The sequence below is a fragment of the Planctomycetia bacterium genome (genome assembly GCA_015075745.1).
In the GTDB taxonomy this organism is placed as follows: domain Bacteria; phylum Planctomycetota; class Phycisphaerae; order UBA1845; family UTPLA1; genus UTPLA1.
Genome location: JABTTW010000001.1, coordinates 1,326,441 through 1,787,813 on the forward strand (window position 1 = coordinate 1,326,441; position 461,373 = coordinate 1,787,813).

Annotated in this window: 359 protein-coding genes, 3 tRNA genes and 4 pseudogenes (2 of these 366 running past the window's edge); 162 read left to right on the forward strand and 204 right to left on the reverse strand. The window is 61.6% G+C overall.

The window, feature by feature from the left end; translation table 11 throughout:
• Window positions 1-2,628 carry the 3' portion of an FtsX-like permease family protein gene (locus HS101_05220; protein MBE7505672.1) on the forward strand. The gene continues 810 nt to the left of window position 1, outside the view, so the window shows 2,628 of its 3,438 coding nt (coding positions 811-3,438); its start codon lies off the left edge, out of view; it ends in the stop codon at window positions 2,626-2,628.
• Between the two features lie 3 nt (window positions 2,629-2,631).
• Window positions 2,632-3,984, forward strand: coding sequence for a PQQ-binding-like beta-propeller repeat protein (locus tag HS101_05225; protein MBE7505673.1), 1,353 nt, complete (start codon window positions 2,632-2,634; stop codon window positions 3,982-3,984).
• On the opposite strand, the gene HS101_05230 is transcribed toward HS101_05225, so the two are convergent.
• From HS101_05230 to HS101_05240, 3 genes are read right to left on the reverse strand one after another with little or no spacing between them, the layout of a single operon-like run.
• Window positions 3,985-5,091, reverse strand: coding sequence for a glycerate kinase (locus HS101_05230; GenBank protein ID MBE7505674.1), 1,107 nt, complete (start codon window positions 5,089-5,091; stop codon window positions 3,985-3,987). It lies immediately after the preceding gene.
• 2 nt (window positions 5,092-5,093) lie between these two features.
• A complete protein-coding gene (locus HS101_05235; GenBank protein ID MBE7505675.1) occupies window positions 5,094-6,476 on the reverse strand; it encodes a trypsin-like peptidase domain-containing protein in 1,383 nt (460 codons plus the stop codon).
• The gene (locus tag HS101_05240) at window positions 6,469-7,338 is read right to left on the reverse strand and encodes a metallophosphoesterase (GenBank protein ID MBE7505676.1); all 870 of its coding nucleotides are present in this window, start codon (window positions 7,336-7,338) and stop codon (window positions 6,469-6,471) included. The genes HS101_05235 and HS101_05240 overlap by 8 nt, the downstream gene beginning before the upstream one ends.
• A gap of 138 nt (window positions 7,339-7,476) precedes the next feature.
• Between HS101_05240 and HS101_05245 the strand changes: the two genes are divergently transcribed.
• From HS101_05245 to HS101_05270, 6 genes are all read left to right on the forward strand, one after another.
• On the forward strand, window positions 7,477-8,217 hold the full coding sequence (locus HS101_05245; GenBank protein MBE7505677.1) for an ABC transporter ATP-binding protein: 741 nt from the start codon (window positions 7,477-7,479) through the stop codon (window positions 8,215-8,217).
• Window positions 8,174-10,957, forward strand: a complete 2,784-nt coding sequence (locus tag HS101_05250) for an FtsX-like permease family protein (protein MBE7505678.1) — start codon at window positions 8,174-8,176, stop codon at window positions 10,955-10,957. Before HS101_05245 ends, HS101_05250 begins: the two co-directional genes overlap by 44 nt.
• A gap of 557 nt (window positions 10,958-11,514) precedes the next feature.
• Entirely contained in the window at window positions 11,515-12,021 is a 507-nt protein-coding gene (locus HS101_05255; protein ID MBE7505679.1) for a hypothetical protein, read from the forward strand.
• A gap of 180 nt (window positions 12,022-12,201) precedes the next feature.
• A complete protein-coding gene (locus HS101_05260; protein ID MBE7505680.1) occupies window positions 12,202-12,954 on the forward strand; it encodes a hypothetical protein in 753 nt (250 codons plus the stop codon).
• Window positions 12,955-13,052: 98 nt separating this feature from the next.
• A complete protein-coding gene (locus HS101_05265) occupies window positions 13,053-13,859 on the forward strand; it encodes a hypothetical protein (protein MBE7505681.1) in 807 nt (268 codons plus the stop codon).
• Between the two features lie 5 nt (window positions 13,860-13,864).
• On the forward strand, window positions 13,865-14,083 hold the full coding sequence (locus tag HS101_05270) for a hypothetical protein (protein MBE7505682.1): 219 nt from the start codon (window positions 13,865-13,867) through the stop codon (window positions 14,081-14,083).
• A 68-nt stretch (window positions 14,084-14,151) separates the two neighbouring features.
• On the opposite strand, the gene HS101_05275 is transcribed toward HS101_05270, so the two are convergent.
• Window positions 14,152-14,856 (reverse strand): SDR family oxidoreductase, encoded by a 705-nt coding sequence (locus HS101_05275; protein ID MBE7505683.1) that lies wholly within the window; start codon window positions 14,854-14,856, stop codon window positions 14,152-14,154.
• 155 nt (window positions 14,857-15,011) lie between these two features.
• On the opposite strand from HS101_05275, the gene HS101_05280 reads away from it, so the two are divergent.
• Both HS101_05280 and HS101_05285 read left to right on the forward strand, forming a co-directional pair.
• Entirely contained in the window at window positions 15,012-15,587 is a 576-nt protein-coding gene (locus HS101_05280; protein ID MBE7505684.1) for a hydrolase, read from the forward strand.
• Between the two features lie 8 nt (window positions 15,588-15,595).
• The gene (locus HS101_05285) at window positions 15,596-15,853 is read left to right on the forward strand and encodes a hypothetical protein (GenBank protein MBE7505685.1); all 258 of its coding nucleotides are present in this window, start codon (window positions 15,596-15,598) and stop codon (window positions 15,851-15,853) included.
• Here the strand turns inward: HS101_05285 and HS101_05290 are convergent.
• The 7 genes from HS101_05290 to dauA form a co-directional block, all read right to left on the reverse strand.
• Window positions 15,818-16,012 carry a hypothetical protein gene (locus HS101_05290; GenBank protein ID MBE7505686.1) on the reverse strand — a complete coding sequence of 65 codons (195 nt, stop codon included), beginning with the start codon at window positions 16,010-16,012 and terminating at the stop codon, window positions 15,818-15,820. The genes HS101_05285 and HS101_05290 overlap by 36 nt on opposite strands.
• Before the next feature lie 3,130 nt (window positions 16,013-19,142).
• Window positions 19,143-19,967, reverse strand: a complete 825-nt coding sequence (locus HS101_05295; GenBank protein MBE7505687.1) for a DUF106 domain-containing protein — start codon at window positions 19,965-19,967, stop codon at window positions 19,143-19,145.
• Between the two features lie 30 nt (window positions 19,968-19,997).
• On the reverse strand, window positions 19,998-20,204 hold the full coding sequence (locus tag HS101_05300; protein MBE7505688.1) for a hypothetical protein: 207 nt from the start codon (window positions 20,202-20,204) through the stop codon (window positions 19,998-20,000).
• 31 nt (window positions 20,205-20,235) lie between these two features.
• Window positions 20,236-22,323, reverse strand: a complete 2,088-nt coding sequence (locus tag HS101_05305) for an alkaline phosphatase family protein (GenBank protein ID MBE7505689.1) — start codon at window positions 22,321-22,323, stop codon at window positions 20,236-20,238.
• Window positions 22,320-24,497, reverse strand: coding sequence for an alkaline phosphatase family protein (locus HS101_05310; protein MBE7505690.1), 2,178 nt, complete (start codon window positions 24,495-24,497; stop codon window positions 22,320-22,322). The genes HS101_05305 and HS101_05310 overlap by 4 nt, the downstream gene beginning before the upstream one ends.
• Before the next feature lie 261 nt (window positions 24,498-24,758).
• The gene (locus tag HS101_05315; GenBank protein MBE7505691.1) at window positions 24,759-25,820 is read right to left on the reverse strand and encodes a LacI family DNA-binding transcriptional regulator; all 1,062 of its coding nucleotides are present in this window, start codon (window positions 25,818-25,820) and stop codon (window positions 24,759-24,761) included.
• 169 nt (window positions 25,821-25,989) lie between these two features.
• Entirely contained in the window at window positions 25,990-27,768 is a 1,779-nt protein-coding gene (gene dauA / locus HS101_05320) for a C4-dicarboxylic acid transporter DauA (GenBank protein MBE7505692.1), read from the reverse strand.
• Window positions 27,769-28,105: 337 nt separating this feature from the next.
• Here dauA and HS101_05325 point away from each other — a divergent pair, with 337 nt between their 5' ends.
• Together HS101_05325 and HS101_05330 are read left to right on the forward strand one after the other, a co-directional pair.
• Window positions 28,106-28,249 (forward strand): hypothetical protein, encoded by a 144-nt coding sequence (locus HS101_05325; protein ID MBE7505693.1) that lies wholly within the window; start codon window positions 28,106-28,108, stop codon window positions 28,247-28,249.
• 74 nt (window positions 28,250-28,323) lie between these two features.
• Window positions 28,324-29,124, forward strand: coding sequence for a lipoate--protein ligase family protein (locus HS101_05330; GenBank protein MBE7505694.1), 801 nt, complete (start codon window positions 28,324-28,326; stop codon window positions 29,122-29,124).
• A gap of 1 nt (window position 29,125) precedes the next feature.
• On the opposite strand, the gene HS101_05335 is transcribed toward HS101_05330, so the two are convergent.
• Together HS101_05335 and HS101_05340 are read right to left on the reverse strand one after the other, a co-directional pair.
• Window positions 29,126-29,596: a hypothetical protein gene (locus HS101_05335; protein MBE7505695.1), complete on the reverse strand. Its 471-nt coding sequence runs from the start codon at window positions 29,594-29,596 to the stop codon at window positions 29,126-29,128.
• 26 nt (window positions 29,597-29,622) lie between these two features.
• Window positions 29,623-30,666, reverse strand: a complete 1,044-nt coding sequence (locus HS101_05340) for a complex I NDUFA9 subunit family protein (protein MBE7505696.1) — start codon at window positions 30,664-30,666, stop codon at window positions 29,623-29,625.
• Between the two features lie 204 nt (window positions 30,667-30,870).
• On the opposite strand from HS101_05340, the gene HS101_05345 reads away from it, so the two are divergent.
• Window positions 30,871-31,590, forward strand: coding sequence for an NTP transferase domain-containing protein (locus HS101_05345; protein MBE7505697.1), 720 nt, complete (start codon window positions 30,871-30,873; stop codon window positions 31,588-31,590).
• A gap of 29 nt (window positions 31,591-31,619) precedes the next feature.
• A complete protein-coding gene (gene rfbB, locus HS101_05350) occupies window positions 31,620-32,624 on the forward strand; it encodes a dTDP-glucose 4,6-dehydratase (GenBank protein MBE7505698.1) in 1,005 nt (334 codons plus the stop codon).
• A 17-nt stretch (window positions 32,625-32,641) separates the two neighbouring features.
• On the opposite strand, the gene HS101_05355 is transcribed toward rfbB, so the two are convergent.
• Window positions 32,642-33,559, reverse strand: a complete 918-nt coding sequence (locus HS101_05355) for a DMT family transporter (protein ID MBE7505699.1) — start codon at window positions 33,557-33,559, stop codon at window positions 32,642-32,644.
• Window positions 33,560-34,733: 1,174 nt separating this feature from the next.
• Complete coding sequence (locus HS101_05360) at window positions 34,734-36,275, reverse strand: transglutaminase domain-containing protein (GenBank protein ID MBE7505700.1); 1,542 nt, start codon at window positions 36,273-36,275, stop codon at window positions 34,734-34,736.
• 240 nt (window positions 36,276-36,515) lie between these two features.
• On the opposite strand from HS101_05360, the gene HS101_05365 reads away from it, so the two are divergent.
• Window positions 36,516-36,941: a hypothetical protein gene (locus HS101_05365; GenBank protein ID MBE7505701.1), complete on the forward strand. Its 426-nt coding sequence runs from the start codon at window positions 36,516-36,518 to the stop codon at window positions 36,939-36,941.
• Here the strand turns inward: HS101_05365 and HS101_05370 are convergent.
• Genes HS101_05370 through HS101_05385 form a run of 4 tightly spaced genes read right to left on the reverse strand, consistent with a single transcriptional unit; the run spans window position 36,935 to window position 42,388 of the window.
• A complete protein-coding gene (locus tag HS101_05370; GenBank protein ID MBE7505702.1) occupies window positions 36,935-37,480 on the reverse strand; it encodes a dual specificity protein phosphatase family protein in 546 nt (181 codons plus the stop codon). The genes HS101_05365 and HS101_05370 overlap by 7 nt on opposite strands.
• On the reverse strand, window positions 37,477-39,153 hold the full coding sequence (locus tag HS101_05375; GenBank protein MBE7505703.1) for an alkaline phosphatase family protein: 1,677 nt from the start codon (window positions 39,151-39,153) through the stop codon (window positions 37,477-37,479). Before HS101_05375 ends, HS101_05370 begins: the two co-directional genes overlap by 4 nt.
• The gene (locus HS101_05380) at window positions 39,150-41,699 is read right to left on the reverse strand and encodes an FtsX-like permease family protein (GenBank protein MBE7505704.1); all 2,550 of its coding nucleotides are present in this window, start codon (window positions 41,697-41,699) and stop codon (window positions 39,150-39,152) included. Before HS101_05380 ends, HS101_05375 begins: the two co-directional genes overlap by 4 nt.
• On the reverse strand, window positions 41,696-42,388 hold the full coding sequence (locus HS101_05385; protein ID MBE7505705.1) for an ABC transporter ATP-binding protein: 693 nt from the start codon (window positions 42,386-42,388) through the stop codon (window positions 41,696-41,698). Before HS101_05385 ends, HS101_05380 begins: the two co-directional genes overlap by 4 nt.
• Before the next feature lie 135 nt (window positions 42,389-42,523).
• Here HS101_05385 and HS101_05390 point away from each other — a divergent pair, with 135 nt between their 5' ends.
• From HS101_05390 to HS101_05410, 5 genes are all read left to right on the forward strand, one after another.
• Window positions 42,524-44,116 carry a PQQ-dependent sugar dehydrogenase gene (locus HS101_05390; GenBank protein MBE7505706.1) on the forward strand — a complete coding sequence of 531 codons (1,593 nt, stop codon included), beginning with the start codon at window positions 42,524-42,526 and terminating at the stop codon, window positions 44,114-44,116.
• Window positions 44,117-44,178: 62 nt separating this feature from the next.
• Window positions 44,179-45,234, forward strand: a complete 1,056-nt coding sequence (locus HS101_05395; GenBank protein MBE7505707.1) for a thiamine phosphate synthase — start codon at window positions 44,179-44,181, stop codon at window positions 45,232-45,234.
• An 827-nt stretch (window positions 45,235-46,061) separates the two neighbouring features.
• Window positions 46,062-48,395, forward strand: a complete 2,334-nt coding sequence (locus tag HS101_05400; GenBank protein MBE7505708.1) for a hypothetical protein — start codon at window positions 46,062-46,064, stop codon at window positions 48,393-48,395.
• Between the two features lie 765 nt (window positions 48,396-49,160).
• Window positions 49,161-50,267, forward strand: a complete 1,107-nt coding sequence (locus HS101_05405; GenBank protein ID MBE7505709.1) for an alcohol dehydrogenase catalytic domain-containing protein — start codon at window positions 49,161-49,163, stop codon at window positions 50,265-50,267.
• A gap of 209 nt (window positions 50,268-50,476) precedes the next feature.
• Window positions 50,477-52,072 (forward strand): YifB family Mg chelatase-like AAA ATPase, encoded by a 1,596-nt coding sequence (locus tag HS101_05410; protein ID MBE7505710.1) that lies wholly within the window; start codon window positions 50,477-50,479, stop codon window positions 52,070-52,072.
• A 57-nt stretch (window positions 52,073-52,129) separates the two neighbouring features.
• Here HS101_05410 and HS101_05415 read toward each other — a convergent pair whose 3' ends face one another.
• The 3 genes from HS101_05415 to HS101_05425 all read right to left on the reverse strand — a co-directional run bounded on the left by HS101_05415 (window position 52,130) and on the right by HS101_05425 (window position 56,625).
• Window positions 52,130-53,656, reverse strand: coding sequence for a DEAD/DEAH box helicase (locus HS101_05415; protein ID MBE7505711.1), 1,527 nt, complete (start codon window positions 53,654-53,656; stop codon window positions 52,130-52,132).
• 271 nt (window positions 53,657-53,927) lie between these two features.
• Entirely contained in the window at window positions 53,928-54,485 is a 558-nt protein-coding gene (locus HS101_05420) for a LemA family protein (protein ID MBE7505712.1), read from the reverse strand.
• A gap of 139 nt (window positions 54,486-54,624) precedes the next feature.
• Window positions 54,625-56,625, reverse strand: a complete 2,001-nt coding sequence (locus tag HS101_05425) for a cation:proton antiporter (GenBank protein ID MBE7505713.1) — start codon at window positions 56,623-56,625, stop codon at window positions 54,625-54,627.
• A gap of 608 nt (window positions 56,626-57,233) precedes the next feature.
• On the opposite strand from HS101_05425, the gene HS101_05430 reads away from it, so the two are divergent.
• Window positions 57,234-58,895, forward strand: coding sequence for a response regulator (locus tag HS101_05430; GenBank protein MBE7505714.1), 1,662 nt, complete (start codon window positions 57,234-57,236; stop codon window positions 58,893-58,895).
• A gap of 2 nt (window positions 58,896-58,897) precedes the next feature.
• Here HS101_05430 and HS101_05435 read toward each other — a convergent pair whose 3' ends face one another.
• The 4 genes from HS101_05435 to HS101_05450 all read right to left on the reverse strand — a co-directional run bounded on the left by HS101_05435 (window position 58,898) and on the right by HS101_05450 (window position 64,240).
• Window positions 58,898-59,626: a type II secretion system protein gene (locus HS101_05435; GenBank protein MBE7505715.1), complete on the reverse strand. Its 729-nt coding sequence runs from the start codon at window positions 59,624-59,626 to the stop codon at window positions 58,898-58,900.
• A gap of 254 nt (window positions 59,627-59,880) precedes the next feature.
• On the reverse strand, window positions 59,881-61,431 hold the full coding sequence (locus HS101_05440; protein ID MBE7505716.1) for a hypothetical protein: 1,551 nt from the start codon (window positions 61,429-61,431) through the stop codon (window positions 59,881-59,883).
• A complete protein-coding gene (locus HS101_05445) occupies window positions 61,418-62,830 on the reverse strand; it encodes a sigma-54-dependent Fis family transcriptional regulator (GenBank protein MBE7505717.1) in 1,413 nt (470 codons plus the stop codon). Before HS101_05445 ends, HS101_05440 begins: the two co-directional genes overlap by 14 nt.
• A gap of 27 nt (window positions 62,831-62,857) precedes the next feature.
• Window positions 62,858-64,240, reverse strand: coding sequence for a HAMP domain-containing histidine kinase (locus HS101_05450; GenBank protein MBE7505718.1), 1,383 nt, complete (start codon window positions 64,238-64,240; stop codon window positions 62,858-62,860).
• Window positions 64,241-64,766: 526 nt separating this feature from the next.
• Here HS101_05450 and HS101_05455 point away from each other — a divergent pair.
• Complete coding sequence (locus HS101_05455) at window positions 64,767-65,174, forward strand: hypothetical protein (protein MBE7505719.1); 408 nt, start codon at window positions 64,767-64,769, stop codon at window positions 65,172-65,174.
• A gap of 21 nt (window positions 65,175-65,195) precedes the next feature.
• On the opposite strand, the gene HS101_05460 is transcribed toward HS101_05455, so the two are convergent.
• Complete coding sequence (locus HS101_05460; protein ID MBE7505720.1) at window positions 65,196-66,341, reverse strand: saccharopine dehydrogenase family protein; 1,146 nt, start codon at window positions 66,339-66,341, stop codon at window positions 65,196-65,198.
• Window positions 66,342-66,368: 27 nt separating this feature from the next.
• Here HS101_05460 and HS101_05465 point away from each other — a divergent pair, with 27 nt between their 5' ends.
• The 4 genes from HS101_05465 to HS101_05480 all read left to right on the forward strand — a co-directional run bounded on the left by HS101_05465 (window position 66,369) and on the right by HS101_05480 (window position 73,137).
• The gene (locus HS101_05465; protein ID MBE7505721.1) at window positions 66,369-67,829 is read left to right on the forward strand and encodes a glycosyltransferase family 2 protein; all 1,461 of its coding nucleotides are present in this window, start codon (window positions 66,369-66,371) and stop codon (window positions 67,827-67,829) included.
• Between the two features lie 344 nt (window positions 67,830-68,173).
• On the forward strand, window positions 68,174-68,893 hold the full coding sequence (locus HS101_05470; GenBank protein ID MBE7505722.1) for a PEP-CTERM sorting domain-containing protein: 720 nt from the start codon (window positions 68,174-68,176) through the stop codon (window positions 68,891-68,893).
• A 175-nt stretch (window positions 68,894-69,068) separates the two neighbouring features.
• On the forward strand, window positions 69,069-71,213 hold the full coding sequence (locus HS101_05475; protein MBE7505723.1) for a tetratricopeptide repeat protein: 2,145 nt from the start codon (window positions 69,069-69,071) through the stop codon (window positions 71,211-71,213).
• 7 nt (window positions 71,214-71,220) lie between these two features.
• Window positions 71,221-73,137, forward strand: a complete 1,917-nt coding sequence (locus tag HS101_05480; GenBank protein ID MBE7505724.1) for a tetratricopeptide repeat protein — start codon at window positions 71,221-71,223, stop codon at window positions 73,135-73,137.
• Window positions 73,138-73,149: 12 nt separating this feature from the next.
• Here HS101_05480 and HS101_05485 read toward each other — a convergent pair whose 3' ends face one another.
• Window positions 73,150-73,665, reverse strand: coding sequence for an O-acetyl-ADP-ribose deacetylase (locus HS101_05485; GenBank protein ID MBE7505725.1), 516 nt, complete (start codon window positions 73,663-73,665; stop codon window positions 73,150-73,152).
• Window positions 73,666-73,957: 292 nt separating this feature from the next.
• On the opposite strand from HS101_05485, the gene HS101_05490 reads away from it, so the two are divergent.
• Both HS101_05490 and HS101_05495 read left to right on the forward strand, forming a co-directional pair.
• Window positions 73,958-75,421: a hypothetical protein gene (locus HS101_05490; protein ID MBE7505726.1), complete on the forward strand. Its 1,464-nt coding sequence runs from the start codon at window positions 73,958-73,960 to the stop codon at window positions 75,419-75,421.
• Between the two features lie 144 nt (window positions 75,422-75,565).
• A complete protein-coding gene (locus tag HS101_05495) occupies window positions 75,566-75,820 on the forward strand; it encodes a hypothetical protein (protein MBE7505727.1) in 255 nt (84 codons plus the stop codon).
• A 37-nt stretch (window positions 75,821-75,857) separates the two neighbouring features.
• Here the strand turns inward: HS101_05495 and HS101_05500 are convergent, their stop codons facing one another.
• Window positions 75,858-78,317 (reverse strand): DNA translocase FtsK 4TM domain-containing protein, encoded by a 2,460-nt coding sequence (locus HS101_05500; GenBank protein ID MBE7505728.1) that lies wholly within the window; start codon window positions 78,315-78,317, stop codon window positions 75,858-75,860.
• A gap of 331 nt (window positions 78,318-78,648) precedes the next feature.
• On the opposite strand from HS101_05500, the gene HS101_05505 reads away from it, so the two are divergent.
• Window positions 78,649-79,491, forward strand: coding sequence for a thermonuclease family protein (locus HS101_05505; GenBank protein MBE7505729.1), 843 nt, complete (start codon window positions 78,649-78,651; stop codon window positions 79,489-79,491).
• A gap of 72 nt (window positions 79,492-79,563) precedes the next feature.
• Here HS101_05505 and HS101_05510 read toward each other — a convergent pair whose 3' ends face one another.
• Window positions 79,564-80,658, reverse strand: a complete 1,095-nt coding sequence (locus HS101_05510; protein ID MBE7505730.1) for an MBL fold metallo-hydrolase — start codon at window positions 80,656-80,658, stop codon at window positions 79,564-79,566.
• Between the two features lie 236 nt (window positions 80,659-80,894).
• On the opposite strand from HS101_05510, the gene alaS reads away from it, so the two are divergent.
• From alaS to HS101_05525, 3 genes are all read left to right on the forward strand, one after another.
• Window positions 80,895-83,858, forward strand: coding sequence for an alanine--tRNA ligase (alaS, locus tag HS101_05515; GenBank protein MBE7505731.1), 2,964 nt, complete (start codon window positions 80,895-80,897; stop codon window positions 83,856-83,858).
• Window positions 83,859-84,176: 318 nt separating this feature from the next.
• A complete protein-coding gene (locus HS101_05520; protein MBE7505732.1) occupies window positions 84,177-84,623 on the forward strand; it encodes a hypothetical protein in 447 nt (148 codons plus the stop codon).
• A 31-nt stretch (window positions 84,624-84,654) separates the two neighbouring features.
• A complete protein-coding gene (locus tag HS101_05525) occupies window positions 84,655-85,644 on the forward strand; it encodes an NAD-dependent epimerase/dehydratase family protein (protein MBE7505733.1) in 990 nt (329 codons plus the stop codon).
• Window positions 85,645-85,673: 29 nt separating this feature from the next.
• Here HS101_05525 and HS101_05530 read toward each other — a convergent pair whose 3' ends face one another.
• A complete protein-coding gene (locus HS101_05530; protein ID MBE7505734.1) occupies window positions 85,674-86,915 on the reverse strand; it encodes a DUF819 family protein in 1,242 nt (413 codons plus the stop codon).
• A 73-nt stretch (window positions 86,916-86,988) separates the two neighbouring features.
• On the opposite strand from HS101_05530, the gene HS101_05535 reads away from it, so the two are divergent.
• From HS101_05535 to HS101_05545, 3 genes are all read left to right on the forward strand, one after another.
• Window positions 86,989-88,002, forward strand: coding sequence for an aminomethyl transferase family protein (locus HS101_05535; GenBank protein MBE7505735.1), 1,014 nt, complete (start codon window positions 86,989-86,991; stop codon window positions 88,000-88,002).
• A gap of 39 nt (window positions 88,003-88,041) precedes the next feature.
• Window positions 88,042-89,694 (forward strand): L-aspartate oxidase, encoded by a 1,653-nt coding sequence (gene nadB, locus HS101_05540; GenBank protein MBE7505736.1) that lies wholly within the window; start codon window positions 88,042-88,044, stop codon window positions 89,692-89,694.
• A gap of 116 nt (window positions 89,695-89,810) precedes the next feature.
• The gene (locus tag HS101_05545) at window positions 89,811-90,440 is read left to right on the forward strand and encodes a MotA/TolQ/ExbB proton channel family protein (GenBank protein ID MBE7505737.1); all 630 of its coding nucleotides are present in this window, start codon (window positions 89,811-89,813) and stop codon (window positions 90,438-90,440) included.
• Window positions 90,441-90,444: 4 nt separating this feature from the next.
• Here HS101_05545 and HS101_05550 read toward each other — a convergent pair whose 3' ends face one another.
• Genes HS101_05550 through HS101_05565 form a run of 4 tightly spaced genes read right to left on the reverse strand, consistent with a single transcriptional unit; the run spans window position 90,445 to window position 95,607 of the window.
• The gene (locus tag HS101_05550) at window positions 90,445-92,508 is read right to left on the reverse strand and encodes a glycosyltransferase family 39 protein (protein ID MBE7505738.1); all 2,064 of its coding nucleotides are present in this window, start codon (window positions 92,506-92,508) and stop codon (window positions 90,445-90,447) included.
• Complete coding sequence (gene rsgA / locus HS101_05555) at window positions 92,505-93,680, reverse strand: ribosome small subunit-dependent GTPase A (GenBank protein ID MBE7505739.1); 1,176 nt, start codon at window positions 93,678-93,680, stop codon at window positions 92,505-92,507. The genes HS101_05550 and rsgA overlap by 4 nt, the downstream gene beginning before the upstream one ends.
• Complete coding sequence (locus HS101_05560; protein MBE7505740.1) at window positions 93,677-95,005, reverse strand: hypothetical protein; 1,329 nt, start codon at window positions 95,003-95,005, stop codon at window positions 93,677-93,679. Before HS101_05560 ends, rsgA begins: the two co-directional genes overlap by 4 nt.
• A complete protein-coding gene (locus HS101_05565; GenBank protein ID MBE7505741.1) occupies window positions 95,002-95,607 on the reverse strand; it encodes a sigma-70 family RNA polymerase sigma factor in 606 nt (201 codons plus the stop codon). Before HS101_05565 ends, HS101_05560 begins: the two co-directional genes overlap by 4 nt.
• A gap of 155 nt (window positions 95,608-95,762) precedes the next feature.
• On the opposite strand from HS101_05565, the gene moaA reads away from it, so the two are divergent.
• Window positions 95,763-96,800: a GTP 3',8-cyclase MoaA gene (gene moaA / locus HS101_05570; protein MBE7505742.1), complete on the forward strand. Its 1,038-nt coding sequence runs from the start codon at window positions 95,763-95,765 to the stop codon at window positions 96,798-96,800.
• 131 nt (window positions 96,801-96,931) lie between these two features.
• Window positions 96,932-97,288: a hypothetical protein gene (locus tag HS101_05575; protein MBE7505743.1), complete on the forward strand. Its 357-nt coding sequence runs from the start codon at window positions 96,932-96,934 to the stop codon at window positions 97,286-97,288.
• A 25-nt stretch (window positions 97,289-97,313) separates the two neighbouring features.
• On the opposite strand, the gene HS101_05580 is transcribed toward HS101_05575, so the two are convergent.
• From HS101_05580 to pepF, 3 genes are all read right to left on the reverse strand, one after another.
• On the reverse strand, window positions 97,314-99,113 hold the full coding sequence (locus tag HS101_05580) for a hypothetical protein (protein MBE7505744.1): 1,800 nt from the start codon (window positions 99,111-99,113) through the stop codon (window positions 97,314-97,316).
• 149 nt (window positions 99,114-99,262) lie between these two features.
• Window positions 99,263-99,922, reverse strand: coding sequence for an MOSC domain-containing protein (locus HS101_05585; GenBank protein ID MBE7505745.1), 660 nt, complete (start codon window positions 99,920-99,922; stop codon window positions 99,263-99,265).
• A gap of 9 nt (window positions 99,923-99,931) precedes the next feature.
• Window positions 99,932-101,860: an oligoendopeptidase F gene (gene pepF / locus HS101_05590; GenBank protein ID MBE7505746.1), complete on the reverse strand. Its 1,929-nt coding sequence runs from the start codon at window positions 101,858-101,860 to the stop codon at window positions 99,932-99,934.
• A gap of 460 nt (window positions 101,861-102,320) precedes the next feature.
• Between pepF and HS101_05595 the strand changes: the two genes are divergently transcribed.
• The 5 genes from HS101_05595 (at window position 102,321) to HS101_05615 (ending at window position 106,176) form a co-directional block, all read left to right on the forward strand.
• Window positions 102,321-102,393 (forward strand) — tRNA-Ala (locus tag HS101_05595).
• 232 nt (window positions 102,394-102,625) lie between these two features.
• A complete protein-coding gene (locus HS101_05600; GenBank protein ID MBE7505747.1) occupies window positions 102,626-103,633 on the forward strand; it encodes a hypothetical protein in 1,008 nt (335 codons plus the stop codon).
• Between the two features lie 76 nt (window positions 103,634-103,709).
• Window positions 103,710-104,240, forward strand: coding sequence for a hypothetical protein (locus HS101_05605; protein MBE7505748.1), 531 nt, complete (start codon window positions 103,710-103,712; stop codon window positions 104,238-104,240).
• 336 nt (window positions 104,241-104,576) lie between these two features.
• Complete coding sequence (locus tag HS101_05610) at window positions 104,577-104,723, forward strand: hypothetical protein (GenBank protein MBE7505749.1); 147 nt, start codon at window positions 104,577-104,579, stop codon at window positions 104,721-104,723.
• A gap of 133 nt (window positions 104,724-104,856) precedes the next feature.
• Window positions 104,857-106,176, forward strand: a complete 1,320-nt coding sequence (locus HS101_05615) for an IS1380 family transposase (protein MBE7505750.1) — start codon at window positions 104,857-104,859, stop codon at window positions 106,174-106,176.
• Window positions 106,177-106,650: 474 nt separating this feature from the next.
• Here the strand turns inward: HS101_05615 and HS101_05620 are convergent, their stop codons facing one another.
• The 3 genes from HS101_05620 to HS101_05630 all read right to left on the reverse strand — a co-directional run bounded on the left by HS101_05620 (window position 106,651) and on the right by HS101_05630 (window position 111,227).
• The gene (locus tag HS101_05620) at window positions 106,651-108,147 is read right to left on the reverse strand and encodes a catalase (GenBank protein MBE7505751.1); all 1,497 of its coding nucleotides are present in this window, start codon (window positions 108,145-108,147) and stop codon (window positions 106,651-106,653) included.
• Between the two features lie 240 nt (window positions 108,148-108,387).
• On the reverse strand, window positions 108,388-110,649 hold the full coding sequence (locus HS101_05625) for a serine/threonine protein kinase (protein ID MBE7505752.1): 2,262 nt from the start codon (window positions 110,647-110,649) through the stop codon (window positions 108,388-108,390).
• A gap of 8 nt (window positions 110,650-110,657) precedes the next feature.
• Complete coding sequence (locus HS101_05630; protein ID MBE7505753.1) at window positions 110,658-111,227, reverse strand: sigma-70 family RNA polymerase sigma factor; 570 nt, start codon at window positions 111,225-111,227, stop codon at window positions 110,658-110,660.
• Between the two features lie 330 nt (window positions 111,228-111,557).
• On the opposite strand from HS101_05630, the gene HS101_05635 reads away from it, so the two are divergent.
• The 3 genes from HS101_05635 (at window position 111,558) to HS101_05645 (ending at window position 115,931) form a co-directional block, all read left to right on the forward strand.
• Entirely contained in the window at window positions 111,558-114,026 is a 2,469-nt protein-coding gene (locus HS101_05635) for a choice-of-anchor D domain-containing protein (GenBank protein MBE7505754.1), read from the forward strand.
• Between the two features lie 136 nt (window positions 114,027-114,162).
• Complete coding sequence (locus HS101_05640) at window positions 114,163-115,251, forward strand: hypothetical protein (GenBank protein ID MBE7505755.1); 1,089 nt, start codon at window positions 114,163-114,165, stop codon at window positions 115,249-115,251.
• A gap of 29 nt (window positions 115,252-115,280) precedes the next feature.
• Window positions 115,281-115,931, forward strand: coding sequence for a hypothetical protein (locus HS101_05645; protein ID MBE7505756.1), 651 nt, complete (start codon window positions 115,281-115,283; stop codon window positions 115,929-115,931).
• Between the two features lie 138 nt (window positions 115,932-116,069).
• Here the strand turns inward: HS101_05645 and HS101_05650 are convergent, their stop codons facing one another.
• The 13 genes from HS101_05650 to HS101_05710 all read right to left on the reverse strand — a co-directional run bounded on the left by HS101_05650 (window position 116,070) and on the right by HS101_05710 (window position 127,955).
• On the reverse strand, window positions 116,070-119,282 hold the full coding sequence (locus tag HS101_05650) for an error-prone DNA polymerase (protein ID MBE7505757.1): 3,213 nt from the start codon (window positions 119,280-119,282) through the stop codon (window positions 116,070-116,072).
• 15 nt (window positions 119,283-119,297) lie between these two features.
• Window positions 119,298-120,857 carry a DNA polymerase Y family protein gene (locus HS101_05655; protein ID MBE7505758.1) on the reverse strand — a complete coding sequence of 520 codons (1,560 nt, stop codon included), beginning with the start codon at window positions 120,855-120,857 and terminating at the stop codon, window positions 119,298-119,300.
• Complete coding sequence (locus tag HS101_05660; GenBank protein MBE7505759.1) at window positions 120,751-121,617, reverse strand: hypothetical protein; 867 nt, start codon at window positions 121,615-121,617, stop codon at window positions 120,751-120,753. Before HS101_05660 ends, HS101_05655 begins: the two co-directional genes overlap by 107 nt.
• A 113-nt stretch (window positions 121,618-121,730) precedes the next feature.
• A complete protein-coding gene (locus tag HS101_05665) occupies window positions 121,731-122,444 on the reverse strand; it encodes an SOS response-associated peptidase (protein MBE7505760.1) in 714 nt (237 codons plus the stop codon).
• A gap of 95 nt (window positions 122,445-122,539) precedes the next feature.
• Entirely contained in the window at window positions 122,540-123,169 is a 630-nt protein-coding gene (locus tag HS101_05670; GenBank protein MBE7505761.1) for a hypothetical protein, read from the reverse strand.
• Window positions 123,170-123,298: 129 nt separating this feature from the next.
• Complete coding sequence (locus HS101_05675; GenBank protein ID MBE7505762.1) at window positions 123,299-123,811, reverse strand: DUF456 domain-containing protein; 513 nt, start codon at window positions 123,809-123,811, stop codon at window positions 123,299-123,301.
• Between the two features lie 21 nt (window positions 123,812-123,832).
• Window positions 123,833-124,108 (reverse strand): EutN/CcmL family microcompartment protein, encoded by a 276-nt coding sequence (locus HS101_05680; GenBank protein MBE7505763.1) that lies wholly within the window; start codon window positions 124,106-124,108, stop codon window positions 123,833-123,835.
• The gene (locus tag HS101_05685) at window positions 124,105-124,386 is read right to left on the reverse strand and encodes an ethanolamine utilization protein EutN (protein ID MBE7505764.1); all 282 of its coding nucleotides are present in this window, start codon (window positions 124,384-124,386) and stop codon (window positions 124,105-124,107) included. Before HS101_05685 ends, HS101_05680 begins: the two co-directional genes overlap by 4 nt.
• The gene (locus tag HS101_05690) at window positions 124,386-124,967 is read right to left on the reverse strand and encodes a BMC domain-containing protein (GenBank protein MBE7505765.1); all 582 of its coding nucleotides are present in this window, start codon (window positions 124,965-124,967) and stop codon (window positions 124,386-124,388) included. Before HS101_05690 ends, HS101_05685 begins: the two co-directional genes overlap by 1 nt.
• 7 nt (window positions 124,968-124,974) lie before the next feature.
• On the reverse strand, window positions 124,975-126,438 hold the full coding sequence (locus HS101_05695; protein ID MBE7505766.1) for an aldehyde dehydrogenase EutE: 1,464 nt from the start codon (window positions 126,436-126,438) through the stop codon (window positions 124,975-124,977).
• A gap of 97 nt (window positions 126,439-126,535) precedes the next feature.
• A complete protein-coding gene (locus tag HS101_05700) occupies window positions 126,536-126,823 on the reverse strand; it encodes a EutN/CcmL family microcompartment protein (GenBank protein ID MBE7505767.1) in 288 nt (95 codons plus the stop codon).
• Window positions 126,824-126,923: 100 nt separating this feature from the next.
• Window positions 126,924-127,229, reverse strand: coding sequence for a BMC domain-containing protein (locus HS101_05705; protein ID MBE7505768.1), 306 nt, complete (start codon window positions 127,227-127,229; stop codon window positions 126,924-126,926).
• Window positions 127,230-127,316: 87 nt separating this feature from the next.
• The gene (locus HS101_05710; protein ID MBE7505769.1) at window positions 127,317-127,955 is read right to left on the reverse strand and encodes a hypothetical protein; all 639 of its coding nucleotides are present in this window, start codon (window positions 127,953-127,955) and stop codon (window positions 127,317-127,319) included.
• Window positions 127,956-128,141: 186 nt separating this feature from the next.
• Between HS101_05710 and HS101_05715 the strand changes: the two genes are divergently transcribed.
• Window positions 128,142-130,466, forward strand: a complete 2,325-nt coding sequence (locus tag HS101_05715) for a tetratricopeptide repeat protein (protein MBE7505770.1) — start codon at window positions 128,142-128,144, stop codon at window positions 130,464-130,466.
• A 23-nt stretch (window positions 130,467-130,489) separates the two neighbouring features.
• Here HS101_05715 and HS101_05720 read toward each other — a convergent pair whose 3' ends face one another.
• Window positions 130,490-132,646, reverse strand: a complete 2,157-nt coding sequence (locus HS101_05720; GenBank protein ID MBE7505771.1) for a S9 family peptidase — start codon at window positions 132,644-132,646, stop codon at window positions 130,490-130,492.
• A gap of 232 nt (window positions 132,647-132,878) precedes the next feature.
• Between HS101_05720 and HS101_05725 the strand changes: the two genes are divergently transcribed.
• From HS101_05725 to HS101_05750, 6 genes are all read left to right on the forward strand, one after another.
• Window positions 132,879-133,472 carry a hypothetical protein gene (locus HS101_05725; GenBank protein MBE7505772.1) on the forward strand — a complete coding sequence of 198 codons (594 nt, stop codon included), beginning with the start codon at window positions 132,879-132,881 and terminating at the stop codon, window positions 133,470-133,472.
• 1,514 nt (window positions 133,473-134,986) lie between these two features.
• Complete coding sequence (locus HS101_05730; GenBank protein MBE7505773.1) at window positions 134,987-136,111, forward strand: hypothetical protein; 1,125 nt, start codon at window positions 134,987-134,989, stop codon at window positions 136,109-136,111.
• 99 nt (window positions 136,112-136,210) lie between these two features.
• Window positions 136,211-137,533 carry an RnfABCDGE type electron transport complex subunit C gene (locus HS101_05735; protein ID MBE7505774.1) on the forward strand — a complete coding sequence of 441 codons (1,323 nt, stop codon included), beginning with the start codon at window positions 136,211-136,213 and terminating at the stop codon, window positions 137,531-137,533.
• Window positions 137,530-138,714 carry an RnfABCDGE type electron transport complex subunit D gene (locus HS101_05740; protein MBE7505775.1) on the forward strand — a complete coding sequence of 395 codons (1,185 nt, stop codon included), beginning with the start codon at window positions 137,530-137,532 and terminating at the stop codon, window positions 138,712-138,714. The genes HS101_05735 and HS101_05740 overlap by 4 nt, the downstream gene beginning before the upstream one ends.
• 102 nt (window positions 138,715-138,816) lie before the next feature.
• Entirely contained in the window at window positions 138,817-139,851 is a 1,035-nt protein-coding gene (locus HS101_05745) for an ornithine carbamoyltransferase (GenBank protein MBE7505776.1), read from the forward strand.
• A gap of 115 nt (window positions 139,852-139,966) precedes the next feature.
• The gene (locus tag HS101_05750; GenBank protein ID MBE7505777.1) at window positions 139,967-140,911 is read left to right on the forward strand and encodes a carbamate kinase; all 945 of its coding nucleotides are present in this window, start codon (window positions 139,967-139,969) and stop codon (window positions 140,909-140,911) included.
• A 50-nt stretch (window positions 140,912-140,961) separates the two neighbouring features.
• On the opposite strand, the gene HS101_05755 is transcribed toward HS101_05750, so the two are convergent.
• Window positions 140,962-143,559 (reverse strand): hypothetical protein, encoded by a 2,598-nt coding sequence (locus HS101_05755; GenBank protein MBE7505778.1) that lies wholly within the window; start codon window positions 143,557-143,559, stop codon window positions 140,962-140,964.
• A 963-nt stretch (window positions 143,560-144,522) separates the two neighbouring features.
• Between HS101_05755 and kynU the strand changes: the two genes are divergently transcribed.
• A complete protein-coding gene (gene kynU / locus HS101_05760; protein ID MBE7505779.1) occupies window positions 144,523-145,818 on the forward strand; it encodes a kynureninase in 1,296 nt (431 codons plus the stop codon).
• Window positions 145,819-145,848: 30 nt separating this feature from the next.
• Here kynU and HS101_05765 read toward each other — a convergent pair whose 3' ends face one another.
• Both HS101_05765 and HS101_05770 read right to left on the reverse strand, forming a co-directional pair.
• Window positions 145,849-146,319 (reverse strand): hypothetical protein, encoded by a 471-nt coding sequence (locus HS101_05765; protein ID MBE7505780.1) that lies wholly within the window; start codon window positions 146,317-146,319, stop codon window positions 145,849-145,851.
• Complete coding sequence (locus tag HS101_05770) at window positions 146,300-146,656, reverse strand: helix-turn-helix transcriptional regulator (protein ID MBE7505781.1); 357 nt, start codon at window positions 146,654-146,656, stop codon at window positions 146,300-146,302. The genes HS101_05765 and HS101_05770 overlap by 20 nt, the downstream gene beginning before the upstream one ends.
• Before the next feature lie 93 nt (window positions 146,657-146,749).
• Between HS101_05770 and HS101_05775 the strand changes: the two genes are divergently transcribed.
• Complete coding sequence (locus HS101_05775) at window positions 146,750-147,091, forward strand: hydantoinase B/oxoprolinase family protein (protein MBE7505782.1); 342 nt, start codon at window positions 146,750-146,752, stop codon at window positions 147,089-147,091.
• Window positions 147,092-147,451: 360 nt separating this feature from the next.
• Here the strand turns inward: HS101_05775 and HS101_05780 are convergent, their stop codons facing one another.
• From HS101_05780 to HS101_05805, 6 genes are all read right to left on the reverse strand, one after another.
• Window positions 147,452-150,232, reverse strand: coding sequence for a hypothetical protein (locus HS101_05780; protein ID MBE7505783.1), 2,781 nt, complete (start codon window positions 150,230-150,232; stop codon window positions 147,452-147,454).
• On the reverse strand, window positions 150,229-151,200 hold the full coding sequence (locus HS101_05785) for a glycoside hydrolase family 130 protein (protein ID MBE7505784.1): 972 nt from the start codon (window positions 151,198-151,200) through the stop codon (window positions 150,229-150,231). Before HS101_05785 ends, HS101_05780 begins: the two co-directional genes overlap by 4 nt.
• Complete coding sequence (locus HS101_05790; GenBank protein MBE7505785.1) at window positions 151,197-153,236, reverse strand: sodium:solute symporter; 2,040 nt, start codon at window positions 153,234-153,236, stop codon at window positions 151,197-151,199. Before HS101_05790 ends, HS101_05785 begins: the two co-directional genes overlap by 4 nt.
• A 358-nt stretch (window positions 153,237-153,594) precedes the next feature.
• Window positions 153,595-153,665: transfer RNA gene (locus tag HS101_05795), tRNA-Gln, on the reverse strand.
• Between the two features lie 288 nt (window positions 153,666-153,953).
• Window positions 153,954-155,675, reverse strand: a complete 1,722-nt coding sequence (locus HS101_05800; GenBank protein MBE7505786.1) for a hypothetical protein — start codon at window positions 155,673-155,675, stop codon at window positions 153,954-153,956.
• A 67-nt stretch (window positions 155,676-155,742) separates the two neighbouring features.
• Window positions 155,743-157,068: a hypothetical protein gene (locus HS101_05805; protein ID MBE7505787.1), complete on the reverse strand. Its 1,326-nt coding sequence runs from the start codon at window positions 157,066-157,068 to the stop codon at window positions 155,743-155,745.
• A gap of 792 nt (window positions 157,069-157,860) precedes the next feature.
• Here HS101_05805 and HS101_05810 point away from each other — a divergent pair.
• From HS101_05810 to HS101_05825, 4 genes are all read left to right on the forward strand, one after another.
• Entirely contained in the window at window positions 157,861-158,517 is a 657-nt protein-coding gene (locus tag HS101_05810; GenBank protein MBE7505788.1) for an LON peptidase substrate-binding domain-containing protein, read from the forward strand.
• Between the two features lie 293 nt (window positions 158,518-158,810).
• The gene (locus HS101_05815; GenBank protein MBE7505789.1) at window positions 158,811-159,023 is read left to right on the forward strand and encodes a hypothetical protein; all 213 of its coding nucleotides are present in this window, start codon (window positions 158,811-158,813) and stop codon (window positions 159,021-159,023) included.
• A gap of 218 nt (window positions 159,024-159,241) precedes the next feature.
• Window positions 159,242-160,759 carry a PHP domain-containing protein gene (locus HS101_05820; GenBank protein ID MBE7505790.1) on the forward strand — a complete coding sequence of 506 codons (1,518 nt, stop codon included), beginning with the start codon at window positions 159,242-159,244 and terminating at the stop codon, window positions 160,757-160,759.
• Window positions 160,760-160,983: 224 nt separating this feature from the next.
• Window positions 160,984-162,345, forward strand: coding sequence for a hypothetical protein (locus tag HS101_05825; protein ID MBE7505791.1), 1,362 nt, complete (start codon window positions 160,984-160,986; stop codon window positions 162,343-162,345).
• Between the two features lie 169 nt (window positions 162,346-162,514).
• On the opposite strand, the gene HS101_05830 is transcribed toward HS101_05825, so the two are convergent.
• The 5 genes from HS101_05830 to HS101_05850 form a co-directional block, all read right to left on the reverse strand.
• Window positions 162,515-163,258 carry a tetratricopeptide repeat protein gene (locus HS101_05830; protein ID MBE7505792.1) on the reverse strand — a complete coding sequence of 248 codons (744 nt, stop codon included), beginning with the start codon at window positions 163,256-163,258 and terminating at the stop codon, window positions 162,515-162,517.
• 132 nt (window positions 163,259-163,390) lie between these two features.
• Window positions 163,391-166,474, reverse strand: a complete 3,084-nt coding sequence (locus tag HS101_05835) for an efflux RND transporter permease subunit (protein MBE7505793.1) — start codon at window positions 166,472-166,474, stop codon at window positions 163,391-163,393.
• 24 nt (window positions 166,475-166,498) lie between these two features.
• Window positions 166,499-168,058: an efflux RND transporter periplasmic adaptor subunit gene (locus HS101_05840; GenBank protein MBE7505794.1), complete on the reverse strand. Its 1,560-nt coding sequence runs from the start codon at window positions 168,056-168,058 to the stop codon at window positions 166,499-166,501.
• Window positions 168,059-168,063: 5 nt separating this feature from the next.
• Window positions 168,064-169,617, reverse strand: coding sequence for a TolC family protein (locus HS101_05845; GenBank protein MBE7505795.1), 1,554 nt, complete (start codon window positions 169,615-169,617; stop codon window positions 168,064-168,066).
• A gap of 106 nt (window positions 169,618-169,723) precedes the next feature.
• A complete protein-coding gene (locus HS101_05850; protein MBE7505796.1) occupies window positions 169,724-170,056 on the reverse strand; it encodes a hypothetical protein in 333 nt (110 codons plus the stop codon).
• Between the two features lie 182 nt (window positions 170,057-170,238).
• Between HS101_05850 and HS101_05855 the strand changes: the two genes are divergently transcribed.
• The gene (locus HS101_05855; GenBank protein MBE7505797.1) at window positions 170,239-171,279 is read left to right on the forward strand and encodes a 3-oxoacyl-ACP synthase III; all 1,041 of its coding nucleotides are present in this window, start codon (window positions 170,239-170,241) and stop codon (window positions 171,277-171,279) included.
• Between the two features lie 24 nt (window positions 171,280-171,303).
• Here the strand turns inward: HS101_05855 and HS101_05860 are convergent, their stop codons facing one another.
• Window positions 171,304-172,011: a DUF2007 domain-containing protein gene (locus HS101_05860; protein MBE7505798.1), complete on the reverse strand. Its 708-nt coding sequence runs from the start codon at window positions 172,009-172,011 to the stop codon at window positions 171,304-171,306.
• Window positions 172,012-172,168: 157 nt separating this feature from the next.
• On the opposite strand from HS101_05860, the gene amrA reads away from it, so the two are divergent.
• Window positions 172,169-172,729, forward strand: a complete 561-nt coding sequence (amrA, locus tag HS101_05865) for an AmmeMemoRadiSam system protein A (GenBank protein ID MBE7505799.1) — start codon at window positions 172,169-172,171, stop codon at window positions 172,727-172,729.
• Between the two features lie 5 nt (window positions 172,730-172,734).
• Here the strand turns inward: amrA and uvrA are convergent, their stop codons facing one another.
• Together uvrA and HS101_05875 are read right to left on the reverse strand one after the other, a co-directional pair.
• Window positions 172,735-175,554 carry an excinuclease ABC subunit UvrA gene (gene uvrA, locus HS101_05870; GenBank protein MBE7505800.1) on the reverse strand — a complete coding sequence of 940 codons (2,820 nt, stop codon included), beginning with the start codon at window positions 175,552-175,554 and terminating at the stop codon, window positions 172,735-172,737.
• Between the two features lie 14 nt (window positions 175,555-175,568).
• Window positions 175,569-176,291 (reverse strand): CPBP family intramembrane metalloprotease, encoded by a 723-nt coding sequence (locus HS101_05875; GenBank protein ID MBE7505801.1) that lies wholly within the window; start codon window positions 176,289-176,291, stop codon window positions 175,569-175,571.
• Window positions 176,292-176,449: 158 nt separating this feature from the next.
• Here HS101_05875 and HS101_05880 point away from each other — a divergent pair, with 158 nt between their 5' ends.
• A complete protein-coding gene (locus HS101_05880; protein ID MBE7505802.1) occupies window positions 176,450-177,109 on the forward strand; it encodes an endonuclease III domain-containing protein in 660 nt (219 codons plus the stop codon).
• A 103-nt stretch (window positions 177,110-177,212) separates the two neighbouring features.
• Here the strand turns inward: HS101_05880 and HS101_05885 are convergent, their stop codons facing one another.
• The 3 genes from HS101_05885 to smpB form a co-directional block, all read right to left on the reverse strand.
• On the reverse strand, window positions 177,213-178,610 hold the full coding sequence (locus HS101_05885; GenBank protein ID MBE7505803.1) for a hypothetical protein: 1,398 nt from the start codon (window positions 178,608-178,610) through the stop codon (window positions 177,213-177,215).
• 271 nt (window positions 178,611-178,881) lie between these two features.
• Entirely contained in the window at window positions 178,882-179,559 is a 678-nt protein-coding gene (locus HS101_05890) for a hypothetical protein (protein ID MBE7505804.1), read from the reverse strand.
• A 38-nt stretch (window positions 179,560-179,597) separates the two neighbouring features.
• On the reverse strand, window positions 179,598-180,083 hold the full coding sequence (smpB, locus tag HS101_05895; GenBank protein MBE7505805.1) for an SsrA-binding protein SmpB: 486 nt from the start codon (window positions 180,081-180,083) through the stop codon (window positions 179,598-179,600).
• Window positions 180,084-180,176: 93 nt separating this feature from the next.
• Here smpB and HS101_05900 point away from each other — a divergent pair, with 93 nt between their 5' ends.
• From HS101_05900 to HS101_05910, 3 genes are all read left to right on the forward strand, one after another.
• Window positions 180,177-180,821 carry a sigma-70 family RNA polymerase sigma factor gene (locus tag HS101_05900; protein MBE7505806.1) on the forward strand — a complete coding sequence of 215 codons (645 nt, stop codon included), beginning with the start codon at window positions 180,177-180,179 and terminating at the stop codon, window positions 180,819-180,821.
• Window positions 180,822-180,876: 55 nt separating this feature from the next.
• Window positions 180,877-181,554 (forward strand): zf-HC2 domain-containing protein, encoded by a 678-nt coding sequence (locus HS101_05905; protein ID MBE7505807.1) that lies wholly within the window; start codon window positions 180,877-180,879, stop codon window positions 181,552-181,554.
• Between the two features lie 134 nt (window positions 181,555-181,688).
• The gene (locus tag HS101_05910; GenBank protein ID MBE7505808.1) at window positions 181,689-183,644 is read left to right on the forward strand and encodes a hypothetical protein; all 1,956 of its coding nucleotides are present in this window, start codon (window positions 181,689-181,691) and stop codon (window positions 183,642-183,644) included.
• 8 nt (window positions 183,645-183,652) lie between these two features.
• Here the strand turns inward: HS101_05910 and HS101_05915 are convergent, their stop codons facing one another.
• Window positions 183,653-184,438, reverse strand: coding sequence for a GNAT family N-acetyltransferase (locus HS101_05915; protein ID MBE7505809.1), 786 nt, complete (start codon window positions 184,436-184,438; stop codon window positions 183,653-183,655).
• A gap of 170 nt (window positions 184,439-184,608) precedes the next feature.
• Between HS101_05915 and HS101_05920 the strand changes: the two genes are divergently transcribed.
• Window positions 184,609-185,049, forward strand: a complete 441-nt coding sequence (locus HS101_05920) for an arsenate reductase ArsC (GenBank protein MBE7505810.1) — start codon at window positions 184,609-184,611, stop codon at window positions 185,047-185,049.
• Window positions 185,050-185,064: 15 nt separating this feature from the next.
• Here HS101_05920 and HS101_05925 read toward each other — a convergent pair whose 3' ends face one another.
• Window positions 185,065-185,835 carry a sulfite exporter TauE/SafE family protein gene (locus HS101_05925; protein ID MBE7505811.1) on the reverse strand — a complete coding sequence of 257 codons (771 nt, stop codon included), beginning with the start codon at window positions 185,833-185,835 and terminating at the stop codon, window positions 185,065-185,067.
• A gap of 166 nt (window positions 185,836-186,001) precedes the next feature.
• Here HS101_05925 and HS101_05930 point away from each other — a divergent pair, with 166 nt between their 5' ends.
• The 3 genes and pseudogenes from HS101_05930 (at window position 186,002) to HS101_05940 (ending at window position 188,618) form a co-directional block, all read left to right on the forward strand.
• Entirely contained in the window at window positions 186,002-186,967 is a 966-nt protein-coding gene (locus HS101_05930; protein MBE7505812.1) for a hypothetical protein, read from the forward strand.
• A 98-nt stretch (window positions 186,968-187,065) separates the two neighbouring features.
• A pseudogene (locus HS101_05935) lies at window positions 187,066-188,344 on the forward strand (IS256 family transposase).
• A gap of 58 nt (window positions 188,345-188,402) precedes the next feature.
• Window positions 188,403-188,618 carry a hypothetical protein gene (locus tag HS101_05940; GenBank protein MBE7505813.1) on the forward strand — a complete coding sequence of 72 codons (216 nt, stop codon included), beginning with the start codon at window positions 188,403-188,405 and terminating at the stop codon, window positions 188,616-188,618.
• Window positions 188,619-189,142: 524 nt separating this feature from the next.
• Here the strand turns inward: HS101_05940 and HS101_05945 are convergent.
• Window positions 189,143-190,429, reverse strand: a pseudogene (locus HS101_05945) (IS256 family transposase).
• A gap of 134 nt (window positions 190,430-190,563) precedes the next feature.
• On the opposite strand from HS101_05945, the gene HS101_05950 reads away from it, so the two are divergent.
• Window positions 190,564-191,157 (forward strand): hypothetical protein, encoded by a 594-nt coding sequence (locus tag HS101_05950; protein MBE7505814.1) that lies wholly within the window; start codon window positions 190,564-190,566, stop codon window positions 191,155-191,157.
• Here HS101_05950 and HS101_05955 read toward each other — a convergent pair.
• The 3 genes from HS101_05955 to typA form a co-directional block, all read right to left on the reverse strand.
• Window positions 191,149-191,661 (reverse strand): transposase, encoded by a 513-nt coding sequence (locus HS101_05955; protein ID MBE7505815.1) that lies wholly within the window; start codon window positions 191,659-191,661, stop codon window positions 191,149-191,151. The genes HS101_05950 and HS101_05955 overlap by 9 nt on opposite strands.
• A 155-nt stretch (window positions 191,662-191,816) precedes the next feature.
• A complete protein-coding gene (locus tag HS101_05960; GenBank protein ID MBE7505816.1) occupies window positions 191,817-192,497 on the reverse strand; it encodes a transposase in 681 nt (226 codons plus the stop codon).
• Window positions 192,498-192,924: 427 nt separating this feature from the next.
• On the reverse strand, window positions 192,925-194,742 hold the full coding sequence (gene typA, locus HS101_05965; protein MBE7505817.1) for a translational GTPase TypA: 1,818 nt from the start codon (window positions 194,740-194,742) through the stop codon (window positions 192,925-192,927).
• A 275-nt stretch (window positions 194,743-195,017) separates the two neighbouring features.
• Between typA and HS101_05970 the strand changes: the two genes are divergently transcribed.
• Together HS101_05970 and HS101_05975 are read left to right on the forward strand one after the other, a co-directional pair.
• The gene (locus HS101_05970; GenBank protein MBE7505818.1) at window positions 195,018-195,473 is read left to right on the forward strand and encodes a RidA family protein; all 456 of its coding nucleotides are present in this window, start codon (window positions 195,018-195,020) and stop codon (window positions 195,471-195,473) included.
• Window positions 195,474-195,864: 391 nt separating this feature from the next.
• Window positions 195,865-197,331 (forward strand): PAS domain-containing protein, encoded by a 1,467-nt coding sequence (locus HS101_05975; GenBank protein ID MBE7505819.1) that lies wholly within the window; start codon window positions 195,865-195,867, stop codon window positions 197,329-197,331.
• A 116-nt stretch (window positions 197,332-197,447) separates the two neighbouring features.
• On the opposite strand, the gene HS101_05980 is transcribed toward HS101_05975, so the two are convergent.
• Both HS101_05980 and prpB read right to left on the reverse strand, forming a co-directional pair.
• Window positions 197,448-198,590 carry a citrate synthase gene (locus HS101_05980; GenBank protein MBE7505820.1) on the reverse strand — a complete coding sequence of 381 codons (1,143 nt, stop codon included), beginning with the start codon at window positions 198,588-198,590 and terminating at the stop codon, window positions 197,448-197,450.
• Window positions 198,587-199,465 (reverse strand): methylisocitrate lyase, encoded by an 879-nt coding sequence (gene prpB / locus HS101_05985; GenBank protein MBE7505821.1) that lies wholly within the window; start codon window positions 199,463-199,465, stop codon window positions 198,587-198,589. Before prpB ends, HS101_05980 begins: the two co-directional genes overlap by 4 nt.
• A 146-nt stretch (window positions 199,466-199,611) precedes the next feature.
• On the opposite strand from prpB, the gene HS101_05990 reads away from it, so the two are divergent.
• The gene (locus tag HS101_05990; GenBank protein MBE7505822.1) at window positions 199,612-199,767 is read left to right on the forward strand and encodes a hypothetical protein; all 156 of its coding nucleotides are present in this window, start codon (window positions 199,612-199,614) and stop codon (window positions 199,765-199,767) included.
• 61 nt (window positions 199,768-199,828) lie between these two features.
• Here HS101_05990 and HS101_05995 read toward each other — a convergent pair whose 3' ends face one another.
• Window positions 199,829-201,034, reverse strand: a complete 1,206-nt coding sequence (locus tag HS101_05995; protein ID MBE7505823.1) for an aminotransferase class V-fold PLP-dependent enzyme — start codon at window positions 201,032-201,034, stop codon at window positions 199,829-199,831.
• Between the two features lie 72 nt (window positions 201,035-201,106).
• Between HS101_05995 and HS101_06000 the strand changes: the two genes are divergently transcribed.
• The 4 genes from HS101_06000 (at window position 201,107) to HS101_06015 (ending at window position 205,177) form a co-directional block, all read left to right on the forward strand.
• Complete coding sequence (locus HS101_06000; protein ID MBE7505824.1) at window positions 201,107-202,231, forward strand: threonylcarbamoyl-AMP synthase; 1,125 nt, start codon at window positions 201,107-201,109, stop codon at window positions 202,229-202,231.
• Entirely contained in the window at window positions 202,228-202,689 is a 462-nt protein-coding gene (gene rpiB / locus HS101_06005; GenBank protein MBE7505825.1) for a ribose 5-phosphate isomerase B, read from the forward strand. Before HS101_06000 ends, rpiB begins: the two co-directional genes overlap by 4 nt.
• A gap of 112 nt (window positions 202,690-202,801) precedes the next feature.
• The gene (hslU, locus tag HS101_06010) at window positions 202,802-204,148 is read left to right on the forward strand and encodes an ATP-dependent protease ATPase subunit HslU (protein MBE7505826.1); all 1,347 of its coding nucleotides are present in this window, start codon (window positions 202,802-202,804) and stop codon (window positions 204,146-204,148) included.
• A gap of 90 nt (window positions 204,149-204,238) precedes the next feature.
• Window positions 204,239-205,177, forward strand: coding sequence for an alpha/beta hydrolase (locus tag HS101_06015; GenBank protein MBE7505827.1), 939 nt, complete (start codon window positions 204,239-204,241; stop codon window positions 205,175-205,177).
• A 514-nt stretch (window positions 205,178-205,691) separates the two neighbouring features.
• Here the strand turns inward: HS101_06015 and tnpA are convergent.
• Entirely contained in the window at window positions 205,692-206,144 is a 453-nt protein-coding gene (gene tnpA, locus HS101_06020; protein MBE7505828.1) for an IS200/IS605 family transposase, read from the reverse strand.
• Between the two features lie 798 nt (window positions 206,145-206,942).
• On the reverse strand, window positions 206,943-209,537 hold the full coding sequence (locus HS101_06025; protein MBE7505829.1) for a thrombospondin type 3 repeat-containing protein: 2,595 nt from the start codon (window positions 209,535-209,537) through the stop codon (window positions 206,943-206,945).
• A gap of 491 nt (window positions 209,538-210,028) precedes the next feature.
• On the opposite strand from HS101_06025, the gene HS101_06030 reads away from it, so the two are divergent.
• The gene (locus tag HS101_06030; GenBank protein MBE7505830.1) at window positions 210,029-211,147 is read left to right on the forward strand and encodes an aminopeptidase; all 1,119 of its coding nucleotides are present in this window, start codon (window positions 210,029-210,031) and stop codon (window positions 211,145-211,147) included.
• A gap of 55 nt (window positions 211,148-211,202) precedes the next feature.
• Here the strand turns inward: HS101_06030 and HS101_06035 are convergent, their stop codons facing one another.
• Window positions 211,203-212,423 carry an esterase gene (locus HS101_06035; protein ID MBE7505831.1) on the reverse strand — a complete coding sequence of 407 codons (1,221 nt, stop codon included), beginning with the start codon at window positions 212,421-212,423 and terminating at the stop codon, window positions 211,203-211,205.
• A 41-nt stretch (window positions 212,424-212,464) separates the two neighbouring features.
• Between HS101_06035 and HS101_06040 the strand changes: the two genes are divergently transcribed.
• Window positions 212,465-212,962 carry a TIR domain-containing protein gene (locus HS101_06040; protein MBE7505832.1) on the forward strand — a complete coding sequence of 166 codons (498 nt, stop codon included), beginning with the start codon at window positions 212,465-212,467 and terminating at the stop codon, window positions 212,960-212,962.
• A 22-nt stretch (window positions 212,963-212,984) separates the two neighbouring features.
• Here the strand turns inward: HS101_06040 and HS101_06045 are convergent, their stop codons facing one another.
• The gene (locus tag HS101_06045) at window positions 212,985-214,328 is read right to left on the reverse strand and encodes an MFS transporter (GenBank protein ID MBE7505833.1); all 1,344 of its coding nucleotides are present in this window, start codon (window positions 214,326-214,328) and stop codon (window positions 212,985-212,987) included.
• 129 nt (window positions 214,329-214,457) lie between these two features.
• Window positions 214,458-215,720, reverse strand: coding sequence for a hypothetical protein (locus HS101_06050; GenBank protein MBE7505834.1), 1,263 nt, complete (start codon window positions 215,718-215,720; stop codon window positions 214,458-214,460).
• A gap of 161 nt (window positions 215,721-215,881) precedes the next feature.
• On the opposite strand from HS101_06050, the gene HS101_06055 reads away from it, so the two are divergent.
• Together HS101_06055 and HS101_06060 are read left to right on the forward strand one after the other, a co-directional pair.
• On the forward strand, window positions 215,882-217,786 hold the full coding sequence (locus tag HS101_06055; GenBank protein MBE7505835.1) for a tetratricopeptide repeat protein: 1,905 nt from the start codon (window positions 215,882-215,884) through the stop codon (window positions 217,784-217,786).
• Between the two features lie 241 nt (window positions 217,787-218,027).
• A complete protein-coding gene (locus tag HS101_06060; protein MBE7505836.1) occupies window positions 218,028-220,241 on the forward strand; it encodes an Ig-like domain-containing protein in 2,214 nt (737 codons plus the stop codon).
• A gap of 183 nt (window positions 220,242-220,424) precedes the next feature.
• On the opposite strand, the gene HS101_06065 is transcribed toward HS101_06060, so the two are convergent.
• Both HS101_06065 and HS101_06070 read right to left on the reverse strand, forming a co-directional pair.
• The gene (locus HS101_06065) at window positions 220,425-220,613 is read right to left on the reverse strand and encodes a hypothetical protein (protein ID MBE7505837.1); all 189 of its coding nucleotides are present in this window, start codon (window positions 220,611-220,613) and stop codon (window positions 220,425-220,427) included.
• Between the two features lie 356 nt (window positions 220,614-220,969).
• A complete protein-coding gene (locus HS101_06070) occupies window positions 220,970-221,515 on the reverse strand; it encodes a DNA-3-methyladenine glycosylase I (GenBank protein MBE7505838.1) in 546 nt (181 codons plus the stop codon).
• A 97-nt stretch (window positions 221,516-221,612) separates the two neighbouring features.
• Between HS101_06070 and HS101_06075 the strand changes: the two genes are divergently transcribed.
• From HS101_06075 to HS101_06100, 6 genes are all read left to right on the forward strand, one after another.
• Window positions 221,613-222,788, forward strand: coding sequence for an aminotransferase class V-fold PLP-dependent enzyme (locus HS101_06075; GenBank protein MBE7505839.1), 1,176 nt, complete (start codon window positions 221,613-221,615; stop codon window positions 222,786-222,788).
• A complete protein-coding gene (locus HS101_06080; GenBank protein MBE7505840.1) occupies window positions 222,749-225,235 on the forward strand; it encodes a DUF4159 domain-containing protein in 2,487 nt (828 codons plus the stop codon). The genes HS101_06075 and HS101_06080 overlap by 40 nt, the downstream gene beginning before the upstream one ends.
• Window positions 225,190-226,215 (forward strand): glycosyltransferase family 9 protein, encoded by a 1,026-nt coding sequence (locus HS101_06085; GenBank protein MBE7505841.1) that lies wholly within the window; start codon window positions 225,190-225,192, stop codon window positions 226,213-226,215. Before HS101_06080 ends, HS101_06085 begins: the two co-directional genes overlap by 46 nt.
• Window positions 226,216-226,230: 15 nt before the next feature.
• The gene (locus HS101_06090) at window positions 226,231-227,193 is read left to right on the forward strand and encodes a GNAT family N-acetyltransferase (GenBank protein ID MBE7505842.1); all 963 of its coding nucleotides are present in this window, start codon (window positions 226,231-226,233) and stop codon (window positions 227,191-227,193) included.
• 353 nt (window positions 227,194-227,546) lie between these two features.
• Window positions 227,547-228,971, forward strand: a complete 1,425-nt coding sequence (gene dnaA / locus HS101_06095) for a chromosomal replication initiator protein DnaA (protein MBE7505843.1) — start codon at window positions 227,547-227,549, stop codon at window positions 228,969-228,971.
• 354 nt (window positions 228,972-229,325) lie between these two features.
• Window positions 229,326-230,858: a trypsin-like peptidase domain-containing protein gene (locus tag HS101_06100; protein MBE7505844.1), complete on the forward strand. Its 1,533-nt coding sequence runs from the start codon at window positions 229,326-229,328 to the stop codon at window positions 230,856-230,858.
• A 33-nt stretch (window positions 230,859-230,891) separates the two neighbouring features.
• On the opposite strand, the gene HS101_06105 is transcribed toward HS101_06100, so the two are convergent.
• The 31 genes from HS101_06105 to HS101_06255 form a co-directional block, all read right to left on the reverse strand.
• Entirely contained in the window at window positions 230,892-231,209 is a 318-nt protein-coding gene (locus tag HS101_06105; protein MBE7505845.1) for a hypothetical protein, read from the reverse strand.
• Between the two features lie 6 nt (window positions 231,210-231,215).
• Window positions 231,216-231,989: a FliA/WhiG family RNA polymerase sigma factor gene (locus HS101_06110; protein MBE7505846.1), complete on the reverse strand. Its 774-nt coding sequence runs from the start codon at window positions 231,987-231,989 to the stop codon at window positions 231,216-231,218.
• 90 nt (window positions 231,990-232,079) lie between these two features.
• On the reverse strand, window positions 232,080-232,346 hold the full coding sequence (locus HS101_06115) for a hypothetical protein (protein ID MBE7505847.1): 267 nt from the start codon (window positions 232,344-232,346) through the stop codon (window positions 232,080-232,082).
• A 71-nt stretch (window positions 232,347-232,417) separates the two neighbouring features.
• Complete coding sequence (locus HS101_06120) at window positions 232,418-233,314, reverse strand: MinD/ParA family protein (protein MBE7505848.1); 897 nt, start codon at window positions 233,312-233,314, stop codon at window positions 232,418-232,420.
• 1 nt (window position 233,315) lies between these two features.
• A complete protein-coding gene (gene flhF, locus HS101_06125) occupies window positions 233,316-234,644 on the reverse strand; it encodes a flagellar biosynthesis protein FlhF (protein ID MBE7505849.1) in 1,329 nt (442 codons plus the stop codon).
• On the reverse strand, window positions 234,637-236,802 hold the full coding sequence (flhA, locus tag HS101_06130) for a flagellar biosynthesis protein FlhA (protein ID MBE7505850.1): 2,166 nt from the start codon (window positions 236,800-236,802) through the stop codon (window positions 234,637-234,639). The genes flhF and flhA overlap by 8 nt, the downstream gene beginning before the upstream one ends.
• A gap of 32 nt (window positions 236,803-236,834) precedes the next feature.
• A complete protein-coding gene (flhB, locus tag HS101_06135; GenBank protein MBE7505851.1) occupies window positions 236,835-237,923 on the reverse strand; it encodes a flagellar biosynthesis protein FlhB in 1,089 nt (362 codons plus the stop codon).
• A complete protein-coding gene (locus tag HS101_06140) occupies window positions 237,913-238,707 on the reverse strand; it encodes a flagellar biosynthetic protein FliR (protein ID MBE7505852.1) in 795 nt (264 codons plus the stop codon). The genes flhB and HS101_06140 overlap by 11 nt, the downstream gene beginning before the upstream one ends.
• Before the next feature lie 95 nt (window positions 238,708-238,802).
• Window positions 238,803-239,069, reverse strand: coding sequence for a flagellar biosynthesis protein FliQ (fliQ, locus tag HS101_06145; protein MBE7505853.1), 267 nt, complete (start codon window positions 239,067-239,069; stop codon window positions 238,803-238,805).
• A complete protein-coding gene (gene fliP / locus HS101_06150) occupies window positions 239,069-239,902 on the reverse strand; it encodes a flagellar type III secretion system pore protein FliP (protein ID MBE7505854.1) in 834 nt (277 codons plus the stop codon). The genes fliQ and fliP overlap by 1 nt, the downstream gene beginning before the upstream one ends.
• Window positions 239,903-239,968: 66 nt before the next feature.
• Entirely contained in the window at window positions 239,969-240,463 is a 495-nt protein-coding gene (locus tag HS101_06155; protein MBE7505855.1) for a flagellar biosynthetic protein FliO, read from the reverse strand.
• 305 nt (window positions 240,464-240,768) lie between these two features.
• Complete coding sequence (gene fliN / locus HS101_06160; protein MBE7505856.1) at window positions 240,769-241,356, reverse strand: flagellar motor switch protein FliN; 588 nt, start codon at window positions 241,354-241,356, stop codon at window positions 240,769-240,771.
• Window positions 241,357-241,509: 153 nt separating this feature from the next.
• Window positions 241,510-242,052, reverse strand: a complete 543-nt coding sequence (locus tag HS101_06165) for a hypothetical protein (protein MBE7505857.1) — start codon at window positions 242,050-242,052, stop codon at window positions 241,510-241,512.
• Window positions 242,053-242,233: 181 nt separating this feature from the next.
• Entirely contained in the window at window positions 242,234-242,425 is a 192-nt protein-coding gene (locus HS101_06170; protein ID MBE7505858.1) for a flagellar FlbD family protein, read from the reverse strand.
• Between the two features lie 39 nt (window positions 242,426-242,464).
• A complete protein-coding gene (locus HS101_06175; protein ID MBE7505859.1) occupies window positions 242,465-244,144 on the reverse strand; it encodes a flagellar hook-basal body complex protein in 1,680 nt (559 codons plus the stop codon).
• A 76-nt stretch (window positions 244,145-244,220) separates the two neighbouring features.
• Complete coding sequence (locus tag HS101_06180) at window positions 244,221-244,865, reverse strand: hypothetical protein (protein MBE7505860.1); 645 nt, start codon at window positions 244,863-244,865, stop codon at window positions 244,221-244,223.
• A 61-nt stretch (window positions 244,866-244,926) separates the two neighbouring features.
• Window positions 244,927-246,654, reverse strand: a complete 1,728-nt coding sequence (locus HS101_06185; GenBank protein MBE7505861.1) for a flagellar hook-length control protein FliK — start codon at window positions 246,652-246,654, stop codon at window positions 244,927-244,929.
• 21 nt (window positions 246,655-246,675) lie between these two features.
• Window positions 246,676-247,317, reverse strand: a complete 642-nt coding sequence (locus tag HS101_06190; protein MBE7505862.1) for a hypothetical protein — start codon at window positions 247,315-247,317, stop codon at window positions 246,676-246,678.
• Window positions 247,314-247,787 carry a flagellar FliJ family protein gene (locus HS101_06195; protein ID MBE7505863.1) on the reverse strand — a complete coding sequence of 158 codons (474 nt, stop codon included), beginning with the start codon at window positions 247,785-247,787 and terminating at the stop codon, window positions 247,314-247,316. Before HS101_06195 ends, HS101_06190 begins: the two co-directional genes overlap by 4 nt.
• Window positions 247,788-247,800: 13 nt before the next feature.
• Window positions 247,801-249,234, reverse strand: coding sequence for a FliI/YscN family ATPase (locus HS101_06200; protein ID MBE7505864.1), 1,434 nt, complete (start codon window positions 249,232-249,234; stop codon window positions 247,801-247,803).
• Window positions 249,231-249,977, reverse strand: a complete 747-nt coding sequence (locus tag HS101_06205; GenBank protein MBE7505865.1) for a hypothetical protein — start codon at window positions 249,975-249,977, stop codon at window positions 249,231-249,233. The genes HS101_06200 and HS101_06205 overlap by 4 nt, the downstream gene beginning before the upstream one ends.
• A complete protein-coding gene (gene fliG / locus HS101_06210) occupies window positions 249,974-251,011 on the reverse strand; it encodes a flagellar motor switch protein FliG (protein ID MBE7505866.1) in 1,038 nt (345 codons plus the stop codon). The genes HS101_06205 and fliG overlap by 4 nt, the downstream gene beginning before the upstream one ends.
• A 12-nt stretch (window positions 251,012-251,023) precedes the next feature.
• Window positions 251,024-252,691, reverse strand: coding sequence for a hypothetical protein (locus tag HS101_06215; GenBank protein MBE7505867.1), 1,668 nt, complete (start codon window positions 252,689-252,691; stop codon window positions 251,024-251,026).
• Between the two features lie 138 nt (window positions 252,692-252,829).
• On the reverse strand, window positions 252,830-253,144 hold the full coding sequence (fliE, locus tag HS101_06220; GenBank protein ID MBE7505868.1) for a flagellar hook-basal body complex protein FliE: 315 nt from the start codon (window positions 253,142-253,144) through the stop codon (window positions 252,830-252,832).
• A gap of 47 nt (window positions 253,145-253,191) precedes the next feature.
• Window positions 253,192-253,593, reverse strand: a complete 402-nt coding sequence (gene flgC, locus HS101_06225; protein ID MBE7505869.1) for a flagellar basal body rod protein FlgC — start codon at window positions 253,591-253,593, stop codon at window positions 253,192-253,194.
• Between the two features lie 31 nt (window positions 253,594-253,624).
• A complete protein-coding gene (gene flgB, locus HS101_06230; protein ID MBE7505870.1) occupies window positions 253,625-254,059 on the reverse strand; it encodes a flagellar basal body rod protein FlgB in 435 nt (144 codons plus the stop codon).
• Window positions 254,060-254,240: 181 nt separating this feature from the next.
• Window positions 254,241-255,641, reverse strand: coding sequence for a sigma-54-dependent Fis family transcriptional regulator (locus tag HS101_06235; GenBank protein ID MBE7505871.1), 1,401 nt, complete (start codon window positions 255,639-255,641; stop codon window positions 254,241-254,243).
• 129 nt (window positions 255,642-255,770) lie between these two features.
• The gene (locus HS101_06240) at window positions 255,771-256,640 is read right to left on the reverse strand and encodes a hypothetical protein (GenBank protein ID MBE7505872.1); all 870 of its coding nucleotides are present in this window, start codon (window positions 256,638-256,640) and stop codon (window positions 255,771-255,773) included.
• Window positions 256,637-257,098, reverse strand: coding sequence for a hypothetical protein (locus HS101_06245; protein ID MBE7505873.1), 462 nt, complete (start codon window positions 257,096-257,098; stop codon window positions 256,637-256,639). Before HS101_06245 ends, HS101_06240 begins: the two co-directional genes overlap by 4 nt.
• Before the next feature lie 14 nt (window positions 257,099-257,112).
• Window positions 257,113-259,491 (reverse strand): tetratricopeptide repeat protein, encoded by a 2,379-nt coding sequence (locus HS101_06250; GenBank protein ID MBE7505874.1) that lies wholly within the window; start codon window positions 259,489-259,491, stop codon window positions 257,113-257,115.
• 289 nt (window positions 259,492-259,780) lie between these two features.
• Window positions 259,781-260,830, reverse strand: a complete 1,050-nt coding sequence (locus tag HS101_06255; GenBank protein ID MBE7505875.1) for a YegS/Rv2252/BmrU family lipid kinase — start codon at window positions 260,828-260,830, stop codon at window positions 259,781-259,783.
• A 419-nt stretch (window positions 260,831-261,249) separates the two neighbouring features.
• On the opposite strand from HS101_06255, the pseudogene HS101_06260 reads away from it, so the two are divergent.
• The 4 genes and pseudogenes from HS101_06260 to HS101_06275 all read left to right on the forward strand — a co-directional run bounded on the left by HS101_06260 (window position 261,250) and on the right by HS101_06275 (window position 267,207).
• Window positions 261,250-261,537 (forward strand): annotated as a pseudogene (locus HS101_06260) (hypothetical protein).
• Between the two features lie 1,564 nt (window positions 261,538-263,101).
• On the forward strand, window positions 263,102-263,854 hold the full coding sequence (gene lptB / locus HS101_06265) for an LPS export ABC transporter ATP-binding protein (protein MBE7505876.1): 753 nt from the start codon (window positions 263,102-263,104) through the stop codon (window positions 263,852-263,854).
• Between the two features lie 971 nt (window positions 263,855-264,825).
• Window positions 264,826-265,653, forward strand: a complete 828-nt coding sequence (locus HS101_06270) for a protein kinase (protein MBE7505877.1) — start codon at window positions 264,826-264,828, stop codon at window positions 265,651-265,653.
• Window positions 265,654-265,722: 69 nt separating this feature from the next.
• Complete coding sequence (locus HS101_06275; GenBank protein ID MBE7505878.1) at window positions 265,723-267,207, forward strand: hypothetical protein; 1,485 nt, start codon at window positions 265,723-265,725, stop codon at window positions 267,205-267,207.
• A gap of 114 nt (window positions 267,208-267,321) precedes the next feature.
• Here HS101_06275 and HS101_06280 read toward each other — a convergent pair whose 3' ends face one another.
• From HS101_06280 to nuoH, 5 genes are all read right to left on the reverse strand, one after another.
• Window positions 267,322-268,503, reverse strand: coding sequence for a tetratricopeptide repeat protein (locus HS101_06280; protein MBE7505879.1), 1,182 nt, complete (start codon window positions 268,501-268,503; stop codon window positions 267,322-267,324).
• An 18-nt stretch (window positions 268,504-268,521) separates the two neighbouring features.
• Window positions 268,522-268,731: a hypothetical protein gene (locus HS101_06285; protein MBE7505880.1), complete on the reverse strand. Its 210-nt coding sequence runs from the start codon at window positions 268,729-268,731 to the stop codon at window positions 268,522-268,524.
• A 183-nt stretch (window positions 268,732-268,914) separates the two neighbouring features.
• Window positions 268,915-269,226 carry an NADH-quinone oxidoreductase subunit NuoK gene (gene nuoK / locus HS101_06290; protein ID MBE7505881.1) on the reverse strand — a complete coding sequence of 104 codons (312 nt, stop codon included), beginning with the start codon at window positions 269,224-269,226 and terminating at the stop codon, window positions 268,915-268,917.
• Between the two features lie 6 nt (window positions 269,227-269,232).
• Entirely contained in the window at window positions 269,233-269,736 is a 504-nt protein-coding gene (locus HS101_06295; protein MBE7505882.1) for an NADH-quinone oxidoreductase subunit J, read from the reverse strand.
• A gap of 34 nt (window positions 269,737-269,770) precedes the next feature.
• Complete coding sequence (nuoH, locus tag HS101_06300; GenBank protein ID MBE7505883.1) at window positions 269,771-271,507, reverse strand: NADH-quinone oxidoreductase subunit NuoH; 1,737 nt, start codon at window positions 271,505-271,507, stop codon at window positions 269,771-269,773.
• A 343-nt stretch (window positions 271,508-271,850) separates the two neighbouring features.
• Here nuoH and HS101_06305 point away from each other — a divergent pair, with 343 nt between their 5' ends.
• The gene (locus tag HS101_06305) at window positions 271,851-273,053 is read left to right on the forward strand and encodes a hypothetical protein (protein ID MBE7505884.1); all 1,203 of its coding nucleotides are present in this window, start codon (window positions 271,851-271,853) and stop codon (window positions 273,051-273,053) included.
• A gap of 43 nt (window positions 273,054-273,096) precedes the next feature.
• Entirely contained in the window at window positions 273,097-273,369 is a 273-nt protein-coding gene (locus tag HS101_06310) for a hypothetical protein (GenBank protein ID MBE7505885.1), read from the forward strand.
• 1,950 nt (window positions 273,370-275,319) lie between these two features.
• Here HS101_06310 and HS101_06315 read toward each other — a convergent pair.
• The 4 genes from HS101_06315 to HS101_06330 all read right to left on the reverse strand — a co-directional run bounded on the left by HS101_06315 (window position 275,320) and on the right by HS101_06330 (window position 279,819).
• Window positions 275,320-276,936, reverse strand: a complete 1,617-nt coding sequence (locus tag HS101_06315; protein ID MBE7505886.1) for a methylmalonyl-CoA mutase — start codon at window positions 276,934-276,936, stop codon at window positions 275,320-275,322.
• Window positions 276,937-277,107: 171 nt separating this feature from the next.
• The gene (locus HS101_06320) at window positions 277,108-277,893 is read right to left on the reverse strand and encodes an enoyl-CoA hydratase/isomerase family protein (protein MBE7505887.1); all 786 of its coding nucleotides are present in this window, start codon (window positions 277,891-277,893) and stop codon (window positions 277,108-277,110) included.
• Window positions 277,894-278,270: 377 nt separating this feature from the next.
• Window positions 278,271-279,125 carry a 3-hydroxybutyryl-CoA dehydrogenase gene (locus HS101_06325; GenBank protein ID MBE7505888.1) on the reverse strand — a complete coding sequence of 285 codons (855 nt, stop codon included), beginning with the start codon at window positions 279,123-279,125 and terminating at the stop codon, window positions 278,271-278,273.
• Window positions 279,126-279,228: 103 nt separating this feature from the next.
• Window positions 279,229-279,819 (reverse strand): site-2 protease family protein, encoded by a 591-nt coding sequence (locus tag HS101_06330; protein ID MBE7505889.1) that lies wholly within the window; start codon window positions 279,817-279,819, stop codon window positions 279,229-279,231.
• A 119-nt stretch (window positions 279,820-279,938) separates the two neighbouring features.
• Between HS101_06330 and HS101_06335 the strand changes: the two genes are divergently transcribed.
• A complete protein-coding gene (locus HS101_06335; protein ID MBE7505890.1) occupies window positions 279,939-281,258 on the forward strand; it encodes an IS1380 family transposase in 1,320 nt (439 codons plus the stop codon).
• Between the two features lie 138 nt (window positions 281,259-281,396).
• Here HS101_06335 and HS101_06340 read toward each other — a convergent pair.
• From HS101_06340 to lysS, 8 genes and pseudogenes are all read right to left on the reverse strand, one after another.
• Window positions 281,397-281,474: pseudogene (locus tag HS101_06340) on the reverse strand (site-2 protease family protein).
• 167 nt (window positions 281,475-281,641) lie between these two features.
• A complete protein-coding gene (gene ilvE / locus HS101_06345; GenBank protein MBE7505891.1) occupies window positions 281,642-282,538 on the reverse strand; it encodes a branched-chain-amino-acid transaminase in 897 nt (298 codons plus the stop codon).
• Between the two features lie 194 nt (window positions 282,539-282,732).
• On the reverse strand, window positions 282,733-283,572 hold the full coding sequence (locus tag HS101_06350; GenBank protein ID MBE7505892.1) for an ABC transporter ATP-binding protein: 840 nt from the start codon (window positions 283,570-283,572) through the stop codon (window positions 282,733-282,735).
• Window positions 283,573-283,757: 185 nt separating this feature from the next.
• Window positions 283,758-285,728 (reverse strand): EAL domain-containing protein, encoded by a 1,971-nt coding sequence (locus HS101_06355; GenBank protein ID MBE7505893.1) that lies wholly within the window; start codon window positions 285,726-285,728, stop codon window positions 283,758-283,760.
• Window positions 285,725-287,317 (reverse strand): GHKL domain-containing protein, encoded by a 1,593-nt coding sequence (locus tag HS101_06360; GenBank protein ID MBE7505894.1) that lies wholly within the window; start codon window positions 287,315-287,317, stop codon window positions 285,725-285,727. Before HS101_06360 ends, HS101_06355 begins: the two co-directional genes overlap by 4 nt.
• Window positions 287,299-287,979: a hypothetical protein gene (locus tag HS101_06365; protein MBE7505895.1), complete on the reverse strand. Its 681-nt coding sequence runs from the start codon at window positions 287,977-287,979 to the stop codon at window positions 287,299-287,301. The genes HS101_06360 and HS101_06365 overlap by 19 nt, the downstream gene beginning before the upstream one ends.
• A 221-nt stretch (window positions 287,980-288,200) precedes the next feature.
• A complete protein-coding gene (locus HS101_06370; GenBank protein ID MBE7505896.1) occupies window positions 288,201-290,861 on the reverse strand; it encodes an ABC transporter permease in 2,661 nt (886 codons plus the stop codon).
• A gap of 2 nt (window positions 290,862-290,863) precedes the next feature.
• Window positions 290,864-292,405, reverse strand: a complete 1,542-nt coding sequence (gene lysS / locus HS101_06375) for a lysine--tRNA ligase (GenBank protein MBE7505897.1) — start codon at window positions 292,403-292,405, stop codon at window positions 290,864-290,866.
• Window positions 292,406-292,900: 495 nt separating this feature from the next.
• Between lysS and HS101_06380 the strand changes: the two genes are divergently transcribed.
• Together HS101_06380 and HS101_06385 are read left to right on the forward strand one after the other, a co-directional pair.
• A complete protein-coding gene (locus HS101_06380) occupies window positions 292,901-295,990 on the forward strand; it encodes a thrombospondin type 3 repeat-containing protein (protein MBE7505898.1) in 3,090 nt (1,029 codons plus the stop codon).
• Between the two features lie 52 nt (window positions 295,991-296,042).
• On the forward strand, window positions 296,043-296,591 hold the full coding sequence (locus HS101_06385) for a hypothetical protein (protein MBE7505899.1): 549 nt from the start codon (window positions 296,043-296,045) through the stop codon (window positions 296,589-296,591).
• A 71-nt stretch (window positions 296,592-296,662) separates the two neighbouring features.
• Here the strand turns inward: HS101_06385 and HS101_06390 are convergent, their stop codons facing one another.
• Window positions 296,663-297,838 (reverse strand): class I SAM-dependent RNA methyltransferase, encoded by a 1,176-nt coding sequence (locus HS101_06390; GenBank protein ID MBE7505900.1) that lies wholly within the window; start codon window positions 297,836-297,838, stop codon window positions 296,663-296,665.
• Window positions 297,839-298,213: 375 nt separating this feature from the next.
• Between HS101_06390 and HS101_06395 the strand changes: the two genes are divergently transcribed.
• Window positions 298,214-300,559, forward strand: a complete 2,346-nt coding sequence (locus HS101_06395; protein MBE7505901.1) for a choice-of-anchor B family protein — start codon at window positions 298,214-298,216, stop codon at window positions 300,557-300,559.
• Window positions 300,560-300,582: 23 nt separating this feature from the next.
• Here the strand turns inward: HS101_06395 and HS101_06400 are convergent, their stop codons facing one another.
• The 7 genes from HS101_06400 to HS101_06430 form a co-directional block, all read right to left on the reverse strand.
• The gene (locus tag HS101_06400) at window positions 300,583-302,106 is read right to left on the reverse strand and encodes an amino acid adenylation domain-containing protein (GenBank protein ID MBE7505902.1); all 1,524 of its coding nucleotides are present in this window, start codon (window positions 302,104-302,106) and stop codon (window positions 300,583-300,585) included.
• 31 nt (window positions 302,107-302,137) lie between these two features.
• Window positions 302,138-302,395: a hypothetical protein gene (locus HS101_06405; protein MBE7505903.1), complete on the reverse strand. Its 258-nt coding sequence runs from the start codon at window positions 302,393-302,395 to the stop codon at window positions 302,138-302,140.
• 123 nt (window positions 302,396-302,518) lie between these two features.
• Window positions 302,519-304,507 carry a CSLREA domain-containing protein gene (locus HS101_06410; protein ID MBE7505904.1) on the reverse strand — a complete coding sequence of 663 codons (1,989 nt, stop codon included), beginning with the start codon at window positions 304,505-304,507 and terminating at the stop codon, window positions 302,519-302,521.
• Window positions 304,508-304,732: 225 nt separating this feature from the next.
• Complete coding sequence (locus HS101_06415) at window positions 304,733-307,261, reverse strand: ATP-dependent Clp protease ATP-binding subunit (protein ID MBE7505905.1); 2,529 nt, start codon at window positions 307,259-307,261, stop codon at window positions 304,733-304,735.
• 280 nt (window positions 307,262-307,541) lie between these two features.
• Entirely contained in the window at window positions 307,542-308,129 is a 588-nt protein-coding gene (locus tag HS101_06420) for a hypothetical protein (GenBank protein MBE7505906.1), read from the reverse strand.
• A 294-nt stretch (window positions 308,130-308,423) separates the two neighbouring features.
• Entirely contained in the window at window positions 308,424-308,927 is a 504-nt protein-coding gene (locus HS101_06425; GenBank protein MBE7505907.1) for a hypothetical protein, read from the reverse strand.
• A gap of 41 nt (window positions 308,928-308,968) precedes the next feature.
• Window positions 308,969-309,379 (reverse strand): hypothetical protein, encoded by a 411-nt coding sequence (locus tag HS101_06430; protein MBE7505908.1) that lies wholly within the window; start codon window positions 309,377-309,379, stop codon window positions 308,969-308,971.
• Between the two features lie 118 nt (window positions 309,380-309,497).
• On the opposite strand from HS101_06430, the gene HS101_06435 reads away from it, so the two are divergent.
• A complete protein-coding gene (locus tag HS101_06435; protein ID MBE7505909.1) occupies window positions 309,498-309,899 on the forward strand; it encodes an acyl-CoA thioesterase in 402 nt (133 codons plus the stop codon).
• 19 nt (window positions 309,900-309,918) lie between these two features.
• On the opposite strand, the gene HS101_06440 is transcribed toward HS101_06435, so the two are convergent.
• Complete coding sequence (locus HS101_06440; protein ID MBE7505910.1) at window positions 309,919-312,021, reverse strand: hypothetical protein; 2,103 nt, start codon at window positions 312,019-312,021, stop codon at window positions 309,919-309,921.
• 204 nt (window positions 312,022-312,225) lie between these two features.
• Window positions 312,226-314,595: a hypothetical protein gene (locus HS101_06445; protein MBE7505911.1), complete on the reverse strand. Its 2,370-nt coding sequence runs from the start codon at window positions 314,593-314,595 to the stop codon at window positions 312,226-312,228.
• 335 nt (window positions 314,596-314,930) lie between these two features.
• On the opposite strand from HS101_06445, the gene rplU reads away from it, so the two are divergent.
• The 3 genes from rplU to HS101_06460 all read left to right on the forward strand — a co-directional run bounded on the left by rplU (window position 314,931) and on the right by HS101_06460 (window position 318,587).
• Complete coding sequence (gene rplU / locus HS101_06450; GenBank protein ID MBE7505912.1) at window positions 314,931-315,245, forward strand: 50S ribosomal protein L21; 315 nt, start codon at window positions 314,931-314,933, stop codon at window positions 315,243-315,245.
• An 18-nt stretch (window positions 315,246-315,263) separates the two neighbouring features.
• Window positions 315,264-316,661, forward strand: a complete 1,398-nt coding sequence (locus tag HS101_06455; protein MBE7505913.1) for a hypothetical protein — start codon at window positions 315,264-315,266, stop codon at window positions 316,659-316,661.
• 873 nt (window positions 316,662-317,534) lie between these two features.
• Window positions 317,535-318,587 (forward strand): PEP-CTERM sorting domain-containing protein, encoded by a 1,053-nt coding sequence (locus HS101_06460; protein MBE7505914.1) that lies wholly within the window; start codon window positions 317,535-317,537, stop codon window positions 318,585-318,587.
• Window positions 318,588-318,592: 5 nt separating this feature from the next.
• Here HS101_06460 and HS101_06465 read toward each other — a convergent pair whose 3' ends face one another.
• The 3 genes from HS101_06465 to asnB form a co-directional block, all read right to left on the reverse strand.
• A complete protein-coding gene (locus tag HS101_06465) occupies window positions 318,593-319,195 on the reverse strand; it encodes a zinc ribbon domain-containing protein (GenBank protein MBE7505915.1) in 603 nt (200 codons plus the stop codon).
• A 228-nt stretch (window positions 319,196-319,423) separates the two neighbouring features.
• Window positions 319,424-319,753 carry a DMT family protein gene (locus HS101_06470; GenBank protein MBE7505916.1) on the reverse strand — a complete coding sequence of 110 codons (330 nt, stop codon included), beginning with the start codon at window positions 319,751-319,753 and terminating at the stop codon, window positions 319,424-319,426.
• A gap of 71 nt (window positions 319,754-319,824) precedes the next feature.
• Window positions 319,825-321,705, reverse strand: coding sequence for an asparagine synthase (glutamine-hydrolyzing) (gene asnB / locus HS101_06475; GenBank protein ID MBE7505917.1), 1,881 nt, complete (start codon window positions 321,703-321,705; stop codon window positions 319,825-319,827).
• Between the two features lie 203 nt (window positions 321,706-321,908).
• Here asnB and HS101_06480 point away from each other — a divergent pair, with 203 nt between their 5' ends.
• From HS101_06480 to HS101_06505, 6 genes are all read left to right on the forward strand, one after another.
• A complete protein-coding gene (locus HS101_06480; GenBank protein MBE7505918.1) occupies window positions 321,909-323,336 on the forward strand; it encodes a family 20 glycosylhydrolase in 1,428 nt (475 codons plus the stop codon).
• Window positions 323,337-323,376: 40 nt separating this feature from the next.
• Entirely contained in the window at window positions 323,377-324,507 is a 1,131-nt protein-coding gene (gene solA, locus HS101_06485; GenBank protein MBE7505919.1) for an N-methyl-L-tryptophan oxidase, read from the forward strand.
• 81 nt (window positions 324,508-324,588) lie between these two features.
• Entirely contained in the window at window positions 324,589-325,869 is a 1,281-nt protein-coding gene (locus HS101_06490) for an AMP-binding protein (GenBank protein MBE7505920.1), read from the forward strand.
• A gap of 44 nt (window positions 325,870-325,913) precedes the next feature.
• Entirely contained in the window at window positions 325,914-328,202 is a 2,289-nt protein-coding gene (locus tag HS101_06495) for a PQQ-binding-like beta-propeller repeat protein (GenBank protein MBE7505921.1), read from the forward strand.
• On the forward strand, window positions 328,195-329,733 hold the full coding sequence (locus tag HS101_06500; GenBank protein MBE7505922.1) for a PQQ-binding-like beta-propeller repeat protein: 1,539 nt from the start codon (window positions 328,195-328,197) through the stop codon (window positions 329,731-329,733). The genes HS101_06495 and HS101_06500 overlap by 8 nt, the downstream gene beginning before the upstream one ends.
• A gap of 109 nt (window positions 329,734-329,842) precedes the next feature.
• Window positions 329,843-331,786, forward strand: a complete 1,944-nt coding sequence (locus tag HS101_06505; protein ID MBE7505923.1) for an MFS transporter — start codon at window positions 329,843-329,845, stop codon at window positions 331,784-331,786.
• Between the two features lie 136 nt (window positions 331,787-331,922).
• Here the strand turns inward: HS101_06505 and HS101_06510 are convergent, their stop codons facing one another.
• The 8 genes from HS101_06510 to HS101_06545 all read right to left on the reverse strand — a co-directional run bounded on the left by HS101_06510 (window position 331,923) and on the right by HS101_06545 (window position 341,851).
• Entirely contained in the window at window positions 331,923-334,703 is a 2,781-nt protein-coding gene (locus tag HS101_06510; GenBank protein ID MBE7505924.1) for an insulinase family protein, read from the reverse strand.
• 230 nt (window positions 334,704-334,933) lie between these two features.
• Entirely contained in the window at window positions 334,934-336,253 is a 1,320-nt protein-coding gene (locus tag HS101_06515; GenBank protein ID MBE7505925.1) for an IS1380 family transposase, read from the reverse strand.
• 311 nt (window positions 336,254-336,564) lie between these two features.
• Window positions 336,565-337,149, reverse strand: coding sequence for a sulfotransferase family protein (locus HS101_06520; GenBank protein MBE7505926.1), 585 nt, complete (start codon window positions 337,147-337,149; stop codon window positions 336,565-336,567).
• Between the two features lie 245 nt (window positions 337,150-337,394).
• Window positions 337,395-337,826: a hypothetical protein gene (locus HS101_06525; GenBank protein ID MBE7505927.1), complete on the reverse strand. Its 432-nt coding sequence runs from the start codon at window positions 337,824-337,826 to the stop codon at window positions 337,395-337,397.
• Between the two features lie 230 nt (window positions 337,827-338,056).
• The gene (locus HS101_06530; GenBank protein MBE7505928.1) at window positions 338,057-339,028 is read right to left on the reverse strand and encodes an N-acetylmuramoyl-L-alanine amidase; all 972 of its coding nucleotides are present in this window, start codon (window positions 339,026-339,028) and stop codon (window positions 338,057-338,059) included.
• A 64-nt stretch (window positions 339,029-339,092) separates the two neighbouring features.
• Window positions 339,093-339,875, reverse strand: coding sequence for a tryptophan 2,3-dioxygenase (locus HS101_06535; GenBank protein MBE7505929.1), 783 nt, complete (start codon window positions 339,873-339,875; stop codon window positions 339,093-339,095).
• A gap of 14 nt (window positions 339,876-339,889) precedes the next feature.
• Complete coding sequence (locus tag HS101_06540) at window positions 339,890-341,329, reverse strand: FAD-dependent monooxygenase (protein ID MBE7505930.1); 1,440 nt, start codon at window positions 341,327-341,329, stop codon at window positions 339,890-339,892.
• A 9-nt stretch (window positions 341,330-341,338) separates the two neighbouring features.
• Window positions 341,339-341,851 (reverse strand): MarR family transcriptional regulator, encoded by a 513-nt coding sequence (locus tag HS101_06545; GenBank protein MBE7505931.1) that lies wholly within the window; start codon window positions 341,849-341,851, stop codon window positions 341,339-341,341.
• Between the two features lie 60 nt (window positions 341,852-341,911).
• Between HS101_06545 and HS101_06550 the strand changes: the two genes are divergently transcribed.
• Entirely contained in the window at window positions 341,912-342,568 is a 657-nt protein-coding gene (locus tag HS101_06550) for an ankyrin repeat domain-containing protein (GenBank protein MBE7505932.1), read from the forward strand.
• Between the two features lie 31 nt (window positions 342,569-342,599).
• On the opposite strand, the gene HS101_06555 is transcribed toward HS101_06550, so the two are convergent.
• Window positions 342,600-343,592 (reverse strand): hypothetical protein, encoded by a 993-nt coding sequence (locus HS101_06555; GenBank protein MBE7505933.1) that lies wholly within the window; start codon window positions 343,590-343,592, stop codon window positions 342,600-342,602.
• Window positions 343,593-343,769: 177 nt separating this feature from the next.
• Window positions 343,770-344,891, reverse strand: a complete 1,122-nt coding sequence (locus HS101_06560; GenBank protein MBE7505934.1) for a hypothetical protein — start codon at window positions 344,889-344,891, stop codon at window positions 343,770-343,772.
• Between the two features lie 251 nt (window positions 344,892-345,142).
• On the opposite strand from HS101_06560, the gene HS101_06565 reads away from it, so the two are divergent.
• Both HS101_06565 and HS101_06570 read left to right on the forward strand, forming a co-directional pair.
• A complete protein-coding gene (locus HS101_06565) occupies window positions 345,143-345,670 on the forward strand; it encodes an RNA polymerase subunit sigma-70 (protein ID MBE7505935.1) in 528 nt (175 codons plus the stop codon).
• Between the two features lie 12 nt (window positions 345,671-345,682).
• On the forward strand, window positions 345,683-348,295 hold the full coding sequence (locus HS101_06570) for a serine/threonine protein kinase (GenBank protein MBE7505936.1): 2,613 nt from the start codon (window positions 345,683-345,685) through the stop codon (window positions 348,293-348,295).
• Window positions 348,296-348,358: 63 nt separating this feature from the next.
• Here HS101_06570 and HS101_06575 read toward each other — a convergent pair whose 3' ends face one another.
• A complete protein-coding gene (locus HS101_06575) occupies window positions 348,359-349,495 on the reverse strand; it encodes an SDR family oxidoreductase (GenBank protein ID MBE7505937.1) in 1,137 nt (378 codons plus the stop codon).
• 324 nt (window positions 349,496-349,819) lie between these two features.
• Here HS101_06575 and HS101_06580 point away from each other — a divergent pair, with 324 nt between their 5' ends.
• Both HS101_06580 and HS101_06585 read left to right on the forward strand, forming a co-directional pair.
• The gene (locus tag HS101_06580; GenBank protein MBE7505938.1) at window positions 349,820-351,109 is read left to right on the forward strand and encodes an alpha/beta fold hydrolase; all 1,290 of its coding nucleotides are present in this window, start codon (window positions 349,820-349,822) and stop codon (window positions 351,107-351,109) included.
• A 111-nt stretch (window positions 351,110-351,220) separates the two neighbouring features.
• Entirely contained in the window at window positions 351,221-352,192 is a 972-nt protein-coding gene (locus HS101_06585; protein MBE7505939.1) for a polyprenyl synthetase family protein, read from the forward strand.
• 24 nt (window positions 352,193-352,216) lie between these two features.
• Here HS101_06585 and HS101_06590 read toward each other — a convergent pair whose 3' ends face one another.
• Window positions 352,217-352,900 carry an HAD family phosphatase gene (locus tag HS101_06590; GenBank protein ID MBE7505940.1) on the reverse strand — a complete coding sequence of 228 codons (684 nt, stop codon included), beginning with the start codon at window positions 352,898-352,900 and terminating at the stop codon, window positions 352,217-352,219.
• 287 nt (window positions 352,901-353,187) lie between these two features.
• Here HS101_06590 and HS101_06595 point away from each other — a divergent pair, with 287 nt between their 5' ends.
• Window positions 353,188-354,687: a DUF2252 family protein gene (locus HS101_06595; protein MBE7505941.1), complete on the forward strand. Its 1,500-nt coding sequence runs from the start codon at window positions 353,188-353,190 to the stop codon at window positions 354,685-354,687.
• Window positions 354,688-354,734: 47 nt separating this feature from the next.
• Here the strand turns inward: HS101_06595 and HS101_06600 are convergent, their stop codons facing one another.
• From HS101_06600 to HS101_06620, 5 genes are all read right to left on the reverse strand, one after another.
• Window positions 354,735-354,941 (reverse strand): hypothetical protein, encoded by a 207-nt coding sequence (locus HS101_06600; GenBank protein ID MBE7505942.1) that lies wholly within the window; start codon window positions 354,939-354,941, stop codon window positions 354,735-354,737.
• 134 nt (window positions 354,942-355,075) lie between these two features.
• Entirely contained in the window at window positions 355,076-355,558 is a 483-nt protein-coding gene (locus HS101_06605; protein MBE7505943.1) for a hypothetical protein, read from the reverse strand.
• On the reverse strand, window positions 355,555-356,001 hold the full coding sequence (locus tag HS101_06610; GenBank protein ID MBE7505944.1) for a YkgJ family cysteine cluster protein: 447 nt from the start codon (window positions 355,999-356,001) through the stop codon (window positions 355,555-355,557). The genes HS101_06605 and HS101_06610 overlap by 4 nt, the downstream gene beginning before the upstream one ends.
• 59 nt (window positions 356,002-356,060) lie before the next feature.
• Complete coding sequence (locus HS101_06615; GenBank protein ID MBE7505945.1) at window positions 356,061-357,671, reverse strand: sodium/solute symporter; 1,611 nt, start codon at window positions 357,669-357,671, stop codon at window positions 356,061-356,063.
• Between the two features lie 106 nt (window positions 357,672-357,777).
• On the reverse strand, window positions 357,778-358,152 hold the full coding sequence (locus HS101_06620; protein ID MBE7505946.1) for a VOC family protein: 375 nt from the start codon (window positions 358,150-358,152) through the stop codon (window positions 357,778-357,780).
• Window positions 358,153-358,215: 63 nt separating this feature from the next.
• Here HS101_06620 and HS101_06625 point away from each other — a divergent pair, with 63 nt between their 5' ends.
• Window positions 358,216-358,740, forward strand: a complete 525-nt coding sequence (locus HS101_06625) for a type 1 glutamine amidotransferase (GenBank protein ID MBE7505947.1) — start codon at window positions 358,216-358,218, stop codon at window positions 358,738-358,740.
• A 6-nt stretch (window positions 358,741-358,746) separates the two neighbouring features.
• On the opposite strand, the gene HS101_06630 is transcribed toward HS101_06625, so the two are convergent.
• The 3 genes from HS101_06630 to HS101_06640 form a co-directional block, all read right to left on the reverse strand.
• Window positions 358,747-360,228, reverse strand: coding sequence for a hypothetical protein (locus HS101_06630; protein ID MBE7505948.1), 1,482 nt, complete (start codon window positions 360,226-360,228; stop codon window positions 358,747-358,749).
• Window positions 360,229-360,325: 97 nt separating this feature from the next.
• Window positions 360,326-360,691, reverse strand: coding sequence for an MGMT family protein (locus tag HS101_06635; protein ID MBE7505949.1), 366 nt, complete (start codon window positions 360,689-360,691; stop codon window positions 360,326-360,328).
• A 4-nt stretch (window positions 360,692-360,695) separates the two neighbouring features.
• Entirely contained in the window at window positions 360,696-361,664 is a 969-nt protein-coding gene (locus HS101_06640; GenBank protein MBE7505950.1) for a D-glycerate dehydrogenase, read from the reverse strand.
• A 195-nt stretch (window positions 361,665-361,859) separates the two neighbouring features.
• On the opposite strand from HS101_06640, the gene HS101_06645 reads away from it, so the two are divergent.
• From HS101_06645 to HS101_06660, 4 genes are all read left to right on the forward strand, one after another.
• Window positions 361,860-362,678, forward strand: coding sequence for a TIGR00159 family protein (locus HS101_06645; protein MBE7505951.1), 819 nt, complete (start codon window positions 361,860-361,862; stop codon window positions 362,676-362,678).
• Window positions 362,679-362,694: 16 nt separating this feature from the next.
• The gene (locus HS101_06650) at window positions 362,695-363,723 is read left to right on the forward strand and encodes a hypothetical protein (protein ID MBE7505952.1); all 1,029 of its coding nucleotides are present in this window, start codon (window positions 362,695-362,697) and stop codon (window positions 363,721-363,723) included.
• Window positions 363,724-363,958: 235 nt separating this feature from the next.
• Complete coding sequence (locus HS101_06655; GenBank protein MBE7505953.1) at window positions 363,959-365,773, forward strand: tetratricopeptide repeat protein; 1,815 nt, start codon at window positions 363,959-363,961, stop codon at window positions 365,771-365,773.
• A 253-nt stretch (window positions 365,774-366,026) separates the two neighbouring features.
• Window positions 366,027-367,001, forward strand: a complete 975-nt coding sequence (locus tag HS101_06660; GenBank protein MBE7505954.1) for a PEP-CTERM sorting domain-containing protein — start codon at window positions 366,027-366,029, stop codon at window positions 366,999-367,001.
• 300 nt (window positions 367,002-367,301) lie between these two features.
• Here HS101_06660 and HS101_06665 read toward each other — a convergent pair whose 3' ends face one another.
• Genes HS101_06665 through HS101_06680 form a run of 4 tightly spaced genes read right to left on the reverse strand, consistent with a single transcriptional unit; the run spans window position 367,302 to window position 370,564 of the window.
• Window positions 367,302-369,116, reverse strand: coding sequence for a glutamine--tRNA ligase/YqeY domain fusion protein (locus tag HS101_06665; protein MBE7505955.1), 1,815 nt, complete (start codon window positions 369,114-369,116; stop codon window positions 367,302-367,304).
• Entirely contained in the window at window positions 369,109-369,990 is an 882-nt protein-coding gene (locus HS101_06670; protein ID MBE7505956.1) for a hypothetical protein, read from the reverse strand. Before HS101_06670 ends, HS101_06665 begins: the two co-directional genes overlap by 8 nt.
• 45 nt (window positions 369,991-370,035) lie before the next feature.
• Window positions 370,036-370,275 (reverse strand): YgiT-type zinc finger protein, encoded by a 240-nt coding sequence (locus HS101_06675; GenBank protein MBE7505957.1) that lies wholly within the window; start codon window positions 370,273-370,275, stop codon window positions 370,036-370,038.
• A 10-nt stretch (window positions 370,276-370,285) separates the two neighbouring features.
• Entirely contained in the window at window positions 370,286-370,564 is a 279-nt protein-coding gene (locus tag HS101_06680) for a DUF4258 domain-containing protein (GenBank protein ID MBE7505958.1), read from the reverse strand.
• Between the two features lie 180 nt (window positions 370,565-370,744).
• On the opposite strand from HS101_06680, the gene HS101_06685 reads away from it, so the two are divergent.
• Window positions 370,745-371,653: an AraC family transcriptional regulator gene (locus tag HS101_06685; protein MBE7505959.1), complete on the forward strand. Its 909-nt coding sequence runs from the start codon at window positions 370,745-370,747 to the stop codon at window positions 371,651-371,653.
• Window positions 371,654-371,719: 66 nt separating this feature from the next.
• On the opposite strand, the gene HS101_06690 is transcribed toward HS101_06685, so the two are convergent.
• Together HS101_06690 and HS101_06695 are read right to left on the reverse strand one after the other, a co-directional pair.
• Window positions 371,720-372,805, reverse strand: a complete 1,086-nt coding sequence (locus HS101_06690; protein ID MBE7505960.1) for an acyl-CoA/acyl-ACP dehydrogenase — start codon at window positions 372,803-372,805, stop codon at window positions 371,720-371,722.
• 105 nt (window positions 372,806-372,910) lie between these two features.
• Complete coding sequence (locus HS101_06695) at window positions 372,911-374,098, reverse strand: acyl-CoA dehydrogenase family protein (GenBank protein ID MBE7505961.1); 1,188 nt, start codon at window positions 374,096-374,098, stop codon at window positions 372,911-372,913.
• Window positions 374,099-374,346: 248 nt separating this feature from the next.
• Here HS101_06695 and HS101_06700 point away from each other — a divergent pair, with 248 nt between their 5' ends.
• Window positions 374,347-375,792, forward strand: a complete 1,446-nt coding sequence (locus HS101_06700) for an aspartate aminotransferase family protein (GenBank protein ID MBE7505962.1) — start codon at window positions 374,347-374,349, stop codon at window positions 375,790-375,792.
• A 1,261-nt stretch (window positions 375,793-377,053) separates the two neighbouring features.
• Here the strand turns inward: HS101_06700 and HS101_06705 are convergent.
• A complete protein-coding gene (locus HS101_06705) occupies window positions 377,054-377,593 on the reverse strand; it encodes a gamma carbonic anhydrase family protein (protein ID MBE7505963.1) in 540 nt (179 codons plus the stop codon).
• A 932-nt stretch (window positions 377,594-378,525) separates the two neighbouring features.
• Between HS101_06705 and HS101_06710 the strand changes: the two genes are divergently transcribed.
• The 4 genes from HS101_06710 (at window position 378,526) to HS101_06725 (ending at window position 381,445) form a co-directional block, all read left to right on the forward strand.
• The gene (locus tag HS101_06710) at window positions 378,526-379,662 is read left to right on the forward strand and encodes a hypothetical protein (protein MBE7505964.1); all 1,137 of its coding nucleotides are present in this window, start codon (window positions 378,526-378,528) and stop codon (window positions 379,660-379,662) included.
• A gap of 1,122 nt (window positions 379,663-380,784) precedes the next feature.
• Complete coding sequence (locus HS101_06715; protein ID MBE7505965.1) at window positions 380,785-381,063, forward strand: transposase; 279 nt, start codon at window positions 380,785-380,787, stop codon at window positions 381,061-381,063.
• Entirely contained in the window at window positions 381,060-381,293 is a 234-nt protein-coding gene (locus HS101_06720; protein ID MBE7505966.1) for a transposase, read from the forward strand. Before HS101_06715 ends, HS101_06720 begins: the two co-directional genes overlap by 4 nt.
• A complete protein-coding gene (locus tag HS101_06725; protein MBE7505967.1) occupies window positions 381,290-381,445 on the forward strand; it encodes a transposase in 156 nt (51 codons plus the stop codon). The genes HS101_06720 and HS101_06725 overlap by 4 nt, the downstream gene beginning before the upstream one ends.
• A gap of 103 nt (window positions 381,446-381,548) precedes the next feature.
• On the opposite strand, the gene HS101_06730 is transcribed toward HS101_06725, so the two are convergent.
• Window positions 381,549-382,094 carry a hypothetical protein gene (locus HS101_06730; protein ID MBE7505968.1) on the reverse strand — a complete coding sequence of 182 codons (546 nt, stop codon included), beginning with the start codon at window positions 382,092-382,094 and terminating at the stop codon, window positions 381,549-381,551.
• 48 nt (window positions 382,095-382,142) lie between these two features.
• Here HS101_06730 and HS101_06735 point away from each other — a divergent pair, with 48 nt between their 5' ends.
• The 5 genes from HS101_06735 (at window position 382,143) to HS101_06755 (ending at window position 388,498) form a co-directional block, all read left to right on the forward strand.
• Window positions 382,143-383,048, forward strand: coding sequence for a hypothetical protein (locus tag HS101_06735; GenBank protein ID MBE7505969.1), 906 nt, complete (start codon window positions 382,143-382,145; stop codon window positions 383,046-383,048).
• Entirely contained in the window at window positions 383,045-383,980 is a 936-nt protein-coding gene (locus HS101_06740; protein ID MBE7505970.1) for a hypothetical protein, read from the forward strand. The genes HS101_06735 and HS101_06740 overlap by 4 nt, the downstream gene beginning before the upstream one ends.
• 156 nt (window positions 383,981-384,136) lie before the next feature.
• Window positions 384,137-384,406, forward strand: coding sequence for a 30S ribosomal protein S15 (gene rpsO / locus HS101_06745; GenBank protein ID MBE7505971.1), 270 nt, complete (start codon window positions 384,137-384,139; stop codon window positions 384,404-384,406).
• 266 nt (window positions 384,407-384,672) lie between these two features.
• Window positions 384,673-386,802 (forward strand): polyribonucleotide nucleotidyltransferase, encoded by a 2,130-nt coding sequence (pnp, locus tag HS101_06750; protein ID MBE7505972.1) that lies wholly within the window; start codon window positions 384,673-384,675, stop codon window positions 386,800-386,802.
• A 376-nt stretch (window positions 386,803-387,178) separates the two neighbouring features.
• Window positions 387,179-388,498 (forward strand): IS1380 family transposase, encoded by a 1,320-nt coding sequence (locus HS101_06755; GenBank protein MBE7505973.1) that lies wholly within the window; start codon window positions 387,179-387,181, stop codon window positions 388,496-388,498.
• Window positions 388,499-388,636: 138 nt separating this feature from the next.
• Here HS101_06755 and HS101_06760 read toward each other — a convergent pair whose 3' ends face one another.
• Window positions 388,637-391,579 carry a hypothetical protein gene (locus HS101_06760; protein MBE7505974.1) on the reverse strand — a complete coding sequence of 981 codons (2,943 nt, stop codon included), beginning with the start codon at window positions 391,577-391,579 and terminating at the stop codon, window positions 388,637-388,639.
• 225 nt (window positions 391,580-391,804) lie between these two features.
• Between HS101_06760 and HS101_06765 the strand changes: the two genes are divergently transcribed.
• The 4 genes from HS101_06765 to HS101_06780 all read left to right on the forward strand — a co-directional run bounded on the left by HS101_06765 (window position 391,805) and on the right by HS101_06780 (window position 397,428).
• On the forward strand, window positions 391,805-392,410 hold the full coding sequence (locus tag HS101_06765) for a sigma-70 family RNA polymerase sigma factor (GenBank protein ID MBE7505975.1): 606 nt from the start codon (window positions 391,805-391,807) through the stop codon (window positions 392,408-392,410).
• Between the two features lie 102 nt (window positions 392,411-392,512).
• On the forward strand, window positions 392,513-395,764 hold the full coding sequence (locus tag HS101_06770) for a protein kinase (protein ID MBE7505976.1): 3,252 nt from the start codon (window positions 392,513-392,515) through the stop codon (window positions 395,762-395,764).
• Window positions 395,765-395,848: 84 nt separating this feature from the next.
• A complete protein-coding gene (locus tag HS101_06775) occupies window positions 395,849-396,625 on the forward strand; it encodes a hypothetical protein (GenBank protein ID MBE7505977.1) in 777 nt (258 codons plus the stop codon).
• A gap of 26 nt (window positions 396,626-396,651) precedes the next feature.
• The gene (locus tag HS101_06780) at window positions 396,652-397,428 is read left to right on the forward strand and encodes a TIGR00730 family Rossman fold protein (protein MBE7505978.1); all 777 of its coding nucleotides are present in this window, start codon (window positions 396,652-396,654) and stop codon (window positions 397,426-397,428) included.
• Between the two features lie 21 nt (window positions 397,429-397,449).
• Here the strand turns inward: HS101_06780 and yidD are convergent, their stop codons facing one another.
• From yidD to HS101_06820, 8 genes are all read right to left on the reverse strand, one after another.
• Window positions 397,450-397,677 carry a membrane protein insertion efficiency factor YidD gene (gene yidD, locus HS101_06785; GenBank protein MBE7505979.1) on the reverse strand — a complete coding sequence of 76 codons (228 nt, stop codon included), beginning with the start codon at window positions 397,675-397,677 and terminating at the stop codon, window positions 397,450-397,452.
• Window positions 397,674-398,276, reverse strand: coding sequence for a tRNA (guanosine(46)-N7)-methyltransferase TrmB (trmB, locus tag HS101_06790; protein MBE7505980.1), 603 nt, complete (start codon window positions 398,274-398,276; stop codon window positions 397,674-397,676). The genes yidD and trmB overlap by 4 nt, the downstream gene beginning before the upstream one ends.
• A 42-nt stretch (window positions 398,277-398,318) precedes the next feature.
• Complete coding sequence (gene murJ / locus HS101_06795) at window positions 398,319-400,004, reverse strand: murein biosynthesis integral membrane protein MurJ (protein MBE7505981.1); 1,686 nt, start codon at window positions 400,002-400,004, stop codon at window positions 398,319-398,321.
• Between the two features lie 76 nt (window positions 400,005-400,080).
• Window positions 400,081-401,106 (reverse strand): peptidylprolyl isomerase, encoded by a 1,026-nt coding sequence (locus tag HS101_06800; protein ID MBE7505982.1) that lies wholly within the window; start codon window positions 401,104-401,106, stop codon window positions 400,081-400,083.
• An 85-nt stretch (window positions 401,107-401,191) separates the two neighbouring features.
• Complete coding sequence (locus tag HS101_06805; GenBank protein MBE7505983.1) at window positions 401,192-402,619, reverse strand: sugar transferase; 1,428 nt, start codon at window positions 402,617-402,619, stop codon at window positions 401,192-401,194.
• A 387-nt stretch (window positions 402,620-403,006) separates the two neighbouring features.
• A complete protein-coding gene (locus HS101_06810) occupies window positions 403,007-403,423 on the reverse strand; it encodes an acyl-CoA thioesterase (protein ID MBE7505984.1) in 417 nt (138 codons plus the stop codon).
• Between the two features lie 557 nt (window positions 403,424-403,980).
• A complete protein-coding gene (locus HS101_06815; protein ID MBE7505985.1) occupies window positions 403,981-406,971 on the reverse strand; it encodes a tetratricopeptide repeat protein in 2,991 nt (996 codons plus the stop codon).
• 6 nt (window positions 406,972-406,977) lie between these two features.
• A complete protein-coding gene (locus HS101_06820) occupies window positions 406,978-407,592 on the reverse strand; it encodes a sigma-70 family RNA polymerase sigma factor (GenBank protein ID MBE7505986.1) in 615 nt (204 codons plus the stop codon).
• A gap of 243 nt (window positions 407,593-407,835) precedes the next feature.
• Between HS101_06820 and HS101_06825 the strand changes: the two genes are divergently transcribed.
• Together HS101_06825 and larE are read left to right on the forward strand one after the other, a co-directional pair.
• Entirely contained in the window at window positions 407,836-408,993 is a 1,158-nt protein-coding gene (locus HS101_06825) for a hypothetical protein (GenBank protein MBE7505987.1), read from the forward strand.
• Window positions 408,994-409,130: 137 nt separating this feature from the next.
• Window positions 409,131-409,991: an ATP-dependent sacrificial sulfur transferase LarE gene (larE, locus tag HS101_06830; GenBank protein MBE7505988.1), complete on the forward strand. Its 861-nt coding sequence runs from the start codon at window positions 409,131-409,133 to the stop codon at window positions 409,989-409,991.
• Window positions 409,992-409,994: 3 nt separating this feature from the next.
• Here larE and HS101_06835 read toward each other — a convergent pair whose 3' ends face one another.
• Window positions 409,995-410,702, reverse strand: coding sequence for an endonuclease V (locus tag HS101_06835; GenBank protein MBE7505989.1), 708 nt, complete (start codon window positions 410,700-410,702; stop codon window positions 409,995-409,997).
• Between the two features lie 132 nt (window positions 410,703-410,834).
• On the opposite strand from HS101_06835, the gene HS101_06840 reads away from it, so the two are divergent.
• Window positions 410,835-414,317 carry a hypothetical protein gene (locus HS101_06840; GenBank protein MBE7505990.1) on the forward strand — a complete coding sequence of 1,161 codons (3,483 nt, stop codon included), beginning with the start codon at window positions 410,835-410,837 and terminating at the stop codon, window positions 414,315-414,317.
• 52 nt (window positions 414,318-414,369) lie between these two features.
• On the opposite strand, the gene HS101_06845 is transcribed toward HS101_06840, so the two are convergent.
• Window positions 414,370-414,702 (reverse strand): hypothetical protein, encoded by a 333-nt coding sequence (locus HS101_06845; protein MBE7505991.1) that lies wholly within the window; start codon window positions 414,700-414,702, stop codon window positions 414,370-414,372.
• 1,983 nt (window positions 414,703-416,685) lie between these two features.
• Between HS101_06845 and HS101_06850 the strand changes: the two genes are divergently transcribed.
• The 3 genes from HS101_06850 (at window position 416,686) to HS101_06860 (ending at window position 421,357) form a co-directional block, all read left to right on the forward strand.
• Entirely contained in the window at window positions 416,686-417,624 is a 939-nt protein-coding gene (locus HS101_06850) for an ABC transporter ATP-binding protein (protein MBE7505992.1), read from the forward strand.
• A 9-nt stretch (window positions 417,625-417,633) separates the two neighbouring features.
• Complete coding sequence (locus HS101_06855) at window positions 417,634-419,142, forward strand: hypothetical protein (GenBank protein ID MBE7505993.1); 1,509 nt, start codon at window positions 417,634-417,636, stop codon at window positions 419,140-419,142.
• Window positions 419,143-419,308: 166 nt separating this feature from the next.
• Window positions 419,309-421,357, forward strand: coding sequence for a S9 family peptidase (locus HS101_06860; protein MBE7505994.1), 2,049 nt, complete (start codon window positions 419,309-419,311; stop codon window positions 421,355-421,357).
• Here HS101_06860 and ruvX read toward each other — a convergent pair.
• The 3 genes from ruvX to HS101_06875 are packed head-to-tail and all read right to left on the reverse strand — an operon-like array spanning window position 421,346 to window position 423,597.
• Window positions 421,346-421,777 (reverse strand): Holliday junction resolvase RuvX, encoded by a 432-nt coding sequence (ruvX, locus tag HS101_06865; GenBank protein ID MBE7505995.1) that lies wholly within the window; start codon window positions 421,775-421,777, stop codon window positions 421,346-421,348. The genes HS101_06860 and ruvX overlap by 12 nt on opposite strands.
• A gap of 8 nt (window positions 421,778-421,785) precedes the next feature.
• Window positions 421,786-422,859 carry an NTP transferase domain-containing protein gene (locus HS101_06870; protein ID MBE7505996.1) on the reverse strand — a complete coding sequence of 358 codons (1,074 nt, stop codon included), beginning with the start codon at window positions 422,857-422,859 and terminating at the stop codon, window positions 421,786-421,788.
• Between the two features lie 48 nt (window positions 422,860-422,907).
• Window positions 422,908-423,597, reverse strand: coding sequence for a YkgJ family cysteine cluster protein (locus tag HS101_06875; protein MBE7505997.1), 690 nt, complete (start codon window positions 423,595-423,597; stop codon window positions 422,908-422,910).
• A 57-nt stretch (window positions 423,598-423,654) separates the two neighbouring features.
• Here HS101_06875 and trpS point away from each other — a divergent pair, with 57 nt between their 5' ends.
• From trpS to mtnA, 5 genes are all read left to right on the forward strand, one after another.
• A complete protein-coding gene (gene trpS, locus HS101_06880; protein ID MBE7505998.1) occupies window positions 423,655-424,629 on the forward strand; it encodes a tryptophan--tRNA ligase in 975 nt (324 codons plus the stop codon).
• 1,379 nt (window positions 424,630-426,008) lie between these two features.
• Entirely contained in the window at window positions 426,009-427,430 is a 1,422-nt protein-coding gene (locus HS101_06885; protein ID MBE7505999.1) for a metallophosphoesterase, read from the forward strand.
• A 159-nt stretch (window positions 427,431-427,589) separates the two neighbouring features.
• A complete protein-coding gene (locus tag HS101_06890; protein MBE7506000.1) occupies window positions 427,590-428,570 on the forward strand; it encodes a segregation/condensation protein A in 981 nt (326 codons plus the stop codon).
• The gene (locus HS101_06895; protein ID MBE7506001.1) at window positions 428,567-429,022 is read left to right on the forward strand and encodes a RidA family protein; all 456 of its coding nucleotides are present in this window, start codon (window positions 428,567-428,569) and stop codon (window positions 429,020-429,022) included. Before HS101_06890 ends, HS101_06895 begins: the two co-directional genes overlap by 4 nt.
• Complete coding sequence (gene mtnA, locus HS101_06900; protein ID MBE7506002.1) at window positions 429,016-430,095, forward strand: S-methyl-5-thioribose-1-phosphate isomerase; 1,080 nt, start codon at window positions 429,016-429,018, stop codon at window positions 430,093-430,095. Before HS101_06895 ends, mtnA begins: the two co-directional genes overlap by 7 nt.
• A 12-nt stretch (window positions 430,096-430,107) precedes the next feature.
• Here the strand turns inward: mtnA and HS101_06905 are convergent, their stop codons facing one another.
• Window positions 430,108-430,824, reverse strand: coding sequence for a hypothetical protein (locus HS101_06905; GenBank protein ID MBE7506003.1), 717 nt, complete (start codon window positions 430,822-430,824; stop codon window positions 430,108-430,110).
• 483 nt (window positions 430,825-431,307) lie between these two features.
• On the opposite strand from HS101_06905, the gene HS101_06910 reads away from it, so the two are divergent.
• The 4 genes from HS101_06910 to HS101_06925 all read left to right on the forward strand — a co-directional run bounded on the left by HS101_06910 (window position 431,308) and on the right by HS101_06925 (window position 435,443).
• On the forward strand, window positions 431,308-431,598 hold the full coding sequence (locus HS101_06910) for a hypothetical protein (protein MBE7506004.1): 291 nt from the start codon (window positions 431,308-431,310) through the stop codon (window positions 431,596-431,598).
• 114 nt (window positions 431,599-431,712) lie between these two features.
• On the forward strand, window positions 431,713-432,054 hold the full coding sequence (locus HS101_06915; GenBank protein MBE7506005.1) for a hypothetical protein: 342 nt from the start codon (window positions 431,713-431,715) through the stop codon (window positions 432,052-432,054).
• Between the two features lie 120 nt (window positions 432,055-432,174).
• Entirely contained in the window at window positions 432,175-433,788 is a 1,614-nt protein-coding gene (locus tag HS101_06920; GenBank protein ID MBE7506006.1) for an FAD-dependent oxidoreductase, read from the forward strand.
• A gap of 101 nt (window positions 433,789-433,889) precedes the next feature.
• The gene (locus HS101_06925) at window positions 433,890-435,443 is read left to right on the forward strand and encodes a hypothetical protein (GenBank protein MBE7506007.1); all 1,554 of its coding nucleotides are present in this window, start codon (window positions 433,890-433,892) and stop codon (window positions 435,441-435,443) included.
• 135 nt (window positions 435,444-435,578) lie between these two features.
• Here HS101_06925 and ettA read toward each other — a convergent pair whose 3' ends face one another.
• Both ettA and HS101_06935 read right to left on the reverse strand, forming a co-directional pair.
• Window positions 435,579-437,264: an energy-dependent translational throttle protein EttA gene (ettA, locus tag HS101_06930; GenBank protein MBE7506008.1), complete on the reverse strand. Its 1,686-nt coding sequence runs from the start codon at window positions 437,262-437,264 to the stop codon at window positions 435,579-435,581.
• A gap of 133 nt (window positions 437,265-437,397) precedes the next feature.
• A tRNA-Val gene (locus tag HS101_06935) sits at window positions 437,398-437,471 on the reverse strand.
• A 177-nt stretch (window positions 437,472-437,648) separates the two neighbouring features.
• Between HS101_06935 and HS101_06940 the strand changes: the two genes are divergently transcribed.
• The 4 genes from HS101_06940 to HS101_06955 all read left to right on the forward strand — a co-directional run bounded on the left by HS101_06940 (window position 437,649) and on the right by HS101_06955 (window position 442,848).
• A complete protein-coding gene (locus HS101_06940; GenBank protein ID MBE7506009.1) occupies window positions 437,649-439,427 on the forward strand; it encodes a phospho-sugar mutase in 1,779 nt (592 codons plus the stop codon).
• Between the two features lie 56 nt (window positions 439,428-439,483).
• The gene (locus tag HS101_06945) at window positions 439,484-440,695 is read left to right on the forward strand and encodes a hypothetical protein (GenBank protein MBE7506010.1); all 1,212 of its coding nucleotides are present in this window, start codon (window positions 439,484-439,486) and stop codon (window positions 440,693-440,695) included.
• A complete protein-coding gene (locus tag HS101_06950; GenBank protein ID MBE7506011.1) occupies window positions 440,692-441,129 on the forward strand; it encodes an Rrf2 family transcriptional regulator in 438 nt (145 codons plus the stop codon). The genes HS101_06945 and HS101_06950 overlap by 4 nt, the downstream gene beginning before the upstream one ends.
• A 72-nt stretch (window positions 441,130-441,201) precedes the next feature.
• Entirely contained in the window at window positions 441,202-442,848 is a 1,647-nt protein-coding gene (locus HS101_06955; GenBank protein ID MBE7506012.1) for a glutamate--tRNA ligase, read from the forward strand.
• 15 nt (window positions 442,849-442,863) lie between these two features.
• Here the strand turns inward: HS101_06955 and HS101_06960 are convergent, their stop codons facing one another.
• Window positions 442,864-443,940, reverse strand: coding sequence for a hypothetical protein (locus tag HS101_06960; protein ID MBE7506013.1), 1,077 nt, complete (start codon window positions 443,938-443,940; stop codon window positions 442,864-442,866).
• 222 nt (window positions 443,941-444,162) lie between these two features.
• Here HS101_06960 and HS101_06965 point away from each other — a divergent pair, with 222 nt between their 5' ends.
• On the forward strand, window positions 444,163-445,182 hold the full coding sequence (locus tag HS101_06965) for an SGNH/GDSL hydrolase family protein (protein MBE7506014.1): 1,020 nt from the start codon (window positions 444,163-444,165) through the stop codon (window positions 445,180-445,182).
• Between the two features lie 66 nt (window positions 445,183-445,248).
• On the opposite strand, the gene HS101_06970 is transcribed toward HS101_06965, so the two are convergent.
• Window positions 445,249-446,430 (reverse strand): thiolase family protein, encoded by a 1,182-nt coding sequence (locus HS101_06970; GenBank protein MBE7506015.1) that lies wholly within the window; start codon window positions 446,428-446,430, stop codon window positions 445,249-445,251.
• Window positions 446,431-446,554: 124 nt separating this feature from the next.
• On the opposite strand from HS101_06970, the gene HS101_06975 reads away from it, so the two are divergent.
• Window positions 446,555-447,268 (forward strand): hypothetical protein, encoded by a 714-nt coding sequence (locus tag HS101_06975; protein MBE7506016.1) that lies wholly within the window; start codon window positions 446,555-446,557, stop codon window positions 447,266-447,268.
• A gap of 16 nt (window positions 447,269-447,284) precedes the next feature.
• On the opposite strand, the gene HS101_06980 is transcribed toward HS101_06975, so the two are convergent.
• A complete protein-coding gene (locus HS101_06980) occupies window positions 447,285-448,127 on the reverse strand; it encodes a methyltransferase domain-containing protein (protein MBE7506017.1) in 843 nt (280 codons plus the stop codon).
• Complete coding sequence (locus HS101_06985; GenBank protein MBE7506018.1) at window positions 448,128-448,625, reverse strand: N-acetyltransferase family protein; 498 nt, start codon at window positions 448,623-448,625, stop codon at window positions 448,128-448,130.
• Between the two features lie 166 nt (window positions 448,626-448,791).
• On the opposite strand from HS101_06985, the gene HS101_06990 reads away from it, so the two are divergent.
• A complete protein-coding gene (locus HS101_06990; protein MBE7506019.1) occupies window positions 448,792-449,181 on the forward strand; it encodes a DUF971 domain-containing protein in 390 nt (129 codons plus the stop codon).
• A gap of 301 nt (window positions 449,182-449,482) precedes the next feature.
• Entirely contained in the window at window positions 449,483-450,394 is a 912-nt protein-coding gene (locus HS101_06995) for a hypothetical protein (protein ID MBE7506020.1), read from the forward strand.
• Here the strand turns inward: HS101_06995 and HS101_07000 are convergent.
• The gene (locus tag HS101_07000) at window positions 450,371-451,279 is read right to left on the reverse strand and encodes a nucleotidyl transferase AbiEii/AbiGii toxin family protein (GenBank protein ID MBE7506021.1); all 909 of its coding nucleotides are present in this window, start codon (window positions 451,277-451,279) and stop codon (window positions 450,371-450,373) included. The two genes, HS101_06995 and HS101_07000, sit on opposite strands and share 24 nt — an antisense overlap.
• Before the next feature lie 406 nt (window positions 451,280-451,685).
• Between HS101_07000 and HS101_07005 the strand changes: the two genes are divergently transcribed.
• The 4 genes from HS101_07005 (at window position 451,686) to HS101_07020 (ending at window position 456,619) form a co-directional block, all read left to right on the forward strand.
• A complete protein-coding gene (locus HS101_07005) occupies window positions 451,686-455,099 on the forward strand; it encodes a M28 family peptidase (protein ID MBE7506022.1) in 3,414 nt (1,137 codons plus the stop codon).
• Window positions 455,100-455,229: 130 nt separating this feature from the next.
• Entirely contained in the window at window positions 455,230-455,553 is a 324-nt protein-coding gene (locus tag HS101_07010; protein MBE7506023.1) for a DUF4258 domain-containing protein, read from the forward strand.
• Entirely contained in the window at window positions 455,550-455,768 is a 219-nt protein-coding gene (locus HS101_07015; GenBank protein ID MBE7506024.1) for a hypothetical protein, read from the forward strand. The genes HS101_07010 and HS101_07015 overlap by 4 nt, the downstream gene beginning before the upstream one ends.
• Before the next feature lie 5 nt (window positions 455,769-455,773).
• Window positions 455,774-456,619 (forward strand): methyltransferase domain-containing protein, encoded by an 846-nt coding sequence (locus tag HS101_07020; protein MBE7506025.1) that lies wholly within the window; start codon window positions 455,774-455,776, stop codon window positions 456,617-456,619.
• Between the two features lie 35 nt (window positions 456,620-456,654).
• On the opposite strand, the gene HS101_07025 is transcribed toward HS101_07020, so the two are convergent.
• Complete coding sequence (locus tag HS101_07025; protein ID MBE7506026.1) at window positions 456,655-456,885, reverse strand: DUF433 domain-containing protein; 231 nt, start codon at window positions 456,883-456,885, stop codon at window positions 456,655-456,657.
• A gap of 232 nt (window positions 456,886-457,117) precedes the next feature.
• On the opposite strand from HS101_07025, the gene HS101_07030 reads away from it, so the two are divergent.
• Window positions 457,118-459,148 (forward strand): elongation factor G, encoded by a 2,031-nt coding sequence (locus HS101_07030; protein ID MBE7506027.1) that lies wholly within the window; start codon window positions 457,118-457,120, stop codon window positions 459,146-459,148.
• A 12-nt stretch (window positions 459,149-459,160) separates the two neighbouring features.
• Here HS101_07030 and HS101_07035 read toward each other — a convergent pair whose 3' ends face one another.
• Complete coding sequence (locus HS101_07035; GenBank protein ID MBE7506028.1) at window positions 459,161-459,985, reverse strand: NUDIX domain-containing protein; 825 nt, start codon at window positions 459,983-459,985, stop codon at window positions 459,161-459,163.
• A gap of 208 nt (window positions 459,986-460,193) precedes the next feature.
• On the opposite strand from HS101_07035, the gene HS101_07040 reads away from it, so the two are divergent.
• Both HS101_07040 and HS101_07045 read left to right on the forward strand, forming a co-directional pair.
• Complete coding sequence (locus HS101_07040; protein ID MBE7506029.1) at window positions 460,194-460,475, forward strand: hypothetical protein; 282 nt, start codon at window positions 460,194-460,196, stop codon at window positions 460,473-460,475.
• Window positions 460,476-460,693: 218 nt separating this feature from the next.
• Window positions 460,694-461,373, forward strand: the 5' portion of a protein-coding gene (locus HS101_07045; protein ID MBE7506030.1) for a prepilin-type N-terminal cleavage/methylation domain-containing protein. 88 nt of this gene lie beyond the right edge of the window; only the first 680 of its 768 coding nucleotides appear in the window; the start codon lies at window positions 460,694-460,696; its stop codon lies off the right edge, out of view.

Genomic DNA, 461,373 nt, shown 5'->3' on the forward strand with positions numbered 1-461,373 from the left:
GATACGCTCGGGTACGCCGCGGTCGAATCGACGAACCTACTTGTCGAGCCGCAGGCGGAGGATGCCGCGCTGGCCGCTGCTACTTCGCTGAAACTCGGCGCCGTTCCGGTGCTCACCTATCTGGCTAATTCGATCTCAGTTGCTGATTCGTCCAATCAATCGGACTCAACGATCATTCCGTATTCCACCGTGGCCGCGCTCGACCCCGGGAAGATTCCTGCCGGGCAGTTCGTGCTGGCGGACGGCTCAAGCGTGACGCAGCTCGGCGACGACGAAATTCTGCTCAATGAGTGGGCGGCCAGTGATCTCGGCGTGTCGGTCGGTCAGACGATCTCTCTCAGCTACTTCGTCACGAAGCCCGGCGGGCGGCTGGAGGAACAGTCGGCGCAATTCAAGTTGACGGGCATTGTGCGCATGACCGGCTGGGCGGGCGACAGCGGCCTGACACCGACCTACGAGGGCATCACCAACGCAAAACGGCTGAGCGACTGGGATCCGCCGTTTCCGTTTGACATGAAGCGCATCCGCCAGAAGGACGAAGACTATTGGGACAAGCATCAGGCGCTGCCCAAGGCGTTCGTCTCCCAGGCGGCGGGCCAGAAGCATTGGAACGCCGACGCGCGGTTCGGGTCGTACACGGCGATTCGCGTCTTGTTGCCGCAGGGGAAGACCGCCGACGAGAGCGCGCGCGAGTTTGAGACGGCGATGCTGTCGCATCTGCGGGCCGAGCAGATGGGGCTGGCGTTCCGGCCGGTCCGCGAGGAGGCGCTGGCCGCCGGGAGCGGGAGCACCGACTTCGGGCAGCTATTCATCGGCTTCTCGTCCTTTCTCATCATCGCCGCTGCGCTGCTGGTCGCGCTGATGTTTCGACTGGGCGTGGAACGCCGCGCGGAGGAGGTGGGCCTGCTGCTGGCCATCGGGCTGGGTGTGAAACGCGTGCGCAAGATGCTGATCGTGGAGGGGACGCTGCTCGTCGTGATGGGTTCGGCGGCCGGGCTGCTGCTGGCGGGCGGGTATGCGTGGCTGATGCTTGCCGGGCTTCGATCGTGGTGGTCGGCGGCGGTGAATGCACCGTTTCTGCGGCTTGCGGCCAGTCCGACGAGCATGGCCATCGGTCTTGTCGTCAGCATGATGATTGCCCGACTGGCGATCGGCTGGTCGGTGCGGGTGATGGCCCGTAGTTCGGCAAGGTCGCTGCTTTCGGGCGAAGTGACATCGGGGAGTCACTTGGCTTCGCCGCGCAGGCGGGCGGTGATTCGTGCCATCTGTCTTCTCTCGCTTATTGGGGCCATCGCCACGGCACTTGCCGCGATATCCGCGGGAGGGGCGGAGCAGGCGATGTCGTTTTTCATCGCCGGGTTTGCCATGCTCATCGCGCTTTTAACCGCGGTGTGGCTGTGGCTGATCGCCCGACCGGGCGCGACGAAGCCGGCGGCGGTTCGCATGAGTAGGTTCATGCTCGCGGCGCGCAATGCCCGACGGCAGCCCGCGAGGAGCCTGCTGGCGACGGGCCTGGTCGCGTCGGCGACGTTTGTGATTGTCGCGGTGGGCGCCAGCCGCCTCAGCCCCGACATGGACATCGACAAGCCCAGCGGCGGGGCGGGCGGATACTCGCTGGTCGCCGAATCGACGGTTCCACTGCCGTACGACATCAATACGGCAGACGGCCGCGCGTCGCTGGGCATGAGCAGCGAGGCGGCGGCGATCTGCAAGGAAGCGAGCTTCGCCGCCTTCCGCGTGCGGCCCGGCGATGACTCGAGTTGTCTCAATCTCTACAAGGTCAATCAGCCGCGCATCCTCGGCGCGAGCGAGGAGTTCTTGCAGCGCGGTGCGTTCTCGTTCGCGGCGAGCATGGCCGAGTCCGACGAGGAGAAGGCAAACCCCTGGCTGCTGCTGAACAAGCGGTTTGAGGACGGGGCGATCCCGGCCATCGGCGATGAGAGCGCGGTGCGGTGGCTGCTGCATCTCGATATCGGCGGTGACATGGAGATTACCGACGAGCGCGGCCAGTCACAGAGGCTGCGGATCGTTGCGATGCTCGCGGGCAGCGTCTTGCAGAGCGAACTTATCATCGACGAGGCTGAGTTCAAGAAACTCTTTTCATCGATTGGGGGCTATTCGGCGTTTCTCATTGCGACGAATGACGACGCGAAGTTGACGAAGGCGCTGGAGCGCGACTTGTCGCGGTTTGGGTTCGACGCCGAGCCGACGCGCGATCGACTGATCGCCTATATGGCGGTGCAGAATACCTATCTGTCCACCTTTCAAACGCTCGGCGGGCTGGGGCTTCTGCTCGGTGTCTTTGGACTGGCCGCCGTGATGATGCGCAACATCTGGGAGCGACGCGGCGAACTGGCCCTGCTTCGAGCACTCGGCTTCCGCGAGAGACAGCTCTATCAGATCAGCATGCTCGAACACGCGACGCTGCTTCTTGCGGGATTGGCGGCGGGGGTGTTCTCGGCGCTGGTGGCCGTGGGGCCGCACGCGATGGGCAAGTCCGATGAGATACCATGGGCGTCGCTTGCCGGTACGATCGTGCTGGTGTTTATTGCAGGCTTGGCGGCGGGCGCGATTTGCATTCGATCCACGCTCAAGACGCCGCTGCTTGCGGCGCTACGGAGGGAATAACCGATGAGAGTTACGATTCCGATTTGTTCGCTGGTTCTGCTTTCCTGTGCCGCGGCGCAGGCCGGGGACAACTGGTCGAACTGGCGCGGGCCGAGTTTGAACGGCAGCACGGAATCCCGGGGCCTGCCGACAGCGTGGGGCGAGGACAAGAACGTTCGCTGGAAGACGCCGATGCCATCCTGGGCCGGCGCGTCGCCGGTGGTCTGGGGAGATCGCATTTTTCTCACTACGCCCACCGCGAAGCGAAGAGATTCCGACGACAAGGGCATCGCACGGCGGCTTCGCAGGCTGGAGATGGAGGGCCCGGGCGGCGACGCGATTCTCCTGATGTGCCTATCCACGAAGAACGGCAAGGTGCTCTGGGAGAAGAAGATCGACGAAGTCAACAAGCTCTACGGCAAGCAAAACATGGCCTCGCCATCGCCGGTGACGGACGGGAAGCTGGTGTGGACCCTGACCGGGACCGGCCGCCTCAGTGCCCATACCGTTGAAGGTGAAAAGCGTTGGGAGCGAAATCTCCAAAAGGAGCATGGCGACTTTGGGCTTTATTGGGGATACGCTTCCAGTCCCGCCCTTGCCGGTGACAAGTTGATCGCGCAGGTGCTGCACGGCGCGACGACGAAGAACCCTTCGTATGTTGCGGCGTACGATGCCCGAACAGGCAAGTCGATCTGGAAGGTCGAGCGCAAGACCGATGCAACGCAGGAAAGCCCGGACGCCTACACCACGCCACTGGTCGCGAAGATCGGGGGCAAGGACGTCGTCATCATTTCCGGAGCGGACTATGTGACGGCGCACGAACTTTCCGACGGCTCGGAAATCTGGCGCTGCGGCGGCCTCAATCCTGAGCATGCGGGAAACTATCGCATATGCGGAAGCCCGATCATCGTCGATGGGCTGGTCATCGCCACGAGCCGAGAGCAGCCCATGCTGGCGATCCGCGCGGATGGGAAGGGGGACGTCACTTCATCCGCCATTGCGTGGCGCTTTGATGACAAGAAGGCGCCGGACGTGCCTTCGGTGGCAAGCGACGGCGAGTACCTCTATCTGCTGCACGACAACGGATTCATGACGTGCCTGAAGGCGGCGAGCGGCGAGACGGTCTGGGGCCCTGAGCGAATCACCGGCGGGCCCTACAGTGCGTCTCCGTTGGTCGGCGATGGAAAGGTCTATGTCACCAACGAAGAATGCACAACGACGGTGCTCGCGGCGGGCCCGAAGTTCAAGGTGCTGGCCACCAACAAGCTTCCCGGCGGCTACACGCTTTCTTCAATGGCCGTGTCGGGCAGCGAACTGCTGATTCGATCGCAGAAGTTTCTCTACTGCGTTTCTGAGGGGTCCGCGAAATCGCCGTAGTCAGAGAAACTCGTCGGCGATTTGAGCGGCGACTTCTTCAAGCCGCGATGCCGTCTCGTTCATCGGGGCGTCGAGCGTCGCGATCCGATCCAGGACGGCCAGACAATCTTCCGCTCCCTCGCCTTTGATGCCGACAATCGCCACGCATGGGACATCGGCGCCGCGGCACATGCGTCCGACGCTGCCGACCACCTTACCCATGAGGGATTGCCGATCGAGCCGGCCCTCGCCGGTGATCACAAGGTCGGCATCGCTGATGAAGTCCGCCAGGGCTGTTGCCGAACTGGTCAGGTCCACGCCGGGCACGATCTGCGTGTTGAAATAGGCCAGCAGAGGAAGTGCCACACCGCCGGCAGCACCGGTCCCCGGCTCATCGCGGATTAGTCGCCCGGTCGATTGCTCCAGCAGATCGGCCCAGTGCGTCATGCCTTGTTCCAAAGTCTCGACGTCCTTGGGTGACGCTCCCTTTTGGGGACCGAAGACACGCGCGGCGCCGCTGGGGCCGCATGCCGGGTTGAGAACATCCACGGCGATGGTGAACTGGATGCCGTCCAGCGCGTCGGGCGGATCGTTCCATACGACGCGGCGTATCGCGGAGAGCGCGCCGCCGCCCACACCGGTCGGCAAGGGCGTGCCAGATTGATCGATCAGAGAGAGGCCCAGCCCCTGCATCAAGCCCGCGCCGCCGTCGACCGTCGCGCTGCCGCCGACGGCGAGGATGATCTCCTCGACGCCGCTTTGCGCTGCTGCGCGAATCAATTCGCCGACGCCATAGGTCGTCGTGACAAGCGGGTCGCGCTTCGCATCGGGCACGAGGTCCAGCCCGGCGACTTTGGCCAGCTCGATGACCGCGGTCGACGCGTGACGAATCAGCCCGACGGTCACATCGACCGGTTCACCGAGCGGCCCGTGGGCTGCGGCCTGCCGGCGCTGGCCGCCGTCGGCATCGAGGAGCACGTCCAGCGTGCCCTCACCGCCGTCGGCCATGGGGATGAGATTGATCTCGACGTGGGGGCGAGCCGCGCGGATGCCCCGGGCAATCGCATCGACCGCCTGCCGTGCCGTGAGCACGCCTTTGAACTTATCGGGGGCCACGACGACGCGCATGCTCAATTCGCCTGCAGGACGACTTCGGAGCGAATGAATCCGTCGCTTTGAATGCGAAGAATCTGGAATGGAATTCGATCGCGCGGATCGACCTGCTTGACCAGGTGCCCCAGCGCCGAAAACGAACTGACCGGCCAGCGACCGAATGCGGTGATGATGTCGCCCTGCATCAGGCCCGTTCGTGCGGCGTCGGTGCCCGGCGCGACGGCCTCGATGATTAAGCCGATCGGTCTGGGCAGGTCCATGCGCTTAAGGTCGTCCCGCGAAAGCTCGCGGACGCGAATGCCGAAGTGCTTCTCCAGGGTCGAGGCGCAGTCATAGTCCGCCAGCTTGGCGAGAGGGATTTCGATTCGTCGCTGCGGACGGCCGGAGGCGCTGACATCAAATCGCACGCGCGTGCCGATCGGTACGCTGTTGAGGACGCTGAACGCCTCCATGAAGCTCGGCGTGGCATGGCCTTCAATCGCGGTCACCGTGTCGCCCGGCCGCAGTCCGGCGCGATCGGCCGGCGACGCAGGCTCGATCGACTTCACCAATACGCCGCGGACGTCGCCCTTCGGCTCGGCGCTGTCGAAGTGGACGCCGAAGTCCACTCTGCGGATGCGCTGGATGTCGAGCATCGACGGCAGCAGGTCATGCAGCCGATCCACCGGAATCGCGAAGCCGATGTTTTGTGCGTCGCCGCGGATGGCCGAGTTGATTCCAATCAGGTCACCCACCACGTTGAGCAGCGGCCCGCCGGAGTTTCCCGGATTGATCGAGGCGTCGATCTGAATCAGCCCTGAATAGACGAGGCCCGGTCCGAATGTCAGTTCGCGGTTCAGAGCGCTGATGATGCCGGTCGTGACGGTGTGTTGAAACCCCAGCGGATTGCCGATCGCCACAACCGACTCGCCCGGCATCAGGTCGTCGCTTCGGCCCAGCTTCAAGAAGGGCAGGGGCTTGTTCGCATCGACCTTGAGAACCGCGAGGTCATTCTCCGTGCTTCGGGCGACTTCCTCGGCCGGCAATTCGGTCGAATCGGCGAAGGTGACCTTGCACTCCGCGGCCCGATCGATGACGTGGGCATTGGTCACGATGTAACCGGCGCTGTGAATGACGAAGCCGGAGCCGACGCTGGTGGCCTTGTATCGGCGCGGTGGTGCGACCGGAAAGTCGAAAATATCGTCGAAGATGCTGTCGATCCCCATCGGCCGTCGGACGGTGACAACGGTCGTCGTGGACAGGTTCACCACCGCCGGGCTCGCCTCGCGAAACACCCGGACCGTGGGCGTCATCCGCTCCGCCTGCGGCGCGTCCGCCTTCACGGCGGGCGCAAACGAGCTGATCAGGACCGCGCCGATCGCCGCGATCCATACCGACCGGATCATTCTTTGCTCAAACATCCAGGACATCATACTGCTTTTCCCGATAGGTCGAACCGATGCTCTTGCAGACCAGTGCGCCCCTGCGACATTCGCGGGCCCTATGAGAATGACCGCAGAAAACGTGCGATGCTTTCGGAAAATCGAGAATCGTCTCTCCGAGCAGGTCGCTGCCGAGGAAGGCTCCGGCGAAGGCCCAATTGGGGAGAATGGTCGGCGGGACAAGCTCAGCGAACGGAAGATGATGGACCGCGACGACAATCCGCTCGGCCTTTTGCTCCACAGCCTCCAAATGTTCTCGCAACCGGTTGGCCGATCGCTGTGTAAATTCGACGTCGCTGATCGGCAGCCGGACGCGCTCGCCGTCCATCCATCGACTGGTCACCTCGCGCGAGGCAGCGGGTACGTCGTCGTCTCGCTCCAGCAGGTGTCGATGCTTCTCAAAATACGCGGCCGCGCCGGGCGCGACTTTGTGCCGGTAGAATCGAAGCGGGATTCGCATGGATGAGGGGCGAAACGAAAAATCGTACCAGCCGACGTTGCCCGCGAAGGCGACATGTCCGACCTGAAGTGGTGCGGCGTCGAGATAGTGGACGCCGTTTCGAGCAAAAGCGCCGGCCACCTCATTTTCGTAGCGATCCAGCGAATCGCCCCCGCCGAAGGTCCAAAGCTCGTGATTTCCCGCCACTGCCATCTTGATGCCGCGAAACGGCTCGAAAAGCGCGAGCACCTCGTCTAGAATCGCCAAGTCGGCGCCCGCGAGGTCGCCGACGAAGAGCAGGCAATCGCCGCCCCTCTTGCAAATCTCCCGGGCAATGGCCTGCGTCGGGGCTTTGCTTCGCGCCACGTTGTAATGCAAGTCGGAGGTGACGATGATTCGCATGTTTGAGAGTGCCCACCTTCGGCGGAAACGGACACGAGCGTCGTGCGCGCTTCGTGAGGTCTGCCGCATGTCGCCGTTAATCGCCACGGCGGAATTCCGGAATCTTAATTAGCCAAGCAGGTGCAAACAACCCAACACATGGCCGCCATCGTAGAGATTGAAGACTTGCATAAGCATTACCGGCTCGGTGACGAGATCATTCCCGCGCTGCGCGGTATCAACCTCTCCGTCGCTCACGGGGCCTTTGTCGCCATCATGGGCGCGAGCGGATCGGGCAAGACCACCCTCATGCACCTGATCGGCGGGCTGGACCTGCCGGATCGGGGGCGGATTCTCGTCGAAGGCAGAAACGTCCACGCCCTGTCCGACGAAGAGCGAACGCTTTTTCGACGTCGCCGGCTGGGCATTGTTTTCCAGGCATTTAATTTGATGCCGACGCTGACCGCTCTGGAAAACATCATGCTGCCCCTGCTCGTGGACTCGGTGTCTCAATCCGAGGCAAGGAGCCGGGCCGACGAGATGATCTCGCTCGTTCGTCTTTCCCATCGCACGCGGCACCGGCCGGCGATGCTTTCCGGTGGCGAGCAGCAGCGCGCCGCGATTGCCCGTGCGCTGATGAACCGACCCGCCGTTCTACTTGCCGATGAGCCGACCGGCAATCTCGATCCATCGTCTGCGGCCGCCATCTGGCAGATCTTTCGCGATCTGACCGCCGACGGCGCGACGACAGTCATCATGGTCACCCACGAGGCCGAGGCCGCCGCCCACGCCGACCTTGTTCACGTCATCAAGGATGGTCAGATCACCGGCACCATCGAACCGAAAGGATGCGGCGATGCCAATCTGGTGGCAACTCGCTACGCGAGCCTGGCGAACTAGGCCGGGACGCACGGCCCTTACCGCCGTCGCGGTGGCGCTCGGTGTCGCCGTCGTCGTCTGGGTCACCTGCTGCTATGAGTCGGTGCGCCAGAGCATCAATCGCGTCGTGCTTGAGTGGGTGGGCGCGGCTCATGTCATCGTCGAGCCGGTCGAGGGCGTGTGGGCTGTTTTCTCCGGCGACATGGAGGCTGAAATCGCCGCGCTGCCGGGCGTCATCCATACCACGTCGCGCACGCGGGAGTTTGTTCAGGCGGCGGCCGCACACGATGAAAAGGCAACGGCAACGAAGGACCCTGCCGCCCGGCGCATCGAGGTCATGGGCATCGTGCCGGAGAAGGAAAAAATCTTCCGCACCTACAAGCTGTTCGCCGGGCGTTTCATCGAGCCGGGCGACAGCGATACGATCGTCGTCGAGAAGCTTCTGGCTGATGAGATGGCTCTCCAGCTCGACGACAAGATGACCCTGCAAGCCATCGTTGGGGATGCCGCCCCTCGACCATTTCGCGTCGTGGGCATCATTGACCGCCGGCGCGCCAGCGTGAATCAGGCTCCGATGGTGTGGACGAGCCTGAAGAGCGTGCAGGAGCTCGTCGGCCTCGCCGATCGTATCAAGGGCATCGACATCATGGTGGCTGATCCGAGCGTGCCTTCGATCCGGCGGACGGCGGCGGCGGTTCGAGCCATCATCGATCGTCGAAACGCCGCGCGGCCCGGCGGTGCGCACGTGACCGAGGAATTGAACGTCAAAACGACCGAGACCCAGCAGAAGAAACTGGGGGCGGCGCAGGGACTCCTGCAATTCACCATGCTGCTTCTTTCCTGCGTCGTTCTGCTCACTGCTTTCTTTATCATTCTCGCGTCCATGAGCATGGGCGTCTCGGAGCGGATCACCGAGCTCGGCCTTTTGCGGTGCATCGGCGTGACTCGCCGGCAGCTTGGGGGCATCGTGCTCCTGCAGAATCTCCCGCTGGGACTGGCCGGGACCATCGCCGGCGTGCCGATCGGGCTGGCCCTGCAATGGATCACGATGCACTATGCGACGGGCTACCTCGGCGAGATGGTCATCAGCGGCTGGGGCATGGCCCTGGCATGCGGCGGCGGCATCGGCACGACGCTTCTCGGCTCGGTCCTTCCGGCCGCGGGGGCGATTGGTGTCTCTCCGGTGGCAGCGGTCAGAACGATGGGCACCCGGCGATCGGCGCGGGGTCTGGCCATCGCCTTCGCGGCGGGCGTCGTCCTTCTGATGGGTCACGAACTGTCGCAGCGGAACTTGTCGACAAATGGCGGACAGGGCATCGAACTGCGGGCCATTGTCAGTCTCGTTCTGCTTTACGGCGGGTGCGCTCTGGCCGCGCCGCTGATCGTGGTCATCGTCGGCAAGGTCGCCGTTCGCATCGCCGCCGTTTGTCTTCGCGTGCAACCCCAACTGTTGAAGGAGGAAATCGACCATTCCCCGTATCGGTCGGCCGCCGTCTGCTGCGGGTTGGCCGTCGGTCTCTCGCTGATCGTCGGGCTGATCGTCTGGGGTCAGTCGGTGAAGGAGGGCTGGCGCTTTCCCAGCGAGTTTCCCGACGCGATGCTTTACAGCTATGCGCCGATGCCGCTTGAGCAACTGCGCGCGCTGAAAGATACGCCGGGTCTCAAGGACTTCACCGTCTGCGACGATTTTCCTTTCAGCCTGAGCAAGCCCAGCAAGATTCCGCTTTTCAAGTCGCTCTCGATGCTGGACCAATCTTCGCGGTTTCTTGCGGTCGAGCCGGATGAGGGGCTGGCGCTGGTCAAGCTTGCGTTTCTCGAAGGCGACGAGGCGGAGGCCCGCGAACTGCTCAAGCAGGGCGGGCATGTCCTTGTCACGCGTGAGTTCAGCCAGGCCAGGAATCTGCACCGCGGCGATGTCTTCGACATCTGGGTCGGGCAGAAGCATGCGTCGTTCAAGATCGCCGGTGTCGTTGGCTCGGCGGGCGTCGATATTGCCGTGAGTTTTTTCAACGCCACGGAGTTTTTCCAGTTCTACGCGGTCGGCGCGGTGTTCGGCTCGCTGGATGACGCCCGCAGGCTTTTCGGCCGCCGCACCGGGACGATGATGCTTTTCAATTTCGATGAGGCGCTCAGCGACGAGGCGCGGGTCGGCGATGTCTCCAAGGATTCGAAGCCGATTGGTCCGACGGCCGCGGCGCCCGGGGAGCGTCAGACGTTTGCGATGGGGCCGGGTCCGATTCCCGAGTCGGGTCCGCAGGAGGCGGTGGTCAATTCGATGCTCAAGCGGCTCGGCTATCCGCCCAAAGCCTTCGTGACGGCCCGTGAGTTGAAGACGCAGATCGACAGCAACATTAACCGGGTGACGCTGCTGTTGTCGGCGATTCCGGCGGTCGGGCTGCTGATCGCCGCACTCGGCGTGGCGAATCTGATGGCGGCCAACGTCGCCAGTCGGGCTCGACAGATTGCCGTTCTGCGGGCCATCGGCGTCACCCGGCGGCAGATGGCGCGGATCGTGATCGGCGAGGCCGTGGTGCTCGGTGTGATCGGAAGCGGCATAGGTGTGGCACTGGGTCTGCTGCTGGCCCGCACGAGCAATCATCTCACGTCGTCCCTTTCGGGGTTCGAGCCGGTCTTCGCGATTCATTGGAGCTTCGTCGGTCTCGGGGCGGCGACGGCGACTTTGCTGTGCGTGCTGGCGGCCCTTGTTCCGGCGATTCGCGCCAGCCGGGCGAGCGTTGTCTCGGTCCTGGCGGCGTCCTGAACCGGGGCCGGCGGTCGAAAAAGCCAAGGTGGAATAAGGGGCTGAAGGGGCCAGGGTAAATGCAAAGGCGGCGGTATTGATTTCGTCGGCGATTGGCGTTGATCGGGATTGGATATCCGGATTTTCTGGTACCGCTTGCTGACGCGCGCGGCTCGGATCGGGGGCGGCGAGCGAGCAAAATTGAAGGTGACATAAGGTGAGTCAGTCGATTTTTTTCGGTTGCAACTCTTGTGGCGGGCATGTGTTGGGGCGGTTCGCGTTTTGGGTGGTTTTGCGTGAAATCGCGCAAGGTGAAACAAGACTGGTATAGGGACAAACAGGCACGGAAAATCTCGGGGAAGTTCGCTTGTAAGTCTTTGAAAGACGGTTCGGGAAAGTGAAACAGAGGGGCCAGGGGGCTGAGGGATTTGGTTGTGCACGATGCGCTGCCTCTTTGTGTCGTGGTTAGATTGATCTCCAATTAGGAAATCTTGCTCCCCGTGCGCGCCGAATTCCGATCAGAGCAGCCTTACGTTTGCCTGGAGATGTTGAGAATGCTCAGTTAAGAAGGCCGCCCAGTGGGGGTCGAGAATCATGCGAACGGAGCATGGCGGAAGACGAGTCGCACACTGACCAGGCGTGCGTGCCGGCTGCGTGTCACGGCGGGCACGCGAAACTGCACATCTGATCTACAACACGTAGCCCATTCCACCTTCAACGTGTACCTGACGCCGAATAACTTGTTCGTCGGCCGGATGGACCAGGGGCTTGCCGCGGCGATTGAACACATTGCGTTCGGTTATGACGCCTCCGGGCTGCCGGAGACGCCGCGCGTCGATGGGAATGCGGTGGGGACATTTTCCTCGCTTCCGGACGCGGTGATTGAGGTGCGGCTGAAAGGCGATTTCACCGGGGACGGCCGCGTCACGGGGGCGGACAGCGGGGGTTTTTCGAGCGCCTTGTACGGCGAGGGGGACAACGTGCTTGAGGCGTACTGCGGGGACTTTTCCGGTGACAACCGGGTGACCGTTGAGGACGTGGATGCGTATTTTAAGGCGATGATTCAGTCGGCGAGTTGTCCGTAAGTGATGCAGGCGGTGGGTATGCCCACGGATTGGAATCCGAGGGCTTAGGGTGCTACGTGGAATGGCGATTTTCCTAAGAACTCAACGGTATCGGACGGGCGGTATGGAGATTGCGAGCGGTATAATCCTGTTGGGGGCGTCTCGTCGATGTGCGGCGAGCGAATCGGGGAGGATATCCGCATGTTGAAGCAAGCTGGTCTTGTGTCCTCTGTCGTTCTGATTGTCTTCGCCGGTCAAATGGCGCTGGCCGGTCCGGTGCTGGACATCGACCCGGACCTCATGGGCATCCCGCGCGGCGGGATTATTGTCGACCAGCAGCCAAATCTTGGGGGCGGATCTGGATCGGACACTTCGTTTGTCGAAGATGACGGGCTTCCCGAGGTGTGGCAACTGATCGCAGATAACATCGACCTGACATCAGATGCAACCGCGCGGCGACTCACGTGGTGGGGCTTTTATGGCGGAAACTTCTCGGGAAGCCGCGATCCGCCCGTCGGCCATGAGTACATGCGTGTCAGATTCTACGCGGCCCGACCCGGCGACGGCCTGCCCGACAGTTCATCGATTCTATTTGAAGAAACATTCCTGAATGCAACTCGAATAGCGACAGGGCGCGTGATCCCTGGCGGCTGGCAGGAGTTTAGGTATGACATTAATCTCTCAACTCCAGTCTCACTCCAATCGAACACGCGGTACTGGATCGAAATCTCTCAACAGGGCGACATTGATAGTCATTTTAGATGGGAGTCTGGGGCCGGGCTCCAGCCCGGATTCGCGTTCTTAAATTCGATCGTCCCCGACTGGCGATTCACCAACGGGAGTTATGCATTTCAGCTTTCCAGTGTCCCAGAGCCAAGCTCGCTTTGTCTACTTGTTGCTTCTGTTCTTCTCTTGAAGGGTCTGACACGGGGGAGAAAGAGGCGATGCCTATGACGGACGCGATTAGGCCGGAGATCGCCCGACAACTCGCCTAAGAACTCGGGAACTCATTTTCATCGTCGAGAGTATCAATTTGATTAGGAGATGAACCCATGTGCCATCTTCGCGCAGAGTCCGCGCGCTTCACCGCGATCGTTTTTTCTTCTTTCCTTATCGGCGTGTTCAATGTGTCACAACCATCCAGCGCTCAGTGCACCGACCCGGTCCCGAGCACGCCCATCGAGGGTCTCGTCGCCGCGCAGCCGGTCCTAGACTGGGGCTGGTGCGTGGCCATGCAAGATAGCGGGGACTTCACCATTGTCTGGATCGACGATTCACCGCCCGGGAAGTTAGGCGTCGTCCGGGCTCAACGCTATTGCCGGTCAGGGGCATTGCTGGGAGCCTCGGCAGCCCTGACCGACGCCAGCGGGACGCGAAGTTCTCTATCCGTCGCGTCCAGCCGGCTCGGCCACTACTGCGTTACGTGGACGAGCGCGCAGGGAGATGCAGCTCCCTCGATTCTGACAACGCACCTGCAGGAATTCGACTTCGACAACTTCACGTTCACGGGGTCCACGCCCTCCGCGGACTACGGCGACTTTTTTCCGTCGGCCGGGGCGTCGGACGCGACAACAAACCGTGCAACGGTATCCTGGTCGAACGCGCACGAAAACGAAGGCCTCCATTATGCAATCGACGGCGCACAGGCTGGGACACTTCGCACGTGTGACACGCTTTGCCCGGCCCGCGCGAATTTTTGGGACCCTTGCGTGTCGACGCGATCGGAGGATGGAATTACCGCGATTGTATTTGCATTTGATGAAATCCCCGTCGACTTGGACTCTCCTTGGAACATCGCGATCATCGTTATAGATCAGAATGGAGCGATTCTCGAACAACTCGTGGCATTCGGAACATAGTGTTTATGATCGAACCCCATGCGGCCAGCTTCCTTTCTTGGCGCGTACAATTGACCGCCCTGTCAAAGAAAGGAGTTCGCAGCAAGAAACATGCAGGCCGACGCGGCCTGAAAGTCACACTGCATCTCCTAACTGCCGACCAGGCACTAGCCGCGCTCTTGGCGATCAAGCCTGAAGACGTCAAGCGGATCGTCGGCAAGCCCAAGGACAAGAAACGAGGCTAACCGACTCCATTTAGAGCGTCCATCGTTGTTATGTTATATGCATAATTCAGCCTAAGGAGTTTGCGGCCCTAGTTGACCGGCGTGCTGGACGCCGGCTGTTTGAATCCCATCGCCTGAATCTTGCGCCCCGTGACGTTGCCCGCCTCGTCGCTGGCCAGCCAGAGGAACGGGAGGGTCCATTGCGCGTCCTCGGCGGCGTCGCCGGTCAGACCGCCGGGGATCTCCACGGAGTTGATCCGCACGCCGGTGCCGCGATGCTCGGCGGCAAGAAGCTGAGTAAGACCCTCAAGGGCCTGAGTGGAGATGATGAATGCGCCGCCCTGCGGTTTGATCTGGCTGCCCCATGCGCTGGTGACGTTGATGATCGACCCGCCGCCCTGGCGCTCCATCCACGGAAGCGCCTCGCGGCAGACGAGATAAGCCCCGGTCAGGTTGGTCGCCAGCACGTTTCGCCACGGATCGACGGGATAATTGACGACGGAAAGCTTGGGGCCGGTGATCGACACGGCGTTGATGACCACATCGATCCGGCCATAGCGATCCACGACGCGGTGAACGGCGCGGACGATTTCTTCCTCCTGTTGCAGGTCGCATCGCACAATAAGCGGCGGGCTCGGGCGATCGAAGAAGCGGCGCTGGAGCGTCTCGACATCGCGGCTGCGGCGGACGGAAAGCGCCGTAAGGGCGCCGGCCTCGACGAACAACTCCGCCAGGCGGATGCCCACCGGACTGCTGGAGCCCGTGATCAGGACGACTTTGCCTTCGACGGACAAATCACTCCTCCGTGCCAAGAGGTGCTGACGCCCGCCAGCGATGACGGTACCTGCATGATATCGGCAGGCGCTATTGAAACCAAGAGATTGTCGCGTTGTATCGCGCGATTGGGCGCGCTATACTGCGAGCCGACGGGGGAAAAGGGCGGAGCAACATGTCCAACGCGCACCTGGCAGAAGCCTCGCTGGCGGTACTTGTCGTCATAGACGTACAGGAAAAGATGCTCTCGGCGATTTCCAGCTCGCCGCCGGCGGAGCTTGTCGCGGCGCAGGCACGGCTCATTGGGGCGGCCCGAATTCTGGAAATCCCGGTCATCTACACCGAGCAATACCCCAAAGGTCTGGGCCCGACCGACGACGGGCTGAAAAAAGTACTGATCGAGTCGACCGGCCCCCTGGTGAAGAGCACCTGCAGTTGCTGGCGGGACGAGGCCTTTCGCAACGCCCTTCAGCGCACCGAGCGGGAACACGTCATCCTCTGCGGTCTGGAGACCCACGTCTGCATTCAGCAAACGGCGATGGACCTGCTTCGGGTGGATTACGACGTCTTCGTGCCGCTTGACGCGGTCGGTTCCCGCCGAAAAAGTGACATGGACGCGGCACTATGCAGAATGCGTCAGGCCGGCGTCGAAGTGACGACGATCGAGTCGATGATCTTCGAACTGGTCGAGCGCTGCGACCATCCGAAGTTCAAGGATATCCTCCCGCTGATCAAGCAGGCCACGGTGTAAGCCCGATCATGCCCGATGCCGCTTACCAAGACGATTCCGATCCTGATCTGCCGCTCGATCAGGACATGGACGACGATTCCGCCGATATGGTCGCGGACATGGCCTGCCCCGAGTGCGGCGCTGCGGTCATCGCGGACACACCGAAGTGCCCGATGTGCGGAGAATGGATCAGGCCGGTTCCGGCGCGACGGGGAAACTGGCGAAAGTGGCTTTTCGTGGCGGCGGTGTTGTTAATGCTGCTGGCGACTTTGCGATTCACGTTCTAGCAAGGCGGCTTCGTAGCGATCCTGGCAATCGAGGCATCGCAAAGCCCGCGGCACGGCCCGGAGCCGGTCGGCGCAGATGGCGAGGCTGCAATCGAGGCAGAATCGCAGATCGACGGGGGCGGATCGAAGGGCGGCGGAAAGCTGCGGCGATTCTCTCATGGCGGACACTCCTTTGTCAGCAGACATGAATCGGGCCCTCCGAAGTATTGAGTGCGAAGCCGACGAAGCGGGAAGAACGGCTCCCGCCGGTGCGACACGGCCCGCATCATACAATTCCTGACGCATCTGCCAAGCGAAAAAGAAAAACGCCCCGTACGAGGCCTGGCCCGGGGCTGTTGGTTCTTTATATCCTGGGTTTCCTGGGCCCGGACGAGCAGATCGGCGAACGCGGCGCAGTCTTGGTCGTGGAGAAAGACCCTCATGCGGCCGTTGCTGCGATCGATGACGCGGGACGGATCGGCGCACCGGCGAGAAGGATGGAGCGTAAGCCTCTCCGATCATGCGCGGCTTGAAGGAGGAGAATTTGAAAGGCCGTTTGTCCTGGAGGTAAATTGGGGACAACCAGGGATCGAGTCAGGGACATCATGGCGGATTAACGACATCCTGAATTATGGTGGTTAGGCCGTTTCAACGGCCTTCCCCGCAGGGCTACTAGGCCAGGGCTTTAGCCCTGGTCAACAAAGGCGACCCTCCATCCCCCTATCTCTCCCCCCATCCCCCGGCCGCTTCGAGGCCGGGGGATGGGGGGAGAGTGCTACGAGCGCGGCACCCTCAGGCCAGCCCTAAAGGACTGGTCTAGTAGCCCTGCGGGAAAGCCCCGTGAACGGGGCTGCAACCCATTCCAAATCACGCGAATCAGTATTTTTCTAGCGCCTCGTCGTCGCGGTCCCGTTCGCAAAGTGTCATGCCCATGACACGGCGATTCAGCACCTGATACACAACGCCCGACTCGGTAATCCGCGGAGACCGGAGCACGGCCCAACCTAACCCAGCCCGTCCGACCGGCCAAATAAATCAACCTGACACCTGACACCTTTGACACCTGACACCTTTTCTTGCACCGCGGCGGAAGTGCTCGACCGCGTTGGGCAGATCTTCCCCTCCAACAGGCCTTGGGAACTGCAATCAAAGATGACTATCAACGCCACAGCTCCAAGCGTTCGCGACACAGGCCCATCACTCGAAACACGCCCTATCCACTTGCCCTCAAGCCGCCACGGCTTCGCGCCGCAACGAGCCAGGAACGAAAGCTCGCGCAGAAGTACCGACAAACCATCGCTGCTTAGTTCACGGCGTTGCCCGAAGGGGCGAAACACCCGCGCCGAACCCGGCGGCCGACAGGTGCATCTCAGATAGCGGAGGATTCCATTTCAGAGTGAACCAGGACAGGAGAACCCGGAGGGACATGAGTAATCTGGATGGAGTATTTCAAAATCTTTGAGATTCAAAGAACTTGTCAGGGTAGGAACAGTTTAACTGCCAGCATTTATAGTCTTGCCGATGCACGATCCCTCGCCCTTCTTTCTTGCCGCGTAACTCGAGTCTTCTAAGGAAATATGAATCCACAATCTCAAACCAGGCATCGAGTACGAGGTCATTCGTTTCAGACCTGATCATGTAGCATTCCCTGGAATCTATCGATACGATTCTCAAGTACCGTGCGTTCAGAAGATACCTGTCAATGATCTCGGAAGGTTGTCCTTTCAGAAACTCGGCGATGAACACAGGATTGTTACGTAATAGAGTTGCCGCTCGCGACCCCAACAGGTCTTCGGAATCGATCAATGAAATACTCGCGGGAGCACTGGTTACTACTTGAGGTCTCTGAATTGATCGCATCCAGAATTGAAGCGTTACGCCATCGGTCAAAATCATGGGGCCTCCGACTCCCTCGATTAACCAAAAACGCGCTTTGTCAGGCCTATCGATTGCTAGGTCAAATCGGGCATTTGTTTCGAATCCCGTCTTTTCAACGATATTGCATACGGCAATTTCCACGCGATAGGAATCAGCTTTTGTCAGTACACCAAAAAACGATTTCACGTTGTCCAATGGGCTCGCACGGCTGTCACGCCCTTGGCTATGTATTGCTGGTTTTGAATCGCACCGCATGAAGGCGAAGGAAAGAATCGTAGGCCCAACTAGAACCAAGAAGCAACTTGTAATCAGTCCACCAGGAAGCTGATTAAGGCCCCTGCGGGACAGTTTCGTGGCGTTCGGAGAGCGAAGAGGTGTTAGGATGATTTTCTCCCTTCTTTCCGGGGCCGTCCCCTTGGGCGAAGCGTTACTTGTAGCCCGAGTCCATCCGGATCGTGAAAACGTATTCTGACCCGACGGTGCAGTATATCTCGTGAGTTTTCAAACCTAAGGCTTTGCACTTAGTGGCCGACTCCCAACTATGCTAAGGCTCTATTATTACGAAGCCTCCCGATACAAACGTACACTCGCTAAGAGTCTGTATTGTCCCAGGAGTCTTGCCGTGAGGACAGGCGAGAATCTGCATCTCGGCAACGCGCTCATCAGGTCGAGCCTCTGGAATTCTCCTTGAAGCCACAGAATGTGCGATGTATGCAACAAGTTTCAATAGGAAGTCTCTTGACCGGTTTTCTTGGTATCCATTTGGCCAACTAATTGCCTTATCAAGGGTGAGCGCCCAACACTCGGAAGCAGCGATATCAAACACCGCATCGATTCTGCCGGGTAAGTAGCCCTCCGTCGTCAGGCACTCGGCCAGGCCATCTGGGTCGAGAAACTTTACTCGCACTCGACGTGGCGGTGCTATTACACGATGCTTCAAGTTATGGCGACTCCTGGGACATGCTACTTTTCCAACGCGTCTCCTATGATCGGCATGAGGCCGCGACAATCCTCCCGATGACGTCTCGCCATTCTTAATCTCACGATGCACCATTCTACCCGCCTCCCCTACCCCAGGCGCGGTCATGGAGCAAGTGTTGATGAATAGAGAAGCGTCCGCCCATGCCCCGCGATTCGACCAAAACTGTTGACGATCCACGCAGCGTTCGCAGCCTCTCCGTGTCGCTCTTCGCCATTCGAAATTCGCCATTTGCCCGCCCCGCCCCAACACATGCCCGCCACAACACTTGCAATCGAAAAAAATCGGCTGTGTCACCTTATGTCACCTTCGATTTTGCAGGACTTGCGCGCGTCCCGCGCCCCTGCCGGACGTACGACACAGGAGTTCCCCGAAATGAAATCTCGCAGACTCGCCGCCGCTCAAAGTTTTGACTTTTTTGGCGTTTTGACGTTTCGACCAGCCGCTGCCGGGCTAAATATGAACTTTGAAGAGCGGCTTGAAGATGAGGGCGAAGACGATGGAAAGAACGAGCAGCGATATCAGCCAGTGGACCTCGACGCCGAATATCGGCGTGGACCGGGAGGGGTAGAAAACTTCGATGGAGCTGATCGCCGACGACGCGGGGATCGACGGCTCGGCGGAGTAGAGCAGGCGGCTGAAAAAGTCGCCGCCGCGGAGCTTGCTGATGCGCGCGAAGTGACTGCCGACCACGAGCGGCATCTCGACCGTGTCGCCGGCCTCGCCGAAGGTGAGCATGTACACGCCGGCCTGCCGAGGCGTCAGCCGCCAATCCACCGTACCGATCGACATGGCGCGGCAGGGGTCGTTCTTATCCGCGGTCAAACCGTCGGGCAGCTTCAGCGCCGCGCCGGCCGCGACGCCTTTTTGTGGGTCCTTCATCGTGACCTTCACCCTTGCGGTCTGGCCGGGCGGCACCGGGGCGAACTCATAGTGCAACCCGATTTGCACCATGATGAGGACGAAGGGGACGGTCATGATGATCATCGGCCGAATGGAATGGCCCATCAGCCGCAGGGCCTGCCAGATGATCTGCCGCTGGGCGCGAAAGGTGACGGACAGGTCATCCTTGAAGAGCCGCGTGGCGAGCAGGTGCGCTGAGATCTGCTTGCGAACGTCCTCAATCGCGTCCTGATTGGAGGTGTACCGCCAGATGAGAAGCATGACGATGCCGGTGATCGCGGAGATGATCACCAGCGTGACGGCGGGCGGAAGGAGGGCGCACAGGGAAAAGCCCAAATCCCCCAGGTGCGTCATGATGCTCGTCACGATGTCCAATTCAACCTCTCCGTCCGGCAGCGCCGTGAATCACTCGATGTAGCCGAGCCCGCGAAGTCGATCGAGGACGGCCTGATCGGTCTCCTGACCCGTGCCCTTGGCCTCGTCGAGCTTGGCGAGCTCGTTCTCCAGGGCGTGAGCGATGAACTCATCGACGCTCTGATAGCCCGCGACCTTCGCGTACTTCTTCGCCCGTTCGAGCAGCGATTTGTCCAGCTTTACGTTTGCACCAAACACCTTTCGAGCCCTCCGTTCATGCGACGCGCCGTCACTTGGCGGCGACGGCCTTCGCCGATTCTCCGAACACGTTTTTCCCGGTCATCTGAGCGGGCTTCTCGACGCCGAACTCCGAGAGGATCGTCGGCGCAAGGTCGATCAGCGCCGGACTCTCCGCCACAATCTTTCGATTGGAGAGCAGGACGCCCGGCACGACGTCATGGGCGATGCAGTGATCGGCGCTCCATGCGCTATCGTTGTCGAACACCACCTGTGGATCGAACTCGCCGAGGCAGGTATTCCAGCTTGCCCGGTAACCGCGCTCGTAGCCGACGATCAGGTCCGGCGCATTCTTGGTCTCGGGACCGCTGTAGCACTGTTCGGCGCGATAGACCCGGCGAATGACCTGCGCGTCGGTGGCCGGGTCGCGGATCGCCAGGAGTTTTTCGGTGATCTCGTCGAGCAGGGCGTCACGATCCCTGGGATCGACGATGCCGTTCTTCTCGCGGCCTTTGAGGTTGAGGTAGAGCCCGTTGAGCCCGAGCCCGTAGGCCTTGGACTTGGCCCAGTCGGCGTCGATGACGAGGTTTCGAGTGGCGGCGAGATAGCCGGCGTCGCGGAGCCAGGTGTTGAGGCCCACGCAGCGGCTGAAGTTGGAAAAGCCGTGGTCGCTCATGACGATGTAGGTGACATCATCGCCGAGTTTCTTGCGACATTGAGCCAGAGCGGCGTCCATCTTCTCATAGACGCTTTCGACGACCTGCATGTATTTCCTGGCATCCTCCGGCTTGCGCACGGGATGCTTCTCGTCCGAGTCCCACCAGAAGATATGGGCCTGAAGATCGGTGCTGGAATAGTAAAAGAAGAGGACGCCGTCCTCGAACCGATCGAGGGCGTAGTCCATCATCTTCACGCTCTCTTCGAGGATATTGTCGGATTGGACGCGATACTCCTCATCGGTCATCAGGATCTGTTTGCGGGCGTTGAACGCCTCGGCGAAGCCCTGGGTGTGATAGGGGCCGATCGCCTCTCCGATCTCGGCGGCGAACTCCGGCGGCTCGCTGACGGCGACCGGCGAATTCGTCGGGATGAAATTCAGCGGCGTCATGTAGACTTCGACGTCCGGGCGCACCGACTGAAGCAGGAAGCGGGCCATGACACTGATGGACGGGCCGACGGGCGTCTTGAGGAAGTGTATCTCCTTCCAGTCGCTCCACTCGCCGACATTGAGCACGAGCTCGACGGATTCGTTCCCGGCGACGCCTTCGTTGACGTAGATCAGCTTGGCAACGTCGCGGTCGGGATCGACATAGACTTTCATGTCCGCCATGGTCGGCGGGTTCTTCACCTTGAACTCATTGGGCGGACCGTAGATTTTTGCGTTGAAGGCCCCGCGCGCCTTATACGGATACAACCGCAGTCGATAACCCTCGGACGCCTTCACTTCGCGGCGCGCCTTGGTCGAGAAGTGCTGAAAAGTCCCCTGATTGCCGAAGGCATCGGGCACACCCATGCCCGCGAGGCAGCACATGTGATCGTGTTTGGACTCGCTGGGCGGATAATTCGCGGGCAGTTTGTACATCTGGACGGGAATCGCGCGCTGGTCGAGATAATCCCAGAACGGCGTGCCGCGACGGAGCAGCTCGTTCTCCGCGCTGGCCACCCAGGGCAGGATCATGTCCTTGGGCACCTGATAGCTGCCGATTTCATAGGGCTTGGCGTCGCTGCCGCCGTGAATCCGATTGGTCGAGAAATAGGGCGACGCCTGTTTGGCCGGGTCGCGATGGATGAAGTCGAAGATGCCGTGGACGCCGGGGCCGGCGCCGGTGATGAAGTTCGACCATGCCACGGGACTTTGCGGCGGAATGCTCGTCTCGAGCGGCTTGAAGCCGCCCTCTTTTTCCAGCCGAGCGAGGTTCGGAAGGCGGCCTTCATCGATCATGCGCCGCAGCAGCTTCGGGTCCATGCCGTCGCAGCCGAGGATGCAAATCCGCGGATTCTTGTAGGTCTTCCGGCCGGCGGCATCGGCGGATTTTCCGCAGCCGGCCAGCCACGCCATCGGCAGAGAGAGACTCAAGAGAACAACGGCGGCGATCGCCAAGTGTGCCGCGCGCCGCGTGCTAATTTGAAACAAGCTCATTTCGCCCCGACCTCCACCTTGAGCGGTACGCCGTCCATGTTTTCCGGCACGCCCACGCCGAAAAGGTCCAGGGCCGTCGGGCCGAGGTCCATGAGCCGAGGCGAATCTGAGGAAATCTTGTGGCTGCAGAACAGGACGCCGGGGATCAGATCGGGATCAATGCAGTGATCGCCGCTCCATGCCTTCTTGTTGTCGTGGAAGACGTCGGGCGAAATTTTGCCGATCGCCGTGTCCCAACCGACGCGATAGCCGCGGTTGTAACCGACGACGAGGTCGGGTGCGGTGTCGCGGAACGGCCCCTTGTAGCAGACTTCCTTGTCCTGCACGCGCGTTACCGCGACCTCTCCCGACTTGGGGTCTTTCATGCCGGACATTTTGGAGATGATCTCGGCCTTGAGTTTGCGCATCTCTTCGCCGGACTCAACGATGCCCTGCGACTCGCGACCCTTTTGATTGATGAACATGCCGGCGAGGCCGAGGGCGTAGGCCTTCGTCTGCGACCAATCGACGGACGTGAGATACTTCGCGTCGGGCTTCGCATCGGGCTTCAGCTTCATGTAGCCGTTTTCGATGAGCCAGCGATTCAGATCGATGCCGCGGCGGAAAGGCGAGAAGCCGTGGTCGGAGATGACCATGAGCATCGAATCGCCCTCGCCGGCATCGAGGACCTTGGACATCGTCTGGCCGACGAGCTTGTCCATGCGGACGTAGAGATCTTCGATCGTCTTTTCGTGCTTGCTCGGCTGATAGTTAGGATCGAGATTCTTTGGGTGGGCCGGGTGGTCCGGCTCCAGGTAGCGCCAGAACATGTGCTGAATGCGATCGGTGCCGTCGAAGACGCAGACGCAGAGCCCGCGGCGCGTGTTTTCCAGCGCGTCGAAGAATTGCTCCTCGCGCTCGTTGTCGATGGAGACGCACTGTTCCAGGAATGCGTCGTCGTCGATCAGGTCCTCATTCAGCGCCCAGGTATCCTCGGCGAGGCCGAGAGTGGCGTAGCTGCCGTAGCGCTTGGCGAGATAGGTGCTGTAGGCCGTGGGGAAGGAGATCGGCATGGCCGGCTTCTCCGGATCGAGGTTGATCGGCATGACGTACAGCTCGAACTCCGGCTCGATGGAGATCAGCATGAATCGGCAGATTCCGTTGACCTTGACACCGGCCCCGGCCTTGAAGGTGACGGTGATCCAGGGGGTGTACTCGCCGATGCGCAGGTCGTAGGCATCGTCGCCGATGGTGAGCTTCGCGTCGGCCTTCGCTTTGCCCTTGCTCTTGCCGATCTCGACGGTGAAGGGCGCTTTCATCGCGCCGGCGCCTTCCTTGACGCTGTTGTCGGGACCAACGAGCTCGCTGCGAACGAGATTGCCCTCGCGCTTGACGACGATCTGCTCGCCGCCGGTTCGCTCGGGTCCGGCGGGTCTGGTGCTGTAGAACGAGAAGAGTCCCTGAGTTCCGCGCAGGTCGGGCACGCACATCGCGGAGAGTACGACGCCGCGGCACTTTTCCGGCGGCCAGGTGATGGGTACGCGAATGACCGAGGTGAAGATGCCGTGTTCGCCGAGGGTGTTCCAGAAGGGCTTACCCTTGCGAAGCAGGCGAATCTCGGGCTTGTTCAGCGGGAAGGTGTACTTGCCGAGCTTGATGGTCTTGGTCGGCGAATGGATCGACACGGAAGAGAGATTCGGCAGATAGGTGCGCCGATCGCTGTTGAGAAAGTCGTAGATGTTGTGCTTGCCGGGATTGACGCCAGTGAGAAAGCTCGACCAGGCGACGGGGGAGAGCGGCGGCGTGACGGTGCCGAGTTTCTTGTAGCAGCCCATCTTGCCGAGGCGCTCGAGGTTCGGCATCTTGCCTTCGGCGATGAACTTTTCGGCGAGGCTGGGTTCGAGGCCGTCGAGCCCGAGAATGACCAGTCGTCGGACTTTTGCCTGGGAAAATGCCTTGCGCCCCTTGATCGCCCGAATCACCCAACGAATCGGCCAGACCAGAATTGCCAGGAGGGCCAGAAACATCGTCCAGACGATGACGAAGAGCGATGACGCGAGGGCGAAACCGGCGCCCGGGCCGATGTACGCGTGGGCGTCACTCGTCGAAGCCAGAAGACATGCGGCGGCGATGAGAATAAGGAGAGCCGGTCTGGCCGGGGCGGACCGGCGCGTTTCACTAGGAGATTGATGCATAGAGATACTGAACGGCAAACCAGCCGCCTCACTTGATGCCCCCATGAATGCCGGCGGCCGCACGTTTTCGGTCGAAGGCATTCCAGTCCGATATGCCCGGCCACAGCAGCGGCAGGCAGCGGAAAGGAGTATACCCCGCGCCGGGCCGACCGTCGAGATTGCCGGTGGATCGGGCGACGAATTAAGCATGAATTGTGGGGATGGATGTCCCTCATCTGAAGGACGTGGTCCGGGGAAAATGAACTCGGACGGCGCGGCGGATCAGGCGGTGACGCGCTGTGGGGCCGGTGGAGCGGTCGAATTGCGCACGATGAGGTTCGCGGGAAGTTTGATCTTGATGGGCTCGCGTCCGGACACTTCGCGCCGCTCGCTGATCTCGTCGAAGAGCAGGTCCAGCGCGGTCTCGGCCATGGCGCGGATGTCGATCTTCAGGGTGGTCAGCGCGGGCCGAAAGAACCCGGCCAGCTTGATGTCGTTCGAGCCGATGATCGACACGTCACGCGGAACCTCCAGTCGCATCTCCTGGGCGCCGCTGATCGCGGCGATGGCGATCTCATCATTGATGCACATCACGCCGGTCGTATCGGGCCAGCGCGTGAGCAATTGCTGAATCGCGGCCGGTCCCATCGTCGCATCGGAGCAGGCCTGCTGGCGCAGTCGCAGGCCGGGGAGTCCGTAGTCCTTCAAGGCCTGCTCAATGCCGCTCTGGCGGAGGGCGAACCATTTGGGTTCGTCCTCGGCGCGGGGACCGCCGAGATAGCCGAGATGCCGATGACCCAGCTCAAGCAGATGACAGGCCGCGTGAAAGCTGAACGCGCTGATGTCCGGGCTTACTTCGTTGAAGACATTTTGTTCGACGGCGCTGTGAATGAGGACGGTCGGCGCCTGGTAGTGTACGCCGAACATTCGCTCTCCGAAGGGATCGGTGTAGAACTCCTCCGGCGGGGCAATGACCACGGCGCCGGCGAGGCGGAAATTTCGCAGGGCCTGATGGAAACTTGTGATCGACTGACAACTGATCACGCCGTACTTGCGGCGTTCGATCGACCGCGAGACATAGTCCACCAGCTCGGCGAGGTAATGATGACTGGAGATATGCTCGGCGAACATGACGATGGTGCTGAGCTGCTCGCCGCGCAGGCTTCGGGCCATCAGGTTGGGCTGGTACCCCATGTCCCGGGCGGCCTCACGACAGAGCTTCGCGGTCTCCGGACTGACCAGATTGGCCTTACCCGAGAGGGCCCGCGAGACGGTCATGGCGGAGAAGCCGAGCCGATCGGCGATGTCTTTGAGGGTGACGTTCTTGCTCTTGCGATCGCTCATATTGAGCCGGGGGGAGGAAAGATTGTGACGCCTATCGTTTGAAACTTGGCTCGCGTAACAGTTATACCAGCCGCTTGGCTGTATAAGAGTAACATATTATCCGGCTTCACGGGAGGAAAATCCGAGTTCCGGCGGCGTGGACCGATATTGGGGATGGCTGTGAGGGCGTTTATTGACCGTCCGGTTTGTCTGCAGGACTTGGCTGAAATTCCGAATGCCGCGCCCAGGCGAGGGCCGTCGCGTCGCTTAACGATCTTCGAACCGTCAGCCAGGCGCGATGCTGCTTTTCCCATCCGGCCCTGGCGATCGCCCTGAGCGGTTCCGGCTGCACCCCGGCGATGATGACGTAAATCTCGCTCTTTCTCAGGCGTTCGATGGAGGATTCCAGGTTCACCAGACCCGTTGCGTCGATGATCGGCACGGCGGTCAGATCGAGGATGACCGTCCCAATCCCCCGCTGCACGGTCCGGAGTGCACTCATCGCCTTCTGGGCCGCGCCGAAGAAGAGCGGCCCACCGATTTGATAGACAATCGCACTTGGCGGCAGATGAATCTCCGCCTGCTCGCTCGATGCGGCGACGAGATTCACACTGGAAACATCAGCCATGCGGCGCATGAACAGGATCGCCGCGAGTACGACGCCCACCGATACGGACACCACCATGTCGAAGATCACCGTCAGCAGGAAACACACCAGAAGCACAAACACGTCGCCGCGCGGACCCGTCCGCAATACGTAAAAGAAGTGCTTTAATTCGCTCATGTTCCAGGCGACCATGAGCAGCAGCGCCGCCATCGATGCCATCGGCAGGTATCCAAGCAAGGGCGCCACCAGCAAAACCGCCGCGAGGATAAACAGGGCGTGGCTGACAGCCGCGAACGGCGAACGCGCCCCGCAGCGAATATTCATCGCGGTTCGGGCAATCGCCCCCGTCGCGGCGAATCCGCCGAAAAAGGGCGCGACGATGTTTCCGACGCCCTGTCCGATCAGCTCCGCGTCGGGATCGTGGCGCAGGCCGGTCATGCCGTCGGAAACGACGGCTGACAAGAGCGACTCAATCGCCCCCAGCATGGCGATAGCAAAGGCCGAACCGATGAGACTGCGAATCAGATCGACCGAAAGGACGAGTTGCTGCCCGTCGGGTCCCGGCACCGCCCACGGGAGCATGGGCATCGGCGGAAGCTGCGGAATGCCGTGATGTGTGACACCGCCCAGCGTGATGGTGAACCGCGAGTTAATCGTCGCTACATCAAGGCCCATCAAGTAGGCAATGATCCCCGCCGCCGGCAGTGCGATAAGCGGTGAAGGAATAACCTTCGTGAACTTGGGAAGCAGGAAGAGAACACCCAGCGACCCCAGGCCGATCGCCACATCCGGAATGTGAAACGTCGGCGCCGCGGCCACGATGGCCTGCACTTTCCCGATGTAGCTCTCCGGCATTTCGGCGATGTTCAGTCCGAAGAAATCCTTAATCTGCAGTGTGGCGATCACGACCGCAATTCCGCTGGTGAAGCCGGTCGTGACGGGGTAGGGGATGAATTCGATGAGCCGTCCGAACTTCGCCAGCCCGGCCGCGACCAGCAGCCCGCCGGCCATGATCGTCGCCAGCAGCAGCCCGCCGAGGCCGAACTTGGCTGAGATCGGCGCCAGCACGACGACGAATGCCGCCGTCGGACCGGTTACCTGAACCGATGAACCTCCCAACAGCGCGGTGAGGGCGCCTGCCACGATCGCGGTGTAGATACCGTGCTGCGGCGGAACTCCGGATGCGATCGCCAGCGCCATGGAAAGCGGCAGCGCGACAACGGCAACCACGATCCCGGCCAGGACGTCGCCGCGCAAATCTCGCAGGCTGTAGCCCACCCTAAATGTTCTGCGAATCGCACTGGCAAAGGTGGTTGTCGACGGCGCGAGTGCTGCAAGTGCGGTGCGATGTTGTTCAGGCATGGGTGCGGCCTTCCTTCGAGGCCTTGTTTTCGCGTTTTTGGCACGAAACGTCCGAAACGATACCACCGCTTCGCCACGCGTCCAGTCCAGCGCACCCTGCTGTCCCGCATCTCCGATGCTTTACCGCGTTGCAGCAAATCAACACGACTCACTTCCAAAAGCAACATCAATCCCCTGATATCACGCGATCGGACGTGGAAACGGACCCGGGATGGATTCGCCAAAGCCCGCACTGTTCATGACCCGTTCTTAGCGGACTCATCACCGGACGCCACGCCGTTTGACCGGCGGCACGGCGCTTGCCCAGTCTCTCATCAGTTCGAGGGGGGAAATCAACATGTCCATCGCACTTTGCGGCGCCGCCGTTGTCTCGGTGATTTTGTTCGGCTTCTCGGCCGTCCCGTTCAGCGTCGTCCTCGGCGCTGTCGCCGCATTTTTCGTGATGCGGCCCCGTCGAAAGCCCTGGCCGAACGTTGAGTGATGGCCGTCTGGGGCGGTGATCGCTTCCTGTCGCGCCGCCCGGTGCGCGGGGCCTGAACCTGCTAACATGCCCATGTGGAAAATGCCCGACTGATTGTGGACCGCGCGCCCTATCCCGGCGGCGCGGAGAACATGGCTCGTGACGAGGCCCTGCTCACGGCGTGTACGCGACCGGATCATCCGGTGGTGCTGCGCTTTTATGGATGGCATGAACCGACGATCTCGCTTGGCTACTTTCAGGAATTCGCCGATCTTGAAACACTGGAGCAGCCGGCGAGGGATCTGTCTGTCGTTCGCCGCACGACCGGCGGCGGAGCCATTCTGCACGATCTCGAAGTGACTTATTCGCTCGTCATTCCGATCACTCATCCGCTCGTCGCCGGAAGACCCAATTCACTCTATCGCCTGGCGCACGAGGCGATCATTCGCACGATCGGACATGGGACACGTATGCTGGGGACAAAGAACGACTCGTGCGACGCCCCGCTTTCGGAAATCTCGGGATCATCGCAGCGCGGGCCCTTTTTTTGCTTTGAGCGCCGTCACGATCTCGATGTCGTCGTCGATGATCCGCATGGGCCGGCGGGCGTCTCGAAGATCGCGGGGTCTGCACAGCGCCGCACCAGGACGGCGATCCTTCAGCACGGCTCGATCATGCTCGACAGCCGGTATGCCCAGCAGAAAGTGTGCACCTGGTCGGGCCCTGCCGGGGCGATTGGATACGATCAGTCGGTGTCGCGACTGGCTGTCTCGTTTGGCAAGGCGCTTGAGATGGAATTCGTGTCCAGCGAGTGGAAGGACGACGAGTTGGAATCCACCCGCCAATTCACGAGGGTCTACGCGAGCGACGATTGGACTTTGCGACGTACGCGATAGGCTAATTCGCCGCCATTGCGATATCGGGAACGGCCCGCAGGAACGCGCCGAGGGCAATAACCGCCAGGGCGAGGAGGATGTTCAACGTCAGCCAGCGTTTGCGCTTTTTGCGCAGGCCCTCGAAGGCCGTAGACTTTCCGGTCAGGGCGCTGGCGAAGAAAAAGACGGCGAAGGCGAGCAGAATCTTGATGCCCATCGTCACGTTGTAGATCGCCTGCCCCTTGTGCTGCGGCAGTTCGACCGTCAGGTAGTTGTAGAAGCCGGACACCAGCAGCAGGGCGATGGCGATCATCACCAGCCTGGCGAAACCTTTGCGGATCATTTCGTTGAAGTGCGCTCGCGACTCTTCCGGGACGACATGGGCGGCGGGGAACACCACGAAGCCCGCGAAGATGGCGCCGCCGACGGCGATGATCGCCCCGAGGATGTGCGCAAATCGAAGGACGAGGCTTATCCAGTTGATATCTGCCATTGGACACCTCCGGGGCGCAAGGCCCGTCACATGATCAAGTTCGCGTAGGAAGCAAGGTCCCGCCGGAAATCTCTCAGCTTGATATCAAAATCCCGCTCCACCGGAGCGATGTCGCACACCGAGTCCTCCTGGGACATCTGCACCTGTGCCGTGTTGAATCGCATGTAGCCGGGCAGTATCGGGAGCTTCATGACCGTGGCCGCGAGTAACTTTGCCGCCCAGACCGGCTGGCTGATCAACGGCTTCCACATCTTTGCGCCGGGAATCGTCTCCCGGCAGATGCGATACAGCTCTTTCCAACTGATCTTTTCAGGTCCGCCGAGTTCGTAGATCTTTCCGATCGTTTCAGGTTTCGACAGTGCCGCGGCGAAGCAGTGGGCCACGTCCTTGACCGACACCGGTTGAAGCCGGTTCTGCCCATCGCCGAAGTAGGGGATCACCGGCAACGGCGTCGGAATGAACCCCAGCGAAGTCACCGTGGTGTCGGCGACAAACGACTTCATCAGCCGCATGAACTCGCCGTCGGGCCCGTGGATAATGCTCGGCCGAAAGATGGTCCAGTCGAGCCCGCTGTCCTTGACGATGCCCTCGGCTTGCCACTTGGTCTGGTGATAGCGGCTGGGGGCGTTGATCCGCGACCCCAGCGCGGACATGTGCACGATGCGCCGAACGCCCGCGGCCTTGCAGGCTTCGACGACGTTGTGGGTCCCTTCGACGTGAACGCGCTCGAACGTCTGTCCGCGTAGCGGATACTCGAAGATGATCCCCACGATGTGGACGCACGCCTCCGCGCCTTCCAGCGACTGTGCGAGCCCCGCCGGATCGAACAGATCGCCGCCCACCGCCTCGAACCGATCCGCCTCCAGTTGTCGGGATTGCGCAAGAAACCGATCCCGATTCCGAACCAGGCACACCGGCTTATGGCCGCGCGCGACCATTTCCCGTATGACGTAACGGCCGACGAATCCCGTCGCCCCGGTGACCATGACGCGCGTCAGAAATCCGCTCGGTTCCGGCTGCGCTGCCTCTGTTGACGGGCTCTTGGGAGTCTCTTGTGCTTCCGTGCTCATGGTGCTCGCTCGCTGAATTCCCGGTTGACCGTCCGATCATAGCCATCCGGCCGAATCCCGCAAAACTTTCATTCCGGCTGTAACCCTCGCGCCCGAAGATCCAACCCAATATGGACTCACCCCGCCGAGCCGGTAGAATACCTCATCCTCGTTGGTCGGGCTCACAGGTGGCACGATGCAGTACCCGCACGGAAAGGGTTGCGTATGAAAGGCGTCATTCTGGCGGGCGGAACCGGCTCACGTCTTCTGCCGCTGACCAAGGTGACCAACAAGCACCTCCTCCCCGTGGGCCGCAAGCCCATGATTTTTCACCCGGTGGAGAAGCTGCGCGGCGCCGGCATCGAGGAGATTCTCGTCGTCACCGGCGTGGAGCACATGGGGGACGTCGTCGGCCTGCTCGGATCGGGCAAGGACTTCGGCGCGCGGTTTACCTACAAGGTTCAGGATGAGGCGGGCGGCATCGCACAGGCCCTGGGCCTGGCGGAGAATTTCTGCGGCGGTTCGCTGATGGCGGTCATCCTGGGCGACAATATCTTCGAGGACAGCCTCAGCGACGAGGTCGGGCAGTTCTCCAAGCAGGGTAAGGGCGCGCGCCTGCTGCTGAAGGAAGTGCCGGACCCTCATCGATTCGGCGTGGCGGAGATCGAAAACGGCCGCATTACCCGCATCGTCGAGAAGCCCAAACAGCCCAAGAGCAACCACGCCGTCACGGGCATTTATTTCTATGACGGGGAGGTCTTCGACATCATCAAGACGCTCAAGCCTTCGGGCCGGGGCGAGCTTGAGATCACCGACGTGAACAATGCCTACCTTTCCCGCGGCACGCTGAGCCACGGCTTCTTCCGCGGCTGGTGGAGCGACGCCGGAACTTTTGAGTCGCTCGCGACCGTGACCGAACTCCTGCGACAGGGCGAAAACAAGTGACTTCACAAACCGAATTCTCGCCGAAGGCCTTGCTCGTCACCGGCGGCGCCGGCTTCATCGGCTCGAACTTTGTGCGTTATGTCCTGGCGAATCACCTGGGGGTGCGCGTCGTTAATCTTGATTGCCTCACATACGCCGGTAATTTGGAAAACCTCGCGGAGATCGCCGAGGACCCGCGTTACACGTTTGTTCACGGGGACATTCGGCGCGCTCAGTCCTGCGTCGAGACCTGCCGCGAGCACGGCGTGGACTGCATCGTTCATTTCGCGGCCGAAAGCCACGTCGATCGTTCCATCACCGGCCCGGCGGAATTCGTCGAGACCAACGTCAACGGCACATTGAGCCTGCTTCAGGCCGCTCGCCAGTGCGGCAATCTGAGGTTCCTTCAGGTCGGCACCGACGAAGTCTATGGCTCCCTCGGCCCGACCGGCCTCTTCACGGAAGAGACGCCGCTCGACCCGCATTCGCCCTACAGCGCCAGTAAGGCCGCGGCGGATCATCTCGTTGCCGCGTTCGGTCATACCTACGGCCTGCCGGTCATCACGACGCGCTGCTCGAACAACTACGGGCCCTATCAATTCCCCGAGAAGATGATCCCGCTGATGATCAACAATGCCCGCCAGGGTAAGCCGCTGCCGGTCTACGGCGACGGCTCAAACGTTCGCGACTGGCTCTACGTCGAAGACCACTGTCGGGCCATCTGGATGGCACTGACCAGGGGCGCCGCCGGGCGGGTTTATAACGTCGGCGGCAACAGCGAGCGGACGAATTTGGAGGTCGTCAAGGCGATCCTGCGGCATATGGGCAAGCCGGAGAGCCTGATCTCCTTCGTCAAAGACCGCCCCGGCCACGATTTTCGATATGCCATCGATGCGTCGCGCAGCAAGCGCGAACTGGGATGGGAGCCGACGTTTGAATTCGACACCGGCCTCGGCCGCACCATCGACTGGTATCTCTCAAACCAACCGTGGCTCGATCACATCACCTCTGGCGCTTACAAGAACTATTACGAAGAGATGTACGCCGGAAGATAACACGGCCCCCAACATCTTCAGTCGATGATCTCCGCCGGCTGCCCGCCGACAGGCCGTCTCGACGCGAGATAAATCCCCGCGAGAATGATGAGACCGCCCACGACCTGCAAACCGCCGGGCGTCTCCTTCAGGAAGATCATCGCCAGGATGCTTGCGCCGATCGGCTCCGCGAGAATGCAGACCGCCACCATCGTCGCGGAGACATGCTGCAGGGCGTAATTCAGCGAGCCGTGCCCCAAGAGCTGCGGCACGACGGCGAGCAGGACAAACCAGCCGTAGGTCGCCGGGCGGTAACCAAAGGCGGAGTATCCCTTCAGCGCGCAAAAGCCAAGCAGGATCAGCCCGGCAATCCCGTAGACGGCGAGCATATACGAGAGATTGTCCAGCTCCCGCCGCACGCGACGCCCGACGAGCAGATAGCCCGATGCGGTCCAGGCGCCGCACAGGGCGAGCAGGTTGCCGTAGCTGCTGTCCGTGATACTTCCCTCTGCGCCGCCGGCGAAGTTGATGGTTAGGCCGCCGATCCCCGCAAGAAGGATGCCGAACATGAGGTTGCGGTGCATCTTCTCCTTGAAGAAGAACAGAGAGCCGATTCCCACGAAGATCGGGTTCGTGGTGACGATGACCACGGAACTCATCACCGACGTATGCCACAGCGATGTCATCCAGAAATAAAAATGCGCGGCCAGGAACATTCCGCCGAGCAGAACGGGGCCGATGAGGTGACGGGGAATCCGAAGGATTCTCGGGCCGCGCATCACGGCAAGCAGCGGCACGAGGACCAGCGTCGCGATGAAGAGCCTCGCGGCCGCCGTGACCGCAGCCGGGGCGTCATCGCAAAAACGCACGAGAATCGCCGCGGAGGAAATGGAGACCATCCCCACGGCGAGAATCACCGGCACCACGGACGGGCTATTTTTCTGGCCGCTTTTCAAATCAAGGGCTCCGCGATGGAAAGTCGAACCTACCTCTTCGACTTGGGCGGATTGTCGGTCGGCGCCGGGTGCGCCGCCAGCGGCACCCATCGAGAAGCGGGCGCGGCGTAAAAAATAGAGCGGCCGTGGTGGACTCCCGCGTCCCACCACGGCCTTATCGCAGATGGCCGCACAGCCTCTCCCCAACTCTGGCGCGGCTTCCGCGTTATCGTGATCGGCCCAAACCCCTCACAAGAATCGCTGAGGCGCCGGACAACCAAGGGCGCGATTGCTCGCGCGCCGACCGCTCAACGGGTTCTCTTTTTGCCGATCACGCTTAGTCATGGCGCCCCGCACTCTACCTCTCGCACTTGCGATTCCCCCATCACAATTTGTGTCGCCGTTGCCGGGCGCCCGGCAAAGGCACAGTTGCTCACGGGCCAGTCCCCTCTTCATTCTTGACCCACAAGTCGGGCGTCGCGAGGCGCCGACCGCGCGTTGCGCATCGTCCCACTCCCCATCGCCGATGCCAACAGCGCGGCATTTAGACGTCCCGCGACCACCCGTTCGGAGGATAGAAGCATGAGCCACACAGAGCTTCTGGTGCGTCACTTCCATCTTCCTCCCCCTTCCCCCTGATTGATACACTTTGGCGATCATCTTCATCTCGCAGCTTTGCATGATGTGTCGAGCGCTCGGCTCGAACGACTTCGCGCGCCGCCGATCGTGCGGACGGCCGCAGCTTCCTGGGCAAGAACGCGCGAGGGCAGGGCGTTCCCGCGACGATGACGCTCGCGGAATCGCGGCGACGGAAAGGCCCCGCCGTCTAACGCGTGCTTCTTTACCCACTGGATTAACTTTGTTGCGCCGCCGGTCTGATGTCTCAGCCCGAGGCGCTGCTGGATTTTCCGGGAAGCATGCTGAAGTGCGAGTTCCGCGCTTCCACGGCGGCGTCTGAATAAACGCCGCCTGACTGCTCGACCACAAGGCCGATCGGCCCTGGACAAGCCCAGCCGCCGACTACCGAATCGCCGTTTTCACTTCCGTGGGCCTTGATTCAACTCAATGCCCGGCGATCCGCGGCGTCGTCCTGTTCCTTCCGTTTCAATTCTTCCCCGTGGACCGGTAAAGGCAAGTGCGGCAAGATGATTTTTTCAGCGGTTCCATCCGGGCGCCGACGGTCAGGGCGGCGCGGCTATTTCTGAATGTCCACCACGTCGATTTCCAGCCTCCCCAACAGCGGCAGAATGGACATCAGGGAATCCATCATGCCCTCGTCATTGAGCGGCATGAGGGCCAGGGCAATGTGCGTGGGATCGCAGTCGGTCTGACGCATCGCCGCGTCAATATCAACCCACCGGCCATCAATATTCACCTGCGCCCACATGTGAAAACCGAATGCCTTGAGGTCGTCGGCTCCGAGCGGACCACTGGGAACCTGCACCAAACCGCTGACGCCTCGCGCGGGCATTCCCGCCGCACGGGCCAGCGCCGCGAGCAAAACGCCATGCTCGGTGCAGTCGCCGCAGCGATTCCGCGCCACCTCCGAAGCCGTTGCGAAGCCGACATCGAGACTCTTGTCGGTCACATAGTCGGTGACGAACTTGCGCAGGGCGTCGGCCTTTTCGGCCGGGGTCTTCGCCGACTTGGTCGCCTGTCGGGCCAGTCGCTTGATGCGCCGATCGTCGATGTTGAGCGTCGTCGAGGCGATGGTGAACTGCTGAAGATCGTCGCCGATGGATGAGGCGGTTTTGATTTTTCTCAGGGCGTCCCAGTCAATCCGGCGAACGGTCAGCTCGCCTTCGTACGCCGTCATCCGCTTGAAGGTCTGCATGGAGGTGTTCGGAATGTCCGGCAGCCGCGCCTTGCCGTCCTGCGCCATGCGCAGGCGAAACGTCGCCGAGCGCGCAGCCGAAGGCACCTTGCGAGCCACCTTGACAAAGGTGTTGACGAACATCTCCGGGGCCTGCCCGCCTTCCAGCGCCTCCTCGCGCGTGGTGCGATACATCTTCACCTGCATGATGCCCATGTTGACCACTGAGACGATCGGCGTGGCGTCATCATCCACCCAGCTCTCCGTGTCGATCGGCGTGCCCATGTTGAGCGTGGAAGTGAGGCGATGGAGGGTCTGCTTCTTGCCCAGCACGTCGACGGTCTCCTTGCCGTGAACCTTGATCGTCATCTCCAGGGCGCCGTCCACCTTCATGCTCGGCTCGTAGGTCTTCACGGTGAACTGGGTCCCCGGCTTGAGCCCGCGCTTCCGCTGCTCGAGAAGCTGGCCCCAGGCGAATCTGACCTCGGGGTCGAAGTCGTACACCGACTCGCGCTTCGCGCCGGACTGCTCACTGAGGAGCGTGACCTTGCCATCCTTGATTTTCCCTTCATAGGTCACCGGGATATTGCCCATCGTCATGGTGTAGTTGAAGGCCAGCGGCTTGCCGTCGAGCGTCTCGCGGTAGGACTGGTTCATGGAGATCTTCACCCGGGCGGCATCGCGGGCGATTTCCAGGACCATCCGCGTTGTCGTATGCACCTCGTCACCGACACGCTCCAGCGCCGAGTGCATGTAGCCGCACTTGGCGTCCTGCAGGCGGACGGAATACCACTCATCCGCTTCGATGGAGGTCGGGACGGCTTGTTTCTCAGGGCCAGCGAAGAGGGGCGAGGTGAATAGCCCAATGACAAGCAAAGAGCGAAACAGGCCAGGCGTCTGGAATGGGGCGGCATCACCAATCATGTTGTCTCCTCAAGCGTCCGGCGCTTTTCCAGACCGGCCATCGTCGTTTTCACACAGGGTTGACCGGACGAACCGGCTGGCTACCATGCTACTCGTATGGTCAAACGACCGCGACACGCCGCGTTTTCCCACTTGCACCTTGTGTTGATCAGTATTGTATTCGCGCAACCTTCGGGCTGCAGCCGGCCGGCGCCGCCCCAGGAGCCGACCGAGTCGGCCGTCGCCTCTCAGGATATCGACGTGCTTTGGGATTCGGCCCTTTCTGTGCTTCGCAAGCTCGACTTCCAGCCGGACCGGCAGGATCGCGCCACGGGCATCATCACCACATTTCCCACGACCAGCATGCAATGGCACGAGCCCTGGCGGCAGGACGTCGCCGACTGGTACAGCCTGGCGATGTCCTCGCTGCACACGATTCAACGGAAGGTGACGATTCGCTTTCTTCGCGAGCAGCAATGGGTCATCGACGTGCAGGTGGATATGTACATCCTGAGCACACCCGACTATCAGATCACCACCGCCTCGTCCGCGATCAGGAGCTTTAGCGGCGACTTGCCCACCATCACCGGCGAGACCGCCCTCGGCGGGGCCTCCCGCGAGTGGGTTGCCCTGGGCCGCGATGGCTACATGGAAGCGCGCATTCTCAATCGGGTACTCTCCTACTGACCCGCCCCATCGACCGACTCCGCCAAGGCGCTGCGTTCGATCGACCGAACCGCCGAATACCGCTCTATCCCGCGCGCGACCCCCGGGCGTGCCCGTTTCAGGATTGCCAGCGCTGCATTTGCATCGATGCGATCGCGCATCATGAGGTAACACAGGACAAGGATGGCGCTGCGCCCCCTGCCCGCCTTGCAATGTGCCAGCACTTTGCCGCCCGCCGAGATGCGATCGTCAATGAACTCCAGTCCGCGGCGCAGGTCGTCCTCGGCCGGACAGTGATAGTCCAGCGTCGGCAGGTGGAGTTGCTCCAGCCCCAATTCGGCAAGTGTCGCCGCGTCTCCGGCGAACTCCTCGCAAAGGTTGACTACCGCGGTCACGCCCTGCGCTTTGAGCCGGGCCAGGTCTCCGCGCGAAGGGAGTGAACCAATGGCGATATGTTCATCCACCCAGTCGGCCTGATGCCAGACACCCAGCGCGCACATCAGGCGATTGAACCAGAGCGATGGATAAAACGCGGCGTGGATGAGCAGGCGAAGCATCATGGTCTTGCCGCCTCGTCACGTGCTGCCGAGCGAAGCTGCGGCGCGAGGCTGACCCCGTCGATCGGCGGATGGCGCTTGAGCCGATCCGACTCGCCCAACAATTCGAGCAGCGTCGGCATGACATCGACGAGCCGGCCGCACTCGATCGATGCGCCGCTGGCAAGCTCCGGACCGGCGAAGAACAACGGAATGCGCATGTCCTCCGCGAGACACGAGCCGTGCTCGCCGCACCCGTTGCCGGCAAGCAGCCAACCCTGTGCCATGAAGATCACGAGATCCCCGGCGCGCGGCGAGTCGAAGTACTCAATGATCTGCGGCACGAAGTCCGGACAACTGGATTCAACCGTCTTGGCAAGCCATTGCCGCGAATCGTGCCAGCCCTCGCGGGCGAACCTCGCCAAGTCCGGCGACTGGGTCAGGCCCATTGCATCGGCCGCGACGTCCGCCAACGCACCATCGGCGGAGACGACTCGGTACTCCTTCATCGAACCGGCCAGTTGCCGTTCCACCACCGCGATTCCCCGCGCCGATCGAACCTCGACCCGGTCGCGGTCCAGGCTTCGACACACAAAGGCCACCGCCGGTAGATCGGCAATACGGCACGATTCAGCCTGATGGCTGCCTGTCGCAGTCGGACCGTCGATGAACTGAACCACCCGCTCCGTGCTTGGGTCTTCCCCCCAGCCCTTGTCGCCCCGAAGAAAAACGGCGACGCGTCGATGCGAGCCGTCCACCAGCATGGCGTCGTACTTATCCAGGAATGAAAACCGTTCCGCGTATCCGGCGCCGGGAACGTCTCCCTCGCGGCATCGGATGCCCCGAGTCCGGCATAACCACGCGCCAAGGTCGAACGCCTTCGCCTCACTGGCCCGCGGGTGTCCGTGATCCGTCACCAGAATCAGGTATGAAGTCTCCAGCAAACCGGCCGACTCCATTGCGTTGGTAACACGGCCGATCTGGTAGTCAACGTCCTCAAAGACCTTTGCGTAGTAGTCGGTATGCGATCCATACGCGTGCCCGGCGGCATCCAGGCCAGGAAAGTAAAACGTGAGCACGGACGGCCACTGCCGGACTCGCTCGGCCAGCGTGCCCACCTGCTCGATGCACGAGGCGACATATTGATTCACCGGTATGTGCCAGCCGAGAAACCACGCGGGACCGGTCTCAATCCTGTTATCGAACGAATGCGTTACGCCGCGCTGAGTGTGGCACTGCACGTTGACCGTGAAGCGATCATCGAGCAGCTCGTAAAGCGTCGGTTGCGTGAAGTCTTGATTGACGTGCTGATAGTTTTCAAGGGTGATGTAGTCGATCCAGGTCAGACGGTGGCGATCGAAGAGCTGATTGCACATGATCCCGTGATGCCCGGGAAAGCAACCGGTGAAAAGCGAGACGGTATTGGGATAGGTCATCGCGGGCAACGACGTGACGGCATTGTTAACCCGGACGCCGCCTTTGACGAAGCGCTTGTCGATGTTCGGCAGCCTGCCCTCCGCGAGCAGCTCATTCATCCGCGACTCGTCCATTCCGTCGACGAAAAAAATGACGGCGCTACGAGCCGGTCGCTCGACCTTGTCCGAAATTGACAGAACCAGGGGCTGTCGCCCGCAGCCTGCCGGCGCGATGAGCAAGGCGGAGTAAAGGATGGTGATGATGAATTGGCGTCGGTTCATTCGTACCCAATGGCCGTCGTCACGTCGATGCGCTTCACCGCTCTGAGCGGGAGGATGGCAGCGGTCAGCGCAATGAGGATCGCCGCCGCGACGGCGTAGGCCATCGCCCCGTAGGGTCGGACAATCGGGAGATCATAGCCCGTCGCCTTCACCGACATAGGCAGGACAAGATACTCGACCGTCGCCATGCCGATGATGCAGCCCGCCAAGCCGCCCGCCAGACCGAGCATGGTCGCCTCGCCGGCGAGCATGCGCCGGATTTGTGCGGTCGAGGCCCCGATCGCGCGCAGCAGACCGATCTGCCGCGTCTGCGTGAGCAGCGAGACCAGGAGTGTGTTGGCCACGCCGACGCCGCCGACGATCACCGCGAGCAGCAGTTGCAGATTCGCCAGGGCAAACCAGTCGCGCATGAAGGCGTCAACGTTCTCTTTCAGGTTGGAGGTGCGATAGACAAACAACCCGTACTGGTTCGCCCAGCGATCGGTCAGCTTGGCGCGATACGGCTCGATGGCCTCGCCGTCTTTCACCTGAATATCAACGTATGACAATGACGAATCGTCCCAGGTCTCTCGGTAAAGCGGCAGGTCGATGAACACGACGCCGCGAAACCAGGAATAGTCGGTCTGGACCGCGCCGATCTTGTAGCTGCGCGGCCCCTGCGGCGTGGGGAGTTCGATGACGTCGCCTTCGTCCACGCCGTGTATCCGCGCGAAGTTCCGCGAGACGGCGACATTGCCGGCTCTAAAGGAGGCGATGGACTGCGAGGCGGTGTCCGCGTCTGTCGTGACGCCGCGTTCGGCCTTGATCCGCTCGAAGATCTCCGGCTCGTAGGCGATCAGCATGATCTCATCGCCGCCGAACGGCATGAGTCGCACGCGCACGCCATACGCGTTTCGACACTCTGGGTCACTGCGAGCCTCGGCGAGAAGCTCACTCGGAAACGTCCCCGCCGGATAGGCCGACGTGGCGATGTCGTTCATCTGGATCATCAGGTCAAACGCAAAGATATTGTCGATCCAGCGGTCGATCTCCCGTCGCAGACCGCCGACCAGCGCCGTCACCGCGATGACCAGGCTCAGGCTGCCCCCCAGCGCCACAATCGTCAGCGACGTTCGCGAGGGATATTTCACGATACTCTCGAGCGCCATCGTCAGCGGGACGCTCGACAACCTCGCGCCCAATGCACGGATCGCAGGCGTCGCCCAGATCAATACTTGAGGCCCCACCAGCGCCAGCCCGATCATCGCCGCCATCAATCCGAAAACGGTCGGCTTCCACTCCGTTCGCGGATGGCGAACAATAACGACGCACAATGCGATCAGCGCGACACCGCAGGCCAGCCAGAGGCCCGCGCGAAGTTGAAGCGTGCGCTCCACTTCGGCGGGCCGCATCGCCGAGACCGGCGGCAGATTCGCGGCCGCCCTCGCCGGAACGAAGGCCCCCGCAACAGCCGCGAGGACTCCGACAATCGGCGCGAGCAACCACGCATCGGTGGGAATGATGAGCCGAATGTCGCCCAGGTCCATCATGATCGAGAGCGTCTTCGCCACGCCGCGCAGGGCCTCGCCCGCAATGGCTCGCCCACCAAATGCGCCGATGACCGAGGCGACGAGCCCGATCAGCGCGGCCTCCAGTGTGAAGACGAGGAGTATCTCGCGCGGACGGGAGCCCAGCGCGCGCAGCGTTCCGATCTCCTTGGCTCGTTGCACCACCGATAGCGACATTGTGTTATAGACAATGAAGAGCCCGATCACGGACGCGATCATGCTGACCGTAACGAGAATCGTCTGAAACTGGGCGTAGAGATATTCAAACGTCGGATCACCGCCGCCAACGGACTCAACCCGGCACTCGGGACGAACCGCCGCGCGCACGGCCTCGATCGTCGCTCCACCACCAAGGGCAAGATCGATGCGGTCAATGGCATCCCCGCGCGCGAGCAGCCTCTGTGCCGCGCTGATTTCCATGAAAACGATATTGCCGCCCAGGGCCCGCGCAGGACCCTCGGCCGCGAGAATGCCGGCGAGATGACACGTCGTGACGCCGCTCGGCCCGGAGAGCTTGACTTCGCCGCCGAGTTTCCATCCGCGCAGCTCCACGATTCCCGCCGGCGCCACGAAGGCATTCCTGCGCATCAGCAGCGTCGGCAGATCAAGCTTGAGGTCGTCGGAAAACTGGAGATTTCGCAGGGCCGCGTCTCGCCGGGCATCGAGCCCCACAACCATGATCGTCTGCCGGTCTTCAGGAATGATCGCCGCGCCCTGCACGATCGGCGCCGCCTTGACGCCGGCTACCGACTCGACGGCCGCGAGGTCGACCATGCGCAATTTGTCGGACGCCTTAAGTCGAAACTCCGCGCCGCCGGCGAGCGCCTCGACGTTGCGGCGAAATGCGGCGGTGATGCTGGCCTGTGTGCCGCGCATCGAGACGAAGAGCGCCACGGCCACGGAAATTGAAACGACCGACAGCGCGTACCGCAGCGGGTATCGCCGAAGGTGCGACGGCGTGGTGCAGAGCATCTGCTGCATGACGGCGCGGACGTTCACGCGTGGACGCTCCCTGTCGCGACGTCGGATTCCACTTTCCCGTCGCGGATGTGAACGATCCGGTCGGCCATCTTCGCCACCTGCATGTCGTGCGTGACGAGCAGCGTCGTTCGGCCGCTTTGGTGAGCTGTCTCGCGGATCTGGGCCATGATCTCCGCGCTTGTCGTAGAGTCGAGGTTGCCCGTCGGCTCGTCGGCGAGGAGTAAGTCAGGATTCGTAATCAGTGCCCGGGCAATGGCCACGCGCTGCATTTGTCCGCCGGACAGCTCATCGGGAAGAGACTTGGCGCGATCCTTCAGGCCGATGTGCGTGAGCAGGGCATGTGCCCGATCGGCCGCTTCACCGGCGCTGCGACCGTCGAGCAGGAGGGGAAGTGCGATGTTGCGATCGACCGTCAGCGTGGGCAGGAGATTGAAAAACTGAAACACGAGGCCGATGCGGTATCGACGCAGATCGGTCCGCTCGGTCTCGCTCATCGTGGAAATGTCGCGGCCGTCGAAGCACACCCTGCCGGATGTCGGGACGTCCAGCGCCGCCGCCAGGTGCAGCAGCGTGCTCTTGCCGGAGCCGCTCGGTCCGACGACGGCGACGAATTCCCCGCGCTCCAGTTTGAGGGAGAGTCCGTCCAGGGCCCGCGTGGCGATGCCGCGGCGGTCATAGAGTTTTGTGACGCCATCGAAGAGCAGCATAGATCGGCGAATCCTAACGCCTGCCCGAAACAAGCCATAGCCCCGCTTGTTGTCGACCGGCCCGATTCGATACGATAGTGATTCGAGGGGTGGCCGGGCTTTCCGACACCACAGTCACCTGGAGGGAGCATCAACGTGCAAGGACAATTCGGTCGGGCGTCGCGAGCGGTCGCCATCAAGTCATGCGCCGCGGGTATCTTGTGGACCTCTGTGATCTCGGCGCTCTGCGGCTTGCCCGAGCGCGCCGATGCCGGGGGCACGCCGCTGACCACGCAGCTCGTCGCCAACGGGCTTTCTCAGCCGCTCTATCTGACGCACGCGCCGGGCGACTTTCATCGGCTGTTTGTGCTGGAGAAGGCGGGGCGCATTCGCATCATCAAGGACGGCGTGCTTCTGCCGACGCCGTTTCTGGATATTGACCCCATTGTGAACTCCACGACGCTGGAATGGGGCCTGCTCGGGATGGCGTTTCACCCCGGCTATGAGTCGAACGGCTACTTCTTCGTCAACTACATCGAGAACACCGGCGACTCCGTGATTGCTCGATATCGCGTGAGCGGCAATCCTGACATCGCCGACGCGGGCAGCGGTGAGATTGTGCTTTACATCGACCAGCCCAACGCCAACCATCGCGGCGGATGGCTCGACTTCACCTTTGACGGCTACATGTATTGCACCTTCGGCGACGGCGGCGGACAGAACGACCCGAGCAACCGGGCGCAGAACATCAACCTCCTGCAGGGCAAACTCCTTCGCCTCGACGTCGACGGGCCGGACAACATCATGGGCAGCGCCGACGATGACGGTTTCCCCGCCGACCCGCAGAAGCTCTACACCATCCCGCCAAGCAACCCGTTCGCCGGCGTGGCCGGGGCCGATGAGATATTTGCTTACGGCTTTCGCAATCCGTGGCGGGCGTCGTTCGATCGTTCGACGGGCGCGCTGTACATCGCCGACGTCGGGCAGAACGCGTGGGAGGAGATCGACTACATCCCGTTCGGCACCGCGGGCGGACAGAACTTCGGCTGGCGATGCATGGAGGGCAACCACTGCACCGGCATGACCGGGTGCACCTGTTCGCTGAACTGCCCGGGCGGCAGCGGACTGGTCTGTCCCATTCAGGAGTATGGCCATGCGTTCGGCGTCTCCATCACCGGCGGCTATGTCTATCGCGGCTGCGCGATACCGGATCTGAAGGGCGTCTATTTTTATGCCGACTTCCAGAGTTCGCGCATCTGGTCCTTCCGTTACAACGGTGTCTCCATTTCCAGCTTTGAAGAGCGTACGGCCGAGCTCGATCCGCCGGGCGCGCTTGCCATTAACTCGATTGCGTCGTTCGGCGAGGACGCCTTCGGGGAAATCTATCTTGTCGATCACGGCGGGGAGATTTTCAAGATCGTCCCCGCCACTTTCGTCGGGCCGGACTGCAACGGCAACGCCGCGCGCGATACCTGCGACATCCTCGCGATGGTCAGCACCGATGTGAACCTCGACGAGGTGCCGGACGAGTGTCAGTGCGCCACGTGCCGGGGCGACATGAACGGCGACAACTCCACCAACGGGGCCGACGTGCAATCGTTCGTCGATTGCTATCTCGGAGGCGTCGCGACGGCGCTGGGCTGCTACTGCGCCGACATGAACATCGACCTGAGCCTCTCGACTGTCGATATCGACTCGTTCACCGACAAGCTGCTCGGCATCGGCGATCCGAGCCCGATCTGCCCGTAAAGCTCGCCGCGCCATCGCCGGCGGTGGCGAAGCCTGCCGACGATCGAATACAATCCCCCATCATGGACGCTGCCGCGCTGCGCATACTCGATGCCAACTTCAACCGGGCGCGCGAGGGTCTGCGCGTGCTGGAGGAGCATGCGCGATTCGCGCTGGATGACGCGGGGCTGACGGATTCGCTCAAGCATCTGCGCCACGAGCTGACGGCGGCGGGCGCGCGACTCCTGCCAGCCGACGCACTTAGTTGTCGGGACACGCCAGGCGACGTCGGCACGCAAATCACGACGGACGCGGAGCATCAGCGGGCGGACACAACGGCGGTCGCATCGGCCGCGGCGAAGCGGCTTGGTGAGTCGCTTCGGTGCATTGAGGAATATGGTAAGCTCGTCGATCCATCTGCCGCCGCTGCCGTGGAGCAGATGCGTTACCGGTTGTATTCGATCGAGCAGGAGGCGCTTTTGACTTCGCCGCGGCGCAGGCGGCTGCGCGAGGCGAGGCTGCACGTGCTCGTCACCGCCGAGCTTTGCAAGGGGGACTGGCTGGCGACCTGCGAGGCGGCGATGGCGGGCGGGGCCGATGTGATTCAACTGCGCGAGAAATCGCTGAACGACCGGGAGCTGCTGGCCCGGGCGGTGCGGCTTCGCGCGATGACCGAGGCCGCCGGGGCGCTGCTGTTTATCAACGATCGGGCGGACATTGCCCGACTGTGCGGGGCTGACGGCGTTCATGTGGGGCAGAGCGATCTTTCGGTCGCGGATGTTCGGCGCATTGCCGGGCCGACTGTGCTGGTGGGCAAGAGCACGCACAGCGCCGCTGAGATTACGGCGGCGATCGAGGAGCGGCCGGATTACATTGCGGTGGGCCCGATGTTCGCTTCGGCGACGAAGCCGGATGTACAGGTCGCCGGGGCGCGACTGCTCGAGAAGGCTGCCGGGCTTACTGATCTGCCGATTGTGGCGATCGGCGGGATCACGGCGGGCAATGTCTCGGGGCTGGTTTGCCGGAGTCCGTTTGCGGTGGCGGTGAGTCATGCGGTGATCTCGGCGAGCGATGTGGCTACGGCTGCGCGGGAGATTCGCGGGGCGGTTTCGTGCGACGAGCGGCAAACTCCAAGGTGACATAAGGTGACACAGCCGATTTTTTTCGTTTGCAACTCTTGTGGCGGGCATGTGTTGGGGCAGGGTCTGGAAAAGTCGAAAAAGCGAAAAGTCGGATCGTCGAAATGGGGGAGAGTTTGGGCGGGACGGGGTCGCGGGGGCATTTGAGAGGGTCCAGGAAAATGCAAGGGCGATGACACAGTTGGCGTCGGCGGTTGGCGTTGAGTGCGATCGGGTATCCGGCTTTTCTGGTACCGCTTGCTGACGCGCGCGGCTCGGATCGGGGCGCGGGACGCGCGCAAGTCGTGCAAATCCGAAGGTGACATATAGTGACACACGCGATTTTTTTCGCTGGCAAGTCTTGTGGCGGGCGTGTGTTGGGGCGGTTCGCGTTTTGGGTGGTTTTTGGGTGGAAACGTCGAAAAATCGAAACGTCGAAACGTCGAAATTTCGCGGACCCGGGGCCTGGGGCTTGAGGTTGGGATTGCCGAAAACTCGGACATCGCGCGCTAACTCCTGCGGGGCCGGGGTGGGTTTGTTTCCATTTGGTTAATACTTGCTCGGCGTGCGCGCGGGCGGCGTGAATTTGGGGGTGTCGGGGATTGCTGGGGAAGCCCATGGACGGCCGTCCGTGGGCTTCGGACGGATTGCAAGGTAATCCGCGCTAACGCCTTTGTTACGGTCGAACCGTTTTAAGGGAATACCGGGGCTCTCCAGTTAGTTATAATCAAGGTGGTCATGCACGAACATGCTTCGTCGGTGACCCGTCAGCATTCCGGAATTCGCGTGGCCTGATTCGCGACTGATTCCACGATTGGGCCGACTTGCAGCAAGGGCCGGTGCATCGCGTGACAAGAACTTCTCACATTCGGCGTCGCGTGGCGACACTACTTCCAGCGCTTGTTGCGATGGCCGCGTATCTGTTGAGTCCGCCGGCGTCCACTCTTGCACAGTGCGAATACGACTGGCTTCCCGGCGCGGGTCTGCCGGGGGTCGATGGCGGGGTGTCGTCGATGATCAACTGGGACCCGGACGGCGACGGACCGCAGAGTGAGATACTTGTTGTCGGCGGGATATTTGAAGCGGCGGGCAATGTGCTGACGCGCCATGCGGCCGCATGGGACGGAATGCAATGGCGGGCGATGGACAACGGGCTGTTCCGCGCTGGGGTCACTGCTCTTGGTGTTCACGACGGGCAGTTGTATGCGGGCGTCTATAAGAACAGCGACGGACTTCCGCCTCGCGTACTTCGGTGGGATGGCGCCGAGTGGCAGACGGTCGGCAACGTGACGCGCGGTTCTTTGCTTGCGTATGTCAGCGCGTTCGCGAGCTTCAACGGGAACCTGGTGATTGCCGGGTCCCTTTCGGAGGTCGACGGCGTCTCGACGCCCGGGTTTGCGATGTGGGACGGCAAGTCGTGGCAGCCGCTGGGATCGGGGGTGTCGGGCACATCCCCACCGATCGGGTATGGGCTGCATGTCATGAATGGAGAATTGATCGTCAGCGGATCGTTCACGATGGCAGGCGGCATCAGCGCCAATCGCATCGCTGCATGGAACGGGGAAACGTGGCGTGCGCTTGGGAGCGGTTTCTCATCGAGCGGCGCATCGGCGTTTGCGGAATTCAATAGCGACTTGATCGCCGGGGGATATTTCTATGAAGCGGGCGGCATTGTCGTCAACAACATCGCTCGATGGGATGGCGTCGCGTGGCATTCCATGGGCGAAACCAACAGACCGGTTAATGCACTGCGCGTGTTCAACGGGGAGTTGATCGCGGCAGGGGAGTTCGGAGGTGTAGGGGGCGTGCTGACTCAAAGAATCGCGCGCTGGAATGGTGTGACGTGGGACCATGTCGGCAAGGGGATCGGATACGCCCACGGCGGCAGAGTGTATGCGCTGGGCCAACTGGGCGGTGACTTGTACGTCGGAGGTACATTCGGCGTCGCCGGAGGCGGCGTTGATGTGCAGAACTTCGCCCGTTGGGATGGTAGCGAGTGGCAAAGAGTCGGCGACGGTCTCATCGGTCCAGTTTATTCGTTTGGCGTGTACGACGGTGAGTTGATTGCGGCCGGGATGTCTCAGTTTAGCAGCGAACTGAATATCAATTATCTGTCTCGATACCGAGACGGTCGGTGGTCGAGAATGGCCAGTCACGTCGGGATTATCGACGAGATGATGACATTTCGCGGAGACCTGATCGTGGCCGGTGTGTTTGGCGCGGTTGACGGCACGCCTGCCAACAGCCTGGCGCGATGGGACGGGCAGAGGTGGTCCGCGGTCAGTACCGCCCTTGCGCAGGATTCTCCTTTGACCATTGCCGCGATGGTGGAATACCGCGACGAACTCGTCATCGCGGGCAGCTTCAGCCGCGCCGGCGGCGTGGTCGTCAACAACATTGCCCGATGGGACGGGACGACGTGGCGTTCACTTGGAACAGGAACTTCGTGGATCGTACTGGCATTGGAGGTTTTTCAGGGCGAGCTCATAGTGGGCGGCAACTTCACCAGCGTGGACGGGCAGGACATTCCGTACCTCGCGCGATGGAATGGGGAGACGTGGCTTCCCGTCGGTCCGCGACTGAACGGCGGCGTGTCGGCGCTGGCGGTCCACCATGACAAGCTGATCGTCGGCGGAGGATTTTCAACGGCGGACGGCGTGCCGACTGCCAATGTCGCCGAGTGGGGTGGTGACAACTGGACGCCGTTGGGCACCGGGTTTGGCGGCTATGGAATCAACGACTTTGCGACGTACAACGATGAACTCTACGCATCGGGTTCATTCTGGGTGCCCGACGGGAACTCCGGGTACATCGCTCGCTGGGACGGTGAGAATTGGAAGGATGTCGCCGCGAGTCTGGGCGGCGAAGTTTATGCATTGCAAGCGTGGAATGGCGAACTGGTGGTGGGCGGCGACTATCCCTACCCCCTTGAGTGGTCGACGGACAATTACTACGTCGCGCGATTAGCGCCGGTCTGCCGGGTCGGAGATATGAACTGCGACCATGTGATCGACGCGGGTGATGTGAGCCGGTTTGTGAACGCCATTTTGGAGCCGGAGAACCTCACCGGGTGCGGTCGCTACATCGCCAATACGAACCGGGACGTATTCGATGACGGCACGTCACGGGTCGATGCACTTGATATCGCAAGCTTTGTTGACGCAGTGCTGAATCATCCTTGATCGGGCACGGGCGGATTTGATTTCTTAATTAAGTATTTTTTTGGCGCGCGCGGGAGATGCGACCCCTTCGGGGTCGCTTTGCGCGGGGTGGGCTCGCGGTACAGGGGCGATGCCCCTGCCTACTCACTTTTGGCCCTTCGGGCCGGAGGCAGGTTGATCGTGCCGATTGCCGATTTATCGGGGTAGATGCTGGTTAATCAAATGGATAACGGGTTCATCGAGTCGATTGCAGGTTCAACGAGCCGGATGCGAGTTGATTGAGTTGATTGCGGGCAACTGGGCCAGGTGCAAATCAATCGAACCGATGCGGGTTGGTCGATTTGCCAGGCGAGATGCGCGAGGCGGCATCTCGCGCAGGCAGCTGTGTAGGCGCGCACGGGGAGCAAGTGTGGTTGGTGCGAGGAGTACCAGCATGACCTTGGCGCACGAAACGATCAGCGTTCGGCAAACAGCCGTCGGAACTCGGCGGGCTGCCGCAGTGTTTCGGCCTCATGTCACTCAAAAAACGCCAAAATATCGAAGCGCCCCAACACATGCCCGACACGAGAGTTGCGAACGAAAAAAATCGCGTGTGTCACCTTATGTCACCTTCTCTTTTGGCGCGAAGTGCGTGCGAAAAACCGGCCGGCATGGGCGCGCGGCCGCTTGCGGACGATTGCCCACGGTGGATGTTCAGCCGCCCGGACTGGAAGTCCGGGGCTCGTCGGACTGGGGTTCTTGCGGCGGCTTGCAGGGGCGCGGCGTCGCACCGAAAATGCGGCGACTATGAGCAAGAATGCCAAAGCCGCGGTGATGAGTGCCTTCAAGGAAGCCATTGGAGTGCAGGAGTTCCCGTTGCCGGATGCGCTGGCGGCGGGCGACGTGCTGGTGAAGGTGACGATGGCCGGGGTGTGCGGGACGGACGTTCATCTGCACAAGGGCGAGCTGGCGGTGCCGCTGCCGCTGATCATGGGGCATGAGACGGTCGGCCTGGTGGAGGCGATCGGCGGCGAGGCGAATGACTGGCTGGGCGCGCCGCTGAAAAACGGCGACCGGGTGTCGTGGACTGTGGGCCGGCCTTGCGGCGAGTGTCTTTACTGCCGGCTGCACCGATTGCCGTCGCGCTGCTCGAACCGCAAGGCGTACGGGGTGAACACGCCGTGCAACCACGCGCCGCACTTTCTCGGCGGGTATGGGCAGTATCACCATCTGCGCGCGGGGACGGCGATCTTCAAGCTGGCGGACGATCTGCCGTCGGAAGCGCTCATCGGCGCGGGCTGCGCGCTGGTGACGTGCGTGCACGGCTACGAGAAGATGCCGGTGCGCTGGGCGGAGTCGTGCGTGGTGCAGGGGGCGGGGCCGGTGGGGCTGGCGGCCATCGCCATCGCATCGGACGCGGGGGCGCGGCCGATCATCGCCATCGGCGGGCCGAAGGATCGACTGGAGCGGTGCCAGCGCTTCGGGGCGGACATCACCATCGACATCGACGAGATCAAGAACCCCGACAAGCGGCGCGGCATCGTTTTGGAGAACACCAACGGGCTGGGGGCGGACGTGGTGATCGAGTGCGTCGGGCATCCGTCGGCGGTGTCGGAAGGATGGCACCTGGCGCGCGACGGCGGGCGGTACATGGTGCTCGGGCAATACTGCGACGCCGGGCCGATCCCGCTGAACCCGCATTACATCACCAAGAAGGAGCTGGAGATTCACGGCTCGTACGGCAGCGAGCCGCACCATTGGGCCAAGGCGCTGGAGTTCCTGCGGGCACGGGGGGACCGATTTCCGTTTCACGAGCTCATCACGCATCGCTACTCGCTGGACCAGGTGAACGAGGCGCTGGACGCAGTGGCGCACTGGCGGACGGGCAAGGCGGTGATTTGTCCGAATGGGTAGGAGGAGACCTGGGGCGCAATACGGCACATTGACGCGGCATCGATGGTGGGCAGAGCCCACCCTACGGGGGCGCAGCGGTCGGTGAATTGCACGGGGGCGATGGTGGGCAGAGCCCACCCTACGGGGGCGCGGGGGGGCGGGGCCATTGCGGGGGCGCTCGGGTTGTCGGGTTTTGGCGAATTGGGTTTTCGTTGGTAGGCTTCCCGGTCATGCTGGTACAACTTCACACGGCCACTCTGTTTGGTATTGATGCGATCGCCTGCGAGGTCGAGGTGAATATCTCGTCGCGCGGGTTTGCCGCGCCGGTGATCGTCGGATTGCCGGACGCGGCGGTGAAGGAAAGCCTGGAGCGGATTCGCACGGCGATCACCAATTGCGGATACCAGCCGCCGGGCAATCGGACGGTGATCAACCTTGCGCCGGCGGACATTCGCAAGGAGGGGCCGGCGTTCGATCTGCCGATCGCGCTGGGGATGATCTTCGCCAACGACGGCATCGCCCCGCCGGAGTTGAAAGAGTATGTCATCGTCGGGGAACTGGCGCTTGACGGACGGGTGCGGCCGATCAAGGGGGCGCTTTCGATCGCGATGATGGCGCAGAGCGAGGGCTTTCGCGGGGTGATCGTGCCGCGCGAGAATGCCAACGAGGCGGCGGTGGTCGACGGGCTGGAGGTCATCGCGGTGGCATCGCTGGCCGAGGCGGTGGGCTTTGTCGTCGGGCAACTGCCGCTGGAACCGACGACGGTCGATCTCGATCAGCAATTCGCGCAGGCGTCGGCGTATGACCTCGACTTTGCGGATGTGCGCGGGCAGGAGTTTGCCAAGCGGGCGCTGATTATCGCGGCGGCCGGAGGGCATAATGTGCTGCTCGTCGGGCCGCCGGGCTCGGGCAAGACATTCATGGCGAAGTGTCTGCCGACGATATTGCCGGCGCTGACGCTTGCGGAGTCGCTGGAGACGACGCGTATCTGGTCGGCTTCGGGCAAGCTGCCGTCGGGGGCGACGCTGATGGCAACGCGGCCGGTGCGGACGCCGCATCATTCGGCGAGCAGCCCGGCCCTGGTGGGGGGCGGGACGATTCCGCAGGCGGGCGAGGTCTCGCTGGCGCACCACGGGGTGCTGTTTCTGGATGAGTTCCCGGAGTTTCAGCGTGCCATCCTGGAGACGCTACGGCAGCCGATGGAGGATGGGTGCGTCACGATTGCGCGGGCGCACAGCGTGGTGCGGTTTCCGGCGGAATTCATGATGGTGGCGGCGATGAACCCCTGCCCCTGCGGGTATCTGTCGGACCCGCGGAAGCCGTGCAAGTGTTCGCAGATGCAGATCGAGCGGTATCGGGCGCGGATCAGCGGGCCGCTCATCGATCGGATTGATATTCATATTACGGTGCCGGCGGTGCCGTTTGACGAACTGCGGAACAAGAAGGTGGGCACGGACTCGAAGAAGATGCGCGAGGAGGTGCTGGCGGCGCGCAACGTTCAACATGCGCGCTTCGCGGCTTCGAGGGAGCAGGCGGCGCAATCGGCAGGGCGCGAGGAGACGGCCGTCCTCACCGCGGCGCGTGCGACGACGACGATGCTCAATGCGCGGATGGGCCCGAAGCTGGTGCGGCAGCATTGTCCGCTGGACAGCGCCGGGGAGACGATCCTCAAGCAGGCGATGACGGAGCTGGGACTGTCGGCACGGGCGCACGACAAGGTGCTGCGCATCTCGCGGACGATTGCGGACCTTGCGGGGTCGCAGCGCATTTTGCCAGAACACGTCAGCGAGGCGGTGAACTATCGGCAGCTCGATCGGCAGCGATGAAAGCGATCGGCCGTCGCCGAGCCGGCGCTGGAATGAACCGCCCAATGCCTGGGAAACTTAGCGGCGACGGCGGCGGGAACGGTGCTTGGTGCTGCCGAAGGTCGGCTTGGCCTGGGCGGTCGCGGTTCCGCCGGCGTGAGCTGCCGGGCGCTGCGTCGTATCGCGCTTGGGCGCTGATCGGCCGTCTGAATCCCGCTGGGGCGCGGGCTGATTTCCGCGTCCATGGTGGGTGGCAGCCGCGGACTGTCCGGAATGACCCGGCCTGCCGCCGCGGCGCTTCTTTCGGCGCGGCCTGCCGTGCGATGCGTTGTCTCGCTGCGGTGCGTGCGCATTGCGGTCGCGGTTGTCCGAGTGGCCATGCTGTCGCGATGTCGCCTGCCTCGGCCGTCCGGGATTATGAATCGGTGACGAGCGCGGGCGATCGGCGGCATCATTCGATGCACCAGCCTGCGCGTATTCGGGATGTTCGCGAATGACGGTGATCGTCTTGCAGATCAGTCGCTCGATGGCGTTGAGCTGGGATCGCTCGTCCGAGTCACAGAAGGAGACGGCGAAGCCTGACGCGCCGGCGCGGGCGGTACGACCGATGCGATGGACGTAGGTCTCGGGGGTGTCGGGCATGTCGTAATTCACGACGTGGGAGATTTCATCGATATCGAGTCCGCGGGCGGCAATGTCGGTGGCCACGAGGACGCGCGACCTGCCCGATTTGAAGTTTTCCATAGCTCGAAGCCGGGCGTTCTGGCTCTTATTGCTGTGGATGGCCTCGCAGGGAACGCCGGCGATCTCGAGATCGCGGACGACCTTGTTGGCCCCGCGGCGGGTGCGGGTGAAGATCAACGAGCGGGTGAACGCCGTTGTGCCGAGCAGGTGGTTCAGGAGGGCGGGCTTGTTTCGGCGCTTGAGGAAATAGACGGATTGCTCCACGTTGTCGGCGGCGGCGGATTCGCGGGCCACCTGCACGAGTACGGGTTTGTTAAGCATGGCATCGGCGAGCTTGCGGATGTCGGGCGGCATGGTGGCGGAGAAGAACAGGGTCTGCCGCACCTTTGGCACCTTGGCGACGATCTTGCGGATGTCGTTGATGAAGCCCATGTCGAGCATGCGGTCGGCTTCGTCGAGGACGAGCACTTCAACGGTGCTGAGGTCGATGTGGCCCTGGTTCATCAGGTCGAGGAGCCGACCCGGGGTGGCGACGAGGACGTCAACACCGTGGCGAATGCCGGCGACCTGCCGGCCCTGGCCGACGCCGCCGTAGATGACCAATTCGCGCAGGCCAGTATGCGCACCGTAGACGCGGAAGCTCTCGCCGATCTGCGAAGCGAGTTCACGCGTTGGGGAGAGGACGAGCGTTCGGATCGGCCTGATGCGGCCATTGGAGCCGGTGGGCTTCATCAATCGGTGGAGAATGGGCAAAGCAAAAGCGGCCGTCTTGCCGGTGCCGGTTTGGGCACAGCCGAGAAGGTCGTGGCCCTCGAGCACCTGGGGGATGGCCTGGACCTGAATGGGTGTGGGGGTGGTGTAGCCTTCGGCGGTCACAGCGCGAAGGATCGGCTCAGCGAGCCCGAGGTCTTCGAATTTCATGAATGTTCCTGTTGAAATTGGCGGACAGAAGTGGAAAGTGCCGTCGAATGTCCCGGACGCGTGTCGCGTCCTCATCAAGTCATCGGATCAAGGCAATCATCCAACGGCTTTCTGCCTCGTTGAATCAAGCAATATCGTAGTGCATGGCGGACTGGATGTCCAATGGCAGCCTCAAGGCACTGGAATTGGGCGAATCGGCAGTTTCGGCCGGTGGGTCGGGCTCCTGGTCGGGTATGAGGCCTTAAGAAGCCGATGGTCGCGCCGCGAGGGGTCAGAACTTTACCTTCGGCGCTTCCTTTGCGGCGGCATCGTCGAGCTCGAAGAACTCCTCGGCGCGGAAGCCGAGCGGACCGGCGACGAGCAGGTTGGGAAACTTCTGAATTGCCTCGTTGAAGTCGGCGACGGCGCGGTTGTAGCGCTGGCGCATGCTGCTGATCTGGTTTTCGGTGGCGGAGAGCTCGGTCGATAATTGCTGGAAGTTGGCGTTGGCTTTCAGATCGGGATAGGCCTCGGACAGGGCGAAGATTTGCCGCAAGGCGCCGGTCAGCAGGCCTTCGGCGGCCGCGGATTCGACGGGGGTCTTCGCAGCGACCGCCTGATTGCGCGCGGCGATGACGCGCTCCAGGCTGTCCTTCTCGTGGGCGGCGTAACCTTTGACCGTCTCGACGACATTGGGGATCAGGTCGTGGCGACGCTTGAGCGAGACGTCGATCTGAGCCCAGGATTCGCGCAGGTCCATGCGCCGGCGGACGAACCCGTTATAGGCGACGATGATCCAGAGAAGCCCGACGCCGACGACGACGGCAAGAGCAATCAGTGCATTGGTCATGGGACTGGCTCCGTATTGAATGGCCGGTCAGGACTCTCCCGGCGTGCCCGAGTCATCCGGCAAGAGCGTATCAGCCATTGCACCGGCCGCCAATAACGAGCTTCGGTCATCGATACTCGTCCAAAGTGCGCTTCACCAATCAAAGCGGTTTATCAAGCGTGGGCAACGGCGCGGAAAGTATCGCTTTGGCCTTGTCGAGTTGCTTGTGCCCACCGACCAGGACGAGCACGTCGCCGGCTTCCATTTTGGTGTCCGGTGAAGGATTGGTTTGAGGCCGTCCGCCCCTGACCAGGGCAATGATTGTGACGCCGGTGTTCGCCCGGAGATCCATCTCTCGGATCGTCTTGGAGGCGGCGGGGCTGTCGGATTCGAGCATGAAGGTCTGCGTGGCGGTCGCCTCGAGCAGACTGAGCAGATCCGACCGCCCTTCACCGGCGGCCGGCCTTCCGCGGAGCATTCCGTAACCGCCCGCGCGGATCATGGTGATTTGCGCCTCGATGACGTTGTCCGGAATGCCAAAGTGCTTCAGGACGTGGGCGAAGATTTCGATGGAGGTCTCGAATTCCTCGGGGATGACCTGATGCGCTCCGAGCCGATACAGATGTTCCAATTCGCTGATATACCTCGTCCGGGCTAGCACATAAAGGTCCGGCCGGCGCGACCTCGCCTGGGCGACGATTCTCCGGGTAGCATCCTGATCGTTGATCGCAATGACCATTGCCCGCGCCGAACTCAATCCCGCGTAGTCGAGGATCGCATGCCGCGCCGCATCGCCGACCAGCACGCGATTGCTCGCGTCGCGGGCGACTTGTGCGAGCCGGCTGTTCATTTCGATGACGATGAATGGAATGCCGGTGGCCTTCAGCACCTTCGCCAGATTCTGCCCGTTGAGCCCGAAGCCAACAATGAGGACATGGTCCTTCATTTCCAGGGCATGTGAACTAACTTCAATCTCTGAGTCAGTTCCACCGGCAAGCCTTTGATGCACGGCCATGGAAAGCCGACCGGCCAACGGGAAGAAAAACGCGCCGAACATCATCGTTCCGACGATCAGGGCCGTGAACTGATTAAGGTGTCCATCGGACAAGATTCCGAGTCGATCGGCCTCGCGCGCCAGCACATAACCAAACTCGCTCACCGTGCAAAGCCCGATCCCCGAATAGATGCCCAACCGAAGCGGCCAACCGGCGAGGCGCACGGCCGCCGTCGTGAGCAGGCACTTGGCGATCAGGATGACGACGATTGCAGCGCCGATCATCGCCGCCTGCGGCGCAATCGTGGACAGATCGACCAGCATTCCCATTGAGATAAAAAAGACGGCATTAAACACGTATCGAAACGGCATGATCTCCGCGGAAAGCTGGTGACGCAGGTCCGTCTGCGAGAGAATGAGCCCTGCAATGCACGCCCCCAAGGCCCACGACCAACCCGCCAGGCCCGCCAGCCACGCCCCGGTAATTGCCATCACGACGGCGAAAAGCGTGAGCAGTTCGCGACCGCCGTAACGGAGAATGGTCTGAAGTACTCTCGGCACTACCCATCGGGCGATCATCGTCACGACACCCAGCATGGCGACCGACAGGACGCCGCGCAGGGTCGCCTCTTGCCAGCCCGCCCCGGTGCCCGCGGCGACGAGCGGAAGAAAGAGCATCAGCAGAATGACGAAGACATCCTGGAGCAGGAGAATTCCCGTGACCAGCGTGCCCCCGACGGAATTCGTCTCGCCTTGCTGGCTGAGCTGGTTCAGCACGATCGCCGTGCTTGCAAGGGAGACGGCCGCCGCGAGGACCAGCGATTCCGCCGAACTCGAATAGTGAAGGAACTGACCCACGGCATAGGCGACAACGCCGATCAGCGCGATCTGGATGCCCGCAGCCACGAGAAGCCGCCGGCCACTTCGTATGAGCGGCTCCGGAGAGAGCTCCAGCCCCACCGTGAAGAGCAACATCACGAGTCCAAGCTCCGAGAACTGCTCCACCGCTTCCGATGGAATCAGCTGAAGCCCCGAGGGCCCGATGACGATTCCGGCGAAGAGGAATCCGATGATCGCCGGAGCACGGAAAATGCGAAAAAGCCACGCAATGCACAGGGCCGCTCCGAAGAGGACGGCTGCCTGCGTCAGGAAGCTTGATCCGTGCATGTCGGCATGATACGTCGCACCGGGAAATTATTCACGCGAAGGACTGCGCGTGCCGCGAGACACGAAACGCGGTGAGCCGCGCCGGTGCCGTTATGCCCGACGGTGACGGAGGGCGCGTACCTCGACCATTGCGAACGCCACGAAACGACGATCGCTATGAGAAACGCAAGGACTTGCGGTTCGTCGGCCGTCATCTGGTGTAACGAGTTGATGACGTATTGACCGGATGCGAGGTCGCCGAGTATTCAGTTAATGACTGCTCCGGCGGGGTCGCCGGACTTAAAGGCACTATTCAACTGACTAAGGGGGGTGAATGGCACCGGGCGGAGTTTATCGTGCAACCCGGCAGACCCGGCCCTGGGATTCAAATGAGGGATCACCAAATCGGCATTTACAGCCGATAATCCAAGAAGCTCGACGACCATCGCGCTATGAATTGCAAGGCTGCGACCGGACTGCTAAAATGTTTTACTAGGCCGGTACGATTGCCCAGGCAGGAACGAGATGTTCAGGTCAGACGGGATTGGCATGAGTATTCAGTTAGACATTCTTTATCGAAGCCAATTCAGGCATATGCTGTTTAATAGGGACTGCATAAGGAGATTGTGATGGCGCAGCCGCGCGTGCTATTGTTGATTCGGCCCGGATCGCAGATCGGGCCGCTCACATCGCGCGTGACGGAAGGCGCTGAGGTCGTCACCGTTTCTTCGTTTGACGAGGCGGTCGCGGCGATGCGGGACCACGTCTTCGATCTTGTTATTTCAGATCAGAGCGATTTTCTGGCGGTCGAGCGCGCCGCGGTCAATCAGCAGTCCGCGATGATTCTGGAGAACATCGGCCAGGGCGTCTGCATCGTCAACCTGAATGGGCGACTTGTCTGGGCGAACCCCAAGATGCGGAGCTACCCGGAGGAGTTAATCGCGCAGGTATGCGGCGTCTGCGTCAAGACGTTCGGCGCGGCCCATGACAACGACCGCGGGCGACCGGCGCATCACCGAGCCCGGCGCGTGAGTTTGACGAGCCCGCGAGACGAGTATTTTGAGATCACGATTTCGCCGATTCTCAACAGTCGCGAGGAGGTCATCCAGATCGCGGCGGTGGTCTGGGACGTGACCCACAGCCGGCGGCTGCAGAAAAAGATCGACGCAATCGATCTGGCGGGCCGGGAGCTGGTGCGGCTGGACGGCGAGTCGACGGCGGCGATGAACGTCGAGGAGCGCATCGACCTGTTGGAGCAGAAGATGCTCCGCTGCATGCACGACCTGCTGCACTTCGACAACTTCGCGGTTCTGCTGGTGGACAAGAAAACGAATCGGCTGGAGTTCGTGCTGCAGCACGGCATGACGCCGCAGAGCCAGGACTACGAGATCATCGCCCTGCCCGAGGGGAACGGGATCAGCGGCTACGTCGCCGCGACGGGCCGGAGCTACATCTGTCACGATACTTCGAAAGACCCGCGATATCTTCAGGGGCTGGAGACTGCGAAGAGTTCGCTGACGGTCCCGCTTCGATTTCAGGACCGGATCATCGGGGCGTTCAACATCGAGTCGGACCGGCTGGCGGCGTTCAACGAAGAGGATCGCCAATACGCGGAGATTCTGGCGCGCTACGTCGCCATCGCCCTGAACATTCTCGACCTGCTCATCATCGAGCGTAATGAGTCCACCGGCCGTCTGGCCGACGACGTGATCGGCGAGATCTCCGGCCCGCTGAACGACATCATTACCGAAGCACAGACCCTCAAGGAAGAGTACATCGGCAACGACGATCTTCGGCACCGTCTCAATGCCATCTGCGATCACGTCACGGAGATCAAGCAGAAGGTCAAGGACGTGGCGGTCCCGCGCGGCGGCATTCTCGGACGAAGCTCCGCGACGGCGTCCGATCCGCTTCTTTACGGAAAGCGCGTGCTGGTGGCGGACGACGAGGAGGTCATCCGCGAGACGATCGCCGGGGTCCTGCGAAAGGCGGGCTGCGAAGTAGAGACCGCGCCTGACGGCGCGGCGGCGATTACCGCGGTCAACGCACAATCGTTTGACCTGCTGGTGGCGGATATTCGAATGCCGCACAAGAGCGGCTACGAAGTGTTCGCGGCGGCGCGTGATTTGAATGCGGACATCGCCGTGATCTTGATGACCGGCTTCGGGTATGACCCGAATCATTCCATCGTTCGGGCGCGTAAAGAGGGCCTGAACGCCGTTCTGTTCAAGCCTTTCAAGGTGGAGCAGCTTCTGGCCGAGGTTCGGGGCGCATTTCAGCCGGCGAGCTGAGATCAATCCGGCTGGAATTCCCAACGAGACCAGGGTTCGGAGACGGGATCGTCCGTGGACAGGACGTGGCCGCCGATGAATCCGACGTTCATCCTTCCCATGTGACGCATCGCGGGAAACCAGGACACACCCGATTCGTAGGCGTCTTTTTGATCGTCGTATTTCATGGGCGGCGCGGAATAGTAGGGCGAGATTCGTCGCTCGACGGCGACCTCACCGGCGACGTCAAAGACCAGCGGCACGTCAGGATTGGTGAGTATCCTGCTTGAGAGGTACGCGGTGGTGGGAAAAGGCTTGCCCTTGATGAAGCGCGTCTTGCGGTCGAGTCGCTTGTTGAATCCGCTGCTGACTTCTTTTTGCGGTCCGACTGCGCCGGCGCTGCAGGGGACGCCGGAGCGGCGCGTCAGCCGAGCGCCTTTTTCGGGGCACACCAGCGGCGACTCGGAGGCCTTGATGAATTCGGATTCGGACTTGGGCCCCTGCCAGAATTCGTGAACCTGATAGAGCGATTCCTGGAAGTCCTCCAGAAGAAAGCGATCGGCTCCGAGGTTTTGGCTGTCACCGCGCAAACCGGCGCCGCTTTCATCGGCAAACTCAATGAAACGCTGGACGACGGTTCGGTATTTGGCGCGACACTCCACATCCTTGGCGGCGTGGCGTCCGGCGCTGAGTGCGGGCATGAGGATGGCAAGCAGAAGTGCGATCACGCCGATTGCGATCAGCAACTCCACGAGGGTCAGGCCTCGAGATCTTCTTGCCGGGCAGATCATATGAGTCAACTCTGCGCTGCCGGCGGGACACCGGTGCGCAACTTCCTCCGCCGTCTGGGATTATACAGGACCTTGGATGGGAAGTGAATCGGGAGCACGCCGATTTGTGGCGGACCCGTTGGTGGGAGCCGGTTTTCACAGCAGGAGGGCCGGTTGACGGGAGTGGGATCGGCGGTTCCGAACGGGTCGTGGGGTGGGGACAGCAGAATTGTGGGCTATTGATCGAGCAGGAGGTTTACAAAGCCACTGATGTCCCGCCCGTCGATGACGCCGTCGCCATTGATGTCTCCGCGGGTATCGGGGGTGATCCCATTGTGGGTACTGGCGTATTCCTGGGGCAAAAGCAGGCCTTGGACGAAATCGGACACATCCGAGGTTTCGAGGATCTGGTCGAGGTTCTTGTCCCCGAGAACGACGGCATCGGCCTGGGTCACGTAACCGTCGTAATTCGTGTCGTAGGCACAGAAGTTGGGGGAGAAGTTGATGAGGTCGATGCTCTCATTTGTGCCATTCTTGTCCTCGTCGTAGCCGGGCTGTCCGTCGTGGTCGGTCACGAAGGCAAGCAGTGCGGCGACGTCCTGGGCATTGACCGCGCCGTCACCATTGAAGTCGCCGGTCCGAACGTTGGGCGTGATGTCGGTCCAGATGAACTTGGCCCCCCACGGCTGCTGCGATTCGTAGGCGCTGCCGACCAGGACGCAGGTACGCCAGTTGGCAGGGTTCATGGCAGAGGAAACGTTGGCGTACTGCCACCCGGCGATTAGCTGGAACTCCGGCATCCAGGTCATATAGGGATCGGCGTAGGTGGCACTGAATTGGAGGTCGAGCAGGGCTTCCTCGATGGAATTGTCGTTGATGTCGCAGCCGTCGTTGGGCTGGGGCGACATGCTTGAGCCATTCAATTGGGCGCAGGCTCCGTTGGTCAGGCCGTAGACGAGTGACACGGTGGTGCGGTTGGTGACTGTATCGTGCGCGAATCGCAACTTGGTCTCCGGCGTGTAGCGACCGGGACGTTCGACGCACTTGAATGCAAAATCCTCAAAGCCGTGGGCGCGGTGGAGGAATTCGCCGCGCAGGACCCAGGTCTCGCCCGCTTCGAAAACCGCCGGATTGCCGCCGGGCTTTTCGACAACGACCGAGATGCTTTCGATCTGATCCCCGAAAAGAGAGATATGAAACTCCTCGCCGCTGCGCTCTGCGTAGGGTGGAGTCGAAAAAGTACTGTCCAGCATGCTTCCGAGTAACACAGCCCGACCGGCAAAGCGCGCTTCGCTGGTCATGCCTCCGAATCGGGCGGCGTTGGCGAGATACCTGTTCTGAGGATAGCTCAACTCACCGCCGGTATTCGAATCGGCGTCGAGGTCAAACTCGACAAAGCCGAAGACCGGGTGGGGGCCATAGCAGAATGGGGAGTAGGTCGGGAACTCGTCGTCATAGCCGATGGGACCGGGCGGATTGATCAAGCCCACAAAGACGATGTCGAATCGGACGAACTGCCCCGCCGAACTCCACTGACCGGTGAAACGATCGGCCCAGGGAAAGTCGGGTGCGAATTTCCCCAGGCGCGTTTCGACAATATCGGGCAAGCGATGAGTGAGGGGATTAAACGGGCCGTCGTTTCCTTCGTCGGTTCGTCGAATGGTCGCGTCGCCGGCGGCGTCGGTGGCCACGATGGGCTGCGCCGGCGCAGGCGTTACCAGGCTCAACATGACGAGCCAGGGAAGGGCGCGCATTCGGATTGACGGCCTATGATCAGACACTCTCACGAGCCGCCTCCATGGACTTGTTGAGTCGATAGCGCAGGGCCTCGCGGGTGATGCCCAGTAATCTGGCCGCCCGGCTGAGATTCTGACCGGTGTATTCAAAGGCGGCGACGAGAATCGCGTGTTCGACTTCATCCAGGGTGGGTCGGCCCTTTTCAAAGTCCATGTTGATGACACGACCGTGCGGAAGACCGAGGGAAACGTCGGGCGTGCGCATGTCGGACAGCAAGGGCAGTTGAGCGCGGTCGATGGACTCGGAGTCGGCCTGAAGGACGCAACTCTCGATCAGGTGAGACAATTCGCGGACATTGCCGCGCCAATCACATTCCTGGAGGGCGCGACATGCGTCGTCGGTAAAGCGGCGCCGGCCCAGACCGAACTTCGCACTGTGCATCGCCAGGAAATGATTGGCGAGCAGGACGACGTCCTCGCGCCTTTCGCGAAGCGGGGGGACGATGATCTCGACCACGCGCAGGCGATGGTACAGGTCGCGCCGAAACTCGCCGCTCTCGACGGCGGCGGGCAGGTCACGGTTAGTGGCGGCCACGACGTGGACATTCATCGGGCGCGTCTGAGTGCCGCCGACGGGGCGAATCGCGCGGTGCTCGATGGCATGGAGGAGCTTGGCCTGAATATCGGCTTCCATGTGGCCAATCTCGTCGAGGAACAGGGTGCCGCCCTGGGCCACTTCAAACAGGCCGCGCTTGGCCTGCTGAGCACTGGTGAATGCGCCGCGGACGTGGCCGAATAATTCAGACTCAAAGAGCGACGACGGCAGGGCCGTACAGTTCACGTGAATAAACGGCCGGCCTCTGCGCGGGCCCTGATAGTGAATCGCCCGAGCGACGAGGTCCTTGCCCGTTCCGGTCTCGCCCATGATGAGGACGGTCGGCGGATCTCCCCGATCGAGGACGCCGGGGCGGGTGAGTCGGCGGATGGCCTGCCTGATCGATTCGATGGACTCGGATTTGCCGAGAATCCGATCGAGACCGCTGCTTTGCTCTTCGCGATGCTTGAGGAGGAAGAGGTTGTCGGAAATCTGCTGGTGCTCGACGAGCCGGGCGACGACCAACTGCAACTCGTCGAGATCGACGGGCTTGGTGAGGTATTCGGCGGCGCCGTTCTTCATGGCCTCGACGGCGATGCGCTCGCTGCCGTGGGCTGTTACCACGATGAAGTTGGTCAGCGGCGACTCCGCCTTCATCTGGGGCAGCAGCTTCAGCCCGTCGGCGTCGGGCAGGCGAATGTCCAGCAGGACGACGTCGGGTACCATTTCGGAAAAGGCGGGAAGCGACTCCCGACCGGTGTGCACCACTCGCACTTCGTGGCCGTGGGCCGTGAGTTTCTCCGCGACGTTTTTCGCAAGAACGCGTTCATCTTCGACGATCATGATGCGTGCCATTTGACACTTCCTATCTGACGAGGACCGTTACGGCCCGACGTCTTCACCCTTGTTCACCGCCACTGACGGTAAATCCACCACAAAACGAGCCCCCTTCTGAGAGGATGCGAGGCGAACATCGCCCCCATGTAGTCGAGCGTAGCGCCGCGCCGTGGCCAACCCGATCCCGGTTCCGCCGGGCTTGGTCGTCATGAATAAGTCAAACAGGTTGTCCTTCAATTCGTCGCTGACGCCTGATCCCTGATCCTGCACGGCGATTTCAATGCGACCGTTGGCATTGGGTCGCTCGCAGCTCACGACAATGCGATCACCGGAATTCGAATGATCCATCGCATTGGAGATTAGTTCGATCACGACTTGTTCGAGCTGGGCCTGGTCGCCCTGAAGCGTTACCTCGCTTTGCGGCAACTGCAAGTCGAGGGCGATGCCGCGATTGGTCAGCTCGGAGGCAAGCCCATCGGTCGCGGACTTGATGACCTGTGTGAGATTGATCGCGGCAAATCCATCGGCGGTGGCGCGGGAGAGGGCCAGCAGGCCGGTGACACGGTCGCCGAGTCGTCGGCCTTCTTCGAGCACGTCCTGTAGGCGCGTGCGCGAGGCGGGATCGAGTTGGCCGAGTTGCAGAGTTAACTGGGCGGAGCTTCGAATTCCCGCGAGCGGATTGCGAATGCCGTGGGCGACGCTGGAACAGAGCTCTCCGACGGCGGCGAGGCGTTCGCGGCGCTCCTCGCGAAGGCGCCGGCGCTCGATGTCGAGAGATCGCTCGGTCAAGTAGAGACGTCTGCCGAAACCGAGAATGCCCACCAGGATGACGAGGACGGCGGCGATGAGGTAGCGTTCGTCGCGTGCGCGCTTTTCCAGATCGCGCTGGTGAATGAGTAGCATTTCGTCGCGCAGGGCGGTATTGCGGCTCTCAATGATGCCGAGGGCGGTCAATGCTTCGCGCTGTGCGGCGTCCATCTTCGCCATGGCCCAGCCGGCGCGGCGCGTGGCCTCGTGCCGCGATTGCTCGTCGGCGGACTTATCGGTGAGAACGGCGTATTCCTCGAAGAGTTGATCGCCGGATTCGAAGATCTGGTTGATGGCGTCTTCGGGGAGCGGGCCGAGCTGCCTGATCTCCCGGCCTTCGTTAATAACGTCGATCATGCGGACTTTTTCGAATGCGAATCGACTGGCGCAATCATCAACGGCCTGAGTCAGGAAGACTTCGGTGGCCGGCGCGTTGAGCCTCACGATCCGCTCCTCGGCACGTTGCAGCCACTTTGAATGTTCATCATGCTCACCCGCCTTTTCGATCAGCAACTCCGCATCGCGGGTCGTTTCGCTGTGCACCTGGAGCGTCAGCAGAATGACGACCGCATTGAAAAGCGCAAGCAGGAGGCAAACGTGGTAAGAGCGAATTCGGGACACCTGCGAATCTCCACAACCGCGGCTCAAGGCGTCGATTTCGCGATCGAACGACGCCGGACCGCCTGCACAGAACTGTGCGTATTCACACAAATCCTGTGCGGTATCCCTCTATTCTAGCAGCTTCCGAGTCGCCTCCGTTAGGACAACTTCTCGTCTAAGAGGCTCATAAGTGCCCCGTTAGCCGAGGGTTGGGCAAAATGCCGAACCTGAGAATGGGTCCTTCCTGCATAGACAAGGAGCATTCCGCGTGCCAGGTTCGAGAATGGAAAGGGTACGGCGACAATGGGGTCGTCATTATCGGATCGATTGGCCCCTCAAGGGCGGCGGCGACGTAGTCCTGACATGAGCCAGGTTGATACCCTCCCAGGTGAGATTTGAGGAATTCAAAATTTTTGCGATTCGCCGGGAAGATTCGGCGGTCAGCCGGGTACCTCTATTGAGTGGCAGCCCATTGGACGAGATGGGATTGACCCGGATGGCGAGACTGATTCGCGGCGAACCATTTTGCCGCACCGCGAGGTGAGAGATGTCCTGGAACTTTGCAAGACTGTTCGGCCGAGGCAAGTCGCGGATGCGTCAATTCGACGATGCAGCGTCGCTGATCTCGCAGTGGGAGATTGTCGCGGAACCGGATTGCATCCGAGTTCGCCCGGTGGGTGAAGAGCTGAAGCCCGCGGCGATGACGATGATGGTCGAGAAGATCATCGGCCTGAATCGCCCGGATGGGCCCTTTCGAATTGTGTTCGATTTCAGTCGGGTGCAGCGGTTCGGCCCGGAGTGGACGCCGATCATCGCCGGACTGGTACAGGTCGCCAGACAACTGCCGGAGATTTGCGAGATCGCCGGGCTGCATGGTCAGCCGGAGGCGGCGGTCAGACTCTACCGAACGAACAAGACACTGATGGGGATGATGCCGCGCCGCAGCGCTGCATAACGATTCGACGCACCGAAGTCATCAAAGAAAAGTCTGCGTCGATTTCAGATTCACGCTACGCGCGGCCAGTTCGCTGGTCATTCGCTCGAGCATGCCCGATTGCATGCCCAAGAGCTCCGGCGGCAGGACTCCGGGCTGGGCTATCTCGCTCCGGGCGAGCATTCTGGCGACGATGGCGCAGGGGAACGCGGTGGTTCTGGCCATGGATGTTTGCGCGGTCGCATGATCATATTCATCGTATAGATCGTAGGTGTGTCGCACGGCGCGGCCGCCCTTTCGGCCATCGACGACCACTCTGAGGATCGTAAATTCCTCTTCGCCAAGTTTATAAGTCCACATGGGGAAGAGGAGCTTCGAGGTCACATCGAGCGGGCGGACTTTGACGCCGCGAATCTCGATCTCGTCCTTGCCGAAAAGGCCCGTCTCGCGAAGGACGGCCATCAATTCGATGTGACCGGGATAGCGCAGCGTCTTTTCGACCATGTTCGGGGCATTAATGTTTTTGATAAGGGTCCGCAGGCCGTCGGTGTTGAATGCCTCGAGTTCACCGACGATGGGAAACTCGATACGCTCGGCATCGGAAAGGGCCGGCTTCACGACGTGGTTTCCGTTTTCGATCATCCGCGCCGGGCGGGTGTATTCCTCAATGACGTCAGCGGGGGCGAACGGGGCCTTGTACTGGTAGGGCCAGGCGGGTTGTTTCGGAAGGCCGCCGACGTAATAGACGACGCGATCGGTCACATCCAATTGAGATGCTATGTGGCCGATGACCAGATTCGCCAGACCGGGCGCGACGCCGCAATCGACGACGGCGGTGACGCCGCGTTCTTTCGCGAGGTCGTTCAATTCGGTCTGATCTTCGACCATGAATGAAATGTCGGCGAAGGGCTTGCCGGCTTCGATGACGGTTCGGAGCACCATGAAGCCCAACTTGCTGGGCATCGCGCCGAGGACGACGTCGGCCTGTTCGATGGCCTTAATCAGCACTTCGGGAGAGCCGAGGTCGGCCTTGTGGGTGATGAGATTCTCGACTCCGGAGAGGCGCGCCAGATTGGCTTCATTGGCGTCGAGTGCGGTCACAATGAAATCGGGATCGCTCGCCATGTCCCGGGCCATCGTCGCGCCAACGAGCCCGCAACCGAGGACGACTGCTTTTTTCTTGTCCATGAATGATCCAATCGCAACGAGGATTCAGTGACTTCCAGTAAGTCGGCGAGGGCATTCTATCAGGTGACCCGATCCGGCGAGATCCGCCGGTCCGGTGGCCCCGTCGGTGATCGACGCTATCATGTCGCCGCCCCCCCGATCACCCGGTACGTTTTGGGAGGCGACAGCTTTCGGTCTACCGGGCGGTATGCATCGCGCTTCATGGACATTCACTGGGTATATCTTGCGCTGTTGGCCACTTGCCTCCTTTCGTGCGTTCAGGGAGTCTTGGGGGTCATCGCCGGTTGGCGATTTCTCAGGGAGGTCAAGACGGCGGTGGCGCGCGGCCGGCGGCAACTGGATTCCGCGGGCCGTTTCACTTTTCAGCCTCCGCTTGCCGTCATCCTGCCTTGCTGCGGCGTCGATGAGTACCTGCACCGGACGGTCGAACAGCTCGCGCGACAGAATTACAACGACTATGAAGTCATTTTCACCTTTGAGTCGCAGTCCGACCCGGCGTATGCGGCGGTGGTGGAGTGGACGCGCGGCTGGGGGGCCCCGCCGTACAGACTCGTCGTCGCCGGATCGGCTGACGCGCGGTCACAGAAGGTGCACAACCTGCTTGCCGCGTTGAAGCAGGTGTCGGCCGATCGAAAGGTGCTGATTTTTCTCGACTCCGACGCGGTGCCGGGGGATGACTGGCTGGGTCACATGGTCGCGCCGCTGTCCGATGAGTCGGTCGGGGCGGCGACGGGATTTCGCTGGTACTGTGCGAAAGGGGGAATCGCCAACGGCGTTCGATCCGTCTGGAACGCTGCGAGCCTGACCCTGTTCGAGCAGGAGCGGACGCGGTTTTGCTGGGGCGGGGCAACGGCCATTTTGCGGGAGCGCTTTGATTCGCTGCGCGTTGCCGAGCGCTGGGATCGGGCCTTGTCGGATGACTTGCAGGTCACCATGGCGATCAAGGAGGCCGAGCTTCGGATCGTCTTCGTGCCGCAGGCGCTGATACCGAGTCACGATCAAACCACGCTTCGGGGCTTTTGGGAATTTGCGGTACGCCAGCTCACCATTACGCGGATCGGGGCCCCGCGCCTTTGGTGGTCGGGCTTTTTCTTGTGTCAGAGTTTCATGTTGGGCGGCACGGTGGCGGCGGTGCTATGCGTTGGGGCGGCACTCGGGCTGTTCGGGTCACCGGCGATCCTGGCCATCTCCGCAGGGCTTTGGGGAATCATCTCCCTGACGACGGTGGGACGGGCGGCATTGAGGCAGTCGGCGGTGAAGAAGGTCCTCGGCCCGCCGGATTTGACCTGGCGGGATACCGCCTGGGACATCGGCGGGGCCCTGCTGATCGGGATCGTCCACCAGCTTCTTTTCATGGCGTCCATGCGGGGTCGTGTAATTAACTGGCGAGGAAGAACTTATGAGATGGTTTCGGGCGAGGAGACGAGAATTCTACGGTCTCCCGGTGCCACCGGCGGTGTCACGCACCCACCCGCCAAAGCCGTTTAGGACCCCCGAGAAATCACCAAATAGCGAGGAGTGCCTTAATGGGCCTGACTTACGTGGAATGTCCGAAAACCAGCGAAAACCCGGTCCTCAACCGGGGATGTCTGTGAGTAGTTAATGGGTGTTTCTGCCTCGATAAGACTCTGTTAATCAGCGATTTCTAAGCTTCCCGGCCTTGCAATTGAAAGCTCAAAAAGGGTAGTATGGGGCTTGGAAAGAACATGGAGGAGGGGTGAGCGGTACCCCCCAGGTCATCATGGTTTTCTAGGAGCGCCGTGGAATTCGCTCCATCGCTCATGCCTGTATTCAGGCGTGGGGCCAGAAATTTTTAGGAGAGGACAGCGATTATGAAGAACTTTGTACTAGCACTCGCAGTCGTGGCGCTTCTTGCCACACCGTCGTATGGCTCACTGCTCATGAATGAGCCCTTTAGCTACGCGAACGGCAATCTCGTTCCCAATGGCGGCTGGACCAACCACAGCGGCTCCGGCAGCTTCATTCAAGTCAACGCCGGCGTTGCCCAACTCGCTCAGGGCGGCGGCTCGCGCGAAGATGCGAACAGAGGTTTCGGTTCAGCGACCGGCACGCTCTATTCCGCCTTCGACGTCTCTGTTGATAACGGGAACCTCGACGTCTATTTCGCTCACATGATGATCGGCGGATCGACCACGTTCCGCAGCCGCGTCTGGGTCATTCCTGATCCGGCCGGTGCCGGCGACTTCACTTTCGCAATCAGCGATACAAGCAGCGCCGCGGTTGCCTGGGGATCAGGGCTGGACTTCGCCACGACTTATCGCGTCGTTCACTCATACGACCTCGCTACCGGCGCCACGAAATTGTGGGTCGATCAGGCTACTGAGGCTGGCACAAGCGTCTCCGCCGTCGTGAGTACGGCTGTCGTTGCCTTGGATGCGTTCGCCCTCCGTCAAGCGGCCGGTGACTCAACTCAGGCCATCGACAATGCCTGTGTCGCGACGAGCTACAACGAAGCTTACAACTGCATCCCGGAGCCCGGCACAGCCCTGCTCCTCGGATTGGGCATTGTCGGCCTGATCCGCCGCCGGTAATTTCCGGCATACGCTGATCCCGACGCGAATTGCGGTTGGGACGATAGAATTGTGAACCTCACAGGCCGCGAGTAGTATGAATACTCGCGGCCTGTGTTCTTTTTACGCCCATCGTCCAGCGTAGCGCGACAGGAGCACGGACCAATACCCTCGGCGTGAATCAGGAGAGAATCCCTTGACGGATGCACGACTAATTCGATTTGCCCTCTTCGCGACGATGGTGTTGCCCTGCGCAGCGACCATGGCCCGGGAGGATTTGCCTGCGACGACCTCCGCACCGACCACGCAGGCAAGCAGGCCCACCCACGCGAAGCTCGTGAAGGCGGCAGCCAAGAAGCCGCTCGCTGTTCGGGAGCTGAAGAAAACCGACGGGAGTCCTTTGAGTGATACGGAGGCGTCTGAAATTCGCGAGGCCGAGCAGGCGCTCGATGAGATTCCCAAGCTTCGCGCCGAGGGGAAATATGCAGAGGCCCGCGAACGGGCGGAGAAGGCCGGCCGGGTGATCGCCCGACTGCTTGGCCCGCTTAATTACATGAATGTGACGGCGTCGGTTCAGTACACGGCGCTTGAGCGATATTTGTCCGCGAAGCCCGACGAACTGGCCACGTTGCGTCAGGCCGATTCGGCGGAGGCGGCCGCGGCCCAGGCCGTGCGCGACGGCGATTTTTTCACGGCCCGCGTCGAGGCGGCCAAGGCCATTTCCAAGCGCGAGCCCATCTTGGGGGACAATCACCCCGATCTGATCGAACCGCTTCGCATTCTTGGATATGCGCAGACGGAGTTGCAGGCGCTTGACGATGCCGAGGCTCAGCTTGCCCGGGCGCTGGAGCTGTGCGAGCAGACCTATGGGAAGTCGCACCCGCGTACGGCTGCCGTACTGGATCGTCAGGGATGGTTGAATATCTATCGCGGCAAGCCGAACCTCGCGGAGCCCCCGCTGCGCCGCGCTCTCTACATCTTCACCTCCACGCTGGGCGAAGGCGCCGAGGCGGCGGAAACGATGGACAACCTGGGCACGGCCCTGGGCTACAAGTCCGGCGGTGACTTTCTGGAGGCGGTGAACGCCAAGCTTCGTGCGCTGGTCATCCGCGAGCAGGTGCTCGGTCCGACATCCAAGGACGCGGCGATCTCGCTGAGCAATCTGGCATGGCTCTACAGCCGTGGAGGATTGACGGAAGAAGTTATTCCCATGCGTTCGCGGGCACTGGAAAACCTGCGAGCCTCGCTGGGGCCGGATCATCGAGACACGCTGGTGGAGATGTCCAATCTGGCGCAGGCCTACCGTCAATTTGGCAAGCCCGCCGAGGCGGCCGAGCTTTATCGAGAGCTGGTGGCTCACGATCAGAAAGAAAATAATCCCGCGGACGCCGTCGCGGTCAGTCACCTGACGATGCTGGGCTCGGTCCTTCTCGAGTCGGACAAACAGTCGGAAGGCGAAGAAGTGATGCGGCGGGCATTCGATCGCCTGAAGACGTTGCACGAAAAGGGCGAGCATGGGGCGGCGGCCTTTCAGGGCAACCAGCTTGCGATCGCCTACCAGGCAAGACGGATGCTGGATGACGCCTGCAAAGTGCGGAGGCAATTATATGAATGGGAACGCCAGCGACCCGGCCGCGTCAACCAGAACGCACTTCGCAGCAAGGTGCAGTTCGGTCTGCTGCTCGCGGAAGTGGGAGATTTGGCAGAAAGCCGCAAGATTCTGACCACGGCGGTCGAGGATGCGGCGATTGTGTACGGCAAGGGCGAACGCGACACGACCGTCTCGATGATCGCGCTGGCCAGCACGCTTGAGAAGATCGGCGAACTCACGGAGGCCGGGCGGCTTTGTTCGGAGATTCTTCGCATCACGGAATCGAAGTATCCCGAGGGCACGCTGCCGCATGCATTTGCCCTTGCGGCGCTGGCTCGCGTGCAACTGCGACAGGAAAACTACGACCTGGCCAAGTTCTCGCTGGAAGAGGCGATAAAGATCCTGCAAGAGTCCACCCGACAGGATCCGGTCACGCTGATTTCGTGCCTGGTGGATCTGTCCAAGTGTGAAGAGGCCCTGGGTGACAAGGACGCGGGAATCGCCCGACTTCGCGAGGCGTTGACCATTTGCGATGAGATGAATCCGGCTTACCCGCTTCAGCACAAAGGGATGCGGGTGAGCGTCCTTAACCCGCTGCGCAAGGCCCTCGCGGGCAAGGATCAGGCCGAAGCCGATGCGTTGACCGCCGAATTGAAGAAAATCCTGGAGAAGCTGCGCGACTGCCTGGCCTTAAGCGCCGAAGATCGAGAATCCCTGAAAGAACTCGGCATCTCCGAGTCGCGTGGATGAGCCGTCCTTGTCCGAACTCTTAAACTGGTCCCGATCAGAACGCGTCACTCGCCGACTCCTGGCCGTCGCGGTGTTCTGCCTCGTCGCGGCGACCTTCCTACCTGTCATCCATAACACGCTGATCAACTGGGATGACGAAAACTATTTCATCACCCACACAAACTACCGCGGCTTGTCTCTGGACAATATTCGCTGGTGCTTCACGACTTATTACATGGGCCACTATCAGCCGCTGAACTGGCTGAGTTACGCGGTGGATTATTCCATCAGCGGCATGAAGGACCTGCATGTCCGGCTGCATCAGACGCAGGTACTGCTCCATGCCCTCACTTCGGTGCTGGTCATGTATCTCGGTTACGTGCTGCTCAGGATCATCCGACCGGATCGCGATGCGACATCGACGGCCATGGGGGGGGCGGCGGCGGCTTTGTTCTTCGCGCTTCACCCTCTGCGAGTGGAATCCGTCGCGTGGTCCAGCGCTCGATCTGACTTGATTGCTACGCCCTTTTTCGTGCTCGCGGTGATTGCGTATCTGACGTTGAATCGGAACGACCGTGCCGCACCGCGCTCGTGGGCTAAGCGGCTCGGTCCGTCTTTCGGGTTTTACATTCTCGCCCTGCTTGGGAAAGAGTTCGCGGTCACGCTGCCCGCGGTGCTTCTTTTGCTGGACGTGTATCCGCTTCGCCGCCTGGAACTCGGACGAATTCGTGAATGGGCAGACCTGCGGCATCGCTCCGTCCTGCTGGAGAAGCTACCGTTCTTCGCCGTGGCGATCGTCGCCATCGTCAATGCATTCTTCGCCGCCGGGTCCGAGGCCGTGGCTTCCATGGAGCAGCACTCCCTGGCCTCGCGAATTGCCCAGGTCTGTGTGTCACTGGTGTGGTACCCGTACAAGACGCTGGCGCCGACGGGATTGACCCCGCTCTACGAGTTCCCCGCCGGATTCGGGCCCGGTCACCCGTTGGCCGTTCGCAGCGGGATCGCGCTGGCGTTGATTGTCTGCTCGCTGTTCCTGGTACGCCGAAGGGCGAGGGGTCTGATCGCCGCGGCTGTCTGCTACGGCATCATCATTCTGCCGGTTTCAGGGCTGACACAGCGCGGCCCGCAGATCACGGCCGATCGATATACGTATCTCGCGTGTCTGCCGTGGGCCATGCTCTTCGGCTATCTGTTCTTCGCGGGCTTCGAGCGCTATCGGCTGCAAGCGACCGTGGCGGCCGGCGTTTTGTTCGCGGTGATGATCGTTGGGACGCGCGAGCAGATTTCGGTCTGGCGGAACTCACTCACACTGTGGACTCACGGCGTGGCGGTGAATGACGCCTGCGGCGGCGCGCACGCGCATCTGGGGCATGCGCTGCACTGGGAAGGCAGGCTCGACGACGCTATTCGGGAGTATCACAGAGGCCTGGAGCTGGGATGGAAGCACACGAATGTTCATCGCAATCTCGCGGCGATCTATAACCAGCTCTATCGCAACGAAGAGGCCGTCGCGGAGTATTTGAAGGACATCCAACAATATCCCGGCCGGTGGGAAAGTCATTACTACCTCGCCGTGACTTACGAGCGGATGGACGAAGACGAGAGGGCGAAGGAGCAGTATCTCGCGGCCCTGGAGATGAATCCCGATTGGGCCGATGCCCACGTGGCCATGGGTCGTCTGCTCATGAAGCACGGCTACGACGAACTCGCCGAGGCGCGGCTGCGGCACGCACTGACGCTCAATCCACGACAGCGCGAGGCGCTGGAGCGATTGGCACTGCTCTGCGCCGAGTCCGGGCGTCTGTCGGAGGCGATCAAGCTCGTGGACCTGTGCATTAAGGAAGCGATGGAGGTCGGCGACAAGCGGGCCGTCGAGGGACTCCAAAATCGGCGAGCGGAATACGAATCGATGGCCACTTCGCGGCCGGCGAGCGACGCGCGATAACGGGCTGCGGCGTCACGAAGCGAGCTTGGCGAGCGCCGCCTGGTACACCTCCAGCGGGCGATGGCCGAACATCACAAAGATGACCTTGTCGATTTGATCATGACTTTCAAGGAAGCGGATGGTGGCGCCCAGCGCAACCTGCGCCGCCTCTTCGAGTGGATAGCCATAGACGCCGCAACTGATCGCCGGAAATGCGATTGAGCGAATCTTGTGCTTCACCGCGAGGCTCAGGGAGCTTTCATAGCAGGACCGCAGCAGCTCCGGCTCACCGTGCAGCCCTTCGCGATAGACCGGCCCGACCGTGTGGATCACATGCTTTGCGCGAAGGCGATAACCGCGGGTGATTCTCGCTTCGCCGGTCGGACAGCCGCCGAGTGTGCGGCATTCTTCGAGGAGTTCAGGCCCGGCGGCACGGTGGATGGCCCCATCGACGCCCCCACCGCCGAGGAGCGAGGAATTCGCGGCGTTGACGATGGCGTCGCAGTCCAATTCGGTGATGTCGCCTTCAACCAGCTCGATTCGATCCATCCGGCAATCCCCTTGAAAAGCTCAATAAGCGGGTATCCTACGATTTCCACATGGTTTCAACAGCGGGTCAACGGAAATCACCCGAATTACGCTTGAAACCGGCGTGCCGGAAGATTTAGGCTGTTGTTCGACGGCATACATTCATATCGAGACCGGCCCGTCAGATTGTCATTATTTTTTTGCCGGTTCCTCCGGGCAAAGACGCTATCCCTTACGAAGCGCGACGGAGCTTTGCCTGTCCGCCTCCACGCGCGGAATCCATATCTTTGCGGACGCACCAGGAGGACTCAGAATGTCTGCGCAGGTACGTAAAGCGGCGTTCGTGCTTTGTATAGTCTTGATCGCGGGAGGGCCCACATCCGCAGTTGTCATTGTGGGCGGGGCCGGCGCGCCGGTCATGGTGATGGATGATTGCTGCAAGGTCATCCTCAATCCAGCGCCTGTCGTTCCTCTTCCGGCCGGCGGCGCTGCGGCGGCGGGCCTGCGGGCGCAGATTCTGGCGGACTATCCGGTCATTCCCGCGGGTGGGGTTGTGCTCGGCGCTGCCGCGCCAGGCACCGCGACGATCGACGTCTATGCCGCCGTGCTATATGGACTGGATATCGAGGTGCGATACAACGACGGAGTGCCCGGACCGAGTTGGTCGTTTCCACCGCCATTTCCCGGCGGCATGGCGCCGAGCTACCGATTCTCGCAAAAGATTACGACAAACATGCCGCTTGGCGGAGTCGGCGGCATGTATATCGATCCGCGACCCAATGATGATCCGGGCGGGATGCCTCTGCCTTACTATGAGACAGATAGGGAGGCGGCGAGGTTCAGCAATGGGGCCAACGGTTTCGGCGCTTACGACCTGTGGTTCTGGGATTCGCCCAGGCGGCCCTGTAAGAATACGCACACGACCTGGATGGCGGACTGGTTCATCGTCAGCGAAAACCGATTCACCGTTCCCGGCGCGGACCCGTTGCATGTGATTACCGTTCATGACGGCTTTCGATACGGATTCGAGATCTGGCCGAAGAAGCTCTACTTCAGGATTCTCGATCTGTTTGATGTCGTCATTCCACTACCGGACATCGTCGTGGATTGGAGCCCGGCGGTCTGGACGAATAATCTGATGACCCCGACGACGGTCGGCGAGACTTATCCGGGTGGGGTCTTGACCCCCCCGCCGCCGCCGCCTTTCCAGGTGACGGTCGGCGACACGTGGCCGCCGAGCAACATTGCTCCGGACCAGATTCAATTCGGTGCGACGTTCATCCATCCTGGCAACGGCCAGCCGGCCTCCACGTCGTACACGCTGAAGAACCTGCACGACCCGAACAACAAGGGAGATAACTGGAACATCGACGTACCGCTGCTGATGTCTCCCACGCAGGGCAATCACCTGCAAGTCACGATTGATATGTCCAAGAAGTTGATCGTGGTGGGACGAAACCAGCCGACGACCGATCGACAATCGGCGCTGCAGAACGTGCTTGCGGCGGAGATGCTCATGGGATTCAACCCGGAGGCGCACAATCTGGTCGAGATCGGGCGACGATCGTTTAACTTCCAGTTGACCGCGATTGAGCACCCGCGCGGCGATATGGACGGCGATGCGCTGGTCAACGGACTCGACATCCAGGGGTTTGTCGATCTTCTCCTGTCCGACGAGCAGGACATCAATCTTGTGCCCTTCGGGGACTTTGACATGACCGACACAGTAACGATAGACGACGTTCCGGGATTCGTGGATGCGCAATTGGCGCCGTAGCATTTGAATATGCGTGCATTAGAGCCGAGGCGAACTCATCGGATCGCGAGCGCTTGCATTTGCCTCGCGCTCGCGGTCATCGCCGTCTCGTGCGCAGAGCGAGAGCGGGCGGCGGATCGCTCACTTCGGCCGGAGGCTTCCGCAATGCGAGAATCGCCGATGCCCGATGACGACGCGGTCACGATTGAAATCAACGATCGACTCGTCACGGCGCTGCGCAACGGGCGCGTCTTGTGGCAGACCGACGCGGTCGCAGCCGCGCCCGGGCCGATCGCCGGTGAGGCGCGCGTCAGGTCTGCGACCATCCACGACGGGGAAGTTCATGCCGTCGTCGGCAAGCACAGCCTTGTCATTCTGGATTTGCGAACGGGAAGCGTATTGGAAACCGCGTCGGATTAGCCGACCGCTGAGGTCATGCTGAAGAGAAAAAAACGCGTCAGTCGCGCAGGTCCGCGCGGCCTTCGATGAGGTCGGGCACGCCTTCGTCGTCTTCGATGTCGGCGGTGCCGTAGGCGTCATCCTCCTCGGCTTCCATGTCGGCACGGAATTCGCCCTGAGCCACATCGTCATCGCGCTGCTTGCGGATCTCCGACCATTCCTTGGATGTGAGCAGGACTTCCCGCGCCTGGCTGCCCTTGTAGTCGCCGACAATTCCGGCCGAGGCCATCTGGTCGATGAGGCGACTGGCGCGCGAGTATCCGATTTCCAGACGCCGCTGCAGCAGGCTGACGCTTCCGCGCTGACTCTCGACAATGATCGACACGGCATCGTCAAAGAGCGGGTCGCGCTCGGAGTCCTCACCTTCGCCGGCCGGGCGGAGGCGCTGCAATTCGTGATGGAAGACGGGCCGGGCCTTGGTTGATAAGTCGGCGAGGACGGCGCGGAGTTCGTCGTCCTCGATGTAGGTGCCCTGTGCGCGAACGAGCTTGGACGAGCCGGGGGGCAGGAAGAGCATGTCGCCCTCGCCCATGAGGACTTCGGCGCCGTTCTGATCGAGGACGATGCGCGAGTCCATGCGGCTGGCGACGCGAAACGCCATGCGGCAGGGGAGGTTACTCTTGATGAGGCCGGTGACGACGTTGGCCTGCGGCCGCTGCGTGGCGACGACCAGGTGGATGCCGACGGCGCGGCTCTTCTGGGCGAGGCGGGAGAGATGGTGCTCGACCTCTTTGCCGGAGGTCATCATCAGGTCGGCCAATTCGTCGATGACGATGACGATGTAGGGCAGGTGCGTGGGAATCTGCTGCTTTTCCTCGTCGGTCGTGGGGGCGAATCGTTCGTAGATCTGATCCTTGGACATTCGATTGAAGCTGCCGATGTCGCGGACGCCGGCCTCGGCCAGCAGCTCATAACGCTCGTCCATCTTCGTCGTCGCCCACTGGAGGATCATTTCCGCCCGCTGCATGTCGGTGACGATCGGACACATCAGGTGCGGGATGTCCTTGAAGATGGAGAGTTCGACCATCTTGGGATCGACGAGAATGAGTTTCACGTGGTCCGGCCGCTGGGTCATCAGGACGGACATGATGAGCGTGTTAATTGAGACGCTCTTGCCGCTGCCGGTGGTGCCCGCGACGAGAAGGTGCGGCATAGTGGCGATGTCGGCAATAAGCGGATCGCCGCTGGCGTTCTTGCCCATGAAGATAGGCAGGGCCATCTTGGTCGGCTTGACGCCGCCGAGCATGATGAGTTCCTTGAGGCGGACCTTCTCTTTGTTGATGTTGGGAACTTCAATGCCGATGGTGTTCTTGCCGGGGATCGGCGCGACGACGCGGACGGCCGGGGCCTTCAGCGCGCGGGCGATGTCGTTGGCGAGCGAATTGATCTGGCTGACCTTGGTGCCGGCGGAGAGCTCCAGCTCGAACATGGTGATGACGGGGCCGGTGTCGATCTCGACAACCTTCACTTCAATGCGAAACTCGGCGAGGGTGCGCTCCAGAATGGCCGCCTGATCGCGGACCAGCCCTTCCTGGCTCGCGGAGTATCTGCCCTCCGGATCGCGGAGGATGGACAGCGGTGGTAGGACGTAGTCGCCCAATTCCGCCGGCCAGGCGTTCTTCGGCTGCTTGCCTTCGACGCGGTCCTTGCCCAGCATGCGGATGATCAGTTCGCGCTCAGGTGTTCGTTTGGGCGGGGCCTCGGCGTCATCGCCTTCAGATTCTGAGTCCTCCTCCTTCGCTTCAGGTACGGCGTCATCTTCGTCGTCGGGCTCGTCAAGCGCTTGTGCCGACGGCTGGGAGGGTGAGTCGAAGGCGCCGGAGCTCAGGTTGCCCGCCCCGATCATGACCGGCGTGAGCTTCGGACCGATACGACCCGCGGCGCCGACGGTGGAAGTCGCTCGCCGGGCAAACGAGGCGACCCATTCGAAGAATGTTGGGACTTTGACGAGCAGGTCATCGGCGGCGAGGACGACGCCGAGGGTGAATACGGCGGAGATGACCACCGCGGCCCCCCAGAGTGAGAAGGCGTCCTTGAGCATCGCGGCAAATGCAATGCCGAGGATTCCGCCGTGTCCCTCGACAAGTCCCTCCCGAGCGTTCGGGTGGAGCAACGCACCGCCGGCAGCCGCGGCCGTGACCAGAAGGGTGAGTCCGATCAATCGCATGGCGGGCGAGGGAATGGATCGCCGCATGAGTTGCAGGACGGCCGCCGCCGAGACGAGCAGCAGAAGGGGATAGACTCCGTCACCGAGATAGTGAAGGAGGTGGAAGGAAAACCAGGCGCCGGCCCGACCGCAGCCGTTGAGGACCGGATCAGGCTGGGGCCAGACGGCGGAATTCGGCCAGTCGTTGACGTCAAACGTCAGGATGGCCACCCATGCGAATGCGCACAGCACAAGGGCCGCGACGGAGCGCGAGTTGCGAAGGGTCGCGGCATGTTGAGGAAAGAGCGTCACAATGATCCCCGTTTATCCCCCGCTTACGAATTCTCCAGAGCTTTGATTCATCGCTTCCCGCCGATTGCGATCGCCGGATGGATGGCGAGAAAAAAATCAAGGACCGGCGCGCATTTTCAGCGCCCGGCATGCCGCAATCGGCCTTTTCAGTACTATCGACCGAACATTGCCCATCGCTCAACCCAAACGGCGCGACGAAATGCGGCGCTGAAGCGCGCGAAGTCCGTCGAATTTCTTGATTCCAGTCGAACAAATTGTTATGCTCAACCCAGCACTTCGGACCGGGAGTGTGATTCAGGGCTCTGAGCATTTTTTACGGCAGGAGGCGGGCATGTCGAAGCGCCGTAGCTGCGCACTCACCCAGCCGGTCGACACGCACACTTACCTTATTGAGTGGGAGGGCAGCCCGCGCCGAATCCGCCTGATGGATGTCGCCCCGGAGAGCGCAACCGAGGCCTCGGGACGCAGACCGACAAATTTCGGACGCCAGACCCTCTCCTGGCTGCGTAGCGAGGTTTTGGGCGAGGCGCGGGAGGCGGAGGTCGAGCTTCCGGCCGAGTCGGTGGTCAGCAATTCCGGATGCCTGTTGGGGCACCTCTTCATCCGCGGCGCGAACATCTGCGTCCGGATGGTTCGCGAGGGATGGTCCCCCTGCTTTGAGAAGTACGGACACCCCAGTTCTTATTGCGAGGAACTGGAGGATGCGGAGCGCTGGGCCATCCGCGAGGGGCTCGGCATCTGGGGCGGCGCGCATGCCGAGACATACTGGAAACGCAAGCGCTGGTGGCTGCTGCGCGCCGGACAGGTGGAGCGCTGCCGGCACGCCGCCGCGATGGGCGAGGACATTCTGGACGCCCGGCTGGACTACGATGAGATCGTCAAGCGCGCAGCAGTCAACGCGCCATCGGTCATTTTCGCTGACGCGACGAATCTGTTTCCGCTGGCGGACGGGGCGTCGCTTGTGCAGCTTGGGAATCCGAGTCGGCCCTTGTGCGCGTTCTTTCCGTTGTCGATGCGAATCTTCGCCCGTTATCTCGCCAGGCATCACATTGGCGCCGGAAAGCAGAACTACCTGTACTTCAACGGTCCGCTTTCCATGGAAGGCGATCAGCCGCAGATCCTGGTTGAAATCCCGAATGTCGTCGCGACCTATCCGCCGCGCGATCTTCAATAGGCGAGCGGCGACGGACCGCGCGGCGCACGCGCAGGTAGCGCGCAGCCGCGCGGATGGTTCACCGTCGCCTGCTTACTCTTCCATCTCCACCCACCAGACCTTTGTGATCGTTCGTCCGTCCGTCTCAAAGATGAAGCTGTCGTCGGCCGGGGGCTCGTCGCCTCGGCCCGACTGGTCGCCTTCGTCGGTGCGAAGGATGTGGTCGGGCTTTACTCCGGCCTTTTTGAGGCGCTTGATCGAGCCTTCGTGGGGATGCTCATGCGCTTCGCCGGCGGGAATGACCGCCCACTCGGGATCGACTGCCTCCAGGAACGGCAGGGCGCTGGCACCCTCAGAACCGTGGTGAGCCACCTGTAGCACGGTGGACTTGAGAGAGCACTTCTCGGGCAGCAACTTCATCATGTCCAGCATGTCGGCCTCTTCGCTTTCGACGAATTCATCGGGGACTGGATTCTGCAGCTTCAGCGGCCGGCCGTTGATGTCGCCGGTGATGAGGAATGAGACGTCGCCGTAGATCAGCCGAAATACGAGCGACGCGTTGTTTCGCTGTTCGGCCTCGCGGTAGCGGCGATTGGTCTTCGGGTCGATCTTCGGCGGCTGAGCATCGACGTTGAGGTATCGCACGCAGATGTCATCTTTCGCCGTCGTCGTGCCGCAGTCGTCGATGATCTCCAGGTCGCCGGGCGATACCCAGTCGGAGATGGGCATGTAAATCTTGCAATCCTCCTCGCTGCGAACCGCGCTGAGCATGGCCTGCCATTTCGAGTTGGACTTCTCAATGGGCGGACTGGTGTAGCCGGTGTTCCAGAATTGCTCCACGTCGTAGGTCTTGAAGATCTTGAACATGCCGTAGTAGTGGTCGGAATCGGGATGAGTTACAATGGCGATGTTGATCGGCTTGGATGTCGGCACGAAATGCCGCACGTATCGAACCATGTCGTCGAGACCGCTGATACCGCCGTCGATGAATATTCGCACGCCGTCGTCGGGCGTCTGCACCAGCATCGCCAACCCCCCACTCACGTCGATGAAGTGGACACGGAGATGGTCGCGATTGAGCTGGACCTCGGAGATGGGCGTCTTGTGCGTCGGCGGCTCGGCGGCCTGCGCGAGTCCGGACACAAACAGCGCAAAGCAGGCGCCCCATGAAGTGATACTGCGGAACATGGTTCCCTCCTGACCGTGAAAACGGCCCACGACATGAATCGGCCGGAGGATCGCACGAGACCGCCGCGATTGCGGCGAAGCCCTCTCGTCATGGGGTGCGGCCCGATGCCCGACGGCCTTCAGGTTCGATCATAGGCAGCCCGCAAAACCGGGGCAAATCGGGCTGAAAAAACTCGCCAGCCGGGCCCTGCCGGGGCGTGCTTTCCACTGAATCTAGCGTGACTTACGATATACGCATGACACCCCGATCAGCAGAACAGATTCGACGCGAATTCATCGACTACTTCGTCAAGAAGTGCGGGCATACCTTTGTGCCCTCTTCACCGTGCGTGCCGCATGACGACCCCACGCTCATGTTCACCAACGCCGGGATGAACCAGTTCAAGCCGATCTTCCTCGGCCAGCAGGCCCCGGATGTGGACAAGTGGTCCGGCGTCACCCCGGGCATGGCGACGCGCGCGGCCAATACGCAAAAGTGCATCCGCGCCGGCGGCAAGCACAACGACCTCGACGATGTGGGGCACGATACCTATCACCACACGTTCTTCGAGATGCTCGGTAACTGGTCCTTCGGCGACTACTTTAAGAAGGAAGCCATCGAATGGGCATGGGACCTTTTGACCAAGGTATGGGGCATCGACCCGGAGCGACTGCACGCCACCTACTTTGAGGGCGACCCGGCCGAAGGACTCGCGCCGGACTCGGAGGCCCGCGATCTGTGGCTGAAGATTCTGCCGCCCGAGCGCGTGCATCCCGGCAATAAGAAGGACAACTTCTGGGAGATGGGCGATACCGGTCCGTGCGGGCCTTGCAGCGAGATTCATATCGACCTGACGCCGGACAAGAGCGGGGCGAAGCTGGTCAACGCCGGCGATGCCCAGGTGATGGAGGTATGGAACCTCGTCTTTATCCAGTTCAATCGCGGCAATGACAGTAAGCTGACGCCGCTGCCGGCCAAGCATGTCGACACCGGCATGGGCTTTGAGCGCATCTGCGCCGTCATTCGCGGCTTCGAGACGGGCAAGATCGGGCAGGTCAGTAATTACGACACGGACGTGTTCACGCCGATCTTTGCGGCGATCCAGCGCGTGACGGGTGCGCCGGCGTATACGGGCAAGCTGGAGTCGAATGAAGCGGGCAGCGAGGCCGGCGGTCGCGAATCACCGGAACACGCGGCCGTCATGAAGGACGTCGCCTATCGCGTCGTGGCGGATCATTTGCGAACGCTGACGTTTGCGATTACCGATGGGGCGATGCCGTCAAACGAGGGGCGGGGATATGTCCTGCGACGCATCCTGCGGCGGGCCGTGCGCTACGGGCGGCAGTACCTCGGCACGACGCAGCCGTTCATGTGCGAACTGGTGCCCGCCGTGGCCGATGCCATGGGCGAGGCATTCCCGGAGCTGAATCGGGCGCACGGTGGGAAGAATGTCACGCATGTGGCGAGCGTGATCCGCGATGAGGAGGCGTCGTTTATCAAGACGCTGGACCGCGGGATTGCGCTCTTTGAAGAGGCCGCCGAGTACGCCGTCAATCACCACCACGGCCGCATCAGCGGGGAAGACGCCTTCAAGCTGCACGATACGTTCGGTTTCCCGATCGATTTGACGGAGCTGATGGCGGAAGAACGCGGGCTGAGTGTGAACATTGGGGAGTACGAACGCCTTATGGAGGCGGCAAGGAATCGAGCTCGCGCCTCTTCAAAAGACTCAGGTGCCAACCTGGATGCGATGACGACTGACATGGTCTCACGCTTTGGGCCTACCGATGATTCTGCGAAGTATTCGGCGGAAATTGACTGCGTGGAAATCAAGGCGATTTTCGATCTGACAGATCGAGATCATCCCAAACCAATTGGGCCTAATGAATCGCTACATGCGGGAATGTTCGGAGCGATGATTCTTGGTCGGACCTGTTTCTATGGTGAGCAGGGTGGCCAGGTCGGAGACAGCGGGTCGATCTTCACTTCGCAGGACGAGACCGAAGCGACTGACATATTCGATGTAGAGTCAACCGTGCGCCTGGGCGATGTTGTGGTGCATGTCGGACGCGTCTATCGAGGCGGCTTTGCTCCAGGAGAAGAGGTTTGGCTGAAAATCAATCCTCGCCGCACCGCGATCATGCAAAACCACACCGTCACGCACGTCATGAACTGGGCGCTGCGCGACGTATTGGGCGATCATGTGCAGCAGAAGGGCTCGCTGGTTGATCCCGACAAGACGCGGTTCGACTTTTCGCATACGGCGCAGGTGAGCGAGGAGCAGCTTGCCCAGATTGAGGAGCTGGTCAATTCGCAGATCGAGGAGGACCTCGGCGTCTTTACCGCCGAAGTCGATCAGAAAAGGGCCCGCGAGATTAATACGCTTCGCGCCGTCTTCGGCGAAAAGTATCCCGACGTCGTGCGCGTCGTCTCCATCGGCGTGCCGGTCGAGCAGCTTCTGGCCGATCCGAAGAACGACGAGTGGATGCGCTACAGCGTCGAGTTCTGCGGCGGGACGCACGTGCAGCGCACCGGCGAGATCGGCCGCTTTCGCATTGTGGAAGAGTCCGCCGTCGCCAAGGGTATTCGGCGCGTCATCGGCGTGACCGGCGAGCGGGCGGCCAAGGCCGAGGCCGATGCCAGGGACGTTGCACGACTTCTCAAGGAAGCCTCCGGTGCGCCGGACGATTCACTGCATAACCGCCTCGCCGAGATCACCACGATCATGACGCAAAGCGAGATGCCTGTCGTCGAAAAGGCGCGGCTGCGCAGCGACATGGCCCAACTTCAGGAGCGCGCCAAGAAGGCTCAAAAGGAGGCGGCGAAGGCCGGAGCGGGCGAAGTGTTGACCCAGGCGGAGTCGCTTCTGTCCGACGCCCCGCGCGTGGGCAGCACGGCGATCGTCTGCGGCGCGCTGCCCGGCGCGGCGGTCGATCAGCTTCGTGCCGCGTGCGACTCGCTGCGGGCCAAGGCGGGCTCGGCGGCGGTTCTGCTGGCGACGGAGAGCGAGGGCAAGGTGGTGCTGCTGGCCGCCATGACGACGGACGTGGTCGGTCGCGGCGTGAAGGCGGGCGAGCTGATCCGCGACATCGCCCCGGTCGTCGGCGGCAAGGGCGGGGGCCGGCCGGACATGGCCCAGGGCGGCGGCCCTGACGCGGGGAAGATCGACGAGGCAGTGTCAGCAGCGCGGCAGTGGCTGACGCAGCGGATTGGTTCGTGAGAATCTCAGGAAGAATACTCCGAGAGAGCCACCTGCATGGTATAATGATGGAGTACATTTTGCCCCCTGGCGAAAATGTCGCCGAGGTTTGATTTCGCGTGAAGAAACGAGCGTCAGTTCCAAGAACGAAGCCGACTCGGCGCAAGCGCGTCGTGATGGCTCGCGTCATCAAGCTTGGCGAGGACGACGGCAGCTTTGACGACGAATTCTGGCGGCGCGTCGGCCCTGAAGGACGGCAGGAGGCCATGTGGCAGCTTGTCCTGCGATACTGGCAGATGAAAGGCCGTGATCCCCGTGAGCTCCGACTGGACAGATCTGTTGTCGTTGTTAAACGCCGCAAGGGCAAGGTATCTCATCGTCGGCGCGCACGCGGTCAGCCACCACGGTAATCCGCGATTCACTGCCGACTTCGATGTATGGGTCGATTCTGGCAAGAATAATGCTGAGAAAGTCTTTCGCGCCCTCGTCAAATTCGGTGCGCCGTTGCACACATTCACACTTGATGATTTGGCCAAGCCCGACGTGGTTATTCAAATAGGCGTCGAGCCATTCAGAATTGACATTATTACGAGCGTGGACGGCTTGAATTTTGCGGATTCCTGGACCACGCGGTCAGCCGGAAGCTTCGCAGGCGTGCCTGCCGCGTTTATCTCCAGAACTGATCTGATAAAGAACAAAAGGGCTTCCGGTCGACCACAGGATTTGCTTGATGTTGAGTCTCTTTTGAGAAAAAAACCCAGCCCCGTTCGACGGCGCAAGAAGTAAATCGCCAACGCTATTTTCTTCCACATCATCCATGCGTATCGCCATCACCGGTTCATCGGGCTTTCTGGGGCGGCGACTGGTCGCGCTACTGGCCGATCGGCCGGAGGTGGAGGCAGTTGTCGGCATGGATGTCGTCGCGCCCGCGGATGTGAGCCGACCGGCGAAGTTCCAATTCATTCAGCGCGACATTCGCGAGCCCTTCGCGGATGTCCTCCGGACCCACGGCATCACGAAGGCCGTCCACCTGGCGTTTATCTTTGGCCCGACGCGGCACAAGCGACTCGCGCGAGAGATCAATCTCGGCGGCACGCGAAACTTTCTCGATGCGTGCCACACGGCCGGCGTCGCGCGAGCCGTCGTCGTCGGTAGCGCCATCGCCTATGGGGCGCTTCGCGACAATCCGCCGATGCTCGACGAGGCCGCCCCGCTTCGCGCCGGCTCGGGCTTTATCTACGCCCATCACAAGCGGCTGGCCGACGAGATGTGTCAGCGATTCGACAAGGACCAGCCCGGGACCAAACTCGCGGTCCTTCGCCCGCCGATCGTCCTGGGCCGACACATGGATAATTATTTCTCACGCATGTTCTTCAAGCCGAAGGTCGTCTATCCACGATGGGGCGATCCGGCGATGCAGTTCGTCCACGAGGAGGACGTGGCCGACGCGATCCTTGCCCTGCTGGCGTGCGACGCGCCGGGCCCGTTCAACATGGCCCCGGAAGGGACGATCCGCTTCAGCGAGCTGGCCTGGGAGTGCAAGCGGGCTGCGTTCGGCATGCCGTATCCGATTCTCTGGGCGATCAGCGCTTTTACCTACGCGGCGAGGATCGGCCGATTGAACGAGACACCGCCGGGGGCGCTGGCCTACATTCGCTATCCGTGGCTGGTGACCGGCGATCGACTGCGCCGCGAGACGGGCTTCACACCGGCGCGAACGACGATTGAGACGGTGCGCGACTGGCGAGCGGGCGTGCGCGATCAGGCGATGACGGGGGCACAGATGCCGAAGAAGTACCGCGGCTGAGTGAAAGATGTATAAGAGGCGCGGCAGTGTCACTCGGCGATGAGACGGCATAGGTTGACGCAGACCAGACCGCCGTAGGTGCCCAGGACATATCCCAAGATGGCCAGCAGCACGCCGACCGGGGCCAGCAGCGGGTTGAATGCGCCCGCGACAATCGGCGCCGAGGCGGCGCCGCCGATGTTGGCCTGTGATCCGACGGCAATGAAGAAGAACGGCGCACGAATCAGCTTTCCGACGAGCAAGACGCAGCCAATGTGAATCAGGATCCACGTCAGTCCCAGCCCGAGAAACGCCCCGGACTCGGTCAGTCGGCGAAAGTCCGCGCCGGCCCCGATGCACGCGATGAGCAGGTAGAGCATCAGCGAGCCGATCTTCGACGCCCCCGCGCCTTCCAGCTTTCGCATTCGGGTGAACGACAGCGTCACGCCGGCGGTGGTGGCGATGATGACCTTCCAGGCGAAGGCGTTGAGGTAGTCCCCGAGTCGGGCAAAGAACTCAAGTCCCATGATCCACTTGCCCACCGCATGACCGAGGTAGGCGAAGCCGAATCCGATGGCGACGACGTAGAGCAAGTCTCGCAGAGACGCGGGCCTGGTCACGCTGTTCTGAAAATCCTGAATCTCGCCTTCAAGGATGCGGATGGCAGACGCGTCGGCCTTGAGCCAGCGGTCCACCCGATCCGAACGGCCCGCCCAATAAAGCAGCACGCCGGTCCACATATTCGCGACGGCAACATCGACCACGATGATTGGACTGATGGCCGCGTCGGAAACGCCGAAGGTCTTCTGGAGTGCCACCGCATTGGCCCCGCCGCCAATCCAACTACCGGCCAAATACGACATGCGCCGCCATGCATCGTCGGGCAGCCAATGCTGCCAGATGGCCAGGGCGATGGGGCCGCCGAGCATGATGCCCAGAGTTCCGGCAAGCATGACGATGAGCGCCTTGGGGCCCAGGCGCATGATCGCCGGGACGTCGAGCGACAACGTCAGCAGGACCAGACTGGCGGGCAGGATGAACTGCTTGACCCATTCGTACATGGGAGATTCGTTGGGGATGACGCCGAAGCCGGAAAGAGCCGTCGGCACGAAGTAGCAAAAGACCACCGACGGGACGACCTTGAACAGGCGGCCGCCCACGCGATGAGACTGCGCCCAGAAGATGATCGCCAAGACCGAGAAGAGCACCGCGAGCAGTCCGGCGGGATCGCTGATCAGGGGTCCGTTGGTTTTGACATTGGCGAGAAGCAGCTCAGCCGTCGGAGTCAACATGCGGAGGATGGTATCCTCACTCGGATGGAGCGCATACCGGGACGAAGGCGGCTATAATCCGCCGGAAATCCACATGCCCAACTCACCCGACATCTCGCGACAGTATCAGGCAGCGGTCACCAGCGCCGGGCTCTATCTGCGCAGCGACCGCGGGCTCATCGAAGTCACCGGCGCCGACCGGGCGGCCTGGCTGAGCAATCTGGTGACCAATGTGATCAAGACACTTCAGCCGGGAGAGGGGAACTACGCCTTCGCCACCAACGTGAAAGGGCGGACCGTTTTCGATTTGAACGTGCTCGTCCTGGACGACCGGCTCTGGCTCGATGTGGCCGGCCCGTGGCGAGCGACAGCGCTCAAGCACTTTGAAAAGTACATCATCACCGAGGACGTGAAGCTGGCGGACAGGTCGGCGGAATTCTCCCGCGGGGCGGTCATGGGACCGCGCGCGGGCGATGTCGTCAGCGCCCTGGGCTTTGGTAATCTGGGCCCGATGTCGCAGTTGCAACATCTCGCCGGACGAGTCGGCGGGGAGGACGTCCGGATGGTGCGTCACGATTTCGCCGGACTCGTGACCGCGGAGTTCATCGTTCCCGGCGAGTCGGCCGACCCGGTTGTCGCTTCCATTGCCGGCGCTGTGAGCGGACTAACCTGTGAGCGATTGTCCGATGGGGCCGTCGAGGTGCTGCGCATCGAGGCGGGCATTCCGGCGTCGGTCGTGGATATTGACGAAGAGGTCGTCCCGCCGGAAACGTGCCAGGTCGAGCGCGGCATCAGCTATCACAAGGGCTGCTACCTGGGGCAGGAAGTCATCGAGCGCATGCGCTCGCACGGCATCCTCGCGCGAAAACTCGTCGGCCTGCGGATCGAGGGCCAGACGCCGAGCCCAGCAGGCAGCATCGTCAAACGCGATGACAAAGAAGTCGGCCGCGTGACCAGCGCGTGCTGGAGCGAGGCGCTTGGTGGGCCTCTGGCGCTTGGCTATCTGAAGTCCATTCACGCTCAGCCTGACACCCAGGTGACGATCAACGAACCATCCGGCAGCCAATCGGCAATCGTCGCGGCGCTTCCAGTGAGGCCGAGGGCCTGATAACGCCGGTCGACAAGACCAACGTAGCGGTACCACACCATGAGTGAAACATTCGCCAGGCGGCGCTACCTGCTGAACTTCGACAGTCGCCGGCTCGGTCAGGTCTTTACCGATGTCCTCGTGATCGGCGGCGGCGTCGGCGGACTGCGGGCGGCCATCGCCGCGGGCGAAGAATCTCACGTCCTCCTCGTCACCAAGGACCGTCTCGAAGAGTGCAACACCGCCTACGCCCAGGGCGGCATCGCCGTTGTCAGCGACCCGTCCGATTCCTTCGCGGCGCACGTTCGCGACACGATCGCCGTCGGCTGCGGAATCTGCCACCCATCCCTGGTGGAACACTTGGCGCGCGAGGCGCCGAGCTGCCTGAAGGAACTTGTGGAGTGGGGCGCGAATTTCGACTTTGAAAACGGAACCTTCGCACTGGGCCGGGAAGGCGGACATTCCAAACGGCGCATCGTTCATGCCAGCGGCGACGCCACCGGCAAGGAACTCAGCCGCGCCCTCGCCGGTCGCGCCCGGGTATGTGACAACATCCGCATCTTTGAGTCGTGCTTCGTCGTCGATCTGGTCGTTCAGGAGGGCCGGGCCATCGCCGCACTCACGCACCACGCCAAGTACGGCCACCAGATCATCTGGGCGAAAGAGATCATCCTCGCCTCCGGCGGTGCGGGATGCCTCTACCGCGAAACGACCAACAGCCCCGTGGCGACGGCCGATGGATACGCCATTGCCCTTCGTGCCGGGGCGGTGCTGCGGGACATGGAGTTCATGCAGTTCCACCCCACCGCGCTCTACATCGCCGGCGCAGCCCGAGCTCTGATCAGCGAAGCCGTCCGCGGCGAAGGCGCCAAGTTGGTGGATCGAGAAGGCAATCGATTCATGCCCGAGTACCATAGCGACGCCGAATTGGCGCCGCGCGACATCGTCAGCCAAGCAATGGTACAGCACATGGCCAGGACGCACGCCAGCGCGCTTTATCTCGACGTGCGACATTTTCCCGCAGGGCGCTTCGCCGAGCGCTTTCCGAACATCGCTCAGCTCTGCAATGACTTCGACATCGACCCGGCAACCGGCCTCATTCCCGTTCGCCCCGCCGCGCACTATATGATCGGCGGCGTCTCGGTGGACGCAAACGGTCGTTCGTCAATCGACGCGCTCTGGGCCTGCGGCGAGGCAGCTTCGACCGGCGTCCACGGCGCCAATCGACTCGCCAGTAATTCCTTGCTCGAAGGTCTCGTTTTCGGGCAACGTGTCGGGCGATTGGCCTCTGAGGCTGCGAGAGCCCAGCCTAATGGCGTCACCCCGCGATCACTCGACAGCTCAATTGAACAGAGTCCCAGGACGGAGCTGGACCTCGCAGACGTCCGAAACAGTCTTCGCGCGCTTAGTTGGCGGAACCTCGGCATTGACCGCACCGACGAGCGGCTTCACGAGACGATCGAGATCATTGAATTCTGGGCCCGATATGTGCTCGACAAGGTTCTCTGGGACCGCAACGGCTGGGAGACCCAGAATATGCTCACCGTTGCACGCTGTATGGCCGAGGCGGCGCGGCGCCGGGAGGAGTCTCGCGGCGTGCACTATCGGAGCGATCATCCGGAATCGGACGATCGCCTCTTCCTCGGGCATGTCACCCTGCGCAAATCGCAAAGCGGCATCGTTTCTTCCTTTGAGCCGCTCACCAACGGCTGATCGTTCGCGGTCCGCATTGCAATACTGAAATCGTCGAATGTGATTTCGCCCCACCCCTTTCCCGATACCCAGTGTGCCTTCCCGAAAGGGAACTGGCATTTAGGGGGATCGGAAAGATGCATCCAATAACCGAGGGCGCGAGCGGGTCCGCGCACACGCCCATTCATCGCGATCGCAACCTGCGATCCGTTCTGGCCGGTATCGTCGGGATATTGACGCTCTGGGCGGTCGCCCTTTCTTCTGCATCGAACGGAGATGTCGGTCGCTACGTCAACGCCTACGGAGTCCTGCTCGTCCTGCTCTCGCCCCTGGCTGTGCTGACGCCGATCTACGGATGGGCGGGCGTCGTCGACGCCTTCGCATGGATCGCCCGAAAGCCCGGCTGCGGACGGGGCGCACGCGATGCGGTCACGTTCTTTCAACTCGCGGCGGCCTTCGCACTGGCGTTCGGCTTCATCAATGCAATGATAGGAATGGTCATCGCCCTGGCCCGGTCCGGCGGAATGCCGAAGGAGTTGGGTGGGCAGCTTGCGATGGCCCTGCTGAGTCAGCTATACGGTGTTTTCGTCGCGGTCATGGCGATTTCAATTGCCGCCTACATTTCACGGCGACATCGCTACGCACTCGTCAGGGCCATGGTCGGACGCCGCGCGGCAAGCGTTGCCGGCCTTACCGTCATTGCCGGCTCGATGACGACGCTGGTCGTCTTCGGCATCCTCATGCTCAGCGCCATGCCCGCCTGGTGAGCGATCAACCATGCGGTGCGGCGACACCCGGCACGGCAAAGAGCGACGAATAAACCCCCGCGCTCTCACCGATGTTGAAGTCTTCGACGTGCCGCAGCCCGGCGGTCATCAGCCGCTCAAAGAGACTTCGATCGATACTTTGCCAGAATCCGTAGCGCGAGTTTCGCAGGCGCGACATTTCTCCCCAATCGACGTACACATGCCCATAGCCGCGATCGCGAAGCCACGCGATCAGATCGCCGGACGAAAGATTCGCCGCAGCCTCGGCGAAGGGGTTGCGACTAAATACCACGCAGTAGTCCGCGCCGGCATTGAGATAAAATCGCCGTGCGTCGGCGACGACGAGGACGCGTCCGCCTTCGGCCGTCAGCTTGTTGATGCGCGGGACATGCGCGTGCGACGGCCACAAACCATCGGTGAACCACTCCGTTCCGTCGCCGGCGCGAAGCGCGGCAACCTGGAACAATCCGGCCGAAGTGCCTTCGCGGACGAACATGGAAAAATTGAGCACAGCCGCCAGAACGACAATGGCGATACCGATCAGGCTCGTCTCCGTCCTGCGAAACAATTCCCATCGGGCCGCGACGATGAGACTCGCGGGCACGATCAGCGTGACGGCGAATCGCCCGACGAGATGGCTGAAGAAGAGCCACGCGACAACGCCGACGACGATCATCACCCACGCGGCTAAGGCCGGGGCAAACGGCAATCCGCGACCCAGCATTGCGCGGAGTAGCTGCCCGACGCCGACGATCATCGCCAACAAGATTAGCGGGCCAAACAACTCCGACGAAAGAATCTCCGTGCCAAACCGGCGAACCCGCGCGTCCAGCGGCCGATCTTCCGGGGCGGGCAAGTGGCCCTCCGTCCAGCGTGCGGCCCCGTCATCGTCCCAGGCAAGTCCGTTATCCGGAAAGACCGACCGGGCCAACGGGAACACGGGGTTGTGAGTGTTGACCGTGTTTCTAATCAACCACGGACCGAAGGCGACGAGTACGCCGAGCGCAAAGAGCGACGCGGCGGCCAGCCTCTTGCCCTTGCACCGGATCAAACGCCAGAGGACGACAAATGCCATCGGCGCCAGGACCACGGCGATGCCGGTGTATTTGCACCCACAGGCGAACCCGCAGAACAAACCCGTCAGCAGCACCCAGCGAGATGACGCCGCCTCACCGTCCATCCACCAGCGCATGACAGCAGCCAGGCCCAGCGCCGCGTAAAGCAGTAGGGCGTTCTCCACGTAGGCCACGCCGCACAAGTACGCGACGAATGGACAGGTCGCGGCAAGAACTGCCGCGATGACGCCCACGCTGCTACTCAACTGCTTTCCGGCGAGCCAGACGGCGGCGACGGCCAATCCCGCGATGATGAGATTAACCATCTGCGCCGTAATGCCCGCCGACACCGCCTCGCCGTGCACGATCATGCTCAACAGGTAGAGCAACTCCACGGCGAAAGGGAAGTTGCTGTAGATGTTGTGCGGCAGAAAACTGATGCGGCCGGCCTCGAAGAACTCCCGCGGCGCGCCGAGGTGATACTCGAGCACGTCATAACCGTTGCCCTCGGCGGGCCAGAGAATGCCCGGCGGCAGACTGGCGGCCAGAATCGCGATGGCGGCGAACGGTGCAACGAGCATCCAGAGCCAGCGGATCGCGCCCGGCGACTCACTCGCATCGGGCTTCGCGCGAGACAACGTGACGATCGGCCAAACGCCGACCGCAGCGAACACCGACAGAATGGCGAGCCAGAACGCTCGATTCATCAACCCGACCGAACCGAGCCCGAGCATCAGCAGCGCCAGGACGCCAAGCCCGATGCCCGTCCCACCGATCAATCGCCAACCGGGCCCCGCTGACTTAGGCAGCAAGACCGGCGACAGCGCCCATCCGATGCCAAGCCCGGCAAGTGCAATCAACATCGCGGGCGGCAAGTGCGCTGCCATCACCACGACCAACGCGGGCGAGCACACGGCGACGATCAGCAGACACGCGGCGAGGGCCAGCGCCAAGATGGTCCGACTCGGCGCGCAAGCCAGCGCCCCACTGCGAATGTCGCTCGGCGCGTTCAATACGTGGGCCTCGCGGCGGCTTCTTCGTACATCTTGCAATAACTGTCGTAGCGCTCCACCGAGATGGCCCCGGACTCGACCGCATCACGGATCGCGCAGTCCGTCTCGTGACTGTGGCTGCAATTGGGATACTTGCATGTCTGAATCAAATCGCGGAACTCGATGAAGTACGCCTCGATCTCCTCCTTGTCGACGGCGGCGGGGTCGAACTGCCTCATCCCCGGCGTATCGACGATGTACCCTCCGAAACTCCATCGCAGCAGCCGGGCCGTCGTGGTCGTGTGCTTGCCGCGGCGAAGGTCCGTGAGCGTACCGACCGCCAGATCGAAGCCGGGCTCGATGGTATTGATGAGCGAACTCTTACCAACACCGCTGGGCCCGACAAACGTGGACGTTGTGCCGACCAGCAATTCTCTAAGCTCATCGATGCCCTTATTCTCCGGCACGCTGGCGAGGACGACACAGTAGCCGATGCCGCGATAGCGCTGCGCCACCTCTTCGGTCTCGCCGGCCTTGTCGAGGTCGATCTTGTTAATGCACAAGATGGGGCGCATTTTCCCCTGATGAATGGCCACGAGATATCGATCGACAAGATGCGGGCGCAGCGGAGGATCGTTCGCTGCGACGACGATGATCGCCTGATCGACATTCGCGGCGATGACCTGCACACGGCGCTCGTATTGCCGCGAAAGCGTTGTCCGCCGGGGCTGCACGTCTTCAATGACGCCCTCGGGCAAATCGGTATCCTCGCTCACCGCCCTGGCGGCCTGCTCGCCGGCGACCACGGCGTGGAACATCACTTCGTCGCCCACCGTGATCGGGGCGCGATCGTCGCTCATCCGCGTGCGCAGCATGCCGCGCACGGTGCAGGCCCAGCGCTGCCGGCCGTCATCGACCTCCACGAAAAGACCGCGCACCGTCGTGACCACGCCGGTTTGATACTGTGCTTCAGCCCCGGACTCATCTCGGATGATGATGGTGCGCTTTCGCGAGAGGTCGCCCTTGGCCCGGACGCTCTCGCCCTGCGCCGCATCTTCGGCGACTTCGTCGCCGCGCTTGGCCTGCCGGGTCCATGACTGCTTGTCGCGGCCGGGTTTGGCGCGATTCTTGCGAAGGTCAATGCGCACCTTTTTGCCGCGCTTGGCGGGTTTTTCATCGCCCTTTTCACTCACGGCTGCGCCTCCGGGGCAAAAGGCTGAGTGCTCGGCTGAGAACTTGCGGGTTGATTGGTAATCGGGCGGATGGTGACGATCAGCCGGACCTTTTGTGCGGAGGACTCGGGACGCGATGTGGGAGCAACAGCAGACGCCGTGTCCTTCAGCAAGCCCCTCTTAGGCTCGACGACGTCAACGACAACGCCTTGCTCAATAACGTCGACCTCTCGTTCGACGGCGCGGGAAATCGCCTGCTCAACCAAATCAATGTTCTTGTACTCCAGGTCGTAGACGCACTCGATGCCGCCCTCGATCTCGTCAATGCGAACGGGAGTCAACTGAGCGGCGATTCGGGCAAGCGCCTCTTTCACTTCGGGAGCGTCGTTGCCGGACGATCTTTCGGCAACGCTGTCCGGCGCTTGTCTGCCGCGCATGTACCGAATGACGTTTTCACGGGCGGGAGAATCGAGCTCGATATAAAGCCGGTGAACCATCAACTCCTCACCACCGACTTCGGTCGGCTCCTTCGGGGCGACGTACCGCCACTTGGCGCGCGAAGGCGCGAGGCGAACAGGCGCGGCAGATTCAGTCCGCCCGGCGAGCGCGGGCGATGCTCCCGTCACCTCCGGCGAAGTCGAAGGACCTGCAACCTGACTGCTCGAATCCTTTTTCATCCCCCCTGCCGCGGCGGGCGGCTGGAGCATTTCATTCTCCCCGGCGTTCCTGGCCGCATCGGCGAGCAAATCCTCCTGCTTGAGCGACTGCATTGCACGGGACTCATCCCTGAAATCAGCCGACCGCGAGGCCTGCTGCAAGGCCATCGGCGCGGCAGGCGTCGCGCCGGTCGGCGGAGGCTTCGTTGCCAGCGCGAGTTGATCCTCCGGCGGCTTTTCTTCGCGCGACTCTGCTTCGAGCGACGATTGTTCGCGCGGAGCGTCAGCTCGCTCGGCGTCCGCAACGGCGATCGTCGGGCTCTCAGAAGGCGGCTTCGGCAATTCCGGCCACATCAGCCAGCTCGCCGTGACGATCAGGGCCAGCGACGCTGCGATGGCCAGACCGCGCTGCCAAAGCGGTACCCGCCGCGCCGCCGACTCGCTCACAACCGACGCACCCAGCAGCGCCTCGCGCTCCAGCCGCGCCGTTACTTCAGCGGACAAGCCCCTCGGGGCCGCCGCGCGGGGCAGTCCGCCGACCAGCCTCGCCGCATGACGCAGCTCTTCAAGTAATCGCCGCGCATCGGCATCGCGAGCCAACCACCCTTCCACCTCGGCGCGCGCAGTCTCGCTCAGCTCACCGTCGATGTAAGCAGACAACTGCTCGTATTGTCGATCATTCGGCGTCATGGTTGCTCTGTCGCGCTGAGCATGGGAAGCAGCTTCTCCCGCAGTGCCATTCGGGCACGATGAAGGCGGGACTTCACCGTACCGGGGGCAATATTCAATATCTCGGCGATCTCGGCGTAATCGAGCGATTCGACGTCACGCAGGACGACAATCGCCCGGGCGTCGGCGTCCAGCTCATCCATCGCCGCCAGGACCAGCCGATGTTCCTCTCGCTGGCCGGCCTGCATCACAACCGGCGCGTCGGCCGATTCGAGTTGGGCCCAGCGGCCGCCCTCGTCGAGCCCGCGCATGCGAACGGTCGATGCTCTGCGCCGCCCGCTGAGCACCAGATTGACGGCGATGCGAAACAGCCACGTGTAAAACCGCGATCGGCCGTCAAACCGGTCCAGCGATTGCAACGCCTTGATCAGCGCCTCCTGCGCGAAATCCTCCGCGTCCGCGGCATTTCCGCACATCCGCAGGCACGTGTTGTACACCCGGTCCTGATATCGGGCGACCAATTCACCCTGCGCCGCACCCTCGCCGGCGCGGCATCGCATAAGCAGGATCGACTCGTCATCCTGCAAATCGGGGCCGGGGCGGGCTGGCGGATAGTCTTTCATTCACTTGGACTCTCAAAATCGCCTGGGAGTTCCCGGTTTTAGCCGCATTACACCTGTTCAGGCCGCATTTTGCTGATCGCTACCGCGGGGGTCAAACGAGGCGGCGGCAGGCGTTATTTTTCCCTGCCGGCCATGTTGTGGTACGATCTACGATTGTGTCAGTCGCACTTCCCATCGCCCAAGTGGATATCCGGCCCGATTCGATCGTCGGCCCGCGAGAAATTCGCGCCGTCAGGACGCTCCGCGTCAGCGTCACCGATCGCTGCAACTTCCGGTGTGTTTATTGCATGCCGGAGGACAAGCTCGACTGGGTGCCCCGCGAGACGCTGCTGAATTTCGAGGAAATCCGCGCGATCGCCGCCGCCGCGGTCCGGCATGGCATCACGGCTTTCAAGATCACCGGCGGTGAGCCGCTCGTCCGCCACGATCTTCCCCGGCTCATCGCCATGCTCCGCGCCCTGTCCGGCGTGACTGAGCTTTCCATGACGACCAACGGCGCGTTGCTGAACGAATACGCCGTCGCGCTGAAGTCCGCCGGCCTCGATCGACTGACAGTGAGTCTCGACACGCTGGACCGCGAGCGGTTTCGCGGGATCACGCGCGGGGCGAACATCGACGACGTCTGGCGCGGCATTCGCGCCGCCGTCGCCGCCGGCTTCAAACATCCGAAGATCAACTGCGTCGCCATGCACGGCATCAACGACGACGAGTACGCAGACTTCGCCCGCTTGACGACCGAGACCGACGTGACCGTTCGATTCATCGAGTATATGCCGCTGGGCCGCACGGCGCTGGGCGGCGAATACGAGGCGCGATTCATTTCCGAGTCGCAGATTCGCTCGCACATCGAATCGGCCTTCGGACCGCTGGAGCCGTCCTCCCCCGACTCGGGCCACGGTCCCGCGAAAGTCTGGAAAGTCCACCAGGCGGCTGGGCGCATCGGATTCATCAGCGCCATGTCCAAGCCGTTCTGTGAGACATGCAATCGACTGCGACTCACCGCCGAGGGGCAACTTCGCAGTTGTCTGTTCGACGGCGGGGAAGTCGAGCTTCGACCGTTGCTGCGCGGGTCCGCGGGTGGCGGAGATTCGCTCGCCTCCGAGCTGCACGACGCCTTCATCCGCTGCGTCGCCTTCAAGCCTGAAGTGCACTCTTACTTCGGCACCCGTCAGATGTCCCAGATCGGCGGCTGAGTAGATCCCCCCGGATCATGCTGATAAGCCGCTTCGGCCCCCACCCCCCTGGCGGAATTACTCTCTTTCTGCCGCGGCGCTCGCCGATGCGCCATTTGACTCGTTCCTGCTCATTGACTCAGGAGATCGGTATGTCTTCCGCTCAATTGCTCAAAGTGTCGTTGATGGCGCTGGTGGCGATCGCGTTAACCGCGGGAAGCTCGACAGGATCGGCGCCGGCCGTACCGACCTCTCGGCCGGTCATCCGGCTGGTCAACCGAACCGATCGCTCGATTCTCGTCTATCTTGACGACAAATTCGTGATACGATGCGAACCCCATCGTACGCAGACCCTGGACTGCGCGACAGAGGGCGAGGTCACAGGCATTGGACGCTCGCTGTGCGACACATGGGGTCCGAAGAAGCTGCAACTGAAAAACGGCCAGACCTCGCGCTGGGTGTTCCGTGAAGACTCTACAGCAGAGACCTCCGCCTCGGCCGCCGAATAGCGCGAAATCCCGCCAGCGATGCGGCTTACTCCATCACCGACTCCGCAAAGTCCACGACATCGACCGCATTGACCAGATTGTCCGCGTTCATGTCGCCGTGGGCCGGGTTGCAGCCGGGATAGTTGAGGGCGTACGCCGCGGGGTCCAGCACGGCCTCGACAAACGCCTGGATATCCAGACCATTCGCCACGCCGTCGCAGTTCATGTCGCCCCCGCAGGTGTAGGGAATCATTCTCAAGTGAGCGATCGGTGTCATGGCGATGCCACCCGCCGCGGCAGGGTCGGTCATCTGCCATTGCAGATACACGTCGCACGAATCGACGGCCGCCTGGTCGATCGGCCACTGCCACGTGCCGATGCCTGCGCCATTGCCGACGCCATCGAGCGTGATCGGCCCGTGCAGCGTCGGACTCACCAGGGCCCCGCCCACCGGCGGACTCGTGGACATCGCAACAAAGGCCTCCGCACCGCCCAGCGCCGAGGACACGCCGATCTTGAAGTCGATGTTGTTCAGATTCGGCGGGCTGACCGCGATCATGCGCGGCGTGATGCCGCCGCTGCCCGTGACGCCGATGCCGGTCTGCGATGGATTCGGCGGGCCTTCCGTATGCAGCCGCGGACGATCAAACGGGAAAGTCTCGGCCGCGACGCGCGGATCGGTCAGGCCGTTTTGCAGAAAGTTGACGACATTGGGCACCGTCGGCGGAGGCAACCCGATGGGCAGGATCGGCGACTTGTTTTCCGGAAACTGTGCCGCGCCATTGGCATAAAACCCGATCACCTGCGGAAGCGTCGTGAACTGACCGTTGTGCATGAATGTGCGTTTCAGACCGACATTGCGCAGGGTCGGCACCTTGAACCTCCCCCGATCGTTGAACACACCGGTTGTATTCTGTCTGCCTCGGTCTTCGGGCACAGGTCGCAGGCCCAGGTTCTGGAAACTGCTGTTGGTGAAGAGCGGCGGCGTGTGACACACCAGGCACGGTGACGCCTGGAGGGTGTTCCATCCCTGAACCTGTTGCGGCGTCATGGCCGCCCCGTTACCCGCGACGAATGCGTCCCACGGCGTCTGATTCGGGACAAGCGTGCGCTCGTAAGTGGCGATGGCGAATGCGATGCGCTCGGCGGTGATGGCGGGATCGCCGAAGGCAGCCGCGAACAAATCGGGATAGCTCGGGTTCCCGGCGAGCACCGCGGCCATGTCAGCCGGCAGATTCGTCGCCACAATCATCGGCGTGACGATCGCCAATTTGGCCAGCACTTCCGGCCAGTTTCGCGCGTCGTGCGCCATTTCAACGCTGCTGAGAATCGGGCCGATCGCCTGGCTTTCCAGCGCCCCGTTGTTGGCGATACTCACCAGGCCCGTCGCGGGATTCACAAACGTCGTCCGCGCACGACCATCCCAGAAAAGGTCCGGCGCGAACATGGCAAGGATGAAAGAATTCGCCGCGCGCGGCGTGATCTGCGGATTCAGCCCGAATACCGCGTCACTTAGGTAACGATTGTCGCTGCCGCTGCGAATGACGCCCGGCGAGCCGAAGATGTCGTCCGGTGTATTGATCGTGGCATCGACGCCGGCGCTTCGAATGTTGCGGCTGTCCGCGCCAGCAACACTGGACCGATGGCACGTGCCGCAGGAAATCGTATTGTCAGAGGATAATTGCTCGTCCCAGAACAGAAGCTTGCCCAGAATGCGCTTCTGCTCCGTGATGGGGTTCTCCGGCGGCACCGGCACAGGGGGAAAAGGCTGAGCCACGACGGAGCGCGCAGCTCCCAATAGCGCGAGGCCGAACACGGCCGCGCAGGCACGGGACGACTTTCTCATCGAACTCCACTCCTCACTCAAAACGGTCGGGCGGCTATGACCCGATCGGCCCCGGTCTCCCACCATCGCCCGGGACATGACACTCGGCTCCCCATGCGTATCCAAACGCCTCCCGAGTTGGACATATTGCGTTGGGAAACAGCCCTTTTTCAGGCGGGACGGCGGTCCGGCTGGCGAAAATGTTCCCGCCAGCTCTCTGACAGATCCGAAAGGGCCGCCAAACGCCCGCAAAGCACGGGGTCCGGGACCGGCTGCGACTTCAGTTGAACCATGCGGGCAATCGACAGGTCAGGGTGGGGATGGCTGATTCGCTCGACGGGGTCCCCCGCCTGAACCGCCCCCGGCTTAAGAACGCGGAAATAAAAGCCGCTGAACTGGTTCTCAAGAATCCACTTGATAATCCGCTGCTCGCCGAGCTTTCCGGCCAGCTTGAAACAAGGAAGCCTCGGCTGGGAGACCTGCATCTCCGCGCCGCCGACGCGAAAGACATCGCCGATGCAGACGTCGCTCTCCAGCATCCCCTGCGTCGTGAGATTCTCCCCAAAGGAAGGCACTTCCAATTCTCGCCCGAGAATCGGCGACCAGTGCGCGTAGTGTTCGTGAGGGTAACAGCAGACCGCCTTATCCGGTCCGCCGTGGGATTTCTCGTTCGAGACTCGATCGCCCACGAAGCCCAATGGCGTCGCCTCAAGCGGCCCCTCTACCGGGCGGCGATTAATCGACGTGCTGTACTGCTGTCCCCCGCACATGACGATCTGCGGCCGGCCGATGTTCAATGAAACGACGCGCATCTCCTGGTTCTCCGGCACGGCCACGATTCATCGGGCCGCGCGCTTTGCATGCTTCTCGTAGAGCGATTCGAACTCCGTCAGCAACGAGTCGAACTGCGCCATCGTGTCTTCGATGGGCTTCGGGTTGGTCATATCCACGCCGGCCAGCTTGAGAATATCCAGCGGATACTTGCTGCTGCCCGCGGATAGAAAGCTCATCAACCCTTCGACGGCGCCCTTCTCGTTATCAATGATACGTCGGCCGATGTTCGTAGCCGCGCAGTGACTCGTCGCGTAGGTATATACGTAGAAGTTCCGGTAGAAGTGCGGAATGCGCAGCCCCTCGGCGGCCCCGCATTCGTCCACGGCGCAATCCGCCCCATAATACTTGGCGACCAGTTCGGCGTACTTGCTCATGAGCAGCTCGCCGGTGAGCGGCGTGCCGCTCTCGGCCAGACTGTGAAAGAGCATCTCGTACTCGGCGAACATCGTCTGCCGGAATACCGTCGTGCGGATGCCTTCGATCTGCTGCTGAAGGATCAGCAGCCGCTGCGTATCGTCCGCTGCGTTGTTGAGGAGGTAGTGCGCGAGCAGCACCTCGTTGACCGTGCTGGCTACCTCGGCGCAGAAGGTCGCATAGTCGCCGTAGACCAGCGGCTGGTGCTTCACCGTGTACCACGAGTGCATCGCGTGGCCCATCTCGTGGGCGACCGTCGAACGATCGTTCATCGTCCCCGTGTAGTTCAGCAACAGGTATGGATGCGTCAGATAGGCGCCCCAGCAATATGCCCCGCTCCGCTTGTTCGGCGTCTCATAGACATCAATCCAGCGCGACTCAAACGCCTTCTTCAGCGTGCCGGTATAATCGCTGCCCAACGGCGCCAGCCCCTTGAGGATCGTGCCCACGGCATCGTCGTAACCGATGTACGGCGTCTGGGCCTCCACCATCGGCACATACAGGTCGTACTGATGCACGTCCTCCAGGCCCATCAGTTTCTTGCGCAGTCGGACATACCGATGCAGCTTGTCCACGTGCCGGCCCACCGTCTGCACCAGGTTGTCATAAACCGACACCGGAATGTTCGGCCCGTTCAGCGCCGCCTCCCGGGCACTGGCAAATCCGCGTGCCTTCGCGAAGAACATGTGCTGCTTCACATGGCCGGACAAAAGCGCCGCCAGCGTGTTGGCCTTTGCCTGGTAGGTCTCGTGCATGCCGATGAAGGCGTCTCTGCGCACCCGGCGATCTTTTGAAAAGATGAGGTTGTAGTATCGCGCCGAGCTGAGCTGAATCTCCTTGCCGCTCTCGTCTTTAATCTTCGGAAAATCGAGATTCGTATTGGTCAACAGGCCATAGACGCTCTCGGGGGCCGACGCCACGTCACCGGCCATCGCCAATAGCTCCTCTTCCCGCGCGGAGAGATAATGGGCGCGCTGCCGATGGATGTCCTCGATGTAATGCCGATAGACGGCCAGAGCGTCGCTGCGGGCCATCCAGTCGTGGACCGTCTCCGGTGCGATTTGCAGAATCTCCGGAACGAGCCAGCTCAGCCCCTCGGACGCCCGCGTGCCCAGCGACTGCGCCCGATCCCAACGACCCTGCGTGGCGCTGACGCTCATGTCCTCGTGATACGAAAGGCCCGCGTACAGCGTCACACGATCCAGCTCAGAAGCAAGCTCATCCCGCGCCTTGAGCCCGGCCAATAGCGAATCGCCTGACTTGCCGAGCGTGCCTTTGAACTTCTTGAACGACTCAATAAGACCCTCGATCTTCTTGAAGGCCGCCTCGAAATCCGCGTCGCTCTTGAAGATTTCGGCGAGGTTCCATCGGCACTTCTCGGGCACGTCCGCCCGCTTCTCAAAGTGAACCGCGCCGCCGCCGCCGCCGTCCTCGGCCAGATGAATCCCGCTCTCCGCAAAGACGTTCGATGTCGCCATGATGGCACCTGCGCTGATAAGAAAAGTAAGAAACCTGAACATGTGATGGCCTCCACGCGGCGCGGCGGCCTCGCCCCATCAGACGGCCGAAATCACCGCGTATGATCTGTTCAACCAGTGGCAGATTTAGCACGAATGGCCCCGATTGTATAGCGCCCACCGGCGATGACCGAGACCGCCGGATCGCGCCGCCCGGATGGTGCAGGAGTGCCGCTCTCGCGTTCGTCCAAGGCGCCCTGAGGCGTGCCGGCGGGCCGTTCGCCGGGACCATGCCGCGCTTGCCCTGACCGCGTCATGACCCTATCGGCCGCCCCAAGTCACTCGTGCAAACGATGCGACTGCGGCAATCGTCATGTTCCGTCGCGATGCGGATGACCGGCCCGACCGACACTGGGGCGTTGATGACCCGGCGGCCGAATCGGCCGTGCAGGAACGCCGAATCTTGACACGCCTGCGATCCGACTTTCTAATGCCTGATCCCCGGAAACGCATGGTTTCCCAAGGGGCCGTAGCTCAGTTGGGAGAGCGCTTGCATGGCATGCAAGAGGTCGAGGGTTCGACTCCCTTCGGCTCCATTTTTCTTGGAACAATTCTTTCTCCTTCAGAGATCGGACTTTCGCCGGGCGGACCGACGGTGTCGGGGCAAATCCCGCGCCGCGCAAGACTCGGCACGTCTATTTCGGCCTGGAGGTCATTCAGGAATACGAGTGCGGCGGGGCGGCCAGCGTCGGCTCATGCACCTCGGCCCCGCTACTGGTCCGCGACTTTGTCCACGGCGACCCCCAGCGGTATCCTGAAGTCGTGGCCATGCAGACGTACACGATCAACTTCCCCAACCCGGAGGACCCGCCGGTCTCGGTGCCGTCGGCCGCCTATCACTATCTGCACGATGTGCTCGGCAGCGTGATCGGCCTCGTGAACGACGCGGGCGAACTTGTCGAGCAATACACCTACGACCCCTACGGCAAGGTGTTCATCGAGAAGTGGGACGCGGCGGCCAACGGCGGCGCGGGGGCGTGGCTTGCATCCGCCGAGCCGACCAGCGGCAAGCTGCCGGTCTCCTCGATCGGCAACCCGTTCCTGTGGACCGGCCACCGCTACGACGCGGCCGTCGGGCTCTACGCCACGCTTTACCGCACCTACTCGCCGACCCTCGGCCGCTGGCTGCAACGGGATCCTGCCGAGTACATCGACGGGGTCAATCTTTATGAGGCGATGCGTAGTAATCCCGTTGTTTTTACTGATCCTTTTGGAGACGCTGTTCCGCTTGTAGCCGGTGCTGTCGTCGGCCTCTCCACTGCCGAGACCATCGCGGCATCATTCGGATTGACTCTTACTGCATGCATGGCGACGCCAAGTTGCAGAGATGCGGTTTACGAAGGTCTGAGAGATGGCGTTCGCGAAACAGCTAACGTAATATCTCGCGCGGCGGAGAGAATTGCGGACAGGGCATGGAGGCTACGAAGAGCGATCGAACGGAGATTTAGAGATGGATACCGTAGGCGCGGAGATTGCACCCCAGGCCAACATGATGCATTGCAAGCGGCAGTTGAAATGGCGTGCAAGGAGAAGGCAGGTGAGCGAAGTTGTGTCGGCGTGTCAGACTGCAAGACCATACTTGCGAATCTTGCAAAGAATGCCGCCTGCAATGCCGCGAGAAACAGAATCAACATGCTGTGCTTTGGGGGCGGAAACTTAGGTCACCAAACTGCGGCAAACCAGTCTGCGACTGCAATGGGGACGTGTGTCTCGCAGGGAATCGCCAATCACTGCTTCAAGAGGCACGAACGTCCCGGCCATGGTTGTAATAAGTAGCAGGACGATGCATTGTCTTCATCGCTTACAAACGTTTACAAATCCGCGCGTAGCTAGAGTAAATAGGACTTCTGCGATGGATTCGAAACATGACGTGCGACAAATGATCCAGGAGGCGTTCTCCGGTGTTCGACATCCTGGCGATTGGTGCCTCCGAGGAAGTGACGAAGGCGACGAGCCTTTTCTTACGGAAGAGGAATTCTCTGGAAAGCACGACTGGCGAGATCTTACTCCAGAGTTTCTCGACAATTCGCCCGATGGATTTGGCTCCGCCTTGAGTTTCCTATCTGACGAGGCATTTCACTTTTTCATACCGGCCTATCTCATCGCAGACGTTGAGGGAGCTCTCAAGAATGTAAATCCTTCCTTTTATCTCTACCACGGTCTATTAGACGAATCCAAGATCAAGAAGGTAAATCCGGAAAGGTACGGAGAGCGAACATGGTTTCAGGCGGCGTCCCACAGGCTTTCCGTTTTTAGCCGTCCTGAGTCAGCAGCCATAGTTTCCTATCTGCTCTTTGTTCGCGACCGAGATTCGTACACTCGAGATTTCATTAATCAAGCTCTGCAAAATTACTGGTTTGATCGAGCTGGGATCTCTGTTTGATCGTCTTTTGGCACCTTCAAGAAACCTATTGACGTATGGAGAGTTAATCGAATCAGATTATGTTAGCCGATCTCGCGCGGGTCCACCAGCGAGGGGCCAAATTGTCGCGGAGCTTTCAATTCAGTTTCGGACCGACGTCATTTGGATGCGCGCCCGTGAAAACGACGTGCTAGAAGAAGCGTTAGACTCGCGAACCGGTGCAGGCGCCCAGCGGCATTTTACTCGAATCTCATTCGAGTCCGGGCTGGCGACGTGGATGATCGGTAGACCCGCTACGCGGCGCGGTAGTAGTGGGGGAGCAACCCGCCCAGGAGCTTCTGACAGCGGACGCGATCGATGTTCTTGTTGGCGCTGCCGACCCTTGGCGGTCCCGTTGCTGCCGACGCCGTACGTCGATGGGTGTTCCACTACCTGCACGACGCCCTGGGCAGCGTGATCGGCCTCGTGAATGACGCGGGCGAGCTGGTCGAGCGGTACACCTAACCCGAATATTTCATCAGGTCGGCGTTGAATAGGAATAGAAAAAGCCTCGAAGCCCTGTAGACTGGGGTTTCGTAAGAACATTCCGGTCCATAGGCAGGGAGGCTTTTTCGTGACAGACTGTAACAGCAAACCGATGTTCTTTTCCAGTCTCGGCCGCAAGAAAATCGTGGCCGATTTCACAGGCGGAACGCTCACCTCAGACGCCGGGGGTCTGCTGCTTCGGGAGGTCGAGCGGCGTCTGGGCCTGGTCGATCAACTGGCCGGGGTCATCAACGACCCGCGTGATCCGGCCCGAATTCAACATGACCAGCGGGTCATGCTGGCCCAGCGCATCTTTGCCATTGCGATGGGCTACGAAGATCTCAACGACCATCAAGCCCTGCGGAGCGATCCCGTGCTGGCGGTCCTGACCGGGCGGCCGCCGAGCGCGGATGAGCCGCTGGCCAGCAGTCCGACCTTGTGCCGGCTGGAGAACCGCGTCACGCGCGGCGACCTGGCACGAATGTCGCGTGTGCTGGTGGAGCAGTTCATCGCGTCCTATGAATCGCCGCCGGAGGAATTGATCCTCGACTTCGACGCGACCGACGATCCGATCCACGGCAACCAGGAAGGCCGCTTCTTCCACGGCTATTACGACCACCACTGCTTCCTACCGCTGTATGTGTTCTGCGGCTCGCGGCTGCTGGTCTCCTACCTGCGGCCCAGCAACATCGACGGGGCCCATCACGCCTGGCCCATCCTGAAGCTGCTGGTGCAGCGCTTGCGACAGGCGTGGCCCGGGGTGCGGATCATCGTCCGCGGGGATTCCGGCTTCTGCCGCCGGCGAATGATGAAATGGTGCGACCGGCACGGCGTCAAGTACGTGCTGGGCCTGGCCCGCAACACCGTCCTGGAGAAAGCGGCCGAGTCCTTCATGCAGGCGGCCGAGGCCCAGTTCGCCACCACGCAGCAGAAGGTGCGGAACTTCCACGAGATCGAGTACGCGGCGCAGACCTGGGATCGCCCGCGCCGCGTGATCGTCAAGGCCGAGCGGCTGGTTCAGGGGCCCAACGTTCGATTCGTGGTGACCAACCTGACCGACCGCACGCCGAACGATATCTACGACGGTCTGTACACGGCCCGCGGCGACATGGAGAACCGCATCAAGGAGCAGCAGCTCGGGCTCTTCGCCGATCGCACCAGTTGCCACGCCTTCCTGGCCAATCAGTTCCGGCTGCTGTTGTCCTCGGCGGCCTACGTCCTGGTGGAAACGCTGCGCCGCACGGCCCTGGCCGGCACCGAACTGGCCGAGGCCCAGGTGAACACCATTCGCCTGAAACTCCTCAAGGTCGCCGCGCGGGTGGTCGTCTCCGTGCGCCGCGTCGTACTGCGACTGTCGAGCAGCTGCCCCCTGCAGGACCTGTGGCGATCCCTGGTTCCACGACTCCGCCTGATCCCGCCCGCCCCATCATGACCCGAAAAACAACCTGATCACCGCTTGGGGGTAAGGGGGCTCTGCGCGCCCCAACCTCCACCTTCATCCCTCCGCTCACGCACAAAGCCGAAAAACTCCGTCCATCACCATTCGAAGATCACTGATGAAATATGCGGGCTAAGACCCCTACGGCAAGGTGTTTATTGAGAAGTGGGACGCGGCGGCGGATGGCGGCGCGGGCGCGTGGGCGGCGAGCGAGACGGACTGCGGCTCGTCCACCTGCGGCAAGCTGCCGGTCTCGTCGGTCGGCAAGGCGTTCCCATGGACCGACCACCGCTACGACGCGACCGTAGTGGCTCCCACGCCACGCATTTCCGCATCTACTCCCCGACCCTCGGCAGCCCGATCTGAAGCGCAATACCGCGCAGTGTTACACTTCGCTGCCCCTCAAGTGTAGCGCAGGTGCCGACGCCGCACTCCAAACTGCGGTACCGCCGCATTGTCCTGCCTACGTCATGCGGTCTGAGGAACGGCGGCGCCCTTCTTCTGAAACTCGGACACGTCGATCCCCAGCCTCTTGGCTACACGAGCCCCGTAGTCCTCGTCCGCCCTGAAGAAATGGCAGAGCTGCCGCATCTGGACTTCCTTCCGCGCCTGGCCCAGCACGCCCGCGACGCGCGTCGCCAGCCGGTCCCGATGCCCGTTGTCGAACATTCGATAGAGATTGCCCGCCTGGGTGAAATCATCGTGGTCCACGGTTGAATCGTATCGATCGACGATGACCTGACCGAGATTCCACGCGGGATCCTTGAACCGCGCGTCGGGCTCGGGCGCGCCCTCGCGCGAATTCGGCCAGTAATTCGGCCGACCGCCGTAGTTGCTCGCCGTCGCCATCGCGCCGTCCCTCGAGTAATTCATCACCGGGCAGCGCGGCTTGTTGACGGGAATTTCGCGATAATTCACGCCGAGACGGTACAGGTGCGTGTCCTGATAGCTCATCAGTCTCGCTTGCAGCATCTTGTCAGGGCTCGTGCTGATGCCCGGCACCAGCGAGCTGGGGCTGAACGCGGCCTGCTCAATCTCGGCAAAATAATTCTCAGGGTTCCGATTCAGTTCGAGAATCCCCACCTCGATCAGCGGGAACTCCGCATGCGGCCAGACCTTGGTTAGGTCGAACGGGTTCCACTGAAACTTGTCCGCCTGGGCCTGCGTCATGACCTGAATGCAGAACCGCCACTTGGGGAATTCGCCCTTCTCAATCGAGGTGAACAGGTCCCGCTGGTGCGTCTCGCGGTCCTCGCCGATCCGCTTCGCCGCCTCATCGTCCATCCAGCACTTGATGCCCTGCATGGTCTTGAAGTGGAACTTACACCAGATGCGCTCGCCTTTGGCGTTGATCAGGGAGTAGGCGTGGCTGCCGTACCCATTCATGTTTCGCAGGCTGGCCGGGATGCCGCGATCGCTGAACAAAATGGTGACTTGATGCAGCGACTCGGGGCAAAGTGACCAGAAGTCCCACTGCATGTCCATGTCGCGCAGGTTTGTTTTGGGATCGCGCTTCTGCGTATGAATGAAGTTCTGAAACTTGTACGGATCGCGGACGAAGAAGACCGGCGTATTGTTGCCCACCATGTCCCAGTTGCCTTCGTCCGTGTAGAACTTCAGGGAGAATCCGCGAACATCGCGCTCGGCGTCAGCGGCGCCGCGCTCGCCGGCAACCGTGGAGAATCGGGCGACCACATCCGTCTTCTTGCCGACTTTGCTCAGGAAATCAGCTCTTGTGTATTTGGAAATATCATGGGTAACGGTGAATGTGCCGTGAGCTCCGGAACCCTTGGCATGCACAACGCGCTCGGGAATCCGCTCACGATTGAACAATTGCATCTGCTCGAGAAGCTGGACGTCCTGCATCAGCACCGGACCGCGCTCGCCGGCCGTCAGTGCCTGCTGCATGCCAATCGGACATCCATCCGCCGTCGTGAGTATGGGCTTGTCCTTCTTTTCCGTCATTGAATGCTCCCTTGAAGACGTCGTTTTCCGCTCCCGCGCCAAGTCGCCAGGGCGCGCCGCAAGCAGTTTGCGAACCGCGATTAATTCGGTCGCGCAAGACAGGAGAGGATAGTTTGCCAGACCAGGAATTGCTTCCCGTTATTTGCGAATCTCCGGGATTCTAAGCTGTGTCCCCGGAAATTTACAGGCCCGGCACGCAGGACCCGACATCGGCGATGAATCATCACCAATCGCGAAAAATCAGTCTTGCCGCGATCCTGCCTCATGCCCCGCAGGCGGCGTCGCACTTGCTTGCCCCCCCGCGCCCTGGCCCGTTTGAATCTCCGTCAGCAGCCGGCGCGACTCGGCCGTCTCCGGGTGCGTTTCGCCAAGTACGCGGATACGCATCTCCAGTGCTTCCTCGCAAAAACGCCCAGCCGCGCCCGCATCGCCCCCCCGCCATGCCAGACTCGCCAGGTTATGCAAAACCCGAGCAATGTACTGGTGGTCGCGCCCCAATCCTTCGTCGCGCTGCATGATCCGCAGCGACTCGCGATACGCTTCCGTCGCCCCGGCCATGTCGCCCTGCTCCTCGAGAAACTTCCCGAGATTATTCTGCATCTTCGCGACCTCCGGGTGATCCGGTCCGAACGCCCCGAGGCGAATGCGCAGGGCCTCACGATAACAGCGCTCCGCCTCCCGGACCGAATCGGCGTCGGCGCGACTTCGGTAGAGACCGCCGAGATTGTTCAGCGTTTGTGCCACGTCATTGGCAGCGCGGCGCCGCTCCTTGAGGCTGTTAGGCTGCCGCGTCTCCGCATCGGCATACACCCGCCGTCGCAAAAGCAGCGACTCCTTCAAGTGGCGCTCGGCCTCGTCGAGCTTCCCGCGCCGCCGGAGGAGATTGCCGATGTTGTTAAGCGTCTCGGCCACGTCGGCCTGTGACCCACTCTCCCGCCGAGCCGCCAGGGCCCGACGCCACAGTTCCTCCGCATCATCGAGTCGCTCCTGAAAATACCGAAGCTCCCCGAGGTCATTCAGGCTCTCGGCCGTTTCCGCGTCCGCGTCGCCAAGCAGGCGCTCGCGCGTCGAAAGCGCAAATGAAAGGTGCGACTCCGCCCCGTCAAATTCGCTGAAGCTCAGATAGGTCATTCCCATCGTATTGCGCACGGCCGCCGCAACCAGCGGATCGTCTTCCAGCTCCGCCTCGATCTCCCGCGAGCGCGCGTTCAGCGTCTCCAACACCGTCACATCACGCCGCCCCGCCTTCCACGGGTCGGCCGCCTCATAAAGCGCCTCAAATTCCGCAATGATGCGCGACTTCTTCGCCGCCTCCCCGGCAATCCGCCGCGCCTGCACCACCGCGACGACTCCTGTCACCGCAATGGACACGATCAACAGCCCCATCAGCATCGCAGGAATCTTGTGCCGCGAGATCATCTTGCGAAGGTGATAAACCGTGCTCAACGGCCGCGCGTGGATCGGATAGCCCTTGCGAAACCGATCGATGTCCTCCGCCATCGCCGCGACGCTCTGATACCGCCGCGCCGGGTCCTTCGCCAGCGCCTTGAGATTAATCGTCGCCACGTCACGCGGAATCTCAGGCGCCAGTCTTCTCGGGTGCTCCGGCTCGCGATCGCAGATAATGCGAACCTTCTCCAGGATGGAGTGGCTGTCCAGCCGGTACGGCATCTCCCCGGTCAGCATCTGATAGAGAATCACCCCCAGCGCATACACGTCACTGCGCAAATCAATCCCGTCGGCGCTGCCCCGCGCCTGCTCCGGGCTCATGTACGGAAGCGTTCCGACGAGCCGGCCGCTCTCCATGACCAGCGACCGCCCGTCGGCGCCCTCGTCGTCGATGATTCTGGCCAGACCGAAATCCAGAATGCGCGGTTGCCCGCCCGCCGTCATCAGAATATTGCTCGGCTTCAGGTCGCGGTGAATGACGCCCCGCTGGTGCGCGTAGTTGACGCCGTCGCAGATCTTCATGAACAGTTCGAGCTTCCGCCCCATCGCCGCCGCCGAGCGATCGCCCGACGCCACCGTCGCATCATCGAGCAGCGTCACGCCATCGACGAGTTCCATGGCGAAGTAGTGGTTGCCGTCCTCGGTCCGGCCCGCCTGATAGATCGCGGCGATGGCCGGATGATTCAGCCGCGCCAGCGAGATGATCTCCCGTTGAAACAGCTTGATCTGCAAATCGCTAACGTGCCGTCCCCCGATGATGACCTTCAGCGCCACGCGCCGCTGCGTCTCGGGCTGCTCGGCCTCATAAACAACCCCCATCCCGCCCTGACCGATCTTGCGAATGATCCGGTAAGGCCCGATGAAATCCGGCGGCGCCGCCAAAGTAACCGGCACTGCCTGTGCGGCATCTCCAATGTCGCCGAGCAGCGCACGCATCTCCGCCGCGCGCCGGCCGCACTCCGCACAATCCTCGACGTGCCGCGCAATCTCGGCGCACAATGCGTCGTCGTCCTCTTCATCGTGTACCCAGGCCCAAAGGCGATCGTTCGACATCCCGCAAGTCATGGATTCGTCCCGGAAAGACCCTCCAGGCGTTCTCGCAGAAACTCCGATGCCCGAACCAGCCGCCCCTTCACCGCGGCCTCCGTGATGCCCAGCGTCTGCGCCATCTCCTCGCGCGAGAATCCGTCGAAGTGCTTGAGCATCAACACTTCGCGATACTCCGCAGGCATCTGAGCGATGATCTGTCGAATGATCTCCGCCCGCTCCTCCCGCGCCGCCCGCGTATGCGGCCCCGCCGTCGACTGCGCCGCGTCAAACCCGGTGCGAATCAGCCGGTTATGCGTCGGGCTGCGCTGATGTCGGCGCAGAATATCCAGACAGCGATTGCGGGCCACCTTGTAGAGCCACGGCCTCGCCGATCCGGCGGGCAGCTCAGTCGTCGTCGCAATCTTCGAAAACGTCTCCTGCACCACGTCCTCGGCCAGCGCATCGTCCCCCAGGTAAGAGGCACAAAATCGATGCAGGGGCGACCAGTAGCGGCGGGTCAATTCATCCGTGGCCGTGGTGTCGCCCTTCCGAAGAGATTCGATCAGGGTTTCGTCAGAAGGGGGTGTGGATTCGCTGGTCATGAGCCTGCCTTGACGAGATGACTTACCGAAAAACCCGGCGAGAGGCCATTTTACGGAGTTTCACCACGCCCGTGGAGTTTCTGCCAGAAATCGGGCACGTCCCACACGTCATGACATTCAGCCCACGCCCCTGAAAAGGGCCTCTACGGGGCCGCAATCGAGCATTTTTGCCTATTTCGAGATTCGCGGTCCGCCCGCTCCCCCTGTTCGTGACAAAGGTAGGCCGGCCAGTGGAGGTGGGCCTGTGAGAGTGATCAAGAGCCCGTCACCTCACAGGCCCCCGGCCGGCTGAATGGGACAACGAAACCTCGAACCGAAGGAGTCACGAACATGACCACGAAACGAAACAACTCAGCGAACCTGATCCTGACCGTCGCCCTGGCAACGGTCATCGTCTTCGCGCGACCTTCCGCCGCACAGCCGGTGCTTCAGGCCGCCGATCGCCAGACCGCGATCACTCGACTCATGCAGCCAATCACGGCTCGTGTACTTAATGCCGCACATGTCCATGCCGACGCCGACGGCGCGGCCTGCCTTGAGCTTCCGGAAATGAGCGTGATGTTCGACGCCGATGCGACGGCGACCGACGTTCAGACATTTCTCAAATCGCTCCCCGACGACGACGTCATGGCGGCCTTTCAACCGCAGGGCAGCCGCTGGACCTACACCGCGACCAACGGCACGGTCGCCGAGGGAATGCCCCTGACCATCACCTACAGCTTCATGCCCGACGGAACCCAAATCAACACCAGCTACGGCAACGGCCCGAGCGACCTCTTCGCCCGCATGAACGGCAGCTTCCCCGGCGGCATGACCGCCTTTAAGGCCGAATTCGCCCAGGCGATGAATCGCTGGAGCGAGCTCACCAACATCACCTACGTCGAAGTAGCTGATGACGGTCAGGTCTGGGGCGCCCTCGGCCAGCTCAATGCCCGCGGCGATGTCCGCATCGGCATGATCCCCCTCGGAACGCCGCTGGCCGTCAACCATTACCCGCAGTTCGGCGGCGACATGGTCTTCGACAGCAACGACATGGCCACCTTCGCGAACTCGGTCAACGATTTCCGCTCACTTCGCAACACCATCATGCACGAGCACGGCCACGGCCTGGGCCTGAAGCACAACATGCCCACCGACAACACCAAGCTCATGGAGCCCTACCTCAATACCAACTTCGACGGCCCACAGGACGACGACATCCGCGGCGCGCAGTTCATCTACGGCGACTGGGCCGAGTACAACGACGAACCCGCCAACAACGAGTTCATCAACGGCACGCTTCGATCCGTCGCCACCCATGGCGTCATCACGCACGTCCTCGAAGACCTCGCCCTGGAGCGCGACAACGCCTCCGACTGGTACGGCTTCGGTGCTGACCCCGGCACGCCCATCGCCATCCGCGTCGAGCCCATCGGCTCCACCTACACCCAGGCGCCGCAGGACAACCCCAATAACACCTCGACGGTCAACTCCAAGGCCGCCCGCAATCTGGCCCTGAAGCTCTACACCCGAACGTCCGTGTCATCCGATCACCTGACGCTCCTGGCCCAGATCAACTTCAACGACGCCGGCGAGGCCGAATACCACCCGCCGATCCCCTACGGTGCCTTTGGCTTCGGTTACATGCTGGCCAACATCTACTCGAACGACGGCATCGACGACGTACAGCGCTACCGCCTGACGATCAGCAACAGCGCCATCGAGGCCCAGCCCGAGCCCCAGCCGCAGACCGCCCCCGTGTTCGGTCTCTTCAACGTCACCGCCGGTCAAAACGTCTTCGACGGAACGACCGTCCAGTTCGGCAACGTCAACCTCGGCCAGTCGGCCAGTCGAACACTCGCCATCACCAACAGTGGCGATGCAAACCTGACCATCGGTCAGATCACCCTTGCCGGACCGGGCGCGGCCGACTATGGCTTCACCCTGCTCCAGAGCACGATCGCCCCGGGTTCGACGGGCAATCTCGCCGTCAGCTTTCTGCCGAGTGCAGCCGGCGTGCGACAGGCCGTCATGACCATCCCCAACAATGATCCCGACCAGGCGAACTTCAGCTTCATCCTCAGCGGTTCAGGCGTTCAGCCCGCAGCCCCGGTGATGGAAGTTCGCGTGAACAACGTCGTCGTGCCCCACAATAACACCGTGGACCTCGGCGACGTCGAGATCGGCGACAGCGCAACGGCGTCCCTGATCGTCAAGAACGTCGGTAACGCTACGCTCAACGTCTCCAACATCAACTTCGGTGGCGCCGCCGCCGGCGAGTACTCGACGGCGCTGGCGAGCGCGAACCTGTCGCCGGGTGCCCAGGTGACCGCGTCCGTCAAGGTCGCACCGCTCGCGGCCGGCAATCGCGACGCCGAGCTGCGGCTGTTCAACAACAGCAGCCAGAGCCTGTTCGTCGTGCGGTTCACCACCAACGGCGTCCAGCCCCAGCAGCCGATCACCGACTGCAACTCCAACGGCATCGACGATGCCCAGGACCTGGCCGACGGCACCAGCGAAGACTGCAACACCAACGGCGTGCCCGATGAGTGTGAGGTCGATAGCGACAACGACGGCGTCATCGATGATTGCGACGTGTGTGCCGGCGAGGACGACAACCTCGACACCGACGGCGACGGAACGCCGAACTGCCTCGATCAGGACCCGGTCGATCCCGACGTCGGTGGCAATCCTCTTCCGCCGGATGAGGACAACAACGACAACCGGAACGGTTTCTGCGGTGCCGGGTCGGCCATGCCGATGATGGCCGGAATGCTGGGGCTCTGCGGTGCAGGCCTCGGACGACGACGCCGCAAGTAAGGATCAGGTTCACGACCGCGAGGGTCGAAGCGCTTCGGTGCTTCGGCCCTCGCTTCGCTTCCGCCACACACAGGAAGATCAACGAAGCATCTGTTACAATCAGGACTACTCGCCCATATGAAGGAGATGATTCACGATGATTCGATCAAATCGACTCCACGCATTCCTTCTCGCTGCCTTCTGTTTAATGACCTGCACGGGCGGCGGTTGTCCGATGCAGATGCCCACCCCCGGCCCCGAAGGACCGCCCGGCCCCATGGGCACCGACGGACAGCTCAGAATCTATGGCAACGGCTCGGCCGGCGCACGCGTCGTCAGCAGCGATGAAAACTGGAACGACGCCTCTCAGGCGCCGATCAACCTGCAATTCACCGATCTGACCATCAGCGCCGGCGCCACCCTCATGCTGCCCAGCGGCATGACCATCCGCTGCACCGGCACATTCACCAACAATGGAAACATCGTCGTCCGCACCGGCGCCGACGGCGGCTTCGCCGGTCACGACGGGCCCGGCAACGACGACCTCGCCAATGGTCCGGTCGATCCCGTCGCGGGAATCGGGACCATCGCCGCACAGGCCGGAGACGCCGGTGACAACGCCGCGGCACGATTCGGCGGCCGGGGCGGATTCGGCATCAGCGAGTTCGAAGCCCGCCAGGTCACCACCGTCGCGACGGCGGCCGGCGGCGGCGGCGCCGCGGCGGGAACAGATGCATCCGGCGGCGTCACCGACAACAAGGGCTCCTCCGGCGGCGGCGGCGTACGCATTCTCGTCATGGGAGCCATCACCAACTCCGCGGACGCAAACATTTCCGCCGATGGCGCTGAAGGCGAGGGCGGCGGCGGCGCAGGCGGCGTCATCATCATGGCATCCATGACCTCCATCACCAATGCCGGCGCCATATCCGCAAACGGCGGCGACGGCGAGGCCGGCGACAGCAACGAAGGCCCCAGCGGCGGCGGAGGCGGCGGAGTCGTCCACTTCCTCGCCCCGACCATCACAAACAGCGGCACGGCAACCGTCGCAGGCGGCGCGGCCGGCGCGGTCGGCCCGGGCGTCTCAGCGGTCGATCGTTTCGGCGGCGGAGGCGGCGGCGCATCCGGCGGAAGCGGCGGCAACGGCGGCATCGTTCCAGCAGGCGCGAATCCGACCCCGCTCGCCGCGACAAGCGGCGCCAGCGGTTTCGTCCTCCAGTCGCAACTGGACCCGACGTCGCTCTTCTAATTGTGAAGTGCCGCGCAAAGGACACGTTAATGACAGTGAAAAACTCTCAGGATTTTGATGCATGGATTGGGCAAGTCTTTGACCATCCCTCTTGCGGACCTGAGTGGGATGATGCCGCAGGTCCGTGTCCATCGACTGCAGCAGAGTATCTGGCTCAGTTATTCGAGGCTCCTTGCGCCTTGCTCGGTAGGTTTTCCGAGAAGCAGATCGCCCTTGGCCTTGAGCGGTTGCTGTCGAATGCCAATTCAAATTATGTATTTGTCTTGGCGGATGAGTCCGTGCCACAGGAACTTCAGTTGCGCGTCGTTAGTTCGTTATACACACTGTTCAAGGACTTGCTCGCGAAGATATGTTCGGAAAACGTCGGAGTCGACCACCCTCATCGGCGACCGGCAGATTCGATTTGCTTCATGATGTGGGATGCAGGTCTCTTACAGATCTATCCTGAGCGACCCGAGCACCGCATTGTCGATTTGGCAATACTTGATGTTCTAGGCCGGATTCTTGCTTTGCCGTCACAAGCTTGCCAAAAAAGCGCTTTGCATGGGCTTGGACATGCTCATTATGACTATCCGGACGCAATACCACCGATCATTGACGCGTTCTTAGCGGATCATCCAGACCTGAACGAGGACCTTCGCGAATATGCACTAGCTGCGCGAGTTGGTGGTGTTCTGTAGGTGGATGCAATTCTCTGACAAGAGTCATGGTCTTTCGAGTTCTTCTACCACCATCATGGCAAGGTGTTTATCGAGTCGTGGAGCCAGACCACAAACGGCAGAGTGCAATTCGCCGATTCCAGCTTGGTTGCGTTCGCACTAACGAAAATCCCGCGACATCGCCGGCAGCGAGAGTGTCTCGTCCGTCACCTCCTCAATCCGGCTCGGCAGGATGTGCACCACGCGGCCATCCCGCTCGACGCGGCCATGGGCGATGATCGTCCGGCCGTACAAAGCCGCCGTGGCGCACCGCCGATATACCCCGGGACGCACGATCAGATCGGCGCGGCCCGTCTCATCCTCCAGCGTCATGAACATGACACCCTTCGCCGTCCCCGGCCGCTGCCGAAACAACACGATCCCCGCGACGCAGGCCATGCGCCCATGCGGGCAGCACTGCTCGTCCCGAATCTGCGCCGCCGTGAGGACGCGGCGCTTCGTCAGCACCTCACGGATGAACGAAATCGGATGCGCCTTGAGTGACAGCCCGACGGCATGGTAATCGCGGACTACTTCGCCCGGCGCCGACACCGGCGGCAGCAACGCCGGCTGATTCGCCGACTCCGACTCGCGCCAGGCGGCGTCAAACAGCGGCAGCGGCTTTCCCCGAAGCGACTGCACCGCCCACAAGGCCTGCTGCCGGTCCAGCCCCATCGACCCAAAGGAATCCGCCAGCGCCAAAACCTCCAGCGCATGAGCCGACACCTCGCTCGCCCGCCACAGATCGACCACCGATGCAAAGGGCCCCCGCTGCCCCACCGCCTGATGGATCGCGCCGGCGTCGGATTCGCGCAGGCCTCTGACCATCCGCATGCCGAGTCGAACCGCGCCGCCCTCCTCCAGCGTGCAGTCCCACGCGCTGTGGTTCACGTCCACCGGCCGCACCGTCACACCGTGATCCCGCGCATCGCGGATGATCTGCGCCGGCGCGTAAAAGCCCATCGGCTGACTGTTGATCAGCGCCGCCGCAAAGACGGCCGGGTAATAACACTTGATCCACGCCGACGCATAAACGAGCAGCGCGAAGCTCGCTGAGTGCGACTCCGGAAAGCCGTACTCGCTGAACCCCTTGAGCCGCTCGAAGCACTGCTCCGCGAACGCCCGCTCATACCCGTTGCCCACCATCCCCTCGATGAATCGACTGCGATAGCGCGGGATCGAGTCCTTGCCCCGGTTCTTCCACGCGCTGATCGTCCGCCGCAGCATCTCCGCCTCTCCGGCCGTGAAGCCCGCCGCGACAATCGCCAGCGCCATCGCCTGCTCCTGGAAAAGCGGCACCCCCAGCGTCCGGCTCAACACCTTCTCAACCTTCGCATCGGGATAGATGACCCGCTCCTCACCGTTGCGACGGCGCAGATAGGGATGCACCATGTCGCCCACAATCGGGCCGGGCCGGACAATCGCGACTTCGATCACCAGATCGTAAAAGCACCGCGGCTTCAAGCGCGGCAGCATCGTCATCTGCGCCCGCGACTCAATCTGAAACACGCCGACCGTGTCCGCCTTGCAGATCATGTCGTACACCCGCGGGTCCTCCGGCGGAATCGTCGCCAGCGACAGCGACCGGCCGTGATGACGCTCCACCATGTCCAGCGCCTTGCGGATGCAGCTGAGCATCCCCAGGGCGAGCACATCCACCTTCAACATCCCCAGCGCCTCGATGTCGTCCTTGTCCCACTCGATGATCGTGCGGTTCGCCATCGCCGCATTCTCAATGGGCACCAGCTCGCACAGCGGCCCGCGCGAAATCACGAACCCCCCCACGTGCTGCGACAGGTGACGCGGAAACCCGAGGATCAAAGCCACAAGCCGAACGAACAGCCCAAGCTGCGCATCCTTCGGATCGAGCTGAAGCGACGCGAGCTTGTCCATCGTGAAACCGTCCTCGTGCCAGTCATGCACCCGCTTGGCGATACGGTCCACCGCGTCGAGCGACAGCCCCAGCGTCTTGCCCACGTCGCGGATGGCGCTGCGACTGCGATACGTGATGACTTCCGCGGTCAGCCCCGCCCGGTCGCGGCCGTATTTCTCGTAGATGTATTGAATGACCTCCTCGCGGCGCTCGTGCTCGAAGTCGATATCGATGTCCGGCGGCTCGCTCCGCTCCTTGCTGACGAAACGCTCGAACAAAACATTGATACGGTCCGGGTCCACCGCCGTGACCCCCAGACAAAAGCACACCGCCGAGTTCGCCGCCGCCCCGCGACCCTGACAAAGAATGCCCCGCGAACGCGCGAACCGAACCAGATCGTGCACCGTCAGGAAATACGGCGCGTAGTCCAGTTCGTCGATCAGCCGAAACTCGTGCTCAACCTGCCGGCGGACTTTTTCCGAAATCCCCTCCGGATATCGCTCGGCGGCTCCCTCCCACGTCAATTGACGCAGATGCTCCATCGGCGCGAGTCCCGGCGGACAAATCTCGTGCGGATACTCATAGCGAAGCTGATCGAGCGAAAACCCCGACGCGCGACGCGCGATCTCAACCGTCCGCGCGATCGCCTCGGGATGGTCCGCGAAGAGCCGCGACATCTCCTCCGGCGGCTTGAGATGACGTTCCGCATTGGAAAACAGCCGGAAGCCCGCCTCGTCCAGCGTGCAGCCATGACGCACACAGGCCATGACATCGTGCAGCGGCGCCCGCTGCGGAATGTGATATTGCACGTCATTCACCGCGACCAGCGGAACGCCCATCTCTCGTGAAAGACGTATGACCGTCTGCTGGCAGCGAGGGTCGTGAGCCGTATAGAGCCGGGCAATGGCCAGAGAAAAACGATCGTCATCAAACAAAGTGGCCAGTCGGCCGATCACCCCCGGCACGTCCGCATCATCGGGCGATGCAAACCACGCAACGGCCAGCAAACCCTCGCAATGATCGGCCAGATCATCCAGCCAAAGATGACATTCGCCCTTGCCCGCGCGCCGCTTGCCGACCGTCAGCAACCGGCACAGCCGCCCGTAGGAAGTGCGATCCGTCGGGTAAACAAAGAGCGACAATCCCGTCGGCTCGACAAAGCGCAGCCGCGAACCGACGACAAACGGAAGGCCCGCCTCCTTCGCGGCCACGTGTCCCCGAACGATCCCGGCCAGCGTGTTGCAATCCGTGATGGCGATGGCCCGATACCCCAGCAGCGCGGCCTGCCCGATCAGTTCATCCGCATGACTCGCCCCGGTGAGAAACGTGAAGTTACTGGTGACAGTGAGCTCCGCGTACGCAACCGGCGAGCGCGCACACGCCGCATCAGCCGCCCGCGCTTCAGCCGCGCCGCGCTTAAATGGGTGGGCATGAACTTTCGGATCCGCTGGATCGGGCACGACGCTTGTCCTCTGCTACATCCATTGACCGTGCACGAACCAATCGCCCGACCGTCCATCTTGAAACACCCACAGTCGTCGCCCATGCTCGTCGTCGATCTCGTAGTAGTCCCGCGTCCCGCCCCGATCCTTCCACCACGGAAAGACGATGCGCTCCGGCCCGACCCCGGCAACGATATTGCCCGATCGACCACGCCAATCCAGCCAGACCGGCGGCCCATCGGGCACGAGCGACATGACGCGAATCGGCTCGGGCCTCTCAAAAAGTTGTGAGGGTCTGTCGGCAGGATCGACGGCCTGCTCGATCGCGCTCGCGCGCCCCGGCGAGCGCGACGCGATCTCATGAACGGCCGTGGCGACAAACGTCCGCTCCGGGACATAGCTTTCGGTCGCGTCAATCTGCCTGACCGTCCCGGCGCCGAGCCGGTCGATCAATTGATCCAGCAGCGCGCCCAGCGCCGCGGGTTGATCGACCGCCTCGCGCGCCGCATCACGAAGAAACGCCGACTGCTCGACCGGGATGCGCCCCGTGCGAACGGCGCGCAGAATAATCGCCTCGACCCCATGACCCAGGTGCGCCCGCTCCAGTTGGGATGAGAGAAGTTTCCAAAGGTGCGAAAGATCGCAATTGGGATAGGTCAGTCGCAAAGTCAGAACGTGCGGCGCAAGCTCCGCACGGCGCAGCGACACGCTCAATTCCAGAACACCCAGACCGCCGGGCCGCAGTTGCGTCAGCAACCGGGCCAATAGTTCGCGCGTCGTGGCCTCAATCATCTCAAACCGCCGATTGGGTCCGTCGAACTCGTACGATTCCTCAATACGGCGGACAGGCTGAACAGACCGGATCGTCTCCTCCATCGCGCCGGTCGTCTGATCCAACCGCCGAAGCAGCGCGGAACCGAACCTCGCCGCCAGTTCGTCGCGCGGCAAAACCAGAAGATGCTCGATCCGCTCGATCCCGACGTCGGCCAGAGACTCCACCGTCCCCGCGTCGATCCGCAGCGCGCTGACCGGCAGCAGTGACAGCGCCGCGTACATCTGGCTCTCGCCAATCCACGTGATCGGCTCCTCGCCGTATCGCGCCAGCGCCCACGCGCACGCAAACGTCGGGGCCACCGCCAGCCTTCTGCGAAGCCCCGCGCGTCGCAACGCCTCCGAGATGCGATGCACATGCTCGCGCTCGCCGCCGAATAACTTTCCGCAACCGGCGATGTCCAGCATCAACCCGTCCGAACCATCGGGCGATACGACCGGGGCAAAGCGCAGCATCCAGCGGGCAAGCTTGTGCAGTGAATCCGCGTCAGCCTCCGGCGCCGCCTGCTGCTCCTCGACCACCACGCCGGACAGCAGCGAACGCGCATGAGCCAGCGTCATCCCCACGCGCACGCCCGCCGCCGTCGCGCGCTCACAACAAAAGGCCACCTGCTGTACCGAGCGCTGCGAAGTCCACAACAGCCACGCCGACGTCTCAGCCGGCGCGTTGTGGCCGACGCGTGAAGGCGACGTGCGCCTCTGTCTCCGGCGGGCCAGCCAGATCGGCCAGTCGGGCAGATAAACCGACAGTGCTCTTGGCACGATTCCACTCCAAGAGCCACTCGTGTGCGGCTCCGGTAGGCCGCATTCCTTTACAGCGCAGGAGTTCAACGATCCATCGGGGATGACCGCCGGCGGTCTGCTTTCCGGGCACCGAAGGCATCCAGTGAATCAGCCAGCGTGTCTGAGCGGCGGACAGTTCGCTCTGCTGTCGTGAAGGGCAGGTCGCCAGCACCCACTTGGATTGCGTCCGCGCCAGCGACTGAACCCGCTGCGTCGCGGCGCGATGAAAGCCGCTGCCGTCAGCAATGATGACGCCGACCGCCGGCGAACGAAGTGCCGAGTCAATGGCCCAGAGCCGCGCGGCCGCGTCCCGCGATGCAACGAACAGCGAGCGCTTTAGCAACCGTCGATCCCGGCCGCCGTCCCGTATGAGCACGCGCGGATAAGGGTGACAGCGCTCCCCGATCCACAGCGTCCAGGGCAGGGATGGTTGGTGATCGAGCGCCTGCCACGCCAGGTGTGCGAGGATACAAAGCGGCGGCGTCCAGCGAGCGTCAAGCGATCGAGCGCCTCCGGTCGACCCGCTGCCGCCGGCCTCCTCAACCCCGAACCACTCGTGCAGACCGCCGGCCGCCAGCCCGCCTCCAAGAACGGTGTCGATGTCCGGCCAGCCCGTCGGAAAATGCGCCGACGCCGGCTGATCGATGAAGCCGTGTCGCGGAACGACGTCGTGTCGCTCCTCGATGGCGCGAATCCGCGCCGCCAAATTTCGCAGATCCACTTCTCTGCTGACGCCCATGGCCACGGCTCCCACGATGTTCGGTATATGTTAGGTTATCGCGGGAGGGATTGCAAGGGGCTGAACGAACGACGGACAAGCCAAACGCGGCCAGCCCTTTGCCCCGGCGGCATTTAGGAAAGCTCGGCGATGCAGCTCGGATCGTCGTTTCGCGGACTGTTCACCTGACGGCTCACCGGAGAGACCACCAGCCACTCCACCGGACACGGAACCAGCAGCGCCTGAAGCTCCTCGCCCTTGGCCTCCGGACTGAGCCACAAGTCGTAATCCTCGGGCCGCAGAATCACCGGCATTCGATGATGAAACGGCCTCATCACCTCGTTGGCGTCCGTCGTGATGATCGTGAACGACTCAATCTCCTTGCCGTCCGGACTGACCCAGCGCTCCCACAGCCCCGCCAGTCCCATCGGTCTGCCATCCTTGCGCCGAATGTAGTGAGGCTGTTTGACCTCCTTGCCCTTCTGCATCGACTTCTGCCATTCGTAAAACCCGCTCGCCGGCACGAGGCACCGGCGCTTTCGAAATGCATCGCGAAATGAAGGCTGCGTAGCGACCGTCTCCGATCGGGCATTGATCGTCTTGTAGCCGAACTTCTCGTCTTTGGCCCAGTGCGGAATCAATCCCCAGCGGAGAATGTCCAGTCGACACTTGCCGCTCGCTTCAGAGAATCTGACCACGGCCATTTCCGCCGAAGCGGCAAGCCGAACGATCGGCACTTCCTGAGACGGGGCGATGTTATAGCGCGGCGCAACCGGAACCGGCTCGGCCAGATCGAATTCAGCCGCGAGTTCCTCCGCCTGCGCCAGCAATGTATAGCGACCGCACATGTCGGGCTCCTCGATGGATTGTAAGTCATCTTACATCAATCGATCCCCGCCTGCCGCCACGTCCCCCAGGCTGCAGGTCGTTCGAAGGCCCACCCCTATTCCGCAGGCGCGCTCGTCGCGGGATTGTCAGCCGCCTTGTCAGGCAGTGGATGTTCAAGGGCATCGAGCAGCGCATCATGCGCCCCCCAGTAGGCCGCCTCGGCATAGTACAGGATGGATTCCTCGTGCAACTTCCGCAGCGACTCCGCCTTTTCGACGCTCTTCTCGCGGATGCGAGGATACTGCTCCGAAAACATGCGCTGCATGCGCTGCCACATCTCGATCTGCTCGCGAATCGGCGCAAAGATGACCCCGTCGCGACCCTTCGCGGCCTTCGTGCGCGACATGAACAGCTCAATCGAGTCGTCCGGCCCGGCAAAAAGCATGTGAACTCCCCGCTCCATCCAGTCGGCATCCGTCGACAAGATCAACTTCGTCGCCAGCTCCACGCGTAGCGCCGAGTCTCGCGGGGTGCCGAGGATCGCCGCCACCCGCGAGGCGATCTCCGGCGTCTTGTGCGTCACGTGTGGAATGAGCAGCGCCGAGATCTCATCGCCCATCGCCGACAATTCGCGCTGCGCCGCCTCCCGCTCGTCAAAGCGTCTCGCCCCCAGTTGCCGGACAAGTTGCTCGACCTTCGCCTCCAGCGCCGGCGCGCTCGTCGGTTGAGTCGTCGGCGCGTCCACAGGTCGGCTCGTCGGTTGCTCCGCTGGCAACGACGCCAACACCATTGTCACGGCAAGAAGCGAAGACGCGATGGGCACGATGCGAAACACCATGTCGCTATTGTAGCGAATGAAACCGGGCCCGAGGGCTCACCACGCCGCGCGCAGCGCCATGGCGACCGTCGCCCCACCAATGACCATGGCCGCCGATGTCTTGGCCGCAAGACCGATGACCCGGCCGATCGTCGCGAAAAGACCCACTCTCGCCCCAGCCGCCAGGTTGTTTTGCTTGGTCAATTCCGCCCCCAACGCCCCAACAAAGCAGCCCACCAATCCCCCGATCACAGTCCCGATCACCGGCACCGGAACGCTGAGCAGAATCATCCCCGCAAATCCGCCGACCAGCGCCCCCAGCGCCGCCCGGCGACTCGCACCGCAGCGCCGCGCCGCCACAACAGCCGCCAGTGAATCGACCACCTCCGCCGCCACCGCCAGCAGCCCGAGCCCAACCAGCCACTGCCAGCCGATCCGCTGCCAGCCGTAATACCAGTCATAACCGATCGCGGAAATCAGAATGACCCACGTCCCCGGCAATTGCAGGACCGCCAGCACCGTGCCGGAAAGGCTCAGCGCGATCAAGCTGATAAGAAGAATCGTATTCACGCTGTGACTCGGCCCCGTGCGTTAATCCGCCGCCACTTCGACGGCATCGACAATCGCCACAATGACCGATCGCGCCGGCCCCATCGGGTCGTTGAGAACCTGTCTCGCCCCGTTGCCCTCGTCATTCACCAGCACGGTCTCGCCCACCCCAGCGCCCACCGAATCGATTGCGATCACATACTTGCCCGTCGGCTTTCCCGCCGGGTCGATATAGTCCACGATCAACAGCTTGCGATTCCTGTAGAAGGCGTGCTGAATCGTCGAGAAGATCGAGCCGCGTACGATTCCAAGAATCATGATTCCCCCCGCGGCATGTCCACCCCGTCCACGATTCCAATGATCGAATGATCCACCGGAACAAACCACGGATCCAGCGCCATCGCCGCCTCGCGCCCGCCTTCGTAATAGACCAGCTCCCCCGGCCCTGCCATCCGTGTGGCATCGCAGCACACAATCGGCGATCCGCCCGGCTCCTGGCGCGAGGTCAGCGGCTCGACAATCAGCATCGGCACGCCCTTCAACCCCTCATAGGCGACGCAGGGGACCACGGTGCCGATGACGCGACCCAGGTGCATCAGCGTCCCTCTCCAAAGTACGTCGACTTGCCGAGCATGTTGCGCAGGTCGTCGTCGATCCGTGGAATGATCGTCGTGCACACGCACTGATTCTTATAAGCCACCCGCCGCGAGCCGATCTCAACCGCCGCTTCCACGTCCGCCTGAATCCCCGCGAAATGCACAATCCCCTTGCCGTGAAGCCCGTCACCCAGGCGAATCTGCACCACGTGCACGTCGGCCCCCTTCACCGCCGCATCGGCCGCCTCGATAACCGCCGCCATCGTCTCTGTCTCGATCACCCCGATCGTATCGGCGTCCCATTTGCCCTTGGTCCCGAGGATCGCCCCGCGGACCTCGCCATGCACGTCCGGCAGCAGCACCCGATCGATGACCGAATCGGTCCCGACGCGCAGCCCCTCAACGTACGACTCCTCCACCGCCGCGACCTCGCCGGAAAAAAGCACAGCGTACTTGCCCGGCTGAATCGTCCCCGCGCGAATCAACGTGACCGGCGCCTTCTTCACCAGCAAGTCCGTCGCGCGCGTACCGATCGCGATGCTGGCGTATTCGATGAGTGCAATGGCGGATTGATCGGTCAATGGGTGCTCACACGATTCGGAAATGGTCCTTCACGACACAACGCCGCTCACGCGAAAATGACCGGGGGTCGGTCAGTCCTTCGCCCGTCGGACTCGCGATGGAAAACGAGCTGTATCCCTCGCCGCCTTCACCGAGCCCCGCATAGATCGGGCCGTTCTTCACGAAGATGCTGACGTTGATCTCGCGCGCCATCCGGCTCAGATTGCCCAGGTGCATCGAGTGCATCGACGCCGAGTGACCGAAGCGATGCTCCGCCGCGATCGCCAGGTCGATCGCCTCATCCGCGCTCGACACCCGCGCCACCGGCAGCACAGGCATGAGCTGCTCGGTCCAGATGAGCGGGTGATCGACCGGCACATCGAGCACCGCGAGCCGCACCGTGTCCGGCAGACGCAGGCCGATCTGCTCCAGGATCACGTTGGCGTTCTTGCCCACCCATTTCTTATTCGTCACGCCGGGCTTGCGCGGCCCGCGCATCTCTTCGAAGATGACCTTCTCCAACGCAGTAATCTGCGGCTTGGTGAGCACCACCGCGCCGTTCGCCTCCATCGCCTTCAGCAACTTGTCGGCGACCGACTGCACCACGAACACTTCCTTCTCGTCGGTGCACACAACGTTGTTGTCGAACGATGTACCCAGAACGATGTCGCGGCCGGCCTTCTCAATCACCGCCGTCTCATCGACCACGACCGGCGGGTTCCCCGGCCCGGCGCAGATCGCCCGCTTGCCGCTGTTCATCGCCGCCTTCACCACGCCCGGGCCGCCCGTCACCACCAGCAGCCGAACACCCGGGTGACGCATCAGTGTCTGTGCGCTCTCAATGGTCGGCTCGGCCATCGCGGTGACAACATTCGGTGGTCCCCCCGCCCGCACGATCGCCTCATTGATCAGCCCGACATTTCGACATGAAACGCGCTGCGCGTTGGGATGCACGTTGAAGACCACGGTGTTGCCCGCCGAGATCATCCCGATGCTGTTGCAGATAATCGTCGAGGTCGGGTTCGTCGTCGGCGTGATCGCGGCGATGACGCCGAAGGGCGCCCGCTCGATCAGTGTCAATCCATCGTCACCCGACCACCCCCGCGGCTCCAGAACTTCCGGCCCCGGTGTCTTCCGCGTCACCAACCGGTTCTTGATGATCTTGTCCTCAACCCGGCCCAGCCCCGTCTCCTCCTGGGCGTCGCGCGCCAGGCTGATCGCATGAGCCGACATCGACTCGCGAACAGATGCAATGACCAGCTTGCGCTTTTCCAATCCGAGCTTCGAAAACTGAACGAAAGACGCCTGCGCCGCCGCCACGCACTCGTCGATCGTGCGAAACACGCCCATCGGCAGCGCCCCGCCGCGCGACAGCGACTCCTTCACCGCCGGCTTGAGAACCGGACCGGCCGCCGCCTGACCGCCCGCCCCCAGTCGCTCCGCCACCATTCGGGCAATCGCGTCGAGTTGTGTGTCTGAAAGTGAACGCACCGAAAGGAATCCTCCAGAAGCGCCGGACGGATCATGGGACTTGCAAGATCAGGAAGCTCCGGCGCGGTTGCCGCCCGAGGACTCCCTTCTCAATCTATCATTTCTTGTACTTCTGCTCGCCGCCGACCTCCCATTGATCGACGATCGCCATCACGACCGCATCAACCGGCCGCTTGTCCGTGGCCACGGTCTGCCGCGCCGACGAGCCGCTGGCGTAAAGCACCATCTCGCCCACACCCGCCCCGACCGCGTCCGCCGCAACGACCGTGGAACCCGAGGCCTTCCCCTCCATGTCCACCCCGCGCAGCACGAGGAACTTCAGCCCCGAGAGACTGTCCTCCTTCCGCGTGGACACAACTGTTCCGATGACTTGGGCGAGGAGCATGAAATCCCCTACGGATATTGAGAATCGAAAAGGTGGAATTGAGTACCAATAAGCCAGGCGATCCGCCCGGCCTAAGTGCGCTCAATCCTCAACTCCACACTCAACTCTTCGCCGCCTTCTTGGCCTGCTCCAGCCGGCCCAGCGGCAGCGCGAGGTCCACATTGGTATGAGGGCGGGCGATCACATGGACCGAGACAACCTCACCGACGCGAGACGCGGCTGCCTGACCGGCGTCACAAGCCGCCTTCACCGCCGCGACGTCGCCCCGCACGATGGTCGTGACGTAGCCCCCGCCGATCTTTTCGTAGCTGACCAGCTCGACCTTCGCCGCCTTCACCATCGCGTCAGAGGCCTCCACCATCGCCGCGAAGCCTCGCGTTTCGATCATTCCCAGCGCATCCGTCATCGCACAATTCCTCCGACCGGTACTCCGGTCTGTTCATACCGTGTCAGCATCGCGGCTCTGGCATCCTCCTGCCGCACGCCGCATCATTCATCCGTGGTGTTTCTTTTCGATCTTCCGGCCGCTGACACTGGCAATCGCCGCCTCGGCGGCGCGATACGCCACGTCAATGTCGCGCTCCTCGCCGCCCAGATAAACGCGGCCGAAGCTGCCGAATGCCCGAACCTCGAGCACGTTTATGTTCGCCGCCTTCTCCGCCTCGTTCGCCGCCAGCGCCGCATACGCCGCCGGCTCCAGCTCCATGACATAAAGCGTGTGCCCCGGCAAGATCATGTTCCCGTGGCGCATCCGATTGATAAGCTGCGTCTGATAGGCGTCGATGTTCCGAATCACCTGGCTGGAAGAAACCACCGGCTTGTGCCGGTCATCCTCCTTCAGTTCCAGCGTCTCCAGAATCGCCCGGCCCGCCGCGCGGATGTCCGCCTGCGACTCCGAGTGAATCTCCAGCATCCCGTACAACCGCTCGACGATCTGCATCCCCGGCGTGACCCGAGTGCTTTTCAGCGCGATGTCCGTAATCCGGTTGATCTCGATGCCCGGTGAGATCTCCACGAACAATGACGCCATCCGAGGCACAGGCAAAAACCCCTGCGCCACCGTCGCGAGAAACGATGCGTATTGCGGCTGAAGGCTGTCGAGAAAAACGTATGACCGTAAGTCAACCATGATGTCGATCCGATTGATGGCGACGCATCAGCATCCGCTTGATGGCCGCCTGTCATCGACTGTCGCGAACCCGTGCAAACAAGCCAGACAAACTAGGGCCGGACCGCCCGGGTGTCAATCGCCCGCGGCCCTCCGCGCCCCGGTCTCCCCGTTCCAGCCGAACACCCATTCGATTACATTGACCAACCCATGAATGCGCAGATCGACTCCGACATCATGCCGCCCCTCGAACCGTCGCATCACGCGTCCAATCGCTTGGGTCGATGGCTCATCGTCATCGCACTCGCCGCCGTCGGCTTGTTGATCTTCGCCGCCTCCTGCCGCAGAATCTGGAACACAGATTTCTGGTGGCAGTACAAAACCGGCCAGCTCGTCGCCGAGCACGGCATCCCCCACCAGGACACCTTCTCCTACACCCGCCACGGCGCCGAATACATCGAACTTCGTTGGATCTTCTGCTACTGCCTGTATCAGTTGATGCGCCTCTTCGGACCGGCAGGCGTCATTCTCACCCAGTGCGCCGCCATGCTCGCCACTTTCGGCCTGCTCGCCGCCATGCCCGGTTCGAGAAAAGCCCTACCCGCCACAGCCCTCGCCGCAACCATCGCCGTCCTGGCCGCCAGCCAGCGGTTTCAATGCAGACCCGAGCAGGTCAGCTTCCTCTTCCTCGCCGCGTTCCTCTGGCTCATCGACATGTCGCGCCTGCGCAGCCCGCGCTGGGCCATCGCGATCCCCTTCCTTCAGATCATCTGGTCGAATTCCCACACCATCTTCATCCTCGGTCCCCTCGTCGTCGGCGCATGGCTCGTCGGCGCCCTCCTCGATCGCTTCCTCGCCGGCCCAACGACCGCCGAACCCCCGAAGCGCCCCAGCGAAATCCGTGTCGCATCGATGACACTCGCCGCCACCCTCTTGGCCATTCTGCTCAACCCATACGGCTGGCGCGGCATCGCCTTCACATTCCAGCTCGCCACTGAGATCCACGGCACCGCATTCAAAAACAACATCTCTGAGTTTGCGGATACCTTTTCGCTCTCGCAGGACTACACCGCCGTCTTGTTCCTCAAGCTGCTCATCGCCCTCGCCGTTCTCTCCGCCGTCATCAACTGGCGGCGCATCGATCGGTTCCTCCTCATCGTCTGCCTCGCCATGGGTTACCTGTCGTTCACCGCTATTCGAAACCTCCCCTTGTTCGCCATCGCCGCCGTCCCTTTTGTCGCCCAGAACGTGGCCCGCTCCCAACTCTGGGATCGCCCCTTCGCTCGCCGTTACCTCCCCGCCGGCCGCATCATCGCCTGCCTGGCCGCCATCCTCGTCTGCACCGTCGGCGCGTGGAGCAACATGACCGACCGCTTCCACGTCCGCCAGAACGACAACAACCAGTTCGGCATTTCCCTCGCAAACAACCGCTTCCCCATCGAGGCCTTCAAGTTCTTCACCGAACAAAACCTCCAGGGGCCCGTCTTCAACACCATGATGGAAGGGGGCTACCTCCTCGCCAACGACGTCCCCGTCTTCATCGACTCCCGGCTCGAAGTCTACGGCGAAGAATTCTTCCTCGACTTCCTGCGCATGATGGCCGATCCCGCCGACTGGAACAAAGCCGTCGACAAGTACGATTTTCGCGTCCTCTTCGTGGAATTAGGCTTCGCCGCCTCCGGCCTCGTCAGCGACAATCCCAATTGGCCCCTCGTCTATTTCGACGATGTCATCGCCATCTACCTGCGAAGCGACTGCCTCGCCGGCCTCCCGGTCATCGGCCGCGATGTCCCGTTCGAGCCTTCCCTGCAGCGCGCCGCCGCCAATCATCCGCCGGTTAAGCCGATCGACGACACCTCGCTCTTCGCCCGCGTCTCATCGCCCTTCGCCGCCTACAAGCTCGCCATGTTCCTCTACAACATGCAGCAGTTCGCCGCCGCCCTCCCCTTCGTCGACAACGCGATCACCATCAAGCCCGACTTCGCGCCGTTTTTTTCCCTTCGCGCAAAAATCATGGATCAACTCAAGCGGCTCCCCGATGCCATCGCCGCCTACGAAGAAGCGATTCGCCTCGACCCGACCGACACGACCAGCCGCGGCCTCCTCGGTCGCCGATATTTCTCCAGCAATGATTTCGACAGGGCAGCCCCTCTGCTCGAAGCCTCGGTAGACGCCATCCCCGACAACGCCGTCAACTGGGCCCTGCTCACCAGAATCTATCTGTCGCGTTCAAAACTCGATCAGGCACTGAACAGCGCCCGGCGCAGCGTCGAGTTCGATCCCACCAATGCCCAGTACAGAAAAGACCTGGCAAAGATCTATCTCGCTCTCGGCGAAATCGAGCCCATGATCCCCGCATTCCTCGAAGCCGCCCGTCTCGCCCCCGATGACTGCGGCATCTGGCGCGACATGCTCAGCTCCCTCATCAAGATGAAGCGCATCGACCGCGCACGACCCCTCGCCGACCAGGTGCCGCCCGCCTGCCGCCAGTCGCCCGAAGTCGCCGCCCTGCTCCAACAGCTCAGTCCGCGCTAAGCCAGCCGCCCCGCCCAGCGCCCTCAGATCTTCGTGTCGTCCATCTTCAGCGCCCGAACCAGAAACGCCCACATGTCCGCCGCCTCGTCGATCTGCTTCGACGTCGGCTTGCCCGCACCATGCCCCGCGCGCGTCTCAATCCGGATCATCACCGGATTATTCCCCGCGTTGCACTCCTGCAACCGCGCCGCGAACTTGAAGCTGTGGCTCGGCACGACCCGATCATCATGATCCGCCGTCGTAATCAGCGTCGGAGGATACGCCGTCCCCGGCTTCAGATTGTGCAGCGGCGAATACGCATACAGCGTGTTGAACTGGTCGGTGTCATCCTCCGAGCAGCCGTAGTCGCTCGTCCACGCCCAGCCGATCGTAAACTTGTGGAATCGAAGCATGTCCATCACGCCGACCGCCGGAATGCACGCCCCGAACAAATCAGGCCGCTGCGTCATGCACGCACCAACCAGCAGTCCGCCGTTGCTACCGCCCAATATGGCCAGCCGATCACTCTTCGTATACTTGTTCGATATCAGCCACTCACCCGCCGCGATGAAGTCGTCAAACACGTTCTGCTTGTTCTTCAGTCGCCCGGCATCGTGCCATTCCTTGCCGTATTCACCGCCGCCGCGCAGGTTCGCCACCGCATACACCCCGCCCATTTCCATGAACACCAGCCTGCTCACCGAGAACGACGGCGTGATCGACGCATTGAACCCGCCGTACGCATAAAGAAGCGTCGGGTTGTCGCCGGTCAGCGTCAGACCCTTCTTGTGCGTGATGAACATCGGGACCTTCGTCCCGTCCTTGCTCGAATAGAAAATCTGCTTCGTCTCGTACCGGCCGGGATCAAAATCGACCTTGGGCTGCCGATAGACACTGCTCTGCCCGCTCACCATGTCATACCGATAGATCGTCGGCGCCATGTTGAAGCTCGTGTACGAATAAAATGTCTCCGTCTCCTTGCGCTTCCCGTCAAAGCCGCCCGCCGTCCCGATGCCCGGCAGCTCGACGTCGCGAACCGACTTTCCGGCGAGGTCGAACATCTTGATCTGCGTATGCGCATCCTTCAGATAGTTGCACACAAACATGTCATTGATCACCCCGACGCCCTGAAGCGTATCGGTCGACTGCGGGATGATTTCCTTCCAGTTCGTCCGCGCAGGACTGCGCGTGTCGATCGCCAGAACCCGCCCGCGCGGCGCATTCAGGTCAGTCTTGAACCAGAACACCGGCCCATCGTTCTGAACAAAGTCATATTCGGCGTCGAAGTCATTGAGCAGCTCGACCACCTTCGTCGATCCCCCGCCCAATTCCTTGTAGAAGACCCGGTTCTTCTGCTCCGTCCCCTTCCACACATTGATGATCAGATACTTGCCGTCCTCCGTCACGCTGCCGCCGAAGCCCCACTCCTTCTGGTCCGGCCGCTCGTAAACCAGCACGTCATCCGCCTGCGCCGTGCCGATCTTGTGGTAGTAGAGCTTCTGGAAATAGTTCGTCCCCGCCATCTCCTCGCCCGACTTCGGCGCGTCGTATCGACTGTAGAAGAATCCCTGGTTGTCCGTCGTCCACGCCGGATAAGAAAACTTCACCCACTCCAGCTTGTCCGGCAGGTCCTTGCCCGTCGCCACCTCGCGAACCTTCACCGTCCGCCAGTCCGAGCCCCCGTCTGAAAGCATGTACGCCATGTGCGTGCCGTCATCGGAGATGGAGTACTCGCCCAGCGAAACCGTGCCGTCCTTCGACAGCGTGTTCGGGTCGATCAGTACCGTCGGCTCCTTGTCCAGCGAGTCGGTCCAGTAGATCACCGACTGATTCTGCAAGCCGTCATTCTTGGAGAAGAAGTATCGCCCGCCCTCCTTCTTCGGCAGCCCGTACTTCTCGTAGTCCCACAGCTTCGTCAGCCGCCGCCGAATCTTGTCGCGCGCCGGAATCTCCGCCAGCCACGCATTCGTCACCTTGTTCTCTGCCTCAACCCACGCCTTCGTCTCCGCGGAGTCCAAGTCCTCCATCCACCGATAAGGGTCCTCGACCTTCGTGCCGTGATAGTTGTCCACCACCTCGACCTTCTGCGCCTTCGGATAGACCAGCGGCTCCTGCGAATACTGTGTCGGCTGCGCGCAGCCTGCCGAAATGCAGCCCAATAGGGCGACGACTGCGAAGCATCGTGAGGCAACTCGAAACATGTCGGTCTCCTTCATTCGGGGCGATTCGTCGTCGCCCGTCTTGCCGTGGGGGGACGCGGCCCTCCGCCTCGTCATCGAGACGCCAGGGGCAGCGGATGCCGGATAATCCAAGTCGCCCATTCTAACGGACGGGCCGATCCAACGCATCCAGACAGCCTCGCCTTGCCCATCCGGAAGACACGCGGGACAATTACGTTCTTCCAATAGCACCCCAACACGTGGAGGCCCCGCCATGCTGCCGCAACGCCTGATCGCCATTGTCATTTCGATGTCACTGGTCGCTTTTCTCGCACTCTCCGCCGCGCCGAAGTCCGCGAGGTCGGACCAGCCCGACGCAGACAAATCCGCAGCAGGCGAGAAGCCCTCCGACAAGAAGGCCGCCACAAAAAAGGAGTTGGAAGTCGAGTTCCAGCAGACGCTCTCCGGCAGCATCCTTCGCGGCACCTGGCAGATGGTCAAAGGCGAAGAAGGCCTCGCCGGAAAAGTCCCCCTCATGGACCCCAAGCCGGAAGAGTACACCATCGGCAAAGTCTCCAAGGCCTCCGACGACTACTGGATCATCAATGCGAAGATCAAGTACGCCGACCGCGAAGCCAACATCCCCGTCACCGTCCGCGTCGTCTGGGCGGAAGACACCCCCATCATCACCCTCGACAAAGTCGCCCTCCCCGGCCTCGGCACCTACTCCGCCCGCGTCATGATCTATCGAAACTTCTACGCCGGCACCTGGTTCGGCGACTGCTACGGCGGCATCCTCTCCGGCCAGATCACCCGCCCCGCAATCCCCGCCTTCCCCTCCACCCAACCCGCCGGAACCATGCGCTGACCAAGCCTCCGCGCCGATCCAATCCCCGCGCCGATCCAATCCCCGCGCCGATCCAACCCCCGCGCCGATCCAATCCCCGCACGATCATTCCCCGTCGCACTCTCCCCGCACGATCATTCCCCGTCGCACTCTCCCCGCGCGATCATTCCCCGTTACACTTTCCCCGCGCAATCATTCCCCGTAACGCTCTCCCCGCGCAATCATTCCCCGTAACGCATTTCCCGCGCCGATCCGATCCCCGCGCGACCCCCACCGCGGCTTGCCGTTTGGCGACGCCGCACCAACCCACTCCCCACGACGTAGCCCGCGCTCCCCACAAAAAAAACCACCCCCGCGCCCCATCCGCAGCACCGCGCGCCCCCCATCCGTAGCGTCACCCCTTGTGGGTGACGACGTAACGCTCGACATCCCCATCGGCGTCATCTCCCGCGTAACCCCCCGCCCCCCATCCGCAGCGCCGCGCGCCCCCCATCCGTAGCGTCACCCCTTGTGGGTGACGACGTAACGCCCGACATCCCCATCGGCGTCATCTCCCGCGTAACCGCACACCCTCCATCCGCAGCACCGCACGCCCCCCATCCGTAGCGTCACCCCTTGCGGGTGACGACGTAACGCCCGACATCCCCATCGGCGTCATCTCCCGCGTAACCGCACACCCCCAAAGAAAAAGGCGCGCACGTCGAGCAAGTATTCGCCAATAGAGCTCGAACCCAACACGCTCAAAAAAGATGCACGCAATGAACGAATCGCACATCCTCCAAACCGCAAGCCCCAGGCCTCATGTCCCAGCCCTGTGTCGCTCATTTTTCACCCAAATCGCGAACCACCCCAACCCACGCCCACCACAAGTGTTGCCACAATCTCCGCGAGGCTTGTGTCACCTTATGTCACCTTCGCTTTTGCAGGATTTACGCGAACGCCGCGCCCCCGATCCGAGCCGCGCGCGTCAGCAAGCGGTACCAGAAAATCCGGACCCCCAATCGAATTCAACACCAACCGCCGACCCAATCAGTACCGCCGCCTCTGCATTCTCCTGGACCCTCTCGAATGCCCCCCGCGCAACCCCGCCGCCGCTCAAAATTTCGACGTTTCGACTTTTCGACGTTTCGACGTTTCCGCCAAGAAAACCACCCAAATCGCGAACCACCCCAACCCACGCCCGCCACAAGCGTTGGCACAATCCCCAAACCCTTGTGTCACCTTATGTCACCTTCGCTCTTGCAAGACTTGCGCGCGATCAAAGCCTTTGTCTTCACCCTGGACCCCTTTGCCCCTCGGTCCCTTGGCCCCTTTTTTTCGCCTATTGTCACCTTCGATTTTGCAGCACTTACGCGCGACCAGGGAGGCCGCTTGCCATTGGCCGGTGCCGGGCTATCCTAAGAAATACCTGTTGGCCCGGCCGAAAATATTGGTGGGCGCGGTTTGCCTCGTTCACCGGCCCCGACAGGCTAAAAAAGCACCTCGCCGGACGTGCCCTCGCTGGTCGGAGGAATCGAAAAAAGATGTCAAACGGAATGGATTCTGCCGCCTCCCTCGCTTACTCCCCGTTCGCCGGTGTGAGCAGTCGAATCGGCATCACCAGATGGAACTTCATCAAGGCCGCCCTCGGCACCGCGGCCATCGTCTTTATCTTCTGGACCGCCTACAAATTCGAGCGCGACTACCTCAACCGCCACCCGGCCGACATCCGCTACATCCGCGAGGCCAGCGAAGCCGCGATGCGTTACATCACCATCCCGCACATCATCATCGGCTTCCTGTTTCTCGTCTCGTCGAAGAACAACAAGAACGTCCGCTCGCGCATCTGGACCGTCGCCTTGCTCATCCTCGGCGGAATCCTCTGCGCCCTCTACTATCGCGGCGGCGGCAGGACCGACCTCGTCCTGTCGGTCGGCGTATACTTCTACTTTCTCGTCCACGAATTACGCGACGAGGCCATGTTCTACACCGTCCTCGGCGAAGCTGCGCCCATTCCCGACAAAAAGCTCTTCAAGGGTTTCGTCCGCTGGATGGTCCTCCTGATCGTATGCTCCCTCCTGGCCTTCGTCCTGGCCGCCGCCCCGACCGGCTTCTATGTCAGAAAAATGACCGCGTCCGACACCGGCCTGGCCAGCCTCGGTCTGGCCGGCACGGCCTGGTTCGACGGCTCCATGTCCACCCCGATGAAGATCTTCGCCGGGGCCTTCCCGCTGCTCGTCGTCGCCGCCGGATACACCTACGTCCTTCGCCGCTACAGCCGGGCCTTCGGCTACGACAGCGTCAGGAGCTTCATGCAGGCTTACGACAAGTTCTTCTTTGTCATGTTCGGCGTCGCCGCCGTCCTGGGGCTGGTCATCGTCCTCACCCAGCGCTTCTACGCGCTGATCCTATTCCACGTCGTCGCGTGGTACGTGTTCGCGTCATATCAGTATTCCAGAAACCCACCGAAGGAAACGCCGAAGAGCTGGTGGCAGTGGATGCGCACAACGCCGAAGGGCTTCAAAACCCTGCACATCGGCATGGCCGCCATTCTCATGGTCATCGGTCTGGTCTGGACCATCGGCCTCAACCTGCACCCATCGCTCGACTGGCTGCTGGCGCCCGAGTCGTTCCTCTACTGGACGATCATGCACATCACGGTAAGTTTCGTCCCGCGATAGCTTTCCGTGCCCCGCTTGCGCCGTGTCGCTCCCGGTTTTCCACGATACAATCACGCCTCGTGATCGCACTTACCAAACGATCAATCGGGAACACGTTGAATGTCACTCTTGGTTGACCTTCTGGGACCGCGCCAGGGATTTGAAGGCGGCTTGTTCTTGCCCGACTTCAAATCCGCCACCGCGCGCCGACCGATTGAGACAATGCCCGCCGACGTCCCGCTGAATGTCCCGCTGCAGGCAGCCGCCTCCTGCAAGACGCGCACTCTCGTCTCCCCCGGCGAGCGCGTCCTGCAGGGCCAGTGGCTCTCCGCCCCAGCGGACGTGAACTCCCTGCCCGTTCACTCCCCCGTCTCGGGGCGGATCGTGGAGCTGTCTCGTGCCTGGACCGCAAGAGACGGATACCTGTCCAGCGCAGTCATCGAGCCCGACGGCCGCGCCGAATCCGTGCCGCAACAGGTCGGCTGGCAGGGTGAATCATTCATGGGCCAGCTCGCCAACAAAGGCGTCTTCGCCGCATCGTCGCGAAAGCCCGCCCACGTCCTGTTGCAGAACGCAATCGCATCCGGTGCAACGGAACTGATCATCAACGCCATGGAGACAGAGCCCTATCTCACCGCCGAGCTCCGATTGCTCGTCGAGCAGCCCGGCCGCATGGTCGATATGGCCTGCGAGTTGGCGGATGCGATGGGTGTCTCGCGGCTGATTCTGGCCATCCCTTATCGCCATCGTCGCGTCGTGCGACGAATCATGTCCGAAGTGCAGGGCCGACACGTGGAGGTCGTGCCGCTCTCCAATAGCTATCCACAGTGCCATCCGATTATTCTGGTTAAGACGGTGCTCGACAGAGAAGTGCCGCCGGGTGGAGATGTGCTCGATGTGGGGGCTGCCGTACTGTCCCCACTGACGCTTCACGCCGCGGCGGACGCAATCTTTTCGGATCGACCCCAGACTCAGGTGGTAATGACAATTTCCGGCGACGCGGTCGAGCACGCCGGCACCTATCGAGTGCCGATCGGGATGCCGATTCGTCGCCTTGCGGAGCGCGTAGGGTTGCTTGGTCCGGTGGAGCAAATGGTCTGGGGCGGCCCGCTGACCGGCGTGTCACTGACGCGCGACGACGCGGTGGTGACGATTGACACGACCGCGGTATTGTTCTTCCTGAAGGCGGAAAAGGCCGAACCGGTGCCCTGCATTCGCTGCGGCTGGTGCGTGGAGGATTGTCCCACGGGATTAGACCCCTCAGCGCTGGTTCAGCTTGAGGCCGAGACCTCCGTGCCGCGACATACGCTGACGCACCTGAAGGCGTGCATTGACTGCGGCCTGTGCAGCTACGTCTGCCCCGCGTCCCTTCCACTTGCCGCGTCGATCAGCCGATCGCGGAGCCGCTTCTCACGATTTCAAAATTCGACGGTCAGTCCATGAGTGCCAACCCGATTGCATATCAAACCGGTTGGATCGCCCGGTCGGCACCTCACCGGCTCGGCGGAAGCACGGTTCAGGACATTATTCGTTCATGGACCCTGGCCGGAGGCATCGTCGGACTTTTCGGCACGCTCCTCTTCGGCGTGGCCGCGGCGAAAGTGCTGCTGGTAGCGATGGTCTCCGCGGTATTGACTGATTTTGTCGTTGGCTATGCCCGTGGGCGCGGTGTCGTCGGCGGGCTCTCTCATGCGGCTCTCACCGGACTGTTGCTGGGGCTGACGCTTCCCGCCACGGTGGCGTGGTATGTGCCGACGGTCGGCGCCGCGGTCGCGGTGGTATTCGGCAAGGTTGTCTTCGGCGGATTCGGACATTATTTCTGGCAGCCCGCGCTGGTCGGACGCGTGGTGGTGCAGCTTGTGTTTCTTCCAAGCCTGTCGCTGGGCTCTGTCGAATCGGTGAGGCCGGTCTTAGCGCCGGGGCACTTGCTGGTCGGCCGACTCGACTCCAATCAAGAAGTCTCCATGGCGGGTTACCGCGGCTGGCAGGACATGCCCGCGACTGCCGGGAACGATGCGCTGTTGATGCCGACGCCGCTGCAGTCCCTCCGCGCGTTTGCCGAGGGAAAAGTGAAGCCGGATGGCGACCTTGTCTATACGCCGCTGGTTCGTGACATGCTTCCACCCTGGGAGGACACGATCTTCGGGACGATTCCCGGCGGGATCGGTGAGACCTGCGTCCTCGCGCTGCTCGTCGCCGGGCTGTATCTGATCTATCGGGGATTCATTCGGTGGCAGCTTCCGGCGACAATGTTCGCGGCCGCGTTTCTTGCCGCCGGACTGCTCCCCGTCGAGTACGGCGGGGCCGAAGGGGGATACGATTGGTTCCCCATCTTTGCCGTTGAGAATGGTCGCGCCGTCGGACTGGCGTATGTCATGTATCACCTCACGTCCGGCGGACTGATGCTGGGAGCTTTCCTCCTGGCAGGCGACATGGTGACAACGCCGATGCGGGCCAGCGGTCAGATCATCTTCGCGGCCGGCGTGGGGACGCTCACGATCTTCATGCGACTTTACGGAGTGGCCGAGTGCGCCAGTTATTGGTCGATTCTCATTTTAAATACGCTGGTCATGCCGATCGATCGGCAAATGAAGCGAACCGTGCTGGGCGTGGAGGAGTTGTGAGCGTGCGCTGGAGGAGATCGCGTCGGCGGCCTCTTGCGAAGTCGCACGTGCTTTGGCTTATAATGCAACGCATCGGAATAAACTGATCGGAGACAACGCAACATGACGAGTCATCTCAAGGGACGCGACTATATCGAGACGCAGGACTTCACCACCGCGGAGATTGATGAGCTTGTCACTCTTGCGCGGGACCTGAAGGCCAAGTTTCACCGGGGCGAGCCGACCATCCTGCTGCCGCATCAGACCGTCTTTCTCCTTTTCTTCGATAACAGCACGCGAACGCGCAATGCCTTCGAGGCCGGCGCCACGCAGTTGGGCGCCCACGCCCACTTCCTCGACAGCAAGGTGACGCAGATCGCTCACGGCGAGACGGCGAAAGACACTGGTCTCATCCTGGGATCGATGGGCCACGGCATCGCCATCCGCCACGACCTGATTCTCGACGAAGGCAACAAGTACATGCGCGAGGTTGCCGAGGCCACCAAGAGTCCGGTGATCAACATGCAGTGCGACGTGGATCATCCGACGCAGACCCTCGCGGATCTGATGACCATCCGTGAAGTCTTCGGCGACGATCTTCGCGGCCGGAAGATCGCGGTGTCCTGGGCCTATTCGCCTTCCTATGCCAAGCCGCTGTCCGTGCCGCAGGGACTCATCACGCTCATGACCCGCTTCGGCATGGACGTCACCCTGGCTCACCCGCCGGAGTATCGCCTGATGGATCGTTGCATGAAGGACGCGCGCGAAAATGCCAAGGCAGCGGGCACGAAGTTTGAGGTCGTCGACAGCATGGACGCCGCGTTCGATCGGGCGGACATTGTCTATCCCAAGAGCTGGGGCCCCTATGACCTTATGCTCCAGCGGCGCGATGCGAAGAACAACGAAGACATGAAGGGCATTGAAGAGAACATGCTCTCGATGAATGCCCGATACAAGAGCTGGATCTGCAATGCCGAGCGGATGCGCAAGGCCAAGCCGAACGCAATCTATATGCACTGTCTACCGGCCGACCGCGGGGCGGAGGTCACCGACGAAGTGATCGACGGAAAGCAGTCGGTCGTTTTCCAGGAGGCCGAAAACCGGCTGCACACCGCCAAGGCGATCATGGCGGCCACCATGCGTGAAAGGCCGTACTGACCACACTGGGGGAATGGCCAGAATCAGGGTGGGTACATCTTGATCCCCCCTCACGGGGCCGCCATAAAGAGGGCTTCCTCGCCATCGTGCCCCGCATTGCCCGATACATTTACTTATGAAAACCGTAGTCGCAATTGGTGGGAACGCCCTTGTGTCGCCCGGCGGGGCCGGTGACATCGGGGATCAATTTGGTCGCAGCCGCGAGGTCGTCAGGTCTCTGGCCAATCTGGTCGAGCAGGGATGGCAGGTCACTGTCACTCACGGCAACGGTCCGCAGGTCGGCAACATCATGCGCCGGGTGGAGCTTGCATCCGGCGAGGTTTATCGCATCGATCTGGGCCTGGCCGTCGCCGACACTCAGGCGGGCATGGGCTACATGATCGCGCAGACCTGGATGAACGAGCTGAAGCGCCGCGGCCGCGATGCGGTCGTCGTGGCGCTCGTGACCTCCTGCGTCGTCGATCAGAATGACCCGGCGTACCAACGGCCGACCAAGCCGATCGGGCCGTTTCTTTCACAGGAGAAGGCTGAGTATCATCGCCAGCGCGACGGCTGGTCCATCATCGAAGACTCAGGCCGCGGTTGGCGGCGAGTCGTTCCTTCGCCGCGACCGACGCGCATCGTCGAGATGCCGATCCTTGTCGACATGGTGAAGAAAGGGCATCTCATCGTGGCCGGCGGCGGCGGCGGCATCCCGGTGATCGAAATTGAGAACGGTGAAATGCACGGGGTAGAGGCCGTGATCGACAAGGACTTCACCAGCGCGATGATCGCCGCCGAAGTCGGCGCTGAAACGCTCTCACTGGTCACCGCGGTCGAGCACGTCTGCATCAACTACGGCAAGCCGAATCAGGAGGCACTTCGCAATGTCAAAGTTGCGAGACTCCATGAATTGATCGCTGAAAAACAGTTTCCCGAAGGATCGATGTTGCCGAAGATTCGCGCGGCGATCGACTTCATGGACCGCAGCGACCGCCCGGACGCCCGCGCGGTGATCACCAGTCTCACCCACCTGCCGGCGGCCCTCGCCGGCGAAACAGGCACCACGATCACGAGGTAGCCGTCCGGCACACGGTAGTGGTGCCACTGCTTCCATTGCATCACGACGATTCACTGCAATAAGGCGGACACCAGGATTTCAATATCCAGTTCGGAAAGGACCCCGTCAGCGTCAAGGTCCGCAGCACAGACACCTGCATCACTCGACTCTGAAAGTAAAATGGCATCAACAAGTGTCTGCACATCATGCCCATCAACAAAACGATCCCTGTTAAGATCGGGCGTCACTCGTGCGGAACGACAGGATACATCCAACTGAGCAGCCCGACTGATCTTGATTCCGGCGGAATTGGTGATGGCTACATCGTATTGTCCGCGGTCGTTCAGTCGAATACTGGAGATTCGAAGCGTCTCCGTAGCCGCCCCCGAGAACCGCTCGCCGTCGGCAAGGTCCTGCCCGTCAAGGCGCCATCGGTATTGAAGCGAATCCCCTCCGCCCGCCTTCACATTGAAGAGCGCCGATTCATCCACGCCGCGCTGCAGACTTGCTGGCTGGCGAACGATGTAAGGCACGCGCAGTCCCCAGCGGGCGACGCCGACTGATTGAATTCCGTCAACCGAGTTGAACTGCCCACCTACGTAGAGTCCCGGCGGGTTGGGCCCGTCAGCGTCCTCGTCGAAGACTGTGAGACTTCGCGCGTCCAACCACGAACGCGCCGCGAACCTTGCGAATCCAGTCCACTGATGACCGTCCCATCTTAAAAGCGAATGTGATTGATTGTCGCCAACAAACTGGAAAGCGCCTAGCGCTAAGAGGTGAGGCGGGTTGCCGCCGGGGCCGTCTTCGTCGAAGACTTTCATTGATTTGGCGGATGCATTGTCGATTCCACCTACGGGCGTCCAATCAAAACCGTCGGGTGATTTCGCGCCGGCGACGAGGCTCCACGTTCCATTCTCGTATCTCGCGATGCCTTGGTAGCGCCGCTCGTCGGCAAATCGAAGGTGCCCTGATACGTAGAGTCCTTCAGGAACCGCCGCCGAATCCTCGGGCCGAACAACCACGAGGGAGGTTATTCCGCCTTCTTTGGCATCGCCCACGGGCATCCATACCTCGCCGTTCCATGCCGCTATCCCACTTGCAGGAGCGCCGCCGGCCTGGTCGAAGTGTCCGGCGACGACCAGCACGCGGCTCCGGGGGTCGCCATCAACCATCTGCCACTCTGTCAGCGAATCTACCCTCGCCCCATACGCCGCTGTGACCCCGCTTCCTACACGAGACCACGAGTATCCGTCCCACCTGGCAATATTCTCGCATTGAATTCCATCAACTGAGGAAAAGACTCCGCCCACATAGAGCGGTGGCGGGGTCCCCTCCACGCCGTTCTCGTCAAATGTCTGCAAGGTCAAGACTCTTAGTCCCCCGAACTCCTGGCTTGTCATCGTATTTGCCACAGGCACCCAGGTTTGCCCATCCCACAATGCAACGTTGGTAGCAGCAATTTCATTGATTTTGCGGAAGTCTCCCCCGACTACGATTTGTGGTGTCCCGCCCGTATCGTCACCGAAATTTACCGCCTCCACCGCATAGACGTTGACAGGGTTTTCGATGTTTCCAAGCGAATTCCATTCCTCGCCGTTCCAAACTGCCACCGATTGAGTAATGTTGCTCCCCGCCGCATAGAAATAACCAAATGCATAAAGCTGCTCTGGCCGAGGTCCATTGCCGTCGGGATCGATCGCTCGCAAAGCGTGAGGCCCACGCCAAAGGCCATTCCCAACGCCCACGAATTCGGTGCCGTCCCATTGGATAAAGCCCCTGACCGTATCCAGATCACTCCAGAAACCCCCTCCGGCGAAAAAGCTGGCATCGCGTCCACCGTCACTGTCGTCGTCGAACATCCCGAAACTCGTAACATCGGAATAGCCCCATCTACGAATCACGGTTTGCAGGGGGCTCCACTCGAATCCGCTCCATAGAGCTACCCCACCTGGATATGATCCAGATTTGTTGGTAACAAGTGAACGGGGCAGTGGTCCTTCGCCGTCGACATCGAACACGCCAAGTTTGTCCGAGTATGACTGGCCGACTCCGGGCACCGGTGACCAAGTGTTCCCATCCCATCGCACATGCCGCAGGTAATTGGGGTAATTGGGCAGGCGGATGTACCCCGTTGCATACAAGTAGCCCTGACCTGGGTAATCTCCGTCGGGATCGAAGAACGCGAGGTCGTCGATCCAGCCGCTCAACCCATCTCCTATCTGCGACCAAGCATTGCCATCCCACTTTGCGCACATTTGGACCGGCGCAGTGGGATGCCACCATCGGAAATCTCCGCCTGCGTAGAGCGCAGCGGGCAATGGACCCGGGCCATCTTCGTCAAAAGCGACAAGTGCATTTACCTGGCCGCCTGTGACGTACACGGATTCGTCTGCCGGTGACCATTGTGAACCGTTCCAGCACCAAATGCCGGTTTCGATTCGACCTGCGGCGAAGAGCCTTGGTAACCCAGGGCCGGAGCCGTCATCATCAAATACTGCAAGATCGTAGATGGGCCCAGCCGGATGGAAGCACGGCGGTGCGCAAACACGTGTCCATGCGGTTCCATCCCAACGGAATATTCCGCCCTGGCCGTTGATTGCGAACCCGTAGCCGACGACGTAGAGACTCTCCGGAATCGGCCCTGGCCCGTCTTCATCAAACACCGTCATCGCGAGGACTCCCGTGTAGGGTGAACCTGACGAAACCGACGAAGCGCTTCCCCCGACGTCGGTCCATCGCACCCCATCCCAACGAGCGATTGCCGCCACCCACGGACCGCCGACACCTGCGGTGCGAAACGATCCGCCGGCGAAAAGGCTTGGCAGGCCCGGGCCGGGGCCGTCTTCGTCGAAGACGGCCATACACCGAACGACTCCACCGTCGAGGTCTCCGGTAGCAAACTGATCCGACCAGCCCGGTTCGGGTTGCCCCAGAACGGACTGTGAAGTCGCCGCCACGGCACCTAAGGCCCAGTACATCGCGCATTTTCTTTTCATCGACGGCCTCCTTAGCTACACAAAGCCGAGAGCCTCCTTTGCTGCATTGAGAGCCTCCTCTTCAACCACCATCAGCCTCCCTTCACCGGCAAAATCCTTGCGCAGGCGGCCCGCCTGCGATGTTTGCAGTTGACATGCGCCGCCCTGACGCTCAGCGACGCGGACCCATCGCTGCCCGGCTTGGCGCGCGGAATTATCGTGTGCACGACGTAGCGCGCGCAAACCAAGCGCGTAAGCAACGCACACTCAATTGTCGAGATGAAACGGATCGTGATATAAAGGGAGGCGGGAGGGAGTCGGCCGATGGCCGTCAATTGACAACCACCGGGAATACCAGCTTAAGAATGAATAAATGGCAAATACGGGATGATTCGACTCCTACCGGATCCACTTTCATACGACGGATGCCGATTCCTCACGACTTTACTATACCCGATAACTCGGGCATCGGCAACATTTTTCTACCGCGGTGAAAGCAATCCGCGCGGCACTCGACGAGTTTAAGACGTTCGCGTGAAGGCATGACCAGGGACTCGTCGCACGCTTCGTCCCAGGCTTGGCGTTCGGCATGGCGGTTAATCGTCTAACCGGGTCGGTTGGTAGTTCGCTGCCCAAGCGGCTAAATTATCCTCTGAAATGGCCGCGCAAAAGAAAACGCCAAGCCCGCACTTCGAGGCCTCTGAGTCCTTTGCCCGCGGGCTGGACGAAAAAGACCCGCTTCGCGCATTCCGAGATCGCTTCTGCATTCCGACCGGCCGGGACGGCAAGCCGGTCATCTATTTCTGCGGCAACTCGCTCGGGCTCATGCCGAAGGCGGCAAAGGATGCGGTCGAACAGGAGTTGGAAGACTGGGCGCGGCTCGGCGTGGACGCGCACTTCGACGGCCGGTCGCCGTGGTACCGCTATCACGAGCAATTCCGCGAGGCGGCGGCGCGACTCGTCGGGGCGCAGCCCGGCGAAGTCGTCATGATGAACAGCCTGACGGTGAACCTGCACCTGATGCTGGCGACCTTCTATCGACCCACGCGCAGCCGTTACAAGATCCTAATCGACACACCCTGCTTTCCCTCGGACATGTACGCCGTCAAGAGCCAGGCGGCGATGCACCGGTTCGATCCGAATGATGCCGTTGTCATGACACGACCTCGGGAAGGCGAGCACTGCATGCACACCGGCGACATCGAATCGCTGCTGGAGGATCATGGCGACATGATCTCGCTCGTGTTGTTTGCGGGTGTGAACTTTTTTACCGGTCAGCACTACGACCTCCGGCGCATCATCGCGATGGCGAAGCGCGAGGGCTGCGTGGTCGGACTCGATCTGGCCCACGCCGCAGGAAATGTGCCGCTCTCATTGCACGACTGGGGCGTCGATTTCGCGGTGTGGTGCAGCTACAAGTATCTCAACTGCGGACCGGGTGCGGTCGCGGGGTGCTATGTACATGAGCGTCATGCGAGCAATCCCAGTCTGCCCCGGCTGGCGGGATGGTGGGGCAACGATCCGGCGACTCGATTTCAGATGCACCTGTTGCCGGATTTTGTGCCGGTTAGCACGGCGGACGCGTGGCAGGTGAGCAATCCTCCGATCTTTTCGATGGCGCCGCTGCGGGCGTCACTGACCATCTTCGACGAGGCGGGGATGCCGGCGCTGCGTACCAAGTCGGAAATGTTGACGGGCTATTTGCGATTTCTCATCGAGACGATGCCGTCGAAGCGATTTGAGATCATCACGCCAAGCGAGCCCGCGGCGCATGGTTGTCAGCTTTCGATCCTCGCCCGGGACGACGCCAAGGGACTGTTCAAGCGGCTGGAGGAGGCGGGGATCAAGGGCGACTTTCGAGAACCAAATGTCATCCGCGTGGCGCCCGTACCGCTGTACAACACGTTTCACGAAGTGTGGCAGTTTGCGCAGGTTCTCGCCGAGAAGGCCTAGCGCCGCAGCCGTCCGCGTACCCGGCAGTCTCTATTTTTCCAAGTGTTTCCGCATCGCCTTGTCGAAAAGCCACATCCAGCCCTGGTGCGTGCTCTCCAGCTTGGCGTCGGTGATCTGTCCAAATGAGGTGTCCGAAACCTGCAATATCGTTTTTTTGCCGGACTTTTTGAAGGTGAATTTCAGATTGACCATCGCGGGGCCGCCGAACGCGGGCGTGAGGTAACCGATGAGGTCCACCGATTTGCCGGGATCGACACCGATGACGTTGCCCCATACGAGACCGGCGCCGTTGCCCCAGTCTTCGTACATGCGGCCGCCGAGCTTGGCTTCGATGTGGAAGCCCTTGGGCGACGGGACGTTGTAGAATTCCGCCGGCCACCACTTGGAGGTTTCGCTGAACAGTGCCTTCCAGACGCGCTTGACGTCGGCGTTGAAGGTGAATTCGAGTTCGGCCCGGGCCACGCCGAAGTCGGTCTTCGTCTTACTTTTTTTTCCTGCCATTTTTTTTGTCACCTTTCCGGCCTTCAATGTGCCGCTGAAGACTCAACAATCCCGTCGCCCAGACCGCTCCGTAGGGGCGCACCCAACGTTCGTAGATCGCGCGGATGGGCACCGCGTTCAGATGATTCCACCGCTCCCGGCCGCGCCGGCGAACGACGACAAGCCCGGCGGACTCGAGGACGGCGAGGTGCTTCATGACGGCGAAGCGTGAGAGTCGTCGAAACGACTCGGCCAGTGCGCCGGTGGTTCGCGGTCCGTCGCGGAGCAGATCGAGGATTCGCCGCCGAGTGGGGTCGGCCAGGGCTCGCCAGACGGCATCCGATGCCGAAGATTCCATATGTGACCATATGGTAACATATTAACGGGTGGAACTGCAAGGGGTATTCGTCGGACTTCAGAATGGGCGAATTTCGAGAGAATCCGCGCTGGGGTGGACTGGATATTCAAACTGCTCGATGTCTCTCTGGTGACACAGTGTCGCGCCATGGCGCCCGATGGCATCGCGGGAGGAGATCCCGGTAAGCCCGGAGTGAATTCGCTCATTCGGGCGGGGTCCAAGTCCGACGAGTCCGCCGAATTCATGCCGTCGATCTGTCACCGACTTGTTCAGGCCGGCGATGTTCTAATTGTTGAAACACTCGGCGGAGGCGGCTATGGAAGTGCGCCGAATGCGATTGGCGATGTCCCCCCAGAGTCGGGGCGGTGCTCACAGCAACGCTGGCAGCCATACTCCTCTTCCTCGGAAGCTATTCGGCTGTTGAAAAGCTACTGACGTGTCTGGTCGGGCTGATGGGCGCCGCGTTTATCGTGACGGCGATCATGATCGGGCCCGACATTCGTCACCTGCTTTCAGGTCTCCTATCACCGAGCCTGCCGCCCCACTCGGTCTTGACGGTCATGGCACTCATTGGGACCACGGTTGTCCCCTATAACCTTTTCCTCCATGCGAGCGCAGTCCAGCAGGGATGGAGCGAGGAACTTCCACTGGGGAGGGCATTGCGCGAATCGCGATGGGACACTGGCCTCTCCATCGGGTTCGGCGGATTCATCACCACCGCGGCGATTGTCACCGCGGCCGGTCTTCATGGCGACGCGGCAGCCATTGACGGTGCAAGTGACATGGCACGGCAGCTCAGGCCGTGTGCTTCTCAAACTCAATTTCGATCGTCGCGATTTTGTGCGGCCCCAGGGCAACTTCAAGGATCTGGCCGCCGTGCATCGAGAGTTTTTCTTCGCGTTCCTCCAGCAGATTTGTCCGCCACGCCGCCTCAGCTTTCTTGCCAAGTCTCAGCGTCTCCGTAACTGCTGTGTCAGACTGATTGAACACGCGTACGACAAGTGTGTCTCGCGTCTCATGCTTCTTGATCGCAGTGATCGCTGCGTGCGAAGATGTCGCTTCGACGAGTCCCGCTCCCCCGAGCACCTGCAAGTCCTCAACGCCCTGAACCACGAGCGGGGGCACACGCCACGCCTGACAAGCGTGTCTGACTCTCGCTGACAGCCAGCTTCCGACATAGGGCATGACGGCGTACTCGAATCGATGAGTACCGATGCATTGTGCGTCCGGTGTACTCAAGGTGGGGCCTGCATTTTGCCGACGCCGAGTTGAGAAATCGTCCCTTGATAGCCACCCGACGCACCGCAGCAACGTCATTGCCATTCCCACGCCGCCAGTGCCATCGTTGAGCGGCTCCATCTCCGGCAGTCCACGGTTGAAAACCGCCAGCCCGCCGCGATCATCCTCGACCGCCGAGAATTCCTGCTGCGGGTACGTTTTCGGGCTTGGCTGGACCCATGTAGAACCATCCGGTCGATCCAAGGGCCGCGCGTTGACGAAGAAGTGGCCGTCGCTCCAGATCCGATCAGTCTTGATGCCGAACGGGAATCGTGCTCGGAGTCGATGGTCCCTCGCGAGATTTTCAATTTCAAGCTTGATATCAACGACACCATTTAGCGCATTGAGTCCGATTCGTGCCCGTACCCGGCAAGCTACGCGGTCTTTCGTGCGGGCCGAGCGATCCGGCATGATGGCTGACGGTAGCGCCAGGTCAAATTGAACTTCCAGCGCGCCCACGAGGCCGGAATCTCGATAAGTTGTGATCGCTCCAGCGATTCCTGCCGCTGTGATCGTCTCCGTCTTTTCGCACGGCGCGAAGTCGTATTCGTCTCCGATGTCCTCGGTATCCTCAAGGAAGTTCATCCCTTGGTAGGTTCGTCCGGTGGACTTGTCGGTCAGGTCAAATGTCGCATTGGGATGAACAACGACACGACAGAATGCGTTCTCAATGATGGGGCCCTTGATGACAACTGGCTGCGGCAGATCCCGGGACGTCGCGGTCGCAGGCCTGTCGGTCAGGCAATAATTGACATGGCCCACCGGCGGCAGTTCGTCCGCCACGAATTGAAGCAGAACATATCGATCCGTGAGCGGTGTCTCGACTTTGTCCCTCAGTATCCGTGGCCCGAAGTCGCGACGATAGACCTCGAACTGGTCGAGTTGTGGTTGAACATCGAGAAACAGCCGGTAGTCCACGCCCCAGAATCGCTCCACGTACGCGAGATCAATGATTGCGTGCGGCAGCTCGCGACCCCGGGAGTCAACAAGCCGCAGTTGATCCACGTCGGCGCAGCAAGGCTGCAGAATCACAAGCCGTTCGATCACGGCCGAGCGCCGATGAGGGAGCGTGTTCGCCACGCACAGAACCGTGTCCCTATCGCCGGCGTCCTCCCGGGCGAATTCGGGCGCGAGAGCTTCCATTTGGCGAACCATCGCCTCTTCCGCCGTGTCTATCACGCCGCGGAAACGGGGAATCATTTCGGCGTGCACTTCATCAATGCTGCATCCGCAGATCGAATCGTGCGGATGATTCTTGAGAAGAAGCTTCCATGCGTACGCGATCGCCCCCGCCGGGTATTGCCATCCCAGCATGAAATGAACATAGGCCGACAGCGGCTCGAGATATGCTGACAGCAGCGATTGGCACCGGTCGTTGAGCTGCTTGAGGTACATCCTCGCCGACCAGACACCCGACAGCACATGGGCGAGCTTGCCGCTCATCAACTCGCCGCGATACGACTTGAGCTGATGTCCGCACTTCCGGACATCGCGAAGATACTCCGACAAATCGCTGTGACGAAACTCGACGTCGGAAAAGTCCACACGGAGCCGGGCCATGATGCGGGCAAAATCTCGTTGCGGCGGAAAGTGATCGCAGCCATTGTTGAGCAGAGCGACGGATGATCGGGCGCGCTCGCCGATGACTCGAAGCAGCTCGCCGACGCGCTTGGATGCGAGGTCCAGATCCACAGTCTTGCGAGTATGGGAATGCCATATTTCGCGATGACCCAGCCCAGCCGCATTGCAGTATCCGCCGGTCTGTTGAATGGCGAGCACTTCACTGCCGTCGGGCGCCACCCAGGTATACTCTAGGCCAAGCTCGTCAATTTCGTCGCCGTTACCCCTCCAGTAAATAAACGAATCGAGCTTCGACTGCCGGAGTAGCTGCGGCATCTGGGCGACGTGCCCAAAGGTATCCGGCATGTACCCGACCTGGTTCCAACCCCCCATTTCCTGACACACACGATGCCCGATGAGTACGTTTCGAACCATCGCCTCGGCGCCGACCAGAAACTCATCCGGAAGAATATACCATGGCCCAATGGAAAGCCGCCCGGCCCGAATGTGATTGCGAAGTCGTTCCTTATCTTCCGGGTGAATCTCGAGGTAGTCCTCCAGAATCACCGCCTGCCCATCGAGCAGGAAATGCTTGAACTCTGAATCGCTTTCCAGCGCTTCCATGACCGCCTGAACGGTCCGGCATAGCCACGTTCGATAGACGTGAAATGTACGATACCACTCTCGATCCCAGTGGGTATGTGAGACAATATGTGCGACGCGCGGGTGGTTTTTCATGAGACAGACTCACACGCATCCAGAATCTCATTGATCGTGGTCCTGGCCAGGCAGACGCAGGTGTCTGCGGCGCCGTAGTAAACCCGAACGATGCTGTCCATTTCGGCGACGCCCTCTGTGCCCGGTGAATCGATGATCATGCCGCTGGGGAAAACGACATTCGGGACCTGACCCGTCAACTCATACTGTTCACGTGGTTCAAGTAGGTTCCGGCGGCTCCGAGCAAGGACCTTCCGCGGATTGGAATAGTCCAGAAGCACGGCCCCCGCCTGGTAGATATTGACGCTGGCGAAGTGAGTTGCAATGCCATGATAGAGATGCAGCCATCCGTGGCGCGTTCGCACCGGCGGCGGACCCGAGCCGATTAATTCGTCCCAATACCGCCAGCGTCCGTCCATGACGGGCCCGGCGCTTCGCCATGAAACAAGATCGTCTGACTCCGCAAGTTCGATCATCGAACCCGAGACCGGCCCTCCGTTCTTCGCCGGTTGATTCGGTCGTTGAAGCCGAAGAAATCGCCCGCCGATTCGCTCCGGAAAGAGTACGCCGTTTCGCCGGTCACCCTCCGGATCAAAGGAAACCAGCTCAAAATCGCCCTCATTAAGACATCGTCCAATGGCCAGGCGACATCCTTCATCCGTATCAACTGCGAATACCCCGTACAGGTCTCCTTCGAGAATGGTCAGGCGCGGGTCGTAGATGTGATAGGCGCGAAGCGGCTGCCGCTCGATTCCTCGCAGATCGACAACGTCTGGGTGCACAATCCAGCGCTCGCCGCCGTCGCCCGGTCGCTCCGCCCACATCAGCAGGGTCTGTCGTCCGCGCGACTGGACTCTGAGCAGCAGGCGATCTCTGCCTTTCCAATGAACCGCCCCGGGATTAAAGACGGACGATACGTCGACAAGGTCGGGTCGACCGGGCGGAATGTCGGACCGGGTGATAATGGGATTGCTGCTGTACCGCCTCACTGGGCCACCTTCTCGTCGCGCACGATGCCGTCATCATGGACATCGCGCTTCATCGTTCGAAGCTGCTGTAACATCGCATGGATGTCCTTGAATCCGCCAATTGTGAACCAGATAACCACTGTCAGTGCAATGCCGACCTGAATCCAGACATAGACCTGCCAAAAACGCATCCAGCCCGCATCGAATTGACGAAATCCCTCCCCGGACGATCCCACCGTGAGCATGTAAACCGTGCCAACCGCAAAAACGATGACCCATGCGGCCGTCCACAAATAGGTGCTGATGTACAGGAATTTATCACGACGGGAAAAATAGCGATTCATGCCCAATACGCGCCAACCGACGGACGTCTCTCCCTCAGTCTCGGGTTGACAGGTCTCGACCGCATGTTTTCCGCGATGCAGGAGACTGTCCAGTTCAAACTTCCGCGGGCGATAGATCAGCGACACAACAACGTATGTTGCCAGGCAGCATGGCATGGCCAGGCCCCACAACTCCTGCCCGTTCGGCAGATGGCTGCTCAGCCATTCGCCGATCGCATCGACGCGAACTTCTCCAAGCCAGTTCAGCACGCCCCAGAGTGTACGCCCGCGTTCATGATAATCGGTATTTGCGCTCGCCAGCACGAGTCCGCCGAGGGCGATCCCGATCCCCAGAATCGCGGCAGCCCAAGCTCCTTCCGTGGTACCGCGCCTCCAGTACAGACCGCCGATGATAACGGCGCCCGACCACCCGGCGAAGATCGCTCCCGTCAGTGCGAGGAATAGCGCGATGGCCTGATTCTGCTCGTAGCAAAGCGCAAAGACAAACGTGAAAGCCGCGACGCCCAGGGCGGAAATCCGAAGCAGCAGCAAGTGACCGCGCGGTGAAATGGGCTTGCGCCGCAAAGGCAGAATCACGTCCTGAATCAGGATGCTGCTCCACGAATGCATATAAGCGCTTTGGGTACTGATGGACGCGCACAACATCAGTGCGGCGAATGCACCGAGAAGACCAGCCGGAAGCAAACCGGCGAGTGCCACGGGGACCCTCATCTGGCTCCGTGTTTCCAGATTGGCAATGTCGGACAATTGCGAGTCGACTCGCGTCTGCAGGTCGCCCCATGCCGCGTGATGCATCACGACAAAGATCAGGATCGGCAGAAGCATGATGAGCAGGCTCTGCGGGTAGCCGCGCCAAGTGCCGATCACCATTCCCATCTTCGCTTCGTGAGCACTCTTCGCCGAACTGTTATATCCCTGGGTACCCTGCCAGGACATTGCGTTGTACACGACCCCCATTACCCCGATGATGAAGAATCGAAAGTTAAAGGTCTCGACGTATCCTGTGTCGAATGGATTGATCTTGGAATGGCCCGGCGGCACCTGGGTCAGCACGTCGCTGATGTGCCGCCACGGGATTATCAGCAGCAAAAAAACCGCTAATCCCACGAACACTACATTAGCGAAAGCGCCCTGCAGAAAACTGGTCATCATGGCGGTCACCTGCCCGCCGCGGAAAACAAAGAAAACGGCCGTACCGAGCAGGAACAACATTACTAGGGGATAGGTCGGCGCGGAAAGAGGCCCGACCTGCAGCCGCTCCGGCAGGTGTATGAAGTGCATGAAGAAGCGCGCTTCGACGGCGGGAAAGATCCCGAAGTTGATAATGCCGGCCCCGAACGCAACCAGTCCGGCGAAGATCCGAAATCGTCTGCTGTAGCGGCGCTCGAAGAACTCCGCGAGCGTCAGGCAGCGGGTCGCCCGAAATCGATAATTGACCCAGCCGGTTACCGCCAGGACGACGACGACGACGGCCATGCTCATTCCCCACCACGACATGGCGAATCCGGCTTCGTAGTTCATCTGGAAGTCACGAATGATGCTGATGCCACCGAGACCCGCCATCCCCGAGGCAATCGCAAGAAGATAGCGGCCTGCCGTGCGGCCCGCGGAGAGATAATCCGCGACGCCCCGCATCCGTCGCCCTGCCTTCATCGCGCCGAAAAACAGGACGCAGTACATGCCTACGACAATGGACCAGTCGACGATGGTCATGGTGCCTCAAGGAGCTTGCCGGCAACGATCCCAGGGCGTCGCCGGCATGAGCTTATAGCGAATGCACAGGAGCCGACAGTTCCCTTAGTTGCTGCGCATAACCTTGCGAGCTGGCGATGCACACAAGCGAACCAGAGGACTTGATTTCCGGAGGTCATGCACACGCCAAAATGACTGCATGGCCCGAGCCCAGGCAGAATCCGAGATGCGCACGTCGGACCAAGCCGGCCGAGGAGTTCCCGATACACATGGCATGTGCATGGATTGGAAACGCCCAGAAATGAAGAGAAGAGATACCGCCGAAATCGCGATGACGACCCGAAAAACGCGTTTGAAGGTGCCAAAGCTATGTCACATACTGGCCCCCAAGGATTCGAACCTTGACAAACAGATCCAGAGTCTGTCGTGCTACCGTTACACTAGGGGCCAAAAACGAACAGACGAGTCTAGCCGGGCTGCGGATCATGTCAAGAAAGCCGCCTGATTCCGGGCAAGGTCCGTGAATACGCAAGTCTTGTGAAAGCCCTTGCTTAGTGGCGATTGCGCCACGGTTCGGCAGGGGAAGCGTCTCGCGATGGCGCGACCGTGAGGCGTATCGGCGAAACAAAAAGCTCCCCCGTGGGGGCGAGGTTCGCCGGCCACGGGGGAGTCGGTTGAATTATAAACGCCGTGCCGCGCGAGGGCGGTGCCATCGAGACGACGCCGGCGTGGGTGATGTCATTGAGCGCCCGGCGTCATCGGACCCGGCATGGAGGAACCAGGGATCGAGTATCCCGAAATCGGGGAGCCGGGAATTCTGCCGCCGGAGTTGCTGACTCCAGCCATGACGGACATCGGCATGTTGCCGATGGCGGTCATCGGGACGGGGAGGCCGTTGGGGCCGACTGCAACCATGGCCGGCGCGCCGAAGGGCATTGCGCCGCCGGGTGCATACGCATGGCCAGCCGTCATCGCGGGGACGGCGTTCTGTGCGATTTGCTTGAGAACGGCGTCGGGCGGAGCGAATTCGCGGTCTTCGCGTTCGCGCTGGGGCTCGGTGCTTCCCATAAGGTACTGCATCATGCACCAGAAGCGGACGCAGAGTCGCCGCGAGGTTTCAAACTCGGCCGTGGCGTCGAAGGCCAAGCGCAGTCCGGCGAGGCCGATGTGGGCCGGCGTCGGGATGTGCTGAAGCGTTTCGACCCAGTGAAAGTCGTGGTCCGTCGAGCAGGTCTCGTCGCCGGCGAGGAGGACGTCCTTCACCTTTCCGGAGGTGCTCATTTCGACGGCCGCGATCGGCTGTACGAAGTCCACGATGCGACCGCCGCCGAGTTTCTGGCAGGGCGACAGGGCGATCAGACCAGCGACGGCGCGCGTCTCGGTGACGAATGCCAACCATGACGAGCCAAGCTGCATGGCGAGCCGGTTGGGGTCGCCGCAGAGCAAGTGCACCTGGCTGAAAAGTTCCCGGGCGGGTTCGCCGAGGTTCATCAGCGTGAGTGTCTGCAGCATGACGTGCCATCGGATGTAGGCCGGGGGCACGGGCGAGTTTGCCTGGATCGTGACGGCGGCGACGGGATCGCTGCCGAGGGTTTCGATCATGCCACTGACGTAGGCCGGGCCGAGCTTGAGGGTGGCGAAGACATCCGCGAAGAGCGTCTCATGCCACTGCGCCCAGAGGACGGCCGCCTGTGGGCGAACGCCGCCGGAGACGGACTCGGTCTGAAGCTTGCCGGCGATTTCCCAACTGATGTTGAGATCGTGATAGACGCAGCGGCCCACGTCGTGGGCGACGGCGACGATGCTCCAGGGCTGGCCGATGAGCCGGCGCGGGATCGTCACGAGCGAGACCGGGATCTGTCGACCGAGGTTCATGCCGTGCTGCACGTGGTGCTGCCACGGAACGCGACCCTCGGGCACGTCGGCGAGATAGGCCAGCGGCGTGCGAGAGAGGCATTCCTTGGACACCAGTCCCCGCTGATGAGCGAGCTTGACGGTCGGCAGGTACAGATCGCGCATGATCGCGTCGATGGTGACGAGCTTCTGATGCAGCTCGTGACTGGTGTGCTGCCGCAGGACCTGGAAGACAAAACCGAAGGTGTCCTCGTTGGGCAGCACGGTGCGCAGTTCGGCGTCGTTGATGATCGCCAGGGCATCGTGGGGCCGACCCTGATCGAGCATGGTTCTTGCGCGATCGAGCTGGTCGTTGGTCTGCTCGAGGACGTAGTCATACCAGCGCGAGAGGGTCTTGAGCTGGGTGGCGACGGATTTGAGCCTCGTTCGCGTCAACTCAAGATCATTGGGAAAAGCGGCCTGCTCGGCCGGGGTAAACCGGACGAGCAGGTCTTCCTTCATTTCGCCTGAGACCTCGTCGCAATAGAGAGACCAGCGTCTGAGGCTGGCCTGAATATGGCGGGCGCGGTTGCGCAGGCTGACGAGTTTCTGTTGAATCGTGTTCATCGTGCTATTCCTTCTCGGGCATCACCCGTAATTGCTTCCCGAAAGAACGCTTAGCCGGCTTGTCGCATCAGATGCAGCAAGTGGGCGAGCACGAATTGACGACGCCGAACGGGCTGTAGTTTGGAACGGTCGATGCGGCACCGAATCCGCCGACGGTTGACAGCGGGTTGAGGCCGTAGGAATTGTTGACAAACGGCGTGGTGGTCGAGATCGGGGAGAAGCCGTTGGTCGGGTTCCAGTTGTTCCAGGGGGTCGTGTTGTTCCAGGGCGTCGCTGCGAACGACGGGATCGCCGAATTCAGGAGATTCCAAGGGGTCGTGTTCACGAATGGATTCGACACCAGGGACGGGATGCCGCCGAGCGGGCTCACGCCGAATGGGGAGGGCGAGAGGCGCGACCAGAGCGACGGGTTCAGGTTGTTGATGAACGGCGTGGCAGGATTCCAGCCGTTCCAGATCGGGTTGCCGATCGACTGATTCCAGATGGAAGAGCAGTTGAAGGGGTCAATGCTTGCGCCGACGGGATTGTTTGCGAACAGGGGATTTGCGAACGGCGCGATGCCGAACGGCGTGACCGGCGACGGACCGCTTACGAGCGGATTGACGTTTACGGCGAACGGGCTGGTCAGTCCCGGGAAATTGACCGGGTTGGAAAAAAAAGGGGTACCGAATCCCGGCTGCTGGATGGGATTGATCGTGCCGAACGTGCTGGTCATCGGGTTCACCCAGGCGCCGAAGTTCGGCGTCGAGAAGCCCGGCCGAAACTGCGAGATCGGATTCATGAACGGGGTCATGGGGTTCACGAATGCCGACGCGGGATTGACAAACGGGGTCATCGGGTTGACGAACGGCGTCGGGCCAAACGGGGTCGGCATGGCGCCGAAGAACGGATGGGCCGTCGCGCCGAAGTTGGGGATGAAGTTCATCGGGTACTGCGTCGAGATGCCGGTGTATGGGTTAACGGCGTAGTTGTACGGCGTCGTCGTCGGGCAGCCGGTGAAGGAATTCGGGGTCTGGTTGATGAATGGATTGAAGGTGTTGTAGGGGTTCATCGTGGCGTACGGATGGGCGTATGTGCCGAAGCCGGGCTGGACCCAGGGATTGACGGGCGTGGGGATGCAGCCAAATGGAGTCGGCTGATAGGCCGGGATGCCGGTCGGGATGCCGTAGGCCGTGGGGATGCCGTTGGAGAAGGGCATCTGTCCGGGGACAAAGTTCTGGAAAGCGTAGGCGGCGGGATTGGGCTGGCCGACCGGAATGCCTGCGTAGGTCGCGGCACCGAGGGCGGGGTTATAGGCCTGAGTGGGCTCGGCGGTACGAGCCTGGCCGTTGGTTCCGCAGGTCTGCGGATCGAGGGTGGCGGTGCCTCCCTGATATGAGTAGGCGTTAAACATCGTGGGCATCTCCTTGCCAAAAAGGCAACTCGTTACTTCTCGGCGATCGGGAAACCATCCATCCGCCACGGACACACGTCCGAGGCGATATCGCCGATGAGTCAGCAAAAATGTGTTGGGTGCGCCGCCGCGGATAAGACTCTGTCATCCGTCGGCGAACATCGCTGGAAAACTCTTCCACACCGCTCGTCGCATTCGTCATCGCGCCAAGTCGATGACGGGAACGCGAAGTGCCTTCGTCATCGGCGGTATGGCACGGCGGATAAAAGCCAAACATGCCTGAAACCATTAAGATTTCTTGCAATTACGGCGCGTGGATTTTTGATGCTGGGCGGGCCGTCGCGCGGCTGATTCGATTATCAGCATTGGCAGCGACGGCGCGACAGCACGGGCGGGTCAATCAATGCTGATAGCCGCAGCCGCGCTCGGCGCGATTTGTCATTAAGGCAGATTGAAGTCGGAAGATCGGTCGAAAGGTTTCCCTGAAGGCTGCCGGTTCCGCAAAATGGAATCCGACGAATCTACGCTGCGACGCCGTCCCGACGATGAGATCTCCTGGGGATTCGGCCTTTAGAATCAGGCCCGATCCGCAAAAAAAGACGTTGAGAATCGGACATTTTAGGGCGTCAGGCTCTTGAAGACGGCGCGGCGAGCGGTTTATTTTGTACTGGGAGCGATGCAAAGGTTTCTTGCTGACTATGCCGAAGTAGCCCAAGACGGCTAGAATCAAGCTGAATGGAGCAGGAGAACAGATTTTGTGAGGATGCCGTGATCAGGGATCAATGGATCCCGGTGTTTCCACTTCCCAATGTCGTGCTGATGCCTCGTCATGTGCTGCCGCTTCACATCTTCGAGCCCCGGTATCGCGCCATGACCCGCGATGCACTGGCCGGGTCCAGGCTGGTTTCGATCGCCCTGCTGCGTAAAGGCTACGAAGAGAAGTATCACACGCTTGAGGCTCCCATCCACGAAGTCGTCGGTGTCGGTCAGATCATGCGCAACGAGCGGCTACCGGACGGCCGGTACAACATCCTGCTTCAGGGTCTGAAGCGTGCCCGAATCGTCGCAGAGAATAGTGAGCTTTCCTATCGCCGGGCGAAAATGGAGCCGCTGGAGCCGGGACCGCTGCCCTGCGAGGTTGAGCTGGAGTTTCGGCGCAGCATCGTGGAACTGCTGGGCAGTCAGACGATGGTTGAGCTGGCCAGGCAGGGCAACTGGACGAATCTGCTCGAGCATCGCCATGCCTCATTTTCAGACCTTGTTGATGCGCTCGCCGCGTCGGTCCTGATCTGTCCCGATGAGAAACAATGTTTTCTGGAATTGGTGTGCGCCGCCAAGAGGGCCCGTTACTTGTGCGCCGCGCTTCAGTCGATGCAGTGCCGCCCCCCTGCCCCTCCGCCTCATGAACATCGGCCGAGAAGCTGGCCGCCGGGAACTTTCGACAACTAAGCCCGGAACCGCACGGACGCCGCGAGACCGCCGATTTTCGGCCCTGCCCGTCTATCGCTGTGTTGTGGGTGGGAGCCCACCACTGGGGATGGTTACCCAGGGCAACGTCACAATCGTCTGATATCAGTGGGACCGAAACAGCGAACGCCTTCGGGCGGATTGAGTCAATTTCATTATCGGTGGGCGCGGAACAACCGCGCCAGATTAGGGCCGCGGCACGGGGGATGCTGATTGATGGGCAAGTCCGGTCAACGACAGCACCCGGACAAAACGAGTTGAAAGGAGTAAGTATCATGGGTTTCCTCTCTATGGCTACATTGGCGGTGGGTGTGGTTCTCTCGGCGGTTTCCGGCCTCGTCTGCTATATGGGCTCCGGCTCGATCAGCGGTCACGTTTCAGGTCTTCCCGGTATTGAACTCGTCATGTCCCACCCTGCCGCGGCGCTCGCCGCCGGCGGACTTATCACCGTCATCAGCGCATTCGGCCAGCCCAGTCGCGTCGATTAAGCCCATCGCGGGGTCAAACTCGACAACGGGGACGGCATCACCCTCCCCTACCGGATGTCCTGCGGCTTCCTGGTGTAGAGCGCCGCGCATTTCGCACATATCATCCTCGACCAATGGATTAACCGGACAAGCGGTACGTGGTTAATCCGACAGCGGCCTGTGCGGTGACTGGTTAATTCTGTCGTCGCCGGGCCATAGGGACATCGAGGAGCGGACGGATGAATGACCCCCGATCCATGAGCCGACGCGTGTTCCTGACGCGCGTCGGCAAGATCACGATCAGCCTGGGCGCTGCGCCGTGGTGGCTGCCGCGCGTGGCATTCGGCAAGAATCCGTACGACGGCGGCGTGTGGCTCGCGGGCGATCACCATATTCACACCAAGTACAGTCCGGACGGACAGTACGAGATCAGCAAACAGGTGCACGAGGCGTTGCACCACGGGCTGGGCTGGTGCGTCATCACCGATCACGGCGGTCCGCGGCACGACAAGGTCGCCGTCGAGAAGGCCTATCCCGAACTGGTCGCGGCGCGCAAGGCGAACCCGGGCATCATTGTGTTTCAGGGGCTGGAATGGAACGTTCCGGATGGCGAGCACGGAAGTGTGATCGTGCCGCCGACCGAGGACGAGGTGAAGCTGGTCGCCCGATTCGAGCGGCGCTTTGACAACAAGAATTATTCTCGCCCAAACACGCCCGCCAACAGTGAAGCGGATGCCATCGCGGGCGTGAAGCACCTACAGGCGGTTCGCGGTGAGCACAAGCCGCTCTTCTTCGTGAACCATCCGGCGCGGACAGGACGGACGAGCCCGACGGAGATGCGTAATTGGGCGGACGCCGGTCCGGATGTGGCGCGCGGCTTCGAGGGTACCGCGGGGCATCAGGCGGCGCCCCTGATCGGCGCGCCGCGCGGGCACTACTACAAGTCTCGCGGCTTAGGCTCATTTGAAGGATATCCCGAGGCGTCGTATCGCATGTGGGGCGGCTATGACTGGTTCGTCGCCAAGGTCGGCGGCGTGTGGGACAGCCTGCTGGGCGAGGGCCGGCCGTGGTACATCACCGCCAACAGCGACAGCCATCGACATTACACCGACCATTCCATTGTCAACTTCGCGACGTATCTCACCAAGGGCTACGTGACCGCGACGACACAGCAAAGCGAAACGCATGCGCATAACATTGATTTCTGGCCCGGGGAATATACGAAGACCTGGGTGCATGCGCGGCGGGCGGACCCTTTTGAGATTCTGGCGGCACTGCGCGGCGGGAGCATGTTCACGGTACACGGCGACCTCGCGGACCGGCTGGAGATGAGCGCGGCGAGTGCCGATGCGATGGCCCCAATGGGCGGGACACTTGTCCTCGACAAGCGTGGACAGTCGATCGAGCTTCGGGTGCGCATTCGCGAGCCGGAGGGCAAGAACTTCGCCGGCCGGACGCCGAAGGTGCATCATGTGGATATCATCGCCGGGGACATACTCGGCATCTCCAAGGATCGTGCCGCGATAAGCAACGAAACGACGCGCATTGTTCGGCAGGTGCCGGTCGATGCGATGATACGGGAGGGGCCGTGGCTTTCGCTTTCGTACACGTTCGAGCGGGTGGATCGGCCGATCTACGTTCGACTGCGCGGAACGAACCGCGATACGGCGGAACCGGAGATGGACGCCGACGGTGTGAACCCGTGGGAAGACCTTTGGTTTTACAGCAATCCGATCTTTGTGCGGTGCCCCGGTTGATAAATAGTCGTGACGACCGCGTTTTGGCGCGAAAAATGAAGGCGCACCGCCCCAGGCGCCACACCTATCTCCGGTGAGACCGGCTGGCAGCACTTCGGTCATGCGCCGCCCGTTTTCTCCCCGATCAAAATTCTCTCGAATTCGCTTGAGCGTTTTGTCAAGCGGGTGATATATTTATGCATGGTGACGCGGGCCCTCGTTCGCCGACCCATAGGAGAACCATCGTGTTCGTGCTGGTGGTTTCCGACGAAACGTCTCTCGCCCGCCGCGCTCTCCATCTCATTGCAATCGTCAAGCCACGACGAATCGGCTTCTGCCTTTCTGCCATTGTCGCGATTCAGCCCGGCTGCAACCCCCCGGCCGGTTCGAATCTGCCTTGTGCGGGCAGCCAGGGAAGCGCACAGGTGGGATTGGCCGACGGTTCGTGCGGCGCATTTGGCAACGGGACTTACACACTGGCAGAAGCCGGAATCACATACCGCGTCATCCTGAACAGCTTGTCGCGTCCATCTGAGGTTTTCTGGGGCACGTCCCATGCCGCATTTGCATGGAGCAATGACTCGTCACAAGTGACCGCAATCATTGACGAGGAGGGGGCTTCAGAAATGCACACCTACATCGTATCGAACCCGGGCAATGTTCGTACCAAGTCGGCGTCGTACGCGTCAACCGTCGTTTCGTCCGAATCGGTCGACATCAAAGTGCTCCTCGGGCCTGCTGCATCGGGCGCGGTTCAATCGGGAGAGTCTTCAGTCGGCGCAACTGGCGTGGCAGAGCGGTCCGTGACAAACGACGCCAAGCAGATCATCGCCACGTTTCAGAACGCCCCGCCGTTTCGGGATATTCCGGACTATCTCACCTATCTTGGCATGCAGGCTTTGGCGAATAGTTCGTTGGGGGATATGATGATGATGCACATCCAGGGGGAAGGACGCGTACCGACCCGGTCCGAGGCGTTCTTGATCGAAACCCTTTCCAGAATCAGCAACATTATCGATCGCATCGCCGATCATCAGGAAGATGCATGCTTGCCTTGCACGGCGCTATGCGGTCTGGGCTGTTACGGCGCTTGTCGAACGTCCGCCGGAGGGGTGACCCTGTGTGTCGTGCGTCGATCGACCGAGTGCCTCCCCTCCAGCACCTTCACGCTGGGCGCCGGCTGCTTCGATAGCGACACCGGGGCCTGCTGCCTGCGACGATTTGATGAGCCTCGCGGGTGTCGGCCTACCGGTTTGCTCCCCTGCACCGACGAGGGGGGACGATTCAGTCCCATTATTCCGTGTGAATCTGCGAACTGCGCGCCGGGCGGCGCTTGCTGCCTGGGTAATTTCCAGTGCTTTGCCGCCTTCGATCATCCCGATTGTGAAGCGATTGCGAACCGAGAGGAGGCTTCATCGTTCACTTTTCACGAAAATATGACCTGCGACGAACTGGCTGAGGTCGATCTTTGTAACCAGGGCGTCTGCTGCTTTCCGGACGGAAGCTACAACTGCGACTACAGGAACAGAGAGGCGTGCCTTCAGTCCGGTCGTGAGGGTGCCCGCTTTGCCTTTGGACCATGCGAGGCGGCTACCTGCGGCCATTGATCGCGAAGTTTCTGCGGTTTGAGGTTTATCCGCCTTAGGGAGTGAGAGCGCAGGCACACGGGACTAAACTGTATTCATGCTGCTGGCGAACTCGGCGCAAAGAGTGTGAACATGTTGGATGACTGGTGGTTCTACAGCAATCTGATCGTCATCCGTCCAATTGGCAGCGCTATCGGCTTGAATCCGTGAGGCCGCTGGCGGCAAGGTACTCGTCCACTTTGTCGGGACGGTCCCAGGCTTGATAGAGAAAAAGGACTCGCTGAAGTGCGTCGAGCGTCTCCGGCGCCTTTTCGCCCTTTAGCTTCAAGAGTCGGACGTAGGACTGGACCGTCGTATCTTCGGCGTCGGAATACTTACCCTGCTGGGCAAGGCATTCGCCGATCACGCCGAGCAAGACGGCGGTGTCGGCGCTGGCGGAATCGAGCCCCTCAAACCAAATTGAGGCCTCTAAGAGCAGCTCCTCCGCTTCGGCAGGCCGACCCGACAGGAGGCGGATTTCACCCAGTGTCCAGGCGGCGCGGGCCACCTGCTCATCGCCTGTGGGATACTCTTCGATGGGTTGATAGAGTTCGTGCAGCGCCTCATAGGCGATCTCGGCCTCCACCTCGGCATCGGCGAAGCGTCGATCCGCGGCGAGTACCTGTGCCAACCGCCTTCTGCAAACTGCCGCGGCGATTCGGTCGGCGCGACTGTCCGATGCAGGAATCGACGCGATCGCTTCGCGAAGAACTCCCTCGGCTTCCGCATACTCTTTGGCATGACACAGGGCGTCGACCTGGGCGAACGTCTTATCACAATCGAAGGTCGTGCCGGACGCGTCGGAGTCGGCGACGCGATTGGGCCCGTGGCATGCGCTGATGATGAAAGCGGCAACTGCCAGGCAGGTAATTGAGATGAGGCGCGGTCGAATCATTCCGCTCATTCTGAAGACTCACTCATCAGATTCGTTCGCCGACGCATCATGCAGACATCGTATCGTGCCGCGCTCGGACTGGGAAATCGGCGACGCATTCGACGGGCCGCTGGGAAGGGATCGGACAGAAGATCACAGGTCACCACCTGAAACGCCTGAGGACGCACGACGCCGCGAAAGGGTGTACACGGCCGGCAGCACCACGAGGGTCAGGAACGTGCTGGTGACAACGCCGCCGATTACGACGGTGGCGAGCGGCCGCTGCACCTCTGCGCCGACGCCGGTGTTCAGCGCCATGGGTACGAAGCCCAGTCCGGCGACGAGGCCGGTCATGAGCACCGGGCGAAGCCGCGTCAGCGCCGTTGTTTCGATGGCGTGCAGGAGATCGACGCCGCGATCGAGCATCGCCCTCAGATGCGAAACAAAAACCATATCGCCCAGCACGCTGACACCGAACATGGCCACGAAGCCCACGCCTGCGGAGATGCTGAAGGGCAAGTCTCGAAGGTGAAGCGCGCAAAGCCCGCCGACCGCGGCAAGCGGCAGCGTCAAGAAAATTCTGATCACGTCTGAAAGACGGCCGTAGGTGAGATAGAGAAGAATGAGAATAAGGCCGAGGGCGAGCGGAACGATGAACATCAGCCTCAGGCCGGCGCGCTGCAAATGTTCGAACTGGCCGCCAAAGGCCGTGAAATAGCCGGTGGGCAACTCGATCTCGGCGTCGATCCTGCGCCGAGCCTCGGCGACGAATGACGCCACATCGCGGCCGACCACATTGCACTGAATGACGATACGCCGTCGCTGCCACTCACGGGTGATGGTCGACGGCCCCTCGATTTCGCGGATGGCGGCCAAACGGGAAAGTGGAATTCTCGCCCCCGAAGCGGTGGAGATGAGGATCCGGCTGACGGCGCTCGGATCGCGCCGATAAATCTCCGGAAGACGCACGACGAGTTCAAAGCGGCGCTGATCTTCGCGAATCTCACCGACGACTCGGCCGCCGATGGCCTCGACGACTTCCAGGACGTGCTGCGCCGACACGCCGTAGCGGGCAATGGCTTCCTGATCGACGCGCACCTCGAGGATGGGAAGACCGGTGACCTGCTCGGCGTAGACTTCGCCGCAGCCGGGAACGGACTCCAGCACCTCCTGAACCTCGGCGGCAAGTGTCCTCAGGACTTCCAGGTCGTCGCCAAAGACCTTGACGCCCAGATCGCCGCGAATGCCTGCGATCATTTCGTTGAGGCGCATCTCGATCGGCTGACTGAATACGAGGCGCATCCCCGGCATGCCCTGAAGTTCACGTTCGATCAGCGCCTCGAGTTCTTCCTGTGTCGCCGCGCGTTTCCAATTGGCGCGAGGTCTGAGGGTGATGAAGACGTCGGAGACTTCGATGCCCATCGGATCGGTGGCGATCTCGGCGGTCCCGGTGCGCGTCCAGACGTTTCGTACCTCGTCGGGAAACTTATCTCGAATGACGCGTTCGATGCTCGTTCCGATTCGCACGGACTCATCCAGCGAGACGCCTGCCAGGCGGACGGTATTGATGGTGACGGCCTCCTCGGCGAGACGCGGGACGAACTCGGCCCCGGTACGCATGGCCAGCCAGACGCCGAAACCCAATGAAACCACGCTGACCAGCAGGATGGCGACGCGCATCCGGACGGCGAATCGAAGGATGGGGAGATAGATGCGCTTCAGGGCGCGGACGAAAAAGTTGTCACCGTGGCGCGGACGGGAGGGCAACAGCAAGCTGGCAAGAACGGGCATCAGCGTGAGGGATAGAACGAGCGAACCGGCGAGGGCGAAGATGACCGTCAGGGCCATCGGGCGGAACAGTTTGCCCTCAATGCCTTCGAGCGTGAGGATCGGCAGGTAGACGATCATGATGATCAGTTCGCCGAACATCGTGGGACGGCGGACTTCGATCGATGCATCACGAACTACGTCGAGTTTGCTGCGCTTTCCGTCGGACTCGGCAATATGCCGCAGACTGTTCTCCACCATGATGACCGAAGAATCGACGATGAGCCCGAAGTCGATCGCTCCGAGGCTCATCAGGCTGCCGGCAATGCCGAAGCGAAGCATGGCATCGGCGGCGAAGAGCATGGAAAGCGGAATCGCGGCGGCGACGATCAGCCCGGCGCGGAGGTTTCCGAGAAAGATAAAGAGCACCGCGACCACAAGCAGCGCGCCTTCGAACAGGTTGGTCTTGACTGTCTGAATGACGTGTTCGACCAGCTCGGTGCGGGCATAGACCGGCGTGATAGTGACGCCCTCGGGCAGCGACTTTTGAATTTCGTCGACCGCCTGCTGCAATCGATTGGAGACGTCATGGCTGTTCTCGCCGACCAGCATGAACGCCAATCCGAGGACGATTTCCCCATTACCGTCGATGGTGGATGCGCCGCGGCGGATTTCGTGGCCGACTTCGACGGTTGCAACGTCGCGCACGCGGATCGGCACGCCATCATGGGCGGTGATGACGATGTCTCCGATCTCGCGCAGGTTTGTCGTCAGCGCGACGCCGTGGACGAGTCGCAGCTCGCCGGCCTGCTCGATGTTGCCCCCGCCGACATTCATGTTGTTTCGGCGCAGGGCGTCGAACAACTCGTCCATCGTGAGGTCGTACTTCACCAGGCGCACGGGATCGACGAGGACGTGGAACTGTTTGCGAAGGCCGCCCCAGGTGTTGACTTCCGCCACGCCGCGGACGCTGCGAAGCCGGGGCTTGATGACCCAGTCGTGGAGCGTGGTCAGTTCCTCCAGCGACTTATCTTCGCCGGAGACGACGTAGTGGAAGATCTCGCCGAGACCGGTCGAGACGGGGCCCATTTCCGGTCGAACGATTCCCTCGGGCAACTGGACGGTCTGAAGCCGCTCGGACACGACCTGTCGCGCAAAGTAAAGATCGGTGCCGTCTTCAAAGAGGACCGTCACCTGCGACAAGCCGAACTTGGAAATCGAGCGCACCTCGGCCAGGCTGGGAAGGCCGCCGATGGCCTGCTCAATCGGGAAGGTGACCTGCTGCTCGATTTCGGCGGGCGATAGTGCCGGGGCGAAGGTGCTGATCTGCACCTGAACCGGCGTCGTATCGGGAAACGCGTCGATGGGCAACCGGCTCGCGGCGCTTGCGCCCACGACGATGAGGATGATCGCCAGAATCACGACGAGCATCCGGTGGGACAGCGACCAGTTGATGATCCATTCAAGCACAGGCGATCTCCATCGTCGGGTCGGTCAGCTCTTACTCGGTCCGTGTTCGCAGCAGCCGGCGCCGATGCTTCCCTTCATGATCTCGGTCTTCAGCAGAAAGCTGCCCTGGGTCACGACGGTGTCACCCGGGGAAAGTCCGACCTTCACTTCGTAGTAGTCGTCCGCCTCGAAGCCGAGCCGGAGCTGCCGAGGCTCGTAGAGCAAGTCGCTTCGCTGAACGAAGGCGATGTTGCAGCAGCCGTCCCACTGCACGGCCGACTTGGGCACGACGATCAGCGGCTGACGGTCGTAGATGGTGATGATGGCGCGGCCGTACATGTTGGCGCGGAGCAGTCCTTCGCTGTTGTCCAACTCAACGCGAACTTTGAGCGTTCGGGTCTGGGGGTCGATCCGGCGACTGATCCAGGTCAGGACGCCGCCGAAAGACTCGCCGCGCAGACCATCGACCGTGACGACGACGGACTGTCCGACGCGGACCTGGGCGATGTCGGACTCGTAAACGTCGAGCATGGCCCACATCTTCGCGGTGTCCGCGACTGAAAAGAGCGGCCGAGTCGTGTCGACGACTTCGCCCATCACGGCTGAGCGATCGACGACTTCTCCGGCAAAAGGCGCGCGGATGGCCAGCAATGGATTGGTGTCACCCTCGGTGCGGAGCTTGGCGATCTGATCATCGGACAGCCCCAGCGTGCGCAGCTTTTGTTCGGCGGACGAAAGTGCGATGCGGCCTTCGGCGAGCTTGTTCTCGGCTTCCAGGTCTTCGGCAGCCCCGGCGATCCCCTGCTCGACGAGCTTGTGGGTGCGTTCGTGATTCTGGTCCCAAAGCTCCAGCGTGGCGGCTGCCCGGAGATACTCCGCCCGGGCGGATGCAAGGTCGACCGAGTCCACCAGGGCGAGCGTGTCACCGGGCACGACGCGATCGCCGACATCGCGCTCGACGGAATGGACGACGCCGGCCACGCGCGACGCCACGCGAGCGAAGCGGCGTTGGTCGTAATCGATTTCGGCATTGCACTTAAGCGTGCGCGAGACGGGTCGCTCGCTGATCGTCACAAAATCGAGCCCGGCACTTCGCGCCACCTGAGCCGAGGCGAATCGGACAAGGGTCTGGCTGGTCGCACAGGTGACGGAGGGCGGGCGCTGAAAACGCGGCACGTCGGGATCGGTCACCAGTTTAATCGGCGCATCATCCGGCGGCGCCTGGGAGGCGGGGCGCATGATCTCGACGTATTTGGCCTCCTCCTCGGGATTGCAGATGAAGCACAGCGACTCGGGGCGATCGTGACCGCCGCACCAGTCGTTGGTGTCCTCATAGATTTTTTTGAGCTGCGGCTGACAGATCCAGCAAAGCGCCTCGGGCACGTCGTGCTCGACGCAGGGCCCGCCGGCGACGACCAGCTCCCAGTGGCAGAATGGGCACTTGGCGTCGGGTAGACCGTGGGCTTCGCACGCCTTTTCTTCGTCGCTCGCAGTTGCCGTTGTCGTTGCGGACTGCGGCGCGGGTTTGGACTTGTCGCAGGCTGCGATGAATGAAAGCCCGGCGATGAAGACGGTTGCCGTTTGAATATAATATCGTTTGTTCATGTTAATCACCTCTCGTCCGCGGCTTGAGGCCGCTCGTCGGACGACTGCGTGGTTGTGACCTGCGCGATCCCGTGTCTGAGGATTTCGGAGATCGGCCGGGCCGATGCCTGTTCGAGATCGGCGACGTTGACGGCGGCGGTCTGTAGCGCGGCGACGTATCCGCTTCTAGCCTCGAGAAGCACGCGCTGGGCATCAAGGACGATGATGAGCGAGGACCGGCCGGCCTTGTAGGACTCGCGGGACATTTCCAGATTTCGAGCGGCCTGCGGCAGGACATCGCGGGCAAATGATCGGGCGATGTCCCAACTCGTTTGCGCTGAGACGACGGCGCGACGAATCGACTGCATGGCGGAGACTTCCAGGGCCTCCCAGCGCCGCATTTCCTGTTCGTACGCAAAGCGCGCCCTGGCGATCTGGGCCTGATTCTGGTCGAAGATGGGCAGGGTGACGCTCAGCGATGGGCCGAAGATGGCGTCAATCTCGGCGCTGCGCTCCTGATTGCGCTGGCCGCGCGTTTGGAAGTCCGGGGGGCTCAGCGCTCCATTCTTGATCGTTGCCCGTGTGGTGTCGGCGAAGAGGTTGCGACCCTGCAAGGCTCGACGCTCGTTGCGCTCGACGGCGAGGCCGATCTGAAACGACGGGATGATCTTGCGAATCTCAAGGACGATCTGCCGCTCGGCCGCGTCGACATTCATGGCGGCGGCCTTGAGGTCCAGCCGCGAATCAACGGCCAGTTGAATGATGGCGTCAGTGTCGAGGGCCGTTTCCGGCGGCAAGGGCAGCGGCGTGGAGAGATCCACGATGTCTAGGTTCGTGCGAAGACCCAGAATCTGCGCCAGATCGGCTTCGGCCAGCGCGGCGGCGAGGCTTGCCCTTTGCACTTCAATGCGCGCTGCAAGAAGGCCTCCGCGGGCGAGGTTCACGTCGAGATCGCCGACGGCGCCTGCCTGTTTTCGAGCCTCGGCCACCTCCATCAGCCGCTGGGCCAGCGATACGTTCTCCTCGGCGATGGCCCTTGCCTGTCGCGCGCCGACGGTGATGAAAAAGGCGCTGCGGGCCTGGGCGGCAAGCCGTACCGCCGCATCGGCTACGCGCAGGATCGCGCCCTCAAGATTTCGCGAAGCGATCTCCTTCTTCACCGGAATCTGCCAGAGATCGACGATGTTCTGGGCAATGTTGCCCTGGAGATTGCTCCGGCCGCCTCCCTCGGGAAACTGAACAGACAGGCCGAAGGTTGGGTTCGAGAAAAGCCCCGACTGCACCAGATCGGCTCGGGCGACGCCGATCTCAAGAAACTCCGCGCGGATCGCCGGGCTGTTGAGCATGGCAAGCTTGACGACCTCTTCGAGCATCAGGCCGTCTTTGAGCATGGCTTCGCAGGTTGCCATGCGGGCGGCATCGTCATCGTCGGCCAGCACGTCGCTCTCGCCGGTGGCAACGGTGATCAACTCCGCGGCGCGATCGTAGTCCGGCCGCGCATCGATGTGCGCGCAGCCGGCGGCGACAAGCGGCATTGCCGACAGCAGGGTGAACAGCAGTGAGCGTGACAAACTTATCATGACAACCAACTCCGCTCGACGGGAGGATCGATGACGCGATGACGGAAATCGGCGCGCATAAAGATTCGCGGCCGACAGAGTCAGGCATATCCTGAAGGGCGCGGAATCAGATCAGAAGTGGAAGCGAAAGCAGACCGGCATTGGTACCGGTGGGCGGCCAGCCGGAATTGAGAGAGCAGAGGCCGGCCAAAGAGAGCGCAGCGGGACTGTCCGCAACGTGAGTCACCGAGACGGCGGACACCGCGAGATGCGAAAGAGTGTCCCGCGTCTGGGCGAGGTCCGGTGAGGGAGACGAGCAGAAACAGGGGCGCTCGTCGCAATAGTCCTTCTGGTGATCGTCCGGCGCGGATGTTTCGCATGGGCAACAGGCCGACACCGCCGCCGCCGAACAAAGGGCGGGGCAACCGAGCACCGCGAGGGCAAGAAAAATGGAGATCAAAGACCGGCTCATAACTTGGATTAGTCTAGCCCGCATGCGAAGGGATGTCGAGAGAATTGACTCGCTCACGCCCCGGCGTGCGCGCGAAGCATCGGGAGAATCACTCGAAGAAATCGCGGATTTCGGTTAGAAAGTGGGGACAGGCCGCACGGGGGATGCCTTGTTCTCGGACGGAAATGAGCATGCGATATCGCCGCGTTTGCATTGATTCGATCGGCTATGAGCTTCCTCCGGAGGTGGTGACCTCGGCGGAACTGGAAGAGCGCCTCGCGCCGCTCTATCAGGCATTGCGTATACAGCCGGGGCAACTCGAGGCGCTCACCGGCATTCGCGAACGGCGCTACTGGCGGCCCGGTCAGACGATGGCCGAGGGCGCGATCAGGGCCGGCCGCAAGGCACTGGCAACATCAAAAATCTCCGCCGAAGACATCGGCATCTTGATCTACGCAGGCGTTTGTCGCGATCAACTGGAACCGGCGACGGCCTGCGCCGTGGCGAACGGCCTGGGGATCGGCGGTCGGGCACAGATTCTCGACATCTCGAATGCGTGCCTCGGCGCGATCAACGGCATTCTTCATGTCGCCAACGCGATCGAACTGGGACAGATCAAGGCGGGACTGGTGGTCTCCTGCGAGACGGCGCGGCAGATCGTCGATCTGACGATCGAACGAATGCTGGCTGAGCGGAGCATGGAGAGTTTTCGGCTGAGCCTGGCGACACTCACCGGCGGGTCCGGCGCGATTGCGATCGTCGTCAGCGACAAGACTCTGTCACCCAACGGACACGAAGTGGCCTGCGGCGTCCTGCGGAGTGACACGCGGTTTCACGAGCTTTGCCGATGGGGACCGGACACGGGGCATCCCTCGACGGCCCCGATGAAGATGGTGACCGACGCGGCCGGCGTCTTGGAGCATGGCGTCGAGCTGGGTGCGCGGACCTGGCAGGACTTCCTCGAGGAGTCCGGCTGGTCCGTCGAGCAGATCGATCGCACGATCTGTCACCAGGTCGGCGCGCCGCATCGCGAGACGGTGCTGAGGTCGATGGGCATCGATCCCTCGCGCGACTTCGTCACCTATGAACACCTGGGCAACATTGGAACGGTCTCGCTCCCCATCACCGCGGCCATCGCGGAGGAACGCGGTTTTCTGGAAAAGGGGAACCGCGTCGCGTTCTGCGGAATCGGCAGCGGGCTGAATTGTCTGATGTTGGGGGTGAACTGGTAGATTTTGTGCGCAGACTGAGTGCGACTATTTCTCTTCACAACAGCGGCATTTCAACTTGCGCCATCTGAAGCCGAGGACAAGGAATACCCACGCGAAAGCAAAGAAAAAGACTGATCTTACGAGCAACCCAGGTGTTAAGGATCGCGAAGAAGCCGAGAAGACATTCTGAATTACTGCAATCGCGAGAAGCGACCCTCCCGCGATGCAGAACGTCGGAATGATCAGATTTTTCTTGAGACCGGTCCCTTGGCACATGCGGCAGTTTGGATCGGGCTGCTCGAGATTCTCGTTATCTTCGTATGTTATAGCCCGATGAACATTCGGTTCCGTGATCGTTCCGACTTCCTGGGCTGCGCCGCAGCTCCAACAGTGCGAGAAATGAGTTGGGCTTTTTTCGCCGCAATCGGCACAGGTCCAATCACCGGAGATGCGAAACGGCGTGCCACACTCGGGACATCGCGGACTAATCAGGCCACGTAGGTCGTATCCGCACTTGGCGCACTGTTTGGGGTCGACTCGGCCCTCGTTGCCTGCAAGCAAGTCTGCCGCGATGAGCGCATCCTCATCGTGAACGACCCAGATCGAAGGCGCGGACTCGGGCGTTAACGGCAATTCGCCTCGGGCCGCCCAAAGCGCCTCGCCCTGGACGATGGCCTCGATGCCATGGTCCTCCAACACGCCGATCAGCAGCGTGGCGTGAAGGGGATCCGTTGCTGATGCGACTTGCTTCAAAGTGGCTCCACTAAATCGGCCATTAGGGGTCGAGGATGCTAAATCATCGACGTGTGTATTGTAGCTTCCTATTCGCGAGGTCCAATGGCCTTACGGCGGTTGGTCGACTAGGATTGAATCCGGGGCAAGTTACTCATGACGCTTGGCGGTGTCGCTCATGTCGCTGGATGCCCAGACCTGTACGAATCTGCTGAGGCTCGCAAGGAACGCCATCGAGTCCGAGCTTTTCGGGGCCCCGCCTGCGTCGACCGATGCCGGACGTGCGGCGCTGCCCGCGGCCGGGGCGTTTGTGACGCTGCGAAAGCGCGGACAGCTCCGAGGCTGCATCGGAACATTTGATACCAGTCGCGGACTCATCGAGACGATCCAGACGATGGCGGTCTCGGCGGCGCACGATCCGCGATTTGCGGGCTGCCCGATCGGGGCGGCTGAGTTCGTGGATATCGACATCGAGCTTTCCATCCTGTCACCTCTTGAACGCATTAAGAACCCACTGGACTTCGAACTCGGCCGGCACGGCATCCTCGTGCGAAGCGGCGGGCACAGCGGCTGCTTCCTGCCGGACGTGGCCACCGAACGAAAATGGACCCGGGAACAGTTCCTCGACGAGTGCTGCTCGCAGAAGGCCGGCATGGGCAAAGGCGGCTGGCGCAAGCCGAACTGCGAAGTGTTCGTCTTCACCGTCGAGAAAATCCACGAACGACACGAGCTGCACTAAGCAATTCAATTCGCGGCGAGCACCACACGTAGATATTGACCGGTATGACTTTTCGGATCGGCGGCGACATCCTCGGGCGTTCCCTGCGCGACGATGCGCCCACCGGCGTCACCGCCTTCGGGACCGAGGTCGATGATCCAGTCTGCCTGCTTGATGACATCCAGATTGTGCTCGATGACGACGAGCGTGTGGCCGAGCTTGACCAGCCGGTCGAGCACGTCCACAAGTTGGTGGATGTCGGCGAAGTGCAGGCCGCTGGTGGGCTCATCGAGGACGTAAAGCGTGTGGCCGATCGCCGACTTACCGAGCTCCGCCGCGAGCTTGACGCGCTGGGCCTCGCCGCCCGACATGGTCGCGGATGATTGGCCGAGTTGCAGATACCCCAGGCCCACGTCACAGAGGGCAACGAGGAGCTGCTTGATCCGGGCGAAGCCGTCGAAGAAAACCAGCGCCTCTTCGGCGGGCAAGGCGAGGACATCGGCGATGTTTTTTCCACGAAAGCGGATGTCGAGGGCCTCGCGGTTGTAGCGCGTGCCGCGACACTCGCCGCATTCCACGAGAATGTCCGGAAGAAAATGCATCTCGATGCGCCGGGTGCCCTGTCCGCGGCAGGCCTCGCATCTCCCCCCTTTCACGTTGAACGAGAATCTCGCGGCGTTGTAACCGCGCAGCTTCGCCTCGCGCGTCTTGGCGAAGAGCTGCCGGACGAGGTCGAAGATGCCGGTGTAGGTGGCGGGGTTCGAGCGAAGGCTCTTGCCGATCGGCGACTGGTCGATCTCGATGACCTTGTCGATCTGGCTCAAGCCCTCGATGCTCGCGTGGGTACCGGGTCGCTCGCGGGAATTGTTCAAGCGACGGCGCAGGGCGGGCAGAAGAATCTGGTTCACCAGCGTGGACTTACCGGAACCACTGACGCCGGTCACGCAGCAGAAGAGCCCGAGCGGGATGCGAACGTCGATGGACTTCAGATTATTCTCGGCGGCGCCTTTCAGCTCAATCGCGCGGGCCGAATCAATAGCGCGCCTGGCGGACGGCTTGGCGATGCGCAATTCACCGCGGAGATAGGCGGCGGTGAGGGAGTCGGGCGATGCGAGGAGCATTTCGCGCGTGCCGTTTACCAGGACGCGACCGCCTTTTGAGCCGGCATGGGGACCGATGTCGACGATCCAGTCGGCGGCGTCGATGGTCTCGGCGTCATGCTCGACGACGAGGACGGAGTTGCCGAGGTCGGTCAGGTTTCGAAGCGTGCGGATCAGCCGGGCGTTGTCGCGCTGGTGAAGACCGGTGGTCGGTTCATCGAGCACGTAGCAGACGCCGACCAGGCCGCTGCCGATCTGGGTGGCCAGTCGAATGCGCTGCGACTCGCCGCCGGAAAGCGTGGCCGCCGCCCGATTAAGGGTCAGGTAGCCGATGCCCACGTCGATCATGAATTGCAGCTTTCGGCGTATCTCTTCGAGGATCGGCGCGGCAATGACGCCTTCCTGGCCCGGGAATGCGATCGATGAGAACACGCCCGCGACAGCGTCGATGCTCAGGCTCGACAACACCTCGATATTGCGCCCATCCAGCTTCACGGCGAGCGCTTCGGGGCGCAGCCGCGCGCCTTTGCATGCGCCGCAGGGGCGATCGGACATGAAGGCGTGCAATCGAGTTCTTGCCGCTTCGCTGTCGGCCTGTCGCCATCTGCGGTGGAGATTGGGCAGGACGCCTTCGAACTCCATCCCCCCCGCTTTCTTAGCTTTTTCGCCGGCACCGTTCATGAGGATATCGCGGGCCTTGCGCGATATGGATTTGATGGGCGTGGACGGAGATATCTTGAGTTGTTCGCAGTAGCGGCGGATGAGCCGGGCATAGACGGCCCCGCCCCCCTTCCACGGCGCGATCGCCCCCCGGTCAAGCGGGAGACTCTCGTCGGGCACGACCAAATCGGGATCAAACTCCAGCACGGTGCCAAGACCGTCGCACTTCGGACAGGCGCCGTGAGGAGAATTAAATGAGAACAGGCGCGGCTCCAGCATCGGCAAGCGGACGTCGCAATGGGTGCAGGCGTATCTCTCGCTGAATCGGTCGTCGCGCCATTGGTCGGCCTCGCCGGGAGGCTGGTAGGAGACGACCGCCACGCCGTCGCCGACTTTCAGCGCCGTCTCGATCGACTCGGAGACGCGCGTGCGAATGTCCGGCTTAATGAAGATGCGATCGACGACGGCCTCCACCACTCGGGCCTTCGCCTTCTCCAGTGCCGGCGGAGATTTGACATCGTGAATCTGGCCGTCGATTCGCACGCGGATAAAGCCGGCGCGGAGGACGTTTTCGAGACCTTCCTTCGCATCTCGCTTGGTGCCCCAGGGCAGCGGCGCGAGGATCATGACTTTCGTCTCGGCCGGCAGCGAGAGCACGCGCTCGACCATTTGTGGAATCGTCTGGGCGGCGACGGCGCGGCCGCAGGTTGGACAGGTCGGCGTGCCGACGCGGGCAAAGAGCAATCGTAGATAGTCGTGAATCTCCGTTGCCGTCGCGACGGTGCTGCGCGGACTGGCGCGGACGCTTTGCTGGGCGATCGCAATGGTGGGCGGCAGCCCGGCGATGTGGTCGAGATCGGGCTTGGCCATCTGGCCGAGGAATTGGCGGGCATAGGCCGAAAGCGACTCAACGTATTTTCGCTGGCCTTCGGCGTAGATGGTGTCGAAGGCGAGACTGCTCTTGCCGGAGCCGGAGAGGCCGGTGATGACGACGAGCTTGTCGCGGGGTATGTCGAGATCGATGTTGCAGAGGTTATGGGTGCGCGCGCCGCGGATGGTGATGAACTTGCCTTCGTGAGCTGTCATAGGAGGACCCGGCATCACGACAGAAACGCCATCACGTCATAGATCACGTGGCATCCGACGGCGAGCCCGAAACCGCGCAGGACGAAGACCGCCGCGAGGTAGGCGCCTGCCGCGGCACGAAACGCAAACTCCCGGCTGGACCACGCATCGGCCCCGATCGGATGATAATGATGCGCTGCAAAGAGCAGAGATGAGACGATGACCGCGAGGGCGACGCCGGTCACCTGCCGCACGCGGGCGATGTCGACGAGGACGATGCTGATGAGTGTGATGATGATGAGCCGAAAGACCATTTCCTCGTAAAGTCCGGCGCCGACGCTGAGCAGCAGGTTATCGAGTCCGTCGGTGACGGGCGCGCCGTTCGCGGTTCCGCTGACGGTGACCGCCGACAGGCTCGGAAGCCAGTGGTTGAGCATCAGCAGGGGTATGGCAAGCAGAACGCTCTCGCCCGCCATCCCCAGAAGCGGCTGAGGCAGAACCTTCCAGGGCTGGTGCGACGCGATGTGTATGACGAAGAGAACAACCAGCAGCGCCAAGCCCGGCAGGTAAAAACCGGTGGCGCCGAAAAGGCTGAAGAACCACTGAAGGATCTGCTTGGCGGCCAGAGCAGGTCGTGCATACTCGGGCGTGCTGCCGTGCAGCATGATGATGCCCGCCTCGTAGGCAATCACCATGGGCAGAAGAAACACCAGGCATTGGAGCGGCCGATGGGTGACATCCCAGTAATGCTCCGACAATTTGGCTTGCTTCTTCGCCGGACGACGCGTTTGCGTCGCGGGAGGCCTTCGCCGTGTCCGTGGCTTCGCCATACCGTTATCATGGGCACGGAAACGCGATTTCGCAAACTCACGCGATCTGTCGCAGGGCGCATCGCCGACGGCGCCGGGCGGGACTCATGTCAAAAGGCACCACCCAAACACTCCGACAGTTCTACGCGGCGATGTACAAGGCGCTGGGGCCGCAAAAATGGTGGCCCGGCGAATCTCCGGTAGAGATCATCGTCGGAGCGATCCTGACGCAGAACACCAACTGGGGCAATGTCGAGCGAGCCATCGCCAACCTGAAGGCCGCGGGCGTACTGAATTGGAAAGCACTCAGACAGATCGACACATCACGCCTCGCGAAACTCATCCGCCCGGCCGGGTATTTCAACGTGAAGGCCCGGCGGCTGAAGAACTTCGTTGAATGGCTGTGGCGTCGATACGACGGCGACTTGTCCCGGCTGGCGGCAATTGAGCTTGGACGCCTGCGCGAGGAATTACTGTCCATCAACGGCGTCGGCCCGGAGACTGCGGATTCCATCCTGCTCTATGCGCTTGATAGACCGTCATTCGTCGTCGATGCCTACACGGCGAGGATCATGCGGCGGCACGGAATGTCGTTTTCGGGCTATGCCGAATTACAGGCGATCTTCGAAGATAATCTTCCGCGGGAGGTCGGCCTATTCAATGAATACCACGCGTTGATTGTGGCCGTCGGCAAGGACTATTGCCGTCCGAAGGCCCGATGCGAGGCGTGCCCCCTTCGACGATTCAAACACGACGAGACGGCGTAAGTGACGCCGGAATAAACCGAAGTAAAAAAAGAGCGGCGGGACCGAGGGCTCACCTCGATCCCGCCGCGTCAAAGGCTTTCCACCAAGCCGAGGCTGCTCGCGCTTACCGTAACAGCGAGAGGATTTGCCCCGACTGTTGTGATGCAACTCCAAGGAGCGAGATCGCCGACTGGAGAAGAACGTTCTGGCGCGACAGCTCGGCCGTCTCCGCAGCGAAGTCCACGTCTCGAATGACGCTTCGTGCGCTTTCCAACGCCTCCTTGGTGGCGTTGAGGCTGTTGATGGATGTCTCAACCTGGAACTTCTGGAAGCCGCCGATACGACCCTGCTGTGTGGCGACCTGGTTAATCGCCGCCTTGGCAATGGCCACGGCGTTGTTGGCGTTGGAAGACAACGAGTTGGTACCACCGCTCTTGAGCGTGTTCAGATAGCCCAGGGTGCTGTTACCGAGGTTCTGGCTGAACAAGGCGTTCACACCAATCGTGGACTGCGTGTTGCTCTCGGTTCCGAGCTGGAACGTCGAACCGCCGCCGGTGATGGAGAGATCGCCGGCGCTGCCCGCAGCGTTGCCGGTCGTAGTCAGCGTGAATTCGCCGCTGGTGCCGCCGGTATTAAAGGAGACACGCAGGCCGTCCACGAAAGCCGTGGCGCCGTTGACGGTGACCGAGGCGTCGGTACCGGTGGTGTAGGAGATGTTGCTGAAGTCGGTGTCGCCGCTGATGTACGTCGCGGAGACAAACGACGCCGTACCGAAGTCGCGGCTCTGGAGATGCAACTCGCTGCCCGAGATCGACGCGGAGACGCCCGTGTCGGCGGCGGCGGCGATGATGCGATCGCGAATCTCCGTGAACGTGTCGGTATCCGAGACGGCGATCGTCGCGGAGCCGAGCTTGCCGGTGATGCTGAACTCAGCAGCGTCCAGAGAGCCGGCGCTCACCGTCGTGAGCGTAGCCGAAGCGACGGCGCCGGCCGTCAGCACCTGGACTGCGAGCGTCTGCGAGCTCGACGAGGACGGGCGCGAGTAAACGCGGACGTCGCTGACCTTGGTCGCGTCCGTCGCGGTCGCGCGGATCGACTGCTGACCGTCGAGCAGCGTCTTGCCGTTAAAGGTCGTCGTTCGAATGATTCGGTCGATGGAGTTGATCGCGTTGTCAATCTGCGCCTGATTGGCGGAGATTTCCGCGGCGGACAGACCGCCGGAGCTGGTGCTGGACGCCGCCAGCTTCTCGATTTCCGAGAGGAGATTCGAAACTTCTGTGAGTGCCCCGTCCGCGACGCCAAGAATCGACTTGGCGCGTTGGCCGTTGCTGATGGCCGCGTCGACGCCCGTCAGTTCGGCACTGAGGCTCTGAATGGCGATCAGGCCTGCCGGGTCGTCGGCTCCCCGATTGACTTTGAACCCTGTCGACAACCGTGTCAGGCTGTTCGCCTGATCCGCGGATGTCCGGTTCAAGATGTTGAGGAGCGAGAGTGTGTTTGTGTTGGTAACTGTCAGACCCATAACTTCTTTCCCTTCTCCAAGGCTACTTTTGACCCCCTGTCCCATAGTGCTGCTACGTCAGGGACTGGCCCACCAACCTGATTTTCAGTACTGGCAAGCTTGTCGCCCAACGCTTGAGCAAACCTAAGATAGAAAATCAGGATTCACCAAGTCGAAGTGAAAAATTGTGACGTGAAATCGCGAGGGCGCATAAAAACCATCACGCCAATTGCACAACCGGCGTCATGGTTTTCAGACCACGATTAAGAATGTTGAAAAAGTAACGTCCGAATCAGGAACCGATGCGCGCGGGACGGTTGGCGACGGCCTTGCCGTCCGGGGTTGCTGATGTGGGCTGCGAGTCGGGCGAAGCGTCCTGCCCCGGTTGAGATGTCGCCAGTTGAGCGCGGTATGCACGCAATCGCTCGACGGCCTCACTGGGGATGGGCCCCAGGCGCCACTCGCCCTCTTCCTTGGCGATGGCCACCTGGACCTGTTTGACCGTCTCGCCCGTCTTGGCCGCGAAGTCCTCTAGTTCGTACTCGGCGCTCATGACAAACACGTCACCGGCGGAATCCGGAAGCGGCGGCATCTTCTCAATGCCGAGAATCTTGATGCGCTTGAGCGCGTTGAAGTTCGACTCGAACCTCGGCGGAAGGATCGGCGGGTGGCGGCTGCTGAGCATCATCCGAAAGTCTGAATACTTGCCCTCCCTGCAAACCCTCGCGAATCGATCCACGAAGCGATTCAAGGAAAGATCAAAGCTCCTCGCGGACACCGGGAACCCGAATTCCGGACTGTTCTCGGCATCGAGAATGACCGCCTCTGGAAACGCCTCTTCCTCGGTGAGGACGCGCTCCTCCGTGATCAGCACGAACACAACCGCGCTGACAAAGAAAAAGGCAATCAGAATCAACCCGTAGATCCCGAATCGCCTGAGGCTGATTGTTCGTTCAGCAAGAGATGCCATTCATTCGCTCGTTCGTTACCACAAAACCCGGGAGGCGATCACATGCCGCCGCGACGCTGGGCCCGCTGTATTTCTTTGCGGTCTTCCTTTTTTCGCTCGCTCTGCCGCTTGTCGTGATGAGACTTGCCTCTGGCCAGGGCCAGTTCCACCTTTACCCGGCCGTCCTTGTTGAAGTACACGCTCAGGGGAACCAAAGTCTGGCCCTTGATCTGGACGGCGGCTGCCAGCTTCTTGATCTCTCGCTTATGGAGGAGCAGTTGCTTGGGCCGCTTCGGATCGTGATTGTAGCGGTTTCCCTCCTTGTACGGCTCAATCTGGAAGTTGAGAAGCTGGACGCTGTCCCTCTCGATTCGAGCGTAGGCCTCAGTAATGCTGGCCCCGCCTTGCCTCAAACTCTTGACCTCGGTCCCCTTCAATGCGACGCCGGCCTCCACCTTAGAAAGCACCTCATACTCATATCGGGCCTTCTTATTCTGCAAAGGGGCGGTACGGGAGGATCGCTTACCTGACGTATCCTTGGTCATGACAACATGTTACGGTAATCCGCAAAAACCGGCAACTCTTTGAAAAGCTGCGGCCCTTGTCCGGGCGAATAGGTATAATAGAGAGGCAGCGATATGAACCAGTCAGATGTCATCGAAGGACGGCTCGATCCGGCCCGCGAGCGGCACCTCATTGCCGAAGCTCAGCAGGGATGCGCAAAAAGTGCGCATCAACTGATTGAGGCCCATCAGGACCGGCTCCACGCCTTTGTCTGGCGAATTGTCCGCGACCGGCACGAAGCAGAGGAAATCTGTCAGGACACCTTCCTTCGGGCGTTTTCGGCCCTCGACACCTTCAATACCACGTACCGGTTCAGCACCTGGTTATTCACGATCGGTTATCGGCTCAGCCTGAACGTCATTCGCCGCCGAAAAGACTACACCGGCGACCTGAACTTCAGCGGTTTCGCCGACACGGGCCGCGGGCAGGCTGACGAAGGCCATGCCGACGCCATCGCCAACAGCGAAGAGGCCCACCGGTTGAAAAGAGTTATCTGGGATTCCGTGGATCAACTGACACCGCAGCAGCGCGCGACTGTATTACTCTTTTATAGAGAGTCGCTCGGTTGTCAGGAGATCGGTGAGATCCTCGACATGCCGGCGGCCACGGTGAAGAGCCATTTGCACCGTGCCCGCGGACGGCTCAAGGAAATGCTCAGCGGCCAGTTGGTGGAAGACTGGACGCTGGTTCGATTTGCCGGCCAGGCCGAAGGGGCCTAGATTGCCGGCCGATAAGCGCGGTCGCCCACCCGGCGGCCGCCCGGGAGCAGGTTTCATGTTGACGTGCCGACAGGTACAAAACCTTCATCATCAATTCATTGATGGTGCTTTGTCAGCCAGCCTGATCGCGGAGGTCCACGCCCACCTGCTTCAGTGCCCGGCATGTCAGCGCGAGGTGGAGATTTCCCGCGCCGCCGCACATGTGCTGGCCAAAGACTTTCCGGAGCCGTCGCTCGATTCCGGATTCGCCAGTCGCGTCGTCGCGGCGATGGCGGAAAAGCGTCCTGTCCGCACATCACCGGTCAAACTTAGACGTGAACAGTCAAGCCGATGGCGTCGTTTTGCGATGGTGGGCAGCCTGCCTGCCGCCGCGGCCGTTGTTTTCCTGGCCATCCTGATCTGGCCGTCCGACGACCAGTCCGCCCGTGACACGCGGGTCGCCGGCGCTTCTTCCGTCGTGGACGCCGTCGGCGTCAAGGACATCGCCGACCCGACACTCGAGGCCGTGGCCGGGGCACGCGATGCGGCACAAAGCCTCAATCAGCTACTGCAGATCTCCGCCAACGAGGCCCGTCAGAGCATGCAGGACGGCCTTCGCGAGATCGACAGCGCTGCTCCGCGAAGCGAACCGCCGTCACTGATGGAACTTTTCTTCCAGCCCTTCGATGAGGTACTTCGCCCTGAGAAGCCCGCCACCGCCAAGGATGGCGAGAAAAAAATCATTCGATTCTGACATCAGCACTGCGACAATGAGTGACACCTGAAGATTTGGGGGAAGCGCGGCGCCGCTTCTGCCTGGAGGATAGTCCGCACGTGTATTTCCCGAGCCGAACAAATAAACCGATACGCCGCACGACGATTCCGGCCGTGTTTTCTTTCCTGTTCGTCCTGACTTCAACGGTCCACGCGGATCGTTCGAAGGAGGCGGACTGGACGCGCATCGTGCCCGGCGACGTTCGATTCTACGTCGAGTTTCGCGGTCTCAGCGCCGTTCGCGTGCAATTCAAGAGGCTGGGCATCTGGGATACGGCCATGGACCTTCGGGCAGACGACGCCCGGCGCGCGACGGCGACGCAGCCGTGGCAGCAGCGCACGCACGAGCTGCTTGGGCTGGAGCCGGAAGAGGCGATTGGCGAACTCCTGGGCTATCGCTCGGCGCTCATCGCCGCGGAACCCGCCCAGTGGGACAACGGAGTCCTGCTCGCCGAATTGGCCCGCGACGACCAACTCGAACGAATGCTGGAGGCCTGGGATGCCACCGAGACGACTTCCGAAGGCGCCGTCAAGCGATACACGCTCTCCGGCGGTCTCATGCTGGCATCGCTGGGGCGCGTGATCGCCATCGCGCCGGCCGGCGACCCGGACGGGCTCTGGGGACGGACAGTCCTACTGATGGCCGGACAAAAGGGGCCGACATTGGCCGGCCGCGCAGACTTCGCAGCACTTCGAACGCGATTGTCCCCCGATCCGCAGGGGCTTCTCTACGCCGTCTGGAAGCGGGACGATCCGACGGCGTTCGCGGGGTGCAGGCGGCTGGTCCTGGGCATCTGGATGGAAGCGGAGAACATCCTCTGCGAACTGCACGGTCATCGCGCAAAGCCAAAACTGGGCGACAAGCCGATCGACCCGGCCGATCTTTCCGGCATTCCGGCGTCGGCAATTGCCGCATGGTGCGGTTCTCTCGATTTCCAGTCGCTGCGCAATGAGGATATGGAGAGCCGGCGCCTCGATGAACAATCGCTCATGGATACATTCCTCTCGGCCATCGGCTGGGGCGCAACAAATCAGAAAACGCTGATCGATACGCTGGGCCCCGAGTGCCGCATCCTTCTTGGAAAAGATCCGGCGGCCACCAGGGCCGAGCTGCAGGTTCCCGCCGCCGCCATCGTCGTTCAGGCCGGCAAAGCGCCGGACATGGTCGCCAATCTCGACACTATCATGGACATCCTCGCCCAGTGTATGGCCACCTTCGCGGCCGCCCCCGGCGAGCGCATTTCGCCCACCCCCGTCATTGTGAAAAACTGCGAGGGCGTCGAGTTGCACGGCATTCGGATTGGATCGGTGCTCGCCCGCCGACTCGAGATGCCCTTCCTGCGACATACCGAACTCGCATGGGGCCAGATGGACGGGCGACTCCTCGTCTCAAGCTCGCGGGCCTTTGCCGAGGAACTGGTGCGCGCGACGCTTGGAAAGGCGGATCGACTGGATCAGGACATCATCGTGGAAACTGACCATCACAGCCGTCGCGATGACGGTCCGATCGTCGAGTTTCTCCTCATCCGCGGGACAAAGCTTTCAAAGATGCTGACGAGTTGGGCCGAGTATGTGGAGACACGCCACCCCCAGGCGACAAAGCCGGAGTGGTGGCGAAGGTGGGCCGATCAGAAAGTCGAAGCCCGATCGAGGCTCGATGTGGCGCTCTCCGAAGACCCGGCCGTACCGGGCAAGGCGACCGTGGTGGAGGTCGGAGAGTTTTCCCCTGCCTTCAACATGCTCTACCCGGGCGACATCGTGATCGCCGCGGCGGGCGCGCCACTCGAGGACGCCCAGCCGGCCCGGCAGGTCGCGGACCGCTATCGCGATCGCGGCGAGAGTGAGGTCTTCCCGCTGACCGTCCTTCGCGAAGGCAAGCAATTGGTTCTGGAAATCAAGGTGAGTCCGGCGACGCGACTCGATCCCGGCGTACTCGATCCGGTTCGCGCCGTGCGACAATTCGCCTCTCTCGCCAAACGGGCGGAAAACGTGACATACGTTCGACGGCTGACCCGTCCCGAGCGACTGGACGCATCTATCCGAATCAAGTGGGACACCACGTCGAACTAGCGGCGGCGCTACCGCTCGAAGTGCTCAAGCTCCCCCGCCGGCGTAAAGCCCATCGCCCCGAGAAACGCGGCAGACGGCGCATCGTCGATATCGCTACAGGCGACAATCGCTTGGGGAAGTAACCGCCGGGCCAGTTGCAGGAAACGCGTTGCCATAGCCCGTCCCACGCCAATCCTGCGCGACTCGGAAAGCACGAACAACTCGCTGAGCCGGGCGATGTCGCCGACCTGCAAGTAGCCGACCCGGCCGACGGGCTTGCCATCGTGCATCGCGACAAACAAGTCGAGTCGCGAGTCGTTCAGCCGTTCGGCGGCCAACTCCGCGCGTCGGTCGGAGTCGGGAGCGCCATCGTAAAAAGTGGCGCGAAGCGCCTTGGGCATGGCCCGCGCGGGCAAGACGCGAATCGACTCATCAGCCGGCGCTTCGAGCAATGCCCACGACGACAATCCCCAGACCGTGCTCGTTTTCTTTTGCCAGCCGTGCCGCAAGAGAAGCTCCGCGACCGGTTCGACCGCCTGGCCCGACGCCGGTGTCCATCGTCCGCACTTAAGTCCCCGCTGCTCGAAGTATGCTTCGGACCGCTCGAAGGCAGTCTCCCCATCCATGTCGGCCAGCCACACGTCGCGAAGTTGATTGGCCTCGGCTGCCCAGGCAAAGGCCTCTGACCAGAACGCCACGCCGTAAGGCAGAGATTCCCACTCCGATAGCTGTTCGCACAAAGCCTGCTCGGACTTTCGCGCAGCAGTCACGATGCCGGTCGGGTCTGACATTTGCGAACCACAATGAGTCGTCATGCCTGCATCCACAATGATCTTAGCGACGCCTTCACGCGGAATTCATCCACTTCACCCATCATCGTCGCGATGATCGCCGATGCAAGGCGTGAATCACTGGCCGGTTGACAATCCGCGAGTTGACCCGTCTCATCGCGTTTACGTCAAGTGTGAACCGGGGCAGGCGACCCATGAGCGATGCAGAATTGAATTCATCCGCCAAAAAACGCGCCATCATCCTCTGCACGGGCAATTCCTGTCGATCTCAGATGGCCGAGGCCCTGTGGCGAAAGCATGGCGGCGCATCGTGGGAGGTCGTCTCCGCAGGCACCCAGCCCAAGGATCAGGTGTATCCCCTCGCGGTCCAGGCGATGGCCGAAAGCGGCATCGACATCAGCGGCTATCGTCCCAAGGACGCGGCGCAGTTCACCGGGCAGCACTTCGATCTGGTGGTGACCGTCTGCGACAACGCCGAGCGCGAGTGCCCGGCCTTCGCCAATGCCGACAAGCACCTGCACTGGCCGTTCGACGATCCGCCGAAAACGGCCGGTGATGAAAGTGCGAAGTTGCAGGCCTGCCGCCGCGTGCGCGATGAGATCGAAGCTGCAATCGCTCGGTTTCTAAGCAAGTAAGCGCCGCCCCACCCTTTAATGACTACCGATAACGCCCGACAGCCACTGAGGCAACCCAGCGCACATTTTCAGACCAGCGACAATGAGAACCACGCCCAGAATGCGCCGTAGCATCGGAGATGGCAGCCGCCGACTTCCGAGTTGTGAGCCGATGGTTCCGCCGATTCCCGCCGCGACGGCATAAATCCCGATCACGGGTGAGAGTTGCTGGAGGCCGGTGAGATTGCCGGCCAATCCGGCGATGGAATTGACTAGAATAAACAGCGCAGAGACCCCGGCCGTGACGCGAATCGTCGCCCAGCCCGCGAAGATCAAGAGCGGCGAAAGGAAGATGCCGCCCCCAACGCCGACAAGGCCGGAGAGCAATCCCAGTGCTGCGCCGAAGATGAGTGAGATGCCGACGCCTGGCGGCTTCACGTCTTCGCGCTCCTGCTGCCCGGCCGTCATGAGCAGGCGCGCCGCAGCATAGAGCAAGACGATTCCCACGAGTGGCTTAAAGACCGGCGGTGGCAGGTGAATGCGCCCGCCGACAAATGCCGCCGGAATTGAAGTCACCGCAAACGGCCAAAAAGTCCGCCACGAAAACCGGCCCGCCGAGAGAAATCGCTGCGTCGCAACCGACGCCACAAGTACGTTAAGCAGCAGCGCCGTCGGCCGCATGACCTCCGCCGCAACGCCGACCAGCGCCATCGCCGCGAGATAGCCCGACGCCCCGGCATGGCCGACCGACGCATACAACACGGCGGCGACGAAGAACAGACCGGCAAGCAGAACTGTGTCATCCACTGTTCACCTTTAAGTACCGAGGTACTCACTAATTGCATCGAAATCAACCAATCGGACAAATTAGGTCGCACTACTCGAAACGTCAACGAGTGAGAAAGTATTGAACTGGCATACTAAAAGTGATTATGATGCCACTTAGTAGGGATTAGTGGTGAAGGAGGTCGCCATGCTTTTCAGTATCAGTTCTCGTTTTTCGTTCTCTCTCACGCTGTTCGTCCTTTTCTGCTCTTTCATGTTTAAGACCGCGCCCGCGAATGCCGGCAATACCGGTATTATGAGGCTTCAGTCCATGACTGGAAGCGATGGTTTCGTACGCAGTGTCTCCGCGGATGGCTCAGTGATCACCGGCTACACGCTTTCCAACGGCCGACGTACTCCTTTCAAATGGTCTGAGTCCAACGGTGTCATCACATTGGGTTGGCTCCAGCAGTTCGGCAATGGTAATGCCGAAGGCAACAGTGTTTCGGACAATGGAATCCATATCGTCGGGAAAGAGACGTATCCGGCGGTGCCGTTTGATCCTCCGACCAGCGTCGGGTTCCGCTGGTCACCCGGCAATAACATGATGGCGCTTTCCTCAAGTGGTCCCGGTTATAGTCGATCTGCAAACGCCGTGGCGGATACCGGAAGGGCCGTGGGATACGTTCCGAGTTCTTTGTTCAGTGAATCTTCGCAGGCGGCAATATGGAATGGAAACCAGGTGACACTGTTGGGTGTCATGGAACCCCAGGATACTTTCGCATGGACTGAGGCCAGCGCGGTCACTCCGGATGGAAATATCATAGCAGGATCCGGAACAGCTTTTACAAACGGCTCATATGGGCCACGCGCGTTTAGATGGACACAGCCTACCGGGATGATCCCGCTTGGTCTGGCTGTTGGTCAGACAAGCAACCGCGCGACAGATATTTCTGCTGACGGAAATGTCATCGTCGGCAACGCCACGCGGTCCGGCGCCCGAACCATCTTCCGTTGGACCATGGAAACCGGCGTTGTGGATCTGGGGCGATTACCAGGTACTTCGTTCTGCGACGGAATCAGGACGTCGGGCGATGGTTCCATTATTGTCGGGAATTGTGACAGCGTCCCATTCATCTGGACTCAATTCTTGGGTCTCCAACCCGAGCTATAACCGAATTTCGTTGATGGTGGCGGGATAAAAAAAGGCGGCGTACTCTCGGGACTTGTTCGAGGTTCCGAGCCGCCCACGATGGGCAGAGGAGTACGCCGATGCAGGAGAGTAACGAGTCGATCGAGACGATTCCAGTCCCCAGCCGAGACGTTTTGACGGAGATTCTGCGGGACGGGGCCCAACGGCTCCTGGGCCAGGCGATCGAGGCGGAGGTCGATGGCTGGATCGAAGGGCACGCCGATCTGCGCGATCCGCAAGGCCGCCGGCAGGTGGTCAAGAACGGCCATCATCCCACCTGGACCCTCGTCACCGGCGTCGGGCCGGTGGAGGTGACGCAGCCGCGGGTGTGGGACCGTCGGATCGTCGGCCGCGGCGAGGCCGGCGAAGCGTTGGATGCAAATGGCCAGGCCGTGGAGCGGTTCTGTTCGTCGATTTTGCCGCCGTACCTGCGGAAGACGAAGGCCATCGAGGAGTTGATCCCTGGCTGTACCTCAAGGGCATCAGCACCGGAGACTTCAGCGAGGCCCTGCAGGCGCTGGTCGGTCCCCAGGCGGCGGGGCTCAGCGCCACGACGATCACGCGTTTGATGACGAGTTGGCAGGACGAGTACCAGTCATGGAATCGCCGCTCCCTGGAAGGCAAGCACTACGTGTACCTCTGGGCGGATGGGATTCACTTCAACATCCGCCTGGAGGAAGACCGGCAGTGCATTCTGGTGCTGATGGGCGCGGGGCGGACGGCCGCAAGGAGCTGATCGCGGTGGTCGACGGCCATCGCGAGCGAGCAGTCGTGGTATTCGCTGCTGCTGGACTGCCAACAACGGGGCATGACGATCGACCCGAAGCTGGCCACGGCGGACGGAGCGGCTGGCTTCTGGGCGGCGCTGCCGAAGGTCTATTCGACGACCCGGGCGCGCGCTGCTGGGTGCACAAGACGGCCAACGTGTTGGACAAGATGCCCAAGCGGGTGCAGACCGCGCGAGGCCAAGCTGCACGAGATCTGGATGGCGCCGACGCGGGAGAATGCGAACCAGGCGTTCGATCACTTCGTGGCCCACTACGCGGCCAAATACCCCGCGCGACCGAGTGCCTGGTGAAGGATCGCGAGGTGCTGCTGACGTTCTACGACTTCCCGGCCGAGCACTGGCGGCACCTGCGGACGACGAATCCGATCGAAAGTACGTTCGCCACGGTGCGGCTGCGTCACCGCCGGACCAAAGGCAACGGCAGTCGGATCGCGTGTCTGGCAATGGTGTTCAAGCTGTGCGAGTCCGCCGCGAACCACTGGCGGCTGCTCAATGGCGCGACGCTGCTTCCCGATGTCATCGCCGGTGTGAAGTTCGTCAATGGAGAAAAGGCCGAGAGAAACGCCGCCTGATTACCGCGTCATCAACGAAATTTGACCATTACTCCTCCAACCCCTGAATTCGGCTCTGGTGAATCACTATGAGGTCGATCTGACGGGTTGGTACCTTGGCCAGGTTGCAGACGTCTCGTCGGATGGTCAGTTCCTCGTTGGGACCGGCGCATACAACAACAGTCTCGACGGCTGGCGTATCCAGATTCCAGAGCCGGGAATCTTCACACTGGCGCTTGCCGTATTAGTATTGGCGGCTCGCCGACGCCGAGCAGTCTATTCAGTTCGATTTTGAAGCCGTTTGAGTCGAGGGAAACGAAGATGTACCGCGTATTTGCCTTCTTAGTGTTGTCAGCAATTGTCTGCGCCGCAGCTTCAACCGCTACTCACGCGGGCATTGTTCCCAGTTTCATGGGCCTTGGTGATCTTCCAACTGGAGACTACTTCAGTTCCGCAAATGACGTCTCGGCCGATGGACGCTATGTCGTTGGACACGCTCGAAGGTTGCACCCTGTTTCAGGCGGAAACGCGGATACGGCTGTCCGGTGGGATACGACGACAGGAGACATTACGATTCTACATGAAGATCGTTTCGGACAGGCATATGCCATATCGTCAGATGGCACAACTGCGGTCGGCAGCACCAATAACAACCCAACGATTCCGTATAGATGGACTGACGCTACGGGGCCGATCCGCATCGGTAGTGTCGGCACAACTGGGGCAGCGAGAGGCGTTTCAGCGAATGGCTCGGTTGTCGTTGGCACGCGCGTTACCTCCGACCCGAGTAATGGTCAAATTTCGTTGATGACGCGGTAATCAGGCGGCGTTTCTCTCGGCCTTTTCTCCATTGACGAACTTCACACCGGCGATGACATCGGGAAGCAGCGTCGCGCCATTGAGCAGCCGCCAGTGGTTCGCGGCGGACTCGCACAGCTTGAACACCATTGCCAGACACGCGATCCGACTGCCGTTGCCTTTGGTCCGGCGGTGACGCAGCCGCACCGTGGCGAACGTACTTTCGATCGGATTCGTCGTCCGCAGGTGCCGCCAGTGCTCGGCCGGGAAGTCGTAGAACGTCAGCAGCACCTCGCGATCCTTCACCAGGCACTCGGCCGCGCGCGGGGTATTTGGCCGCGTAGTGGGCCACGAAGTGATCGAACGCCTGGTTCGCATTCTCCCGCGTCGGCGCCATCCAGATCTCGTGCAGCTTGGCCTTCGCGCCGGTCTGCACCCGCTTGGGCATCTTGTCCAACACGTTGGCCGTCTTGTGCACCCAGCAGCGCTGCGCCCGGGTCGTCGAATAGACCTTCGGCAGCGCCGCCCAGAAGCCCAGCTGCCCGTCCGCCGTGGCCAGCTTCGGGTCGATCGTCATGCCCCGTTGTTGGCAGTCCAGCAGCAGCGAATACCACGACTGCTCGCTCTCGCGATGGCCGTCGACCACCGCGATCAGCTCCTTGCGGCCGTCCGCCCTCGCGCCCATCAGCACCAGAATGCACTGCCGGTCTTCCTCCAGGCGGATGTTGAAGTGAATCCCATCCGCCCAGAGGTACACGTAGTGCTTGCCTTCCAGGGAGCGGCGATTCCATGACTGGTACTCGTCCTGCCAACTCGTCATCAAACGCGTGATCGTCGTGGCGCTGAGCCCCGCCGCCTGGGGACCGACCAGCGCCTGCAGGGCCTCGCTGAAGTCTCCGGTGCTGATGCCCTTGAGGTACAGCCAGGGATCAACTCCTCGATGGCCTTCGTCTTCCGCAGGTACGGCGGCAAAATCGACGAACAGAACCGCTCCACGGCCTGGCCATTTGCATCCAACGCTTCGCCGGCCTCGCCGCGGCCGACGATCCGACGGTCCCACACCCGCGGCTGCGTCACCTCCACCGGCCCGACGCCGGTGACGAGGGTCCGGGTGGGATGATGGCCGTTCTTGACCACCTGCCGGCGGCCTTGCGGATCGCGCAGATCGGCGTGCCCTTCGATCCAGCCATCGACCTCCGCCTCGATCGCCTGGCCCAGGAGCCGTTGGGCCCCGTCCCGCAGAATCTCCGTCAAAACGTCTCGGCTGGGGACTGGAATCGTCTCGATCGACTCGTTACTCTCCTGCATCGGCGTACTCCTCTGCCCATCGTGGGCGGCTCGGAACCTCGAACAAGTCCCGAGAGTACGCCGCCTTTTTTTATCCCGCCACCATCAACGAAATTCGGTTATAGCTCTCCTCGACCCTGGTCGGTGGCGATGTCGTGGAAACTTCCGATGCGTTTAAGTGGACATCGTCGGGCGGCTTTGTCGGCCTTGGGACGCTTGGTGGTACGCATAGCTTTGGCGCCGACGTTTCCGCCGACGGTAGCGTTGTTGTCGGCAGCGCCGACACCTCTGGCGTCCGGCACGCTTTCCGCTGGGATTCTCAGGCGGGAATGACATCACTTGGAATGTTGCCCGGCTTCACTGTACGAAGCTCTGCGGCGGCCATTTCGGCTGACGGGACATTTGTTGTCGGATCGAGCATTGGTCCCAATGTTTCGGGCGCTCCCACATCACAGGCGTATATTTGGTCCCAGGCCACCGGGCTGACCGGCCTCGGTGATCTACCGGGAGGACATTACTTTAGCGAGGCCAGGGACGTATCGGCGGATGGTTCAGTCGTAGTCGGCATTGGCACGCGGAGTGGGTTATCGGCAGAAGCAATGATCTGGGATCGAGTCAATGGAATGCGACATCTGAAGGATGTCTTGCAGAACGATTACGGCCTCGACCTATCCGGTTGGACGTTGCATCAGGCAAACGGCATTTCTGATGATGGAAAGACGATCGTTGAAATGTTTCACTCAAAGTGAGACAAATTGCCTTTCGGAATTAAGGATGATTTCCTCTGCCTGGTAGGGCAGTCGTTTTTGTCGCAGTTTCAAGTTCTCCTGCTTTCGCAGTTCCCTGGCCGTTTTTAATTTCCGGCGTCGCTCGGCCAGGAGCGGCTCCGGATCACCTCGATAATAGTCCACCGGCCGCAGATAGTTCAGGCTGCTGTGCAGCCGGTGGTGATTGTAATGGTCGATGACGCCGTCGATGACAGCCTCGGCGGCGGCGAAGTCGGCAGTCTCCAGCACTTCCAACGCCTCATCAATCTTCTCGCCAATGGTCCGGTTGCACCGCTCGATTTCAGCATTGTCGGTCGGCGTGTGCGGCCGGATCAGATGATGTCCCACGTCCATGGCGTCCAGGGTCTGGGCGAACTCCCGGGCGATGTAGCAGGAGCCGTGGTCGCTCTGGATGGTCGGGCGAATACCGGCGGGAAGCTTTCCAATGGCCGTGGCCGCGGCGATCGCGACGCTGCGACCATCCATGAGCGCAGGAGTTCGTGATGCACGATGTAGCGCGAATACACGTCCAGAAATGCCAGCAAGTAAAAGTTCCGCAGCCCAACCTTCACATAGCGGAGGTCGGTCTGCCACTGTTCGTTGGGTCGGGTCGGCCGGTCGCCCCGACCGACGCCTTTCTCTTACCCGGGAACCCAGCGGCACACCAGATTCTCTTCACCCAGGACGCGATAGACCGTCGAGGGACTGAGCGCGACCACGTTTTCATCCAACATTTTCCAGGCCAATTCGCGGTGTCGCAGGTCTGCGTGGCTCAGGGCATAGTCGATGATCTTCTGCCGTTCACAGAGCAGAATTTCAAACAGCGACCCTGATGCAGCGCGGGCCGTCGGCGCGGAGGCCCCATCGCCGGCTCTGGTGAGCCATCGGTGGTAGGTGGCCGGGGCGATCTCCAGATGGCGGAGGATTCGCCGCAGGGGCCATCGGATGCGCTGCTTTGTCTGCGTCACCACTGCTTGCACCTCGCGCTGGAGTTCTGTCGGAAGCTGGGCATGGTCGCTTAGTCCGAGAGCGTTTTTTAGTTCGAGGTTCTCGGCGATCACCTCGGCGATGACGCTCTTCATCCGCGTATTCTCGGCGGCCATCTTTTCGATCTTGGGGTCCGGCCCACCGTCTTTGGTCTTGCGGGCGAAGACGCTGTCCGCCGACTTCATCAGGGCCTTGCGCCACTGATAGACCAGGTTGGGCGAGAGACCCTCGCGGCGGCAGATCTCCGCCAGCTTGGCGTCGGAGTTCATGGACTCCAGCACAATGCGGAGCTTGTCCGCCGGCTTCCAGCTACGACGTGGCTTACGATTGGACACGGTACGTTCCTCCGTGCGACCAAACCTGCTGCCCTCTCCAACAAGGCCTCCCCGCGGAGGGGAAGAAGCTCAAGGAGGGGGAGTCTGAGGGGGAACCCCCCGCCCCCCCCCCCCCCCCCCCCCCCCCCCCCCCCCCCCCCCCGCCCCCCCCCCCCCCCCCCCCCGCCCCCCCCCCCCCCCCCCCCCCCCCCCCCCCCCCCCCCCCCCCGGGACTCGGAGCATCCATCACTATACCGGAAGTGCCGACTGTCTCATTTGGCGTGAAACACTACATCGTCGGTTACGGTATCCATTCGGGTTTTGGCGGCGAGGCCTGGGTCGTTCATATTCCAGAGCCCGCGAGCAGCATTTTGATACTGACGGTTTTTCTTGTGTATGGCCTCAGAAAGCCACACCGAACAGACTTCAATTGAGATAATCCAATCAGCTATCCCCCCACCTTGCTCTCGTCCCGAAATGCCCGCTTGCGCTCCACCGCATCCAGCAACCGCTTGCGCATGCGACAATTCTTAGGGGTCGCTTCGACCCACTCGTCGTCCTCGATGTACTCCAGCATCGCCTCCAGGCTCATCTCCCGGGCAGGCTTGAGCACCACCGTCTTGTCGGCCGAGGCGGCGCGGACATTGGTCATCTTCTTGAGCCGGCAAACGTTGACGTCGATGTCGTCGTCCTTGCAGTGCTCGCCCACGACCTGTCCCTTATAGACTTCGTCGCCCGGCTTCACGAACATCATGCCGCGATCGGAGAGATTCTCCAAGGCGTAGGCCGTCACCCGACCGGTCTCCATCGCCACCATGACGCCGGCATGCCGCGTCGGGATCGCCCCGCGCAAATGCTCGTACTCGTAAAACGAGTGGTGCATGACCGCCTCGCCGCGCGTCGCGTTGAGCATGCGCGTCCGCAGGCCGATCAGGCCCCGTGCCGGAATGGTGAACTCAAGGTGGCACTGGTTGTCCTTGGTCTCCATCTTGATGAGTTCGCCGCGGCGCATGCCGGCCAGCTCGATGACCGAGCCTGAGTGAGACGTGGGCACATCCACGACCAGGTACTCGATCGGCTCGCACTTCTTGCCGCCGATCTCCCGATAGATCACTTTCGGCTTACCTACCATCAGCTCGTACCCCTCGCGGCGCATCGACTCAATCAACACGCCCAGGTGCAGCAGACCGCGCCCGGAGACGCGAAACGTGTCCTTCTGCGTCATGTCCTCGACGCGCAGAGCGACGTTGGACTGCAATTCCTTCATCAGCCGATCGCGAATGTGCCGCGTCGTCAGAAACTCCCCTTCCTTGCCCGCAAAGGGTGACGTGTTCACCGAAAACACCATCGTCAACGTCGGCTCGTCCACGGGAATGATCGGCAGCGGGTGCGGGTCCGAGGGGTCGGTGATCGTGTCGCCGATGCCGACGTCGGGAAGGCCCGTCAGCGCGACGATGTCGCCAGACTCGGCGCTGTCCACCTTTTTGCGGCCCAGGCCCTCATAGCTGAAGACCTGGTCGATTTTCTCCTTGTTCCGATGGCCGTCGCGGGAGATGAGCATGATCTCCTGGCCGCTCTTGAGCACGCCGTTAAAGACGCGGCCGATGGCGATCTTGCCGACGTAGTCGGAATAGTCGAGCGAGGCGACCAGCATCTGCACGGAGTGATCCGTCGAACCCGATGGCGGTGGGACACTGCGAATGATCTCCTCAAAGAGCGGCTCAATGCTGTCGTCCGGATCATCGAGCTTTCTCTTCGCAAAGCCGTTCTTCGCGCTGGAGTAGAGCACCGGCCAATCGAGGCACTCTTCATCCGCGCCCAGATCGAGAAAAAGCTCGTGCGTCTCGTCAAGCACATCCTTCGGACGGGCGTCCGGCCGATCGATCTTATTGATCACCAGAATCGGCTTGAGGTGATACTCAAACGCCTTCTTGAGCACGAACCGCGTCTGCGGCATCGGACCTTCAAAGGCGTCAACGACCAGCAGACATCCATCGGCCATCTTCAGGACCCGCTCAACCTCACCGCCGAAGTCGGCGTGGCCCGGCGTGTCGATGATGTTGATCTTGTAGTCTTTGTAGTGAATCGCGCAGTTCTTGGCGAAGATCGTGATGCCGCGCTCGCGCTCCTGAGGATTCGAGTCCATGATCAAGTCGCCCGACATGGTACCCTCGCGGAAGTTACCGCTTTGCCGCAGCAGGCAATCGACCAGCGACGTCTTTCCGTGGTCAACGTGGGCAATGATGGCGACGTTTCGAATTTGCATGAAGCTCCCGTCGATTCGCAATAATCAGGTCTTGGGGGGCGTCTCCTGTGGTGGCTGCGGTCGACGCCGAAAAAATTCGCAGCCCAATATGGTAGCGAATCGAACTGTTTTCCGCCAATCTGCCGGCGAATTGGTCCATGCGGGAGGCGTGGCGACGCTCAGAATGCATCGCATATGATGTTGTCCTCGATTTGCATGAAATCTGCACTCAGGAGCCGCAAATGAGCACAAGACCCGATTCCACCGATCGTCGCACGTTTCTCGCCAACTCCACCATGTTCGCCATCGCCGGCGGCGCCATCAGCGCTACCGCGACAAATGCAGACGCCGAGCCGGACGACCGGAGCTCCACAAAACGCGTCGTCGTCCCCGGCAGCCCCAGTCCCGCCTATTCCCGGGCGACGAAATTGGGGAACATCGTCTTCGTCGCGGGCTGCGTCGGCGTCATCCAGAAGGACGGCAAGGCCGTCATGCCCGAGGACTTCGAGGCCCAGGCCCGGCACACACTCCTGAACCTGAAGGCATCCGTGGAGGCCGCCGGCTCTTCGCTCGACCAGGTTCTCAAGTGTAATTGCTTCCTCAAGGACTACGCCGACTTCAAGCAGTTCAACGAAGTCTACATGAGTATTTTCCCGGAGCCGCGCCCAGCACGCTCGACTGTGGTCGTGAAGGATTTCGTCGTCCCCGGGGCGCTGCTCGAAGTGGACTGCACATGTGCCGTCGCCGGCTGACACCGTCGCCCCCTGACCGGCGCCAATTGCGGACTTCAAAGGTCCGGATGGAGTTCGGATTCGATTCGATCGTCAAGAAATCCTGGCTCTGATAAAACGAGCAATTGCAAGCATGAACACCATGTGTACAATTTTTTCAGCAGGATAACGGAACACACGTCGGTCGACGGTCGATTCTTAGGAAGGCGGACTCGATTGGGCGGTCTGAACCTGGTTGATTCGCCCGCTCTGCTTTGAACAAACGTCGTTGTGGCGTGTTTTCCTGGACTTCGGAGAAGGCTCGGGGCGTCCCTGGCCACCGAATCCCGTCGCACAAGAGGAGTCGACGAGCGGAAAAGGGCACACAATTCGTATTGAAAGGGCCTGGAGTATTCTTTAAGTGATAGTTCTCATGGGCGTATCGCTGGCGTTGCAGATCGCCGCCTCGCTCATCTCATTTCGATTAACGCGACTGGTCGGCCCGCGGTACGGATGGATCCTCCTGGGTACCGCATTGGGCCTGATGGCCGTGCGCCGGGGAATCACGTTTTTCAGACTCGTCATGGGCGATATGTCCCATCCGCCCGATCCCGCGGCCGAACTCGTTGCCCTCGCGATCTCAATTTGCAGCGTCACAGCCCTGGCATACATCGCGCCGCTCTTCCGCAACATCCACCGAACATCCGAATCCCTTCGTGCCAGTGAAGGGCGACTCCGGGTCGCGCTTGAGGCCGGCGCCATGACGACCTGGGAGTGGGACGTACAGGCCGACGCTGTCACCTGGGGCTCGCGTGTATCCGAAGTGCTGGGCGTCCCGGCGGACAATCCGCCTTTGTGTTCCGCCGAGTTCTACAAGTTGGTCCTTCCCCAGGATCTACCCGGGTTCCAGCGAGCCGCGGAGACGGCGGCCGAGGAACGCCGAAATCTCGACACCGAGTTCCGAATTGTTCGACCGGATAACGGCCAGACCTGCTGGATTGCCGCAAAGGGAAAATTCCTGCTTGACGCTGAAGATCGACCCGCAAAGATGATCGGAGTCAACTTCGACATCACTCCTTCGAAGGACGCATCCGAGCAGATTCGAGCGGGTGACGAGCGATTCAGGCTCCTCATTGATGCGATTCAAGACTACGCCATTCACATGCTGGACCTGAAAGGTCACGTCTCGACGTGGAACGAGGGTGCCCATCGTATCTGGGGCTACACCTCGGAGGAGATCATGGGCAGTGACTTCAGCGTCTTTTTTACGCCGGAAGACCTCGCCGCCAGAATGCCCGACAGATCGCTCCGCATAGCCGATTCAAAGGGGCGGTATGCATCCGAGGGTTGGCGCCTCGCCAAAGGCCGCAGGATGTTCTGGGCGGAAACCCTCATCACACCGATCCGCGATGCGAAGGGAGTTCAAACCGGTTACGCAAGGGTCACGCGGAATCTGACCGAGAAAAAGCAGGCCGAAGACGCCCTGCGGGAAACTCAGTTGCGGCTGCAGATCGCACAGGATATTGCCAGGATCAGCACCTGGACCTGGGACCCCAAGTCCGATCAGGTTGAGGTCACCGACAACTGGCGAAAGAATCTGGGTGAGTTGCCGGAGCGCCAGAAAATGAGCTTCGACCAATGGGTCGAAACCATTCACCCAAACGACCGTTCCCGCGTTCAGGACACCGTGCGCGGCGGAATGACCTCCGGCACGCCCTATCAAGTCACCTTTAGAACGATGCAAGCCGACGCAAAGGAATGTCACATGCGGGCATGGGGGCAGCCCTATATCGATTCAGCCGGACGCGTGATCAAAATCACCGGCGTCACCCAGGACATTACGGACCAAGTCCTCGCCGGCAAGGCAATGGCCGATGCCAAGCCCAAGCGCGAAGCGTAATTGCAAACAATTGATAACCTTGGCGGGTGAGCCGATCCGGCGACGCTCCGCCCTGTCGTCATCAGTCTCTGATCAATCACTCGGACGGCCGGCTTTCCTTCGAAGTGTGCGAATTCCTAGCGTTCCCCGATCGGTTTCACCTTGCGCTCCGGCTCGCCGATGTACTCCGACAACGGGCGGATGATGCGGTTGTTTTCGTGCTGCTCCATGACGTGAGCGCACCAGCCGGAAACCCGGCTGCAGACAAAGATCGGCGTGTACAGGTCGATCGGAATGCCCATCTGATAATACGCATGGGCGGCGGGGTAATCCGTATTGGGGTGGATGTTCTTTTCCTTGAGCATCAGCGCCTGAAGCCGATCGGCCATCTCGATCCAGTGCGTCTGGCCGGTCTCCTTCGTCAGTTGAACGCTCCACTCGCGAAGAATGTGGGCCCGATGATCGCCGCTCTTATAAACGCGATGACCGAAGCCCATGATGAGCTTCTTATTGTTCGGGTTCTTCGCGTTGTGCTCCTGAAGATCGCGGAACCACTTCTCGACGTTTTCGGGTTTGCCGATTTCGAGAAACTGCCGCATCGCGGCCTCGTTCGCCCCACCGTGCAGCGGACCCTTGAGTGCGCCGATCGCCCCGCTGATGCACGAGTGCATGTCCGCGAGCGTTGACGCGATGGTACGAGCCGTGAACGTTGATGCGTTGAACTCGTGCTCGGCATAGAGAACGAGCGTGCCGTCCATCACCCGCCCGGCAAGCTCACTGCCGAACTTGCCGGTCATCATCGCCAGCAGATTGGCCCCGTGCGTCTTGCCCGCATCGGGCTTCACGACGGGAACCTTGCTCACCTTCTGACACCAGACGCCGACCGCGGCGGCAAGCTGACCCAGCAATCGCTCCGACTTGCGAAGATTCGCCGCGTGCGAGTTGTCCTGGGCATCAGGATCGTAATGCCCCAACAGGGAAACCACGCTCCGAAGCACGTCCATCGGCGGCGTTTTCTCTGGAATTGCCGCGATTGCCTGCGCCACCGGCGGCGGCAACGTCATCGACGCCTGAATCCTCGCGCGAAAGTCCTTCAACTGCGACACATTGGGCAACTCGCCGTGAAGCAGCACATGGGCCACCTCTTCAAAGCAGCAGTGCTCGGCGACGTCCGCGATGTCGTAGCCGCGATACCGCAGGCTCGTCTGCGTCACCTCGCCGACGGAGGTCTGCCCGGCAACCATTCCCTCGAGTCCCGGCTTAAACTTTAGTTCGCTCATGATGTCGCTCCCTGCACGGCGGCCTTGTCGATGGCATTTAGCCCATCATAATCCAGAAGTTCGTACAGTTCCTTGCGCGTCTGCATCCGCGAGAGCCAGCCATTCTGGTCCCCGTCGCGATGAAGTTCCGCCAGCATCTCCGTGACGGCCTTGAATGCAACCCGAAGGGCCGTCTGCGGATAAATGACCATCTTATACCCCATCCGCGAAAGCTCACTCAGCGTCAGCAGCGGGGTCTTGCCGAACTCGGTCATGTTGGCCAGCAGCGGTGCTTTCACCTTGTCCGCGAACTTCGCCAGTTCCTCAGCGCTCTGCATCGCCTCGGGAAAAATCCCATCCGCCCCCGCGTCGAGATAACGGCGAGCCCGATCGACCGCGTCCTCAAATGATGTCACGCCCCTGGCATCCGTTCGCGCGATGATCATGAAGTCCTTGTCGCTGCGCGCCGCGCACGCGGCCCGAATCTTCTCCGCCATGGCCTCGGCCGGGATCAGTTCCTTGCCGTCCAGGTGCCCGCACTTTTTGGGCAGCACCTGATCTTCGAGGTGGACCGCCGAAACGCCCGCGGCCTCCATCTCTGCAACCGTCCGGGCCGTGTTGATCGCCTCGCCGAAGCCGGTGTCGGCATCGACCACGACCGGCAGCGTCACCGCATTCACAATTCGCCGGGAATGCTCAACCGCCTCGGTCGCGCTGACCAGACCAACGTCAGGAAGTCCGAAGACGGCGTTGGAAAGGCCCGCACCGGAAACGTAAACCGCCTCAAAGCCGGCCCGCTCGATCGCCCGAGCGGTCAGCGCATTAAATGCGCCGGGCATCTGCACCGTCTTGGAGGAAATGAGACTGCGAAGTCGCTTGGATCTGGCCTGAGTCATGGCGAACATTATCAGCGTTTCCGGGCTTACTCACAATTTTAGCAGCCCTAGAAGCCGGCATAGGGAATTCCCTTATGGCCTTTTACAATTAACAGCCGATAACTAAGATTATGCCAGTCCGAAGCTTTTCAGAAGGAGTCTGAGAAATGGCAGGACATGCGCCGGAGTTCCTCTCAACGACGGAGCGGCTAACTGGTTGGATCGACGAGGTTTCAGACTACCGTCTGTCGCTCTACATGCTGGCGACAGCCTCGATTGTCGCCATTCTGTTCTACGTAGTCTCGGCGAGAGTCTTCGCCTGATTCGGTCGAGCCCTCACCGTACGCTCCGTCACCTTCCCACCCAAAGACCCGTCGGCCACCGCTACTGAAGCGCCGCCAGCCGGGAAACGACCCGCCTAACGATTTCGACCGCCGCCCGACATTCCTCCTCCGTTGATTCCGTGGAAAGACTGAATCGAATCGACCCGTGCGCCGCGCGCTCGTCGATGCCCATGGCCTTAAGCACATGAGACGGCTCCAGTGAACCGCTGCTGCACGCCGAGCCGCTCGAAGCACACACGTCCAGCTCGCTCAACGCGATCAAAATCGCCTCCGCCTCCAGCGCCTCGAAGGCGATGTTCGTTGTGTTCGGCACGCGGCAACTCGCGTCCCCGATGACCCGCGCAAACGGCACCGCCGCGAGAATGCCGCGCTCCAGCTCATCGCGCAAGGCGGCGACCCTCCCCCACCCGTCGGTCTTCAGCCGCTCGCACGCAAGATGCGCCGCCTCACCAAAACCCACGATCGCGGGAACGTTCTCCGTGCCGGGCCGGAGGTCTCGCTCCTGATGCCCTCCCACAAGCTGATTGCGAAGACGCGTCCTTCTGCCGACATACAAAGCGCCGGCCCCCTTGGGCCCGTGAATCTTGTGCGCCGAGAAACTCAGAAGATTTGCGCCAAGGCGAGTCACGTCGATCGGGAGCTTTCCGGCGACCTGAACCGCGTCCACGTGAAACGGAACGCCTCGCTCTCCACAAACGGCGGCGATCTTCTCAATTGGAAAGATCACGCCGGTCTCGTTATTGGCATACATCACGCTGACCAGCGCCGTCTCGTCGCACAATTCCGCTTCGAGCTGATCCAGGCTCAGATGGCCCTTCTCGTCCACCTTGAGCCACGACACGCGATAGCCCTCGCCGGCCAGCCGTTCGCAAAGGCTGTGGACCGCGACGTGCTCGACCGATGTCGTGATGATGTGTCGCTTCGTCGGATACGCCGCCAGCGTGCCGAGGATGGCGAGATTGTCCGCCTCGGTACCGCCGCTGGTGAAGACGATTTCGCGGGACTTGGCCCCGATCAGTTCGGCCACTTGCTCGCGAGCCATCTCAATCGCATGACGAGCCGCCTGACCCGCTCGATGAATGCTTGAGGGATTTCCATATTGCCGTTCCCAGAATGGCGACATCGCCGCGACGACTTCCGGCGCGACGCGCGTTGTGGAGTTATTGTCGAGATAAATGAGGCTCACGATGTGATTATAACCGCGTCGCCGTGTCCCCGGCACAATAGCGCCATCGACGCTGTGCATCGCTATGATCAATGGCCGTTTGACGCACCGACGGCTCAGTTCGATAATCTCGCGGGAGCGTTTCCTAAGACGATGGCAATTGAGACAATTTCTATTGAGCCCGGCGCGTCGAGTTCGGCCGCGATCAGTCGTGCGGCGGCGGCCCTGGCGGATGGTGCGCTGGTGGCCTTTCCGACGGAGACGGTCTACGGCCTCGGCGTCAACGCCGGAATCGAGAAGAGCGTCCAGCGCCTTCGCAAGCTCAAGGGCCGTGCCGCCGAACGGCCCTTCACCGTTCACATTGGACGCCGATCGGATTGCGATAAATTCGTCCCGCGCATGTCGCCCATTGCCCGGCGACTGAGTCGCAAGGGTTGGCCCGGCCCGCTCACCCTGGTGTTCCCCGTGCCCGATGCGACGGAGGCCGCCGTCTATTCAAGTCTCAGTCCAAGCGGCATCCAGTCCATCTACTCCGAAAGCAGCGTCGGCATTCGCTATCCCGATCATCCGCACGGCGCGGCTCTGCTGGCCAAGGTGGAGGCGCCGATCATTGCGACCAGCGCCAACTTCGCAGGTGAGCCCGCACCCACCGACGCGAACGCCGTGCGCGAGCGACTTCACGACAGCATCGACGTCCTGCTCGATGCCGGGCCCTGCCGATTCAAGTACGCCTCCACGATTGTCAGCCTGGTCGGCGATGACTACCGGATCGTTCGAGCCGGTGCGATCGACGCGGATGCCATCCGGCGACTGGCGACGTTGGAGGTCCTTCTCATTTGCTCGGGGAACACGTGCCGCTCGCCGATGGCGGAGGGGATTTTGCGACAGCTCATCGCGGAGAAGCTGGGCTGTGCGCCGGCGGAGATCGAAAGCCGCGGGGTCCGTGTGAGTTCCGCCGGTACCCTGGCGATGGACGGCGGAAGGGCCACGCCGGAGGCGGTTGAGATCTGTCGCCGAAGGGGGATTGACATCAGCAACCATCGTTCCCGAAGTCTGGCCGGAGAGCTGATCCATGCGGCGGACCTCATTTACACGATGGCAGGCCACCACCTTGAGGTGGTCCGCAGTCTCAATCGAGGCGACCCGGCCAAGGCGGCGCAGCTCGATTCCAGGGGGGATATCTCTGATCCGGTCGGTGGTACAATCGAAGACTACGAAACCGCGGCAGAGCGCATCACCACGGCTCTGCGCGAAAGACTCCCTGAGGTGCTCCCATGAAAGTCGCGCTCGGCGCAGATCACAGAGGCTTCAACGCCAAGAATCATATCAAAACGGTCCTGCGGGAAATGGGCATCGAAGCCGTTGACTACGGCACCGACTCGACCAAGTCCTGCGACTATCCCGACCCCGCCGGTTCCGCCGCCCTGGCGGTGCAGAAGGGAGAGTGCGAGGTCGGCGTGCTGTTCTGCGGCACCGGCATCGGCATGTGCGTCACCGCCAACAAGCTCCACGGCATCCGCGCCGCTTTGTGTCACGATGAACTGACCGCGGAGATGTCGCGACGCCACAACAACGCCAACGTCCTCTGCCTGCCGGCCGATCTGGTGGGCGACGCCCTTATGCGCCGAATCGTCGAGGTCTGGCTCAAGACGCCGTTTGAGGCCGGGCGACATCAGGGACGCATCGACAAAATCACCGAAATCGAACGGGCACAGTGCAATAAACCGCAGCCCTGACCGCGCCCTCCCACTATCATGTTTCAAACGCGGACATGATGCCGCTGCGACCGATTCGGCCGCAATGCCGTCCGCTCCCGCGACACACCCTCGATTCATTGAGCAATAGAGCATGGCAGAATTAACACCCAGACAAATCGTCGCCGCACTCGATAAGTACATCATCGGTCAGGCCGCCGCCAAGCGGGCCATCGCCGTGGCCATTCGCAATCGCTGGCGGCGGCTTCAACTGCCCGAAGCGATGCGCGAAGAGGTCGGCCCCAAGAACATCCTCATGATCGGCCCCACCGGGGTCGGCAAGACCGAGATCGCCCGGCGCATGGCCGCCCTGGTGGACGCGCCCTTCCTCAAGGTCGAGGCGACCAAGTTCACCGAAGTGGGCTACGTCGGGCGCGATGTCGATTCGATCGTGCGCGATCTGCTCGAGCTGGCCATCGCCATGGTCCAGCAGGAACAGACCGAAGTGGTTCGCGAGAAGGCGACCGACCTCGTGGAAGAGCGGCTGCTGGACGAACTCATTCCCCAGCCCGCCGAAATGTCTTCGCCGGAGGGCGTTTCGGAAGCCGAAGGTCGCCGGCAGCGCACCCGGGAAAAGTTCCGCGCCCAGCTCCGCGCCGGAGAGCTCGAGGAAAAAATGGTCGAGCTTCGCATCGAGCAGAAGATCGCTCCCATGGGCATGTTCGCCACTACCATGGGGCCGGATCAGATGGGCCCGGAGATTCAGGACCTGATGGACCGGCTGATGCCCTCGCAGGCGAAGGACCGCAAGGTGACGATCCGCGAGGCGCGAAAGATTCTCTTCGCGCAGGAGAGCGAGAAGCTCATCGACCGGGACAAGGTCAAAGAAATGGCCATTCAGCGCGCCCAGAGCAGCGGCATCGTCTTCATCGACGAGATGGACAAGCTCTGCGGCAACCGGCAGTCCAGCAGCAGCGCAGACGTCAGCCGCCAGGGCGTGCAGCGCGACCTGCTGCCGATCATCGAGGGCTCCACCGTCAACACCCGGCACGGACCGGTGAAGACCGACCACATCCTCTTCGTCGCGGCCGGGGCCTTTCACAGCGCCAAGCCGAGCGAGCTGATGCCCGAGCTCCAGGGGCGATTGCCCATTCGCGTCGAGCTCGACGATCTCACCAAGGAAGACTTCCGCCGCATCCTCACCGAACCGGAGAACGCTCTGACCAAGCAGCAGGTCGCCCTCATGGCCACCGAAGGCGTCGAGCTGCGTATCACCAGTGACGCCGTGGACGCCCTCGCGGAGATCGCCGCGAATGTCAACCAGACGACGGAGAACATCGGCGCCCGCAGGCTGCATACCATTATGGAAAAGGTCATCGAGTCGCTTTCCTTCGACGCCCCGGAGATGTCCGGCAAGGCGGTCGTCATCGACGCCTCCTACGTGAATGACCGGCTCGCCGAAATCGTCAAGGACGAAGACCTCAGCAAGTTCATTCTTTAGTCCGCCACGCCCCCTACTCGTTCTTCGCCATCCGCCGATATACTGGAGTCCATCGGGCTCGGTTTGAACTCTGGTATTCGGGAGCATTTTGTGAAAAAGAAGGTGATGTTGCTCTGCACCCTGACGATCGCGGCGTGCAGCCAGTGCGGCGCGCTGGACGGCCTGATTCTGAAGCCCTCCGACACGATCCGCCGATTGCCGACCGACTTCGGCTATGCCTATGAAACCAAGACCGTCCTCACGCCCCAGGGCCACGAGATCAGCCTGTGGCACGTCAGCACCAGCTCGCCCGAGCGAAAAGGCATCATCGTCACCATTCCCGGTAACGATGCGAACAAGAGCCGCTACGTCGTGAGCCTCCCGCTCTTCGCTGACAACGGCTGGGACCTCATCCTGCTCGACTACACCGGCTTCGGCGAAAGCCCCGGCCAGCCGACGCTGCAAGGTCTCTTCGACAGCGCCTATGGCGCGATCGACTACGCGAAGTCGCAGAGCGACGTCGTCGTGGGCTACGGCATCAGCCTCGGCACCGGCGTCCTCGCGCGCGTGGCAGCGGACCGCGAACTGACCGCCGTCGTCTTCGAGAGCATGATGGTCTTCTACGAGACGCCGACGTTGTTCGCGGAGAATCTCGGCATCGATTTGCCCGTCTTTGGTCTGGCCAACTGGATCGCCGAGGCCGCCTCGACGCCGGACCTCGACAGCAAGAAGTGGATTCAGCAGGTCACCGAGCCCAAGCTCTTCATCCATTCGCCGGGCGATCATGTCACGCCCTTCGCCGGGGCGAAGGAAGTCTTCGACCTCGCTCCGGCGCCCAAGTTCATGTTCGTCACCCAGGGCGAACATGCGCTGCAGGCGTTTCTCGATCCCGGTATGTATCGCAACGTCGTCAACGGCTGGCTGGACGGCGTGATCAATCGCGACCCGATCGAGAACCAGCAGTACCTGCAAATCCTGGAAGAGGAAATCACCGCGGCCTTCCAGGCGCTCGGCCTCGAGCCGCCGCCGCCGGGCGCTTTTACGCCGTGATCGGGCCTCAAAACTGAAATGACATAAGGTGACACAAGGCCTCGCCGGACGATGGCAAGTCCTGTGACGGGCGTGAGTTGGGGCGCTTCGAGTTTTGGGTGGTTTTTGGTGGAAACGTCGAAAAATCGAAACGTCGAAATTGGGGGGCTGGGGCTTGAGACTTGAGGCGCGGAAGGGGCAACGGACCAACGTGTCGATGGTTCTGGAGTGTGCATCGCGCGGCGCCTCGCGGGTCATGGTCAGAATGGGCTCCATGTAACTAATCTTGCTCCACGTTCGCGCCTGCGGCACCTGAGTCTGATGCTCCTCCCATTCGCACCCCACACCTGAGTGCCTTTAGCAATTAGGTTTCGTAGAGTTTTGTATTCAGCCCCCGAAGGGGGGCGCTGGAATGTAGCCACGGGTGGAGCGAAGGCGGCGCTAGCCGCCGAGCGCAACCCGTGGAAAGAATCGCGCAGCGCGACCCGCCCCGGTCAGGGGCGGAGGAATTCTTCGACCGCGCACGACGTATCAATCAATCACTCACATACCGCTCGTCGAACTCGATCCCGTGCGCCCTCAGCAATCGCAGCAACTCCGATCGAAAATCCTCACGCCGATGATGCTCGGCCTGATTTGCGATGTATTTCTTAACCACGTCTTCCTGTGACTTGCTGACCGAAAATGCGGAGTAGCCCTCTTGCCACGCAAACGCGGCGAGTCTCGGAATAGTCTCATGGACCCATTTCGACGACCGCGCTTTCACGACTCGCATCAGATTTGAAATCGACTCGTCCGGCCGCCAGCGCAAGTACAGGTGCACATGATCCTCCATGCCGCCGACGTCGAGCAGTGTCCCCTTCTCAGTGCGAACGATCCCGCCGATGTACGGGTAGAGACGTTCTGCGATCTGCGCACTGATCCATTTCTCGCGTTGCTTGGTGCTGAAGACAACGTGTAACAGAACCTGCGAGTACGTGCCGGGCATGCGACACCTGCTGGTTAACGGAGGCTTCCAACGCCCCTCCGGGGCTTATCCTACTCGCCGAACCATTCCACGGGTTCCGCATCACCAACGGCTGGCGCCTCGGCGATGCTCCACCCGTGGCTACAACCCTGCGCCCCGTTGGGGCTTAAGAATGCGCGCCCTCTGGGCGACTACCCAGGGCCGCTCGCCTTCTGGTCGAGTAAAAATGCGTTCGCCGGCGCGAGCGCGGAGCAAGAGTCTCCTATGAAATGTTCACGCCCACCGCCAACTTGCGCCCAGTTGTCTTGTCAGACATCGATTCCGTCCCGCGCCGCAGCGTCATCCTGACAACGGTTTCACTGTGTCACTTTTCCGACTCGTTTTTCAAGGACTTACAAACGAACTTTCCCGAGATTTTCCATGCCTGTTCGAGCATGTACCGGTCCTGTTTCACCTTGCCCGTTTTCACCAAAAACCGCCAAAAACGCGAAGCGCCCCAACATGTGCCCGCCACAAGTGTTGGCACAATTTCCAAGGGCCTTGTGTCACCTTATGTCACCTTCGATTTTGCAGCACTTGCGCGCGATCAACGCATTTGTTTTCACCCTCAACCTCTTGGCCCCTCGATCCCTCGGCCCCTTTTTTCGCCTATTGTCACCTTGGATTCCCGCGCGATCGGCGCAAAAAAAGGGCGCGAGCCGCCGGTGACGACTCGCGCCCGAAGGCCCCGGGCGGTTTACTGCCCGGGGCCTGGGTTCGATTCACTCGCGGGGCGTCTCCAAATAAGCGGGACGCCGCCGCGAATTTGAGGTCATGACATCAGTCGTCCTTACCGTTGACCCAGCGCTTCTGGATCACGGTGAAATCAGCCGGGCCGAGCGAATCCGAGCCGGGGTAGGCCTCGGAGCCGACGGAGACGCCAAGCTCCAACGTGCGCGGCGTCGTGTCCACAAGGTCGGGGTAGTTGGCCTTGTTGAAGTTGGCGCTGATGTGGAACTTGCCGACGGATGCCCGCAGGTGATCGGCCGCGTTGATGGTGCGGCTGACGGCGCCGCTGATGACGAACTGTGACGACTCCAGAACCGGGAAAGGCAGCGTGATCGTGACCGCCTTGCGCGGAATCTCGATTTCCATCGGCACGTTGGCCGTCGGATTTCCATCGGCGTCGACATTCAGGACTGCGCCGTTGCCGAAGTTGATGGCGAAGGCGCCGCTGATCTGCCGCCTCTGGTACTTGATGTTCAGGGTGGTCTCGCTGCTCGATATCATCGTGCTGCGGATGGTGATCGGTACGCAATTGTTGGAGAAGTGGAACCGCGAGCCCTTCCAGTTGATGTCGAACTCGGTGATGGGACCGGCGCAGTTCTCGTATCGCCACTTCTTGTCGTCGTTCCCGAAGACGGCGAAGGTCACCGCTGCGTCGGAGACGACATTCTGTCCGGCGAGGACGAGATCAACCAGCGCCGTCGGATTCAGCTCGGTGTAATCGACGCCGAAGGGCAGGCCGATCTCACCGGTGACGCGAATGTGACCGGGGTTGGGGTTGAACTTGACCTTGGCGGTGTCGATCTGGAAGACGGACAAGGCCGACGGGTCGAGGGTGATCGACTGGGTTTCCTCGTGATAGCCGCCGACCGGGTCGGTCACGCGGAGGGTGACTTCGTGGGTGCCGTAGGCCAGCGGGACTTCGATCGTCTGGCAGGTGACGTCGTTGCCGGTACAGACCAAGGCGTTATCGACGGTCCATTCAAAGGTCAGAGTGGTAACGTCGTCGTCGATGTCCATCGAGCCGGAGCCGTCCAGGCGCACGACGGCCTGACTGCCGATGGAGGTGAGCTGCTCGATGACGGCATCGGCCGTCGGTCGGGCATTGCAGGGATCGGTTCCGTCGAGGATCTCCTGACCGTCGGAGAGCGTGTCGCCGTCCGAATCGTCATCGAGCGGGTCGGGGCAATCGCCACCGGCGGCGAGTGCAATCTCGGCGGCGTCGCTTACGCCATCGTTGTCGGTGTCGGCGCTGTTGGGATCGGTGCCGTACAGGGCTTCGTCGACGTCGGACAGGCCGTCGTTGTCGTCGTCCGGATCGCAGACATCGCCGAGGGCGTCGTTGTCGTTGTTGGCCTGATCGGTGTTGGCGTCGCTGGGGCAATTGTCCACGTCGCCGCAGACGCCGTCGCCGTCAACATCGTTGGCGACATCGCCGGGGCAGGCGTCGCAGACATCGCCGAGGCCGTCACCGTCGCCGTCGGCCTGATCGGGGTTGTAGGCCGCCGGACAGTTGTCGACGTCGCCGCAGACACCGTCCGCGTCGGCATCGTTGTCCGGGTCATTCGGGCAGGCATCGCAGGCGTCACCCAGCGCATCGCCGTCGGCATTGGCCTGATCGGCGTTCGCGTCGTCGGGGCAGTTGTCGACGTCGCCGCAGAGTCCGTCGCCGTCGCCGTCGTTGTCGGCGTCGCCGGGACAAATGTCACAGGCATCGCCATTGCCGTCACCGTCGGCGTCGGCCTGATCGGCATTCGCCGCGGCCGGGCAGTTGTCCGACTGGCCGCAGATACCGTCGTTGTCGACATCGTTGGTGGGGTCGGTCGGGCAGGGATCGCACGCGTTGCCGAGCGAATCGGCGTCGTCGTCGGCCTGATCGGCATTGGGCGTCGCGGGGCAGTTGTCGACGTCGCCGCAGACGCCATCGGCGTCGGCATCGTTGTCGGCGTCGAACGGACAGGGATCGCAGACATCGCCCTGTCCGTCGGCGTCGGCGTCTTCCTGGCCGGGATTCGGATCGTCGACGCAATTGTCATCGCCGTCGAGAATGCCGTCGCTGTCGGTGTCCTGACCGACGGCGAAGGTGAGATTATCAATGATGCCGGAAAAGGCCGAAATGGTGACGCGGTGGATGGGAATGGTTGGCGAGGAGATGCCGATTACGCCGTATTCGAGAAAGCCGCAGGCCCCGCTGGCCTGGGCGAACGGCGGCGCAAAGACGGCGGTTTCGATGATGGCGTTATTCTCATCGAGGGCAGTGAACGTGGCGAACTGGAACTGGGTGGCGACAAAGGCAACGGCAAAGGCGCTGACCGGAGGATTGAAATCGATCGAGGCGGTCTGCGAGGCGATCACACCGAACGGCAGGGAGCCGTTGACGCCCTGCGCGCTCCGAAAACAGGAGTCGGTATCGCGGGCCAGGCGCACCTCTGGATTGATGGTGACGCCCTGTGCGGCGTATTCCGTATTCGGAAACGTGTAATTGTTGGGCGGGTTAAGGAGTGTTGTCCCGGCGCCGTCCTGCTCAAAGGTGAGGGTGGTGTGCGGGACGGATGTAAAGAACGCGAAATCGGTGATTGGCGCCGCGACGGCCGATGTGGCAGCCATGGCAATGAGCGAAAGTGCGACCGCAAGTATGTGTCGTGTCATGCGAATCAACTCCGAGGTCTGATTTTCCGCCAACCTTTTATGGAAACCTACACAGGCCTCCGACAGAGAAAGCGTTGTGAATTGGGGTCAATGGGGTTGAACTGCTTGATCAAAGCCGTTCCCCTCCGTGATGGATACAAGTCCGCGGTTGAATTGTTTGATGCGACCCGCTGTTTAATCTCGTCTCCCGCCCGGCGACGAAGCCTCGATGCGCGTCAGTCGTTTAATTGTCACACGTCTGACACTGAGGGAAAGTTTCACCAAAGTGGCTGTGAATTGCAAGAGGAATCTGCTCACATGCAGCGGCAATTGTTGCCGCACGATTGTGAGGGTATTCTCATCCTGGAACTGCGCATGAGACGGTCGCTCGGTGTTTTAGAATCGCAAGCGCATCCGCACGGATGCCCCGATAAAAATTCGACCTGATGGGTCGGATTTCACGAAAACGTTTTCCTGCCCCGTGTGGGGCGGCGAATAAGGGAAGAAAGCCCATGTTGGACCCACGGATTTCGCGACTTGCCGACGTGCTTATTAACTACTCCTGCGCCGTTAGGCCGGGGGAAAAGGTGCTGCTTGAGGCGATCGACGTGCCTCACGAGTTTACGTGCGAAATTGTGAGAACCGCCCGCGCGGCGGGGGCGATCCCGATCGTCAAGCTCGACTCGAACCAGGTCAAGCGGGCGCTGCTCATGGCCGGGACGAGTGAGGGGTGGAACCTGATCGCGGATACCGAAGAGGGCGTCATGAAGAAAGTGCAGTGCTACATCGGGGCGCGGGGAAGCCCGAATGTGAGCGAACTATCCGACGTGCCGACGGAGATGCAGAAAATTTACGAGCAGACGGTCTGGAAGCGCGTGCATATCGAGGCGCGCGTGAAAGGAACACGCTGGGTGGTGATGCGCTGGCCGAGCCCGTCGATGGCGCAGATGGCAGAGATGTCGACGGAGGCGTTTGAGGATTTCTACTTCAACGTCTGCACGATGGATTACGGCAAGATGGCCCGGGCGATGAAGCCGCTGGCCGAGCGAATGATGAAAACTGACCAGGTGCGACTGGTGGGGCCGCGCGATACGGATCTGACGTTTTCGATTAAGGGGATTCCCGCGGTTTGCTGCGACGGGAAGATGAACATCCCGGATGGCGAGGTATTCACGGCACCGGTACGGGAAAGCGCCAATGGAATCATCCAGTTCAATACGCCGACGCTTTATCGCGGAGAGACGCACACGGATATCCGGCTTGTGCTGAAAAACGGCAGAATCGTGGAAGCGACGAGTTCGAATTCGGCCAAGCTGAATGAAGTGCTCGATGCGGATGAGGGGGCGAGGTACATCGGGGAATTCGCCATCGGGTTTAACCCGTATTGCATCAAGCCGATGAAGGATATTCTGTTCGATGAGAAGATCGCCGGGTCGATTCACTTCACGCCTGGGGCATGCTACGACGAGGCGAGCAACGGGAACATATCGAACATTCACTGGGACATGGTGCTGCGGCAGACGCCGGACTGCGGGGGCGGGGAGATGTACTTTGATGGAGAGCTGGTGCGCAAGGACGGGCTCTTCGTGGTGAAGGAACTGGCGCCGCTGAATCCTGAGAACTTGAAGTAGCCGGGGCCGGACATGAAGCGAGGTCCGGTCGAAAATACGCCTGATGGGTGTTCTGTCACCGATGAGGATTTTCGGGAGTATCCGCTAACAGGAAACGGAGCACATCGGGAAATCGCTTCTGCCAGGCGGCTTCGTTGTGCTCGCCGCCCTCCACTTCGCGGTATGCGAAGTCGCGGTCGGCTTTCAGGCCCGCGGACTCGAAGATCTTCACTAACTGGCGGGTTCGACGAATGCCCTCGGAGAATCCCTTCACCTGGCGACCCTCTGCCGTTCCCATGTCCACCCAGAAGCGGACATTCTTCATCCATGACGGGTCTTTCGCCAGCGACTCTAGAAATGACGCGTGGTTCCACATCAGGGCCGGCGAGATGACGCCGCACCTGGAAAATACTTCGGGATACTCTTTACAGATGTAGAGCGAGATGAGCCCGCCGAGAGATGAGCCGGCGACGCCGGTGTTTGCGCGATCGGGCAGGGTGCGATAGGTCTTGTCGATGAACGGCTTGACCTCTTCGACGAGAAACCTGGCGTAGAGGTCGCCGTTGCCACCTGCGCCGCGTTCGTCGTCACGATCGGGCGTGTACTCGTCCATGCGTGCGGGAGTGTTGTAGATTCCGACGATGATGAGCGGTTCGATCTTTCCGGCCTTGACGAGCGACTCGGCGGCCTCGTCGGCGCCCCACTCGATACCGAGGAAGGATGTTGAGGCGTCGAAGAGGTTCTGGCCATCGTGCATGTAGAGGACGGGGTAGCGTTTCTGCGCGGCCGGCTTGGCTTCATAGCTGGACGGGAGGTAGACGACGAGCGAGCGCGGACTGGAGAGTCGTTTTGAGGGAAAATCCGAGTGATAGCGGATGAGCCCGCTGAGACGCTTCGCACCCTTCGCACTGCGGTCGGCTGCGGCCTTCGACGACTTCGATGCCCAAGCCGCGATGGTGACTTCGATCTTCGCAGGGCCACCGACGGCGAGTCTTCGGTTTGCAATGTCGATTCCAGTCGCGCTTTTCTCGACGCTGTCCCAGGTTCCCAGCGTGAATTTGTACTCAATCTTCACGCCGGCGGGCAGTTCGATGGCGCGATGGAAGCGGCCATCGTCCATGCGCTCCATCGGCACGCCCGGGGCCTGCCATGCCCCGAGCGACGGATGGCTGCCGCACAGGTAGACGACGGCGTCCTTTGGGGTCCCGTCTGGCACGGTGACGAAGAAATCGAGCTTCGCGTCCGTCATGTGACCGATGCCCAGGGACGCGAGTAAAACGCAAAGATTCGCAAGCATGTGAGGTTCTCCGATATCATACGGTCCGAAGGAGCCCTACTTTGCACGATCACGCGCCCCAGAGTGACGGGGGAGATCATCAACCGGCTGACGAGGACGCTTCGCAGTCCAGCATATACGTATGCTTCGAGCCGGACCAGACCCTTTGTGCCGAGCGGATCGACGGCTGGCACCGGACGAACGACGACCTTGCGGAGTATAGCGCTCGCGTGGAGACGCCGATCGACGCGCCTGAGGCGCTGGAGATCAAGGCGAGGCTGAGTCGGCAGATCCATTCGGCTGACGTGCTGGTGTGTGTGATTGGTGCGACGACATGGCTTAACGAGTGGGTGTCATGGGAACTGGATACGGCGAAGGCGGACGCGAACCACAAGGGGCTGGTGGCGATCATGCTGCATCATCAGGATCTGCCGCCGAAGCAGTTACAAGACGCCGGAACGGTATTCATCCGTTTTCGCCGAGAGCAACTTGAAGGGGCCATCGTCTTTGCCCGACAGGTGCCGAATCACGAAGAAGACTTTATGTTTCTCGATGAGTGACGGTCGTCGCGGACTTCGCATTTCACTTTGCGCGTCTTTCTTCAGCCGCCAGTTGCGAGAACAAGACGTATCCGGTGACTGAGACGATCAGGGCAACGCCGAAGACACCCCAGTCGATCCACTCATAAAGCAGCGCACCGAGGAAAGGGGCGAAGAGGCCGCGGAAGCCGGTGAGCGAGACGTGGATGCCCATGTACAGCTCGGCCTTGTCGTCCTCGGCGAAATGCAGGTGGCCGATGTTCCATGCGATCGCTCCGCCGCTTTGGGCCATCCCGTCGGCGACGCGGCCGATGGAGAAGGCGACCAAGGCAAGCACGAGGACGAATGCCGCGCCGCCGTCGACGTACATCGCCGCCATCGCCCCCAATCCGCAGAAGAGGAGCGAAGTGCTCCAACAGACTGAGTTGACCACTCGAAAGCGGAGCACGCCGACCCGATCGAACAGCCTCGCCCAAATAGGCAGCATCAGCAGTGTCACGACGCGCGGCACGCCGTCGAGTAGGCCGTTGCTCAGCAGGTAGGAGAGGCCGAGGACCTTGGTGAGGACGATGGTGTTGACCGGCATGACCATGAGGTTGGCACTGCCGAGACACATCTGAGCGGTGCAGTAGCGGGCGAATTTTGGATCCTGCCGAAGCGCTTCGCGCATGCGGCCGATGATCTGCCAGGGCGTTACGGAGGAGACGAGTGAGAACGGCGCTATCAGGCCAGCCTCCGCGATCGCGTCTCGATCTCCTCCGGCGCGAGTGGATGCGGCCGACTTTTCGCCGCGGACGTGGAGACGTCGAAAAACGAAAAGGCCGAGGGCGCCGGTGAGGGCAACTGCCGGATAGAACCATTTGTAGGCAAGGTGATCGAAATCGAAGAGCGCGCCGCAGCCGAGAATGATCGGCAGGCCGACAAGGGTACGGACGATTTGCAGTCCGGCGGTGATGCGGCCGCGATGCGACTTGGGGTAGTTACTCTTCCACAGACTGGCACGGGTGGTGACGACGCCGGACATGAACACGCGAGCGAGGCAAATCTGTAATGCAAAAATCCACCCGCCGGCGGCAGAATCCGGCGTCATGCTGACGGTGAGCGTGCAGGAGACACTCGCGGCGGCCAGGGCCATGAAGACGGGAACCTTTCGACGGCCGACAATGAGGGTGCCCCAGACGAGGCTGACGAGATTTGCGAAGGCGGGGGTCGCCTGGACGACGGTGATCAGGAAGTAGCTACCGCCGAAGGTCTTGCTGACCACGACGGCCGAGACGGTGCCCTCGACGAGCCCGGCAAAAAGGCCCCAGATAAAGAGATGCTGAATCTCGATGAGGTAATTGCGCCGGGCCATGAACGGCAGCCGGCCGATGCGAAAGAGGTCCATTAACTATGCGCCCCAGCGGGACAGTTCCATCCGTCCCGTCGTGAGCCGGAGTATAGCACGATCAGGGGAGTGTGTGTTGGATCGCAGAAAGACGAGGGGCCGTTCCGGGCAGGGGACGCAACGGCGCGATCATTCGAATTCGAGGGTGAAGCGGGATTTGAAGTGGAGGTAGTAGAGGCCGATCAGGCGCATGGTGACGATGGTGAGGGCCACATTGAGTATGTTGAGTCCGGCGGTGATAGCGATACCTGCGCCTTCAAACTCGGGAAGCGGGATGTCCAGGCCGATGCTCGCAAAGACCATCGCGGCAAATGGAAGGGTCCACAGGAAGCCAACGAACAGGATCATGATCCAGATGGCGATATATGGGAGAAACGTGCGGAAGATCGTTGTAAAGATGAGGTCCAGCCGGAATATCATGCCGAGTGCGTTGAAGGCGAACAACAGGACAAAAATCGGCCAGAGGAAGAAACCGCCCGCCATCCAGGCCAGGAGGGCAATCGGAGACGCCATCCAGCCGGGAAGTGCGCCCGTGAGCATCGCAGCGGAATAGAACGCGAAAGGTCCAATTGCGCAGACGTAGGCGCCGATGTACTTCAATGCCGGCTTGATGACATCTTCAAAAAACCCATCTTCCATCTTGATGCCGGGCATGTCGTCGGAGCCGACGGCGGTGTCCTGGACAACTGACAGGTACATGGCACTGAGCCAGCCGAAGATGATGACCGATCCTATCAGGCCGAAGATTCCTGCGTATCCCAGCGGAATGCCCATCAAGGAGATGATGCCGATGATGACAAAGTTGACAAGATTGGATGTATTGCGAAGCGGGTAGACAAAGCTCTGCACGGCGTCTGACCAAAAGCCGCGAACCGGCGCCTGGACCGCGTTCAACTCCGCCTTCACGCCGGTGATCTGTCTGTGGCGCGGATCGCGCGCGTACTCCAGGTCGGCCGTGTCGGAAAATTCGGATGGGGGCGGCGGCGGTGTCTTAACGCTTGGGCCGTCGCCGGCGAGGGAGAGCTCAAGGCCCGCGTCGTCAATGGACATTGGCGAGATGGTGCCGGAGAGGTCGGCGATTTCCAGATTGAGGTCGGTCTGCGCCGTATCGAGCTCATCGGCGCGCGGCATGCGCGCTGACGGGGCTGGAGGCGGTGATGAGCCTGCGGAGGCTGAACTCGGCCGAGCCGACGACGCAGGTGACGAGCGGGCGGCACTTGGTCTTGCCTGCGAAGCGGGGTTCGGGAGACTGGGTTTTTTCTGTGCAATGACAAAGCGAGACTTGGGCAGAACAAAGCCTGCCCCGCAGCCGGTGCAACTGACACGCTTGTCGGCGAGCTTCGAGGAGACCTGAAGCACCTTGCCGCATTTGCATTTGACCCGAAGGGCCATTGCCTGCTCCCGCCTCTTGAGAAACAGCACCGCCGACGCGCCTCTTGCCCGGCGGAAACTCGAATGGGACGATCACGATTATACCCTGAAACCTCGACAAACCTGCGTGGCGAGGTACATGCAATTGCGGCGGGGGTAATTGGGGGGCTATTATCGCGGACATGGGCGGTCGAAGGAAAAAACGAGGCGCGAATGGATCGCCACCGGAGCAGGTCGGCAGCCAGGTGACGCCTGGCGAGCATGCGGCGGCTTCGAAGCGGCGGGTGCAATTGGCCGCTGCCACGGCACTTGCATTCATATTGGGCGTATTTGTGTACGGCAATACGCTCGGCGCGGATTTCACGCTGGATGATGTCCCGATCATCGAGGAAAACACGATCATCCGCGATCTGGGCAAGTGGCGAGAGTATTTCACGACGAACTATTGGGGGGAGAGTGCCAAGTACAACGACAAGAGCCTCTACCGGCCGCTGACGATTCTGTCGTATGCCGTGAACTATGCGGCGCACGGGAATGAGCCGAGGGGCTACCACGCGGTCAACATCGTTCTGCACGGGGCTGCATCGGCGCTGGTGGTCTTGATGCTTGCAGCGATGTTTGGCGACGTTTTTGCGGCTGCGATCGCGGGCATTCTTTTTGCGGTTCACCCGATTCATACCGAGGCGGTGGCCGGGATTGTCGGGCGCGCGGAGATCATGGCGGCGATCGGCGTGCTGGGGTGCTGCCTGGGGTATGTGAAGGCCATGCACGCGACAAAGCGGGGCGCCGCGGTTGCATGGCTGACGCTCAGCGTGGTCGCTTATGCGTTTGGCTGTTACTCAAAAGAGATCGCGGTTGTGGCGCCTGTCTTGATCCTGCTTTGGGAGCTGACAGCGGGAGTCCAACGCCGCATCGCCTTTCAAAAGCGGTCGCTGGCTACGATTGCCGCTTTCTTATCATTCGCCGCAATCGCGATGAAATTCATTATCATGCGCAAGGAGGCGATCCTTACGGTCAGCAAGAACATTGGGTTCGTCGGGGTCAGTGACTTCGACCGGGTGCTGACGGGTCTTCGCGTTTGTCTTGAGTATGTCGGGCTGCTGCTGGCTCCGATCACGCTTTCGGCAGATTACTGGGTCACGGATGTTCCGCTAGCGCACAGCGTCGCGGAGCCCGGGGTGGCGGCTGCCGGCGCGGTACTGGTGATCCTTGTCGGCGTGATGATCTGGTCGTGGCGGCGCATGCCGATGTTGGCATGGGGTGTCGGGGCTTTTCTGATCGCCCTGTTTCCGGTGTCGAATCTGCCGTTTGCCATTGGGGTGATGAAGGCGGAGCGAATTCTTTACACGCCGTCGATCGGCTTTATCGCCGCGTTTGCGGCGGTGCTTGCGATGGCGTGGCGGCGGGTTTCGCTGCGGCCGACAGTGGTGGGCGTGACCATTCTCGTATCAACACTGTACGCGGTGAGGACGGTGGCGCGTAACAGGGACTGGCAGAACAATCGCGTGCTTGCAGAAGCGACGCTGCGCACATCGCCCGAATCCACGATTTTCAACACGATCATCGCGACTGAGTATCGCGCGGCCGGCGACAATGTCAGTGCACGACGTCACCTTGAGAGGGCACTGGCCGGTCAGCCGGACAATACGACGTCGCTGTTCAATCTGGGAAACATCGAGCTCGATGAGAAGCGGTTTGAAAAGGCGGTTGACCTTTATCGCCGGGCACTGGCGGTGGAGCCGAATTATCTGTCCGCGCTTAACAACCTGGGGCGAGCGCTGGCGGAGTTGAAGCGATTTGAGGAGGCGGCCGAGGTGCTGGAGAGATCACGCAGTCTCAGGCCGGAAAGCCCCGCCTCGTACGTCAATCTGCTGTCCATTTATATCCAGACGCGTAACATGACGGTTGCCCTGCCGCTGGCGGAAGAGGCGTTGAGGCGATTTCCCAACGAGGCTGCGGTTCACTGGAATGCGGGAAGCGTCCTGAGCATCGTCGGACGGAAGGAGGAGGGGGCGGCTGTGTTACGGCGAGCCAAGGAACTCGATAAAGGGTCGGTTGAGCGGGATATTCGGACGTCGCTGGACTGATTCCGAGAAAATTGAGATTCAGAGAGCAATCAGAGGAAAACTTCTGCAAACCGTTGTTTTTTCAGACTTTATCGTCAGACTTGCGTCGCGCCTGCCTCATAAACGGACAACTCTTCCCAAATTATTTGCAATTCGGAGGCAGAGATTAGATGCTTAAGTGTTCATCTGATGGGTGTTCGCCGCATGCATCGAGGCGACGCAAGAGAGTTATTGGCCTCCGCCCCGAACGATCGGCGCAATCATGAATGAGATGAAACACGCCAATCCCAGACGTTTTGGGGTGCTGCTTGTTACCGTTGCGTTGGCACAGGCATGTGCCTGCCAGAGCACCATCCAACTTGAAGTTCCACTCTCACCGGTAGGAACTGACACGAATGCCCAGAAACCAGGATCCACACCCGACGATTCCGAAGATCCTTCGCCCACCCCGATCGTCATCAATCCCACTGGTGAGTACACGCAGTATGTCTTGACGGATCGACAGCGATTCGTGGGCCTGCCCGCGTGGATGCCGGGGGTGGATTACAACACGTTGACGTTTACGATCCTGGCAGCACCGACGCATGGCACTTTGTATGGCACGGCGCCGAATCTCGTATATGTGCCGGAGGCCGGTTTTTCGGGAGATGACGAGTTTATCTACCGCGCGGCGGGCGGGAGTCAGTCGCTGCAACGACGCGTCAAGCTCAAAGTCGCCCCCACGTTTGTGCCTCCCATCGGAATTCCGTCGCCGCCCTTTGGAATTGAGGAATCCCACCATATGTATGACGGTGCGACGTTTGACTTTGGCAGCGGGCCAGAGCCGTACCGCGACGCGGGCAACGGGCCTTACACGCACTATATAGACTGCAACGTCGGCTTGGATTATTTGCCGCCGTCTAGTACGCCGAATCCGTTTGGAACGGCCGCCTCGCCGCGAAAGACGATTCCGGATTCCCTCCCCGACGGAAGCGTGGTCGAGCTGCACGGCGTCGGATTTGACACGCAACTCTTGAAGAGCGTTTCCGGTACCGGGTCGGCTGCAAAACCCATCTTCATTCGAGGAGCGAGCCCGACCCAGAAGCCCATCGTACGGCGGCCACTCCAAATCAAGTGTGACTATGTGATAGTCGAGAACATCGATTTCGACTACTCCGACTATGGTTCACCAAGTCTCAATGGCGTCGGCGCGATGGTTCGCGTCTATGAGGAGACGAGCCCGGCTTTGCGATTATTCCACCACATCTCCGTGCGGCATTGCCTTTTTCGTGACATGCCGAGAGACCCAAATGAAGGGGTGGCGATTGCGACCAGCTTCTCGGTCCAAGACACGCCTTCATCGCCCAATGACGCGACGAGCCTTTTGGAGTACCTCGTTGTTTATGATATCGAAGCCCGCAATTTGGGCGAATGGAATAACCCCTCGGGCTCAACTGATTATCTCGGGCCGCACTTCGGCGCTAATACCCGGCACGTCTGGCTGCTCGATTCGCACCTGCATCACCTCGGCAGCCATGCCGCAGCCTTTACTCGAACCAACGCTTTATCCGATCAGGCGCCTTGCAGAAACGGATACGCCGGTCGTTGCTATATGCATCACTGCAAGGAAAGCGCCTTTATCTTCAAGCACGCTCGCGATTCGATATTGTCCCAATCGATATTGCATACTTCGCGCGATTCCGATTCCGGACCGGGCGATGGTGTCGCCATCCACTCAAACGACTCCAATGCAAACTGGCCCGCCTCGGATAACATCTGGGTTCTGTTCAATGAAGTCTATGACACCGAACGAGGCATCGATCACACGAGCCCGCCGTCGATGCCGGTCGGCACTTTCGGGCGATCCTATATTATTGGCAACGTCGTCCACGACGTATATGACGCGGGCGATCTCAGCTACACCAACGGCTCTGGAATCAGTCACTCGAAACTGACTCAGGTCCGAATCATCAATAACACGATCTATAGCTGCGACCAGGGCATCTGGTGGGGCACCTCAGGCCTGACCGAGCCGGGTCGGTGCACGACCGTCGTTCGCAATAACCTGATTGCCAACTTGAGCGAGAAATACCTGCAGACGAACGGCGTAGACGGCCTTCACTTCAACGTGACTCCAGATTCGATCATTCCATTTCCATATAGCGTCGTGGATCATAATCTGCACTGGGAAGACGTCGGAAATGTTCGGTTCATGATTGTGGCGCCGTTCGGCGTGACGAGATATTTCTTCCTGCTCCCGGATATGTTCCTCGTGACCGGACTGGGCGGCGATTCTCTTCAGACGCCGCCGCTGCTGAGCAATCCGGCGGACCATTCGTACTTCCTCACCGGGGCCAGTCCATGCGTGAACGCGGGCGTTTTGGACGACGCCTATACGACGTTCCAGTTAACGTTTGGGCGTTCGATTCGATTCTACCAGGACGGAACGGCCTTCACGCCCGGCCAGGTCAATATCGGCGCTCTTCCGGTCAAATGATCGATCAGGATGGCCACGCCTCAGGATGTCCACGCCCAGGCAGACTGTTCGGCGGACGGCATCGGCCGACGTTCGAGACTCAGGTTTGAATAAACATCGTATTTCGACAGCGAGACGTCGGCGCGGCAGAGACGGCTCATTCGAAACCGGCCACGCGCGAGTGCCGATGAATTGGCGGTCGGACTAGAAGATCCGCGGCCCGGCGTTGAGGGCGTAGGTCTTGCATTCCTCGTCTGACATGACCGGCATACCGATCTCACGCAGCTCTCGATCAATCCACGACCGCATAGACATGTTCGTCTTTTGCTCGGCGTAGCTGATCTTGGCGCGCGTAATGATCTCGTGCCTGGACTTCTCTTCGGTCATTCTCATCTTCTGTTTCCTTGTATCGTTTGGCGGCCCATGCGGCGTTGAGGTAAAAGGATTGATGCCTGGCGCCTCAGCGCTGTCCGCCTTGAATCCCCGCGAGTTTGCAATCGCCGGAGCGTCGACCATCCTGGTCACGACTGGTTGTCACGTTCCTTCGTCAGTCTTGTCCGTGAGCTTCAAAGAATGCGAGCCTGAGCCTCGCTTTTTGAGAAATTGAGCATGAACTCCTTAGCAGGCCCTTCTGCACAGATCTTAGCATAAGTATCGGTTTCGGCAAGGCCCGGCATTGAATTCCAGGGCGTCGGGCCACGGCCTAGGCCGCTCCAGGGCCCTAAAATAGGCCGTGTGGCGGCTGTGATTTATGTTTGGGCGCGCCAGCATTTCCGATCGTGCTCGGGATCGATTTTTCCGACGCCCATGAGATAGCACTTCGTCGTCTCCGGACCCATGAACTTAAACGTCTTTCGAAATTCCTTAAACAGCTCGGCCCGGTCCCGGGGCGTGGCTGCGGGCAACTGATTAAACCAACGGCCATAAGATCGGTGCCGACCGGCAATCTCCAGGAAGGCACGGGCATTAGACACGACCGCCTCGATCTTTCTACGATTGCGGATGATTGCCGGATCATCGCAAATTCTGTTGATATCTCTCGCCTTGAGTGCCGCGACGCGGTCCACTTTGAATCCGTGGAAGAGCTTGCGAAACGCCGGCCGCTTCTGAAGCACGATCTTCCAAGATAGCCCGCACTGAAACACCTCGAGCGACATCCGCTCCAAGTGCCCTGCGTCAGAGCGAATGGGGACGCCCCACTCATCATCATGATACGCCGCCAGCATCGGGTCGGTCGCAGCCCACTGGCAACGCACCCGACCATCAAGCGAACCGGTATCAACGGCCTTTGGCATTTAATCACCCCTTGGCAAGATGCGAATCGCCGCGCACCCGCGTACAATAAGTCTCTGGCAGCATCATATGCCGCCTCACAAGCCGGAGCCACAGCCCATGGGCCAGAGATTGTATCTGGACAACGCCGCGACCAGCTTTCCCAAGCCGCCGGAAGTCTTCGAGGCGATGCAATCGTACGCCCGGGAAATCGGGGCGTCTGCGGGCCGAGGCGCTTACCGTGAGGCCGTGGAGACCGGCCGCATTGTCACTGATTGTCGGCGCGGACTTGCCCGATTGATCGGGGCGTCCAAGCCGGAGGAGATCGTCTTTACGCTCAATTGTTCGGCCGCCCTGAACCAGGCGATCAAGGGTCTGCTTGTTCAGGGGGATCACGTCGTTGCCACGAAGATGGAGCATAACTCCGTCCTTCGCCCGCTTGGCGGACTGACGACGGCAGGCAAGATTACGACGACCTATGTGGATGTCGACCCCGCGACAGGGCTTGTGCGACCGAGCGATGTCCTTTCGGCACTGCGACCTGACACGCGGCTCGTGTGCGTCGTGCATGGCAGCAACGTCACCGGTGCGGTACAGCCAATCGAGGAAATCGGGCCGGAACTGAGACGACGGGGCGTGCTCCTGCTCGTCGATGCGGCGCAGACGGCAGGCCACCTTCCATTAGACGTTCAAAGCGGATGTTTCGATTTCCTCGCTATGCCGGGACATAAGGGATTGATGGGCCCGCTGGGAACCGGCGCGCTCTACATTCGCCAGGGCCTTGAGGAAGCGCTGAGGCCGTTGATCGAAGGGGGCACGGGCAGTGTGAGCGAACACCCTGTACAGCCGGACTTCATGCCGGACAAGTTCGAGTCGGGCAGTCACAATGCCATCGGCCTTGCCGGGCTTGGCGCTGCCATCCAGTGGATCGAGGCGAAAGGGATGGAGTCGCTGATGCGGCACGATCGTGAATTGTCAGGGCGATTTCTTGATGCGGCCCGAGAGATTCCGGAACTGACCGTGTACGGGCCACAAGAGCCGACATCTCGCGTTGCGGTGTTCAGCATCCGGCTGGGTGGGTTGGATCCGCAGGAGCTTTCATCCCTTATGGAGAGTGAGTTCGGGATTCTGAGCCGCTCGGGAATTCATTGTGCCCCGCTTGCACACCAGTCCATTGGAACCCATGCCGACGGCGGAACGACCCGCCTATCGTTCGGTGCTTTCAACACGCCGCAGGACGTAGATCGTTGTATTGAATGCCTGAGAGAACTTTCCACGGTTGCTTCGCGAGCCTGACCCGTGACGTCCGCACGAGGCTTGCGCTCGGGTGGCTCCTTGCCATCTCGGTGTCTGCATCGACGGTCGGCGCTGCGATGGCGGAACCGACAACCGCCGATGTCGACGCCGAGATCGGTCAGGGTATCGCGGCGTTGCTTGATGCGATTCAGCTCGAGGATGACATTCAGTACAGCCCGGCCGGCAAGCCCGGCCAGACGATCCGATTGCAGGGGATCATCGGCCGGCGGACGAAGAAGTGGATCGAGATCAAGAACAAGGACGGCAGGACGGTTCAGATTCCGCTCGATGCCATTACGGTCTGGAACCGCTCCGGTTATGTGAAAAACGAGCTGAGTTCGTACTACCTCGGCGGTCCGACCGCGCTGGCGGGGTTGGCCCTGCTGAGCGCCGGCGTGGGCCACAACGATCCGAAGATGGCGTCGCTGCTGGAAACCCTGATCGCCGAGCCGAACATGCAATCCGGCACATACGTCCATAGCCTTCGTGCCGCGATGCTCAGCGCCCTATTGGACCGCAATTTATCGCCGACGACGCGTACCAAATACGCGCGACTTCTGCGACGGGAAGTGAACTGGCTCGCCGGCGCCGGCCGGGGCAACGGCGGCTACGGTTATACATTGGACGACGCCCCCCACTGGGATCACTCCAACACGCAATTCGCCAATCTCGGCCTGTGGGCCGGGGCGCTCGCCGACGTGGGCACAAAGAGAAGCGTGTGGTCCTTGATGCGAGACCATTGGCTGACATCGCAGACGGACTCCGGCGGCTGGTCTTACCGTGACAACAATTCATCACCAACATCTTCCATGACCCTTGCGGGGTGCAATAGTCTTTTCATCGTTCTCGATCGTTACTTCCCGCTGCGGGAAGGTCGCTATGTTGTCTTCGAGGGCATTCCTCCCAATCGAAAGGCTCGCGAGGCGATGAAGCGGGTTTATGACGCGATTTTGCGCGGCGACGCGTTTCTCACTACGAATCCGCCGGACGTCAGTCAGCACGAAGGCTACGAATTATTCGGTCTTGAGCGGCTGGGGCTGGCAAGCGGCCGGGCACGTATCGGCGGCGTGGACTGGTACGCGAGCAATCTCAAAAAAATCCTGGGGCGCGAATGGGGACGAAGCGTCGTGGCCGATTCATTTGCGCTTATCTTCCTCGCGCACGGCCAGGCTCCCATTTTCATTCAAAAAATGCAGTACGGAGCCGACGAGGACCAGTGGAACTACTACTACCGCGATCTGGCGGGCATTACGCGATTCCTGAGCAAGTCGTTTGAACGACTGTATCGATGGCAGATTGTCGGTTCACATGCCACGCTTGACGAACTGCGCGACGCCCCGATTCTGTATCTTTCCGGAAGCGGAATACTTGAACTGCCCGAGGACACACTCGCCAACATTCGCGCGTACATCGACGACGGCGGGGTTGTGTTTCTCCATGCCGATCGGGCAAGCGGCCGGTTCACCGACTCAGCCGCGAAGCTCTTTGAGCGGATGTTTCGCGATCGGGGATATCGCTTTGAAGTGCTTCCCGAGGACCATCCCGTTTTTCACTGCCACTTCGGAGGGCCCGCTTCGGTCTGGGAGAGACGCCCACCGCTTCGAGGCATGTCGGATGGATCGCGCGTCGCCGTTTTTCTTTGTCCGGTCGATATTGCCGGGGCCTGGCATCAGGAGCGCACGCGATTTGTCGATCTGTTTCGGATCTTTGTGAACCTGAGAGTTTACACCGCCCCACCGTATCAGCAGCTACCGCGGAGGATGCCCGATGGGCCGACCGCGCAACGAGCCAACGTTGGCCGGGCCCGAGTTTCGGTGGGGACATTCAAACATGCCGGTGAGTGGGACCGACACCCGAATACTTGGCGGCGATATGGCAGTGGCAGCGACAGCCGCTGCGGCATCTCGATTGACGATCGCGGAATCATTACCGCTGCCAGCGCCGCAGATCGCTCGAGCTTGCCGGACGTCCTGCATGTGAAAGTGCCGACCGCGGGAGGACCGACCGAGGCGGAAGCCAAGTTTCTCATTTCGGCGATGAGCGCCGGTACGGTCGTTCTGATCGACGCAGCGGATGGGATGTCAGCGGGCATCTCCGCCGTTCCGCAATGGGTCGAGGCCCTCAACTTCGGCCGTCGCGAGGTACTCGCTCAGGATCATCCGATCGCCACCGGCGCGTTTGAGGGTGGCAATCGTCTCATTTCATTGCAGACAACGGATGCCGGTGCATCTCTGAGGCAGGGCGACGCGGCGCCGCCGATTTACCTGCGAACCATCGAGAATCGTGTGGCCCTGATAGCCTGCCCGTTCGACCTGTCCGCGGGGATGGATCGGCACTTTATCTGGAATCGCGTCGGCTACCTGCCGGAATCAACGAATCAGATCATGGACAACATCCTGCTATGGACACTCGAACAGAGACGGGGCGCCGCTTCGAACGAGCGCTGATCGTCCACGGCGGCGCGCTCGGCGATCTCATTTTGAGCCTGCGACTTGTTGAGGCACTTCGCCTCAGCGGCGCGAGTCGTGTCAGCCTGCTGGCAAGGCCGACGAGCGCGCGACTTTGTCTCACGTGCGGCGCGGTTGAAGAGTTGCGCGATATCGAAGGGGGGGGATTTCATCGGCTCTTCGGCAGCGCGGATGAGCTGCCGGGCGAAGTGCGCGTCTGGCTGGGCGCTCATGACATCGCGATCAACACGCTCGGCGATCCGGAAGGCTTGATAGCCGGTAACCTGCGAGCTACGGGAATCGCTCACACAGTCAGCATCGACCCGCGACCCCGGGAAGACTTGCTCGGCCACGTGAGCGATCAATGGCTCCTCGACCTCAAGGCACATGGGATGAATGCCCATGTGGGGCATCCGCGACTGGTTGTTCCCGCGTCGCTTCGGACTGAAGCGCAAAGGATTCTTCACGCCTGTCGCGATGGCGTCGCCGCTCGGCCGATCCTCCTTCATCCCGGCAGCGGCGGGCGTGACAAGTGCTGGAAGACCGATTGCTTCGTCGAATTGAGCGAGGTATTGCGACGTCGCGGATTTCTACCGATTTTTGTCCTCGGCCCAGTTGAAATGGAACGGTTCCCGGCAGATGAAATCCGATCGCTACGCGACGCCACCAAGACCATCGAGAGTCCTGCGCTCGAACTGCTCGCCGGACTTATTGCGGAGGCCGGCCTGTTTGTGGGCAACGACAGCGGCGTTTCGCATCTTGCCGCGGCGGTCGGCGCCAAAACCCTTGCCTTGTTTGGTCCGACGAATCCGGCCCTATGGCGACCGCTGGGAGAAAACGTTCGCATCGTACAGGGCAAGACGCCCCCTGATATGCCGACGGTGTCGGAAGTGCTGCCGCATCTTGATTTGTTCGACTCGATTCAGACCGGCGTGCCGTTACAATCGGTCGATCAAACTGAGTCAGCGTCCCATCCGTAAAAGGCGCAGCGCCCCATGCCGACGGAATTGTCCTGCCAAACTCTGCTCGCCGGGCCGACCGACGCGCGCCGCGTCCTGCGCATGACCCTGGCGACGCAAGACCAGTCGGCCGTTGAGTTGGAAAGCCACGTCAGCTCGTTTATCCAGTATGCCCGCGTGATGAATCTCGATCTTTCCCGGCAGTGGCTGCTGCAGAGCGCGGGGCGCATCATCAGTGCCTGCACGTGCATCGAGTCTCCGGGCCGGACCGCGATGTTGTTCCTGCCGGAAAGCCGGAGACAGTCAGCGACGGCGTCGCAAGTCGTGGCTATGCTGCGCGGGGTGCTTGCCGAGGAAGCGACGCGCGGCATCCGGTTGGCGCAGTGCCTCCTTGGGCCCACGGATGCCGGTCTTCGTGCCGCCTTATGCGCCGTGGGTTTCTCGGAGATTGCGGAACTGCTTTACATGGAGTGCCCTTCGTCCAATGTGACGCGGATAAATTATTCCGTCGGTGGTTCTGAAGCGGCTAAGGCCACCTGGATGACCTATTCATCCCAAATACACGACGAACTGGCGGCCCTGATCCTCGAAACCTATCGAGAAAGCCTGGATTGTCCGGGCCTTTCCGGGTTGCGGGACATTGAGGACATCATCGCTGGTCACAAAAGCGCGGGGATATTTCGGCCGGAGCGATGGCTTATTTACGGGCGGGCGGGCAGCCCGGTGGCTTGTATTCTCTTGGGAGAGAGTCCTTTGCGCTCGGCGCTGGAAGTGGTGTATATGGGCGTGCATCCCTCGTCGCGCGGACAAGGGTTGGGCAATTCTCTTTTGGCGAAAGCGCTTGAGATTGCGCATGCCCAAGGCATTGAAAGAGTTACGCTCGCCGTCGACGCGCGAAACGCGCCGGCGCTCGCGATTTATCGTCGATTCGGCTTCGAAACGTGTTACCGCCGGACGGCGATGATCTGCCCGATCGGCGTAACCACTCACGCGACGTGAGGATGCGCATCAGAGTCGTCACCTGCGCCAGGTTTTGCACGACTACTCAAGAATTAACGTTGCGTTGTGGGCAAGCCGTGGATGAAAATTTTTTTGCAGTCGCAAATACTTGATTCAACGAGAGTCGCCGCATGTGCAAAACTTTCGTTAAAGTTTCCGATTGACGCGAATCGGCGGCATTCGTATAACTTCGTCCCGGCAAGAAGACGGTTGAAGAGGCAGTCCGGTCAGTACACAGTGCCGGAGGAGACCAGAAGCGTCAGCATTCGCAGCTTTTTGCCCCGTTTATAAAACCTCAGATCAGGAAATTCGCACTCGATAATTCGAGATGCGGTCGTTGGAAGGAGCGCGCCGTGGCCATTGAGATTCAGGATCCCATTGATCGAATTCGAACGCAGATTGAGGAAATCGTCGGTTCACAGCAGTTCAAAATCTGGTTCCGGCATTCGACTCAGTTCAGTCTGTCCGATGATATCCTGAAAGTCGGCGTTCCGAATTTGTTCATCGGCGGCTGGATCGAAGACCACTTCGCGGACTCCATCGCCGAGGCCGCCGAACAGGTCATGGGTCGCCCTATCAAGGTGACGTATTCGATCGACCCGGTTCTGTTTCGCAGCATGCGAAAGAGCCAGCTCAACTCGCAGGCGGCCTACATTGAAAAGAACGCCGAGCGGTCGACCAAGGAAGGCGGCAACGGCGCCGTGCCTGCCCGCGATCCGCAGCGGACATTGCGGGGCCGGATGGAAGACTTCGTGGTCGGGGCGAATAATCGTCTGGCATACTCAGTCGCCGAGTCGATCATCGAGAACCCAACGTCGGATTCGTCGACTGTCCTCTTCCACAGCGCCTGCGGGCTTGGCAAGACGCATCTGCTTCAGGCGATCGCAAACGGCCTGAGCCGGCACAACGGCAAGGTGCGATGGATTTACGCATCGGGCGAGGACTTCACCAACCAGTTTCTTTACGCCCTTCGGGAACGAAAGCTCGATGCATTTCGACATCGCTTTCGGGACATTGACGTGCTGCTCCTCGATGATATGCAGTTCATCGCCAACAAGAAGGCGACCCAAGAGGAGTTCTTCCACACCTTTAACGCCATCAACGCCGCCGGGAAGCGCGTCATCCTCGCGTCCGACGCTCATCCGCGCATGATGGGCGAGCTTTCCGAGTCACTGGTCAGCCGCCTCGTCTCCGGCATGATCGTCCGCATCGAGCGGCCTGACGTGCAGACGCGCAAGGAGATTCTCCGCCGCCGCGCGACCGCGCTGCAGAAGTCGCTTCCCGAGCCGGTGCTCCAGTACATCGCCGACAAGATTCAGGCCAATGTGCGAGAGCTCGAAGGCTGCCTGGTCAAGCTCCTGGCGTTCGCTTCCCTTTCCCGCGAGCCGATCACCCTTGACATGGCCCGCCGAGCCCTTGATGACCATTTGACGCAGACCGGCAAGCTGCTCACCGTCAGCGACATCGAGCAGAGCGTCGCCACGTTCTTCGGCATCACCCCGGCGGACCTGCATACCTCCAGAAAAAGCCGGGTCATCGCTTTGGCGAGGAACATCGCCATGCATATCGCCCGAAAGCACACCGATTTTTCGTTCCCTGAGATCGGCCGCATGATGGGCAACAAGAACCACACCACCGTTCTGCTGGCATGCCGCCGGATGGGGCAGCTCCTCGCCAGTGACGGGGAAGTGACGTGGCCCAGCCTCAGCGGCGTCCATACCCGCAAGCTCTCCGAGCTCATCCGCTCTTTCGAGGAGCAGCTCGGCTGCGCGGCCTGAAAGCCGACAACGAGACGACGGCGGCGGATTCGTTCGGAATCCGCTGCCTCCCTTGCCTGATTTGACGCATACAATAGGGGACGGCCCGATGGGCGTCCGGGTTATTGGCTGCGCCCACGCCCGAGAATCCGAGCAAAAGGACTTCGACCGACCTCTGATCGACCAAATACGCCAACCGACCGGGGATGATTGGTCGATGATTCAGCGGACGCAGCCAAGGCCGGCGGATCGCGCTATGTTCCGGGTATAAGCGATTCGGTTGAACCGAGTCGGCTCGATGCATTTGGCCGTCCTACTGCAAGGCTGGACATGATGACCCATTATCAAGAGCGTTTTGGATATCGTAGTTTCCTTATGACAGCATGCTGCTGGGCGCTGTTTGGATTGCTGGGTGCATCGAGCCTCCGCGCCGACCCGGACCCGGTCAAACGCGATGCGTCTGGTTTTTATCCTGTCGCGCAAAGGGACTCATCCTCCGACATCGCCCTCCTTGAGCGCCTTTCGAATGCATACAGCGCCATCGCCGACGAGGTGCAGCCATCGGTGGTCAGCATCAAGGCGATGACGATCAACGAGGAAGTGAACGACGAGCTCAAGCGGATGTTTGGCGACGAGAACCTCCAACCCATCCCCATGACCGGAACCGGCAGCGGATTCATTATTGACGATGCAGGATACATCGTGACCAACAATCACGTCGTCGAGGATGCCGGCCGGGTCCAGGTGACCCTTCAGGATGGGCGGGACTTTCTCGCCGAGGTCATCGGGACAGACAAGATGACCGACATCGCGGTCATCAAGATTTCCGCGGACGACCTGAAACCGTGCCGGCTTGGCGATTCGGATGCGATGCGAGTCGGCAATATCGTTCTGGCAATCGGCAGCCCCTTCAAGTTTGGAAACAGCGTCTCTCAGGGCATCATCAGCGCCGTCGGCCGTTCGAATGTCGACGTCAAAATCGATTACAAGGGCTGGTTGCAGACTGACGCCCCCATCAATCCGGGAAACTCCGGCGGTCCGCTTATCAATACCCGCGCCGAGGTGATCGGCATGAGCGTCGCTATTGCCACGGAGTCCGGCGGCTACCAGGGCGTCGGTTTCGCGATTCCATCGAACGTCATCCGCCGCATCGCAGATACGCTCAAGAGGGGTAAAAAGGTCGTCAGAGGCTATCTCGGCGTCGCACTACGACCCGTGAACAGGGCCGTCGCCGAGGCTTATGGGCTTGACGCGGCGTATGGCGCTCTCATCCAGGGCATCATCGATGAATCGGAAGACGCGCCGGCGGTCAAGGCGGGCATGCAGCCTGACGACATTATTCTCAAAGTTGACGACCGACGGGTGCGTGACGTGGAGGACCTGCAAGACCTGGTCGCCCAGATGCCGCCGGGTACGAAGGCCCGCTTCAACATCTGGCGACATAAGCGTTCGAAGGTTGTCACCGTTGAAATTGGTAAGCAGCCGCTGAATTTCAGTACGCAGACCTCCAGATTCGACCCTTCGTCTCAAGATGAGAGCGACACCAAGGAGCCCGGCAGCATTTCGAACTCGGAGAAGCCCGAGGACAAGATTCAAAGTGAGATGGGTGCCGAGTATGTCGAGCGACTGGGAATCTATGCCGCCACGCTGACACCGGAACTCCGGAAGAGATTTCGGACCCGAAGTGAGGTCGAGACCGGCGCGATTATTACACTGGTGGATCCGCTCGGTGAGGGATTCGCCGCTGATCTGCGCCGAGGCTTTGTCATTCAGGCCGTCAATGACGACGAGATCGAGAGCATCGGGGACTTGAAGCGAACCCTTGAGAACCTCAAGGACGCCCGAAGTGCCCGAATGGAGGTTCAGGACGGCCGCGGCGTGGGTCGAGTTGTCGTGCGCTTGCGCTGAGCGGGCTTCGCTTTGATATCGCGCGACTCATTCTCACGCAGACAGGTCGATGTGTGGGCGGCCGGATTCGTCAGTGGTAATCCCGGCGTCATCCTGGGCTTCGTCCTGTTCTTCCTCTCCTGCGGGGGTGTCCTGGCGACCCTGACTGCCCAGACCCCCGGAATCAGTGTGAACCTGTGTGTCGTCGGTGTCGGTGCCTTCGACTTCCAGGATCGCGTCAGGGCCTCCCGTGAGGGCCTTTGCCCGACTCTGTTCGGCGTTCTTGTCCGCATCGGTCTTGCGGGCCTGCTCGGCCTGCGCCGTGCCGGACTGGAGGACGGAGGCGATTGGATTAGGCGGAATGGCGGACACGATTGGCTAGACCCGGAATTCCTTGTCACGCTGGCGAAGCTGAAATCGAAGCCGATCGACGATCGCGGAGTGCATCTGGCTGACCCGGCTCTCCGACAGATCGAGCGTCAGGCCGATTTCCTTCATGGTCATCTCTTCGTAGTAATAAAGAATCAGGATGAGGCGCTCAGTTGAAGTCAGTCCCTGCTGAATGAGCCGCTTGAGATCGGCCTTCTGGACTTCCTGTTGCGGACTGCTCGCCCGCTCGTCGCGGACGACGTCGATTTCGGTCAGCTCGCGCGAGGAATCGTTGCCGTAAGCCTTGCGCGAGAGCGAGGTCATTGAGACGGCGTTGGAATCCCTCGACATGCGGTCGAATTCCGCCGCCGAGACGCCGATCTTCTGAGCGACTTCCTTCTGGGTGGGCAGACGGCCCAGTTCGCCCTGGAGTTCCTTGGTAGCCTGCTGAATCTTCTGCGACCGGTTGCGGACAAGCCTCGGGACCCAGTCCATCGAGCGGAGCTCGTCGAGGATGGCGCCGCGTACACGGGGCGAACAATACGTCTCGAACTTGACGCCTCGCTCCATGTCGAAGGCCTCGATGGCGTCCATCAGTCCGAAGGCGCCGGCGGAGATGAGGTCGTCCAGTTCCACCTCGGTGGGCAGCTTGGCGTGAACGCGCTCGGCGTTGAATCGAACGATGGGGAGGTATTGCTGAATGAGGATGTTGCGAAGCTCGCGGCTGGGGTTTTTCTTGTATTGCCGCCAGATATCTTGAATGTCCGTATCGACTGCCAGCATACGCCGTACTCCTGCTTGACCTTGGACGACTGAACCTTAAGCCTCGACCACCTGCTACCGTGGCGCGCCCTTATTCAGGGGGACGCCGGCCTATCGCACAACTTGCACATTTGAATCCGACATGCCGCGCTCCACCTTTTTGGGTGACTCGGAGCGGTCATCTGTAGACCGGTCCAGTTGATCGCGAACGACGAAGAGACCTATCCAGCCGGTGAGGCAGCCAAGTGCAAGACCCCCAAAGAGCCCGACGAGGGCCCTGAGCATGATCTTCTCCGCGGCGGCCCCCGACAGGAGCCCGCCGAAGATCGTTGCACTGAAGATCAAGAGTCCACAGCATGCGCCACACAACCGTGCCAAGCAGTTACGCCCTCCGGGATCGATTCTCGGTCGTCATTAGTAATTGGGATCGGCGGCGGAGGGCGTCGGATTCAGCAGAAAAATGCAAGAGCTCGGCGGAAGAAGCCGCTTTCATTTCTGCAGGCTGGCAGGTCGCGGCATAGCCGCTCCGCCAGTGCTGTCACGCATGTCGCGGCGAGGCAGCGCGGAAATCGCGTGACGAAAGCAGCCCTTCCGCGAACGGCCAGGCTCACGTGCTCGTCGCGCAAGATATGCCCCCGGGTTCCCAGTGGTATGCCCAGGAATCGTTCCGCAACGCCTGAAACTCGGTCGGCGACGAGCCGGGCTTCCGACTGACTTCCGGCCTGATTGACGACGAGGTTCATTGCGGGTGGCGCATCATGGCGGGCCAGGACTTTGATCAGCGCATAGGCATCGGTGATTGCGGTTGGCTCGGGTGTGGTGACGATCAAGAGCTCGTCGGCCGCATGGGCAAAGGCGACGACGTTTTCGGAGACCCCGGCCCCGCAGTCAATCACGATGAAATCCGACTGACCTTCGAGGTCGCCCAATTGATCGATCAGTCGCTTGCGATCGGACGCGGGCATGTCGGCGAAGGCAGGAAGGCCGGATACGCCGCGAATGAGTCGAAGGCCGTCCGCCAGGTGCGCGGCGACCTCGTCAACCGTCCTTCGGCTTTGAATCAGATCGGTGAGGTCATATTGCGTCTGCACGTTCAGGACGACATCTACATTGGCCGTCCCGAGATCGGCGTCAAGCAGGACGACGCGACGGCCGAGTCGCGAGAGCACGATGGAAAGGTTGACGGCCAGATTGGTCTTGCCGACGCCGCCCTTACCGCTGGCGATCGCGATGATCCGGCACAGCTGCGGCCGCGCGGGAGAGGGCGTGCTCGCCGGCTTGGCAGCGGCGCGCGTCTCCATCAGAAGTCGAAGTTCGGCGGCCTGGTCCAGCGGCGCGACGCTCATCTCACGAACCCTCCGTGGTCTGGGCCATCGCGCCCTCGGAGGCGGGCGGCGATCCACTTAGACGGCCGGACCGGTCGACTCCGAGAATCAACTCCGCGACTCGCCGGGCGCTGCCGATCTCGATGTCGTCGGGGACCGACTGTCCCGTGGTGAGATACGACAGCCGAACGCCTGCGGTTTTGAGTACATTCAGAATGACGCCGAATCCGACGGCTTCGTCGAGCTTGGTGAAGATGATCTGCTTGGCCCCGAGCACTGAGAACTTTTCGATCGCCTGGCGAATCGTCGATTCACCGCTGGTTGATGAGAGCACCAGATGCACCTGATCCGGATAGGCGGCCGCGAGAAACGTCCGCAGTTCCGCGATACGCAGGTCGTCCTTCTGACTCCGCCCGGCCGTGTCGATCAGAATCAAATCGACCGACGCCATCTCGCGGATGGCAGCCTGCATCTCCTCCGGTGTGGCGACGGGGACGATGGGAATCTGCATAATTTGCGCGTAGGTTTTGAGCTGCTCGACGGCGGCAATTCGATAGCTGTCTATGGTGATGAGTCCTACGCTGCGACCCTCGCGCAGCTTCATATGGGCGGCAAGCTTGGCGAGGGTGGTTGTCTTGCCGACACCGGTGGGCCCTACCAGGGCGATGATGGTCGGACGATTCTCCGTTACCAGTGCTAATGGGGCGGCCGGCGGCAGCATCTGATCGACATAATTGACCAGTTCTTCCCGAATGCGCTCCGCGCCCACGACCTGGCCCGCGACCGGTTTCCCTGAGGCATCCCAGTGAGGCGGGTTGCTCCCCAGCCGGGGTCGCAGTCGATCGATCATTTCCATGACGATTGAGTTCGATACTTCGTGGCTGATGAATCGCGTGTAATGGTCGATCAACTCGGCCGGTACATCCGGCGGAGTCGACGGATCTGACTTCTGGAGCAAGTCGCGGACCATCGAACGGATGGCAACCACTTCCTCGCGGATTGCCGACGCGGAACCGTCTCCATCCGTCGCCGTCTCCGCGGAGGGCTCCGACTTCGACTCCCAGGGTGCAACAGGGCTTACGCTGATCTTCGGCGGAGTCGGTGCAGTGGCGCGATAGGCGACCTGGGCTGAGACGGCCTCGACGGAAGCGGAAGGCTCGGGAGCGGCGGCTTCCTCCTTGTTTCCCGCGGAGGCCCGGGCGGCGATGACGCGAGGGTCCACGGTTGCCGTGATCTCAACATAGTTACGGGCACCGATGCCGAGAATGCCTCCGCGCTTGATGGTGCGCGTGTGGAGGATCATGGCGTCCTTGCCGAGTGCGCCCTTCACCTTGGCCAAGGCATCAGACATTGACCGGGCTTGAAACGTTTTCAGATCCATCTGTCATACCCTTGCCCTGACCATCCACCGGGAGATCAAGGGCCACCATTCCGTGGGTTCTAATGTTCACGCCCCGAACCACCTCACCATAACCCAGGACGGCCACGGTGGGGAGTGCCGATTCGACGAGTCGGCGGACCCATTGGCGAACCTGCGGCGAGGTGAAGACGACGGGGGGCTTGCCCGATGCACGCGCGGCGGCGGCGTCCACCTCATTGCGGACTGCGGCAACGATTCGGTTGGCCAGGGCGGGCGGGACGGTGAGATAAGAGCCGCGGTCTGTCCGCTCAACGTGACCGGCGATTAACTCTTCGAGTGAGGGGTCCAGGGTGACTCCGTGGATGGTGTTGTCCGAGTCGCGGTATTGTTCGCAGAGCGTCCGCGCGAGGGCATTGCGAACGTATTCGGTGAGAATCTCAGCATCCTTTGTCCGCCCGGCCCAGTCGCCAAGCGTTTCCAGGATGGTTTCGAGATCGCGGATCGGGACGCGCTCCCGAAGGAGATTCTGGAGGACGGACTGAATCTCCCCAATCTTGAGCTGGTCGGGAACGATCTCCTCCACCAGCTTCGGACTCTTCTCTTTCAAATGATCGAGCAGCCGTGTGACATCCTGCCGCGTCAGAAGCTCCGCGGCGTGCTTGCGGATGATCTCCGTCAGGTGGGTGGCCAAGACGCTGCTCGGCTCGACCACCGTGTAATTGCGATGCTCGGCGGTCGAGCGGTCGTCCTCGGCAATCCATAGGGCAGGCAGGCCGAAGGCCGGCTCGTTGGTCTCGATGCCGTGAACCATTTCCGAGACCGCCCCGGAGTCGATGGCCAGCAGTCGGCCGGGTATCAAATCGCCGCGGGCGATTGAAGCGCCACGCAACTTGACGCTGTACTGGTTCGGCTCGAGTTGTACGTTGTCGCGAATGCGTATCGGTGGAACGATCAGGCCCATGTCGCTAGCGATCTGCCGGCGGATATTGGTGACGCGATCGAGAAGGTCGCCTCCCTGTTTCTTGTCCACGAGGCGGATGAGGCCGTAGCCGACTTCCAATTCCAGCGCATCAACGGTGAGACAGGTTTCAATCTTCTCAGGCTCTTTCGGCTTGGCAGCCTTGGCATGTACCGCCTCGGTCTCCTTGCGCTTCGTCTGCCCGAGGAGGAGGTAGCCGAGGCCGCCGACCCCGCCGGCCATGAGCATGAGCGGGGTCGTGGGAAGCGGCGTGAACATGAGAACCAGGAGGAAGCCGCCCGACAGCATCATCGCCACCGGACGCGATGTCACCTGGCTGATCAGCTCCTCGCCCATGTTCGTGCGAGCGGTCGAGCGCGTCACGATCATGCCGGCCGCGATCGAAACCAGGAACGCCGGAATCTGCGCGGAGAGCCCGTCGCCGATGGTCAGCTTGGTGAATACCTCGAGGCATTGAGTGATCGGCAAGTCCTTCTCCACGATGCCGACGTACAGGCCTCCGAGAATGTTGATGAGCGTGATGATGATGCCGGCGATGGTGTCGCCGCGCACGAACTTGCTGGCACCGTCCATGGCTCCGTAAAAGTCCGCCTCGCGGGTGATGTTCTCGCGACGACGGCGGGCCTCGTCCTCGTTGATCAAGCCCGCGGAGAGGTCGGCGTCGATGGCCATTTGCTTGCCGGGCATTGCGTCGAGGGTGAACCGAGCGGCAACTTCGGCGATGCGCGTCGCACCCTTAGTGATGACAACGAATTGAATGATCGTGATGATGAGGAAGATGATGACGCCGACGGCGAGCGAGCCGGCGGCGACGAATCCCGCGAATTCCTCGATGACCTTTCCCGCCGCGCCTGTGGTTCCATCGGCGTTGGTCAGAATCAGTCGCGTCGTGGCCGTATTCAGAACGAGTCGTAGAAGCGTGAGCGAGAGCAACAGCGAGGGAAAGGAGGAGAATTCGAGCGGACCATTGATGTACATCACGGTCAACAGGACGACGGCGCTGAAGGCGATATTGGCGATCAGGAGCAAGTCGAGGATCGGGGTGGGGAGCGGGACCAGAATCACGAGGATGAGCGACATCGCCAGGACGGGGTAGACCAGCCCGCGCTGTTCGTGCAGGAGGTTCAGCGCTTTAATGAGCGGAGTTGGTCTGGCGGCGGCTGTCGGCATGATGTCCGTGACGATCCTCTCGTATTACGCGATCACGCGGCCGGGGCGCGGCGCATATTCCGTGCCTTGCCGTTCAATTCATAGACGTAGGCCAGTATCTCGGCGATGGCCTTGTAGAACTGCTCGGGAACTTCCTGCCCGACTTCGACGGTCTTGAACAGGGCTTGTGCCAGCGGCTTGCGCTCCACGATCGGAATGCCGTGCTGAACGGCGATCTGACGGATCTTCGCGGCCAGGTAGTCCCGTCCCTTGGCAATCACGCGCGGGGCGACCATTGCGTCCGAATCGTATTTGATGGCGATCGCAAGCTCGGTCGGATTGGTGACGATCACATCCGCCTTGGGGACATTCTTACGAATGTGCATCAACGCCGCGGCTAATTGCATCTTACGGCGGCGCTGCTTGACGACCGGATCGCCCTCCATGCGGCGAAGCTCCTCCTTCACTTCCTCCTTGGTCATCTTGATGTCCTGCTCGTGCCGCCAGCGTTGCCAGACGTAATCCATCAGTGCCAGCACGAACAGAACGACCGCGAGAATGAGGCCGATCTCATAGAGAATCTGGGCCATCAGCGCCAACTGGGCCCAGCCGCCGACCTCCATCGCCAGAAAGACCTTGCCAATGCGCTCGGCGATAATCACATAACCGACCAATCCGACAAACGTCAGCTTCAGCATGTTCATTGCCAGCTGGACGATCGTTCTCATGCTCAGAAGCCGCTGGAAGCCGTTCACCGGGTTGAGCTTGTTCAGATTCGGCGTGAGCGGTTCGGTCGTCATAACGAAGCCTACCTGCACCAGATGCGAGGCGACGGAGAGGAGCAGCAGGCCGACCATGATCGGCCCCGCGGCGCCGATGACTCCCGCTGCCAGCGAAAGGGTCATGGGAACCACATCAATGTGCATCGCCTCGCGTGCATCGCTCATTTCCATGTAATGGCGCAGCGATCCAGTCAGAGACTCGATCAGGCGAGGACCAAACCAGCGCAGGCAGACCATCCCGCCAAGAAGCAGGATTGACGAGGACAGATCCTGGCTGCGGGCAATCTGCCCCTTCTTGCGGGCCTCTTCTCGCCGCCGCGGTGTCGGAGCCTCCGTTTTGTCTCCCGCGTCACCCGGCATGGATCACCCTTTCCGACATGGTCTGCATCAACTCGCCGAGGTCGTCGAGGCTGTCTTCAACTCCGGAGGCGATGAGTCCGCCGCTGTGGGAGATTGAGACTGCCACGACCAGGAACGCGACGACGATCTTCAGACTGAAGCCGACGGAGAAGATATTGAGTTGCGGCATCGTCTTGGTCAGAAAACCCATGATGAGAGATGTCAGCATGAGCGCTAGGACCGCAGGCCCGGCAAGCCGCAGGGCCAATTGAAAAGTCGTCGAGCAAACCGACATGGCGAACTCGCCGAGGGCGCCGTCTGCCTGAAGCATGAGTGGAGGCACCTGTCGAAAGCTGTCGAGCAGGGCCTGAATGACCGCCAGGTGACCCCGCAACATGAAGAACAGAATCATCGTCGCGAAGAACCAGAGCTGGTCGATGACCGTGCTCTGCTCTTCGAACAGCGGATTGAACACCTGGCCGAGCGAAAGCCCGGATTGATGGCTGACGAGCTGGCCGGCAATCTGCGCGGCGAAGAACACGGTGCCCGCCGCGAGTCCGAGGATCTCCCCGATGATGAACTCGGTGGCCATGCCGGCCACGGCTTGTCCGGTAGTCAGGGACTGGGGCAACACGGGAGCGACCGCCGGGAACACCATGAGCGACATGATGACAACCAGGCCGGCCATGAGGGTGCGCGGAATCTGGGCGCTGGACAGCATCGGTACGGCGAGCACAAGCCCGGCGACGCGCGCCAGGACCAGCGCAAAACTCGGCAGCAGCAATTCAAACCGAAGCAGTTCCACGACGAATCATCATCTCCCGCTCACAGCGCCGGCATTCCCAGTAACTGGCCGCCGGCAAAAGCACGAGGCTCAATCGCGATTTGACGCCATGCAACCTAGGGCGACCACATCCCCTCGCCCCAGAGCCGCTGGGTATATTCCACCATGCGTGTGGTGAGCCAGGGAATGAAGAACGCTGCGGCAAGACCCATGGCCACGATCTTGGGAACGAAGCTCAGTGTCTGCTCCTGCAACTGGGTCACCGCCTGGAAAATGCTGATTCCCAAGCCGACGACCATGCCGATCGCCATGATGGGCCCGGCGAGAAACAGTGCCAGGACGAGGGCATCGTAACTCAGGTCAATAGCAGTATTCGTGGACATTACGACCCTCCGAAGCTGGCAAGAAGCGAGCCGACGACCAGACCCCAACCGTCGGCCAGCACGAACAGCATAAGTTTGAACGGGAGCGAGATCAGCACGGGCGGGAGCATCATCATGCCCATGCTGATCAGGATGGAAGCGATGACCATGTCGATCACCAGGAACGGCAGATAAATGCGAAAGCCCATGACGAACGATGTCTTCAGCTCGCTGAGCACAAATGCGGGCACGAGCGTCGTTAGACCGACCGAGCTCTTCTTCAACTCGACACCGGGGGCCACGGGACCCTCGACGTATTCGTGAAATGTGTAAACGTTCTCCTCGTTGCCGGCCGCCTCGATTTGTCGAAACATGAACTCGCGCAGCGGCTTGGCGCCGAGCTCAAAGGCCGACGCCTGACTCAGATCTCCGTTGAGATAGGGATCGACCGCGGTCGTTTTCATACGCTGCCACGTCGGCGCCATGATGAGCATGGTCATGATCATGGCCAGCCCCACCAGGACCTGTCCCGGCGGAAGCTGCTGCGTGCCGATCGCCTGTCGAAGCAGCGCGAGGACGACCACGATGCGCGTGAAGCTGGTCATCATGATCAGGATGGACGGCGCGACCGTGAGAATTGTCAGCAGGACCAGGATGCGGAGTGATGCGGTCACGCCCTTGGCGTCCGTGGCGATCGGCGCCACCTGGCTGACGTCGGGGATGCCGAGAGGATTATCGAGGGATGCAGGAGAATTCGTCAGCGCTTGCGCCGATGCCGGCGCGGCTGTCGTCAGCGCGAGAAGAGTCGCAGCGACGAAGCCGACGAAAAGTGACTTCCTGAATCCGAACAACAACGCGCAACTCCTTTGCGCTGAGCCGCCCGCGCCGGCCGCGAAGGGCCGCCGGCGTTTGCCGCGTGCTTAAACCGGCTCCGCCGGTATTCCGCGTTTCGAAAGGGCGCGGACTCGTCCGAGGACATCACGTACGTTTGATCGCGTTTCGAAGAGCTTTCCCGGAAGAATGAGGTCAGCCGACTCGGCGGCATTGCCTCCGCCATCGGCATCAACTCCCGTGCGACGACCCGCAAATGCTGCCAGCGCGGCTGAAAAGGTACCTCCTCCGGCTCGACTCACATCGCCCATGATGCCCGCGACTTCTTCGGGGTCGTCAATTTGAGCGACGGCGCTGATTCGATCCGGCGTGACACCCAAAAGCACGAGTCGCCCGCCGAGGCGAACGAGGCAGAGACACTGTTTGCTGGACAGATACTGTCGGGAGAGGACTTTAATCGCGTTGTCGGCGCCGGGCTTGTGTCCGGGATTGACCAGTCTGCGAAAGAAATATGCCGAACCGCAGATGGTCCCCACGACGATCATCATCGGGAGGATGACGGAGCCGCCCAGCGAGCTGAACATGCTGTCGGCGCGGCGGGCTGTCGAAGCGGGCTTCGATCGTGACGGACGTCGGATCAATTCATCCGCATCGTCGGAAGCTACAGCATTAATGGGTGCGGCATCGACCGGGCGACCGAGAGTTTCTGGAGCTATCTCGGCAGTGGGCGGTAGTTTCGTGGTCTCGGCCATCGGCCGGGGCACTGTGCGCGTTTCGGCAACCCCGGTTTCGGCACCTTCCATCGGATCGCCTTGCGCGACTGATGTCGCGGCAATGACCAGCATAGCAGATGCAAGGATGCGCCTGCGCGCACCGCGGCCATCGACCCTCACGCCGTCACCTCTTCCTCATTCGAGACAATCTCGCTGACGCGCACGCAGAAGTTATCGTTGAGCACGAGCACCTCGCCTCGGGCGATGAGTCGCTCGTTCACAAAGACGTCGACCGGGTCTCCGGCGAGCTTGTCAAGTTCGACGATGGACCCCTCGCCCAGCTTGAGCACGTCCTCGATGCACATGGATGAGCGGCCGAGCTCGATCTTGAGATTCAGGGCAACATCATTGAGCAGATCGAGGCCCTTTTCGTCGGCGACGGCGCCGCCGCGGCCGAAGTCGGGCAGCTCCAGCGGAACACTGTTGGCGGGAGGAGGCGGCAATGGAGCGGACCGCGCAGCCGCGGCAGCACCCGCAGCCACATCGTCAATTGGACGACCCGAGGCATCGAGTTTCAACGGCTCGGCGGTCGGCGTCTCAGCAGCGGTCGCTACGTCGACAGTCGTGTCGTCCGCCGCGATCACTTCAGGCTGCGACGAGTCATCCGGCTGCCTGGGCGATGCTGCGGCATCGGCCGCCGGCGTTGACGCTGCGTCACTCTTGGGCGCACCGGCCGTCGATGCATCGCTCGCGGCCTGATTCATCGCCGCGTCGATTTCGGCTTGCGAGAGGTCTTTGGGTTGGTCGGGCGCTTCGCCGGACATACATTCCTACCTTCCGTGGCAGCACGCGGCATCCATGCCTTGCAGCGATTGACCCGATTGCGCGATTGCCCGCCCACCAGCGGCGGACTCGGCCTAGAAGCCGGTCGGCATCGGCATGCAGTCAGGTATCAAAACCTGTTCGATCAGCGAGTCGTCACCCAGTAGCTTGCCCAGTTCATGACGAACCTGGCGCTTCAGCGTCTCCAGACCGGGCTCACCGAGGTGGCGCTCGTCGGCGCTGCGGATGACCCGACCAATGGTGTCTTCAACGGTGCCGGCGCGGCCTTTGATGAATTCGTCCACGCGTGCGACGTTCTCGTTGTGCACGCGGACGACGACGCGCACGTTGTAGAGCATCGCTCGCGAGCCGCTGCTGTTGAGCACGCGGACCTTCGCCACCGGGATTTCCTGGCTCTCGGCCCACGGCTTGGTCGTCGGGACGAGGGCCTGTTCCATGCCGACGGTCGGATCGGGATCGCTGCCCACCATCTTCATCACGATGAAGATTCCGGCGCCCTCGACAATCATCAGTCCGCCGACCAGACCGATGAGGCCGAACTTGCCTTTTTTCTTCGGTGCGATCGGTGCTTCCTGGGATTCGGGGGCTTCCGCAGGTTTTGCTTCTTCTTTGGCCATGCCTTCACTCGCCTCGCGCGATGGCGCGCGAGGATTTCGGGACAAGAGTCTATTGTCTTATCGGTCGAATTCTGCGCCGGCTCCAGCCTCATGGCGGTGTCAGAGAGTGCGATCTCGAACAATTCCGCTGACCCATGCGCAATTGCTGCCGACTGTCCGCGCCCGATAGAAATCGGACGGCCTAATGCGAGAACGCGCGAATACTGCGCCCGTAGGCCACGGCGCGCAACACCACCTCTTCGACGGACTCCCGGACGATCAAGTGCTCGCCGTTGACCAAGGTGATCATGGTGTCCGGTGTCGACTCGATGAATTTGATCATCTCGGCGTTTACCACCATGTGGTCGCCTCTGAGTTTCGTCACGACAATCATGCGATCACTTCCCGCCGACCATGGACTGGTTACCCAGGATTACCGTCGAGCCAGAAGCAACAGCTCCTGAAGCAGCGTGTCGGAAGTTGAGATGACCCGGCTCGCCGCGGAAAACGCCGTGGAGGACGTAATCAGATTCACGAATTCGCGGGACAGATCTACGTTTGACAGTTCCAGCGCGCCGGCCGAAATCTTTCCCGCGCCCAGAACCAGCGGAGGCGTGATCCGGGCCTCGCCGCTGTTGGGCCCCACGAAGTACACGTTGTTGGATCGTGAGAGCAGGCCCGCCGGATTGGAGAAGGTCGCCAGGGCGATCTGGCCAATGGTCTGATTCAGACCGTTTGTAAACGTTCCGGTCACGACGCCGTCCTGGCCAATGCTGTAGTCAATCAGGGTGCCGGTGGCAAAGCCCGTCTGGAAGCTCATCACCAGCTCGGAGTCGCGGGCATTGAGCCCGCTGAGCCGGGCGAAGTCGAGGGCGATCGTCAGCGGATCCGTCGCACCGCTACCGACGCGGTCAATTACGATTCCGTTCTGCGGCGCATCGACGAACTGCCCGTTCTCGTCGAAGTTGAGAACCCCCGTGCCGATGTCAAAGGTCACGTCGGTATCGTCCGCGGCCGTTGCGTAGAACCGCCATGAGCTACTGGCCGTTGTTCGGGTCTCGAGCACCATGGTCAGGTTTACCGAGATCGGCGAACCCAGTGAGTCGTACACGATGAATGTGGTCGTCGCGCTTTCGCCGTTTGCCGCCTGGGTCTCGTTGAACGTGAACGGCACACCGGTCCCGCCGTTGCTCAGGAGTGTGCCCGACTGAATGGACAGCGCGTTTTCCGTTCCTGCGTTTCCGCGGATCTCCAATCGGCCGTCCGCCGTCACGCCGACGCCAGGCGTTCCCGAGACGCCCACGGTGGTATCAATTCCGCTGGCCGCATCTAGCCAGTTGAGGAAATCCGTCACCGTCGTGCCGGTCGTGCCGACAACGAACTGCTCGGCTGGAATATCGCGTCCGCCGCGCTTGATCCCGTTGATCGAGACCACGTTGCCATTTACGAAGAACGCGGCGCCGCCGGGGTTCTTCACTTCGGTCAGCAACGTCGCCCCGGTGATGGGGTTGTTCGCGGCGTCGTGAAGCACCTGAGACTGGAGGATCGTTCCCTGGGTCGCGACATCGCCCGTGGAATCGAGCGTTCCGTCGAGCTGGGCGGCGTCGGTCGCCTTCGCGGTTGTGAGTGAACCGATGGGGATCTTCACGTCAGTGACCGCGCCGGGGATCAACTCAAATCGATCGTTGACGCCAAATCCCTGAATGAAAAACCCATCGGTCGAGATCAGGCGATTATCCGCGCTCAGCGAGAATGTGCCGTCGCGGGTAAAGACGCTTTCGTTCTCCGGCGTCCGCAGCACGAAGAATCCGTTGCCTTCGATCGCCAAGTCGCTGGCAATCCCGGTCGTCTCAATGGAACCGGCCGTGAACGATCGCTGAATCGCGCCGACCGTGGAGCCGAGTCCCACCTGTGAGGGATTCGTGCCGCCTTGAGTGCCGTTCGGCTTGGTGCCGGCCGACAGGGTTCGGGCAAACTGTGTCTGGAACAGCGTGCGCGATCCTTTGAAGCCCGTTGTGTTGATGTTGGCGATGTTGTCGCCGATCACATCAAGCTGAAACTGGCTGCTGTTGAGTCCCGAGAGACCGGTGAAGAGTGCTGATGTAAGCCCCATATCGATTTATCTCCATCTCTGTGGCGAGAGATTCAAAACTCTATCGATCCGTCCGACTAGCTACCGACTCTATTGATCAGACCCCGACGCTGACGCCTGGCGCAAAGAGCGCGTTTAGGACGCCCGCGGCATGATCCAGCGTGTCTGCGACGCCGCCGGACCAATCCTCAGTAGATTTTGATTCGCTCGTAGCCGGCGTCGTCCCGGCAGCCGACTGAGATGGACTGTTTGTCTTGCCTGGAGTCTGCCCTTTCTGAAGGCCAAGACGATCGAGTACGTCGTCCGGCAGGTTTTCGAGGAGGGTGACAAGCTCGACCTTTCCAGCCGGCAGAAGTTTGCCGTTGTGCAGCTCCAGAATTGCGTTGCCCGATTTGTCAAACTTAACGCCGGTCACGATTCCGTCGATATCAACGGGATTACCCCCGCTGTCCGTTGCCGTTCCAAAGACGTAATGACCAATCAGTCCGGCTGTCGCGCCGAAGCGCTGCTCGCTTGCGAGGGCGGTGAGCGTTTTGTTGAGGTTGGATGATTGCTCCATTTCGCGGATCGTCGCCATCTGATTCAGCAACTGCTGATTATCTGTCGGCTTGAGCGGATCCTGTGATTGAAGCTCGGCGATCATCAGGGCGAAGAAGTCCGCGCTGTTAAGATCCTGAAAGCCCCGGGTCGTCTGTTCCTGGGCCGAGACTCTCGAACTCGGTTGTATTGCCTGCGTTTGCATGATTGACTCTCCTAATGTTCCTCGCGTGGGAGCGCGCCGATGAGCGTCCTAATGTTCGTCCTCAGGCGACCAGATCAAGCCAGTATTCCGCGATCAACGTCGACTCATTCCCATCGATCCGCGACGCACTGACCACATTTGCGTCGGTTTCATCCGAGCCCGCTGAATGGGAACGCTCTTCGCGACCCGACGAGCCGTCATGTCCCGGGGCGCCGAAGCGATGGCCCTCCGCCCACGACGAGCGGGATTCGTTGAACTGGCCGTGACCCGGCTGTTGATTCGACGATGACGATTGCTGGTCGCTCTGTGATTGCGACTGATTATCAAATGAGGCAGATCGGGCAACGATCACTTCAGATCGCTCGACGCGAATGCCGTGCGACGCCAGGGCGTCACGCAGCTCCGGAAGTCGAGACTCAATCAACTTTGCCACTACCTGCGAATTCGCATCGACGCGGAGTGTCATCGCGTCGTGGTGCATCCGAATCTGAAGCCTCAACTGGCCCAACTCGGGTGGATCAAGCTGAAGGGTGACCTGTTGTCGCCCGCCGTTGTTCGATGCGCTGAAAACTTTGGCGGCCGCATCCAGCGCATCCGCCGCTGATACCGGCGGCGAGAGAATCTCCGTCAGCGCTCGGGGAGCCGCATCGCGGACTAATGCAAATGAATGAGCAGTTCCGCCTTGAAGGCCTGCTGGACTGCTCGTTGGAGTCGAGCTGTTGCCGGGTGAGACATTCGCGGTCGAAACGGATCCCTCTTTCGCTGCGGAGATCAAAAATCTCCCCAGAGATGAGGCACCCGAATCTCCCCTGCCGCTTCGGATGTCGATTTTCTTGATCGCCTGAGAGTGGTCAACATCGTCCGGCTTGACTCTGCCCGGCGTGGGGCGATCCTTTTGCGCGCCATGATCGTCGCCCGCCTCCAGTAGACGATTGTCGAACCTCGGCTTGAGATCCTTGGTTTCAACTGTCTTCGCATCGTCCTTCGCCCGTGCTGACAGCAGGGATCGCTGGTCTGTCGCATCGCCCTCATCGCCGGTCGCGCCGCCTTCGGCACGCACATCCACGGGCACGATCTCAGGCTTCGACGAAGCCGATTCACGCGACTCGACTGGCTGCGTCGCGCTGGATCGGGAACCCGACTGCTCGGTTGCACGGAGCTCCGCACCGGTCGATCGATCGACTGGCGCGGCAGTCAAATCATCGTGTGAAGCGGCGCTCGTCGTGCGGGTCGGTGTCAGAAACTCTGATCGGGCCTTGGTTTCACTCTCTGACGCAACTGAGACTGCGCTGGAAGCGACCTCGCCGTCGACGACAGGCGGTGTATTCGTTACCGGTACGGGCTGCGATTTCGCCCCGCCGGGTTGATGAATCGGTTTGTCCAGCCGGTTGCCGACATTGGTCGTCTCCGCTGGGCCCCTCGCTCGGCGAATCTGATCATCGACGCGCGTTGGGTTCTTGGTCTCGAATTGGGCCGGCGCAACATCATCTCCCGAGGGGAGAATCACGAGGTTCTGTGTTACCGGCTGGGCGACTGCTACGACAACCTGTTCCGCATCAGCCTCCGCCGACTCATCCGCCTCCGGCTTTTCGTCGACAGGTTCCTTCGGCTTGATGTCATCCGACGGCCCCGGTTTGTCGGTCGGCCGCCGGCGCTCCGCGCCTGCAGCGAAGCGTGCGCCGTCGAAATGCTCTTTGAAGTCGGATTGCGGTGTTTCCCGCTTCGGAGCCGGAGGTCGCTCCGCCTTTAGCGGCAGTATCTTTGCCGCTGCCTGAAATTGTACTGCCATCGGGATGGTCCTTTGCCTCGGCTATTTGCCTGCGGCCAGGACCTCCGCCTGTGCTGCATCGCGCTCATGTAGTTTTTCCAGAATGCGCCCGATCCACAGGCGCTCCTCGTTCTTCTTGCACTCGCCGACGATCTTCCGGGCCTTTCGCGGCTCCATCTGCAGCATGATGCGAACGACGTCCGCGTCCGCCTTCAGCTTGAGCAACTCCTTGGCGTCCTTCGCCTTGAGGCCGGAGAGGATGTCCAACTCCTTCTTCAGCCCTTCGTCACCCGCCTCCTCAGCTCGGCGTTGCTGTTCCTCTCGTTGACGCTTCTTTGTCTCCTCAAAGGACTCCTGCGACTTGAGCAGCGCCAGTTGTTGCCGCTCCAGAAGGTCCCAGCCGTTTTGAATTTCGCGTTTGCGTCGCTCCAGCTCCGTTCGCGCGATCTCGTCGGCGTCCTTGTTCCGCTTGATCCTTTCGCTCGACGTGATGACCCGCTGTGATTCATCGCCCGCGGGCCTCGTCGTCGTCTCGTCATCCGATTCACCGGTCAGCACCGCGTAAGCATTGCGAAGGCGATCCTTCTTAAGATAGTCCTTGCTCCACGCGAATCCTGCCACGACGGCCAACGCCGTCATGTTGATCATCGACAGAAGCGCGAGCGCTGTTAAAAATCGTTTCACGGATTCTCGCTCTCATTTGTCATGGCCGCGTGCGCAAATCGGGTCACGTTTAGCTCGTCAAGTTCCAATTGCTCGCGCCGCTGAACTTGCGCAACGAACGTCGAATACTGCCGCTCCCTGAGTGTTTCGAGCACCTTCGTGTCTTTTCTCGCCACCGCGAGCGCAGCGCGCTCCTGCGCGAGTACTGCATGTTGACCGGCAACTTCCGCATCGGCCTCGAAAAGACGCTGGCGAAGCTTCAAAAGCCAGTGGCGAGACAGGCGTACTTCGTCGACATCGAGCATGTCCGATTTCAGCGATCGGCGAAATGCTCCTGACTGCCGAGCAATTTGATCCTCGATCTCCGCACGACGCGACTGGGTCGCCATGATCTGACTGAGCCTCGTCGCGACGACGCGCCGGCACTGCTCCTCCCGCTGCTTTCGCAGCTTGAGCAGTGTCTCGAATCGAAAGCTGAATCGCGACGCCATCCGTCAACCTCTCTTAAGCGCCGACCCTTGCTGCGGCCTGCGCAGCAGGCTGGCCCGCCGAGCGCTGACGCCCCGTCGTTGTGGCAGCCGGAGCCGAGCGAGCCGGCTGGGCGACGCTCGCCTCAGCCTGTTGAATATCCTTTGCCAGTTTCAAGAGCGCCTCTTTTGAGCCTTCAAAACTCGCCTCTTCCTCGACCGGCTGCGACAAGAACTTTTCGACGGCCGGCCTCATCCGAATCGTCACGTCGTATTCTGGGTTCGTGCCCATCGCATAGGCGCCGATGTTCACCAGGTCCTCGATCTCCGACCACACTGCCAGCAATCGTCGAACGCGATCCGCCGCCGCGCGATGCTCCGCGCTCACCAGGTCCGGCATGACGCGGCTGATGCTGTCCAGAACACTGACCGCCGGATACTGCCCGCGCGATGCCAACCGCCGCGACAGCCACACGTGCCCATCGAGGATTCCGCGGACCGCGTCGGCGATCGGATCATTCTGGTCGTCTCCCTCCACCAATACGGTGTAGAGCCCTGTGATCGATCCCTGCGCCGTCCGGCCGCAGCGCTCCATCAGCTTCGGCATGGCTGCGAAGACGCTCGGCGGGTAGCCCTTGGTTGCCGGCGGCTCACCGGCGGCAAGCCCGATCTGCCGCGCGGCCATGGCCATGCGCGTCACCGAGTCCATGAGGAGCAAGACCGATGCCCCCTGATCTCGAAAGAACTCCGCGACCGCCATCGCCGCGTAACAGGCGCGCATCCGCAGCGGCGGCGAATGGTCTGACGTGCTGACAACTACGACGGAGCGCCTGCGCCCTTCAGGCCCAAGGTCCTTCACCAGGAAATCCTGAACCTCGCGGCCGCGCTCACCCACCATTGCGATGACCGTAACGTCGGCGGATGTATAGCGGGCCATCATGCCCAGCAGGACACTCTTGCCCACTCCGGTGCCGGCGAAGACACCCAGGCGCTGGCCTCCGCCGACGCTCAGCAGGCTGTTGATGCTTCGAATACCAACGGACAGCGGCGCGTCGATGCGCGAGCGAGACATTGCCTCCGGCGCCGAGCGGTGAAGCGGGTAATGCGTGTCCGACTCAATCGGTAGACTTTCACCTTCACCGGCCAGGCGGCCCATCCCGTCGATGACCTTTCCGAGCAGACTATGCCCCACTGCAATTCGCTGCGATGTGCTGACCAGTCGAATGCTTTGCCCTTTTCTGAGCCCCTCGTGGGTGTTGATCGGCATGAGCAGCGTTGAATGATCTTTGAAGCCTATGACTTCCGCCGTGACGCGCTGGTGCGATCCGATCGTCACCTCGCAGGTGGACCCCAATGGAACCGGCAGACCAACGGCCTGAAGCGTCATTCCCGCGAAGGAAGTGATGCGGCCCGTGACGCCGAGACACGGTGTTGATCGGGCGACGGTGAGCTGATCGGCAAGCAGGCTCATGGTGTCTTTTTCCAGCCTTCGAGACGTGCGCGCCAACCGGAGATGAGTTCGTCCGCGATTCGTTCGATTCTGCCGACGACGGTGGCATCTACCACGCTGTTGGACGTCGCTACCACGACGCCGCCCCGGCCGACCGATTCGTCCGCCGTCAACTGCACGCCGCGAGCCGACCTGACACTGTCCGCGAGTTCGGCCGCCAGTTCACTGACCGCTGCCGCGTCCTGCGGGTGGACGCGAATGACCGCCTCGGTGGATTCGGAGATCAGTTGAAGCGCCTCGGTGCATGCCTCCCGGGCCATTTCGATCGCGGCTTCGTCAATGTGCGACAACTTGTGGCAGATGCGCCCCGCGATGGCCACCGCAAGGACCACTGCGTCCCGCCGCGCCGCGCTGAGCATTCTCTCGCGATCCGCGGAAAAAGAACGAACGGTCTCCTTCAACGCGCTTACCAATGAGGCCTCATCTGACTTCAATCGTTTGCGAGCCTCTTCCAATGCCTCCCGCAGACCCTCATCCCGGCCTTGTTTTTGCCCAGTCGTTTTTCCTTCCTCAAAACCCTCTCGTCGAGCTGCCTCGTGCAACTTTGCGGCTTCGGATCGGGCATTGGCGAGAATCTTCGCCGCCTCTTCGCGCGCCGCGGCGAGGACGTTTTCTGCCTTTGCAGCGATGTCGCGCAACTCGAGCCCGGAACTGCCCAGCGACATGAAGCGCTCGCTGCCAGGCTTGATGATGGCTCGACTCATACGATGAGTTCCTTCTCTCCGCCGCGGCCGGAAATGATGATTTCGCCGGAATCCTCAAGCCGCCTGACGACGTCCACGATGCGCTGTTGAGCCATCTCCACGTCGGAGAGCCGCACCGGACCCATGTATTCCATTTCCTCTCTGATCATCTGCGCGGCGCGATCGGACATGTTGGAGAAGATCTTCTGCTTGAGCTCATCCGTCGCCGTTCGCAGCGCCAGCACTAGATCGCTCGTCTCGATCTCCTTCAGGACCGACTGGATTCCCTTGTCGTTCACCAGCAGGACGTCCTCGAAGACGAACATCAGCCGGCGAATCTGCGCCACGAGGTCGGGGTCATCCTCACCTAATGCTTCGAGGATTCCTTTCTCTGTCGAGCGGTCCGTCAGGTTGAGAATCTCCGCGACCGAGTTCACGCCGCCCACCCGCTGGAGACGATCGGTCATGAGTCCGCTGAGGCGGTGCTCGAGACCCCTCTCCACTTCCTTGATCACTTCGGGGCTGGTCTGCTCCATGCGGGAGATGCGACTGACCACCTCGATCTGCTTTTCCGGAGGCAATCCTCCCAGGATTTCACTCGCCTTGCTCGCCGTCAGGTGCGCCAGAATGAGCGCGATTGTCTGCGGATGTTCATCCTGAATGAATGTCAACAGGTTCTCTGTCTCCGCCTTGTGCAGAAACGTGAACGGCTTCGAGTAGAACTGGTGCTCAATCTGACGCATGATGCGTTCCGCTTCATCCTTGGACAGCGATTGTGTAAGAAGCATCTTTGCGTAGTTCAGCCCGCCCGCTTCGGTATATGACCGGGCAAGGGCGAGATTGTGAAACTCCTTGATGACCTCTTGGCGGACCCGCTCTTCGACGCCGCGCAGACTGGCCACTTCCCGGGTAATGGCCTCGATGCTGTCGGAGTCCAGTTGCCGGAGAATTGCGGACGAGGATTCCTTTTCCAGGGTCACGATCAGGATCGCAACTTTGCGCAGACCGGTCAGGATCTCATCTGATTTTCCTGCCGACTTTGTTGCTGCCGCCATCGATGCGCTCTCTCAGTTCGATTCACCCATCCACTGCTGTACGACGCCAGCAGCCACCGTCGCGTCGTCCTTCACAAGCTGGCCGATCTGCTTGACGATCTGCTGCGTGCGTACGGTCTCCTCGTCCACTTCGTGGCCGACGAGCACGCCCTGCATCTCCTGCACTTCTCCCACTGCCATCGACCCGCCCGAAAGCGTCTCCAGCGGTCCGTCCTCGCCCACGGTGAATGAAGTGCCGCCGCTGCGGGCGCCCGCCGTCGCAAGGGCGATCGGCGGAACAAGTCCCGCCTGCGCTTTCTTGGCAATACGGAGCATGAAGACAAGACTGACCACGGCGAGCAACCCGAGCACGGCCTTAACGCCATTTTCCTTCGCCATCGCCATGAAGCCATCGCTGGCCGCCGCAGCAGCCTCCGTCTGCGTCGTCGCGGGCAGATCGGAGTACCAATCCACTGCGACCTGATCGTCGGCCTGAGCGTCGATCAGGGGCTTCACCAGTGCCTTGATCCGCGGCAGCTCGGCCTGCGAAATCTTCTCAATTGCCGCGTTGTTGGCCTGACCCAGTTCCACGCCTTGCGACGCGGCGACGCGCTCCAGAAAACTTCGCGGAACGCTCACCGATGCGGAGAGTCGCTCAACGGATCCGCGCAGCTCATCCACGACCGTCATCTTGACGTCGCGCTTTTCGCTGTAAGTGGTCTCCGATTGTTCCTTCGTGCTGTTGCTTCCCGATTGCCCATCGGTCAGGCCCACGCGCGTGTTCGGGCGAACCGCCGGCTCCGCGGCGCGGGAGCCACCGGTCATCTCCTCCGTTGTAGCGGATTCACGCTGGACAACCGGCACACCGTATTCTTCTTTCTGGGATTTCTGAGTCGCGGTTCGCAGCTTCGCATGTACGTTGACCACGACGCCTTCAATATGGCGAAGCTGGTCGTAGATCTTTTGCATGTAATGGTCTTCGACGCGCTGCTGCTGCTCCAAGATCTCCGTCGGAATCTGGTCCGCGCCGTCCGGCGGTCGGTAGAACCGCTGCCCGTCCGTGATCTTGATGTTTGCCAATTGCAGGCCCGGCACGGCTCCGGCGACGAAATTCGAGATCGCCAGGATGCGCTGCTTATCGAGGCCCGAGGAGTCCGCCATGGTCAGCGCGACGCTCGCGCTCGAGACGGCCTCCTGCCGCGAGAATCCTCGCTTCTGCGGGACTGTGATCAGCACTCGAGCATCGCGTACGCCATCAAACTTGCGGAGCACGCCGGAAATCTCGGCCTCGAGACCGCGCGACTCCATCCAGCGAGAGCGCTCCTCACCGATGAAGACGCTGTTCTGTTTGACGAGGGATGCATAGGCGAGACTGGTATCCGCTGGAAGCGCCCCCCGCTCCGACAGTATCGCCTGGGCGCGTTGACGAAACTCGTCGTCACCCTGTATTTGCACCCGATCCCCGGCCACACGCGAGGACACACCCGCCAGACGAAGCTCCGCCTGCACGCGGGAAACCTCCTCAGCGCTGAGCGATTGATCGAGAAGCGGAATCCAGTCCGGCTCGGTCCCCCACTTGATCATCCCCCACATTCCACCGACCACGACGATGACCAGCAGCCCAATGGCGATCCGCTGCGAGATGGACATTCCCCGCATTTGCTCGCCGATTTGTCGAAATTGTGCGCTGAGAAATTCCATGGAGATGTCGATCGATCCTCGATCTATGCCGCCGCCATCCTAGCAACGGTTGCGCCTCCGGCGCACCACGCAGTCATTGCTCGTCCCATCGGCTTACGGCTACTGCCTGCCGCCGGACCTTTCCTGATCCCGGGTCTGCTATACCCGCATCTGCTTCATTTCGTTGTAGGCGTCCATCAATTTGTTGCGAATTTCCATCAGTAGATCAAAGGCGACGCCCGCCTTGCGACTGGCGCTGAAGACTTCGGCGACGTTGTCTGTTTCGCCGGTGAGCAGCTTTTGCACGCCGACGTCGGCCTCTGTCTGAAGCTGGTTCACCTTGTCGAGGCTCTCAAGCAGGTACGACTGAAAGTCCTTGCCGTCCGCGCGCGAGGGTCCATGCGTCGTCGGGCTATCTCCCAACGGCTTGATGAACGGCGTGGAACTCACATTTCCAATCGTCGGATCAGACATTCAGGCCAATCTCCACTTGTGCTGAGTTCACGACAACCAATTTCCTACTAGGCCAGGAGCCGCAGCGAGGCCGCCATCATCGATTTCGTCGCCTCCATCGCCGTCACATTCGCCTCATAGGCTCGAACCGCCACCATCGCGTTGATCATTTCGGTGGACGAGTCAATATTCGGATAAGCCACATAGCCATCCGCGTTGGCATCGGGATGGCTTGGGTCATGCACCAGCCTCGGGAGAACGTTTACATCCTCCCGAATCGCCTCCACGTGCACGCCGGCGCCGCCCTTGGCGTCACCGGGCGCCAGCAGCGCCACACGACGCAAGTACGGGCCGGGTTCGCCGTCGGCCCGTCGCGTCGTGCGCGAATTGGCAATGTTCGCCGAGATCGTGTCGATCTGCGTGCGCTGGGCGACGAGGCCCGATGTGCTGATGTCCAATAGGCCGTACATTGCCGATCCGATCCCTCAATTCCCTGGATCACTAGAGTGCCCGGCCGCGAATGGCCTTTTGCAAACCGTCGAAGTAACCCTTCAAGAGTTCCGTCGAAATCTGATGCGTCATTGCCGTCTCGGCGAGCCGGCTCATCTGCTGCTCAATCGAGGCGTTCGTTCCATCCTTAAACAATATGTTGTCAACCGGCTCCTCGCTCGGCGTCACTTGCAGGAAGCCATCCGCGCCCTGCCGAAACTCACTCGTCGATTCCAACTGTAGCGGCCCGCCGTTTTGCTGCCGGCGGGTCGACGCATCGCGCAGCGCCGCCTGAAACCCTGCCACGTCGAGCTGCTTGGCCCGATAGCCCGGCGTCGTGATGTTGGCGATGTTCGTCGCCAGCACCTTCTGCCGGGCCTCGTTAAAGGCCAGCGTCTTCTCCAGCATCGGCATCGCGCCGCCACGTGTCATTTCCGTCAGGAACACACAAACCATCCTTCACGCCGTACCGGGCGCGGTACTCTCAACATATGCAAAGCAAGCTCCATGCCACGTATCGACCAGCCGGCCGGTTACGCCAGGGCAGTTCTTATCGAAACAACGGATTCGCAATCGGCAATCTTTGCCGCGAGCAGCAAATCCTGCGCCTTTCGCCGAGCTTTATTCGTCAGCCCGCGCGTCGCGCCGCAGCCTGCTCCGCCGTGACCGCCGCCGCAGCCGCCTCTTCACGCCACTTCTTCAACTTCATCCCGAGCGTCCGAACGCCAATTCCAAGAGCCTTGGCCGTCTTCTCGCGATGACCGTTGAAGCGAACCAGCGTCTGCTCGATCAGCGAGCGCTCCATGTCTTCCATCATGTGGCCCGGGCGCATCGGTCGACCGCTTTCCTGGCCGCCGAAGTTCGTCGCCAGCCACGGCTCGATCATCGGGGCATCAAGCTGCTCCTCCTGACAGAGCACCACCGCCCGCTCGCAGATATTCTCCAACTCACGAATGTTGCCCGGCCAGTGATAGGTCTCCATCACCGACAGCGCGCGGGCACTGATCTTCCTCGCCTCGCGACCTTCGCGCCGGGCGATTCGCCGCAGGAAGTAGTCGACAAGTTCGGGGATGTCTTCGCGACGATCGCGAAGCGGGGGCAACGTCACCGGCAGGACGCTCACCCGGAAGAAAAGGTCCTCGCGGAATCGCCGGCGGGCGACCCAATCGGTCAGATCACGATTGGTCGTCACAATCACGCGAACGTCCACCATCTGGGTCATGCTGCTGCCGACGCGCTCGAAAGCCCGCTCTTGCAGTACGCGGAGCAACTTGGACTGGACGGGGACCGACACCTCGCTGATCTCGTCAAGGAGCAGCGTGCCGCCGTCGGCAAGTTCGAAGCGGCCCTTGCGAAGCTTGTCAGCACCAGTGAAGGCGCCGCGCTCGTGGCCGAACAGTTCGCTCTCGAGCAGGGTCGCCGACAATGCCGCACAGTTCACGGCCAGCATCGGCTTGCTTGCACGCTGCGACGCCGCGTGGATGGCGCGGGCCACCAGTTCCTTGCCGGTTCCGCTTTCACCCTGAATGAGCACCGTCGCATTGCTTGCGGCAACGCGCTCCACGTGGGCCCGCACCTGCTTCATGGCGCGACTCGAACCGATGAGTTCCGATTCGCCTTCGAAATCCCTGAGCGACGTGCGAAGGGCCTCGTTCTCGCCGCGAAGACGTCCCATTGAGACGGCCCGTTCGACCACCAGATTGATCGACTCCGCGTCGAATGGCTTCTGAATGTAGTCGAAGGCGCCGAGCTTCATCGCTTCTACGGCGTTCGGCACGGTTGCATATGCCGTCATCAAGACGAATGGCGTGTCCACGCCTCTGGTCCGAAGCGACCGGAGCAATTCGATACCGTCCATCGTCGGCATCTTCAGGTCGCTGACGATCGCGTCGAATCGGGTGCTGCAAATTTCCACCAGAGCTCGACCGGGCTCGCCGTGCGCCGACACTTCGTGTCCGGAAACGGTGAGAATGTCGGTCAGGGAATCACGCATGACATCCTTGTCATCAATAATGCAAATACGCGCCATCGGTGTCGCTCCATCTGCCGCGATGCTGACAAGAGCCGTCCATAGCTCTCTGCCGCGCCGCGGTCGGGTTAATTATTTCCTTACGCTCTATCTACATGAGCCGGCCCCGACCATCGGGTTCGACTCAGGTCAAACTGATTGTTCTGTCTCCTGAAGTACCGCGCCGTCCGACGACGGCAGCCAAATAACAATCCTCGCCCCACCCTCCGGCCGATTGCCGGCGCGAATCGTCCCGCCGTGCGCCTCGATAATCCGATGCACGATCGCGAGGCCCAGACCGGTCCCCGTCGATTTCGTCGTGAAGAACGGATTGAAAATCTTGTGCAGGCTCGCCTCGGGAATCCCGGGGCCGTTATCGACGACCGCGATCTCTACGCCGCCTTCCTTCTGCGTCCAACTCAATTGGACGACACCCCCCGGGCCTGCTGCCTGCAATCCGTTCATCACCAGGTTCAAAAGCACCTGGTGCAAACGATGGCGATCACAATGGATGTCCACGTCGCCGTCAGGATAGGAAAACTCACCTTTGGACTCGGCCGCCCAGGGACGCGCCGCATCATCCAGCGACAAGAGCAGGTCGCGCATCGAGCACATTTGTCGTTCCGGCCGATGCTCCTGGGCAAAATCCAGAATGTCGGATACCAGTCGCTCCAACGTTCTAACCCCGAGGCAAATCCGCGACGCCGCGGTACTCACTTTCGGATTCGACGCAAGCTCCCGCTCCAGCATTGACGCATACAGCGCAATCCCGCCCAACGGATTTCGTATTTCGTGAGCAAGCCCGGCGGCCATCTCACCCAGCGCCGCGAGCCGCTCGCTCCGGCGAAGCTCTTCGTTCTTGCGACGCAGCTCTTCCCGGAGCCGGGCCACTTCCCCATGAAGCCGCTCGTGGGCGTCCTTCAGGCGCTCCGTGACGTCGTTGTAAGCGGAGATGATCGCCGAGAGCTCCAGCTCGCGCCCACTGACTTCAGGTTTGACAAGCGTCGCTGCCGTCATCATGCCACCGAGTCCGTCAAGGACGATTTCACACCGGCGGTCGAAACGTACGCCGCATTCGTCCGCACGGCCGTCTCCGCCTTTCCGAGTAGATTGGCAACACCCTGACGACGCGCGCGTAGCGTTGCCGTGTCGCGATTGTCATTGGTGATGATCGCTCCCAGCGCGGCGTTGGACTCTTCAAGAAGCGCTGCCACCTGTCGGCGCCGGGTCTCGTCGAGGCACGAGTAAATGGTGGTCCATGACTCGCGATACGGACCCAGCCTCTCGTTCAGGGCAACGAGTTTGTCGACAAGCTCCTGTCGCTCGACCAGCAGACCCAGTAGCGGCTGGGTGTCCTCATTGAGGATCAGCGCCCTTTGTCGATCGGCCAAAAGACGCAGCCTTACATAAAGCTGACGCTGCGACTCCAGGAGTGCTATCAGCTCCGCCACTTCAACTGATGTGTCCCGCGTTTCCATCTGGTCCTTCACTCTCAATTGATCGCCGTTCTTTCGAGCCGAGCGATGAGGTTTTCCCAATAGTCCTTGGACGACATCCCCTGGTCAGGATCAAACGCGCTGGCCGGCGTCTTCTTGATCAACCATCCCAGTCTTGCCAACGCCGCACGCGCCTGTTGAAGCTCTCCCAGTCGCTGGTGGCAATTCACCACCTGCAGCATCGCCGTCAACGAGGTCGGCGTATTCTCGTATCGCCATCCGGCTTCGCTGTAGGCTGCGATCGCCTCCGGATATCTCTGGAGATCAAACAGCACGTCTCCCCGATCCAGATACCCTGAACGCAAGTACGTCAGTTGCACGTCGGAGAGAGAAGAAGCGTCCTGAGATGCCAGAAGCCTGATCACCCGGTCGTACTCTTCCGCTGCTTTTTCCAGACGGCGATCGGCCTCCCGCAGCATGCTCAGCCGAGCGAGATGACTGCTCTGCTTTTTCGCCTCGTCACTTAGTCGGGAAGCGCTGAGGCGATAGTTCTTGGCCAGCATGAAGCGAAGCCGGGGCACATCCGGATGATCGGGATAGAGGCTCAGGGCCGCTTCCAGCCGGGCAATGGCGCTTTCGACGTGGTCCGGCAGTTTCGCGGGGTCCGCGTCCGAGTAATACTGCGCGAGAAGGAGCAGCGCCTCGCGGTATTCAACAGCCTTTGGGGAAAACAACTGGTCCGGCCCGCGATCGTCCACGATGTCAACGAGCATCCGAACGCCTTCAATCGCGTCGTCGCCGCCCAGTGAAATCAGACAGTCGGCCAGGGGAACGGTCGATTCCAGCGCCGGCGGTGTCCGCGGATATTCGTCCATCACACGGCGGTAATAGCCCTTCGCTTTTTTGTATTCTCCGACTGCATGGTACGCCGCGCCCAATCGATGCAGCGCATCGGCGCGACCTGTCGCGAGGGGATACTCCTCCGTCACGCGCTTCAAGGTCTGGATCATTCGGTCGGTTTCGCCGGCGTCTCCCAAATCGGTTGCCGCCTGCTCCATCCACTTCGCCGAAGTCTGATCGTCTGAAAATGTCAGTTGGGAAAGCTCGAAGCAAACGTCCGCCGCGCGAACGAAGTACTCCTTGAATCGGCCCGACTGTTCCCCCTTGTCAGAACCCTTCTCTTGCTGCACACGCTCGCCCAATTCTCTCAGTGACGTGGCAAGGCGGGACAGATACCAGATTCGAAGGGTCGTGTCGTCGGGTTCCACCAACTGCATCGCCGTTTCAAGATAGGCGGCGGATAGCGACCAGAGCTGCTTGCGCGTCAGCTCATCGCAGGTGCGGGTCATACCCTTGCGAATGGAGCCGGCATCGATCGTCGGATGGCTCTCAATCCCCGTCACCAGGCTCTTTACTTCCCGAAATACCTGCAGGCCTTCCTCGTATCTGTCCAGAGACGCAAGGCATTCCGCACGGCCGAGCAGGCACTGATCGTGAATCGCCCCTGATTCAAACGACTTTAGAACGTCGTCGAAGTAGCCGAGCGCGGATTGTGGCCGCGCATCTTCTTTCTCCATGACCCCCAGCAAATACCCCGCCCGGGCCCACAATTCGTCGCGAATTCCCCACTCCTCGCGAAGTGACATCAACAGTTCGATTGCCTCTTCTCGCAGGCCCGCATGACGAAGCGCCAGGGCCTCACTATAGGAGACGATGGGAAGGTATTCGGTGCCGCAAAGCCTCGTCTTGGCAACGGTGATGACGTGCATGGCGGAGGCGGGATCACCCCGACGGAGCAGGTCTTGAACAGAGCGCTCAACGGCCCAGAGATAGTTGTCCGGCGAAGCGCCCTGATCGTCGAGTATTGCATCGACGTGGGCCGCAATGTCCTCCTGCGTGCCGATGTCCTGCGTCAGCATCAATTCAACCACATTGCGATGCAATCGGTCGGGACGCTCGGCTTTCAGGTCAAGCGCGCTGAGGTAAGCGGCGACGGCCGGCTTGAATTGCCCCGACCAGCGATAGGCATCTGCGACCGCGACCCAGTCCTGCCCTTTTGGCTCCGCTCCATACCGAAGCGCCTCATCTAGATTCAGTATTATTGCCTCGACGTTGCGAGGGTCATGAACCGTCATCCGCGCCTCGGCGAGGTAAATCACCTGGGCAAGTTCAAGATGCAACTCGCTCTTCTGGAGCTGTGTATGCTCCTTCTCATTCAATAGATACATCAGATAGGCGCTGGCTCGCGGCAATTCCCCCCGGGTGCGAAGCACACGCACGTTGGCGAGTTGCTCCTCGAAAGTTGACGGCCTGTAGTCGAGCGCCGCTTTCCCGATACCCCCGGCGAATACCGAGATACCCAGAATGAACAACGGAATCTGCCAGCGACCGGTCATCGCCGAAGGGGCTGATTTGCTCTTTTTCGATTTGCTCATCCTGAGCCCCGTTTTCGAGCACCGGTCTGACCGGTTATTCCCTGTCGCTTCGGGTCGATTCGCCTGATCGGCCGACATTGCCGACCCGCGATCGACAATCGGGCCGTTGACCGGCACGACCTGCCGATGAATCTGCCCGACTGCATTCGGTTGCGTGTTTATCGGCGAGTTGTGCGCTCACCGTCAAAGCGATTTTTGCGTGTTGAGGCGGCTCCTGCGCGGCCGACGCAGCTTTCAGCACTACGGCGCGCGTATGCCCTTGGGATGGGGCGGTAGCTGTCGCAGAAATTTACCTGGGCTGGTGCCAATCGGCTGCCACAAGCAACCGAACCGATCGCGGAGAGATCGAAAAGCTGGCCGGCAAGGGAGACGAAAGATCGCCATCCATCTCTACGCTCACCTCGGTCTCCGAGCGGACGGATACCCGCCGCGCCTGGCGATAAATCGCCCGCCCCCCGGTCACGTGAGAGCGGCGAAGTGCGGCCAGCGCATGCCTGACGAGCGTGAAGCGGGCGCTGCATGGAAAAACACAGAGATCCAGCAAACCGTCCGCCGAATTCGCCGAATCGAGTAATCGCAAACCGATCGCGTAGCGCGGAACGTTGCCGACGAAGACCATCCCCTCCCCCTCAAATACTGTCGCACCATCCGCCTCTACATGAACTTGTGGATGCCGGTAACTCCAGAATGTCCGCCAGATCGGCCAGAAGTAACTCGAGTGCGTGATGTGACCATTTCGTCCCGATGAGAGGAGGCGCACCACTTCCGCATCAAATCCGATGCCGGCGACTAGGAGGAAATGCTCGTCCCCCCTTTGGATCGCATCCATTTCAAATAGGACGCCGCCTTCAACGATGTCAATTAGTTGATCGGGGTTTGCCCGTATCCCCAGATACTTGGCCAGGATATTCTCCGTCCCCGAGGGAACAATGAGCAGCGGTGTCGAGGTCCCGATGACGCCGTTTGCCGCCTCACGGATGGTTCCATCACCTCCGACCACGACCACCAGCCCTTGTCTGCGTTCGGAAGCCGCCCTGGCCAGTTGTCTGGCATGTCCGGCGTGTCGCGTCAATTCAGTCCGGACCGACATCCCCGCTTCCATGAGCCGATTGCGCAATGTGGCCAGGAGACCGTGCCGCTTTGCCCGGCCGGATGAGGGGTTGGCGATGATCGTAGCTTCCAGGAATCGACTCAGCGGACGGCTCCAAATATCAAATCCGTGGCCAGGCTCGTGGCCCCGACAAACCGAAACTCCGGCCGAATCGTAGTGATTGGAGGCGGATCGGAATAGTACGAAGGCGGGTTGCTTGCCACGGACGCGTCTCCCGGAAGCGCACATTCCCGCTTGATCCGATTTTGAGGCCTACGATCCCGTCAATTGACCGATTCTGACGATCCCTCTAAAGTCAGTCGCTCTCATTCCCGGGAAGATTCAAGGCAATTCTGATGGACTCAGCACAGAACAAACCGACACGATCGCCGCAAGCCCCCGACAAGGTCGATCCAGAGGCCCCTGCCGACGCCTCAATGGCCCCACCGCGATCCGATGGGATACGCGACACCATCGAGTCCATCGTGGTCGCCTTCATACTCGCCTTCGTCTTTCGGGCTTTCATGGTGGAGGCATTCGTCATCCCCACCGGTTCAATGGCCTCGGGCCTGTACGGTCAACATGCCTACCACCGGTGTAAGCTTTGCCAATATCCCTTCGCCTATGGGCTACGGGAGGAACAGCGAGCGCTTACCCAGGACGGCAGTATGAGGTCGCAGCAGGGAACGCTCGCCCACCAATACGCCGTCCGATGTCCCAATTGCGGATACAAAGGCGAAGGAAACTCCCCCATCAACACGCCGGACAAACCCGTCGTGGGAAATGCCGGCGATCGCATCCTGGTACTGAAATGGCCGTATGACATCGGCGGCGAGTGGCTCGGCCCTCACCGGTGGGATGTCGTTGTCTTCAAGGACCCAGAGGACGGCGAAACCAACTTCATCAAGCGGCTGATCGGACTACCCGGCGAGGTCCTTCAAATCCTCGATGGCGATATCTACACCGCGCCCATCGACCAGGTCCCCGCCCCGATTGTCGAAGCGCTCTCCAAGCCCCCCCAGCCGTGGAATCCCGAATACCGCCGATTGAATCCGGCGCAATTCGAGCAGCTTGCCGCCCTCCTGCACATCCGCCGCAAGACTCCCATGGCGCAGCAGTCCCTCTGGATGATCCACCACGATCACGATTTCAAGCCCGATCCGAGCATCCCCCGCGACCCATCCTTCACGCCGCCCATGTGGGTTCCGGAACGCGAGGACTCGGGATGGAACACCGCCTCACCCCAGTTGCGGTACGTCCCCGGCAAAGAAGGTGACGATTGGCTGCTGTTGACTGGAAAGCGAATCGAGGATGATTACGGTTACAACAACGTCGGCGCCGCCTCTTCAGGCCCGCCGCCGCCCCAGCAACTCGTCGGGGACGTCCTGCTCAAATTTGTCCTTACCCCCGAATCTGCCAGCGGGGCATTCAAGCTCTATCTCAGTAAGGGATCGGACGAATTCACCTGCACCATCGACGCCGACGGGACCGTCAGGCTCTTCAAAATCGGCCTGCGCGGCGCCCTTGTCCAACTTCAGAAGAACCAGATCGATCCGATCGTCGCCGGCAAACCGCTCAGCGTTGAATTCGAGAATCTCGATTATCGCGTTGCCTTGCGCATCAACGGTGAGCGGGTCGTCGCCACGGTCGATTCGCAGTACGCCCCGGATCCCGTGAAGCTCTTCAAGGCGTTTGGCCGAAGCGATTCCGCCAACCGAGCCCTGATTCGAATAGCCTCGGATCGGATGCCGCTGCAAATCGATCACCTCGCGGTCTACCGAGATGTGTACTATCGATCCGATAGCGTTCTTGAAGAGCGAAGCGTAATGGGCAAGCAAAACCCACTGGCCCACCTGCCCGGATGGGGCACGACACTCAATCCGATTCTGCTTCGCAAGGAACCGGCCGAGTATTTCTGTATGGGAGACAACAGCCCGCAGAGCAAGGATTCTCGACTGTGGTGGGAGGTCTGTCCCATCCTTGAAAAGCGCGGCGATTATCAAAAGGGAACCGTCCCGGCCGACCTCATGATCGGCCGCGCTTTCTTCGTTTATTGGCCAAGCGGCTATCGCATTTCGAAAGACACCCCTGGCGTCATTCCCAACGTTGGGCGGATGCGCATAATCCGATGAGACAGAAACTTGCAGAATCCAGCCATGTCTGCAGAGTCAGATCACGCTTCAGAATTCAGAGGGCAAATCGACATTATCCACAATCGGACCCTTTGCGATCATCGGGGCCACCGGACGATGCGACCTTAAGCCACAAATCACAGGCCCGGCGAATCCAACGATCTCAGGGTCGGTGGTCGAACGACTTCTAAGTGACTATAAACAAATATGTTAGACTTAATTTTGCAAGGCTCCACAAACATTCCTGTCCACCGGCACAATTCCCGGTAAACTACCGAGCCGCTTCGGCTCGTTTGGCCCAAATGGAGGTCCCGCTCGCGCCGTGAACACCTTGTCCCCACTCAGTTCAGCCCAATCGGCAACGTCCCCCGGTGCACCCGGCAGGGCCCTGCTCGAAGTACGAAACATTGTGAAGGCCTACAGCGGCCGGACCGTCGTTAATCGAGTCAGCTTTACGGTCGGAAAGGGCGAAATTGTAGGGCTCCTGGGACGGAACGGGGCCGGAAAGACGACCAGCTTCCGCATGACCATGGGCATCGTAAAGCCCGATGGCGGCGAAGTCCTGTTCAACAACGAAGATATCACCCACCTGCCCATGTACAAACGGGCACAAAGGGGCGTCGGCTATCTCTCGCAGGAGAACAGCGTATTCGTCAAGCTGACCGTCGAGAAGAACCTACTGGCCATCTTCGAACTGATACGCGGCATTAGTCCCGCGGAACGGCGGCGCCGAACGCGCGAGCTGCTCGAGCAATTCGGCCTGCTTCGAAACGCAAAGCAGGAGGCACGCACCCTGTCAGGCGGAGAACGCCGCAAGCTGGAAATCGCCCGCGCACTGATCACCCAGCCCGCCATTATCCTGCTCGACGAACCCTTTAGCGGCGTCGATCCCATCGCCGTGCAGGACCTTCAACGTGAAGTTCGCCACCTCAAGAACAACATGGGGATATCGTTCCTTCTGACCGATCACAACGTCCGGCAAACCCTCGAAGTCACTGACCGCAGCTACATCATCCACGAAGGCACGGTCATCGCCGAGGGCTCGCCCCGCCAGTTGATCAACGATCAGTCGGTCCGAGAGGCATATCTCGGCTCGACGTTCCGCGGCGACGAATTCGACCATCCCCCCGCCAGCAAATAAGACTTGAGGACCTCATCCACGATCCGGATGCGTGCGGAGTCGCCCCCGCGAGAGGATCTCCGCCTGCCGGTCACTCGGTCTCGTAGCACGACGGACCCGGACAGTGCAACGTCCGCCCCGTCGATTGCCGTCCCGATCCATCAGGCCGAAGTAACCATCGCAGGTAGGTGAAGAACAAGTGGATTTTTCGCGACCAGCTTCTCGCCGGCCGTACGTGAATATGTCGCTCCGATATCATCATTCCTTTGCTCCCTCGCGAGGAGTGGGGTCTTGGGGACGCGAGGACAATGTCAGGTTCAGCACGATGCGTGCCGTCAGAGAGAAGTCGCCCTGTCGGCCTCAATCTTTGCACAGGTCCCGGCAAGCTCTGCTGCCTGGGCAATATCCCCCATCTACGGCGGGTGACTTGCGGCTCTGGTACCCGACGCCACCCCACGGGTCATCTGCCGGAAGGCGAACGGCTGACCCACTGATTCGGCCAAAAAGCCAAATTGGAGCCCTGGGTAATCATGCCTCCAAGCCCGTAAAGAGGCACATACAAAGCCCCGACTCACTCAATGTTGCTGGAAAGACACTTGGGCTGCCGTTATATTAAGGATGACTTCAGGTGAGATCGTGTTGCTGATGCTGCGGCCGGGCACTTACGAAAGCCCGCTATTTTTATTCCTTAATTCGACTCCTCCTGGCCGCGTCCGCACAGCTCACCTCTAAAATATCAGCGTACTGCCCGGCATAAGTGTTGCTCCTGCGGGCAGTTGGCATGACGGCAGGCATTAAGGCAGGGAGTGAAGTTTAGCAACCGCGTATCAGCACGGTATAAATTTGCCAGGCTGCGGTATCCGGACCGTCGTCGTTTTCGCGATCCTGTTCCGGCAAGCTGGGTTTGGCGCGCCACGCGGCATTTGCAAAAACACCTACTTTCTGACTTCCCACTGCCTTAGCGCAACATCGTTCCAGTTCGGTAGAAATGCATGAGCAAGCGGCTTGAAAGCCTGATGTTTGTCAGAGAGCTGGGGACCGGCGCCGGGACCAAAGTCGCCCTAATGCGCGACGCCAGGGACGGGACGTACTACTGCAAGAAGTACGTGTCGGCCAACGCCCCCAACTGGCATTCGCAGGTTCGCCAACTGAAGAACGAGTTCGACGTCGGCGTTTCCAATAATCATCCAGTCCTTCGCAAATCTCTGGAATACGGCATCGTCAAGCGGAAGCTCCGGGCCATCGAGGCCTACAACATCCTCCAGTTTGTCGATGGCATCCCCCTCGACAAGTTCGCGGAGACCTCCACCCCGCCCCTCATCGTGAAGATCTTCTGGCATGCCGCCGACGGTCTTCAAGATCTTCATCGCCGTGGTTTCGTCCACGCCGACCTGAAGCCACACAATATCCTTTGCGCCAAGAACGGACGGCCGACCATCATCGACTTCGGCCAGGCCTGCGCCATGTTCACCCGCAAGGAGCGCATCCAGGGCACAAAGGACTTCATCGCCAAGGAGCAGGTGGACCGACAGGCCCTCGATGCACGAACCGACGTTTTCGGACTCGGCGCAACGATGCACCGGGTATTTCTCGGCCGCTCCGTCGAGACTGAGCTCAACAGCACCAGCGTCACCAAAGGCGGGGTGAATCTGGACTTCTGGCGAAATCCGAATACCGATCAGGCCAAGCAGCTTGATCCGACCCTGCTTCGCCTGATCGAGGATTGCTGCCAGCCTGATCGAGCTGATCGTCCCGAAAACATGCAACTCGTAAAAGACAGGCTCGAGGTCTGTTTCGACCGAGTCGCCAAGACCGCCTAAAATCTCCTGCAACTGCCGTAAGCGCAATATGCCCCCAACTAGGACGATTCTCACCCCGCGAGCTTCCCCATGAATAATTCAAAACCGTTCCCAGCATTCGACATCGACATCCTCCTGCCGCCCCCTCTCAAAGCCTTCGGCCCGCTTGTGTCCGACGCTTTGAAATTCTTCCTCTCGCAACTTGGCCCAGCCCGTCTTTCCGAGATCTCGGCGATCCAGTCCGCTTTGCCGCAAAGCGCCGGACCCGCCGACAGACTCGTTGCTCTGTTTCACGTTTGCCCGACGCTTCACAAGCTGGCGCAGGTCATCGCTCGGCATCGCGGCCTCGACCCGCTCGTGCGCCAAGCCCTCACGGCTCTCGAAACCTTCCCCCCGATCACCCCGCTTGATGAGGTCCGCCGCATCATCGACGAGGACCTCACCGCTCAAGGCGTCCGTGAGGATGTGCGCATCGCCGATGCCGCCCTTGCCGAGGCAAGCGTCGCCATCGTCGTGCCGGTCACGTGGCACCGAACACCGTCGGGCCCGCCTCAGAAGGGCGTCCTCAAAGTCCTGAAGCCCGGTGTGAAAGACCGGCTTGAAGAAGAACTCAATCTCCTGGACGCCCTCGCCGACCACCTGGAAGACGTAGCTCCGCGATATGATGTCCCCGCCCTCGACCACCGAACGTCGTTTGAACACGTCAGGACACTCCTGCTCGGTGAAGTTCACTTCGCCCAGGAACAGAAGAACCTCTTCGCCGCGGGACAGCAATACGCCGCCCGACGCGACGTGTGGATTCCCCGGCTGCTTCCATTCTCCACCCCTCGTCTGACCGCCATGGAGCGGATCGACGGAGTTCGCGTGACCGATGCAACCAGCCTTCCGGCATGGAAGAAGCGTCAGTTCGCACGCACGATCGTCGACGCCATGATCGCCGATGTTGTCTTCTCGCGCGACGAGGCCATGACATTTCACGCCGATCCCCACGCGGGAAATCTCTTTGCCGCTGACGACGGCAGGCTGGCAATCCTTGACTGGAGTCTCACCGGCCGTTTGCACAAACGGGAATGCGAGACGATTGCCCGCCTTTTGATGGCGGCTCTGTTACGTGATGCCGCCGGCCTCTGCACCGCCCTTGACGCACTAGCCGTCAAGCACGCCGATCCGATTAAACTGGCGGACGTCGCCGCGCGCAGCCTGGATGAACTGCTTCGCGGTCGCCTGATCGGTCCGAACTGGATCGTCGACTTGATCGACCAGTCCGTCCTCGCGGGTGCAAGCTTCCCGGCCAATCTGCTGTTGTTCCGCAAAACCCTGATCACCCTCCAGGGGGTCGTCAGCGACGTTTGCGAGGATTCATCCCTCGATGCCATCGTCATGTCCAAGGGCATGGCGGAGTTCTGGGCCGAGCTTCCCCGCCGCGCCTGCACCTGGCCGCTCTCAACGGATTTCACCACCCACGTATCCAGCTCGCAGATCGCCAACATGATGGCCACCGCGCCGTTCGCCGTAGGGCAAGTCTGGATGCGCGCCTGGACAGACTGTCTGCGCACGTGCCTCCCGACTCGCTGACACCGCTCAACTGTCAGTTAGGATGATTCCCGCGCTTGTCGCGATTGCACCGATCGCCGGTCGTGGATCGACTTCTTGACGTGCTGACTCATACGGGTGGTTCGTTTGCGTAACTTACTTGATCTTGACCTGAAAATCCTGCCGCCGAAACAAGCACTTCCCCTCGGCTCCCTCACATACGTTGTACAGCGCGTAGCCCTTGATCGTGACCGCTTTCCTGGACTTCCCGTTGCGCGTAACCGCGAAGCTCAGCGTGCGAACCTCCTCGCTCGTGGCCGACCCCGCATTCGGCCACTCCAATATCTTCGGCGATATCTTTACGCCTCTTGGCGCCTTTAACCAAACCCGAAGCGGCTCTGCTTCGTTGTTCCAGTGAGCGCCCAGCGCGACCGACGGTCGCAGCGTCAGATGGACTTCCGACTCGCCCTTCTGCGATGATTCCGTGGATCGCACGACCGCGGTCTCAAGAGCGATCAAATGCTTCTTATCCCGAGTCACCTTTCCTTTGGGATCGCCTTTGGGATTCTCGCCGCCGGCCGGAGTCAGCGCTTTTCCGCCCAGCTCAGCGCCAATCGGCTCACTGACGAGCGGCAGCGGCTCCTCGCCCCGTGCCTTGATTTCTTTGCGCGCCGTCGCGACCCAGTCGTAAAACGCGTAGGGTTTGTCCAGCGCCGGACCGTATTGCTGAAGACGACGACGATAAATGTAGTTGTTCGGCGCGAGACTCAGCGCTTTTTCCCATGCGTCGATCGACGCCTGAAAATCCGTGGCCAGCCGCTTGTCGCTGTCGTAGCGCATTCGATAGGCGACCCCGAGGCCGAAGTATGCCATCGCATTCTTCGCGTCGTCCTCGATCGCCTTGCCGTAGACCTCAATCGCCTCCTCGACCTGGGCCAGTTCTCCCGCCAGCAGAAGCGCTTCGCCGTGCGACACCAGCGCAGGCGCGTTGCGCGCTTCTTCCGCCATCCGCCGCGTCACCCGCGTGTTCGGCGGCTCATCCGTATTCGGCGTAATAAACGCCGGCTTACCGGGAAACTCCTTTTTCACGAAATCGTCGACGAAAGTCTTGAGGTCCGGCTTGGTGTCGCGCACGTACCCGTTCTCATCCACCGCCACGAATACCGGCACTACATCCGCGTGTATGTAGTTCACCGGGTCTTGCAGCAGCGGCCCCGTAATCCCCTTCCATTGCGCGAACAATCTCGCGCGGTCAGGGTGCTGCTCCTGAACGACCCCCACGATCACCAGCTTTCCATCATCCACAGACGGCTTAAGTGTTTCGTACCAGACCGGCACGTTTTTACGGCAGCCCGCTCACCACGAGGCGAAGTGAATCAGCAATACCTTCTTGCCTCGGAACGCGGTGATCGAAATCGGCTCGTCGTGTGTCAGGTTCCAAAGGGCCAGCGGTGGATGCGGCTTCCCGACCTTCGGCGGAAACCGCGCCTTGTCCTTCGCGACTGCCGGTAGCGAAGTCGTGAGCAGAATCGCCGCGAGTGACAATTTCCGTAGGATTCCAGGCATAGGTATCGCTCAAATTCGCCCGGTTCGAGATCAGACTGGGCGATCTCTGACATTGTATGAAGTTTCGGCCGCCAATGCAGCAATCTAATGGTGCATTTGCCGACCCAAAGCGCGTGATTGGGCCCGCGCGACCTTCGTCATCGCTTGCCGCTTGGCGACGATTGCTGAAAGGGCATCCGCGGACTAGCCTCGCAGCTCGTCGCCGCGGTCCACGTCGATGGTCTGGAGTGTGTTGTAGAAATTCATGAAGATGGCGATGCCGATGGCCGCTTCGGCCGCTGCCAGCAGAATGACAAAGACCGCCACGATGTGCCCATCGCCCAGGCCGGTCTGATAGCGGCTGAAGGCGACCAGGTTGATATTCGCCGAGTTCAGCACCAGTTCCACGCCGATCAGGATGCCGATGGCGTTTCGCTTGGTGACCATGCAGAAAAGGCCCAACGAAAACACCAGGGCGGACAGGACCATGTAATGATTCAAGCCGACTGTGAGCATCTCGAATTATTTCTCCGGCCTTGCCAGGTACGCCGCGCCGATCATCACCACTAACAGCAGCACGCTCGCCGCCTCGAACGGCACCAAGTAGTCCGTCAGCAGCGCCTTTCCGATGGTCCCTACCTTCGGCGACTCCGCCAGGACTCCGCTCGAATTCGACCAGTCCGCCGACAACATCAGGGTGCATAAGCCGAAGGCCAGAAGCACGGATACCAATGCCGCCGCCGCAATCTGTCCCTTCGTCGCCCCAAACTGTACCCACGGCGACTTGCTGGTCAGCATCACGCCGAACACGATCAGAATCAGCGTACCGCCCGCATAGACGATCAACTGAATCACCGCGAGGAAATTGGCGTGCAGCACGAAATACAGCGCCGCCACGCCGCCGAGCGTGCCCAGCAGACACGTCGCCGAGCGCACGATGTTCTTTGAGATCACCACGCCGAGCGCGCTGCACAAGACCAGCGCCGCGAAGACATAGAACGCCAGGTTTTCCACCGCTTCATTCATCGCTATTCCAACTCAATGCACCGGCCAGCCAACCTCACGCCCAAGGCAGGTGATCGATGACCAGACTGCCTACGAGCCGTCGTCGATTACGATAGCCGTATGCCGCGATACCAATTATGCCGAGGATGGTTGCAGCGCCGAGCGCGACCAGCACCCAATGTACCACTTCATCAACACGGATTAACCAGGCCAACTGAAGATGCTTCGTGCCGAGTATCCACAGGGTGTTGCCCAACAGCACCACCATGGTCAGCGGCAGCAGCACCTGCACGCAGGCGTACAGCACCTGGTCGATGCGAATCCGCGGAAGGGTCCAGCGAATCCACAACTGCACGTAATATAAAAACGCCGCCTTGAACACGAACAGAATCGGCCCCTCAAACAAGACGCCCCGCACCAGCCGCGACGCCGCCACGGCGTACCAAGAGCCGGACCAATCCGGCGCCCACGTCGACGGCAGCGGAGACTTCCAACCGCCCAGGAACAGGATCACCGCCAGGCCGCTCACCACGAACATCGCGACGTATTCGCCGAAGAAGAACAGCGACCAGCGGAATCCGCTGTACTCCGTATGGAAGCCGGCCACGAGTTCCGACTCCGACTCCGGCAAGTCAAACGGCGCCCGCTTGCAGGAAGCCAGCGAGGCAATGTAGTAACAGAAGAATGCGATAAAGCAGAACGGATTCCTGAACACCAGCCAGCTCTGAAAGCCGTCGCCCTGCATGTCCGCGATCTGCGTCAACTGCAGTGTGCCGACCGTCATCACGGGAATCAGCAGACTCATGCCCATCGGGATTTCATACGAGACCATCTGGCACGCTTCGCGCATCGCGCCGTACATCGACCACTTATTGTTGCTGGCCCATCCGGCGAGAATCACGCCCACCACTTCGATGCCGATCATGGCGAGAATGAACAAGAGCGCCACGTCCAGATCGCGGAAGACCCACGCCCCCGCGAAGGGAAGGGCGATGAAGGCCAGGATCGGCGGTACGAAAGTCAGATACGGCGCCAGCTTGAATAGCAGCGCATCGCCGTCCGGCGGAATGAAGTCTTCCTTGAAGATCAGCTTCACGCCGTCGGCGGGAGACTGAAGCCAGCCATGCCAGCCGCCGACGCGCATCGGCCCCAGGCGCGATTGAATCCGCCCCGCCACCTTGCGCTCCCACCAGATGCCGAAGACCGGAATGATGCTGATGAAACCAATGATCCCCGCAATGGCGACGAGGTCACGGATCAGTCCGAACTGAAGAGGCCAGAGGAGATAGGCAAGGATGGGCAGCCTGATCGTCGAACTGATGGCCTCGTTGACCTCCGAAACCGTCAATTGCGCCGAGATCGGCAGCAGCGGCAGCGCGGTCACGGCATCATTCGCCGCATTGGGCCCGGCGAGCATGTCCTTGGTGAAGTCAAAGAGCCACGCATGCGCCCAGACCAGGAGGCACACGCCGACCAGTCCGCCGAAGAACAACGTGAAGGCGACATACCCAAATCGGAGGAACGCGCCGATTTGGCGGTAGAGAATAATCGCCATTGCGCCGAGGAAGGAACCGGCGAAGCCGGCCATGGGGCCCACGATTCCCGCCACGACGACGATGATCTTCCAGTCGGAAATCTTGCTGGCGTCGCCGATGTCGAAGAACCAATAGCAGATCGCCGCGACGATGAGCTGGGCGAAGGCAATCCCGAACAGGAGCCGGATGGCCTTCGCACGATACGACGTCAGCTTCGCCGTGCTTTTCGGTACCCAGGGTAGCGTGATGGTGCTCAAGAGACGAGACTCCCGGCCGAACAAATCCCAACTTCACCCCCTCAATCGGGGACTCGCTTTATAGCGGCTGACCGGCCCTTTGCAAAGCCCCGGCTGCCCGCGCGTAACTCCTTGCCTGCAAGGGCCCTTAAACGTCTCATTCTTCAGACTCATCGAGCCGATAAGATCGGCGCCGGGGACCACGGATCACGCCCTGTCGCGTCCACGCAATAGGGCCCGATGGAGGTACGTTAGGGAGTGGGGTGGCAGAAACCCCTGAATGAGTCCTTCCTTGTACCTATGCGATATCGGTGGGCGTCGCTTAGCCGAGCCGGTCGTCCCGTCACTCGCCGGAGATATAGATATGCGATTCGCCCTAGTCGCGATTGGGATGTCTTTTGCGTCCAGCGCCTATGGGCAATTCTGCGATCCCAACGATCCGCAGGTATCGCTCTACGACCTTGGGGCCGGCACTTACAAGACGTTTCAGGGCGGGCTCTATCCGGGGGGCAGTAACCTTCGACCGGCTTCGCACGATGCGGCGGGTCAGCAGATCGCGGCGGGGATTGTTCCGCTGAACACCAGCGGCGTCGCGCATCCCAACGGTCGCATCGTGATGATCAGCATCGGGATCAGCAACATGACGCAGGAGTGGCGCGTGGGCATTACGAGCGACCCATCCAGCGCGGCGCTGGCGTTCATGGCGAAGGTGGCTCCGCTTCAGGTGAGCGGGGTGGTCAATCCGCGCGTGCTCTTGGTCGATGGCGCCAAGGGGCCGTTCGGCGCCGACCTTTGGGGGGCTGAGCCGGCCGATATGGCCGTGGACCCGTGGTTGACGGCACTGAATCGGCTGCAGTTCAGCCAATCGAGCCGGGAGCAAGTGCAGATCGCTTGCGTGAAGGCGGCGCATCCGGGACCGACGCAGTGCATGGCGAGCAATGGGAGCTCACTTGGTGATGCCGGGGCATTGGCACAAGACTTTGCCGGGATCGCGCGGAATTTGAGAATCGTCTTTCCGAACATCAAGCTGGTGTATTACGTCAGCCGAAGCTACGGCGGATATGCGACGTCGGGAAATCGGGAGCCGTTCGCCTTTGAGCAGGGCTTCGGGATCAAGTGGATGATCGAGTCGCAGATCACGGGCAGCGGCACGTTCGGGAATCTCGGGTTCCAGGGTGCCAACTCTGTTGCACCATGGGCCTCGTGGGGGGCGTATATCTGGGCGAACGGCAATACGCCCAGCGGGCTCGGCCTGACCTGGGATATCACCGATTTCCTCGATGACCACATCCACCCCTCGGCCAGCGGGGTGGACAAGGCTTCGGACGCGTTTCTCGAGTTCTTCCTGACCGACAAGACGACCCGTCCGTGGTTCGGCTGGCAATGCCTGCATGGGGACGTCAACGGAGACGGATTGATCAACGCGGCCGACATCGCGCTGTTCTCGACCACGCTGCTTGCCCCGCAGGCCGCGCAGGTCGCGGTGCAGTGCGGCGCGGATGCGGATAATGACGGACAGGTGACAGAGGGCGATATCGCGCCTTTTGTCGCCCTGCTGCTCAACTGAGACGAAGCGGAGAACCGTCTCAAGTCCTGCCTGCCATCATTCAATGAGCGAAGACAGAAGCCTATGGCGATCCCGCGCCAGCGGGCATGGCGTCGAACACCGCCCAGCCGATCATGGCGGCGGCTTCGAGGATGGCGATGGTGACGGCGGCCCAGGCGAGGCCCTTGGCCGATGCGGTGGCGCTGCGGATGACTTCGACGCCGGTGATGATGGCGGCGGGAATCCCGATGACGATGACGCCCAGACCGAGCGACCCGAGGATGTGCCCTCAGCAGAAGGCCCGATTGAGGGCGACGCCGCCGATGGGGGCGAGTGAATAGATGAAGGGCTTGAGTCCGGTCATAGGGCACTCCCGTCGAGAAACTTTTCTGATGATACATCGGCATATCGGCCGGGCTCCAGATCGTAGGTGACATAAGGCGAAAAAAAAGGGGCCAAGGGACCGAGGGGTCCAGGGGTCCAGTGTGAAGACAAAGGCTTTGATCGCGCGCAAGTCTTGCAGAATCGAAGGTGACATAAGGTGACACAAGCCTTGTGGGGACTGTGGCAACACTTGTGGCGGGCAAGGGTTGGGGTGGTTCGCGATTTGGGTGGTTTTGGGTGGAAACGTCGAAACGTCGAAAAGTCGAAACGTCGAAATCGTGCGCGGCGGCAGGGTTGCGCGGGGGCATTTGAGAGGGTCCAGGTGAATGCAGAGGCGGCGGTACTGATTGGGTCGGCGGTTGGTGTTGATTGCGATTGGGGGTCCGGATTTTCTGGTACCGCTTGCTGACGCGCGCGGCTCGGATCGGGGGCGCGGCGTTCGCGCAAATCGTGCAAATCCGAAGGTGACATAAGGTGACACACGGGCTCGGGGAATTGTGCCAACGCTTGTGGCGGGCGTGGGTTGGGGTGGTTCGAGATTTGGGTGGTTTTCTTGGCGGAAACGTCGAAACGTCGAAAAATCGAAAAGTCGAAATGTCGAAACGTCGAAATGGTGCGCGGCGGCAGGGTTGCGCGGGGGCATTTGAGAGGGTCCAGGTGAATGCAGAGGCGGCGGTACTGATTGGGTCGGCGGTTGGTGTTGATTGCGATTGGGAGTCCGGATTTTCTGGTACCGCTTGCTGACGCGCGCGGCTCGGATCGGGGGCGCGGCGTTCGTGGAAGTCTTGCAAAAGCGAAGGTGACATAAGGTGACACAGGCCTCGCGGAGATTGTGCCAACGCTTGTGGCGGGCGTGGGTTGGGGTGGTTCGCGATTTGGGTGAAAAATGAGCGACACAGGGCTGGGACATGAGGCCTGGGGCTTGCGGTTTGGAGGATGTGCGATTCGTTCATTGCGTGCATCTTTTTTGAGCGTGTTGGGTTCGAGCTCTATTGGCAAATACTTGCTCGACGTGCGCGCCTTTTTCTTTGGGGGCGGGGGGTTACGCGGGAGATGACGCCGATGGGGATGTCGGGCGTTACTTCGTCACCCACAAGGGGTGACGCTACGGATGCGGCGCGGGATTGACTGGTTCGTCGCAAGCCCGGCTGAAGCCGGCTGGGGGAGGGAAAAGAAACATGGGTGGGGGTGGGCTTGTTTCCACCAGTTGAAACTGGCGGCAAACGCTGGTCGGCTGAAGCCGAGCTTTTGGAAGGTGACGTAGTGGGGGCACATGAGTGACGCACAGGTGACACAATAGGAGCGAGGATTAATTGTTAGATCAGGAGCATCGGCGCGGGGAAGAAAAGACACGGGAGGGGATTCCCATTTGAGTGGGTGCGGGAAGGGAATCTCGCACCGGCGAAGGGTGACACAGAGGGGACGAGGGGCTTGGATTGCGAGGAGCTTTAGGGGGCGAAGGTGAATGCAGGGGCGGTGGCACAGGGCGGGGTGGGTGGATGGATCGGATAATTGATTGCCGGATCAGGAATTTTGGCTTCGCGAAAGAGGACATGGGAAGGGATTCCCATTTTGAGTGGGTGCGAAGAGTAATCCCCGGTCGTTCACCGGGGGCTCAACGTGGCGGGGTGCAGTTTCGCGAATGACCACGCCGATTCCGACGTCGAGCGCTACGTCGTCACCCACAAGGGGTGACGCTACGGATGGGGCGCGGGGGTAGTTTTTTTCGTGGAGAGCGCGGACGACATCGTGGGGAGTGGGTTGGTGGTCCGTCGCCAAACGGCAAGCCGCGGTGGGGGTCGCGCGGGGATCGGATCGGCGCGGGGCGGGTTGGTGGAGATGAGCCCCCCGGGGCTAAGTGTTTCGGGGGGGTGGTTACGCGGGAGTCGATGCCGATGAGGGGCTAGAAGATTTGGCCGGTGTCGAAGCGGCCGAGGGATTGTTCGAGGGCGCCCATCATTTCGCCGACGGTGCAGTAGGCCTTTGCTCCTTCGATGAGGGCCGGCATGACGTTTCTCTCCGCCTTGGCGTCGGCGGTGATTTGCTTGAGCGCGGCGGAGGCTGCGGGGGCGCTGCGGCTGGAGCGCAGCTTTTTGAGGCCGGCGATGGCTTCGGTTTCGACACTGGCGTCGATCTTGAGCAGGTCGATGCCGGGGCCGTCGTCGTCGGTGTAGTCGGTGACACCGACGAGTTTTTTGTCGCCGCGCTGGACGGCCTTGTTGTACTGGTAGGCGGCGTCGGCGATCTCGCGGCGGATGTAGCCGTTCTCAATGGCGGCGATCATGCCGCCCATCTCGTCGATGTCGTCGATGTACTCGCGGGCTTCGGCCTCGAGCTGGTTAGTGAGCGACTCGACGTAGAAGCTGCCGCCGAGGGGATCAACAACGCTGGCGACGTTGGTCTCGCAGGCGAGGACCTGCTGGGTGCGGAGGGCGAGGGTGACGGCGTGCTCGGTGGGGAGGCAGATGGTCTCGTCCATGCTGTTTGTGTGGAGCGACTGGCATCCGCCGAGTACGGCGGCCATGGCCTGATAGGCGACGCGCATCAGGTTCACGTGCGGCTGCTTGGAGTAGAGGCTGCAACCGGCGGTCTGGGCGTGGAAGCGGAGCCACATGGAGCGCTCCTTTTGGGCGCCGAATCGCTCTTTCATGTAGTGGGCCCAGAGGCGGCGGGCGGCGCGGAACTTGGCGATTTCCTCGAAGAAATCGTTATGACTGTTAAAGAAGAAGCTGAGCCGGGCGGCAAAGGTGTCGATGTCCATGCCGCGCTCGACGCAGGCCTGGGCATAGTGCAGGCCGTCGCCGAGGGTGAAGGCGAGCTCCTGACCGGCGGTGCTGCCGGCCTCGCGGATGTGATAGCCGCTGACGGAGACGGGGTTGTACTGCGGCAGTTCCTTGGCGCAGTACTCGATAGTATCGGTGACGAGGCGGACGCTCTGGCTGGGGGGGAAGACGAACTCGTTCTGGGCGTGGAACTCCTTGAGGATGTCGTTCTGGCAGGTGCCGCGAAGCTTCGACCGGGGGACGCCCTGCTTGTCGGCGGTGGCGATGTAGTAGGCGATGAGAATCGCCGCGGGGGCGTTGATGGTCATGGAGAGGCTGACATCGCCGAGGTTGATGCCGTCGAAGAGGATTTCGTAGTCGGCGAGTGACGAGACGGCGACACCGCAGCGGCCGACCTCGCCGGCGGAGAGAGGATCGTCGGCATCGCGGCCCATGAGGGTGGGCAGGTCGAAGGCGGTGGAGAGGCCGGTCTGTCCTTTGCCCATGAGGAACTTGAAGCGCTCGTTGGTCTGCTTGGCGGAGCCGAAGCCGGCGAACTGGCGCATGGTCCAGGTCTTGGTTCGGTACATGTCCTTGTGGACGCCGCGGGTGAAGGGGAACTCGCCGGGGTCGCCGAGATGGGTGTCGTAGTCGATTTCGGCGATGTCCTCGGGGCGATAGGTGAGCTCGAGGTGTCGGCCGGACATGGTGGTGTGCGGACCGATTTCGCCGGGGTGGTTTGAGACTTTTTCTGCCATGCGGTGCTCCGGGTCGAATCGGGTAAAGGTGATCTGGAGATATTCTAGCGGGTTGACGGGGGCGTGTGAAATCCGCCGGAAGTCCGAACGGGCGGGCTAAGTCGTCAGGATTGAAATCCCGCGAAATAGAAGTCGAATTCTATTTTGCAAGAATGGCGGACTACGCGGCAGTTATCCCAGCGAAGCGGCCCAGCTTGGGGTGCGCTTCTCCAGAAAGGCGCGGAGGCCTTCTCGGGACTCTTCGTTGATGAAGGCCTTGCCGAAGCACTCGGCTTCGCCGGCGAAGCCGCGCTCGAGCCAGGCGGCCTCGTGGGCGCAGAGGACGTGCTTGGCGAGGCGGACGGCGGACGGGCCGTTGGCGAGGATGCCCTTGGCGAGGGCCTCGGCGCGGATCATCAACTGATCGAGCGGGACGCATTCGTTGGCGAGGCCGATCTCGAAGGCGGTCTTGGCATTGATGCGCTCGCCGGTGAGGAGCATGCGGCGGACGCGGGCGGGACCGATGAGGGCGAAGGCGCGCTGGGTTCCTCCCCAGCCGGGGATGAGACCGAGGCTGACTTCGGGGAAACCGATGAGGGCATTTTCCGCCATGACGCGGAGATCGCAGGCGAGGGCGAGCTCGAAGCCGCCGCCGAGTGCGGAGCCGTTGATGGCGGCGATGGTGACGGCGTGCTTGAAGTGGGCCAGACGATTCATGAAGCGCTGGCCTCGCTGAGAGAATGCGCGACCCTCATCTCCGGAAGCGCGGGCCATCTCGTCGATGTCGGCGCCGGCGATGAAAGTGCGCCCCTCTCCGGTGATGATCAGGACGCGCAGGTTGGGCGATTGCTCGATCTCGTCGAGCCTCGCCTCGAGCGACGCCATGATCGGCACGGAGAGGAGGTTGATACCGTCGTCACTGGCAAAGCGGATGTAGCCGATCTGCCCCTGTTGTGTGTAGCTGACTTCTGTGCTCATGCAACTGGCCCCGATAGGAAGAGCCTATTCTAGGGGGTGGCGGGGGGAAATGGAACCCTTTTTGATGGCGGGCTGGTTGTCTGGGTCTGCGCTTGATGGGGGCGATGCTGGACCGCTTCCTAACGGTCGCGGCTCTGATTAATACGGGGTTCGGATGGGGATGGCGGGCTGGTTGTCTGGGGCTGCGCTCGATGGGGCGATGCTGGACCGCTCCCTTACGGTCGCGGCTCTGATTAATACGGGGTTCGGATGGGGATGGCGGGCTGGTTGTTTGGGGCTGCGCTCGATGGGGGCGATGCTGGACCGCTTCCTAACGGTCGCGGCTCTGATTAATGCGGGGCTCGGGTGAGGATGGCGGGCGGCGCTTCCGGCGCGGGTCAGTACTTGTGGAAGCCGCGGCCGGACTTTCGGCCGAGGTATCCGGCGTCGACCATTTTCTTGAGAAGTGGGCAGGGGCGGAACTTGGGGTCGCCCAGGTCTTTGTGGAGCACATCGAGAATGTTGAGGCAGACGTCGACGCCGATGAAGTCGGCGAGGGTCAGCGGGCCCATGGGGAAGTTGCAGCCCTGCTTCATGATCTCGTCGATGTTCTGCGGCTCGGCGACGCCTTCCATCAGGGCGAAGGCGGCCTCGTTGATCATGGGCATGAGGACGCGGTTGGAGACGAAGCCGGGCATGTCGTTGCAGGGGAGCGGGTTCTTGCCCATCTGTTTGGCGAGGGCCTCGACTGATGCCAGCGTGGCGTCATCGGTTTGGAGTCCGCGGATGACCTCGACGAGGGACATGAGCGGGACGGGGTTGAAGAAGTGCATGCCGATGAATTTTGAGGGGCGGCCGGTGGCGGCGGCGAGCTTGGTGATGCTGATGCTGCTTGTGTTGCTGGCGAGGATGGCGTCGGCGGGGAGCCGGGCTTCGATTTGTTTGTAGAGGGCGACTTTGGCGTCGAAGTTTTCGAAGATGGCCTCGATGGCGATGCCGACCTTGGGCCAGGCGATTTCTTCGAGGGAGGAGCAGACTTTTAGATTGGCCTTGGCCTTCGCGGCGACATCGGCGGGGAGCTTGCCCTTTTCGACGAGCTTGCTCAGGCTCTTCTCAATGTCGGCGAGGGCTCTCTTCACCTGCTCGGCGTTGACGTCGTAGATGAAGGTGGTGAGGCCGGCGGTGGCGGCGACCTGGGCGATGCCGCGGCCCATGGTGCCGGAACCGATGATTACTGCGGACTGGAAGGACATGATGCACCTCTTGGTTTTGAATGAGACAAGAAGAGCAATGATAAGGTGAAAGGAAGCGGGCGACAAAGCGGGCCGTGGGCTATGGAGTCGCTTGGGGAGGGCGTTACCCCATGCCTGCCGGGGCGACATCGAACAGGACGAGATTGAAGCCGTCGGCCAGAAGATGAAACGGCATGCCGATCGCATTGCAGACGTAGCTGAGCATCCAGAAGAAGGCCTGCATCGATTCGGGAAAGACGAACAGGAGGAACATCAGGAGGCCGAAGCCGCCCCAGACGGCCTGAGGCTGGTGCAATTTCCAACGGGTCTCGGCGTCGAAGGTGTGTTCGATGATTCCGAAGCCGTCGAGCGGGGGTATAGGAATCAAATTGAAGACGGTGGCGATGAAGTTCAGCACGGCCATCGCGGCGATGAAGTAGACCCAGGTTGGATGGGGTCCGATGGGCGGAACGAGGCCGACCATCGGATGAATCGGAATGCAGAGCAGGAGGAACAGGAGAAAATTGCTGGCGGGTCCGGCTGCCGCGACGTAGGCACTCCATTTTTGGTTGCGGAGGGCGGATCGATCGATCATGACGGAGCCGCCGGGGAGTGGGAAGCCGCCCATCATGAGGATGATCGCGGGGAGGAGGAGGCTGAAGACGGGGTCGATGAATTTTGTGGGGTCGAGGGAGAGATAGCCCGAATATTTCATCAGGTCGGCGTTGAATAGGAATAGAAAAAGCCTCGAAGCCCTGTAGACTGGGGTTTCGTAAGAACATTCCGGTCCATAGGCAGGGAGGCTTTTTCGTGACAGACTGTAACAGCAAACCGATGTTCTTTTCCAGTCTCGGCCGCAAGAAAATCGTGGCCGATTTCACAGGCGGAACGCTCACCTCAGACGCCGGGGGTCTGCTGCTTCGGGAGGTCGAGCGGCGTCTGGGCCTGGTCGATCAACTGGCCGGGGTCATCAACGACCCGCGTGATCCGGCCCGAATTCAACATGACCAGCGGGTCATGCTGGCCCAGCGCATCTTTGCCATTGCGATGGGCTACGAAGATCTCAACGACCATCAAGCCCTGCGGAGCGATCCCGTGCTGGCGGTCCTGACCGGGCGGCCGCCGAGCGCGGATGAGCCGCTGGCCAGCAGTCCGACCTTGTGCCGGCTGGAGAACCGCGTCACGCGCGGCGACCTGGCACGAATGTCGCGTGTGCTGGTGGAGCAGTTCATCGCGTCCTATGAATCGCCGCCGGAGGAATTGATCCTCGACTTCGACGCGACCGACGATCCGATCCACGGCAACCAGGAAGGCCGCTTCTTCCACGGCTATTACGACCACCACTGCTTCCTACCGCTGTATGTGTTCTGCGGCTCGCGGCTGCTGGTCTCCTACCTGCGGCCCAGCAACATCGACGGGGCCCATCACGCCTGGCCCATCCTGAAGCTGCTGGTGCAGCGCTTGCGACAGGCGTGGCCCGGGGTGCGGATCATCGTCCGCGGGGATTCCGGCTTCTGCCGCCGGCGAATGATGAAATGGTGCGACCGGCACGGCGTCAAGTACGTGCTGGGCCTGGCCCGCAACACCGTCCTGGAGAAAGCGGCCGAGTCCTTCATGCAGGCGGCCGAGGCCCAGTTCGCCACCACGCAGCAGAAGGTGCGGAACTTCCACGAGATCGAGTACGCGGCGCAGACCTGGGATCGCCCGCGCCGCGTGATCGTCAAGGCCGAGCGGCTGGTTCAGGGGCCCAACGTTCGATTCGTGGTGACCAACCTGACCGACCGCACGCCGAACGATATCTACGACGGTCTGTACACGGCCCGCGGCGACATGGAGAACCGCATCAAGGAGCAGCAGCTCGGGCTCTTCGCCGATCGCACCAGTTGCCACGCCTTCCTGGCCAATCAGTTCCGGCTGCTGTTGTCCTCGGCGGCCTACGTCCTGGTGGAAACGCTGCGCCGCACGGCCCTGGCCGGCACCGAACTGGCCGAGGCCCAGGTGAACACCATTCGCCTGAAACTCCTCAAGGTCGCCGCGCGGGTGGTCGTCTCCGTGCGCCGCGTCGTACTGCGACTGTCGAGCAGCTGCCCCCTGCAGGACCTGTGGCGATCCCTGGTTCCACGACTCCGCCTGATCCCGCCCGCCCCATCATGACCCGAAAAACAACCTGATCACCGCTTGGGGGTAAGGGGGCTCTGCGCGCCCCAACCTCCACCTTCATCCCTCCGCTCACGCACAAAGCCGAAAAACTCCGTCCATCACCATTCGAAGATCACTGATGAAATATGCGGGATAGCCCTTTTCGCGGACGCTTCGATCGCCGCCCCAGTAGGCGACGAGTGCGTGGGAGAATTCGTGCAGGCACACCGAGAGAATCCATGCGAGGACCGCGGCGAACATCAGCGGGGTGAAGGTGACGGCGAGCAGGGGCGCGTTGAGCATCCGACGATTAGAGCCGGGTAAAAAGGAAAACGCCAGATGCGGCGGGTGTGCTGCATCCGGCGTTTTGATTTCTTATTCGTAGTGTCCGGGGCGGACTAGAGCATTTCCTCGCCGCTCTTGATGTGGGCGCGGAAGTCGGCGATGAGCTGTTTGGTGATGGGGCCCGGCGTGCCGTCGCCGACGATGCGCTTTTCGAACTCGGTAACGGGGCAAATCTCAGCTCCGGTGCCGGTGATGAACATCTCGGTGGAATAGTAGAGGTCGGCGCGGGTCATGGTTGTCTCGTCGGTGGTGATGCCTCGCTTTTGGGCCATTTTCAGGACGAGTCGTCGCGTGATGCCGCCGAGGAGGCCGCAGTGGGTCGCGGGGGTACGGAGCTTGCCACCCTGAACGGCGAAGATGTTGTCACCGGTGCATTCGGCGACGTAGCCCTCGTGGTTGAGCATGACGGCTTCGAGGCAGCCGGCGTCGATGGCCTCGATCTTGGCCATGATGTTGTTGAGGTAGTTCAGGCTCTTGATTTGCGGCGAGAGGGCGTTGGGGTGATTTCGAATGGTGGACGCGGTGATGATCTTCATGCCCTTCTCGTACATCTCGGGGCCGTACATCTGAATCTTGTCGCAGATGATGAAGACCTGTGACGGGAGGCAGCGAAACGGATGAATGCCGAGGGTGCCGGGTCCGCGGGCGGCGACGAGTCGGATGTATCCGTCGGTGGTGTTATTCGCCAGAATCGTTTCCTTCATGGCGGCGACGATCTGGTCGGTGGACCAGCGGATTTCCATACGGATGGCGCGGAGGCTGTTGGCGAAGCGCTCCATGTGGGCCGTGCATTCGAAGATTTTTCCGCCATAGACGCGGATGCCCTCGAAGACGCCATCGCCATAGAGCAGGCCATGCGAGAAAACGCTGATCGTCGCATCGGCAGTGGGGACGAGCTTGCCGTCGAGCCATATTTTCAGGTTCGGATTGGGGGAAAAATCCTGAGCCATAGGTCGATCCTCGTTCACGTCATGGCGTGAGCCTGTTTCGTTCGCGGCGCGGCGCGCCGCGGGCATCGATCGGTTGATGGTGGACATGGCCAAGCCTACCTTTCGGGATTCAGATGCGGGGCAGTTGGGCGACCAGCAATCGCCTCGAACTTGCCCGGCGAAATGACGGCCGCCCCGCCCGGACTGTCGTCATATTATTCTACACGGCCATCAACCAGATGCACAACCGCATCGGTTCGGGCGGCGATCTCGCGGTCGTGGGTAACCATGACGACCGTTTGGCCCGCCGCGTTGAGCGACTTCAGCAGATCGAAAATATCCCGGCCGGTCCTGGCATCCAGGTTGCCGGTAGGTTCATCGGCAAAGAGGACTTTCGGCTCGTTCATCAGCGCCCTGGCGATGGCCACGCGCTGGCGCTCTCCGCCGGATAACTCGTTCGGGCGATGTCCGAGCCGTCCGGCGAGGCCGACGCGATCCAATAACGAGCGCGCCCTCGCTTCAGTCATCGCTCGGCGTCCCAGCCAGCCGGCCATCGACTGGCCGACCATGACCGGCAGCAGGACGTTTTCCAGGACGTCGAACTCCGGGAGCAGGTGGTAGAACTGAAAGACGAAACCAAACGAGCGATTCAACAGATCGTTGCGCCGGGACTCCAGGCTCGCGGAAGAGCGCTGCAAGACGGCTACCGGCCGCTTTGATGCGCCTTCCGTTTCGAGATCGGGCGCGGAGGCTTTTGGCGAGAACACTTTTGCCGCGAAGGAATCGTTCTGCCGGCTGTCGCGGCCTCGCGGAATCGTGCGGACACCTTCGGCCTCGAAGAGCGGCGACCCTTCAAACCAGACCTGGCCTCGCTGGGGCACGTCCAGGCCGGACATCACGTGCAGCAGGGTGCTCTTTCCGCTTCCGCTGCTGCCGATGATGGATACGAAGCGACCGGCTTCGATGTTCAGGCTGATCCCGCGAATGACCGGCAGTTCGGTACGACCGAGAATGTAGCTCTTCTGGATATTTTCGCAGCGAATCAGCACTGGCACATTGAACCGCCTGACGCGGAACCCCGCAAGATTACCGTGAAATCAATCGCGGGGCGGCGACGGTGAACTCGAGAGTCACCGGCCAACCAGCCACGCCCGCGACTTATTACGAAATGACCGGCCGATCGGATCGCGGAGAAACGTCAGGGGATCGTTCGGCGATTGAGCGATCCCGGGGAGCGACATTAGGCCAGAACGAGGGGCGGCTGGATGGTGAATTCCTTCATCAGCGACTCAGCCATTTCGGCAGTGACCGGCTTTGAGAAGAGGAATCCCTGGCCGAAGTCGCAGCCCAGTGTGAGAAGCTGCGCGAATTGGTCGGCGGTTTCGATTCCCTCGGCGATGGTCTTCATGTCCATGTTGTGGGCGAGCTCTACGACGGAGTGAATGATGGCGGCGTATTTCTTGTGGCTTTCCAGGCATCTCACGAAGGACTGGTCGATCTTGAGCTTGTTGAACGGGAGGTCGCGAAGCAAGGCGATGGAGGAAAGCCCCTTTCCGAAGTCGTCCATGTGCAGTTCGATTCCTAATGCGCGGATGGCGGTGAGCTTGTCGAGAATCAGGGATGGATCGTCGGGAATGACCGATTCGGTAATCTCGAAGCTGATTCCCTCGGCCGGGCACCGGGTACTCTCCAACACGGCGCACACGTCTTTGAGGAATCCGGCGGCGGTTAACTGTCGCTTGGATATGTTGACGCTGACTCTGAGCCGCTGCCCCTGCGGCCGATGCTGGTTGATTTTTCGGGACATTTCACATGCCGCTTCGAGCACCTGACGCCCTAAGGGCGCAATCAGGCCGGTCTCTTCGGCGATCGGAATGAAAATGTCCGGCAGCAGAATTCCGCGTGTGGGATGGTTCCATCGGGCCAGGGCCTCGAAACCGGCGGTCCTGGACGTTTCGATACAGACGATCGGCTGGTAGTGGACGATGAACTCAGCGGCTTCAACGGCCCGCCGCAGGTCATTTTCAAGACTGAGCCGGTTGACGGCGGCGGCGTGCATGGCCTCATCGAAGACGGCATGGCGCGCCTTTCCGTTGGACTTGGCGCGATACATGGCGGTGTCCGCGTCTCGGAGGAGGGCTTCGGCGGACGTTTCCGATCGGCAACTGACCGCGATTCCGATGCTGGTGCTGATGACCAATTCATGGTCGCCCAATTGAAAGGGGACGGCCAACACGGAATGGATGCGCTCGGCGACGCGGGAGGCATCGACGGTGTTGGAGATATCGTCCAGGAGAATGACGAATTCATCACCGCCGAGACGGGAGGCGAAACCCTCGCCGATGCGGACGACACTGTCCGAGGCGCGCACGGTTTCGGTGAGCCGACTGGCGACGCCGATGAGCAGTTGATCTCCGACCGCATGGCCGAGACTGTCGTTGACGACTTTGAAGTTGTCGATGTCGAGGAAGAGGACGGCGAACCGGTAATCGGCGTCGCGCACGCTTCGCCGGACAGATTGATTGAGCCGATCCATGAGGAGCGCTCGATTGGGAAGGCCGGTGAGCGTGTCGTGCAGCGAGTCATGCCGCAGTTGGTCTTCGGCCTGCTCGCGCATGCCGATTTCCTTTCTGAGCCGGCCGTTTACTTCCTGTAATTCGACGGTGCGCTGCTCGACAATCTTCTCGACTTCCTGAAGCTTCATGGCGGCCTGACGGGCGAGGTGCCACTTTTCCGTCAATGCGCGGGCGAGTTGGCGGACTTCGATGTTTTCGAAGGGCTTCTTGAGAATCAGCAGGTTTTCCTTGCGATCGAGTCGCCGAAGGAGGTCGTTCCACGAATACTCGGCGTAGGCGGTGCAGACGACCACCTGCAGTTCGGGATGTTCGTTCCAGATGCGTGAAATCGTCTCGACACCATCCCAGCCCGGCGGCATGCAGATGTCCACGAAGGCCATTGCATACGGATTTCCCGCGCGATACGCCTGTCCCACCATTTCGAAGGCTTCCTGCCCCTGGAAGGCCGACTCGATTTCAAACTTTTCCGCCGCCTGAATCGTCTCTGACTCACCGAACAGCGCGGCCTCCGCGTCCCGCAGCGCATCGGCGTCCGTGGAGACGGGCGAGAGAATCTTGGCGAAATCCAGGTGGATTTCCCGATTGTCATCGACGACCAGGATCCTTCGGTTCGGCGTCGTCAGGGGTAATGTCATGCCACGACCTCCATCGGTCGAGCCAGCACTTCGAGGATGAAGGCCGCTCCCGTTCCTGGTCCTTCGCTGTGAGCGGTCAGTGAGCCGCCCATTTCCTTTGCCGCCAGCGCGCTGGAGTGAAGTCCGAAGCCGTGTCCGTCCTTCTTTGTGGTAAACCCGTGGGCGAAGATGCGCGTGATATTCTCTTTCGCGATTCCGATGCCCGAATCGATGACTTCGATGCGCACCCGTTCATCCATGACGCGAATTCGAATGGTGACCTGCCTGACCCTGACCGAAGGATGGCCGGCGGCGTGTTTGGCGTTGTGGAGGAGATTGACCAGTATTTGCATGAGTTTGTGGCGATCAATGTCGACGAGCGGGAGCTTTTGGTAATCGCGGATGATCGCGATGCCGTGTCGCTCGAATGAGGCGGAGCTGAGGCGGAGCGCGTCCTCGAGGATCTCGGAGAGGCAGACATGCTCCATGACGCAGGAGTTGCCCGCGTAGACCTGTTGCGTGGAGACCACGCTCTTGATGTGCTCGAGGTTTTTGCCGAGCGACTCGAGTTCGTTGGCCATGAGTTCCTGCTCGTCTCGGAGGGTGTCGGCGAGCATGGTGAGGTACTCGGGAACGCGACGGCCTCGGTCATCTTCGGAGAGGAACTTCGGCAGGTCTTTCGAGTGCTCATTGAGAAGCGCGGCAACGCGGCCGACCTTCGACAGGTTTGACGATCGAATGCTCTCGGAGATGATCGATGCAGACGTGTTGACGCTGTTGAGGACATTTCCGACGTTGTGCAGCACGCCGGTTGCGATTTCCGCCATACCCGCTCGCCGTGAGACATCCATGATCTCCTGGACGAGTTTCTCTCGCTCCGCCTGAGCCTGTTTTCGCTCGGTGATTTCGCGCCGCAGCGACGTTGCCTGCTCGGCCAACTCGGCGGTGCGATGTCGAACCTCGTCCTCGACTCCCGCCTTGGTGAATTCCAACTGGGCCCGCTCGTTGGCGATCTGGCGCATCTCGTGCGTGCTCTGGAAGCACATCCAGATCAGGAAGATGTCTTCGAAGACGACCCAGGCGGCGTGCTCCAGCAGCCGGAAGGGACTGGCCATCGCGACGCCGTAGACCGACTCCGGCCACAACCATCCGCGAACGCCGTGGTCCACGGCCACGAGAAGGGTTGCCGGAATGAAGACGCGCCAATCGCGGTAAAACGCCAGAAAGGCCAGTGAGCCGAAAACGTGGAAGTGTGTTTCGATGCGGCCGCCGGTGAGGTGGATCAGGAGGGCGGACCACAAGACCTGGCTTGCGGCGATGACGCAACGCGTCAGCAATGTCGCGGGCCGCAATAGTGCCATCGCAATCGGGGCGCTGGAGAGGAGGGCCCCGATGATCAGGGCCGCCCAGACATGGGTATGAAGCAGACTCTTTTCGCCGTACCAGGTTCTCGGTGAGATGACCATGGCGCAGATGATGCCGCTGACGAACTGTATCGCCATGAGCAGTGCAAACATGCGATCGGTTCGGGCGTAGGTGCGAATGCACTGCTGCTCGAAGAGCTGATTCGCGCGCCCGGCGACTGCCGGATTTATTTCTGCGTCGCGCATGGTGACATGACCCCATTTGACTTAGCGATCTGAGACCTGCCGAAAAGCTCGCATCCGAAGACGGGCGACTCGGTGCAACTTGGCTTCTCGCGGCGTGCCAGGGCAATGACGCTGTCTCGCGCCAGATTGCTTCCGGAGTGGCCGCGCGAGGACGTGATGCCGCCGTGGAACAGCAGCCGACCGTCGGCGTCAAAGAGGACGGCTGCCCCGGATGTTGCAGCGCCGAAGCGCATCGCCTCCCGGCCATCGAGGTCGACGGCCACATTGACACGGGGGATATCGGACGCGCTTTGCCAGAGGTCCGTCCGGGCCCAGTCGTCGGGCTTTGAGGACGGTTGCATGAAGAGCACGTGGCAGTCGATCTGCTCCCGGCAGTGACGCATGACGATGGCCAACTCGCCAATGGTGGCTCGCGTGCAGGGACACTTCGGGTGTGCAAAGAGAAGGAGGCTCAGCTTGCCCGGCTGGCGGGTGATTGGACTGTCCGCCGGCCAGATTTGGCACACTTCGCCTGTTGGGCCCGGCGCACTGCTGTAGTTGGTCAGCACCGTCATGGCCGCGAGGACCGTTGTGAGCCAGGCGAGCAACAGCCACGCGGGGACCTTTTTGGCGCGGTTACCTCCGTCGCTTTTCAGTGGATCGCATGTGTCCAATAAAGACATCGCGTTCACCTCTTAACTGCTCCGGCCTAATGGATAAGGGAGTCCTGGGATTCTCCAATCCATTCGGCCCGAACGGGTAGACGTCAAAGGTCAAAATCGGGTGATCGAGTTGATCGCGAGAAGAAGTCCGCGGTTGTCTCGATATTTACGGACCTGCCGGCGTAATTAGCGAGGTGAGCAAACAATCGGGATGTGCCGACGCGAGTCAGTGAAGCAGTGAATTATTCATAGCGGAGCGATTCGACGGGCCAGGTGCGTCCGGCGCGGATGGCCGGGAAGGTGGCGCCTGCGATCGATGCGAGCACTGCGAGGATGCTAATCCAGATGACCTCGGACCACTTCCAGACGTCGGGTATCTTGTCAAAGGAGTAGGTTTCGGGACTCCAGACTCGCCAGTCGGGGTTCAGTCGGGCGAGCCAATCCTGGACGTCGTTGATGTGCTCGACGAAGGTGGTTCCGAGGAGGCCGCCGAGGACGCAGCCGACGAGGCCGATCGCCCCGCCGTAGGCGAGGAAGACGGCTGCCACGCCCGCGGCACTTCCGCCGACGCTCTTGATGATGCCGATGTCGCGGGTTTTTTCCTGGACGATCATGTAGAAGATGCAGAGGATGAGGAAGATGGCGACGATGCTAATGACGCCGAACATGATGAGGACGAGGAACTTCTCCTTCTCGATGGCGGCGATGAAGCTGGCCTGAAGCTCTTCCCAGGTGTGGGCCTCGACGTTGGCCATCAAACGGCGCTCGATCGCGTCGGCGGGCATCTCGTCGGCGAAGCGCACCCATTCTTCGTTGATCAGATCGCGCATGCGCATCAGCTCGCGACGATCGCCGCCGTGTTCGGGGCGGAGCTTGATCTGAATCTGGCTGCACCTTGCGCCGGCCATCCCCGTGCCATCGGCGCGCTGCATGGGCTCCATGGAGAGGAGGGTTTGAAGGGTGTCGAAATCGACGTAGACATTGACCGAGTCGATCTCGTGGATGCCGGTGCGCGAATCATCGACGTAGCGAAACGAGGGCTTGGGCGGCGGCTCGGTGCTGACGTCGCCGGTGCGGGTGAGCGGTAGGACGGTGAGGTAGCACATCTCGCCGCGGGGATACTTGTAGGATCGATAGTAGTCGCCGGTCGCCTGACGTCGAAACACGATGCTGCGGCCGAGGATGACGCCGGGGAGCTCGCGATCTTCGGCGCCTGAGGCGTCGGCGGAGGATTTGAAGACGCCGGGGCCGGGATAATCGTCACCGGGCTCGCGTTGATATTTTTTCTCTTCTTCGGCGCGCTCTTCGGGCGGGAGAGACGCGAGGTATCGCTCGTAGGCTGCTTCCTGCTCGGGGGTCAGTCGCGGAATACCCTTGTCATCGCGGAGGTAGGTCTGCTGGGGGCGGGGACCGAGGGTGGTGTCGCCGTATCGATTGTTATAGAAGAGGTCTTCGCCGAACTTGTTGACCTGGACGTACTCGTTGAGGCGAATGCCGACGATCGTCACGGCCTTTGTCACCTGCGCCGCGGGGAACTGGAGGATGCCGTAGGTTCTAATGAGCGGCGTGGCCTGCACGACGATGGGCTGATCCTTGTCGTCGCGCAGCTTTTTGATTCGGTCGATGAACTCCGCGTAGTAGGGATAGCCGGAGAGATTGCCGTCCATGACGAGATCGCCCAGCAGGCCGTTTGCGCGGGTGCGGATGCTGTCGACGAACCCGCCCATGACGCTGATGACGATGATCATCATGGCGACGCAGAGGGTGACGGCGCCGACGGAGAAGAAGGCGATGCGCTTTCGCTGCAGGAGGCGCGACGCGAGGAAGGCCACATAGTAGCGCGGCCATCCGAGGAAGGGAGATGCTCGCCACGTGACCCACCACATCGCGGCGAGGACGCCCACGAGCAGCATCCACAACCCGGCATTGAAGAGATACCACTCGGGCCGAACCCAGCGAATGTAGGGGAAGCCGAGCCAATGGGCGGGGCTCAGGACGGCGAACAGCGTGGTCATCTCGTTGGGTTCGAACCAGAAGCCGTAATAGGACTCGATCGGCTCCCAGGTGATCAGGGCATAAATCGACCACACCACGAGACCGACGCGCGCGGCAAACCATGCGGTGCATAGGGGCCGGAAGCGAAGGACGCGAAACGTCCCCGGCCAGCGGATGAGCAGCATCCAGATGAAAACGATCGGGCCGAGCATGAGCTCGCTGTGATCGAGCCCGTCCTCGGCGACTTCGGCCGGGTTGAAATACCAGGGGAGGCCGGTGAGGCGGCGAATCATCGTTTGGGAGCGGATGCCCTGGAAGGAGCTTTCGTCGTCGCGCAGCATCTGCAAGATGATTTCCCAGCGGGGGTGTACGCGATCCTGATAGGTTTCGAGCTCGGTGATGAGTTGGCGGCGTCGGGCCTGCATCGGCTCGGGCATCTCGCCGAGGAACCGATGCTTCGTCACGTGTTCGACGAAGTAATCCCGCGCCTGCGGTGTGACACCCTGGCCGACCCACGAGGCGCCGACCGCGGCGTTGAGGCATGTCACCGTGGCCCACAGACCAACGGCGACCCAGATTGTGCCGAGGACGAATGAGACCGCCCGAGAGCGCGTGGCTGCCTGCCAGTGACCGGCGGCGATGAGCCAGGCGGCGAGGGTTCGCAGGAGCCAAAGGAGCATGTGCCCGGCGGCGACGAATGGGAGTACGGCGAGGACGGGCAGGGCGAGGAGGGCCATCTGTCCGGCGGTGAGGGTGATGGGACGGCAGAGGAGCTTGGCGGCTGTTGCTTCAATGACGATGTAGAAGGCGCCGCCGAGGAGATTGCTCAGGCCGAGGAAGATCAGATACGCGGGTAGCGTGATCGGGGCGAAGAGGGTGAACAGAATCGTGGCAGCTCGGGATCGCACGCCTATTCCTTGCCGGAGGGGGTGGCCTCCGCGCTGTCGGATGACTTGCCCAGGGGTCGCTGGAGCGGGAACAGAATCACGTCTCGAATGCTTGGCGAGTTGGTGAGGAGCATGACCAGGCGGTCGATGCCGACGCCGAGGCCGCCGGCCGGGGGCATGCCGTATTCCAGGGCTTTGATGTAGTCGTCGTCCATGACTCGCATCGTTTCGTCGCCTTCGCCTGCGAGCTGGGAGCTGAACGTCTCTCGCTGCACGGCCGGGTCGTTCAATTCGGTGTAGGCGTTGCCGATCTCCATCTTCGCGACGTAGGCCTCGAAGCGCAGGGCGATTTCGGGATCGTCCTTCTTGCGGCGCGTGAGCGGGCAGAGGGCCGCCGGGTATTCGACCACGAAGGTCGGGGCGACGAGATGCTCCTCGACGGTCGCCTCGAAGACCTTGTTCGCCAGGACGGCAGGATCGACCTCGCCTGCGGGTCCGCCGTCTTTTGTTGTCTCACGCAATAGCCCAAGTTCGCCGGCCTTGCGCTTGACGGCGGCGGCGTCTTTCAGATCGACACCGGCGTATTCGCGCAGGAGGTCGCTGTAGGTGCGCCTGGGCCACGGCGGGGTGAAGTCGATTTCCTGGCCGCGAAACTGCCGGCGGAAACCACCGCCGAGGGCCTCGATCGACTCTACGACGATGCCCTCGACAATGTTCATCATGTCTGACAAATCGCCGTAGGCCTGATAGCACTCCATCATGGTGAATTCGGGGTTGTGCTGGGTGCTGATGCCTTCGTTGCGGAAATTGCGGTTGATTTCGAAGACGCGTTCCATGCCGCCGACGAGCAGGCGCTTGAGGGACAACTCGGGGCTGATGCGCAGGAACAGGTCCATGTCGAGGGTGTTGTGGTGGGTCGTGAAGGGGCGCGCGGCGGCGCCGCCGTAGATCGACTGCAGCATCGGGGTCTCGACTTCGAGAAAGCCCTGCTTTGACAGGTGGCGGCGGACGGCCTCGACGATGCGCGAGCGGGCCTTGAAGGTCTGCATGACCTCGGGGTTGCTGAAGAGATCGACGTATCGCTCGCGGTAACGGACGTCCACATCGGTAAGGCCGTGGAACTTCTCCGGCGGCGGGCGGAGGCTTTTGGAGAGGACGCGCAGCGACACGGCCCAGACGGTGATCTCGTTGGTCTTGGTCCGGCCGAGCAGGCCCTCGACGCCGATGATGTCGCCGAGGTCGAGGAGGCCGACGAGTTCCCAGCCGGCGTCGCCGACCTTTGCCTTGGAGATGCCAATCTGGATGTCGCCGGTCCAGTCGCGGATGGTTAGGAAGGCGAGCTTGCCCATGACGCGACGGAGCATAATCCGCCCGGCGGCGCGGACGGAGGCGGTTTCATCGGTCTGGCCGGGCTCGACGCCGAGGCGCTCCGCGAAGCTGCGGATGTCGCCGTTGCTGCGGACATCCTCAAAGCGAGCGCCGTAGGGCTCGTGGCCGGCCTCGATCAGCTGGAGGAGCTTCTTTTTGCGGTCTTCGTAGTACTGGTCGAATTCCTGTGTGCTCATAAGAGGCGACGATCATCGGCGATGGCGCGGCGGAGGTCAAAGAACGTGGGCGATGTCCGGTTCCCCCTAGGGCTCCAATCTCGAATCTGTCGCATGGCCTCTTGGACGGAGATCGCAACCAGTGGAGATGCCTGAAATGATCCGCCGTCAGATTGACACGAGTCATCCGCTCCAACTAAGCTAATATCAACCACCAACACGCCAGTTTCTCAGCTGGTTCGGGCAATAGGAGGAATCTCAATGAACAGTGGCCGGTCGGGGATCTTGCGTCTCACATTCTGTCTGGTCGTTGCCCATGGAGCTTCCAAGGCGGCTGCTCAATGCGCATACGATTGGAAGCCAGGAGATGCGTTGCCCGGCGTTCAAGGGTCAGTTTGTGCCATTACCAATTGGGACCCGGACGGACCCGGTTCAGAACCTCCACTACTCGTAGTTGGCGGACTGTTTTCAAACGCCGGGGGGCATCCGGCATCCAACATCGCGACGTGGGATGGAGTGGAATGGCAGGCTTTTGAGCCCGGCTTCGACGGCGTCGTTTACTCGCTCATCGTGCATAACGGCGAGCTTTATGCAGGGGGCGATTTTACGTCGGCCGGCGGCCTCACAGTGATCGGAGTCGCGAGGTGGGACGGTTCGGCTTGGCGCGAAGTCGGTGTTGGCTTCCTGAACGGCAGGGTACGTGCCCTGGCAGTTTTCAACGGCGACCTGATTGCCGCCGGTTATTTCACGAATTTTCCTTTTGTGTCTCTAAATGGAATCGGGCGATGGGATGGAACCAATTGGCACGGACTTGGATTGGGGTTGCGTGGGCAGTCCGCAACCTACGCGCACGCACTTACGGTTCAAGACGACAATCTCATCGTCGGGGGTAGTTTTTCGCAGGCAGGATCAGTCTCAGCGAACAACATCGCCCGTTGGGACGGGGCGACGTGGCATAATCTGGGAACCGGCGTTAATTCGACGGTCAATGCGCTAACGATCCATAAGAACGAGATCATTGCGGCGGGGACGTTTACCCAGGCCGGTGGAATGGCAGCCAACCGGATCGCAAAATGGAGTGGAGTCGAGTGGCAGTCGCTGGGCAGCGGATTCGATCAATCTGCACTTGCTCTAAGTTCCCATGGAAATCGATTGTATGCCGGAGGCCCATTCACGACTGCCGGCGGTGTGGCAGCTTCAGCGATTGCTGAGTGGGATGGATCATCATGGATTCCACTGGGTGAAGGACTAAGCGGTGACACGTCACAAGCCGTTTGCGCTTTGTATTCCAGGGATGACCAGCTTTGGGCCGGTGGATATTTCATCAATGCCGGCGGAATGGAGTCCAGAAGCATTGCACGATGGAGCGACGACCAATGGCACGCTACATCGTCGAGCTTCAATGGAAGCGTACTCGACGTGCTCTATCATGAGAATTCAATCATTGTTGCCGGCACGTTCACTCGCATCGGAGGCATCGAAGTCGGGGGCGTGGCAAGGTGGGATGGTGCAAATTGGCAGCCCATGGGATCACCTCAATACGACGCCGTCAACGATTTGAGGCTCTTTAATAATGAGTTTTATCTGGCAGGAGATCGACTCAATCAAAACGGTTATCCGCTGGGATCCGTCTCAGTCTGGGACGGAACCAACTGGCAGAGCGTCGGCGGCCAGTTTGACGGAACCGTGTCGGCTCTGGATGAATTCGGTGGAGCACTTGTCGCCGCGGGACGTTTTTTGTCAGTAGACGGGACGCCCGCATCAAGAGTTGCGTACTGGACCGGATCGGCCTGGCAACAACTGGGCAATGGACTGGACGGCTGGATCAACTCGCTTGGGCACTATGGGGGTAAGCTCGTCGCAGGTGGAGGCATTCCGCATCCGACCGATCCATTTTGTTCCCTTCTTGCTGAGTGGAACGGACAAGTTTGGAGAAAGTTTTCCCAGCAGCAATGGCTGGGTGGTGAGGTCAATTCGATTCAGACCGTAGGCGATTCTCTTTTTGCGATCGGGCCATTCAAACTAGCGGCCCACGTTGAGGTAAATGGAATTGCTCGGTGGAATGGCTCAAGTTGGAGCGATTTGGATGGAGGCTGCCCATTCGGAGTGATTTCTGACTTGACGGCATACAACGAGCAATTGATTGTTTCGGGACAATTCGATTACATCGGGAACGAATTTGCCAACAATGTCGCGGGGTGGAACGGAACATCATGGTTTCCGTTAGGGGAAGGCGTCAACGGCCCCACGATATCGGTCAATCAGGCGGGCCATCAATTAATTGCATCCGGCAACTTTTCAATGGCGGGGAGCCATCCCTCCTATCGGCTAGCCTCCTGGGGCCCGGTCAACTGCGATTGCAATAACAACGGGATCAACGATTTTGATGAGCCCGGATTCGGCGACTGCAATGTCAACGGGTCACCGGATGTCTGCGACCTGGATTGTGATCTGAACGGAGTCCCCGATGACTGCGAACTCGGCGACGATTGCAATGATTCGGGCGTTCCCGACAGTTGTGAACTTGAGGGAAATGACTGTAACTCCAACGCGATACCCGATGACTGCGAATTGGGGCCGAACGACTGCGATTCGAACGGCGTGCCTGATGAATGCGACATCGCAATGACTGATTGCAACCAGAATGGATTGGTCGATCGGTGCGAATTGGCGGGTAACGATTGCAATGCGAATCAAGTACCCGACGACTGTGAATCGGACGTCGATTTGGATGGTGTTATTGATGCTTGCGACAACTGTCCCATGAAGGCAAATCCTGATCAGGCCGATTTGGAGAGCGACGGATTCGGCGATGCGTGCGACAACTGCCGCCTATTCCCAAATCCAGGCCAGGAGAACAGGGACGGTGACTCCGCAGGTGATGTGTGCGATCCCTGTCCCGATGACCCATTGAAGGTGGATCCCGGTCTCTGCGGATGCGATGTCCGCGACGACGCGAATGCCGACGGGGATTTCTACGCAGATTGCATCGATAACTGCCCGTTCATACCCAATGACGATCAGGAGGATTGCGACTTTGACTTCGTCGGCGATATTTGCGAGCGGGATTGCAACTTCAACTCGATCCCCGACGACTGCGAATCCGTCACGATCGACTGCGACTGCAACTCGAACGGAGTCAACGACGACATCGAACTTGCGGGCCACGACTGCGACGGCAACAGCATGCTGGACGAATGCCAGATTTGTGGCGACTTTGACGTCGACCAGGATGTCGATGGCGCCGACTTCTCGACGTTTCTGCTGGCATATGCCGCCCAATCGACGGACATTAACTATTTACCATGCGCCGACTACGACACCGACGGTGCGATCACGCTGGTCGATTATCAAAGCTGGCTTGCCTGCTACCGCGCGTGGGTCGGCAGCAGCATCGCCGCTCCGCCCATCCCGGCGGACATCGGCGACATGAACGCCGACGGATTTATCAATGGACTTGACGTTCAGCCCTTCGTTGACACCGTTCTGTGGCCGTCAGGCGCGGGCCTGCGAAACCGGATCATCGCCGACATGGATGGCAGCGGAACGGTCACACCGGGCGATATCCCGCTTTTCGTCGAAGTGATGCTGAGCCCAGCGGAGTGATTCTGAATCAAGGATGCGACGTGATCCGAGAGGCTAAGGTAAGGAGCACAACATGAGGGGAGGATTCATCACGTTCACTGCGTTGGCGATGATCGGCGTCTGGGCAGGCGACTTGCGCGCCAGCATCTGCCCGACCGATGTCTGTGTCCGCATGGAGCTTGACGAACAGATCATTGTCGAAGGCGGCTACTTCTCCGTGAACATCGTCGCCGACATCAACGTTCCCGTTGTCGGTTGGGGAATCGATCTTAGGCTTACTCCGGAATCGGCGATCGCACTGGCCGGCTTGCCGAGTATCGGTTCAGCGTGGGTACCATCCCCCTCGGCTGACGGCGACGGACTCGCTGCCCTGGCCTTTCCGAATGCCATCACGGGCAATGATATTCTGTTGGCTACGGTAGACCTGCAGGCGATCTCCATCGGGGATGCTGAACTGAGCATCGAGACAACGATCGGAGACTTGACCGAAGGATTCGCACGCGATCCGATGGGTTTTGCATCGCTTAACGCCACGCCGGCGTACGTCACCGTCATTCCCGAGCCCGCCGCATTTGCCTTGCTTTGCTTCGCAGGGCTTTTGCTTCGCCCGCGCAAGATGTAATCGTTCGGCTCGCTGTGATGAGATTAGACCATTTACGGCACTAGCCCAGTTGGCGGGCGGGCGGTGGTTGGTTACTGGGTGTCGGGGGATTTTTCGCGCGTGCCGGCGTAGAGCTCGTACTTGAGCAATCGGCACTCGATCTTGGCATTCCAGAAGATCAGCTTGCGGCTGGTTCGCAGGCCGATGCGTTTGGCCAGTTCGCGATTTCCGGTGAAGATGCATCCGACGTAGCCCTGGCACTGCTTCTTGAGGAAATCGCCGATCCGCTTGTAGGTTCTTTCCAGCTCCGCCGAGTCGCCCATTCGCTGGCCGTATTCGGCGTTCATGATCACGACGCCGGGCGGCGGTGGGACGGGGGTATCGGCGAAATCGCAGACGTGAAACTCGATCAGGTGATCGACGCCGGCGGTCTTTGCATTCTGTTTTGCGGCGCTCACGGCCTCGGGGCTGATGTCGGAGGCGACGATCGGCGCGGGCTTTGCCTTGCGTCTCTGCTTGCCTGATTCGACGCGCAGGTCCTTCCACACTTTCTCGTCGAAACCTCGGATGTGCATCAGTCCGAAGTTCGATCGCAAGAGGCCCGGCGCGCGGTTGGCGGCGAGGAGGGCCGCTTCAATGGCGAGTGTTCCGCTGCCGCACATCGGATTCACGAAGGGGGTGCTGCCATCGTAGCCACTTGCGAGGACGACGCCGGCGGCGAGGGTCTCGGTCATCGGGGCTTTGAAGGGAATGCGCCGGTATCCGCGATCGGAAAGCTTGCCGCCGCTTGTGTTGAGGTAGATCCAGCAGTAGTCGTTTCGCCAATAGGTGTTGATGACGATGCCGTGGCGTTCGGGGCCACTGGACGGGCGCGCTCCGACCTGATCCTGCATGCGATCGACTACCGCGTCCTTGACGCGCTGATTGACATACATCCAGTTGTCGATGGAGGGGTGGTCGCCACGGGAATCGACGCAGATGTAGCCATCCGGCGGAATGATGTCTTCCCAGGCGATGGTCGAGGCGTGGGTGTAGAGGTCTTCGGGACCGGTGCAGGGGAACTCCTTGAGCAGGTAGAGCACCGAGATGGCGGTTCGCATGCGCAGGTTGAGGGCCATGCAGTCGCGCAAGGAACCGGTGAGCTCGACGCTGGTCTCGTGGACGGCGGTCGGGGCGTGGCCCAGGTCGTTTAGTTCCGCCTCGACGTAGGGGGCGAGGCCGGGGGCAGTGGTGATGCGCAGGTCGTTCTTTGTGTCCAGTTGAAGCATGATTCTTCCGGGGTTGCCGGGGATATTGCCGGCTACGCGGGTCAGAGTGTAAGCGATCGAGCGGCGCGGCAGGCGCGAGGGCAGAGCGAAGTCGGCTGAGAATGGGAAACCCGGAAAAGACGAACAGTCGCCCGGGACGCACCGCCAGGCGATCGGCACCGTCCATGGACTGGCTGGAGATGCCTTGATAACCCAACTTTGCGGAAGGAACTGTAGGGTGAAGGCCTGACAAAACGAACGTTTGGGGCGTCATGGCCCAGTCGTTCAAGGGCGTTAAAAGGTGGTAATTGAGCCCAGAATCGAGTATAAATGCAGTAGCGAGCCGGCCCCGGAGTGGGCAAAGTTCCCCGATTTTCTTGTCGGTATGGAGATTCAATGACGAGTTCTCAACGTCTCACTTCGTCGTTATTGGTACTTGCAATCTGCTCAATCTGCTTAGCCCATCCGGACGATCCCAAGCTTCTCGATCGACAGGCTCCCTTTGTCGGGGCGAGCTATCGCCTTGGCGTGGATGGGCCGGCGGACCCTCGCGGCAGCGGCTTTGCGTCCAGCAATGTGACGCTTCATAGCTGGATCACCCTGTCGGATATTGCTGCTTTCTCGGGGACGACTGTTTCTTCCGGCAACGACTGCTGGGGCTACACGTCGCCTTCCGGCCGGGAGTATGCCCTGGTCGGGGTCAACTCGGGGCTGTGTTTCGTGGAGATCACCAATCCGGATAACGCCCAGATTATCTGGTTCATCCCCGGCCCAGATAGTTTGTGGCGCGACGTGAAGGTGTATCAGAACTACGCCTATGTGGTGTCCGAGGGCGGCAGCGGAATCCAGGTCATCAGCATGGCGAATATCGACCAAGTGACCAATCGCATATCGCTCGTCGGCACGGTCACGACCGGCGGCGGCGTGGCGACACATAACGTCGCCCTCAACACGGACAGCGGCTATCTGTACCGGTGCGGCGGCGGATCGAACGGGATTCGCATTTACAGCCTGGCGAATCCGGCGAGCCCGACGTATGTGACGTCCTGGTCGGACCGCTATGTGCACGATTGCCAGGTGGTGACGTACACGACGGGTCCGCTGGCGGGGCACGAGATTGCGTATCTCTGCTCGGGCAACAATGGCGGCGGGACGAATACGGGCCTGGACATTCTCGACGTGACGGACAAGAACAACATCGTCAATCTTTATCCGACGCGGATTACGTGGCCGAGCGCGGCGTATTCGCACCAGGTCTGGCTGTCACCCGATCTGAAGTACGCCTATATCAATGACGAACTGGACGAGACGGGCAGCACGCTGACGCGGACAATGGTGGTGGACGTGCAGTTCATGATTGACGAGAACGTCGCGGCCCCGTTTCTCGCGTCGACGTTTAACGGGACCAGCGTCGCGATCAATCACAATCTCTACACCAAGGACGACCTGATCTATGAAGCAAACTATCGCAGCGGACTTCGCGTCTTCTGCACGACGGCGGACCCGCTGAACCCTGAGGAGATCGCTTACTTCGACACCTATCCGGGCAGCGACTCGGCGAATTTCAACGGCGCGTGGAGCAATTATCCGTACTTCCCCAGCGGCAACGTCATCATCAGCGACCTGGAGCGTGGGCTCTTTGTCGTATCGGTACAGGTACCGGGCGAGAGTCTTTCGTTTGGATTTCCGCAGGGCAAGCCGTCGATCGTTTCGCCGGCGGAGGGCACGAGCTTTGCCGTTTCCGTCGGGGCGGGCGCCTGCACGGCGACGGATGTCCTGCCGGGCACGGAGATGCTGCACTACGACATCGGCAACGGACTGGTCACTGTGCCGTTGATTGAGAACGGCGGCGACTTCATCGCAACGATTCCTGCGAGCCCGTGCGGTGAATTCATCAGCTATTACTTCTCCGCACAGTCGGAGTCGGCTACCACCTATCTGGACCCGCCTGGCGCGCCGGGCGTGACCTATACGGCGCTCAGCGAACTTGGGGAGATCGCCGGTCCGGTGGACAATTTCCAGACGGATACGGGCTGGACGACGGCGGTCGTCGGGGCGACGTCGGGCGGCTGGCAGCGCGGCGTACCCATCGTGGACACCGGCTGGCCTTACTCACCGTTTTTTGACTCGGATGGCAGCGGTCAGTGCTATGTGACTCAAAACGGCTTCGGCAATACCGACGTGGACAACGGCGCGGTTCAGCTTATTTCTCCGCCGCTCGATATGTCGGGCGAGGATAATGCGATAACGTTTGACTATTACCTGTACCTGAGCGATTCGCAGACGACCGATCGATTGCTTGTTGAGGTCAACTCCAACAATGGCGTGGGTCCGTGGACGACGATCTTCACTGATTACTCCAGCGGCGGCCGCAACTGGCGAAACAAGAAGATTTACGCGACGGAGCTTGCCGCGGCGGGCGTGACGCTGACCTCGACGATGAAGCTGCGATTCACGGTCAATGACAGCACGCCGCAGGGTGTTGTAGAGGGCGGCATCGACGCGGTCGGCCTGTTCCATCTTGACTGCTTTGTGCCTGTCACGTGTACGAAGGGCGACGTGACCGACGATGGTTTTGTGAACGGCAACGACATTCAGCCGTTTGTCGACGTCCTCTTTGGAAGCGCGACGCTGGGGACGGTCGAGTTTTGTGCGGCGGACATGAATGACAGCGGCGACGTCGAGGCGACCAACGATCTGTCCATGATGGTGGACTGCCTCGTGAACGGCGTTTGCCCGTAAGACGCCCGTGGAATACTTTTAAGTCAGTGAGCCAATGCCTGAAGGTTCACCTTTTCTCGATCGGTGCGCGGCAGGGATGGGTAGAACTGCCAGACATCGGGGAGCATGTAGGACGGCAGCCGATCTCGGCAATGGGCGATGAGGTCTGACTCGGAGAGCGAGGCGCCTTCGCGCGGGGCGATGCAGGCCTTGATTCGATTGCCGAATACGGGGTCCGGCAGCGGAATGACCGCCGCCTCCTGCACCGACGAATGCGAAGCGAGGGCCGCTTCGATCTCGCCCGGCTCGATGCGATGCCCCCGGCACTTGATCATGCGATCCACCCGCCCGTCGAACATCAACTCGCCGTCCGGCCCGACGTGAACGCGATCGCCGGTGCGATAAGCCAGGCCGAGCCCGTCCGGGGCGGGAATGAGCCGCTGCGATGTCAGTTTCGCGTCACCATGATAGCCGGCGGTGACGGTCGGCCCGGCGACGAGCAACTCACCGCTTTGTGCCGCATCGCTTCCGACCGGATGTGGGATTCCCGACTCATCAATGCACCAGAGGCGCGTATCGGCGATGGCCCGGCCGATCGGCAACGGGCCTTCGACCGTCAAGTCTTCCGAAGCAACGCGGCGGCAGGTACAGGCATTTGTTTCGGTCGGGCCGTAGAGGTTTGCATACGTGGCGTGCGGGATTTCTTTCGCGATCGCCTGAAGAGCGGGCTTGGGCATGACTTCGCCGGCGAAGAGGACGAGCCGCAGGGCTGAGAGATCGTGTTCGGCGAGCTTGCCGCGAAGCTGCATCATGATCAGCGATGATGGAACGGAATACCACACGGTGATGCGCTCGGCGGCGATGAACTTCGCCATTTGATAGGGGAACATCTTGAGTCGCTCGGGAACGGGGATCATCAGCGCGCCTACGCGGACGGCGGCGAATATATCCAGGGTGGACAAGTCGAAGTTAAACGGGGCGTGGTTGGCGACGCGGTCTGTCTCGACCATGCCAAACTCGTCAACGACCCACTTTGAGAAGTGCAGGAGGCTTTCGGTGGTGATCTCGACGCCCTTGGGCCGGCCGGTTGAGCCGGATGTGAAGAGGATGTTGGCAATGTCGCGCTTCGGCGTCGCGGCACTGATCGTCGCCGGTTTGTGTTGAGTCGCTCTTGAGAGAGGGATGACTCCCTCGTCCGCACGCGAAGTGACCGCGGTCATGATGCGGTCGATGCCCAAGGGAGCGCTGGTGCCGACCCAGAGGGAGATGTCGGCATCTTCGCAGATCATCGCGCAGCGCTCGGCGGGCCAAGTGGGGTCGAGCGGCACGTAGGTCGCTCCGGTACGGATCAGGGCGAAGAGGGCGACGATGGCGTCGATCGACTTGATAAACGAAAAGGCCACGCGGCGACCGGGCCCTGCTCCCAGCTCGGCAAGCATCGAGGCCGTGCGATCGCTTCGATCGAGTAGCTGGCGGTAGTTGATTACATCGTCGCCGAATTTGACGGCGGGCCGATCGCCGAAACGGGAGGCGGTTTCCTGGAGCAGGTGATAGAGCGTGATTGACATGATTCGTCGCCGAGGGCGACCCCGCGGCTCATCACCCGTTGCGGTTGGTGATCCATTCGACGATCGACGCGACGGACCCGACTCGCTCGGGGGTGACTTCGTCGTCCGGAAGATTGATGCCGATGTCCTGTTCGATGAAGGTGAGGAGCTGCATCAGCCGCAGCGAGTCGAGTCCATTGGCATAGAGGTCGGCATCGTCGGCCGGCCAAGCGTTGGGGGGCGTTGGGATCAGAGTCTCAAAAAGGTATCTGCGAAGCTGATCTCGCGTTTTTTCTGCCGCGACGGCCATTGATTCATCCTCCGAGAAAGAGACAAGTTTAGAAAGATCAGGGGGTCGGGGTCAAATTGCCCGGAGAATAACGCGATAGGAGGAAAAAACCCGGCAAAATCGCCAACATGATGGGCGACGGGTCTATGGGCAGGCCGGGTTGGGATCGCCGATGCCGAGGGTCTTGTCCACGAAGAGCTGGCCGTCGATCGCAAGGTCCAATATGCCGTCGCCGTCCATGTCGGCGCAGTGACAGCCGGGTGCGATGATCGGCGCGGGGCCGGCCATCAGGCAGTTCACAAAGTTCTGGATGTCCAGCGCGTTGACGAAGTTATCGCCGTCCATGTCGCCGCGGCAGGTCGGGCACAGTGGAGGTAAACCCGGCGCCTCAATCGCGCCGACGTCGCATTCCGCGGTGCCGTTGCCATCGCCGTCGGTCGGCCGCGGGTTGGAACACTGATCATCCATGATGATGTTTCCCGCTAAGTCGAAACATGCTCCCCGATCGACGGCCGGGCTTGTCGGGGCAGGGAAGTGGGCTTGCAGATTGCCACAGGCGGTCAGTGTTGAGAGCTGTGTCGCGATGGGCGAGCCGATGGTGCCGAATTGATCGGACGCCGTCGGGATCATGCCTGTTCCGTCGACATTGATGTTGCGGCCGGCGGAATTGATCGGCGAGAGCGCCACGACGTTATTGCCGGGCAGCGAGGGTGCGCTGTCGATGATCGACCCCAGGACGTCCATGACGCTGACCGACCCGGACGTGTTTCCATTGAACAAACTGTCACCGGACGATGCCCGATTGGCGACGAATGTGCATGCGCTGAGCTCACATCGGGCGCTGAAATCGTTTTCGATGGCGCCGCCGAAACCCGACGGGGCGGAGTTTCCGCTGAAGGTGCAGTTCACCGCGCTGAACATGCCCAACGGGTTCTGGTTGTACAGGGCTCCGCCACCCGCGGCGTTGATGATCAGACCACCGGACCGGTTGCCGCTGAATTCGCAGTGAGAGGCCGTCGCGGTTCCGGCGTTGGCGATTGCCCCGCCCAGGTTGGTGGCTGTGTTGGCCCGCAGCGCCGTTGAATTGAGGACGAGGGTGCAGCCGAACTGGTTATTGATTGCCCCGCCGCCGTTGTCGGCCTGGTTGTCGGCAATATATGAGAATGACGTCGGCAGGAAGGACAGGGTGCCGCTGTTCTGATTGGCAAATGCCCCGCCGTTGCCGCCCCCGGTCGCCCGGTTGAGCGCGGCGATGAGGAAGTCGATGGTCGTGATGCCGGAATTGGCGATGCCGCCGCCCTGCGTCGCTTCGTTGAATTGAATGACCACGTCGGACATGATCGCCGTGGCGCCTCCGGCGATTCGCGCCGCGCCGCCGCGATTACCGGCGACGTTGTCTTCGCCGAAAATGCCGCCGTTGAACGTGGCCGGTCCGGAGAGGTACAAGCCGCCGCCGTCGTCACCGGCATCGTTGTTGCGCATTGTCAATGAGGACAAGAATTGAACTGTGACATCCCGGTCGGACCACAGTCCGCCGCCGTCCAGCGTGGCGGCGCAATCCTGAATCTCAAAATTCTGAAGTTCCAGTCGCATGCCCCCCTGCATCAAGACTCCGCCGCCGTTGCTGCCGGTCGCTCCGGAGGCATCGCCGTCGCGAATCGTCAAACCCGAGAGGCGTACGATCAAACCGCTCGGGGCGGTGCTGGGGATGTGAAAGATGCGATCGCGATTGGGCGGCAGGGGAAGTCCGGCGCAGGAGATAATGGTATTCCCGCCGCCATTTCCATTGATGTTGAGTTCGGTCAGCCCGGCGACGGGATTGATGTCAAGGTCGCCGACGAGGCATGCGTCATCGGCGCCGGCGCGGGTCAGGAAATGAAAACCGTTGACGGCAAAATGAATGTCAACAATACCCGAGACCTGATTCGCCTCCATGATGGCGGCCCGAAGCGAACACAATCCGTTCGCGTCGAGGCACAGGCCGTCGCCGGGATTCGTGTCGGTCGAATCGGCCAGGGTGTTGACGATGTAGGTGGATTGTGCAGCGGCGCGATCCGCCTGCCATGTCATTAACATCGCCGTCGATACGAGAAAGAGCCCGGAATAGCGGGAAACTGACGTAAAGAATTGCATGAATTCCTCCCTACCGATCCTGAATGTTTATTGTACCACAGGCGCCCCCCCGTCCTTGCATCGAGGAGACGCTATTTGCTGCCAATGGCAACGATCTAGAGGGGCAAGCGACGGAATCCCCCCCGTCCGGCGCAAAAAAAAGCCCCGCCGGCCAGTGCCGACGGGGCGTGAAATAGCGAATTCTTTCGCTTCAGTAACGATTGTCGCCGAAATCGGCGCCGGAGCTTACGTTCCCTCGCCAGCGCCGGCTCCCGCCAACTGCGGCTTGGCGTCGGCATCGGCAACGATTCCCTCGAAAGCGAGCTTCTTGTCGCCCTCGCCCTGGGCAAGGGTCACGATGATGCGGTTCTTGCCCTTGTAGGCGCCGCGAAGCAGGCTCTCGCTGAGCGGGTCTTCGAGATGCTGCTCGATCGCTCTGCGAAGGGGCCGGGCTCCGAACTTCTCATCGGTGCCCTTCTCCAGAAGGAATTCCTTCGCTTCGTCGTTGAGTTCCATCGACAGGCCGTGGTCGATCAGGCGCTTCTGCACTTTCTTGATTTCGAGTTCGACGATGTTGGTGAGGTCCTCGTGCTTGAGCTTATGGAAGACGACGACTTCATCGACTCGGTTGAGAAACTCGGGCCGGAAGTGGTTCTCAAGCTCGACCTTGAGCGTGTTCTTCATTTTCTCGTAGGTCATGTTCTCGTCACGCTTCTCGAAGCCGAACGAGGCCTGGTGGGTGATCTTGTCGGCGCCGATGTTGCTGGTCATGATGAGGACGACGTTTCGGAAGTCCACGTGCCGACCGAAGGAGTCCGTCAGACGGCCTTCTTCCATGATCTGCAGGAGCATGTTGAAGCAGTCGGGGTGGGCCTTCTCGATTTCGTCGAGCAGGACGACGGCATAGGGGCGGCGGCGAATGCGCTCGGTGAGCTGTCCGCCCTCCTCGTAGCCGACGTAGCCCGGAGGGGCGCCGATCAGGCGGCTGACGTTGTGCTTCTCCATGTACTCGGACATGTCGATGGTGAGCAGGGCCTCTTCGGCGCCGAACATGAACTCGGCGAGGCTCTTGGCCAATAGGGTCTTACCGACACCGGAGGGGCCGATGAAGATGAAGCTGCCCATGGGCCGGTTCGGATCCTTCAGGCCGCTGCGGCTGCGTCGGACGCTTCGCGCGACGGCGCTGATGGCCTCTTCCTGGCTGATGACGCGCTTGTGAAGCTCGGCTTCCAATTCGAGGAGGCGCTGAGCCTCTTCCTTCTCGAGGCGCGTGAGGGGGACGCCGGTCATCTTGCTGACGACCTCGGCGATGACTTCCTCGTCGACGACGCCGTCAATTTCGTTGCGATGCTCGTGCCAGTTCTTTTCGAGTTTTTCCTTCTCCGCGGCGATCTGGAGGGCCTTGTCGCGAAGATCGGCGGCTCGCTCGTAGTCGGCGTTCTTGACCGACTCGTCCTTTTCCATGGTCAGCTTCTTGATGTTGTCCTCAAGGGCCGTGAGCTCCTGGGGCTTGGTCATGGCCCGCAGACGCACGCGGGCGCCGGCCTCGTCGATCACGTCGATGGCCTTGTCCGGCATGACGCGGGAGGGGATGTAACGCATGGAGAGCTCGACCGCGGCGAGCAAACCCTCGTCGGTGATCTGAACGCGATGGTGCGCCTCGTAGCGATCGCGGAGGCCCTTGAGGATCTCCAGCGTCTCCTCGCGGGACGGCGGCTCGACCATGATCTGCTGGAAGCGGCGCTCCAGGGCGCCGTCCTTCTCGATGTACTTGCGATATTCGTCGAGGGTGGTGGCGCCGATGCACTGCAATTCGCCGCGCGACAGGGCGGGCTTAAGCACGTTCGACGCGTCGATCGCGCCTTCGGCGCCGCCGGCGCCGACCAGGGTGTGAAGCTCGTCGATGAAGAGAATGACGTTTCGGGCCCTGCGGACCTCGTTCATGACGGCCTTGATCCGCTCTTCAAACTGACCGCGGTACTTGGTTCCGGCGACCATCATGGCGAGGTCGAGGACGACGATCCGTTTCTCGGCGAGAATTTCGGGGACGTCATTGCTGACGACGCGCTGGGCCAGACCTTCGACGATGGCGGTCTTGCCGACGCCGGCTTCGCCGAGGAGGACGGGGTTGTTCTTGTAGCGGCGGCAGAGGACGACGAGCAGGCGCTCGATTTCGTCTTCGCGACCAATGACCGGGTCGAGCTTTCCGCTGCGGGCCATTTCCGTCAGGTCGCGGCCGAATGAATCCAATGCCGGGGTGCGCGACTTGCCGCCCTTGCGGCCGGACTGGGCCGAGCTGGGCTGGCCGCCGCCTTCGGGCTCACCCTCGTTCTCGACGCCGGCGCCGAGCAGATTCAGCACCTCTTCGCGAACTTCTTCGAGCTTGATGCCGATGTTCATCAGAACCTGGGCCGCGACGCCGTCCTGCTCACGCAGAAGGCCCAGCAGCAGATGCTCGGTTCCGACGTAGTTGTGGTTCAGATTGCGGGCCTCTTCGATGGCGAACTCGATGACCTTCTTGGCCCGCGGGGTCTGAGGCAACTTGCCCATGGTGACCATGTCGGGCCCGCTCTTGACGAGCCGCTCGACTTCCATGCGGACCTTGCGGAGGTCTATTTCAAGGTTTTTCAGGACGTTCGCGCCAACGCCGGACCCTTCCTTGACGAGACCGAGCAGGATGTGCTCAGTGCCGATGTATTCGTGGTTGAACCTCTGGGCCTCTTGATTGGCCAGGGCCATCACCTTTCGCGCTCGATCCGTAAATCGTTCAAACATGGGGTTGAATCCTCTCGTTCCGGCTTCCCTGCTTCATGCAGGGGCGGCGATGTCTGACCAAGGACTCCGGAACCGTCTGACGTTGCGACGCTTCTAATTGCCCTTCGACCACCCAACCGATCCGTCCGACGCCTTGATGAGGCACCGATTCCCGCGGACCGTCTTCCGCGCCAGCTTACCCGATTCTAGTCCGCCCGGTATGCCGCTGCAATGCGGGCTCTTACCGGACCGGGCCGGTCGGAGGCGGTTTCATCCAAGTGTATCGGTTGGAAAGCGGGGGCTATGCACTCGCAATCGTGCGCAAAGCGCGAGATCTGCGACCGAGAATAAGAAATAAGACAGGGGCAAGAAATGCGCCGGCCGGCTCCGGAATGACGGTGATTCGAAAATCGTGGGAGCCGGTGTTGTCGGCGAAGAACTGATCGAACATGCCTATATAGATGTAGCCGGCCGACCGTGCCGTGACCCACAGTGAGACGTCGTGATCGTCGGTCAGGCTGACGCGGTCCGAGGCGAAGAGCACGGTTTCGCCGATGAGGGGAATCGGCGCGGTCACGTAGTTTGAGACGACGCCTTGGTAGCTTCGCATGAGCTCGATGTTGTTGAGCGGCGAGATCAGTCCCATGTCGAAGTTGGACATCACGTAGTAGGGACCGCCCACGTGTATCTGACCGGTGCCCTGAATCTGAACCAGGTCGCCGATGCCCACCTGAATGCCGGTATTGAGCATGTGGGCTTTATTGTTGAAAGCGGCGTTGCGCGTACTGATATACGAGAAATCGAAAACGGTTCCTGCGTTCAATGCTTCATCACCGGCGAAGACGAAGCAGATTGCCGCGACGAGCATCCACGGCTTCAGAGCTTTCATGGCTGACCCCCATCCACGTTCGACTCACCGTCGGCGCAGCGCGATGGCGGGGCGCGTCGGCGAATTCTCAAAAAGCTGAGTGAACCCCCTCGAAAACTCGACCTGCGTCGGTCGGGCATCTTGCGCGGCAGGCGCCCGCGCGAGATGTCTGCACTGGATGGTATCTCACGTGGAGGCGGCGGGTAAAGGTCGACCCTGGGGATTTCGCGCGCACGGATTCGGACGCAGCGAACAACGAAAAAAACGGACTCGATTAGGGGACTTGATAATGAATCGACGGCCGGCGGTGAATCGTCAATCAGCGTCCTTCAGGGCCGCCATGGCCTCGGACTGAAATCTTCGTCCGTGATCCAATTTACAGACGCGCTGCCAGACGCGCCGCGCCTGGTCCCGATCGCCGATCTCGACGCAATACCGGGCCCAGAGGACGTTGGCCTCGACGTGTTCGTCATCGAGTTGAATCGCCTCGGTGAGGGTTTGGCCCGCGACCTCGATGTCGCCGCGTTCCATCGCCTCTCGCGAGCGGATCAGCATCAGGGCGAGGTCATCCTTGCGGCGTGAAAGCTGCCGCACCTGTCGATGGAGCATGGCCTGAGAGAGCAGCCAGGCGAAGGCGGCAATCCCGACTCCGGCTGCGCTGAGCCATGCCGGAATCGCCTCCGGGGCGATGAAGTAACCGGCGATCGCGGCATTCGCGCCCAATGCAAAAACAATTGAGAGAAGGAAGCCGACCCATTCGCGGCGCTGCAAGATGAGCCCGGCGCCCGGGACGAATAGATTCAGCAGCGAAGATAACACGGGTGCAAACCTCTGCCCCTGCGGAGTTGAGGTCGCGCGATTCAAGGCGTGGCCACGGCGCTGGGACTATCTTTCGGCGCCATAATCATGGGCTCGCTCAACTGCTTCCAGGTACCGAAGAGGACGGGTGCGACTGCGACGACGAACGCTCCGATGGTCATCCCTATCCAGGAGCGGCCCTGCCTGTTGTTCTTCGGCTGGCCCAGGCTGCGAAAGCCGAGGATGCCTCCGATCAGGCCGAGGACCACGGCCAGGGGTACCGCCGCCATGACAATCGGCTGTCGATACTGCGACAACCCCAGTTCGGAATTGTAGGGAATGACCATTTGCTCGGTATCAATGCCCTTGAAGACGACGACGACCAAGCCAAGTACGACGACCATGCCCGCCATCGCCGCCAGCATCGAAGCAGTCGCCTGCGTGTCATAGAGTCGGAAATTCGGCTTTTTCATGGTTTGTCGATCCTCACGGGTCGCCCTTTGGGGGCGCTGGTACTACCATTCGCGGCTCGAGCCGCCTGAGTGTAGCCTATCATAATCGGTCGTCGTCTCAACGCCACGGAGTTCCGATATGAGCCAGTCCACCCCCATGCCCCTCATTGAACCAGCGATTCGCGTCATGATGATGCCCCGGGATACCAACGCCCACGGGACGATCTTCGGCGGGGTGATCCTGAGCTATCTCGACCAGGCCGGGGCCAGCGAGGCCCGCAAGCTCGGCTGCACGCGTGTCGTTACCGTGGCCATGGACAAGATCGAGTTTCTTCATCCGGTCTTCGTGGGCGACGTGCTCAGCTTCCTTGCGGAAGTCGTGAAGGTCGGACGGACCAGTGTCCGAATCAGGGTGCGCGTCGAAGCGGAGCGATTCGATCCGCGGTGCGAGCGGGTTGAAGTGACTTCCGCGGAAATCGTCTATGTGGGCGTCGACGAGGACCGCAAGCCGATCCCCATTCAATCCAAATCGCCTTGTTAGTACGGCGTCACCGGTCGTCCTAGAACATGGGCGGCTGAGGCGGTCGCGGTGCTTCGATGCCGCCGGTGCTGTCAGGCGCATCGGCGTCAGAGACGCGCTCGAAGCCTGCCCGCGCTTCGACGGCCTTGGGATCGAACCACTCCGTCATCAGGAGGGCTCGGCGCTCGCTCAGCAGGCGGAAGTACGCCGAATTGCGAAGCGTGGTTTCGAACTTCTCCTGGTCGACCGGTTCGGTGCCGGCCAATTCCACGACGAAGTGCTTGCGAAGTTTCGGGATGGAGACCAGGCGGACAAGGGGGGCCGGCTCAAGGGCGGGCTGCGTCGTCGCGGCGGCGGTCCGCTCGGTCTCCGGAACATCCATCGCCGGTGGCGACCAGCTCGGCTCGGTCATTTCGTAACAGGCATCGACGAAAGCTTCCGAGAGTCCCACGCCGGTCACGCTGGGCGCCATAAGCGTGGGCTTTCCTTCCTTCATGGCTTCCATCATTTGTCCATCGGCGATTCTCGTTCGGCGGGCAAACGCGGGCGGCGTCGTCACGGCGATCAGCGGTGTACCCGACTTCAGATCGGGAAAGTAATCGAGGGTCTTCTCGACGCCCAATCGAGACGCGACGGCGTACAGCTCGCGGGCCACCGGTTCGGCCTTTGCAAAGCCACGCTGAATGCGGACATCGCGCTCCACCTGCTCCCGGACTTCGGAAACGTCGGCCGGGGCCTGCGAACTGTTCGTCGCCACGACACGGAAAACGATGTAACGGTCGGTCGCGTAACTCAGTTGTCCTCCGCTGAATTGCGGCGCCATGGCTGTGAACGGCGCTTCGCACGGCTGGAACAACTGAAGGCCGGTATCGGAACTGCGATCTTCGTCATGCTGATAGAAGGGCGTAACGTTGAAGGCGTAGTCAGAAAGCGTGACCGTTAGCTGTCCGGAAAGGAAGGCCCCGCGAAGGTCCTTGTAGGACATCAGGTCGTCCTTCGACAACCAATCGGTCTCCGCATAATCGACTGGAACGCCGAACTCGCCCATCATCCGATCGGCCACTTTCTTCATGGCATCGGGGGCGTCCGCACCGGCGGGAATCGGCTTAAGGCCGGTGGTCAAGTCTGTCTTTACGTCCTGCCAGGGTTTGGCCAGCAGGCTCTGTGCCTTTTTCATCGCCTGCTCGGCGAGCTGGGTGGCGTTGCGGCGGCGAAGTTCGCGCTCGACGTCGTCGCGGGCCTCGCTGAAGCTCTTCTCGACCTGCTTGGGCTGCGGGGCCGGCGGCTCGGCGGGCTGACTGGCGGCGTCGCCGGTCGGCTGGCTGGCCGGCGTTTCCGGCTCGACGTAGATCGTCTTGGTGAACTGAGCCTTGTTGGCTTTCCAGTAGGTCTTGATCGCGTCCATGCTGATCGTGACCTGAGGCGAGATTTTTGAGATGCTCGTCGAGATGTACTGCAGCTTCACGCGGTCGTCATACTTGTAACCGAATCCCGAATCGCTCTCCGACGCCTTTTGGTCCTTGTGGACGTCGAACATGGCCTGGACTTCGGCGTCGTTGATCGGCGCGTCGTTTTCCAGGTATCGTTCGGCGGGAACGGAAATGAACTTCACGCGAATCTTGTCTTCGGTCTCGGAGACGAAGTGCTTCACCTGTCCTTCCGAAGGCATGGCAGCGCCGGTAACGTGACTGGCATGCTTCTGAATCGCCATTTGTCGCCTAAGGGCCTGACGAATCGCCGGCGGTGTGATCCGCTGATTGACGCGAAGGTTTTCCAGGTACTCGGCCGGCAGAGACTTGAGGTCTCGTTCGATTTCCTGGTCCGACACTTCCACACCGGCGCGCTCGGCCTCGAGATAAAGCAGGTACCAATGTTCCAGCCGGGTCGCCTTGTTGCCGAATTGCCAGATTTGCGGATACGGCGACTGGACAGGGCTCAGGCGGTCGAGAACCTCAACATCCTGCCGGGCGAAACTCAATTCACCCTGCGTAATGTCCTTTCCAAATGCCGTGCCGAAGACCGACTTGGCCGGATCGGGAGCGAGGATTTCGACCAGGGCGGACCCGCCCACGAACGAGAGCATGGCCAGGAGCACGACGACGACCATGATCTGCTTAGTATGCGCTCGAAGCCACTTCATCATTGCGAGCTAACTCCTATGGGAGGAGATGAGTTATCGACAGAAACGCGAGCCCAATAGCTTAACGCACGCAGCGCAGGCGTGGCAAGCCGGGTGGGAATCGTGGAAATCATCGCAGTCGGGAGGCCAAGCGACGTGTCCGGCGGGCCTTTGGCCGCCGGGAGCGGACTTGGCTGCCATGGGACGGCGGTGGGCCTCGATGGCCGCTTATAGCCCCAAGGCCGTGACGAAGCTGGGGACGTCGGCGATGTCAACCATATTGAGGCCGTCGAAGTCGCCACAGGCGCAATTCCCGCCGGAGACGCCGGTCAGGAGGCAATCGACGAACGGCTGGACATCGAGGGCGTCGATGAAGGTGTCCTCGTTGAGGTCGCCGAGCAGATTACACGACGGCACGATGGAGATGATCCCGTTCGCACTGGTGATCGACTGACCGTCGGGATTGGTCACGGTGATGGATCGGGGACCGACGGCCGCGGCGACAGAGACGGTCAGATTCAGGGTGATTGTGGTGGGGTCGGTGAAGGTGACGCTATTGACCGTGACATCGCCTCCGCTGACCGATGTGGAGATGTGGTTGGGATAGCTGACATCGGGATCGAAGAAGCCGGAGCCGCTGACGACAGTTCCGGTGACGACGACATTCTCGTTTGAAGCACCGACCGGAAGCGTCGGCGGGAAGGCGGAGGTCGGGTCGGCCGGCGGGGGAGCGATGAGCTGAATGATGCGTGTGGCCCAACTGTTGGTGGCGTTGCAGTATTCCTGGGCTGTCCACAAAGTCATTCCGTCAACGGGATCGAGGCTGGTGGAAGAATAGTCTCCCCAGCGCTGAACGCCGCCTTCGGCGTTGTAATTAAAAGTCGTGCCCTCGGCGATGATCGACGTCTGAAGCGTACCGAGCGGGTCATCGTTGTGGCGACCGGCGACGGCAATCTCGGCGCGTCGCGCATCGCCGCCCACGGAGCAGCCCAGCGCGGCATGGCCCTGTTCGTTCATCGCAATTGAGGGAACCCAGTAACGATCGAAATTCGAGGCCGCGTCGTCGAAAACGGTGCCGGCCTGACGAACGACCGGAGATGTCGTGAGGTCCTCAATCTCATACCAGCGTGAGCCGATGCGATTGCCCGAACTGGTCGCCACGCCCGTCGCGGACACGCGGAAGCTGTGTGCGGTCCACAGGGTTCGCAAGCCGGTAAGCTGGTTATGGAAGATCGTGGCCACAAAGAGCCGATCGTCCAACGCATCGAGCGGTGCGGTGCTTCCAAGAACGGGCACCGCCGTCGGATTATTCGTGGTCGGCACGCCCCCCACGAAGATGTTTCCTGAGATCGACGGTTTTCCGCCCGGATCGGAAACGCGCCGCATGACGAGTTGGTTCAAGAAGCTATTGCTGGGACCGATGAAATACCCCTCGGTCGCCGAAGGGTCGTCATTCTGCACGCCGCGCGGGGCGAACGGGCCCTGGCCGAAGCCGTTGGCGATCCGGCGGAAGGCGCTTACGACGATGGGCCCGCCGCTGAGAACCGAACTCTTGCGAACGACCCATGCGCTGGTGCCGGCGAAGCCCGGTGCGAACATGTTGGCCCCAATATAGAGGGCGTTATTGTCAACGCCGAGGCTGGGATAGTCGGCGAAGGCGCCGGTGTCAGCATTGGGGGTGGCGCCGACGAGATCCTGCTGGAAGAAATAGAAGGTGAAGCTGGATAGCGTGGTGATAATCGAGGTGTTGCTGACGGCGATCACGATGCGATTCGGCGTGGAACCGGTAATGGCAATGACGAACCAGCGATTCGTCAGTCGATCGTAGCGAACCCACGGATCAGCGACGATGGAGCCGCCGCGAACACTGTTGAAGAAAGTGTTGAGACTGGTGCTGAGTCCATCGGCGACGCCTGTCTTCGTAAAGACCTTGATTCGGCCGTTGGCGATGGCGACGATCTGCGTCAGTCCCACGTCGGCATTGGTATCCGGCGGAACGTACCCCGACTGATTACTGGGCACGCCAATGAATTCGACGCCGGTGGTCTGCGGAATACGCGGGGTGACGCCCTGTCGATCGGGGGATTCGCCGGCTTCATTGCTGGTTTCCTCCAGTTGCCGGGGAGGCCACTGCGAAACGGCGGGGCTGTCGGAGGCGGGATCGAGGTGTCGTCTCCAGGGCGTTTCGTGCTCCTCAAGGGCGATGAAATCCTCCGAGGTGAAGCGCGGCTGGGGGGACGCGTTGTCGCGGATCATAATCTCTTCGACGGTCTCGGTGATGCCTGGCTCTCCGATCCAGAGTTCGCCGGGGCGATAGAAGTTCGGATCGGCATTGGCGGCCTCGAGGGCGGCGATCTCTTCGGGCGACTGAACATACTGAGGCACGGCGTCGGCCGGCTGCTTGCCGGTTTCATCGAGCAACTCGCCGCCGCGCGGGAAGGCGAGGCGGAGTTCGCCGGCATTCAGTTGACCGTCGCCGTTGGCATGGGTCGCGACTTGCGGCTGGACGGCAGGTCCGGTCGCGTCGGAATGAGAGCACGCGGGAACCAGTAGAAGTAATGCGAAAAAGACGCCCTTGGAAATGATTCGCCAAGCCATGAATGCTCCCCGTGTGGGAGGGGTGTAATCCGAGGTCTGACTCGCAATTAATGGGAACCCACGATCAGAAGCTCGGAAATTCAGAAGTGACGGCGGGAGAGATCCCCGGTGGAGGTTGCGCTAGAACCTCGATATCGCCCACCCCTGTCTTCCAGTCCTCCATGGTACCCATATTCGTGGCTCAGACCAAGATTTCGAGCGTGCCATCGCGCGCGAAACGGGGCATTTTGAGCCGCAAAACGCTGCTCTTGCGGGCTTGGTGGGCCTGTGCAATAATGTCGGGCTTTCCAGAATTGGGTCACGGCACAAGCCGAACGACAGCGGAGCCTTTTGTCATGTATGCCATTATCGAAGACGGCGGCAAGCAGTATCGCGTCCAGAAGGGCGATACCCTCCATATTGAAACTCGAGAGCTGCCGGAGTCGGCCAAGACCATTGAATTCGCCAACGTGCTGATGCTCGGCGACGGCGAGAAGAGCAAGATCGGCGCTCCGCTGATCTCCGGGGCGAAAGTGGTTGCCTCGATTGTGAATGAAATGCGCGGCCCGAAGGTGGACATCATCAAGTTCCGCCGACGCAAGGGCTACCGCCGCAAGCAGGGCCACCGCCAGGACTACATCAAGGTGACGGTCGATTCGATCAGCGGCTGATCGAATCCCAGGCGGCCCATGCCGCTCTCGGCAATAGACGTCGCAGCTTCGTTTTTACCTGCTTTGTTTTTGGGGCAGATGATCAACAAGGCCAAAAGTCTTCTGCCCATCGCGCTGGTCGGCCTCATCGTCATCACGGCAGCCGGGTGGGGTCCCGCGTCTGATTCATCTTCATCGAAGCCCGAGATGGGTGACTCCGACCAGGTGTCGCTGGAGTTCTCCTGCAAGGCCAACGAAAAGCTGTACTACGTTATCGAGCAGGAGTTCCGCGAGTATGGCGGCGTGCCTCCGCTACTGTCTTATTCCACAACCATCAAGGACCGGCGGACGATTGAGCAGCGGGTCATGGCGCGCTCGACGCAGTCGACCGATGTGCCGAACAGTACCGACCGCCGGATTACCGTTGTCTGGCAGTGCGATCGGTACGAGGCGACCGAGCAGGGGATGCGCGACACGCTGTCGTATGACTCGGTGCGGCACACCTATCCGCCGAGCACGCTGTGGGAACTCGGCGGCATCGACGGCTCCAAGTCGAGCTTCTTTTTTAATCCCGCGACCGGCAAGGCAGATATCCTCAACATCACGCCGGGCAAGACCGCCGGCGAGGCTAATCGCCGGCCGCTGACGAAGATCGGCTCGAAGTGCCAACTGACGAAGGAGAACTTCGCCGAGATGATCGACATCATGGGGGCCTACTGGATGCCGATGAAGCCGGTGAAGGTGGGCGAGACCTGGTCGCGGACGATCACGGAGAATATGAAAACCTTCGGCACGGTGGAGACGGTCCTTCGCTGCACGCTGGGCGATGTGACGAAGCGCAATGGCCGACGAATCGCGGTGGTGGAGATTGATGCCGACGCGAAATTGATCCCGCAATCGCAGCCGGCGTCGAATCGCACGGCGCCCGGGCGAGCCACGACGTCGCCTGCCGCCCCCCTTTCATCAAACGGTGCAAATGCGACGACACAAGCCAACGATCCGACGACCTCACAGCCGGCGAATCGGCCGGGACAGACTCCGGCGAAACCGCAGCGCGAGTTTCACATCGACAAGTTCACGCACAAGGGCAGGGTGGAGTTCGACCTGGACCGCGGCGAACTGGCGACGATGACCTTGCAGCGCGAGCTGGCCTTTGTGGCCAAGGTGGAATCGGAGAAGTCCGGCCCGATGGAGCTGCACTCCGGCTCGGCGCACATCATCAAGATCAAGAGCGGCCGCACGCCGCCGCCCAAGCCGATCATCGTCGGCGGTCCCAAGCCGCCGGACGAACCGGAAGAGCCGGAGCCCAAGCAGACGCCTTCAGCGCGGCGCAGAACGGCGCCGATCCCGACGTCACGGCCGACACACGTCCGCCCACCGCAGATCAACCCGCCCGCGACGCAGCCGAGCGCGCCGACGACGCAGGCGGTGAAGTAAGCAGCGGTCATCTCGACTCGCACTGTACGAGGAATCGTCTAGTCCATGGACGTGATTCTGATTCTGTACCTTGTCCTTCTTGTTGCCATCTCAAGTAACGCAGGTGTGCGATCCGGGAAGGAACCTGAGTCGCTGCGATCAACCGCGGCACAGCTGGCCTTGAAGACTGCCGCCGCTGTTGGAATGGTTTCAGCCTGCCTCACGATCATTGTGTACCTCTATGCGTACTATGTAATCTCGTCTGGGAGCGTAACCATTGAGCCACCGGCGCCTCTGATACCGGTTCTCGGTTGGGCAGTGCTACTGGGATTAGAAACCGGCGCTTCGGGAGGAGTCTTAGCCGGGCTGACTGCGATGACGGCGCAGCGAATCACGATCTGGCGAATGGGCGATCGGGTAAGAAGCGGTCATTGCTCCGGCTGCGGGTATGATGTGACGGGGAACGAAAGCGGCATCTGCCCGGAGTGCGGATCTCGGTTAGGAGTTCGTCCACTCGATGCTACATGATGCTCCGCGGTCTGCGTTGCCATCGGTACTGACAGGTAACTTCTTGTTGACAATCTGGAACCGGGGACCCGACCAGGGCAGGCGCAAGTTGTTTACTTCGAATTGTGCCGGTGATACACTTTAGGTCGGCGCCGGAGGAGGAAAGTCGTTGGACGTGGGTCCAGGGAGGCTAGCTTGCGTCACACCCTGATACGTATTCTGGTTCGGTAGGTCGGGCAGATTTTGAAGGGCAGGGGGTACTCGCCTCTGGAGCGTTCGCGCTCCTCATCCGCCTTGGTCGTCTATTTTTCTGACGAATCCGCTTCATGCATGTGTCCACTTCGGAACTTGATGTTGTGAAACCAATCTACAAAGGAGATTAGAGTCATGAGTAAGTTCAATTCCGCCATCCTCATCGCCGCATGGCTGGTCTTTCCTGGTCTTGTGCAAGCATCCATTGTCCCTTCGGTCGTTATCCAAGAGTCGATTCTCTCGCCGGGCAACGCGGTGCAGATGCGCTATTCGCATCAATACGGGCTACTGTTTCTTCGGAATTCCGCGAGCGCGATCCACGTGCTTGATGTCAATACCGGCGTGCCGATAGACCTTCATCTTGCCAATGAGAGGTTTACCGACATTGATATCAGCCCGGATGGTCGCTACCTGTTCGCGGCAGATTTCGGCGGCGAGCAGACGGGATATGGAAATCCCCTTCGGCCAAGTTACGTTCAGCGGTATGACATGGTGACAAGGACGTGGGAGTCGCGTACAGCTCCGCGAATCGCCTATCGGATAGAGGCCGTCAGTTCTGATCGTGTACTGCTGCTGGAGTCGGACCAATGGGTGGATGTAACACTGAACCAGTGGAACAGCAGTTCCATGACAGAACTAAGCCGAAGGGCGGCCGATTACTATGGAGACATGGAATACCATCCAGCTACCGGACGAATGCTCCATGGCAATTCCGGCAGCTCATCCCGGGAGATCAACGCGTTTCGTATTGTCAGCAACAGCATCATCAGTGCGGAATCGAGCGGGACCTATGGCAGTGCGCAAAACGGCGGCGGCACGTCGGTTCTCTCTACCGACGGCCAGCGATTTTATTACGGTCGGCTTCAGGTAGAGGCGCTGGACGTAACGAACAACATCCGGATGTTTCCCGAGGCCATTTACAGCGCGACCGGAGAAGTCGCATTCGGGCAGAATAACTACTTTTCCGCAGTGACCGGCATGAATCTCGGAACGCTCGGGTATTCAGCGACTGCTCTTGCGCCGAGTGATGATGGTCGGCATCTTTGGGTATTCCGACAGTCCGACAACACGCTGAATCGCTACCTCATTGTCCCAGAGCCGTCTTCGCTGTTGATCTTATGTTTTGGTGCATTGGCTGTGACGAATCGTCGGAGAGGGCGAATGATCGTACACAAGGCCGGGCAATAAGAGGACTAATCAAGCAGCTTCCAAAGCCCATAGAGAGCCAATGCCCAGAACCACCACTTGAAGCCGGCACCTTTCTTCTCCAGGGAAGGCGCGGGCGGCGGGTGGGCGGGGGTCGGCGTTGCCGGCGGAATGGCCCAGTCGGGCACTTTGCGTGAGAACGACGTGAAGCCGTCGAACGGGTAGGGACGGCGGAAGCGATCGATCAGCGACTCCATCACGTCGAAGCGGGCCGAATCCCATCGCTTGTCGTCGGCGACGGTGAGGGCAGGCCCGATTTTCTTCCGCAGGTCCTCGGGGATTTCTTCGAGCGTGGCGTACTCCTTCGGTTCGCCGTCGCCTTCGATGACGACGAAGCGCTTTTTCTCGCCCGCGCCGGTGCGGAGAATGCGGATGCCCTTCGTCTCGGTAGCGGAGGCCTCCACTTCGATGATCGAGTCGGCGATCGTCTTGTCGAGGATCTTTCGTGCGGAGTCGAGGGCGGACTTTTTCGCCGAGGCGGAGTCCGCCGTGTCGGAGGCCGCGGCCGGTCGCTGTGCCGGCGCGCCGCACTGACCGCAGAAGCGGTAGTGATCGGGATTGGGGTCGCTGCATTTCCAGCAATAGACCATCCGGGCGAATCCTCTGGCGGCGGCAGCGTTTCATGCCGCTTACTAACGTGCGCGGCTCGGATTGATGCGCGGAGCGCGGCGCAGTCCTCGGCGATCGGAGGATTCATCGACCGGCGAATCGTGCACGTTGAAAGCAAAGCGCCAATGCGGATCGATGGATGATCGGACGTTCTGGGGGTCCGAGAGCACGCCGGACGGTGGAAGCGCAGGCGACGTATTCTCGCCCCCCTACCACTTCTTGAAGACGAAGAACCCGGCGGCGGCAATGAAGGCGAAGCCGACGAGGTAGTTCCACTTGAGCGGCTCCTTGAGCCATAGGACGGAGAAGCCGCAGAAGATGATCAGCGTGATGATTTCCTGAATGGTCTTGAGCTGTGCGGCGGAGAATTGCTTATGTCCCCAGCGGTTGGCGGGCACCTGCAGGCAATACTCGAAGAAGGCGATGCCCCAACTGATGGCGATGACGCGCCACATGTCGACGTGCTTATATCGAAGGTGGCCGTACCAGGCGATGGTCATGAAGAGATTGGAGAGGGTCAGGAGCAGAATGGTTTGCATACAGGTTTCCCGTGTTGAAACGATAACCCCTTGCTGACGCGCGGGGCTCTGATCACTGAGTGAGGCTCCGATCAGAGCGACATTCGGGCCCATTGTTCGAGGAAGAGGACGGCCCAAAGCTGACTGCCAAAGTCGATCCAGGGGCGTCGCTGGGCGCGGAGCATCCACTGCACGCCGCGCGGGTCGAAGATGCCGTTTGATACCAGGGCTCCTCCGTTTAGCAGCTCCGCCGTCTGATCGAGCAGGCCGCGCTTGAGCCAGCGGCGGATGGGGATGCGAAAGCCCATCTTGGGGCGATAGAGCAGTTGGTGCGGGACGTAGCGCTCGGCGACTTTCTTGAGCAGGTACTTGCGCGTGTCGCCGCGAATCTTGAGATTCGTCGAAAGCGATGCGGCGAATTCGGTGATGGTGTGATCCAGCAGCGGCACGCGGCACTCCAGGCTGCAGGCCATGCTGGTGCGATCGACCTTGGTGAGGATGTCATCCGGCAGGTACATCCGCAGGTCGACGTATTGCGCCGTCTCAACGGCAGGCCAGCCGCGCTCGATGCCGATTCGGCGATGGGCGTCAAAGATGTCTTCATCCGTGGGCGCAGGCTGATAGGCATCCGTCAGCAGGCGATTCATCAGCCACGGGCTGCAAAGCACCTGATGCTCCTCGTGCTGGCGAAGCGGGGTGTGCGAGGCGTTTCGAAAGCGCTTGAGGAACTTGGCCTCAGGGCTAAAGAGCGCGCCGGAAGAAGCAACGACGGCGCGATTGCGCAGGCGTCGGAGTCGCCCGCCCTCCTGCACCGCGTCGAGGACTTCCTGATAGCGGCCATAACCCGCGAAGGTCTCGTCGCCGCCGTCGCCGGTGAGGGCGACCTTGACATGCTTCGACGCGACCTGACAGACACGATAGCAGGCGAGGGCGGATGAATCGGCGAAGGGCTCGTCAAACTGGCGAACGAGCAGCTCCACGGCGTGCATCGGATCGAGACTGACGTGCTCTTCGTAATGCTCGGTGTTGTACTTCTGGGCGAGGGTCCGGGCATAGGGAAGCTGGTCGAAGCCGGCCTCCTCGAAGCCGACGCTGAAGGTCTTGATGCGCTTGCCGGAGACGATGGAGGCGAGGGCGACGACGAGCGACGAATCGACACCGCCGGATAGCAGCGCGCCGACTTCGACGTCGGACTCCATGTGGCTCTCGACGGCGGCGCGGAGTTTGGCGTCGAGCAGGTCTATCGCCTCGCGCTCGTCGGTGAGCTTGTGGCCGGAGTAGTCGAGCTGCCAGTAGGGTTCGATCTTGACGTCGAGCTTGCCTGCGGAGGGGTTTCGATCTGCGACGAGGAGGTGTCCCGGCGGGAGCTTGTAGATGTTCTCGAAGATCGTCAGCGGCGCAGGGACGTATTTCCAGCGGAGGTATTCGCGCAGGGCGCGGCGGCAGATCGCTGACTTGTCCGGCAGCATTGCGCGAATGGCCTTGAGCTCGGAGGCGAAGATGAGGCGGCGGCCGTCGAGGTAGTAATAGAGCGGCTTGATGCCGTTGCGATCGCGTGCGAGAGTCAATTTGTCGCCGTCGAGAATGGCGATGGCGAACATGCCGGAAAGCTGCTCGACGAAGCGGCGCGGGTCTTCCTCGTAGAGATGCAGCGCGGTCTCGCCATCGCAATGCGTACGGAACTGGTGGCTGCGGTCGAGCAGTTCCTTACGCAGTGCACGGAAGTTGTAGATTTCTCCGTTGTAGACGAGGTGGATGCGGTCGGACTCGTTGGAAATGGGCTGGTGACCGCCGGCGAGGTCGATGATGCTCAGGCGACGGTGGCCGAAGAAGGCGCGGCGGTCGGGGGCGATCATGCTGCCGCGGTCGTCGGGCCCACGATGGGCGATGGTGTCGATGGCGCGGTCGAGAATGGCGGGATCATTGAGTTCCGCGAAGGGTTCGATTGAGATGCCGCCGAGGATGCCGCACATGGTGGAGACTGATCCTTTGTCACCGGTTGACGACGGTGGCGAGGCATCGTAATTCGGCACGGCGGTGTTGAGTAGGTCAGTGGTCGCGAGAGCGCCGGCGGCAAACTGCCGGTGGCATCCGGCTAGAGTCGGCGATTGAGACGGAGTAACAAGCTTTGGGCGACAGGCCGCGTCTGATCATACCTGCACCGCGTCATCAGTTCATGAAGCAGTTGGACAGGCCCTGGCCGTCCAGGTTTCAGGTGGAAGTGCAGGCCAATGTTTCCGATTCACTGGTGAAGCGGTTTGCGGAGGCACCGAGCGGATCCGGGCCAGAATTTCCCCTGCTGCTCACGAACGATTGCGAGCCAATTGCCCTGAATGGCTACATGCTCTGCCTGGAACCTGGGCGTGTAATCTGTGCCGCCGCTTCGGAGGCTGGGCTGCGCTACGGACTTCAATCCCTAAGACAACTGGCGACAGAGCCCAATATGCCAATGGGCGCTGTCGATGATGCCCCCGCCATGCGTGTTCGCGGGTTTCATTTAAACTTCGAGAGCTATCGACGGATGGATATGGACGCGGCGCTGCGGCTGGTCGATGCGGCGGCGCGGTTTAAGTTGAACTCGCTGCTCGTCGAGTATGGCCCTCGATTTCCATTCTCCGATCAGCCGCAGATGCGCGACGGATTGACGCTCTCGCCGGAAGAGATCGCCCGACTAACCAGTGCGGCGGCCGGGGAGGGCATTGAGGTCATCCCGCTCCAGCAGTCGCTCGCACACCTCGAGTATCTGCTCAAGCACGATTGCTTTGCACACCTGCGCGAGCGCGACGGGCGGGTGAACATGCTGTGCCCGACGCATGAGGAGAGCCTGCCGCTGATTAAGTCGCTGATGTCGGAAGTCATGGCGCTGCATCCAGCGTCAAGGTGGTTTCACCTCGGCGGGGACGAGGCGCGGAAGATCGGCGAATGTCCGCGATGTCGGCCGCTGGTGAAGAAGGAAGGCGTCGGCCCGGTGTACGGACGGTTCATGGGCGAATTGGCGCGGTGGGTTCTTGCGCAAGGCAAACGCCCGATCGTCTGGGACGACACCTTCTCCGCACACCCGGACGCGCTGAACCATCTTCCGAAGGAAACGATCATTCAGTATTGGGATTACATCGTGGTGGATGACCCGACACCGGTTCTGATTCCGCGGATGTCGCACGCCCAATACGGCGGGCCGCGCGTTTGTCACGACTGGTCGTGGATCGTGCCGGGCAGAACGAAAAAACTGTCCGACGTACAACGCGGTGTGATGCGGAATTACTCGAAGGCGGCGCGTTTGAAGTCGGCGCTGGGCAGGGCCTACATGGCGGAGTTCGGGAAATATCTCGGGGACGATTTCCCCGGGCTCATTCGGGCATTGCCGTATGTCGAGTATTACCAGGATCGCGGGTTTGACGTCATCACGAGCCCGACGGGGATGGGCAATGGGGATATGAAAGACGGCACGCCGAATTTCGCCCGATTCGAGCGGAACATTTCGACGCACGGGCGCCGCGCGAAGGAAAACGGCAAGACTCTCGGGGTGATTACGACCGCCTGGTACGACATGCCGCCCGAGATTCTACACCAGCCGCTGGTTCAAACGGCGATGAGCACCTGGTGAGGGGCTTGCCTGCGGGCGCGCGGGCGGTTGCAATTCAGTCGTGACGGAAAACTACGATGTCATCGTTCTCGGCGTCGGCGCGATGGGCAGCGCGGCGTGTTATCAACTGGCCCGGCGCGGCATTCGTGCGATCGGCATCGAGCAATTCCACCTCGCCCACGACATGGGCAGCTCCCACGGGCGGACGCGCGTTATTCGTAAAGCGTACTTCGAGGACGAGCGGTATGTCCCGCTGCTACAGGCGACCTACGACGAGTGGCGGGAGATTGAGGCTGCGTCCGAAGAGAAGCTCATGCACCTGGTCGGCTGTTTGAACGTCGGGCCGGCCGATCACGAGAGCATTCGCGGGGCGCGGCACAGCGCGGAGAAACACAAGCTGTCGTTTGAGGTGCTCGACAAATCGGAGATGGCCGGGCGATGGCCGGGGCTCGATCCGTCCGAGCGCGACGTGGGGATATTTGAGCAGGAGGCGGGTTACCTGCTGCCGGAGCAATCGACTCTCGCGATGGCCCGGCTGGCCGAATCGAAAGGCTGCCGGATCGTCGCGGATCAGCACGTGCTGGAGTGGTCGGCGAACGACTCGGGTGTCACCGTTAAGACACAGCGAGGCGCCTATTCGGCCGCAAAGCTCATCATCACCGCCGGACCCTGGCTGCCGGGTATCGTCGCCGATCTGGGAATCCCGCTGCGCGTGGAGCGGCAGGTGCAGTTGTGGTTCAGCCCGATAAAGCCCGAGCTGTTCACGCCCGATCGGTTTCCGGCATTCATCCACTTCGTCGCCAATCGGGGATACTACGGAATTCCCAGCGCCAGTCCGCCATGGATCAAGGTGGCGCGGCATCACGGCGGCGTCATCACAACGGCGAACGACGTAGATCGGCGCATATTGCCCTCCGATGAGGCGGATGCGCGATGGTATATGCAGCGGCATCTTCGCGGCGCAGACGGCCCGCGCATGGATGGAAAGGTCTGCCTGTACACGAACACGGCGGACGACCATTTCATCATTGATCGCCACCCTCGGCACGCGAATGTGCTGATCGCGGGCGGATTCTCGGGACACGGCTTCAAATTCGCCCCGGTTGTAGGGCGGGTCTTAAGTGACATGGCGACGGATCAGAAGCCGGCGCTGCCGATCGAGATGTTCGCACTCGCCCGGCTGCGGCCGTGAAACTATAATGCGGGTCTCGTTTGAAAAGAGGAGTGTGGAACGTCGACCCGGCCCCGCGCGCCGCGACGGATTCGTCAACCCATGACCTATTTCATCAGCGACGAGGAGACACTGGACCGCGATGGAATTGCGGCGCTACAGCGTCGCAAGCTGACGGCGATGCTGCGCGAGGTGCTGACCCGAAACGCCTTCTATCGCGCCAAGCTGGGAAATCGCCCCGCCGAGGAAGTGGCCGAGGGCTTTTCGGCGCTGCCGCTGACAACGCGATCTGAAATTCAGCAGGATCAAAGAGATCATCCGCCCTTCGGTACAAATCTGACCTTTCCTATCGAGTGCTATACTCGATTACATCAAACGTCCGCCACCAGCGGAGAGCCGCTGCGCATGGTCGACCGGCCCGAAGACTGGACCTGGTGGAAGAAGTGCTGGGGCACCATCTATCGCGCGGCAAGCGTGACGAAGGCGGACCGGTTCGTTTTTCCATTTTCGTTTGGGCCGTTCATTGGTTTTTGGGCGGCGTTTGAGAGCGCGGTCGAACATGGAAACCTGTGTCTGCCCGCCGGAGGGATGACGACCACCGCGCGTTTGAGGTTTCTGATTGAGAACGAAGTGACGATGATCTGCTGCACGCCGACCTACGCGTTGCGAATGGCGGAAGTGGCGAAAGACGAGGGAATCGACATCGCGGCATCGGCGGTTCGCGGACTCATCGTGGCCGGTGAGCCGGGCGGAAGCGTTCCCGCGACACGCAGGGCCATTGAGACAGCATGGGGCGCGAGGGTATACGACCACACCGGATTGACGGAGGTCGGGCCGTTCGGTTTTGAATGTGAAGAGAAGCCGGGCGGAATGCACTTGATGGAAAGCGAGTTCATCATCGAGGTGATTGATCCGAAATCGCAGCAATCGACGCCGGACGGCGAGCCGGGTGAACTCGTCGTGACTCACCTCGGTCGATGGGGCATGCCGCTGATCCGCTACCGAACCGGCGATCTGGTTCGATTAAGCCGCGGTAAGTGCGCGTGCGGGCGGCATTTCGCGAGGGTTGATGAAGGCATCCTTGGGCGCATCGACGAGATGTTTTTCATTCGCGGCAATAACGTGTATCCTTCGCAGATCGACGACATCGTGCGGGGCATCGGCGGCGTCGCCGAGTATCGTTTGGAAGTGGATGCTCGCGGGGCCATGACGCAATTGAACATCGAGATCGAGCCGACCCTTGAAGGTGACGGCAGCCTTGCGCGGCGGCTGGAATCGGCGGTGCAGAACCGGTTGCACTTCAAGCCTGTCGTCAGTCTGGCCCGGCCTGGCTCATTGCCGCGGTTTGAGATGAAGGCCAGGCGACTGACGAAACTGACCTAGCGGCCGGCGCCGGAAGCCGAGCGATTTCGCGGGAGAGAGATAACATGCGACAGATAGCGACACGCGCGTCGATTTTGCGAGAGCGAACCACCATCGCCGTCGTCCTGGCGATGGCCACGACCCTGGGCGGCGCCGCGACGGCGTCGGCATCGGACTGGTTTGGCTGGCGGGGCCCGGAGCAGGCCGGGTTTGCCCGGGAGAAGGCCGTCGTCACCCAATGGGAGATTGACGGTGAAAATCAGCTATGGAAGTCGGACATCGGCGGCCGCAGCACGCCGATCCTGATGAATGGTCGCCTCTACGCCATCGCCCCTGCGGGCGAGGACAAGTGCGTCGGCGAGCAGGTCGTGTGCCTCGACGCCGACACCGGCAAGACCATCTGGGCCCACCGCTTCAACGTCTATCTTTCCGACATCGTCGAGAATCGCATCGCCTGGTCGTCGGTCGTCGCCGATCCTGAGACGGGCAATATCTACGCCTACGGCACCGGCGGAGAGTTCATGTGCCTGAGCGGCAAGGACGGCACACTCATCTGGAAGGAAGCGCTGGGCGAGAACTTCGGGCGCTTCAGCGGCTACGGCGGCCGTGTTCATACGCCGATCATCGACGAAGACAAGGCGATCATCAGCATTGAGTACCTCCTCGCGGGATGGGACACCGGTCCGAACAAGGCCGGCCACCGCTTCCTCGCCTTCGACAAGAAGACCGGCGAACTGATCTGGTCATCCCTGCCGGGTGAAAAGCCCCTCGACACTACTTATGCGACGCCGGTGGTCACGGTCATCAACGGCGTTCGGCTTCTCATCACGCCCTGCGCAGACGGCAACGTGTACGGCATCAAGGTCCGCACCGGTGAGCGCATCTGGCAATATCGCCTGGCAAAGCGAGGACTCAATACTTCGCCCGTTGTCGATGGCAAGTTCGTCTATGTCACGCAGAGCGAGGAGAACCTGAACATTACGGACATGGGGGCGATCGTCTGCCTCGACGGCTCGTTGACCGGCGATATCACCGACAAGGGTGAAATCTGGCGCATCAACGGCATCACGGCAGGGTACGCGTCGCCCGCCCTGGCCAATGGACGGCTCTACGTCGTCGATAACTCCGCCGAGATGCACTGCTTCGACGCGAAGACCGGCAAGAAGTTCTGGGAATATCGCGTCGGCCGGGCCATGAAGGGTTCGCCGGTGGTCACCACTGACGGCGTTATCTACATCGGCGAGGTGAACGGCATCTTCAAGATACTCAAAGACGCCGGCGACAAGTGCGTCGAGCTTGACACCAAGCACTTTGAACGCGAGGACAGGGCCGTCGTCGAGATCAACGGCGCCCCGATCGTCTCTGACGGCCGGGTCTATTTCATGACGCGTTACGGCACCTACTGTCTCGGCAAGAAGGGCGACACAACGAAGGCCGAACCGGCGCCGTCCATGGCAGCCGAGGCGCCTGCTCAGAAGGACAAGCCTGCGTCGTTGCTGGTCGTCCCTGCTGAAGTAACTGTCGCACCGGGCGAGCGCGTGGCATTTCAAACCCGCGTCTTCGACTCGAACGGCGTGCAGATCGATGGCAAGCCGGTGACCTGGGCCGTCGAGCGCGTCAGCGGTAATGTGGACAAGAGCGGCAACTTTACGGCGGCGACTGACAACGTGTTCTCCTCCGGCGTCGTCACGGCGCAGCTCGGCGGCATCAAGGCGAGCGGCCGCATTCGTATCTCGCCGCGCCTGCCGATCCACGAGAGCTTCGACAAGATGAAGGCCGGGGGCCTGCCGGCCGGCTGGATCGGGCTCGATGTGAAGAGCGCGCTGGCGGACGTGGATGGCAACATTGTTCTGCAAAAGCTGGCCAAGAGTCCGTCGGCGCCGTACATGCGGCTGGAGGCCTTCAGCGGCCCGCCGATTCCCGCCGGCTACACCGTTCAGGCAGATATGCTGGCCAAGGCAAAGCGCGGCCGGCGCGTCACGCTGCCGGACATGGGACTGATCAACGCGAGATATCAACTCGTCTTCCAGGGACAGCTCCACGAACTGGAGATCGGTCGATGGAAGGACGAGCCGATCCACAGCCTGAAGAAACAGGTCCACTATGAAATGACGCCGGGCATCTGGTACACCATGAAGATGCGCAGCGACTTGTCGGGCGGCAAGGCGACCATCCGCGGCAAGGTCTGGCCGCGAGACGAGAAGGAGCCTGACGCGTGGACGATTGAGCTGGAAGACGACTGCCCCAACACCGAAGGGGCGCCCGGCATCAATGGATTCTCCAACGGAACAACGGTGAAAAAGGAGGGGGCGGGGATCCTCTTTGACAATTATCAGGTATTCATCAATGAATAATCGCGATTATTCGGGAAGGCGACGGAAGATGAACAAGATCGTGAACTTCGGGTCCATATCCGTATTGGCAGTCGCGCTGGTTCTTTCTGTCTGCTCAGTCGGCCGGGCAGAGTCGCCCAAACCGAAAAAGGGCGACTGGCTGATGTGGGGCGGCACGCCGGATCGGAACATGGTCTCCGACGAGACAGGGATTCCGGCGAAATGGGATGTGAAGAAGGGCGACAACATTCTGTGGGTCGCAGGGCTGGGTTCGCAGACTTATGGGAACCCGGTGATCGCCGACGGGCGCATCTTCGTCGGCACCAACAACGGCGGCACGCTGCGGCCGAACATCACGGGCGACAAGGGCGTCGTCGTCTGCGTGGACCAGAAGACCGGCAAGATGCTCTGGCAGGCCACGCATAACAAGCTGCCCACCGGGCGCGTCAACGACTGGCCGGAGCAGGGCATTTGCTCTTCGCCCGCCGTTGAGGGCAATCGCCTTTACTACGTCAGCAATCAGTGTCAGCTTGTTTGCGCCGACGTCGAGGGCTTTCTGGATGGCGAGAACGACGGCCCCTACAAGGACGAGCAGTACAAGGACAAGCAGGACGCCGATTTCATCTGGGTTCTGGACATGTTCGAAGACCTGGAAGTTTTTCCGCATAACCTGGCCACGTGTTCGCCGGTGATCGGTGGCGATCTGGTCTTCGTGTCCACTTCCAACGGCGTCGATGAAGGCCATCTGAACATCCCGGCGCCCGATGCCCCTTCGTTCATCGCCGTCAACAAGAACACCGGCGAACTTGTCTGGGAGCGCAAGGACCCCGGCACTCATATTCTGCACGGTCAGTGGTCGAACCCGGCCTACGCGGTCATCAAGGGCGCGCCCCAGGTGATCTTCGCGGGCGGTGACGGCTGGTGCTATTCATTTGAACCGAAAACGGGCGAGCTCATCTGGAAGTTCGACCTGAACCCGAAGGACTCGGTCTGGCAGCTCGGCGGCCGGGGAACGCGCAACAACATCATCGCCACGCCGGTGATTCATGACGACAGCGTCTTTCTCTGCGTCGGTCAGGATCCGGAACACGGCGAGGGCGTCGGCCACCTTTATCGCATCGACGCGACCAAGAAGGGCGATGTCACCGAATCAGGCAGAATGTGGCACTTCGGCGGCGAGGACTTCAAGCGATCGATGTCTACCTGCGCGGTGAAAGACGGTCTCGTTTATGCCGCCGACCTGTCGGGCTTCCTGCATTGCCTCGACGCGAAGACCGGCAAGCCGTATTGGGTGCATGACACCTTCGCGGCCATCTGGGGTTCTCCGTTTGTCGTCGATGGCAAGGTCATGCTCGGCACCGAGGACGGCGAAGTGCTGGTCTTCGAGCATGGCAAGAAGAAAAAGCTGATCGCCACGAACAATCTGGAGAACTCGGTCTATACCAGCCCCGTCGCGTCGCACGGCGTCTTGTACGTGACTAATCGCAAGGCACTGTTCGCGATCAAGGAAGGCGCCAAGTCGTCGCCGGAGAAGGCGACGGCAGCCAAGTAGGCGGCGAAACACGATCGCATGAATCTGCCATCACGGCGATGCGCCATTCCCCGGCCGTCGGCACCTGCTATGCTACGCCCCCATGTCGAGGCAGGACCCAAAGGGGACGATGACTGACGCCGCGCGGCAGGCGGCGGGCTCTCTCCTTTCCAATCGCAACTTCATCCTCCTCTGGATTGCCTACGGTATTTCAGCCTTCGGAGACCACCTCTCCGAAATGGCCCTGCTCAGCCTGCAACACGCCCTGGACCCCGGTGTCACCGATGTGACGCGCCGGCAGGCGATCATGCTTTTCGTCTTCATGTTTCCCTTCTTCGCCTTCGGGCCGGTCTTCGGCATGGTGGCCGATCGCTTGCCGCGGAAGTGGATCATGGTTGCCGCAGATGTCATTCGAGCGGCGATCATCTTCGAGATGCTGGTCATTCTGACACGGCTGCATCACTGGATTGAGCCGGGAACGGCCGACGATGCGCCGCTGACCTTGTGGGTGGCCATGCTGCCGCTGCTGCTGCTCGGCATGTTTGCGGCCATGTTTTCCCCTGCGAGACTTTCACTCCTGCCAACACTGATTCGTCAGGACCAGCTCGTTCGGGCCAACGCGTCGACGGCGGGATTGGGCATGATCGCGTCGATCGCCTCGGCGCTGGTCGGTGGATGGCTGGTCGAAAACGTCAGCGCCACGGCGAACTTCCGCCTCGACGCGGTCACCTTCATCGCCAGCGGCATGTGCATTCTGCTGATTCGACCACCGGCCATGCCGCCGACGTCCGACAGCGGTCATGGGCTGGCCTCGCTTTTGAATGGTTTTCGATATGTGGCGCGTCATCGTCGCGTCGCGGAGATTATCGCGATCTCCGCCATCCTCTGGGCCGGCGCCTCGATCATGCGCAGCGTCATCCCCGCAATGGTGAAGGATGTCTTCGGCGGCAGCTATGCGGACATCGGAAAGTATCAGGGACTGCTCGGCGGCGGATTGCTTCTCGGCTCGATCATCCTGACGCTGCTCGGCGGCTCGCTGCGCAGTGACCTGGCCATCTCCTGGTCGCTCAAGCTTGCCGGCATCAGCGGACTGCTCGTCGCGGCTTCGGTGCAGTTTCGCTGGCATCAGGGATTCTGCGCCGCGGGCATCCTGCTCATCGGCGTCTTCGGGGCGGGGATTCAAGTCAGCGTCAACGCCCTGCTGCAGCGCATCACGCCGGACTTCGTGCGCGGCCGTGTCTTCGGCGTGCACGATCTATGCACCATGAGCGGCCTGCTCCTGGCCACGGGCATTCTTGGCATCCCGGATTGGCCGAACATTGACCGGCACATCGCCTGGATCGCCGGGCTCACGTCGCTGGGCCTCTTCGCGGCGGGCATGTGGACGACGATGGTGCGACTTCGCCGCGGTCGCTTCGGCCGGGCGATTACATTTGTCACGAATTTCAATCAGTTCTATTGTCGATTCTGGGCCCGCGTACAGCGCGACGGCATCTGCACCGTGCCGGCGCAGGGGCCGGTCATCGTCGCCGCGAATCATTGCAGCAGCCTGGACCCGTTCCTGCTGAGCGCGACGAGCCCCAACAGGTTTGTAGGCTTCATGATTGCCAAGGAGTTCGCGGGATTTCCGTTGTTTCGGAGAATCGTGGAGCTCATCGAGTGCGTGCCGGTGAATCGCTCGGCCGTGGATGTTTCGTCGATCAAGGCGGCATTGCGGCACCTGGAGTCGGGCCGCTGCCTGGGCATTTTCCCGCAGGGGCGTATCGTCTTTCCCGGTGAAGCGGTCGACGGGCGAGATGGCGTCGGGATGCTGGCACTTCGGTCCGGCGCGACGGTCGTTCCGGCCTACATCTCGGGCGTGCATCAGCGTCCGTTTCCCGGCGGCGAGTACGGCGACTTCTTCAGCCTTGTCGCCCCGCTATTGATCCGACAGCATGCCCGGGTGCGCTATGGCAAGCCGATCGACCTGTCGCCCTGGAAGGGTCGGGAAAAGGACAAATCCGCTTATGCGGAGGTGTCGCGGGTCATCATGGAACGCATCATCGCACTTGCTTCTGATGACCAAGTGGGATGACACACGCAAGGAGCGTGCAGCGACACACATTCCCGGGGGAAGCGCCCTTTGAGCGCACCGACGAGCCCACCGGCCTTGTCAGAAGACGCCGCCCCATAGCCCGCCGACATTCGCCTGCATCCGCGCGCTTGCGATGCTACTTACCGCCTGAATCGGCGATAGCTTCTCCGCGGGCTGTCAATTGCTCCGGCGCAGGCAGGCCCATGTCCTTGATCTGCGACTCGATGAGTTCCTTCTTGCCCACCAGCACGAGCAGAGCCTGATCGAGCGGGATAGCCGATGACGCGATGCTGTTGAGGTCGTCAGAATTGATCTTGGTCATCTGGCCGAGGTCATCGCCGATGGTGTCGAAAGGCAGACCGTTCTGCTCGAGCAGTTCCGCCGTGGCGACAAGGCCGGAGAGGCCCTGGAAAGACTGAACGAGGTCCATGCGGTTCGTCTCTCGTGCCTTTCCGGCCTCCTCGCTGGAGATGTCTCCGCCGCGAAGCTTCTTGAACTCCGCGAAGAACTCCTTGAGTGCCGCGCCGGTGTGTTCGGCCTGCACGTCGGCGCCCGCGGAGAAGTAACCGGTGGACGGGGCCATGTTAAAGCTCGATCGCGCCCCGTAGGTGTAGCCCTTGTCCTCGCGAAGATTCTGATTCAATCGGCTGGTGAAACTGCCGCCGAGAATGGTGTTGAGCATCTCGAGGCGAACGCGATCCGGCGTGGTGTACTTGGGGCCGGGCATGAAGAAGCGAATCACCGTCTGAACCGCGTCCGGCTTGTCGACGATGACCACGCGCATCCTGCGGTCGGTCGGCTCAGGCAGTCCGAGCGTCATGGAAGGCTTGAACGCTCCCTTCGGCATGGTGAGCTTCTTCTCATCCCATTCGCCGGCGTTGGCGCTCAACTGAGTCCCCGGCTGCCAGGCGGCAAAGTGATTCTCCAGTGACTTGACGACCTCTTCGCGCGTCATGTCACCGGCGACGAAGAACCTTGCCCGGGAGGGAACGAACAGCTCCAGACACCGCGAGCGTACGTCATTCACATTAAGCTTGCTAACAGTCTCCACCGTGCCGTCCTGCGGCCGTCCGTAGGGGTGATCGTCGCCGAAGAAGGCTCGAAGGCCGACCCGCGTCGCCACGACCGCCGCGCGGTCCTCTGTCTGCTTGAGCCCTTCGACGTGCAGGCGCTTGACGCGATCCCATTCCTTCTCGTTGATCTTCGGCCGCCAGATCGCGTCGGCGAAGAGCGAAAGCGCGTCGTCGATGTTCTCCTTGAGCCCGGTGAGATTGAGGATCACGAATTCCTGTCCCGCGGAGACGGTCATGCGCGCACCGAGCCGGTCCATGGCATCTGCGAATTGCAGCGCATCCAGATTGCCGGTCCCCTCGTCGAGCATGCTCGCGGTGAGATAGGTGAGTCCCGCTTGTTGGGGCTTGTCCTCCGCCGCGCCGCCTCGCATCATCACGGAGACATGCACGAGCGGCAGCTCGGGCCGGTGCCAGAAATTGACGGCGATACCGCCCGCCCGAAAGTGCTCGGGCGGCTGCGGTGTAAACGGCTTGTCCACGGAATCAGTGGGCTGCGTGTCACGCGCCGTAATCAGATCGGTCGCCGATTTCTCCGGGAGCACCCACATGATGAGCCGACCCGTGGGCGTCAGCACCTTCTTCGCCCAATCCCGGACGATCCCGGGCGACGGCATGCGATATCGGGCGAGATCGATTTTTAACCCGTCCGGCGTGCCGAGGTGGAATTGATACTCATTCAGCTGATCGGCGCGGGCCAACAGCGATTCGAGCCGCGAGATGGTGGAGAATTCGTGCGAAGTCTTCTGTCGCTCGAGTTCGTCCTTCGTCGGGCCTTCCTTGACGAACGTCGCGAGGACCTCATCCGTCAATTCTTCGATGCGTTCTCGCGAGGCATCCGGCTGCGCCGTCACTTCCACCTGAAAAAGCGAGCCGAGGTGACTCGAATACTGGTTCGCCGACACGTCGGTCGCGAGCTTCTCTTCATAGACAAGCTTCTTGTACAGCCGGCTGTTCTTGCCGTCGCCGAGCACGCCCGCCGCAAGGTCCATCTCGGCGTCACCCTCGGCGAAGTTCGCCGGGCTGTGATAGGCGAAGGTGAGCCGGGGAAATTGCACGTTGTCGGTATAGGTCACGCGGCGAACTTCGTTGAGGCTGACCGGTTCGGCCCGCTTGTGCGGCGGCTCGCCCCCGCGCGGCAGCGTGCCGAAGAGCTTCTCGACCAGCGGCTTAATCTGGGCCGGATCGAAATCGCCCGCGACGACGAGGCAGGCGTTGTTCGGCACGTAGTACCTGGCGAAGAAGTCTTTGACGTCCTGGAGCGTGGCGGCCTCCAGGTCTTCGTGTGAACCGATGACGGTGTGGTGATAGGGATGGTCCGGCGGATACATCAATTCGCCGATCTTCAGGTCTGCCCGGCCGTAGGGCTGCATCTCGCTGGTCTGCCGGCGTTCGTTGCGGACGACTTCGCGCTGTTTGTCGACCTTCTCCTGCGTCATCTCCTTGCCGAGGTCTTCGAGCCGATCGGCGTCGAGCCACAGCAGCGTTGGAAGCAGGTTCGATGGACCGAATGAGAAATAATTCGTCCGATCCTCCGAGGTCGATGCATTATTGAAACCGCCGCCGCGCTCCATGATCACGTCGAACGAGTTGCCCGCCACGCGCCGCGTGCCCATGAACATGAGATGCTCGAAGAGATGAGCGAACCCGCTGTGGCCCGGCTCCTCGTCCTTGGAACCGACGTAAAACCAGGTGTTGATGCAGGCGACCGGCAGGCTGTGATCCTCGTGGAGGATGACGGTCATGCCGTTGGAAAGCTGGTATCGTTCGAACGTCACATTCTGGGCCCTCGCCTCGGAGGCTGCGACCAGGATCAAGGCTGTGGCTGCGTGGGCGATCAATTTCATGTTAGTGCCTCGGAAGCGATGGGGTCTTTTGTGCGTCTGGCATGGTTACTTTCACTGCGGAAATGATAATCCAGGCGGCCTCAGTGGTCTAACCCGCATATTTCATCAGTGATCTTCGAATGGTGATGGACGGAGTTTTTCGGCTTTGTGCGTGAGCGGAGGGACGAAGGTGGAGGTTGGAGCGCGCAGGGCCCCCTTACCCCCAAGCGGTGATCAGGTTGTTTTTCGGGTCATGATGGGGCGGGCGGGATCAGGCGGAGTCGTGGAACCAGGGATCGCCACAGGTCCTGCAGGGGGCAGCTGCTCGACAGTCGCAGTACGACGCGGCGCACGGAGACGACCACCCGCGCGGCGACCTTGAGGAGTTTCAGGCGAATGGTGTTCACCTGGGCCTCGGCCAGTTCGGTGCCGGCCAGGGCCGTGCGGCGCAGCGTTTCCACCAGGACGTAGGCCGCCGAGGACAACAGCAGCCGGAACTGATTGGCCAGGAAGGCGTGGCAACTGGTGCGATCGGCGAAGAGCCCGAGCTGCTGCTCCTTGATGCGGTTCTCCATGTCGCCGCGGGCCGTGTACAGACCGTCGTAGATATCGTTCGGCGTGCGGTCGGTCAGGTTGGTCACCACGAATCGAACGTTGGGCCCCTGAACCAGCCGCTCGGCCTTGACGATCACGCGGCGCGGGCGATCCCAGGTCTGCGCCGCGTACTCGATCTCGTGGAAGTTCCGCACCTTCTGCTGCGTGGTGGCGAACTGGGCCTCGGCCGCCTGCATGAAGGACTCGGCCGCTTTCTCCAGGACGGTGTTGCGGGCCAGGCCCAGCACGTACTTGACGCCGTGCCGGTCGCACCATTTCATCATTCGCCGGCGGCAGAAGCCGGAATCCCCGCGGACGATGATCCGCACCCCGGGCCACGCCTGTCGCAAGCGCTGCACCAGCAGCTTCAGGATGGGCCAGGCGTGATGGGCCCCGTCGATGTTGCTGGGCCGCAGGTAGGAGACCAGCAGCCGCGAGCCGCAGAACACATACAGCGGTAGGAAGCAGTGGTGGTCGTAATAGCCGTGGAAGAAGCGGCCTTCCTGGTTGCCGTGGATCGGATCGTCGGTCGCGTCGAAGTCGAGGATCAATTCCTCCGGCGGCGATTCATAGGACGCGATGAACTGCTCCACCAGCACACGCGACATTCGTGCCAGGTCGCCGCGCGTGACGCGGTTCTCCAGCCGGCACAAGGTCGGACTGCTGGCCAGCGGCTCATCCGCGCTCGGCGGCCGCCCGGTCAGGACCGCCAGCACGGGATCGCTCCGCAGGGCTTGATGGTCGTTGAGATCTTCGTAGCCCATCGCAATGGCAAAGATGCGCTGGGCCAGCATGACCCGCTGGTCATGTTGAATTCGGGCCGGATCACGCGGGTCGTTGATGACCCCGGCCAGTTGATCGACCAGGCCCAGACGCCGCTCGACCTCCCGAAGCAGCAGACCCCCGGCGTCTGAGGTGAGCGTTCCGCCTGTGAAATCGGCCACGATTTTCTTGCGGCCGAGACTGGAAAAGAACATCGGTTTGCTGTTACAGTCTGTCACGAAAAAGCCTCCCTGCCTATGGACCGGAATGTTCTTACGAAACCCCAGTCTACAAGGCTTCGAGGCTTTTTCTATTCCTATTCAACGCCGACCTGATGAAATATTCGGGCTAAGAACGCCACGGGTCGGACTTATCCAATCCTGCACGATTCGGTGGAAATCTGCGGCCCACGCCGCGATGGCCCGGCCGTACCGCGCCAGTGATGCGACCGCCCCGATCCGCCCTGCCGCAGAACCGGCGGAATGCGAAACTGACGAAGAGAGTTTAGGTAGATCGCCGGGGAGTCTTAGCTCTTGCGCTGGCGGTAGAGATTCTTGTCCACGACGGCTGACATCGCGGCGGTGTCGAGCTTGCCGCCGAGAAAGGCGTTGATCGCGGCGACGTGCGGGATGGAATTCTTCAGCATGGCGTTGTAGTCCACCTCCAGCAGTTGGAAGCACGGCTGCTGGTCCACCCACTTGAGCACCTGATCGACGTGCTTGTTCAGCAGGTTCGCCATGTCCTCATCGCTGGGACCGCCGTCCTTCACGGTCCCGCGGCGCTTCATCATCTCTTTCTGCGAGGCGAGGATTTCCGGCATCGCCCTGCGCATGAACAGGACGTTGTAGCGGTAGCCCTCGGTCGGCAGGTCGAGCAGGAGCTGCGAGATCATCTTTACGACCTTGCCGCAGGCCTCCGGCAGCCAGGACTTGTCTTCCTTGATCTTCTTGACCCGCTCGAACTCGTAGTAGCCCTTGGGGTTGTCCTCGTCAGCGCTGCGGATGCCGTCCTGGACGGGCGGAATGCCGCCGGCGTCCAGCATGCTCATCATCATGGAGGTGCCGGACCTGGGTAGTCCGGAGACGATCGTGATCGCGTCGGTCGTGCTCATATCGAGTCATGCTCCCAATCGGGCGGGTGTCGCGGAGCCGTTCCGCTTGTTGTCTGACACCATGATATCAGCCAATGCGGCATGCGGCAAAAGCCCCAGCGCCGCGGACATGGGTAAAAAAGAAACCGACGCCCTCGGGATCATCCCAGACAAGGCGTCGGCTGATTGGCCCGTTGTCCATCGGCCGGCGTCGGCGTGTTTGGAGCGCCGCGCCCGCTCGACGGACGAATACGGTTCGTCGCGATTTACCAGGCGACGTAGCTGCTGCGGCGAGCGTTGGTCCGGCTCTTCGTTGAGCGGCGGGCGCTCGAGCGGCTCTTGCTGTTGCGGCGAGCGTAGCTGCGCTTGGCATAGCTCTTCTTGGCGTAGCTCTTCTTGCCGTACTTGCGGGTGTTCTTCCGGCGGCTGGTCATGCTGGTCTTGGTCGCGCTCTTGAAGCCGGCCGTGGTGAAGTTCCGCGTGATCCAGGTGCAGGCGCCGAAGCCAAAGCTCTTCCACATCTTGCTGCAAGCCTTCAGATCGTTGACGATCTGGGCGGCTTCGCTCTTCAGGAAGCTCTTCTCGACCGGATTCTTCGAAGCGGCAAAGCGTCGCTTGAAGCGGTTGAACTGGCTCTGCTTCCGGGTGATCTGAGCTTTGAACCCGGCCTTGCTGAAGTTTTTCGTCTTAAAAGTCATACCAATGTCCCTCGAGAGGCACTTTTTTTCCCGGTCCATTACCGGGGCTTGGCCTTCTCGTCGGCAGCTTCGGCGGGGCAGTTAAGCTATGTCGCCGGTCGGTCCAATTTTTTCTCAAGCATGCCGCCCGATTAAACGCCCTCCGCCAATTCCAACGACGGATGTAACTAGTGCATTTCAATCGACTTACGAGATGTATATTGGAAGAAACAGGCCGCCGCCGCACGGTCTCACTTCGCTCGCATTTGACGGAATAATCGCGCCCAATTCATGGCCGGACCGGGGTCTATTTTGTCCTCAGTGACGTGATAGTGACCCAGTATGCCCCTGAACTTCGCAAGTTCATCGGGCGACAAGACGCCCTTCCGCACTTCGCCGTTCGCCGCGCGCGGCGCATCGGGCAAGATGCGCGGTAGCGCGCGACAAAGTGCTGCGCTCAATTTCGCAAGCGAGTCGTATTGGGCGTCGGTCAGGTCGTACTGATAAAGATCGCGATCGTGAATGCGCCCGGCGACGAGCTCGCGCCGTGATGGACGGGCCACAAACCCACGCGTGCGAATGCCGGTCGAACCGTTCACCTCGTTCGGCTGAAAGACCGGCCAGCCTCCCGCGTCGGGCTTATACCACTTGTCGAATTCGGCCTCGTCCTCATAGGCCCCCATGTTGGCGATCTCGACGCCGACACTGCGATCGTTCGCCGGTCCGCTGTGTCGGGCGCGCTCCTTCACGTCCAGCGTCTGGTAGATGGTTCCGTCCACGTCGAGCAGAAAGTGCGAGCTGAGCCCGCGCATGTCGTGCAGGACCTTGAAACAGACCCGGGACGTGCCGCACACGTCGTAGTGCAGGACGAACAGATCGATCTGCTGCTGCAACAGCGGCAGCGTCCATCCCTCGCTCCACACGCGCTGAGCCACCGAGGCGGGCAGGTTCCCCCGGAAAGTGTCGTACCGCGCGGGGGACGACCGGCGGCGGGACTCGGTCGGCATCATGCGGTCGGGCGTAAAGCGACACTCGACGCGATAGGCGTCGTAGCCCCCGGGGTCAGTCCACAGGACGACGGGTGCGCCGGTGTGGAAGAATTGGCCGCACACCACGATTTCATCACCGGTTCGCGCGACCGGCTCTTCGGCCGCACGCCTGGCGCATGCCCCGATGGCGATCGAGATCGAAAGAGTCGAGAGGGTAACGACCGAGGCGCGCAATTTTCATTCCTCGTGGATGCCCTCTTGCATGGGGGCACCGGGGCAACAGTCCCGAGTCCATGCATCACATACGGTGGCGGATCGCCCAAAGGTCGTGGAACACGGGCTTGAAGAGCGACTCTTTCAAGAACGGCACGCCGGGCGAGCCGCCGGTCCCCTGCTTCGAGCCGATGGTGCGCTCCACCATCTTCACATGGCGATAGCGCCACTCCTGCAAACCCTCGTCAAAGTCGGTCATCAACTCGAAGAGGATCGCCACGTTCGGCTGGCTCATGTACAGCGCGAGGATGCCTTCCTGAATCTCTTCATTAGATTCGTTGGCTTTCGTGATTTCGCGCGAGCGAACCGCCTCGGGGATATTCACGCCGCGCTGCTGAAGAAAATCGTAAAAGTGATCGACGACGCTGCGCTCCTTGAGGCGGCGCTCGATGGCGGCGAGGCCCGGCGCGTCGTCCGGCAGATACTTGAGCGTCGCCGCGCGCTTGTAGCCGAGACAGAACTCAACCTCACGGAACTGCGTGGATTGAAAACCAGAGGCAGTCTCCAGCCGGTCGCGAAAGCTGTTGAAGCTCGTCGGCGTCATGGTCTCGAGGATGTCGATCTGGGCCACCAGCGTCTTCATCACCGTACGGCATCGCTTGAGCGTGTGAATCGCGGCGTACAATTCGTTGTTTGAGAAATCGCGCTTAATCTTGTCCAGTTCGTGCAGAATCTGCTTGAACCACAGCTCGTACGTCTGGTGAATGACGATGAAGAGCATCTCGTCGTGCTCCGGCGGCGTCGAGCGGGGCTGCTGCAAGCCGAGCAGGCTCTCCAGTTTCAGATATTCGCTATAAGTCAGCGGCATGATCGGCGGGTCCCCTACTTCTCTCGTAACCGTCGGCGCACAACGACACGCGCGTACATTACCATAACCACCGTATAGACGATCGTCGCCATCAGCGTCAGGGCCTGCGGCGCTTTCATCGTCCCCTGAATCGCCAGGACGGCGGCGGGCACGACGATCATCCACAGGGCCGCGACAACAGCCACGACCATATCCTGCCGCCGCGCCTTACGCACGGCCTGTGCATACGGCGTTCGGGTAAACGATACCATCGTATAAAGCGGCGTGAAGCTGCCGGGCAGCAGCGTGTGCAGGCTGCGCTCAAACTTCTTGCGCCATCGAAACGCGCGCGAGGCGGTCTTGTCGCGCATCTCGTAAAAGTTCTCCACCGCCAGCGTCGCGAGGGCGTCGCAGTCCGGCTTGCGGATGCGATCGTACTCCTCGAAGACGCGCTCCCAGTGTGGAGCGTGCGCTTCGATGCACTCATCCAGAATGATGCAATCCTCAAAAGAGGCGTTGGCCCCCTGCCCGTAGAACGGGACGACGGCATGGGCCGCATCGCCCAATAGCGCCACCTTCCCGCCATAATGCCACGGTCCGCAGCGCACGGTGACCATGGATCCGGTCGGGTTGCCGTTGAAGTCGTCGAGCAACGTCGGCATCAGCGGCAGGGCGTCGGCGAACTCTCGCTCGAAAAGCCGCCGCACGTCGTCATCCGTCTTCAATGCCGCGAAACTCGCCGGGCCTTCGAACGGATAAAACAGCGTGCAGGTAAAAGACGCATCCGGGTTCGGCAGGGCGATCATCATGAAGCTGTGCCGCGGCCAGATGTGCAGCGCGTTCTTCTCCAACGCGAATCCGCCCGACGCCGTCGGGGGAATCGTCAGTTCCTTGTAGCCGTGGCGAAGGTGATCCTGCCAGTAGTCGAAGCGATCCAATCGCTGCATCGAACGTCGCACAGCGGAAAACGCCCCGTCGACACCGATCACAATGTCACCCGTCGCCTCGATGGGCTGATTGGTTGTCGTATTGATCAGTTTCGCCGCCGGGCGATCGAGATCCACCTCGGTGCAGCGATGATTGAAATGCACGCGCACATTGGCATGCTTCTGTGCTGCCGCGATGGTGGCGCTGTTCAGCGCTGCGCGGCCGATGGAGTTGATGTGTAGCGCCGGGTCCTTGTCGTACGGCTGATAGTGCAGGTCGCCATGGGGGCCGTGAATCATCCGGCCGCGCATGGGAATGGCGCTGGCCAGGACGTCGCCGGCGATGCCCACGCGCTCCAGCGCCGCGATGCCCCGCGTGGATAGCGCCAGATTGATCGACCGACCGCCGACGAAGTTGCCCGCGTTCGGGTCTTCGCGTCGTTCGTAGAGATCGACCTCGTAACCCCTGCGGCCAAGATACGCGGCAAGCAGCGCCCCGGAGAGGCCCGAGCCGATGAGCGTAAATCGCGGATGGGCGTTGTCAGCCATCGGGCCTATTTAACGCGAGGGCTTCGATGTCGCCAAGTTGTCGTGAATCGTGCGCTCGAGAAGGGCGACCGCCTCGGCGAGCGTGCGCTTTTCGGCCGCTCGCAAGGGCTTCAACGCGTCGGCGAGCATCTGCACCCGGCGGCCGCGGCCTTCGGACATGATGCGACGCCCCTTGGCGGTGGCGGTCAGGTGAATGACGCGGCCGTCCTTGCTGTCAGCGTCCCTGCGGACGAGGCCGCCGGCGACGAGGTCGTCGACAATCCGCGTCATGCTCGGCGGGCGCACCTGCTCTGCCCGGGCAAGGTCGCCCAGCCGCAATGGACCGCCGAACACGATGACGGACAGGGCGGATAGCTGCGGTGCGGAGAGCCCGGCGGCCTCATCGACCCGGCGCAGACGGCGCAGGAGGTGGATGGCGGCGGAGTGGAGGCGGTCGGCGATCTCGGCCGCGTCGGCGGGCGGTTTCGCGCCGATGCGGCGGCGGGGGTTTTTTCTGGATGGCGTCCTTGCCGGTCGGGTCATCATGGGCTATATTAGTTAGCGCAACTAACGATTGTCAAGTCTGAACGGGAGGATTCGGCAATGGCGGCTTCTGCAACCGCGGCATTCGATTTGGTCAAGACGGGCGATATCGACGGCCTTAGGTCGCTGCTGGCATCCGATGCCTCGCAGGCCTCGGCGCGAAACGCGCAAGGGCTCTCGCTGCTGATGTTTGCACGATACCAATTCAAGCTCGACGCGGTCGAGGCGATCCTCGCCGCGGGGGCATCGCTCGATCTCTTCGAGGCGGCGGCGCTGGGGATAGTCGATCGGCTGCGATCTCTTCTCGATGCCGACGCGGCGGCGGCCAATTCATTTTCACCTGACGGAATGACCCCGCTGGGGCTGGCGTGCTTCTTTGGTCAGCCGGAGGCGGCGCGGCTGCTCCTGTCGCGCGGGGCCGATGTCAACACGGCGTCACGCAACCCGATGAAGGTCGCCCCGATCCACGCCGCCGTCGCGGGCAAGAACGCCGAAGTGATCGACCTGATTCTCTCCAGCGGTGCCGACGTGAACGCAAAACAACAGCAAGGCTGGACGGCCATCCACTCCGCCGCCATGCACGGCGACCTCGCGCTACTGGAAAAGCTCCTCGCCCGCGGCGCGGACCCGATGGTGATGAACGACGACGGCAAGTCCCCGCTCGATCTTGCTATAGAGAAGGGGCAAACCGGGATTGTAGAGCTGTTGAGAACTTGAACATGCAGAGACACGAGCCTTCCAACTTCGATCACCACAACACAGTGACAAGAAAGATATTCAAGGCTGTCAGAATGAGGATGAGCTGCGAGATCAGCACAATCGAGACCGGCCGCTCAAACCGCAAGTAGTACTTGAACGCTGCGATCAATCGGTACGCCCAAACGATAGCAGCCATTCCAAACAAGACCAACCACCCGTACAGGTAAGACATCAATGGCATGGCGAGCCCTCCAGGAGTCCATGTAATTCCCACTATGGCTAGAACGATGAACACGCCCACGCACGGCCACGTAATGACGTCGCACGAATACACAACTATTCGCATGAGATGAGGAAGTCGAATGCTTGTACGATTGAGCGTTCGACGAAAGATAATGAAGATTGCCTGAGTTAACCAAGGCCACATAAGCAGGAGAGCCACCATCGCTCCTGTCGGATTGTCCTGGCCAAAAAGGATTCTCCTTACAATTCCGGTCGTCGTGACGGGCCATTCGGCGGCAAGATAGGCTTCTATTGATCCGAATTCTTGGGTAAGTTGATCGAGATACTCCTTCGACACGTATTTCGGGTTACCTCCGTTACTCAGCATGAAATTCCATTGCATCGTGTTATTCGCTCGAACAAGTGGAATCAGACACGCTAAGAGTGTCCCAACGGAAAGAAAAAATACCGCCGCAATGTACAGCCAATACACCACGATTCGCCCGGGGTGTGACGGTTGCCCCGGGTGAAGCCGCCTCCAAAACCGAATCGGTCGCAGATGCCCAGCAAACGTCTTGAAGAACGACCAGACATTCCGCTCTGGGTGATGCTCAAACAAATACGGATGCAGCCGCTGCGTCGGGTCCAACATCTCCCGCCAGCCGAACCGATACCCGCACTCCGGGCACCGCGGCTCGGCCAGCCCGCGAAGGTTGTACTCGCAGAGCGGGCAAGCGATCTCCTCGGTGATCGCATCCCAGCCGGGCGGCCCTGTCGTCGGCGCGGCTTCATCAATTTGACCTTCCGCGATGTGCGTCATCCCGATTGCCTCCAGCCCGCTGCGGCACAGTCCCTGAGCACCATTGTGCCCGCAGCCAGTGATATTGCCCATGTACAGATACGAAATGCGGCAACGCATCACGGCTTGAGGAGTATGCTAAAGAAGTGCTTTGGTCTCGGGCATGAACCGGTTTGGCGTGCGGTCCGCCAATCGGCCTTAGATGCAGAGGACAAGGTTTACGAACGCGGAGATGTCGAGGCCGTTGGTGTCGCCGTCATCGTTGACGTCCGCATTCATCGTGTCGCAGTTGGGGTGACTGGCGGCGTAGCCCGCCGGGTCGATCAGCAGTTGAACAAACCCGTCCAGGTCCTCCAGGCTGACGTGTCCGTCGCAGTTGGCGTCGCCGGAGAGCGGCAGGAACATGAGAAACACGACCCCGTTGAGCCCCCCGCTGCCTGAAGGAATGAACGTCCCCAGGTTTGAGCCGTCCTGTCCGCTGAATTTGACCACTGAGTTGTTGGCGATGCTGGCGACGTAGATGTTATTGTCGGCCCCGATGGCCATGCCGGTCGGCGCCGTGATCGAGGGAATGAAGCGATCGATGAAGGCGCCCGTCGTCGCGTTGTAGCGATGCACGCGATTAGCCTGCTCAGCGTTGACGAGCACCTCGTTGCAACCGTAACGAAACAGAATCGTGCGCGGGCGACTGAGGAGAGTCAGACCCACCCCGCTTGCGATATAGGTGTTAATGAAAGCGCCGGTCCCACCGTTGTATCTGAGCACGCGATTGCTGAAGTACGAGGGCACATACAGATTGCCGTCAATGCCGAAGATCATCCCCGCATCCGGCCCGTTCAGGGTGTTGGCGCCGGTGGGCACAAACACATTGAGAAACGCGCCGGTCGTGCCGTCATAGCGAAGGACGGAATCATTATCGAAACTCGCCACGTAGAGGTTGCCGTCGGGTCCAAACACCGCCGTGGTCGGACCGTTGAGCCCGCCGGTCTCGTCCACCATCGGCGTACCGGGATCGTCGAAGATAAACTCGTCGATATAGGCGAAAGTCTGCCGGTCGTAGCGCAGGACTTTGTTCGATTCCTCGCAGCTGACGTAGAGCCGTCCATCCGGTCCGACCGTCACGCCGAGCGGGCCGTCCATATCGCCGCCCGGTCCGAGGTCGCCGATGTATGCGCCGGTCGTCGCGTCGTAGCGGTGCACCTGGTCGGAGTTAAACCCGCTGGCCAGCAGCACGCCACCGGCGATGGCCGGGGTGGCGCATAGTCCAATAGTCACGATGACGGCGATGCAGAATGCGAGGCGGTTGCCAATAGACGCCATGGCCTGGTCCTCCAAGATGAGAGTCGGCGCGCACCTTCCCCTTAAGTAGCGCCGTCCGGCGTGTTGCGATTCGTTCCGGCATGTCCGACCGACTCGGAATCCGTGAATTCCTGAGTCGTTCTGGGTATACTCAACGAGGATCAGTGCCTCGCCGGTCCCGCCGAATACAGAAGCGCACACCGTCGGCCCGCGCGGCCAAAATTTTTTCCGCCCGGCCGGCGATTAACTGACAAACGCTCCTGAGAACCACCATGTCGAGAATCCCGCATACCCTGCACAACGCTCAGCCGCTCTCGACGGTGGTCTATCGCTCGCTTCGCGCCATGGCGCATCGCCACCTTGCGGGCGAACGCCACGACCACACCCTCCAGCCGACGGCCCTGGCTCACGAGGCGTACATTCGCGTCTCCCATCGCGCCGACGGGTTTCCCGCCGATCCTGCCCAGTTCCTGTTGGCGGCCGCCGGCGCGATGCGATGCATCCTCGTGGATCACGCGCGCCGCCGAGCCGCGCAAAAGCGCGGGGGCGATGTTCATCGAGCAAGAGCGCCGGTCGATTTGATCCAGGCCGACAGCGCGCGAGTCGACCTGCTGGCCCTCGACGAATCACTGAATCGCCTGCGCGAACTGGACGCTCAACTCGCCCAGGTCGTGGAGATGCGGTATTTCGGCGGTCTGGGCGATGCCGACATCGCGGATGTTCTCAAATGCTCGACCCGCAGCGTGCGCCGCGCGTGGAGCGTCGCCCGTGCGTGGCTCGCGCGGGAACTACGGCCCTAGAGGGAAAGTGAAGTGAGCGCGGCGCCCTGGTCTCAGGTTCGACGGATCGTTGAAGCGGCCATCCATTGTCCCGCTCATCGTCGTGACCGGCTGCTCGACCGCGCCTGCAGGGGTAGTGCCGACCTGCGCCGGCAAGTCAGCGACCTGCTGTCTCAGGAGCTGCCCGACGAATCATGGCTGGAGTCGCCGGTCGCCGGCGCTGCAACCCATCTGCTCGAATTGTCTCATCTGGTCGGACGAACCGGTTACATCGGCCGCTATCGCATCGGCGAAGTCATCGCGGTCGGCGGCATGGGCGTCGTCCTTCGCGGCATCGATGAATCAACTGACCATCCGCGCCCCGTAGCGATCAAAATCCTCCCCCGCGGCCTCTGCACGCGGCGCACCCTGCGCGCCTTTCGGCGTGAGCGGCGACTGCTCGAGCAACTGAACCATCCCAACATCACGCAAATACTGGAGTCAGGTCTCTGCCCCGACGGACAGCCGTACATCGTCATGGAATTAGTCGACGGCCATCCGATTGACCAGTATTTTCGTCTTCATCCGACTTCGCTCGAAGATCGCCTGTCCCTGTTTCGCGCCGTCTGCCTCGCCGTGCATTACGCCCACCAGAGCCTCATCGTTCATCGCGATCTGAAACCCGGCAACATCCTCGTGGGCACAGGCGGCGTTGTGAAGCTGCTCGACTTCGGCATCGCCAAGCTGCTAGATCCCGACGCGCGTGCCGCCGGCTCGAAGACCGAGACGATGATGGATGCCATGACGCTTCAGTACAGCAGCCCGGAGCAGATTCGCGGCGAGCCCATCACCACCGCGACGGACGTCTATTCGCTGGGCGTGATTCTCTACGAGCTTCTGGCGGGGCGTCCGCCTTACGACTTGTCCCGCAGTTCCCGCTATGAAGCCGAGAAGACGATCTGCGAACTGACGCCGCAAAGTCCGCGCGAGGCGTCCATGGATGGCGGCGCCGAGTGGAGTTCGGCACTGGACCGGATCGCCATGATGGCCATGCACAAAGAGCCGGGCAGGCGTTACGCATCCGCCGAACAGCTCGCCGAAGACATTCGACGATATCTCGACGGTGTCACCGTCATGGCCTACAAGCCCGGCCGATTCGAGCGGGCCATTGGACTGATGAAAAAACACCGTGTAGCCTTCGGCGTGGCGGCGGCTTCATTCGCGGCCGTCTGCACGCTCGCGATCGTGTCGGCCTTCGCGGCGCACGAGGCCACGGTCTCGCGCGACCGGGAAAGAAAAGCGCGCCAAGTCTCGCAAAGCATCAACGGTTTCATGAGCGAATTGCTGGCGATGGCCCGTCCGGAGCGGCTGGGGTCGTCCGACTCCGGGCTCCATGTCCTGCAGGAGGCGTCGGCCTTGGTCGAACATGAACTGGGCGATCAACCGAACATCGCGGCGGGCGTGTACATGCAGATCGCCAGCGCCTATTTCAATCTGCGCCGAGACGCCGAGTCGATTCGCAATTATCGAAGCGCCCTGGCCTGCCTGCGCCGAAGCGACCCCCCGGACAAGGAGCGTCTTGCCGAATGCCTCGGTTCACTCGGCGCGGCCTTGTCCTATCGCGATGACGAGGAGGGACTGACCCTTCAACGCGAAGCGCTTCAAATTCGCCGCGAGCAGTACGGTGAAAATGATCTGCGCGTGGCCAAAAGCATGCACGGCGTGGGGTTCGCACTGACGCGCTGTGCCCGACCGCCGCGATACAAGGAGGCCGAGGAACTCTATCGCGCGGCCTTGGATATGCGACGACGACTGGGCGCCGAAGAATCCGCCGCAACCGCTCACAACCTTCACGCCCTCGCTGCTCTTATGCGTCATCAAAATCGGCTGGAGGAATCGGCAACGCAGTATGAGCAGGCACTCGTCCTGAGCCGCCGCGTGCTGCGGCCGCTGGACGGGCAGCTCATCGACCTCTTGAATGACTATGCCGCGTGCCTGCGCGATCTGGAAAGATGCGAACAGGCGAAGGCACTCCTAAGCGAGTCAGTTACCCTCACAACCCAGGCCCTTGGAGAAGTAGCAGGGTCCGGCACGCTCTCAAGCCTTGCATCCCTCACCTGCGAATGCGGTGATCGTGACTCAGCATGGCAATTGATCAATCAGGCACTTGCCCAATTGAGCCGGGCCGTCAGCGCCGACCGATTGGGTCCGGCGGCCGATCGCTGGCGAAAGATCACCCAGGAACTGGGCGAACAATCTCCGAAACCCCGGATTGAAGCGTATCGGGAGTTCATCGCAGACCTGCCGCTTCGCGAGTCAACGCTCCGGGTGCCGCCGAGCACCTATTGCCACGTGCTCGCTCACCTCGCGGCCATCGCCGTGCAGACCGGCGAACATCAACTGGCGAGTGAGGTCGCCGGCGAGGCGATTCGCGCATTGGATGCGCACGACCCGGAAAGCTGGCCCATACGCATCGAACTGCGACAAACGATGGCCCAAGCGCTGATGGGCGTGCACCGAACTCGCGAGGCGCGAGCCATTCTCATCGAGGTCTACAACGCGCTTCGCGAGCGCCGGGGGCCCGATCATCGCGAGACCCGAAGCGCGGCGGATCAGATCGCCGCGATTGACGGCATATCTCCCACGCAATCGACGACGCTCAATTGACGCGCGAGACCATGTCCAAATCGGACACGCTTACAAATCATTGACGCAGGTTGTGAAGTAGTGCTATTCGCCGCGCTCGTGGCGGCGGGTGGCGCGCTGTCCCCAGCGCTGCTCGACCGCGTAGCCCAGGAGCGTCGACAGGCGCTGCAATGTCAGGGCGGGGTAGTCGATGCCCAGGGCCTGGCGAACCTCGCGCGTGTTCGACTCGTCGAAGACGGGCTGGTGCTTCAGCCGCGGCATCAGCAGGTCGTACTTCTCGAACATCAGCGATTCGACCACGGTCTTGTCGGCGGGCAGGTCGTGGCTCTCGGCGAAGGTGCCGCCGGTGATGCCGAAGAAGTCCTCCAGGCCCTTCTTGAGCAGGTCCCACGTCGGCGGATTCGGGTCGGTCAGATGGTAAATCCGGCCGTGCAGCTTCGGGTTCAACACGATCTCCGCGACCATTCGGGCCGCATAGTCTACCGGCACGAGGTTTTGAATCCGATCGTCGGCGCGGCCGGGAATGCGATGCGGGATGTGCGACACGTGTCCGTTGCCGCCGCCGAACTCCGCCTTCAGCAGACTGATAAAACGAACAAACTGATAAAAGCCGCCGAACTGGGTGGTATAGCCGTTGGTGGAGTCGCCGATGATGAAACTCGGCCGCATCACCGTGAGCTTGTTGCCGTTGCCGTTTGACCAGTTGGCCAGCATTTCCTCGGCGACCCACTTCGTCTCTTCATATTCTGTCTGAAACGATGCCGGACGAGGATGAAAGACCTCGCGAATCGTCTCGGTATGCGAACCGCAAACATACGCCGTGCTGATGCTGTGAAACTTCTCGACATGGTGCCGGTCGGCCCATTCCAGAAGCGTGGCCGTGCCGTTGATGTTCGTCCGGTGCGGTTCGCCGTTGCCCTTCGAGAAGAGTTGCAGGCTGGCGGCACAGGCGAGGATGTTGTCCGTTGGGCCCCACTCGCCGTCGGGCAGGTCCTCCGGCAATGCGCCTTCACGAAGAATCAACTGGCCCGACGAAATGTAATCGTCGATTTCCGCACCCAGCGGCCTTAGCATGCCGGCGAGGCGGCGACGCGAATCCTGTAACGGCGCCCGCAGAATCGCCACGACGCGGCGACCGCGGAGCAGAAGCTCTTTGAGGACATATTGCCCGAGGAAACCGGTCGCCCCGGTCATCAAAGTGGTCGGCTGGTGGTCCGTCATGCGTGGTAATACCCGTTCGTCTGGGACGCCGAAGGTGTCAGAAGCTCCTGATCGGCACTGATACTAAGAACGAGAGTCCCCGTCCGGTTAACCGCGACTTTACGCCGGACGACTCCCTGCCGACCCCAAGCAGGAGGCGGCTCGATTCGAATGGAACATCTTCAAGGCTGTAAGGGAGGTTAGCAAGCGGAATTGTCGGGGACCGAATTCTTCCTGCCCTTCAGGGTTTCACGTCCGAAAACCGTCTATAGACCGGAAATCGGGCCTGGCGATGCAGTGTCTTTCTCGCATTCGGGGCTTCATGGTACAGTTCGACAAGCCCACATGATCCTCAGACCCTTCTCCGAACATTCGTTTCCCTGCCTCAAGCCAGAACTCATTCTTGCGCCTCCGGACCCCGCCGGACCACCCATCAATACCCGGCAGTGGCTCTCCCTTGCGCACTCAAAGTTGGCCGCGCTCCTTCCCCCGGGTCGCCCAGCCCTCATTACCGAGCAGTTGGTCAACTCCGACGGCTCGCCCGCAGATGTCTTCGCCCATTTTGGGATCGACCGCCAGCGACTCCCGAAGCTGCGCGGCAACTGGGACGGTCTCGCACACACGGCCCAGGTCTCCGGCGACAATAAGAACCAGGATGCCACCACCCCTCCATGGGAGGGTTTTGAAGACGTCAGCATTCCCGGTGCGGGCGGCGTGGAGATTTGCGGGCGACTCGGGCGAGTCAGGAAGGGAACGGAGTCCGCCAAAGCCGACTGCCTGGTGATCCTGCCCGGCCTGCTGGGGGATAACAACGTCCTGCGAACGCGTGATCTGGGAAAGGCGCTGATGGCGCATGGCTACCACGTCCTGGCACTGGAACTGCGCGGCCACGGCGACACCTATCGGGCACAACCCGAGGTCCGTTACACCTTCGGCGTGCAGGAGACACTGGACTTGCTCGCGGTCTCGCGATGGCTGGAGCAGCAGCCCTGCGTGCAGGAAACCGGGCTCGTCGGCTTTTGCTGGGGCGGCAATCATGCCTTGCTGGCCTCGTGGATTGACGGCGCGACGCCTGATCATCCCGGCATCATGAAAGACGTGGCGCCCTATTATCGCGAAATCGGCGGCCAACGGCACTATACACGCGGCGTCATGGCATTCTCCTCTGTGCTTCGATATGAAAAACTGATGACGGAGCTGGATCGGCCGTGGTCACGGTTTGAACATCCGGCCTTCGCCGGCCTGCAAAACTCCGTCAAGACACGCATGACGCATCGAAATTATCCAAATCCTTCCACAAGCCTCAGGAAGATTATTGAGGACGACCTTTGCAGCGCGAGCATGAGTTACCCCGGCTTCGTCGAGGACGCCACCCGGTTTGTCTGCCTGATGGAACCGCCTGGTTCGCCCGGATTCAACAAACTGGCCACTGCCCGGACACCGACATTAATTGTCCACGCGGCCAATGACCCGTTGGCGCCTGCCCAGGACGTCGCGGACCTGATATCGTGGACGACGAATCCGATGGTCGCGGCGATCATCCTGCCGGGCGGGGGACACATCGGCTTTGCCGCCTACGCCACGGCCTTCTACTTCAGCCTGATTTTGAGCTTCTTTTCCCGTGTCAGGAAATAGGGCCCGTTCATGCCCTGGGTGAGCTTTCAATTCTTGTGAAAGAAAACGGCGGTATTGAGGGCCGGCCTTGCAAGACTCTAGAATCCAACCGCACAGTCGCCCGGAGCAGCCATGAAGACGATGCCCGACCTGACAACGCCGATCGCCAATGAGCTCGATCGCGTCATCGAGGTGTTCGACCGCGAGCTCGGCTCCGATCTCGCTTTCGTGACCGATCTGGTCGACCAGGTGCGGCGCTATCGCGGCAAACTGCTTCGCCCGCGCCTGCTGCTGCTCTCCGGCGCGGCGACCGGCCGCATCGGTCAGGAACACATCATTCTCGCCGCCGTCGTGGAGATGGTCCACATGGCCACACTCGTACATGACGACGTCCTCGATGAAGCCGACGTGCGTCGCCGCAGCCCGACGGTCAATCGCCTGGTCGGCAACGAGGGCGCCGTCCTGCTCGGCGACTTCCTCATCTCCCACGCCTATCACCTGTGCAGCAGCCTCGACTCGACCCACGCCTCTCAGCGCGTCGCCGCGGTGACCAACACCGTCTGCGAAGGCGAGTTGATGCAGATTCACCATCGCGGCAACGAGGAATTGAGCGAGGCCGACTACCTCGAAATCATCCGCCGAAAGACCGCCGCCCTCACCAGCGTCTGCTGCGAGCTGGGCGCCTGGGCCAGTCACGCCGCCGCCGAACAGGTCCGGCAAATGGCCGACTTCGGCATGGACCTGGGCATGGCGTTTCAAATCGTTGACGACCTGCTGGACCTCACCGGTACCGAGAACGAACTCGGCAAGACGGTAGGCCGGGATGCAGACCTCGGAAAATGGACCCTGCCGGTGATTCGATTCCGCGATACGGCGGATGCTGAGGAGAAGTCTCGTCTACTCGCAGTGATGCGCGGTAGCAGCGACGATCGCACGGCCGGCCTGCGCCGTCTGCTGGCCGGCTCCGATGCCGTCTCATATGCACTGGAGGCGGCACAGGGCTACGTTCGATCCGCCCTCGCCCGCCTGGCCGAATTTCCTCCCAGCGAGGCCCGAGGCGGTCTCATCGCCGCCGCCGAATTCATCGTCACGCGCACGCATTAACGACTCCCCCCGCCGCCCACAAACCTACGCCATGATCTGAGCGAGCAGCGTTTCATCGAGCTCCGTCAGGTCTTTGATCTGTCGGTCCGCCTCGACGGCCGGCGCTGCGATGGCGTGCGGACACACCTGCACGACACGCATCCCGGCGCGCTTCGCGGCGGTGATGCCGTGGGCGCTGTCCTCGATCGCCAGACATGCCGAAGGCATCAAGTCACCGTGCCGTCCGGCGAGCAGTTCGATCGCCCTCAAAAATCCTGCCGGGTCGGGCTTCGAAAGCGCGACTTCATCCGTCGACACAATATGCTCGAAGGCGTCCAACAAGCCCGCGTGTCGTAGTATGGCCTCTATCTCGACGCGCTGGGCCCCGCTGCAGATCGCCAATGGGAATCGTGTCCGCGCCCATCCCACAAACGACTCGACGCCCGGCAGGAGCGGCAGGCCCCCCTCAATGTGCCGTCGATAAGCCGCGTCTTTCTTCTTGAGCAAGAGCTGTATCGTCTCATCAGTCGGAGACTCGCCCGACTCGCGGAACAATCTTCGAAGGAACGTCGCGTCGTTGAGGCCGAGATAATCGGCGAGATAGTTTTCCCACGTCGGCACCTGCAAGTCGCCGTCCAGCACATCCGCAAAGGCCCGATGATGAAGCGGCTCGGTATCGGCTATGACGCCGTCGAAATCAAAAACGATCGCCTGAAGCATCGTGACCATGTTAATCGCCAGGTCGTTCCGTGTCGGCGCCGGCTCCAAAAGAGCCGGCGCTAATTGTCCCCACGAATATCCTGCGCATTGCGAAGGCCGTCGCGGGTCAGGTCGCTGCGCTCGACCGGGCTCGGCATCATGTTGGCCCCGACGAACAGGTCCCTGAACGTCGCGAGATCGCCGACGTGCTCGCCGAAAGTGCGGACAAGTTGTCAACAGGCGCCTTTGGCGGCCTCACCGAACCGTATTATCATGTCGACAAAATGATGAGCGGCGAAGTGACCGGGAGGATTAAGTTGAATCACAAAGATGAGATCTCGTTGTTCGCCGCCCATTTGGGTGACCGCTTCCGACGACTTGCCCGATTCGCAATCGCACTACTTCTCCTATCCCCTCTTGTATGCGCGCGAGCCGACGACGGCCGCGCGGCGAAGAATTCACGGATTGCCGCAGACGTCTTTCCCAGAATCGCCGATCTCAATGCCCATCTCTCCCAGGAAAAGGCGACGGAACTACCCATGAAGATGCGGAGCCTTGTGAGCGGGGAGTTTCAGTTCTACCGCGGCTCGGCCGACCTCTTCTACGACTGGTGTGCAAAAAACGCATCCGACTGGGCCAATGACAAGGACGCATTCCTGCGACTTCACGGAGATATCCACATCGGCAACATCGGCACCCTCCGCGTCACCGGTCCCGGCGGCACGGCGATCGGGTTCGGCCTTGTCGATTTCGATGAAACCGTTGAAGGGCCGTTCCAGCTCGACCTGCTGCGCGGCGCGGTCAGCCTGCGATTTGCCGCGCGCGATCAGGACAGCCCCCTGGCCGACGAATCGTGGCATCGCGTGGTGGCGGCCATGTGCGATGCCTATGGCGAGGCAATCAGCGGTGATGTTTCCGTCACCAGACTAGAGGCGGAGTACAAGCCAATTCGCAAGCTGATGGACGACGCGTCAAGCGGCAAGCCGTGGAAGCACGCGAAAAAATACCTCGTAAAAAAGCGTGACGACAGATTCGCCCGCATACGCTTCAAGAAGAAAAAGCCTTCAGACATCATGAGCCCCGTCGATGCCAACGCCCGAAGCGAGGTCGTCGCGGCCCTTTGGGATGCACGCAATCTGCGGGGCACGCGCCTCGTCGACTCGATCGGTCTGTCCGACCGCGATCGATTGGAGGCCGCCGTGCGCGACGTTGCCCGCTGGACGCGGCTGGGCAGCGGCGGCAGCCAGGGCCTCGACAAGTTTCTTGTCCTCCTCGACCGGAAGGTGATCGGCGAGAACGGCCCATTCATCATCGAGTTAAAGGAAGAACCGGCGTCCGCAGCCGAGCGGGCCGGATACCTGGCCGCATCAAAGAGCGGAAAGACCCGGGCCCGGGATGTCGTCGAGGGGCACGAAAGGCTCTGGATGCAGTCGCCCTGGTGCGTCGGTTACTCCGCCATCGGCGACAAGGGATTCCTTGTCCGCTCAAAAGGTCCGTGGGCCGAGGAGTTGGACGAAGATGACTTCGAGGGAATGGCCGGCACGATGCGCGCCGCGAAGATCATCGGTAGTGCCGTCGGGCTGGCTCACCGGGCCGGGCTGCGAAGCGCAACCGGGAATAATCAGGCCGTCGTGCAAACAATCCAGAGCCAGCTCGCGAAGTCAGCGGGAGAAATCGAGCAAAGGGGAAAGCAGCTCGACGATCACCTGCGCGCTCAATTTACCAGTCTGAAGAACGACCCCCGGGCCGCCAAGCTCGTGCAGCAGGCCGACGCCTTCATCGCGTCCGCGTTGCGCAATGGGTCAAGTAATCGATGAGTGAATATGAGGAGTCACGGGCTGGTGCCGCCCCGCGGCTGATCGCCTTACTCGATCACCCACTTCGACGTCCGAAGGGGGCGATTCGTCTGAGCGAATAGGGCGATGTCGTCGACCAGCATCTTGGAGTCGAGGTCCGCCACGCGCATCAGCATGCGGCGATTCTCCGCCTCGGTTGTAGCGACGCCGCAACCGATCATGGGCGAAATGACACCGAGTGCTAGAATGGCCAGGGCGATCAGTTTGCGATTCATCTCTAGATTCCCTCGTTCGGCAGGACCCTCAAATGGGGCCGGCAGGCTGGCAGGTTTGCGGTATGGTCCACCGATGGCGGCGGATGTCCCTCCCAAGTAGTCCCCCATATTCTATTGCGGACGGGGCCGGAACGTCAATCCCGTTGTGACTCGCCCTCGCGAAGCGCCGATAACCACTCACTGTATCGATAGGGAACCGAAAACGACTCGCCGATCGCCTTTAATCTCTCCAGGAATCGCTCGTACGCCGGGCCCTGCCAGGCCTGAGCCGCAGGATCGCAGAAGAAAATGCGACAGCCCAGCGGGCGGCGTTCCCGAGCATTGCAGCGTCCACCGGATTGATAAGGACACCTTGCTTCGTCCGTCGGTTCGAGCCAGCTCGACCGCATCCCCTCGGAAAAGTAACGCAACTCAACATCGGTGACGTACAGCTTGTGACCGAACGAATCGAATTTGCAGCAGTGCCCGCGATTGATGCACACCGGCGAGTGTGCCGCCACCGTGGCATCGACCTCAGCATAAAAGGCCAGCATCGCCTCGGTGAATGCGTCGCCGCCCGGCGTCACCGGCGCCGGCTCCTCCGCCTGAGAAATGAGATGACTCAGCGGCACCTTCACTTCGGCACATCCTCCCAGCGCTTCGCGTTCAGGCGCACTTCGATCTGAACCAGATCGTAGGACTTCCCGCGATTCATGCCCGGGCACCCCACCGCCGCCTCATTCCAGTCGTCGATCGATTCCAGATTGATGTCCCAGAATGGCCACGTTCGACATTGCAAAGGTCGCACCGGATAGATCGTGCAGATGCGCTTGCCATCGACATGCTTGAGAAAGCAGCAGTCGCCGGAGCCCTTGTCCTCGGTCAGTGATAATTTCCTGCCGACTTTGCGCAGGTGCTCCGGCCCCAGTTCACCGTTCGGCGAACCAATGAACTCGGCGATCTTGCCGACCTCCTCCGGCGTCACATAGACATAGCCCGGCGCGCCGGTGCAGCAGTTTCCGCACTGGGTGCACGTGAACTGCAAACCGTCGGCGTACCAAGGGCGCTTTGTTTTCGCCATGGAGAATCAACCTCGCTCCGCGGATAGACTGCTAACCCAGTATAGTGGAAAAACGCCGACTACTTGAAGAACAACCTGCTGAAGTACGCCCACATGGCCAGAACGGCGACGACCAGGATCACGCTGAGGATGACGTTGACCTTGTTGCGCTCTGCTCCGCGCAGATCCTGGGCCGCGGCCACCGTCTTGTCGAACACACGCTGATTCGTCGCCGTCGGGACCGCCGTCACCAGGCTGATACCGACCAGCACAACAACGGAAATGACGAAGAGAATGATGGCAACGTGCAGGAAGTTGATCTGGGCAAACTGAACCAGCGGCGGCCAGGTCACCCACGGCGTCGCCGACTTCACGCCAAGCTCCGCCACGAATCGAACCGCTCCCAGCACAAAACCAATGACCAGCGCCGCGAAGGCGCCGGTGGCATTCGCCCGACGCCAGATCAACCCGACCAGAAACACCGCGGCAATCGGCGGCGAGATGTAAGCCTGCACCGATTGCAGATAGACAAACAACTGATCGCTCACCACGCCGATGAACGGAATCCACACCAGTCCCACGACAACCAGCACCGCCGTCGAAATCTGCCCCGCCCACACCAGCTCGCGCTCCGTCGCCCTCGGCCGCAGCCGTTGATAGAAGTCGATCACCACCAGCGTCGAGCTGCTGTTGAACACCGCTGACAGAGAACTCATCAGGGCCGCCAGAAGCGCCGCGACGACCATGCCCTTGACCCCCACAGGCAGCAGGTCGTTCACCATCTTGGCGTACATGTCGTTCGGCTTGGTGTCCGGAAACAGAATCCGACCGGCCACGCCCGGCAACACCAGAATGAACACCGGCAGAATCTTGAGGAAGCCCGCGAGGATCGTGCCGCGCCGTGCCTCGCTGACGTTCTTCGCGGCGAGCGTTCGCTGGACAATCATCTGATCCGTGCACCAATACCAGACCCCGAGGATCGGCGCCCCAAAGAGAATGCCCGTCCACGGGAAGTCGGGATGGTTGACGCTCTTCCACAGATTGAAGAACTCCGGCTCGACGCCACTGGCCAGCGCCCCGAGACCGTCCACCTTCGAAATCGCTGCAAACGTCAGAAAGATGCCGCCGGCGATAAGGATGAACGCCTGCATGAGTTCGGTGTAGATGACCGCGCGAAGGCCGCCGAAGATCGTGTAGATACCGGTCGCCACGACCAGCACGATCGCCCCGGCCCAGATGTTCCACCCGAGCACCTCCTTGAGAACGAGCGCGCCGGCGAACACCGCCACGCTGATCTTGGTGAAGACGTAGGCGACCAGCGAAACCATCGACAAATACGTCCGGCAGCGCGAGTCGTAGCGCCGCTCCAGGAACTGCGGCATCGTGAAGACGCCCAGCCGCAGATAGAACGGCACGAAGAACCAGCCGAGCAGCAGCAGGATAAAACACGCCAGCCACTCAAACTGCCCGACGGCAAGGCCGCTCGAAGCGCCGGACCCCGCCAAGCCGATGAAGTGCTCGGCCGAGATGTTGCTGGCGAACAGGCTCGCCCCCACCGCCAGCCAGCCGACGCTCCGCCCACTGAGGAAGTAGTTCTCGCTCGAGTCGAGGCTCTTCTTGCTCGACCAGTAACTGATCGCCGCGATGGCGGCGAAATAGACAAAGAGAACGACAAAATCGAGTGATGCCACGATGATTGCTCCACATCAAGTGACAAAAAACACGGACGACGGAAAGTGTAATTGAAAGGGTGCATGCCTCGCCACTTACGAAAAAATCTCGACGGGATCGCCCGGCTCAGGAGTCCGCGGCGCGGCGCGGTGGGAGCAGCTCGGCGAAGCTCAATTCGTGGCCATCGGGGTCGGTGATGTGAAAATATCGCTCGCCCCACGGAGCGTCCTGCGGCGCCGCGTCGGGCTTCAAACCGGCGGTGATGAGCTGTCGATGCTGTTCATCAGCGCTCGCGACGCGAAAAATGGCCCGGCCCCACCAGTTCGGCGGATAGTCTTTTTGCAGTATCAGGTTGACAAAGCCCTGTCCGGCGCGGAGGCTGGTGAAGTCGGCGCCCGGCCCACCGTAAATTAGTTCGAACCCGCACGCTTGGTAAAAAGCAACCGCGCGGGCCATATCGGCCACAGCGAAGGTGACGGCGCTAATATGATCGATGGACATCGGACGCTCGCAGAGTCTATGGCAATCCGCCCAATCCGAACAGTGAATCATGAGGCATAAACGATGGCAACTCTAAGCGGCAGAAAAATTCTCATCTTCGTCGGCGACGACTACGAAGACCTCGAATTGTGGTATCCGAAACTCCGCCTGGAAGAGGCGGGCGCCAAAACGGTCCTTGCGGGGCAGGAAGCGCGGCACACCTATCGCGGAAAAAACGGCTACCCCTGCGAGAGCGACGCAGCGGTGAGCCAGGTCGCGGCCAAAGACTTCGACGGCGTCATCGTTCCCGGCGGATGGATGCCGGACAAGCTGCGCCGCGATCCAAAGGTGCTCGAACTGACGCGAGACTTCAACACCGCCGGCAAACTCATCGCCTCCATCTGCCACGGATCGTGGATCAATATCTCCGCGGGAATCGTCAAAGGCGTGAAAATGACCAGCACCTCGGCCATCAAAGACGACCTGACCAACGCCGGCGCCACGTGGATCGACGCGCCGGTCGTGGTCGATCGGCACCACATCTCCAGCCGCCGACCACCAGACTTGCCTGCGTTCGGCGAGAAGATCGTCGAGTTTCTCAGTCGATAATATGGATTAGTTTCCCGCGGCAAGCAGCGACTCGCGGAAGGATTGGAGCTTCTGCAAAGCGGGCCGTGGCGACAGGTCGCTTCGCAGCAGGCAGGAAGCGGCGGGGTCGTTAGGCGAATCGGCAAGGCCGTGCCACGAAACCGTCTCGACAAACGGCCGGGCGAACGCCGTTGCATAGAACTCCGACAGCCATCGTGCCTGGATCTCTTCCGACCACGGACCGCGCCACGAACCGCCCGACCCATCCGGGCATGACGGGACGCCCGCTGCCACGACGTGAATCGGCTTCCCCAGATTGCCGAAGCGATCGAGCACGGATGAGACCTGGAGCATGTCTCGGACGATGTTGTCGGCGGGAAGATGGCCGAAGCGAATCTCGATGCCCAGCGCATCGAAGCTGATGCCGCTCTGGATCGCCATCTCGGCATAGAGCAACGGCGGCACCGTCTGCGGATCGGCGGCGTAATAGTCCGGCCAGGGCGGGACAATGGTCAGAATCGCCTGGGTCTTGGGGCTTGCCTGACGGGCCAGCATCGAAGAGAGCCGGGTCAATTCCATGACCTGTTCGAGCTTGAGCTTGAGCGGGTTATAAGCGTGAAGCCCGGAAGCGATCTCCCAAGCCTGAACATGCGGCGCCAGCGCCTTGAACATCTGCCGCAGATGTTTCGCGGCGGCATCTCTGAGACGCACATAGTCCTTCTCCTTGGATGAGCCGGACCACCAATCGGGCCGGTGGACATCATCGAAGGAAAGTAGAGAACCCGCCCACAGTTGAAGCTTTCGTTCCTTGACGATACGTACCCACGGCTCGATCGCGGTGAGGGAGGCCTTGCCTTCTTTCGCCTCGATGATGCGCCAGGGCATGGGCACGCTGACGAAATCGAGTCCACCCGGCAATCTTTGAGGATGGGGAGCCGAAGTCCCCTGCGAATAAACCTCCGCGATATCCAGCCGGCAGCCGAGGGGACGCTGTCCGACGTGATTCGCGGCGCGGCGACGGCCGAGGCTGATGTTGGCATGAAGTCCCGTGACGGCCTCGCCGGCATTCAGGGCGGCGATCAGGGCCTTTTCGGCATGGGCCGCGCATTCCACTTCATTCGGACAGGTGATCGCGGTGAGGAGAAGATCTCTTGCGGCGTCGACCGTGCGAATCACTTCTTCGCTATCCGGCGCGCCGTAAAGGCCCCAGTCCTCGCGCTTGAGGCTGATGCGCATCAACTGCCCACGCGCCAGCTCCGAGAGCAGGTCGTAGGGCTGTGCGCGATCCAGCAATCGCGGCGTTTCAAGCATGACCTTGCCGAAATCGGGAACGTTCCATTGGATGGCCAGCGCCGCGGCGGCCCGGGAACGGGGCTCGCAAACGAGATGACCCTTCTCGAATCGCAATTCAGCACGGATCGGCACACGCTCCGCCCCCAGGAGGTGAGCGCCGCGGAGGTCTACCGTCGTCGCGGGCGCGCCGTTCTCAAATACCTTGAATCGCAACATGGTCGAGGTTGCCCCGCCGAAATCGGGTGATGTCTATGGGCCACTCAGTGCTCGGCACTTGGTAACCATGATAAGCTCACGGGTGAGATGCGTGAAGTCACGCACGAGCGGCCCAGCCGAAGCGCCGTAAATCGTAACGACCACGTTCGTCCGGTCTCACGCCTTCTGTTTCGAGCAGCCTGCGCTGCCGATTCGGTCCGTCGCCGCCTCGGACGCTGATACGCCCCTGCGAGCTGACCACACGATGCCACGGAAGTCCCGCGGCAAGCGGCGATCTGGCGAGCAATGCACCGACTAGTCGAGCGCGACCCGGCAATCCGGCCGCCTTTGCGACGCGGCCATAGGTGGTGATGCGGCCGCGCGGAATGTGCGAGACGACGCGAAGTATTCGCAAGTGTCCGGTCGACGGCGGCGAAGCTTCGGCCAGTCGCGAAATGGGTTTTCCACGGCGAATCTTGCGCATGGCATCAGGTCTTGACGACAGGCGTGAGCGGAGGACGGCCGCCAAGCACGGCGATGACATTGTCCGCGGCCAGACACGCCATCTTGACCCGCGTCGTGACCGTGGCGGAGCCGATGTGCGGAAGGAGAACAACGTTCTTCAATCCCGCCAACTCCGGCGGGACGTCGGGCTCGTCGGTATAAACGTCCAGGCCCGCGGCGGCAAGGCGACCGGAAAACAATGCTGCAATCAGAGCCTGCTCGTCCACAATCGCCCCGCGAGCGGTGTTGATCAGAATCGCCTCGCGCTTCAACTTGGCGAAGGCCCGTTCGTCGAAGAGCTTGTGCGTTTCGTCGGTCAGGGCGACATGGATCGAGACGAAATCCGCCTCGCGCAGAACATCGTCAAACGGCATCCGGCGCCCGCCCGCTTCGTTCATGGCGGCCTTCTCCGAGCGCGACGTGTAGATCACACGCATGTTGAAGCCGGCCGCGCGTCGGGCGACCGCCGCGGCGATCCTGCCGCCGCCGATGATGCCGAGCGTCTTGCCGAAAACATCCGCCCCGAGGTAATCCAGCATCCCCCACCCTCGCCATTGCCCCGCCCGGACAACTCGATCGCCCTCGCAAACCCGCCGGGCTGCCGCCAGCATCAGGGCCCAGGTCAGATCGGCAGTGGCCTCGGTCAATACGCCGGGCGTGTTGGAGATGACAATGCCGAGCCGACTCGCCGCGGCAATGTCGATGTTGTCATAACCGACCGCGCAATTGGCGAATATCCGACACCGTGGCGCAGCGGCGGCCAGCACGTCGGCGTCAATGCGATCGGGCGCCTGGCAGATCACCGCATCGTGCCGGGCGACCTCCTTCAGCATTTCTTCCCGGCTCAGACCGCGCGGCAGCGAGTTCTGGTGTACGATGAACCCCTCCGAGGCCAGCAGGGCCGTCGCCTCTTCGGGCGTGGCACGGGTGATAAAGACTGAATGTCGCTTCATGGTTCGGTTTCCGTCTTCCCCGGCAGCATAGCGTCGTCTTTCGGCGCGGCAAGAATCCTCGTGAGTTCCGCGCGATTCGTCGCTGGATGATCGGGCGCACACGAATTATGCTAGCAATGACCATGGGCATGGCGCCCGCGCTGAACGCATTCTCGCATTCAGGCCGCGGCACGCTCACTGACTCGGCGACCCGATATGGAGCTTGTTCAAGTACTGCGGAGCATCATCCAGCGGAGAGAGCCGACCGACCTGGTCGAGCTCCTGCTGATCGGCCTGGCCGTCTATGCGGTGATGCGGTTCCTGCGCGGCACGCGCGGGGCCAGACTCCTGCGCGGATTTATCTTCCTCCTCGCCGGAAGCTCGCTGCTGGTATCCCTGGTGGCCAACGTCCTCGATCTCGAGCGCATCAAACAAATCTACCCCGTCTTCGTCGCGGCGCTTTTCCTGATCGCCCTCGTCGCGTTTCAGCCGGAACTGCGCCGGGCGCTAATCCGCCTTGGCGCGGCGACATGGTTTGGACCCAGCGGACGCGAGTTCGGGCGGGTGATCGATGAAGTGGTCGAGGCGGTCATCTACCTGTCAAAGAACAAAATCGGCGCCCTGATCGCCTTTGAGCGGGCGACCGAGTTTGGCGGACTCATGGACTCGGCCTGTCATCTGGATGCCGAAGTCAGCAAGGAACTCCTGCTCACCATCTTCTGGCCGGGCTCCGCCCTGCACGACATGGGCGTTATCATTTCGCAGGGGCGCCTGGCGGCTGCCGCCGTTCAGTTTCCCCTGACCGAATCAGAAGGGCTCGACGCATCGTTGGGTTCCCGCCATCGCGCCGCGATCGGACTGTCGCAGGATTCCGACGCCCTGGTCATCGTGGTCAGCGAAGAGACCGGCACGATCAGCCTCGTCGAAAACGGCGTCATGGAGCGGCACCTCACCGGCGAGACCCTGCGGCAACTGCTCCGCGAAAAGGTCGGCGAAGCCACGCGAAGTACCGAGCGGATAGAAGTAACGTCCTGAATTCAGGAACCGGATGATGTGGGAGAGATTCAAATCAGGCGCTGTCATCGTCTTCGTAACGTTGATGATCTGGTTCGCCGCCGATCAGAACGTCAAGGAAGAACAGAATTTCCGCGTCTCGGTCCGGCTGGTCAGCAGCGATCCCAATCGCTACGCCTCGATTGCCGATGTGCCGTATCAGGCCGTCTTCACCGTGACCCTCAACGCCCGCAGAAGGCGAATTCTGGAATTCGCCGAGATCGCCGCCGAAGGACGCCTGTTTGAGGCGAAGATCGGGACGTCCGAACCGGGCAGCTCAAAACCGCAGCCGTTCTCCGCTCGCGAATTGCTCAGTCGGGTCAGCGAGTTTAATGAATTCGGAATGGGGCTCATCTCCAACATCGAGCCTTCAGACGTCATGGTCATCATCGACGGCTACACAACCGTGGAGAACGTCCGCGTCGAGCCGGTCTATGGCAATCTGAAAGTGTTGGCCACGGCAAGCCCGTCAAAGGTTTCTGTTCGATTGCCGAATTTCCTCGCCACGCGCTTGGAGCAGAATCGTGTCGCCTCCGCGGACGCCGAAAAGCACATCCGATCGGCCGGAAAACCCGACGGCTCCTTTCAGGTGACGGTGCCGCTGACCTTGCCCGCCCTGCGAACCATTCCGCCCGGCGTGGACTTGAAGTTCGTCCCCAGTTCCGACGTGACCATCACCGGCGCCATCGAGTCGCTCAATACCACCCGTCGCAAGGGGCCCATCCAGATCATGTGGTCGATGCCCGATCAGGTGCAGCGCGACTTCCGCATCGTCGTCAACTCAGATACCAATCTCCGCGCCGACATCGATGTGACGGGCCCCAAGGAAAAAATCGAACAACTCGACCCGCGCGACATCCGCGCATTCGTCGACGTTTTGGTCTCCGACACTGAGAAGCCGGGCGTGAAGATTCGTCGCGCCGTCACCTTCGTGCTGCCCCCCGGCTTCACCCAGGCTGCCGGGCCCCCGCATGAGGTGGAGTTCACGCTTCAATCGCTCGCCGTCGAACCAGTCGCGGCGCCCTGAGAGTGATGCGCGATGATCGGATGGTGCGCAGCGGCTTTCGCGGTGGTCCTTGTCCTTGGGGCGGGCGTATGGGTTCGACGGCGCAGCCGGACATCCGGTCCGTCCTGTCCTCACTGCGGCGCTCCCCTCTTGAATGACTGGAGCGTTCGATGCCCGACATGCGGGGAGAACATATGACGATCCGAATCGGCGACGTCACCGCCCATGAAACCCTTGGCCAGCCGGGGCCCCGGTGATGACGTCCTCGACTCCCCGTCTCGTCACCCGAAGCAGCGCGCAGTTCCTTCTGCTGGTCGCGATGACGATCCTCGCCTATGTGCCCGTCTTCAGTGCAGGCTATGTCTGGGACGACGATTCCTACCTCACGCGCAACAAGACCCTGACATCCGAGAACGGACTTGCCGAGATTTGGCTCACGCCGCGCGCCTCGCCACAGTATTACCCGATGGTGTTCTCGACGTTCTGGCTGGAGCGCCGACTATGGGGCCTCAATCCAACCGGCTATCACGTCGTCAACGTGCTGCTTCATGCGGCGACCGCCGTTTTCTTGTGGCGATTGCTCTTGCGTTTGAAGCTCCCCGGCGCCTGGCTGGCCGCCGCGGCCTTTGCGCTGCATCCGGTTCACGTGGAATCAGTCGCCTGGATCGCCGAACGAAAAAACGTGCTGTCCGGCCTCTTCTACATGCTTGCCGCCTCCGCCTTTATGAGGTTCATTCCGCCCGACAGCGCGCCGAGTCGCGGGCGAATCGGGTGGTACATCGCTTCGCTTGGGCTGTTTGTCCTGGCGCTTTTGAGCAAGACGACCACTTGCTCGCTGCCGGCGGCGATTCTGCTTGTCATCTGGTGGAAACGTGGGCGCCTGACGCTACTCGATGGCCTGCCGCTTGTTCCCATGTTCCTCCTGGGCGGCGCGTTCGCCGCGCTCACGACCCATCTCGAGCAGTCACACGTCGGCGCAGAGCAGATCGACTGGCAACTCTCCGTCGCCCAGCGCTGCATCATTGCAGGCAGCGCACTTTGGTTCTATCTGAGCAAGCTTCTTGTGCCCGCGAATCTCTGCTTCGTTTATCCGCGATGGACGCCCGATCCAGCGTCGCTGCTCGATCTCGCCGCGCCGCTCGGATGGCTGCTTCTGCTCGCTGGGCTGCTGGCCATGCGCCGTCGAATCGGCCGCGGCCCGGCGGCGGCCATGCTCTTTTTCTCAGGTACGCTCGTTCCCGCCCTGGGCTTCATTGACGTCTTTCCATTCAAGTACTCTTTCGTCGCGGATCACTTTCAGTATCTCGCCTCAATCGGTCCGCTGGTCCTGCTCGCTGCCGCGCTCCATCGAGTCGCCAGAGGCGCTGGCTCTTCGATCGCGCACGCCGCAAGTCCGCTGGTAAAGTCGGTGTGCGCGGCGGTTCTCGTCTGCCTCGGCGGCCTCACCATGGCCCGGACCTTTGCATTTCAATCCGAAGAGTCGCTCTGGCGCGATACCCTGGCGAAGAACGATGCGGCCTGGTCGGCACACCTGAACCTCGGCGTGATTCTCGATCAACGCGGCGAAACCCAGTCAGCCATCGCCCATTTCGAAAAGGCGTTGAAGTTCGCCCCGAAAGAATCCGCGGTCCACGTAAACCTGGCCCTGGCCTATGAGCGCACCGGTCGCATTGATGAGGCCCTGGCTTCCTATGAGACGGCACTGTCGCTCAACCCGAAGAGCTGGACGGCCCATTACAACCGCGGCGGCCTCCTCACCCGGCTCGGCCGAAACGAGGAGGCGATCAGCGACTTCACACAATCGGCCGAATTGGGTCCGGAGCCTGCGCCCTCGCATTACAACCGCGGCATCGTCTTGGAAAAAATGGGCCGCCGCGAGGATGCCTTGCAGGCATTCAAGCAGGCAGCCGAAAGCAAACCAGACTGGATCGCGCCGCGCCTGGCCGCCGTTCGCTGCCTTCGCGACCTGGGCCGTAAAGAGGCCGCCATTGCCGCATTGCGAGATGTGATATCCCTGTTTCCGGACGAGCCGGAATCTCGGACTTTGCTGCGGCAATTGGATGGCCAATAGGCACTTGTGCTTCGGAAACTGGAGCACCCCCATCCCGTTTGGCGACCGGCGAAGTCTTGAATCTCCGCCCCCAATTTGATAGACTTCGATTTCTGAGCAAGAAGGAAGGGAACATCTTAATATAGTGCCGCCCGGCTCGCACCCATTGGCGGCTCCAAGCACCCGAAGAAACTCTTAGCCGGTTTTTGCGCGACGAGAGTATGTAACTCTCCGCGAGTGTTTTATGTACGTACCCAAACTGAAAGGCCGAACCATGATTCGAAAAGTTGCCCTCGCTCTCCTTGTGTCAGCGGTGGCGTCCACCGCCAAAGCCGGTGTTTCCGGCGACCCCAACGACTTCTACGTCCTCAGCGACGCGGTCAATGAGGTCTACCAGTTCGACCGACTCCCCGCATTCCCGCATGTACCCGGTGTCTATGCCGGCGTTCTCGGCGGCAGCTACAGCAACGTTTTCTCCAACCAGGGCGAAGTAGGCACAATCTATCCCTATCTCGGCGCAGTCGCCGGCACGAACCAGGATTTCTTTATCGGTGGCTTTAGCGGCCTGACGAAGATTGACTCCACATCCGGCGCGTTCATTCAGAGTGTCGGCGCAGCAGGCCTGCGACTTGGCCCCGCCAAAGCGCCCAACGGCAATCTCGTCGTCGGCGGCCCGACCGGCGTCGAAGAGTATAACCCCAATACCGGCGCGTTCGTTCGCACCGTCGTCGGCTCCGGTGACGGCGCCAATCTCCACGCTTTCAACGGCAATAGCATGTATGTCGCCAACTGGTACGGCGGCTCAGGCTTCGGCATCAAGCGCTACAACTTCGTCAGCGGCGCATCGCTCGGCGCCGACATCGCCGTCCCCTTCGCCCCGCAGGAAATCGGCTTCGGCCCCGATGGCGCACTCTATGCCACCGCCCTCTACGAAGGGCCCGGCGTCGAAGGCCTTTGGCGATACGACTCCGGCCTGAACTCGTGGTCGCAGTTCATCGATGTCCAGTCCCTCGCCGGCGGCGGCCCGCACGGTTTTACCTATGACCCCGTGACGTTTGACTGCTTCATGGCCTTCAACACCGGTGAGATTTACCGCTTTAACGGCTACACCGGAGCCTACATCGATCAGCCGAACTTTGTCCCCACGAAGCTCACCGACGTCCTCTTCAAGGAAGTCATCCCCGAGCCGGCCACGATCGGCCTGCTGATCCTCGGCGCCGGCTTCGTCATACGACGCCGCTCGCGCTAAGCGCCCTCCAAACGTGTCCGTTCATCGCGGCCCGTTTGCGAATTGAGCCAACAACATAGACCCCGTGGCGATCACACGTCACGGGGTCTTTGCTATTAAAAGCTGCACTCAACTGCGATAGCAAAACAACGGCGTGCACTTAGAAATCGGTTTCGCGATGTAGTGGGGCAGGCGTCTCTGCCCGCCATTCCACAGAGTCCAGGAAAGTCTAAAGCGACTCGTGTTTACCTACCCACTTGTAGTTGTCCACGTCCGACCATCAATATCTGAAACACGATCCAATCCATCACTGGACATGGATCACCCCTTCTTCGCCATCTTCGCCCACGTGTCCTTCAGCGACACCGTCCGGTTAAACACCAGCTTCCCCGGCTTCGAGTCCGGGTCCACGCAAAAATACGCGTGCCGCTCGAATTGCACCCGGTCAGGCAATAGTGTCCCGAAGGCGTCGTGTTGAACCGAGTACTCCGCCGCGCTCGGCTCCAGCTTGCAGCCGCTCAGCATCTCCAGCGAGTTCGGATTGAGATTCCCCAGCCACGCCTGCTCCCCGCCGTCTATCCGCTGACCCGACACGAACTCAGGATTCTCAGCAGAGAACAGGTGATCGTACAGCCGCACCTCCGCGTCGATCGCGTGCGCCGCCGACACCCAGTGAATCGTCCCCTTCACCTTCCGCCCGTCCGGCGAGTCACCACCGCGCGTCGCCGAATCGTACGTCCCGTGAACTTCCGTCACCTCGCCCGTCGCCGGGTCCTTTACGCACCCCGTGCACTTCACGAAGAACGCATACCGCAGCCGCACCTCGTTGCCGGGATACAGCCGGTGATACCCCTTCGGCGGCGTCTCCTGAAAATCGTCGCGCTCGATATACAGCTCGCGCCCGAACGGCACCTGCCGCGTGCCCGCCGCCGCATCCTCCGGATTGTTCACCGCGTCGAGCTGCTCGACCTGCCCCTCGGGGAAATTCGTAATCACCAGCTTCAGCGGACGCAGCACCGCCATCCGCCGCGGAGCCACCTTGTTGAGATGCTCCCGAATGGCATTCTCCAGACGCACGATCTCGATCGTGCTGTTGAATTTCGCCACGCCGATGTCTGCGCAAAAAGCCCGAATCGACTCCGGCGTATAACCGCGCCGCCGCAATCCGCTCAGCGTCGGCATCCGCGGATCATCCCACCCGTGCACGTGCTTGTCCTTCACCAGATCGAGCAGCTTCCGCTTGCTCATCAGCATGTGCGTCACCGCCAGCCGCGCAAACTCGATCTGCTGCGGATGGGCGATTCTTCGGCCCCACGGCCCGCTGCCGTCATCGGTCCGCCCTTCGTTGATCGAATCGAGAAACCAATCGTACAGCGGCCGATGATTCTCAAACTCCAGCGTGCAGATGCTGTGGGTGATGTTCTCGATGCTGTCTTCCAGCCCGTGCGCCCAATCGTACATCGGGTAGATGCACCACGCGTCCTTGGTGCGATGATGCGCCGCATGCAGGATGCGATACATCACCGGATCGCGCAGGTTCAGATTCGGGCTCGCCATGTCTATCTTCGCCCGCAGCGTCTTCGACCCGTCGGGGAACTCTCCCTTGCGCATCCGCGCGAACAGGTCGAGATTCTCCTCAACGCTCCGATCGCGAAACGGGCTGTTCGTCCCCGGCCTCGTCAATGATCCGCGATGCCGCGAGGTTTCCTCGGCGGAAAGGTCGCAGACAAACGCCTTCCCCTTCCTGATCAGCTCGACCGCCCAGTCGTGCATCTGCTGGAAGTAATCGCTGGAGAAGATGACGCCCGCCTCGGCGTCGGTGTCAGACATGCCGACCCACTTCGCCCCCAGCCAGCGCACGTCGCGCACGATGCTGTCGACGTACTCCTGCTCTTCCTTCACCGGATTGGTGTCGTCAAAGCGCAGGTTGAACCGACCGCCGTACTTCTCGGCGAGGCCGTAGTTCAGCCAGATGCTCTTGGCGTGACCGATGTGCAGATACCCGTTCGGCTCCGGCGGAAAGCGCGTCTGCACCCGCGGCCGCCCGTCAGGCCCCGTGCCCCAGCGCAGCGCGGCATTATCCGCCTCAACGATCTCCTGGACAAAATTCAATTGCTTCGGTGCGGTTTCATTCATACCCGGAATTGTAACTGGAAGCCCCAGCGGGCAAAGAGGCGTCCGGTTCGCCATCCTTCTTCGCCGTTGGGGGCAGCTCTTCGATTCGCGCGAGTTCGTCCCCGATGAACGTCATGAGTTTCTTGTGGTGGTACGGCTCCAGCCGAATGTCGGGTTCCTGCCAGCCGGACTGCATTTCGTAGCGCTTTCGGATGCGCTTTCGGACGAGTTTCCAATAGCGCCAAGCCCCATATCTATCAGAGGCATTGCTCCTCAGGCTGAATATTAAGTTCCCGGTGTCCTTGTCTCGCCTTTCATATCGATTCTCGAAAAGGGGGAGCATGTAGCGCTCAACCGTCAAGTCCTGAGGAAACCAGGGGTTTGGGTTCATGTAGTCGAGTTGCCGATGGAAGCCTGGGATCAAAGGAACTAGAAACACTTCTTCTGATGGATACGTATAGGTAATCGGAATAGCAAACAAGCCAATAAGAATCGGAGTAGTTACCGCGGTAAGCACCGGCTTCGTTCTAACGCCTTCGATGATACCCATGATCCCATAGCCGATGACGACTTCGTTTGGAATGATCGCCACCGAACCGAGCAGAATGTCGACCGGAACCTTGGCCTTTCCCTCTACGATTGGAATTATGTGCGTGATGGGCGCTCCCTGATAATGACCGAGGAAAACTCGATAATTGTCACGGCGATTAACAACGAGCAGCCCGTCAGCCTCGATCAGCTTGCCATCGCGATCTCGAAACTCGACCGTCTCCCCGACCCGGCCGCGAAGATGGGATACATAGCGACCGGTAGCGCGCATCCCGTGGATGAAACCGCGGATGTCCAGAGGATCGCAAAGAGACTCTTCACTTGGATGGCCCTTGAGCCGAATCACAGCTTCGCCCCCGTGCAACACTACGTTCGAAGCACCTTACCCGTCTTAGCCCTCGAACTTAGCAATAGGAATCTCTACGGCCCGTGCACTCGGTGCGGTACCCCGCCCAATCTCCGCGACACGCCGCATCACCGATGCATCGTAGTAACGAGCCCCACATTTCTCGCAAACCCCGATCGGTACATCTTCAAGGATGACAAACCGGCCCTTGTGCCGAAGCGCCTCTTGTTGAGAGGTCCGACCCTTTACCAGTCCGCTGCAATGCTCACAAGAAAAGTCGTACATATCGCGATCCCTACTTTACTTCGTAGACGGTGATAATGAGTAGTTGCTCGCCTTCGACGAACCTCGCAACTGTCGCAACCTGCGTGGTAAGATCGCAACCGGTTCCGACAATCACATATCGGGTTCCTCTTGGATCGTCAGTCAGCACCGCGTCAATTTGTCCGGTCAGGATGGCCGCTTCGACATCAAGTACATCAAGGTTATCCTCATCCATCTCGTCGTATGCATGCTCGGAAAAGGCATATCGCCGGCTCAAAATGGCGCTGCGAATCCGTTCGAGCATCTGCATTGGGCGTTATGCCTCAGAACCTGAATCCATCACTGCCGTGGCGAATGCTCATTATATCCCATCGCGGCATTTCGTCGCCACAATCGCCTATCGATAGTTGTTCCCATGACCACTGCCCCTCAAGACCAAACTCGCAAGGAATATCAAGCACCTCCCCCGCCCACCGGCCATAATTCCATCATGAGCGAACCACTAAAAGCCCAGACCGCCCGCGACTACACCGAGCGTGTCCTACGCGTCCTCGTGCACATTCAAAATCATCTCGACGAGGAGCTATCACTCGACGACCTCGCTGCCATCGCCCGATTCTCCCCCTTCCACTTTCACCGCGTCTTTCGCGGCATGGTCGGCGAATCCGTCAAGGAGCGCGTCCGCCGTCTCCGGCTCGAACGCGCCGCCCACCGCCTCAAGTTCTCCGACGAGCAGGTCATACGCCTGGCACTCGATGCCGGCTACGAAGCGCACGAGTCCTTCACCCGCGCCTTCGCCGTCATGTTCGGCGTCAGCCCCAGCGAGTTCCGCAAGACGCACCGCGCCGTCGCCTATCCGCCCAGTCCGTCCAACGTGCACTTCGTCGCCGGCGGCGATCTGGAATCCTTCGAACCCCAATCACCGGGAGAAAAAGCCATGGACGTCAGAATAGAAAAAATCCCCGCAACCCGCGTCGCCTTCATCCGCCACATCGGCCCCTACGATCAGGTCGGCGCCGCATGGGGACGCCTCATGTCATGGGCTGGCCCCAAAGGCTTGCTCGGCCCCTCAATGCGAATCTTCGGCCTCTGCTACAGTGACCCCGACGTGACACCGCCGGAAAAAGTCCAGTACGACGCCTCCCTCGTCGTCGGCCCCAACGTCCAGCCCGAAGGCGACATCGGCGTGCAGGACGTCGAAGGCGGCGAGTTCGCCGTCGCCGTTCATCACGGCTCATACAGCAAGCTGGGCGAAACCTACGGCATGCTCTGCGGCCAGTGGCTGCCTTCCAGCGGCCGCCAACTCGGCCCGCCGCCGTGCATCGAGCGCTACCTGAATAATCCCCAGTTCACCCCCGAAGACAAGCTCGTTACCGAGGTCTGCATGAAACTGGCCTGACGCCGCATCCTCCGCGCATCGGCCACTTTACCAGCACCGCCACGAACGACGCCGTATCGCCGCTTATCATCCGCGCGTCATGCTCTTTGTCACCGGCGGCGGCCGATGAGTAAACGCGGCAAGCGTCCCGGCGCGCACATCGTCCGGCGCCGACCAAACCAGAAAGAACATCGCCTCGCGCGCCAGCCGCTGGGCATCGCGCTGCCGCAAAAACCCCGACCCCTTGGCCAGCGTCATCAATCCAACGGCCAGTCGCATCAGCAGATCATTCACCGCGATCCGAATCTCCGTCTTCGGCACCTCGGCCGCCCCGTCGGCGATCGACGCGGCAAGGCTCATCAGCTTCTCGCGAACTGCCTCAAACCGCGCCGCGAGATCTTCGTAACATTCCACCAGCGGCTGCGGCGCCTTTTCAGCATAAACCTTCATCTGCCGAACCATCGCCCCGGCCAGCCCGATCCCCGCCGTCGCCACGACGATCGGCTTCACCGGCGACCTTGACGCAAGCACGCGCTCCACCGGCCCGCGAATAATCAACGCCCGCTCGATGTGCACCGCCCGCAGGTGAATCTCACTCGTCAGCGTCGCCTGAAGCGCCGCAAGCTGCATCGGCGGGTCGATATCGACATTCGCCCGGTCCATCGGCACCACCGCCAGTATCTGCCTTCCATCCGGCAATACCGCCCCGGTGACGACATTGTGGCACTTCTTCGCCCCCGTCACCCACGGCATCACCCCGGTCAGCACAAAACCGTCGCCCGACGGCTGAGCGCTCATCGCCGGCCGCCCCCCCTGCCGGCTCGTCGTCAGTTGGCTGATCCCCACACTGGTCATCAATTCATTTCGAGCAAATCGCGGAAGCAGATCGCGCCGCAAAGCGTCGTTCTCACCGGCGGCGATCAACTCGCACGCCGCGTCGCGCTGACTGAGAATCAAAAGCGTAGACATGCACCCCGCCGCGACCGCCTCATACCCCAGCGTCTGCGAAACAGGATCGAGCCCCAGCCCGCCGAACTCCCGGCCGACCACCCAGCCCCAGGCCCCGGCCTCTGTCAGAGATGTAATCGATTGCTCCGGCCACTCGCCGGTGATGTCGTAATGCGTCGCCAGCTTTGCCAGCCGAGCCCTCAGAGATTCCAAAGCAGGGTCCATCGCCTGATTGTAAGGCGGCAGACCAAAGGCTTCATCACGAAACCCGTTTGCCCGAATCGAAGCGCCGCCTCTCCGCCCTGCCTGCCGTTCGCCCCCGAGGCCAAACTAAAACGCCGCATGCCCCGTCAACTCCCGCCCGACAATCAACTCGTGAATCGTCTCCGTCCCCTCATAGGTGATGACGCTCTCCAGATTCAGCATGTGCCTGATCGGGCAGCACTCAATACTGATTCCGCCCGCCCCAAGGATGTCGCGCGCGTCTCGGGCAATGTCCAGCCCCATGCGCACGTTGTTCCACTTGGCCATGCTCACGTGGCTGTGGTGAAGCTGTCCCGCGTCCTTCAGGCGGCCCAGTTGCAGGGCGAGTAGCTGCCCCGTCGTGATCCGCCGGGCCATGTCCGCCAGCCGCCGCTGAATCGTTTGCGTGTGAGCGATCGGCCGGCCAAACACCACGCGAATCTTGGCAAACTCCAGCGCCTCCTTCATGCACGCCTGCGCCGCGCCGATCGCGCCCCACGCAATTCCGTACCGCGCCTGCGTCAGACATCCCAGCGGCCCCTTGAGCCCGAGCACGTTCGGCAACCGCTGGCTGTCCGGAATGCGCACGTTGTCGAAAAAGAGCTCACTCGTCACCGACGCCCGCAGGCTGAACTTCCGCAGAATATCCCGCGCCGAGAACCCGGGCGTCCCCTTATCGACGATGAAGCCCATGATCCCCTGCTCGGTGCTGGCCCAGACAATCGCCAGGTCGGCGACCGTGCCGTTGGTGATCCACATCTTCGCGCCGTTGAGTACCCAGTCGCCGCCCTTCTTCACCGCGTGTGTCTTCATCGTGCCGGGATCGCTTCCGCCGTCCGGCTCCGTCAACCCAAAACAGCCGATGAGCTCGCCCTTGGCCATGCGCGGCAGATACTTCTCTCGCTGCTCTTCCGTCCCGTACGTCAGGATCGGGTACATGCACAAACTGCCCTGCACGCTCACGAAGCTGCGCACCCCGCTGTCCCCGCGCTCCAGCTCCTGGCAGATCAGTCCGTAACAGACGTTGTTGAGCCCCGCGCAGTCGTAGCCGTCGATGTTGCAACCGAGCAGCCCCATCGCGGCGATCTCCGGCACCAGCTCCGCCGGAAAGCGATGATCCTCAAAGGCCTTGGGAATGATCGGCAACACGCGCTCATCCACAAATCGCGCGACCGCCTCCTGTATCGCGATCTCGTCCTCGGTCAGAAGCGATCGCGTATTGAAGTAGTCGTAAGCGTGCGGGGTTCCAACAGACTTGGGGGCAACGGCGGTCATCGTTCGCGGCTCCGTGGTAAGCAGTGTCAAAATATCTTCGAGCAGTTCCGCTCGCTGTGATGGAGCATTCTAGCACACACGGCCGCCCGGCCCTAGTCCGCGGCGTATCGCGCAATATGCCCCTCCGCCATTCGAATTCCGCGCCCCAAATTCGGTGGAACCTCTCTCCCCCCGCACGCTAAGATGCCGTCAGGCGTGCCTGATCCGCCGCGCCATTCATCAATGTGCCAATTGACTATGGAAACAGCATGACCACCCTCGACCAACGTAATCCCCGGCAAACCGACCACCCCACCCCGCACCCCGCCCTCACTCGGGCATTCAACCACGCCACGCGCTATCTCGACGGCCTGGACGACACACCCGTCGGCGCGCGGCTCACGCTCGAGCAGCTTCGCGCCCGACTCGGCGGCGCTGTCCCCGAGCGCGGCACGCCCCCCGACCGCGTCATCGACGACCTCGTCGCCGCCACCGACGGCGGCCACAACGGCTGCGCCGGCGGTCGATTTTTCGCATGGGTCATTGGCGGCGCACTGGAGTCCGCCCTCGCCGCCGACTGGCTCACATCGACCTGGGACCAGAACGCCGCCCTCTACGCGTGCAGCCCCTCCGCCGCCGTCGCCGAAGAAATCGCCGGCGACTGGCTCAAAGAGATGCTCCACCTTCCCGCCGAAGCATCCTTCGCCTTCACCACCGGCTGCCAGCTCGCCCACATCACCTGCCTCATCGCCGCGCGGCACGCCGTCCTTCAGCGCGCCGGCTGGAACGTGAACGACGCCGGCCTCTGCGGCGCGCCGCGCATCCGCGTCATCACCACCGCCGAGCGTCATCACTCCGTCGACCGCGCCGTCCGCATCCTGGGTCTCGGCAATCGCAATCTCATCGCTCTCCCCGCCGACGACCTCGGCCGCATGTACGTCGCAAAGTTCGAACAGACCCTCCGCGCCGAAGCATGCCCCACCATCGTCGTCCTCGACGCCGCCGACCTGAACATCGCCGCCTTCGACCCCTTCGACAAACTCATCCCCATCGCCCACGCCGCCGGCGTATGGGTCCACATCGACGGCGCCTTCGGCCTCATGGCCCGCGCCAGTCGCGCCAAGCGCGCGCTCATGCCCGGCATCGAGCTCGCCGACAGTTGGGCCACCGACTGTCACAAGTGGCTCAACGTCCCCTACGACTGCGGCTTCGCCGTCGTCCGCGACCGCGCCGCCCATCGCGACAGCCTCACCATCGCCGCCAGCTACATCGCCGCCGAAGGCAGGGCCCGCGACGAGATCGACTGGAATCTCGAATGGTCTCGCCGGGCCCGCGGCTTCACCGTCTACGCCGCCCTCCGCGAGCTCGGCCGCGATGGTTTCGAGCGCATCATCGACACCTGCTGCGCCCACGCATCAGCGATCGTCGAAGGCCTCGGCAATCTGCCCGGCGTCGAAGTGCTCTGGAAGCCCACGCTCAATCAGGGCCTCGTGCGCTTCCTCGACCCGCGCGCCGGCGCCACCGACGCCGACCACGACACCCGAACCGACGCCGTCATCGCCGCCATCAACGCCGGCGGCGAAGCCTTCTTCAGCGGCACCACCTGGCGCACCCAGCGCGCCATGCGCATCAGCGTCGTCAACTGGCGCACAACGGCCAAAGATGTCCACCGCGTCGTCGCGGCAGCAAAGGCGGCGATCGCTCAAGTCGCATAGAGAAGCCACGCGCGGCTGAGACGTTGGCACATCATCCAGCGCGACAACCGGGCCACGGCCAATGGTGAGGAACCCCAGCTTCCTTGTTGGCATGTCGAGAATCACGATCATGTTATCCAATTGGAATATCGCCTGATCGTTGGGAAGATTGACGGCGTTTCGGCAGAACCACGACACGAACGGAGCGTCCATCGCTATCGTGTAGTCTCTTTCATCCCCCCTTTTTACTGCGAGACCCTGCGCCGCCCAGAATCCGGGGAACGCTCTCCATTGCGAGGGGGCGGTGGGATCAAGCACCGTGTGGTCGGTCGCCCTTCCCCATAGACCGTGGTTTCCAAATGTGCCCGGTTCATCCGACATTTCGAAAAGCCTACGGGGAGCGGCGATCTTCCCGATTCCCTTTGAAAGCACTCGGACATCGCCCCGCTCTCCGGCAACGCACCACAGGTCGTATCGCTCGCTTTTCTCGTCCTTGTCCACGAACAGCCGCGCCTGGCTGTGCGACAGGTCCGCGCTTAGCGCGCGCTGCTTGCCCGTTCCATCTGTCCGGATACGCCAGACATCCCCGTCGTCCGGGTTGATGTAGTAGACCGTCGCAATCGGTGGCTTCACGAAGCGCAAATCCGACTGGAGCGACGCATCGTTGTATAACGACAGACTGCTCAGCGAATAGAAGTACGGCACGATCAGCGTGTACGACGCCACCTGAGCCATTGCCGATGCGCGGAGACCATGTCCCGGCCGAGTCCCCGCCCTCCTCATCGCCCATAAGCAAAAGGGCCACTCAAGGAATATGCTGCAAACAAACGACACGGCGGCCGCTACGTAGAGGGCACTCCAGCCCGCGTAGAGCGGGTCCTGTCGCATGCGGATGTCTTGAAACCAGTTGCTCAGGTACTCGACGCCCGCCACCCCTGCGAACATTGAGACGTAGTTGGCGACGATCATGATCGGGATTGCCCGGCCAATCCTCACTTTGAATAATCTGCCGATGATCAGTCCTTCGAGAATGCCGATACCCGCGTTGCCGAAGAGCATGAAGAGCCCGGAAGCCCACATCAGCGGCGTCCCCGCGTTGGCCAGTGTCGGTGACGCAGCAACCAGAACGATCGCAAATGCCAAGAGGATAAAAGACAGACGATGGGTAAGTGATTCTCGGCGCGGCATGGAACGGCCCTTCTAATGAGTGTCGATACTACTGTTTTGCCGCGTGTCCGATGTCTAGCTCAACGATAGCCGGACTATGTTCTCACGCTTCCCCTCACCCCGACCGCCCCGCGTGGTTCGGATAAACCCCCTTCGCGTGTAGCCGCCCCAGGTGGATGTAGCTTTCGCGTACTTCCTGGAAGTAGAGCCGCTCTGTCTCTGTCGTGTCGCGCACGACCTTCCCCGGCACCCCCATCACCACCTTACCGTCCGGCACCTTTGTGTTCGGCGGCACCAGCGCCCCGGCCGCGATGAGGCACCTTCGCCCGATCTCGCAGTCGTCGAGCACGATCGCCCCGATGCCGATGAGCGTCCCCGCGCCGACGCGCCGGCAGTGGACCACGGCGTGGTGCCCGATGGAGACGTCGTCCTCGATGTCGAGCTGCACCCCGCGATTGGTATGAATGACCGTGCCGTCCTGGATGTTGACGCGCCGCCCGATGCGAATGGCCGAGACATCCCCGCGAATGGTCACGTGGTGCATCACGGTACACTGATCGCCCAGCGTCACGTCCCCGCCGACGTAGGCCGTCGGCGCGATGTAGACATCCTTCCCCAGCACAACCCGATCCGGCAGATCAACAAAATCAAACATGCGGCGGATTGTAATGCCCGGCGAAAAAATGGGTCGACGCCGGACCCTCGCCTGTTGCGACCGCGAGCCTCCGTCGGCCGTCCTTTTCGCGTCGAGAGCGCTCGAATCCAAGGTGACATAAGGTGACACAAGCCTCGGCGAATCGCTCGCAACCCTTGCGGCGGTCATGTGTTGGGGCGCTTCGAGTTTTTGGTGGTTTTTGAGTGAAAAGGCGCTGACATTCAGGCCGCAGGCTGGATGGGGTTCGTGATGTGGATTCTGGCATCGCATAGGCCGCCCTCGTAGACTAATCCTTGCTCCCCGACCGCGCCGATGGTGAGGATTCGGCCTGGTCTCGTCCGCCCTCCGGGTGAGTACGCCGGTCGCACCCGACCTCGAAGGGTGTCAGGCCCATGACGCCGAGCGCGGCTTTCGATGGCTCGGCCTCCGAAGGGTCGGCTTCCGTCGATCGGTGTTTGCCGCCAGCTTGAGCTGGTTGGATCGGGCCACCACCTGCCCATTTCCACCTTCCTGTCTTTCAGCCGGCTTCAGCCGGGCTTGGGATTACCTGATCCGCCAATTCGCGAACGCACGCCGAGACAAGTCCGGCTAAAGCCCGGCTGAAGTGAGACAGGAAGAAAAAAAATGAATGTGGCCCGCCCAGCACCGGTTGAAACCGGCGGCAAACGCCGGCCGGCTGAAGACCGGCTGAGGTGAGGGGCGGGGCGTGCGAGAAGGGATTCGCGCTGGGCCTGTTCTTGCGCGGACGAGAATACGCAGGAGGGAAGAATGGGATGAGGAGCACGAGCCGGATGAGGAGCAGGATTAGGATTCGGAGCGCGAGCCTGCGGATTCCCCCGTTTTCTTGACCCATCCCCGCACGCCGATAGGATCATCTACGGAAAATCTCGCAGGCGATCCAAACAATCGCCCACCGTTCGGGAGAACCATCCTTGTCCGCATCCAGTTTCCAGTCCGCAGGCCTCAACCTCACGACCCCGCTCTCCGCAGCCTCCCTCGGCGCCTTTCAGAGCCCCACCGTCCGAAGCTGGCTCCGCGCCATGGCCTGCACCCTCGGCCTCATCGGCCTCGCCGCCCTCTTCTGGGGCGTCGACAAATACGGGCCCGGCGTCTTCGCCCTCGACTTCTCCAACATCCGGCACAGCGACTACCGCATGTTCAAGAACCCCACCACCACGCCGATGCGCATCTTCGGCATCCCCCACTTCTTCATCGGGTTCGCGTTTCTCTTGTCCAGCCGGCGCATGCGCGAGCCCAAGAACAAAGTGCAGCTCGCCGTCCTCACCGTCATCGGCATCGGCTTCTGCCTGCTCTTTCGCAAGGTGGGGGCGAATCTCAACATCTTCGCCGTCTTCATCTTCTACTTTTACTTTCTCATTCACGGCTTCCGCGACGACGCCCATTTCTACAAGACCTTCGGCGACATGCCCCGCGAAGCCGCCGCGACCCACGATCGCATCCTCATCGTTCTTCAGGCCCTGCAGATCGGCCTGCTGTTTTCGCTCTTCTGGCCGACCTACGCCCACGTCGCCTCAACCGACATCCGCCGGGCAGACCCGATCCTCTCGAACTTCTTCCCCGCCAGTTGGCCCTTCATCCTCAAGCTCGGCTCGATGTTCATCCCCATGGTCATCATCACCCTCATCGCCCTGCACCGCGTCGCCCGCAACGTGGACGGCGGCCTTGCGGGCCTCTGGCGACTTCACCGGCCGCTCTTCATGGTCTTTGTCTTGTCGCTCGGCGTCCTCGGCCTGGCCATGTTCGGAGGGCCCGGCGCGTTCGACATCTGGGTGCTCATGCACTTCGTGGCGTGGTACTTCTTCGCGCTCTTCATGCTCGATCGCCATCCGCCGAAGGAGCCGCCCAAGAGCACCTGGGCCTGGATGCGCACGACGCGCACCGGCTTCGTCACTTTGCACACCGGCCTCGTCATTCTCACGGCCCTCATCCTCTGCGTGTCGGTCTACGTCTTCGGCCAGAAGGCCGGCGCCCTCGACGTCATCGTCGGCAAGGAAGCCTTCTACTACTGGACGATCATGCACGTCACCTGGAGCTGGGTGCCGAGGTAACGGCATCTGTAGCCATTTTCCTGTCACTGGCCACCGAAGGAGGGGTGCCATGAATCCGCCGCCTGTTGTTCCTACAGTAAGGCCCCTTTCCACAAGTGCGGCCGCGAAGCTCGACGCCGCCGGAAACGTGGCCGTCGACGTCGCATGCCGGCGCTGCGGCTACAACCTGCGCACGCTGCCATCGGTGGGCAAGTGCCCGGAGTGCGGCACCGCCGTCGGCCGGTCGCTGCACGGTGACCTGCTTCAATTCAGCGATCCCGAGTGGGTGGAGAAGCTGGCCGGCGGGATGAACTGGATCGTGGCGTCGATCATCATCGGGTTCTTTTCGGGGATCATTGCGATCATCGTGGGAACGGTCCTTGGCGGATTCAACAACCCAAACATCGTCAATACTGCCGTGGCCGTCGCACAACTTGGGTTTGGCGCCATCGGTCTGATAGGCTACTGGAAAGTCACGACGCCGGACCCGGCCAAGCTTGAGCCGGAGAGCCCCGCTTCTCCGCGCACGATCGTTCGCATGGCCAAAGTGTTCAATTACGCGGCCGCGCCAATCGCCCAGACACTCATGATTCCGGCAACCCTGATTGCCCTTGCAATTTCGACCGTCTCAGGGATTGTCGGCATCGTCGCTATCTTTGCGATCTTCCTCTATGCAAGAGTCCTCGCATTGCGCATCCCCGACGACGTGCTGGCGCGGCAATGTCAAACGGAGATGTGGGGCCTTGCGATCATGTCGGTCGGGTCTGTTGGTACGACCGCGATCATGGCATATGTCGCAGGGGGAGGTGCGGGTCCGGCGGTCCTCGCGACTGGGGGCGGCACTGGTGCGCCCGCTACTTCCCCCGCAGCCGGCCAATCCGGCGCAGACTCCTCGGGTTCTCTCACTAAGTTGGGATACGTTTCTCAGCCAACTGCGCCGGTGGGCGGGGCGTCGGGAACCACCACGACGACGGCGACAGCCACAACCGCGACCTCTCCGCTTACGACAGGTCGATCCATTTTCGCTGCGGCGATTGGCTGTTTCATCGGGCTGGGTTCCCTGATCTTCGGCATCTGGTCCATCTTGCTGATCTTCCGGTTCCGAAAGGCCTTTGCCAAAGCGGCCCAGACCGCCCGAATGTCGTGGGCCGCGCCGCACGGCCCCGCCGTTGTCCCGGTGCCGCCAATGATGAATGGTGCGACGGCACGGCGTCAAGTACGTGCTGGCCTGCCCGCAACACCGTCCTGGAGAAAGCGGCCGAGTCCTTCATGCAGGCGGCCGAGGCCCAGTTCGCCACCACGCAGCAGAAGGTGCGGAACTTCCACGAGATCGAGTACGCGGCGCAGACCTGGGATCGCCCGCGCCGCGTGATCGTCAAGGCCGAGCGGCTGGTTCAGGGCCCAACGTTCGATTCGTGGTGACCAACCTGACCGACCGCACGCCGAACGATATCTACGACGGTCTGTACACGGCCCGCGGCGACATGGAGAACCGCATCAAGGAGCAGCAGCTCGGGCTCTTCGCCGATCGCACCAGTTGCCACGCCTTCCTGGCCAATCAGTTCCGGCTGCTGTTGTCCTCGGCGGCCTACGTCCTGGTGGAAACGCGCGCACGGCCCTGGCTGGCACCGAACTGGCCGAGGCCCAGGTGAACACCATTCGCCTGAAACTCTTCAAGGTCGCCGCGCGGGTGGTCGTCTCCGTGCGCCGCGTCGTACTGCGACTGTCGAGCAGCTGCCCCCTGCAGGACCTGTGGCGATCCCTGGTTCCACGACTCCGCCTGATCCCGCCCGCCCCATCATGACCCGAAAACAACCTGATCACCGCTTGGGGGTAAGGGGGCCCTGCGCGCTCCAACCTCCACCTTCATCCCTCCGCTCACGCACAAAGCCGAAAAACTCCGTCCATCACCATTCGAAGATCACTGATGAAATATGCGGGCTAGTCACTTCAGCTATTGTCGGGGTTGGTTCGTGGCTGATAACCGTTCCCGATCCAGGCTCTGGGGGGTTGGATGCACGCGACCGAACGAGAAGGCGAGCACGATTCTTTCTCGTCATCGGGTTTGCGTTAATGACATCCAGCCAATTCCTTGGCGGCCTTGCCACTGGTTTGTGGCATGCATTGGAAATCTTTGCGCACCTAAATCTCATTGCCGGTGTGATCGCATTGCTGTCATGTGTTAAAGAATTACTGTTGAGGATTCCGGACAGAGTTCTTGCCAGGTCCCTGAGCAGATTCACTTGGTTCTTTGTCGCATCGTTAATTCTCAACACCACGATGGGATTGGCCAGAATCGTCGTAGCCGGAAATACATCTCCGGCAGCAAACATAGTTCCATTGGCGGTGTGTTTCTCAGGCTTCGCCTCCATCGTCGCCATGATCTGGGCAATTCGAGTCTCATTCAGGCTCAGGTTGGCATTCAACGAAGCTGCATTGCTTACCCAGGCCACAAGCGATGCTCATAAGTCGCCGCAACTCGACACCAAAGGTGGGGCACCATGAATCCGCCGCCTGTTGTTCCTGCAGCAAGGCCGCTATCCACAGGCGCGGCCCCGAAGCTCGATCAGGCCGGTCTGATCGCCGAGGACCTGCCCTGCCGCCACTGCGGCTACAACCTGCGCACGCTGTCGATGGAGGTCCAGTGCCCGGAGTGCGGCACCAGCGTCGGTCGGTCGGTTCACGGTGATTATCTTCGCTACGCCGATCCGGCCTGGGTGCGGGTACTCGCGACAGGGGCGACGCTGGTATTGGTTGCCATCATTCTTCAAGTACTGGTAACGGGCGTCACCTTTGGGCTACTCTTCACATACGCTAGGTATGCAAAATGGACCGGGGTGTTGTACATCGCCATTACCTTCATGGGAGGTATTGGATTCTGGTTGATGACTTATGCTGACAGTGCCTCAACGGAGAATTTGGCCCGCAACAATCGAAGGAAGATAGCGAGGATTTTGCTTGTAGTATGGCTTTGCCTGGCCGTATCCGGCCCGTTATGGCGCGGTTCTATCGCCATAGTGCATTATTCGGTTGACATTCTCATTCTCGCCATCTCCATCGGCTTTGTTGTCGCGATGCTGTCCTGCCTTAACGCTCTATTGCTAAGGATTCCAGACGAGTTGTTGGCAAAGTCCTGCCGCCGATTCGCCGTGTTTCTGATCGTTACGATGATTCTTAGCGAGCTTGTGGATTCCATCGGGATTTTTGGAGCGGGCAGTACATTTCTTGCAGCAAATCGCATGATCATATTGTATTCGGCCGCGCTCCTAACCATTTTCAGAATGGCCTGGGCAATTCAAATCTCGGTCAGATTGCGGGCAGCATTCAGGAAGGCCGCCCAACTTGCCCGGGACACATGCCAATCGTATGCGCCGCGGTCGTCACCTACCCAAGGAGGAATCCCATGAATCCGCCGCCTGTTGTTCCTACTCAAAGGCCCCTATCCACAAGTGCGGCCGCGAAGCTCGACGCCGCCGGGAACGTGGCCGTCGACGTCGCATGCCGGCGCTGCGGCTACAACCTGCGCACGTTGCCCTCGGTGGGCAAGTGCCCGGAGTGCGGCACCGCCGTCGGCCGGTCGCTGCACGGCGACCTGCTTCAATACAGCGATCCCGAGTGGGTGGAAAAGCTCGCGAGCGGGATGAACTGGATCATCGCCTCCGTCATCATCGCCATCTTCACAGGCATGATCATCGAGGCGGTGACGATGATGATCGGCGGGACCGGAGGCGCGAAGTTCAACACGATCGCCATTCCCCTGATGCAGCTCTGCCTGGGGGCCGTCGGTCTCGTCGGCTACTGGATGTTCACGACACCCGACCCGGGCAACATCGAGCCGGAAAAGCCGACCTCGGTGCGAAAAATCGTTCGCGGCACGGCGGTGTTCAATTACCTCGCCTCGCCGATCGCTCAGTCACTGGTCGTCACGGTTCCCCTTATCGCCGCCGGAATCAGCGTCGTGTCCGCGCTGGTGGGCATCGTCGGAATGTTCGCCATCTTCCTGTATGCCATTTCACTGGCGAACCGAATCCCGGATGTCCTGCTGGCCCGCAGTTGCCGCACGGTCATGTGGGGAATCGTGGTCGTCATGGTAGGCGGCATCGTGATGGCGGTGCTCTCGTCTATTGCACCGGGCGGCCCGGCGCCAGCCGGCCTGCTCGCCTTCGCCGGTTGCTTCGTCGGCGTCGGTTCCCTGGTATTCGGCATCTGGGCCATCATCCTGGTCATTCGCTTCCGAAAGGCCATGGTCAAGGCCGCCCAGACTGCCCGGGTAACCTGGGCCACGCCGCAAGGCCCCGCCGTTGTCCCAGTGCCTGCGCCGCCCCGCCCATTAACTTAATGTTGCCCAATGGGTTAAGACCCACTTGCGGGACGGGAAAAGTTGGCTTAGGCTAGTAGGATTAAGGTGATCCCAGAACTTCGCGGCAGCCGCCAAGGCCCCGCGGCTTCTACATGGTAAGAGTAGAAGCGAGACCGACACCCGCAGGAAACCCACATGGCGCTTACGGCAGAGAGCAAGACGGAACTGGTAGGAAAGTATCGGCGTCACGACAAGGACACGGGCTCGCCCGAAGTCCAGATCGCCCTTCTGACGGAGCGCATCGGCCAGTTGTCGGACCACCTTAAGACGCACAAGAAGGACCACTCGTCGCGCCGCGGCCTGCTCAAGATGGTCGGCGCTCGCTCAAGCCTTCTGAAGTTTTTGACGAACACGGACCGCGAGAAGTACCAGAAGACCATTGACAGCCTCGGTCTGCGAAAGTAGTCGGCGCCGGCCATCGGGGTCGGCAATCAGCACCTCCGCCATTCCCGCTCAAAGGCAATCGTGCATGTATGGGCCGTTGCGCTGAGTGTGCGCCTCAAATTGCAGGCGAATCGCCGATCAGACTTCTTGCTCTCCGGGCAGCGGAGAAATCAGGAAAACAGGCCCGCAGGCCGACAACAGCCGGCGGGCAGACAGACGTTCAATAATCGTAGTGACGCAAAGTCGTGTGTTGGAATTAATGTCGTGCAGAAAAAGTAGGTTGGATGATGAAGACGTACAGTGTTGAAGCGGAAATCGGCGGACGAAATTTGAAATTCGAAACGGGCAAGCTGGCCAAGCAGGCGGCGGGCTCTGTTTTGGTCACCTATGGCGAGACGATCGTGCTGTGCACCGTTGTCTCCGGCCCACCGCGGGAGGGCGTCGATTTCTTCCCGCTCACCGTGGACTATCGCGAAAAGATGTACGCCGCCGGCAAGTTTCCGGGCGGCTTCTTCAAGCGCGAAGCCCGTCCGACGCAGAAGGAAATCCTGACCATGCGGCTGACTGATCGACCAATGCGGCCGCTGTTTCCCGATGGTTTCATCGACGAGGTGCAGATCCAGTGCATGGTGCTCTCTTCGGATCAGGAAAACGACGCCGACGTCCTGGCCATGTGCGGGGCTTCGGCGGCGGTCGTCGTCAGCCCGCTGCCTTTTGAAGGCCCCACCGCCGGCGTTCGCGTCGGCCGGGTGAATGGGCAGTTCGTGCTGAACCCGACCGTCGAGCAGCGGGCCAACAGCGACCTCGAAGTCATCCTGGCCGGCCACGTCGATGCGGTAAACATGATCGAAGTCGCGGCCTTCGAGCTGCCTGAGGCGATCATCGCCGAGGCGATTGCCTTCGGCTTCGATGCGGTGAAGAAGATTTGCGGGATGATCAAGAATCTGGGCGAGCAGGTCAACGTCGCCAAGACCTGGACGCCGCCGGAGCGCGACAAGACGATGCCCCGCCGCGTGGAGGAGCTTTGCACCAAGCTCGATCTGAAGGGCGCCAAGAAGACGAACGGCAAGCAGGAGCGCTACGCCGCCGTCGATGCGGTGTATGACAAGATCATCACCGAGCTTTGCCCGGAGGGCGCGACCGACCTTAAGTACACCAAGAATGACGTGAAGGCGGAGATTCAGAAGGTCGAAGAGCGCCTCTATCACAAGATGGTTCTCGACGACGGCATTCGGCCCGACGGCCGCGGCCCAGAGGATATCCGGCAGATTATCAGCGAAGTGGGCATCCTGCCGCGCACCCACGGCTCGGCCCTTTTTACCCGCGGCGAGACCCAGGCACTGGTCGTCACCACGCTCGGCACCTCGCGCGACGAGCAGACCGTTGATGATCTTCTCGAAGAGTACAGCAAGAAGTTCATGCTGCACTACAACTTCCCCCCGTTCTGCACCGGCGAAGTGAAGCGCCTCGGCGCCGTCAGTCGCCGCGAGATCGGCCACGGCAATCTCGCCGAGCGGTCGCTGCAGGCCGTTTTGCCCAGCCCGGAAAAGTTCCCCTACACGATTCGACTGGTCAGCGACATCATGGAGTCGAACGGCTCCTCGTCGATGGCCTCGGTTTGCGGCGGCACGCTGGCGCTCATGGACGCCGGCGTTCCGATCAAGCATCCCGTCGCCGGCATCAGCGTCGGCATGGTTCATGACGGCGATCGCTACAAACTCCTGGTCGACATCCTCGGCGAGGAAGACCACTTCGGCGACATGGACTTCAAGGTCTCCGGCACGCAGGTCGGCATCACCGCCGTCCAGCTCGACTTGAAGGCCCGCAGCATCAGCCAGAAGCAGATCGTCGAGACGCTCGAACTGGCCCGCTCGGCCCGAATGAAGATCCTCAAGGACATGCTCTCGGCCATTCGCCAGCCGCGCGCCGAGATCAGCGTCTACGCCCCGCGCCTGCTGACCATCAAGGTGGCCCAGGACAAGATCGGCAAGATCATCGGCCCGGGCGGCAAGGGCATCAAGGCAATCGAAGCCACGACGGGCGCCAAGCTCGACATTCAGGACGACGGCACGGTCTATATCTCCAGCGTCAACGCCGCCGGAGCCCAGAGCGCCTACGAAATGGTCGAGCAGATCGCCGAAGGCGTCCGCGTGGGCAAGATTTACACCGGCCGCATCACGTCCATCAAGGAATTCGGCGCGTTCGTGGAAGTGACTCCGGGCCAGGACGGCCTTTGCCACATCAGCGAACTGTCCGTCGACTACGTGCAGCGCGTGACCGATGTGTGCCACGTCGGCGACATCGTCAAGGTCAAGGTCATCCTCGTTGACGACACCGGCCGCATCAAGCTTTCTCGGAAGCAGGTCATGCTCGAGGAGCGTCAGGGCGCCGGACAAGAGGTCGCCCCGACGAACTGATTGCCGATTCAACAAACGCAAGACTGAGACGCTTCAGTTCGTCGCGACAATCTGATTCAATGAGAAAGCCCGAACGGTACACCCGTTCGGGCTTTTCTTATGGCTACCCGAATTCCGCCATCTGAGCTTTGGCGGATCCGTGCAGCATCACTGATCGACGACGCGCCACTTTGTGCTGCGCCTGCGCGTCGTCGCGGCTCGCCTATATCACTTCCATCGTACCCTGGGCGGTAATGTCCCTACCCCGAATATTTCATCAGGTCGGCGTTGAATAGGAATAGAAAAAGCCTCGAAGCCTTGTAGACTGGGGTTTCGTAAGAACATTCCGGTCCATAGGCAGGGAGGCTTTTTCGTGACAGACTGTAACAGCAAACCGATGTTCTTTTCCAGTCTCGGCCGCAAGAAAATCGTGGCCGATTTCACAGGCGGAACGCTCACCTCAGACGCCGGGGGTCTGCTGCTTCGGGAGGTCGAGCGGCGTCTGGGCCTGGTCGATCAACTGGCCGGGGTCATCAACGACCCGCGTGATCCGGCCCGAATTCAACATGACCAGCGGGTCATGCTGGCCCAGCGCATCTTTGCCATTGCGATGGGCTACGAAGATCTCAACGACCATCAAGCCCTGCGGAGCGATCCCGTGCTGGCGGTCCTGACCGGGCGGCCGCCGAGCGCGGATGAGCCGCTGGCCAGCAGTCCGACCTTGTGCCGGCTGGAGAACCGCGTCACGCGCGGCGACCTGGCACGAATGTCGCGTGTGCTGGTGGAGCAGTTCATCGCGTCCTATGAATCGCCGCCGGAGGAATTGATCCTCGACTTCGACGCGACCGACGATCCGATCCACGGCAACCAGGAAGGCCGCTTCTTCCACGGCTATTACGACCACCACTGCTTCCTACCGCTGTATGTGTTCTGCGGCTCGCGGCTGCTGGTCTCCTACCTGCGGCCCAGCAACATCGACGGGGCCCATCACGCCTGGCCCATCCTGAAGCTGCTGGTGCAGCGCTTGCGACAGGCGTGGCCCGGGGTGCGGATCATCGTCCGCGGGGATTCCGGCTTCTGCCGCCGGCGAATGATGAAATGGTGCGACCGGCACGGCGTCAAGTACGTGCTGGGCCTGGCCCGCAACACCGTCCTGGAGAAAGCGGCCGAGTCCTTCATGCAGGCGGCCGAGGCCCAGTTCGCCACCACGCAGCAGAAGGTGCGGAACTTCCACGAGATCGAGTACGCGGCGCAGACCTGGGATCGCCCGCGCCGCGTGATCGTCAAGGCCGAGCGGCTGGTTCAGGGGCCCAACGTTCGATTCGTGGTGACCAACCTGACCGACCGCACGCCGAACGATATCTACGACGGTCTGTACACGGCCCGCGGCGACATGGAGAACCGCATCAAGGAGCAGCAGCTCGGGCTCTTCGCCGATCGCACCAGTTGCCACGCCTTCCTGGCCAATCAGTTCCGGCTGCTGTTGTCCTCGGCGGCCTACGTCCTGGTGGAAACGCTGCGCCGCACGGCCCTGGCCGGCACCGAACTGGCCGAGGCCCAGGTGAACACCATTCGCCTGAAACTCCTCAAGGTCGCCGCGCGGGTGGTCGTCTCCGTGCGCCGCGTCGTACTGCGACTGTCGAGCAGCTGCCCCCTGCAGGACCTGTGGCGATCCCTGGTTCCACGACTCCGCCTGATCCCGCCCGCCCCATCATGACCCGAAAAACAACCTGATCACCGCTTGGGGGTAAGGGGGCCCTGCGCGCTCCAACCTCCACCTTCGTCCCTCCGCTCACGCACAAAGCCGAAAAACTCCGTCCATCACCATTCGAAGATCACTGATGAAATATGCGGGCTACGGCACGATGCACTGACAGCAAATCGTCTGGGTCCCGTTTCCGTGGTCCGTAACAGTTCGCGAGCAGAGCGCGTCGATGCCGCATCCACCCACGCAAATCGGCACCGACGGCGCCGGGCTCAGTTCAATATGGCACTGATTCGGACTCTTACAGTCGCACGAGACGACCTGAATCACCTGTTGTGTCGACGCCTCCACGAGCACGCATGTTGGAAGACATTCCTGCCCTGAGATCGGACACTGCGTCGGATTGCACTGACCCGTCGCTGGATTCACGCCGCATTGCGCCGGCGGCTGACAGGCGTCGTCGATGCCGTTGCCGTCGAGATCACCCATGCAGAATGTGCCGGGACCCTGCGGCATGCCGCCAAGCAGATTGACGCAGCAGACAGGGTCAGCGTCCTGGCAGTACGGCCCGAGGACGGGGTCCTGTACGCAGCACGCCTGAATCGAACCCTCGCAAAGCGTTCCGCCGGTCAGTACCGTGCCGCCCTCGGCCTCGCAGCAGCGAGGGTCAAGCTGCTGACACGATCCATCGGGCAGACAACACGGCAACTCCGCCTGACACGGTCCAAGCTGACCGGGCGTGCCATCGGGACACGTCGAGACACCCGCCGGAAGGTTGATGCACCCGTTCGGTCCGTCGCAACACGAGTAACGGCGGTCGTCGCAGCAGAGACCGTCCTCGGCCGTGATGTAACCGGCAATGTTGAAGCCGGTGACAACGCCGCCGCCGTTGGTCACGCGAATCTCAAGACAGTTCTCGCATGCCCTGAAGAGCGACTGATTCGTGACGATGACATGCGTGGGCTGCGGCGTGTTGAAGGCCCAGCCGTTCGGCGTCGCGCCGACCTGCACGCCGTTGAGCCACACTTCCGCGTAATCGTCTGCCCGCAGATCGAGAACCATCGTCGCGTTCTTGAATCGCGGATCGAGGCAGAAGCAGTAGTCGTAGTGGTAAACGCCGTTGGGGCCATACTGCGCGGCACTGATCCATTGCGTGCCGGGAATCGTCAGCCACGCCGGATGCGGCGTAATGACGGTGGCCGGTCGCGGCGTGATTCCACCGCTTGGATCCACCGTGACTCGCCACGTGTCATCGTCGAGCCCGATGGGAATCAATCCGCTTCCGTTGTCGTACACGCCGGAGGCCACGTTCTTGCTCAAATCGAGCGGCTCGCAGCAGCACTTTCCGTCGTCGGCCGTGACGGTGCCGGCCATGTTGAAGCCGGTCGGCGCGCCGCCGATGTTTTCAATGATGACGGTGACGCAGTTTTCTCCCGGCTGGAAGAAAGCGGGGTTATTGGTGCTGAGGGTGGCCGGTGTCGCGGAGCTGAATGCCCCGGTGTTGCCGATGAAGTTGCCATTGAGGAATACCTGACCGTTGTCGTCGCCCCGGCACTGAAGTGTGAGCAGCGGATTGCTGAATCGGTCATCGAGGCAGAAGCAGAACCGGTAGCCGTAGGTTCCGTTCGGGCCGAAGTAGTTCGCCGAAATCCACTGCGTGCCCGGAATGGTGACCCACGCGGTATGAGGTGTCACGACCGTCGCCGGGCGAGGCGTGGCGCCGCCGCTCGCGTCCTGCGTGACGATCCACTCGTCGTCGTCATTGCCGACGGGAATCAGCGATCCGTCCGCCGCAACGCCGGTGGCGAGATTGATCATCGCGTCTTCCGCCGGACAGCAAGGGGTATCTTCGCAGTCCGCCTTGCTGAGGACCAGATCGACGAATACGGCGATATCGTTGGCATCGTAGATGCCGTTGCCGTTCACATCGACGCATGCGCAGTTGTCCGCGGGAATCGGGATGCCCAGGAAGCATCGCACGAATCCGGCGATGTCGAGGCCGTTCAGAATGCCGTCGCCGTTGACGTCGCCGGGGCACTCACAGGACTGCTGAATGCAGTCGCAGCACACGTCGAACGAGCCGTCGGCATTCTGAATGACATTGCGAACACAGGTGAATCCCGGCGGGCAGGTACCTTCGCAGAAAGGCGTCACACCCGGGAAGAACTCGACATGACACTCCTCGGCGCCGCGGCAATCGCACTCTCTGACGGTGAAGCCGCCATTGGCCTCCATGCGAACGCAGCGCGGTTTGCAGTTTTCTCCCGCGACCGGACACGCGAACGGCTTGCAATCCTGGCCGTCCGTCGTCGGCTCGCAGAACGGCGGATCGTCCACGCATTCGCAGCAATACTGCGTTCCCTCGGGCGTGGCAAAAACGCGCTGAATACAAACCTGGCCCGGCGGGCACCCGCCGATGCACTCGGGCACCGTGGCGCCCGCGAACAATTCCGCGTGGCACTCATTCGGGCTGCCGCACTCGCAGTCCGTCACGCGCGGCACGCCGTCGAAGCCGATGAGAATGCACCTCGGCTGACACTCCTGGCCCGCGATCGGACAGACGGTCGGCGCACAGGCGGAGCCGTCCGTGAGGGGTACACAAGCGGGCGGTGGCGAGTGGCAACCGCACTCAAAGCGAGTCCCCGGTGGATACTGGGTAAAAATCACGGATGCGCTGCCGCTGGGCATGCCGTTGATAAACACCTGGCACTCGTTGCCCGGCGGTGGAACGGGACAGGCGCCGATACATCGAACGATGTCACCCTGCACCTGAATGTTGCCGCAGGTCCCCTGATCGACACAGCCGCAGGCCTCAACCTCTACCAGGTTCGGAAGGGCCGGATTAAAGATGACCGATTTCACACGGCATAATCCGGAGGAGCTGCCACCCAGACAGTCGCTCGGCGGCTGGTTCTGGCACGGCGGGTCAGCGATCGGGCAAATCGCTCCTCCTCCCAGTTCGGAGTTGCCGCCCGTCGAAACCGACGCCTGCACAGTACCTGCCGGTGTGCTTTCGGCCGCGAATGAACGTCCTGCGAGCAGGATCATGGTGATGGATGCGACGAATAGAATCCGATTCCTTTTCAGTTGCATGAGGTTCTCCTGCCCGATTGAACTCGGGAAACCGCTTGCCTCTCCGGATGAGTTGACGTACTGACACTCTGGCCAGGGGCGCACACGCCCCTACAAGTCATGCGTAGGAAGGGATCGAATTGTTTCACTTGTTGCGTAAGTGTCTTTATTATCAGGCCTTAGAACCAAATAACGCCCGAGCAGGCTGGTGCTCCGGGACGGTATAATTGAACCGGGGTGAAGCCGATGGCGTTATCTTCCGCCGAATTGACATCAACCGCCTTGCTCGAGAATCTTCACGACGCGAAGAATCAGGCGATCTGGCGCGAGTTTGACGGGCGATTCCGCCCGCTTCTCGTCAGTTTTGGGCGCAGGCTGGGTCTGGAGGCCGAGGACGCCGCCGACCTCGCGCAGGAGACACTGCTTCATTTCGTCCGTGACTATCGCGCCGGCAAGTACGACCGTTCCCGGGGCCGACTCGGGGCCTGGCTCATGGGGATTGCCCGTCATCGGCTGGGGGATGCCTTCAGGAAGAAGGCTACCCGCCGCGAGACGCGCGGGGAGTCCGCGATCATATCGCTGCCGGATGAGTCTGAGATGAGCGCGATCTGGGAGTCGGAGTGTCGTCAGACGGTTCTTGAAAGCGCCATGCGGGAAATGGGCGAGACTTCCCGTGTCAGCAAGCTGACCCTGGAGGCATTTCGCCTTCACGTCGTGGACGAGCTTAGCGCCCAGGATGTGGCGAATCGGCTGGGGACCACCCCGAGAGCTGTATACATGGCAAAGCACCGCTGTCTTCGTCGGCTTCGGACGGTTGTCGACGTCATGAACGAGCGATTCGGGCTCGTCTAGGACGATCGGTCGCTTCTCTCTCCTCTACGAGCCTCCCTCAAATGGGGCGGTCAAAGGGAGTCCGGTCAATCATACATGACGCGTTGTTGTTCGATCGAAGAATTGGAACGTGCGCAGACGGACGACCGGCTGCACGCATCGCTACAGGCGCATTTCCTGGCCTGTGCCAAGTGCCGCGCCCGATTTCGCGACATTGAAAAAAACAACGGCTTTCTCAAGTCGATCAAGACCGCCGACCCCGCAGGTCTCGTCGCCGCATCCCGCGCGGACCCCGGATCACTCCCTCAGGTAAAGGGATTCGAATTCATCCGAGAGCTGCATCGCGGGGGACAGGGTGTCGTTTATCTCGCTCGCCAGTCCGGGGCCAAGCGCCTCGTGGCGATCAAGATGATGCTCTCTGCCGCGCTGGCCACCTCGCGGCAACGGCGGCGCTTTGAACGAGAGATCGAAATCGTCGCGGGCCTCCGTCACCCGCTCATTGTGACCGTTTTCGAAAGCGGCAAGACGCCGGATGGCTGGCACTGGTTCGCCATGGAGCATGTCGAGGGCGTCCCCCTCAACGTTTATCTGAGCCAGCGCCGACCCACGCAGGACGGCTTGCTGCGGTTGATGGCCGACGTCTGCGACGCCGTGAATTTCGCGCACCAGCGCGGGATCATTCACCGCGACCTCAAGCCTGCCAACATTCTGGTTGATTTCGACGGACGTCCTCATATTCTCGACTTCGGGCTGGCGAAGGTCTTCGGCAGCCACCCACAGGCGATTGATTCCGCAACGACGCAGGCCGGCGAATTCATGGGAACCTTCGCCTACGCCGCGCCGGAACAGTTTCGCGGTGCCACGGCGGATATCGACACGCGTACGGACGTCTACGCCCTGGGCATCCTCCTGTACGAGGCGACGACCCGAGAGCACCCGTTTCCCGCGTCAAGTTCGCTACCCGATTTCATCAAGTCGGTGGAGGAGCGAGAGCCCAAACGCCCCTCGCTCATCTCTCCGGACGTCAGTTCCGAACTGGAGGCCGTCATCCTTCGCGCGCTGGCCACCGAACCGGAGCGTCGATACCAGTCGGCCGGCGCGCTCGGCGATGACATTACGCGCTGCCTGACGGGCGAGCCGGTCGAAGCGCGCAGGGACAGCCGATGGTACCTGCTTCGCAAGACGGTTCATCGGCATCGCTTGGCCGCCGTCGTCCTGTCCGCCTTCGCCATCCTGGTCCTCGGCTTTGCCATCGTCAGTGCCCGACAGACGCGGCTGATCGCCATTGAGCGAGACCGAGCCGTCAGTGCCGAACACACCATATCCCAATCGGCGGAATCGCTCGCCGCCGCCCTGCGCGAAAGCAACATCGAGCGCGGGCGTCTGCTCGCCCAGTCCGGCAACGTTCCCCTCGCGGAGTCGATGCTGCATCGAGAGTGGCTTTCCTCGCCGTTTCGAAGAGAGCCGCGAACCGTGTGGCCGCCGGATGATGCCGCTTACTGGGCGCTGTGGGAGCTCTATGCCGCCTCGCCCTGTCGGGAGACGATCCCCTGCGCAAAAGGCGGCAACCCGCGGCTCGCCTTCAACAGTACCGGCGAGATCGCTGCCGTCGCGGTCGGACGAAACATCCACCTGTTTCAATGGCCGGGGATGAAGCCGCTGAAGGTGATCGGCCCAACGAGCGACAACATTCTCGCCGTTTCATTTGTGGGTTTGACGAATCGGATTGTCGTCGGCTCGGTGCAGGGCCGCGTCGAGACATGGGACTTTTCGACAGGAGAAATGACGAACGATTTCCAGCACGGGGATCGGGCGATCCGTACGATCTGCCCCACGCCCGACGGACAACTCTACTTCATCAATACAATGGAACAAGCTGTTTGCGCTTTCGATCCGCAGGGCCGACGCATTGCGCCACCGTGTCTCGAGTCTGACGGGATCAGATCCATGGATATGGATCCATCGGCGCAGCACATCGCCCTGGGAGGCTCCAATGACACCGTCATCATCGTTGAACTGAACAACCGCCAAAATACGCTCGCGCTGCCCGCTCCGATGGGCCCCCGAAAAGATGTCACGGCCGTGCGATTTCATCCCGATGGTCAACTCCTGGCGCTGGGGCGCGAAGAGGGATCCGCTGAGGTATGGAATTGGCGTGATCGAAACCTGCTATGGAGCGAGCGACTCCATCACGCCCCCATTGTGTCGCTGGCCTTCTCGGCCGACGGCGCGACCCTGGCAAGCGGATCGAACGATCGACTCATCCAATTGACGGACACCGAGACGGGAAGCGCGACTCGAACACTCGGCGGACATACCAACACGCCGTCGTTTATCTATTTCGCAAAGAAGGGGGACAAGCTGGTCAGCGCGGGACTCGATGGACTTCTGAAAATCTGGGATGCGGCCGACCACCCGGGCACGCGCGTGCTGGAGGTGAACGGTCGCACACTTTTCGGCCTGGCATACAGCGCGGACGGCGAAAGGCTCGCGGTCACGGCGGCAGGCGGGCCCGATCCGATCCGCGTCTTCGATACACGTACATGGCAGCGAATACAAGCGTTCAGCGGCCATCGCGGTGTGGTGACTTCGGCGGCCTTTAGTCCGGACGGCGAACTGCTGGCAACCGGCGGTTACGACCACGACGTGCGATTGTGGAGCATCGCCGACGGCGTATGCCGGGCCGTGCTGAAAGGACACGACAATTTCGTGGAGAGCGTGGCCTTTTGCATGGGCGGCAGCCGTGTCGTCTCAGCCGCCGATGATGCAACGCTTCGCATCTGGGACTCCGTGTCACACGAATGTGTGGCTGTTCTGCGAGGGCACTCCGGCCGATGTCCGATGCTGTCCGTATCGCCCGACGGCCGGACGATTGCATCGTGCGGCATTGACGGCACCGTGCGATTGTGGTCCGCAGTCGACGGCGCGCCGCTTGCGGTGTTCAAAGGTCATAAGGTTCCCGTGCGAGCAGTTTGCTACTCGGCCGATGGGCGACTGGTCCTCTCCGGCGGGGACGATGCGACTATTCGAATCTGGGATGTGGCGAAAAAGATTTGCGTCGGCGCCATGACCGGCAGCGATCAGGATATCTTCGGCCTGACCGTGAGCCCCGACGGACGATTCGCCGCGTCCGCCACGCGCGGCGGTGTCGTACAGTTGTGGTCGCTGGAGAAGCAAACTGCCCTTGCAGTGGTGGAAAAGGTCTCGTCGCAAATGTTTTGTGCCAGATTCGGCCCCGACGGGCGCACGATCGCCGTCTGCGGAGAGGCCGGTGTCGTCAAACTGATCGATCTCACCTACTTTGACGAGCACATTTCCGCGGCAGAGCGCGTCGACTGGGCGACCGAATCACGGGATACTTTGGAAGCTCCCTGAATCGCCTCACACTCTTCACCAAGCGGCGCCCTACACCCCGTCGGCAAAACGCTGATACAATGCGCCTCCAACGGAGCCCCATGAATGGCCGAAGAGAGGTCCGACAAGCATACCCATCCTCACCATGTCGCCTCGCCTCACCTGGCCGAGCAGATCGTCGAACTCTCCGCGCTGACCGGCGGCCTGGCCCATGAGATTCGCAATCCGCTTTCGACCCTGAAGGTCAACCTGCAACTGCTCGATGAGGACTGGCGAAAGGTGGAGGCGCCGACCGCCGATCAGCCGTGCGATCCGCAGGACGTGGCCCGGCGCAGCCGAGCCCGAATCGCGACGCTGCTCAAGGAGGCCAACCGCCTCGAACAGATTCTGTACGACTTTCTCAAGTACATCGGTAAACGCGATCTTCGGCTCGCCGCCCACGATCTGAATCTGGTCGCCGCCGAGCTTGTTGAATTCTATCGACCGCAGGCGCATGCAGGAGGCGTCGAGTTGGAGATGATCCCCGCCGATGCGCCGGTCGTGTGCCGCGTCGACGCCGATCACATCAAGCAGGCCGTGCTCAACCTGTTGATCAACGCCCAACAGGCCATGCCCGGCGGAGGAAAGATTCAGATTCGCATTTCGCAGGATTCATCCGGCGCCGGACAGCTCGTCATCTCAGACAGTGGTCCCGGCTTTGATGTCGGACAGCGTGATCGCCTCTTCGAGGCATATTATTCCACCAAGAAGGGCGGCACCGGCCTGGGACTTGCCACGGCGAGGCGAATCATCCGCCAGCACGGCGGAACGATCAGCGCGGCATCGCCCGTCGGCGGCGGGGCCGAGTTTACGATCACGCTGCCTCAAGATTGCCGCGAGTAAAGATCGCCAACAGACGGGAGAACCTAATGTCCAATGAGCAATCGCTACATCGAGACCCGAGCCAGGAAACCTGGCGGATGTTCCGCATCATGGCGGAGTTCGTCGAAGGTTTCGAGACCATGGGGCGCATCGGCCAGGCGGTGAGCATCTTCGGCTCGGCGCGAACGCAACCCAACGAGCCCCACTATAAGAACGCCGACCGCCTCGCGGCGCGACTGGTCGATCTTGGCTTCGCGATTATCACGGGCGGCGGGCCGGGGATCATGGAAGCGGCCAATCGCGGCGCATACAACGCGAAAGGCACCTCGATCGGCCTCAACGTCACCCTGCCGCACGAGCAGGAAGCCAACCCCTATCAAGACATCAGCCTGGAGTTTCACTATTTCTTCGTGCGCAAGGTCATGTTCCTCAAGTATTGCCTCGGGATGGTCTGCTTTCCCGGAGGCTTCGGGACCCTCGATGAGTTCTTCGAGTCGATGACGCTCATTCAAACAGAAAAGAGCCCCAGGTTTCCGGTGGTGCTCTTTGATTCCAAATACTGGTCGCCGCTCGTCGGATTCTTCCGCGAAATGCTTCTGCGGGAATATCGATCCATCTCAAAAGAGGACCTGGATCTCTTCATCGTCACCGACGACGTGGAAGAGGCGGCGAACTACCTGCGCACCACCGTGGACAAATCGCTGGCGGAGCGACGGCCCCCATCAGCCGAAGAGGAGGCGAAGATGCCGCACGAACATCGCATCACAGGTGAAGGCACGCGCTATGGCAAGCCGTCGATCAAGCGACGCGTCGGCCCGCTGTAGAGTTCTGTCGATTTCCAATCTCTAGGGAACCAGATCAATCCCGCCGCGCGCGAACGGGTGGCAGCGCAGTATTCTGCGAATGGAGATCAAGCCGCCGCGCCAGGGGCCGTGGCGATTCAGCGCCTCAAGCGCATATTCACTGCACGTGGGATGAAACCGACACGCGTTGCCGGGCACCAGGGGGCGCAGCACGAGTTGATAAGCCCGCACGAAGAGGATCAGAAGGGTTGTCATGACTCGGCGGATCATGTCACCCTCCTCACGGCAAGCCGATAGATCGGCCGGCCTTCGCGCAGATACTTGATTTCAAAATTCGTCTGCACCTGCTCGTCGACCGTCCCGAACTCAGCGTCATCAAAGGGCATCACCGTAAACGCGGGGCTCGACAGGATCGCCGACTGAATCTGGCAGAAATATTCCGCGTGATCGGACTGCGCCGCAAGCCGGCCGTTCGCCTGAAGCACACGGGCTGCCGCCTCGACAAAGTCCGGCGTGAACATCCGCCGCTTGCGGTGACGCCTCTTGGGCCACGGATCGGGATGATAAACGTGCAGCGCAAAAAGCGACGCAGGCGGCAGCCGGTGCAGGACAAACTCCTTCGCGTCGCAGCGCATGACCCGCACGTTGGACATGCCCCAGCGCGCCATCCGATCCGCAGCGAAGCGATAATACTGATTGGCCCACTCGATGCCGAGATAGTTGCGCTCCGGATGCGCCCTGGCCTGCCGCAGCAGAAACGCGCCCTTGCCGCAGCCGATCTCAAGCTCGACGGGGCGGTCGTTGTTGAACATCGCGGGCAGGTCGGCGATGTCGCCCAATGTCTCCGGCGCAACAGCAATGTCGTCCATGGTCGGCATTCATTGATTATAAGGCGGCGACGCCCGGGGCGACTACGGGCGAGGACCGGGCGTTTCTACTGCGACGGGCCGACGGCGGAGCAGCCAGTCGATTTCCTCGCTCTTGAGGATGCGGGCCAGCAGGAGATAAGCCAAGACGGCAGAGACCAGCGGCACGAATACATAGATGCACCGCGTTCCCGTTCGGCCGAGATAGGAAATGGGCCATTCCTGTGCCCACGAGAATACAAGCGAGGAAACCATCCAGACAATCGCCCCGCCCAGAAGCGTTTTGACGGCCGACCTGGCAATCAGCCTCCCACCGATCAGCCCGCGCAGTCGCCTTCGCAGCAGCCAAAGCGACACACACACGTGCATGGCCGCGGTCGTTGACGTGCTGATGCCAAATGCCGCCTCGCGGATCGATGGATGCCAGACCAGCGACGCGCTCAGGACAATATTCAGTGCCACCAGCGACACACCAATCCACATCGGCGTCAGCGTATCTTTCAGACTGTAAAACCCGCGGAGCAGAATATGCTGGCAGCAGAACGCGGGAATGCCCACCGCGTACCACTTGAGCACCCACGCCGCCCGCCGCGTCGCATCAGGGCCGAACCGCCCGTGCTCAAAAAGCAGCGAGACGATCGGTTCGGCAAGTACGAACAGGACCACCGCCGCCGGAACGCCCTCAAAAATCGCCACGCGCATCGACTGACCAAGCGTCGACCTCAGTCCGCCGAAGTCCTGCCGGCTCGCATAAAGCGAGAACAACGGGAACACGGCGGTGGCCAGGCTGATCGCCAGCACCCCGAGCGGAAACTGATAAAGGCGCTGCGCATTGTTCACCGCGGACAGCGCCCCCTCGACCAGCGGATAGTCAAACTCGTGCCCCATGAGCGTAAAAGAAGGCGGCGCTTTGGGGCCACGCGTCAGATAAGTACAGATGTAGGCGTCAAAGAAGACCGAGAAGAGCAGCACGCCCTGCCCCAGCAAAACCGGAAGAAACATGCGTCCGATCCGGCGCACGTCAGGATCATGAAGCCCCAGCGACAATCGAAACTCGACGCCGTGTCTGCGAAGCACCGGCAGGATGATGAGCAGTTGAATCACGGCCGCGGCAAGCACCGTGTAGGCCACGCCGAAGATCTGCTCCTCCAGCAAATCGCCCAGCATCGGCCCGACAACCAGCACGCCGAACATGTTCATGATGTTCAACACGATCGGCATCAGCGAGGGAACGGCAAAGTGATTCAGGCAATTGAGGATGGCGGAGAACAGCGCCAGCAGGCAGATGCCGATCATGAACGGCAGCATCACCGCCGTCAGGCCGGTCTGCAGCTCGCGCATCGCCCCTCCGGGCTTGAAGTGCCATACCACCAGCACTCCAACTTCCAATAGCACCGTGATGGCCACAAGGACCACCGTCATCAGACCCGCTACCCGCCCGAGGAGGGTCCATGCGGCGCTGCGCCCGCGCTGGTCGAGGGTCTCGGTGAAGATGGGAATGAAGATCGCCGACAAGGCCCCTTCGCCGAACAGGCGGCGAAACAGATTCGGAATGAGGAAGCCGTAGTTGAAGGCGTCCTGCACCCACTTCTGGCCGTACACATGGTTGAGAACGATATCCCGGGCCAGGCCCGTAAAGCGCGACAAAAGCGTGCAGGCGGCAATGAGCTTGGCGGAATTCAGGTACTTGGAGTCATGCGACATCGCGGCCGGAATATATCGGTGATGCATGGCCGCAACAATTTACGAATCGCCCGGCGATCAGCCATTCCGCCGGCGGCCGGAGGCAGGAAGCCGAACAAACGACCTAGCGGGATTCCACAAGCGGCGCGTCCACAGCCGACATGCTCTTGATAATCAGGGGGGATTCGGGACGCCGATTCGCATCGGTCGCCGTCTCGCCGATGCGCCGCAGCGTAGCGAGCGACTGCGGGCCGGTGATCTGCGCAAAGGCGGTGTATCGCCCGTCCCAGCCCGGCTGACGCGACAGGCAGATGAAGAACTGGCAGCTTCCCGAATGCGGATCGCCCGGTAGAAGGGCCATGCCGACCGTGCCGATCTCAAAGGCCGTATCGTTGAACTCGGGCTCCAGCGTCAGACCGTCGGGCCGCTTGCCCTCGCCGTTGCCGTCGGGAGAACCGCCGAGGATGAACTGATTCGGCATGACCAGATGGAACACCTTGCCGTTGTAGAAACGCCGGTCGATCAGCTCCAGAAAGTTCGCAACGTGACGGGGCGCTTTTTCATACAGCAACTGGATCGTCAGCGTGCCGTACTCCGTCTCCATCAGGACCTGCTTATAAGGCACGACCGTAACGACGACGGGAGGCGCTTCCAGCGCTCCGCCGTAGGGCTTCCACTTGAGCTCGTAAATGCCCGCCTGATGCAGCCCCGGATAAAATCGCGAAGCATCAAACCTCAGGCCCGCGACGCCGAACGGCGCCAGCGTGATGGCCGGTATCGGATACTCCGGTTTGCGCGTCACACGGTCGCCCATGTTCGGCATCTCTTCCGAGGCAACTTCCAAAGCGCGAAACTGCGGTCCCGAAAACACATGTTCGAGAGGCAGGCCGACGCCGATGTCCGGCCGCTCCTTCCCAACCAGCGCCCCGGGAACGGAGAGCGTCACCTTTTCATCCGTCAGATTGTAAATGGCGAACTCAACGATCACCTTGCCGCCGACCGGCACCACCGTCTTCTCCGGCCGCAACTCGGCGCGGACCATGCTCGACAGCGGCTTGTCGGGCGAGAGAGGCGCGAGCGCGTCCCCGACCGTCGGCTGAGCGACGATACATGCCGACAAGGCGGCTAGTGTCGGGAGCAATCCCATCATGAAGGCCTCTTACGCGACAATGTGTCGATGATGCGCCCCCCACCCGGCGGGCATGACATCGCCAGGCGCGGCGCCGCGTCCGAACTCACGCACCCGATCCGCTGAGCACCGCGCTGATCGTGCGACATAGAATAAAGAAATCGAGCTTCAATGACCAATGGTCTATATAAAACAGGTCCAGCTTCATCCATTCCTCGAAACCGATCCGATGACGACCCTTCACCTGCCAGATACACGTCAGCCCCGGCCTCATGCTCAATCGCCGACGCTGCCAGCGATCGTACCTGACGACCTCGGACGGTAGCGGCGGCCTCGGGCCGACGATCGACATATCTCCCTTGAGCACGTTGAAAAGCTGCGGCAACTCGTCGAGGCTCCATCGCCTCAGGAACTTGCCGACCGTCGTTACGCGCGGATCGTTCTCCATCTTGAAGACCGGCCCCTCGACCTCGTTCATCTTGGCCAGCTCGGTCTGCTTTGCCTCCGCGCCCAGTTCCATCGTCCGAAACTTGAGCATGGCGAATTCCCGACCGCTCAGGCCGCTTCTTCGTTGCCGAAACAGAACCGGACCCGGAGATGTCGCCTTTATTGCCAGCGCGCATAAGAACATTATCGGCGCTACCAGAATGATCCCGATAACCGTAAGCACAACATCCGCCGCCCGCTTGACCCACAAGAGCTCCGGCGTGTGCCGCACCGGCGAGTAGGCCAGGAGCGGGATACCGTGAAAATTCACCAATTCCGGTGTTGAGTGGCATGCCAGCGATTCCACCTGAATCTGGGCCGTGACCCCGATCTCCTCACACAATTGAACGTACGGCAGCAGCTTCGGCAGCACCTCGATCGGGGCGCAAAAAATGACCTCGTCCACGACGTTGCCGTCCAGAAACCGACCCAGTTCCTCGATGCCGCCGAGGACCGCGCCGGTGGCGAATTCAGAGCCGCTTTCTTCCCAAAAGCCCCGCAAATGGCCCAAAACCATGGGGCGTCCGAGCGCGGCCGTACGCAGGAGCCTGCGTATCCGAATCGCATCGCGGCCCGTCCCGACGATCAAGACGTGCCGTTGTTGCCGGGAGTTGATCCAACTGCCGACGATGCCTGTTATACCTCGCACCAAAAGGCTGGTCGCAGGCACCACCAAAAGCATAAAGCCGATCTGGGCCCGGGGATACTCGATTCGGACGAACAGCAGGGCCAGTCCGGCAATCAGCAGGGCGAGGATCACATCGGCAATAATTGCCGTTCGCAGGTGCCATCCAAAGGACCGCCATCGCTCCTGATATGACCCCATCATCCCAAGAATCACAGGCCACGCGATCGGCAGAAACACCATGACCTTCAGGTGCACCTCGCGGACGCTGCTGATCTTCCCCGGGAGAAGCTCCGGCCACGGCACGCCCATATAGAGGCGGCAGCGGATGATGTCGGCCAGCATGTAGGCGAAGAGAATCGCCGCGCCGTCCGCGACGATCATCCCCACTCGGAATTGTCGCCATAGCCTGTTCTGGGTCATGGATATTTTGCGACCTCTGACGGTGTGCGAGTTCGAGTCTGCCGCGACGACGGCGGCGATCGCGAGGCGCCGTCAGGTATCAGGTCTGCTCCCAAGCGGATTCTAAGCGCCCCGATTCCCTCGAACAAATGCCGACCTATCTCAGCGAGCGGGCCCTGCGAATTCAAAGAGCAGTTTCCACCGAAACTTAACCCCTCACTCACCCGACCATAACGGCCACCGGCTACAAGAATTGCACCTTTTACGGCTCCACCCAAGTCACCCTTCGCCGTTCTGACCGCGACAATCAGGGCGGCCACTTCTTTTTTTGCGCAGTCGATTCAGCGGCCCCTTTCTTAAGGTGGCAGGGCTCCGGTTGCCGGCGGCGTCCCAATGGCTGAGCCGCCCCTAACCGTGCTGCTCCGCCGCGTGAAAAATCTCATCCGGAATCGGAATCAACTTGCCCGCGCGGTCAATGCAGGCCAGCGTGCTCTTGGCCTCGCAGAGCAGTCGATCGCCGCGGCGCAGCGTATAGGCGTGGTCGATGCGCGCCCGCGTCATGCGCTCGATCTTCGTGGTCAGTGTCAGTTCGTCGTCGTAATAGGCCGGCGCGCGAAACTGCACCTCGATCTTCGCGACGGCGAAGAGCACCCCCGCCGCCTCCAGGTCACGATATCGAAACCCGGCCAGGCGCAGCAGCTCCGTTCTCCCCATCTCGAAATACTCGAAGTACTTGGAGTGGTGCAGATACCCCATGGGGTCGCTTTCCGCGTAGCGCACGCGAATGGATAAGTCGCAGGTCGTCGGCGGTTTCGTCGCGTTCATGCCGACATTGTCAACACGCCGCAGGGCCAACGCAACCCGACCGCGGCCCCCTGTCCCAGCCTCCCATGCGCGCGCACGTTGAGCAAGATTTCATAGATGGAGATCGATCCAACGATGACCCGCGAGGTAGCGAGTGATGATTCCGGTGCAGGAAACCTCAAGCCCCCAGGTCCCAGGCCTGTTTCGCTCATTTTTCACCCAAATGGCCAGCCGCCCCAACACATGCCTGCCACAACACTTGCCAGCGCCGCCAAACTTTTTTCGCCTATTGTCACCTTCAAATCTTCGCATCGCCGCGCCCCCGATCCGAGCCGCGCGCGTCAGCAAGCGGTACCAGAAAAGCCGGAAACCCGATCGCACTCAACGCCAACCGCCGACGCAATCTGTGTCACCGCCCTTGCATTTTCCTGGACCCTCTCGAATGCCCCCCCGCAACCCCGCCGCCGCTCACCATTTCGACGTTTCGACTTTTCGACGTTTTCACCAATCGCCCCAACCTGCGCCCGGTACAAGTGTTGCCACAATCCCCGAAGGCCGTGTGTCACCTTATGTCACCTTCAATCCGGCACGCCCTCAGCAGGCGCCGAGGCCGGTTTCGGCCTCGACTTCTCGCGCCACTGTCTCGCAAGCTCGTCGTAGCCCTCGTCCGGCGAGACACGGTGCTTTTCCTCGTAGAGCCGCACATAGGCGTTAATAAAGGTGCCGCGAAGATACGACGGCAGCCCATCCATGCCGGGCGATGCGCTCATCTCGGCCAGAATCGCCTCCGCCTCGGCGGTCTTGCCCTGCTCCGCGAGACAAAGGGCCATCCCCAGTTTGGACGAGTACATGGAGTGATGCTTCGTCAGGGATTGCCGCGCGTAAATCTCCAACGCCTCGCGAAAGTACGGCTCCGCGCCGGCGGGGTCTTTCTGCTTAAGGAGCTGATAACCCATGTTCGATTCGCTCAGGGCGACGTCCGGATGGTCGTCGCCGAGTATGCTGCGTCGCACATCCAGCGCCTCGCGGAGGAGCGGTTCGGCCGCGGCGAGGTCGCCGGACAACTGATACATCATCGCCAGGTTATTCACATTAATGATGACATCCGGGTGGTCATCGCCCAGCAGTTTGCGATTCATCGCCAGGGCCTCGCGCGCCAGCGCGATGGCCGTGGGCATGTCGTCCATATCCATGACGGTCGCGGCGAGGTTGTTCAGGCAAGTCGCAATAACCACGTGCTCTTCGCCAAGCACCTTGTGGTACATGTCGATCGTCTCGCGGAGACACTTCTCCGTGGAGACAAAATCATCGCGGTTGTGATAGACGCCGGCGAGGTTCAACAGGCTGTCGGCGACTTCCTTGCTGCCTTCCGGAAACAATCTCCTGCGGAGGTCGAGCGATTCACTGATGAGCTTTTCCGCCTCGTCGAGTTCACCCGTGGTGAGCAAAAGGCCGCCCAGATCGTTCAGGATTTGCGCGAGGGTCCGGTTAGGTGTCTCGGGCAGCGCCCGCGCCTGGGCCAAAGCCTCTCGAAACACGGCCTCGGCCCCGGCCATGTCGCCTTGCTCGTAGCGGCTGATGGCGATATTGCTGCGAGCGATGATCGTCCTTTCGTTTTGAATTCCCAGACCGGACTCGTAGAGGCCCAGCGCCTCCCGCCGCACCACCTCATCCTCACGGTTTTTCCCCTGAGCGCCGAGCACCGACGAAAGCTCCGACAGGGCATCGGCCAGCAGGACTACATCTACAGGGTCATTCGCTCGGCGCAGTTCAACGGCCCGGCGCAAGGCGGGCTCGGCGTCTTCGTTAAGGCCGAGGGTTCGAAGAATCGTGCCGAGTGTAAACAGCAACTCCGACTGAACACGCGGCTGGTCAGCGAACTTCGTCTCGACAAGCTCGATGTCGCGGCTCAGGACGTAATCACCGAGGACGCGCCGGGCGACATCCACCGCCTGGACCGGTTCGACGATGTCGGCGTACTGCTGGATCTGCTCGCTGATTTCGGCATCGGTGAGTTTCCGCCGATCGGGCCACTTTCCGACAAAGCGTCGGCGCAGGCTCTCTTCCACCTGCTTGCGAAACAGCTCCTTGAAACCGGCCCCCAGCGCCTCCACGTTGATGCCGGAAAACAGCTCAGATTGAAACTCGGCGACTTGGCGCGTCTCAGCGGAACGCCGATCGGCCAATGCCCGCTGGGCCGCTTCGGACTCCAGGGCCCGGGAGGCTCGGATCGCAAACCCGATCGAGACGATCGTGGAAACGATCATCGTCAGAATCATCGCCCCGCCGGCGATGACGGCCCGCCGATGACGCCGGTAAATCTTCTTCAACTTATAAGCCCTGCTCGGCGGACTCGCCGAAACCGGCTTGTGAGTCAGGAAGGCCGAGACATCGTCGGCGAGTGCAACGGCGGTGGCATATCGTCGGGTGCGCTCCTTCTCCAGGCACTTCATGACGATCCAGTCCAGATCGCCCTGGAGCGACCGGGTCAGCGCCAGCGGCTCCATGCGCCGGCGCTCCGCGATCTCCGAGATGGCGTCCGTCGAAGGCTCGTCCGAAGTCTCCGATCGCGGCAGTACGGTGATGTTCGACGAGTTACCCAGCGTGCGCAAGCGCGTGCTGGGCCGGGGCGGCTCCTCGTCGCGGATGATGCGCTGGATCTCAGCCAGCGGCGAAGAACGGAGCCTTCGGCTGTCAAACGGCGGACCACCGGCCAGCAGTTCGTAAAGAAGCACGCCCAGCGAATACACGTCACTGCGCGTATCGATGTCGATCCCCGAGACTTCGGCCTGCTCGGGACTCATGTATTCCGGCGTACCGACCAGTTGATGCAGCTCGGTGAAGTACGTCTTGTCGGTCAGTCGGACTTCCGTGGCCTTGGCGATGCCGAAGTCGATGACCTTCGGCAACGGCCGACCATCGGCGGAAGTCACCAACACGTTCGACGGCTTCAGATCGCGATGGATGATGCCCTTCTGATGGGCGTGCTGCACGGCGAAACAAATGTCGCGGAACAAAGTCAGCCGCTCGGCGATGGGCAGCTTCTCCCGGTCGCAATAACGGGTCACAGGTTCGCCGCGGACCAGCTCCATGACAAAGTAAGGCCGCCCCTGCTCGGTCTGCCCGGCGTCGAGAACCCGGGCGATATTGGGATGATCCATCATGGCCAGGGCCTGGCGCTCGGCTTCAAAGCGCGCAATCACCTGCTTCGTATCCATGCCCGCCTTGATGATCTTAAGCGCCACCCGGCGGACCACCGGTTCGACCTGCTCCGCGAGAAAGACGATGCCGAAGCCGCCTTCGCCGATCTTCTGGAGGAGCTTGTAGCGTCCGATCCGCAGACCCGGTCCTTCCAGCATCGCTCGCCCATTGACCGACTCGAAGCCCGCCCCGGTGGGGGCGTTCATGAAGCGCGGGTCGTCAAGCGTCGCGAGGAGTTCGATTGCCTCGGCGGTGATGTCAGGATTTGCGGCGGTCGCGCGAATGACGAAGTCGCGCCGCTGCTCCGGCGGGAGCCGCGCGGCCTCCAACAACAACTGCTTGAGCTGCTCGCGACCGTTCGTGTCCATTCTTGGCTAGTTTCCTTGAATCTGCCCCTGAAGATGTCGAAGCAGCCAGGCCCGGGCATAGCACCATTCGCGATCGACCGTGCTCGGCGAGATGTTCAGCGCGGCGGCGGTGTCATCGATCGAGAGCCCCGTATAGAAACGAAGCTGCGCCACGCTTGCCGCCCGCACATCATGTTCCTTGAGCGCCTCAATCGCCGTGTCGATATCGAGGGCGTGACCGACCGTCTCATCACTCGCCAGATCGGCGACGTTGGCGATCTCCTTGTTCCATCCTCCGCCGCGCTTCTTCGCGCCGACCCGGCGCGCATGCTCGATGAGGATCCGGCGCATCGCTTCCGCGGCAGCCGCGTAAAAGTGGGCGCGATTGTCCCAGCCGACTTCCGTGTCGCCAAGCAGCCGCAGATACGCCTCATGCACCAGGGCCGTCGCCTGGAGCGTATGGTCGCGACGCTCCTGGCGCATCTGCCGCTCCGCAAGTTCGCGCAGGGATCGATAGACGAGGGGCAGCAGATCGCGCGCCGCCTGCGGCGCGCCGGCGGCGGCCTCCGACAGCAGCTTCGCGACACGACCCTCGTCCGATGTCCCGGACGGTTCGCTTTTCTCCGACGATTTGTCAATCATGGCATTACCACATGCGAAAAGCGGCCGACGCGGACCTCAGGATTCCGCCCTCGAATCCTGACAGCCCGGCATATTCTACCCTGCTCCCCCCCGCGGCATACGACGATCCGATCAATTGATCCCGGCCTGTCCGGAATAAATGGATTTCATGATGTCGCCCGGCCCGCCATTGACGCATTCTCCCCCGTCAGCAACCCACGCCTGATTCAGACCGTCCTCGCGGACAAACCAGGGAGAAAAACCATGTCCAGAAACCGAAACTGCGCGCTGCAAGCCTGCTTCACCACCCTCGCCGTCTGTTGGTCGGTCGTCTTTTCCGGTTGCGACACCATCGCGCTGCCGCCGCTCGGAGGATCAGGCACCATGGGCACGCCGAATCCGAATCCGAATCCAAACCCATCGCCCCAAGCCTCCTCCGGTCCGTTCCCATCCGGTACGTACATCTTCTCACTCAAGTCAGACCCCATCGATGGCTTCACCTACACCAACTCCGGCGCTACCCTTGAGCACTGGGTCTTCAGGCCGCCGCTCTCGCAGGGCCGAGCGTTTTGCGGAGCAGCCGCTCTGAATGACCGCATCTACGCGATCGGTGGCAACAACGCGGTACTGGCCGAACTCGCCACCGTCGAAATGCTCGATCTACCCGGCACCGGCATTTGGACGCCCGTCGCCCCGCTTTCGGCCCCGCGCACCGGCATCGCCGCTGCCGCCGCCAATGGCAAGATCTACGCAATCGGAGGTTTCAGAATCGGCGTGCCGCTCGTGGGCACGAACGAAGAGTACGACCCTGCTCTGAACACCTGGACCCCGCGCGCACCGAACCCCACCCCGCGTTCCTACGCCGCCGCCGTGACCGTCAACGGCAAGATCTATCTCATGGGCGGTTCAACGATCATCAACAACACGTTCCAGGATACGACCAGCGTCGACGAGTATGATCCCGTCGCCAACACCTGGACGCCCAAGGCGCCGATGCCCGTCGCCATGTCGACCCACGCCGCGGCCGAGCTGAACGGCAAGATTCACGTCGTCATCGGCACCACGCACCTGGAGTATGACCCCGTCACCAATGGCTGGACGCCGCGCAAGCCCATGATCACGGCGCGTGACCGCCTCGGCGCTTTCAGTTGGAACGGCAAGCTGTACGCGGTCGGCGGACGGCTTCCCGGCGGCGGCGTGTTTGGCGCAGCGGAGGAATACAGCCCCGAGCTCGACAACTGGACGCCCCGCCAGTCGGTGGGCAACACGAATCTCCGCCACTCGTCCGGCTACGCCGCGATCGGCCCCTCCTACTACCGCATCGGCGGCACGGCCCCGACGGGCCAGGGCGGAAACAATCATGACATTCAAACCATGGAGTACTTCGCCCACACCCCTGTCTTCCCGTTCCGCAAGAACTGAGGCAGGCTCGAACCGGCGACTCTCTTGCAGGGTCAAATGGCGCCGGCGTGATTCATTCGCGCCGGCGCCGGCTTTTTTACCGCCCTGACTGCCGATTCGCCTGGATACGCTATGATATTTAGTCAAGGGGTTGATACATGAAACGAAATGACATACTGACCACATCAAGTACCGCCACAAAAGTCGAAGAGGCACGCGCCATTCTTCGATCTCTGGGCCGAGTAGCCGTCGCATTCAGCGGCGGCGTGGATTCGACATTCGTGCTCAAGCTCGCCGTCCAGACTCTGGGACAGGCAAACGTCTTGGCCGTCACCGGACGAAGCCCCAGCATCGCTTCCGCCGAGGTCGAGGAGGCCGTCCGCCTCGCCCAGGCCATCGGGGCAGAGCACCTTGTCATCAGCACGCAGGAATTCGACGACCCCGACTACATCGCCAATCCGACCAACCGCTGCTATTACTGCAAGACCGAGCTCTACACGCGCATGAAGCCCTTCATCGCCGAGCGCGGCTTCGACGCCATCGTCAACGGAACGAACGCCGATGATCTGGGCGACTATCGCCCCGGCCTGTCAGCGGCGGGTGAACACTTCGTGCGAGCCCCCGCGGCAGAGGCCGGGCTGACCAAGCCTGAGATTCGCGTTCTTTCCGCCGAGATGGGCCTTCCCACGCACGACAAGCCGGCCGGCCCGTGTCTTTCCAGTCGCGTGCAATACGGCGAATCGATCACCCCGGAAAAGCTCCGTATGATCGAAGCGGCGGAGACGATGCTCCACGATCTGGGCTTTCGGGAGTGCCGCGTTCGGCACCACGACAAGCTTGCGCGAATCGAGGTCCCCGCCGGACAGATCGAGCGGTTGGCATCACCCGACTTGCGAATGAAGGTCGACGCGGCATTCCGCGAACTCGGCTACCAGTACGTCTGCATCGACATCCGCGGCTTTCGCAGCGGGAGCATGAACGAAGTGATCGCATTCGGCGTCAAACAATTGGCGACGTAACCTTCAGCTCTCGTCCGACGGCGACTCCGCCTTCCCTATCTCGGCCTTCAGTTTCGCCACGAGTTGATCCGCCAGTCGCGTCGGCTGCGGGAGCCGAAATCCTGCGTGACACCAGATCGCCGTCTTGACCGCCTCGATCAGTGTGATGCGATGGCCCACGCTGACGAAGACCGGCTTGAATTGCTCGTGCGTTCGAACGATGCGGCCGATGAGTTCGCCCTTATCCAGCATGGGCGAATTCGCGCCGCGCTGTTTCGTCGGCTCTCGATACTCCCCGCAGAGCAGGCTCTTGGCGCATCCGAAAGTCGGGCGATCGAGAAACAACCCCACGTGACAAGCCAGACCCATGCGCCTCGGATGCGCCAATCCGTGTCCGTCGAGCATGAATACGTCCGGCTCACAGCGGATGCGACGGGCCGCGGCGATAATCGCAGGGGCCTCACGAAAACTCAGCAGGCCGGGCACATAGGGAAAACTTACCGGTCTGACGACGTGCGTCGTCTCCAAAACCGAACGCGTGCCGAGATCCCAGACAACCCAGCACGCGACAATGCGCTTTTCCGAATCTATGAATGCACAATCTGCGCCGGCGACCAGCCGGGGACGCCTGCCGATCGGTTCGATCACCACGGCATCGGCCAGATCGCGCTGGATCGCCACGGCCCGCGCGGGCGTAACGTTCCATCGGTGGAGAGCACGCGGCAGCTTCATGCAGCCATCGTATCTCCTCGCTTCTCAACTGCGTAGGAGGCCGCCGATTCAGGTCCTGATTGTTTCTCCCCGTCGGGACGAATATCATTAAGGTGGAAGAACAGGTTTCGTCATCCCACCCGGCCGATTTGCATGAACCCCCTTCCTACTCAATCGCTGCGTTTCGGGCTTGCCGCGGTGATGCTGCTGGCGCTTCCGGTTCGCGCCGAGCTGATCAAGCTCAAGGGCAAGGAAACGATCGCCTGTCGGGTCATCGAAACGACTGATCTTGAGACGAAAGTGATCACCTCGGAATCCGGCGAGCGCCGAGAACTGGTGATCCCAAATCAATCGATCGTCAAACGAATTCACGGTTCCGAGGAAATCGCCAGCATCGAGACAAATCGCAGCGCCGCCAGTCTTTCCGACTGGGCTGCTTCTTACTACCACGCAAGTTTGGAGATGCTGGCGAAACGCTGCATCCGCGGAGCGCTGGCTCTCAAACCACAGATGGGGGCCAAACCTCGCACCAGGGCGGCAGGGGCAGGTCGCAAGGTCGGAGACTTTGTCAGTTTCTGGAACCGCATCGTTCTGCAGGCCAGAGCCGATGCGGCCAAAACCCGGGATGTCGCGGAACACCTGGTTGTCGCCAAATGGGCGAAGGAAGCCGGCCTCAATGAGGACGCCGCTTACTACCTCCGAAAAGCGTGGAGCATGGCTCCGGACTCCGTCGAGGCCGGTCGCCTGGCCGTCGATTGGGGCGTGTCGCTTGAGCGATGGCTGCAGGTAGACCTGACGACCGCGCTCGATCAGCCGCTGCTGAAGGAATCGATTCAGGATGGGCAGGATCAGGTCACTGCCGAGGCGGAGAAGGAGTTCATCGTCATCCCGCTGCGATACGCCCCGACCCTGTTCGCCGGCGAAATGAACAAGTCTTCCTCCACCACCCTGGCTCGCAATTCGCTGAAGGGAAAAAGCGGACGCGGATATTACGGTCTGCGACTTATTACCGCGGAAACGAATCGCCTCAACGTCGACGGCGCCGATCAGAACCCGATCTACGAACGAATGGCCATCAAACCGCGAGAAGGTCGCGATCGAATGATCGAGCTCCGCGATCACCTCGGGCCTCGTGTCTCCACACAAGCCGAGGGAGACGGCCAAAAGTCCAACCGGTCGGCCAAGCAGCCGCGACTTCGGTCTCGTCCAATCGCGAAGGTCGCCACGGGATGGATCGGTCTGGTCCTGGAAGTCCCGCGACAGTCGAACACCTTGAAACTCGAATGGGCCCGCGGCGGCGAAGACTTGCTTGATCTGGCGTTTATCCGGAGATGTCAGTCCTCGTCGCCTGAAGTCGTGCGATCGCCGACGGCAAATGGAGACAGCGCCAACGCCATCGGCGGTTGGGCGAGCAATCAGGGCATCCGATCGGCGCTGACTCACGTAGGCGGCGCCTCGCCTTCGATGGCTGCGCTGGCGATCGAATGGCTGCTTCGTATCCGGCTGGAGTTGGAAGTCCGGACCGGTGATGAGGCGGACGCTGACCTCGAGGATTTCGCGTCCGCGGTCGACGGTGCGATCATCCGTGCCGGGGCGCGGTCTGAGGAACAGGTCCGCGTCTCCGCATGGCGATACTTTTCGACACATGCATCGCGCTCGCGCATGACGCCTTCGGCCCAGGCCATGCGGGAACTTCGTCGCGGACCGGTCGAGCTTCAGCGGAACTGGAACCGCATCGTGCTGTGCGCCCTGGTGGAGGGTCCGTGCGGCATGTGGTGGGAATCGCCGTCGCCGATTCAGCACGTCAAGGCAACCGAGGCGGGCGACGACCGACTGACGGCGGTCCAGATATGTGCCGCGAGTATTTCGGAGGCGCTGCTCGGATCGAACGACGTGCTTGTCTGCGCCGAGGCGATGGACCGCCTGATGGGCCTGCCGACCGCGGCGACCGACTGGCGATTTCTCAAGGAGGCCTCGCTCGCCTCGCAGCGTCTGGCACTGGAGCGCATTCACGACCTGCCGGACCCGGCCTCGCAGAGGCGGCTGATTCAGGCGCTGGTTCTCAGCGCAGCGCCGGAACTTGCCCATGATCTCTCGGAGGCAGCGCGCGAAATCGAGATGCATGCCGGCCAGACGGGCGCGGAGCTCCTTCGGCAATGGGACTCGCTGTCTCAGGCGGAACAGAAAGTCGCATTTCTCAGCTCGCTGGGCGGCCTGAGTCTTGGTAACAGCATTTACGGGCCGCGCTTCAACGACATGATCAGCCAGGCCGTCCGGGAGGACCGCGCAATCCGCGAGGCGGCATGGCGGCTGTGTATCAACCAGCTTCGGTTCCGCAACGAAAACCTGGGAGTCGAATACTTCACGAGCAGGGGCGCTACGAGCAGGGCATCCAACCTGATGGGCCACGGACCGTTTCCGATGCTTCTTGACAACGAGTCGAACGACCCGCTGATTCGAGTCGCGACCGATGCACTGCAGCGCGGTTCTTCTGACGTGAGTTACGCGGCGGCCCGGGCGCTGATTGAGCTCGGCTACGCCGATGAAGTCGTCCGGGCGTTGCTGAGCGATCAGATGGATCCGGAAACGAGAAAGGCCCGGCTTGAGCGCATGCTGGCCGATTCGGAGATCAACCGGACCGACGCGTTTGTCGCGATGATGTCCGGCCTTTTGAAGCCCGGCGCGGCGGATTGCAGTTTGTCGATTCTCAATCATCTCCGCGAGCTGCTCCTGACGATGCCGCCGGAGGAGATGTGGCGGTTCCGCCTGGCGATCAAGGCGGGCGCAGATTTCGAGGCGATGGATGAACTGGGGCAGCGGCTCGACCCGACCGGCGCGAACAGCGTCAATCGGCTGATGCGGCTTACGGGACACTTTACGCAACAGGACGTGCAGCGACTTCGCAAGGCGAGCGGCGCCGCGGCGCGGTCGGAGGCGCTGGCGGAAATCAACCTGCGCGGCGGATGTCGTGTCGATGGCGATTACAAGGCGCTGGCGATCATCTCGACGACCAGCCAGATTCCACTGACTGCTGAAGAGGGATCCTCCGGGAAATCCAGGGCGCTGCGGTGGTCGCACCCTCAGCGGGTGACACTGGTCATGCCGCCGGTTCGACTTCGGTCCGCGGAGTTTGACGATACTTACGAGGTCTATTGGGGCCCCAAGTCGATCGGGCAGGGACGGGTGCTGGAAGTCTCGCTGCCGGTCAGGGCTTCGCGGGCTTATTACCCGCTGCTGCGATCGAATCTGGAGTGGTGGGCGGTTTCCGGGGTAAGTCCGGAGGAGGAGAGCGGGAGCGGACCGCCGGTTTTTGGGCCGCCGAGGTTTCAAAGTCGAAAGGTTTTGAAGACTCAAAGTGCCGGGACAATGACACTTCAGATCGGCGAATATCTCAACCGGGGAATTCGGGACGCCCGCGTGTTTCCGGCGGCCGAACTGGATGACCTGGTTCCGCCATCGTTGTCGATCACGCTTCGGTCGTGCGTTTTCAGCAGCTACGCCGGGACGACGGTGACGATTCAGCCGGGGATGACGCCGGCGAAGGAAGGCGACGTTCCGCAGGTGAAGTCGAATCCCGGGCCGCGCCATCTGTCGAATATCCTGCTCGTCTTGGAGCGGGATATGGGCGAGAACTGAATCCCAATTGGGCCGAACCGAGCCGAATTCCGTGAGCCACCGCGAATACGCGTCATTCGGCGCTGGGGCCCTGGCCGGAGACGGTTCGCTCCTCGACGACGTCCCACTCATTGGCGATGGCGTACTCGATGACGGCCTCGGCCAGGGTGAGCATATCGACACGGGCGGCTGAGCCGCCGAATTTGACCATCGGGGCCGAGACGACGCGGATGAGATGACGTCCAATATCGACGATGTCGTATCTGGGCAACGGATAGTGTCGCATGGCTTGCTCGAGCTGCTCGCACTGCATGGAGCCGGCCGCGGTGAGCCAGATGAAGGCCTGTTCGGTGTCCACTGTCTTCCACCATTTCGCGTCACGCGGTTGGTTTTGTTCCTGAGCCATGACGTTTCCTCCCCCAGGTCGTCCTTTTGATCCTGACCGGCGGCGATCTGGCCGCAGCGGTCGAACTCGTCGGATTCTAGGGAGGGGTTTTGCGGAATATCAACCTCGCTGTAGGTCCGAAATGTGCGTTTGGCTGTGATGTTTCGCGGGCGCCTTGGGATCGCGTGAAAACGTGAGTACCTCGGGCGGGCTGGTGGTCGGTCGGCGAGCGGCGAACCGCTTCGGGGCCCGGCGCGGGAAGCGAGAATATCGAAGGTGACATAAGGTGACACAGGCCTCGCGGAGATGGTGCCAACGCTTGTGGTGGGCGTGGGTTGGGGTGGTTCGCGATTTGGGTGGTTTTCTTGGCGGAAACGTCGAAACGTCGAAACGTCGAAATGGTGCGCGGCGGCGGGGTTGCGCGGGGGCATTCGAGAGGGTCCAGGAAAATGCAGAGGCGGCGGTGCTGATTGCGTCGGCGGTTGGCGTTGAATGCGATTGGGATCCGGATTTTCTGGTACCGCTTGCTGACGCGCGCGGCTCGGATTGGGGGGCCGGCGACGTTTGCGTAAATCCTGCAAAAGCGAAGGTGACATAAGGTGACACAGGCCTCGTGGGGATGGTGCCAACACTTGTGGTGGGCGTGGGTTGGGGTGGTTCGCGATTTGGGTGGTTTTCTTGGCGGAAACGTCGAAAAGTCGAAACGTCGAAACGTCGAAATGGTGAGCGGCGGCGGGGTTGCGCGGGGGCATTCGAGAGGGTCCAGGAGAATGCAGAGGCGGCGGTACTGATTGGGTCGGCGGTTGGTGTTGATTGCGATTGGGAGTCCGGATTTTCTGGTACCGCTTGCTGACGCGCGCGGCTCGGATCGGGGGCGCGGCGTTCGTGGAAGTCTTGCAGAATCGAAGGTGACATAAGGTGACACAGGCCTCGCGGAGATTGTGGCAACGCTTGTGGCGGGCGTGGGTTGGGGTGGTTCGCGATTTGGGTGAAAAATGAGCGACACAGGGCTGGGACATGAGGCCTGGGGCTTGCGGTTTGGAGGATGTGCGATTCGTTCATTGCGTGCATCTTTTTTGAGCGTGTTGGGTTCGAGCTCTATTGGCAAATACTTGCTCGACGTGCGCGCCTTTTTCTTTGGGGGTTGGCGGTTACGCGGAAGATGACGCCGATGGGGATGTCGGGCGCTACGTCGTCACCCACAAGGGGTGACGCTACGGATGGGGGGCGGGCGGCGCTGCGGAACGGGCGCGCGCGGTGCTGCGGATGGGGCGGCGGGCGGTTACGCGGGAGATGACGCCGATGGGGATGTCGAGCGTTACTTCGTCACCCACAAGGGGTGACGCTACGGATGGGGGGCGCGCGGCGCTGTGGATGGAGGGTGTGCGGTTACGCGGAAGAGGATGCCGATGGGGATGTCGGGCGTTCCTTCGTCACCCACAAGGGGTGACGCTACGGATGGGGGGCGCGCGGTGCTGCGGATGGGGCGGCGTGCGGTTACGCGGGAGATGACGCCGATGGGGATGTCGGGCGTTACTTCGTCACCCACAAGGGGTGACGCTACGGATGGGGGGCGCGCGGTGCTGCGGAACGGGCGCGCGCGGTGCTGCGGATGGAGGGTGTGCGGTTACGCGGGAGATGACGCCGATGGGGATGTCGAGCGTTACTTCGTCACCCACAAGGGGTGACGCTACGGATGGGGGGCGCGCGGCGCTGTGGATGGGGTGCGTGCGGCGCTGCGGATGGGGGGCGGGGGTGGTTTTTTCGTGGAGAGCGCGGGCGACGTCGTGGGGAGTGGGTTGGTGCGGCGTCGCCAAACGGCAAGCCGCGGTGGGGGTCGCGCGGACATCGGATCGGCGCGGGGTGGGTTGGTGGGCCGTCGCCAACCCACTTCGCTTCGCTCCATGGGCAAGCCGGCAAGCCGTGGTGGGGGTGCGCGCGGGGGTGGGGATTTCGTATGATGCTGCGGGTGGGGTTGGTGCGGCGCGGGATGGAGAGATTGATTTGACGGTCATTCTGGAAGCGTCGGGCCTTCGGGTGGAATACGGGAAGACCGTTGCGCTGGATGATTTTTCGCTGAGCCTGCGCGGGGGGGACCTGCTGGGGATGATCGGGCCGAACGGAGCGGGGAAGACGACGAGCCTGAAGGCGATCGCGGGTTTGCAGCCGATTGCGGCGGGGCGCGTTCAGGTGATGGGCGAGACGATCGAGCCGGGGAACGTGGGGGCGATCTCGCGGATCGGCTTCGCGCCGGATACGCCGCCGGTCTATGAAGAGATGAACGTGGAAGATTTTCTGCGGTTCATCGGCAAGGCGTACCGGCTTCAGGATGAAGAGATTGAGGAGAGAACGGGCTTCTGGCTGGAGCAGCTTTGGCTGACTGACAAGCGGACTTCGAAGATCAAAGCGCTGTCGCGGGGAATGCGACAGCGGCTGACGGTGGCACGAACGCTTCTGCCGAACCCGACGTTGGCGCTGTTGGATGAGCCGGCGGCTGGGCTGGACCCTGCGGGGCGGGTTCAGTTTCGAAAAATGCTGGGGAGCCTTCGCGATCAGGGGAAGGCGCTGATTGTGAGTTCGCACATTCTCGCGGACCTGCACGAGTACTGCACCCACATCGCGATCATGGAGGGCGGCAAGCTCAAGCAGTTCGGGACAGTCGCGCAGGTGGTGGGCGGGAGCGAGGACAATCGGTGCCTTTACCATGTCACCCTGGCGCGGGTGGAGCCGGACGCCGGGCGGATACTGGCTGAGATTCCTTCGCTGACGCATATCGAGGTTCATGGGCGGGAGATTTCGTTTGAGTTCGAGCACGATGACACGGCCGCGGCGGACCTCCTTGCGCGATTGATGCGCGCGGGGCTGACGGTGGCGAGCTTTAGCCCGACGGATCATGACCTGGAGCAGGCGTATCTTCGGACGGGCATCAAGCAGGTGGATTAGACGATGAGCATGTTTGACGCACCCTTGATCAGAAACCCCCTGGGGTGGGCACAGTTGATGCTGATGGGCGGGTGGAAGCGCCTGTGGGCGGTGGCGGGATTGACGGCGGCGGGGATCATCGTTTGCAGCGTGATGATTTATCGTGCTGTGAACCCCAATCTATCGCCCTTTGCGCAGAGCGCCGTTGGCGTCCTGATGATGATCGAGGCGGTCCTGCTGTTTTTCATTGCCTCGGGACAGATCAAGAAGGCGCTCTTACGCGACTTCACGACGGACATGATTACGTCGCATCGGTTGTCGGCGATGAGCGGGTACACGGCGGTGTTCGGATATGTGACGGGGCCGATCACGCAGATTCTGACGATGAGCGCGGTGATCTGGGTGGCGATGCATGTATTCATCTCGATGGTGACGCCGACGGCGGGCGTCGGGCAAGTGTCGATGCTGGCGATTCCGTCGGTTCTTTACGCGATCATGCTTTGCGCGGCGGCGACGCTCTGGTCGCTGGGGGTGCTCATCGGCCTCTCCACGCGCGGCAAGGCGGGGGTCCTGGGCGTCGTCATCTTTCTGGCGATTTCGAACAACACGTCGATGTTCAAGATCGTGCCCGGCCTGTATGTGCTTTTTCCGCTCACGGAGATTGTGACGAATAATGTAACGTCGGTGGGCAGCATCTCTTTCGACGCGGAAGCGCTGTTGGCATCGGCGCTGATTCAGACGACGCTGACGCTGGTGTTTGTGATTGCGGCGGCGCGGAAGTTTCATCGGGACGACGTGCCGGCTTTTACGCCGACGTTGGCGCACATTCTTCTGGCGATCTGCTCGCTGACGAGCGCGGTGGCGTTCAAATACTGGCGTCCGAGCGTGACGGGAATGATCGTGCCAGTGGAGTTCACAGTCGATCCGGGGAACCAGATGCTGATGACGCTGGCGTCGCTGGCGCTTTTGAGTTTGCTACCGGTGGCGGTGGGGGCGAGCGCGGAGGCGCGTTGGGCGAAGCGGGCGGCGGCGGATGCGCAGTTTGCGCCGCGGCGGCCGGCGGCGTTTTATGCGTCGGCGGCGACGGCGACGGCGGTGGCGCTGGGGATCATGCTGGTGGTGACGGGCAAGGCCTTCCAGGGGCAACTGAAGGAGGCCACGGGGCTTTCGCAGACGGCGGACAGTGCCATGGTGATGGCCCTGGCATTTTTTCTTGCGATGGTGACGATGTCGGGACTTTTTCGGTATTGCTACGGCATCGGGATGGGTGGGCTGACGGTGGGAAGTTTTGCGATCGCCCTGCTGTGGCTGGCGCCGCTCTTGGCCGAGGCGGCGTGGTCGGTGTTGATGGATGTCCATGCGAGCCGGGAGTACTCCGTGCTGTTTACGATTTCTCCGATCGGGACGTGGGCGGCAGTCCTCAAGAATTTGGATGCGCCGGTGATGGCGGGGCTGGGTGTTCAGGGGGTCATCGCGGTGGGTGCATTGATGCTTGCACAGCGGGTTCGTCGGCGACGGCGCATCGCATCGACGACGTGAGCGGCTCGTTGCCGGGTTTTTTGACGCATTGCGCCATCCTGCGTAGAATCGCCTCGTAAGATACGCACAACAACTTCGTTATATTAAAAGTGGATATCGCGCCACGCGGCACTTCGAACGGGCAGTGCGGCGCCCGATCAAACCTGGAGTTCAGAAGGGACACATGATGACACGCTTCGACACGATCAAGGGGCTTTCTTTTCTCGCCATTGGTATGACGGGCTGCAGCCAGTCGGGGACGATGGGGACCGCGGCAGCGCCGAAGGACATGCAGAGCACGCCGCTGATTGCGCGGGATGTCTTCTTCGGGAACCCGGATCGGGCGGGGACGCAGATCAGCCCGGACGGGACGCGGATTGCGTTTCTGGCGGAGTCGGATGGCGTGATGAACGTGTGGGTGGCGCCGCTGAGCAATCCGAACGATGCGCGGGTGGTGACCGAGGACAAGGTTCGGGGCATCCGGTCTTATCAATGGGCGTACGACAACGATCACATTCTTTATGTTCAGGACAAGGGCGGCGACGAGAACTGGCACGTCTATGCGACGAACTTGCGGACGAATCAGACGCGGGACCTGACGCCGTTGGACGGGGTGCAAGCGCGGATTCAGGAGAAGAGCGACGAATACCCCGGCGAGCTTCTGGTGGCGATCAACGATCGCAACAAGCAGCTACACGACATTTACCGGGTGAACATCGCCAGCGGGGACCGGAAGCTGGTGATGCAGAACGACGGATATGTGGGATTTGTAACCGACAACCAGTTCGGCGTTCGGTATGCCATGCGGATGACACCGGACGGCGGCATGGAGGTGTTCAAGCCGGCGGGCGGGGACTGGACGCTTTCCGAGAAGATTCCGGCGGAGGACGCCCTAACGACGCAGCCGGTCGGTTTCGACAAGAGCGGCAAGACGCTGTACCAGGTGGACAGCCGCGGGCGCGACACGGCCGGACTGTTCGCGATCAATGTCGAGAGCAACGAGAAGAAGCTCCTCGCCGAGGACCCGAAGGCGGATGCGAGCGGGACGCTGGTCGATCCGAAGACTCACGCCGTGCAGGCGGTGGCGTTTACCTACGAGCGACAGCACTGGACGATCCTGGACGCGGCCATCAAGGCGGACATGGACTATCTCGCCAGCGTGGCTGACGGCGAGATCAACGTCTCCAGCCGATCGCAGGATGACAAGCACTGGATCGTCGCGTATGTCATGGACAACGGCCCGGTGAGTTACTACCACTACGATCGGCCGGCGAAGAAGGCGAAGTTCCTCTTTACCAACCGCAAGAAGCTCGAAGGTCTGCCGCTGGCGAAGATGCACCCGGTGGTGATCAAGTCGCGCGACGGCATGGACCTGGTGAGTTATCTTTCGATTCCGGCGTGGGCCGACAAGAAGGCGAACGGACATCCGGAGAAGCCGCTGCCCTTGGTGCTGAATGTGCACGGGGGCCCGTGGGCGCGGGATGACTGGGGGCTTGATCCCGAGCATCAGTGGTTGACGAATCGCGGCTATGCGGTGCTCAGCGTGAACTACCGCGGTTCGACGGGGCTGGGCAAGAAGTTCATCAATGCCGCGAACCTGGAGTGGGCGGGCACGATGCACAACGATCTGCTCGACGCGGTCGAGTGGGCCGTTAATGAGAAGATCGCCGATCCGGCGAAGGTGGCGATCTATGGCGGCAGCTACGGCGGGTATGCGACGCTGGTCGGTTTGACCTTCACGCCGGATACCTTCTGCTGCGGCGTGGATATCGTCGGGCCGTCGAATCTGATCACGCTGCTCAACTCGATTCCGCCGTATTGGAAGCCGATGCTGGACATGTTCACCACCCGGGTCGGAGACCATCGGACCGAGGAAGGCAAGAAGCTGCTCATGGAGCGGTCGCCTTTGAACAAGGTTGAGAATATCACGAAGCCGCTGCTGATCGCCCAGGGGGCGAACGACCCGCGCGTGAAGCAGGCGGAGGCGGATCAGATTGTGGCGGCGATGCAGCAGAAGAATATCCCGGTGACGTATGTATTGTTCCCGGATGAGGGGCACGGCTTCGCGCGACCGGAGAATCGGACGGCCTTCTACGCGGTCGTCGAGGAGTTTCTGGCGAAGCAGCTTGGCGGTCGGTTCCAGCCGATCGGCGATGACTTTGACGGTTCGTCGATCACGGTGCCGGAAGGTGCGGAGCAATTGCCGGGGCTGAGCAAGGCGATCTCAAAGAGCTGAGTCGGCGTCGAGGAAGGCCTGGAGGATCTTCTGGGCGGCGATGCGGTCGGTGAGGCCCTTGCGGCCGCGCTGCGGAATCTCCGCCTGATCGAGGACTTCATCGGCGGCGAAGGAGCTGAGCCGTTCGTCGAAGAGGCGGACGGGCTTGTCTGAGAGGCGGGCGAGTTCGGCGGCGAAGCGGCGCGTCAGGGCGGTCTGGTCGCTTTCGGTTCCGTCCATGCTGAGCGGGAGGCCGACGACGAACTCGGCGGCGTTTTCACTCGCGGCCAGATCGGCGACTGCGCGGGCATCGCGGGTGACGTCGTTGCGACCGTTAAGGGTTGCGAGCGGCGCGGCGATTTTCGTTTCGCGGTCGCCGACGGCGATGCCGATGCGGCGGGTGCCGTAGTCGATGCCGAGAATGCGAATGGCGCTTGGCATGATGCGGGTCAGAGGTATTCGTTCTTGCCCAAGCCCTCGAGTCGGGCCACGAGGGACTTTATTTCCTGCACCTGATCGCGTCGGCAGACGAGGGTGGCGTTTTTGCTGTGAACGACCACAAGGTCATCCGCGCCGACGACGGCGATGAGGTGGTCTTCCTCGCTGACGATGATGTTGCCCTTGCCATCGATGACGAGGTGCTCGGTGGCGGCGGTTGTGTTGGCAGACGCATCGGCGCCCATGACGGCGGGGAGGGCCGTCCAGTTGCCGACGTCGAGCCACTCGAGCGACATTTCCACGGTTAATACCTTGGCGGCTTTTTCCATGACGGCGTGGTCGATGCTGATGCGCGGGAGTGCGGCGTACAGCGCGTGGGCGGTGTCGGAAGTGAGACCGGCGACGCCGCCTTGGGCGAGCTGTGCGGCGGCGCTCGCCGTCGCGGGCAGGTGCAGACGAAGCTGGTCGAGGATGGCCGCGGTGCGCCATACGAACATGCCGCTGTTCCAGAAGTACTCGCCGGAATCGACATATTGTCGCGCGGTGGCGGCGTCGGGCTTTTCCTTGAAGGCGGTGACTTCGTAGACGCCATCGGCGGCGGGGCGGCCGCGCCGGACGTAGCCGAGGCCGGTGTTCGGCTCGGTGGGTTTGACGCCGAAGGTGATGAGGGCGTCGGCGTAGCGCTCGGCGGCGTCGTAGCCGCGGCGGACGATGTCGACGAAGCGATCGGCCGGGCGAATGACGTGGTCGGCGGTGAAGACGCCCATGATGGTCTCGGGCTGACGGGCGTGGAGCATCGCGGCCGAGAGGGCGATGGCGGCGGCGGTGTCTCGGCCGAGCGGCTCGCCGATGAGGTTCTCGGGCGGGAGCATCGGCAGTTCTTCGGCGATGGCGGGCAGATGATCTTTGAGCGTGATGACGTGGATGTCGCGGGGATCGAGCAGGCCGGTGAGGCGCTCGACGGCGCGATAGATGAGGCTGCGGCCGTCGATGATGCGAAGGAGCTGCTTGGGTCGGTCCCTGCGCGAGAGGGGCCAGAGGCGCGTGCCTGATCCGCCGGCCATGATGACGGCTTTTCGTTCCATGCGAGGGACATGATAACCGGTGGCGCGGCGGGCGGGGCATCGGCTCGATCATCCATAGTGAAGTGTTGCCATGATGGCTTCGGCGGAGGTGAAGCGACCCCAGTCGCGGTTGCCGCCGAGACGGCGGGAGATTTGGCGGAGCCGGTCCTTGAGGTCTTCGGCGCGGACGTAGTCGGAGAGGGAGAGGCCGTCGTAGAGTTGGCATAGGCTGCGGAAGACGATGGCGGCGTCTGACTTGACGGCGTAGGCGTCGACGGGGAAGCCGTAGGCGCGGCAGAGCATGGGGCGGGCGTCGTAGACGGTGCAGAGATCGTCGGCCAGGAGCGGGCAGGCGGGGCCGAGATCGCGGTTGAGGCGGGAGATGCGGGCCGAGAAGGACGGCTCTTCCCGCTGACCGGGAATGTCGGACGGTGAGACATTGTCCGCGAAGAGTCGGGCTTGTTCGACGATCAGGGCATGGGCGGTGCGCTGGGCGGGGATTTTCGATTTCGCAGGGAGCGCTTCGACGGCGGCGGACCAGGCGACGGCCTCGGCGAGGGTGACTCCGAAGAAGGCGCCGCGTTTGCAGCAATGGCTGCATCCGGCCTTGCAGAGGTGGGGGTTGGCGGGGTCGGACTTGTAGGCGGCGGATCGCTGGTTGAATTCGGCGTACAGGCCGTGCAGATCGGCGAGGGCCGAGTCGGCATCGTGGAGTTCGATACCGAGGCCGGCGATGTGAATGTGGACGGGGGCGTGCATGAACCGCTATTGTATCGGCTGATCAACGGTTCACCGGCAAAACAGGCAAGACGACCCATGCGACTACTCTCCGGCGTACAACCATCCGGTAAGCTGCACCTCGGCAATTACTTCGGGGCGATGCGGCAGCACATCGAGAATCAGGAGAAGCACGAGTGCTTCATCTTCATCGCCAACTATCACGCGCTGACGACGATACAGGATGCGAAGGTGCTGGCGGACTACACGCGTGACGTGGCAATCGACTATCTGGCGCTGGGATTTGATCCGAGCAAGGCGCTCTTATTTCGGCAGAGCGATGTTCCGGAGGTGTGCGAGTTGTCGTGGATTCTGTCGACGGTGACGGGCAAGGGGCTGCTGGAACGGGCGGTGAGCTATAAGGACAAGGTGGCCAAGGGGCTGACAGCGAGCATGGGGCTGTTTTCGTATCCGATCCTTCAGGCGGCGGACATTCTCATTTATCGCAGCCATGCCGTTCCGGTGGGCAAGGACCAGGTGCAGCATATTGAGATGACGGCGGACATGGCGGGGTATTTTCACAATACGTTCAATTGTGAAGTGTTTGTCCTGCCGAAGCCCATGTTGAACGAGGCGGCGATCGTGCCGGGGGTGGACGGCGAGAAGATGAGCAAGAGCTACGGCAACACGATCGAGATCTTCGAGGAGCCGGGCCCGGCGAAGAAGAAGATCATGGGCCTAAAGACGGACAGCACGCCGGTGGCCGATCCGAAGGACCCGGAGACGTGCAATGTGTTTGCGCTGCTGAAGTTGTTTGCGAGCAAGGAGGAGACGGCGGAGTGGGGCGCCAGGTACCGCGCCGGGGGCATGGGCTATGGCGATGTGAAGAAGCGGCTGGCGGAGCTTTACGAGGAGCGGTTCGGCCCGGCGCGGGAGCGGCGGAAGGCGCTGGTCGCGGACCCTGCCTATGTCGAAGGCGTCTTGGCGGAGGGCGGTCGGAAGGCCCGGACGGTGGCGATCGAGGTCATGGACGCAGTTCGGGCGGCCTGTGGGATCGTCTGTGCCCGAAAGTAGTCACCCCCGATTTGCGGCGACCCTTTTTTATTTTCGGTATTGACCGTTTTTGACGGCCCAACGATTTACTCCGGCCTCTCCCGGTTCGTTACAATGCGATTGAGCCCTGCGGGATCTTGTGCCGTACCCAATGCAGCGGGCAGCGGGATTTTTGTTCCCGACATTGTTCGCGATTTTCGGGGCCCAGGGTCTTCAAGTAGAGAACAACTGAGAGAGATTCGGGAATGCGGCCGAAATCCGTCTACCTGATTGGGAGTCTCGTCCTTGTTGCCTGGGCGGATGCTGCGCGCAGCGCGGACGTCATCCTGAGCCGGGCGGGAGAGGATTGGAAATACAAGGACGACGGCAGCAATCTGGGAACGATCTGGCGTTCGCCCTTTTTCAACGACAGCGACTGGGCTATCGGCACAGCGCAACTCGGTTACGGCGACGGGGACGAGGAGACGGTGGTCAGTTACGGCCCGGACGAATCCAACAAATATATCACAACCTATTTTCGTCGGAGCTTCACCGTTGACGACCGGTCGATCTTTTCTGGATTGCAGGTCTCACTGCTCAGAGATGACGGCGCGATCGTCTATCTGAACGGGGTCGTCATTTTTCGCTCCAACATGCCGACGGGTATTACCATATACACGACGCCCGCGGCGTCGGTGGTGAGCGGGAGCGATGAATCCACATGGTATTCGACGACCGTGTCGCTCGGTCCCCTGCTCAGTGGGACGAACGTGCTCGCCGTGGAGATCCACCAGTCGAACGCACAGAGTTCGGACATCAGTTTCGATCTGCAGCTCGTGGGGCAGACGACCGACCTGGATCTGGTGAACGCGGGGTCAACATGGCGCTATCTGGACAACGGGAGCAATCAGGGCACAGCCTGGCGTGAAGCCTCGTTTAATGACTCCGGATGGCCCAGCGGCCCGGCGCAACTGGGCTATGGCGACGGGGATGAGGCAACCGTCGTTAGCTACGGACCCAGCGCATCGAACAAGCACATCACGACTTATTTCAGACGGGTCATCAATGTTTCGAATCCGCTCGACTTCGGGGCGAATCTCACGCTTTCCGTGCTGCGCGATGACGGGGCCGTCGTTTATCTGAATGGAACCGAGGTATTTCGCGATGGGCTGCCCGAAGGAAGCGTGCAGTACAACACTCCGGCGAATCAGGTCGTCGGATATGAGCTGGAGAATCGCTTCGTTCAGACGCTGGTGCCCACGTCGTTGCTGGTGGCCGGGCCGAACGTGATTGCAGCGGAGATTCACCAGTCGGACCCGGCCAGTTCCGATCTCAGCTTTGATTTATCCCTGGTTGCCACGCCGCTGGTCAATCCGACGGTCACGCGCGGACCCTATCTTCAGTGCGCTTCGCCGACGTCGATGGTGGTTCGCTGGCGAACGAGCGGGCCGACGGACAGCGTGGTGCAGTGCGGCACGACGCTGGGTAGTTCCACGTGGACATTTCAGAAGCCCGGCGCGACGACCGAGCATGAAGTGACGATGACCGGGATGGTGCCCGACCAGAAGTATTTCTACGCGGTGGGATCGACCGCTGGGATTCAGGCGGGCAATACGCAGGATCACTTTTTTGTAACGCCGCCGGCGGCTGGAACGCCCAAGCCGACTCGCGTCTGGGTGCTCGGCGACTCGGGGCATGCCAACAGCGGGCAGATCGCGGTGCGGGATGCGTATTACGCCTTCACCGAGGGGACGCATACGGACTTGTGGATCATGCTGGGGGACAACGCCTACATCGACGGAACCGACGCTCAGTATCAGACGGCGGTGTTCAACGCGTATGCCACGCTGCTTCGGAAGTCGGTGCTCTGGCCGGCGATCGGGAATCATGATTCGCACAGCGCGGACTCGCCCACGTTGTCGGGCGTTTATTTTGACATATTCACGCTGCCGAAGAACGGGGAGAGCGGCGGGACTCCGTCAGGGACGGAGGCCTACTTTTCGTTCGACCACGGCGACATTCACTTTATCGTGCTGGATTCGGACGACAGCCCGCGCGCGCCGACCGGGGCGATGCTGACCTGGCTGACGGCGGACCTGGCGTCAAACGACAAGACGTGGATTATCGCCTTCTGGCATCACCCGCCGTATTCGAAGGGGGGCCACAATTCCGACAACGCGTCGGACAGCGGGGGGCGGATGAAAGATATGCGGGAAAACGCGCTGCCGATTCTCGAGGCGGGCGGGGTCGATCTGGTCATGACGGGGCACAGTCATTCCTATGAACGTTCGTATCTTCTGGACGGACATTACGGCACGTCGAACACGCTCGTGCCGTCGATGGTGATTGACGGCGGAAACGGTCGCTTCCGAGGCGACGGCGGTTATGTCAAGCCGACCGCAAGGCCGAATGGGCACGAGGGGACCGTTTATGTCGTCGCGGGCAGTTCGAGCGAAGCGACGGGAGGATCATTGAATCACCCGGCGATGTACATTTCGATGGGCTCGCTTGGCTCGGTTGTGCTGGATATCGACGGCGGACGGCTGGAGGCGAAATTCCTCGGATCGACCGGGGCGGTGCAGGATTGTTTTACGATCTTCAAGGGCGCGCCGTCGGCCAGAGGTGATATGAACTGCGACGGCGGGCTGAACCTGCAGGATATCGAGCCGTTTATCGCGGCCTTGCTGGGTCTGCCGCAGAACGATGGATCAGCGGAGGCCGGCGAGAGCGAGGATCCATTGCAATGTTCGAATGCATCAGCCGATCTGAACGGCGATATGGAGATCAACGGGCTGGATATTGAGTGGATGCTGAGCGAGCTTTTGCAGGGAGAGTGCCCGTAGGCAGGTATTTTCTCCGGTCATCAATTCTCGTAACAGGGTTTCCCAGTATTGTCATTTCGCGGTCGGCGGAAATCGGCGGGGTTTCCCTTTCGCGGCTGACCACTCATAATTGGCGATTCGGCGGGGCGGTGGTTCCCGCGCAAGGATGCGACCGTGACCATGACCGACTATTCCGTTCAAACCGACGTCTATAACGGCCCGTTGGATTTGCTGCTCTATCTGATCCGGCGGGACGAGGTGGATCTTTACGACATCCCGATCGCCCGGGTGACGGAGCAGTATTGCCGTTATGTGGAGACGCTGGCTTCGATCGATCCGAACGTGGCGGGCGACTTCCTCGTGATGGCGGCGACGCTGATGGAGATCAAGAGCCGGATGCTCCTGCCGCGTCCGCCGGCGACGGAGGAGGCGGAAGAGGACTTTTCCGATCCGCGGCTGGAGCTGGTTCGGCAGCTTCTGGAATATAAGAAATTCAAGGATGCTTCGCTGGAGCTGGGGGCGGCGGCGGATTCGCAGGCGCAGATGTGGCCGCGGACGCCGGCGAAGCCGAAGGCGGCGGGGCCGAGCGAGATCGATCTGGACGACGTGCAGATCTGGGACCTTGTCGCGGTCTTTAACAAGCTGATGGCGTCGATCGGGGCCGGGGCGGCGACGCACGATGTGGTCTTTGATGACACGCCGATTGCGCTGCACGCCACGGATATTCTCGATCGGCTGGAGCGCGAGGGAGGCGAGCTTGGTTTTGAGCACGTCTTCATCGGGCGCACGCGGGCGGAGATGATCGGTCTGTTTCTCGCGCTGTTGGAGCTGATGCGGCAGCAGCGCGTTCGCATCGTTCAGGAGGCGGTGCTGGGACCGATCCGCGTCATTCTGCTTTCCACGGAGCCGATTACCATCGGTGCGGAGTGGGAGCCGGCGATTCGAGAGGCGGTGCTGGGGCCGACGGTTGAGACGGCGGACGATGTCGCGGCCGAGGCGACGGACGATGTTGAGGCCGGCGACGAACTGGACGGCATCGAGCTAGACGATGAGGAATCGTTCGCAGAACTGGACAAGATCAAGACGGACGTGGACATCGACGCGATTCTGAAGCAGGACGAGAGCACTGCGGAAGTCGAGGATGAGGAGCAGACATCATGAAGCCGTCGGAGAAGCTTGCTGAACTGAAACTCACGCTGCCGCCGTTTGTCGCGCCGATCGGCTCGTACATTCCCGGCATCCGCACGGGCAATCTGGTGCTGGTCAGCGGGCAGCTTCCCTTTGTCGAGGGCAAGCTGACCTGCGCCGGCAAGGTGGGCCAGGACGTGACGCTGGAGCAGGCCAACGCGGCGGCGCGGACGGCGGGGCTTAACGCCCTGGGCATCGCGGCGCATACCGTCGGGGGCATCGACCATATCAAACGTATCGTGCGGCTGGCGGTGTTCGTGAACAGCGCGCCGGGCTTTTTCGATCAGCCGAAGGTGGCCAACGGGGCGAGTGACATGATGGTGCAGATCTTCGGCGAGGCGGGCAAGCACGTCCGCGCGGCCGTGGGGGCGAGCGAACTGCCGATGAACGCGGCGGTGGAAGTCGAGTTGATGGCGGAATGCTAGAGCCGACCTCCGATTCACCGCTGCGGCCTGTCTGGTGGGATGACTCGATCGCTCCGCGCGGGGCGCTGGGGATGATCGACCAGACGAAGCTGCCGAGTGAGTTGGTCACGATTGCCTGTCGCACGTCGGCCGAGGTGTGGGACGCGATCAAGCAGCTCAAGGTGCGCGGGGCGCCGGCGATCGGCGTGGCGGCGGCGTATGGCGTGATCGTCGGGCTCGACGAGGCCGAGCCGGGCGATGCGAACTGGCGCGGTGCGCTGGCGAAAGCTTGCGAATACCTGGCGACGAGCCGGCCGACGGCGGTGAATCTGTTCTGGGCGCTGGATCGGATGCGGCGCAAGGCGGAGTCGCTGGGCGGCGCGAAATGGCCAGAGGCGCGGGCGGCGCTACTGGCCGAGGCGCACGCGATTCGCGATGAAGACGCGGCGATGTGCCGGGCGATCGGGGCGCACGGGCAACACCTGATTCCCGAGGGCGGCGGGGTGCTGACGCATTGCAATGCCGGCGCGCTGGCGACGAGCGAATATGGCACGGCGCTGGCGGTCATGTATGCCGCGCACGAGAAGGGGCGGAGGTTCAAGGCCTATGCCGATGAGACGCGGCCGCTTCTGCAGGGCTCGCGGCTGACCGTGTGGGAGCTGATGCGCGGCGGCATCGATGCGACGGTCATCTGCGACAACATGGCGGCGGTGGTCATGCGTGAGAAGAAGGTGAACGTCGTGGTGACGGGGGCGGATCGGATTGCGGCGAACGGCGACACGGCCAACAAGATCGGCACGTATGGCGTCGCGGTGCTGGCGAAGGCGCACGGCATTCCGTTTTATGTGGCGGCGCCGAGCTCTACTTTTGATCTGACCATTTCAGATGGGTCGGCGATTCCGATTGAGTATCGCGACCCGGCCGAGGTTCGGGCCATTGGCGGCCATGCCATTGCGCCGATCGACGTGCCGTGCTACACGCCGGCCTTCGACGTGACGCCGGCAGCGCTGATTGCGGGGATCATTACCGAGAAGGGCGTTATCTCACCCGTGAACAGTGAGTCCATCGCCCGATTGATCGGCGCGGGCCGCTGAGACTGATTGAGTTTATTTTCGCGGGGCGTCGGGCTTCGCGTCTTGCGGGGGCGCGCTCCACTCGGCGGCGGGCTGTTTTGATTCATCGCGTGCGAGATCGGCGCTGATGATCTGCCAGTCGGCCCAGCGGTCTCCATTCCACTCGTTTGAATAAAGATGCATCTTTCCGTCCGAGGCAACGCCTGAGAGCATGAGCACGATGTCGTCCGAATTCGGCCGGGCGCGCATGGCGAGGTATCCGACGCGCATGGCTACGGGCAGGCGAATCGACTGGGATTTCTCGACGGACGCGCCATCGAAGACGCGACAGACGAGCTTTCGGTTGTCGGCGTCGTAGCAGGTGATGATCGCATCGCCGGACTTCTGCTCGTAGGCCAGGTCGAAGACGCGGCCGAGGAGCTCTTTGATTCCTTTGCAGACGTCGAAGGACCGGGCGACGCCGGTATCCGCGGTGACGGTCATGCTGATGCGGCCGTCTTCCCACAGGGCGACGACCGCGGATTCCTCGCGGGTCGGGCAGTCTTTGGAGACGACCACGACGGGCAGTTGGGTCAGCGGCAGAGGGCCTTCATGCTCGATGCCCGTGGCGGAGCGTTGGCGGGATCTTGTGAGCGTGTCGTGGTTGGCGACGGGTCTGACGGCAGGCGAGAGATTCTGGGCGGCGACGGGAGCGGCGTCGCGCGAGGACGGCGCCGCGAACAGTACGAAGACGATGAGCCCGACAGTCATGAGATTGCCCTCCGACGGCGGTGCGGCGAAGGGCCGCTGCCGTTGGAGGATCTTTTTTGGCACCGGGTGCGCCGTCGGGGCGGCGGTGGGGCGAGCGACGCGACGGTCCTCTAATTCCGGGTCCCGATTGTGAAACGTGTCGGGCCCTATCGGGCGGGTAGGGTCGTGAGGGTCGTGACGGTTCAGCCGATTCGTTGCACGGCTAAGTGCGGACTGAAGCGGCAATTGCGTCCCAGGTAAACGGCGTTGCGATGGGGCGTCGTCGCGGCCCGCTGGGACGTTGGGTCCGAGTAATGAGGGCTTGAATGAGACGAGCGCGAGGTCGCGCGGGGGCGGCGGGTCAGGGCGGGATCGGGGACTCTTGAAACGCCCCGGCGAGCGGGGTACTATAAGTTAATCAATCGTGTTCCTGAGCGAGCCATCGGTTGATCAGCAACACCCCCGCCCGAAGAAACCTGCCTGGGGAATTGAGAGAATAAAAAAATGAAGCGCAAACTACGAGTCGTTAAGTTCGTGATTGCCGTTTGCAGCGGCGCGTATGTCCTTCAATTGGGGACTTGCTTCTCCGGCGGCATCAATACCATTCTGGCCTCGTTGCCGACCGGAACGATCTTGACGGACCTCGGATTTCCCGGTCCGTGCGGGACGCCGAATTACTTTTTTGTGGACGCGAACGGTGTCCCGCAGGGTGAGGTGTTTAACACGGAAGACGATCTGGTGTTCTTCTGTCCGGCCGATGCGATACTTCAGGACGCGGGAGGCGGCGGCGGTTGATTGAAGAGAATTCTCGAAGACTGTCCGGCAGCCCTTGAGGCTGACTTGATAAAGAGAGCATATGTTCCTCGCGGACCCACGAGGAAAAGAGAGCGAATGCAGATGAGAGCGAACATGAAGAATCACAAGCGGATCAAGAAGATTGGAATGACCATCAGTGCCGTCCTGGCCGGAGGCGCCGTTTTTGACAACGGCTGTTTCAACACGTTGGCGTCGATCAACGTTTGCGGCACGGTTCTGACATTCTGCACGCCGGCGGATCAGATCAATGCCTTGTTTCCGTACCTGACGATTCCTGATTTCAGAACGGACCCGTCGTGCACCATCCCACTCGGATGCGGCACCGGCGATATTTATTCGGATATCCCCCCCGGCCTGCCCGGCGGAACGGCGCCCGAACAGCCGCAGGACGATCAGGGCGGCGGTCTTGGCGGTGGCGGCGGCGGCGGCAACTAGCCTCCGTTACGCTCGGAATTCAATCGCATCAGAATCTTCGATGGCCCGTGACTTCGCGTCGCGGGCCATCACTTTTTTGCAGTCCGATGCGCACGGCCCCTTCGCCTCTACAATGCCTGCGTGACCCTGCTCGTGAGAAATCTTGCCCTGTCGATCGACGCGCCTGAGGAGGAACTGCTCCAAAGGGTCGCGAAGCGGCTGCGCGTCGCGCCGGAGGAGATTAAGGGGCACGGCATCGTTCGACGGGCCATCGATGCTCGATTCAAGGACCGTGTTTCATTTGTGTACAGCGTTGAAGTATCGCTTGCGGGCGGCCCTCGCGATGAGCGGAATGTGCTGCGCCGGCTCAATCGCGCCGATGTGGCCATGTTGACGGACGAGCCGAGGCAGCCGCTGGAAAACGGCGTGGAGCCGCTGGCACATCGGCCGATCGTGGTCGGGTTTGGCCCGGCGGGGATGTTCGCGGCGCTGTGGCTGGCGCGGCACGGACTGCGGCCGATTGTTCTGGAACGCGGCCAAGGGGTGAAGATTCGTCACCGCGACATCCTTCAGCGGTTTTATCGCGAGCACGATTTCGATCCGGAGAGCAACCTGCTGTTCGGCGAAGGCGGGGCCGGGGCCTACAGCGACGGCAAGCTCTACACGCGGGTGAACGATCCGCGGATGCGCGACATATTGCAGGTTTTCGTCGATCACGGCGGCAAGCCGGACATCCTCGTGGACAGTCGTCCGCACCTGGGCAGCGACTGGATCCCCACGCTGTGCTGGCGCATCCGCCGGACGATTGAGTCGCTGGGCGGCGAGATACGATTCGGAGCGCGGCTCGATCGTGTGGATATCGTGGACGGCGTGCTGAAGTCGATTCGCATCGGCGGCGAGACGATCACGCCCGGTCCGCTGCTCCTCGGCATCGGTCACTCGGCGCACGACACGGTTCGGATGTTGATCGCGTCGGGGGTGACGATTGTTGCGAAGCCGTTTCAGATCGGGGTGCGTGTCGAGCACCCGCAGGCGCTGGTCGATCGCTGGCAGTACGGTTCTTCGTGCGGACATGGACGGCTTCCCCCCGCCGAGTACCACCTTGTCGCCAAGGGCGCGGCATCGTCGCGCGGGGACGTTTACAGTTTCTGCATGTGTCCCGGCGGGGTCATATTGCCGACGAATGAGTCGGCGGGGATCATCGCCACCAACGGGGCATCGGGAGTCAATCGGTCCAAGCCGTTCGCCAACAGCGGGCTCGTGCTCACGGTTCCGACGGAGGAGTTCGGCAACGATCCGCTGGCGGGCATCGACTTCATACACAAGTGGGAACGTGCGGCGTTTGAACTGACCGGCGAGACGTATCAGGTCCCTGCCCAGCGGGCGACCGATTTCCTGGCTGACCGAGCATCCGACGGGAAACTGGAGACCAGTTATCCACTTGGCGGGCGGTGGTCGGCGATACGTGACATCCTCCCGCCGTTCGCCACCGATGCCATCAAGCGGGCCCTGGCGAACCTCGACCGTCGGATGCCGGGGTTTGCCGGGCCGGAGGCGATGGTGACCGGGCCTGAGACCCGGGCATCGGCCCCGATTCGCATCCTGCGAGACGCCGACACACGGGAGAGCGTCACTGCCGCGGGGCTTTTCCCCATCGGCGAGGGGGCAGGGTATGCCGGGGGGATCATGTCGGCGGCGGCGGACGGCATCGCCACGGCGGAACTGCTGATCCGGCGATTCGCCCCCCTTAAATAGACCACTCCGAAATTGTTCGCCCAAGTCCGTCGGGACCGTCGCTGGCCTCTCTCATGAGCGTGTATCTCCAATTTCGGAGGGCGCTCGAAACGGAGGCATCCATGTTCGTAACCCGCACTTTCTCAATCGGACTTTCGGCCATCACCCTGCTCGTCTCCGCGGCACAGAGCGCCGTGGTGACGCTGAGAGTGTCACCGCCCACGAGCAATTTCGCGCAGGCGGTGACCGTCAAGCTCGACTATCAGGACGGTTCGTCTCGCATTGTGCCGGTCGGGATTGACCCCGTGGCACACGCCTCGCCGGGGGCCAAGGCGGTTGCGATCGCGACGGCGCTTACGGACGCGGGCGTCAGTGCGCAGCCGCTGGCGGTTGGCGAAGTCAAAATCGAGGGCGGACCGAACCTCAAGGAAGTTTCCTTTGAGACCGGCGGGACGGGCGAGATGGCGGACATGATCAAGTCCCCGGACGCGATTGCAAGCACGGTGTCGTTCGAGGGACCATTTAATCCGTTTGCCGCCATGGGACAGCCGGCCATCTTCACGGCCGGAATCGTCACGGACGTCGGCGAGGTGACGGTGCAGGTCTCGGCGGCGGAGCTCAACTTTCAGACTGACGGGCCGATCGTCTGTCAGGCGCTGTTTCAGCGGCTCGCCCCACGAGCCCCGCTTCACGGCGCGGAAATCCTGTTCGTGGGAGATCGACTCGAAGTCTATTTCGACCCGGCGTACACCGTGAGTCAGGGAGGCATTATTTTCGGTACGACGTCGTCGAGCCAGGGCTGCAAGGGCGCGGTTGAGATGCCGCCGCCGTCGGGCGTTTTGTTCGGCGTTGATACGCCGACGAATCTAGTACCGCGCGCGCTGGATATGACGTTTCGATATCCCGATGGTTTGGTCCTGTCCGTGGAGACCGTGATCGACCCGCTGGTGGTGACGACGGCAACGCAAAAGTGCGACCGGGTCGCAGAGTCGCTCAGCGGCGCGGGCTTTGTACCGGCGCCGACCGGCGACCCGACGTCCTGCGGCATCGGCGCTGTCCCGCCGGGCACGCAGATTCGGATGGTGGATCAGGGCACGGGCGAGCGCAAGGACGAGCTTTTTGTGTGGAATCCGTCCGAGGGGCATGTGGCCTTTCCGGGCTTCTTTGAACCCTTCGATCGCAACGGTCAGCCGGCAATCTTTACGGCGGGTATCGTGACCGACGTCGGCGAATTGACGGTGCAGGTGACCGCGCAGGAGCTGAACTTCCAGACGGACGGCCCCATCATTTGTCAGGCGCTTTTCCAGCGGCTCGCGCCGCGAGCGCCGGATCATGGTGGGCAAATCCTGTTCGCGGGTGACCGACTCGAAGTTTACTTCGATCCCGCGTACAGCGTCACGATGGGCGGCGTTACCTTTGGAACGACATCATTGACGCCCGGCGCGGAGGGAATGGTCGTCGTCGAGCCGCCGCCGGCCCCGGTCGTGCCGGGCGACATGAACTGCGACGGCGACGTGAACGGTCTGGACATCGCCGGGTTCATCCTGGCGATGATGGATCGCAACGCCTACGAGGCCGAGTACCCCGGGTGCAATTATCTCAACGGTGATCTGGATGGCGACGGGCTGGTGACGGATGGTGATCTGGATTTGTTCGTCGCGCTACTGGCTCAGTAAGCGAAGCGCGTGGGGCCAAATGCGGTTGCGGTTCGTCGCACGGGCCGGAGGCCCATGCTACCCGATCGAGGAACCAGCGGTTCGCCGCACGGGCCGGAGGCCCATGCTACCCGAAGGCTCTATCCTGCCGGCGCGTCAGCCCATGGTCAGTTCACGGTACTTCACGCGATGCGGTTGGTCGGCGGCGACGCCGAGGCGGGTCTTGCGGTCGGCCTCGTAGGCGGAGTAGTTGCCGTTGAACCAACGCACGGTGCTGTCGCCCTCGAAGGCGAGGATGTGCGTCGCCACGCGATCGAGGAACCAGCGGTCGTGGCTGATGACGAGGGCGCAGCCGGCGAAGTTCTCGATGGCATCCTCCAGGGCACGCATGACGTTCACGTCCAAATCGTTGGTCGGCTCGTCGAGCATGATGACGTTGGCGCCCTGGGTGAGCATGCGGGCCAGATGGACGCGGTTGCGCTCGCCGCCGGAGAGCGTGCCCACCTGCTGCTGCTGATCCTGCCCGGTGAAACCGTAGCGCGTGACATAGACCCGGCTGTTGACGGATGCGTTTCCAATTTGCATGTGCTCGCGGCCGCCGGTGATGGCCTGCCAGACGGTGTCGGTCTCCTTGAGCGTCTCGCGGCTCTGCTCGACGTAGGTGAGCTTGACGCTTTCGCCGACGCGGATGGTCCCTGCGTCGGGCTTCTCCTGGCCCGTGATCATGCGGAAGAGCGTCGTCTTGCCGGTGCCGTTGGCGCCGATGATGCCGACGATGGCACCGGCGGGGATCGAGAAACTCACGTCTGACAGGAGGATCTGCCGACCGAAGGCCTTGGTCACGTTTCTAGCGTCGATGACCTGATTGCCGAGTCGCGGGCCGGGCGGGATGTAGATTTCGATCTCTTTGAGTTTCTCCGTCGCGTCTTGTGCGACGGCTTCCTCGTAAGCGCTGATGCGGGCCTTGTTCTTCGCGCGGCGGGCCTGCGGGGAGCGGCGAATCCACTCCAACTCGCGCTGCAAGGCGCGCTGCCGGGCGGACTCGGTCTTTTCCTCAACGCGCAGTCGCGTCTCCTTCTGCTCCAGCCAGGAGGAGTAATTGCCCTTCCACGGAATGCCCTGGCCGCGGTCGAGTTCGAGAATCCAGCCGGCCACGTTGTCGAGAAAATAGCGATCGTGGGTGACGGCGATGATGGTGCCTTCGTAGCGCTTGAGGTGCTGTTCGAGCCATGCGACGGTCTCGGCGTCGAGATGATTGGTCGGCTCGTCGAGCAGGAGGACGTCCGGCTTTTGCAGGAGAAGTCGACACAGCGCGACGCGGCGCCGCTCGCCGCCGGAGAGGACTTTGACGAGGCGATCGCCCTCCGGGCAGCGCAGGGCGTCCATGGCCATCTCGAGTTGGGCGTCGATCTCCCAGGCATTGATGGCGTCGAGCTGCTCGTGGACCTGGCCCTGACGCTCAAGCAATTTGGTCATGTCGTCTTCGGACATTTCCTCGCAGAGCCGCTCGTTGATCTGCTCGTATTCCTTGAGAAGGTCCATCGACTGCTGCATGCCCTGCTCGACGACCTGGCGGACGGTCATGGAATCGTCGAGCTTCGGCTCCTGTTCGAGGAAGCCGACGGTGTAGCCGGGCTGCAGGGAAATCTGTCCTTCGTAGTCCTTGTCGATGCCGGCGAGGATGCGAAGGAGGGTGCTCTTGCCGGCGCCGTTGAGACCGAGGACGCCGATCTTCGCACCGTAGAAGTACGAGAGATGGATGTCCTTGAGGATCTGCTTCTTGTCGTGGCGCTTGGAGACGCCAACCATCGAGTAAATGATTTTGTGTGCTTCGTCGCCCATCTGGGGTGCAATCTCCTGCTAACCGGTGCGTGTTCTATTTTGCGACTGGATGGCCGGGCAGCCATTCTACATGCTTTGCGGGTCTCGACATCGGTTGGGGGCGAGTCCGACATGCGGGGGATGCGTGGGAAACTGGGCGATACAGGGGTCGAACCTGTGACCTCACGGGTGTGATCCGTGCGCTCTGACCAACTGAGCTAATCGCCCTCTTGTCGAATGGCAACCCGTCCGCCGGGCGACGGGATGGACACTGCATCTATTCTAATCCCGACGGCCTGGGCGGCAAGGGAGGCCGTGCGCTTCATCCATTTCGACGGGTGCGTTAGAGTCAGGGCCTGACGCCTGAATTGAACGATCCCACGAGGATAAGGGGCCCGCAAACGGATGGACGCAGCGATCAAGACCGCGGTGGATCAGTGGCTCGCCGATCCGGCGATCGCCACGGGGGACAAGGACGAAATCCGCGCGCTTGTTTCCGCCGGGAATGAGCGCGAGCTGACGGATCGATTTTATCGCGACCTGGAATTCGGCACGGGCGGAATCCGCGGCATCCTCGGCGCAGGCCCGAACCGGATGAACATCTATACGGTCGGGGCTGCGGCGCAGGGGCTGGCGAACTACATTGCCAAGCAGGGTGCGGCGGCGAAAAAGGCCGGCGTGGCGATCGCCCACGACAGCCGACGCATGAGCGATGTGTTTGCGATGCGCGTCGCGACGGTGCTGGCGGCCAACGGCGTGACGGCGCATCTGTTCAGTGCGCTGCGACCGACGCCGGAGCTTTCGTTTGCCGTGCGGCATCTGGGATGCACGGCCGGGGTCATGATCACGGCGAGTCACAATCCGCCGGAGTACAACGGCCTTAAGGCCTACTGGAACGACGGCGGGCAGGTCACGCCGCCGCACGATACGAACATCATTTCCGAGGTGCGCGGCGTCGGGGCCTATGTGAATATCCGCGAGATGACGGAGAGTGACGCGACGGCGCAGGGGCTGCTGCATCGCATCGGCCGCGAGATGGATGACGCCTTCCTGGCACTCGTGGACAAGTCGTGCCTGGCGCCGGAGATCTGCCGCGAGCAGGGCAAGAAGCTCAAGATCGTTTATACGCCGCTGCACGGCACCGGCGGCACACTGATCCCCGAGGCTCTGCGTCGGCGCGGGTTTGTGCATGTCATGGAGGAGCCGAAGCAGTCGATTCCCGACGGCAACTTTCCGACGGTGAAGTCGCCGAATCCGGAGGAGGGGCCGGCGCTGGCCATGGCGATTGACCTGGCAAAGAAGGAGGGGGCCGATCTAGTGATCGCCAGCGATCCGGACGCCGATCGGGTGGGCATTGCGGTGCGAGGCGATGGCGGCGAGTTCGAGCTGCTAACGGGCAACCAGATAGCCGCCCTGTTGACGTATTACATCTGCGAGCAGCTCAAGCGGAGCGGCAAATTCCCCGCAGACGGCGTCGTGCTCACGACAATCGTGAGCGGCGACTTGATGAAGGAGATTGCCCGATCGTACGGCGCGGAAGTCGTCGAGGTGCTCACGGGTTTCAAGTGGATCGGCGAGCGGATTCGGCTTTATGAAGAGGCGGGCAGCACCGGTGCACCTTCGAAGGCGTACATTTTCGGCGCGGAAGAGAGCTACGGCTACATGCCCTGCGACTTCGTCCGCGACAAGGACGCGGTCACGAGCGCGGCATTCATCGCCGAGGCCGCCGCATTCGCAGCCGCCGAGGGGACGACGCTCTACGGTCTGCTGGGCAGGCTCTTCGCGAAGTACGGCTACTTCCGCGAGGGGGCCAAGAGTCTGACGCTGCCGGGGGCAGACGGGGCGGCGCGGATCAAGTCGATGATGCAGTCGATGCGGGCAAAGCCGCCGCGAACGTTGGCCGGCGTCGCCGTCGCGCAGATCGGCGATCTGACGACGGGCGACATCCGGGACGTGGCATCGGGCGCGGTGGTGGGTCGCTACGAGCTGCCGTCGAGCGATGTCATCGTTCTGACACTTTCGGACGGCACGAAGGTGATCGCCCGGCCGAGCGGGACCGAGCCGAAGATCAAGTTCTACATATTGACCCGGGAGCCGCCCGGCGACGTGACTCAGGGGGCGTCATTGACGAAGGCCAAAGTCGAGGCGATATCGGCGGAGCTGTCGGCTTTGAGCGGCGCATGAGTTTCCCGCGTCCCGATGCCTCGCACTCTCGGTGTCCCGATACTGATTAGGAATAGATGGTAAACCCCGGTTTGAACATCTGGCTCGGTCTGTTTGCCGTGATGGGCACGCTCGGCTTTGCGTCGGCGCTTTATTCGCTGGTGGCCAGCATTCGCAGTCGGCGAAGTCCGGTACTGGAATGCGCGGCGATCATTGCGCTGGGGGCGGCGTGGTGGATCGGCCACGTGTCCGCCTTCGGCTGGCTGGCGATGGTGGTCGGCGTCGGTCTTTCTGCGTTGCGACTGAAAGGCGCTACTGCACCGGCGCCCTCGGAAACATCTGGCGTGGAGCCGTCCGATCTCTCAAAAGCAGACCTGCTGCAAGTCGCAGAGACCGCTGCCCCCCCAATGCCACGGGCGAAGACGTCGGAGGCATCGCCGAGTCCTGCGACGCCGAAGCAGCCGTCGATGCCGCCGCAGACGTACACGACCATCGCGCTATTGGGCAGCTCGTTGAAGGTCTCGCTGGAGGTGCTCTGCGCGTCTCTGCGGCGCGGCGGCGAGCGGCGCGCGGAGGTCCGGGCGGCCACGCAGCGAGGTTCGCCGGCCCATCTGATGATCGGCCCCATTCGCCTCGACGTCGCCAGCGATGCACAGAGTCTGCCGCGACAGACCCTTGAGGACGCCGCGGCGCAGAGCTTCGATTGGCCCGATGCATTGGCCGTCGCGGGAACACATGCCGCGCAGGTTTCCTTCACCACGACTGTCGCAGGCTACGAACGAACCGGGGACACGACGCGCGACGCCGTTCTTCGCGCGCACCTTCAGGCGCACGCCGCCCTCGCGGAGTTCGCCCCGGTCATCGGCGCCTGCTATCCGGCGTCCGGGCTGTTGATCGACGCGAAGAATGTGTCGCGACTGCTGGCCGAATCCGACCCGCTCCGCCTGCTCAGCGCCACGGGGCTTGGATATCGCGCTTCGTCTCTTGAAGGCGACAAGGCCGGATGTCACTGCTGCGGCACGGTCGGGCTGAACGATCTGGGGCTTATGGACATTGAGATTGTCACGCGCGAGGAGCCGGACGATGACTTGACCAACGCGCTGGTGCGGATGGTTCGCCGCGTCTATGAGGCCGGAGAAGACGCGGCCCGCGTCGGCGACGAAGTGCCCGGATATGATGAGTCGTGGACGTCGGGCCCGGCCGCGTCGTTCCTGCAGCCGGATCGGCAAGTGATGAGATTTGAGGAACCGGAACCGCCACCGCCGGTCGAAGAAGCCGCGTCATCATGATTTATTCAACGGGATGTGAATACGCCATCCGGTCGGTGATGATCATCGCGGAACTGGCACGGCCGGGCAGGTTCGTGCTGCTGCGGGAGATTGTCGCCCGATCGGACATGCCGGCGTCGTTCGTCGGAAAGATTCTCCAATCGCTTGTGCGGGCGGACATTCTGGTATCCAGCAAGGGGCGCGGCGGCGGGTTTTCGCTGGCCCGGGACGCGGACCGGATCACGCTGCGGCAGCTTGTCGAGGCGGTAGACGGCCCGGAGCGGATCGAGCGCTGCGTCCTCGGGTTTGCCGCGTGCAACAGCAGCCAGCCGTGCGCACAACACGACGCCTGGCTGGAGATTCGCGAGCAGATCCACACGCTGCTCAATGAAACGACGGTTGAGGACCTTCTGGAGTCGCTCTATCGCAAGAGACGCCAGGGACGTCGCGCCTGACCGTTGATGCCCTCAGGCCTGCGCCCCCCTGCTCCTTGTCGAAGCGCGGTCTGGCCACGATCATGGTTCACTATGAGCAGCACACCCACGATTCGTGCCCGATTCGCCCCTTCTCCGACCGGCTACCTTCACGTCGGCGGCGCCCGAACGGCGCTGTTCAACTGGCTCTACTGCCGTCGTCACGGCGGCACGTTCATCCTTCGCATTGAGGACACGGACATTCTCCGCAACATCGAAGGGGCGGAGCAGAAGCTCATCGACGACCTGCGCTGGCTGGGGCTGGACTTCGACGAGGGACCGGGTGTCGCCGGGCCGGTGAGCCCCTATCGGCAAAGCGAGCGGCGCGAACTGTACGACACGGCGGTGGCGAAGCTGCTGGCGGACGGAAACGCCTATTACGCGTTTGAGACGCCCGAGGAACTCGACGCGCTGCGCAAAGCGGCCGAGGCGAATAAGACATCGTTCCGCTACCCGAGGCCCGATCCGCTGCCGACGAAGGCCGACGCCGATCGCGCCCGCGAAGAGGGCCGGCCGGTGGTGGTTCGCTTCAAGACGCCGAACGAGCCGATCACGGTGCACGACGAGATTCTCGGCGACGTGAGCTTCGGGGCGGGCGAGGTCGAGGACCTGGTCATCGTGAAGTCCAACGGCTGGCCGACGTATCACTTCGCGGTCGTGGTGGACGATGCGCTGATGCAGGTCACGCACGTGCTTCGGGCCCAGGAGCATCTGATGAACACGCCAAAACACGTGTTCATACAGCGGGCGCTGGGGTATGCGACGCCGAAATACGCGCATCTGCCGCTGGTCTTCAACATTGACGGGACGAAGATGTCGAAGCGCGACAAGCACAAGGTGGTGCGCGCGGCGGTGAAGGAGCGGCTCAAGTCGAAGGCGTGGACCAAGGAGCAAGTCGGCGAGATCGCCGGTTGCGGCGCGACCGCGCTGGACAAGTGGCTCGACAAGGCCGACACCGAACTGGACATGTCGCAGGTGACACGGCTGGCCGAAGCGGCGGGCGTCGTGATCCCCGAGATCGACGTGCACGATTTTCGCTTGTCCGGTTACCTGCCCGAGGCGCTGGTGAACTTCGTGGCGCTGATCGGCTGGTCGCCGAAGAACGATCGCGAGATGCTCACGCGGCAGGAGATGATCGACGCCTTCAGTCTGGACGGCATCAACAAGACGGCGGGCCGTTTCGATCGCGACAAGCTGCTGGCGATGAACACGGACTACGCGGCCCAGGCGACCCCGGAGCGATTGCTGGCGGCGTTTAGGGATTGGGCCGAAGTCAGCGGCAGTCCGCTGGCCGTTCTCGATGATGACACGGCCGTGCGCGTTCTCGCGGCGTGCAAGGGATTTCGCACGTTTCGCGATCTGGAGTCCAAGGCCGCCGTGCTCTTCGCCCCGGATGATTCGGTTCAATACGAACCGGACGCCGTGAAGAAGGTGCTGGCGAAGAACGACAACCGGGGATTCGCCACGCTGGAGACACTTCTCCCGCTGCTTTCGGCGCTGACGCCTTGGTCGGCGGAAGGGATCGACGCGCTCATCAAGGACCTCTGCGAGAAGACGAGCGCCAAGATGGGCGACGTGGCCCAGCCCCTGCGCGTGGCGGTTGCCGGGCGTCCGGTCAGCCCCGCCATCGGCGAGACGCTGGCACTACTGGGCAAGGAAAAGACGCTCGGCCGGGTGCGGCGGTGTTTGCAACTTCGCTGAGCAGCGGTGTCGCGCTCAATACACGCCTTCGACAACCGTGGTGGCGAAGCCCGAGTAGGGGCGGACGTTGGCGGAGCCGTCCCACGGATATTTTTCGCACGGCGGGGTTCGCTTGGCCTCGTCGCGCTCCATGAAGCGCGGCATGAAGAATTCCTTGGTAAGCGTGGTCAATCGCGTGCGGCCCCATTCGCCGTAGGGCACGACCGTCTCCTGATCGTCGAAGCTCACCACCTCGACCATCGCGCGCGGCACCGGCGGGTGATAGATGATGTCGTAGTTGTCTGCCGGGTCGAACGGCTTGTGGCAGGCAAGGCCCATCAGCGTGTTGCCGTATGTAGGGACGAACTCGATCTTGCCTTCGAGCAGCTCTTCCCGGGCGAAGCGATGAAACTGCGGGGTCATCTGGGTGCCGCCGCAGAAGACGCCCTTGATGCCGACATCGACGAGCGAGACCTTCTCGCAGAGGGCCTCCAGCAGCTTCGGCGTGGTGAACATGCAGTGGATATTGTCGTGCGCTCGCAGCAGAGTCAGCCCCTGGTCGATGACGTGGTTCTTGTAGTCTTCCATGATGGTCATCTGCTGCTTCTTGATCAGCTTGATGACCCATCGCGGGTCCATGTCCACGCAGAAGCTGATGCCGCCGCGGAACTGAGCGAGGTGCTCCACCGCGAGCCGCAATCGTCGCGGGCCGCTTGGACCGAGCATGAGCCAGTCTGCCCCCTTGGGAAACGCCTTGTCGGAAAGCGTGCTGCTGAACTGTTCGTAGTCGATGCGGAAGTCGTCGATGTTGACGCGACTTTTGGGAATGCCGGTGCTGCCGCCGGTCTCGAAGACATAGACGGGCTTGCCTTCCAGACCCTTGGGCACCCATCGACGGACCGGTCCGCCGCGCAGCCACTCGTCCTGGAAGTTGCCGAACTTCTTCAGGTCGGCGTAGCAGTTGATCTCTTTTCGTGGGTCCCACGACAGCTTGCTCGCGTGGTCGAGCCAGAACGGGCAGCCGGTCTTCGGGTCAAAATGCCACGCGATGATCTCACGGGTATGGGCGTCGAGCTTGTCTTTCGCTTCGGCGACTCTCTTTTCGAGGGACATGGCCTCAATCCTCCGGGCGGTCGATCGTGCAAGGCCGGTTTTAGCAAGTTGCAAACCAACGGTTCAAACGGCACTTGGGGGGACGATTCTTCAATTGGGGCATTCTATCCCGACTTGAGCGATTTTGCAGTGGCCGGCAAGCCCTTGCGACCCTCGGCACTCGAATCCGGCCGGATGATCGAATAAGCTCAAGCGCTGGGGACAGATTTCTCCGAGTCTGCCATGAACATGTCGCGCATCATATTGACCTGCCTTGCACTTGGCGTCGCGGGGTGCGACACGATTCCCGCGCCGACCGGGCCGTTTTCGCGGCTCATCGTGTTCGGCGACAGTCTGAGCGACACGGGCAACATTCTCAAGGAATCTGGTCTGGTGCCGGTCGCGCCGTACTTCGAGGGTCGCTTTTCGAATGGCGAGAATTGGGTGGAGGAGTTTGCGCGGCACTACGGCCTCGAAGCGCGCCCGAGCTATGTCGGCGGCACGAACTTCGCCCAGGGTGCATCATCCTCCAGCTTTGGACTGACGGACTACAGCGGGCTTCCCCTCGGGCCGAACATCCGGCAGCAAATTGAACTTTATCGCGGACAGCCGGATGGGACGGAGCTCTTTGTCGTCTGGAGCGGGGCCAATGACCTGTTCGACGTGCTCAATGGTGACTGCACGGCGACACCCGACGACATCGCGGACAGTCTGTTCGGGGCCATCACGGCGCTTTACGGGCGCGGCGGGCGACAGTTTCTCGTGCCGAACATGCCGGACCTCGGCATTGTGCCGCGCTACCGCGGGCGGAGCCGGGAGGCACAGGCGACGCAACTGAGCTTGGAGCTAAACACAGCGCTGGCCGCGCGGCTGGACGTGATCGAGACGTTTCCGGATATCAAAGTGTATCGCCTCGACATCGAATCGCTCTTTGCCGAGACGGTGGCCAACCCGCCGGCGGGGATCATCAATGTCGCCGACTCTGCGTGGACGGGATCGTTTCTCGGCTATCTCGGCGGCGGACAGTTGGTTGAGAATCCCGATGGGTACATCTTCTGGGACTTCGTCCATCCGACCCGCACGGGCCACGGACTCATCGCCCAGGCGGCTATCGCGCTGGTCGATTCGGAGCTTGTTGCGCCGACGGCCAACGGACGGCCTGAGGCGTTCACGCTGACACTCCCGCCCGCGGTGGATTACTGGCTGACGTGGTTCTCGCTTGTCGGCCAGCCCGGGGGAAGCCCGAACGAGTGTCGATTCTGAGACGCACGCTTTGCGTATCGAAGCTCGATGACTTCAGTGCCTGAGTGTGATTGACGAGCCGTCGTGTTACGGTCGCTCGATGATCATGGCGACCGCGTTTCCGCCGCCGAGGCAGAGGGTGGCGATGCCGCGTTTGAGGCCGCGCGCCTCCAGGCCGTCGATGAGCGTGGTCAGGATGCGCGTGCCGCTGCAGCCGATCGGATGACCCAGGGCGATCGCCCCACCGAGGATGTTGACGCGGTCGGCGCCGATCTCTAACTGCCGCATGCACGCCAGCATCTGAGCCGCGAAGGCCTCGTTGATCTCGAAGAGGTCGATGTCCTTGACCTGCAGGCCCGCCTTTTCGACGAGCTGCCGGACGGCGCCGACGGGGGCGATGAAGAGTTCCTTCGGTTCGACGCCGAAGGTGGTGTGGGCGATGATCCGGGCGCGAATCGGCCAGCCGCGCTTCTTGGCTTCGTCTTCCGAGGCGAGCAGGGCCATGGCCGCGCCGTCGGTGAGCTGCGATGAATTGCCGGCCGTGATGGTGCCGTCCTTCTCGAAGGCGGGCTTGAGTTTTTGTAGATCGGCGAGCGTCACTTCGGGGCGGATGGATTCGTCCTCGGAAAAGATCGTCGAGCCCTTCTTGCCCGGGACCTCGATCGGGGCAATGGACTTTTTGAACGCTCCTGATTTCTGCGCGGCGGCGGCGCGATGATGACTATCCAATGAGAAGGCGTCCTGATCCTCGCGCGAGATGTTGTACTTCCGCGCGGTGTACTCGGCGGCGTTGCCCATGCCCCAGCCCTCGAACGGGCAGGTAAGGCCGTCGGCCAACATGCCGTCTTCCATGGTGACATGGCCGAACTTGGTCGCGCCGGTGCGCGTGCCGCGGACGTAGTAAGGCGCGTTGGACATGCTCTCCATGCCGCCGGTGAGGATGATCTTTGCCTGGTCGAGGCGGATGTTGTTGTCGGCGTTCATCGCGGCGCGGAGGCCCGATCCGCAGACCTGGTTCACGGTGACGGCGGTAATGGTGACGGGGAGGCCGGCCTTGAGGGCGACCTGTCGCGCGGGGTTCTGGCCGACGCCGGCCTGGAGGACTTGGCCGATGAGGGCCCAGTCAACATCATTAATGGGACATCCAATCTCGGCGATGAGGGTCTTGGCGACCTGTGCGCCGATTTCCGGCGCGGAGAGGGGGCTGAGCGTGCCGAGAAACTTGCCCATGGGGCTGCGCTTGGCGCCTACGATGACGGAACGATTCATGGTGCGAAACTCCGGTTGCAATGCGTTTTCTGGCGACCCGGTTTGCCCGGGAAACATCAGGAAAGTATAAGGACTTTTTTGCATTTGCACAAAGTGCGGCGGATGGAAATGGGAGAGGACTGACATGGTCTCGGACATGTATCGGACGTTGGCGGTCATCGTATCGCTGGGTGTGGCGGGTTGTACGGCGCCTGGGGAGACCACGATCGCCGCGCGCGATGAGGGCACGCCGGCGAAACAGGCTTCCCGACCGCGCGTGGTCAATTTTGCGCCGGGCCTGCGGATTGACTACCGCGTGCCGCAGGTGGAAGTGGACTGCGAGGTGATTCTCAGGGACGGGGATCTGGAACTCTTCGCCTACGCGAAGGCCTCGGTGCCCAAGGAGCACGAGTCGATCCTGCGGACGCACGTGCCGCCGCAGAAGGTCTATCAGGCGCTGGGGTTGATCGGGCTGACGCCGGGCCAGACGCTGAAGTATCTGATCGAGACGAAGACGGTTCGGCCTGCGAGCGGCGACAGCGTGGATGTGCTGGTGCGCTATGAGAAGGACGGCGAGACAGTTGAAGAGTCCGCCTGCGGCTGGATGCTCGATGCCGCGGCGAAGGCGCCGATGAAACCGACGCACTGGTTGTTCACCGGATCGGAGAAGATGGATGACGGTGTGTTTGCCGCGGACTATGAGGGCACGCTGGTGACGGTAGTCGATTTTCCGAGCTCGCTGCTCTCGCTGCCGACGAGCCACAGCGAATCGGATGACCAGTTATGGCTGAAGGCGAATACGCAGGCGATCCCGCCGGTGGGAACGAGCGTGACGCTGGTGCTGCGGTCTGCGAAATAATCTGCCGGCCTGCAACTCAGCGCTTTCGCGCGATCAGCGAGGCGGCGTAGCGACGCGGTCCGGCGAGCCCTTCACGCGAAACGAGAATCTCCAAGTTCGCAAACGCGCGGGCCAATTCGCCGGTGGCGAGGACGTGCGATGCGCGCGACGGCTTGCCGAAGGTCTCGCGCTGCGGTTCGACGAATGTCTCATAGACGACGAGCCCGCCGGGGCGGACGGCGGCGGTGATGTGCGGCAGCAGCGGGCGATGCAAAAAGTTGAAGCAGCAGACGAGGTCGTAGGCGTTTTCGGCGATGGCCGGCTCGCGCTCGACGTCGCGCTGCGACATGTGAATGCTCACGCCGCTACGCCGGGCGAGATCGTCCGCCAGCGCCAATGCGTCGGGCAGGATGTCCCAGGCTTCCACGTGAAACCCGCTCATGGCGAGAAAGACGGCATCGCGGCCGGCGCCGCAGGCGATGTCGAGGGCACGGGGGCGCGGATCGCCGGCAAGTTGCAGCAACCCATCGCGGCGAATCAGCTCGACGAGCTCGATCAGCAGGTCATGCGGCTGCCAGAGTCGGGATCGCGAGGGGCCGGACTCGGTCGGGCCGTCTGCCAGCCACGAGAGTCCGTGATGCACGGCGGCGACGACGCGCTCGCGGGCGCGCAGACGAGACGCGGCCCATCTGGCACGAGTCGGATCTTCGTCGAAGATCGTGACGGCGACGCTGCGCGGCGGAAGCTCGTGAATGCGATGGGCGAGTTCTTCGAGCGGGATGTTCACCGCGCCGGCGCGATGCGATCGCTCGAATGACGCGGCCGGCCGCACGTCGAGAATCGGTTGCGTTCGCGCGGGATCAAGAGGCACGGCCGTCATCTATGCCCCGCCTTCGAGGCGATGTTGCCAGATCACCACGTCGATCCAGCGGTCAAACTTGAAGCCGATCTTCTCCAGACAGCCGACCCTGCGGAAGCCGTGCGCTTCGTGAAGCGTCTCGCTGGCGGCCTGATGATCGGCGATCTGGGCGACGAGGCTTTGCAGGCCGCTGCCTCGAGCCAGCGCGATCAGCTCGACAAGCAGCGACTTGCCGATGCCGCGGTGGTGGCAGTCGTGCCGGACATAGACTGAGTTCTCCGCCGAGAAGCGATAGGCGCAGCGGTTGTTCCACCGGGAGAGCGTGCCCCAGCCGACGACGCGACCCTCCTCCACCGCAACGATGGCCGGATACGGACCCGTGTGCGAGGCCAGCCAGTCCCGCCAGTAATCGTCGCCCTCGGGCTCAGTGGCGAAGGTGCAGGTCGAATTGAGCACGTAGTGGTTGTATATCTCGCTGACGGCGGGGATATCGGTTGGTTGAGCGGCGCGGATGTTCATGACGTTTGCCTCGACCTCGATCGTGCTATGATAAACCGTTCGCGATGGAGACGGGAATGCGTCTGAGGACGCCCGATCGGATTGACACGGTGACCCCTCCCTGACGGTCGGCTCTCTGATCAGAAAGGCCCCAATGCCCTCAAACGAATCCGCTGATCGACCGCCGATGACCGAAGAGCAGTTGATCGATCTGGCCCTGCGGCAGCCGCTGGCGTCGGAACAGTTCAAGCCGGTCGATCTGAATCTGGACCGGCGCGAAGGGCTGAAGATCAAGTGGTCCGACGGCCACGAAAGCCAGTACCCGCTGGCGTATCTCCGGAAGCGGTGCCCCTGCGCGACATGCCGAACGGAGCGGGAAAGCGCCCAGCCGAAACCGGCGTCGCTCTCGCTGACGATCCTCCCTGCGAACATCGACAAGGCAACGGTCTTTTCCGACGCGAAGCTGGTGGGCAACTACGCCATCCAGATCACCTGGGCCGACGGCCACTCGACGGGGATTTTCGATTTCCGCTACCTGCGGGTGATTTGCCCGTCGAACAAGGGGGGAAGCAAATAGCGGAAGACACTATTGGTGAGGACTTCAGGCGTCGTATAGTATATATACTAGACGACGCCGAGAGTCTGGCACTTAGTGGAACCGCTAGGAGCTGGTTTTTATTGGTCCATCACGTTTCTTCACGTTTTGGTCGTCCTAGTGTACACACTAGGACGACGAAATAAGGCCGATATGTCCGTCTAGACTGTAAGTTTCTAACATCAATAAGTTTATCGCCATTAAGAGGCTGCGGAATCTCCCACTCTAACATCGTGCGTGTTTAATCCTTGGAAATTCGTATGTCATACAGTATATATACTGTATGACACCGATATCTAAGCCAGCTAAAACTCGGCTCCAAATTGCAAAGCGGGACATCTTCCGTCAGTTCGAACAACTCCCGGGGAAGGTACTCCGTCAAAGAGATGTATCGCGAATCCTCGATGAAAACCGCGAATCATGGCGCCTGACACAGGGAACAACATTCCAAGCGTTCACTCATTTCTTGCTCACGTCAACAAAGCTCTCAAAGGTCACTTTCCCATTTCCCAAGCCATACGCACGGGAGACACGATTCATATGGGGCGATGTGGATCTTCGCGAGGTGATGTTGACCCTCAAACCCAATTGCCATTTCTCGCATTATTCCGCAATGCAATTGCACGGCCTCACGGAGCAAGTGCCGAAAACGACCTACATCAACTTCGAGCAGCAGCTCGCCAGCAACCCGACGGGCGAACTAGCGCAGAAGAACATCGACGCTGCATTCCGGCGACCCGTCCGGACAACGAAATACATCGCCGAGACCGACCAGTTTCGCGTGTGCATCCTCAATGGAAAGAACACCGGCTATCTGGGCGTTGAGGAGATTGACCATCGACCAGCGGGCGGTGGTCGCAAGTTCAAGATTCGGCTGACAGGCATTGAGCGTACCCTGATCGACGTTGCCGTACGGCCAGTCTATTCCGGGGGCGTCTTTGAGGTATTCAAGGCCTACCGCCTCGCGCGTGAGACGGTGTCCGTGAACAAGCTCGCTGCCATGCTTCAAAAGCTGAGATTCATCTATCCGTATCATCAGGTGATTGGGTACTACCTGGAGCGATCGGGCTACCGATCGACGCAAATCGACCTTCTACGACGATTCCCAATGGAGTTCGACTTCTATCTCGAGCACAATATGAAGCAAACAGAGTACGTAAAAGCATGGCGGCTATACGTGCCAAAGGGGTTCTAGGCGACGGACGATTTCCAGAACGTAGTCGAAGTAGAAATCAAACTCCTCCAGCGAAACGCCCGGATTGACCGAGTCGCGTACCGCCTGAAAGTCTGACCTGTGAAACTCGCGGTGGTTTCCAATCTGCGGCAAGAGCGTCAGCGGTACTCTCTTTGCGTCAAACATGTTCCTAATTATTTCCTGGTGTTCAGAGATCGTCATGTCGACATTGCACCGGTTTACGATCATATGAATATCCAAAAAATCTCGGGCACGAGCTGCCCCCGAACGCTTTCGCTTGACGATTTCATTGTACTCCGGCATTTGCTGGCAAATGGCTCTTAGCTTCTCTGCCGCCAACATGGCGGGTGAATAAACATACACTTGATATCCGTAAAGGTCGACGGTCTGCTTGCCCGCCGTAAACTCAAATTTGCTGATCTCAATGATGAATCGTGTGCCTTGGCCAATCTGAACGGCGCGTCGGCGAAGTTGCTCAACATCCCCGGCGAACTCCTCAAACAGCTTCTTAGGCACAAGCTTGAATTCGATACTGTATCCGCCCCAGAATTCCGCCAATTCAGCCGTCACCTCCGGCGGTCTGTCATTCATGGATAGATCGATTACCTCATAATTGTTCTCGCGAAAGGTCTGTCGGATCAGGAGTCCAATTCTTTCTTCAACTTGTTCCCGCTCTTCATCGCTAAAGGCGTCCTTCATCGATAGATCGATATCGATGGAAGCGCGCGTGCTGATGCCATGAATCAGATCAAGCGCATTCCCGCCCTTTAAGACGAGCCGCTCCATAAGCTCGTCATCAGAGAAGACAGCGACGATGGCGAGCTTTTTGATCTTCTCAAGCTCTGCTAAGTCACTCGTAAAGTCAGGTCTGGATTTCTTCGCCATCCGGCCTCTCGGACTCCACACAAAGGATTAGTCGAGCCGCATGATTCTAACCAACGCCTAATTTCTAGCCCCAGCCCCTCCCACAGCCATACACCGAGCACTTACGAAGCGTGTTGCGGCGAAAAACGAGACGCGGCCGACGGTTGCCAGGGGAAGCCTTCCTCCATATCAGGCTGTAAGAAAATCGACTGAAAATTGCGATTTCCAACCATCCAACGGTGGGTTGTTTGTCTCCGGTCATCATAAACCCTTGGATTTTAGAACGCCCTTTATTTGGGGGCGTATAGCCCTTGCGGTAAGATCGTTTACACAGATATCCGATACGTCCGTCTCGGGCGGGGCCGGGGGCCTTGGTGCCCGTGGGTCGGGTTCGCCATGCTTCGGGGGAGCCAACTGGAGTCGCCGCATGAACCTTCGTGAATTTCGCCGTACCTCACATTCACCATTCCACGCGCCGCGATCGATCGGGCGGAGCATGGTCGTCCTCGCCCTGGTGCTGGCAAGTAACGCGCTGGCCGCTGTCGCCGGCGACCGGCGATCGGCTGACGAATCGCTCTTCTCCCGGCAGGCCTTTCTCGATCATGTCTCGTACCTCGCCAGCGACGAGCTGGAGGGACGCGGCACGGGGCAGGAGGGGATCGACAAGGCCGCCGAATACATTGCCGACTACTTCGAGGACTGCGGCGTCAAACCGGCGGGCGACGACGGCACCTACTTCCAGAACTTTTCTCTCAAACTGTGGAAAAAGATATCCCGCGGCACGCGGCTGAAGATCGGCACCGACGGCAGACCGGCCAGTCGCTCGGCGAAGCTGCACGAAGACTACCGGCCCTTTCCGTTTTCCTCGTCCGCCGCCTTTGACGGTGAGGTGGTCTTTGTCGGCTACGGCATCGTGAACGACGATCACGACTACAACGACTACGAAGACATCGACGTGGCGGACAAGGTCGTGCTGATGATGCGCCGCGCGCCGCGCTTCGCGGAGTTCGGTATGGCCGACATGTCCTTCCGCTCCAAGTCCAGCCGGGCCAATGCCCGGGACGCGAAGGCGATCCTCATCGTGAACCCGACCTTCGACGATGACGGGGACAAGCTCTATTCGTTCGACGAGTCATCCGGGGCGGCTTTCGGCATGACGCCGCCCTCCTACGGCGTGCCCATGCTTCACATTTCGCGGGCGGTCGCCGAGCGCATGCTCAAGGCCGGGGGCATGCCGGACCTGGCGACGATCGAAGAGAAGATCGACAACTCGCACGAGCCGATGTCGACGCTGCTCAAAGGCGTGAGCGTGAAGGGTCGGGTGAAGATCACCGCGGTGGAGAGCCCGGTGAGGAACGTGGTGGGGCTGATTCCCGGCAAGGGGCCGAACAAGGACGAGTACATCATCCTCGGGGCCCATTACGACCACCTCGGCATTCGCCACAAGGGCGAGGAAGGCTTCGACCCCGAGAAAGACATCAGCAACGGGGCCGACGACAACGCCAGCGGTACGGCGCTGATCATGACCATGGCCGACGCCTACTCTCGCGGGCGTGCGCCGAATCGGTCAATCCTGCTCATGCTGTTCACCGGTGAGGAGCGCGGCCTGCTCGGTTCGGCGCACTTCGCCAACAAGCCGACGATCGATCTGACAAAGGCGACGGCGATGCTGAACTTTGACATGATCGGTCGGCTGCGCAAGGACACCCTGGAGGTCGGCGGCATGAGGACCGGCGACTTTGAGGAGATGGTGCGCGACCTCGCGGATGAACATGGTCTGAAAGTGAAGGACGGCGGCGGCGGCCGGGGGCCGAGCGATCACACCAGCTTTTACAACAAGGACATCCCGGTGCTCTTCTTCTTCACCGGCTTGCACAAGCAGTATCACCAGCCGGACGACGACACGCCGCTCTTGAACATTGACGGGGCGATCCGCATCGCCAAGTTCTCAGCGGACATCATCGACGCGATTGATTCCAGACAGGTCGCGCCGCAGTTCGCCAAGGATTCGCGCAGGCCGCGCATCGGCAGGCCGGACGATGAGGATGAAGACGATGACGTGGCGGTTGCGGCCGCCGCGCCGGGCGTCAATCCGCACGAGGCCCCGGTCAGCGCAGCGAGCGCGGGGCCCGGCGACGGGGTGCGACTGGGGATCAGGCCTGATACGTCCGACACCGAAGGCGGCATCTTGATCGGCGAAGTGATGGACGACACCCCGGCCGCGCGGACGGACCTTCGAGCGGGCGACCGGCTGACGCGACTGGACGGCAAGCAGGTGGAGGGCATTGAGGGGCTTCTGGAGATTCTGGGGAGTCTCAAGTTCGGCGATAAGACGACGGCGGTCATCGAGCGAGACGGGAAGACGCTTCGCAAGGAGATTCAATTCGGCGAGGCGGTTGCCGTCGCACACGCGACCGAGCCAGCGCCAACGGCGCATGCTCGCCCCGCGCCCACTGCGCACGCCCATGAGCGCCCAGCGGCCGGCATGGATGACGCTCTGGCAAAGATGGATCTCGATATTGCCCGGGCAAGGATGATGCTGGACGACAAGCGGTCGGAGCTCGATCAGTATCGCCAAAGGGCAACGCAGACGGGGACAGGGGTGGATGAATTGAGAGAGAAGGTGCTGACCCTCACCGCGATTGAGACGGAACTGGCCATGGACATGGACGGCAAGCGGACAGTCTTCGAGCAGTTTGACAAGGTCAGACCGGAGGACATGCCGATCACGCCGGACCTGCAAGCGCTGTTACAAAAGGACAAAAAGATTCAGCGGCTTGAAGACAAGGCCGCCGAGGCCGAGGAGAAGCTCGTCGAGGCAACGGCGCGTCATAAGGACGACGTCGAGGACCATCCTGACGTGGCCGCCGCCAGGGCCGTGCGCGATTTCGCGGCGGACCGGGTTTCGGAAGAAAGAGCCACAAAGGCGCTTCAGTATCGAGTCAGACAAAAGGACCAGGCGAGGCGCCAATATAAGCAGGCGCAGGATCAACTGCTGGCGATCCGCGAACGATTGGCGGGGGCCCAGGCAGAGCTTCAGGACAAGGAACAAAAACGCACCGCCATGCTGCGGCTTGAGCAGGAATGCGCCACGCTCACGACTGCCTACGACGCGCTCGTAAACCAGCGACGCCAATTGGCGAGCGTGCCGCGCATCGCCCAACTGGCGCAGGTCATTCGCGATACCCTCGTCCAGGAGACGGACGACTTCGAGATCACCGTGAAGTTCGACGCGAATCGGCCGGACACGACGCTGGAAATCACGCTGCGGCCGAGGAGCGCGACAGGAGAGAAGCTCAGCCAGATGCGCGATGATCGCGAGAAAGAAAAGCGGGCGTACGAGTCAGCGTTGAAGAGACTGGAGCCGAGCGCGGCGAGGGCCATTGATGCAATGGCGCAACAAATGGCGAATACTAATCGTGGGAAGACTCCTCGGAAGAACGTCAGAAAATCCGCCATCAAGAAGACGCACGAAGAGCCCGCGAAAAAGGCTGAAAAGAAAGCCGAGAAAGACCCGCATGCCGACATGCCGGATGACGTGACGTCGACGCCGATGCCGCCGGTGCGACTGGGGATCATGCCCTCTTACGGTGAGACCGAGGGCGAGGGCTATGAAATCACCGGCGTCGTCGAGGGCGGCGCCGCGGCCAAGGCGGGCATGAAGGACGGCGACCGCATCTACAAGATCGGCGGCGTCAAGGTGACGGACGTGTACACCTACATGGATTCACTGCGCAAGTACAAGCCCGGGGACCTGGTGCCGGTGGTCGTCCTCCGCGACGGGAAGAAGGTGGAGTTGAAGGTCAAGGCGGAGGGCCAGCAGTCGAAGGAAGCGGCGTAGCCGAGTTTTCCTTTGGGCGAATCGTTGTTACCGAAGACGGGAGATTGAACCATACCGATTCACGCCCTCACTGGATTGACCGAAAAGCCATTCAGTCTCATGATGTCGGACCATCTGAGAGTCATTGAAGATGGAATCCACACTTGGATTGATTAAGGCCTTGATCGCAGCCGGTGAAGTTGTCATCTCGGACCATGGATATGATGAACTCGCGGCCGACGGCCTTACAGTCGACGAGGTGTTAAGGGGCGTATCGGAGGCCCAGGAAATCGAGGATTACCCCGATTACCAGAAAGGCCGATGCGTTCTTGTGCTACAATCTGATCATGCGGGCGGGCCCATTCATGCAGTATGGGGAATCCGCAGGGGTACAACGACTCCGGCTGTTCTTGTGACAGCGTATCGGCCAGATCCGGATCGATGGCAGAGCCCGACGACGCGGAGAAAGTCATGAGCAAAGACACACAAGTGAAATTGCTGCGCGAGGGGGACTATATCGCCGAGGTCCAGTTGGAGTTGATCAACGACCCGGACGGCTGGGGGCCGTACCTGACCGTTGACGAGGCGAAGAAACTGGACCGGGTGCGCGAGGCGCTACGGTCGGGCAACACATCCGCGGCCGGAAAACTGGCGAAGGTATTCCGTCTCGTTCCCATCAGTGCCGCGTAGGGACTATGGCACAACCCCAATCCACACGCGAACGCATTGTCTCCGACTGGACCGCCGCCGCCGGCGGATGGCGACGGTGGGAGGCGCACAACATCGCCTACAGCTGGCCGGTCACGCATCGCATCGTCGAGGCGCTGAATCTGTCGCCGGGACAAACGGCGCTCGACGTCGGCTGCGGCATCGGCGACCCGGTGATTGCCATTGCCGAGAAGATAGGCGAGACCGGCCGCGTCATCGCGATTGATCCCGTCGCGGAAATGGTCGAGACCGCCCGCGCCCGGGCGGCGGGCTTCGGACTGACCAATATCGAATTCCACACCTGCCCCATCGAAGAGCTATCGCTCGCCGACGGCTCGCTCGACGCGGCCAGCGGACGATGGTCGTTCATCTTCTGCGAAGACGTCGTCGCGGCGCTGCGGAGAGTGCGCGCCTGGCTCAAGCCCGGCGGGCGGTTCGCCATGGCGACATGGACCCCCCAGGAAAACTCGCCGGGCTTCAAGATCATCAACACGGCGCTGAACCGGCAGGTCAATCTGCCGCCGCTGGACGCGACCAAGCCGGGCATGGCGCAGCTCTCGGAGCCCGGTCAGCTTGAGGGGGCGCTCTCCGCCGCGGGGTTTAAGGACATACGCGTGCAACCGGTGCGGCTCTCGATCTTCGCCAGGAGCGGGGCCGAGTTCTGGGAGATGATGTCCCAGATGGGCGGCAGCCTGCGCAAGGTGTACGACGGTCTTAAAGAAGACCAGCGCGCCGCGGTGGCCGAGGAAGTCATTCGCGGCGTAGAGCAATTCCGCAGCGCGGACGTGCTGCGGATCCCGGCGCTGGCCCAGGTGGGCAACGCAGTTCGATGATCGAGGCGACATGCTGTTGTCGATCAAGAAGCGCATCAGGCTACGCGCATCGGGAGTTGTCTTTCGCGAACCGCCTCGGCGGCATAGACCAGCGCCTGACGAATATCATCCGGTTCAAGGTCTGGATAGTCGGCGAGAATCTCCGCATCGGTACGACGCTCCGCGATCAGGCCGACGATGGTTGCCACGGGAATTCGAAGGTGCCTAATGCAGGGCACTCCCCCCATTTGTGCCGGATCAACCGTAATACGATCGCATTGAGCCATCACCGTTCACTCCCGTGGTTCGTCGCTGATACATTCTATCGACGCCGGCACGGCTATTCACGCGAAATCTTCGTTTGAGCCGAGGGTTCCCCCCGCCTTGAAGCCGTTTTCCCGGGCCGGTAACATGCTGTTTCTGCGCGCCGGTCGGCGGTCGCAACCCGCCGGACGCGTCTTTTTTAGGCAGGGTAAGAAAACACGATCCATCCTTCATTCAACCTGAGTCGGAGGCCCCATGCCCAGCTATACCACCGCGGATATCCGCAATGTCGCATTGGTCGGTCACACCGGATCTGGAAAGACCTCACTGTGCGAGGCGTTTCTCCACGCCACCGGCGTCACCAGCCGGCTGGGCAAAGTCGCCGACCAGACCAGCCACCTCGACACGGATGACGAGGAGAAGGAACGCGGCTGCTCGATCGATTCGCACGTTCTAAGCATCGTTCACGAGAACAAGGTGCTCAACCTCATCGACACGCCGGGCTCGCCCGACTTCCTCGGTCCGGCCATCGCTGCGCTCGCCGCGGCCGAGACGGCGATGGTGGTGATCAACGCCGCCGCCGGCATCCAGGTAAACACGCGGCGGATGCGCGAACAGGCAAAAGACTTCGGCCTGGCCCGCATCATCGTTGTGAACCACATCGATGCCCCCAGTGCCGATCTCGCCGAGCTGCTGACGGCCCTTCAAGAGAGCTTCGGGCCGGAGTTGACACCGATCAACCTGCCGGCGCCAGGGCGCAAAAGCGTGGTCGATTGCGTGAGCAGCCCTGACGGCGAGTCGGATTTCGGCAGCATCGCGCAGTGCCACAAGGACGTCATGGAGCGCGTCGCGGAAGTCGATGACGCACTGATGAACAAGTATTTCGAAGAGGGCGAACTGTCGGTTGACGACGTCATCGCCCACCTGCCCAAGGCCGTCGCCGACGGCAAGATCGTCCCCGTGCTTTACACCAACGCGCTGGCCAATGTCGGCATCAAGGAGCTCCTCGACTTCATCGCCAAGTGCTGCCCCTCACCGCTGGACGGCAAGCAGCGAAAACTCATCATCGGGGGCGAGGAAAAACCCCTGCCCACGAACGGCTCCTTCTGCGGACAGGTCTTTAAGATCGCCATTGAGCCGAAGAGCAACATCAAGTACGCCTTTATCCGCGCCTTTTCCGGCCACCTCAAGAGCGATGCCAACCTGACGACCTCCGGTGAAAAAAAGGGCGTCCGTCCGGGCCACCTGCTGAAGTTTCAGGGACACGAACACAAGGAGACCGACGAAGGTCTGGCCGGCGATATCTTCGCGGTGGCCAAGCTGGAGCTGCACATCGGCGACACCGTCTTCGACCAGCAGACTGAAGGCAAGGTGCCGATGCCGAAGTTTCCAAACCCGATGTACTCGCTGGCGGTCGAACCGAAGGCCCGGGGCGACGAAACAAAGATCGCCGAATCCGTGCGCCGATTCACCGACTGCGATCCGTGCTTCAAGACCCATCACGACCCGCAGACGCACGAGCTGGTCATCAGCGGCGTCGGCGACATGCACCTGCGCGTCATCCTGGCGAAGATGCACCGCCAGTTCAAGCTCGACGTGAACACCAAGCCGCCCAAGATTCCCTACAAGGAGACGATCACCGGCAAGGCCGACGGGCATCACCGCCACAAGAAGCAAACCGGCGGCGCGGGCCAGTTTGGCGAGGTCTTCCTCAAGGTGGAGCCGCTGCCGCGCGGCAGCGAGCCGTCGCTCGAGTGGTCGTGGGACATCTTCGGCGGAGCGATTCCCGGACAATTCGAGCCAGCCATTAAGAAGGGCGTCGTCGAACTCATGGGCCTCGGAGCCCTCGCCGGTTTTCCGCTTCAGGACATCAAGGTGATGATCACCGACGGCAAGCATCACCCCGTGGACTCGAAAGAAGTCGCATTCAAGACCGCCGGCAAATATGCCTTTAAGGATGCGATCATGAAGGCCAAGCCCGTCCTGCTCGAACCCATTGTGGATATCGAAGTGACCTGTCCCTCCGAGAACGTCGGTGACATCACCGGCGACCTCGCCCAGCGCCGCGGGCGGCCCAGCGGGCAGGACATGCTGCCGGGCAACCTGACGATCATCACCGCCCAGGTGCCGCTGGCCAAGGTGTCGGACTATCACTCGCGCCTCAGCTCGATCACCGGCGGCAAGGGCACCTATAGCATGGAGCTATCCCACTACGAACCGGTACCCAGCAACGAGGCCCAGGCCATCATCGCCGCCTACAAGCCGCACAAGGACGAGGACGAGTAAGGCGTCCGTTCTTCACGACTTGGGTAGTTTCTGCAATCTCTCGTGGATGAAGAGCGCGCCGACGGCGACGGGCGCAATGAGGCCGCAGGACTGGATAAAGGGAGCGATGGCGCCCGGCTCGTTGGGCAGCCAGACGATCTCATCGTGCTCGTCCTTTGCCTCGGCCGTTTGCCATCGCTGACGCAGTTCCTCAACCGTTAGTTCGATACGAGCCTCGAAGAGCATTTCCGGCTGGTGAATTTCCTTGTCGCGGATCATGCCGACGCAGATGAGATCGTGCAGCTCCTCGCGGCGCAGGCCCAACTCCTCCTCAAGCTCCCTTGCGACGGCGGCGAAAGCGTCGATCCGGCCCTCGGTCGTCATGTCCGCCTTTTCCAGCGCGCCGCCGAATGTGTGGACGTGATTCGCGTGGTACGAGACGCGCGAGGATCGCCGGCCGTAGCAGATGCGGTCGTCGGCACTAACGATCGTCGCCGTGGTGCCGATCGGATTGGCGAAGCGCTCCCAGCCGAATTCGGCGAGGCGATGCTTGTTGTAGAGATTGGTGCCGACGAAGTCGCGGTAACAGGTCGGCCCGACGGTCAGGGTAAAAACTTCGCCGTGCGGCGAGGGCCGCACCTCGTGCCGCACATAGCGGAGCAGTTCACCGTTGAAGAGGAGTCGATCGGTGTCTTTGGCGAGGGCCAGTTGCCGGTCCCATTCGACGGCGATGGCCGCGTCGAGATCATCGGTCGTCGGCCGGGGCGCGAGATCGTACTCAATCCTGACGCAGTCCATCGGGAACCGGCCGCAGGCCTGAACGACGAACGGCTGATTGTCATCGCTACATGTCGACAATTGAGGCACTCTCGAATGACCATACTGAGTCACGCGACATCAGGCGGATGGAGAACCGCACGGACTGAAGTCGGGGGCTCGTCTTAGGGTCGGCGACGTTTCCCCGCGCGATGCGCGCAGTCTGATTGCCACGCCGGGCCGCTTGATATACTATCATCACATCACGAGTTCGTGGGCCTGGCCCATCGCTATGACCGAACGGATGAAAATGGACCGTCGATTCCTGAAAATCCTGCTCGCCCTGAGCATCCTCTTCGTGGCCACCGGCGCCGCGACGATGCTTCACTGCCACGAGGAAGGGCACGAGCTCGGGGCCGAAGGCTGCCAGATTTGTCACTGGCTGACGGTCGCGAATTCGGCGCTGATCGTCGCGCTCGTCGGACTCTGGTTGCATATCCGCGAAGTCCGACCGGCGCTGCCGGCCGTCGTCTTGCTTCCACGCGTATCGGGCCGCCCGCGCAGTGCGTCGTCCCGCGCCCCACCTCGCTAATTCCTTTCAACGATGCCCGTGCTTTGCCGTGCGCCGATTTTTCTCGGCGTTCATGAACTCGCGCATTCGCGCGAAGCCTTGCGGCGATGCACGCCCTCAATCCCCCAATGATTTCCACAGCTTCGGACCACCGGCCCGGGGCGTTTCATCCTAACCCGAAATCATCGACGGCCTCGCGGCGATGGCGCCCCGACCGACATACGAAAGGACAAGCGCGCATGAAGAAGCGCGGATTCACGCTGATCGAACTGCTCATCACGATCACGATTATCGCCATCCTGATTGGGATACTCCTTCCCGCGCTATCCAGTTCCCGAAAGCTGGGCCGCCGCAGTGTCGCCCTGGCCCGGCTCCGCGACCTCGGCGTCGGCTCCCTCGCCTACGCTCAGGACAATGAGGACTGGTTCGCAACCCTCATCGACCCGGAAGAGCGGAGCTTTCGCGGGCTCAGCCACCTCGGCCGGGCACTTCAACTGCCGCCGGAGGTCTTTCTCAACCCCAACACGATGGATCAAGCCACGAATCGCCTGACCGAGGATGGGCGTCCGATCCTCGCCGAGGTGGACGGCGCCGAGATCACCGACGAGATGACAATTACGCCAGCGAACATCGCTCAGGTGCGCTGGCACTGCTCGTTCTCATACGACAATGATCCCAAGACGAGCCAGACCGGGGCGGCGCTGAAGATGAATTCCACCCTGCCGCGCGTCTTCATGGGCGATCGGGCGGATTACGAGAACGGCCGTACCTACTCGAACAACTGGCAGGGCGACGGAATGACTCTCCTATGGACGGATGGCCACGCAGAATTCTCGAAGCTGCGATCCATCAACGATCAATCCGACCCCAATATCTACCACCACAATGAGTTTGAGGGCGAAGGCGGCAACGAGGTTAA

Coding starts and splice junctions, on each gene's coding strand:
- HS101_05225 (MBE7505673.1), top strand. CDS start 2,632: ATGAGAGTTACGATTCCGATTTGTTCGCTGGTTCTGCTTTCCTGTGCC.
- HS101_05230 (MBE7505674.1), bottom strand. CDS start 5,091: ATGCGCGTCGTCGTGGCCCCCGATAAGTTCAAAGGCGTGCTCACGGCA.
- HS101_05235 (MBE7505675.1), bottom strand. CDS start 6,476: ATGTTTGAGCAAAGAATGATCCGGTCGGTATGGATCGCGGCGATCGGC.
- HS101_05240 (MBE7505676.1), bottom strand. CDS start 7,338: ATGCGAATCATCGTCACCTCCGACTTGCATTACAACGTGGCGCGAAGC.
- HS101_05245 (MBE7505677.1), top strand. CDS start 7,477: ATGGCCGCCATCGTAGAGATTGAAGACTTGCATAAGCATTACCGGCTC.
- HS101_05250 (MBE7505678.1), top strand. CDS start 8,174: ATGCCAATCTGGTGGCAACTCGCTACGCGAGCCTGGCGAACTAGGCCG.
- HS101_05260 (MBE7505680.1), top strand. CDS start 12,202: ATGTTGAAGCAAGCTGGTCTTGTGTCCTCTGTCGTTCTGATTGTCTTC.
- HS101_05265 (MBE7505681.1), top strand. CDS start 13,053: ATGTGCCATCTTCGCGCAGAGTCCGCGCGCTTCACCGCGATCGTTTTT.
- HS101_05270 (MBE7505682.1), top strand. CDS start 13,865: ATGATCGAACCCCATGCGGCCAGCTTCCTTTCTTGGCGCGTACAATTG.
- HS101_05280 (MBE7505684.1), top strand. CDS start 15,012: ATGTCCAACGCGCACCTGGCAGAAGCCTCGCTGGCGGTACTTGTCGTC.
- HS101_05285 (MBE7505685.1), top strand. CDS start 15,596: ATGCCCGATGCCGCTTACCAAGACGATTCCGATCCTGATCTGCCGCTC.
- HS101_05290 (MBE7505686.1), bottom strand. CDS start 16,012: ATGAGAGAATCGCCGCAGCTTTCCGCCGCCCTTCGATCCGCCCCCGTC.
- HS101_05305 (MBE7505689.1), bottom strand. CDS start 22,323: ATGAGCTTGTTTCAAATTAGCACGCGGCGCGCGGCACACTTGGCGATC.
- HS101_05310 (MBE7505690.1), bottom strand. CDS start 24,497: ATGCATCAATCTCCTAGTGAAACGCGCCGGTCCGCCCCGGCCAGACCG.
- HS101_05315 (MBE7505691.1), bottom strand. CDS start 25,820: ATGAGCGATCGCAAGAGCAAGAACGTCACCCTCAAAGACATCGCCGAT.
- dauA (MBE7505692.1), bottom strand. CDS start 27,768: ATGCCTGAACAACATCGCACCGCACTTGCAGCACTCGCGCCGTCGACA.
- HS101_05325 (MBE7505693.1), top strand. CDS start 28,106: ATGTCCATCGCACTTTGCGGCGCCGCCGTTGTCTCGGTGATTTTGTTC.
- HS101_05335 (MBE7505695.1), bottom strand. CDS start 29,596: ATGGCAGATATCAACTGGATAAGCCTCGTCCTTCGATTTGCGCACATC.
- HS101_05340 (MBE7505696.1), bottom strand. CDS start 30,666: ATGAGCACGGAAGCACAAGAGACTCCCAAGAGCCCGTCAACAGAGGCA.
- HS101_05345 (MBE7505697.1), top strand. CDS start 30,871: ATGAAAGGCGTCATTCTGGCGGGCGGAACCGGCTCACGTCTTCTGCCG.
- HS101_05360 (MBE7505700.1), bottom strand. CDS start 36,275: ATGATTGGTGATGCCGCCCCATTCCAGACGCCTGGCCTGTTTCGCTCT.
- HS101_05370 (MBE7505702.1), bottom strand. CDS start 37,480: ATGATGCTTCGCCTGCTCATCCACGCCGCGTTTTATCCATCGCTCTGG.
- HS101_05375 (MBE7505703.1), bottom strand. CDS start 39,153: ATGAACCGACGCCAATTCATCATCACCATCCTTTACTCCGCCTTGCTC.
- HS101_05385 (MBE7505705.1), bottom strand. CDS start 42,388: ATGCTGCTCTTCGATGGCGTCACAAAACTCTATGACCGCCGCGGCATC.
- HS101_05395 (MBE7505707.1), top strand. CDS start 44,179: ATGGACGCTGCCGCGCTGCGCATACTCGATGCCAACTTCAACCGGGCG.
- HS101_05405 (MBE7505709.1), top strand. CDS start 49,161: ATGAGCAAGAATGCCAAAGCCGCGGTGATGAGTGCCTTCAAGGAAGCC.
- HS101_05410 (MBE7505710.1), top strand. CDS start 50,477: ATGCTGGTACAACTTCACACGGCCACTCTGTTTGGTATTGATGCGATC.
- HS101_05415 (MBE7505711.1), bottom strand. CDS start 53,656: ATGAAATTCGAAGACCTCGGGCTCGCTGAGCCGATCCTTCGCGCTGTG.
- HS101_05420 (MBE7505712.1), bottom strand. CDS start 54,485: ATGACCAATGCACTGATTGCTCTTGCCGTCGTCGTCGGCGTCGGGCTT.
- HS101_05425 (MBE7505713.1), bottom strand. CDS start 56,625: ATGCACGGATCAAGCTTCCTGACGCAGGCAGCCGTCCTCTTCGGAGCG.
- HS101_05430 (MBE7505714.1), top strand. CDS start 57,234: ATGGCGCAGCCGCGCGTGCTATTGTTGATTCGGCCCGGATCGCAGATC.
- HS101_05445 (MBE7505717.1), bottom strand. CDS start 62,830: ATGGCACGCATCATGATCGTCGAAGATGAACGCGTTCTTGCGAAAAAC.
- HS101_05455 (MBE7505719.1), top strand. CDS start 64,767: ATGTCCTGGAACTTTGCAAGACTGTTCGGCCGAGGCAAGTCGCGGATG.
- HS101_05460 (MBE7505720.1), bottom strand. CDS start 66,341: ATGGACAAGAAAAAAGCAGTCGTCCTCGGTTGCGGGCTCGTTGGCGCG.
- HS101_05470 (MBE7505722.1), top strand. CDS start 68,174: ATGAAGAACTTTGTACTAGCACTCGCAGTCGTGGCGCTTCTTGCCACA.
- HS101_05485 (MBE7505725.1), bottom strand. CDS start 73,665: ATGGATCGAATCGAGCTGGTTGAAGGCGACATCACCGAATTGGACTGC.
- HS101_05490 (MBE7505726.1), top strand. CDS start 73,958: ATGTCTGCGCAGGTACGTAAAGCGGCGTTCGTGCTTTGTATAGTCTTG.
- HS101_05495 (MBE7505727.1), top strand. CDS start 75,566: ATGCGAGAATCGCCGATGCCCGATGACGACGCGGTCACGATTGAAATC.
- HS101_05505 (MBE7505729.1), top strand. CDS start 78,649: ATGTCGAAGCGCCGTAGCTGCGCACTCACCCAGCCGGTCGACACGCAC.
- HS101_05510 (MBE7505730.1), bottom strand. CDS start 80,658: ATGTTCCGCAGTATCACTTCATGGGGCGCCTGCTTTGCGCTGTTTGTG.
- alaS (MBE7505731.1), top strand. CDS start 80,895: ATGACACCCCGATCAGCAGAACAGATTCGACGCGAATTCATCGACTAC.
- HS101_05525 (MBE7505733.1), top strand. CDS start 84,655: ATGCGTATCGCCATCACCGGTTCATCGGGCTTTCTGGGGCGGCGACTG.
- HS101_05530 (MBE7505734.1), bottom strand. CDS start 86,915: ATGTTGACTCCGACGGCTGAGCTGCTTCTCGCCAATGTCAAAACCAAC.
- HS101_05535 (MBE7505735.1), top strand. CDS start 86,989: ATGCCCAACTCACCCGACATCTCGCGACAGTATCAGGCAGCGGTCACC.
- nadB (MBE7505736.1), top strand. CDS start 88,042: ATGAGTGAAACATTCGCCAGGCGGCGCTACCTGCTGAACTTCGACAGT.
- HS101_05545 (MBE7505737.1), top strand. CDS start 89,811: ATGCATCCAATAACCGAGGGCGCGAGCGGGTCCGCGCACACGCCCATT.
- HS101_05560 (MBE7505740.1), bottom strand. CDS start 95,005: ATGACGCCGAATGATCGACAATACGAGCAGTTGTCTGCTTACATCGAC.
- HS101_05565 (MBE7505741.1), bottom strand. CDS start 95,607: ATGAAAGACTATCCGCCAGCCCGCCCCGGCCCCGATTTGCAGGATGAC.
- HS101_05575 (MBE7505743.1), top strand. CDS start 96,932: ATGTCTTCCGCTCAATTGCTCAAAGTGTCGTTGATGGCGCTGGTGGCG.
- HS101_05580 (MBE7505744.1), bottom strand. CDS start 99,113: ATGAGAAAGTCGTCCCGTGCCTGCGCGGCCGTGTTCGGCCTCGCGCTA.
- pepF (MBE7505746.1), bottom strand. CDS start 101,860: ATGTTCAGGTTTCTTACTTTTCTTATCAGCGCAGGTGCCATCATGGCG.
- HS101_05600 (MBE7505747.1), top strand. CDS start 102,626: ATGCAGACGTACACGATCAACTTCCCCAACCCGGAGGACCCGCCGGTC.
- HS101_05605 (MBE7505748.1), top strand. CDS start 103,710: ATGGATTCGAAACATGACGTGCGACAAATGATCCAGGAGGCGTTCTCC.
- HS101_05610 (MBE7505749.1), top strand. CDS start 104,577: ATGTTCTTGTTGGCGCTGCCGACCCTTGGCGGTCCCGTTGCTGCCGAC.
- HS101_05615 (MBE7505750.1), top strand. CDS start 104,857: ATGTTCTTTTCCAGTCTCGGCCGCAAGAAAATCGTGGCCGATTTCACA.
- HS101_05620 (MBE7505751.1), bottom strand. CDS start 108,147: ATGACGGAAAAGAAGGACAAGCCCATACTCACGACGGCGGATGGATGT.
- HS101_05625 (MBE7505752.1), bottom strand. CDS start 110,649: ATGTCGAACGATCGCCTTTGGGCCTGGGTACACGATGAAGAGGACGAC.
- HS101_05630 (MBE7505753.1), bottom strand. CDS start 111,227: ATGACCAGCGAATCCACACCCCCTTCTGACGAAACCCTGATCGAATCT.
- HS101_05635 (MBE7505754.1), top strand. CDS start 111,558: ATGACCACGAAACGAAACAACTCAGCGAACCTGATCCTGACCGTCGCC.
- HS101_05640 (MBE7505755.1), top strand. CDS start 114,163: ATGATTCGATCAAATCGACTCCACGCATTCCTTCTCGCTGCCTTCTGT.
- HS101_05645 (MBE7505756.1), top strand. CDS start 115,281: ATGACAGTGAAAAACTCTCAGGATTTTGATGCATGGATTGGGCAAGTC.
- HS101_05660 (MBE7505759.1), bottom strand. CDS start 121,617: ATGGGCGTCAGCAGAGAAGTGGATCTGCGAAATTTGGCGGCGCGGATT.
- HS101_05665 (MBE7505760.1), bottom strand. CDS start 122,444: ATGTGCGGTCGCTATACATTGCTGGCGCAGGCGGAGGAACTCGCGGCT.
- HS101_05680 (MBE7505763.1), bottom strand. CDS start 124,108: ATGATTCTTGGAATCGTACGCGGCTCGATCTTCTCGACGATTCAGCAC.
- HS101_05685 (MBE7505764.1), bottom strand. CDS start 124,386: ATGCACCTGGGTCGCGTCATCGGCACCGTGGTCCCCTGCGTCGCCTAT.
- HS101_05700 (MBE7505767.1), bottom strand. CDS start 126,823: ATGCTCCTCGCCCAAGTCATCGGAACAGTTGTGTCCACGCGGAAGGAG.
- HS101_05705 (MBE7505768.1), bottom strand. CDS start 127,229: ATGACGGATGCGCTGGGAATGATCGAAACGCGAGGCTTCGCGGCGATG.
- HS101_05715 (MBE7505770.1), top strand. CDS start 128,142: ATGAATGCGCAGATCGACTCCGACATCATGCCGCCCCTCGAACCGTCG.
- HS101_05720 (MBE7505771.1), bottom strand. CDS start 132,646: ATGTTTCGAGTTGCCTCACGATGCTTCGCAGTCGTCGCCCTATTGGGC.
- HS101_05725 (MBE7505772.1), top strand. CDS start 132,879: ATGCTGCCGCAACGCCTGATCGCCATTGTCATTTCGATGTCACTGGTC.
- HS101_05730 (MBE7505773.1), top strand. CDS start 134,987: ATGGATTCTGCCGCCTCCCTCGCTTACTCCCCGTTCGCCGGTGTGAGC.
- HS101_05735 (MBE7505774.1), top strand. CDS start 136,211: ATGTCACTCTTGGTTGACCTTCTGGGACCGCGCCAGGGATTTGAAGGC.
- HS101_05740 (MBE7505775.1), top strand. CDS start 137,530: ATGAGTGCCAACCCGATTGCATATCAAACCGGTTGGATCGCCCGGTCG.
- HS101_05745 (MBE7505776.1), top strand. CDS start 138,817: ATGACGAGTCATCTCAAGGGACGCGACTATATCGAGACGCAGGACTTC.
- HS101_05750 (MBE7505777.1), top strand. CDS start 139,967: ATGAAAACCGTAGTCGCAATTGGTGGGAACGCCCTTGTGTCGCCCGGC.
- HS101_05755 (MBE7505778.1), bottom strand. CDS start 143,559: ATGACGGTGTTTGATGAAGACGGGCCAGGGCCGATTCCGGAGAGTCTC.
- kynU (MBE7505779.1), top strand. CDS start 144,523: ATGGCCGCGCAAAAGAAAACGCCAAGCCCGCACTTCGAGGCCTCTGAG.
- HS101_05765 (MBE7505780.1), bottom strand. CDS start 146,319: ATGGCAGGAAAAAAAAGTAAGACGAAGACCGACTTCGGCGTGGCCCGG.
- HS101_05770 (MBE7505781.1), bottom strand. CDS start 146,656: ATGGAATCTTCGGCATCGGATGCCGTCTGGCGAGCCCTGGCCGACCCC.
- HS101_05780 (MBE7505783.1), bottom strand. CDS start 150,232: ATGAAAAACCACCCGCGCGTCGCACATATTGTCTCACATACCCACTGG.
- HS101_05790 (MBE7505785.1), bottom strand. CDS start 153,236: ATGACCATCGTCGACTGGTCCATTGTCGTAGGCATGTACTGCGTCCTG.
- HS101_05800 (MBE7505786.1), bottom strand. CDS start 155,675: ATGAACACGATTCAACAGAAACTCGTCAGCCTGCGCAACCGCGCCCGC.
- HS101_05805 (MBE7505787.1), bottom strand. CDS start 157,068: ATGTTTAACGCCTACTCATATCAGGGAGGCACCGCCACCCTCGATCCG.
- HS101_05815 (MBE7505789.1), top strand. CDS start 158,811: ATGGGTTTCCTCTCTATGGCTACATTGGCGGTGGGTGTGGTTCTCTCG.
- HS101_05820 (MBE7505790.1), top strand. CDS start 159,242: ATGAATGACCCCCGATCCATGAGCCGACGCGTGTTCCTGACGCGCGTC.
- HS101_05830 (MBE7505792.1), bottom strand. CDS start 163,258: ATGATTCGACCGCGCCTCATCTCAATTACCTGCCTGGCAGTTGCCGCT.
- HS101_05840 (MBE7505794.1), bottom strand. CDS start 168,058: ATGAACAAACGATATTATATTCAAACGGCAACCGTCTTCATCGCCGGG.
- HS101_05845 (MBE7505795.1), bottom strand. CDS start 169,617: ATGATAAGTTTGTCACGCTCACTGCTGTTCACCCTGCTGTCGGCAATG.
- HS101_05855 (MBE7505797.1), top strand. CDS start 170,239: ATGCGATATCGCCGCGTTTGCATTGATTCGATCGGCTATGAGCTTCCT.
- amrA (MBE7505799.1), top strand. CDS start 172,169: ATGTCGCTGGATGCCCAGACCTGTACGAATCTGCTGAGGCTCGCAAGG.
- uvrA (MBE7505800.1), bottom strand. CDS start 175,554: ATGACAGCTCACGAAGGCAAGTTCATCACCATCCGCGGCGCGCGCACC.
- HS101_05880 (MBE7505802.1), top strand. CDS start 176,450: ATGTCAAAAGGCACCACCCAAACACTCCGACAGTTCTACGCGGCGATG.
- HS101_05885 (MBE7505803.1), bottom strand. CDS start 178,610: ATGGGTCTGACAGTTACCAACACAAACACACTCTCGCTCCTCAACATC.
- HS101_05890 (MBE7505804.1), bottom strand. CDS start 179,559: ATGGCATCTCTTGCTGAACGAACAATCAGCCTCAGGCGATTCGGGATC.
- smpB (MBE7505805.1), bottom strand. CDS start 180,083: ATGACCAAGGATACGTCAGGTAAGCGATCCTCCCGTACCGCCCCTTTG.
- HS101_05900 (MBE7505806.1), top strand. CDS start 180,177: ATGAACCAGTCAGATGTCATCGAAGGACGGCTCGATCCGGCCCGCGAG.
- HS101_05905 (MBE7505807.1), top strand. CDS start 180,877: ATGTTGACGTGCCGACAGGTACAAAACCTTCATCATCAATTCATTGAT.
- HS101_05915 (MBE7505809.1), bottom strand. CDS start 184,438: ATGACGACTCATTGTGGTTCGCAAATGTCAGACCCGACCGGCATCGTG.
- HS101_05920 (MBE7505810.1), top strand. CDS start 184,609: ATGAGCGATGCAGAATTGAATTCATCCGCCAAAAAACGCGCCATCATC.
- HS101_05930 (MBE7505812.1), top strand. CDS start 186,002: ATGCTTTTCAGTATCAGTTCTCGTTTTTCGTTCTCTCTCACGCTGTTC.
- HS101_05955 (MBE7505815.1), bottom strand. CDS start 191,661: ATGGATGGTCGCAGCGTCGCGATCGCCGCGGCCACGGCCATTGGAAAG.
- typA (MBE7505817.1), bottom strand. CDS start 194,742: ATGCAAATTCGAAACGTCGCCATCATTGCCCACGTTGACCACGGAAAG.
- HS101_05970 (MBE7505818.1), top strand. CDS start 195,018: ATGTTCGCCATCGCCGGCGGCGCCATCAGCGCTACCGCGACAAATGCA.
- HS101_05975 (MBE7505819.1), top strand. CDS start 195,865: ATGGGCGTATCGCTGGCGTTGCAGATCGCCGCCTCGCTCATCTCATTT.
- HS101_05980 (MBE7505820.1), bottom strand. CDS start 198,590: ATGAGCGAACTAAAGTTTAAGCCGGGACTCGAGGGAATGGTTGCCGGG.
- prpB (MBE7505821.1), bottom strand. CDS start 199,465: ATGACTCAGGCCAGATCCAAGCGACTTCGCAGTCTCATTTCCTCCAAG.
- HS101_05990 (MBE7505822.1), top strand. CDS start 199,612: ATGGCAGGACATGCGCCGGAGTTCCTCTCAACGACGGAGCGGCTAACT.
- HS101_05995 (MBE7505823.1), bottom strand. CDS start 201,034: ATGCACAGCGTCGATGGCGCTATTGTGCCGGGGACACGGCGACGCGGT.
- HS101_06000 (MBE7505824.1), top strand. CDS start 201,107: ATGGCAATTGAGACAATTTCTATTGAGCCCGGCGCGTCGAGTTCGGCC.
- rpiB (MBE7505825.1), top strand. CDS start 202,228: ATGAAAGTCGCGCTCGGCGCAGATCACAGAGGCTTCAACGCCAAGAAT.
- hslU (MBE7505826.1), top strand. CDS start 202,802: ATGGCAGAATTAACACCCAGACAAATCGTCGCCGCACTCGATAAGTAC.
- tnpA (MBE7505828.1), bottom strand. CDS start 206,144: ATGCCCGGCACGTACTCGCAGGTTCTGTTACACGTTGTCTTCAGCACC.
- HS101_06025 (MBE7505829.1), bottom strand. CDS start 209,537: ATGACACGACACATACTTGCGGTCGCACTTTCGCTCATTGCCATGGCT.
- HS101_06030 (MBE7505830.1), top strand. CDS start 210,029: ATGTTGGACCCACGGATTTCGCGACTTGCCGACGTGCTTATTAACTAC.
- HS101_06035 (MBE7505831.1), bottom strand. CDS start 212,423: ATGCTTGCGAATCTTTGCGTTTTACTCGCGTCCCTGGGCATCGGTCAC.
- HS101_06045 (MBE7505833.1), bottom strand. CDS start 214,328: ATGGACCTCTTTCGCATCGGCCGGCTGCCGTTCATGGCCCGGCGCAAT.
- HS101_06050 (MBE7505834.1), bottom strand. CDS start 215,720: ATGGCCCTTCGGGTCAAATGCAAATGCGGCAAGGTGCTTCAGGTCTCC.
- HS101_06055 (MBE7505835.1), top strand. CDS start 215,882: ATGGGCGGTCGAAGGAAAAAACGAGGCGCGAATGGATCGCCACCGGAG.
- HS101_06060 (MBE7505836.1), top strand. CDS start 218,028: ATGAATGAGATGAAACACGCCAATCCCAGACGTTTTGGGGTGCTGCTT.
- HS101_06065 (MBE7505837.1), bottom strand. CDS start 220,613: ATGAGAATGACCGAAGAGAAGTCCAGGCACGAGATCATTACGCGCGCC.
- HS101_06070 (MBE7505838.1), bottom strand. CDS start 221,515: ATGCCAAAGGCCGTTGATACCGGTTCGCTTGATGGTCGGGTGCGTTGC.
- HS101_06075 (MBE7505839.1), top strand. CDS start 221,613: ATGGGCCAGAGATTGTATCTGGACAACGCCGCGACCAGCTTTCCCAAG.
- HS101_06080 (MBE7505840.1), top strand. CDS start 222,749: ATGCCTGAGAGAACTTTCCACGGTTGCTTCGCGAGCCTGACCCGTGAC.
- HS101_06085 (MBE7505841.1), top strand. CDS start 225,190: ATGGACACTCGAACAGAGACGGGGCGCCGCTTCGAACGAGCGCTGATC.
- HS101_06090 (MBE7505842.1), top strand. CDS start 226,231: ATGCCGACGGAATTGTCCTGCCAAACTCTGCTCGCCGGGCCGACCGAC.
- HS101_06100 (MBE7505844.1), top strand. CDS start 229,326: ATGACAGCATGCTGCTGGGCGCTGTTTGGATTGCTGGGTGCATCGAGC.
- HS101_06110 (MBE7505846.1), bottom strand. CDS start 231,989: ATGCTGGCAGTCGATACGGACATTCAAGATATCTGGCGGCAATACAAG.
- HS101_06120 (MBE7505848.1), bottom strand. CDS start 233,314: ATGAGCGTCGCGCCGCTGGACCAGGCCGCCGAACTTCGACTTCTGATG.
- flhF (MBE7505849.1), bottom strand. CDS start 234,644: ATGTCTGATGCCTTGGCCAAGGTGAAGGGCGCACTCGGCAAGGACGCC.
- flhA (MBE7505850.1), bottom strand. CDS start 236,802: ATGCCGACAGCCGCCGCCAGACCAACTCCGCTCATTAAAGCGCTGAAC.
- flhB (MBE7505851.1), bottom strand. CDS start 237,923: ATGCCGGGTGACGCGGGAGACAAAACGGAGGCTCCGACACCGCGGCGG.
- fliQ (MBE7505853.1), bottom strand. CDS start 239,069: ATGTCCACGAATACTGCTATTGACCTGAGTTACGATGCCCTCGTCCTG.
- HS101_06155 (MBE7505855.1), bottom strand. CDS start 240,463: ATGTTCAGCTCGCTGGGCGGCTCCGTCATCCTCCCGATGATGATCGTC.
- fliN (MBE7505856.1), bottom strand. CDS start 241,356: ATGAATCAGGCCGCGAGCGATGCATCGACGGCCGGTGCGCCCAAGAGT.
- HS101_06165 (MBE7505857.1), bottom strand. CDS start 242,052: ATGGCCAAAGAAGAAGCAAAACCTGCGGAAGCCCCCGAATCCCAGGAA.
- HS101_06170 (MBE7505858.1), bottom strand. CDS start 242,425: ATGATTGTCGTGACGAAACTCAGAGGCGACCACATGGTGGTAAACGCC.
- HS101_06175 (MBE7505859.1), bottom strand. CDS start 244,144: ATGGGGCTTACATCAGCACTCTTCACCGGTCTCTCGGGACTCAACAGC.
- HS101_06180 (MBE7505860.1), bottom strand. CDS start 244,865: ATGCAAACGCAGGCAATACAACCGAGTTCGAGAGTCTCGGCCCAGGAA.
- HS101_06185 (MBE7505861.1), bottom strand. CDS start 246,654: ATGGCAGTACAATTTCAGGCAGCGGCAAAGATACTGCCGCTAAAGGCG.
- HS101_06195 (MBE7505863.1), bottom strand. CDS start 247,787: ATGGCGTCGCGATTCAGCTTTCGATTCGAGACACTGCTCAAGCTGCGA.
- HS101_06200 (MBE7505864.1), bottom strand. CDS start 249,234: ATGAGCCTGCTTGCCGATCAGCTCACCGTCGCCCGATCAACACCGTGT.
- HS101_06205 (MBE7505865.1), bottom strand. CDS start 249,977: ATGAGTCGAGCCATCATCAAGCCTGGCAGCGAGCGCTTCATGTCGCTG.
- fliG (MBE7505866.1), bottom strand. CDS start 251,011: ATGGCGGCAGCAACAAAGTCGGCAGGAAAATCAGATGAGATCCTGACC.
- HS101_06215 (MBE7505867.1), bottom strand. CDS start 252,691: ATGGAATTTCTCAGCGCACAATTTCGACAAATCGGCGAGCAAATGCGG.
- fliE (MBE7505868.1), bottom strand. CDS start 253,144: ATGTCTGATCCGACGATTGGAAATGTGAGTTCCACGCCGTTCATCAAG.
- flgC (MBE7505869.1), bottom strand. CDS start 253,593: ATGTACGGCCTATTGGACATCAGCACATCGGGCCTCGTCGCCCAGCGC.
- HS101_06235 (MBE7505871.1), bottom strand. CDS start 255,641: ATGGCGCGTATTTGCATTATTGATGACAAGGATGTCATGCGTGATTCC.
- HS101_06240 (MBE7505872.1), bottom strand. CDS start 256,640: ATGATGACGGCAGCGACGCTTGTCAAACCTGAAGTCAGTGGGCGCGAG.
- HS101_06245 (MBE7505873.1), bottom strand. CDS start 257,098: ATGGAAACGCGGGACACATCAGTTGAAGTGGCGGAGCTGATAGCACTC.
- HS101_06250 (MBE7505874.1), bottom strand. CDS start 259,491: ATGAGCAAATCGAAAAAGAGCAAATCAGCCCCTTCGGCGATGACCGGT.
- HS101_06255 (MBE7505875.1), bottom strand. CDS start 260,830: ATGTGCGCTTCCGGGAGACGCGTCCGTGGCAAGCAACCCGCCTTCGTA.
- HS101_06270 (MBE7505877.1), top strand. CDS start 264,826: ATGAGCAAGCGGCTTGAAAGCCTGATGTTTGTCAGAGAGCTGGGGACC.
- HS101_06275 (MBE7505878.1), top strand. CDS start 265,723: ATGAATAATTCAAAACCGTTCCCAGCATTCGACATCGACATCCTCCTG.
- HS101_06285 (MBE7505880.1), bottom strand. CDS start 268,731: ATGCCTGGAATCCTACGGAAATTGTCACTCGCGGCGATTCTGCTCACG.
- nuoK (MBE7505881.1), bottom strand. CDS start 269,226: ATGCTCACAGTCGGCTTGAATCATTACATGGTCCTGTCCGCCCTGGTG.
- HS101_06295 (MBE7505882.1), bottom strand. CDS start 269,736: ATGAATGAAGCGGTGGAAAACCTGGCGTTCTATGTCTTCGCGGCGCTG.
- HS101_06305 (MBE7505884.1), top strand. CDS start 271,851: ATGCGATTCGCCCTAGTCGCGATTGGGATGTCTTTTGCGTCCAGCGCC.
- HS101_06310 (MBE7505885.1), top strand. CDS start 273,097: ATGAGCGAAGACAGAAGCCTATGGCGATCCCGCGCCAGCGGGCATGGC.
- HS101_06315 (MBE7505886.1), bottom strand. CDS start 276,936: ATGGCAGAAAAAGTCTCAAACCACCCCGGCGAAATCGGTCCGCACACC.
- HS101_06320 (MBE7505887.1), bottom strand. CDS start 277,893: ATGAGCACAGAAGTCAGCTACACACAACAGGGGCAGATCGGCTACATC.
- HS101_06325 (MBE7505888.1), bottom strand. CDS start 279,125: ATGTCCTTCCAGTCCGCAGTAATCATCGGTTCCGGCACCATGGGCCGC.
- HS101_06330 (MBE7505889.1), bottom strand. CDS start 279,819: ATGAAATATTCGGGCTATCTCTCCCTCGACCCCACAAAATTCATCGAC.
- HS101_06335 (MBE7505890.1), top strand. CDS start 279,939: ATGTTCTTTTCCAGTCTCGGCCGCAAGAAAATCGTGGCCGATTTCACA.
- ilvE (MBE7505891.1), bottom strand. CDS start 282,538: ATGGCTCAGGATTTTTCCCCCAATCCGAACCTGAAAATATGGCTCGAC.
- HS101_06355 (MBE7505893.1), bottom strand. CDS start 285,728: ATGACATTACCCCTGACGACGCCGAACCGAAGGATCCTGGTCGTCGAT.
- HS101_06360 (MBE7505894.1), bottom strand. CDS start 287,317: ATGCGCGACGCAGAAATAAATCCGGCAGTCGCCGGGCGCGCGAATCAG.
- HS101_06365 (MBE7505895.1), bottom strand. CDS start 287,979: ATGTCTTTATTGGACACATGCGATCCACTGAAAAGCGACGGAGGTAAC.
- lysS (MBE7505897.1), bottom strand. CDS start 292,405: ATGAGCACACAGGAATTCGACCAGTACTACGAAGACCGCAAAAAGAAG.
- HS101_06385 (MBE7505899.1), top strand. CDS start 296,043: ATGAGGGGAGGATTCATCACGTTCACTGCGTTGGCGATGATCGGCGTC.
- HS101_06390 (MBE7505900.1), bottom strand. CDS start 297,838: ATGCTTCAACTGGACACAAAGAACGACCTGCGCATCACCACTGCCCCC.
- HS101_06395 (MBE7505901.1), top strand. CDS start 298,214: ATGACGAGTTCTCAACGTCTCACTTCGTCGTTATTGGTACTTGCAATC.
- HS101_06400 (MBE7505902.1), bottom strand. CDS start 302,106: ATGTCAATCACGCTCTATCACCTGCTCCAGGAAACCGCCTCCCGTTTC.
- HS101_06405 (MBE7505903.1), bottom strand. CDS start 302,395: ATGGCCGTCGCGGCAGAAAAAACGCGAGATCAGCTTCGCAGATACCTT.
- HS101_06410 (MBE7505904.1), bottom strand. CDS start 304,507: ATGCAATTCTTTACGTCAGTTTCCCGCTATTCCGGGCTCTTTCTCGTA.
- HS101_06415 (MBE7505905.1), bottom strand. CDS start 307,261: ATGTTTGAACGATTTACGGATCGAGCGCGAAAGGTGATGGCCCTGGCC.
- HS101_06420 (MBE7505906.1), bottom strand. CDS start 308,129: ATGAAAGCTCTGAAGCCGTGGATGCTCGTCGCGGCAATCTGCTTCGTC.
- HS101_06430 (MBE7505908.1), bottom strand. CDS start 309,379: ATGAAAAAGCCGAATTTCCGACTCTATGACACGCAGGCGACTGCTTCG.
- HS101_06435 (MBE7505909.1), top strand. CDS start 309,498: ATGAGCCAGTCCACCCCCATGCCCCTCATTGAACCAGCGATTCGCGTC.
- HS101_06440 (MBE7505910.1), bottom strand. CDS start 312,021: ATGATGAAGTGGCTTCGAGCGCATACTAAGCAGATCATGGTCGTCGTC.
- HS101_06445 (MBE7505911.1), bottom strand. CDS start 314,595: ATGGCTTGGCGAATCATTTCCAAGGGCGTCTTTTTCGCATTACTTCTA.
- rplU (MBE7505912.1), top strand. CDS start 314,931: ATGTATGCCATTATCGAAGACGGCGGCAAGCAGTATCGCGTCCAGAAG.
- HS101_06455 (MBE7505913.1), top strand. CDS start 315,264: ATGCCGCTCTCGGCAATAGACGTCGCAGCTTCGTTTTTACCTGCTTTG.
- HS101_06460 (MBE7505914.1), top strand. CDS start 317,535: ATGAGTAAGTTCAATTCCGCCATCCTCATCGCCGCATGGCTGGTCTTT.
- HS101_06465 (MBE7505915.1), bottom strand. CDS start 319,195: ATGGTCTATTGCTGGAAATGCAGCGACCCCAATCCCGATCACTACCGC.
- HS101_06470 (MBE7505916.1), bottom strand. CDS start 319,753: ATGCAAACCATTCTGCTCCTGACCCTCTCCAATCTCTTCATGACCATC.
- asnB (MBE7505917.1), bottom strand. CDS start 321,705: ATGTGCGGCATCCTCGGCGGCATCTCAATCGAACCCTTCGCGGAACTC.
- HS101_06480 (MBE7505918.1), top strand. CDS start 321,909: ATGAAGCAGTTGGACAGGCCCTGGCCGTCCAGGTTTCAGGTGGAAGTG.
- HS101_06490 (MBE7505920.1), top strand. CDS start 324,589: ATGACCTATTTCATCAGCGACGAGGAGACACTGGACCGCGATGGAATT.
- HS101_06495 (MBE7505921.1), top strand. CDS start 325,914: ATGCGACAGATAGCGACACGCGCGTCGATTTTGCGAGAGCGAACCACC.
- HS101_06500 (MBE7505922.1), top strand. CDS start 328,195: ATGAATAATCGCGATTATTCGGGAAGGCGACGGAAGATGAACAAGATC.
- HS101_06505 (MBE7505923.1), top strand. CDS start 329,843: ATGACTGACGCCGCGCGGCAGGCGGCGGGCTCTCTCCTTTCCAATCGC.
- HS101_06510 (MBE7505924.1), bottom strand. CDS start 334,703: ATGAAATTGATCGCCCACGCAGCCACAGCCTTGATCCTGGTCGCAGCC.
- HS101_06515 (MBE7505925.1), bottom strand. CDS start 336,253: ATGTTCTTTTCCAGTCTCGGCCGCAAGAAAATCGTGGCCGATTTCACA.
- HS101_06520 (MBE7505926.1), bottom strand. CDS start 337,149: ATGAGCACGACCGACGCGATCACGATCGTCTCCGGACTACCCAGGTCC.
- HS101_06525 (MBE7505927.1), bottom strand. CDS start 337,826: ATGACTTTTAAGACGAAAAACTTCAGCAAGGCCGGGTTCAAAGCTCAG.
- HS101_06535 (MBE7505929.1), bottom strand. CDS start 339,875: ATGCCGCTGACTTATAGCGAATATCTGAAACTGGAGAGCCTGCTCGGC.
- HS101_06540 (MBE7505930.1), bottom strand. CDS start 341,329: ATGGCTGACAACGCCCATCCGCGATTTACGCTCATCGGCTCGGGCCTC.
- HS101_06545 (MBE7505931.1), bottom strand. CDS start 341,851: ATGACCCGACCGGCAAGGACGCCATCCAGAAAAAACCCCCGCCGCCGC.
- HS101_06550 (MBE7505932.1), top strand. CDS start 341,912: ATGGCGGCTTCTGCAACCGCGGCATTCGATTTGGTCAAGACGGGCGAT.
- HS101_06555 (MBE7505933.1), bottom strand. CDS start 343,592: ATGACGCACATCGCGGAAGGTCAAATTGATGAAGCCGCGCCGACGACA.
- HS101_06560 (MBE7505934.1), bottom strand. CDS start 344,891: ATGGCGTCTATTGGCAACCGCCTCGCATTCTGCATCGCCGTCATCGTG.
- HS101_06565 (MBE7505935.1), top strand. CDS start 345,143: ATGTCGAGAATCCCGCATACCCTGCACAACGCTCAGCCGCTCTCGACG.
- HS101_06575 (MBE7505937.1), bottom strand. CDS start 349,495: ATGACGGACCACCAGCCGACCACTTTGATGACCGGGGCGACCGGTTTC.
- HS101_06580 (MBE7505938.1), top strand. CDS start 349,820: ATGATCCTCAGACCCTTCTCCGAACATTCGTTTCCCTGCCTCAAGCCA.
- HS101_06585 (MBE7505939.1), top strand. CDS start 351,221: ATGAAGACGATGCCCGACCTGACAACGCCGATCGCCAATGAGCTCGAT.
- HS101_06590 (MBE7505940.1), bottom strand. CDS start 352,900: ATGGTCACGATGCTTCAGGCGATCGTTTTTGATTTCGACGGCGTCATA.
- HS101_06600 (MBE7505942.1), bottom strand. CDS start 354,941: ATGAATCGCAAACTGATCGCCCTGGCCATTCTAGCACTCGGTGTCATT.
- HS101_06610 (MBE7505944.1), bottom strand. CDS start 356,001: ATGGCGAAAACAAAGCGCCCTTGGTACGCCGACGGTTTGCAGTTCACG.
- HS101_06620 (MBE7505946.1), bottom strand. CDS start 358,152: ATGTCCATCGATCATATTAGCGCCGTCACCTTCGCTGTGGCCGATATG.
- HS101_06625 (MBE7505947.1), top strand. CDS start 358,216: ATGGCAACTCTAAGCGGCAGAAAAATTCTCATCTTCGTCGGCGACGAC.
- HS101_06630 (MBE7505948.1), bottom strand. CDS start 360,228: ATGTTGCGATTCAAGGTATTTGAGAACGGCGCGCCCGCGACGACGGTA.
- HS101_06635 (MBE7505949.1), bottom strand. CDS start 360,691: ATGCGCAAGATTCGCCGTGGAAAACCCATTTCGCGACTGGCCGAAGCT.
- HS101_06640 (MBE7505950.1), bottom strand. CDS start 361,664: ATGAAGCGACATTCAGTCTTTATCACCCGTGCCACGCCCGAAGAGGCG.
- HS101_06645 (MBE7505951.1), top strand. CDS start 361,860: ATGGAGCTTGTTCAAGTACTGCGGAGCATCATCCAGCGGAGAGAGCCG.
- HS101_06650 (MBE7505952.1), top strand. CDS start 362,695: ATGTGGGAGAGATTCAAATCAGGCGCTGTCATCGTCTTCGTAACGTTG.
- HS101_06655 (MBE7505953.1), top strand. CDS start 363,959: ATGACGTCCTCGACTCCCCGTCTCGTCACCCGAAGCAGCGCGCAGTTC.
- HS101_06660 (MBE7505954.1), top strand. CDS start 366,027: ATGATTCGAAAAGTTGCCCTCGCTCTCCTTGTGTCAGCGGTGGCGTCC.
- HS101_06665 (MBE7505955.1), bottom strand. CDS start 369,116: ATGAATGAAACCGCACCGAAGCAATTGAATTTTGTCCAGGAGATCGTT.
- HS101_06675 (MBE7505957.1), bottom strand. CDS start 370,275: ATGTACGACTTTTCTTGTGAGCATTGCAGCGGACTGGTAAAGGGTCGG.
- HS101_06680 (MBE7505958.1), bottom strand. CDS start 370,564: ATGCAGATGCTCGAACGGATTCGCAGCGCCATTTTGAGCCGGCGATAT.
- HS101_06685 (MBE7505959.1), top strand. CDS start 370,745: ATGAGCGAACCACTAAAAGCCCAGACCGCCCGCGACTACACCGAGCGT.
- HS101_06690 (MBE7505960.1), bottom strand. CDS start 372,805: ATGGACCCTGCTTTGGAATCTCTGAGGGCTCGGCTGGCAAAGCTGGCG.
- HS101_06695 (MBE7505961.1), bottom strand. CDS start 374,098: ATGACCGCCGTTGCCCCCAAGTCTGTTGGAACCCCGCACGCTTACGAC.
- HS101_06700 (MBE7505962.1), top strand. CDS start 374,347: ATGACCACCCTCGACCAACGTAATCCCCGGCAAACCGACCACCCCACC.
- HS101_06705 (MBE7505963.1), bottom strand. CDS start 377,593: ATGTTTGATTTTGTTGATCTGCCGGATCGGGTTGTGCTGGGGAAGGAT.
- HS101_06735 (MBE7505969.1), top strand. CDS start 382,143: ATGAATCCGCCGCCTGTTGTTCCTGCAGCAAGGCCGCTATCCACAGGC.
- HS101_06740 (MBE7505970.1), top strand. CDS start 383,045: ATGAATCCGCCGCCTGTTGTTCCTACTCAAAGGCCCCTATCCACAAGT.
- rpsO (MBE7505971.1), top strand. CDS start 384,137: ATGGCGCTTACGGCAGAGAGCAAGACGGAACTGGTAGGAAAGTATCGG.
- pnp (MBE7505972.1), top strand. CDS start 384,673: ATGAAGACGTACAGTGTTGAAGCGGAAATCGGCGGACGAAATTTGAAA.
- HS101_06755 (MBE7505973.1), top strand. CDS start 387,179: ATGTTCTTTTCCAGTCTCGGCCGCAAGAAAATCGTGGCCGATTTCACA.
- HS101_06760 (MBE7505974.1), bottom strand. CDS start 391,579: ATGCAACTGAAAAGGAATCGGATTCTATTCGTCGCATCCATCACCATG.
- HS101_06765 (MBE7505975.1), top strand. CDS start 391,805: ATGGCGTTATCTTCCGCCGAATTGACATCAACCGCCTTGCTCGAGAAT.
- HS101_06775 (MBE7505977.1), top strand. CDS start 395,849: ATGGCCGAAGAGAGGTCCGACAAGCATACCCATCCTCACCATGTCGCC.
- HS101_06780 (MBE7505978.1), top strand. CDS start 396,652: ATGTCCAATGAGCAATCGCTACATCGAGACCCGAGCCAGGAAACCTGG.
- yidD (MBE7505979.1), bottom strand. CDS start 397,677: ATGATCCGCCGAGTCATGACAACCCTTCTGATCCTCTTCGTGCGGGCT.
- trmB (MBE7505980.1), bottom strand. CDS start 398,276: ATGGACGACATTGCTGTTGCGCCGGAGACATTGGGCGACATCGCCGAC.
- murJ (MBE7505981.1), bottom strand. CDS start 400,004: ATGCATCACCGATATATTCCGGCCGCGATGTCGCATGACTCCAAGTAC.
- HS101_06800 (MBE7505982.1), bottom strand. CDS start 401,106: ATGATGGGATTGCTCCCGACACTAGCCGCCTTGTCGGCATGTATCGTC.
- HS101_06805 (MBE7505983.1), bottom strand. CDS start 402,619: ATGACCCAGAACAGGCTATGGCGACAATTCCGAGTGGGGATGATCGTC.
- HS101_06810 (MBE7505984.1), bottom strand. CDS start 403,423: ATGAACGCGACGAAACCGCCGACGACCTGCGACTTATCCATTCGCGTG.
- HS101_06815 (MBE7505985.1), bottom strand. CDS start 406,971: ATGGACACGAACGGTCGCGAGCAGCTCAAGCAGTTGTTGTTGGAGGCC.
- HS101_06820 (MBE7505986.1), bottom strand. CDS start 407,592: ATGATTGACAAATCGTCGGAGAAAAGCGAACCGTCCGGGACATCGGAC.
- HS101_06825 (MBE7505987.1), top strand. CDS start 407,836: ATGTCCAGAAACCGAAACTGCGCGCTGCAAGCCTGCTTCACCACCCTC.
- larE (MBE7505988.1), top strand. CDS start 409,131: ATGAAACGAAATGACATACTGACCACATCAAGTACCGCCACAAAAGTC.
- HS101_06835 (MBE7505989.1), bottom strand. CDS start 410,702: ATGAAGCTGCCGCGTGCTCTCCACCGATGGAACGTTACGCCCGCGCGG.
- HS101_06840 (MBE7505990.1), top strand. CDS start 410,835: ATGAACCCCCTTCCTACTCAATCGCTGCGTTTCGGGCTTGCCGCGGTG.
- HS101_06845 (MBE7505991.1), bottom strand. CDS start 414,702: ATGGCTCAGGAACAAAACCAACCGCGTGACGCGAAATGGTGGAAGACA.
- HS101_06855 (MBE7505993.1), top strand. CDS start 417,634: ATGTTTGACGCACCCTTGATCAGAAACCCCCTGGGGTGGGCACAGTTG.
- HS101_06860 (MBE7505994.1), top strand. CDS start 419,309: ATGACACGCTTCGACACGATCAAGGGGCTTTCTTTTCTCGCCATTGGT.
- ruvX (MBE7505995.1), bottom strand. CDS start 421,777: ATGCCAAGCGCCATTCGCATTCTCGGCATCGACTACGGCACCCGCCGC.
- HS101_06870 (MBE7505996.1), bottom strand. CDS start 422,859: ATGGAACGAAAAGCCGTCATCATGGCCGGCGGATCAGGCACGCGCCTC.
- HS101_06875 (MBE7505997.1), bottom strand. CDS start 423,597: ATGCACGCCCCCGTCCACATTCACATCGCCGGCCTCGGTATCGAACTC.
- trpS (MBE7505998.1), top strand. CDS start 423,655: ATGCGACTACTCTCCGGCGTACAACCATCCGGTAAGCTGCACCTCGGC.
- HS101_06885 (MBE7505999.1), top strand. CDS start 426,009: ATGGTGGTTCGCTGGCGAACGAGCGGGCCGACGGACAGCGTGGTGCAG.
- HS101_06890 (MBE7506000.1), top strand. CDS start 427,590: ATGACCGACTATTCCGTTCAAACCGACGTCTATAACGGCCCGTTGGAT.
- HS101_06895 (MBE7506001.1), top strand. CDS start 428,567: ATGAAGCCGTCGGAGAAGCTTGCTGAACTGAAACTCACGCTGCCGCCG.
- mtnA (MBE7506002.1), top strand. CDS start 429,016: ATGCTAGAGCCGACCTCCGATTCACCGCTGCGGCCTGTCTGGTGGGAT.
- HS101_06905 (MBE7506003.1), bottom strand. CDS start 430,824: ATGACTGTCGGGCTCATCGTCTTCGTACTGTTCGCGGCGCCGTCCTCG.
- HS101_06910 (MBE7506004.1), top strand. CDS start 431,308: ATGAAGCGCAAACTACGAGTCGTTAAGTTCGTGATTGCCGTTTGCAGC.
- HS101_06915 (MBE7506005.1), top strand. CDS start 431,713: ATGAAGAATCACAAGCGGATCAAGAAGATTGGAATGACCATCAGTGCC.
- HS101_06925 (MBE7506007.1), top strand. CDS start 433,890: ATGTTCGTAACCCGCACTTTCTCAATCGGACTTTCGGCCATCACCCTG.
- ettA (MBE7506008.1), bottom strand. CDS start 437,264: ATGGGCGACGAAGCACACAAAATCATTTACTCGATGGTTGGCGTCTCC.
- HS101_06940 (MBE7506009.1), top strand. CDS start 437,649: ATGGACGCAGCGATCAAGACCGCGGTGGATCAGTGGCTCGCCGATCCG.
- HS101_06945 (MBE7506010.1), top strand. CDS start 439,484: ATGGTAAACCCCGGTTTGAACATCTGGCTCGGTCTGTTTGCCGTGATG.
- HS101_06950 (MBE7506011.1), top strand. CDS start 440,692: ATGATTTATTCAACGGGATGTGAATACGCCATCCGGTCGGTGATGATC.
- HS101_06955 (MBE7506012.1), top strand. CDS start 441,202: ATGAGCAGCACACCCACGATTCGTGCCCGATTCGCCCCTTCTCCGACC.
- HS101_06960 (MBE7506013.1), bottom strand. CDS start 443,940: ATGTCCCTCGAAAAGAGAGTCGCCGAAGCGAAAGACAAGCTCGACGCC.
- HS101_06965 (MBE7506014.1), top strand. CDS start 444,163: ATGAACATGTCGCGCATCATATTGACCTGCCTTGCACTTGGCGTCGCG.
- HS101_06970 (MBE7506015.1), bottom strand. CDS start 446,430: ATGAATCGTTCCGTCATCGTAGGCGCCAAGCGCAGCCCCATGGGCAAG.
- HS101_06975 (MBE7506016.1), top strand. CDS start 446,555: ATGGTCTCGGACATGTATCGGACGTTGGCGGTCATCGTATCGCTGGGT.
- HS101_06980 (MBE7506017.1), bottom strand. CDS start 448,127: ATGACGGCCGTGCCTCTTGATCCCGCGCGAACGCAACCGATTCTCGAC.
- HS101_06985 (MBE7506018.1), bottom strand. CDS start 448,625: ATGAACATCCGCGCCGCTCAACCAACCGATATCCCCGCCGTCAGCGAG.
- HS101_06990 (MBE7506019.1), top strand. CDS start 448,792: ATGACCGAAGAGCAGTTGATCGATCTGGCCCTGCGGCAGCCGCTGGCG.
- HS101_06995 (MBE7506020.1), top strand. CDS start 449,483: ATGACACCGATATCTAAGCCAGCTAAAACTCGGCTCCAAATTGCAAAG.
- HS101_07000 (MBE7506021.1), bottom strand. CDS start 451,279: ATGGCGAAGAAATCCAGACCTGACTTTACGAGTGACTTAGCAGAGCTT.
- HS101_07005 (MBE7506022.1), top strand. CDS start 451,686: ATGAACCTTCGTGAATTTCGCCGTACCTCACATTCACCATTCCACGCG.
- HS101_07010 (MBE7506023.1), top strand. CDS start 455,230: ATGGAATCCACACTTGGATTGATTAAGGCCTTGATCGCAGCCGGTGAA.
- HS101_07015 (MBE7506024.1), top strand. CDS start 455,550: ATGAGCAAAGACACACAAGTGAAATTGCTGCGCGAGGGGGACTATATC.
- HS101_07020 (MBE7506025.1), top strand. CDS start 455,774: ATGGCACAACCCCAATCCACACGCGAACGCATTGTCTCCGACTGGACC.
- HS101_07025 (MBE7506026.1), bottom strand. CDS start 456,885: ATGGCTCAATGCGATCGTATTACGGTTGATCCGGCACAAATGGGGGGA.
- HS101_07030 (MBE7506027.1), top strand. CDS start 457,118: ATGCCCAGCTATACCACCGCGGATATCCGCAATGTCGCATTGGTCGGT.
- HS101_07040 (MBE7506029.1), top strand. CDS start 460,194: ATGGACCGTCGATTCCTGAAAATCCTGCTCGCCCTGAGCATCCTCTTC.